This is a genomic window from Abyssisolibacter sp. ZYX002, assembly GCF_056892235.1.
Genome location: NZ_JARMXH010000001.1, coordinates 57,672 through 519,044, shown reverse-complemented (window position 1 = coordinate 519,044; position 461,373 = coordinate 57,672). Strand labels below are relative to the sequence as shown.

Sequence of the window (461,373 nt, the reverse complement as noted above, 5' to 3'; positions counted from 1 at the left end):
TCCTTTCAATTTATTATATAAGGAGACGGCTATTGTAACTTCAAAGCAAATTTTCTTTGCTACCAAGTTTTATCTAACTAAATGCTACTTTTTATTAATTAATATCCGTTTCGAAACATTCTTTGAAAGATATTAGATAAACTAATAAGCTAGTGCTTTCCCATCTCTTCGTTTATCTGCTGCTCCATATTTTTGATTACTTTTCTGATTTATTATTATACCTTGTACTCCACCAAAATAAGAATCCATATCTTTTTTAAAATCTATTTTATAACCCATAATTTTAAGTTTTTCTTGCACATCTTTTGGTATCCGAGATTCAATTGTTAAAGGCATTTTCTTCCACATATGTATTCTTGGATAATCTATTACATCTTGTAAATCCATATTATGGTCAATTAAATGCGTGATAATTTGTACCATTGTATCAGGTATTCTAGACCCACCAGGTGTTCCTATTGTAGCATAAGGTTTCTCATCTTTCAATATCAATACAGGAGCCATAGTACTTCTTGGTCTTTTCCCCGGTTTTACTAAATTTGTCTTATATGATTTTGAAAAATTAAACAAGTGGTCGTTAAGTACAAAACCTGTACCTTTTGGTATCACTTTGCATCCGAAATGATGACCCACTGTATTTGTCACAGAAACCATATTTCCATCTTTATCTACAACAGATATATGTGTAGTACTATGAGATTCAAAATCTTTAGCATCTAATTGCGGGATATTTTGCAAAGCTTTTGTTTTATCTATCTGCTTTGCTCTTGCCTTTGCATATGATTTTGACAAAAGCACTGCTGAATCATCGCTAAAATCTGGATCTCCAACATGATAATATCTATCATTGTTTGCTATAAATAATGCTTGACTAACTAAATGTATATATCCTGTAGAATCAGGTTTGAGTTTTGATAACTCAAAGTTTTCTAATATATTTAATGTTTCGATAATTGGCACTCCACCTGTACTACTAGGTGCTGCTGTTAATACTTCGAAATCCCTATATGTTGTTTTAATAGGATTTCTTTTCTTTGTTTTATAATTCGCCATATCTTCCATACTGAAATATCCACCATTTTTATTCACTGATTCTACAATAGCTTGCGCAATCTCACCTTTATAAAACCCATCTCTTCCTTCGTTTGCAATTTTCTTTAATACCTTTGCATAGTCAAGATTTTTAAATACTTCACCTTCTTTATATGACACTCCTTCTTTTGTCAATACTTTAGCAGTTTCTGCATGTAATTTTAAACTATCTAGTGATTGTGAGAATATTTCAGCCAAATGTGGCGTAACTTTAAATCCTTCTTCTGCAACTTTTATAACTGTCTCTAAAATTTGAGTTGGTGTCATTGTTCCATTGTCCTCTAGAGCTGTCAACCATCCATCAACAGCCCCCGGAATACAGGCATTTTTAACTGTATTTTGAGACTCCTCATATTTAGAATATAACTCTAACCAAATATCATAATTTATTGCTGAAGGTGCTGTCTCCATATAATCATAGAAAACTTGCTTTCTGGTCTTATTGTTATAAACTAGCATGTACCCACTACCACCTATACCAGCTGCATTGGGCTCAACTAACCCTATTGCAAATGACGCTGCTACTGCTGCATCAACAGCATTTCCACCTTTTTTAAGTATCTCTATACCTATTTTAGAAGCTATAGGATTTGCTGTTGACACTACTCCATTTTTCCCCTTTGCATACCTAATACTAAGGTCACTTTCATGTTTATTAAGTATAGATTCATGCTGTTGTAATCGTCCTTGTTTTATTGGTTGATTAGGAATGTTACTAGGTGTTTGACATCCAGTTATAAATAATGTTAATACCAGAAATAGCACTATAGATAAGCGTTTTATTTTCATATTGCACCTCCATTTTATTAAATATTTTTAGTCAATATTACTTTTTTGCTAGTCTGTCAATGTACTGTCTTGTAACTTCAATATTCATATCACCTTACTTTTTTTATATTTGGTGTAAATATTATGTCAATAATATCATACTACTTCTAATCATTCTGTCGAAACATGACCCTGACAATCCTACGAACTCTTTATTGTATATTACTCATTATATCTAACTATTATATGTAATATTCCCTCCTACAAATATATATGAATACCACCTGTAAAAATCATTAGCAGGTGGTATTCATATAAAACTAAAAAAAGCCTTCTAAAATATATTAGAAGACTATGCCTAATTTCTTTTGTTAGAGTTAACAAATTTATATACCTGTCTATTTCTCTTTTAATCTAAATTTGTAAGGATCACCTAACCTTTTACATAATTCTTTAGGAGATATGTGAAATTGCTCTATTATAAAATCAACTTCATCACTAAGTGACGAGTCAAAGACTCCTGGATCATCTGTACAAATCACTAAATTTACTCCGGAATTATATAGTTTTAAGAATGGATGTTGTTCAATTAGCTTTACTCCACTTATGCATAAATTTGATGTAGGGCAAACTTCAATAATAGTTCCAATACGCTTCAATTCGTCCAATACATAATTTTGTCTATTTGTTATACCAAGTAATCTCTGTTGATTATAGTTTCTATAGATTTTTTCATTAGGCTCTTTAGTATATAAAATTTCTAGTTCAGCTAGTAATTCAGTCTGGTTGATTTTCACATTGTATGTTTTTAATTCTTCCATATGTTTAATATCATATTTAATCTGAGCGATTCTCTCTTTAACACTTTCGTAAACATGTGCCTCATTACATCTGTTAATTGCTATTAACGGATCTATTCCTAGTGCTATACAGTGTGCTAGTCTTTTTGCTCCATATAATGCAGATTGATGACACCATCGTATTGCACTTTCAAGTGACTTATCATAAAAATTTTCACCAATATGTACAACTACATCAACTGTTTTGTCTGGATCATTATTTCTATCAATACTTACTTCTTTATAGAAATTCTCTAAATTTTCGGGCGCTATTTCTTTACCAGAGAAATCAACGCCTACTATCGTATCTATTAAATCTGGGTTTTCTTCTATAATTTCTTTTAATAAAGAATAATCACCTAATCTAACAATGTATTTTGCTGTAAATGTATCAGTGCATGCTTCTTTAAAGAATCTTGCAAATCTAGCATGCCAACTTTTCCATTCTTCACTTGAACCCCCAAATCCATTTCTATACTCAACATATGTTAAACCTTCACGTTTATGACGCTCTGTGATACATTTTAAAACTACTTCAGGATTCTCTTTATCATAATAATAACCAGTTATGCAAATAGCAAAATAGCTTTTAATATTGAATTCATCAAAATTACCCTCTCCTCTAAATTTATAACAGTAAACTTCCTCTATTTCTTCTAATGAACCAGTTCTAACTGCTCTTTCAAAGATTTCTATAGGATTAAGTTTAACACCAAAGATACTTTCATATTTATTTAAGAAATCGAATCTATTCCAATTAATTTCTGTATAATGATTTTTTGCTAATTCAAAAAGATCTTCAGTATACAAGCATTGTAATACATGTACATGTAATTCTGTCTTTTTCAATAACATAATATTCCTCCATTTTTAAAGGTGCATTTATGATTTTAAATACACCTCAATTAGTTTTTTATTTTAGGAAATAGCTTCTATCCTTTAGACATCAATATTTTTTATTGGAATATATATTTCCATTACAGTATCTGGTCGAAAATGACATCTCTCATCATAAAATTCAAAGTCCATTTTAGTATCATCATAAACATACCCACTATCTTTGAACCATTCTTCAAAAATATATTTCCATGTCTGTCTAATTGCTTGTGGAAATTCGTTATTGCTCTTATTTTCACCTGATGTATCTACTGGTGGGGTTGTAAATACAGCATATTTTGCTTCTGGAACTTCTATAGTTATCATATCATCAGTTACTTTATTAAAATTATTAACGATTACGCCTAGTAGATAAGTTACATTATCTTCTTCATTATTAATGCATATCCCTACTTCTCCATGTTTAAGTGGATTGAGTTGTTTATACATCTTACACTCCCATCCATTAGTATCATAATTATCCCAAAATGCAGCGATATCTTTTGTATAGGTACTATCCTCAATATTAGTTTTTATGCCATATCCAGCCACTTTAAAACTATCTTTTTGAATAATTTTTGGTTCCATATTATATCCTCCTATATCAAATGCTGAATCATAACCTTCTTTATAGCTGTTAATCCACGCCATTCTTTTAATATATTGAGTAGGCGTATATCCAAATTCTTTTTTAAATGCTTTAGAAAACCCGCTATGCGTTTCAAAACAATAATCAAAGGCTATATCAACTATTTTATTACCTCGAAAAAGTTCAATTGCAGATAGAGACAATCTTCTCTTACGAATATACTCCATAACAGATTGTTCCATACATATATGAAATACTCTACAGAAATGAAATTTAGAATATCCAATGTGATTAGAAATCATCTGTGGAGTTATTTTCTCTTTTATATTTACCTCTATAAAATTGATACTTTTTCGTATGTCTTCACTATAATTCAAAGTATTCTTCCTCCCCGTACGGTATTGAATTATTAGTACTATAAAATTATAGCAATTTTATTTGATATAGTCTGTTCCAAGCTTGCTATTTATTTATTACTTGCTCAATCAAAGTTATTAACTTTATTCATCATCTTTTATCTTAAAATCTATTCATATTAATAAAATCCTCTGCATATATTAATCAATTGGAAAACTTAATTTTTATTAGGAGTGTCCATTTATGATTTACAGCGACTTCATCCATGTCATGTTTCTCAACATAGAAATCACCATCATCAGCTATATATGTCCAAATAGGAATTTGCTCACTATCATTATTTGTCTCAATATTATCTTGTAAACTAATTGGTCCTGATGATAGGTTTTTATCATATCTATTGATAAATTTCGTACTACGTACATGTCCATTTTCCTCACTAATTACAACTGTCATCATGAGATAATCTGACCTCTCTAAATCATTATTGATTAAGTCTTTTAAAGAGATACTCACTTCTCCATCAAATCCATCTTCCGAAAGAATTTTAGTACATATCCCGTTTTTTTCTAATAATTCACCATCACTCCATATTTCATAACTACAACTTAATTTCTTTTTATCCCCTTTATAGTCTATTGAAACACTTGTTGTACCAAGAAATTGCAAATGAGGTCCTAATTCCTTTAACTCACCTTTAAATAAATTTCCTTGCGTTATACTTAAGATTTTGCTTGAAGTTGTCTCTTTATGAGAACAAGATACGCTAATTAAAAGAACACATATTATTACAGATAGCATTTTTCCTTTATTAATCCTCGTCATTAATTTAACCTCCTGTTATAGATGAATAAGAGTTACTATTTCATATTTTTATAAAGCTCTGTGCTATCAATATCTATTATGATTGGATTATCATCATTATCACATAAATCCACTGTTATTTTTTTAATACTGTTATTATCATCTATTGTAATCCAAACAATAGCAGTATTCCTATCCCCTCTTATATTCATCATTAGATAGTTATCATGAATTTTAACAGCATGATTAAGAATTTTATAATCTACACCAATAGATTCGATAACCTCATCATTTTTCTTAATAATATCTAAAGCAACTTTTGATATTGGTTCATTTATAGCATCTTTTCTACGTTCATCTGTTGCCTCATAATTTTCCTTTATACTATCTAAAGATACTTTCATTCTTTGTTCATTCATAATATCTCTTTTCCGTTGGTTTGCTGCGTCATATAAAAGGACTGAGGCCATTAGTACATTTACTCCTATTATACAGCCCAATACTACACATTTTTCATAGACTAATTTATTATCATCAATTTCTTTGCCCAATTCATTCCCACAATATGGACAACAACTTGCGTTATCAGTAGAGCTATGCTTTAATGGTAATCTTCTATTACACGTTGTGCATTTCCAATATATTAGTGAAAAATAAATAAATGAACCACAGCACAACCCTACAATTATAAGAAATAAAAACGATACACTTGCAAATAGCAAAAAAAATGCTGCCGTATAAAGTGATATTACACTTATTCTTCTCATCTTAAATATATTTCTCTTCATACGCATCATACCTCCAATTTAAAAATTCTGATTTTTTACTATAAACATTTATCAAAAGTGAAAATATAATGTTTTATAATGCCCCAATTTACATCGTTTATCATAGGGGATTTTATATTGCAAAATAACTACCTCAAGCATAATGTTAGACTACATAACTTTTTCTAAACCCAATTATTTCCTTGAACTTTATTTCTCTATAGAAATCATCTGCTTCTTCAGATGATAATAAATCTAGCCTCGTTTTAGGATATAATGAGTGACAGATTTCTATTAATAAATTACCAAGTCTGTTACCTCTATATTCCTTCTTAATCAGTATCTCTGCTATGTATGTAGTAATTAGTTCATCAGAAAGAGCTCTCATAAATCCTATCACAATCCCATTCTTTAGAACAATTAATGCTACTTGCGAAGACACCCATGCATTTTTAGCATCATCTTCTCTTTCAATAAAAGTCATCCACCCTTCTTCTTCATACAATTTTTGTATAGCTTCAAAATATCTTTCATCATAAGTTTCTACTGTAATTCCATCTGGTAAATTATAATTTGTTAGAACACTACATAATTTCATCTTGATACCTCCAATTGATTACATATATACTCCTCTATAATTCTCAGGTAATAATTCTGCTATTTTTTTCATTATATAGTTTTTGGTGAATTTTTCATATTCCTTTTTATCTTGATCTTTTGCTCTCTTTGGAAAATCAAATTGTTTTCCTATGATGATATTAACATCTGCATAGTCAAAGTTTTCCGTACTCATATCACCATCTTTGCTTATAGGTAATAATCTTTCTGTCCCATATAATCCAATAGGTACAATAGGAGCTCCTGTCATTCTTGCTATAAGAAGAATTCCTTTTTTTGCCTCTATCAAACTACCAACTCTACTTCTAGTTCCTTCTGGGAAAATTAATAAGCTTTCTCCTTGCTTAACAAGCTTAACAATTTTCTTAAGACCTTCTTTATCAGAAGTATTAGGTTTTATATTTGTAGTCTTTATTACATTAACACCTATACTTGTAACAGCATTAGTTGATAGCTTTACACCTGCTACAAAAGTTGGATCAATCTCTTTTAAAACCTTGTCTAAAACTAATCCATCAGAATTACTTAGGTGATTACATATAAAAATAGTTGGTGTTTTTATAACCTTTAAATTTTCACTTCCTTGTACGTTTATATTGGCATATTTTTTTAAGTATTTATCAACAACTTTTTTCGATATGTATGTGACAAATTTATCAGGTAAAATATTAATAATTTTTGCAGTAGTTGTGGATATCATTTACTTCCCTCCTTTTATACTTGAAATTACTTATTGTAAAATAAGCTGATATTCTGATAATTTTGTTTTGTTATATAAAAGATTTATAAACCTTTGAAGTAAATCATAGGCTATTTTATTGAAACAATAAGTTTATCACTGCATCTTCTTCCTCAGAGATTACAGTCCCCCCTGGCGATAAGTGAAGTAATATCTCTTCTTTCTTCCACAATCCTCCTATTGTTTCTAATATTCTAATAGCGCATTTTTTTAATATATTAAATTGCTCGTCCAAATTATCTGTATTATACATTTCATTTATCAAATTATATAATTCAAAATCTGACTCTTTAATATGATTTAAATGTACTTTTGGCTTGCCTACTTCTAAATTATTTATTCTTGCATAGCATTGCAAGTACCAATCAAATGAAGAAAAAATAAAAAATCTTGAATAAAGCATATCTTTATATAGACGATATTCTAATTTATCTAATATGTGTTGAAATGTAAATCTGAATAAATGTTTTTCGAAATCAGTAATTTTTTCTGGCAATTTCCATTTACGCTTAATTCTATCTAAAATCGTCTTGGTTATACCATCTCTATCATAAAGTATTTTACAATTTAGGTGTACTAGATAAAAAGGGTTATTTGGAGTATCTGTTAAAAAATCTTCTATTGATAATATCATACAATCTGTAGGTATACCTGCAATATGAAAATGAACTCCATTAAAATTTTTCGATATTGATTTATTGAGAATAACGGTTAAGTCATAATCTCCTCCAATTTCCATATCAGAGTATGTTCTTCCCCCATATTCAACAATACCTACGACTTGCTCTTTCTTCTTTAAATTTTCTATTAAATTTTTAATATTTTTAAAAGATTTTATAATATCAGTCATTTTTTCCTCCATCTTAACAATCGCTTAGGAACAATTCCCTACTAGCTCTACACTATATACTTTTGCTTTATTCCATCTACGTCACTATTTTCTATAAATCTACCACTCATTAAACATAAACAATATATTCTTTCGTACGATGGACAAAAAACTCTCCAAGGTTGCCTATTATACATTAATATTTATAAACAATTAAACTATTTATTGCACTAAACATTTACTTCTTCTTACTTTCAAAGTTTTGTTGAACAAAACCAAGCTCATTTCCATCTGGATCACTAATAGTAAATTTCCGTGTTCCGTAAGGCATTGTCTGTAATGGCTCGATAATATTCACTTTATCTTTAAGTTGTTTCCATAAAGCATCGATATCATCAATATTAAAATTAAATCTACCTCGTGATGGGATTTTATCACTAACTGATAGAGCAAACACTGCGCCACTATCACATTTAAAATCAACATACTGCCACTTTTCATTTATGTCTACACCATTATTCTCAAAACCCAGAATGTTTTCATACCATTCAATTGCTCTCTGTAAGTCGGATACATTGGCTCTCACATGCGTAAGTTTTGTTTTCATCACTATCTACTCCCTTCAAACTATTATGTATTACCTCGAAACAAAAACTAACAAAACGGTGACACATTATCAATTCCTCTTAAACTTTTGTAATCTGTTTCAAAATAGGTTCTTGCGCAAGCATAGCTTCCCGATACTCATCAGAGGTACATGTCAAGAAAAGCAATTTGCACATCACCTGTAAGATTAAGTTTACTAATATTATATGGTTCGTCTAGTATAAATTAGCTTATTTGTAGAACGTATTAGTGTATATTTCAAAATAATACCTCCATTTTATTTCAGCACGACTGTATTTCCATGTTGACCTAGGGTTTCTTCTTAAAGACAAAAGATTTAACCCCATTTTACATACATATTAGGCTAATTCATAACCATATTTCGGACATTTTTTATTTATTAACTTTTTACCACACTTGCATACACATCCAATTAACTTTACTGGATTGACCCATTACTAGGCATAGTTAGGCACATCTTTGGTTACATCCTAATGGGAGTACACCAAAAAGCTTCAAGTCTCTCTGATATTTACTTTCTTTTTGCTATGTAAGCAGTTGTATACATATCTGTTTCTATAACATCATCTAAGTTTTCATATAATTCTTGAATTTTTGAATATAGTATCTTCTGTTTTTCATTATCTAAAGCCAGATAAGATGACTGAGAGAAAAACTCTTTTATCAATTTATCCTTAGTCTCAACTATTTTCCATTTATAATCAAGATAGTCTGCTAAATAAAAGTATCCACTATTTATAATTTCTAACTTCCTATTACTTTTAATATCATCCTGTACTACTTTTGCTGATTTTCTTTCAGGATAGTAATCCCATAGAAGTTCATATGCTTCTTTTACCTCTTTTATCTCAATATTTGGTGCTACATGCCATAACAAGACCAAATATCCATTATCATCTAACAAATCATAACACTTTTTATATTTAATACTTTTCTCTATCCAGTGAAATGCGGTAGCTGAAAAAATAAAAGAGGTTTTAAACGAAGTTTTAGGTTCCCATTTTTCAAATGAGCTCACATCAACTGTAATATCATAATTTGAACCCTTCTTAGCTAATATATCAGCTAAGTTCTTCCCCATTTCGATGCAATGAATCTTATAACCTTTTTCAGCAAATTTTAATGTAGCTTGTCCAGTACCCGCTCCTATTTCTAGTAACTTATTATTTTTAGATACATTAGTCCTATCTATAACCCATTCTATAACTTCATCTGGATAAGATGGTCTAGACTCATCATATATTTTTGCTGCACTATCAAATGACTCTCTTCTCTTCATAGTCACCCTCCCGTTAAGTAAACACATTCTAAAATCATAAGCTACATCCACTTTATTAGTTACTTGACTTATTTCATAAAATACATGCTAACTATCTACTTTAATTCCTAAAGAACTGCACTTTTTTATGGCTTCTGGATGTCCGTTGATTGCAGCTTTTTTATACCATTCTTTAGCTTTTTCATTATCCTTTTCTACGACACATCCTTTTTCGTAAAATAACTCTGCAAGATTAACCTGAGCATCTCTATCTCCATGTTTTGCAGCACGTTCTGTCCAATAAAATGACTTATCTATATCTTTCTCAATACCAAGTCCTTCGTAATAAAAATATCCAATTTGACATTCGGCCAATGGATATCCCTTCTCTGCTATTTTTAAATGCCCATCAAAACATTTTTTATACTGCCCACTTAAATAATATTTTTCTATTAGTTCATTGCATTCATCTAATTCTTTGCATGTTTTATAGTAATTTTCTGCCATATCAAACCTCCTGAATTTTGACATAATATGTGCTATGAATATTCACTTCTTTACAATTTTGGAAGTGATAATCATACCACCTCATACACTTTAAATCATTTTTCTAAAACAATTCATCTGTTCATTAATCTTAAATGTTACTGGATAATAACTTCCTCTGCGTAAGTTTCTATATCATCACTCATCTTTTTTATTTAACTCAAATTCGACCCATATAGGTTCTTCTTTGTTTTCTTGTACTTTCCAAAACTCCCAGAATGCCTCCTTTTCAACCTTCTTTTCGTCTATCAAATATATCGCCATTAGCTCTCCTTTTGAATCTTCTTCTGTATCCATTCTAACGATAGCATACTGTAAATATGAATCATCCTTAAAAGATAATTGGTAATAGCCATTATAAGCTGCACCCCCCGAGGCACAATAAGACCCATCTTTTTTAATGTTATTCATCTGTCTAAAGCTAAATTTATGACCGATTATTCTTCCATCATATTTTCTCAAAACAAATACAAATCCTCCTATTTCATCTCCTTCAATTACTACCTCAGGAACATTATCATTATCCATATCTATAAAGCTAAAATGCTTAGGCATAAGCTTAATCTCATAACAAAAAATATTGTTTAGATAATATTCTTTTTTAGATTCTTCTTCTATTTCAAGATCAAGAGAAAAAGTTTTTTCGCTAAGAAGCACTTGACTATACAATCTATATAATTCAGCATCAAAAGTATACTTTGAATCTAATTGATTCTCGATGTAATAGTTTAATCTTTTACTTAAACTATCATTAAATTGAACAGTATTATTTTCATTGTGTACTTCAATTGATTTTTCATTAATCTCATTCACTTTAACACCATCTTCACTATCTCTTAAAGTGCTATCTTCTATCGAAATAAATTTGATGATATTCGCTTTATAAGCAATCAAAATAACAAGTACACCCAGTATAATATATGTTTTTTTCACAATACATCGCCTCATTAACATAATCTAAAAAATACAACACAATCATTATTTATCATTTTTAGAATAAATACTACTTATTAAATATTCTATACCTATAAATTCCTATAATCAATAAGAGATGCTGTCGAATATTGTAATTATATTTTTTGTAAGCACCTACCTTCTCATATCTCACAATATTATTCTATCCTAAATTATTTACAACAACTTAAAGCGATAAGCAATTTTAGTTATTTAAAGAAATCACATTTTCTATTCTTTAAGGATATCATTAATATTAATTACTCGGGGACATTAACTTATCTATTTTTAGAAATTGGAAATTGTGTTACTAAGAAATCAAATATACCATCAATATTAGTTGCTAATAGTACTCCAAAATATATGAATTGTTCTACTATTGATTTTGCTAATACTTATGGGGTAAAATATATAATAAAATAAATTTTGATAAGAGGTTGTTTTATGAAAAAATCTATATTTATTTGTTCATTATTTGTTGTCATCTTAGTAGTTGCTTTTACTATTCAATTTATAGACAATAATTCAAATGAAGAAAGCAAAACTTCAGCGGTTGCATTTGGAATTGAAGCTAAAGTAATAGATGTATTTGATAATAATTGTAAAGTTATAGTAACTGGAAGAGATCAAAATTTTAGTAAAAATGATATTATTACAGTGTATTATGATAGTATTTATAAGGAATTAGATGAAAAGCTTTATGGTGTTAGAAAAAATGAAAAAACTACGTTATTAAGTAAAGGTGACATAATATCAATTACCTATTTTAAATATAAGAAAAATAAAGAATTTAATTCTATTACCACAAAATATGTTTTAATTCGGCATTAATAGTATATCAAATCAAAAATATTAATGAGACCTAGCTAGATTTATTATTATTTTAAGAATAAATCTAGCTTATTTTTCTACTTCATATCTACTGTATTAATTTATTATATTAATTAAATATCCTACTCCTAATAATGAACAAAAACCTTCATTTTCCCTTCAATATCGTATATCTAAACATATAATATTAACCAACACTGCTAGAACAAATCTATTGAACTCCCCTCTCTTCTATTAGTCTATTCTTGATATAATATTTTCTTTATTGTGTATCTTCTATAATTAAAATATTTCTACATAAAATGGATTATTTTTTACGCCTTTCCCTTTTATTTCACTTGCTAAATTTAAATAGTTTAACAAGCTAAATAGAAAAGTACAATTACAACTATGTCCATTATCTTTTGATGAAAAAAACTCCTGTTTATACTTCTTCAATTCACTCGAAGTGCACTGCTTAGATTTAAACTCATCATATACATCCTGTATAGATTCAATTGATAATGATATTTTAGAGTTACCTCTCTTGTATGTTATCTTCCTATCTGTAACTTTAATAATCTCAGAAGTTCCACCACCAGGATTTACAAATACTAACCCTTGGTTAGCTTTTTCTAATATTATAGTTTTAATATCCATAAAACTCCTCCTTGTAATTTAAGACTACTATATTAACTCTATATTATAATACCGTAATATAATAAAGCTTGTCTATATAACGAACGAAAATATTTAACATAACTTATATTTTCATAGTGTTCAGTAAATTGTTAATCATTATTTGTTTATTTTCAAGAACACCTACATTCATATAGAACTTAAGTGGCTGTTTTGGGCTTGATTTTATTTGTACACTAACCAGCAATCAAGTTCACCGCCTCTCTTTTTAGGCTCTACTTGATATTGCTGCTCTTTTATATCTACTTTTTAGGCTTTTACCAAAATGAACCTGATTTACAAAGTACATTTTCAAATGACGAAATCATTTCATTGCCACGAAGCTACAAAATAGATTATTACAATCTAAATCTTCACGCCTATTATCTATAGTATCAATAAAAATTTCTACTATTTGAGGGATTTTTTTATCAGCAATTAAATTATTTAAAACATGTTCTGATTTAAGAATATTTAAATAATCATGTCCATCTGTCAATGTAATAAACCCATAAGGTGAAGAATCATTTATATAAACAAAGGGTTTTATAAATATTTACGCCTCTAGGTTTTGAGAAATGTTAATTTTAGAATTCATACTTTGTAAATTGTGACTTTCTATGAATCTCCATCCGAGTTAGGCATCGAATAAATCATGTTTTTTTATTGTTTTATCTAGTCCAAACAAGCAACTTTGAATTTTTCTTAAACTGTTTTTTATTTTGCACTCTATTATTAATATCACTTCTAACTTCTTTTGTACAAATTCATTATTATCTTAAGTAAATTACACTTTCCAAAAAATACCTTGACTTTTTTAATACTAATGATTATAATTAAATTATTAACGTTAATCATTAATTATTGAATTATTATCAATAAAAAATCTAAGGAGGACATTATGAAAAATAAAAAATCTTTACACATTGTTAATGTAATCTTCATTTTAAGTACCCTATTTATTGTCTGCATTTTTTGTAGGTGTCTATTGGCTGTCTGTAATAATGGAGGACATTTTTCCTGGATTATAAGAAGTATATTTGCGAATGGCTCACTTTATATACCTTTTCTATGCTTCTTGTATCAATTAAGATGTATTATTAAGAATTCTCATAATAATCAATTGTTTTCAAAAGACACTGTTACTCGTTTTAAGAAAATATCATTTTGTATTTTTTCGCTAAATATTTACTCAATATATTATATTTGGTATCTCACTTCAGTACCTAGTCTCGTTTCAGCCACAGGAAAAGGGACAAAAGTAATTTATACAAATTATATTGCTGAATTTCCGGAAATTTTATTTTCTATTCAATCACCACTAATACCAATTTTTGTAATATCTCTGTTAAGCTTTATTTTTTATTTGTTTTCTATTCCTCTAGAATCATCTGTTCAAATGAAAAAAGAATTAGATGAGGTCATATGAAAGGAAGATAAAAATGAGTATAATTGTTAACTTAGATATTGTTATGGCAAGAGAAAAGATTAGTTTGAAAGAACTTTCAAAAAGGGTTAATATTAGTGAGCAGAACCTATCAAAACTAAAAAATTGCCACGTTAAAGCTATTCGTTTCACTACTCTAAACGCCATATGCCAAACTCTTAATTGCCAACCTGGGGATCTGCTTGAGTTTAAGAGTGATTGCTAATCAAATTTAGTCTACTTTAAATATATAGATTAATTATATACATAAGGTAGACATAATTAGCAAATATATTATTTGTTAATTATTGAATCATAACCATTAAAACCTAAGGAGGATATTATGAAAAATAAAAAATCTTTACACATCATTAATATAATAATTATTTTAAGTACCCTTTTTATTGTCTGCAGTTTTTGTACTCATTTATTGCATGTCATAAAAGAAGAAGCTTATTTCTGGATTAAGAGAATAATATTGATTTATAGCTCACTTTGTATACCTTTTATGTACTTCTTGTTCCAATTAAGATGTATTATTAGAAATTCTCAAGATAATAAGTTTTTTTCAAAAGACACTGTTACTCGTTTTAAGAAAATATCAATTTGCATTTTTTTAATTAATATTTACTCTATAGTTCATATTTGGCATCTAACCTCTATACCTCATAGAGTTTCATGTACAGGGCAGGAACCAAAAGTAGTTTATATAAATTATATTGCAAAATTTCCTTTACACACTATATTTTCTACCAAATCACCACTAATTCCGATCATTGTAATATCTTTGTTAAGCTATATTTTTTATTTATTTTCAACAACTCTAAAATCATCTATTCAAATGAAAAAAGAATTAGATGAGGTCATATGAAAGGAAGGTAAAAATGAGTATAATTGTTAACTTAGATATTGTTATGGCAAGAGAAAAGATTAGTTTGAAAGAACTATCAAAAAAAGTTAATATTAGTGAGCAAAATCTATCAAAACTAAAAAATTGCCATGTTAAAGCTATTCGTTTCACTACTCTAAACGCCATCTGCCAAATCCTCAATTGCCAACCTGGTGATCTACTTGAGTTTAAAAGTGATTGCTAATCAAATTAGACTATCTCGGGGATATAATTAATTATCTACCCGAGATAGCCACAGCAATCAAGATATTTATTAAACTCTTATGTACATATCGTTTAATTTTTTACATAAAAAGTAAACCACTTTAAGGTACTTCAATAGTTATACTATCCGTTCCGTTTATCTTTACACCATTTTTTTCATCAGAACCTACTGATATAACTATATTACATTTTTCAAATTGTTGTATTTTAATATCAACAGGGATCAAATCAACAATAATAGTCCCTGTTCCTCCTGTAGCTGAATGACTATGATTTGCTCCAACTTCAATAAACTTATACCAATCGTATTTTTCACTTTTAGTTTCAAATGTTGATATATTCTCCTTAGGATTATTACTACCTTTTGATAAAAAACTACTTGATACATTAGATATATCCCATTTTTTAGGAATATATAGAACAACACCTCCCCAATCATTCTCATCTACTTCAACATTAGCAACAATCCGTATATGTTTAGGGATTCCTTCCTTTCCTTTTACAAATATAGTTCCTTTTACATTTGTATTTAAACTAGTAGAATCGGTATTTACTGTGAAATCTTTTATCTTAATTATATCTTCATTCACTTTCGTTTTAGTATTAACTTTTTTACTTTCACAACTAGATAAAAGCAAAATCGCGAATATTAATAATATTATTGCTACAAATGACTTATATTTTATTCTTGCTTTCATACGTTACTCCTTTATATATTGTAATATATTTATATTATCTACCTTCCAGAGTATATAAGTATTTTTGTAAAAGATATTGAATAATTTTAATTATAACATATATTTAATTAAGTTAAAACGAGCCATAAATTCTTCTATGGCTTGTCTAATTTAACATCATATCTCAATGTTTTTTACTCTATTCAAGTAATAGATCGACTAATATGAATAATATTATCTAACTCAGAAAATCTTTTTTCAACTTTTACTATTGGGATTTCTTCTATCCCATATTTATTGCCCTTTTATTTATGTATTTCTTATCATCAAAAGTAAATATATTTAACCATATAATCAATACATTTATTTTATTATTAACAAATTAATTATTAATTTAAAACATGGCTAACTCATGAAATAGTACCTTTATCGTACCACTTCTTAAGTTAACCATTATTCTTTCTTAACTTTCAATTTATAAAATTAATAGACTTATATCTTATGATTAAACTATTTATCCAACCTTATAAACTGCCATAACACAACTTGAATAACTTGTGAACATAGCTCCAGTTGCTAATTGTAATGTCGTATTTCCTGTCGTTCTTATAAAAGATGTATGGCTTAAAGATACAGAAGCGATTCTGCCAATAGTAAATCTTTCATACGTGCTAAATAATGCAAAGTTCCCATCTTGTATAACAAGCATTCCTACATCAGGGGTATCTAAACTAGTTTTAATACAAGTACACTTAAAGGAAATCTGGTAAATTCCCGCTTGAGAAAGGGTAAAAGTAGAAGTATCGGTATTATAAGTTACAGCACTTCCAGATATAAAATCTATTGTAGGAAAATTAATAGGCATCAATATTTCAGTAATTTGTTGTCCCATTAAGGCTGAAACTTGGACTATATCAGTGGTTTCAGTGCAATTATTCAAATTAGGAATAGAGCTATTGCATAGTGTCTTTGGCTTATCTAATGTGCCATTTACGAGTGTTTTTGTTTCCATAAAAATGCTCCTTTTCTCTTTTTACTTTATTATATGATGGTCATTTCATTTTTGTTTTTCTAATGAAATATTGTCCATCTACTAGTAGGAATAGAAGCGTTTCCAAAGAATAAAAAGAAAAGTATTTTGACTATGGACTTATTCAGTGATTTCCATAGCTTAGTAAGGCGTATCTAAAGACCATTTCTGCTTCTTTAACTTATGATTCTAAGAACTTCATTGCTTTAGTTTCTAACTCCACTATTATGATATTCTGAATCTATGTAGGTACTGCCTGTCCATTCTCTAACTTTAGTTATAATAGCACATACTATCCAAAAGTATGTGCTAGCGTGCCTGCTTGAAACTTTCTTTTAGATACTCCAAAGAACTATAACCTGCTGTAATTCTCCCGTAAATATCAGCATCAAATTGAAAATCTGTATTATTTTGATGCGATTAATATAATTAGATCATTTTTTTTATTTTATCATGTAAACTTCCTGTCTTTTTTCTCATCAAAAGTAAATTTATTCAATCATACAATCAAAACTTTTCTTCTACATTAACAAATTGCTCACCTAATTAAAGACCACCAAATAACTCAAGAAATAGTACCCTAATCATACCACTTCTTGAGTTAGCCATTATTCTTTCTTACTTTCAGTTTATTTAATAAAAAATTAATGGACTTTTAGCTATTATCCAACCTTATAAACTGCCATAACACAACTAGAATAACTTGTAAACATAGCTCCAGTTGCTAATTGTAATGTCGTACTTCCTGTCGTCCTTATAAAAGATGTATGGCTTAAAGATACAGAAGCGATTCTGCCAATAGTAAAAGTTTCATAAGTATTAAATAATGCAATGTTCCCATCTTGTATAACAAGCATTCCTACATCAGGGGTATCTAAGCTCGTTTTAATACAAGTACACTTAAAAGACATCTGGTAAATTCCCGCTTGAGATAAGGTAAAAGTAGAAGTATCAGTGTTATAAGTTACAGCGCTTCCAGATATAAAATCTATTGTAGGAAAATTAATAGGTATCAATACTTCTGTAATCTGTTGCCCCATTAAGGCTGATACCTGGACTATGTCAGTAGTTGCAGTGCAATTATTCAAATCAGTAATAGGTTTATTGCACATTAAGTTTGGCTTATCTAATGTACCATTTATAAGTGTTTTTTTTTCCATAAAAATACTCCTTTCTCTTTTTACTTTATCATATGATGTCATTTCATTTTTGTTTCTCTATTTCTCAAAATTGGAATATACACTCTTTAAAATTGTATAAAAGAAGCTGAAGCTCTTTGTATAAATCCCTTCCTATTTATATGATGATTATTTAGCTATTATTGGTGTGATTTTGTAATAAGATTAAAGTATAGGAAATGTAAAAAACCTAACTCAGAAAGAGCTAGGTTTTATGCTTGGTGTTGGATCATTCCTTGGGAGTCCTTTATTTATATTATTAACCCCAAACACTTACGATTAGAAATAACTAAGAGATTATTAAATTGAGGGAAGAATATATTTTACGATTAGAGGTAATCTCTCTTTTGTTCTCATAGTAATCTTAGATGCTATAGCAACAACAAGTTCTTTATCAGGAAAACAGAATATATGGTTTCCTCCTGACCCAGCTGCTGTATAACCCTTTATATTCTTTTCATCAATGAGCCACCACAGATATCCATATTTATTTGAATTCATTGTGAGAGAATCTTTTATCCATTTCTTCGATACAATCTGTTTACCATCCCATACACCATAATTTAAATATAGTAGTCCAAAACGTGCCATATCTTTAGCAGTAATCTTTAAACCAAACCCTCCTACAGTATTTCCCTGTGGATCCTTTATCCATCCTTTCGCATTCTTACCAAAAACATCTTCTAAACTATAAGATTTCATATTATAATCTGGAATCTCTTGAATACCTATATTATTGAAAAGATATTTATTTGCAAACTCACGTGCTTGCATCCCAGTAGCACGTGTAAGGATTATTGAAAGAAGATGTGTTCCTGATGTACTATATCTAAACATACCTATGTGGCCATTTGAACCTAATTGACTAATAATGTACCTTGTCCAATTCTTTTGCCTTCTTAGCCTATCTAATGATTCATACTTCCAAGGAAATGGTGCAGTCATAGTTAATAGATGCTTTACTGTAATCATATTACTTATTGTCCCATTAAACATTGATGCATAATCAGGGAAAAAATCTATAACCTTCTGGTCTACGCTGTTTATATATCCTTTATCTATAGCGATACCTATAAGTGCTGATATAACACTTTTAGTTACTGATGCAACATTATGTGTATCTGTTTCAGTATACCCATTAAAATATCTTTCATATGCTATATAGCCCTTTTTCACGATAATAAAACTATTAATATTTTTATACTGAGAATTAATGCTGTATTCTAGATTCTTAAAATATTCTTTCTTCATCCCAATGTCATTAAGATTAGCATATCTCCACCTATTGGTTGGCCAATAATCTTGATTGCCTATCATTTAAGATACCTCCCTGTATTAGAATTGTTATTCTGTTTAAGTGCAGTAGGTGTACCCTCTGCAATAATGCGTCCTCCTTCTTCACCACCTTTAGGTCCTAGTTCAATAATCCAATCACATATCGACAACAACTCAATATCATGTTCTACTACAATCACTGAATTTCCATTCTTAACCAACTCGTCTAACAATATTACTAACTTATTAATATCATATGGGCTTAGCCCAACTGTGGGCTCATCTAAGATATACAATGTATCACCTTTTTGCCTTTTACCTATTTCTTTAGCGAGCTTAATTCTTTGAGCCTCCCCACCACTCAAAGTAGGTGTAGTCTGCCCAAGTTTTATATACCCCATCCCTACGCTTTCCAGTACTCTCAGTGTAGATAATACATTTTTATTATCTTCAAAAAATATAACTGCCTCGGATATCGTCATCTCCAATACATCCGATATAGACTTGTTTTTATACTTAATTAGTAAAACTTTATCATTATATCTTTGTCCATTACATTCTTTGCATATTTGACTGATAAAATAGCTACCGCCCATCCATATCTTCTCTTGGCCTGTTCCTCCACATACTTGGCATGCTCCTTTCGAATTAAAAGAAAAATGACCTGCCGTCAAGCAATTTTTCTTGGCGTCTTCTTGATCAGCAAATATTTTACGTATTTTATCCCACACTCCAATATATGATATAACATTAGAATTACTATTTCTACCTATAGGCTCCTGTGATACCTCTACTATACCTGATACTATAGTGTCGTCTTTACATGATTTAACTATATCGGTTATTAAAGAACTCTTTCCACTTCCAGAGACTCCAGATATGGCTGTTAATGATTTTAATGGTATTGCAAATGATAGATTATTTAAGTTATTTGTATTTGCATTTTTAACTAATAGCTTCTGCTGATTGTTTTGTGTCTCTCTTGAGAATACTCTATTATAAATTTCATTTTCCCCTGATAGATATTTACCTGTTATAGATTCATGGCATTTTAGCAACCCTTCGAACGAACCTTGATATAAAACTTCTCCTCCCTCTGCACCTGCTTTAGGACCAATATCAATTACATAGTCTGCTATTTTTATAGTGTTCTTGTCATGTTCTACAATGATAACTGTATTACCCAGTTCTTTGAGTTTAATAATTGATTTAAGTAATTCTGCTTTTTCTGACTCATGCAAACCTGCTGTGGGCTCATCAAGAATATATATAAGTGAATCCATCTTAGATTCTAAATGAGAATTAAGAAATAGTCTTTGTAATTCCCCACCGCTAAGAGTAGATAGTTGCCTATATAAAGATAGATGCCCTAGCCGAGATTTTATTAAATTCTCTAACTTACTATTTATATCTTTGAGGAGATTCCTCCCGATTTGACTTGATATAATATTGTTTTTCTGAATTTTCAGAAAATATTCAAGTTCAGTAATGTTCATTTTAGCTAATTGCCCTATATGTTTGCCTGCAATAAACACATCAAGCGCTTCTTGACCTACCCTATATCCTCCACATTCTTCACATTCAACTAATCTATATATTCCATTTGTATCATCACCATTTTTGATATAATTCCGTTCTAGAATATTTTGTACACAATAACTCCTATTAAAGCTATTATTCTTTACATATTGACCATATAATATATCTGCTTTTATTGCATCCTCAATTTGATTGAATGGTACATTAAGCACCTCTTTAAATTTTTTACGCAATAACTTTTTGTAGCCTTGTGTAGGTTTAATTAAATCCAGCATCTGTTCTAATGTAGTACTATCATCTTGAATTAACTTTTTCATATCTATGTGATAATAATGCCCTTTACCTGAACATTTTAGACACATTCCATCTGTAGTATTGTGCATAAAGTACCCAGCTGGTAAACGTTCTTCTACACTCCCGCATTTTTGACATGCTGTATCAAAATTAATATATGATCCACATCCCTGACAGACAGCTTTACCTTCTAACGTGTATAATAACGCTAATAACTTAAGTATATTTGTCTTAGAACCTACTGTCGAACGTGGATTACTCTGCCGTATAATATTTTGCTGAACAGCTATTGTTGGTCCAATTCCAGATATATTATCAAACTTTTCTTGTTCATCGATCATAGAAAACACACCTAAAGACTGGAGGTATTTCTTACGACCTTCCTCAAATACTATATTAAATGCTAGGCTTGATTTACCTGATCCACTTACCCCTGTTATTACTGTAATTTTATTTTTTGGTATTGTTATATTGATCCCTTTAAGATTATTAATATGAGCGCCTTCAATTATTATATTATTCATTATGCATCACCTCTAAATAGAATTATTTACTTAGTAGGTGGTTCTATAGTTGTCTGACAGGTACATAAATTTCTACGATGTGTTTATTTTCTGGGTGCGTTGATGGATCATTTTTATACATCTCTATAGCAAAACCTTTATCAGGCTGAAATCCACTTTGGATAAGCCATTCACCATACATATAATCCCATGCTTCGGGGTATTCATCCTGACTTATCTCAAAATATCCAATTGCATACTTTCCTGATGGTATGGTTAGTTTTCCTATCTGACCAGCAACCTTTATGTTATCATCTATTGCTAAACATATACTCGTTTTTAGATTATCATCATCTGTAAATTCTGGATTATCATGATATATAGCAAAAGGTTTTAAATCATTAATATCTACCACCTCTCTTGCCATTCCCCAGCTAATTAATTTATCTAATCTGCTTTTAAATATTTTTGATAGTTCACTATACGAACCATTATGCCTGTAATATATAGCTTTTATTTCATTAATTGTACGTACTACTACTTTACCTTTTACCGCAGTATTATTTCTACACTGACCACCTACTCTTCTATGATACAGTTGTAATTTTATAATGGCTTTGCCATTCTTGCTATCTATTTTGCTATTCTTGCTACATTGCTGTCTCAATTTAGATGCACTTATTCCAAATCTATTTTTAAAAGCTCTAGCAAATACTGCTGAATCTGAATACCCCAACGTCATTGCTATTTCGGTAATACTCATAGTAAAGTTATATAGTAATAATCCCACCGCTCTTTCAAGCCTAATCCTATTTATATAGCTAAGAATAGTTTCATTAACTATTGCTTTAAATATTCTACAAAAATGATATTTAGAAAATCCAGAGATATCTGCCAATTCATCCAGTGAAAGTGATTTGTTAATATTAGCTTCAATATAGTCTTGTACCTTATTAATCCTAGATATATACTCATTATACATCTGTGTAGTAGTGTAATTAGTCATATCTCAACACACCTTCTATCCTTTTGTATTATAAAAAGTTATCGTTTGTACTTCACTGTGCTAACTCCAAAACCATGAAAATTAAACACCAATCTAACGTCATCATATATTTTAATTTTTTTCATTGTTATATATCATTATTATCGTACCAAGGAAAAATTCTACTCTCTATTATATCATGTTGTCTCTAATTTCCTATGGTAAGGATTGAATAAAATTAAAATCAAAATTTTGGACACTACTAACCATTACCCTCCAATATTTTAAGATGAAATTTCTTTTGACACAAAAAAACATGACCTAAGCCATGTATTTTTATTCTAACTATGTCAATGCCTTATTCAGTTTTTCTATAGCTTTCTTTTCAATTGTAGATACGTAACCTACTGTCAAGGAGGGGCTAAAAACTCTTTATTTGTGAAGCATTGTATCAATATTACCATATTTTAAATATTGTATCTTAATCATGATTATAACCTCAAAGGGTGTTTTTAGTAATTCAATAATCCGATGCGGTTATCCCTTAGGAAATGATTCTGTTGTTAGACTCACCATGCTTTGCTCATGTTTCAAAAGCCACTCCTTTCGAGCAATCCCGCCACCATATCCACCTAAGCCCCCACCACTGTTTATAACTCTGTGACATGGGATAATAAGTGCTAATTGATTCGCACCATTAGCATTTGCTACAGCTCTATACGCAGAAGGTTTCTCCATTTTAATAGCTAGTTCTTTATATGACGTCGTCTCTCCTACAGGTATTTTCATCAGTTCATTCCAAACGCATTTTTGAAAATCAGAGCCTATTAGACAAATAGGTACAGTAAAATGTTTCAACTTACCAGAAAAATATGCTGTCAGTTCTTTTTCAAGCACATTAATCAGCTCTTTTCGGTCGGGAAGAATACTAGCGTGCAGTCGTCTCCTCAAACGCATGATTTCATTTTCAAGTCCTCTCCTGTCTACAAATTCCAGCAGATAAAGATGTGTATCATCACTTATTGCAATCATAGAACCTAGTCTAGTTTCTATCCAAGCAGAATATAAGACCTTAATTTCTTTACTCTTAGAAGGTAGTTTTCCCATTATTCTCGAAAAAGCATCTCGAAATCCATTACCTGACTCATAGTTACTTTCGATTTGCGCTGATATAATAGGTTCCTTATTTCTAATATGTTTAAATGCAATGCCGAGTCTTCGGGCTCTAGAATATTGAATAAAAGTCATCCCAAATTGTTTCTTAAACTGTCTTCTTGCCGTATTTGGGTGTATTGCTAAATCATCAAAGTCACTATCTCTCCATCGTTTCTCAGGATTAGCTTCTACAGCCTCTACTAATTTTTTTACATCTGGAGATAGTTTTGATGGTAAACTCAAAGGCTTACATCTTTTACATGGACGGTAGGAAGCTAAAAGTGCTTCCTGGGCATTACTGAAAAACTCACAATTCTCCTTCTTTGGTTTTTTAGCAGGACATGTAGGACGGCAAAAAATACCTGTTGTTTTCACCCCTACAAAGAATATACCCTCAAATTCAGGATTCTTGTCTATCAACATCTGGTAGTACCTGTCTATTATTTTTTTATCTGTTATTACCATAAATCTCACCTGCTCGCTTCTCAAAATCTTTATTTGAGTTGATATATGAAATAGGACCATAGGATATTCTTTTTACGCCAGTCTCTACAAGTTCAGATATTGAAGGCGAACCTTCACTAAGCATTATATTTACGGGGAGTGGTGACCTATCTACTAAATACTCAATCAAATTAATATCAGTTAGACCTGGTACAAAAATACACTTTGCTCCTGCTAGATGATAGGCATGACATCTTTCAAGTGCTAAATTAACAGTAAAAATGTTATGCTCACTTTCCATAAAGAAAATGTCCGTACGTGCATTGATAAAAAGTTTATATCCTTTACTTTCAACAAAGTCACATATTCGTTTTATTCTATTAGATTGTTCCTCAACACTCTGTAAAGTATATTTTGGAGCTCCGATTATTCTGTCTTCAAAATTAATACCAACCACACCAATCTCAAGCAATGAGAGAATATTGGCTAATAACCCGTCACTTTTACTACTATAACCAGTTTCTATATCTACACTCAAAGGAATTGATGTATTACTTGATATTTGTGAAGATATTTTTATCAGGCTCTCAAAAGGCATTTGCTCTCCATCCTCATATCCCAATGAGTCTGCAATAGCAAAGCTACTAGTTGCAATAGCTTCTGCACCAACATTTTGGATTGCTTTAGCCGTTTGTACATTCCAACAATTATAAAGAATTAATGGTTTTTCATTTGCATGAAAAGATATAAACTTATTGTAGTTATTATTATTCATAATTAGTCACCTCATATTTTTCTGTAGTGTTTTACAAGACTAATAATAACATTTTTAAAAAGATAACATGCCAGAAAAATTAACACTAATCTCTGCTAAGCCGTTTTATCCATCTCAATAATTTGTATTTTCTTTTTGAAACTAATTACCATCAAATATAATATTTCATCTTATGTAAGCCTTTTTTGTGAATTATCAAGTGTTTAACTGATTGCCCTCCTAAGAAATAATCTCAAAACACTTTGACTCTTGCTACCATTAAAACATTATGATCATAAATACATTAAATTTATCAAAAGAGTTATTATCTGAAACATAATACAATAAGATCAAAATTTCTTAGTTCTAGTATGTTCTTTTATCCTATCAATGCATTCACTGATTATCTTATATATACTAATAATTCATACTCCAGACTGTCATCAAATAAAAAATAGACAGTATAATTTTTAATGAAGGGAAATCATCAATGACATTGGTATATTAACTTCTATAAAGTAGAACCCTCCTATATGGCTTGTAGTATCTTGAAACATCTTTTAGTTAGTTCCTTCATACTCATTAGGTATAAATATGTAACAGTTTTTTCATTATGCGCTCAATGCAATTTTATCACAGTTATATATGGTAAAATTATATATAAGCTAGATTTCTTTTTTTCAGAATCTTCATCTACATTACTATTAAAACAAAACTTTTCTTTACCAACTCTAATATTATAAAAGCTGAGTAATAATATCACTCAGCTTTTAACTTGAATTCTCTTTTAAATTGTTGAAGGCTTTCTTTAACTTGCTTAAAGCTTTCTTTTCAATTCTCGATACTGTCAAGTTAGGGCTAAACTTTTTTACTGAGATTTGGATTCCAAAATAATAAACCCTTTATTTACTTGGATCATAACAAATAATCTACTCACTTTAGTTTATCTTCAATTTTTAGAATAAACTCTTTCCACTCTTGTCTCTCTCTAAGTTCAGATAAATCAAATTCATTTTTCATTCTATTAATATCATTAAATCCTTCATCTATGGCTTTATTTAAAAATTCAAATGCTAGTTCAAACTCTTTACCTTGCGCCCACCCACGAGCAACATTATATAAATCCCTTGCTTCTGGTTTTCTAATGTTAAATGCTTTCATATATATTTCCTTAGCAGTTACTACATCTTTTGAATTTCTCAATATATTATATCCTGCATTAATTAGGTTATAATATTCGTCAAATAAAAACTCACGATATATATTTTTTTCTGCTTTCTCAAAACCAAGCTTTTCTGCTAAAGCTATTGATGAATCATTTGTAGCATAGGCACCCCAATGTGGTGTGATACCATTTGATACACAATAATCTAGGAATTCTAATGCTACTGCTGTCGCAAAGCCTTTATTTCTATTCTCTTCATCATAAGTATTTATTACAATCTCATATCCTTTTTTACTAACATAACAAGAGCTACAACTACTTACTATTCTACCTTCATTTATTAAACAAAATCCTATACCTTTTTCTAAAAATTCCTCGTTACTATTCCAGAAGTCACTTATATCAACACTTATTGTCTCTTCTGTATCATTATCAAGAAGTTCTTTATCTATTTTTTTCACGTAATAACCTTTTGGGAGTTCATTCACACTACTGATTCTTTTATACTTACTCTTATTAAAATTTAATTCTTGTCTAAATCCTGTAAGTGGATACTTATCCCTAAAAATGGTATCAACAGTATCCTTCCAACCATCTTCCTGCAACAGAGTACATACAAATGTTGATGCCCCCATTGATAAGTTTTCTTTCCCTAATTTTTCTGTTACAAATGAATTTAAATAATTATTAAATTCTAAGTTATTACTATCTCCAATAAAATAGTACATACAAAAGACTGCCCAAACTAGAGCTGTTTTAGGTTTCTCAATATCATCTACAAAAACTTTTGCCCTGTTATTTCCTTCAATAATAGCATTTAATGCAGTATGATCCTCGCAATTCATACTTTGCAACAAAGGTTTTATTTTCGGGTATTCTCTTTTATTCAATTCATAAATCATACTAAACTCCCCTTTATTAAATCTTATTTTTTCAGAGCAAACCACGGACGGCGAGCCCTTTCATAATTTAATATATATGTATATAATCAAAGCTGCTTTACTAGTAAAATCCCATGATAGTTGTCCCCATAGATATTAGGTAACATTCCTGAAGGTACATACCCCATTGAAAGAAACCAATCATATTCTTCTCTTTCTATAGCATGAATATCTTTTAACTCCATCCATGGTTCGTCTAACGGTCTATTATGACATGACAGTCCTATTGAACCTATAGTAAATCGAATAAGTGCATAATCTTTACTATTAGCAAAAGATTCTAGTACTTTAACTAAAGACTGTAATTCATTACCTATTTTATATATTCCATTGTCATCGTAACCAAGACATTCTATTTCAAGAGTCTTATAGTGCCTTAATTTTTTACATAGGATCCATCCCTTTGGCTGGTCTTTTGATGAACCATAGTACCAGCCAATCCCTGAGCTTAATTGATTTCTAGCGCCTTCAAAATTCCACCATTCGGGTTTAATTTCAGCCATAAAATTAGATACAATATCAATATTACTTTCATTTATACTATATACTTCCATTAACTATCCCCTCTCGATCTTTAAAATTTCTCTGTACCAAGCGTACGGATATACATTGTTATATGATGCTGATTTCTTCAAGTTTCAAGCCATATTCACACATTATTTCTCTTTAATCCTTCTTCCTGATAAAATAAATACTGTAGGGTATAATTCTTTATTCCTGCTATATGTAATTTGATTAGCTATACTTTCTTGTGAAATAATCATACCTTTACTTATTATTTCTTCATCAAAATAATCATAGTAATTTAAAACTAAGTCCTCATAAAAAACTATACCTTCTTCAAGTTCTTCACAATACTTTATTTCTAATAATTTTGTTTGCTTTAGTTTCGACTTCCACCAGCTCGGTGAATGGTATTTTGAATAACAAATATCCCAAATATTCCACTTCCAATTAAAATTATACACTTCGGGAATACTAGATGCATTAAAATTAGGTTCTTGGTTAAAACATTCACTACCCATACAAAATGTACCACCAACTTTTAATGTTTTTAATAACTTTTCTATAAAACTATCGTTATCTCCAAAAATAAAGAACGAATTCATACAAAATATTGCATCAAAATAATTGTCTGCAAACGGAATATTTTCTACTATGTCTAAATTAAGTGGTATTATTTTATTATAATATTTATTATCGCATATTCGATCTTTAAGTTTAGAAGGAGATTGCCAAAGATCCACAGCAATGACAGTTACATCAAATTGTTCAGCTAAGTAAATTGATGTTGTCCCAAATCCACATCCAAGGTCAAGTACAATATCACCTTTCTTTAAATTCATATGCCTAAACATTTTGGTAGCTAAATACATTCCTCCTGTACCAATAAAATTATCATATAATTTATCTTTCCCATACCCTTTTAATTCTGGGTATTGGTCAATATCTATAGTTCTAAAATCTATTAATTTCTCTTTAATATTCATCACATCACATCCTAATTCATATATTTGCTACTATATATTTTTTTAAGACCCAAAATCTAATCCTTGAAATAAGTAAGCCAGTTTCATATAACTACTTGTCCCAGTTTTCATTAGCCTATAATCTAAAAAATAGACACAAACGTTAATTATCTTATTTATAGTTTTTCTATCAATCCATTTATAACTAAAAAGACAATCTAAAAGGACAATTCGATTGCATATACTAATTCTTTTTTCACTATAATAAAAACCTTCAATATCATTAAATTCCATATACATAATCTTTTTTAGTTTATTAATGCTTTTTAGTTTTGTAAGTAGCAATAATACTTTTCCCATTTTTTACATCACTTTTTATGCATACCACGTACTTATAAAGGTTGCTTCTTTCTCTTGCAACCTTCCCCTTAGTACTGATTGAGTGAACATGTCGCTATACTATTTTTTAATTGTTATATCCATATTTCTTGTTTTTTGTTAATAGTATTTTCATCCAATAATATTCTCTTTTAATTATTACCTTATCATCAGTTGTAGATTTATAAATTTCTAAAATAGAATATCTAAAATTATCTTTAATATATGTATCATCTAACGTCTTTAAATCTTTATTGCCACCATGACATGTTTTAACATAATTTTTCCATCTACCATATAACATATTATCTCCATAAGCAGACCCTACATATCTTTTTCCAGTGCTAGCATCTGTAATTAAGTAAACTCCTTTTTGGTTTTCTAACGCTGCCTTCCAGTCTTTTTTATCGATGACCATTTTTAATTTTCTCCATGACAAATCAATTTTTTCATATCCTGGAAAATTATCATCTTCATATGTATCACTAATTATCTCATAAATTTCACATTCATTGATTACACTTTCAGCTTTTCTTATTAAATTTTGTGATTTATTTTTAAATCTAATAATTAAACGACCAAAATATTTTTCATATTCTTTAAGATGTTCGTATTCATATCCAATATCATTAAATTTGTTCAAGTCTTTTGTTATACGACTTATATCAAATAGTAACCACTTATCAATCTCTAACCTAATAAATCCTATTGCTATTTGCCCTTCTTTAAATGATTTATTTTTTTTATAATTCCAAAAATGTCCATCATAAAGTCTTTTATTGTTTTCCTTAAATAATTCTACTGGGTTATATTCACCCATACTTTTATTAAATCTTATTTTTGTATTTTTTAAATCTGACTCTGATATTTTTAAGATATCATTTAACAAAATCATACCATTTCCCCCATCTATAACTTTTAATTATCACTAAACATAAACAATTAACAAAGTTGAATATACCCCAGAGATTACAATTCCATTTAAACTATATATTTCTATGTGTACACTATAAATCTACTGGTCTAGCCAATACTTTTAATAATATTATTTTGAACTCAACTCAAATTAATATATCCATTCTTAAATAATGCAATAACAATATCCATTTGAGAATTATGTTTTTTATCACTAATTTTATTCCATAATAACTTCTTATTATCTGCTAATTTAGGCTCTACTCTCAATATCTTTATTGCCTCTATTCCATACTTTTTATTTTTTTTAGACCTAGTATATTTCCCTTTTTTTATTCCATTTACAAACCCTTCTTGGCATAACCCTAAAAAACAACTTTTTGGACATCCTTTTTTGGCACTTGCCTTGCTCTTGAAAATCATACTCGCACATATGTCCCAGCATTCAGTTAAATCAATGGTTGGCTCGGAAAGCTTCATCTTAATAGTTTTTAGCGCTACTTCACCGTATTTATTATTCATAATACCCCTCCTTAGATTACTCCTTTTATAAATAAAAATATAACTAATATATTTATCTATAATTAAAACAATAGTCAGCTTTATTATTTATATATAGTGTTCATTCTTTTGTTGCGTATCAGAATATATTTTAGTCGTATACTTATATTTTTTTACCATACTATATGATTTATAGCCTCTAGGGTCATTTTCTTTTATGAATACTATCTTGTATCCTAATTTATCATAAAATTTTTGTGCTTGAAACTCCACAGTACCTAAACTAATGCTATAGACATTGAGCTCTTTTGCTTTTTCCTCAATCATATACATAAGGTTTTTACCTATTCCATTTCCTCTATACGCTTCATCAACTACAAGCCAACCTATATACATTGAATCTTCATAAATACTTCCATGTACTCCACCAACAAATATATTGTTATCTAATGCTACGAACATTATATTTTTCTCTTCCACTGATTTAACATTGTTTTCTATATTAAATTTCTCTAGTTGATTTAATACAATAGAATTATATTTATCTATTTTTTCAGTAGCCACTATAACTTCTGTTTGTGCATTACTTTTAATATTAAAATCAGTATTCTTCAGATAGAAATCTCTAGTTGTTCTTGGTGTTTTTTCTGTAATTCCTCCAATATCAAAACCTATAGATTTAAAATCTTCTACTCTAGATTCAACTTCTGTATATAACTTTAAACCTACGGCTTTATCCCTATAATAAAGGCTGATTTCTGAAATCAATTTCCTTAGAATATCAACATCATCATAACACATACTCCCAATACTTACCCAATCCCAATAATAATTTGTATAAACAGCTCCCACCATTTTTTCACCATCAATAGCATAAAAATATTCTGATGATGAATCTCTTTCTCCAGTATATTTTAAGTTGTAATCTCTTAAATATTTTATCATTTTATCTTTATATTTAAAATTTTTGTCCTCTATATACCTCATTATAACCCCCTAGTCTGTTTAATCATATACTCGTCTTCTTTTTGCAGCATTATTCTTCTTATCTATATTTATACTCTTTGTTATTCTAATGCAAATGATAGTTTAAATACAATCTCTCTCTGTTCCACTTTCACCTCAATATTACCTCCCATATTTTCAACTAGAAGTTTAGTTATAGTAAGCCCTAATCCTGAACCTTGATTGTTTCGTGATGAATTTTTCATATAGAATCTCTTGAATAATAGTTTTGCCTCATCCTCATTAATATCTTGAATATCATTTATAAATGTTATGATGATATTTTTATTGCCTATATCTGACTCAACTTTAAAACTGGTTTGACTATACTTGATAGCATTTTGAATTAGATTATTGAATACTCTTTGAATTGCAGTCTTATCCAATTTCACCATTGACTTTTGGCTACTTATCTTAATATCAACACTTATATTCTTCTTTTCAAAATCATTATAAAAAACAAGTAATAGTTCTCTAAGTTCTTTGTTAATATCTATTACCTCTAAATTCATCTTGTAATCATTGACCTCTAATCTAGATAGGTCATAGAATGCTTCAATTAGATTCTGTAGTACTACAGCTTTTCTTTCTATTACAGATACATATTCATCTATCTCATCCTGAGTAGTGTTTTCATCGTTAATAAGTTCAATATATCCTCTTATAGAAGTTAGAGGTGTTCTTAGATCATGTGATATATTCTCTATGTCTTTCTTTATCTCTTCTTCTCTCTTGATATATCTAATCCTCTGAAGTTGTGTTTTGGTCAGATGCTCATTCAGAGAGATCAATAATTTTTCTAACTTTTTGTCTGGATAGGCAAGAGTTAGTTTACGGTTGGTTTCTATATCTTCAGTAATTTCTTTAAAATCTTTGGTGATTTCTTCAATATTTCTATAAACTAAGAAAAAGCGTGCAGAAAAATACACACTTACTATGAATAATATAATTATGACTAATTCCATTTTCCTACACTCCTTTTTGCAATATGTCCTATTATATTCACTTTACTAATAATTACTTATTTAATTTCTCTCTTTTCAAATATTCTCTGTCCTATTATATAGAATATTATACTTCCTACAATACCAACAACAAAACACTTTATCATTCCTTTATTAGTACTCCAAGTCATGCCCCACTCTTTGGTTCTTCCATAAAATGTTGCTGTCAGCATATTCCATGGCATCCAATTGGCTATCTCCCTAAACACCTTTATTCCCATACCTGCTAAAGATAGTAGTTTAGGTACTACTACTACTATTACACCCCACACACTCACTGCTACAATATCATTGTCAAAAATAAAATATAAAGAATGAGCAACAGTTACGCTGAATATGAACAGGGGGATACATGCTATTATAGAACGAATTAATATATTAAAATACATTGCTCCACTATCATTAAGCATAGCATAAGCACTTATAATAAATGCACTACAAATGAGTATCAGATTAATTGCTGAAACAGCTAGCTCCATTAAAAATTTGCTAAAGTAGATTTGCTTTCTTGTAATTCCGTATGAAATGGAGTTCTTTAATGTATGATGTTTGAATTCTTGTCCTAGTACTATTGCAACTAAAGTTACACACAACATCATAGGCATACCCATACCAGCGTATAAATTAGAAAATGAAAATCTAGTATTTCCGTAAGGAAAATTATATTGAGTACTAGCATACAATCCTAAGGCTATATTAATAAAGGTAACAAATGATAAGCACGATAATAGAAATATATAATTGCCTTTAGTTCGTAGATTACGATAGGCTTCACTTTTAATATAATTAAGCATTTTCAATACCTCCAATCAAGGTCATATAGTAACTTTCAAGGTCAATAGACTTTTCTTTCAGTCCAACTAAACCTATTTGATTAGCTATAGCCAATTCACTTATTTTCTCTGGAACAACATTATCATCAAATATATGAATAATATCACCCTTTAAAACTTTGAAATCCTTATATCCTAGTTTCTGCTCTAATAATGCTGATAACTTATTAGCATTAGTAACTTTTACTTCTAGGTAACTTCTACATCTATTTTTAAGTTCTTTGGCTGATAATTGTTCAACTAATCTACCCTTACTCAAAAAACCATAGCTAGTTGCAACATTAGATAGCTCAGTAAGTATATGACTGGAAATAAGTATTGTAATATTCTTTTCCTTATTAAGTTTTAAAAGTAATTGTCTAATCTCAATTATCCCTGATGGATCTAATCCATTTATAGGTTCATCTAAGAGTAATAACTCAGGTTCAGCCATCATAGCAAGAGCTAATCCTACTCTTTGTTTCATTCCCATTGATAAATTGACATACTTTTTCTTCTTTGCATAGATCATATTTACTTCATTAAGTACCTTATCGATTTTATCTTTTCCTGGGATTCCCCTTTGGATTCTATAATACTCCATATTCTGTCCAACTGTAAGCTTTGGGTAGAAACATGGCGCTTCGATTATAGCTCCAATCCTTCTTCTTACACGGCTTAATTCACTGTTAGATGATTTTGAGAATAAATTATATTCTCCACTACTAGCTTGTGATTGTCCCGTTAATATTCTTAATAAGGTGGTCTTTCCAGCACCATTATTCCCTACTAATCCATAGATATCACCTTGTCTAACTGTCATGTTTATGTCTGATAAAACAGAATCCATACCATAAGCTTTAGATAATTTATTTGTACATATAATCTCTTTCATTTTGCACTCCCTTCTTGCTTTTCACTAATGAATCTTACATAAATAATAATAAATTAATATTATTAATAAATCCTCAGGAAAGTTTAAAGAAAGTTTAAAGATTGTCAATTCCTCAATTTAAAACCTATTCCCCAAACAGTTTTAATGTATTCGGATTCTTCGTCACCTATAACAGTTTTTATTTTTTTTCTTATATTACTTATGTGAACATTAACAGTATTATCTTCTCCATAGTATCCATTCTTCCAAATAAGTTCATATAATGATTCTCTCGAATAGACCTTACTCGGATTCTTTATTAATATTTTTAATATATCAAATTCATGTGCCGTTAACGATATTGGTTTTTCATCAACCGTAACCTTTCTTGATTCTTCTTCAAGTACTAATTTCTTAAATCTGTATTGATTTGGTCTATTTATTTTCCCAGTTTTAGAAATGAATTTTCTATATCTTCTTAACTGTGCATTTACTCTAGCTAGAATCTCTTCAGAAGCGAATGGCTTAGTAATATAATCGTCTGCTCCAAGATTCAATACATTGACCTTATCTTCTAATGAAGTTTTGGCTGTAATAACTAGTATCGGCATCTCTTTAGATTCTCTAATCTGTTTTATCAATTTCTCTCCATTAATACCTGGCAACATCAAATCAAGCAATAATAAATCGAACTCTGCTATAGACATTTGTAGTGATGCCTCACTACCTGAGAAAGCCTGAGTTACTTTAAAATTCTGCTTACATAATATTGTTGTTATTAAGTTATTAATATCAACATCATCTTCAACTACTAAAATATGTTCTTTATTCATAGTTACTCCTAACATTATACTTAATCATATCTATAGATAATAATAGCATAAAATATTTTAAAAGTATTCAACTTCATAATAATATTATTATACTTAAAAACCATTCTTTACTATAAAAGAAGTTCTATTAGACATCAACTACAATACAGCTAGTTTACATGTACAGAAACTACTAACATCAAATAAAATCTTTGTAGACGATAGAAACCGCTTTCTTAGGTTCTACGAAATACTTTATATTTTAGATAATAAAATGAGGGATAACCCCTCATTACATATCCTCATATACTACAACACAAGTTATTTATTTATCGATTTTCACAGACTTTACATAACTTCATAGTCCCTTTCTGTATATTGGAGAAACAGTTGTATGACTAAATTCTAAAATATCCGTTTGTGTACCTATATTTACCTCGACATGCTCGATATTTTATATCCATATAATCTATATCATGAGTATATCTTGTAAAATAACCTGCTAGCAATGCACCTGCACCACCAAGTGTATATATTTCTAACTCTTTTCCATCATTAAAGCCAAATTAACTAAATCGAATTTAAACTTAATATCATCTAGAGTCATTTTCGATAATTCTAATTTTGAATATCTTTCCAATATACTCACTCCAAACTATATTTTCTCTAATTTTCTTATTAATATTATTTTACTCTACTTACTTTTTTAAATCAATTATTTTGTATTTTTAATATATATCCTAAGCTATTCATGCTTCTTTTTTTATATCTATAAGAATAGCATAATCATCTGTTGTATGAGCCTTATCTAAAGTAGCATAGATCGAAGAACCATATTTGCCTAATGCCCAGCACAAATATGTACTTTTTGATGCCATTAATCCTTTATCCTTTGATATATCACTTTTAATGTCTCCACATATATATAAACGATTAAAAAGGTTAATTGTTTTAATTGAATTATAAACTATCATAACTAGCCATACCAGAAACCGCTACAATCTTGGCCTCTTCTAGTTGCTTTAGAACTATATTAACAAGCATAGTTTTTTCTTCTGGTTTATCAAAGGGTTCACAGATTATATTATAGCCTTTGAATATATCTTTTGTATTTATAATCTTAGTGTAGATATCAGTTATTTCTCAGATTTCAGCAAATTTAATAGCTGCTGACTTTCTTTTAATAAAATATCTCTACCATTTACTATCATAATCATAATTCCTCTTTTTTCAATACAAAAAAAGCGCAAAACAGCCTACACCCGTTTAGTGGTGTACCCCATTTTGTGCTTCTTTAATTAAGAATTATATGGTATCTTGCTATGCTAGTCAAAAATTTTTTTTATTATTGAAATATTTCATAGATAGTCTCTAATTACTCTCCATCTATAGTTACACTACGTTTTATTATCTTCTTCAATGATCTTTTAGCTCTATGAATTTTAACTCTTACATTTCCTTGCGAAATACCTAGAAATTGTGCTATTTCAAAATTTGATAATTCATATTTATATTTCAGAGCTAGAATATCTGAATATGATTTTTTTATTTGAATCAACAATTTTATAATTTCTTGTTCATTCTCTAGATTAATTATATTCTCATCCAGAGAAGTATTTTCTCCTTGTAATAGTTCATATCTAATATTATCCATTGGTACTAATTTCCTTAACTTTTTTCTGTTATATCTATTTATTGCCATATTTTTGACTATTGTGGTAATATAAGTTTTAGTCTTATAACTTTTAGGTATCATAATTTTACTTAATTCATTAAAAATCTTTAATATAGCATTCTGTACAACATCTTCTGCCTCATGATAATCATTCAATATGTTAATAGCAACATAGAACATTTCTTTATAATATAGTATATAAATGTTCTCTAATTTACTCATTTGAGTGACCTCTCTCCCTTCCTTAAGTAATATGTCTATTACTTTGTAATTTTCCCTATATACTTTTCAACGAAAACATTATACCACACTTGGTTTATTTTGTAAATTTTGCCTTATTATAACATTTGATTTGTCTCAATCTCAAAAAAGACATTATTATTTTTTAGTACTAAAGGAAAATGCGCTAGGTAAGGAAGAATAAGTCGTCTTCTAGATAATCCTAAAAATCAAATTAGAATAGACAAAATTACTCTATGCAACTAAATAACATCGTAAATTAAAGAAAACTAATACTAATCCTTTTGAAATAATTCATAAGAGTATTAGCAAATATATGTGACCTCCATGAATAATAATAAACTCGTTTTCAGAACATTAGACATTGCTCATGATCAATATCATAATACTAAGCAATCTTTCATAATATCAGAGACTTCGATACACAAGTAAGATATTTAAAGATAAACTGGATGATGCAAATATGACCCAAAACATGTCTAGAGTATCTCGCTACATGATAATAGTCCTATATAAGCATTTTGTGAAATGTTAAAATCAGAAATGTGCTATCTAAAAAAATTCTATTCATATTAAGAACTAAAAGCTACAGTCATTGAGTATACATACCGTATTACTATAACCGTTGATATCAAAAGAGATTCGACTGTAAGGACCAAAATAATGACAGCATCTTTATTAGGTAGCATAAAAGCTGACGTTACCATAATTAAATGATTGACGTCAAAAGTAACTTTAATTTTTTTCACATATAGAAGAATTTAATATCTTCTATATGTGAAATACTCCTTAAATTTTATTGGTTACCACAATACATAATATTTATAACCATTTATATTAGAATAATTATGTTTCTTTGTATCGTTCGTATGAGAACTATATTGTCTTGTTACAGTATCATTTTTGACTATTAGGACAACGTGTCCCGAAGATGTATAAAGTATTCCTCCCGCTGCTGCAGACGCATAGGTTGATGATTTCCAATATTTCTTAGTAGTCAACATATATTTTTTTAGAGAATGTGTATTTACCCATGCCACTGATGTGTTTGCGGGAGTCCCTCTTTTCCACGTGCTATCCATTGGAATACCGCCTGCATGTAAAGCTTGAGATACAAAATCTGCACAATCAGCATGACACAATTCATTATAATATGGATAATCCGAATTATTCCATTTGTCTCTATCTTGTCTAATACCACAAGTAGTCCCATGATCTTTACAAGACGTTGGGTTACTAGACCATTTATTCGCATAATCTCTTGCAGCTATTCTATCATAATTTGAGTAAAGATTTGGAAGATACTGTTTTTCTTTAGAATCTATAACTAATTGGATATCATTGAAACCTTCTTTTTCCATTTCAAGTGATGTTTTAGGTAACATTTGTTTAATTGGCACAAAACTATCTACATTTTCTGCTAAGATTTTTATAGAATTTTGCACTATTTTATCATTACTGATATCGGCAGTAATTTTTAAATAGAAAAAGTTGTCATCAGATTTATTTATATACTGTTGTAGGTCATTGAATTTAAAATCTATTGCTTTAGAAACTTTAGCTAATTGTTCATTTTTCAAATTATTCTTATTGGCTTTTACAACAGCCTCATCAGTTTTGGCCTTTGATTCATAACTGAAATCACTTAGATTAATTCTTTTTAACATTCCTTTTACATAAGGAAGTTCACTAACTTTTTTTACCTTCAAAGCAGTATTCATTGTCGCTAGAAGATTAACCTCAATATTCTGATTATTTACAACTACATCATCAAACCTTATTTTAATATTGTTTATCTTATAGTATTCCGAAAACCCATCTGTTAGTACCTTCCTTACACTTTGCTCTATTTCATCTTTATAAATTTTTGTGTTATCTGCTTTAGCATGCACAATCGAGAATACTGTTATTAATAGCACTAAGACTAACATTGTTGACATAATTTTTTTACTTGTTTTAAACCTTCTAATCATTTTACAAACCTCCTAGAATTGTTTACTATTATTTTCATATCTTATGAGCAACATTTTCCAACTAATACTCTTTAATCTTACTAACATATTTGTACTTTCTACCATTTTTCAATTTTCATATGTATATTCATATGAAACAAACCTATACTTATTTCACTCACCGTGCCACTCCTCATGCCCTATATCACGTACCTTTTTAAATCTTAATCCAGTTTTTAATTGTATTTTAATTATCATCATAAAACGCTACAATCCAACTATTACTTTAACTATCTACATTTCTAGTTGTAAGATAACTATCGACGCTTGCTCACTAGAAATATAAAATGTGTTTTCAAATAAACTAATGTTTGGTACATATTGTTTGATGATTAGAAATTTATACTAGATGTATAAGTCAGTAGCAGTAAATAAAGTAAATATCTAAAACTCATATGAAAACTTAATATTTCTTTCTCTCGTTAATTTCCTCCTTCATACTATATAACAATTTAAGAAGGTGCTTCGTTACATTTTTTTATAAATTTTTAATAAACATTATATTAATTCTATCTTGTAATATTTGAAGTAAATCTGAAGCTACATTCTTGTTATGCCAAATAATTTTTATTCACTCGCCTTTTTCAATCATTCTTTTCCTTAATAATAATTTCATTAGTCTAGGATTCCTCTGTATCAACTTGCTAACTCATTCTCATTCTAGTGCAAATGATAGTTTAAATGCAATCTCTCTTGCACTACCACCTCAATATTGCTTCCCATATTTAGTTTTGCCTCATCCTCATTCATATCTAGATGAGGGATAACCTCTCATTACATATCCATATATCCATCACAAGTTTGATTATTTATTTTTATCGGTTTTCACAGACTTTACATAACTTCATAGTCCCTTTATGTATCAAATTAAAAGCCCTCCAAAATATTGGAAGACTATTATTTTAAATCTTTAATATATCTAAACTATTCATGGTTTCTTTTTTTATATCTATAAGAATAGCATAATCATCTGTTGTATGAGTCTTATTTAAAATAACCGGTCATCTTCATACACGCAAACTTTTCTGTAGAATAATGAGTTCCACCTATTACGTTCACTTTGTTTACTCTCTCAAATTCATGAACTTCAGTGGTAATTTCACTCGTAATTCCAGTAAATAAGGTATGATTATTGTGGAGGTATTATATGAACCCTAACAAATTTAAAAAAGTATTATTAATTATAGTTGTAATATTAACAATATCATTTATAATAACAACTTATTATTTAAAAAAGCAGAACAATTCTTTAAAAAGATCAATAGGATTTTCCTATATGTGTATGTATACGAAAATACCGAGTTCCTTACAGTGGATATCTCAGATTATGTTAACAGTTATGATAGTAAGTCTGATTCTAAAAAGAACATTAGAATACTCAATAAAAGCATCCAACTTGCTTACTTCTATATATTCATCACTATCTGTTTACTTTTATAAATTAGGGCTTGACCTTTATGAATTAAGCAAATTAGATAATAAATCAGATAAAAATGGTGTCTCTTATAAAAAATCTGTGGAATATTTAAATAACACAAAGCACAATATAACTAAGCTCAAAAGCATATTTCAAACTGTAAAAACTGAAAATAAAAAAGATCCTTTGAAATGGTATGATTATAAAAATGATTATAACTCGACGCTTTCTAAGAAAATATTAGACATACTTAATGATCAGGAAAATTAATTAATTTGCATACTTACTATTTTACTTTTTATTGATTATTTTACCCTCCCTATAGTATATCTTTAAGGTTTATCTTCCCTCTAATAATATCAATTGACGTTACATTAAATGTAAACCATAGTTTTTATAGCTAATTTATGGTTTCCTTGCAAGCTGTAAATCTATAGTATCATAAATTGTAATTATTCCACCTAGTTCGTCAATGGCATTTTTAATCTCACTAAAAAATTTCTTTCTTTTATCTTCATGGATAGCAATATGGTCAGAGTAAGTTCCTAAAAGTAAAATATACTCATCTGATGTAAATGTTCTCGTCCTATGGTACATCTTATAATCAATTTCTATAAATCCATATTTTTTAGCAATCTCAGCACGATTTTTTGCATTTTCTTCACTGTATTCCTTATCTCCCAGTTCCCCGGGCATATAGACACTATAAACTCTTTGTAAAGCTTCATGCATACCAAGTCTACCTTTGTCTTTAAAAGGATGATTAGCAAAACGTGCAAAAACGCCTCCGCTCTTTAGCAAATTAAAAGCCTTTGTATAGCCTATTTCCTCAGGTATCCAGTGGAAAGCCGAAGCAGAATAAATCAAATCAAGAGAATTATCTGTACACACAAAATCTTCAAACTTAGCATTTACTACATTAAGATTCTTATAGTTAGAAAATTTCTGTTTTGTATATTTTGATAATTCATCGCCATATTCAACTGCTGTTATGGAACAACCTGTATCGACAATTGGAATTGTAGCCTGTCCAGTTCCTATTCCGACTTCAACTACCTTACTTAATGAGTTTATTTCTTTATAAGCAAAAAGATCCTCATATAATTTTTCAACATATGTAGGACGCCATTTGTCATACTTCTTGTAAACTGTGTTAAATGTCCATTCAAGTCCTTTGATAACCGGCATATTTATATCCCTCCCTATATAATCTCCTTTAGCTTTATACAAAAGTACTGTGAAAATAATCCCATGGTGATTTTTATTATATCACATTTGTAACTAAAAGCATGTTCTTTTAATTTATATTTATCTTTATTGTTTTTTACAATATAATCTATTTAGATATAGCAGAAAAAGCAATCACAGAAAGTTATTATATATTCTAGAAAAAGCAAATTTACTGTTAAAAGTAACGTATATAAAATAGAACTATGCAAAAAACGCACATACACTTTGATAAAAAGCTTCTCTATCATAAAGACAATTTTTGATAGATATCTTATTTAATTATATTTAATTTTTATAATTAATATTTTAATCTCATTCTTGCATTTTTTTATCCAAACAAAAAACATGACCTAAGCCATGTATTTTTATTTTAACTGTGTTAATGCCTTAAACAGTTTTTCTATGCTTTCTTTTCGATTCTCAATACCGTAACTGCATAAAATTTTGTTATTATAACTATTTACTCTATCTATTATTATGATAACTTCATGAATATGTCTATTAGAAAATTCTTTTCCTTTATATACTCTTATATTATAATATCAGGTACTACTAATTTCATATCATTATATAATTTGTTAAAATAATTTTATAGTTAATTATTTATATATTTTAAAAATATACTCACTATCTGATATTCATCAATTCCCATTAATTGAAATATCCCACCAATTGTTGTGAAATTACAACCTCTTCTTTATTGCATTTTGGCAATTCTTGCTCCAACATTTTTCTACTATAATCCATTGTCATACAAACTTCTGAAAGCATTATTGCTACTTTGTTTAATAATTTTATTATTTAATTAGTTTTTATGAGAATGTGTTATACATATTCTCACTACACCACTTACATAGAAATGACCTTCATTTTCTGAAGATCATTTCGTCATTCATCATATATATTTTTTTATAATGTTACTTATCCATATTCCTCTTTTCAATTAAGTCATTGATAAATTCCTTTAATTTATTAGTATTAGATTGATTAACTGTATATCCTATATTTTCATCTTTAGCAAACACATAACTTGAATTATCATCTTTATTAGATAAATACAATTTAACAACTTCTTTAGTGTTATTTGAGTAATTTATTGACATTTCATAAGGTGCTGAAGCATTATAATCACTTATACCCTCTTCCTTTGCACCAGCCTCAATATATTTCTTTATAATACTAAGTGAAGTTGGATTAGTTATTGTATACTGTGCTTTATCTGCTTCAACTGATATAATTACACTTTTGAAATTTCTATCTTTTATACTATTACAACCTACGCTCAGTATACTACTAATAATAAACAGCATTATCGCTAACAATTTTAATTTACTTTTCACCAATATTGTTTTTGACATAAATTTCCTTACCATCGACAGAAACCTGCACTCCATCATTATAATAATTTACCTTCACATCTAAACCATATTTTTTTAAGTTTTTTCCTACTTTATTCTTTGCCGATTCAGCTGTACCTATTTCTGCATTAATATTTTGCTTGAATTTACCGTTTTCTGCAAACTCGATATCCTCAGCTTTTAGAATACTTTTAACTGCAATATCTGTAAACTCATTTTTATCAAACTCTTCTAAACTTATTTTTCCATTATTAGTACTAATAATACTCAAGAAATTTAATGAATTATCTTTTGACAAATATACAATATATTTTTGATCTTTCTCAAGAGCTTTATACCCTTCATCGTGTAAATACTCATTATTTTTAGTAATTGCAGCTTCTTCAATTACTTTTAGAGTGTTTCCTTGAGATAAAGTATCCTTATAGTATTCTAAAACTTCTAATTCTCTTATAGAATAATGAGTTACAATATTAGGCGTTCCTTCAATATAATTTACAACACTATTTTCTTTTGTTAATTTATCATTTACTTTTACAAGCGCAATTATATCTGCACTTTCCTTCAATTGATTATAATCGAATTTAACGTGACTTGCAAATGTAACGCAATCAATTATTTCGTCGTCCTTAGCAATATTGTAAATACCAAAACTTGTAAACATCACACACACACATGCTAATAATATAAATATTCTTTTTTTAACCATCTCTAATTCCCCCATTTGGCTTTCAAGCTATTCTTATCGTAATCTTTTAATTTATAAAATGTTAATGCCCCTTGTTGCATTACTGCTACTGTTGATGATGAACTCGGATGCGCTACACTTAGAGTATGTCCTAATTCATGAGTGCATGTATGCTTCCTCTTTGTAGCAGTGTCAAGGTAGGAACTCTTATATTGATATACAATCGCTTTTACCCATCTATCATTTACTCCTGCTGAAGTTGATGATGTACCAGTAAAACTTTTGAATGGATACGTTCTTCCTAATAAACCACTTGAAGGAGCATCATGCTCATTGAAATACGTGATTACATCTGCTTTATAGCCATAAGGTGATTTTGCGTCATTATATGTGAATGATGCATTTGAACTTACCCCATTCCACTGTGATGTTGCGGTAGAAGCATATGATGAACTTCCTCCTCCTACAGCATATGTTAGATGACCGCTAGGGAATCCCCCACTAAAGTGCTTTGCTTGAACACTTAGAGTACATGATAAACAAATTGTAACAATTAAAACTAATCCAATAATTTTTCTCATTATCCTATTCTCCCTTAATAAATTTTAGATTTACTTTTAAGCTATAGCATATTGAACATGTGTATATAAGTAATTACTCTATATTAAATAATACGTATTATCGTGAATTATAATAAATAATATTGAAATATTCTCTCTTTTCACTCCTCTCTCTTCTTATTTAGGTCTTCTAGTATATTCATTGGACATAAGAAAATATTATACTCTTTAAAGCTTTCATTATTGCCCCAGCTAAAAAATTATTATTCTAGCTTTTCTGACTAAAAGCCTTTCCCCTCTTGCATGCTTTATTAAAAAATGAGGTATAGCTAGCTATGTAGCAGATTATACCATATCTGATCTATTTTGTAAACTTATATTTTTATTGAGTACTAAGTATGTCCATCTACTTAAATCACTGTTAATGTAAACCAAGAAAAATTCACCACAATATCTAGTATGCTTAGGAATCTGAATATCTGCTCTCATTATATTGAATATATTAAAAGCTGGGTTATGAATAATATCAATAAAATCACCTGCAAGTACACTATGAGTAGTCAATCCTTCTAGACATTTAAGCACTTGATCCATAACAACTCCACCATAAAAGGAACTGTAAATTCTAGTTGAATCAAAAATACTTAGAAGGAGATGCTCATGCCCTGGCTAAAGACTACTTGAATTAACTGACTTAACGGACTTGTTGGTAATGGGTGAGGGCTGACCTTTAAGGAATTCTCGTTGGTTAACCCAAGAGTTTTTTGACCTCGCCCGAACGAACTTCACTGCTTTGTTAAAAGGTGTTACCCCTATCTACAACGCCTTGTTTTATGTATATTTTAGAATTTACCCTCTAATTAAACTAGTAATATATTTATAAAAGTGTTTTACCTTGAAAGAATTTACTTTCTTCCAATTTACTATAATAATTATCGTGAAAATCACTTCCGCTATAGTCGCATAAATATCTTTAAGGTCAAAGGTAAAAAAACCTTTTAAGTTTATATAATCTAGACTACCTCCCCAAAATATTTTATCTATTATTGAACAGATTAATCCAGAAATCAGAAATAAAAAACCTACTATAACACCAATTGAATCAGCCTTAATAGCCCTTATATATTTAAATACTAATAATACAATTATACCAAGTATAATTAACAATAAAATGTGTGTTACTTTACCTATTCCTATATCAAAAAGACTATTAATCCATGAAAATTTGTCATTTAATACAGGTCTATAGATAATTAGATTTGGTATTATATTAAATTCAATATCCTTATAATTCATATCAATAACAATTTTCACTACTTGGTCAAATAATACACCTATAGTAATAAAAAAAACATAATACCTCATTATATATCTTTTCATTCTTTCTTGCACCCTTTCATAAATATAATAATACTTTTTTATAATCTATAAATAAGTTTAGGCGTTTTATTTCCCTTTGATATTAATGAATCTACTTGTTTATAAATAGTTGCTCCTAGTTTTAAATAGAATCCTCTTGCATCTGGGCTAGTTATAATTGTAAACTCTCTAATACCTAGTTTTTTGAATTCTTCAAGAGCATGATTCCATAACATTTTGCCATAACCTATTCCAATATACATAGGTTCTATAAATAGATATTCTAATGAGACCTCATCATCATTTATCAATAATCCATAAAAACCGATTATTTTATCATCATTTTTCAGAATATAAGTTGGATTGTTTATTATAAATTCTTGTGTTATTAAATATATTTCTTTGAATTTATCCATAAAATCTGAATCATAGCCCCAATAAGATTCAGATCTGATTTCTAGATTAGCTAACAAATTTATATCCGTTGGTGATGCACTTTCTATTGTGTTCATTGGTTATCATCTCCTATAATAAAAGTAATTGATTATAATACGATAAAGTTTTTAGAGTGTTAAACTTTTTCCTATCATTCTTTTATCGCTATTTACTCATCCAAATTAATTATAATATACAAGGTGAGCACCTTACAAATTTTTATTCTTCTAATTTAAAATGCCTTCCTTCTTATAGGGTTACTGACATATTTCTGAATTAAAAAAATATATAACCTTTAGTTTTATTAGCTTAATGAATATACCCTCAGAATTAACTTGCTACTATAACATTTAAAACTGAACAACAATCACTTCATATTCTTTAATTTTATTAAGGCCTACTTTTTCAGCTAATTTAATTGATAGTATATTATCTGCCAAAAATCCCAAGTAGATTAAGTTTCTTTAAAAATAGTATTATCCCTCTCAAAGCTTGGAGGGATACATACTGGCTAGTGTTCATTTTACGGTATTCCACATCGGTAGACTCTGAATCATCTTACGAGTTAGTTCTTTCGCTTTTAACCTTGTCATTCTCAACAAGTATTGCTTCATTATTGCTGATAGGAAATAATTTTAAAGTTGAAGAATAGCTATCTACTAACTTCTTAGTAATTTTTTTAAAAGGTATATTATTGTAGTGAGGTACTGTATAAAACTCTACTAAATCTAAAGCGTCAAAGCTCGTCAATTCTGGGGCTTTTTTAACACTATCCATCCCTTTTACATACTCAATATTTGCTGATGTAATCATTGCACCTGCTGACTCACCGATATAAAGTTTGCCTGCGTTTACTTCATCCATGATGATTTTATCAGCTCCTGTCCTTTTTAACTCTTGTAAAAGGAAAAAAGTATTGCCTCCTGTTACATATATATAGTCGTTACCTCTTAATTTAGTATTTATTTCATTATAAGTAGCTGTTGATATTTCCAAAACATCAACATTTAGTCCTAATTTCTCAAGTGCTTTTTTTCCTGCCTTTACATAAAAAGTTACCTTTTCTACTTTGCTAGCAGTCGGTATAAACGTCACAGTTTTACCTCTCAAATTCTTTTCAAAGTCTGCGAATATGCTAGCTACACCTTTAAAATACGAAGCCAAAAATAATTTTTTCATATCTTACATTTCCTCCTTTGCTATCTTCTTTAATTATAGTATACTATAAAAAGGTGTCATATATTGAAATGTTTAATTATTACTTAACAAAAAGGAGGATTGTCCTATGAATAAATCAGAAAGATTAAATGATATGATGTTATTTCTAAACGATAAAAATTCATTCAATTTGAGTGATTTGATGGATAAATATAATATTTCAAAAAGTACTGCTCTTAGAGATGTATCAGCTTTAGAAAGAATTGGTATGCCAATATATACTCAACGTGGCAGGAATGGTTATTATGGTATACTTCATAATAGGCTTCTATCTCCTATTGTTTTTAATATTGATGAAGTATTCGCTTTGTATTTTTCGATGCTTACATTACGGGCTTATGAAACTACTCCTTTTCATCTAAGCGTAGAGAAATTAAAGAAAAAATTTGAGAAATGCTTATCTACAGAAAAAATAGAAATGCTTCGTAAAGTGGAAAAAGTATTTAGTTTAGCTTCTATTAAGCATAGCAATGAATGTCCTTTTTTAAATGATGTTTTACAGTATGCCATAGAAGAAAAAGTATGCAATATAACATATCGTAAAAAAGGGATAGAGCAAAAGTATCACATACAATTTTTCAATATTTCATCAGCTTACGGACAATGGTATGCAACAGGATATAACTTTGAAACAAAAAGTCCACAGGTATTTCGCTGTGATAAAGTTTTAGGTATTGGAGAAAGCAATAAATTTAACCCCAAACCATTTTCTGAATTTATGAAGCCAGCCGATATATTGTATAAAACTAATGATGCTACTAATTTTGAGGTTGAAATATCAAAAAAAGGCATCGATTTATTCTATAAAGAACATTACCCTTCTATGAAGCTTTACTTTAAAAATGATAAATATTTTATTCTAGGTTTTTATAATATAGGAGAAGAAGCATTTATCTCAAACTACTTTATGAACTATGGAGAGAATATACTATCTATAAAACCTGAATCATTAAAAACATTAATTACTGAAAAGTTAAGCGCACTAACAAAGTATTTTTCCAAAATATAATACGTTTTATGATTTAAGAATCTTTTATCTACACTATGTGCTTTATATAATTGTTTAGCTAGGACATGAGTCATATCAATTCATGAATGTATACGTCTTGTTCCTTCCGTTGATATAAATACTGCTAAATCCTATGAAGTGCAAAACAAAAAGCCTTCAGAGTTTAATTTGAAAGCTTTTTTGTATTTATATGAGTTTTACCGTAAACATGCTAATAGGCATATGTTTACACTTAATTCAGAAGGTAATTTTACTGATATTTGTTTCTTATAATCTACCATATCTTATGGCTTAGCACCGGAAAAAGAATCAATCCCTTTCAATATATTAGCTGTATCCTCACCTATCTAACGTGAACATATGCTTCCATAGCATTATATAATATTATTCAGACTTTTCTTTTATTGGTATTAACAAATCTAATTGCATACTCTCTAGTTGAAAATTTTCGTTATTAACATTATTAATGTAGTTTAGATGTTCTTCAATACATCCATCCATACATATAGGATCACCCAAATTCGGCTCATATGTGTCATTATTATTTGCCCATTCATCCAACCATTCCCACTCATGAAAATTACCCATTTTAATCATGTGAGCTGCATACAGTCCGCCTTTAAAAAACTTTTTTGTAAGAGGCTTAGGAACTATCATATCTTCAGGTATAGTAACCCACATTTCATATCCATGGTCTGGCATTCCTTCTGGAGTATTAGGTGAAGGATTAGGATTATTAAATCCATAATGACGTAAATCAGGCTTAATTTTACATAAATTATTTTCTTTTACAAATCTGTCCATTACCTCAGCAGCATGTTGTTCTGGCTCATCGCAATAAAACTGTATGGATGCAACAGTTGATGGGGGTAAGAATATAATTCTTACATTAGTTAACTTTGACAAATTTTCATTTGCATTATTTAAGTTGTTCATAGTTAATCTCTCCTTAAAATTAATTTTTGTTACTGACAAAGAGTCAATAACTTTAAGCAACGATTCATCAGTCAATAATCGAGGACTAATTTTAACATCAATATTATCTTTAAGGTGGACAATTAACTCATATATAATAGACTTTATAGTAGATAATGCATTAATATCATGTGAAAGTTCATTTAGCTTGTCTTGAAAAACCTTAATTACAGTTATTGCTTCTCCACTTTGCAATACCAGTTTTATTTGTTTCAAGGGTATTCTCAACTTTCGTAAAATAATAATCTGTTCCAGTCTTATAATAGCATTTTCATCATATGCACGATAAGAGTATCCATCCTTATTAACGCTTTGAAGCAATCCTATTTGCTCATAATACCTAAGCGTTCTTGTTGATATATTGAAATTTTTTGACACCTTGCTTATTGTCTGTAGGCTCATAAAATCCTCCTTTCATGATATATTGTAAAGGACGACACGACGTCAAAGTCAAGTGTTGGTTACTAGGTATTTTATTTTTTCTTAACTATTTTTACTATATCCCTTTATATATACTCCTTCTTCAATTATATTAATTATAGGAACTTTCATCTTATTATTTGCAGTTATTATGATTTATTTTTCCTTGTAGACAAAATGTTTAATTTCTTCTGGTAATGAAAACAAATATTGCTTTATATTTGCTGGGCAAACCACTATATCATCTAACTTTGATAATGGAATCCAGCAAAAATCCAAATTAACTCTTATATCACCTAACTCATCTATAGCTTTAAATGTCCCATCCAGAGGTATTTGATCCTCTTCACATAATAAAACTACATAATACAAGCTAATTTGTTGACATGGTCTATCTCCCCAAGGAAAAAAATTTTCTCCTACCATAATAAGTTTATCAATCTTGATATCTGCGTTTATTTCTTCTTTAAACTCTCTTACCAAAGCTTCATCACTTGTTTCTCCAAAATTCACGTGTCCGCCTGGTATAGAATAATCATCATCATGTTTAGGTTTTTGTAGAAGTATTTTATTGTCTATTATCAAAATTCCAGCCACACGATATGAAAAAACATTTTCCTCTGTCTTAAACAATATATCCTTACTCATTATATTCCCCCTAACTTAACCCTTTTTTATTTTATTCATATATACTCTTCATTATCTTTAATTTCTATTATGAATTGCTATATCATATTCCTACATCATAAGTAATAAGCACCATATAAAATTTTACCTATTATTTTTAATTTAATCAACTCTAGTATTATATAATAACAACAAAAATTATAATTAATATTATTGATGCTATTATTGCTGATATATCACTTTTACCATTTTCAATTACAAAAGCTATTTATATATTTTTTATATCTTCGCTTTTATTTTTTTCGCATTTATATGCATAATCTAATCCTCTTTTATACAGTTAAAATTCCACATCCTCTAAGTTTTGTTCGATTAGCTCATCGATTTTCTTTACATGCTCTTTTCTTAAATTGAAAACCACATATCTTCGTACTTTGCTAATTTTTTTTATAACTAAATTTATTATGATTGTTACTAAAATTGTATATATTCCACCAATAATCTTAGTTCTATAAGAACAGAAAAGTATCACTAAATAAGAATATAAATCTATAGTATTTATAATATTAATTTTTTTAAAGATAATTAGAGCAAAAAAATAGATGTACAAACTATAAATACTAAATCATAATTTATCATTTTGTCCTCCATTTGACATAGTATAATTATAATACAAAAAATCTTTAGTGGACAATTTTTATACCATTTATTTAATCATTTCTTCTTATTATTTACATTTCTAATTCATCATCCTACGTACTATTATTAAGTATGATAAAAACCAACTTCTGCACTGTCTAGAATTATGTAACAAAACAACCAGAATTTTTAGCATAAAACCTTATTATAATGATGATTATTTAGCTTTATTACTAGTGGTTTTAGTAGTAAAATTAAGGAGTATAGGAAAAGCAAAAACCTAACTCAAAAAGAGCTAGGGTATTATGATTTGTGTTCCTATAGTGCAATTTTTTCAACATCAAATTGAAAAACATTAATATATACTACTAAACAAAAAAAATGTAAAATAAATTTGCAATCGTTTTCCGATTCTAAGGAGCTGAGTCAATGGATTTAAGCAAAAGACATATAGAATTACTTAATATCTTGTTAGATGCAACAACATACGTAACCTTGAACGAACTACATAGCAAGTTCAAGGTAAGTAAAAGGACTATAAGGTATGATATTGATAAAATAAACAGCTATTTGGTCTCAAATTCTATGGAAGGTATTGTAAAAGATAGATACAAAGGGCTAATAATAAAAGATAAATTGAAAATAAGTAATCATTTATCTCAATTTTATCAATTACATGCGAATATCAACTATTATTATTCAAGAGAAGAAAGAAGAAATTTAATTGCAATAAAACTTTTAGAAAGCAATCATGCTTTAAGTATAAAATTCTTTGAAGATTACTTTTTATTATCTAAAAATACTATATTAAAAGAACTTAATGAAATAGAATACCTATTAAATAGAAACAATGTCAAACTGATAAGAAAACCTAGAATAGGTATTTATGTTGAGGGAACTGAACTTGACAAGAGGAAAGCTATTATTGACCTAACATTTAACTCTGTAGATACAGAAGATTTTTTTCACTATATTAATAGAAAATTTACTCAAAGTAAAACAAATAATATTAAATTTAATGTTCTGTTTTCAGAATATGATATTGAATTTTTGAACTCTTTAGTTAAGATAGCTGAAAAAGAACTTCATAGAAGCTTTACTGATGAAGGATATTCTAATCTTATTACACATATTGCTTTAATGATAAAGCGTCTACAATTAGATAAAAACATTATCCTTCCTGATACAGACGGAGATGGTATTCAATTTTCTAAAGAATACACTATTACACAAGAATTAGTAGCTTTGATAGAACAAAAATACAATATTATCGTTCCTGAAGACGAAATAAAATATATTGCCATACATTTATTAGGTACCAAAATTATTAATGGATCTAAAATAGTAAACGAGCAATTATATAAAGTCACTGCTGCTATGCTTAATGACATTGAAAATATCTATAATGTAGATTTTGAAGAATCCAAAAACTTAATAATATCAAACTTAATGTTACATCTGAGACCTACAGTTTATCGTATTAAATATGGTATAAAATTACAGAACCCTATGTTTAACAATATCTTAAAAAATTACAAAACTTTGTTTATGAACACAAAACAGGTCTGCAAACACTTAGAAGATTATATGGATTGTAAGATTAATGAACATGAAGTATCTTATATTACTTTGCATTTTGGAGCAGCTTTAGAAAAAGCTAAAAAAAGATCACAGAATATTCCTAAGCTTGTTCTAGTATGTGCAACAGGAATAGGCACTGCTCAAATGATTGCTTCTCAAATTAGCACACGCTTTAACTGTGAAATATTAAAAACAGTTTCTAGTAGAAAAATCAATGAATTGGCTAAAGAAAACTTTGATTATTTAATTAGTACAGTAAATATTTCTGGGCTAAAAAATACTGAATATATAAAAATTAATCCAATGCTTCTGAAAAAAGATTACGAAATACTTGAAAAATATTTAAAGCCAAAATATAAAGAAAAAATAACACAGGAAGAAATTATCGTTAATAAGCTTATTAAATCTGTAAAAAAATATGCGATTATTAAAGATAGAGAACAATTATTATATGAGTTTCTATATACTTTAAAAAGTACTGATAGATACCCTAAAGAGGAGAAGGTTTATATGTTAAAAGATTTATTAATAGAAGATGTAATACAACTAAATGTCGTTGTTAAAGATTGGAGGGATGCTATAGAAAAAGGATGTGATATCTTGATAAAAAAAGGAACTATTGAACATTCTTATCAAGACAGTATATTTAATAATTTCGAAAAAATGGGACCATACATGGTAGTTGCACCTGGTATAGTTTTAGCTCATGCTAGACCAGAAGATGGTGTAATAAAACTTTCTATGAGTCTTATGACATTAAAAGAACCTGTTAAATTTGGAAGTGAGTTAAATGACCCAGTCAAATTAGTTGTAACAATAGCAGCATCTGATAATACTAGTCATTTAAAAGCTTTATCTCAATTAATGAATTTATTTATGAATGATACTGATTTAAACAAAATAATGACTACTACTAATAAAAATGATGTAATAAAAATAGCTAAGCATTATTCAAAAAATTAAAAATACTAGGAGGTTTTATTAATGTTAATTTTAGTTTGTTGTGGTTCTGGTTTAGGATCTAGTTTTATGATAGAAATGAATATTAAAAATATTTTAAAAGAAATGAATTTGGAAGAAATACAAGTAGATCATTCAGATTTATCTAGTGCTTCTGGTATTAAAGCTGATATATATGTAGGTACTAGAGATTTAGCAAGCAATTTAACGGGTTTAGGTTACACTGTTTCTTTAAATAATATGATAGACAAAAACGAGTTAAAGCAAAAAATCACTAAAGCATTAGAAGATAAAGGTATCATAAAATAGGAGGGGTTTGTATGCTAAAATTAATGCTTGACATTTTAAGTGTTCCTGCCATTTTGGTTGGATTGATAGCACTAATTGGATTACTACTACAAAAAAAATCTTCATCTGATATTATTAAAGGTACTATAAAAACCATATTAGGGTTTTTGATATTAGGCGGAGGTGCTACCATAGTAGTTGCAGCACTAGGACATTTCGGTGTTATGTTTCAACAAGGTTTTGGTGTAACAGGTGTTGTTCCTAACAATGAAGCCATTGTTGCTATGGGTCTTAAAACATATGGAACTACAACTGCATTAATAATGGTATTTGGTATGATAGCTAATATATTAATTGCTAGGTTTACAAAATTTAAATATATCTTTTTAACAGGACATCACACACTATATATGGCATGTATGATAGCTGTTATTTTAGCTGTTGGTGGATTACAAGGTACTGCACTTATTGCAGTAGGAGCAATTTTATTAGGTATTATCATGGCCATCTTCCCAGCTATCGCTCAACCATTTATGCGTAAAATAACTGGAACTGATGATGTTGCTTTTGGGCATTTTGGAACATGTGGTTATGTATTATCTGGTCTTATAGGCAAATTAGTAGGTAAAGACTCAAAATCAACTGAAGAAATCAAATTTCCTAAAGGATTGTCTTTTTTAAGAGATAGTTCTGTTGCGATATCTTTAACTATGGCTATATGTTACATTATTGTTGCGATAGCATGTGGAAAGGAATATGTTGAAACTAATTTAAGTGGTGGACAAAATTTCTTAGTATTTTCTTTTATACAAGCACTTACATTTGCTGGTGGTGTATATATTATATTACAAGGTGTTAGATTAATTCTTGCTGAAATTGTACCTGCTTTTACAGGTATATCAATGAAATTAGTTCCAAATGCGAAACCGGCACTTGACTGTCCTGTGGTATTCCCCTACGCTCCTAATGCTGTATTAATAGGTTTCTTATCTAGTTTCCTTGGTGGTATTGTAGGTATGTTTATTCTTGGAAGTTTAGGTGCAGTAATTATCTTACCAGGTGTAGTACCTCATTTCTTCTGTGGTGCAACTGCTGGAGTCTTTGGTAACGCTACTGGTGGTAGAAGAGGTGCATTTATAGGTGCATTTGTACATGGTTTATTTATCACATTATTACCAGTTTTACTTATGCCAGTACTTGGTGATTTAGGTTTTAGTAATACAACATTCTCAGACGCAGACTTCGGAGTTATAGGTATATTACTTGGAAATATTATAAGATTTATAAGCTAATATAATATGAAGTAATTATATCAATATATATACATATTCATTAATTTGAGAATATTATAGTATTACTAGTTTATTAAAGTTTATTTTGTCTACTATGATAGGGCTGTCTTTTGTGGACGGTCTTTCTTTATTTCAAGAGAGGATGTGCTTTTATGAATATTGATAAGTTAACACAACTAAAACAACTTGCACTAGATGCAAGAAAAGATTGTATAAATACTCAGTATGAAATACAATCTGGCCATCTCGGAGGATCTTTTTCTGCACTAGAGATGATGATTTATCTATATTTTGAAAAAATGAACTTATCGCTTTCAAATACGGATGATTTAAACAGAGATATTTTTATCTTAAGCAAAGGACATGCTTCATTAGGCTTCTATGCTGTTCTAGGTAGAAAAGGTTTGTTTCCACTGGATGAATTAACTACATATAGAAAAATAAACTCAAGATTACAAGGCCATACACATATTGATTCTGTAAAAGGTATAGAGTGTTCTACTGGCTCTTTAGGCCAAGGTTTATCATTTGGACTAGGAATAGCGTTAGCTAAGAAAAAGAAAAATTTATCTGGTAATGTATATGTAATGCTAGGTGATGGTGAAATGCAAGAAGGCCAAATATGGGAAGCACTTATGCTACAAAGTAAGTTACAATTAGAAAACCTAATACCTATTATAGATAATAACAAACTACAATTAGATAATCATTATGTTGAAATAATGGGTGCTCCAAATTTTAGAAATCGTTTACTTTCATTTGGATTACAGGTAATCGAAGTAAATGGAAATGATTTTGAAGATATAGAAAAGGGATTTAATAAATTAGGTAATATCCCTAGTATTATTGTATCTGATACCATTAAAGGCTATGGAGTCAGTTTTATGGAAAACAGTGTTAAGTGGCATTCTAAGAAACTAAACAAAGAAGAATTTAATCAAGCAACATTTGAATTAAAAGAACTGGAGGTGGCTTTAAATGAATAAGTTATTAGCACCAAGAGATGCTTTTGGAAAAGAACTAGTTGATATAGGTGAGATAAACTCTGATTTATTTGTGCTTAGTGGTGATTTAGGTGGAGCAACAAAAATTAATGGTTTTGAAAATAAGTTCCCTTCAAGATTCCTCAATACTGGAATTGCAGAACAAAATATGATCAGCATGGCAGCTGGACTAGAAAGAATGGGCTATGTTCCAGTAGTAAGCACATTTTGTTGTTTCGCACCTGGCAGAGTATATGACCAAATAAGACAATCAATCTCATATTCTAATTCCAATGTGAAAATTATGTCCACTCATCCTGGTCTGGCAGTAGGTATGGATGGTGCTATTCATCAAAGTTTAGATGACTTAGCTTTGATGCGAGCACTCCCAAATTTCGTAGTTTTAGCTCCTTCTGATGAGATAGAAACACGTAAAGCAGTTAAATGGGCTATAGACTATAAAGGCCCTGTATATATAAGGATAGGTAGAAAAGAATGTGCAAATTGTTTTGATGCTAATTGCGAATTTGAACTCGGAAAATCTTACACTTTGAAAGAAGGAAATGATATTACACTTATAGCACATGGCTGTATGGTCCCTATAATAATAGATGCTGCAAAGGAACTTGTTAATCATAATATAGATGCTAGAATCATCAGTTTTCCTTTTATCAAACCAGCAGATAGAAAAGCTATAATTAAAGCCTCTAAAGAAACTAAAGGAATAATAACAGCTGAAGATCACTTTCTAAATGGAGGTCTATTCAGTGTTATTTCTGAAATCACAGCTAGTGAATGTCCTTGCATAGTTAAAGGAGTAGGCATAAATGATACATTTGGTGAATCAGGCAATCCTGATGAGCTATATGAAAAATATGGCCTAACTGTACAAAATATTGTAGAGAAAGCTTTAGAAATAACTGAGAGTTAATTATACTAAAACTCAAATAATCTTAATTCTTTTAGCATTGTATTTTTTAAACCTAAAACAAAAAGCTTATACTATGATACCTCCAAAGCAGAATCTAATTAATTAAAATTAGATATCTACTTTGGAGTTTTTTTATGTCAAGTCACTTCCCTACTTTTATTTTAACATTACAATTCCTTCAATAAAAGAATTCCATTAGTTTTCCATAATCTCATTTTCATTTTATCCAAATAAAAAACATGACCTGAGCCATGCATTTTAAATCTAACTGTGTTAATGCCAAACTTAGTTTTTCTATAGCTTTCTTTTCAATTCTCGATACGTAACACGATGTCAAGTTAGGGCTAAACCTTTTTATATTCTAAGTTTAGAATGCAATAACTTATCGATTTTAAAAATTAGACTTACAAAAGCTCAGAATGCATAAGTTGTAAAATTATTCTTTTACAACTTAGTAATAATGATTAAATATATAACATTTTTATAATTATGTAAATGACCCTTATTGGGCTAACTTCTTGATGCTTGCAATTTTAATCACAATTATTTGCTTGATAGTTTCTATTTGAGTTAACTATGTTTTTTATATTTAATATAATTTCTTGATATTCTATATTTTCGTAAGCAAAGTGAATTAAATACTCGAAGAAAGCGTTAACGTATCCTTTTTTACTTCCAATATCAAATCTCTTACCATAAATTTTTAGAGCTTTGATTTCATCATAATTAAGTAATGAACTAATAGCATCCGTTATATGTATTTCATTATTTACCCCATAAGTTGTTTTTTCTAACAAATTAAAAATTTTTGGTTTAAGTATATATCTACCTACAATTGCTAAATTACTTGTAGGGTTATTTGGCTTTTCCTCTATTTTTATTATATTATTAATTTTTTGGTGTAAATTTCTAACTACAGCAACTCCATAATTTCCAGCTTGTTCTATGGATACTTCTTCTACTGCTACTACTGAACAATTAGTTGCTTCATATACTTCTATTAATTGCTTAATGGCTGGTATTTTAGATTTTATAATATCATCAGGTAATAATAGTGCAAATGCCTCGTCTCCAATAAAACTTTTTGCTCTCATTACAGCATGACCAGTTCCCTTAGGTTCTATTTGCCTTATAAAATATATATCTGCTTTTTTATAAAGGCTTTGTATTTTTAAAAGTTCATCTTTACCACTCTTAGAACGTATGTTCTCGGCTAGTTCAGGTGATGAATCAAAAAAATTTTCAATTAATTCTTTATTTCTTGATGTAACAATCAATATGTCTTTAATTCCAGATAATATACACTCTTCAACTATATACTGTATAGCTGGTTTATTGAAAATATTAATCATCTCTTTAGGTATAGCCTTTGTTATTGGCAACAATCTTGTCCCGAATCCAGCAGCTAAAATAACAGCTTTTCTTATTTTCATTCTAACTTACACTCCTTTCGCTGTGCTCAAGGCACAAATAGTTACTTTTTGAATAAATATCTAATTTATTGTTAATCCTTCTAAAGTAAGATAACTAGTCACACTACAGAACACGACGAAGGGAGTAGAACATTATCCCAACCATGATAAAAATCCGTATTTTACATGTCGAATATCTTTTTTAAGCACAAATGAGTGCCCTCCTATGAGCACGAACGCAAATTTTTGCTAAAGCAACAACCCGTTGTTATTGCTAGATATTTAGTCAATTTCATGACTATAATCTCCTTTATTTTTGAGATAGAATAGTAATTCCATTACTATCAATAATTCTATACCCTTGTTTGTGACACGGGTAGTTCCAGACTGAAAACCCAACCAGCTAAACATAGGTTCTCACCGATGGAATTATACTCTAGTGCAAGTAATGATTCATTTACAATCACTTCCCAGAGAAATTAGAACTATATTCTATTCATGAAATATATATCAAAATATTTAACTGTATTGGTTTCGATTTTAAACCATAATACAAAACTTAGTTTAGAAGTGAAGTGAATGCCATAGGCAGGGTGACTATATTATAACAAGAAAAATCATTAAATATTTGATTGATTGTCATAGATTCGTATATACATTCTTCAAAGAACACTGTAAATCTTTGTTACGTAAATCCTTAAAAAACAAATATAATAAAGTTATCATCAAGGTTATAAACTCTCTAGTCAACAGTGTCTCAGACTAGAATATTACAACTATATCAATGATTGTATTAATTCTACTAAAATGTTATTTACCGTTTAACTACGCCTTAAGAAAAACAACTAAATCTTCTTTCAAGTATTCAAGGTATCAAAAAACTATTTTTCTTATCCTCTTTTTATACACCTTCTCACTTTCTATCCCTTGTTAGTAATTGTATGTATAGTACAAAGAAACATATGAAAAATATCAGTGATACCATTCCTTAGAATACACTCATATACTTAAGTTCCTTAGATATATTTTTCAGTTTATCAAGCTCATTTATTTTATTATCTTTATATATTTTCTAAGTTTAGTAATATCAAAATATTTTCTTGTTTGAATATCCTTACAATCAGAACTTATATTTAATATAATAATTAAATAATCCATTTATATTCCTCAATTTGGTAGCGTTCTTTTTTAGTTAAGTATTTATGTTATTATTCTTATTGTGATTCATTGAAAAATTCTCCTTGTTAGTTGACTTAGCAATATCAGAAAATTCCAAATGAGTCACTTTTTAAATTTAGGAAATTCTATTTTGTGAGTCATTTAATTTTATAACTTAGCATTTCATTTGCTTTTATACACACAGGCAAAATCTCCTATTGGGTAATTTTCCACAGTTGTACAAAATCATTTACGGTTGATATATCAATGCATACACCACTATTTATTTTCATGCCATACACAGGTAACTTCTTGTCTAAGCATTTTTTAAAGGCATCAAGTAACACTAACTCCCTTTTCCTACCTTTTTCACTTTTTGATGCAATAACTAATTCTGCTATAACATCGAGAAAGGCATCTTCCCATATCACACAGTTCCAAGTATTATTTGCACATGGGTCTCGCGGTTTATCTTGTATCTCTAGAATTTCGCCGATTTCAGACAAGTCAACTGGACCTAGACGTTCAGGATGATCTGTCTCAAAAACACCTAACGTTAATATTGAACGTTTCTGATAATGGAAATCTAATAAAGATTTAACACAATTTTCAGGCATAATAATAGTATCTGGAAAACGCATAATTACTGTATGGTCATATAAAAATGGGCTTGCTTGGTATATTGAGTATGGGACACCATACTCATCTGAATCTACATTTTGATTAACATAAGCAATCGACATTTGATACTTTTTAGAAAATAGATTCAGATATTTCATTAAGTCTGGCTTTCTCTCATTGATTGTACAAATCACATTATTAATTCCCGCTTTACGCATGGTAGATAGGGAATTTTCAAATAATAATATAGGAAATTTCTTATCAGGAATAAGCACTGGAAGTAATTCTTTTATTACTAGTTCGCCCTTCATACGAGCACCACGACCTGAAGCGGGAACAAATCCAAGTATACTTTTCATAAGTTTCCTCCATTTCATCAGTTTATAGTGTAAGTTTCAACTACGTCACTTTAATAATCCCTTATATTTCAAGAATTACACTACTTTACTGATATTTTATTTATCCATAAATAAATCCAATTTAAATAATATATTGATAATTATTTATATTCTCATACGTACCAAAAGTTCAAAATCTATACCATCTTCTTATCGACAGAAAAGAAGCGTATCGACCATAATTATCATATTATGATAAACCTTAACAACTAAGGCATCCTTCAATTAAATCTGCTGCTTTCTTAATACCACCTGCATTTTGCAACTGTTTCTGTGCATATTGTACGTTTTTACTTATTTTTCTATCATTAATCGTTTTTTCTACTGTTAAATATAAATTATTCAAAATATCATCTATTTGAATACAAGTACCTAAATTCATTTCTTTAACACGTCTTGCATTAAACGGTTGATCTGCATCTTGAGGAATAACGATCATAGGAACTCCATAATATAGTGCTTCATTAATACTGTTCATACCTCCATGAGTAATAAAAAGCAATGTTTTTTTTAAAATTTCTTTCTGTGGTACATATGGGAATACGTAAATATTTTTGGGTAATTTTCCAAAACTTTTAATTGAATATTTACTCCCGACAGAAATAATTACATTATAATTTTTATTTGCAAATTCGTGGATACAAGCTTTGTAAAAATTGAGCTGTTTATTATAAATAGTTCCTAATGAAATATATATTATAGGATTACTATCGCTTATTTGTGTTTCAATGAATGAGGATGTTTCATTCATTGAAATAGAAGCACCCACAAAATTATAACGTTTGTCAAAACTTTCTGCATCCACCTGAAACCATTTCGATGTAAATACAATATTCATATCAGGTATATTGTAAATCATTTCATCCAAAAAATCATTTTCTTTTATTTCTATTTCTCTTACTAGATGTTTTGTATGCCATATCCTAATTTCTTCATCTAGAAAAACTTTCAAATTGTTAGATTCACAAATTAAATCATGCGCTACATTTTTATTTAATGCAAATGTAGTAAAAAGCTTAATTGTTGGAATATTTAATTTTGCCCCTAAAGCTTCTCCCAGAAAAAACCAAGCTTCATATATCAACAATTCATAGCCTTTCCCTACTTCTAATCCCGTGATATATGCGGTTAAATAGCATAGTTTCTCAATTTCATCACTAGTTTTCATTTTCTCATTGTATGGTATGAAATCAGCTCCAATAGCTTCTATCTTACTCCTCCAATCTTCTGACAGTATATAAGATACTTTATGCCCCCGCCTTATTAATTCCTCTGCCAATCCTAAAGTTGGTATAATATGACCTGTATACGGTATATTAACAAATAAAATTTTCAATTAATCGCCTCCTCTGCCTTATAGAATAAAGTTATATTCATTTACTCAGGTAATAAATCAAAGTTATCTACAATTTTTTATTCTGTAATACTCAAAGTAGGACGAAATTATCACTTAAAATAATTGTTCATTTGTAGAACGTCGGTGAAATACTACAACTCTACTCTAAAAAACTTACTTTACCCCTAGCACAACTACGGAGAACCTAACTAACACTTTACCCATTCGTCTTTTTTGACATTGCGAAAACAGAGATTAAAACCGTTATAACAAATACCACTATCATTGGAATATAAAGAACAAGATCAAATTCTTTACCTGTCATCGTTCTATATGCCCATGTTGCAGGAAATATTTTACCGACATGTTCAAGCGATTGGGGCAACATATCGGTAGAAAACATAATTCCAGACAGCATAATTGACGGCATAAAAACAATCTGCGAGACCATGGTAAGTTTTGGAATGTTCTTCATCACTAAACCGAATACACTTCCTATGCTTAGTGAAGTGGCAATATAGATGACTAGCGACACAAGATAAACTGGTATATTTGCGGGAATTGTTGCATTAAAAGTTATAGGTGCAACCACGAATATTATAGTGCACATTATAAACAAATGGATAAACGCTGATATGAAATGGATAACAACTCCTAGTAATAATGGAATCCCATTGGCCTTATACACTTTTTTTATGTCGCTACTATATATCTCGACAAGGGAAGGTGGCAATCCTACTAACGCCCCCATTGATACGCCAAAGATACTCATCGACTGGATTAGTGTTTGACGGGATTGCGGGTTTATGGATGTGAATATTCCACCCATAAAAGCAAAAAAGATTAGTGGAAGTAAGTAACATGTTATTAACATTGCTTTACTACGTATGTCCAGTTTCCATTGCAGTCCTAACCCGTATAAAAATGCATTCATTGATTAATCCCCCTTGATATATTGATAAAATGTTGCTCAAGCGTTCCTCTGTCTATTTTAATATCCAACACAGCAATTCCCCTACATTTATAGTCCTCAAGTTGGGTTAAAATAGTATCACTGATATTATCAGATTCAAAGCTCTCAACCCCTTGCTCAGTCTTTATGTAAATTGTGCAACGCTGACCGATTTTTGTAGTCAACTCTTCGGCAGTACCTATAAATGCAATATCACCATCTTTAAGAATTGCAATACGGTCACACAGACTTTCTACCTCTACCATATCATGGCTAGCCATAATAATTGTCTTTCCTCGTTCTTTGAGCTTGCGGATTTCTTGATGGAGGAATTTTCTTCCCTCTACATCAAGTCCAGAAGTAGGCTCATCAAGGAACACAATCTCTGGATCACGGACTAAAGCAAGTGCTAAATGCAAACGTCGTTTTTGTCCAGTTGACATTTCCAGATATTGCTTCTTGGCCAACTCTTTAACTCCAAGAGAATCAAGCATTTCATGGTTAATCTCTACTTTATTCCATTTGGCAAAAAGCCGTACTGCTTCCATTGCCTTCATATGCTCAGGAAGTGACGTTGACTGCAGTTGAATCCCCATTTTGCCATTAACCACGATATTACCACTGTCATACTTGCGTAATCCCTCAATACACTCAAGGGTTGTGGTTTTACCTGTGCCATTCACACCAAGTAATGCAAAAATTTCACCTTTATTAACATTAAAATTTAAACCTTTCAGTACAATATGGCTGTTATAGCTTTTCTTAAGGTCTTCAACCCGTATAGCATAACTCATTTTAACTCCTCCTCAAATAGGCTCTTGATATATTACCTAATATTTATTTAAAATAACTATTGATATATTTTGCCTGCGCTGTTGCAAATATAATAAAACCTTATTCAGTTTATAGTGTGGGCATTTTGCATCCATTCAATCATTTCTGTTATGAGCGTAGCCCCCTGCTCACATAAAGTTTTGACATCATTCTCGATTTCCTTTTCATCATAAAAACGACTTGACTCATTGGGTATTATTTTCAAAAATTTCGACAACTTTTGAATACATTCTAACCATTCACATATATAATCGTTTACTGGCTCAGAAAGCCCATTTTTTTTTGAATCAAGTACCAAAACTATACTTTGGTGAAATCTATGCCATCCAGCTATGTCCAAACCAGTTGTAGTCCTCAATCCTCGAATTGCAACTGCTTGTAGCTGAGCTGGTAGCATTTCATGGCACAGTTCAGATTCCAAAAGGTTTAAATATGCGTCAAACTGTTTCGCAAGTGTATATCCGTTAGAAATAAATGTCGATTGAGTATTATTCATAATTATCACCACACCTTTCTGCGAAAAGGAAGATGCCTTATCGCAGTTAATTATAATAATAAAATTGAAGAAAGGGTACATATTTGGTACTAAGCTAATTCAAGGAGAACAAAACGTCTTTTTTGTTGTGGAACCCATTTGTTTTTCTTATTGATAATAACTCCGGTAACCTGTTCAACCATGTCACCCCTAAGCAACTTTCCAGTACTAAAGTCAATAAGCACTTTGCCAAAATAATACGATGAGCCTGTTTGGCTTATAGCATTAGATTTATTTTTTGCATTGTTAACTTCCAATTTCCCGATACACTTATATTCAAACAAAGCTCCTAAATGTCCTTTCCATGTGCTTACGCCGATAAAAGCAGCTTCGAAACGACCATTATGAAAAAAGGAATCTTGCTTACAACCACTAAATTCAAGATATACACATGTATCGCTTACAGTATCAATTTCCACATATTCACCTACTTCAGTGAAAGCTCCAAGGCTTCTTGCCAAGTAAGATGTCATTTCCTCAAATCCAGTCACATCCCAGCTCAACATATATAGCAAATTAACTGTTGGCAATTCTACTAAATGCGAATAATCAATCCCTATGAAATCTATCTGATCATTCGACCCACCCTTATCATTTTCAGGCATTATCGGCGTGGGATATGTCATAATATTCGAAAATCTTAGTCCTTTGGCGAATGTCCATTTTGTTTTCGAAGATTCACCGTGCCAATTATCAGAATTAAAGTTTACATCATCCCAAGTGTAAGTAAAAATTACTGATTTAGGGGTAATGCTTGCTGCAGCCACTTTTATATAGCTAGCGGACAAGGTTTGTGTCTTTGTAACATGCCCTCTAGGAGATAGGAAATGATTATTCATCGATATATGGTAAAGCGTCTTGTTACCCAAGTTGCAGGTAAATGTAATTTTTTTTGGTGTTGATAGGGTCTCAATTCCCTCTTCTAAAAGAATATCTGCAAACTTAAAACCAGTCATGTTTACCTCCTTTCCAGTATTTCAGTACTATTTTCTATAACTTTATACACTCGACGTAGTTTATTAAATGGATTGGGTCACTTTTCAGCTCAATAAACGAGATAACTGCTCAAACGCATCTTTAACAACATCAGTAAGCCACGCGATTTCTTCCTCTGTTACAGTAAGCGGTGGGCCAATATGTATATATCCCTCCAATAATCTTACATATACTTTATTTTGCAAGAAAAAGTCAGTCAAAATATCTACAACACCATCGTTGTAATTAAAAGGAACACGAGTGCTCTTGTCTCGCACAATTTCAACACATGCTAATAGACCGAGGCAACGAATATCTCCAACAAATGGTTGATTATCTAGTTTTTCATGTAGTAATTTCTTAAGTTGTATTCCTCTCTTAGTAGCATTTAGAAGTAGTCCATCGTTCTTAATAATATCTATATTTGTTAAAGCCGCTACACACGATACAGGATGCCCTGTATAAGTAAACCCAGGGATTAAGAAAGCTCTGTCAGGAATTTTGGAAGTTATCTTTTTGCTCGTAGCCAATGCTCCCAGAGGAGAATACCCTGATGTGATGCCTTTTGCCATAACAACTATATCGGGGATTACATCAAACCATTCCATACCGAACATTGTTCCAAGCCTACCAAATCCAGTTACAACCTCATCCAGGATTAATAAAACCCCATACTTGTCACAAATCCTACGAATTTCTTTCCAGTAGCCTTTAGGGGGTATAGCCACACCAGAGGCTGTGGCTATCGGCTCTGCAATAAACGCAGCTACATTATCGGCTCCTTCACGCAAAATAACTGCTTCAAGGTCATGTGCGCACTCAAAACCACAGGTATTAGGATCGCGATGCGAAAATTCACAACGAAAGCAATATGGATGAGCAATCTTCGTCAAACCTGGTGGAGGTGGCCCTACTACATGACTCAAATAGTTATTCCCAGTTATTGATAATGCAAGCAACGTTGCGCCATGATATGACCCTCGTCGTGAAATAAAGCGGTTTCTACGTGGCTCTTTTTGTAGCCGATGGTAAATACGTGCCATACGAAGTGCCATTTCAACAGCTTCTGAGCCACCTGAGGTAAAGTAAACACGGTCAAAATCATCTGGAAGAATTTTTAGGAGTTGCTCAGACAACTCTATGGCACGAATATTAGCAAACCCCTCTTCAGAGAGGACATAATTCATCTCTTTAGCTTGTTGTCCCATTGCTTTGGCTATTCGGTGCTCGCCATGCCCAACATTGACAACCCATACTCCTGAAAGTGCATCAAAATAAGAGTTCCCATCCACATCATAAAGCCACCGATCTTTTGCAAATTCAAACACTATCGGCCGATCAGTATTCTCCATTTTCTTATGGCTAGTTCCAAATTGCCAAATGTTCCTCCGAGCCTTTTCTCTTAAAACACTCCCACGAGTACAATTATCTTTTACATCCAACTTATGTCACCTCCAATATTTTTGATGGCGGTGCAAGCAAATCAAGCATTTTAATATATTCTTCTCGCTTCTTTTCTATTATTACTTTATGTTCTTCATCAAAAATACTTTTGCGTATAACATCTAAACATTTCTTGGGTTCAAATAAAGGTGCTTTATTAAAAATTGCACCATATGGATTATCCGCCATAACAGGTTCTAGAAATTTAAACCATCCCCATGGAAAAACCTTAAACGGCATAATTTTTTTAACTTCTCCCGCCATTTCGCGATACCAGTCTGGCATCCTACCAAGCACAGCATTAAGTTTTCTAAAGTCAATATACTTTTCGTTTTGAAACAACACTACTGGCACTCCACATAGAGCTGCTCGTGACAAAGTCACTGAAATAAGATTTGTACCACAGAATAGGTCAACACAATTTATCATACAATTATAATCCGTTGGATTAACTCTTATATAATACCTGTAGTCAATTAGCCTATCGTCTATTATTTTCCATTTTTTCCCTCCTACATGTAGGACTGTTAACGGCACTTCAAGCGCCAACAAATAGTTCTGTATAACTCTTGGTAACCATTCAATTAACCGAACCGTTTCCAATCTACGCCCTACCTCAACGTACTCCCAAGGTGAATTGACAATCATGACTACTTTTGCATCCTTTTTAATTCCCATAGACTCACGCCAATTTGATTTCATCTTTATGTCTTTACGATACTTCTCTAATAGAGCCTCTATATCGAACAGACTGCAATTTATTATTTTGCTAGAAGTTTCCTGATTAGGCCTATTAACTGGGCATGGACGAATCAAGAAGTCACTTTGTGTAATTAGTTCAGATTTCATCTTCATAGGAATCCCTGAAAAATCTTGTAAAAAATGAGTTGATTCCCATTCATAATCATCAAGTGTTCCCACAGGTATACCAGTAGCCTTCAATTCAGCAAGGTCTACACCGCTCCAAGTCGACGAAAAATCCATTGTAAATACATCTGCACATATAAATAAGTCGGGCATAAACTCCTTAAGCGCTTTCCTGAAGCAATTGCGATTTTCAAGTTGCGAATTGCTGTTTAATATGACTACAGAAAAACCATTAGCCACAACCTGCTTAGACATTTTTTCATGTACAACAAAACATATTTCTATATCCTTATTAGGAATACGGCGTAATAATTCCATCACAATGGTTATTTCACCATTTGAAAGCACTCCCAAAGCAATGATCATTAATTTTTTCACTCTATATTCCTCCCTTTCAGAATGTCTTGTTAATTTGAGCTAATGATGAAACTATTGATTCAATACTTGGCAGTTCCAACCACTTCTCCTTGTACTTATGAAGATTATCCAATGTCTGATCTAGATTTTCTGAAGCAGCGTTCTCAATAACTTCAGAAATCTCTTGAACATAAAACACCTCAGCGCGTCTTGTCAACTTGTAAAAAGAATTACCATTCACTATAGTTTCAAGAAACGAATACCAACCAACTGGAAACATACGAAATGGATAAACGATATTTAAGTCTTTCAAAATATCCGATTCTCTACGACCTGTTAACGAGCGTGATTCTCCTGTCCTCTTAAGGTATGAATTAGCTAATAACACTATTGGAACACCTCTGAGTGCAGCTCTAATCATTGATGTAGAAATATAGTTTGTTGATACAAATACATCTGCACTATCCACAAGTGTCTCAAACGCGGATGGTGGCATACTTTCAAAGTGCCGCATTTTTGTTACCTTCTCTGGTATTGGCTTATGCCTTGGACCAATCCAAAACACTTTGTAGTTTTGTGGCAACCCTACAATCATTTTCATAATTGCATCATCAACCGCTGAAACTAACTTTTTAACTTCATTATATGGCCGAAAACTGGATTGCCATACTGCACCTGTCATCACGATTAACTTTTCAGATGACTTTACCCCAATTGTCTCTCTAGCACTTTTAATATCAGTATAACTCCTACCTTCAATACCATCAAAAATACGATACCGAAAATAATTAGACGAACTATCTAATGCTACTTTATTAACTGGGCAAGGTTGTAGTAAGAAATCATAATTATCTATACAAAGATGTGATATTTCTTTAGCACGAAAACCATATGTATCAACTCTTTTTCCTGACTTAGAAAAATTATATAAGTCGAATGCACCAATTATACCGGTAAAAACAGATAAGTCTTCTTCCTTTAAGCCATAATGTTTTTCACAAAATGCATAATTAAGAAAATCAGATAGTATTACACAATCAGGATTAAATAATTCCTCAATATCTCTCAAGATAATACGATTCAATAAGGCACAATTCGGTATAAGAACCCTATACTCAATATTATTCGCCTTAACTCTATCAACATGTGAAGGTGGAACAAGAAATATAACCTTATGTCCTAATGTTGATACTTGAGAGGCAAAATCTATAGCAATCTGCAATTCTCCATATGCCCAAAAACTTGTTACGATAAACAGAATTTTCATCTTTACTCCTTTATATTATAATTTCTGATTTGGGAAAAGAGCCCTAATCCAATAGTAAAGAAAGTTACACATTTCATGGTTACCTAACTTGTGTGCACTCTTATTAAGACTAATAAACGGCAACCGTATCACGTTTTTAAGATGTGGAATCTTTTCCAACTTAATGTCTTCCCCTGCATCTCTTAAAATATAAATTGCGCTCTTTATATCTTTGTCAAGCACCTTCGCGTAGGCAAGCTGAACATACGGAACAATGCAATATGGTGAATGTTCAGAAAGTGTCTTTTGTATATCTATCATTCTATACTGGTCATCAATAGCATCCTTCTCAGTATAATCAATAGGAAGTAAATACATTGCCATCTCATCTGTCTCATCATCATTCATCATCAATCTTACCATAGAACGCAAGAATAATGCAGGCCAATGCTCTTTGTCAATTTCTACTGATCTAGATGACCATTCAATAGTGTCAATGAGGCATTTGTGTAGTTTTTGTCCATCTGTAACAAATGGTATGCATGCACAATTAAACAGCGCCAAAGCAAAATATGCTTCAGCATCATTTTGACGTGAAAGTTGAACACGTAATTTCTCTTCAAGTTTATCCCTTGCAGACGTTTTAACACCGATTTGTAATGTCTGAAGAAGTATGTCATCATCTCTATTAGGCATTCGCATTTTGCACCGACCTCCCTTTACTCGTCAAAGCCACAAATTCATCCCAACCACGAATAGCAATGTACTCCTTATAAACCCCCCCGCACTTCCTAAAAAAAGTGCAATCGGAACAAATCTCTCCGTGAACACGCATCGTTTCGTCCATATAAGTCTCATAGTTATCAATAATAACACCACGAAAAAGCATTTTGAATTGCTGATTATGCCAATCAATCAGGTGTTCGTGAAGACCTTCTATAACACAGAGAGGAAACCCTTCAAGAGTTAGGACAGTACCTGACTTCCTAACTAGCTCAACACCTCTTCTTACAAATGGCATTGCTTCATCATAAGTTGGAGTTACTAAATTAAAATGCCTAAAAGCAGCACCAACGGTATGCAATGCAGAGATATTAATATGATCCACATTCAACGAAATGAGTAGTTCCATTATACTTGGGAAATCCTCAAAATTCATCCTACTTACCACCGAATTTGTACGTACTTTAGCCCCTAGTGACTTCACATTTCGTATTCCCTTAATAGCCTGTTCAAAACTTTTTGGTACTTGCGTAATCTTTTCATGTATAGCAGCATCACTTCCATGAATTGACACAACAAATAAATCGACTCCTAGCTCACATACGCGCTCGGCAAACTTTTTGGATGCTAAACGACGAGCATTCGTCTGCAAAATTACATGTGGATACTCACATTCCGCGATTTTTTCTAATATCTCAATAAAATCTTTTCTCACAGTCGGCTCGCCACCATGTAAATTTACCGCAATATACCTCTGCCCTCGATGCGCTTCAATAAATCGGTCAATCTTTTTGCGATTAGCCATTTCCCTTAACTGTGTTGGCGAATCCACTACACAAAACCAACACTTATTGTTACATCTATCTGTCAAGTGAATACTTAGCATTTTTCCATCATATACCATAATAATATTGTATCCTTTCTAATTAAAATGACGCTAGAGAAATTGAACGAGGGAATAGAGAAAGCCCTACATATTTTATACGTTCTGCTAAATCATCTCTCCCAATATTCCGGAATATAGCAATTGCATCACCAAACGGTTGAAGCAATATATTCAATGGATATACAACTTCACTGTGGGTGAGTTCTTGTAAACCCCTTTCAGCAATTTCTATAGCATAATCTATCTTACCTTCAAAAATATTTGATTTGGCTAACATGAGATATGGGCACAAAAAATATGGCTCTTTTTTAGAACTTTTCATTTGTTGCTTGATAAGCACTTCACAATCATCTTCATATACATCTTGCAGTGATTGTTCTGCTGAAGAAATCACAATAGCCTGTAAAGCTACCCCACGCATAAACCTTGCCATCCACCAATCATTCCGTTGATTAATACAATCTGAAAATGCATCAATTGCATGTGACAAATATCTATGCCTATCAGGTGCAATAGATTCCTCGTAAACAAATGCAAACGCACATGTGGCAAAGAGAAACGCCGTATCAGTATTTGTTCTATCGTTCTGCCAAGCCTGTTGCATCTTTTGATAAGCACGGTGACCATTCGACTTAATGACTAGGTTTGATAGTTGAATCGCTTCAACATCAGACTTTGATATTAAACGCATATTAAACCTCCTTTACTACATATGGATCAAATTCAGACCATCCGTTTCTATTGGCATATTCACTATAAACTCCACTGCAGACCACACGTTGCTCGCAATTTTCGCATGGAGGCCCGTACATCCGTATAGTTTGGGTTAAAAATTTATTAAAATCATCAATAATAATTTTTCGATACAATACTTTTAGACGTTGTGCTTTCCAATCCACTTGATAGTTTTCCATACCTTTAAGTACGCAATAGGGAAACCCTTCAAATGTAACTTTTATACCTAAAGACTTCGCAATACAAACAGCCTCTTCTAAGTAAGGTCTTGCTTTTGAATACGAAACAAATAAACTTTCAATGTTTCTCATTGCGCTACCACCAGTTTGCATTGCCGAAATATTGATGTGGGCAATCTCTTCCTTAGCAACTAATAAAACTATAGCAGAAATATCTTTGTAATTGTGAGCACAAATCACTACGGTAATACGAATTGGTTTCCTGAACCCTGAAATTGTACGAATCCCCCTCAACGCTTTGTCAAAAGAACCATGAACTCCTGTTAATTTATCCATAATTTGGCTTTTGCTACCATGAAAGCCTATATTATATAAATCTATTCCCGATTCATTGAGGGCTATAGCAAAAGTTTTATCAGTTCCAATACGATGAGCATTTGTCTGAAGTATAATCCTACTATATCCAAGATTTCGAGCACAACGCACAACTTTCAACAATGATGCTGAAAGTGTAGGTTCTCCACCATGAATATTAAGCGCAGTCCATTCACTCGTATTATGGGATTGAAGAAACTTAATTATATCTTTTTCTCTAACAAAATCATATGTATGCTCATGGGACGCTTCGCTACAAAACTTACATTTACTATTACAAAGGTCTGTCATGTGCACACTAATTGTTAATGGATGATACAAAATCCCTGAAGCTTTAGATACTACTTCACCCATTTATTCCATCTCCTCAAAGTCATCTGGCTCATACGCTTCAAAATCTACCAAATCTGCATCATCAGGAGTATACACAGCTGCATCTGCGGCAAAAAATTCCTCTAAATTTTCTGGACTAAGCTTATCCAAATCTTCTTCACTAAGGCTCTTTATAAGAACCGCCTGTGTATCGCTTAATTCATACTCCAACAGTGCTACTTCAGGATGTGATAGTAAAAGTGCCTTAAATTCTTCATCAGTAACAACCCGCTGAAAGATTGACCCAATGACAGTTCCAGAATCTACGCTACGTTCTTCATTACTTAACTCATTTTCACAATTACTTTCATTCGAAACACCAACTAGCTTATCATTTTTTTCCATATTCATCTATCCTTTCCGTATTTATTCACTTATCAACATCACTATTTTACCTTGCTGTAGCGCCACTCAATCAATTTTGTCTCCTGGGCAATAGGCAACTTTGAATAGACATCAACAAGTCTGTGAATTTTCTTATTTGTCTCATCAACAACTTGATTATGTGCACGACCGTTAATCTCATTATATCTATATACCTGAAAATTCGTCGCTCCCTTACCTCTTAATGAACCCTCAATAAAATATTTGTAATTCATCTTCAACAAAAATTCATAGCGATTTCTCATGCGCATTAACTTAATACCATAGTCTGCTGGTTTCATACCAATAAGTGAATCAGGGACTACAAAATAACGATTCATTGCAAAATGGTTTATAAAGTGACGATTTTTTTGAATGAATTCAATAGTGCATTCAAAATCCTCTTCATTTTCATAAGGCAAACCAACAATTACTTCTATATCTGCCCAAATACCGAGTTCCTTGCACCACTTCAACACTTGCTCTGCATGTTCAAGATCTAGTCGCTTATCGTACAACTTAAGTAACTTTTGACTACCTGTTTCGAATCCAAAAACAAACTTACGGCATCCTGAATCAAAAAGCATTTTGAGAAGGTCATAATCAAGGTTATTAAACCGCGCACAGTCAGACCAATAGAACTTCATACCACGTTGTTGTACGCCTTCACAAAACTCAATCACAAATTTCCTCGAATAATTAAACGTATTATTATAAAAATAAAAAAACTTAGAACTATATTTTTGCATCATTGTTTCAATCTCATCAAGTATAACTTTGGTAGACTTTACTACAATCTTTTTTTTATCACCACCGCTTTGCACACAAAAAGCACAACTATAGGGACAATTATAATTGAAGATATATGGAATAACCAAAGTTTCCTTTCGATCTTCCTCAGGTAACGAGGCACGATTGACCTGAGATGCTATAAGAGGGTATGGCTGTGGCCATTTCATTATTTGAATTTCGTTAATGCTTTGTGCATTATGTACTGTTGAATAATTAATGCATACCTTGTACGGATCCAAATCCAATCCAGAAAAATCAGGCATTGTAAGTGACGGTGCATCCTGCATATTTGACTTTATCTCATCCCCTTCTTTCCAAACTGCACCAGGTATCAAGTGAAATCTTTCTTCGTCCATTTCACCTTTTTCCAACATTTTAATCAAATCCAAAAACATCCGTTCTCCTGGTCCCACGCAAATAAAGAACCCCGTGCTCAACAATGCTTCCCAAAGCTCAACAAAATTATCCTTGAATTGCAAAAGGTAATGCACATTATTACCCCCAATTTCTATATGAACCTTGTATTTCTTGCTAATCCATTTTGCTAACACCATTCCACCATGCATCTCTAACCACGAAAAATCAGCTCCCAATGAAATGCCGACAAGATCGTATCCGTTAAAATTAATACCCGATATAAGTCTACTAATCAAATCATCAATCTCCTGGTCACTTTTACCATTAAGGTACCCTATAATACGTTTGGAGTCGTAGATAAACCTCCACGATGTAAGAGGAAGCTCATCGGAACGTTTATTCAACGTTACGTTTAAGTCATAGATATAGGTACTAATCCCCTTTTCAGAAAGAAATCCCTTTAGAACACCTAGTGCAAGTGGGGGAATATTTGATATTTGTTGATACGCATGTTCGGAAGGTGCTAGCAATATCATTACTTGTCCAGTTCTTTTACTCATACCACCCTCTCCTTTTAAAAAACTGTTTATTTGACCTACGCATAAAATTCTTTACATAAGATATAGTTGTAATATTATTTTCAAAATATCATTAAATGCTGGGTATAATTATATTGGCGAGCCGTTAAAAGAAATAAAAATATTTATCCTGAATATCGTGAATGTTTTAGGTATGAAACTTAGTAGATTTGCTCCGATAAGAATTCTTTTGTAGTCAAAAGAAAGTCCTTAATAGCATTTATTTCTTTGAATATTCTTCTTGATTTTAAACAATTGCTTATTATATTATCATGTTAACAACTTTTAAATATTGTAAGATATATTCACCTAGCAACTATCCATTTAATACAGAGCTAAAATAAGCTGAAAATTAATCAATACAGAATATAATGTTTTTGAATTATGAAAAAACTTTGGATGGAACCTTAATAAGGTTTTAGTTTCATTTAAATTTCATCATTGAAATTTACTTTATAGTTCGTTTTTATCTTGTTTACATTTTAACATTTTCAGCTTTATTTGTCAATATAAATTATAATATATAATATATGGTGAAACTAAGACAACTTTCGTCTCTTTTATGATAAAGTGTTTTCTTCTATTGTATTTGAATTTATATCCAATTAATTAATAGCTTATCTATAGAATAGTATATTTGGATCATAGTTTTGCATTTATGATGCTTTTTTAAATATCATAAATCCTCCCCCAATATATATCTTAGGCTCTGTATATCTAATCAATATTTTAACACAATTAATATATTCCTTTAGCTTTTCTGTAATCATACTCTCCATTACATTTTGAAAACCTGAGAAATACCTGCGTATATTAGCCTTAATATCTTCTAGCCGCTTAGGTAAATAAGGAGTATCGCTACAACCGTTACAGCTATATACTTCATAAACTTGTTCAAAACCTTTAGTGTAGCTTCTTTGAGTTTTTTCATATTAAAATATTTCCCTATATTGTTCTTGTATTTTCTAGTCTTTTGAAGTTCATGTTCTTGAAGTTTAATAAATGGCTGAATATCTTTGTTTTCTAAATATCTTAAACCAACTTCACTACAGTAACCACTATCAGCAATCAATTCTTTTAGATTAACACCAGTATTCAATAAATGTTTATCAACCAAAGGTTTAAGAGTATTATAGTCAGTACGATCATTACTAAGATAAGTATCAATAATGAAGTAGTTTTCAACAGCAAACTGAACATTATATCCAGGTTTGAGAAACATCATATACTTTGTCTTTAAAAGGATAATAGCAAAACGTGTGAAAACCCCTCCACTTCCCTCTCCTATTGTCAGAATTTTTAATCAATGACCATGTTTTGCTTCATAAGAATTGATCCAAAGATTTGCTAAATTCACAGCTCCTTTAAAACCTACAAATGGAGGTTCGTAAGGATAGATTCTCCATTTTATATCAGGGTTTGCTATTTGTAAACTAAGATCATTGTTACTCCATTTCAGTGCTTCTCCACTTGCCATAAGCCAACCATCTGTATGCTCTGAAACAACTTCAGTCCATTCTTTCTCCGTAAAATACGGTATTTCATCATTTTGCATATCAATATTATCACACCAGCATTTGCCTTTAATAAATGATAATTCTTTACATGCAAATTCTAATATTCCCTGTACAACATCAACATGCCCTCCTATTGATATACTAGCTTGTTTAGGTGAACTATGGATTATATGTTTAAAGTTTGGCTTTACTATCGATATACTTTTCAATGCGTTATTTTTTTCTTTTAAAAATTGCGGATTAACATTCATATTGAGAATTTGCGCTATTTCTTTCAACCATACTTCAGTTCCATCTATACCATATGGTCTACCTTCTATATACGGTGTGTTAAATCGTTTTTTTAACTCTTTTGCTGCTTGTTTTCCCTCTTGTCGAATAACTATATTAATATGGGCTTTTCCCATTTGCTTAATAGTTTCTATTGAAGTATCTGATGATAAAATACATAGTGGTTCTATACCAAGTGCGCCTCTGACAAGTCTTATTATTTCTTCTGTATCTGATTCAAATCTAAATAAATCTGCGCAAGAACCAATAATATTAAATGTAGGAAAAAAACTTTTATTACAATCAATAGTCAATGCCTTCACTAACTGTATAAGAGCCTCTTGTACTCCATTGTGTTTTACTTTATCAAATCCGCCACTTCCAAAGTATAGGATATGAATATCAGGGTATAATTGTTTTAATTTTTTCTGGATAGACTTTATGTCTACTCCAATTAATTCTGGAACAGAAGATGGCATTAAAAATATAGCTTTAGGTTTATTATTTTTTACTATGTTTTTGACCACTTTCTCTAATCTACTTGTATCACCCAACGAAACATCAGTTTCATTTATATGAGTTGAGTATAAATGACATGCGTTATCAATACCTGCTCTTTTTAATGTTACACCGCTATATAACATATGCCCCATACAGCCATATTCGATTATAACTCCATCACGAATAGTAGAAAGTGTCCACAAAAGTCCCATACGCCCTGAAGGTATCGGCTTAAATCTATGAAGACCCATAATTTATAACCCCCTTGATTTATTTCTAATCTATATTATTTTGTTATATCAATTTAAATGACCGATTTAATTATTCTTTCAAGTACTCTTTTAGTTCGTTCATATCCAATTTGTCCATAAAAATCAAACATATTTCCTACTACGGATTTAGCTTTATCTAAGCCTGGTATATGTCCAATACACAAATCGGGCTTGAGTTCTTCAACTAATGACTTAGCGTTTCTCTCATTCACGATTCTACACACCAGAGGATCACATCCTATCTTTTTTAGTTCTTTATAATGAATATCATCTTCTGGATAATATTCTTCTAAATGTATCAATGATGGATTCATATTTATTGATTTCACTAAAAATTTTGTGAGTGGAAGCGGAAGATCTACTCTAGTTGTTATTAAGAAATTTTGGTTAGCTAATAACCTCCGTGCTTCTTCTTGTAACTTAATAGTCTCTAGTCTTATTTGTCTAAACTCATTATTTAGAGGAATACCAAACTTAGTCATAATTTCTAAAAATGCTTTGTCTATTTCATCTATAGAATATCTATGATGCAAAGATATAAATGGCACTTTAAAAATCTCTTTCATTTTAACAGCTAGTGCATGTGTATATGGAGATATTACCAAATTAATAGTAGCATCAGGTGCATTAATAAAATCTTCTATTTCTGCACCTGGTGCAAGAAAACGTAGCTTAAAGCCATGTTTCTCCAATAACGTATATAGAAAACTATTAGAGTCATTCACTTTTTCTGGTAAATCCCCAAGAATATTTATGCAATTAGCCTTTGCTGGCTGTGGTTTCATAAGTCTAGCTAGTGATTCCATTGTTTTCCACGCACCAGATGGATAACTTATATTCTTAAATTGTCCAAGCATAGTAAATGTAACCTTTGCACTAATTTCTGCTTGTATTTCATGAATAACTCCTTCAAAATCCTCTCCAATCAAATCTGGAATACAAGTTGCTATTAATAATATTGACTTTGCACCTGCTTTATCCATCTTTTTAAGTGCATCAATAACTCCATCTCGACATCCAAATATCACCTCACGAGAATCAAGAACATACATCCAGTGAAGTTCACCATGCTCTCCTTCGGGGTTAGGAGTGAACAATCTAGAATGATTAGCACATTCTGGCATGCCTACTAAAAGTGAAGAAAGCCCTTTAATATCTTCAACAATGGCAGAAGCCATACGCATAGGGCAATGTACCCCTGGAGATACTGCAGGTGATGCAAATGGTATGCTTGCACTATTTTTTATTTTAGATAATCGTTTTGAATTTATTGCATTAATCACTTACTTCACCTCCAATAATATATTTGTTAATTTTCTATAATGTAATGCCATATCAGAATCAGGGAATGCTTCAACAACAGTTTTTCCTTGAGCCTCAGCTTCTTGTACAATTGGATTTCTTGGCAGATGATATTTTACCTTTGTCCCTATCTCAATTGCTGCTTTATTAACTATATCAGCTTCATCTTTAATATTTTTACTGTTTAAAATAAGCCCTCCTAATGATGCATAACCTCGTTTCCCAAAACTTTTAACGGCATGTGATATATTTGATGCAGCGTATAAAGACATCATTTCTCCTGATGTTACTATGAAAACATTATCAGCATAACCACTTCGGATTGGCATTGCGAATCCTCCACATACAACATCTCCTAAAACATCATAAATAATAACATCAGGTTTAATTTTCTCAAATACATTTAATTCTTCCATTTTTTCAAATGCAGTAATTATTCCTCTGCCTGCGCAACCAACACCAGGTACGGGACCTCCTGCTTCTATACAATACACTCCTGTACTACTTTTTATTAGTACATCTTCTAAACTTATATCTCCTTTTTCTCTAAGCATATCTAAAACTGTTGGAATATTTTCCCCTCCATTCAAGTTTCTTGTTGAATCTGCTTTAGGATCACACCCCACCTGCATAACAACTAATCCCATTGAAGCTATAGAGGCAGATAAATTTGATACAGTAGTAGATTTGCCAATACCACCTTTCCCATATATAGCAATTTTTTTCATGGTATTTTATTCTCCTTTCTGTTTATGTGAAATTCCTACGTAGCTAAAGTGTATGATACACATGTTGGACGTCCGCTAATTTTATCTTGGATAATTTGTGCATTTATTTGAAAAGTATCTCTTAATACTTCCTTTTTCATTACATCTTCTGGAGTCCCTCGACAAATTATTTTTCCATCACGTATAGCTATCATATAATCAGCATGACGTGCAGCAAGGTTAATATCATGTAGAACCATTGCTATCGTATAGCCTTTTTCTTTGTTAAGTCGATATAAAAGCTCTAATATTTCTAATTGATATGACATATCTAAATAAGTAGTAGGCTCATCTAATAATATGATATCTGTCTTTTGTGCAATAGCCATTGATATCCATGCTCTTTGTCTCTGTCCACCCGAAAGAGTATCTACTTCTTTTGTTTCTAACTCCGTTAACCGTGTTACATCTAATGCCCAAGAAACAGCTTCATTATCTTCTTTGCTCATTTTTCCAAATCCTCTTTTATGTGGAAAACGCCCAAAGCTTACAAGTTCTCTTACAGTAAGGCCACTAGGTGCATTTGGAGATTGAGGTAATATTGCCATTTTACGAGCTATCTCTGATGTAGAGAGTTTTTTGATATCAATTCCATCTAAATAAACTACTCCATTTTTAGGCTTTAAAATTCTCCCTAACGCTTTCAATACTGTTGATTTGCCACAACCATTCGGACCTATAATTACAGTTATTTTACCCTTAGGTATTTTCATATCTATTTTGTCAATTATAGTTGTATTAATATATCCTAAGGATAAATTTTGAGTCTTAATACTGTTCATTTTTTTCTCCTTTCTAGTCATTTTTAGCTAATAAATATATAAAGTAAGGTGCTCCTATAATCGCAGTCATAATACCTGCAGGTATTTCCGAAGGCTGTATTACAAACCTCCCAATTGTATCAGATAATAAAACTAATAGTCCCCCAACTAATGCACTAGTAGGTAATAGAATACGATGAATTGGTCCTACTATTTTTCTTGCTAAATGTGGTGCTACTAAACCTATAAATCCTATATTGCCAGCTACTGACACACAGCAAGCTGCAAGAGCCACAGAACCAATGAGTAATAACCTACGCTCTTTTTCCACCTCTGCTCCTAAACTAAAAGCTATATCGTCTCCTAGATTTAAAATATCTAAAGACCGTGCTTTAACAAATATGAAAGGGATAATTAAACAAAACCAAGGCAAAATTAATTTTACAGATTGCCAATTAGCTCCCCATATCTGACCCGCTTGAAAAGATGCTACAAAATCAAACTGATTTTCATCTAATTTAATAACTAATATAGTTGTTAATGCAGAAATTCCTGCATTAACTGCAATACCCATAAGTATTAACCTTATATGCGATACCCCTTTTTCTTTTTTATAAGATAAAATGTAGACTAGAAAAGCAGCTATGATTGCTCCTAAAAAAGATAATAGTGGTAAAATAAATATAGATAAAGAACTTTCCATATCAAAAATAATCACATATAGTATAACCATCAGTCCTGATCCAGAACTTATTCCTATTAATCCTGGATCAGCTAGGGGATTTCTTGTTATTCCTTGTATAATACATCCAGATAATGCAAGCCCAACTCCAGTTAAAATAGAAATTATTATTCTAGGTATTCTAAACTGAAACAATATCAAATTTTGCTTGAAGCTTCCATTTCCTATTATCGTATTAAGCGCTTCCATTGGTGAGAGTTTTGAATAACCAATATTTAAACTTATTACAAAAACCATTATCAAACTTAAAAAAAAGCCAATAATATAAAGTTTGGTTTTAAAATTCTTACTCATTATATGTCCCCCTTTGTTTCTTGGCTAGATAGACAAAGAAAGGTACTCCAATAATTGCAATTAAGGTGCCTATCGGTGTCTCGGATGGTGGATTGATATTACGTGCAACTAAATCTGCTAAAACCATCAACAAACTTCCCATCACTGCTGATACTGGAATTATCAATCGGTAATCTATGCCTATTAGTGATCTAACAATATGAGGTATGATTAGACCTATGAATCCTACCGCTCCAACAACTGAAACCGATATTCCTGCTAATACGATTACAATTAGAAAGCATATTATTTTAATGATTGTCAGATTAACGCCCAATCCTTTCGCAACACTTTCACCTAGATTCATTATCGAAATGTAAGGCGATATAATTATAGATGCTATTAGAGCAATAAGAATTAATGGCGTCATAATAGTTATCTGAGTCCAATTTGATGCACATACTCCTCCTACAGTCCAAAACATAATGTCCTGAGCTACATTAAAAACCAAAGCAATTCCTTGACTAAGTGCAGTTAATAATGCACTAACTGCCGCGCCAGCTAAAACCAGCCTCATAGAAGATGTCTTAGTGTGTTTTATTGAAGAGATTGAGTATACCATAATTGCTCCTATACCTGCACCTGCAAAACAAAACATAATCGTCTGTATATATAGCATCTTTGGAAAAAAAGCAAAACATATAGATAAAGCAAATCCTGCACCTGCATTGAGTCCCAAAATCCCTGAATCAGCTAGAGGATTACGAGTGATACCTTGCATAATAGCTCCTGCTACTGCAAGTGATGAACCCACAAGTGCACTTGCTAATACACGAGGTAATCGCAAATCGACTATTATCAAATGCTGTTTATTTAATGGATCAAACCTAACAAAAGCTTCCCAAAGTGTACTTAAGGAAATATTAGAAATCCCAGTGCATATCGATATAATAATTAAAGCGATTAATAATATAGTGCCTATTATGATTAAAAATTTGCACCTCTTTGCGCTAGTAATCTTCAATTTCACTTATAATCCCTCCCGTTTTAGCATAAAGAAAGTGTCAAATGCAAAGTAAAGCACCTGACACCTACAGTAACATTAACAATGTAAAATATTTTATTTACCACCATATATTTTCGTTAGTTTTTCAGCTGTAAGTTTTAATGCTAGAGGCCCGAAGGTATTCATATTCTCGTCAAAATAATAAATCCTATTATTTTTAACAGCATCTAGCGATTTCCATACCTTTGATTCTTCTAAGCTTTCTACAAAAGTTTTTGCGTGTTTTAAATTATGCTGAAATACAATATAGTACGGGTTCATTTCTGCTACCGCTTCTATTGACACTGGATTATATCCAAATGGATATCCTTTAGGATTTTTAATCCCAAATTTCTCATAGTATTCTTCGTTAGCACGAGTAAGAAATTCTTTACCATTAGTTCTAAATAGAGCAAAAGTTCTATCATTATACTTTTTCAATTCACTTTTTGCTTGTTTGATTTTATCTTCTATTTCCTTAATAACATTATCTACTTCTGTTTCTTTTCCAACTATTTCTGCACATCTAGAAAGTTGATTTTGCCATGTCTCCGTATGGTCTAATAATATAACAGGTGCTATTTTTACAAGTTGCTCATATGTTTTATCTAATCCTTTTTGTGATTTAAAAGTTACTATAACGTCCGGTTTAGATTCCAGTATAGCTTCAAGATTTATTTCTCTAGCACTTCCTAAATTCATAATATCTGAATCTTTTAAGTAAGGTCTAAACATCTCCGATTCTTCAAGAGATTCCATATAACCCATAGAATTTCCTAGTGCTGAAGCCGTAACCGGAACTCCGAGTGCAAAAAAATGTTCCATAAAATAAGTATGCAATAATGTTATTCTTTTCGGCTTTTTATTCAATATAACTTTATGATTAGCTGAATCTTCGATTGTTCTAGGCCAACCTTTAGTTTCTTTGTTCTCTTTACTCTCTTCAACATCTATTTTTTCTACAGACTTATCCGTCTGCGTTTCACTTGAGTTAGCACACCCAACAACAAAAACCCCTAACAAATTAATAATTAAAATAAATATTATTATTTTCTTCATATTCCCTCCTGTTTTTAGCATTAGTTGATAATTTATCTTAAAAAAGTTATTGTCCTCACTAAGGATCGATTAAATACATTATAATAACATCTTTAATGACAAACCACTTCCCTTATTACGATTTTATTCTATCATAGCATTATTATATTATGAATAGCATTATCCTGATTTTGATATGGACTATTTATGAATATGTATTTCTAATTTTGCTAGGTGATAGCCCAAATCTTTTTTTAAATAATCTACTAAAATATAACGGGTCATTATATCCTATTGCATCTGCAATATTATTAATTGGTAAATCAGTAGTATATAACAGTTCCTTAGCACGATTTAATCTATATGCTATTATATAATCACCTGGGCCTATACCAGCATGCTTCATAAAAATATAATATAATCTATTTGTATTCATTTCAAACATTTCAGCCAGTTCACCTACAGATAGCTGATTATCATAATTTTCATGAATATAATAGCTAATTTTAGAAAATGTACTTTTATCACCACCTAACATCTGACTGCGTGCACCAACAAACATCTCTTCTAGTGAACATCTAAAAAGAGTTTCTACTTGAAAAGCTGACATGGCACCTAACTCATAGTATGTTTTCCAAAGACGATGTAATAATCCTTTTAGCCTAGGACTTTGTCCAACAGTTATTTCAAAATCAGCATTAGGCAAGTATATTCCTTTTGTTTTTTGATTTATATCATACATTACAGATATATATGTCAAGTCATTGTTCCCAAGTACTTTTTTCCCTAAATCCATATTAGCTCCACCATGAATGACCTTCAGAGAATTTGTTATATAAGGAGTTCCGTTAAAAGTAAACTGTGCTTTACCACCTAAAGGAAAAAGCAACCCAGGATATGGTGCTGATTTCTGTAATCCTTCTTTTTTGGGAGGAACATTATAATAATAAACTCCTTTTACTTTAAACGATGCATTTGTAAAGCTCTCTATAATTTCATTGATATCATAATCATAATTCATTTTTAAAACCCCTTTCTATGTTTTATTAGATTGCATTAGGATATGCAGTAAAATATTCAATATTTATAAATAGAAGTATTCTTATTTTAATAATGATAATTATTTTCATATTCGATACAACTAGTATAACATATCATCATTTAAAATTGCCTAAATGAAAACCAGAAATTTATGGCAACCTGTAAATACGCGGTTTATTTTTTCCATAAATCTTCTGTTTAGATTAATGTGTATAATTCTCCTATAGTGTTGTATCAAAAATTCAACCGTTTCGAACAACATATACGTTAAAATTAAAGTTAAAGTTTACCATATGTATTGATCCTTTTACAGCATGGGCTTTATTAAATATTTCACATCAATTCATTTACAGTTTAAAATGTCTGATAAGCAAAAGCTTTGTATATACAAAAAAAGTAAATTTACCGATAAATGTAACCGTATATAAATAAAAAAATCTGCATCCACAATCCAATAAAAGCTCCACTGCTCCACTATCATAAAACCATTTTTTGATAGATATCTTGTTTTATTAATTTTAATAATTAACATATTTTATCTGAATCTTGCTTTCCTATTTTATCCAAATAAAAAAACATGACCTAAGCCATGCATACTTTGTTAACACCTTATTCAGTTTTATTTTCAATTTCTTACATGAAGTCATTTTGATATTATCTCTAGAAGTATGGTGATAAAGGTTTTGGGAGCTTTTATTTTATTAGCGTATTTAATCTTATTGGTTCATCTCTTTTAGTTACGCTTTTAATTTGCTCTATTTTTAATCTCTCACCATCACTTTATCTTCTTTCTCATTCTAAAGACTTTATGTTTCTTGCCAGCTATTTCTCCTTCACAAACTAAAAATGTTTCAAAATCTAATTTTTCATATAACTTTATTGCTCTTTTATTAAAGGCAGCAACTCCACATCTAATAAATTCACCTTTGTAAGCATACTCTTTTACTGAGAAATCAATACATTCTGAGATAAATTCTTTTCCAAGACCTTTTCCGCATAATTCTGGCTTTAGACCCCATCCCATCCACATTTCATAGATATTCTGAGGATTACTTTTAACAACATGATGTTCAACATAACCATCATCTTCTTCTTCAAAAAATTCTATTGTGACTTCACCAATAAGATTATCTTCTTCATTCAGAACTGCGAATCTTCCTAGTCCCCATGTTTCTTTATCTAACAAACATTCCTTTTCATTTATATAATCATATATATGATATTCTCCATCATATTTCCAATTATCAATCATTTCTCTTGCGTATTCCAAGTTCATTGGAACAAATTTAAATTTCATAATAACCTCCCCCTTATCATTAAATTTTTAATACTAGTTAAGGTTTATAATTCCAACCTCAACCATAGAGCAGGACGAACTCCGCCGCAGTTATCTTCCGTTAAAGGGTGAATCGTTTTGCTATTGTAGCGAAAAGTACCATTTCCCTGAATACCTACATTGCCGTCGCCGTGGATATATACGGCTCTTCTATTGTCACGCCCTGGTGACCTAAGCCACCACCACCATACATACCCATCGAATGTCGATCTTCGCTTGATGTTGTTTTTGTCCTTACATTGAAACCAATATCGTTGTTTGGCACTGCGGTTTTCAAGGTTCTTACTGCTGTCACCGAAATATTTGCACACTGCTTCTTCAATACTTAGAAGAAATATGTAATCTCGAGTATTTTCTCCTCCTCTTGAACCATACCACTGATTGTCGTGATTTTTGTTTAATACGGGAATGATTCTTGACTTTTCGGCAACGGTAAATCTGTCATAAAACTCACCGTTAAGATATTTTCTTAGCGAGCAGTCAGCCCATGTCACATCACCAGTACAATTATTATAGGGGTGTTGTTCGATTATATGTTCTGTTATAATCAAAGCCGTATTGCCTTGTATATCAAGAATGCGCCAATTATAATCCCCAAATTGCAGTATTGATCCAATATTAAAGTCTGTCATTCTCATTCTCCTCATATAATATAAATTTTCTGTAGTTCTGTTTCAATGCTCCTCTAAGAACAACTGCTCATTATCTTAGCTATAAATTCAAATTTTTCATCTCATTCTTCAATCTTACCATAGTCTATATATATAAACAATTTGCATTAAAGAACCTAATTGATATGGAGATACCCTTTTATTCTGAATCTCATACATACAGTGGTTTTGTTTCTCTTAACTGTTAAACACATCCTTAATTATCGGAAATAGTAGCTGTATTTCAAAACCTTTTCCATAATCAGATTTAACTTCAATATCAATCTTCAATTCATCGCATAGTTTCTTCACAAGAAACAGTCCAATTCCACTAGACTTGTTTCGATTTGAATTATCTCCTGTAAATCCTTTGTCAAAAATAAAAGGAATATCAGAATTCAACACTCCAATCCCATTATCAGAAATTTTAAGATAATACCTATTTTTTACGTTATTGAAACCAGTTTTTATCCAGATATAGCTCTCGATTTCTTCATTGGAGTATTTTACTGCATTAACTAACAACTGCGTAAAAATGAACTGAAGTGTCTTTTTGTCTGATACAATGGGTACATCTTTCATTTGAGAAATAACTTCAACTTCTTTTTCAGCGAGTAGTGCCTGGAGTTCCAACAGTGCATCTTCACAACAAAGATTCAACGAGACTCTCTCAAGATGATAGTCAATATGTGATGCCTGTAATCTCGCATAAAATAATATCTGGTCAACATTATCACTGATACTAATTCTAGCATGCTCAAGTCTTTGATATACTAACTTCGACATTTCTTCTTTACGATTTGCTAAAACAAAGGTTGCCAATGAAATAGGTGTCTTTATCTCATGAACCCAACTTTCAATAAACTCTTCATAGTTGATAGATTGAAGTCTAGCATCATCTAACTGATCCTTTTCCATTCGCAATTTATTGGCTAAATAATTCACTTTTTTTTTATGTAAATCACCCATACATTCTATTAATCTATGCTCATTCTCCAGAGAGGGTTTTAAAAGAAAATCATAGAATGCTTCATTTTGCTTTGGTTGCTTTTTCCATACAAGTAACATACCAAACACAATGCAAAATACAGAAAATATAATCATAATACCAACTAAAATCTCAAATGTTTCTGGATACGCTAACCAAGCTAAAAAAATAAAAAAAACGTTACTTATACTAAGAAGTAATATCCAATGACGTGAATCCTTTAAAATATTAAACCAGTCTCTTGGCTTCATTTGCAATCACCTCCTATTAATTGATAACCAATTCCTCTTACTGTCTTGATTCTATCAGACAATCCAACCTCATCAAGTGTCTTACGTAATCTGGTCATATTTACTTGTAATATATTCTCATCAACATAGCTTCTACCTCCCCATAATAGGGTAAAAAGTTCCTCCTTTTTTACTACAGAAGGAGCTGCTTTCACCAAAGCTTTAATGATAGTACTTTCATTATCAGACAATGAAATAGAGTTCTTCCCAACATATAATACGTTTGTATTCTCATCTAGCTGAAAATCACCAGCATCTAACAAAAAATGCATATTTGCATAAAGGTGAATCAATTTTTGAATTCTAGCAATTAGACGTTTAGGATGACACGGTTTTGTTAAGTAATCATCTGCACCTAAGTCTAATGCATGTAACTCATCACGAAGTTGCATACGTGAAGTTAATACCAAAATAGGTCCTATTCCTCTAGCCCTAAGTATCCTACAAATATCGAATCCAGAAAGCTTGGGCAAATTTAAATCTAATACAATTAACGAAGGATCAGCTAGGGCAATATCTTCCAACACATTGTCAAAAGAGGTGATACACTCTACTGAGTATCCCTCTTTTTCTAATATATTCTGTAACTCTCCACATAGAAAAATGTCATCCTCAACAAGAACTATCTTTTCCATACTTTTACCCCCTATTGAAACTCCTTTAATCTCTTGATTTCTTCATTACTCTTCCTTTGAATCATCCAGATATAGCAAAGTTCAAAACCAATAAATACAATGAGTGTAAATCCTACCAATATAATAATGGCATAAATATTTGATGCCTTTGGAATAACAGAAAAAGTTCTTAACAACGACCAAATACCGAAAATTGAACTAATTATTGCTACTGTAATAACCAAACCAAAATACCACCATATTTGCATGCTTGCTGACTTACACAACGATTTAATACTTGCCCCTAACATAAACAAGGTAGAATATCTATGTCTTGTACATCTTTGTTGCATAAGAAATTTCAATCCTAACAGTGTATTTGCAATAATAAGGAATAGCACACCTAAATAAAGTGAAGTATAACTTCCTGCAACTATATAAAACAACTGCCTTCCCATACTTGCAAGATAGCTTTCATAGTTTAAGCCCGATGTATTAAGTAACTCATCTACTTGATACATAGCCTGCATTAAACCTTCTTCACGAACAAAATCAGTATCTAAAACCATATTCCACCGTTTTTCCAAATTTCCAATTAACCTATTGTATAAATCATCTGGGACTATCAAGGCATAAGAAATTGTAATAGCTCGATCTGCAACAAGATTGTTTGTATATAGTGTAGATTTCAATAAATATTGTTTTTCATCAATATTAATTGAAGGATTGGTTTCCAATGCTTTATTTAGTATATCATGAGAAGATGAAAAAATACCATTGGAATACATAGCAACTTCATTTTCTCTTAGTACTATAGTAGATTTATTAGTAGATTCAAGCAATTTATTATAACTTGTAAGTGAAATAAAATATGGTCTATCATGATAAGATAAATCCTTTAATAGAGTTTCTGTTTTTGATTTTTTTTCCTTCAAAACTGCTTCTTCTAATCCTGTCCAAGAAAAAGCGTGTGTCCTTATATGTCCAATTTTCATCGGATAATAATCCTTCACATAGGGTTTCAATTCATCAGACATTAGCACTGAAACAATTTCTTCTTTTGATCCTTCAAAAGTGAAATCTACAGTTCTCTCTACTACTCCTTGATTTAAAGTTGTAGAAATACCAAAGGCAAAACAAACCACTGCCGACAAAATTAAAAGTGAAGATATAGCAAGAGAACTGAAATGATGTAAAACATTCTCCTGAAGTTGCCTCCCTGTAAATGTAAATAATCCAGTAGATAAACTACTTTTACGTCTTATCTTTGCTCCTATCAAGCTTCCCAATCCTCGAAACAGCATAAAAGTTCCACTGATTCCAGTTAACAATATTAGTACAAACTTCAAAACATCAAGAGTAGGCAAATATAAAACTGCTAGTCCGTAAGCTACACATAATAAAATTACTCCAACCAGTAAACTAATCCAACCCCATACAGGCGAAAGAATTCTTTGCAATTTTTCCTTTTGCTCATCCATCAAATCCACTGGTTCCTTCTTGCTCATTCTTAAACTAAGAATAAAAACAGCTAATAGCTGAACCATAATGAAACCAAATACCGTTAATCCCAGACCACTCCAAGAAATTCGAAACTGATGCCCAATGATACCCATTCCTACAAGTTTAGCAGTTACTAAACTAATGATTTCTGTCAAAAATAAAGAAGTTGGTATTCCTATGAATAAAGCTACTAAACAATTCCACAATGTCTCACCCATAATCATTGCAAACAACCTGCTTTGTTTCATCCCCATCATTAAATAAATTCCAAACTCATGGCAACGCCGTTGTAATTGGTACCTGTTAGCAAAATAAACCAAGAAAAATACGAAGAATAGAGAGGCTACATAAAGCACAGGAATCATTAACATAAGTTTAGCTACTGCATCACTCTCAACACTCTTTAGATACACCATAACCTCCTGTTCGCCAAGAGAAAGAATTACATAAAAAGCAACAATAGAAATAACAAGTGAGGCAAAATAAATCCCATTTTCTTTTCGAATTTTACTACTATTTCGTTTGATTAAATTAAAGAACATTTGCACTGCCCCCTCCCAACTGTGCCATAACAGTTAAGATTCGTTCATAAAATGAATTTTTAGTTTCTCCAGGCACTTTCTTTCGAAGTTCATGAAAAATTACACCATCTTGTATAAATAAAATTCTTGAGCAGAAACTTGCTGCATTGGCATCGTGAGTAACCATCAAAATTGTAGTCCCATCTGTCTGATTAATGGAAGATAACTCCCTCATCAAGGTTTTTGCATTTTTAGTATCCAAAGCACCTGTTGGTTCATCCGCTAGTACAATGCTTGGATTAGAAATTAGTGATCTTGCTGCTGCAACTCTCTGCTTCTGACCTCCTGACATTTGAGAAGGAAATTTATTTAATACCTCCTCAATATCAAATTGTTTTACTAATTTTTGAAGTTGTTCCTCTTCCTTTTTGGGATTCTCTCCATGTATACACAATGGCAAAACGATATTTTCTCTAGCAGTTAAATTATCTAATAACTCAAATTCTTGAAACAGATATCCAATCTTACTCCCTCTATATTTAGCTAGCTGTGTTCCTCTAAATGAAGAAATATTCTGTTCCTCTAATAAAACTTGTCCACTTGTTGGCTTAAGCATTGTTGCAATGCAATTAAGCAATGTCGTTTTGCCTGACCCACTTGCACCCATTATTCCAAGAAACTCTCCTGGAAAAACATCAAAAGTTATTCCCCTTAATGCATGAGTTTCACTTTGTCCTTTACCATATACTTTATGTACTTCTTGAACACTGAGTAATTTATCTGAAATTTTCATACATATCCTCCCTATACATTTCTTATTAATACTATATAATAAAATTCAATTAATTAACACTTACAGTTGTTGTAAGGTTTGTGACGAGAGGATTATGCGGTTCATATCTTTTAATTAAGCTAGACGTTGAATGCCCATAGAACGTTCCTATTTTATTATCAATAATTCATGACACTTATATTACTATATTTTCCAATCTACTAGACCCATCCAATACGAGGTCTTTTTAAACGTTACATTTGGCTTTATAAAAACTATATCCTCTTTGTACCCTTTAGTCATATATTCAGTTTCGGGTATTGAAGAATAATAATCAATAAAAGGATATAATATAGAAGATGTTGAATCATTTAGTCTTTACTGCACTCTTAATACCAGTTTACTATGATTTCATATATGCTAATACATATGTAATTCCTATACAAATATTCATTGTAAAGTGAGCAATAATACAAGGAAATACACTTCTTGTTCTAATCAATGTCACTCCTAAAACAACCCCCGCTACAAAGGCCGTTACAAGCCCAGAAACACCATTATATATATGAAGTAGAGAAAAGCACAGAGCACATACTATAATTGTGACTTTCCAATTAATTATTTTGTTTAATTCAGACACTCCAAAACCTCTAAAAATAAGTTCTTCTATTATTGGCGCTACTGTTATGCTCCCAATAAAATAAATCATCCCATTAGCATTACTACTCTTTTGTAATTCTACTAATCCCAAAATATTGGGTAAAAAATTAAGAGCACCAAAACATACTAAGCCTACAATTAATCCTATTAAACATTTACTCACAGATAACTCCTTTAGCGATACACCAATCTGATTCCATGAGATAGTATTTTTTTTCATATACATCCACATCAAAATAAAAACTAAAAAATGATTAAATATTAGTATGTAAGCTATACCATTCAATATACTTTGATTAATCATAGCTAAATCACCTTTGTAAATAATCCACATAACTAACCCGTATAGAAAAGGACTCAAAAAAGTTAGAATCATTGGTGACAGAAGGATTAAAAATATTCCAATCAATTTCTTTTTACTAATCATGCAACTTTCACCTCCAAACAATACATTATATTTTTGCTTTGTTGATTTTCTTATTACCCTTAAACACATACCCTAAATGATGATTCAATATCTCTAGCTACTCTATTCTCAACGTATTATTGAATAAATATGTATTACTATTAATCCAACCACACCTACAAATATTGTATACCTATAAATACCCATTATCAATAAGAGATGCTGTCGAAAATTGTCACTTTAACTTATTTTACATACTTTAATTTTCACTACACTATACACCCTAACACCATAAAAATAGCCCAAAGTTCAACTGAACCTTATGGCCATTTTCCCACTATCATATAATTATTTTATTTCCCTTTAAAATAAAATTTTAAAGAGACTCATATAGAGCCTCTTTAATAAATTAATTAATATTAATAGTGTATTCCTTTGGCAGATTAATCTAGAGCACCGTTACCCTTCATAACTATTTAATTCTAGTCTGATCATTACTTTCAAAAATAGGAACTATAAACAATCTGTTAACTACAGACTTTCCATTTAGCACTGACTACAGTCTCACCGGTATCATTGAAGTCTTCATCTCCATTTAATCAATAAATGGCTACCAATACTAATTATTTGAATTACTTTTGGATCATGGAGTAAAATTGACATTATAGCTACTACTTTTAGTTATTATGTAATCTCCATAACTACGGTTAAAGCCTGATGTATTATTCATATCTGCTACTTTTTTGAATCCATTCATAACCTGTATTGCTACTTATAGAAGGATAACCACTTGGTACACTTCCTCTAAATGCAGTATTAATAGCTGCTGCATAATCTGCTGTGGTATTAGGGCTTGATAAAGTCTTTATATTATCATATAACCACATGAATCCTCCCTGTATGGACCCATTATTCCATCCTTGTAGCTTTGCTTTGACTTGTGCAGCAGAATCTCCACTACTACCATGTATACACCATAGGCCAGGTATTACATCCATTCCCATATAATTTGCCCATGTGTCTGGATTATTACCTGCTCCACCTGCGTAACACTGTAAATAAACTCTGTCACATATGTTTCCTAAACCATCTTTAACTGCCTTCCAATATGGTTTATTGGTGTATGGACATAATGTTACCTTCATCCCCATATCATTGCACATTTTACCAAATTTTACTGACGATGCTACATCATACGTTTTTTCGTCGTCATAGTTAACAGCATCAGATCCAGTTGCATTCTTTAGAGCTAAAAAGTTTTTGTATAAAACTGTATCAGAACCAGTTCCATATTTATTTATTAAATTCTTAATACTATTAAATGCATCACTTCCCCATGCTCCAACACTAATTTCTATCCTGTTAACAGATGTAGTTCCTTGTTTTAATGATGCCCAATCAGTTATCCACGATGCTTCACCAACAAACTTACCATCTTTACAAACTAGTGTATCGTTTAAATAAAGATCCCCATCATCCCGTACATGCACTGCCCATATCATAACCGTATTGAATCCTGATGCCTTGATATCATTCATTACTTTTTGACCTCCATTAACAAAAGGTCCTCCTCCGTAGATAGCTGAAATAGGGTCAGTTGTAGCGTTACCTTCAGTATTGACAATAAACATCGGACTCAACACTAGGCATAAAATGATAAAAATTGAAACTTTTCTCTTCATATGATTCCTCCCTAAAAAATATTAATGTTCCGTTACCTTTATTATTTTATGCCTCAAAATTCATAATATGTTATTTATATCAACTGCACAAAAAAACTCTTTAGCTTATTAAGTAATATAGTTTCTCACTCCCAATATACAAAATTGTCTTTATATCTTCTTGATATAATATTTATCCATTGCTCATTAGGATATAACTAAGGAATCCATAAAATAATATCAGTATGTTACGATGTTGACATCCACTATTTACCACTTTCTATGCTATTAATGCAATACTTACAATCAAAAGAGACGATTCTTATGATTGGTAATATTTAGTCTTATTCATTCATTAAAATAATTAAATCAATTTTCCATAATCTTTCTTTATCCAAACAAAAAAACATGACCAAAGCCATGCATTTTTATGATCTATTAAAACAATTCTTATTCTTGTGTTTAATATCAACCTTCCTTCATAAAATATATACCTAAATTTTCTCTTTACTTTCGTGGTTTATTTTATAAAAAAAATCTTTTATATATTTTTTTACGCTCTTGATATTTAACTATCTCCATTAATTTAATATCCCAACATTTATTGTAAGATTGTATCCTTCTATTTTAAGTTAATAAATAGTTCTTTATAAAATACAATACTATTATATGGGCTGGATAAAATATATAAAATAAATATTTCAATCCTTTACCTTTTTTGTGGTTATATCGATTAATAAAAATTAATGAAAAAATCATCATCCATTGTGAATATCCATATAGCAATCCTGTGTCACTTATAAACAAAGGATTTATTCCAGAAACCACCCTGCATATAGAAGTAAAAGTGGCACATACTACGGCATTTAATCTATTTAACTTATATGCAATTACTTTTAAAATATATGTATTATATCCAACTAATAATATACACGTCAATATAATGTAAGAAATATTAAACTTCTTTTTAGCATCTTTAAAAATATACATCATAACTCCAATTATAATAAAAAATACTCCTCCCTCTAAATCAAATATATTTAGAAGTACTGTAGATATGAAAACAAACGATTTAGTTTTTATATCTGCTGTAAATATCAATACTACAATAAATATAGATGTCACTACTTGTAATAATATAAATGCCTTAAGATACTTTTTAGCATCTTTTTCTTTGTTTTCTATTTTTTCTATTATAAATAGTATCATAGTAATAATCACTAATGATTTTATAAAATTAAAATCAGGACTTATAAAATAATTTATAATCGCCATAATCACATTAAGTACATAAAGTCTAAAAATATATCTATATCTATTTTTAGTCTTAGTGAAACCAATGATACAACAATAGATAAAAAGAGGTGCCGATATTCTTCCAATCCAATGAAATAAATATGGGCTACCATGAAAAAAAATCCATGTGTGATCTAAAAACATTGCTATAAGTGCTATAAGTTTTAATGTCGTAATACTCATTTCATTTTGTCCTCCTAAATATATATAGTGTAGCACGCACACCCTACACACCTGATTTTGCTATATTTATACACAGACTACATGTAATTAATATAGTAAATATTTAAATTAAATTCTTATAGTTTAGTAATCATTTTAAGAATGCTATGCATACTACTTTTCCTTTTTTTGCTAGCCACCCAATGGCTACTGACTACAAATAATTAAAGTTATACCTTACCATGATGCCTGCCCACCAAATCAAATAATTTGTCGACTATTATTAAGTTTCTATGTAGTTAATTTACAATATAAGGATGAAAACTAAAAGGTATGCATATAATTGTTAGGCCTCATCCTCTATAAAAGAAAGTATATCTTTATCTATTTCATAGACACCCCAATATGGCTGTTCTATATACCATTTTGAGTTTTCTTGATAAATAAATGAGGTGTAAATCCTACTACTATCTTCTTCAATAAAATTTACTATATAATATTCTTTAACAGTAGGTACATCGTGCACAGATAAGATTCTTGTTGCTTTAGCATTAAGAAAACACTCTGCAATTACTTTGATTGTTTCATTATCAGTATATTTTATATGTAAATCATTTTTTGATATTTCTATTACAGTTATTTTTTCAATATCAGGAAATTGTATAGATTCAGCCTTTGGAAAAAAATCGTTATATAATTTTATTGCACCTATAGCTATTACGAGAACCAAAACAACTATAGAAAAACCAAGCCATCTTAATGTTGTTTTTTTCATTGTTTCCCTCCAAGTATAATAAAAATTTCTTTACATCTTAACATTTTACAATTGAGTATTTTACATTTTTTCATACATCTTACCCTTAGTATCTCTTATTGCTCCTTTGCTCCTTTTCTTCTTCAAGCTCCTTAATCATTTTATCTTATCCATTATAATAAATTTTTTTATTTATTTAGCCTTTGATTCATTTCCTTTCTCACTTATTTTTGTCGTAAATCTTCTATCCTGTTCTTAATTCTTATATAAGAATGTACTCTACACTCCACTTTCCTAAAAATGCTATTAAAATTAACTTTTTTACATTAAGAGAAAGATTTCGCTTTATCAACCTTTTCTAATATCATTTTTATTTTCTCCTGTGCATGTTTCTTTAATCCTTTAGTATTATCAACCATTATACTAACTCCGTTCTTGATTTACTTCCCTTATTCCAAAATAAATTTCCTATAGTACAACGTTTTTGCTAAAAAATCATATTTACATTGTTATTAATTAACCATTCTCATACGGAACTCATACTGTGATACTATATTATTTCTAAAATAAATAGTAAAAAATGGTCCTCCTTGTTTTGAATGTAAAGTAATATGTTTTTCTTCTTCGTTTCTTATTCCTACATTACCTGTAGGTTCCCATTGGTCTGTATCATATATTGTTCCATAGAACTCTCCATAGTCACTTTTTTTCCAATCTTTTTCTTGAGGAAATTTAGAAAGTACTTCTTCAAATTTATCTCCAATCTTTATGCCTCTAGGCCCTTCGTGCTTTCCATATACAGTAATCACTTCTGGTGTTTTTGACTCGAACCAATCATAATATAAATACTCAACACCATCATCACAATAAGTTGTCCATCCCTCTGGCTCATCATCTTTTTTCTTGAAATCTTCTTTTTCCATTTGCTCTTTTGTCCAATCAGAACGAAGTAATTTAAATTCGTATATTTCTTTAGCTATAAATATTTTCGCTTTTTTATTTTCACTTGTCACTTTGTCTTTGTTTACGTTGCCATTACAAGAACATACTATTAAATGTGTAATTATCACTATCATAATTATTGAAGTCTTTTTCCATTTTTTCATATTTAACCCTCCAGATTCGTATAATTTGATTATAATATTTATGTGCTAATTACTCTAGTCAAGTAGTCTTACCATTCTCTTTAAATTATCTTAAAATATTTAATTTTTTCCTACCTAATTATTTATATAATATTTTTTTATAATCCACTTTTTTTAACTATTCATTTTATTTATATACCTCTTCATAATATTAAATATCCGGAATATGCTGTAATCACCAAACCTTCATGCTGATAAAAATTTAGAGAATTAGAATTACTGCTTAGACAATATAAATATGGTAACTCTTTGTGTGATTGTAAAATATGTATAATTGCATGTCTTAACAATTGCTTTCCATATCCTTTTCCTTGTTTATCAACTACAACTGCCAATACTTCTATTTCTGCTTTATTTAATACATATGCACCCACCAAAGTATTATTTTTAATCATCACACAGCACTCGCCTTCTTTGGCTTTTTTCACCCACTCTTTAACATAAAAATGCTTATTATTTAAAAATATTCCTTTGGTTGGATTATCAAAAGTGTGTGATAATGCTTTATCAAGCATAGCACATGTATCAACAGCAAATCTTTCCTCAAAAGGAATTATAGTTGTATTGTACAGCTTGTCGTAAATTTTTTCAAAATTTATATTTATTGCTGTAAATTCATAGACCTTTTCTCCTTTTTTCTTCCATTTTAAATTACTAAATAAAAATTCTTCAAGTTTTTTATTTCTTGGCGAATACCAAATACTCATATCACGGTTAATACCCTGCTTAACATTTTCAATAAGTTTTAATATCTCGCTCTTAAGTTCCTCTGGCATATCCGTATTAAAACCTATTTGTATATGAAATTTATCATCGTATAAATACATACAATATACCCCAACTGTATCTCTATATGAATAGTATAAACATTGCCTATCAACTACTTTATTATCCTCAAATATATCTTTTTCTCCTTTATCAATAGCTGCTATAATTTCTTTCGCATTAGCTTCTTCATTTTTATTTTTAAATGGTCTAAAATTCATTTTCATTACTACTCCCCCCGCTAATTTTTGATTACAAGATTACCCTTTTTTAAAGAAGGCGTATCTTCAAATATTTAAGTGAATATTATTATATGAAATTAAAAAAACACATCAATTTATACCTAAATTGACGTGGTTTTATTTATGTATCAGTAATTTATTTTACCACTTTATTATTAAAATCAATGTCATACTTCCATTCACCGTATTTTTGTTGATTATCAATGATAGTTCCTTCTGTGAGGGTGATACGTAAAACAATTGAGTCTGGATTGTTCTCGTCGCCTTCTTTATCAAACCAGCCGAAGATTTTTTTGAAATTTGCTCTGATTTGTGCGTTCTTCTCATCCTTAACCCAACCTAGGTTTTCAGCTATTCCTTGGAAAGCAAACCAATCAAGACCACAAACAGATACTTCGTTGTTTTTTTCAATTTGTAAGGATTTGTTTTTTGTTGCATCCGTTGAAACATAAAATACACCATCTTCATAATAAGCGCAAACCATGCGTACTGCAGGACGTGGATTGCCAGCAGCATTTGCAGATAATGCTATTGTCGCAAGGCCAATAAGTACTTCTTTACCGTTTCCGCAACGTTCTTCCATTAATTTTATTCCGTCGTTATATTTGCTCATTTTCAAATTCCTCCATATAAATATTTGAACCAATAAACATATGTTCGTATATTTATTATATAAAACTTCCTTGTGGTTGTCAATGATTTGCAAATAAAAATATAACTTTTGGTTCTTTTTTCTATACTATTTTAATTTTTCAAAATAGGAGGGCATTATGAGTAATTTTTTTAATGGAATTGGTGATTTATGAATAGCATTGCTTATATTTATTATAAAATTTGCCATCCTGGTGGTATCGCTATCGGAAAATGTGTGAAAATTACAGCTTTTTATGAAAAAGAATTATTTAGCTAGAAAATAAACTAGCTAATGATCCTTTTTAAAATCTGTACCTTCTTTTTAGATATTTCTAACTAATACTTTTAGCATACGCTCTTTTTCAATTCTAACTGCTCTCAATTTTTATTAATTCTCATACGTTTATTTCTATCTTTATCACGTGGTCACATATTTATACAAAACTCTCTTTGAAACTATATTAATCAATGCGAAAAAAGTTGTCCTCATACGAGTAATTGTTAATGCACCAACTGCCTTATGACCTTGATATTCCTAAGTTTTTAGCTATTTCTCTTTGTGTTTTGTCTCCTACGTTTGTTAGTCCATATCTTAGCTGGATTATTGTTTTTTCTCTTTTCTCTTCCTTTTAATACTTTGCTCATTTTTCTGTATAACTTCTTTATCTGTATTTGTAGATGTACTTTATCTACTACCTCATCTACATCTGAGCCTAATATATCTATTAATGAAATTTCATTACCTTCTTTGTCTACTCCTATTGGGTCATGTAATGATACTTCTGACTTTACAACTGTTGGTGGTAAAATAAAATATTATAGGTTATTGAAAGGAAAGACACAAGAAGCACTTAGTAATCTAACTGGTATAGACCGTACTACTATTATTAGGTATGAAAATAATCAACTTTTGCACTCTTTAGAGCTATGTAATAAAATAGCTGAAGCTCTTTGTATAAATCCCTTCCCATTATATGATGATTATTTAGCTTTTATTGCTAGTGATTTTGGTGGTAAGATTAAAAAATTTAGAAAAAGTAAAAACCTAACTCAAAAAGAGCTAGGCCATATGATTGGTGTCATTGGAAGACTGTTGGTGCTTGGGAACATAATAATTCTCTATTAGTCGTAAAATTTATAGAAATTTGATGAATTTCTTTAATTATATATAAACATCATGCAACTCTCTTTTATTCAATTTTTTACATCCAATGTGCCTATCTTTTAGGTGTACTAAAACTTTATATTATCTTTCATCGTGATATCCAATAAGTGAAATTAATCCAGTAGCAAGTGTCTGCCCCCAACTCAGATAATCATGTCCACTTTTAAAAAATTCAAAACCAACATGATAGCCTAATGATTCTAATGTATTCTTAACATTCACTGAATTATTAATCATTGTTTGTTTATTTTCAAGAACACCTACATTCATGTAAAACTTAAGTGGTAGTTTTGGGCTTGATTTTATTTGTACACTCATCCAACAATCAATCTCACTACCTCTCTTTTTAAGCTCTACTTGATATTGCTTTTTTTCATCCGATTCTATAGGCTTATACCAAAATGAACCTGATTTGCAAAGTACGTTTCCAAATACATTAGAATGTTTTAACCCCATATATATAGCTGTTAATCCTCCGAGACTCACACCCCCAATTATTGCTTTTTGTGGATCATCTGATAAGTTGTATTTGTTCCTAAGCCAAGGAATCATTTCATTTGCTACGGAGCTACAAAATAGATCATTGCAATATAAATCTTCACGCCTATTATCTATAGTATCAATAAAAATTGCTAGTATAGGCGGTATTTTTTTATCAGCAATTAAATTATTCAAAACGTGTTCTGATCTAAGAACATTTATATAATCATGTCCATCTGTCAATGTAATAAACCCATAAGGTGAAGAATCATTACTATAACCAAAGGGTTTATAAACATTTACGACTCTAGGTTTTGAGAAATAAGAACTTTCGAATTCATGCTTTGTAATCGTGCTTTTTGGGATGTTATTTCTTTCTTTAAGCCATAAATTTCCACATGAGTTAGGCATGTTAACATATGATATATTCACTTTAGACATCCCTGGTCTATTTAATGTAAGTTTATTTTTGTTGAATTTATCTACTCGCCTATTTTGAGAACGTTCGGTACATTCTATAAGTAGGGAGTCATTAGGAAACAAATGGTATGCAAATTTCAAGTCATTCCTAACTTTGTAAGTACCATACCATAAATTCGTATCACTAATACGATGCAGAAGGTGTTCTTCTATATTTTCATTAGTTAAGACTGGCAGTATTGATGAGATTATAAGCACATTGTCAGTCGGTTCTTCAGCAAAATAAAATATTATAACTAATGAATTGTCTGGGTCATCATTTATTGATTCAATAATTGGAGTTCCTTTTTCCTTTAAAAACTCAAGGAATTCATTTAATGTTTTTTCTTTGTCATTTTGTATATTTAATTTTAATATTTTAATTATTTCTGTTTCAAAATTATATTTGTTCATAACTCATTGTATACTACAATATGTATTTGTTGTATACTCTCCTCTCTTGGTTTAAATATCTCTCCTTTTCCCACAATCCTCCTATTGGTTCTGTAATTCAGATAGAACATTTTTTTAATATCTTAAATTGCTCATCAAATGTATCTATAGTATACATTTGATTTATTAATTCATACAATTCAAAATCTGACTCTTTAATATGGTTTAAATGCACTTTGGAGTTACCTACATCTAAATTATTTATTCTTGCATATAATGTTAGTAAAAGATTTTTTCATATTCCTTATAGAATCTTCAATACTAATTTTAGCTTTAAAATTATTTATTACATTATTATATAGCTAGTGCTTTAGAATAAATTATACCTCTATTGTAAAATTACTGCAACACCATCATTAGATTATCTCTATCTCAATATTCAACATTATTAACTTAAGATACTTCTTTCTATTGATTTACTCATTGCTTCCTGCCACAATAAAAAAACATGACCTATTTGACCAATGATATATACTTCTACCGTTTTTAGTGCTTTTAGGAGCCCATAAGTATCCCCCTCTTTTCTCTTCTTCGTAAGATTTATTTTGAAATACAATAAAATAACTCATATATCCCCCTCCAATACTTTTTAGATATACTATTTATCATTAATACTATAGATTTTATCCTAAATCTAACTATAATTCCATAGTTAATTATTGTAACCATAATTATACACCAATTATAAAATCCCTTCAATACAATATTAACCGAACTCAACTCTTCATCTTATCTAAATAAAAAACATGACCTAAGCCATGCATTTTATTCTAACTGTGTTAATGCCTTATTCAATTTTTCTATTGCTTTCTTTTCAATTCTCGATACATAACCGGCTGTCAAGTAAGGGCTAAACTTTTTTTATATTATGGGTTAATCTACTTAAAGCAAATATTTAATATATTTTTAGTCATCAATATTAGTTTTTCTAAATATAAAAGAGCCCTCCAAAATATTTGGAAGACTATTATTTTATAAGTTTTAAGTATATCTCTAAGCTATTCTCTACTTCTTTTTCAACTATAGCTATAAAATCGGAATAATCACCTGTAGTATGAGCCTTATCAAGAGCAGCATAGTATTTCATTCTCTCTTCATTTTTAATTACAATTGGTGGGTAACCGCTTTTCATTAACTCTAAATTCAATAATAACCTTGCAGTTCTTCCATTACCATCAATAAACGGATGGATTTTAACAAATTCTCCATGTACCCTTGTAGCTCTCTCTATTGGATGCATATTTTTTGCATCTTTAGAATTATACCATTCAATAAACTTCTCCATCTCATCATTCAGCAGTACATAATCAGGTGGCTCATGCGTTGCTCCAGAAATAATTACATTTTGTACTCTATATCTCCCAGCATTATCATCATCTATTCCTTTCAATACAAGCCTGTGTATATTTTTAATCTGCCACTCTGTTAATTGTTCATCATTCCTCACAATTTCTTCTACACAAATTATAGCATCTTTATGATTAATAACTTCTAAATGTTCTCTCAGTCTTTTACCACCTACTGTTATTCCTTCTAAAACAACTTTTGTTTCTATTAATGTAAGTGTATTCCCTTCAATAGCATTAGAATTATATGTCCAATCAAGCAGTAACTTATCTCTTATACTTTGAACAGTATATGATGGCAATGGTCTTAAATCATCTAATTTATCTTTCATTATTGTTACTTTTTCAAACATTCATTCATCACCAACTATCTTTTTCTTTAATTCTACCTCATACAACTAACTCTGTCTATACTTAATAGGATATCTCATAAGTATATCCATTTATTTCGTCTCATATTACACTCTACTAGTATATTGTATAACCTTATTTAGATTAGCATAGAACGTTTCATCTTACTTTCGATTGTGTAATGCCTTAGGCAATATAAAATAAGAAATAAATCCTCACATAATACTATACAAAGATATATTGTTAAATAGGTTTTATTCTATATACTTTGGAATATATTGTAGTCTGAAAATCTGATCTCTTGTATCACTTTGATGATATATAGAAATATTAGCAAAGTACTCACCTTTTATTTCTAGTGCATTATCTATGTAATCCTCATTTCTAAAAATATAGTCACCTAAAATTCTAGGTAAAGTAAATTTCAGTTTATATAATCTATCATCATATGGTGTTATAGTCCATGTTCTACCTTGATTTTCAATAGCTTGCCACGTAATATTTACATTATGTTTTGGAAATTCATTAGCGTATTTAAGAAAATCATCGACATTATCAGCTTTCATCACAACTATGAAAGGACCTTTAACAGTAGCTATAATCAATTCATCAACTTTCCTTATCTCTTCTTCAAGAAAACCTAAATCCCTTTTTATAAAATAGTCAATTTCTTCATGACTACACTTCATTTGCTCGTATCTATTTAAGTGATTTGGCCATGTGTTTAAAGAATACCTTAATCGTTTCCTTATTAATGTATAAATTTTTCTTTTACTTTCAATAACTATATTTTCATCTTCAACGAATTTTACAATTTTATCAGCTGCTCTAGAAATTGCATCTAACATTACATCTAATCCACATTCTCGCAAATCTATTAGTGAAATACCATGTGCTACAGCGAGATTAATTGCTGGTTTTGAAAAACCTGAAGTAGAAAATAATGCATAATTATATGTATGTCTTTTTATTAGTCCTTTATTTCTCTTAAAATAATTTTGATTTATATCACTGATTAATCCAATTGCACTCCTCACAATTGATATATTAACCTTTTCTGCTCTAAATTTAGCTTCAACAAATAATCGTAAAGGATACGTAAAAGCTGGTGTCCAATTCAATTCTCCTAAAACATCCACTTGGTGAACTGCTCCTCTCCCTCTGACTAATAACCCATTACTTCCATTTTTCAGTTCAACCTTATCTTGTTGCTCATCTACCAACAATTTATATCCAGCATTTCTTAGTAAGTATGCTAACGCTTCTTCAAGCAAGTATCCTTTCATTGCTCTGACTGAAATTGCCACACTCCTCATCCTTTCTGAAAGATGTCCATTTACAAATATTCAATAAGTTTTTCACATTTTTCCCTTTAAAAACATTCATATCTATGCCTTTTAACTGTTAATAAGTATCTTTAATTAAAGTACTATTATACTTAGATAATGGTCCATACAATTTCTTTCATCTCTTCAATAAGGAATTTCATTTCAATATAGTCTACTCTCCTGTTCCTTCTCTGGTATACCTACCTATTATATACGAACCCTTTATGAGGATATAATATTAGCGGAAATAAATTGCGTCAGCTGCCAACAACCTACATTTTGTTATTCATTTACAGCGCTAATCTTATCATGAACCTACCGTAACAACGACTCTAATACGTATTTCAAGTTAAAATATTGATCTATACTGGCCATAGTTCATATTATTTCTTACCCATAATTCTGTGTCACCTGGGAAATGTAATGAACAAAAACGATTGTGATAATTTGCAACCCATAAATATTTATTCAAAACACGGGGATTTTGTTGAAATTCAATAATTTTATTGGTTACAATATCCCTGTGACACCTCAACAATGACTTTGCTCGTTCGAAATCATACTCATCCCTATCTTCAAATACTGCATCAAGATAGTTGATAAACCAGTTTCCATCAACATCACACTTTAGGTCTCTTGCCTGAGGTGAATACTCCGGCTTTGCATAATATTGAATATGTTTATTAACATATTCTATTACATTTGCATCTAAAATAATTCTTGGAGTATTAGCTACTTGACTCTCTAGATTGTGCGCTTTAATTATTGGTAATCCAAATGCCATCTTATCATCAGCATAATACTCACCAATTGTAATACCACCTCTTACAAAGAAACCATTTAGTGCTAAGTTCAATTGATAAGAAGCAAACCCCAAAAATATTCCACCTAGCTCTGATTCGCCATCACCATGTATAGGTACACCTATTGCAATATTGTCGGTAAACACCTTTAATTCACTATAGCCTTCATAGGCAGGTTTTATAAATCCTAAATTGCTATTAATTGCACTATGCAACTCCATTAACAACTTATTCCCGTTCCCCATATTGTATGCATTAGTAACAATAGTGGAGAATCCAAGTATGTCAACAAAACATACTACTGAATTCTTTAATTCAGGCTTTTGCTTATTATATCCTTCTCTCATTACTGTATCTCCTTTCAGATAAAATATCTTTAGTATTATTCATTTCATCTATACAAATACTTCTTTTCTTGTTCGAATATACCAACAATTTATTTCTGATAACGTTCCTGAGTGGGATTCCTCAAAGCCCTTCTACCTGGCGGTGCTTGCACCCGATGAAAATGTGCGCAACGAACAGAAACATTTTGTTAGACGAAGTAGCTATTCTATATCTCTAATAAATTGCTTTATCATATTCTTATTATTGCAATGCTATCATACGATTGATGAAACTGGTCAATATCTATACCAATAATAATTGATTCTTTTGTATCTCGATTGATTTTTAATACCTCGTTAAATGCATTTTGCATCCTTTCATTTCGCTCATCTTTACTCAATCCTTTATATACTAAACCGATTATATAAGTTCTTCTATTTTCAGGTCCGTTACCTAGAATTACTACATTTTCATCGCTATTATTTCCGTTCTCGCTAACTGATTTAATAGCTTTATATATCATTAATTCAAAGTTTTTTTGGTCTTCAGGATTTATTTCAAGTAATTGTTCAACAATATAATGATAATCATTAGGTCTATTTCCAATATAAGTTTTAATTACCGATGACAACCAAGAAGTCCTATTTGATTCAGGAACTTCTACTTTTTCTCCACTATAATAATTCATAAAAAAATTATCTAACTTTCTCGATTCTCCATATAACATAATATATGTATCTTCATGCTCATTCTCGTCTATATTAAAACCATTGGCTTTATAAAAAGCCAATAAATCAATCTCGTCAGCAGTATATTTAAAGTTTTGCTGAAAGAATAGTCTTTTCTTAATATAATGTGTCAATTCAACTTCATATTCAAACGCAACCATTATAGATTCTAAGTCTGAAACAGATATATTAATCGCATCATAAACTTTATTATCCAATATACCATAATCCACAGTTTCATAATAGCTTGCAGAGAATTTCCCTAATACTTCTAAAGTAACCGAAATAGGTATTATACATTTCTTTTCTTTCCAATTAATGTTTACTTTATTTCCATAACTATCTATTAAGTTTAATTTATTTCCTATAGTACTTATTTCTTCAATTAATCGATTAGACTGTTCACAAGGTTCTTCAATAAGTTCTATAAACTCTTGTTTTAATCTCTTTATAGCTCCTCTTTTAGCTGGTTCAGAAAATTTACCTGATTTTGCTTCAATAATAAAACAAACATCTTTGTAATCCACAATGATATCATTTTCAAATTCTTGATTATTTTTTTTCCATTTTATATTTCTTAAGACCTTCACATCACCATAATATTGAATAAATAATCTCTCAATTTCATCTTCAAGAAATTTAGACCTTGCTTTGTAATAAATGTCTAATATTCCTTTGTTATTTTGTAACAAACTTTCTATAATATCAAACGTATTATGATATAAAATATTTATTATGAAAAAATAAACATTATTGTTACAATCATTAATAATGGGTTTCTTCCATATAGGATTGCCCATAAAGAAAAACTCTTTATTTTCTTTTGCCAAATCACCATATTTAAGAGATAAAACTCTAAATATCTCTTTAAGCTGTATCAATGTAAACTCTGTATTTGTTGCTAGTTGAGTGATACTAAATTTATATATATCAGATAGTTTTAAATCACTATGAGAAATAAGTAGTACTTTAAATTCTTCTAAATTGCCATTAACAGTTTCAAATAATTTATACATTTCTTCGGAAGTAGATAAAACATCTCTGTTAAATTCTAGGTATACCTCTATTACTTTATCAACATTTTTTAAACCCAACAATCTTTTTCTAAACTTCATATGTTTTAACGTTCTATTTTTAATTTCTTCAGCCATATTAGTCAACAAAAATATTACATCAGATATTTTATAACCAAATGTATCATAAACATTATCATCAATACATTTAAATAACCTAGTAACAATATTAATACACTGTTTTGGATAAGCCCAATTTCGAATATATGTAGTTTGCAATCTAATTGATTCTAGTATATATACTTCTTTTGCATCAGTAATATTATTAGTAATCTCTTTTAATCTCTTGTATTTGAAATTGTCACTTAACTCCTTTATTATTTCAATTATTTCATGTGCATTTCTTGCCACATATAAGTCTATATCTTGAATCTCTTCTGTAGTTATTGATAATAGAAGAGCTTGAATCAGTTCCACATGGTGATGTAATACCAACGCTTTTCGCTCATCTACATTTGACCCAGTATAACTTAAGCCATAAAATGATAGCCAAGCAAGTAGGAGATTTGGGTGTGAATGTTTCAATAGTTTAGTTACTTTAATTAGATTATTATCAAATAAGGTATCATTACTGTTCCCCCATTCTCTAACAATTTTATTTACTTCTTCTATCGATATATCCACAAAAGGACTTTTATATTCATACCAACTATCTTTCATACTATTTTCTCCTCTCTGTTTACTACATAGGCATACCCTAGAAGCTATTTCGGCTAAAGTCTCGTGTTCCAGACGTTTCTGAGTCGGACCCCAAAGGAATCCCCTTGGCGTTGCTTGCACCCGACGAAGAAATGTGGTGCACATTACCCAAAAAACCGCTGCGTGCACGCTTGCCGGAACATATTGTTATATGAAGTCGCGCCTCAAAGTTAAAGCTCAATATCATACTATTTTAAAACTTTATTGCTAATTCTCATTTTTAATTATCCAATAATTGTATAATCCTGTTTTAATAAGCATAAAAATCTCTTTCTTACTCATATTATTGTTTATAATAACATATTCTCTTAAATAATCACTAATCATTTTCAAATAATAATTATACATGTGGTCATATCTTGTTCCTCTCAAGCACTCATATATTTTTGATAAAGAATAATGTATTTTTTTAGGATGAGAATGACTTACTATATAATCGTACTTTAGTTCCTTGAATCTCATTCTCTGTAAATTATCTTTCAATTCTAAAACAACTTTATTAAGTTCATTTTTGTATTCATCAGTAATCTTTTTATTTTCATTTAATGTATTTTGGGCCTCGTAGATTATTAGTAATTCTTCAATTACATCTTTATAATAATCATTATCTAACCTATCTTCACATTCATCCATTAATATTTTCAACTGTTCTAAAATATTTTTTGAACTATTAATAACATGAGATGATTTTTCTTTTTTATAATTTTCATATTGACTATCAATTTCTTTTTGTAACACTAATAAGTAGTCATATCTTGTTTGTAAAAAGTGTTTTAACTCATCAAATCTAAATCCAAATACAATATCTTGACTTTCTACCTCTGAGCTATACAGTGTTACAGCAACATCAAACCTTTCATAAATTCCTGTTGTAGGCCAACTGGCAAACCATCTTCCATTTCTATCTTTTAAATTTACTGGATGAGCCCCAAACACCGCTCTAATGTGTTTAAAATATTCATTGTCATCTTTGAATAACTCATTATCTTTGAAAATAATTTTCTCTCCCTGAAATGGAATAGTTTTAGAGTCAATTATAGCTCTATGTAATTGTTGAACTGACTGCCATACAATATCAACTGATGATATATATGTATAAACTTGCATACTCATTATATTAATATTTTCAGTTTCAAATTTACTATTTCTTAAATAATCATTAGAAACATCTATCCAATCCATACAAGCACAAATTAAATTCCAATGATTTTTCCCATTTCTATTCTTATATTTATGGAGTGTAAAATACGAGTTACTATTTACTTTGTTTCTAAAAGCCTTTATTAAATTATAATTTATCAATGTATACCTCCTACATAGACTAATGAATTCAATAAATATTTATTTCCAACTACATCGCACCCCTGTGGTCTTTTGGCGCGATTTTATATAACTACTTCATTCCCAACTCATATTAACTCATAATCTATAAAACACATCACTATTTTCGACGCAAACGTCGCTTATCCTATTATATATTACTTTCAATCCATCCACACCTACAAATATTCTATACCTATAAACCTCTGTTATCAATAAGAGATATTGTCGAAAACAGTCACTTCAATTTTTTATTTCACTACATTACGTCACATCATACATCCTAATACCATAAAAATAGCCACAAAGTTCATATGAACCTCATGACTATTTTTCTAATATTATATTACTAATTTCTTTTACTTCTCTATTTAATATCTACCAAACAAATCCCCAAATCTCCACTTAACAGTAATCCTACCCTTACAATTTATATAGATACACTCAATAAACATTTCAACCATCTCTCTAGTTAGATTATCAAAGGATAAAACTTTATTAAAGTCCTCCACTACACCATCACTATCATCAATATTATCTTGCAACACTTTAATCTTTTCTTCTAAAGCATCTATCTTATTATTTATACTTACTTCCCTATCTTCATAATCACTTTTCTTTTTTATAAATACATCTAGTAATATGCTCTCTGCCTTATAATCCTTATAATTAGCTAGTTTCATATTCTGTATCATTCTTAGACTATTTTCATGTAGCTTCATTTCTTTTTCATAATCTTTTATACCTTTTTCTCTTTGCTTGTTTACTTGACATATCTCTTCTACTAGTTGGCTGTATTTCTTAAGTACCATCAATATTGGCTTAGCTATATCTTCTTCTATGAATGAATCTACGCAGTTTTCTACTTCTATATTGTTTTTAGTATTACATGCATATCTGACTACTTTACCACTTTTATTGTTATATACTTTTGTAACAAGGGTATGATTACAACCAGCACATCTTATTTTTGATGTAAATAGCTCTAAGTGTTTTTGTCTTTTTTTATTGTATGTTTTAAATGTTCTTTGGACTCTTTCAAAATCTACTTTGCTTATAATAGCTTCATGTGCATTTTCTACTATTACCCATTGACTCTCTGGTACTTTTATATCTTTTTTACTTCCTATCTCTAACCTTTTGTATTTGCCATAGACTGCATCCCCAGTATATCTTCTATCTTTTAATATTGATTGTATCACTGATTTCTTCCAATATGTTTTATCTTCTACTGTTCTACATGGAAAGTTATCTTTTCTTAATCTTCTTAGCATCAATGGGGATAGTATCCCTTCTTGGTTTAGTGCTTTTGCTATATCAGTTATACCCATACCATCTAGTCTCATACTGTATATTCTTCTTACTATATCTGCACTCTCTATATCTGATACTAACATTTTATCTTTATTCTTAGTAAATCCATATGGAGCATATGCTGTCATATGTTTCCCTTGTTTGGCACTTGTGGTTTTAGAGCTTATTATCTTCTTAGATAAATCTTTTGAGTAAAAATCATGTATCATGTTTTTGAACGCTACATCTATACTACCTGCTTTATTTAATAACTTGTTACTATCATAATTATCATTTACTGATATAAATCTTATGCCTAAGAATGGAAATACTTTATCTATATATGTCCCTGTCTCTATATAGTTACGTCCAAATCTAGAAAAATCTTTTACTATAACACAGTTAATTAAACCATTCTTTGCATCTTCTATTAATGTAGCTACTGCTTTTCTTTCAAAATTTGTCCCACTTATTCCATCATCTATATACTCTTTAATGAAGGTATCTTTAAATTCACTGTTATTAGAAATAAACTCTCTTATTCGCTCTCTTTGAGATACTATACTGTTGCTATCACATTCTAATAACTTCTCATCTTCGGATGAAATTCTAAGATATGCACCTATCGTATAACCATTTTCCATATGCTACACCTCAAGAAATTCTTTATATTCATCTTTGAATTTATACTCAATAACAACCTTTTCATTATATACTGTTATACTCTGTACAAGTGTAGTTACCATCTCTCTAGTCAGATTCTTATCGTTTTTGAATTTAAGTATTTCATTGATAGCATTGCTCTTAGCTTTTTTTGCTAAGTTAATCTTATCTATCCTCAGTTGACTTATTTCATCTGATAATCGTTTGTACTCTTTCTTATATTTATTTATTATAAATTCATATCCACTTATAGAAAGTAACCCTTCTTTGTAGTCTTTGTATGCTTCTTCTCTTAATGTCTGTATTCTATTTCTTTGAGTTGTAAGACTATCTTCTTTATTATCTAGTTCTGTTAGTTTATCTTTATACATTGATGATTGGGTATATTTATTTCTATATTCCTTATGGTCTAATAACAACTTTATCTGTAGTTTTATATTCTCAAATACTATTTCTTTAAGATTACTCTCTTTAAATGGAGTAAATTTGCAACTGCCACCTTTTACATACTTTTTAGGACAATACAAAGTATAGCTCTTTCTATGTTCTCCCACTTTCTTGTAACCACTATCTCTTTGAAGTCTACTCCCACATTCTCCACATATAACTAGCCCTTTGAGTAAGTTCTCATTCTTCTTTTTTTCTTTACGCTTTATTTCTTTCTTGGCTAGTTTTTGAACTTTATTAAATGTTTCTTCATCTATAATAGATTCATGTGTGTTTTCGATAAGTTCTATATTTTCTATCTTCTCTCTGTTTTTATTCTTACCTTTATATAGTGCTGAATCATATTTTCTTAATACTAATGCTCCTATATAGTTTGGATTTTTCAATAAAGCTTCTACTGAAGAACCTCGCCACAATGATTTTCCTTCTTTGTCTTTTGAACCCCGTAATCCCTTTTCACATAAATATCTATACTGTGATGGTATGTCTAAATCATTTAGTTTACGAGCTATTGCAGTTACTCCTAATCCTTTAAGCCTCATATCAAATATCATCTTAACTACATCTTTTGTCTCTTCATTTATCTCTAGAACATATTTGTTTTCCTCTGATTTCTTATATCCATATGGTGCATAATTACCTAGAAACTTACCACTCTTTTTTTTAGCATCTAATGCTGTACATACTTTTTTAGAAATGTCTTTGGCATAGTTATCGTTTATGATTGATTTGAGTGCAATCTCTAATTCTTGGTTTTCGCTTAGATGTAGACTGTCAAAGTTATCATTAACTGCTATAAACCTTATTCCAATGTTTGGAAATACCTTTTCTATATACTGTCCTGATTCGATATAGTTTCTTCCGAATCTAGATAAGTCTTTCACTATTATTGTATTTATCAATCCACTCTTTATATCTTCTAATAATTCACTAAAAGCATTTCTGTCAAAGTCTGTTCCTGTAAATCCATTGTCTACGTATGTCTTCCTATGAACTAATTCACTCGATTTATTTATATATCCCTTTAGCATCTCAATTTGATTACTGATAGAATCACTACCTGTTATACTATCTTCTATCGATAACCTTGCATATATCCCCACTTCATACTTAGCCATTTTGTTTGTCTGTTTAACATTCTTCCTACTAGTACGTGCCATTTAAGTCCCCACCTTTTAATTCATCTAATTTCTTATCAATATCTGTATTTGATTGGGTTTGCTTTAGGATATTTTCTACATAGTTTAGTGCATCTTTGAACTCATCTCTATATCTAAAATGTATTATTATTTTGTTTTTATCTACTATAATAATCTTTTTTATCAGTGATACTATTATAGGTCTTGTTATTTCTGTGATATTTCTATTTTGAGTGAAATTTATTATCCAATTACTTTTGCCTTTATTCTTTATTAACTGTTTTGCTCTGATCTCAAGTTCTTTTAAATTCTTTTCTATATCATTACACCTAGTTTCAAAGTTAGATTTCATTTGCATATAGTCTGATTTTGATATGATACCAGCTTTATAATCTTCATATAGACCCGCTCTTAGATTATTGTATTTATCTAACTCCTCCATCTTTGATAATATTCTTCTATCTACTTTTTTATATTTGGTATCTAACAAAGGAAGCTTTTCTATATACTCTATTAAATCATATAGTTTAACCATAATATTAATCTGTTTATTTATAACTTTGAGTACTGTTTTTCTTAGTGATTTATCACTTATTCTATGATTTGTGCAACTATGTTTATCAGCTTTATATGTAGAGCATATATAATAAACATACTCTTTGCCTTTACTTCTAACTATCTTTCTGACCATTGTATTATCACAAGTATCACAATATAGTACTCCTGAAAATGGATAAACAAAATCATTTCCTTCTTTTGTTCTAGTATCAAGTTTTGCGATTTCTTGTATTAGATTGAAGTTCTCTTTTGATATTATGGCTTCATGAGTTCCTTCAACTCGTATCCACTCATCTTCTGCTTTGGATATTTTCTTATCTAATTTATAGTTAATACGACCACTTCTATTTTGAACCATTACTCCAGTGTACATCTCATTTTTTAATATACGTTCTATAGTTGTAGCACACCATTTTGCTTTCTCGTTAACTTTAAACGGATTCTTATATGAGTAACCTAGTAGTTGCTTATATTCGTATGGTGATAATACTCCATTCTCATTAAGTATGTCCGCTATTTTACCAGTACTATAGCCTTCTATTCTCATTTTATAGATATCTCTTATTACATCTGCTGCAAATTCATCTATCTCTAGTTTTTTATTATCTTCTTCAGATTTCACATAGCCATAAAGAGCAAAAGCTCCTATATATTCACCTTTCTTTTGTCTGATATTTATGCTACTTCTCACTTTAATAGATATATCTCTACTATATGAATCGTTTATTAGGTTCTTAAATGGGATGATTATACTATCTGTATTTGAAGTATTATTTAAACTATCATAATTATCGTTAATAGCTATGAATCTTACCGAAAGAAGTGGGAATACTTTTTCAATATATCGTCCAGTCTCTAAGTAATCACGTCCAAATCTTGATAGATCTTTTACTATAATACAATCAACTTCGCCTTTTTTTACTAAATCCATCATTTCTTTAAATGCAGGTCTATCAAAATTTATACCACTGTAACCATCGTCTACTTTTTCAGTTATTAGTTTTATATCTGTATTATTCTCTAAAAATGACTGCAATAAAGCTCTTTGATTAGTAACACTATTACTCTCTAATTTATCTCCATCATCTTTTGAAAGACGTATATATGTTACACCGTTATACACTTTTTTTCTTTGCATAAAAAAACCTCCTATATTCTTTCCCAGTAACATAGGATAGTTGTTTTATTAATTTAGCCCTATCATTAGAATAAAACATAATTTAAAAAATAGCTAGTAATGGTTAAATTTTTTTATTCTACTATCCTGAAATATTGTTTTAATCTATCAGAGAGTGTATGATTGTCTGAGCTAAATACTGATTCAACTATCATACCTTCACATTTGAAAAGATATGGATTTTTTACTTCATCAATAAATTTCTGTATACGTTTACTTGGCTCTAGTTTTGTATTTATGTCAATATCCTTAATATCTACTAATGAGTCTTTTTTGGTCAGATTACGCATATTAACATCTCCCATATCATAATTTCATATCTATAAAATTATATTACTTAAATATATGCAACCCTAAGATTGTCCCATGCTAAGAAATGTTTAATCAATAAAAATATTCAGGTGACTTTTTCTCCTGAATAAATGTTTTTATATCTTCTATGTTATTTGTAATCTTTGTACTAGGTAATGCTTTTCTTACAACTTCCTTGTATTTCACATTAGCTCTAATATCTAGTATTGATATCACTGCTGTATCAGTTTCCGTCCTAATAGCTCGTCCATATCCTTGTTTTAATTTAGTCACCATTCTAGGTATTAATACTTTTTCATGAAATTCATTATATGGACTAAATTGACTCTTTTGGTTTTCTGTTATAGGATCTGGTACAGGAAAAGGTAGTTTTACAATAATAAGATGAGATAATATATCTCCACTGAAATTTATCCCTTCCCAAGCACTACCACATGCTAATAGCACTCCATTTTTGCTTTTTCTGTAATCATCAACTGCATTATTATATCCTCTTGTTGCTATTAACATTGGATAATCATTGTTTTCAGTCTGCAATATTTTATATGTTTTATATAGTATCTCATAAGATGTAAATAACACTAGAGCATGTCCATAACTTGCTTGTATCAATTCACTTATTCTTTGTGCCACTGTATTTATGTAATTATCATCCTCTTGATTAGGATAAGGCAAGTCATCTGCCTGATATAATAATGAGTTTTGATAATAATTAAATGGTGATATTTCACTAGTTTCTAAAATCTTTCTTGTATTATATAATCCTAGTTCTCTTTTGATATAATCAAAATTTCTATTAACAGCTAATGTTCCACTTGTCGCTAATATAGGTATGTTCATATTAAATATATCTTTTCCCAAGTAAAAGCTTATATCTTTCTCTACAGCACAAATCACAAAGTCCTCATTCGATGAATATTCTACCCATACCATAGAATTAACCTGACTTATCCTTTTCACTCTATCTCCTATTCTCTCAAGTTCAATCTGCAAAGCTCGTTGTCTATCGGATATTCTAATTACTATTCTGTATATAATCTCGATCAATTCTCTAAATTGTTGTCTTAACTTTCGAGTATTATTAGGTATATATTTATTAATATCTTTATCATCTAATAATTCTTTAGGTATGCTTTTGTTCAAACTATAATATATTCTATCCAATAGCTTTGTAGCTTCATTACAAAACTTTATTAAGTATTTAGCTATATTACTTTTACAATTAACCGGTTTTATTTTATTAATTAATCTATAAACTTCTTGTCTTTTTAATTGTACTGTGTTCATGTCAATATATGCTTCAGTTATCTTATGAGCCTCATCATAAACAACTACTTTATAATCTGGTAATAATGGTCTATGTCCTTCTTTTCTCTTTAAAACATCTGCAATCATATAGTTATGGTTAGTTACTTGTATTATATATTCCAAGCTATTTGCATTATTGATAAATCTTCTGTATCTACACAATTTATCACTTAGACAGTTCCTACAATGACTAGGAATAACTCTAATTTTCTGCTTGTTATGATCCCTTATTCCCTTTATATTTGATAAATCTACTTTATTACTTTGTATCAAATTCTTAATTAAGTGATACTCCTTTTCACCAACCTTGTGAGGATAAATGTTATTAATATGATTTTTTAATCTAATATCACAGATATAGTTTTCTTGTCCTTTTCTTATAACTGATCTTATCGGCTTATCTATTATGCCATGTTGTAGCAACATGTCTGATATCTCAGGGATATATTCCTTTACAATAGCTTTTTGAAGAGCCTTATTTGATGTTGATATTATCATAACTTTGTTCTTATCAGTAGCAGATATATAGCTTGAATTACACTTCATATCGTAGACTATAAGCGCAACTAAATAAGCATGTGTTTTCCCAAGTCCCACAGCTATGTCACTTAATGAAATATAATTATTAATCATAGCTTTGTACATATGCTTTGCTAACTCTATTTGCTGTGTTCTTATGTTATATCCGAAACACTTAAATACTGCTCTAAATATATATTCAATTAACTCTTCACCTATTGCAGGATAACTAATATTATAAAACTCATACTCTACTAACTTTGTTAATAAATCAATGTACCTATCTTCACTCACAGCTTGTTTCTTATGTCCAATATATTTATTATCTCCCGTGATGTAATTATACGCTTTATACTTATATGTCTTTCCTGTAAAAGTCCCAGTAACAACACAATCTCTGGATATAAATATCCCCTGCTCTTTCTTTTGTAACTTAACTAATTCTTTTAGTACAGTCATAGCATACTTTATATGCGTATTGATTTGGCACATATATATTCCTCCATTCTTTAGTTTTATACTTCCTTAACAACATTCGTATATATCAAGACAGTGTAATACATACGAATACTGTCAAAGTAAATTAAATATCTCTAGAGGCGAATAGTGGTAACTATTCTCATAGAATCTACCATAGTTATGTCTCAAACTACACTATATTCTCTAATGGATTGTCCATTAGCTATGCTCCATACGATAAGTTAAGACTGCATAGAAGTATCATCCAAGGGTATACCCCTTGTTTTTTCCCTTGTAGGTCATGGCGATTAACTACATAACCACGTAGTTATTTATAATCAACCTTTTACGCTCACACTAATATTAGTGATCATGGCGAAGGTTATTAACGTCGCTTCCCATAATGGTTACAAGGTAACGTACCTTAGAGATATGTATGAATGATTAAGATGAATTTATATAATTTATCAAAGGCTATTTCAGATTGGTTTTTAAGATTTATGAAATTTACACAACTTTAGCCAAGTTAAGGCATACAATTGTTCTTGCAACATTTCATATCATATAGCCATTTAGAAATAGCCTTTCATTATTTGTCAAAGAACGTGGAGTAAAAAAACCCCTTCACTATATAAGGACAGTTAGAAGCAAATTTTACACCCCCTTACATAAAATTTTTTAAATAATTTGCTATTCTTCTTTCTGCTCTTTCAATAGAACGCTTAATAGCATTTATATATAACCCTTCCATTCTCGCGATTTCTCTAAGTGTCATATCTTTAAAATAATAATTTATTAATCTCCTTTTTTGTGTTACTGTTAAAGTTGATATAGCAATATAAAGCTGTTGATTTATAATATTTTCGAGAATCTCTTCTTCTATAGATTTAGCTGTCATTTGTCTATTAATGAGTTCTGAGAATGGTGTCTGTATAATATATCTTTTTATCCATTTATTTTGATTCGCTTCGCTTCTTCTAAACTCATCAAAACATTCTATTAATTCATCAGTTAATTCAATTTTGTCTTTCCATATATTAAGTTCACTTTTTCTATGAATTAATTTGCACATTATATCTCCCTCCATTTTGTATTTGTTATTAAGTTCAAAACGGAAGGTGTTGGAGAACGTATTTTAACTGACATAATATAAACCCCTATCTTGCCAAAACCACTAATTCGCAGATAAAAATTTACATAAAAAAATAGCCACAATTAGATGTGACTGATTTTGGGTACAAAAAAAGACTCTACAACTTTTTAAAGTCATAGAGTCTATATTTTTTCTATATGTGGTTTTTGACAGTTTATTTTATACTATCAGTATATATTATTAGGTGTTCAATGTCAGTACCATCATAATCCCATTTTTGTCCCATAAAAGTACCACCCATTTTGTCTGCTATATATTAATTCATCACAGATGGAATACTATATTCCCATAGTGATACCCCGAAAAGATATATTGCTTCCTTACGTCTTCTATAATAGGTTGTCCTTCCAATATGTAAACTATCACATATTTCCTCTTGGTTACATTTATGGTCGGACAAAAAGTTTTTATTAATTATATCATAATAAAGTTCGCCAATATCAGGATACTCTTTAACATGTGCTAATGCCTTTTCTATCACATCAATCATCATCTTGTTTTCTGCTACATATAATAACTTCTTCATTAATTCTCTAGCCTTTTTCTCAGCCCCAAGTTGGGACATTATTTCAAGACCACTATAATTTTTATTTCCATACACTTCGCTATGTTCCCGCACAGCATCATCATAACTATCAAAATTACTCCAAACTACGCCTAAGTAATTTTTCAATAATAATGTTGCACTCTCGTAAATATCATCATCAATTTTTTTATGCCTTTCTATTATGTCTGATAAGTCATTGAAGATTTTTTGTTTCATAATTTCCCTCCTCATCAACTACTTTGACATCAACATATTTTACTTTGATTATTATACTTTACGAACGCACGTTCAAGTGTATGTTTTTATTATATTGCTCCTTTTTTTACATGTCAAGGTATATTTATACAATTAGTCATATAGTACTATAAGATATACTAATAATTATACGTTTTTAACTATAATTAAAATTATTATAATGCCGAACCAAAAAAGTTCGTTACATAAAATAAATAGAGAACAAAAGTTCCTATTAATTAAAAATAACTCTTGATCTTTGACACAATTTGATGTATAATTAAATAGAATTTTAACTATGGAGGTAGTTATGGAGAAAACAGTTATTGAATTATTTGCAGGTGTAGGAGGATTTAGAATTGGCTTAGAATCTGCAAGTGATAAATTTAAAACCCTTTGGGCTAATCAATGGGAACCTAGTAGAGTATCACAACATGCTTACAATTGTTACGAAAATCATTTTAGTGATGTTGGTGGTATAAATGAATACAGTAACATTGATATCTCTAAAGTGAGTACAGACGTTATACCTAATCATTCTCTTTTAGTAGGAGGATTCCCTTGTCAAGACTATTCTGTTGCTAGCACAGGTGCCAAAGGTATTCAGGGTAAAAAAGGTGTTTTATGGTGGGAAATTGTAAGAATTATTGAAGCTAAACAACCTCCATTTATTCTACTAGAAAATGTAGATAGATTATTAAAATCACCTTCTAATCAACGAGGAAGAGATTTTGGGATAATGCTGAAATGCCTAGATTTAAATGGCTATAATGTTGAATGGAGAGTTATTAATGCAGCTGATTACGGCTTTCAACAGAAAAGAAGACGTATATTTATATTTGCGTCAAAACGAGAAACTAATTACGCTAAAATATTTGACTTAACCAACGAATCCATATTATCAGAAAAAGGTATGTTTGCTCAAGCGTTTCCGATTGATTCTAATTATATTATTAAGAATCACGCTATAGATAGCGATATTATAGATATCTCAAATTCTTTTAGCTACAATTTTTCTAATACAGGATTAATGTATAATGGAATAATATATACTACTAACACTTCACCATCACAGTTTATTATAGCCCCTCCCTTGACTCTAGGTGATATGCTTGATACAAACGTCAGTGATGAATATTATTTATCTGAAGATGAGTTTGAAAAATGGAGACATCTAAAAGGTCCTAAATCAATACCTAGGACTTCAAAAGACGGTCATAAATATATATTTAGAGAAGGTGGAATTCCTTTTCCTGATAAGCTTGATATACCTGCTAGAACAATGCTTACTAGCGAAAAATCGAAGAACAGAAGTAGTCATATAGTTAAAGATCCTCAAACAGGCAAGCTCAGAAAACTTACACCTACTGAGTGTGAAAAAATTAATGGTTTTCCAGTCAATTGGACTAAAACCGGAATGCCCGAATCTTTTAGATATTTTTGTATGGGTAACGCATTGGTTGTTAATCTAGTCAAAGAAATGGGACGTGTTATTGAAGAAATCATAAGTAAAGAATAGTTCTTTACTTATGATTTTTTTATTCTCTTTATCTCGCTTGCCACATACTTTGCATTTAACCAAAAGCACTTCTTTTTTTCTAATGTACCCTGAATAGTTATCATTAAATCATTCTTACTATTTAACCCTTTCGGCCTAATATGACCTACTCTATTATCTTTTGATTTCATAAAATTTGCATAATTGCCATGCTTAATTTTTTCAACGGTATCTCTCCACAATAATTGATAATCCGAATCTAAATCTTTAATAGGCATATTCCAAAAGAATGCTTCTTGAAAAACAATTTCATCTAATCTTAATTCAGATTGCTTCTTATATTTTTTTGTAGCTTTATATATAATCCAAAGATGCTTTTTACCTTCAAGTTTATTTCGAATAGTCGAATTATACCAATCCTCTTCCACAATTTCTGTATACCTAATTTGCTCGAAAGATATTGCTTCTTTAGGAATATCATTTATCTGTAATACAATACATTTAATTTCTATATTTGCTTTCTTAAATTCATCAATATATTTTACTGGTTTTCCAAATATGCATTCCAAAATATCTTTTGTAACCAACTCTACATAGTTTTTAGCTTTTCTTTGTCTTTCGATATTATAGCGTTTAAGCAAAATTTCCAGAGATATACCAACATTCTTATTTAACTCTTTAAGTAATATATCACTAAAAGTTTCCTTTACAACATTTCTTTGCTTTCTTATACCTTCTTTTATTTGTAGCAACTCTTCAACTATAAAATCTACATAGGACCTTTTTAAAGAAAATGCCCTTTGCATTGCAGGTATATTAGAGAAAGGCTGGGTTTTTACATTATTTTTATTGCTACCTTTCGTACAAGCTCCTAGATACATAGTGTCTCCTTCAGATATTTCATGTGCTCTTCCTTGCTTAACTTTCATTTGTATTTTTTGCCAATCATCTTTAATAACAAGCATATCTTCTTCATTAGGTTGCCATGAATTAATCAAAATGAATTGCTGTTCGTCTACCTGTACATTATTGTTGTATAAATAAATCATCAATAGAAATTTAATTTTTTTATGTAATGTTGCTTCATCCCAATTTTCTTTTGACAATTTATAGTAGTCAATTATTGTTAAAACTATTCTTTCTTTTGCGCTTAACCCTTTTCTTTTAATCATTAATTTAGAAGATTTAACTGGTTTAATCTCCTTTACTGCACATACTTTCAATTCTAAGCCTACCTTGCTAAAATCAGCGTCTTGCCTTGAATTTAAATCATAGCCAAAATAATATTTTTCAACTAATTGGCCTAGTTGGCCTTTGTTTTTATTCTTAATACTATAATCATCAGCTAAAGATTTTTCTCTTAAACAACATCCTTCCATTTGCTTTGCATACTGAACAATTGAATTAATATCTCTATCATCATATTTCATCTTATCAACTCCAAATTAATCTGTAATATTCAAAATAAATTCTTTAATATTAACTCCAAATCCTCTTCAGAAGAAGTTACTTCTTCAAATTTATCATTCTCTATTGCTTCAATCATTATCTTCTCCTTTTCAAAAAGCCTATCATAAATTTGCTCATCAAGTGAATATAAATCACCTTTATTTTTGAAGTACATCCACATATAATAGTATTGAGTATACTGACCATCTGGCAATCCTAGTCTATGAATTCTATCTTTTGATTGAAGTAAATGTACTAAATTAAAACTATACTCAAAATAAATTGCATCATGGCAAACTGTATGTAATGAAACAGATTCTGCTAGCGTATGTGGATTTGTAATTAGCACTTCAATTCTTCCTTTCTTAAAATCTTCCATAATTTCTGATCTCTCCAACAAATGTATCTCACCATATATACATTTTGTTTTAATGCCTAAATCATTTAGCCGTTTATTTAATTCATTAATTGAAGTCTTGAAAATACACCAAATAATAATTTTCTTATGTTTTTTAACTAATTTATATGCTCTATCAATGCACCTTGTCATCTTTGATGTTACTTCAATGGAATTGATTAATTTAATAATGTCTTCTGAGTAATCTATATAATCTATATCATCAATATCATCTTCATCATTTAGAACATATTGAAAATCTTCTTTGTCAATAGTATTTAAAAGCATCTTTGGATTTGCTTCAAGCTGAAGAATTCTAATAAATAATGTCAGTTTATTTCTAGAATACTTGTTCATTAATATTTTAAATAATTCATTCTCTTTTTCATTGACAGAAGATTTTATAATAATATCTTCATTAGCATTTGGAATATTAAGGTTCTCCTTTGTGGTTCTACAAAAAAAAGGTTTCATTTTCGTATTAATCAATTCACAATCTTCTTGTGTAGTATTTTTAAGTATACTTGGTTTAAATCCAAAAAACTCATCATATTCGTCTTTATATAAAAGATGTAATAAATTAAATAAATCCAAGTATGAATTAGGTATTGGTGTTCCAGTCATTGCAATTTTATATATAGCCTTATCGCAAATATTTAGTGCATGTCCAGCATATATTCCAGGATTTTGACCATCAACTTTTTTTATTCTATGTACTTCATCAAAAACTAATAAAGTCTTATCATCTATAATTTCCTTAAGTTCTTCTTCATATGTGCCAATACATTCGTAATTAACTAAAATTAAGTTAGCTTTAACTGTATCAAATATAAGTCCTTTCTTTTTATCTCTTGAAGTTTTATACTTAGGGTTATGTATATTGAACAATTCTAACATTTGCTTACCATCAAAACATATATTAAATTCATCAATCCACGAACCAAAAGAATTTTTAGGACCAATCATAACTATTTTATCTATTCGTTTTTTATAATTCAAATATGCATAAACCCCTAATACTGAAGAAGTCTTCCCAGATCCTGGCACTGAAAAATTACACGATTTGGTCATCGTACACATGAAAAATGAATCCCACATTTGCTTGTTTCTTAACTTTCTTGTCATTTGCTTATTTACTATATCTGTATATTTTTCAAATTCAGGTGTAATTCTGTAATCTTGCCTTTTTATATCTAGACCAAGTGTTGCTCTCTTATCAATATACAAATTCCTAGATTTTATATACTCATCTAATCTCTTTGTTTTAAAACATGACTTACCTATAGAAACAGCTTTATTTTTAATAATTTCCCATATCTTAATAAAATCTACGTAATTCAAACCAGTCTTAAAGAATATACATTTATTATTGATTTTCTCTACATATCTTTTTAATCTAATTTTGAAAAAGCCACTTTTGGTAATCCAAAAATTGTCATTCGTGTTAATTCTTAAAATTAACTGATTATCGTAATCCAAGATAATACAGTCTTCTTTCAATAAAACTTCCTCCACTATTATTTCATTTTTATTATGTCTTAATATTTCTTTCATAATAACTTCATCCATCCCTACAACATATATTTTGTCATATTGATTACGCCACAATTTCTCAAAATCAGCTATGCTTTGCTTAATCCCCTTCATATAAAAACCATTTGAATCAATCCAACTACACGACACATTGAAAGATTCAAAATTTTTATCTAATGCAGCTAACGTTTCATTATTAGACCCTCTATAGCAAATTATATTGTTATCATCATCATAAAACAAACCACATTTTTCATGAAATATTCCTTCCAATTTAAAAGCAATTTTAATGTCTACTACACCTTTAGATATAAGATATGCCAAATTTGATATGTTTTTTTCTTCTTCTAAAGATAACTTTTGATTTAACCTATTTAACAGATTATTTTTAAAATCTTGCTTCATTGCATAACCTTTTTTTATAATACGATAATCTTCTTCAGCTATCTCTTTAGAAATTATGAGTCTAAATTTACTTCCTCGTTTATAAAAATATTCAAGCCCCTTAGAATAGTAAGCTAAAGCTTTAGCAGAAAAATATGCACTACTTCTATCATACCTTTTTGCTTCTTTTAATATTGGATTATAAAACTCATTAGCTATATTATTATTTATTGAAGAGTAATAATGTAATAACTTTAAATCCCTAAACATCTAATTCCCCTTTAATAGCACTCAATATTTCTTCCAACTGATTTATTTGTGAACTCACGTTTTCAAGCTGTTCTTTTCCCAATTTTTTAAATATATTTACATCAATAGTATCAATCAAATCATATGCTTTCTCTAGAATAACTATCGGTTTATTTCTTGTTTCAGTCTTTTTTGCTTTAGTTTCATATTTTCTCAATGATCTAGTAAGCTTATCTTTTGTGTCTTCTACATCATTTACAACATTGGTTATTGTTTTCATATTAACTTTATCAACTTCACAAACCCTATCAACTACAGTTTCAGCTAATTCTAAACTATCCTCAATATACTCTTGTAATAAATTAGAGCCAGCTATTTTTTTTGCTTGTCTCATAAATCTACTTGTATCACCAGATTGATTTACTAATAAATTTGCAAATAGAATATTTTTCATATTAAATTTATCATTAATGTCATTTATTTTTTTTATAGTTTCGTATATCTCTTTAATAGGACCATCCAAATCCAGCTCTCGTGCAATGTAAAATTGCTTTGGAGCATCAATCAATTCTAAAAACTCAACCAATAATTCAGCTCGTGCAATGTATCCTTTTAATTTTGATTCAGTGATATTCGCATGTTTACAATATTCTTTAACTGTTAATAGTTTTGTTTCAATAATATCATTATAAATGCCAACTAATCTGTCAATAGGATTATAATCTACCCTCTTCTCTTTACCATGTTGAATCATTAACTCTAGTTTTTTTATTGCTTTTTCATGATCTTCATATTTCTTATCCAAAATAACTGTCTCAAAATAATTATACTGATCATCACTATTAGATAAATTTCTCAGACAAGTAAATCTTCTATTTCCATCGATAATTCTTCCATCTGATAAACATACTCCAGGTTGAAGCTGTTTAACTAATTCAATATTTGACTGCGTCTTTTTTAGAGCCTGAGGATTACTTTTTTTAATAAATTCGTGTATTATTGAATTGTACTTACCTTTGTCAGCCAAATCAATATTATCAATACTATTATCTGCTTTATACTTACTCATCCAAGTAGCAATTCTATCATTTCTGTCATTAAAGTATAAATGTTCTAACTTCACTTTATAAACATCAAAATTTTTAGTATTCCCATCAATCCTTAATTTTATTTTTGCATCCGTTTTTATTACAAAACCTCGTTCTACTCCTTCTTTTAACAAGTTCACTTATTCTATACCTCCTTAAAATATTCATCATAATTAATATAGAGCTTTTCCATAATTTTATCATAGTACAACCCTTTTGCATCAGCCATTAATGGAATTTTACTTTTTTCAAGAATTATGCCATATTCATTATCAATAAAATCAATTAATTCAAAAATATCAATACTGTTTTCTTTATATACAATACTTGATATTAAATCAGAAATTGTAACTTTATCACAATATTTTTTAAATAGTACATTATCTCTAAATTTGCATGATTTAAAACTCTTACTATATATCAGTATTGAATTATAAAAGGAATCGTCAAATCCTAAATTATCAATTATATGTGTGAATCCTTTTCTCCTCAATGAATGCATAGTAAAATATTCATTTCCCATAAATTCATTTATTTTCTTAACCACATCATACAAATCATCTTTTGTAACATTTTTAGTTTTCAACTTTCTTATATTTATGAACTTATTCGGATAAAATTCTATTATTTCAAATTTCTGTTTTAAATCATTTAAACAATTATAAAATTCATATGTCATGGTTAAATTTTTGGGTAATTTCTCTTTGTCAACCACGTCATCTTTCAATAATATATATTTGCAATATTTTTCTAGAGAGTTATATGCTATTGGATATGCAATTCTTGATCCCATTCTAAATCCTATTTTTTTCATATTATATTCATTTAAATAATACTTATATTCCTTATGAAATATAATCTTAAAAACATGAATTAATTCATCATATGAATATATATTCTGAGTTAGTAATAATTTAATATTATTAACTTGTTCTTCATTCATACTCATATATTCAATTGAATATTCTCCTTTGAAACAATATTCCTCAATACATTTAAGATAATTTGCTAAAACAGTCTTTGCTTTAATTCCATATTTTTTTTCATAGTTAATTGCTAATTCTATATTTGAAATAGGCGCTTTCTCTAAAAGGAGATTGAATACTTGCATTTCTCTATCAGCTAGTCCAAATGTAATTGTTGGCATTTTCAATATTTCAAGATTGTAAATATTTTCTTTAGATACTATTTTTTTAATAAGATTATGAAGTTCGTACTCATCCCTAATATCCCATTCAATCATTACATTTTTATAATCATTAAATAATTTTAAGGTTGAAATTTCAATATTACTATTTTTTTCAAATTCCAATGCTTCAGCTAAATTCTCTTCACTAATTTCAGTTGTATCATAATATCTTAATTTTTTACCAAATTTCCATAAAACTATATCACTTGAAATAAGTCTACTTTCCAAATATCTTATACTAGAGTAACAATATTTTTCATCTGATAAATTATAATCTTCTAAAAACATATTATATAATTCATTTACATCATTTACATGTAGTTCATCCTCACAGTATGTCCTAATTATATAGTTTAAAATTTCATTCCTATCCTTTTTTAACATCATATTGTCAATAAATAAATACGATTTATAAATAATTTTTTTTGCTCTTTTCTTTTGATTTGAGTCAATTGTAATATCACTTAAGATATTCTCTATATTTTGTTTTCCTATATCATATCTCCATACCAAATAGTTATATTTAAAAATAGATTCATTAAATACATAACAAAACATTTCTGATGACCAATTATATTTTTTAAATACTCTAGCGTAATCGTCCTCAGCTACAACCGGAAATTCCTTTCTTCCTTTTTTCTCTATTTGCCTTATTCGTTCTCTTGATAGCCCTAAATTATTACCAATATACTCAAAAGTTTCTCTATTAATCCGTTGACTAATTACAAAACTTAATTTTTCGTTTTTTAAATTTTCTAAAACATTTTTAACACTTGGATAATATATTCTATATTTTTCATTAAATTCAACAATTTCGGAATCTTTAATTAAATTATTAAATATTTTTTTAAATATATTAGTATTTCGTAAATGATTAGGAAGTCCTTTTTCTATTAAAGAATAATCAGTTAAACCTTTTAGCTTTAATAATTTTAAGCAATAATCTTTAATTAAGTTAGTAAAATAATCATTGTTATAAATTCTAATAATATCTTCTTCATTTTCAAAATCAATATCTTTATTCTCAAATAAAACTTCAATGATACTATTCATTTCCCAAATATTAAAATGAACTTCACTGTTCCTATATTCATCATTTAATTTTTGAATTGACTTTCTCTTAGTTTTGCAATCTTTAATATCATTAGCTTCAAACTGAATAATAAGTTCTATATTTTTAAGTAACTCATCAAAACTTTTTTCTCCCATATTATTATAATTTTTTAATGTAGATACTTTACTATCCAATAATTCAGAAGCATAAATATATCCATTTTGATTAAGTATTTTTTTTGTTCTATAAGATAAATCCATATTATTTAATAGAATGTCCTCGCATAGATTATCATCTTCATCTTTAAAATAAATTCGCTTTGTATATTCCTTTTGGTTTTTTAATACTTGATACACTGTTAGATTTTCATCAATACGTTTAGCTTTGCCCAATACATTTTCTATACCTTTCGTATGTATTATATCAATTATCTTCTTGATTTCATGATATGATTTATCTCCAATATTTTTTATATTTCTTATTTCAGAGTCATTCAGTTTTATTAAATGATTAATAAGATTAATATTGTTCTTTTTCAAACAATTATATGATCTATTTGATATATCTAAAAGTTCTATTTTGTATTCTTTGTTCAAAATCTGTTTCATATCAATCACCTTTTTATCATTATTAAATACCACCTTAGAATTCTCTTATAAAATTATCTATTTGCTTTGCTATATATTTGCGATGTAACCAAAAACATTGTTTCGTCATGTACTTTCCATTTGGTAATTCATCAGAATATTCACTCTCAACAGTATACCCTGCCTTACCAGCATGAGGCCTCATATGAACAACTTTACTTTCTGAAGCTTTAGGTAAAGTATTTTTCATCATAGTTATTTCCCCTTTTTTTACCATTTTTAATCCAGCACCATTTTCGACAGATATACGAGCCCTTTCCCAAACTCTTTTAACTTCTTTCGTATCCTTATCTGGCATCTGCCAAAAAATAATATTATTTAAAAATAAGTGTTTCTCTGTATGCATAGAATTCTTTTTATCTCTGTTATAATCTTCATCTTTATTAAATATAACAAACATATATTTAGTATCTATCATATATTCTTTAACCTTGGATTCTTCCCATTCTTCTAAAACTAATTCTTTAAAATTTACTGTAGGAAATGACATATGCTGTTCAATTTTATTCCCATCAGCTTCTATTCTTATAGTTTTTATCTTAATATCGGCTTTCTTAAATTCAGAACTTTCTTCAACATCTGTCACTCCTAATATTTTAGAAATCAAGATATAGTTTAAAGATTTAGCACTGGTACTTACGCCTAACAATTTTTTTAATTCTGCTTGACTTTTTCCTAGATAAGGTCTTATCTTATCTTTTATATATTCTTCTATTCCCTTTTTAGCACAGACAATATCTTTAACGATATTCTCATCATCTTCTTCACCAAATAAATATGTATTTAAAATATATGTCATATATGACGGCTTCAAAGAATATGCTCTAGCTCTAGCTTTAACACTTCCTCTTTGTTCTTTCATTGATGATTCTGTAGTGCTTCCTTTTGTACAGGCTGCTAAATACATTGTATCTTTTTCTGATAATTCGTGTGCTTTGCCATATTTTATTTTATTGGCTATTATTCTCCAATCATTAATTATTGTAGATAAATCTCTAACTGGAATTGAAAACAAGGCTACTTTATCTATTGTAAAATTTTTCTTCAATTCATATTTCTCATTATCAGATAATAAATTCTGTTTATTCTTCTTTCTTATGGCATTTATTTCTGGTATCTTATCATTATAAGCCATGATTAAAGTAGTCTTGTTTTTTTTCCAATAACTACTTTTATAGAAATCCTCTACATTTTCCTCTTTATAATTAATCATATTACAAACTAAACGCTCTTTGGCTCTCAACCCTCTAGAATTGTAATAATATGGCGTTACTTTTAATTCTACTTCTGCTTCTTTGAAGTCTGGTTCAGGACAGTTATTATTCTCAATGTCAAACCAATCTTGTTCAATCATTTTTCCTGCACCACCTTTAACTTCTTTTAATTTATTTGATTTATTTATAACCCCAAAAGGTATACCTATAGCCTTTTTTGCTCTATTAAGTACTTCTTCCTTCGTCTTATATTTACTTTCAGCCACGTAGCTTATCCCCCTCACGATGTAATAATACAATTAAACTATCAGTTATCACTTATATAATCATAATTATTTTATAATTCTACATTATTACTGTTATTCTCTACAAAAATTAGCTTTGAGCCAATTATAAACCTCTCCTTTAGTTTTTAGTCCTGAATCTTTTAAAATTTTAACTATATCAATTGCAGCTATTATTATTATTGGATGACCATCTTCGATTATTTCTTGATAAGTTTGTTTATCTACATAAGAAGTTGTAACAAGTATCCCAAATTGTCTATATCTTAGTCTTGATATTAACCTTGAAGTATGTTTTACCCCTACACCTGCTTTAATAGAAAATCTTTTTGCCTCTAAGGCAAAATCAACCGTAATAGAACTAGCTTCAACACCTATTCTATACTTTCCTATTGCATCTCTCCCTCCATCCCTAGTTTTTTGAGTAATTTCATAATCAATAATATTTGAATCCATTAATTGAGCCAACCTCGCTGCACAATATTCGAAAGCATGCCCTGTTTTAAAATAATTATATATAGTTTCTATAATTTCTAAATCACTCTTTGTATTAGGTAATTGTTCATCTTTTATTCTATATTCTTTACTTTTCTTAGCTCTTAATGGTTTATATATTCCTTTTTGAACCCAATCTCTCCATATCTTTGGAGCACTATTACTTTCCAATCCTTTATCCTCTAACAAATCTTGTATCCATCCTCTAGTTATTACAGGTATATCTAAAATAGTAAAAATAGCTCTATAATTTTGAAATCTACTATTGTTTTTTATATTCCATAACGCTACTAAATCTTCATTAGCACTCAATCCTTCATAACCAGGAACAGCAATTCCTCTAAACTTCATGTTGCGCCCTTTTTCCTTTGAAAAAACAAAGAATGGAGGTATTTTATTCCGTTCTCCTTTATGTAATAGATTAAAGCTATCCCTTAAAATAAAATTCCCCCTTTTTCTATTTCTTTCATCATGCAATTTCTTTCCTGGTTGTTTATTATCACCATAGTAAACAAATTTTCCAGTCTCACAATCTATATAATCTACCCAATCAATATCTTGGCCCGTTGTAAACAAAACAACATACTTTAAATTATAACTCTTTTTATTACCTCTAACTCTAAATCCACCTGAATTCTCTACATACATTAATTTACTTAACACTTCATCTGATAAATTTCCTTTAGTTCCACCTAAATATATTTCATCAATTATTAAATCAGCATTTTGCAAATCACTAAAAGCAACGGCCATAACTTTTCCTCCTAAATAACATATTTCTATTCACCTAAAAAAATATCGAATTATAAAACTTAACACTATCTTATAACGACTCTACTAATTAAATTAATCATATTTATTTACATATAGAATGCACTAAATACTTTCTATATGTAAATAAATATTGTAAAATAGGGCCCTTTGTTTAGCTTAATATGAAATATTACCCAAATCTATTATAATCTTTTTTGATATAAAAAACAATTACTCCAAATACACTTCTTCTATCATCTGTCATTATTTCTCTATCAACTACCTACTATGATTAATTCTTTATTTTGAAAGCCTATCTAGTTCAGACTTAATCATTTTAAGTAACCATATAATCAAATATATTGCTACAACTTGAATTAATAATCGTTTCATCAGCATTTAAAATGATTCCATAATACTCCATATTATTCAGCAATTCCAAACACTTATTGTAAAATTGCATTTCATATGGTTTATCAGCATAACATAATACTCTAATTGTACAATTTTCAAATCCTATCTTTATTTTCACATCCAACACCCCCATATCATAAACAACGAAATCAAACACTTCTTCATTATCAGAATCCATTCCATCATAAGCAACTCCATCATAAACATACCCTGCCCCCTTTCGCTCCATCCCATAATGCTCTGCTATCAACTTCATATGTCCACTGTTGTTAGCTTCTACATAGCATACTTTTGCTCCTATTGAGTTTAGATAACACGCAAACTGCATTGCTACTGTAGTTGTACCAACTCTATGCTGTGAACCTACTACCCCTATCGTTATCTGTTTGCCTTTAAAATCAAATGGTATTTCTTTTGATTCTTCATTTAATAATCCAACTTTATTTTTAATGTATCTCTCTGTCATACCTTCAGATAAACACATCTGTATCTCTTCTCTTAACTCTTTCACATCACTTTCTGTAATGATATTGAATATACCTAACTCAATTAACTTATATATGAACGTTTCATCTTCTTCTGCTATATAAAATACTAACCTCATCTGGTTATATTGCTTAAATGTCTTGATTACATCAATAATCTCTTTACTGGTTTCTAATAAGCAAGTTCTATCAATAACCATAGTCTCTATATGTCCTAATCTTTGAATTGATTTACCTAGAAATTCTTTTAAACTAAACTCCCCTACATATTTCTTTATCAATAATTCTTCTTTCTCATTTAAGAAGTCAAGTATATTCATATATAATTTACTTGTTAAGTAAAGTATCATCTACACTCACTCCTTCTTTGTAATCTATTTCAAATTGTTTAGGTATCTCAAATTCAATTTCTTTTGGATTTAAAAAAAGCAGTGCTATTAATCCAAAGACTATTAACACTATGTATATTATTATCTCTATCATATTAGATTTTTTCATATCAACTCTTCTCCTTATCTATATCTTTTTTATCTACCACCCTTATCCCCCATATATTCAAACTTGTATGATGGTATTTCAAAGTCTACATGTAGTCTTTTTGAACCAACCATAAGTAGTCCATCTCCTCTTTTCTTTTGAGCCAGTAACGCTTCCTCTGCATCTGTTAGGTTATATAGTTCTTTTAACTCTGTCAGGTTCTTTCCATCTGTTCCTAGTAATACTTTAAAACATGGTATATCAAGTAATGCTTGTCCATACATCTTTATTGGTGGTGCTAGGAAATCTACTACTGAATGTGATACTATTGCTAGTCCTGCTTCATACTTTCTAGCCCGTTTTGCTACATCTCTAAGGAATACTAATGACTGTGGTACTTTAGGGTCAATCATTAGGTAAGCTTCATCTGCTATTAATAATACTGGTTCTGTTCTATCCTTACTCATCTCATTCCAACACCATGTTAGCAAGTTAAAATACTGAGTTTTCTTTACGTTAGCACTTGCATTTTGTAGTGAACTAGTATCTAGGCATACACATCTTGACTCAGCTTTTATACTGCTGTGTCCTCCAAATAGAAATGAATCTCCCCCTACTGCTATATCTTTTAATAATGTTGCTAGTCCTTTGTATTCAGGTTCTTTCTTTGATTTATTTGTTATGAGTTCATATAAGTCTTTCATTATGGGAAAATCTTCGTTCTTTAATGGTTTTATATCTGTATCCCAATAGATATTAAATTGATTATATAATTCTATTAAAGATGATTTTAGAAGTGCTTTTTGTATCTCTGTTAGGTTCATGTATAGATTGAAGAATACTTCTACATTCTTAAGATGTAATGCCATTGCTCCAAGTCCTTCTATCTCATCTTGCTCATCTATTGCCGGTATATCTCTTATCTGTAATGGGTTTATTCTACCGTTACTTCCTCCACCTGCATTTATTAAATCTCCACCTAATGCTAAACACAGGTCACGATACTCTGAGTCTGGATCTATAAATAGTATTTTTGTACCTTTCATATACTCTGATATGGCAAGGTGTTTTACTACTGTAGACTTTCCTACTCCTGCTACTCCAAGTATTGTAAAATTGCTATTTGTTCTATCTCCTCCACGTTTCCATGTATCAAGTACTACTAACCCTACACTTGAATCTTTTGCAAAGTAATATCCTTTTCCATCGCTATATCCAGACGTAGAAAAAGGGTAACCACCAATGAATGTACTCATTAGCATCACCCTTTGTAATATATTATTTATGCTTTTATTTCTTCTATAGTATGGTGATAAATTCTTAAATGCTTGCTCTTGAAGATTTGCTAATACTCTTCCTTTGCATTTAGTAGAAGCTATAGTACTTACTGTTTTTCTACAAACCTTTTCAAAATCTTTGTCATCTTTTGATATTGGCATTATACTAAGACTCATTGCACCTACTGATTGGTTTTCTCCATCTATGCTCTCTATCATCTTATCTCCATCTGTCGCTGCTCTCTCTGCTCGTTTTTGCAGAACTGGATCTTTGTGATGTACTGCATCACTTCTATTTCGTATAATACTACTTGATACACTATCTATGAAATCACTACTATCTACTGGATTAAATGTTATACTTGCTATTGTTTTTGGTATATTGGTTAGTTTTGATAGCCAACCATACTCAACTTTTTGAGGATACTTTACTACTCCATATATATTTGCTTTGTTTTCACCCATTATTAAACTATTTCTCTTTATCTCTATTCCAATCGGTGTTAGTATACTCAGTAATGTTTTATTTGCTTTATCATTCTGCTTTGGTTTGTTTTTCACCTTATTCCTCCCCGTTTTCGTATACAGAATTATTAACTAAACTACATAAACCTAATATCTCAGCTTCTTTGAGCAGTGTACAGTTTATACCACAGCTATCAAATCGTTTCATAAATTCTTTCGTTCTTTTTAATAAATGACTCTCTGCTCCTTCATTGCATTTCTGCCATAATACTATATAAAACTGTCTTTCAACTACATCTCCCGATAGTGCATAATCGTTCATCTCAAATATTTCTTTTCTTAGTAATGTCTTTTGTATTTGATCTGTACTGTTATGTAATAACTCTGTATATTCTTCTAATAATCTTGATATATCTACTGGACGGGATATTGCTAAGAATTTAAAAGGTTCATCTATGCCCGATAGCTCTGCTGTTAACCTATTACATAAATTTTCTTTTTCTCTTTCTGATAATAACTCTATTGATATAGGCTGTATTTTGAAATAACTCATTATATAACCATCTTTTGTATATAGGAAGTTATCTTTTATATCTATGATGTTTACAAAATCTTGTGCTGTATTTTCTTCGTTCTTAGTTTTAACACTCATTTTGGTATATATAAAATACCCTATGCTAAAAACTAGGCATAGGGCAATCATAACTATTGGCATTATCATAGTAATTCTTCCATATCGTAATCATCTTCTATATCTACAACTATGTATCTTTCTATCTCTTCAAATCTGTCCATATATTTGTCAATCTGCTCATCTGTTAGTGATATGCTCTCTTCTCCTCCATTATCACCTACGATAACAAAATCACCTGCTATTATATCTCCATTTTCTAGCATTCTATTTCCATCTAGTCCTATCAATTTGCCTTCTTCATTGCAAAACATTACTGTACTTTTATCTAAAAAAACCATTTCTATATTACCATCAACTAATCTTCTATACTCCTGATAAGTGTTTTCAAATTCTATTACTTCTGGTTTTTCTCCTGCTCTTACATGTATACCTCTTATTTTCATTTATAATCATCTCCTATTTTATTAATATTGCAGGTCTTCTAAAATATCTAAAACCTACTTCACTTGCTGTATTAACGGTTACATTGTTTGCTTTTGAATTACAGTGAGCTACTAAGATATCTCCCTCTTTATCAAAGCCTACAACTATACCTACATGATTCACTTTTCTTGTGTTTGGGATTGCTAGGAATACTAAATCACCTTCTTTTACTTGAGACTTTTCTATTGCTGTTGATAGATTCCATTGAGCTGTTGTACCATGTCCTATTGTCTTATCTATAGTTGTCTTCTCTAAGCCAAGATTTACGAATACCCATGTAACATATCCACTACAATCTAGTCCGAATGGTCTTTTAGTTCCTGTCGTATTACTCCCTTTTGCTGTTACTTTTTTTGGTTTACCCCATTTTTTATCCCAACCAGTAGCAGTGCTTTTACCTCCCCAAAAATAATTGACTTTACCAACTATTCTTAGAGCATTGTCTACTATATTTTTTCTATCTATAGATAAGTCTTGAGGTAGATTTGATTTTATCTTCTCAATATCTACTGTTGATAGATACATGCTTACATTTGGTGAAATTATTAAATCACTACTTAGCATTACTTCTTTTAATATCTCTTTTTGTTCTTCAGAGAATTTATATTTAATAGCCATCTCATCTGCTGTAAGGCTATTGATTGTAATTGTTTTATGATATGTAGTAATCACTTCAATCTCACTAGTATCGTTATCTGTGATTACTTCTGTTCTTTCTTCAATATCTACATTTACTCTATTCATCTCCCAGAAAATATTCTGTAGTTTTTGCTTGCCTTTTTCATCAAGATAAGCAACTTGTTCACCTTCTTTTGTTGTATTTATGACACTAAAAAAAGATAACACATCGACTGAATTATCAATCAATGTATTATCTTCACTACCTATTACTATTGTTGTTATTGAGTCCATTTCATCATCATTTTGCTCTATTTCTATTCTCTGTCTGAACTCACTTTGTAGTTCCTCTATAATTATTTGTACTGACACATCTTCTCCACCTCCGTCACTAAATAATGCAAAGATTATTGCAAAGGGTGATGAAAGTATTAGTAAAATTAAAATGAGCGGTGTTAATACTGCTATGAGTATTATCCACCGCCCATTTTTATCTGTACCTAGTTTTCCTATTGTTGTTGCTACTTTTGCTATTGTTGCTGGGTCTACTGCCATTTATGCACCTCCAGTTACTATCATTCCTACATTGCTAATATACGCTTATATTGCTTAACTATTTCTTCAATACTCTTTAATCTTCCTTTTCTTTGAGTAGCATAATAAGCTGTATGTAACTCTGTACTATTAATAGCCTTTTTCAAATATTCATTTCCAAAGTCTTTTTGTATTCTATTAAAGTAATACTTCGTCGAATATTCATTAATGGTACGTTTATAAACATCTCCACTAAACATTGCTAAAAGTACTGTTACATAATCGTTAGCTGAACCAGTTTTCATACCACATTCTGCATTAATTTCGAACTTGGCATCAGAACGTGAAATCTTACCACTTAATACTTGTTTTCCAATCTCATAAGCACACTTTGTCATATCTTCAGTAATTTTACCCATCAAATCACTCCTTTTGATAATTATACCACAGCCCAGTGCAGCCGTTACAAATTCTTATATTAGCTGCACTAACTTATTGTATATCAGGACCAATATGCCAGTCTGAAAAAACATTACCCTCTATATTTACTTTGTCATTTAAGTTGATTCTCAACATACCGTCGGGTGTCCAACAATCTATTATTTTTGAGTATACTTCATATTTTCCATCTGGATATGCAAGTGGAGTAAAATGCGTTCTGCTGTTAAATGTTGAATAGATGTTTTCTTTAAATTCAAATGCTGTAGAACCTACCTTCTCAAGTAATCGCCAATAAGTTTTATAGTTGAACTCTGGAAAGAATGTTACTACATTTTGAGCTGTTGTATAATGGCTTAATGGAGCATTTGTTGTTATACCTGCATTTACTTTGATATCTACTCCATATCCACTTGCTATTGTATACTGACCATAAGATTCTTTTGCTGTGGGATTATGAATATCAGGCTTTAGTTTCATATCTGCATTTATACTTGCTGAATACCTAGTATATGTATAGTCCCATTCTCCAAAATCCTCCCACCAGCCTTCATCTATCCATTTATATTTATGAACTCTTGTTGTACTACCATCTTCATTTGTTTTAGTATAACACCCGCTATGATATCTTTTCCAATCTTCATGCCATCTATAATCTGAATCCCATACTGCACTGTATACTCCCCACTGTGCTGTTTTCTTGTTTGCTTCGTTTGGTAGATTTGGAATTTTAAAGTTATTCATAGTATCTGTTGGTCTTGGATCAGGTGGTACATTTTCTGATAAATCTTCTATCTTTACTTTAAAACTTGTACTTCTTCCTCCATCTTTTAATCTAGCTGAGGAATTACCTGATATACTAACATTCACTGTTACTTCGCATGGTTTACTAGGAGTTCTCCATTTTAGCCAAGCATATTGACTATCTCCACTAGGTAAAACTATTGGTATTGTAGTAGACTGTCCATTTGCAGATATGGTTACATATGCTTTACCATCTGAAGGATTAGTATAGTCACTCTTTCTTGTGTCTGTTTCTTCATTACGTGTATCAGGTGTGATATCTCCATTACTCGCTTCTACCATAACAGAAGTAATAACATCAGTATTAACTCTATAGGTATAATCATAAGTTGTATCATTTTCTACTACATCAGTACCATTAGCTTCAAGCATTCTCATTCCAATTCCACCACCACGAATTATCCTATCATCACTCCAATGAACACCGTCTTTTAATGGCTTCGTTACTGGAACACCGACCCAACTCTCTTCAAGTACTATAGAATTTGGTAAATCACTATGAGTCATACCTGCTACATATTGACCTGTTTTCCCCCAAAACCAGTTGAAGTATCCAAGCTTTTGAGATAGTGCATATTCTGTTGCTGTAAATGCTATTGGTTGTCTGTAGCCTTTACTATTCGGTTTGGTGTAGGTTATTATCACTGGCTCGTAAATAATTAACCATGCTACTTTATTTTGATATTTTCCATCTTTCTTAGTTGGTAATATATCTTCTGGTGGGTAATAATCTGTGACTTCGTTTATGGTGAATTTAATGTTTGATACTAGGCCTTCTTTTGTTGTTCTCTTCTGTTCTGCTAGAGCGTTTAATAGCATGTTTAGAGTATTTACATCTCCAAAATATGATTTTATATTATCAATATTCCCACCATTGGTAATAGGTATTGGCGGTGGATTATCTACAATATAATCTGTTATCTTTGTTGAGGTCAGTTTCGCCCCATTCTTATATTGTAGTTTATTGTATACTGTTCCATATGTATTATTTGGTAAAGTAAAATTACTTGGTTTGATATATATAGATTTATCCCCTACGATCTTAAAATAATCCATATTACTATTCATGTCTACATTGTCTTGTAACCCTACATAGATAGATACTTTGTACATAAATTCTGTTCCTCTGTAAAATCCTTTATTTTTGAGAGCATTATTAGTGTTTCCATTACCACTATTAGCATTATCTATAGCAAAGATATTACTTGATAAAAATAGACATGAAATTAATATAATTATAAGTATCTTTTTCAAATTTTTCATCTCCTTGGCATAGAAAAAAGCCAACTCTTATGAATTAGCTTTATAATCTTTAATATTATGATTAATTAAAATTTGTCTCCTTCACCTGCTTTTTTACCATCTTCATAATAATCAGAACCTTTCATTTCACCTTTGTCACCATTGCTTGGGACTTCTGACGGTGGCTTTAAAAATGGATTCTCACTATCAGGAACTAAATTATTCTCCTTATCATCTTCATTTGCATTTTTAGGAACCTCCGGTGTTACTTCAACTGGGTTTTTAACTGTATTCACTGGTTTATTTTTTACTTTAGTTGTTTCTTCATATTTTGGTGGATTAGGATTTTCTTCTATATCTCCTTCTTTAACTATATCTTCTTCAACTTTTATAGGTATAGTTTCTATATCTTCCTTATCATTTTCTTTTGGTTCTTCTTTAGGTGGCTCTGGTTTTGATGGAACTATTGGCTTTTCTACTTCTATTGTTGTCTTTTCAACTTTATCTTCTTTATCCTTTTGATCTTTAGATTCTGTACCTTTTATCTTAGGTACATCTATTTCTTTCTGCTCAATATCCTCAACCTTAACCTCTGGTTCTTTCTCTTTTTCTGCATTTAATGTATCTGCTTGTTTTGGTGATTGTGATATTATATATATTCCATAGGATAGTGCTATTGCTATTACAAGTAATACAGTTATTAGACTTATATGTTTTACCTTGTTATTCTTCATCATATCCCTCCATTGACTTTTTTATCCGAGACGCTAATATCTCTATTTTCTCTAATTCTTCTTTTATAGTATCTCTACCTTTATCTGTTATTCCGTAGTATGTTATTTTTCTATTCACATTTGTTTCTTCTGTTATTTCTATCAGTTCTAGTTCTAGCATTTTCTTTAGTTTAGCATATGGAGAAGCATTCAAAAGTTTAATCTCTCCTTCTGATATCCTTGCTACTTCTTTAGATATGTCATAACCTTTTAGTGGTTTCTTAAGCAATGTTAATAAGATATATGTGGTTAAATCAGTATTTCTCTTTGACATTAAATTCACTCCTTAATACTATAGTTTATATAACTATAGTTTATATAAATATATTATCATTAACTGGTTAAACTTGTCAAGTGATTAGAATTTAGGAGTAAACTTCGCTTTTACTTTCAATGGTATTATCATATCAGGTAGATGTCCCCATCCAAAACCTAATGGAATTTTAAGTGTTATATATATATCGGCACTAAATTTATCATCTTTATTTCCTCTAAGTGGTGTATTAATCACATCAATGTCAAGATTATATACCGAATACTCTATTACACTATCTGTATATTTTATGTATTCTCCACTTCCTCTTTGTAATCCTAGTAGATTAGATAAATCATTATATACTTCTCCTTTATCTATATCTGTTTGCCAATTAGAACCCTTAAGAGTATATCCCCCTGCATAACCTTGCCTAAGACCATTATAGTTATTATCCCAGTTGTTTGTAACTACTGATATTACAGATGATTGCACACCATCCCTCACCCCCTTTGCAATGATTTGAAGTCTTATATACTCTGCTATTACTGTAAATATTAGCATTAATATTAATACAGTAACACATGCCATAATGACTGCATTTCCTTCTTTATTTTTCATCAATCCTTCCAATAAACTTCACTTCTTCCTGTTGCTTTTGAGGTGAGTGTTATAGGAAATGAGCCAAAAGAAAAGAAACCGATATCGGTTTCTAATGTAAGCACTAAGCTAAATTCATTATTTAATTGTATCTTGCCAGTTGTTGACCATGTTGCAGTTGGATTAAGTCCTGTTTCCTGTTCCATTTGATTAATTTTATTTCTTGTTTTAGTTCCTATTCTTCCTTCTATTTCAACGTATCTTACTACTTCGTCTGCAAATGTGTCTAGTTTCGCTTTTTTTATAAATACTGGTAGTACTGTTGTTGCTAGTGCTATTATTAAGATTACTACAAAAACTACTATTACTGAGTCTATGTAGCCTTCGCCTTTTTTATTTTTTAATATGTTCATTCTATCCCCTTCTTTCTTTACATAAAAAAACTCTGTTTACAATAGTATCTATTGTAAACAAAGCTCTTAGTATAAAATGTATTTCGCATCAGCTTAGATTATATATTCTATTTGCACTCATATATCAACGTTCGTCATAAAGCAAAACTATTATTATCATATTCATAACAATATTCTATCATTTGCTCAGTAGCCTCGTATGGATTTCCATTGCTTGTATATCTACCTTGCTCAGATATGAGATATAAATTTTCTCTAGCCCTTGAGCAAACTACATATAGCAACTTATTTGTTTCGTTAATACAATAGTCTTCATCACCATTGTATACTAAATTCCAATGCGGTATATAACCTTTTAATATTCCATAGGCAATAACGGTATCATACTCTTCGCCTTTGACTCCGTGAAAAGTATTAATAACAATTCCTTTTTTTTCTTGAAAGCATTTTTCAAAATCTTTTACATCAGTGTCTAATTTAAATCTACTTACTCTATCATATATTCTGTCCATAAAATCTATGTATGTCTTATTTAGTATGTCTTCGTTTTCTAATTTAATATCTAAGGCATCGAAGATATCACTGATTATATATTCAAAATACTTTATACCATTTTCTTTATCTTTTCTCTTATTTTTACTTGAGTTAATAAAAGTTAATACATCATAATTATCAATATTATATTTTAGATTAATTCTATAATCATCTCTAAGAGTAACTAACAAATCACTTGCAACTTTCTTTCTTACCCAAGTATTTTGACCAGCCTTTGTAAAAGTTAATTTAGCTATTAAATAAAATACATTTAAAGGATCATATTTTATGGGTGTTATATCGGGAGCATCAAAATTCACATCAGGTAACAATTCTTTTAACTCTCTACTTAATGGATACAACAATTCCCATCGTGGAGCTACTATACATATTTCTGATTCTGAAATACCATTTTTTAAATTATAGTCTATTACATTAGCAATATAAGAGATAAGACTATCACGATTAATATTTTCATCATAAGTTATATATCCCTTATTATCTTTTATATCTGCTAAAGAAATTATATTATTTTGATTTGCTTGAAATTGTCTATAGTAATCAATTAATCTCTGTGTAGACCTATAGCATCCATCTAACTTTTTCTCATAAAATTTAACTCCAAATTCTATTTCCATTGTATCTTTATCTTTAGCTACTCCACCAATTCCCCCATAAATAGCTTGATCTATATCTCCAACAAACATTACAATAATATCATTATTCTTTTTTATAATATTTTCTATAATCTTATATTGTAACTCATTTGTATCCTGATATTCATCTACATTAATGGTACTTATAATTGACGATAAATTATCGCAAATAAACGTTTTCCCAATTAAAGTCTCACCGACATCTAAAATCATATCAAAATCAAGTTCTTTGTTCTCTTCTAATTTTGCTGTATATTCTTCCATAATATCCTGAGGTAAATCTTTTTTGTCTACGTATTGTAGCTCTTGTAATCTGCCCTTGCTTTTAAGAATCTCAGTCCTATATTTTTTTTCTATGTATTCATCAATTATTTTAAATCCTCTACTTGTTCGTTTATCATACATAGAATATGGCCTTATTATAAACTCAAGACAGAATTGATGGATAGTACCTGCCCATATATTTACATCACTAATATCTAATAATTCAAGTCTTTTTTTTATTTCATCTGCAGCTCTATTAGTATATGTAATAGCTATATTTAATTTTTGTGATGGCTTATTCATCAATCCCCAATAAGCTAATCTATATGTTAATGTTCTTGTTTTCCCACTTCCTGGGCAAGCTTTCAATAAAATATTCTCACTTGCTATACATACATCTTGTTGCTGTTTATTTAAATTATTTAGAAATGACAACTGTTCTTTATTCATTACCTTCACCAAACCAATTTTTGCATCTATCAGTAATCATAATAAATTTCTTCACCATATTTTCTTCAATTTCAGTAAGGAACATCCTAATAGCTAAGATGTCTTTTTCTAGTTCGGATAATTTTATTAGCTTAATAATGTCTGCCTTTTTTTTACAATCTTTATATGTGCTTAGAGAATAGCTAATCATTCTTATAATCATATCTATATTTATAACATCAATGCTAGCAAAGGCTATAGCTTCTAATATATACTCTGGTATTTGAACTTTATCATTCAATATACTTGATAGAAGTGTAGCATACCATCCCTTACCTACATTATTTGCTATTGTAAGTACTGAATTCGCTCTTTCACATTTGTCATTTCCTAAAGCCTCTTTATGTCGTTTTATCGTAGCATTATCTTTGTAGTTTAACTCTATTATCTCTTCAATATATAATCTGTTATCTTTAAGGTTTGAAAATTCGGTTTCCAGTGTACTCTCAGCAAAAAAAGGTTGTACCCATGCATTTTCTTTGTATAATTTATCCAATTTATTTTGTCTTGATTTTCCTTTTACTTCTGCTGTTTCTTTATAATGACTACTTTCATTATTGACTAATTGCTTGTCCAAGTCGGTAATTATAGCACAATATCTATTTATTCTTTTATCGTCAAATAAACTTGCAATGTATTCAAATGATGTGCTACCAACATTTATAATCCCTATACCTAATTCATCTAAAGTTACACCTAAAGCTTTCTCAATCATATTAGGTATCAATATTTCTTCTCCATCTCCCTCAACTAAAACTACGCCTTTAGAAAACAACAATACATTTCTTTTTGCATCTAAATATCTCTCTATACACTTCGATAGTTTAAGATTTTTTAAATCCAGATTTGCTTGTCCAAATTTATCTAAACCTATAGTAGGATTCATAGCTATAGAGATATCACCTTCTGCCTTCATTATATTAACTTTATTAATTGCAGCAGCTTCTGATAAATGAGTTGAGTGTGTAGTCATTATTACTTGCGTATAATCTTTTGATAAATTAAGCTTATCAAATAAGGTTTTTTGTATGTGTGTATGTATATGTGCCTCTGGCTCTTCTATTATCATAATATTTATTAATTCTCTAGTTCTATTAACCTCATACTCAATTATTTTTAGAGCCATATAAATAATGTTCAAATGCCCCAAACCTAACAACTCAATATCATTTTGCCTTGAGGGTTTCATCGTTAAATACTTGGACAATTTCTTTAAATCATCCGATAACTGAGACTCTAATATTATTTCAGGTGAATATACCATACCTATCATATCTAATAGTTTTCTATTGATTTTATCTCCTACCTTTGATATCTCGTTTACCCCAGATATTGATTCATTTAACTTAATTATGTGAGCTTTAATATCCTCCATTTCTGATTGGTCAATCAAATTTTCTATTGATTCAACAATTCTTCTAATAGGATTCTTTGGCTTTCGCATCTCATATGCTACATCCCTTAAGGCATCTATAAATACCAACGAAATGTGATTTTGAACATCACCAATATTTAACTTGCTACCCAATATTGCTTCATCATCATCATCTGGATTTGTGCAATTACCATCACCTAAATTGCCAACTAAATTAATGTAGTTTGCCTCTTTAGTGAAATCAGTCTGAGATCGTGCTGTAAAGTGAAACTCATAATCTGATAATCTTATACTCTTTCTAATCTTATCAAACTCCTCTTTATCTTCAGCATTATACAGGCTCCTTCTGATACACTTTTGAGGTCTAATAAAAACTGTTATAGTACCCCTATCATCATCTTCCGATTTAATATAGGATTTTAAGAAATTTTCATTTTCTTGTTCTATAGCTAATTCTGAACATATTTCTGATGTTTTATCCTCTGTTGTCAATTCTGCAAACACTGCCGAAATAATTATCCAATGACCTTTCCAGTCATCTAGAGCATCTGAAAAATCACTTTCTTTCAGTCTTTTAGTGTTATAATAATAAGAGTCATCTAGTAATATACGTAAGGCAGTAACTGCATTAGATTTTCCTGAATCATTTTCGCCTATTATAGTATTAGCACCTTTGTGAAATTGAAATTTAGTAGCCTTCAAATTCTTATAATTAACTATTTGTAAATGGTTTAAATACATACTTTCTCCCCCTGAAAAAAATAAAATAAAATAAAATGATTTTTATAATAAAAGGTATAGATGCGACAATCTCTTCATATGATTCCATAATATACTAATTATACTACTATCAAAGTGTTTTATCAACTAAAACAACTCCCCCATACTCTCCACAATCTGCAACACCATAACCACCATATACATCATAATAAAACACCCTAACATCATCATAGAATACTTCCTAATCTTTGATGGTCGTTTCATGACTTCTGCTTTTAATCTCTGTAATTCTAAATGCTTGAATTTATATGATAACATCTGAAAATATACAATGTTGTTATCACCTTCAATAGTTCTTACAAGACCCCTTATTACATCTGACAATATAGTACTCCCTATCCTTGTTTCAAATCTCTTCAATGCACTTTCAAGGTTTCCTGATTTCATATCTGCTGTTGTTATCTCTAATTCTCTTTTAAATAGACCTGTGGAATTTTTCTTATATGTCTCAAGTATAGATAATATATCTCTACTGTTGTGTAATTCTTGTGTTAAGGTATTTACAAAACGTGGTAGTTCATATTCTATAGCATTTTTACTCTTCCTAAGTAGTTCATTAGCACTACCTATTTCTTTTAAGTATACTAATATTGCTAAAATTAGAATTACTGGTGATAGTAAAGGTAATATTAAAAGAGAAGGAATAATACATACAAATACCATTCCTGCTTTTACATATGCTTTGGCTATAAATGTTTCGGGCGTCAGTTTAATATTTGCTGATTCTAAAGTCATTTTTAATTTACGTATTTTACTGTCTCCTAGCTTTATATATCTACCAAGCTTTGTTGATAACTCTAATATTGTAACTTCAAGTATATTAGGCTTATTAATACCTTTTTTACTTACTGCTAAATATGCCTTATTTGCTCTTTTTGTTGGTACTTTTAATAAATCTACTAGTATTAAAAAAAGCCCTATGCTAAAGCACAGGGCAAATAATATCAATATCTTTATCAAGTTTTTTCCTCCTTATTGTTCATTCAGTTTCATTAGTATTTTTACTTTCTGTATATTTTAACAATTCATTATAATGAAATGCTGGATTTTCTGAATCATACTCTAATTTTTTATCTCCCAAGTACAAGTTTTCATTCTTATATATTAGCTCCATTCGCTTCATACCTTCTTCATCGCCATTTTTAGTGGGAAAATCAAAACGTATAAGGTTATCTTTTAACTCCACTTCTGATTTATATGCACCAATAACAGCCAATCCACTACCATATCCCATAATAACAGCATATTTTGTGTCCTTTTCTTTTAAAAAGTATATACCATATCCAATTCCAATAGAGCAATCATCATAGTTACTCCACTCCTTATTTTCAATCGCACTCCATACTTTATCTTCTGTTATGTCAGTTGTTTTTTCTGTTAGACAAACAATATCATTTAGCTTTTCCACTTTAAACTTAATATTATCCTTTGCATGGATTACACTACTATTAGTTTTAATATTTATACCCAAGTTGCTAGGGTATCCTATAATCTCGCATACTACTTCTTTATCTTTTACAAATACCAAATGTGGCATGCCTTCGTTTACCGTTTCACTTACATTGGCTTCAAATCCAATAGTCTCTTTAACCTCTTCTTTTGAGGTATACGGATTAAATGAATATACCAACTCCCACTCAAAAGGTGTAATATTATTCAACATAACCTCTTTTTCATTTTCTAAACCTTTTATTCTCTTTATTAGTTCCTTTATATTTTTATTTTGTTGTGATGTACATCCTACTGATAAAATTAGACAAGCTATAACTAATAATAGTTTTATTTTTTTCATTATGTAGAAACCTCCTATTCTATTTTTTAGATTTCTTTATAAGCTTTTCTGCACAATCTATTGATTCTATAAAGTGCTTCTCTACTGTTGATAATTCATTCTTAATTTTTTCTTTATATTTTTCATATTCGAGACTGGCTTTCTCTTTAGCCTCAGCATGACTTATTTTACCTGCATGGTTCAGTATCTCATTATCAGTCATTTTCAAGAAATCATCTAGCTTTGTTAACCAATCTTTCATATACATTGGCTTTTTTCTAATAGCCTGTAATTCTGCAAATTCTAAGTATGCTGTAACTATTCTATTGAGTATATTAATTTCATCTTCCTTTAGATAGTTCTTAGCTATTATTGTATCTGATTTTCTTGGTCTATCTCCTGCAAATATGGTCATTCCCATATAGGGTAATTCAGAATTTGCTCTATTATATATAATCTCTGCTGCTGTATGACCATGTGCTGCCCAGTGCATTTTATTTTGTATGGTTTTAAAAAATATAATGGAGCTTTCAACCTTCGGATCATAGTCAATGCTGGTAGCATAGATATCTAGCACTTTTCTCCAAAATACTTTTTCTGAAGAACGGATATCTCTAATTCTTTCTAGTAATTCATCAAAGTAATTGCCACCACCAGCTTTTTTAAGAAGGTCATCATTCATTGTGAAACCTTTGATTATGTACTCTTTAAGTCTTTCTGTTGCCCATATACGGAATTGTGTACCTCTGTGAGATTTAACTCTGTAACCAACTGATATTATTACATCAAGATTATAATGCTTTACATCGTATTGCTTTCCGTCTGTAGCAGTTGTTGCAAAATTTGCAACAACTGAATTTTCGTCTAATTCTCCTTCTTTAAAGATATTGTTTATATGTCTTGATATTACTGATTTATCTCTTTGAAACAATTCAACCATTTGTCCTTGTGAAAGCCAAACTGTTTCTTTTTCCATTGTTACCTCAATTTTCGTTTGTCCATCTTCTGTTTGGTATATAATCATATCAGATTTATTTATATTCATTATTCATCACACCAACCTTAAAAGTATTATTGTTTTAATTATAATCTTCTTTTATTGTTTTTTCAAAGATTAAACATTTTATTTACCGTTTGTACTCAACAGGTTTACTAAGTCTTACAACTCCTGCTATTGAAATGAATAATACTACTGTACATATAGCAAGCGTGCCTTTACCAACTGATGTGTACATAAGTGATTTATACCAATCTCTATTTAGAAAATATATAAGTGGTATGTTAGCTATTTGTAGTGCTGCCATTATCATAAATTCTTTTATTGGTTCGTATAACATGTTATCAAGTTCTGCTGATACTATTCTCATATCTGATAATTTTGATACTATTGGAGTTAGTGTTGATTTTAGATTCTTATCTTCTTGACAATCTATTACTGCATCTACCCATTGCCTAAATACGTCACTATCTATTTTATTACTGAGCTTTTCTAGTGCCATTTTTATGTTAGAATTTATGAGTTTGCTATCTGCTAAGAATGACATAAATATATCTTGTACTGGTGGATTGATGTAATCTATATTTTCTTCTATGGCTGTTATTATGCTGTCACATCTTAAATATGATGTTGTTAGAACAGACAGTACTGTTTCTAATTCTTCATTGAGTTCATTTTTCCACTTGGTTGATATAAGCTTTAGATACCAAAATGGAGTAAGTGCAAAACTTACTCCTAATACTGGTATTAATAGCATGTTGCCTATAATTATTGCAAATAGCATACCTAGTACTGATAATATAAGCGATACCAGTGTAATAAAGTAAAACTTACTTTCTTTCCCTGTCATTCTCAATATATCTTTTGTTTCTGTTATTAATAATTTGATTCCTCTTATCTTTTTCTTGTTGGTTACTGTTAGTACTTTCTTACGCATACTCTCTTTCTTCTTTTTTATCTTAATAGATTTTATTTTATCTATTAATTCTATAGGTGATATTTTAAGTAATATAAATAAGCCTATTATCATCAATATAAAGGCTAATATCAACATACTATTCAATCTTTCCACCTCCAACAAACTTACTAAGTTCTGTTTTAGACATTCCGTTTTCCATCAGCCTTCTCTGCATTGATGCTGATATATCATTTACTTTTTTATATCTACCAACGATCTTTAATTTTCCATTAATCTTAGTGTTTTTTATTATGTTGTATTTATATAGCGACTTAATTTCTCTACTGCTATCTTCTTTTATTAGACACTCTGTTATTTCCATTATGTGCCTTGTGTTGTCCTCTAATTTCTTGCAAAATGCAATTATAGGAAAAGCTTCTGTTACTAAATTATATAATGTTTTATCATCCATATCGTATCTCTGTTTACATAGTGTTACCATACGATAGTATGTTGCTATACAGCTACTGGCATGAATAGTCGTTGAAACTCCGTGTCCACTTCTAGCAGATTCTTGTGCATAGAATGCTTCATCACTTTTCATCTCTGCTACACATATATAATCTGGATTAACTGTTAGCGCTGTTTCTAGCAATTTTGCCATTGTTATAGCTTGGTTTGGATTATCACTATGTCTTGTTACGGTATGGATAACATTGTTTATTACTTCTCCTTTATCATTTTTCTTTACTAGGTTAAACTCACGAGTCATGTTCTCTATAGTGAAAATCCTTTTATTATCAGGAAGTGTAGAAAGTATATAACTCATCAATGTTGTTTTACCACTTGATGTTGCTCCTGTGAAGCAAATACTCTCTCCATATCTATGTGCTAATGATAAAAAATCTAACATCTCTTCACTCGCTGTCTCATTATTAACAAAATCCTCTTTTGTAAGTTTTCTTGGATTAACAATACGAATTGATACTGATACTCCAACGTCTTTATCTACTATCCCCTTGGCTATTGCTGTAATCCTTATCTTATCACTTAAATGTCCTACTACTATTGGCTGTGAACTATCTAATATCATACCACTTTGATGAAGTAATCTTCTTATAACATCCATTGCATGTGTTGGTGAATTGAAATGTTCATCACAAGGTATTATTTCACCATTTGAGTAAGTTATCTTTATATCGTTGTAGCTGTTTACATTTATTTCTTCTATATCGTCTCTTTCAAGATATTTTGTAAGAAAACTGAACTCAGCCATCTCTATATAAAGCCTATCTATTAATGTTGTTATTGTAAATCCATCTACCTTTATCTCATAATCTTCTATGTATTTCTTTATATATGCTTTAAGTTTTATTTTACTGTTTTCTATACCATCATCTGAAATAAGGATTGCATAGTTAGTTGAGATATGCTTTTGTACACGCCTTAGCACTTCTGAAAAATCCATATACTTACTCATAATCATCTTGCTCCTTTTTCTTTATAAATTGGGGTAACTTAAATGATATTTTAAACTTTTTATTTGAGCTATCTGACTTAGTTTTATTCTGCTTTTCTTTCTTGCTCTTTTTATTTTCTTGTATCTCTCCTGTAATTTTTACCATCAACTTATCAAGACTCTCATTGTATTTTAGACTTTGTTTCTCAACTAACTTATTGATTAAAAGCCCTTCTATATATTGAGTTTGTATTTCTTTTGTATATGGTAAATCACAGAATATATCTCCGTAGTGATTAGATATAATTGACTTAGGCTCTATATCTTCTATCTTGGCTAATACCTTAATATGATTACTTAGGTTATATGACTTATCAGATAGTATTGGGAACATCGACTTAAAGTAGCTTATTGCTTTTAAATCACTCCCACATAATCTTATGACTTCATCTGCTAGTTTTAGTGATGATTGAGATAGTATATCAGATTGGATAATGGAAGTAGTGTCTATTATAAGATAATCTGCAATATGTGAGAGATTAACAATTAACTCATTTGCTCTATCAACTGTATATTCTGCATATGTTTTATAGTTCTCACCTTGTCTATATCCTAGAAATGCAATATTCTTATTTTCCTTTAGTGTTATTAGATTCTTAAGTATTTCTTCTTGGGTTAATGTAACCATTTCAAGTAATTTGCCCAGTGATTTATTCTCATCTTTTGCATATGGAAGTATTGTCCCAATAGGTGGAGCTATTATATCTGTTGATAGTATAATAACGTTATTGTTTTTTGATAACATACTTGCTAATTTTACTGCTAAGGTTGTCTTTCCACTGTTAGGACTACCCCATATGGTAATAATCTTACTCAATGGTATTCACCTCCGATTTATCTGTATTGATTTTATTTATCGATTCATCTGTAGTACTCTCATTATCATTTTTACTTGATACCTCTTTTAATATCTCATCTTGCTCCATTAAAAAAGCCTTTGTATTTTCGCTATTTCCACGATATACAAAGGCTAAATGTATCTTCCCATTAGTCTCAAGGTCTGCAAGCATGATTGCTTGTTGTTCTGATACTTTTAATGTTACTGTTGTTGGTAGTTCTTTTTCTTCTTCTTTATTTTCTGATTGATCCATATCGTATCCAGTACCTAAAGTAACTGCTAATACTTCAACATATTTTAATTCTATTGGAGATAGTGTTTCTTTCTTCTCTCCATAGTCAGCTACATATACAGATACAATATCACCGTTTTGTAACTTTCCTGATACTCCACTTGCGAATGTTCTTAATGTTACTGATATGGCTCGTTTAATTCCATTGAAGTTCTCTAAGTAACCGTATTCAGCAAGAGGTATATCTGATAGCTTGGAATTCAAAATATAGTCACCTCTTTTCATGCTAGTAGTTACATACTTACCTATGATGTTTTCTTTGCATTTAATAACTCCATGTGGCAAATTGTATCCACCTACTTCAATAGTTAGTATCATGTCTGATGTTATTATGTCACCTACTTTAATGTCTTTTGTTACTCTTACTATTGTTACTTTGTTTGTTACTGCTTTGTTAAACATGGGTGTTAATCCAAAGCAAATTAAAAGAGATAGCACTATACAGGCTATCCCAAGGGTGGTTCTGTTTTTTAGTTTTTTCATATTTACCTCCACTACTTTTTTAATAGTTGCTCAAATAATTAAGCAGTTATCTCACCCTCCAAACGAAGTTATTCATCTCTTACTTAGTTAGCTTAATTTTCATCATATTTTTTAGTTAAAGAGTAAACAAATAAGGCTAATATGATAACTCCTAATATAGATTCTGATATCATTAATATTTTAGGCAACATTCCTCCATCTAGTAATTCATCACTATACCCAAGTGTCGTGAAAGTCATGCCAGAAAGATATAGTTTATTTCCAAGAATACTTAATCCTTTGCCTAACAATTCTTTTATTTCTAATAAAAACAAAACTAGCGCATAAACAAATATTATCGTAATTGTAGCACATAGTGTTTTTAATGGTTTATAACCATATCCGCATGTCCACTTCAGAAATAAGTATGGAAATTGCTTGTACCATTTTATAGATTTTCGTTTTAATTCATATAGGTCATAGCAAGTCTTATTATAAAGCTTATTATTCTTTTCAGATTTTGCACTTATTTTAATTATTCTTAATGAGTTTTCGTCCACTTTAATAAAAGATGAATAATTAAAAAAATATGCTTTCTCTATATGAACTAAACTAATTTTTATATTTTCTATCTTGCAATTATCATCGTTAAATACTTTTTCTATTGTAGATCTTGTAATATCAATATCATTATGTCCATTAGCTAAACTTAAATTTGCAATTTGTGATCCATTACCAATCTTCATAATATCAATTTGACCTTTTAAGTCTATGAAATCAACTCTACTTTTACTAATAGTTAGCATGTACATATATTGCCTAGCATTAATGCTTTCACATTTACATTCCGTAATATTATGTTTATTACCACTTTTTTCATTCCTTTTAGTCCTAATGATTATTTTATTTATAGTACACCCTGTTATCTGACTATCTGTATTATCAAGTTGCAAATTATTCAATTGGAATCCATTTATAATTAATTTCCTACAATCACACATTAATATCTTACCTATTTTTATAATGCTAGGTTTTATGCTCAATATATCCAATTCCTTATCAAAGGATAAAAAACTTATGAATTCATAAGAGGATTCTATATAAAATTGAAATCTCTCAATATTTACGTCTGTACTTTTTATATTATGCTGTTCATATAACTTACTTTCTACATCTCTTTGCATTATACCAAATGAATTTTCCATTACAGTTTCAGAATCATTTGTCTTACTTTTAACCTCTATAAATACTTCTTTTACACCCAAATTCTCAATAACTATTTTAATCAATATTTTTCCCATTAGAACATCTCCAATTCTTCAAGTATCTTATTCAATATTTTTATATAACTTAATCATATTACATAACGGTTTAGCAACGAATGTAAATGATAGAGTAGTAAGGACACCACCCATAAGAAATACTTTTTGATATCCTATGAAGTTTTTGCTCGTAGACCCACACCCGTACCTTGTGCAAACGCCTTACTTTAAAACGTAAATTTATTGAATTACCTTTATTTCATTTAAAAAACTTCAAAATCCTTCTCAATGTTAAAATAAGCTATATACATACCTACCTTATTAAGTTCAAATTTTTTTAGGTAATTATGGCAAAATAATTCTAAATTATTGTGTATGTTGGGGTATTTTTCTATTTTATTAATGAGTCTATTTTTCACTTCTGGTGTAAGAGATTTCATATCATATTTACTTATTGTTATTGTATTATTATTCTCTTTAAAACCTATATGTTCAATACCAAATTCTTTAGGATATTCAGTTAATAATTTAATACATAAAGCATTATTTTCCAGACTCAGACTAGTATTTTTTCCAAATGACCAATCTTTATAATCAACAAAATTGGTATAATAGAGGTTCATCTTATTTGGACTCACATTGCCTACTCCTAAACTTTGTAAGTATAGTGAGTAGTATATACCACCTTCAATACCTGAAATATCTGGTAGTAATTCAGTATATTTATTAAGCATGTTAAGCAGATTCTCTAAATTGCTTTGTCGCTCGTGATCGTCTAGCAAGAGCTCTATAACTTCTTTATCACTTACATTGTTAATTTTCATGAAATAAATATCTATTAAATAACATATTGTCAGAAAATTTATATCTCTTATATCCATTTTTTCAATGATACTTAATATTAAGTTGTAAAATATATCTTCGTCTCTGGATTTTTCTTTGAAGTACTTGCTAATGAGTACATTATGTAATATTTTCATAATATCTTCTTGCTTACTATAAGCATATGTTTTTTGAGCATTGTTAACATCTATCGAGAACTGAGGGTCTTTTAAAACTTTTTCAATATTTTCAATCTTATTTTCTAGAAAAAACATTCTATCAATAAATACTCTATTAAACTTATCTATTCTAGCCTCTACCTCTTCTTTTGCTACATCTAGTAGCTTTACCGAGTTTTCTAAGTATAGTTGTTTTTGTTGAATCAGCATTCCTTGATAGTAATTGTGCATTTCACAATTTTCACCAAATAGAGCTTTTTTCCATGCTTCACCAAAAAAACGCTCAACTATATCTGGATAACTTTTTAACATTTCAGATAAACTATCGCTATGGTAAAGCTCAAATTTTATGCCCATACTATTCAACTTCTCATGACACTGATCATACTGATCTGTTAATCTTGTATCATCACATTTGCACGATAAACATACAGCAAATGTATTTGTTTTTCCCACCCATTTTCCTTTGCAAAAATAATCAACAATATCATTTAGATTGATATCTGAAGATTTTTGATATCTCTTGACTTGCCATAGTATTCTACTACCATCCTTGTTAAAATACAAATCTATTCCTTCTTGTTTTTGCCCTTTTCTACCATATATTTGTGATGTCTCGATACAATCCATTAGTCTACTACCAAAAATATAGCATAATCTTTCGAAATTTTCCCATGACAACCCACTAAAGGGTAACTGTTGTATCCTTGTCTCAATTGGTATTCCCACATTACTAACACAAGGTTCTTCTAATAAGTACTCTGCAATTTTATCACACATATTTATCTCCTTATCATAATTGATTTAAACTCACTTTACTACCACTTACCTTGTAGTGCGATTATAACAAAAATAAATTTATGTCTTATAATTCATTATTTGCGACATACTAAATTATTAACAACAAATAACCTATTCCCATATACGGTACTAACTCAAACTTACCACTATATTCCGTCATTTTATATCTAAAGTATAACATATTTGACAATATTGCGAAAGATAATCCAATAATACTTCCAAACAATCCACCATAAAAACCCATAAAAAACGAGCAAGCACCAACAAACTTAATATCACCTCCACCCATAGATCCTTCTTTAATCAGTGCCACTACCAAAAACGGTAATGGCACTAATATGAGTCCTAATATTGATGAAATCCAGTCTATTTTAATCAGTGCTAGTATCATAATCATCACATGCACTTTATCTGGAATTATCCTTGTCTTTATGTCACAGTAACTTGCATATATAATCACTAATAAAAACAATACATTTTTAACTATTAAGATGCTCATATCTATATCTCCATCTCAAATATCAATTCATCTTCCATCTGCTCTGCTGTTTCTGTTATTGTACTTTTTAAATCATCTAACATTGAACAATCATTGTCTAACCATTCTGTATATATAGATGATAAAGGACACTCTAGTTTATCTAATACTTCGAGTGTCCTCTTATCTATTTCTTCATTTTCTATTATCATGACTAATTCTTGTTTTACTGTTATCTCATATGCTCTGTCTATTATTCCTTCTGGGTGTAGTTGCGATATCTCCTGTAATCTTTTTTCTAACTCTTCTTTCATCTTTTCACATACTCTTTCTTTTAGCTCCATGCTTATCACCTCAATATATATTTATTTGATAATCTTCCTCCATCTTCTGTATACCTACTATGAATTAAAATATATTTGCTTCTCTCTAACCTTCTAAGATTTTTTCTTACTGTTGTTTTGTGAATCCCTAATATCTTACTTATCTTCTTTTGAGATATTGTTATTTCCCCATCTTTATCTGCTAATTCACTTAATAACATGTATATCATCTTACCTGACATACTTACTCTTATTTGTCCTGCTACTTTGAATTCATTTATTTTATCTCCCATCTTTTCTCCTATCTAATCCATAGACATAGTTATACTTCTTTTGTCTGAATTGATATTTTAGTATAAATCCCATCTGATCTACTACTGAGATATTTGTGTTATCTTTTGTTAGCATTAGTACACTTCCTGCTACTGCTATTAGTATAAATACTATTGTTGTTACTGTATTTTGGGTAAATAAAAATAGCAGTGCATCTATTACTCCTGCTATCAACGTTATTAATATTGTTTTTAGTAGTTCTTCTTTTGCAAATCCATTGAATATCTCTTTTCTTAGTTTTAATCCCTGCGGGATATATAGTGGTTTTTCTCTCGCCATTTTATCACCTCTAGGTATAATATATTGTAATCAAGTCTTTAATTAAATAACAACATTCTGCTAGGATATAAAAGACTATTACATTTCTTATTCTCTTCTTATATACTTTTTCATTTTCTTCATCTGTCCCCATCATTATAAAGCAATATACTACTCTAAATACTGTACCACTCCTTATTAATATTAGTAGGACATTTGATAGTTCTTTTAATATATCCATACTATCACCTACTTTTTAAAAAGTGTTTTGCTCATCTGATATATTCTTGCTGATGAATATATTTTGTTACTTAGTCCTCCACCTTGTCCTCCTGATATTATTAAGAACTCTTGTAGGAACTTTGGTGTCTTTATTGCTAATACCATGCTTGCTACTCCCCAAAATACGTGTGCATTTAACATTAGCCCTACTCCTAATTTTGCTAATGTTATCTGTACTAATACTGCTAGTGTACTTTGAAAGAACTTTTGTATATAGCTTTTAAATACGTTACTATCTGCTCTATCCATTAATCCTACACATGCTAATGGTAAACCTATTCTTAGTATCATTATCTCTAATCCCCTTGTTAGGAACTGTATGTATAATACAAAGAAACAGATAAAGAATATTAGTGATATTATTCCTGTGAATAATCCTGCTGAAGCTATTCCTGCTATTACTGTTTCAAATGATATGGGCATCCCCTTTGATATTAGTGATATTAGCTTGTTTGACATATCTTCTATTATTCTTGCAAGCCATCCATACATTGATTGAAAACAGATGGCTATCGCCAGTGCTTTTAAAAATCCAATAAATAAAGTTGATGGTTCATCGGATGAATCACCATCATGCCAAAGGATATACTTATTGAATCCATTTTTAAGGAATTTCAGTATTATGAGTGATACCCCAAATCCAAAGAATATATCAAATATTGGCTCTATTGCATTTGTCCCTAACAGTGTATCCATGTATCTTTCTGAATAAAGTACCATTGGTACTAATCCTTCTAAAAGGGTATCTACATAAGCTAGACACCCCGATAGTATTGCTGATATTAGGAGCATTATTACTGTTGCCAAGATAAAACCTCCTTAGTACTGTACCTTGCAGTTCTATATTTTTAGCCATTATAGTTAAACATATTAATTATTCGTTGTTTAAGTTGAGGTAACACTGTATTTTCTAGTAATGCATATAGTCCTGCTAATATTAATGCTCCAAGTACTACACTGATAAGTACTGTTATTGCTGTATTTAATGCTCCTTCCCCTTTTTTATCTGTTAACGCTATCTTTGTCTTTATATACATTCTTATTGCTCTTTCTTGTAATTTTCTCATCTTCTTTTCTCTCCTTTAATTTTGTATTCATAATTAATCTATTGCTCTTAAACTACTTATAGTAACCAACTATAAGGTTAATAATTGCACTACCTAGAACTGCTCCAATTACTGAGACAATGGCTGTTATTATTCGATTATTCCAACGTTTTTGATCCTGCTCATCTGCTCCACTTCTTCTTATAAAGAAGTAGATAACTAATAACCCACCAACTATCGGTGCTAGTATCATAAGCCATATTGTCGCATCATTTATCATATTTTCTGTTCCTGTTGCTATCTTACTTTTTCCTATTGCTCCACCTGTTGCTAATACTTCTTGTGCATTAAAAAACAACATCTGTGCTATTGCAATTGCTGTTATTAATCTGTTTTTTGCTTTTGTCATTATTGATTTCCTCCCATCTGCATATATTTTATTTCCTCTTTCTTCTTTGATGCTAATACTTTTGATGTACTCATCTGCTCTTTGTGAAATTCCCACACGTTCCAAAGGTCTATTTCATTTACACTTTCTCTTTCTTCTCTTTGGCTTTCTCTAAATTGTCTTATCTTACGGTTATATTCTCTACTTCCTAACCCAAATAGCTTGTTAAAACTCCATTTTGATAAATCAGGTATCTTCATCATTGCAGGATGTGTACGTGATGTTATCAATGCATATGGTCTACTTATTAATTTAACTTCATCTGTTGTTAGTAAAGCTCTATGTGTTAGATTTGTTGAATGTGATGTTGATGGTGTGGTGTATTTGGCATGTAAACTACTTAATGAATAAGTTGATACTGTGTAATTACCTAGTTTTTTTGATATCTCTTCTAATGTACCTAAATCATCTGCTTGTAGGTAAATCCAAGTCTCACAGTTACTTTTTATTGTCTTTGCTACTTCTTTGTTGTATGTTTCATCTAATTGTCCAAAGTCTTGTATAAACAATGAGAATCTTATCCCTCTTCCACCTCCTACTGTTAGTTTGTTAGCAAAGTCAGGTATTTTTGTGAAGTTGCCAAATTCATCAAGAATGAAGTTTACTCTATTTTCTAGCCTACCACCTCTTTCATCTGCTACTTTTACAAGTGACATATAGCATTGGTTTACAAATAGACTAGCCAGACTATAATAGGTACTTTTTTCATCTGGTAGGATTATAAATAATGCTGTTTTCTTCTTGCTTATGTCTCTTGGATTAAAGTCACTTTCACTTGTCATTGACCATATTAGTGGATTTGTAAATAGTCTTAGATTAGTTAATGCTGAGGTAAAGAAACTACCTCTTGTCTTGCTTGGTGCTACTTCTGATATTGATAGTAACCCCCTAGCAGGGTGTGAACTTGGAATTGTTTTTAGATAATTTTCTAATGGCATTTTACCATTAACTGTTTTACACATCTCTGAAATGAAGTAATATACATTACTCATGTTCTGATATTTTCTATCTGGTTCTTTACGATTATCATATACTACTGACATTATAGCTGCTGCTATGATACTCGCCTCGCCATTTGACCAGATCTTTTCGTTATGACTATCTTCTGGAACTAGTGCTGCTGTTAAATCCCATGTTGCTTCTACTGCTCTTGGTATATCATCTTCATCTATTGCATCTATTATTGGCTGTAGGAAGTTATATCTCTCTGCTTTTAGTGGATTCTTAAAATCTAATGCTATTACTTCATAACCTAAGTATTTAAGAAACGGTGCTGTGTAGTTATATAGCTCAGATTTTGGGTCAGATATAATGATACCTTCTCCTGCTAATGCTAATATACCTATAGTTTCAAGTACTATACACCTTGATTTACCACTACGAGTTGCTCCAATACAAAGAGTGTGGGTATTATCATCAATATAATAGACACGTTCTTTTCTCCCTTCTTTTTTATATCCTACTACTATACCTCCACTTTCTATCGTTTTATCTTCTTTGGATTCCTTAGTGTCTGTTTGTTTTGCATAAGCATTTTGGTTTTCTTCATATAGCTTGTCTTCGTATTCTTTAGCTGTATGTGTTTCTTCGTTTTGGCTATCATCTATCTCAACTCCTTTTTTCATATTACTTACTTCATTCTTTGCTAATCTTTTTAGATTTTTCATTGTCTTATCGTTTTTGTCTAAAGCTACTGACTTAAAATGTTCGTCTTTCTCTTTATCTGTAAGCCATCTTGCTGAACCAAACTGTCTCTGTCCTGCTGATACTGGTGTCTTTATCATTGGTGTTATTTCTATTAACTCACTTTGATATGGTTTATGATTTAGGATGAAATAAAAAATAGCCATCAACAGGACGAACCCCTCAAAGGCTATGAATAGCAGTAAATGTTCTTTGGTATTTATCATGCTTGTAATTATCTGAATCAATCCAAATATCTGTAATGTCTTAATCTCTCTTTTTAATAGAAAGTGAAGATTTGTTGTGAACACTAGATTAAGACATGTACCTAATATAAATATGATAATACTTAATATTAACTTGTTCTTTTTATCCAACCTTTTTATCACCTCCTACATCTCTTCACCTCTACTTTTTTCTTTATCCCAATTTAGACCTTTATTTTGTTTTGCATTTAATATATCATCTTGTTTTGATGTACTTTCCATACTGCTTAATGGGTAATTATTTTGACTGCCATCCATTGAATTATCGCTTTCAATCAGTTTAATAGCTGATAGTAGATTCTCAAATTTCGCATCCGCTATACGTTTATCTTGTTGCTGAATATTTAACTCAAACCTCTTTTTTAATGCTTCTTTTGTAAATATCTCTGGTGGATATAACTTTCTATTCCTACATTTATTACCTTTCGGATTTATGAAGGTAATATATTTTCTGTTATCTGTCCAATTCACTTGATATCCTAATTTGTTTAATTTGAATATGAAGTCTTCTCTTGAAGTTGCATATTTTCTAACTTCTTTAACCGCTAGATATAGTTCATATTTCCAGCTCCTTTCCTTCGCTTTAGACCTATACTCACCTCTGTTTAAATGCATCCCTTTCTTTCCATGCGTTATCATAAGATTATATTTTCTACAGATTTGATCTGAATAATCTTTGAGTTCTTGTAATTCTTCTTTACTCATCTTCCACTTCATACCATCATGTAAATTTACTGTATTAAGAACAAAATGCGTATGTAGATTATCTGTATCTGTATGAGTTGCGTATACTACTTGGAAACCATTAAATTTATGGAATAGTACTAATTCATCTGCTATAGCTTTTGCTGTCTCTGGTGTTATTTCTTCTTTATCTGAGAATGATTGAACGAAGTGTATGTATTGTCTACCTGTTTCTTTATTGTAGTTTCTCTTGGTCATAATGAAATCATTATATGCGTTATCAGCATCACAGTTATATCCTCCATATAAACCTAACTTTGTTTTATCATCTCTTAAAATATACTCTATAACACGTCTTAGCCCTGTATACGTCTTGTTTCTTCCGTTAATAGTCTCAATAATTGCCATATCTCATGTATCTCCTCTTTTATTGGCTTGATATCTATGGTAGTTAGTTTGCCTTGATGTGTTAGTATAAGTGCTTGATTAAGATTAGTTCCTAACTTTGATAATTGATGTGTATGTTCTTTAAGTCCGTTAAAAATAGTAATATCCCTCTCAAGTGCTTGGAGGGATACATATTGGCTAATATTCATTTTGGCTTTTAATGCTTTTCTCTTGATTTTACGATACTCTGTATCGGTCACTCTAAGATTAATTCGTTTTTCTTTATTCAGTATAATCAGCTTCTTTCTAACAACAAAACTCAAAGTAAATAGATACCTTGAGCTTTGGATTTTTATATTTATGTTTTTGTAATTATAATTGGTAATCTAAACCTTCAAAATTAAATTTGATGGAATGGCATAACATGTTTATACACTTGCAATCCATACCTTTGTAGTCTGAGATTGACTATATGAATGGAAACTTCTTGCAAAAGTATAATTGTAAAATCTAGAAAATAAGATTCATTATATCTATCAATGTTATCAGGATCAAGTCCACTCATACTTGACACTTTATCAATAATATCTTTACCATAGTATGCATAACCAAGTTTGTCTGCAAAATAGTTTCCAACCTCACCTCCACTTCCATATTATCTACTAATTGTTATGATTTGACTAATAACTAATCACTCCTCACTCTAATAGTTGTAAGTTTTTCTGTATCTAGATATGACAAATATAGATACAAATATTGTTACTACCTCTGCAAATGGCACAGATAACCAAATACCATTTTCACCAATAATCCGTGGGAAAATAAGTACGAAAAGGACAATGAAGAATAATGTTCTAATAAAAGATACAATAGCTGCTATTTTACCATTTGATAATGCAGTAAAAAGAGCTGATGCAAATATATTTATCCCTTGTGGCAAAAACGAAAGTGCAAATAGTTTTAACCCTGATAATGTCAAATTATATGCTTCACTACCATCTGCTAAGTACATTCCAACGATGAAATCCGATCCAAATTGTGTGAGTATATAAATAATTATCCCCCATGTAAGATTGATTAATAAACTTAACCTTATCACGGTTCTTAAACGATCTGGTCTATTTGCTCCATAATTAAAACTAATTATTGGTGAGACACCTTGTGAAAAACCTAAGAAAGCAGATTGGAAAAGATATTGTGCATACATAATCACACCTACAGCTGCAACACCAATTTCCCCCGAAATCCCTAAAATGATGATATTGAATAGAAATGTTGTTATAGTTCCTGCTAGTCCAGTAACCATTTGAGATGAACCAAAAAAACATGATTGCATTAAAATTTTGCGGTCCCATTTCGGCATCATAAAACGTAAATTTTTCTTCTTAGTTCTTGAAAAATATAACAAAAACGTAATTGAAGGTATTGAATAACCTATCCCAGTCGCAAGTGCTGCCCCCGTAACACCCATTTTCATATTTGCTATAAAGACGAAATCCAATATCATATTTGTCACTCCGCCAACAATACCTATTATGAAGCCAAAATATGGTCTCCCATCAGCTATAAAGAACATCTGAGAAGTAAGAAGCAATAACAGTAATGGTGCAAAAAAAGCTAATGTTCGAAGATACGTTAAAGAATATGGTGCAAGAATGTCTGTAGCTCCAAAAAAACCAATTATCTGCTCTGTAAAGATTGTTCCTATAAAAGCTAATACTAATCCAATTATAATTGTAAATAATGTAATCAAACTTAGATTACGACTAGCAAGTTCAGTATTTCCTTCGCCCATTTGTCTAGAAAGAATTGCACAACCACCAGTCCCTATCATTAATCCAATCGCAATGACCAATGACGTCCAAGGAAACACAAGGTTTATTGATGCAAATGCATTTTCATTAACAAAGTTTGCAACGAAATATCCATCTACCGCTGAATAGAGTGACGAAAACATCATCAATAGAACAGTAGGGATAGTAAATAGAAGTAATGATCCTATTTTAAAATCTTGATCTAGCCAAGAACTATCCCCCCAATCATGTTGTGAATTCCAATTTTCATTTTCTGAACACATAGTATTCCTCCTCAATTTTTACTTGTTATTATGAAGCAAGGCGAACTTATGCTTAGAAAACAAAAATGGAGTGCCACAATAGTTTAACTAATTGCGGCACTCCATATTAATCTCGTAAGACATATGTTGCACGAATCATATAACTTATATTATCATAATTTCCCCAAAAAAATCAAGTATCTTATTTCATGAACTTTTGATATTCCTTAATTATTATCTCGCCCAACAAATCAGAGTTTAAAAGGCCTCTTTATTCAATAATGACTTTAGGGTTTGGGACACAGTCCCAAGTATTTATAGGGTATGGGAGAGTCCCATCAAGCACTTTGTATGACAAAGTGGAAGCTTGCCCGCAGGAAGACATAGTCTTCCAAGAACAGCGGTTCTGCTTAGATATTGAATAAATATTATACTGGTACTTTTTATTTACCAAAAGAAAGAATTTCTTTGCCTGAATCAGTTAACATAATAAATCTCTTATCTTTTAAATGCTTATATTTGTGTGAAGGTATTTTTTTCTTAGGTATTGTAATTTTCATACCTTCAGTACTCTCTAATACCTCGGCACGAAACTCTACTGCTTTTTTTAAATAATCTACTATATTATTAGATTCAACTTCTTCACCATGTTCATTGAAATGATACTGTAAACTTCTAGCTCTGCTTGGAAACGTACCCTTATGCCATACTCCTTTAAGGTTCTCATCATTATATTCTAGTTTCGCAGACCCCTCTTCTGATTTTACTTGCCCTCCATCTATAATTGTAATAAGTACTTTATATTCTGTTTTAGTTTTAATCATTGGAAAATCAAATGAAAATGTTTTTCCTACTATCGGCAGAACTGAATATGCCAGTGATTTAGAGTCTTTATGTCCAGAAGCCGTAACGGTTACTGTAACAGAATCCAATGGATCTATCCCAATATTGCCAACATGAACATCAATTCCTGTTCCATCATCTCTAGGTGTAATTGTAATTGGAATTCCATTTGGTACACAAATATTTACATCATTGCTACTTTCAATTAACGGAAGTACTTCTGTTTTTACATCAATTGAACTTGAACTTTGTGCAAAAACATTTACTGGTAATACAAAAACTAATAATGCTACTAAGAATAATGTTGTCCACTTTTTAAACATAATATCACTCTCCTTTTATTGTAAATCATGTAATATTATATTTTTTATTGATATTATTGTAAATAGGTCTATACTCCTAATATCCAAAAAAATTCCAGTCTTTGTGGGTCATTTTTAATCCACAAATCTATGTCTTCGAAAAATCTTTTGAACATGTAAATATCTTCTTTTTTTAATATTGACTTCAAACATAGAGCTTTAATGTTATTCCATGTGGTGATGCTAATTTTTTGTGGTCCATAATAATGGTAATTTTCAATTATCTGGTCTAAAAATTCTGATAATAAGTCAAATTCTTCATCTGATAAGTATACAGAATTTCTATTCCAATGAGATTCTGCTTGTACACAAGAATCATATGCAAATTCATATACATCATGTCCTTCCAATTCTTTTAAAGTCATTACTTTCATATCTACCTATCTCCTTTTATTTAACGTTATTAGCTATTTCATTTTCTTATTTATCGTCACTATAACATATTCTAGTATTATTATCAATATTTCCAATCATATATATATATATATTTAGTGTTATAGACTTATTCTACATATATCTTACGCATAAATATACAATTTATTTAATTCCGACCATTTATTGCATCTAAATCTATCCAAGAGATATAATTATTTTGTAGTCACGAAAGGAGGAATGAGTTTGACTAAGAAGAAAATAGGTCGTCCTACTGATAATCCTAAAGACCACTCTATACGAATTAGAATAGACAAAACTACTCTTATGAAACTGGATAAATGTCGTGAATTTGAAGATACTAATCGTTCTGAAATGATTCGTATGAGTATTAGCAAATATTATGATGACCTACAGGATTAATTTAAAAAGTGGCGGTAGCACGGCAGCTCACACACCACTTTTAAATAACCCACTATCAGAAACAGTGGTAAATCTATTATACCCTGTTTCTGGTAGTAATTCAAGAGGGAGGGTTCGAGCCTTATGGAAAAATTTAGTGATAAATTTGATAGTTTTTCTACTGAATTACTTGATTTAGCTTATACTGAATTTACTCAATCTGATTTACAATATAAAGAACTTAAATGCTATTTAGATATCGATCAAGAAAGATATTATAAACTTCTTAACACATATAATGATGAAGATTTGCAATTTATAACTAACTATATTGACAAGCTAATACTCCAATCTTCATGTAGTAATAAATTCATGTATTCTGCTGGATATAAACATTGTATTAGATTGTTACAGGAATTAAGTGTATTGTAATTGCTCTATATAAGGACATCTCTATATCATATATTGTGTGTAGACTGTCCTTTTATATTTTTACTACCAATACTACTCTACAATCTCTTCTCCTTCAACTGCTACATATTCCTCATCTCCATAATTCTTCATCATATCTTGATAGTGCTGTTGATATACCTTGGCATTATCTTCTTCTGGGTTTGATTTGATGCCTGTTTTAACTTCTGATTTACCTTTCTGTGTTTCTTGTTCTTGTTTTGCTTCCTGTTTTTTATCATTATCTTTAAACAGATTCTTCTTCAGATTTTCTATATTCTTTCTTGATATTTCATTCTTGCCTTCTTCGTAAACTTTTCTGATACCTTCTATTTCTTTAGTACCCCTTACCCTACCATTGCTCTGTTTTATACACTTTTTTATTAGATCAACTGGTAATTCGTTTTCTAGTCCTATTCTTACTTCTTTCATTTGTTGTGGTGTTAGATAGGATTGTTTTATTAGAAACTCTACTTGTTCTTTATTTAATCCACTTTCAAACCCTTTCCTTATTTCCCCCATTTGCTCTGGCAATAGTGTTGCTTTTGCATACATCTCTACTTGTGCATTGCTTAGGTTATTTTCTAGCCCCAACCTCACCTCTTTCATCTGCATGTATGTTAGTAATGGCTTGTTTGCATATAATGCTACTTGTAGCTTACTTAATCCATTTTCCATACCTGTCCTTATTTCTTTCATCTGTTTATGATTTAATATATCATGAGCATATAGTTTTACTTGAGATACTGCTAATCCTGATTTCAGTCCTTGCATAATTTCGTTATATTGCATTTTGTTTAGATCATTACATTCTAGTTGTTTTATTTTACTACCATATCTTAATCTTTCTATAAAATCATTTATTACTCCCACTTTATATCACCTCGGCTTCGTCATAGGTCATTTCTTCTATACTATTTTGTGTTGTTTCTAGTTCTTTTATATGTGCTTTTAAATCATCATTAAAATCTTTATTGATAGGTACATGTCTTGATATATCAAATCTATCTCTATATTTCTCTCGTATTAGTTGCGAAAAAAAATGACCCTCTTCATCGTTGTCCAGACAGAGAATCATCTTCTTTATATCTTCATACTTGTTAGTGTAATAATCTATCGGTAGATATGCTGTTCCTCCCATTGATATCATGTGGTAGTTAAAGTCCTTTATATCATACAACTTTGATAATGATATATAACTCATTAAATCTATTGGGCTTTCAAATATGAGTAATGTATCACTTGTTCCTTTTCTATGAAATGGATATGTTTTGTCTGAGTCCCATAAATCTTTTCTGAACTTCTTATACCCTGTACCCCTTTGACTTGCATATTTAGGAATATTATCATCATCATAACCTACGAACACACAGTTTCTTTTTATATCCTCATATAATTGTTTGTTCTTTACAAACTCTTGTACTACTTTACTATCAATTTTTCTATTATTGATAAGATAAGCAAATATATGCTTGTATGTCCCATTCTTTTTAGGTAATACTAATTCTCCTTTTACATCTGCATCTTTTGGAGATGGCTCTATATATGGTAGTTCATCATGTGTTACTCCTAGTAACTCATTCATCGATTCTACCCATGTTTTGTTTTCTAACTGCATCAGAAATTGTATTGGTCCACCTCCTTTTCCTCGTGTAAACCAGTTCCACTTAGTACCATCTGCTTTTATGTATAGACCTCCAAAGTGAGGTATCTTATATGAACGAGGGGATATTTTTATTACGTTATATCCCCTACTCATAGCTAATGATACTATGTTTATACTATTAGCTTGATTAATCTGTTCATCTGTAAATCGCTTCTCTTTATACAAATTATCACCTCTTTTAAAGTTCTAATTCATCGTCATCTTCTTTAAATTCTTCTTTTTCACTCCATTCTTGTTCGTCTTTAATCCTGTGTACATTTATTGGAATTGGGTCATAGCTTGCTAATTTTAGTGTGCTTTTAGGTAATATCTTATCTGATAGCATTGATGTGAATTTATTGCCACCAACTACTATATGATCTAGAAAACTGATACCTATTGGTTTAAACACATCTACTAATCTTTGTGAAATCTCTATATCTTCTCTTGATACTTTTGTTTCGCCAGATGGATGATTGTGAGCCAAAATAAAGCTTGTACAATCATTTGCTAGTGCTTGTTTTAATATCTCTTTAGGATGTATATATGCACAGTTTATAGTTCCTACCGAAAGCACTTTTGTCTCTATGATAAAGTTCTTGCTATCTAAATATGCCACTATTACTCTTTCTTTATTCCTCATATGCGATAGTAAAGCTGTAAAATATTCTCCTGCTACTCTTGCTGTTTCTAGTTTGATACGGTTATCTTCTTGTTTTATACTTAGAAGTTTATACGCAGATATAAACTCGTTTATTGCTTCTAACCTTCCTAATTGAGCTTTTGTTGGATTGACAACTGACGGATGTTGTAGGATATTTAATATCTCATTTTGCTCAGCGTAATCAACCATCTTATTTATTGGAATACCTGTTAGCTTTTTTAGTGACCGAAAGAAATCCACTTTATGATTCATTGGTTTATACATCATATATCACTACTTTCTGGTATATCATTACGACTTGTTTTATCTAACTCTTCTAACTCTTGTATAATGCTTCTAAAACACTTAATCTGCTCTTTTATTTCTTTTCTTAAGTCATATTCTTCAATATTGAATATAAATGCTCTAACTCCATATATGGTTATTACAGTCCTTATTGTTTCTTCTTCATTTTTAGTAAGACTAAAAAATTCTTTCATCTTTTCTATTAGTTCATCTATACTATTCTTCATATCATATCTCTCCTTCCATCATTTTGTTACATCTCTTCTCCTTGGTAATAAGCTTCGCTCTCTTTGATAAATGTATCATTATATACCATATCTTCTACGTTATTGTCTAAATATGATTTAGCTATAGATATATCATTCTTTGAATTATATGGCTTCTTTATCTCCTTTTCTCTTGCCATAATACATAATAAGTCTTCTTCTAATATCTCTTCTTTGTACTTCTCGTCAAATCTAATTCTTTTATCTCCATAGTCTATAAGATGTGCTTCGTATGGTTTATGTCCTTGTTGCTCTATATTTCTTAACCATTGATTTAAAAAACTGTTTAGTTGCTTACTTAACTTAGGCAACCACCTACCATCACTTAAGTAAACCTGTTGCTCGATTCCTAATCCATCTTGCCTATATGTTGCTGCCATTATTGTTTTGTTTTCATGGTTAATAATCAGCTCCATATCTGGGTCTGACATTAAATCACCATTTTGTTTGTAGTAGTGGGTAATGGAGATTCTATCATGTGTTAATCTCTCTATTGATAAATCCATGAAACCCTTAGCTTTAAGTTTGAGATAACTATATCTACCTTCCATAATACCAGTAGCTATTTTATTTAGTTTTTTATAGTTCCTATGAGGTATTGTATTGGATATCTTTTTCTTTTGTTTAGGTATATCAGGTTCATCAACTACACTAGCTTTATCTAAATTCATCTCATCTACTTCATCAGGTATGTTGTATTCTCCTATTTTGTCTTCTAGTTCAGTATCAACATCCATTAATGTATTATCACTTTTGTCAATATCATCATCTTCTATGGCATTATTTATATTAAGAAGTGTTTGTTGTATTTGTGTCTTTTGTACTGGTGGTACATCATTTTTGTATCTTGATACAAAATACTCCCCGTTATTAATTAACCTATCTATACCCTTTGCTACCTTTGACCAAGTTAGTTTAATCTTTCTACCATCATTGATATCAAGACTAATACCTTTTGCATCATGCGAAGTAAAACCTATTGATTGATTCTTATCATCAACCCTAATTAATAGAGTTCCTCCACCTATTCCATATTCGTTTTTTAGGAACTTAACTCTCTCTTTATTACTTGATTCTTTAGCATAGTAATTTACTATCCTTTGCTTACCTTCTACAAATCCACTCCCTTTATTTAATACTTCTTCTATGATTTGATTATCTGATATTTTCTCCAAAGAAAAAGAGCCATCATATGATGACTCCAAATGGGGGCTTGATTTATTTTTTGCTACCTCACTTTGTACACTATCTCGTGTAACACTATTTCCTCTGCTTGTGATTTTATCATTTCCCTGTGTCTGTAACTCTCGTAAAAGTTCTCTGGGTTTGGTATTGGGTCTGTCTTTAACATCTGTTCTTGTAGTAACTCTAGTCTCTTGTGTGCCTCTTCGTTGACTTTGTACATTGTCTCTATCAATGTCCCCTCTGCTCTGAGTAAACTGTATCTGTGTAGGTGTTCCTCTTTGAGATAGTTCATTGCCTTGCTCCCGTATTTGCCTATGTTCAGATTCGGGTTGCTTGATACTTCTAGTATCGGTTCTAGAAATCCCTCTTTGGTCTGTCTGTATTCTAGCTCTATTTTCTCCATAGCTCTGACTCCTTTCTCTATCTATCTCTTTCACCTGTTTTTCAATGTCTCTTAAAATCCCCTCTGAGATATTACTTACTAAACTTCCTAATCGGAATATTAAAGGTTTTGTATTGAAGTAACTTAATACTTTAAAATCAGGTACTTCATCTATATTACATCTCTTCTTTGTCATGTAATATATACTCTCTATAACTGTTGTCCTAAATTTACCTTTTACTTTCTCAATATCAAAGTTAGATAATCTACTATCTTTGATATCCTTATCAAAATCCTTAAATATGTCATTGTTTATCTTTTCTAATTCTAGTAAAGCAACTACTTCTATATACTCACTTATCGTATCAACATTATACTGCTTTTGTAGATTAGATAAAAGTAACTGCTCATTATTTTTGTCTATTTTCCAGTAGACAGGATAACTAAACCTGTTTTCCTGCCTAACTGTTGTATCTTTGATATCAAAGTAGTTTTTAAGTGATGGATAGTTCTTAATGTCATCAAATACTGCTATGGATTTTGCTCCTTTTTTAATCCATCTACCTACCTTTTGATTCCATGTTTTCATATCTGCAACAAATGTAGCATTTGGTCTTTGAGCATATATCAACACAACATCATCAAAGGTATGCTTGTAGACTCTTGTATAGAAATCAAGAAACTTAATCCATTCATTTTTGTTCTTTACTATCTCTGCGAGGGTATAGTTATATATATCTTTGATCTTGTTATATCTTTTCAAAGTATCCCTCCTACATCTCTAAACCTTCCTTCTCCACTTCTTGTTCTGGTACATTTTCATTATCTAATGATTTATAGTACATCTCTAATGCCTTTTCAATAATATCCTTAACTTCATTTTCCTTTTGCTCAGGTTTAAAATATGTCGTGTAGATATTACTCCAATACTTAGGTGGCTTACTCTTCTTTTCCTTTGGCTCACCCTTTATTATTACCTCTGCCTTTTCAAATGTCAGTGGTTCTTTCTTATCAGCTCCACGTAAATTTCTTGCTCTATTCATATCTATCTTAAAATTACCTTCCGTAATGATAGCATGTACAATATCAAGGCTCTCGGGTTTAAGATATGATAAATCTACACCTGCTCTTATTGCTATTTGTCCAGAATCAACTAGGTCTTTTAACGTATCGGGCAACTTAGAAATTCTTAAATATCTTGAAACATTGCGAGGAGATAATCCAAATTCGTTACCAACCTTACTATCTGCAGTTAACTTTTCGCCCAATGGGCGAGAAGTTAAATCTTCAGCATTAATTGGAGATTTTGATAATTGTTCTATTTCTTTTAATAAATCATTTCTTAATCCTTGTTTTTTCATAGCATCATGTCTAACTGCTATAACTGTTGCTCTTTCAGAATGTAACAAGTCTGCAAATGAACGTTGCATTGTATTTGTCTCAGTTACAATCAATAAAGCTTCTTCTTCTGTTAATCCTTCTTTAATAACAGCAGGTATCTCTTTTATATCAAGTTCTTTACACGCTTTTACTCTGTTATGGCCACTTAAAATTTCAAATCTAAGTTTCTGTTTTCTCACTACAATCGGTACTATCACACCAAACTGTCTTATGCTTTCAACCATCTCACTAAGTCTTTCTCCTTCATATGGTTTGAATGGATGATCTTTAAATGGAACTAGATGTGATATCTTTAACTTTGTTTGACTAGTATCATCTTCTGGTTGATTTGAGTCGTAATCTTCCCCGAATATCGCCATAAATGGTTTTACTTTTTTAGGTTTATTTTTTTCCAATGTTCATCATCTCCCCATATACTAATTCATTAGTAAACTTCTCATATGCTATAGCTGCTTTATTTGTTGGCATATATTCTATGACACTCATGCTCCTAGCATTTGCTTCTCCAACTTTCACGGTCTTTGGTATCTTCGTATTAAATACTCTAATGTTTGAGCCATATGATTCTTTTATTACTTTAAGCATATCTTGTGATAGGTTTGTCCTTTCATCAAACATAGTGAGTAATATTCCTTCAAACTCAATCTCCTTGTTAATTCTCTTCTTGATCTTGAACACCGTTCTAAGAAGTAACTCTAACCCCTTTGCCGATAGATACTCTGGTGTTGCTGGGATTAATAAAGTATCACTTGTAGCTAGAACATTCAGTGTCATTAATCCAAGTGATGGCATTGCATCTAGTAGGATATAGTCGTAATCATCTTTGATTTCATCAATGATTGTCTTAAGAATATATTCTCTACTCATTGCAGCTACTAATCTTATTTCAATATCAGATAAAAGTATACTGGCTGGAATTACGTCAATGTTTTCTCTAGTAATGATGTAGCTTTCTTTTGATGGTAAATCCTCTTCCATTATTACACACTCCATGAGATTGTATAGTGTCATCTCAAGTTTTTCTGGACTTACAATTCCAAAACAATCTGTTAAGTTTGCCTGATTATCACAATCCACTACTAATACCTTGTTTCCTTTGTTCTTTAATGCAGTTGCTAGATTCCTACAAGTCGTACTCTTTGCTGTACCTCCTTTTTGGTTAGCGATCGCTATTACCTTTGCCATTCTTTTCTCCTTTCATTATTTGGATTTACCCCTAAATTGGGGTATAATAAAAATAGGGCTAAACTAGTAAACAACATAAATTATTTACTGGTTTAGCCCTATTATATCTGTCGAGTACGACCTGGAAATTCCTAGGTTTTTAGCTATTTCTCGCTGTGTTTTGTCTCCTACGTTTGTTAGTCCATATCTTAACTGAATTATTGTTTTTTCTCTTCCTTTTAATACTTTGCTCATTTTTCTGTATAACTTCTTTATCTGTATTTGTAGATGTACTTTGTCTACTACCTCATCTACATCTGAGCCTAATATATCTATTAATGAAATTTCATTACCTTCTTTGTCTACTCCTATTGGGTCGTGTAATGATACTTCTGACTTTATCTTTTTGTCTGCTCTTATTGTCATTAAAATTTCATTATCTATACATCTTGCAGCATATGTTGCTAATCTACTTCCTTTATTTCTATCAAATGTTGATATGGCTTTGATTAAGCCTATTGTACCTATAGATATCAAATCATCTGTCTCTCTGTTGGTATTGTTGTATTTCTTTACTATATGTGCTACGAGTCGTAAGTTTCTTTGTATCAATATATTTTTAGCTTCTTCATCTCCTTGCTCTAATAGCAAAATATACTTTTCTTCTTCTTCTTTTGTCAATGGTTCTGGAAATGAATTCGCATTAGATATATAGCCTACAAAAAATAAATATGGCTTCAATAATTGCACAAAATTAATAATGAAGCTCAACATAAAACGCACACCTCCATCATATACCCACATACTAATGATATGCTGATATTTGTGAAAATGTGCATGTACTCCCAATCTTTAATCAAAACTACTTGGTCTTTTTTTAAAAACACTATTTCCCTAATAGTTTATTTACATCTTTTATTAAAATAGATATTGTCCCATCTACATTGTTTATGAATTCTATTTTTTCTGAATTTCCTATATAGTCATACGGAAGCTTAATCTCTACTCCTGTGTCTGTAACTATTTTTTGTTTCTTAAATACTTTTTCTTTCTTGTCTTCGCTTATTGTGATGTTTTGATCATCTAAACCTTTATTCTCTAACTCCGCGATGTAGCTTTGCTTTAATTCTTCGTCTCCTTTAAACATCTTGGTCGCAACTTTTTCTATGTTCATAATGTCTTCTTCGTCTATGTTTTCAACCACTATTTTCTTTACTTCCATTATCTTAGATACATCATCGTCATAGTACTTCTTTACAAATTTTTTAGATGTTTTATTTAGTATTGCTATTTTTTCTTTTTCTGTTAATCCTGTATCACATTTAAGAAAATATTTAGATATGTAGTAATCTTTTACTCCGTCGATATCATATTCTTTTTCTTTTAAGTTTATCTGCATGCTTTCTAAATTGATTATAAAAGCTTCGCTGATTTTTTGATTGATGTTTGGTAACGCTGTTTTTTGCTTTATTATTGTGTTCACTTTCTTTTCTCCATCCTGCTCTACATAATGGATGTACGAATCACTATATGCAAGCTTTAAGAAACATAGATACTTTTGCTCTGCTTCTTCCATAAGTACAAATATACAATCTCCAGACGGTATTGATACATTTTGTAACATATAATCATATAGCTTTTTTGCAATCTCTGTTGTAATATCTATAAACGAGTTACTGTCTTCTTTTAACTTTAAACACCAATCAATAATTTCATGACTTTCCTCTGTTATTGTAGCTTCTTTTAGATCTGCATCTACTGTAATTTTTTCTAGATGTGTTAGTATAAATTCTATAATGTCTTCGTTTAACTGTAACTCTATATCTGATAGTATTGGCATACCTGTGTTTGTATCTAATATATGAACTATACTCTTACTTATTATGATAATTACTCCCCCTTTAGTTCATAGCCTTTTTTAGTCTATTTTATCTATTGCTTTAATAACCTCCTCAAATACGCTTCCAGCATATTTTCCACCTGAAGATTTGTTTTCATATAGTACTGTAACTACGTATTTTGGCTCTTCAAATCCATAAAATCCTGAAAACCAAGAGTGGTTTATATTTTTCCCATTTAATGTAGCTTGAGCTGTGCCCGTTTTTCCTCCAGCATTAACGCTAACATATTCTTTTGCTGTTCCATCTGTTATTACTTTTTTAAGCAAGTCTTTTATTATATCTGAGTATCTAGAGTCATAAATTCTAATATCCTTATCTCTAGGTATCTCTTTCGCTACATACCCATCGTCAAGAACTAAAGCTTTAAGTAATGACATATTTTTTTGCATACCATCATTTGCAACTGTTAGCATCATATTTGTGATTTGTAGTGGCGTTACTTCTATATTACCTTGGCCTATTGATATATTTCCTATTGCAGGACCTAATAATTCGTTTTTTACTGGTAGATTACCATTGATTTCTTCTTCTGAAAGTCCTATATTAACTTTCTGTCCAAGTCCAAACCTCTTTGCTGTATCTATTATAACTTTACCGCCAAGTCGCTTGCCTAACTGTATAAATGCACAGTTACAGGAATCACAAAATGCTTCTTCTATATTTATATTTCCATGTCCACCTTCTTTATAGGTGTGACACTTTATGCTTATATTACCTATATCTTGTGAACCATCGCAAGTAAAAATCTCATCAAAGTTTATCACATCATTTTCAAGTGCTGCTAATAAGACTACTATTTTAAACACTGATGCTGGAGGATATCCTACTCGTATACATTTGTTGAAAAAAGCCATTGAATCTTTATTGTTAACTGCTCTTACATTAGTTTGGTCAAAATTTGGTCTGCTCGCCATAGCTAATATATCTCCATTACTTGCATCTGCTACTATTATAGATCCATCCATTTTTCTGTTATCCATTATTTCTTCTACTGCTTTTTGAAACTCTTTGTCTATTGTTAATTGGATTGAGTTAACTATTTTTTCTATTGATTTATTGACTTTCTGGTATCCTAAACCTGGTATCATTCTATTTTTACCATCAACACTAAATCTAATCGTTTGATAAGTCTTGTTTGCAGTTAAAAGTTCATTCTGTGCTTTCTCAAACCCTGAAACTCCAATATTTTCACTTTTTTTTACGTAACCTATAACATGAGATAATAAGTTATTTTTATCATATCTGCTTACTTGTTCTAACATGATTATATTTCTTGGTTTCTCTAAATCTGTTTTTTTATCTATTGGTACTTTTATCATGCTTCCTTTGCTTGAAGCTAATTCTTTTAGTTCATCATCTGACATATTTGATACTGATTTTATATAATCATAGCTTGCTTTATCTCTAAATAATATATCTTTTAACACATAACACACATCATCTTTTACCACATTAGTTAGTGGCTTCATATTTCTATCAAATATATTCCCTCTAGGAGGCTTTACCACTATCTCGCTTATTCTTTGTTTATCTGCCTTAGCTTGATACTCTGCTCCTTTGACTATTTGTATAAAGCCTAATCTTGCTATCAATAATGCAAATGATAAGAATGCTAATGATATAAAGAAAACATATCTACTAGTATCTCTCTTTTTTTCTCTCTTCATAAAAACACCCCCAAAACATATCATAACTTTATTATTATTGACAATATGTTTTGAAGATATAAGTAATCAGTTTATTTATATAATGCTTCTTTTTCTTTTATTATTGATTTAATCTTTGTTACAAGTATATCTACTCCTACTTCGTTGTAGCCACCTTCAGGTATAATAATATCTGCATATTTTTTTGTTGGCTCTATGAATTGCATGTGGCCTGGTCTTACTGTAGTCATATATTGTTCTATAACTGATTCTAGCGTTCTTCCTCTTTGGTTTATATCTCTTATTATTCTTCTAATAATTCTTACATCTGAATCTGTATCTACAAAAACCTTTATATCTAGCATATCTCTTATATCTTTATTTTCTAATATCATAAAACCTTCTATTATTATTATATCTTTTGGATCTATTTTTTCTGTTTCTTCTATCCTATTATGAATTGAAAAATCGTATATTGGTTTCTCAATACTTTTTCCATTTAACAAATCTTTAAGATGACTTATTAGTAAATCATTATCAAACGCAAAAGGATGATCGTAATTAGTCTTACACCTTTCGTCTGGTGTAAGGTCACTCTGGTCTTTATAGTAAGAATCGTGCTCTATGATTGCTATATTCTTTTTAGGTAGTGATTTAAAAATAGACGAAGCTACTGTACTTTTACCAGAGCCTGTACCACCTGTTATTCCTATTAAAATAGGTTTACTCATGTTTATTCCTCCCTTGGTTTTCTTATGATATCATACTTACTTACTGGTCTTGCTACTTTTAATTTGTATATTTGCTGAGCATGTGGTGCCGACTCTATTTCTTTATCGTTTTTGTCCCATAGTTTCTCTATCTTTTGTGTGAACATTTCTTTATTTGGTCCAAAGATTTCAACCCCATCACCTACTAATACTCTATTTCTTTGCTCTACTGTAGCAATTTTTGTTTCTTCGTCATAATCAAGTATTAATCCTACAAAATCATAATTTCTAATATATGAACTTGATGTATATAGTTGATCCTCTCCTGTTGGCTTGCCATAATAAAAGCCTTTTGTAAAGTCTCTATGGCTAACTTTTTTTAGTTCATCGAACCATTCACTATTAAATTTATACGAATCTTGATTTTTCATGTAATTATCTATAACCATCCTGTACGCTCTAACTACAGCAGCTACATAATATACACTTTTCATTCTTCCTTCTATTTTCAGACTTGTTATACCACTCTTGATCATATCGGGTATACTATTAATCATACATAAATCCTTTGAATTAAATATGTAAGTTCCTCTTTCATCTTCATATATTGGATAGTATTCGTTTGGTCTTTGCTCTTCTACTAGATTGTATTTCCATCTACAAGCTTGAGCACATTCACCTTTGTTAGCATCTCTATTTGTCATATAGTTACTAAGAAGACATCTTCCCGAATATGATATACACATAGCTCCGTGAATAAATGCTTCTATTTCTAGCTCTTTTGGTGTGTTTTCATTGATATATTGAATTTCTTCTAATGACAACTCCCTAGCAACTACTATCCTTTTAACTCCTTGTTTATACCAAAAACTCGCTGCTGCATAATTTGTAGCATTCGCCTGTGTACTTAAATGTATTTCCATATCAGGTGCATTTTCTTTAACTATCTCTATAACTCCTGGATCTGATACTATTACAGCATCTACATTTATTTCATCTAGTTGCTTTACATACTCAGGTAAACATGCCAAATCCTCATTATGAGGTATTATGTTAAGTGTAACATATACTTTTTTATCTCTTTTATGAGCAAACTCTACGCCTTCCTTCATTTGATCTATACTAAAGTTTTTGGCTTGTGCTCTAAGTCCAAATATTTGACCTCCTAAATAAACTGCATCTGCTCCATATATTATTGCCATCTTTAATTTATCTAAATTACCTGCTGGAGCTAATAGCTCAACTTTATTATTCATTATTTATCTCCTCTCCTGAGTGTTGTTATTGCAACTCCATCGCCTATAGGTATAATGCAAGATTCAAACTTATCATCATTGCATATATAATCTAAGTAAGTTCTCATCTTACGCACTATAGTTCTTTGTCTTCTAGGTACAAGTTCATCATTTGCTATCATACCTTTATATAACACATTATCTGATACTATAACTCCATCCTTAGTTAAATATTTTAAACAATATGTTAAAAACTCCATGTACCTACTCTTCGCAGCATCTATAAATATGAAATCAAATTTTTCATCTATTTTTGGCAAAATCTCTTCTGCCTCTCCATTGACGATTGTTATCTTGTCTTCGAATCCATTTGCTTTTACATTTATAGTTGCTAACTCAATCATTTCTTGTCTTCTCTCTATTGTTATTATCTTTCCTTCTCTATCCATACAATATGCCATCAAAATAGAAGAATACCCTATCGCAGTTCCTATTTCAAGTATTCTAACTGGTTTTTTTATGCTCATAAGCACCTTTAACATCTGTGCCACTTCGGGATGTATTATTGGTACGTTATGCTCTTTGGCATACTGCTCAAGCTTTTTCAACTCATTATTGTTTTCTGGTATTACCTTTTGAATATAATCTATAACATATTGTTTGTTTATGTATTCCATTAATTTCCCTCACTTTACACATGAATGTTTATCTCTTAATACTTTATTACATTCTGATACAGTCCTCGGGGGTGTCTTTTAGACACCCCCTTTTTTTATTCAAATGTTAATTCTTTTGCTTTGCAGATTTTTTTGCTATTAGAAAATCTTTATAATTATTTGTGAATGTATGTTTACCTTTATCATAATCTGTTAGAACAAAGTATAAATAATCTGTATTATCAGGATTTACTGACGCCACTATAGATTTTAAACCTGGTGATGCTATCGGTCCTATAGGTAATCCATCATTTATATAAGTATTGTATGGAGATTTGATTTTGGTATCTGCTGTACTTAATTTAGGTTTCCTTTCACCTAATGCGTATTGAACTGTAGCACATGAACCTAATCTCATTTTTATTCCCAATCTGTTATAAAATACGCTAGCTACTATTGGTCTTTCTTCATCTGATTTTGTCTCTCTTTCTACAATAGATGCCATCGTTATCAAATCATGTATATTAAAATCTTTGTATAGTTTTTTCCCTTTTATTTCTTTATCATATATTTTCATAAATTCATCTAACATTTTCTCTATAACATCTACTTCAGTAGATTCTGCATAAACTTCATATGTGTTAGGAAATAAGTAGCCTTCTAGCCCTTGTCCTTGAGGTACGTCTTTTAAAAACTCGTATTTATCTTTATACTTGCTAGCATCTGATGCTAACTTTAGGAAATTATCTTTATTAAAATCCTTAAGCACTTTTAGTTTATCTGCTATTTGCCTTATTTCATACCCTTCTGGTATAGTTATCGTCACTGATTCTTTATTTTTACCACCTTTTATTAAAGCAGCCATTAGTTCCTCTACTCCCATGCTTTTATTCAACACATAGGTACCAGCTTTATATTTACTACTAGTTTTCTTGTATCTTGATATTAATACAAAGAATTTTTCATTCTTAATCAAGTCACTCGTTTTTAATATACTAGCAATATTAGCTGTTGAACTTCCATTTGGTATAACTATCTCTACGTCATTCGTATCTGTGCTTGATACTGGCATCATTAGGTAGTCATAATATTTCTTCGCTCCAAAAGCCACAGCTACTACAAATAACAGTAATACAATCAATATTATTTTTTTACTTTTCTTTTTATGTCCTGTCATACCTTCTACGTTTCCCATTATAATTCCTCCTAATACGGTATATATAAATTATATAATTTCACTAAATATAATACAAGCATATTAGTATTATTATTAGTTATTAGTATTTACACATTTACATATTATATCACAAATCAACATGTTATTCTAATACATGTTATAAAAAAACTGTATCAAGATAATTCTTGATACAGTCAATTTTTCTATTATTTGATGTATACATCATTGTAAATAACATTATAAGCACTATTTATCAGCTCTGTTACTTTAGCCTCTGCCTCAAAAAATTCTTTTGTTGTTTTATTACTCATAAGAATATTTTCAAGTTCTTTTATTCTTTTTACAGCACTCTCATCTATTTGCGCACCATCATAGTACTTCTTTTGCATTGATGTCATTTTGTTTCTATAGTCTACTATCATTTTTTTAGATTCTGAGCTTTTAAATGCTTTGTCATGTTTTATCTTATAATTCTTATATTCATCACTTTGTTTTATAGCCATAGCCATCTTTCGAGCTGCATCATTAATATTCAATAGATCCACCTCCGTAAAATAAGCTTACTATACTTCCATAATTATAGGTAATATCATTGGATTTCTCTTTATTTTTTCGTATAAGAAATCTCTTAAAGCATCTTTTATTCTAGTCTTTAATGTTGCCCAATCAGTAATTTTGTTTTTTTCGCATTCTTCTAGTACAGCTTTTACTATACTTCTAGCTTCATCCATTAAGTCTTCTGATTCTCTTACATAAACGAATCCTCTAGAAATTATATCTGGACCTGAAACTACCTTTCCATCTTCTTTTGTTATAGTTACTACAATTACTATTAGGCCATCTTCTGATAAATGTTTTCGATCTCTTAAAACTATGTTTCCTACATCTCCAACACCAAGTCCATCAACTAGTATTTTACCTGCTGTTACGCTAGAGTTAAATCTTCCTTTTTCATTTGTAAACTCCATAACAGCTCCATTTTTAGCGATAAATACGTTCTCTTCATCCATTCCTAATTCTTTAGCTAGCTCTGCATGTCTTTTTAGATGTCTATATTCACCATGTACTGGTATAAAAAACTTAGGCTTTATTAGGCTGTGTATAAGTTTTAGCTCTTCTTGGCAAGCATGGCCAGATACATGCACATCTGCCAACGCTTCGTATATAACATCTACTCCTTTTTTAAATAGCTGGTTTATAACCTTTGAAACGCCTTTTTCATTGCCTGGTATAGGAGTAGCTGATATAATTACTAAATCTCCTGGAAGCAATGTCATTTTTCTATGATCTGATGAAGCTAATCTTGAAAGTGCTGACATAGGCTCTCCTTGAGTTCCTGTTGTTATTACAACTATCTTATCTGTAGGATATTTGTTCATATCTCTAATGTCTATCAATGTACCTTCTGGGATATCTAAGTATCCAAGCTCCATAGCTACCTTAGCTACATTAACCATACTTCGTCCCGATACAACTATTTTCCTATCAAACATAACTGCTGCATCTACTATCTGTTGGATTCTGTGTATATTTGATGCAAAAGTTGCTACTATAATTCTATGCTCTGCAGACATAAATATATTCTTAAAAGTTGTTCCAACCGTTCTCTCTGACATTGTATAACCTTTTCGTTCTACATTAGTACTATCAGCCATAAGCACTAGTACACCTTGTTTACCGAGCTCAGCAAACTTGTGCAGGTTAATAGCATCACCTTTTATAGGTGTATAGTCTATCTTAAAATCGCCTGTATGTACGATTAATCCTTCTGGTGTATGGATTGCAAGCGCTACTGAATCTGGAATACTATGAGTTGTTTTGATAAACTCTATATCAAAACAACCTAAATTTATAGTTTGATCAGGTTTCACTATATTAAGCTTAGGATTCTTTATACCACGCTCTTTTAGTTTGTATTCAACTAATCCCAATGTCAATTTTGTCCCATAGATTGGTATATCCATCTTTTGCAATACATATGGTAATGCTCCAATATGATCCTCATGCCCATGAGTCAAAACTATTCCTCTGATTTTTTCTTGATTTTTTTCTAGATATGATGAATCTGGTATAACAACATCAATACCTAGCATTTCTTCTTCTGGAAAACTCATACCACAATCTATAACAATTATATCATTTTTGTATTCAATTACAGTCATATTTTTTCCAACTTCACATAGTCCACCTAACGGTATTATTTTTAGTTTTGGTGCTTTTTTTGCCACCGTATCACACTCCTTCTGTATTTCACTATATTTAATATTATATAATCAACCAATTTGTACTCTTACAATATTGGTTTAAGTAAATATATTTCATGTGTATTATTAGATACTACTATTTTATCCATAAAGAACATTTATCATAAATATTTTTCTACTTATAAATATGATACGAAATCCCTGTTAATTTTGCTATCCCAAAAAAATAAATCCCTCTAGGGACTTATTTCTTACATGATTTGCAATATCCATAAAACTTTAAAATATGGTCTACAATCTTAAATTCGCCACTTTTTTCTATCTCTTCTTCTAGATTTTCTAGTAAATCTAATTCTACTTCTGTTACTTTTCCGCATTCTAGACATATTAAATGATGGTGATGATGACCTTCATCTTTTCCTTGATTAAGCTCATATCTGCTACAACCATCATCAAAATTCACTTTGTATAATACGTCTAAATCTTCTAGTAATTGTAACGTTCTATATACTGTTGCTATTCCTATTTCAGGATGTTTGTCTCTTACTTTATCATATATTTCCTCTGGACTTAAATGAGCATGCTCATTATCCAAAAAAACATTATAAATAACTTTCCTTTGGTTAGTCAATTTATAACCATTCTCTTTCAAAATATCAGACAAATTATAAATGTCCTTATCATTCATATAATCACCTACTCATATTTATAGTCTATATCTATAATATGGAAAAGTCAATAAAATATTATCTACTCTTCAGACTCAAAGTATAAATCTCTTACGTCCATAAACTCCTGCTCATCCTCTATAACTACTAAAACTTTCTCTTTGTTTTCGTCTAGCTCCATCCTCAATAGTAATGCCTCTTCTTCATCGTCGCCTTCTATCGGTTTTAGTATAGCGTAATCCTTATCGTCAACTTTAAATACATCTAATATTTCAAATTCATGTTGTTTTCCTTGTTCATCTACAAATGTATGTATTTGTCTTTCTTCGCTCATTATAATCCTCCTATATTAGCTTTTAAAGCTAATTTATAAACTATTTCGCATCCTATCAAGATATGTTTGTAGTATAAATGTAGCTGCTACTTTGTCTACTACCTTTTTTCTCTTTGCTCTGCTCATATCTGCACTTATCATAGCTCTATGCGCTGATACTGTTGACAATCTCTCATCTTGAAAGTCGATATTGAGTGAGCATTTCTTTCTTAATTTCTCTACAAACAACTGGACTTTTTCTCCTTGTGGCCCTATTGTATTGTTCATGTTTTTAGGTAGACCTACAACAATACTCTCTACTTGATACTCCTTTATTATAGCCAATAATTGCTCTAAATCATACTTTAAATTTTTTCTTCTTATAGTTGTTACTCCTTGAGCAGTTAATCCAAGCAAGTCACTCACTGCCACTCCTATAGTCTTATCTCCAACATCTAAACCTATTATTCTCTTCATAAATTATACAACCTTTATACAAAATTGTGGACAGTGTTTAGAGCAATAACCACAGAACACACATTTATCTTTCACCGGAACTGCTTTGTTATTTTCTAATCTTATACCACCATGTTGACATACTTTAACGCAAGTGCCACATCCTTCGCACCAGTCATCAATATGTAGCCTTCTCTTTTTATTTATTAATTTTCTCTTTAGTTCATCTTCTATATAACCTTTCTCTATAAACGAAACATTTGCAGTTATCTCATCAATAGACTGCATACCTATAGCAAAAGAATGTATCTCTTTAACGCTTGTTATAAACCTTAAAGAATCTTCTACACTTCTGATTAAATGACCTCCACCTAAAGGTTTCATAGCGTATATGCCTTTTCCTAACTGCTTAGATTCTTTTATCGCATCAAGCATATCGTTTGCACTTCCATCTTGTATACCTATACCATCAATATTTAATATAGGATGAACTATATCAAGCTCTTTATATTTGTTAAATGCTCTTACACCTTCAACTCTATGCGTAGATATGCCTATAGCTCTAATTATGCCCATTTCTTTAGCCTTTAAAAAGAATTCTATAGCTTCATAGTGTCCTCTTATCGTATGCTCACTTTCTTGTTCATGCAATAAAAATATATCTATATAATCTGTGTTCATCTCTTTCAAAGCCTTATCCAAACTCTTACTGGCTGTTTCTTTTGAATATGAATAAGATTTTGTTGCAATAACATACTCTTGTCTATTTATATGCTTTAGAAATTCCTTTATATGACCATAATTCTCATAAAGCTCTGCTGTATCAATAAAATTTATCCCTTTATCATAAGCATCTCTAATTAAAGCTGCTCCATCCTTGTAGCTCAAGTTTGCTTGAAGCGGGCTAATCGTTAATGAACCAAAGCACATCTTAGATACTTCTATATTAGAAGCACCTAAAGCTTCATATTTCATGTTACCACTTCCTGTTTTGACTATTTATTGTTCTTTATATAACTTTTTATAAGTTCTTCTAATAATTCGTCTCTCTCTAATTTTCTAATTAGGCTTCTTGCATCCTCATGACTTGTAATATATGTCGGATCTCCTGAAAGTATATAACCTACTATTTGGTATACTGGGTTATATCCCTTCTCGTCTAATGCACTAAATACTTTTAGTATTATATCTCTAGCCTTATTTTTCGTCTCATCTGGTACATCGAACTTCATAGTATTACTCATATTCTCATTCATATATCTCACCTCTTTTTAATTATTTTCCGAGAAGAAAAATTTTCTGGTGCTACCTTAAAGTAGCTACCAGATTTATTTCTTTTTTTCTTTCATCCTTAAATCTATTTTACACTATTTCTAACTAGATTTTCAACTAATCCTAATGCATCTTTTACTTTTGATGGATCCTTTCCTCCTGCAGTAGCCATATCTGGTCTACCGCCACCACCTCCACCAGTAGCTTTTGCAACCTCTCTTATTATATTACCTGCATGTATACCTTTTTTTGTAAGAGGTTTAGTAGCAGATGCTACAAAGTTTACTTTATCATTTTTCACTGTACCCAATACTACTAAAACATCTGAATTCATTTTATTCTTTATTTCATCACATAGATTTCTCATATCATTTACTTCTAATCCATCAACTTGGCTTACAACTAAACTAAAATCATCTACTGTAATAACATTTTTCAGCAGATCATCTACTTTTGAAACAGCCATCTTTGCCATTAATGATTCTATCTTTTTACTTAAATTTTTATTTTCTTCTAGTGTACTCTTAATTTTATCTATCATACTATTTGTATTACATTTGAGCATACTAGCTATATCTTTAATATGATTATAAGTATCATTAATATTTTTAAACGCCGCTTCTCCAGTTATAGCTTCTATTCTTCTAACTCCTGAAGCTATACCTCCTTCACTTACTATCTTGAATATTTGAACTTTGCTTGTATTGTCTAAATGAGTTCCACCACAAAGTTCTATGCTATAATCTCCCATTTTAACTATTCTAACTTTATCACCATATTTTTCATCAAACAGGGCTATTGCTCCCATTTTTCTTGCATCTTCAATGCTTCCTGTTAGTACATTTATATCTAAACCTTCTAATATTTTATCATTCACTTTCTGCTCAATGTCTGCTAATTCTTCTTTAGTCACTGCCTGAAAATGAGTGAAGTCAAATCTCAACTTTTCATCGTCTACTAGCGAACCTGCTTGATTTACATGTTCACCAAGTACATCTTTTAATGCTCTTTGCAATAAATGTGTAGCAGTATGGTTTCTAGCAGAATTCATTCTCTTTTTTCTATCTACTTCAACAGTTATATCGTTATTTACATTTATAGTTCCTTCTTCTACCTTAACTGAATGAAGAATTTTATTTCCATCTATTTTCTTAATACTCTTAAGCTTAGCTCTAAAGTCATTAGAATATAAACTACCTGTATCAGACATTTGTCCTCCACCTTCTGGATACAATGCTGTCTTATCTAGTATTATAATACCCTCTTCTCCTTTTGTTAAACTATCAACACCTTTATTATCTTTAAGTATATATATAACCTTAGCTATATTCTTATATTTATCATAGCCAACAAATTCACTAACTACATCATCTGATATATTAGCCTCGGTTTTTACTGACCAGCTCTCAAAATCTCCATCTGATCTAGCGTTTCTAGCTCTAACTCTTTGTTTTTTCATTTCACTGTTGAAGCCTTCTTGATCAACTGTGTATCCTTCTTCTTCTAATATCTCTATTGTTAAATCAAGTGGAAAACCATAAGTATCATAAAGTTTGAATGCTTTAGCACCTGTTAATACTTTCTGTCCATTACTAGACATCTCCTTTAAATACTCCTTAAGTATATTTATTCCTTGGTCTATAGTTTCTTGAAATTTTTGTTCTTCAACTTGTATAACTTTTTTAATTTGGGCCTTTTTATCAATTAGGTTGTAGTAGTATTCTCCCCAATTATCTATTATTAAATTAGTCATATCACTCAAAAATTCACCTTGTAAACCTAAGAGTTTCCCATGTCTAGCCGCTCTTCTTATAAGCCTTCTTAATACATACCCTCTTCCTTCGTTGCTAGGAATAACTCCATCTGATACTAAGAAAGTCATTGCTCTTAGATGATCAGTTATTACTCTCATTGACACATCTTGTTTGTCATCTTCACCGTATTTTTTGCCGCTGATTTGCTCTATTTTCTCTATTATTAAACTTATAGGCTTGATTTCAAATATGTTCTTTGCCTCGTTTACTGTTAACACAAGCCTCTCCAATCCCATACCCGTATCTATATTAGGCTTTGCTAAAAGACTGTAGTTTCCTTCTTCATCTTTATCATATTGAGTGAAAACTAGATTCCAAACCTCTACAAATCTATCACACTCACACCCTGGTTTACAGTTTTCATCACCACAACCATACTGCTCACCTCTGTCAATGTAAATCTCTGAACATGGACCACAAGGACCAAGTCCGTGCTCCCAAAAGTTATCCTCTTTGCCAAGTCTGACTATTCTTTCAGGTGACAAACCTACTGAATTTTCCCATATCTCAGCAGCTTCATCGTCATCTAGATATACACTAACCCAAATTATATCTTCAGGTACCTCTATAACTTTAGTCATAAACTCCCATGCCCAAGGGATAATTTCCTTTTTAAAATAATCTCCAAAAGAAAAGTTCCCTAACATCTCAAAAAAAGTACCATGTCTATCAGTTTTACCTACATTATCTATATCACTTGTTCTAATACATTTTTGACATGTCGCCATTCTTTTGCTTGGTGGCTTTACTGTCCCAAGAAAATATGGTTTGAACGGTGCCATACCAGAATTGATTAGTAGCAAACTCTTGTCATTTTTAGGTACAAGAGAAGAACTTTCCGAGATGAAATGGTCTTTTTCTTTAAAGAAATCAAGAAATACTTTTCTAGCCTCATTTAAATCTAATTTTTTCATTACTATCACACTCCTTATATATATAATTCAAATTATTTCGTAAAATAAAAAAACTCCTCCCTATAAAGGGACGGAGATTAACCGCGGTACCACCCTAGTTACTAATAATAGCCACTCTAGAATTATAACGGAATCACCGATGACCTCTACTATTAATTTCAAGGCCATAGCTCAAAGGCTGCTTCAATATCTCACTTTAAACATCTTTCACCATATGATGTTCTCTCTATAAAAGCAAATAATATTTACTACTCCTTATCACAGCTGTTAACATCTCATTCATTTAGTATATTATAATTAATATCACCTCGGTTTGTCAATACATGAATTTACTATTATTTCATTTCATCAAGCTTCTCTATAACATGATTCATAAGTATTTTCATAAACACCACACTTGGTACACTTAGTAACATCCCCATTACTCCAAATATACCTCCTCCTATTAACAATACCACCATAACTATTACAGGATGCAATCCAACACTTTCTCCAACAATCCTAGGCGATAATATATCTCCTTCGAATTGTTGTATTGCAAAAAAAAGTATTATTACCCAAATAGCTTTTGTTGTGCTATCCAGTAGTGCAAAGAATAATGCTGGTATTATACCTATTATTGGCCCAAAGTATGGAATTATACTAGCTATCCCTGCAACTATACCTATGATTAACCAAAACTTTACTTTTATAAAAAACAGACCTACAGCTGACGCTATCCCTATAAAGGTTGCTAATATCAGTTGTCCTCTAACAAATCTACCTAGTATAACGTTCATTTTTCTAGATATTTTGAGTAAATCATCTCTGTATCTTTTAGGACATGTTAGAATTATACTCTTTTTAAAAAGCTCTTTGTCTTTAAGAAAATAAAATGTAATCACTGGTATCAGAACTAAAACTAATATTTTGGAAAATGTTGACGCTATCTTTTCTGTTATATTATTTATGCCACTAGTGATAAGTTTCTCTACCATAGCGATAATATTGTCTATTATACTTTTAAAATTGCCTAGCCCTTTAGGCAATTTATCTATATTTGTATATAACGAATCAATTTTATTATTAATTTGGACTATATAATCTGGAAAATCATCAATTAAATTCGATATTTCTTCTAACATACTTGGAACTATTAATATATATACTACTATTGCAAATGTAATCATAACTACGTATATTAAAACTATAGCTAATGATCTTTTAACCCCTTTCATTTCTAAAAAATTAGCTAATGGGTTTAATATATAAGCTATAGTAATTGAAAATATTATCGCAAAGATTACATCTTTCACTATAGGTACTGATATATATATTTTTATTATTACTAATATAAATACAGAAAAAATAGATATCTTAATAAACTGTTTTTTTGAAATTCTTAATGCTTTATCTGCTTCTAAATATCTATTACCTATTCTAATCAAGTAGTATATTAGTACAAATAAAAGCACTGTTATTAATACACTTCTTATATTTTCTGCATAATTTATAAAATACTGCATATTATCACTTCCATATATATTTTTAAGTTAGAAAAAAAGGGGCCGTCTCATTAACTATGAGATGCCCAAACGGATGTTTATTGATACATCCCATAATATGATACTAGTGCATACTATCCATCATATTAGTTATTACTTTTTTTCCTTTGTTCATCATTTTTTTTCTTTGTCTAGGGCTCATAGATGAAGAGTACATACTCAATGAAGCACCTAGCAATCCACCTGCAATCATGCCAGTTATAAATTTGCCCTTCATATTTGACCTCCTCTTAGAGTTGTACATTAATATTTTGATTCAACTAACAATTTATATACTAAGTAGTTTTTTGTACTCTTCTTTGTTCTTTTCAAATTCATCCTTAATTTGCCTATTTATCAGTAAAAAATTGTCACAAAATTTCATCCCTTTCGTATACGGCATGAAATTTCTACCACCTAACAAGTCTTGTATTATTCCATCTGTTATCTTAAACCCAACTATTCTACCTTTTTTTTCATCAAAAACCACATCTTTTATAAACCCCATACTTATACCGTCTTCGCAAAGTATCTCGTAACCAATAATTGAATATCCATTTTTCATCATTTGATCTATCTTGGGATAATTATATGGCTTCTTTATCACATCTGAACTATCTATTATTACAAAATTATCACCAAAATCTTTTACATCTTTAAATCGTATAATTCTTTTGTCATTTTTGAAACTATTTGAATCTACTAAAAATCCGGCTGCTTTAAAAAAATCTTTTGAATATATTACTTCTTTAATGTTGCATATTTTATTTCCATTGGTCATATCAACAATGTATTTACCTATCAAATCACTTGAAGCAAGCAAATTTATCCCTCTCTTTTATTATATATTCTATTATATTATTTCTTTTTTTAGTTAATACTATTTATTAAAATATATAAAAAATGGCCCTAAAATAGGCCATTCTTGTAATTTTTACCTCATTGTTTCCTCTGCCATCCAATAATAAGTTTTAATAGATAACATTGGACAATGACAAGCTTTTTTTATACTACAGCTATCTACTTTTCTAACTTTTTTGAATAGTTTTTTCATACTTCCCCTCCTCTCACACAAATAGTTTCTGTTATGTAAAATTATCTATAAGATAATTATATTATAACTAATTTACATTTTCAACCATTTATAGGTTGATTTTGCATATTTTTTGACACAATTTGTACAAATTTTATGCTGTAAATTACAAAAAAACTGCCCTTCTTATAGGACAGTTTTAGCTTATTGTGCTGTTTACTTTCTATATCTTTTTTAATATTGTACCTCCGCCTACTAAAGTATCTCCATCATAGAATACAACTGCTTGACCTGGTGTTATTGCTCTAACTGGTTGGTCAAACACAACTTTAACCATATCATTTTCTATAGGATATACTGTAGCATCTTGTTCTATGGCAGAATATCTTATTTTTGCTTTTACTTGTAGAGGCTTTGATATTTCACTAACTGAAATCAAATTAATATCATATGCTATTAAAGCATTACCAAAAACATCATCATTATCACCAAGCATGACAGTGTTTTTGACTGTATCTATCTCAACTACATAAACTGGCTTACCTAACGCTATACCTAGCCCTTTTCTTTGGCCTATTGTGTATTTTGTTATACCTTTATGTCTGCCTAATATGTTGCCTTTTGTATCAATAAAATTACCTGGCTTTATATCATAATCAGCATTTTCATCTATATATTTACCATAGTCATTATCATCTATAAAACATATTTCCTGACTTTCTTTTTTATCTGCTACTACTAAGTCTAGTTCTTTAGCTATACTTCTTATTTCAGCTTTATCAGTATAATCTCCAAGTGGCATCAATGTATGTTTTAATTGCTCCTGAGTAAGGTTATATAAGGCATAAGTCTGATCTTTTGCAGATGCATCTGCTTTTTTAAGAAGATAACGTCCTGTGGTTTCATCGTGCCTTATTTTTGCATAATGCCCAGTTGCAACATAATACGCTCCTAATTTATTAGATCTTTTGAGTAATTCCTCAAATTTTACATATCTATTACAGGCAATACAAGGATTTGGTGTCCTACCTTTGCCATATTCTTCTATGAAATAATCTATTACTTTCTCTTTAAATACGTCCTTAAAGTTCATCACATAGAACGGTATTCCTATCTTATTAGCGACTCGTCTGGCATCTTCAACCGCAGATAAAGAACAGCAACTGTCTTCTGCTGTATTCATCGCCGCTTTATCATCTTGCCATATCTGCATAGTAACTCCAATTACATCGTAACCTTGTTTTTTTAATATATACGCTGCAACTGAACTATCTACTCCACCGCTCATTCCAATAACAACTTTATTTTTATCCATTTTTTCACCTCATCGTAAGTCTTATTTTTATTTTACCCAAATTGAATAAACTAATTATACTATAAAAAAGCTGTCATACGATATTGTAGACAGCTTTTATTTTGTATAAAACATTTAACCATATCAAAGTTACATTTGTACCTTAAGATTAATGCTCATGTTCTCTTGGCTCAAAGTTTTCAAGTCCTTCTATTTCAATATCATTTTTTTGTGCATAATCGTAAAGAGCGGATTTTATAGCATCTTCAGCTAATACAGAACAATGTACTTTCACAGGAGGCAACCCATCTAAAGCCTCTACAACTGCTTTATTTGTAAGTTCAACCGCTTCTTTAATGCTTTTTCCTTTTATAAGTTCAGTAGCCATGCTTGACGAAGCTATCGCCGATCCACATCCATATGTTTTAAACTTAACATCTTCTATAATATCATTCTCTATTTTTAAATATATCTTCATTATATCGCCACATTGAGCATTTCCTACTTCGCCTATTCCATCAGCATTTTCTATTTCTCCAACATTTCTTGGATTTCTAAAATGCTCCATAACTTTTTCTGAATACATTCTTTATTCCCCCTCTACGTTTTCATACAATGGAGACATAGCTCTTAGTCTTGCTACTATATCCTTAAGTTTACATACAACATAGTCTATCTCTTCTTCTGTATTAAAATCCCCAAGACTGAATCTCAAAGATCCATGCGCTATTTCGTGAGGCAAGCCTATAGCTAGTAAAACATGTGATGGATCAAGCGATCCAGATGTACAAGCAGATCCACTTGATGCTGCTATACCTTCCATATCTAAACTTAGCAATAGTGCTTCTCCTTCTACATACTCTATTGAAACATTTACATTGCCTGGTAATCTTTTCTCAGGATGTCCATTCAATTTAACATATTTTATATTATCCATAATATCGTTTATAAACTTATTACGTAATTTTGAAAGCTTATCATTATGTTCTTTAAGGTTATCATAAGCTAGTTCTAAAGCATAAGCAAGACCAACTATTGAAGCAACATTTTCTGTTCCTGCTCTCTTCTTTCTCTCTTGTGCTCCTCCATGTACAAGATTGTCAATTCTAACTCCATTTCTAATATACAGCACCCCTACTCCTTTAGGTCCGTAAAGTTTATGTGCAGAAGCTGACATCAAGTCTATGTTTAATTCATTTACATCTATATCAACATTCCCTACTGCTTGAACTGCATCTGTATGGAAGTATATTTTATGTTCTTTTGCTATTTGCCCTATTTCTTTTATTGGTTGTATAGTTCCTATTTCATTATTTGCATACATTATAGTAATCAATATTGTTTTGTCTGTTATGCTGTTTTTTAACTCTTCTATATCAATCAATCCATACTCATCTACATCTAAATAAGTAACCTGGAAGCCTTGTTTCTCTAGATATTCACATGTATGAAGTATTCCATGATGCTCTATCTTTGTAGTTATTATGTGATTCCCTTTTTTCTTATTGGCATAAGCAACACCTTTTAGCGCCCAATTGTCTGCCTCTGAACCTCCACCAGTAAAATATATCTCATTAGATTTAGCTCCAAAAATATTAGCAACAGTATCTCTTGCTCTGTCTATAGCTTTCTTTGATTCTCTGCCTAATGAGTAAATACTTGATGGATTGCCATAAAATCTAGTTAAATATGGAATCATAGCATCTAAAACTTCTTTTTTTAATGGAGTTGTAGCTGAATTATCCATATATACGTTTTTGCTCATATACTAGCCCTCCTAAATTTACTGAATATCTTCATATTCATTAACCATGTCTTCTAAAGTTATGTTATCAATAGTATCATTGATACTATCTCTTATTTTAATCCAAACATTTTTTGTCACACAAAAGCTTTCTCTTTCGCAAGCATTATCCTCATCTGCTATACAATCAGATATTTTTATTTCACCTTCTAAAGCTCTTATAACTACTCCTACAGTTATTTCCTTAGGAGGCTTTGTAAGCAGGTATCCACCTTGTGCTCCTCTTATGCTCTTTACTAAACCTCTTTTTTTAAGAGTTGATATTAACTGCTCTAGGTAGTTCTCTGATAAATCTTGCTTATCTGCAATATCTTTTATGGATAATGGTCCTTTTCCATAATATAACGCTAGTTCAAACATTGCTTTAAGTCCATATCTGCCTTTAGTCGAAAGTTTCATTTAATCACCTCTTCAATTCCTACGAATTTACTTGGATTTAATTCAAGTATAGTATATCCTAGTAATTTTGTCAACATTAAATATTTCATTTTATTTGTTACATTATTTTAAATAAATTTCCCTGTACTTCTTTACAATCCCTGTATCTCTTTATTATGGTCTTTCCTCTATGTATTACCTCTTTTATTAGCTATATTCAATAATATATAATTTACCTAATAGGGTTGTCTATAAATTACATATTTATTTATTAAATGTATTTATTACAATCTTAAACTAAATTAAGAAAGGATTGATTTCATATCATGAAAAAATATGTTACTAGATTCACTGCTTTGGCTACGGTTTTATTATGTTTTAATACTACTGTGTTAGGTGGTGTTGTAATTGATAACAATGATTATTATAATAACGTAGGGTATAGGTTGAACAAAATAACCACCAAGGTTAATTATAAACCAACTACTACCTCCACTACAACAAAAAAATATTTTATCCCAACAAATAATGCTACACCTTCCTATGGTGGCAGAAGCTATTACGATGTAACTGTAAATAAACGATCTAATACTATTACTGTAACTAGAGGTTCTAATAACTCTGAAAGACGAAGCAATTCTTATAAGTTACCTAAAACTAATAATAACAATACTGGTACTTCTAAGCCAGTGAACACTAATACTTCTAAACCTAGTACCCCTACTAATATTCCTACTGGAAGCATTTCTGATAATGAAAAGCAACTTTTTAATATGGTAAACAACGAAAGAATAAAAAACGGCTTAAAACCTTTAACTCTTAATACTAAACTTTTTAGCGTAGCTAAAATGAAATCTCAGGATATGCAGGACAACAATTACTTTTCACATACATCTCCAACGTTTGGTAAAACATACAGCCTTATCAAAAAGCTAGGTATACCATATAGTTATGCTGGTGAAAATATAGCCAAAACTTACAGTGTTTCTAGAGCTCACTCTGGTTTTATGGGTTCCGATGGACATAGAAAAAATATACTTAATCCTAACTTTACTCAAATAGGAATAGGTATTGTAGGTAACTATTACACACAGGTTTTTATAAAATAGTTTGTCCAACAATAACATAGTTGAAAAGGGACTGCTAATGAAGGATTTCTTAAAGCAGTCCCTTTTAAGTAATCTATAGTCCATTTGGATATAAATCTTCAAATTGCGGTGGGAAGAAATCTGGAAATGGTTCATACTCAAATGTTTCACAAATGTCTTCTGGATTAAACTCTTCACATGCAGGTGGCTCTGGACAGAAACCAAAAGCTGGTATTAATAATTGAACTCTTCCAACAACTTTTACTATTATAAATACACCAACAGCAAATGTTGCTATATTTCCTGTTATAGTAATTTCTCCCAATAATCTTGAACTAGTTTCTACTACTATTCTAAAATTGAACTCATCTCTTGAGTCAGGTATGAATAGTACAATGTCTTTAAATATATCTGGCAAGAATCCGTCTATTACATTGCCACATTTTGTTGTGATTTGGAATGGTATTCTAATAGTAAATCTTACTCTTTTAAAATTAGGTCTATTAGGTATATCCGTAACGATTAAACTTCCCTCAACTATAAATCCTTCTTTAAATGTAATTGATACTGGTGGATCACACTCATCTATTTCTACACTAATCTCTGGGAAGCACTCTCTTTGTTGACAATGGGAATATACTTTATCAGTTATTATACAAACTGTCTCTGTAATGTAACTTAAATCATTTTCAACAATAAGTTCGCCAGGACTTGGATCGTACCCGTTTGCCATCAAATTCACTCCTTTACTAAATATAATAAAATCATCTTTAGTTACATATTATGTATTATAAATACTTTGGTGAATAAATTTTTTATTTTTTTTAAAGTATTTGAAATTAGCTAAAAGAATTGCGATAGCAAATTTAATGTTGGGGTGATAAAATGTTTAATTTTCTAAAAGATAATTATTACTTAATTGAAACATCAAAATCTTTACAATATTTCTTTTATAAAACTAAAGACAACAGCATCTATTACGATCTCTATGATAATAATAGATTATCTAAAAAAGAAATCGCTATAATAGAAAATGGCGTATTAGAATTCACTGTCAATATAGATGCAAATGATGAAATACATCTAATATTTATAACTGACAAAGGAAAAATAAATCATTATATCTTAAAAAAATCTAAGTGGATTAAACATACATTATATACTGTAGATATAAAGTCGAACCTATATAATAATCTTCAAATCAAATTCATACAAAATAATATTCATATATTCTATAGCACATGTAATTATATCAGCCCTACTATCTGGACTATAAAGCATATAGTTAACACTAAAAAAGGCTTCGAAAAAAGAAATGTTATTAGTTATACAGCAAACAAAATGTCTTCTTCATTTAAAATTGACTATGATAGTTTTGGTACTATATATTTGTTGTACAAAAATTTCAGTAATAAAGAAAGTCATATATACTTAATATCTACAAATGCTACAATTAATAAATGGGGAAAACAACCTACTAAAATTTCTTATGATAACTCTAGCAACTCACATCCATATCTTTTTGTAGATAATAAAGATAATGTTCATGTTATATGGTGTACTCTAACAAATAATAACCTTAAACTAAATTATAAAAAACTAGCTATAAATAGATATAATAAAATAGTTTGGAACAATATCAGCTTGCCTGAGATAAGTTTTAATTCTACTCACCCTTTTATTTATCAATATAACAACAAGCTATATATCATATATCGTCAAAATAGTACTCTTAAATTTTTAGTATCATATGATCATGGGTATAAATGGGATTATGAAAACTATGATACTTCTCTAGAAGGATTATTGTTAAGTAATATTTTTAGTAACAAAATTACAAAAATGAGACATGGCTATATTAAAACAGGTGATATTATTGATATTGTTTCATTTATAGAAAATACCACCAATGATAAATATACTTGTAATCAAGAAATAGTTCAAGAAAAAACAAATAACGAAATAGCTAACGAAGAATTAGAAGTAGACAATGATAGCGGTGATACTGATAATATTTATCACGATATAAATCTAAACCTATCAAAAGACAATCTTATAGACAAAAGCTTCAATAATATTATTGATATATTAAATAATATTTTAAAAGAATATAATGTAAAAAAATCTCATACCGATACCCTCACTCATGCATTATTAAATATTCGTAATACTGTATTTAGTGAAATATCTACTAAAAATAAAATACGCCCAAAAAACTTCTCCTCAGAAACTATCATGAAACAAAATGAAAACTTACTTAAGGAAATAAATACATCTATTCAGATACTAAAAGATAAACAGTTCAACATCTATGAAGATATAGACATTATGTCATCTTATCTTGTAGAAATAAAATCTCTCATATCTAAAGAAAACAAAAGTAAAATATTTGATAAAATTTTCAAATTACTGAACTAGTTATATTATCGTATGTTCTTTTACCATTCATTATATAAAAGCGATACACTTCATCTAACTCTACATTCATTAATTTTGCTTCGTTTTTTAATATATTATAGTGGTTTAAATTACTAAACTTGATAGCATAATTACATCCAGCTCTTATATGGCAAGGAGTAGAAATTAGCTGAAAGAAAGGAGTTCTCTTCTTTTCCATAGTGTAGTATAGCTGTATCGCTTGATTTCTAGACTTAAAAATTACAAAATAATAGTCTCTATAATTTATATTTTTATATTGCAAAAATATCCCCTCCAATATAGTTAGATACATTATTATATTTTTACTCAGATGATTTAGTTACTAATATGAACAATTTTATAGGTTGTTTATTCACCATTATCTTAAAATTAAATACTATATAAATAAAATAAATTAGAGGTGATACATATGAAATCTTCTACCAGAATATATAATCTACCTATAAATAAATCAATAAAACTCAATAACAAAAGATTTGCTCATATTAGTGATGGATCATCAAAAGAACAAAAAGTTTCAGTTATTAGTTGTACTAATAGAAACAATACTCTTTATAATATAAAAAAGAACTTCTTTAGACAAGATTTCAATAATAAAGAATTAATAATAATTCTCAACAACAATGCTATTAATAAAGAATTCTGGGAAGATAATTTATCTTGCTATGACAATGTCAGTGTATTTCAACTTGACCAAGCAATTTCCCTAGGAAATTGCTTGAATTTTGCTGTAAGCAAATCTAAATATCCTATTATAGCTAAATTTGATGACGATGATTATTATGGAGAAAAATATCTTCTTGATTCTATCAAACCTTTTTTGTATACCGATGCAAAGATAGTGGGCAAGTACACTACATATGTGTATTTTAAAAAGGATAAAGTATTAGCTATAAGGAACCCAAAACGCGAGCATATGTTTAGTTATAGAGTAGAAGGTTCTACTCTTTTGTTTAAAAAAGATTTATTTGATACTATTAGCTTCTCTAATAGAAATCTAGGTGAAGATATACAGCTGTGTAAAGACTGTATTAAGGCTGGTTTTAGAATCTATTCACACAATAAACTCCACCACGTCTATATAAGACATGGAAGTTCACACAACCATACGTTTGGCATGAGTGATAGTCTATATATTAATTTATGCAAAAAAATAGCTATAACCGATAATTTTAAAAAATATCTTAATTTTTAGCTATACACAAACTAATTTACATGCACATATTATGAAATATGACAAGTATTAATTATTATATAGTAATATACTTTAAATGAGGTGATATTATAAATAGCAAAGATCAGATAGTCAAGATTAATAATGATCGAACCTCTGTTATAAAAATTTCTACTAAAAACAAAAATTCTAGTTCACAACAGGTAAAAGCTAACAATTCAGGTTCTTATAAAATAAAAATAAGCAGCAATAAATATAATACCGGAAATATCAAACACAAACCAAAACCTAAAGTAAAACTAACAAAAAGTAAGTTCAAAGTAAAAAGTGGTAAAATAGTTAGTTCAATATCTAAAAGTGGTCCTGTGAATAAAAACATTTATCAAGTTTTATTAAAGAAAAAAAGATTCGCTTCTAAACCTAATATTGTGAAGAAAAAAATGAAAACAAATAGTGGTGTGTCAATAATAACTGTTACTAACAAATCAATATTTATGACTAATTTATTTAACAATTATAGTAGACAGCTTCACAAGTTAAAGGAATTAATTATAATAGTAAACAACACTCATTTACAGTTAGAAACATATAGAAAAAAAGCTTCTAATTATAAAAATGTAAAAATATTTAAATTGCCTTCTAATAATACTTTAGGTAGATGTTTAAATTATGCAATCAGTAAAGCAAAATATCCTATAATAGCTAAATTTGACGACGATGATTATTATTCACCTAAATATCTAACTTATAATTTAAACAAGATGGTTAAAACTGATGCAGATGTTATAGGAAAAAAAGCTCATTTAGTATATTTTAAAGCTCTCAAAACATTAGCTATAAGACATCCTGGCAATGAAAATAAATACGTCAATTTCGTAAATGGCTCTACCTTATTTTTCAAAAAGGCTATATGTAAAATCGCTCCTTTTAGAAATGTAAATGCTGCTGAAGACGTTATATTTTGTAAAGATTGCTTACTGTCTGGTATAAGAATTTTTTCTGCAAGTCGAAATCACCATATCTATATAAGATATCCTAGTAAAGCAAATCACACTTGGAAAATTGGTGATAAAGAACTGCTAAATAAATTCTGTATGACTCTTAAAAGAAATGTTGATCTAAACCAAATAAAGAAAGAACAAAGTCAGCTTTAATGTTGACTTTGTTCTTTGTCATTGCTTTTCCAAATTACTAGACAATTCTTTTATCCCTAATCGTCATCGTCTTCAAATATATCTTCTCTTTCAGCTAATACTGAATCAAACATTTTATCTTCGTCCTTTTGAATGTACCTACTCTCATTGTTACACGATACAATGTTTAGTCTTGCTTCTCCTATAACCTCTACTCCTATTTCATACTCAACTTCTACTGATATAGATGGTTTACCATCTTTACTAATAACCATTGTACCTACTATGTTAGGACTCTTGTTAATCCATGCTAAAACATGTTTGTTGTAATATTTATTATCTTCAATCTTATCTAACTGTATATTTTCACTAAATTTTACTATGTTCTTAGCTACTTTAGTATCTCCGCTAGCTTCATACCATACATGCACTTCAAATCTACCATTAACTGTTATATCCATTTTTTTAGGAGATATCTCATCAAAACTACTTTCTATTATTTCAGTATTTTTTATTGTGCAACCTAATATCTTACTAGGCTTTTTGTCATCTGTAGTGATATAAACAGCAGTTTGGAACGTTTCGGTAGCTTCTCCACAAACAGCATTGGTTATAATAGTTCTAATTTTACTCTGATTAGACTTAATACGTTTTTTGTCCATCATTTCCCTCCTCTACAATAAAACACTCTATTAAATATTATATTCAGCAAAAGTCCATACGTGATAATTAGTTGAGCAGAATAATATAGGTTTAAGTATAATACATACTCTTAGTAATTTTTATTCATTTAGTATTTATTCTATTCCTCCAATAATAATAAAGTCTCACATTTTTTTGATTTCAGAATAAGATGAATAAAAAAAGGAGGTATTGTATATGAAATATCAAGAGAATTACTTATGTTCAAAGGAAGAAAGTATTACGCAATTAAAGCAAATCTTTACACAAGTATTGAAAGATTCTTTAGAAATTGAAGGTAATAAGATTGAATTACCTAACGATAAAGATCTAGAAGTAAAAGTAAAATTTGATGAAGATTGCTGTGAATCCAAATTAACAATAAAAATCCAATGGCAAGAAGAATGTTGCTGCGAAGATGAAGATGAAGAAGATGAAGCTGAAGATAAGGATGAATTATAGGTAAATTTTAAAAAAAGGGGCTGTCTATCTGGCAGCCTCAATAACCGTTAATACATAGATTTAAGCGGAGGTTAATATGAATAAAATTATAGAAAAAGAAATATTAGAAATCTTAGAAAACTATGATTTAATAGTAAAATCAATAAAAACAGAATCCTATAAAATAAAAAAAGGTGTCTGGTGGATAAATACTAATAAAGGAACAAAAATACTTAAAATGCACACCTATAATAACGATTTACTAAAGTTTATATTAGATGCTAGCATATATTTATCTAACAATGGAGTTAACATACCTACTGTATTATTAACTAAAAACAATGAACGATTTGTTAAAATTGAAGATCGTTATTATGTTCTATCTCAAGCAATTAATGGCAATAAGTTCAATTATACAAGCAAAGATCAAATTAAGTCCATGGTCACTTCTTTAGCCAATTTTCATAAAGCATCGATTGGATTTAAGGCTAACAATAACCATAGTTACAGGACTCATCTAGGAAGATGGCTATCAAAAAGAACTGCTAAGGCTAATAGACTTAAAAAGTATTATGAAAATATAAATCAAAATAATCCTACTGAATTTGATCTAATTATATTAGATACATTCAAGCACTTTTATAAAAGAACCCTCAGCTCTATAACTGAGATTAATTGCGATAGATATAATAAGTGGACTGAATATGTTGAAAAGAATGGTAGTCTTTGTCATCAAGATTTTGCAGCTGGTAATTTAATTAAAACATCAAAAAATGAAATATTTATAATCGATCTTGACTCCGTCACTATCGATATTCCTGTTAGAGATATTAGAAAGCTATTAAATAAAATAATGAAAAAAAATGGTCAATGGGATATCAATTTAACACATGAAATATTATGTTGGTATAACAATGTAAATGCTCTAGAACATTGGCAATGGGATATTTTAAAATCTACACTACTCTATCCTCATTTGTATATAGGTATAATGAGCAAATATTATGAAAAAAGAGAAACAACATGGCCAGAATCAAAATATATTAGTAAGCTTAAAAACATAATAAATATTGAATATTCTCTAGAGGAAATAATAAACAATTTTCCTTATCCTAAAGGGGGTTAATTCATGCAAACAAAAACAGATTTAATACAACTCGCTAAAATTGTATTATCACAATATAATATAACATCAGATAATATAACAATAATGCAAAACGAAGGCATAAAAACGCTTTGGAAAGTAGTTACAGATGATAGTAAATATTGCCTAAAAAGATTGAAACAACCTCATGAAAAATGCATTTTCACCGTAAATGCACAAATCCATATTTATAATCAAGGGGGTAAAGTCCCTAAAATTTATAAAAACGAAAATAATGAACCAATAACTTACCTAACTGGCGAATCCTTTGTATTATATTCTTTTATCACTAATAAAACACTTAATTTTAAAAATAATCATCATTTAAGTCTTGCATTAAAGGGACTAGCACATTTTCATAAACATTCTTTAGGATATATACCACCAAAAGAATGCAAAATTTCATCCAAAGTTGGACGGATGCCATCTCAATATGTATCAATGCGTAATAGAATGGCAAAATGGAAGTCTATTGCTCTTGCAAACAAAACTTCTACAAACAATACTTATGTAAAGCACGTAGACTCTATCATATGTTTAGCGGATGAAGTTCTCAAACTATTAAATCATTCAAAATATGAACTCCTAACTGATTTTGAAAATCATTGTTTCCCTCTTTGCCATCAAGACTATGGATCTGGTAATGTTTTATGCCATGACAATGATTTTTATGTTATTGATTTAGATGGTGTTACCTACGATTTGCCAACAAGGGATCTGAGAAAAATACTGGGTAAACGAATGTCCAAAAATAGCTCACTTGATAATAACTTTATAAACACTATGCTTGATTGTTATACAAATGTATACCCTTTGTCAGTTGATGAAATTGAGCTATTATTAATAGATATGATGTTTCCTCACTGGTTCTTTGCTGACGTTAAGAATATATTTAAGAAAAACAAAAATGTAGAACCTTCTAAAATAAATAACACAGCTCGTTTCGAGCACAAAAAATTTAATATCTTGCAAGATATGCTTAAAGGAGGTATCCTATGAAACTAGCTTTTATTTGCACAGAAAAATTACCTGTCCCACCTGTAGCTGGTGGAGCTATACAAATCTATATCCAAGGAATATTACCTATTCTTTCAAGTAAATATAATATAACAATTTACTCTTTAGAACATAAATCGTTGCCATCTGACGAAATAATGAACTCTGTTAGATATGTACGTGTGAAAGGCAGGACTAAAGATGAATACATTAACAATATAAAGAAGCACATCAGTACATGTAAATATGATGTTATACATGTGTTCAATAGGCCTCTGTGGGTACTACGTCTTTTAAAATATGCCCCCGAGTCAAAATTTACACTTAGCTTGCACAATTCCATGTTCTTGCCTAAAAAAGTAGACTCTCTTCGCGCAAAAGAAATAATAGAAAAGGTAGAGTTCATCTCTACCGTAAGTAAATTTATCGCTGATGAAGTTGTAAGTTTATATCCTCAAGCTAAGGAAAAAATACACCCAGTCTACTCAGGAGTAATACTTGATCAGTATAAAACTATATGGGATAGTGAAAATCAACATAGAGTAGATATAAGAAAAAAGCTAGATATAGAAGATAAAAAAGTAATATTATATGTTGGAAGGCTTTGTAAAAAGAAAGGTACACATATAATAATGAAATCTCTAAAAAGTATTATGAAACAAAGAAAAGATGTTGCAGCTGTATTTGTAGGTAGTAAATGGTACGGGAGCAATCAAACTGATGATTTCATAAAGAAGATACAACACATATCAACTACATTAGATGGCCCTGTTATCTTTACTGGATTTTTACCGCCAGCAATTATTCCACATTATTATAGTATAGGAGATGTATTTGTATGCGCCTCTCAGTGGGATGAACCTCTTGCTAGAATACATTATGAAGCTATGGCATCTGGCCTGCCTATAATTACCACAAATAGAGGTGGTAACAAAGAAGTAATTAACGATAACAATGGTATATACATTGATGAATATGATAACCCAGATGTATTCTCTGAAAAAATCAATTATCTACTTGATAATCCATCAATAAGAAAAAGTATGGGAATGGAAGGTCGTAAACTTGCCGAAGATGAATATAACCTTAATAGAACTGCTAAAAAGCTTGATGAATTATTTGAATCAGTATATGAAACATCTCTATTTTTATAAGCAAATATTTTATAAATTTGCTTGTAGGTATTGCATTAATCACAAAAATATATATAATAGGATATGTAATCACGAATAATTATATATTTTCGTGTTAACTACTTTAATTAAAGGGGTGTGTATATTGTTAAATATTCCTAATATAATGGATCAAGTAAAGAAGAGAAATCCTGGTGAAAGTGAGTTTCATCAAGCAGTTGAAGAAGTACTAGAAAGTCTAGCTCCAGTATTTGAAAAACATCCAGAATACTTAAAAGCAGGTATTTTAGATAGAATTATTGAGCCAGAAAGACAAATAATGTTTAGAGTTCCTTGGTTAGATGATGAAGGCAATGTAAGAATTAACAGAGGTTTTAGAGTTCAATTCAACAGCGCTATTGGACCATATAAAGGTGGTTTAAGATTTCATCCATCAGTTTACTTAGGTATAATAAAATTCTTAGGATTTGAGCAAGTATTTAAAAACTCTTTAACAGGACTTCCTATTGGTGGTGGAAAAGGAGGATCTGATTTTGATCCTAAAGGAAAATCTGACGATGAAATAATGAAATTCTGCCAAAGCTTCATGACTGAGCTTTATAGACATATCGGAGCAGATTTAGATATTCCTGCTGGAGATATAGGAGTTGGAGCTAGAGAAATCGGGTTCCTATTTGGACAATACAAGAGAATCAAAAATGCATACGAGGCTGGTGTATTAACTGGAAAAGGCTTAACTTATGGTGGATCATTAGCTAGAAAAGAAGCTACTGGATTTGGTTTAGTATATTTCGTGAGAGAAATGTTAGCAGCAAACAATGATTCTTATGAAAATAAGGAAATCGTTATCTCTGGAGCTGGTAACGTTGCTATATACGCTTGCCAAAAAGCTCAAGAATATGGTGCTAAAGTTATAGCAATGTCCGACTCTAAAGGATATATTTATGATAAAGATGGTATAAAACTTGATACTGTTAAACAAATTAAAGAAGTTGAACGTAAGAGAATAAGCGAATACGTAAAGCATCATCCAAATGCAGAATATCATGAAGGACAAAGAAACATATGGACATTAAAATGCGATATAGCTCTTCCATGCGCTACACAAAATGATATAGATATTGAATCTGCAAAAGTATTAATTAATAATGGTGTAAAAGTTGTTGGTGAAGGTGCTAACATGCCATGCACAAACGAAGCTGTTAAAACATTCTTAGAAAACAATGTTCTAGTTGCTCCTGCAAAAGCAGCAAACGCTGGTGGAGTTGCAACATCTGCATTAGAAATGTCTCAAAACAGTATAAGATTATCTTGGAGCTTCGAAGAAGTTAATAATAAACTTAACGACATAATGGTTAATATATTTAAAGCTGCTGACAGCGCATCTAAAGAATATGGAATGCCTGGAAACTATGTAGCTGGAGCTAACATAGCTGGATTCTTAAAAGTAGCAGAAGCTATGATGGCACAAGGGTTAGTTTAGACATTAATTATAACTATATAGTCAAAAAGAAGTATAGTCAATGTACATGACTATACTTCTTTTTTATTACTTCCCAATCTACTTAACAGTGTATACTTTATAGTAACTCATTTATTATTAATTAATGATTATACTTACAGAGAATACCTTTTTTTGCACTTCTTATAAAAATACATTGTCATTATAATACATAAATACTCTGATAATGGCATTGTCATCCAGACACCATTCAGCCCTAATATTTTAGGTAATAAAAGAACAAGAATCATTTTAAATATTAACGATCTGCTAAAAGATATTATCGCAGAGTATTTACCATTATTTATTGATGTAAAAAATGCTGACCCTAGTATATTAAATCCATTTACAAAAAAAGCAAAACTACATATTGTAAAAGCCCTACCTGTCATCATAATTAAATCCAAATTAGTTCTTTCAAATAGATGTATTAAATGATATTTGAAAATATTGCAAATTGTAAAAGATACTAAACTTATACTCCCAATAGTTATTATTGAAATTTTAAGTAATTTTTTTATATTTCCTATCTTTTCCGCCCCAAAATTATAGCTTAACAATGGTTGTATTCCCATAGACAATCCAATAAATATTGATGATAGAAAGAAATTCGCATAAAGAACGATAGATATACTAGATACTCCTATTTTCCCTACTAATTTTAATAGCACTGTATTAAATATAAACGTTGTAATTCCTGTAGACAAACTAGATACCATTTCTGAAGAACCATTTGCTAATGAACTCTTTATAAATTTAGTATCTATCTTAACAAATCTAAATTTTAAACTTGAGTAATTCAAGCAAAAATAAAGCACTCCTATTATACCATTTATGAACGCTCCAAAAATAGTTCCCAATGCAGCTCCTGTCATTCCCATATCAAAAATATACATAAATACATAATTAAAACCTACGTTAGCAACACCTCCAATGATGGTTGCAAACATAGATAGATTAAATTTTCCTTCTAGCCGTAAAAAAACTTCTGTAAAGAACTTAATTACAAATCCTATTGATCCGAGTAAAATAACTGTTAAGTAATCTGTTGCTAACGGCAACAATTCTCCTTTTGCACCTAGAAGCTCAGCTATATCTTCAGCAAAAAATAAACCAATAATTAGATATATAAAAACTAATCCAGCTAAAATATATATCATGTTACTAAAATTTTCATTTGCTTCTTTTATCTTTTTTGCTCCAATATTTATTCCTATAATAGCTGAAGCCCCAATAACTACCATAAATACACTTCCAAAAATAAAGTTCGATGCTGGTAAAGTTATATTTAAACTGGCAAGTGCGCTACTCCCTAATCTATTGGAAATAAATATCCCATCTGTCATAGAATATACCGATATAAAAAGCATTGAAAAAATTGTTGGTAGAACAAACTTAAAGTAACTTTTCACATTTATGTTTTCAAAGTGTTTCTTCATTGTTACACCCTCTCATTATTATATTGACAAATTCCATTATAAACCCTATAGTAGTTATAGAGTCAATATATTTTAAAAAATAAGTGAGAGGTATCAGATGAAACGACTATATAAAATTGGAGAGGTCTCAAATATAAAAAATATAGACATACAAACATTAAGATACTATGATAAAATAGGTCTATTTTCACCAGCAATCATAGATTCAGATACTGGATATAGATACTACACTATAGAGCAATTTGTTGAGATTGATAAGATCAAATTCTATAAAAAAATCGGTTTATCTTTAAATGAAATGATTGAATACAAAAAAGTATCATCACTAGAAAAATCTTTAGATATATTACAAAAACAAAAAGAATACTTTGATATCGAAATAAAAAAGTTACAAGTTATATCTAATAATATTGATAATATTATTGAAGACATAAAAAGAGCTAAAGATGCTTATGAAAAAATAGGGAGTAAAATAGAAATTAGATACTGTGACCCACTTATAGGTATAATAGGTGATTGTGAAGATGTAAAAGATTGGTATCAGTTTGAAAATAAATTACTTGAACTGACTAAGAAATATCCAAATTATTCTGAAATAGGTCACAATTATGGTCTAACTTTCATACATGATGGCAATTTTTTATTAACTTCATATGGTGATAATATAAAAAAAATAATTTTGCCTGTAGATAAAACACTTATAGACAATCCTAATGTCCAAGAATATAAACTTGGAAATTGTATTTGTGTATATTTTATGGGAAATATTCCTGATTTTAATCAAATCTTAGTTCCCTCTTTAAAGCAGTATATTGAATCTAACAATATACAAATACGTGGTGATCTTGTAACAACAACCATTGCAGATTCATTTATTGTTCACAATAGCTCAGAACACATTACGGAAATAAAAATACCTATACTCTAGAGTTTATATTTTACTATTTTTTAATAGGTATTTGAATCTCTGTAAGCCACAAATCTTTATCGTCCTTATTCCAAATACCATCTATATAAGATTCTCTTGGATTTCCAATTACATTGTATCCATTATCATCAATCCATTTATATGCAAACCAATGAGCTTCTCTTAAAGTTTCGTATGACCCACGATGAAGTAAACATAAGGCTTCATCTACTTTTTCAATCACTTTGTACTTAACTAAATTTGAATCGTCACAAAGCTCAACTACAGCCTCACATGTTTCAACATCTATATTCTTTTCTTTATATTCTCCATCGTGATATATATTAAAGCAATATTCTGGCTCTGCGCATACAGCTCCTTTTCTACGCATTTCTAATCCCATCTTTGGTATTATTTCAAAATATTCATCATAACTGCTAGCGATAAAACGCATTGATGCTACATTTACTCTAGGTAAACTTCTTACGACTGGATTGTACTTTATATGCTCATCATTACTTAATATTTTCATGTAATTTTTTATTTGTAGTATCTTCTTTTTATTATCGTTGATTACTTGGTTTAGTTCTTTTTCTTTAAGCTTTAAAAACACTTCCACACTTATAGGTTGGTCAACAATATGCATAATATCTGTTAACGATAATCCCATTTGCTTTAATGTTATTATTTTGTGTAATTTTGGAAGTTGATTACTTGTATAATACCTATATCCAGTCTCATCGTCAATGTATGCTGGCTTTAATAGCCCAATTTTTTCGTAGTATCTAAGTGTTTTTGTAGTTATTCTATTCATTTTTGAAAATAAACCTATTCTATACAATTGCTTTCACCTCTATTCAAAATCGTATCTGAAAAACTTTACAGATACAATCAAACTAATTACACTTACGATAATCAATATAATAATAATTTTATCATATTCTTTCAATGTGTTTCCTAAAGAAATTGTTTTTAACATTTTTATTCCTTGTGTGAGTGGCATAATTTCAGAAAATCGCTGTAACCCTCGCGGCATAATTTCATAAGGTACTGTCGCTCCAGAGAGTAAAAACATTGGAAAATATGCCAGTGTACATAACAAATTTGCGGTTTTTATAGAGTTAGACACACTCGCAATTAAAATACCTATGCTGTAAATCACTATTAGTAAAAATAAATATACTATTATAAACTGAATTATTGATCCTTTCATAGTATAGTCAAATGCAAATCTAGCAATGATATAAACTATAGATGATGATACTACTGCGAAAATAAAATTGTTTAAAAATTGAGCTAATAATAGTAATAATGGAGATGTGGGAGTAACTTGAAACCGTTTTAAAACTTTCTTTTCTCTGTAGTTTGTTACTGTCAATGGAATCCCCATAAGCCCTGTAGCACATATACCAATGGTTACTACTGCACTAAATGATTGTCCTATCTTTATACTGTTACCACTATACAAAACTCCTAGTAACATCATCAACCCTGCAGGCAATAAAACACCAAATAGCATACCTGAGAATTCTCTCATCGATAATATCAGTTCGGTCTTTGTTAAAACTCTTAATCTATTCATAATATCCCTCCTCATTTGTGTAAAACAGATACGCTTCTTCAAGGTTTTCCTTGCCAGATAACTTTAATATTTTAGTAGGCGAACCTTTGATGATTTCTATCCCATTATCTATAATCATTACTCTATCACACAAATATTCAACTTCGTCCATGTAATGTGATGTTAAAAAAATTGTAATACCTCTGTTCTTAAGCTCTTTCAAAGCTCCCCACATTTCCCTTCTAGCTTTTGTATCTAAACCTGTTGTAAGCTCATCTAAAAAAACAATTTTTGGATTATTTATCAATGCTAATATTACTGATAGTTTTTGCTTTTCTCCTCCTGACAATGTAGATACCATTTGTTCCTTTTTATCGACCATCCCAAACTGTCTCAATAGTGCTTTCCAATCACTAGTAGTTTTGTATAACGTTGAAAGCATCATACAAATCTCTTTTACCTTTATTCTATCAGGATAATAACTGGCTTGAAACTGCACTCCTATTTCTTCAAATAGCTTTTTTTTATCTTTCTTTGGATTCATACCTAGAATTTCAACATTTCCACTATCAAATGTTTTTGTACCTAGTGTACATTCTATGGTCGTTGATTTCCCAGCTCCATTTGGTCCTAGTAAACCAAATACCTCTCCTTTATAAAGTTCAATAGTCAGATTGTTTAAAACAGTAACATCACCATATTTTTTTGTTAAGTTATTGATTATTAGTGCTTTATTACTCTCCCTCATACTTTTCACTCCTTTAGGTAAGCTATAATTTATAGCTTACACTTTGCTCTAAGGACAATGTCAAGTAGTTTTATGCATAAAAAAACAGAGACGTAACATCTCCGTTATTTGTCATCAATTTATGATTTTAATTTGTTCAAAAACTCATCAAATTTCTTCTCTGTCATATTATTACCTGCTTTATAATACTTTTTACCCTTAAGTTCATCAGGTAAATATTGTTGCTTAACATAGTTAGTTGGATAACTATGAGGATATAAATACTCTGTACCTCTCCCTAGTTTGCTAGCACCCTTATAGTGTGCATCTTTTAAATGACTTGGTATGTCACCTATCGTCTCTAAGCTGATATCTGCTAACGCTTTATCTATAGCACTTATGGCAGAATTTGATTTTGGTGAACTTGCAAGTAAAATCACTGCTTGTGCTAATTGTATCCTAGCTTCTGGAAAACCAACCTTTAAAGCTGCATCTACACAGTTATTAACTATTGTTATAGCATTTGGATAAGCCAGGCCTATATCTTCACTAGCTATTACTAGTAATCTCCTACATACTGATTTTAAATCTCCTGCTTTTACTAGTCTAGCTAAATAGTGTAATGATGCATCTACATCACTACCTCTTATAGATTTTTGAAAAGCACTTAATGTATCGTAATGACTATCACCAAACTTATCAAAGCTAAATCCTGTTGTCTGTGTACATTCTTTTGCTATATCTAAATCAATCTTAAAATTTTTTTCTTTGAGGTTTGAATATATAGCTATCTCTAAGTCATTTAGTGCCCTTCTCATATCTCCATTTGATATATTTGCTATATACTCTATTGCTTCATCGTCGTATCTTATTTCTCTATCTAATCTATTTGATACAACATTCACAGCCCTTATCAATCCTTTATACACATCATTTTTACCAATTTTCTTAAACTCAAATATGGTTGATCTACTTAGTATAGCATGAAATATAGTGAAAAAAGGATTTTCTGTTGTACTTGATATCAGTGTTATCTCTCCACTTTCAATGTATTTGAGCAGAGATTGTTGTTGCTTTTTATTAAAATTCTGAATCTCATCTAAGTAAAGTAGCACCCCATTATTTGTCATAAGCGTACCTAAGTCACCTATAATATTTTTTATATCTTTTAGTGAAGCATCTGTTGCGTTAAGCTTATAGAGCTTTTTATCTGTAGCTTTTGCAATAATGTTTGCAACAGTAGTTTTCCCCGTCCCTGGTGGACCATAAAATATCATATTTGAAATATGATTTGAATTAATAATCTTATTTAATAACTTGCCCTTACCTAATATATGCTGTTGACCCACTACATCTTCTAAGGTAGTTGGTCTAACTACATCCGCCAATGGTTTCATACACATCATCCTATTATTTATAATATCAATTTTTTCATAATATTTATTACCTTATCTATATCTTCTTTACTCACATAATAATGAGTTACAAATCTATACTCTCCGTTGTCTATACCGTTTACTTTTATATCATTTTTATGTAAGCCTTCTACCAAGTCTTTCTCACTTATAAGTGAATCAGGAATCTTAAAGAATACCATATTTATGTCTGTTCTATCCTTCTGTACCTTTATACCATCTATTTTAGACAGCTCACTTACTAAATATTTTGCATTATCATGACTTCCTTTAAGTGTTGGTAGTATTTCCTTAAGCCCTACTATTCCTGCAGCAGCCAAAACCCCAACTTGTCTTAGGCCACCGCCCATTAATTTTCTATTTTTTCTGGCTTTATCTATAAACTTTTTATTACCCACTAACATAGATCCTATAGGCGCACATAATCCTTTGGATAAACAAAACATCACACTATCTGAATATTTTGCGATTTCACTAGCATCTACCTCTAAAGCAACGGCTGCATTGAATATCCTAGCCCCATCCAAATGAACAGGAATATTTCTTTCTCTAGCTATATTATATATATCTCTCATATTTTCTAGAGGTACTACTGCACCTGTTGAGTGAGCATTTTCTAAACATATCAAACCTGTGTCAGGAAAATGAATATCTTCCTCTCTTATTGCCTTTTTCACTTTAGCAGGATCCATCATACCATTTTCACCTTGCATAATCCTAAGCTGTACATTCGCTATTACAGCTGATGCCCCTACTTCATGAGCAAATATATGGCTTTCTTCATGTAGTATTACTTCATCGCCTCTTTTAGTATGTGTAAAAACAGCCAATTGATTACCAAATGTTCCACTAGGCACAAATAAAGCTGACTCTTTACCTAACATTTTAGCTGATAATTCTTCTAGTTGCTTAACCGTAGGGTCATCTTCATATACATCATCTCCTACTATAGCATTCATCATTGCCTTTCTCATATTTTTTGTTGGTTGGGTTACCGTATCACTTCTCAAATCTACAATTTTCATAAAATTCCCCCTACAATCTTGTCTGCATAATTAACATTAATTCTATATTATATTTTATCATGATTTTATAGCTGAATAAATATAATAATTGTTTTAAACCTTAAAATAGACCTTGACCCAAAATACAAAACTTCATATTTATATAAAATAAAGGCTACTTACACAAATACATATAGATATTTTATGTTAAGCAACCTTTATTTCAATATTTTAATTTTTTACTATTATAAGATTTCTTAGTTGTGACTAATCCAATATCTATCTTTTGCATTTCCAAAACTTGCTTTACATTTACATAAACTAAAACTAAAATTTACTCAACTCTGCTAAAAATGCTTTAGTTTTTACTCCCACTCACTGTCTTTCTAAATATTGAGATAATATAGTGCGATTTGAACTAAATATGATCACTTATGTTTCTTTCAGATGTAAAAATAGATTCTGTAATACATGCAAATCACCTTATGTTAATGTACGAGCGATTCATTGTTGTTCAACTTGAAGAAGAATATATTTTTAATGTTATTGATAAATCAAAAAAATTCAGCCTCTTTACCTTTACCAATCTTGTGATAGCACTATGGCATTTATACTAAACCTCTAGGTGTAAAATATCAATATAGCAAATAAGTTCAACTGCTTCTATAGGTTTGTTTTGTCATGCTATTTGGGTATAACGATTTTTTTGCCTTCCATCAATAAAGTTGAACTTTTCTATTAAATAAAAAAAGAGCATTGCACTAACAAACAAACTTTAGCTAGTGCAACAGCTCTGCTTTATCTAACATATATCCCAATTGCTTTGTCGAATGAAACAGATAATTCTGGCGTTTCACATATACAATTACAATTAGATTTATGACTAAACAAAGTTTCTAAATTAACTTTTTTAGTTAGTTTTTTCATCTTGCTACCTCCTTTTTTTTGGTTATTGTATATAATTCTATTTTATTTTATATATTCCTTCTAATTATGAAATAATTTGTTATTTTTTTGTTTTTATACTACTCTGTACTCTCTTCTTTTTCTCCTAGTTACCTTTTTTTGGTATTATGTAATATAGTCAAAAGATTTTATTTTTCTCAAGTTTTAGTTATTCCTAAACCTAAAGTGTTACATTTCATCAGGTTGACTATAAAAGTTGCCTTAAACCGATGGATTTAACTCCATTAAAAACTTTAATACAAGATATTTAATCCTAGATAAGCTGCAAAATACTATCTAGTATTTTCTCTAATATTAAATTATTATGTTATAAAATCATAAAAAAGGGGCTTAACCCCTTTTTAATTTCTTTAATTAATATCTTTGTGTATACATTCTGTCACGTGAATCATGTAATCCGCCCATCAAGCAAATGCAGTTACACATCATTTTAGGACTGCTTATTGCTTCAAAGTTAGCTTTCTTAGCTAGTTTTTTCATATTGTATCCTCCTTTGTAATATATTGTTTTGCATTATATGTGTATTATTCTATTTTTTTATTTAAATTCCTTTATTTTGAAATGAAATTTTGCGTTTATTTAAATAATTATACGGAAGATGCAGTATGATTAAAACTTCCTTTCTCGTGATACATATGACCGAAGTAGTATATATTTCAATTTTTTCATATAGAATTACTATAATAAAAAGAGGATATCTAATAAGATACCCCCTTTGTAATCCTAATTAATATACTAACCCATTATTTCTACAGCTTCTAAATAGCCTGGACATCTACAATTACTATTAGCTGTAACTGTTAGACTTAAAGTTTGCTTTTTCTTTAATTTTTTCATGTTTTCCACCCCCATTTATGTCATAATATTATATTTCTACATATTTATTTAATTTCCTTCTTTTTTTTGATATTATATATATTTTTTTATATTATATTATTTTTTTCATTATATTCTTTATATGACCATTGCAATTACTAATGTTTGGTAAAATTATTATTTGTATTGACTTTATAAACTATCAGCAGTACTATAAAATTAATTCCAAAACCACATAATTAAAATTTTAGACATTATAAGAGAGGTGTTAAAAATGAAAAACAGTTTTAAGATTTTCTTATCATTACTTCTTTGTTTCGTAGTTTTTGGTACAAGCTCAATAACACATGCAAGTGATACATCATCTACAGCACCTAAAGTAATAACGGACAATGAGTACGCACAATTACAATCATCTTATAACAAACTTATTGATCATGCTAATGCAAACGATATTCCTCTTGGTTTAACTTTTGATATATTTACCAGGGAATATTTGGTTACTGGGTATGATAGTGTAAATGAATACACTAATGTATATTATAATATGTTAAAGGAAGTACCTAAAAATACAGAAGTTCATACCGATTCTGTTATTTTAACTTCTAAAGGTAACCCTTTTTCATGGCATTATAATACAGGAACATCATTGCCTAGAAAAGCTAACTATAGTAAATATAATTTACTAAATGTTTGTCAGCCTGGCGATGTTATATATGAAGCAAATGGAGGTTTTGGAATAACTGGACATATTGCAATAGTAGAAGGAAAGTTTTATGACGCAACCCAAAATCAGTACTATATCAGAGTAATAGAAGCAAATCAACACGGAGTATGTAGAGGTGTACTAGATGATGATAGAGTTGATACTCAAAGAGACTACATCTATAGAGTTACTTCTGCAACAGCTGAAAATAAAAACAATGCAGTTGAATTTTGTAAAAGTCAATTTGGTAAACCATACATTCTAGACTTTGCTAAACATACTAGCGCGGATACAAAGAGTTGGTATTGTTCTGAATTAGTGTGGGCTGCTTACATGAGAGAAGGTATTAATATTGAAACACAATATTGGTTAAATGAACCAGGAGTATCTCCAAGGGATATATCTAGAAGTGATAAAGTAACACTAATAAATATAAATAAATGATGAGAATAAAGGGGCTATCTACATTCTAATGTGTGATATGCCCCCGTTATCTTTATTGATTATATATTTTAACTTTTATATTAATACTTTATCTACATATTCAGATGTAGAGCTTCTTAATATTCCTGTATAAGTTAGCTTAAATGAGATCACATCACCTACTTTATAGTCCTTACACTTTGTTACATCTAGCAGTAAATGATCACCACTTCCACCTATTATACTTATATCTTTATCTAAAGGGATGATATCCTCTAAGCTTATATCCTGTCTTCCTATTGCACATATAGCTCTTTTTATTATGCCTTTATCCTCAAACTCTGGTTTATTTCCAAACGCATCCATCCCTATTTCTCCAATAGGTACTGATGGTTTTTCTTGTAGCTCTATTAATTCAGCCTTCATTATAAAGCAATCATCATACATATTTTCTATTTGATTACCAAAGGCTGTTTCTCTACCAAGTGCTAAAGCTTCTCCTAGTCTTAGCATATTTATATCACTTGGCATATTTCCTTCTTGCAATAAATAAATATTACTCGAATTACCACCAGATATAATTTCTAAATCATAGCCTATCATATCTTCAATTTTCTTCTTATAATATGATAGCTTTGACAAATTATCGTACTTTGGTATTACTCCACCATAGCACGTAAGATTAGTGCCTATACCTATTAATTTGACTCCATCTAGTTTCTTAATATTATTAACGAATTCATCAACTTTTTCTTCGTTAAACAAACCTTCTCTTAAATCTCCTAAATCAAGCATTAGTATTACTCCGTGAATTTTCCCAAGTTCTAAAGCAGCTTTGGACAATAGTTTTACTGTTTCTATCTCTGAATTTAAAGATATATCTGCATATTTAACTATTTCATTTACTCTACTTTGCATAGGAAGCCTTAAAAGAATCTTTTTTAAATCAATATGTTGCAATTGCTTTAAGTTGTTAATCCTTGAATCTGCTAAATACTTTATGCCACAACTTACAATCGCTTCTACTACTTCTTTATTGGCACAAAAAACCTTTGTAACTGCAGCTATATCTACATTATTTTTATTACACATATCAATGAGTACTTTTGTATTGTGTTTTATTTTGTTTAAGTCCATTTCTATACATGGATAACTCATTTAGAAACCTCCTTATGGTAAAGTGTCGCCTATATTTTATGGCGACACTTCAAATTTATGATTCGTTAAAATTGAGACTTTTTTTCAGAAGCTTTACACTTGACTCTGGGTACTTTTTAGAAAGTACACCCATAGACGCCATTATATAATATTCATCTTTGTATATCTTAGCCTCTTTCTTAGGAAATAGCTCATTACCCTTTGAGTCTTTTATTATCATAGCCATAATCTCTTTACTTTTTTCTAACCTAGTCAATGCTCCGCCAGTTCCAATTATATATTTAACATTTGTTAAATCTTTTCCTTCCGCTAGCGTACATTTTCCTGAAGGCCCAAACAAATCTCTAAGCTTTCCTGCATGTCTTTGCACAGCAGTAATTACAGCTTCTTTTGTAAGTTCCTCAACAAATCTTTTTTCTATATCAGTTTTAGGAATAGGCCTGTGATTTTCTATAATACCACTCAATTCTTCCTGTGATATCTGCATCCTCTTTGCTAGTTCATCTGTACCTATCAAATCCACAATATTTCTCATATTTACATAAACACCTAAATCTCCTTCAACTGTTCTTTTTGAAACAGGCTCGGGACTTATAAGTATTCTGCTTATTTCCTCACTGCCCTCTGTCACAGAGTGTACATCAGTCGTAGCACCTCCAACATCTATAGTTAACAAATCATCTATATCCTCTTTGAGAACTTTGGATGCTAATAGCACTGCTCCTGGTGTTGGTATGATAGGTCCATCTACCATATCTCTAACCTTACTCATCCCAGGCGCATTTGTTATATGCTCTTCAAATACGTCTTGTATGACTTTTCTTGTAGGTTCTATATTTAGTTGATCTATTTTAGGATAAACATTTTCAACTACGTATAGTTTGTTCCTAGAGTCCGCAAATATCTCTTCTATTTCTTCTTTGTTTTCAATGTTACCTGCATAAATTAACGGTATATCTAAGTCTAACTCTCTTATTAGCTCTGCATTGTAAATAGCCGTATCTCTCTCACCATAGTCTACTCCACCTGCAAGCAATATAATATTGGGCTCCATCTCTTTAATCTTTTTAATATCTGTTCTTCTTAGTCTTCCAGCTGTTATTAGATGTATATTTGCTCCAGCCCCTAGAGCAGCTTCTTTAGCTGCTCTAACTGTCATATCATATACTAATCCATGAACTGTCATTTTAAGTCCACCAGCCGCACTACTAGTTGCAAACATCTCACTATACTCTAAATCACTGGTTCCAAGATTTTCTTTGAGATTGTCTATAGCACCCTTTAACCCTATATTTACATCTCCTTGCATAACTGTAGTAGGTGATTGTCCTTGACCTAAAAACTGAATTTCACTACCTTCTTTTACTCCATTAAAAGCATTAACTACCGTAGTGGTACTACCGATTTCAGCGATCAAAACATCTATTTTCATTATTCCGCCTTCATTTCTCTTCTTTTTTTAACTAAGAATGTCGCAACATCTACACCTTTTGATCCTCTACCAAAACCAGCATCTATACCTTGCTTAACAGCCATTTCTGGAGTAACTTGTGTTCCACCGGCAGCTATCATGATTTTCTCTCTGATACCTTTTTCTATGCAAAGCTCATTGATTCTTTTCATATTTTTGTAATGGATATCATCGTGACTAATTATAGTTGAAGCTAATATGGCATCTGCATTTAGCTCTATAGCAGCATCCACTAATTTCTCAACAGGCACTGACGTTCCAAGGTAGTGACACTCTATTCCATATTTCTCTATTCCACCATGTTTAATATCTATTATCTCTCTTAAACCAACTGAATGCTCATCTTCACCAACTGTTCCTGCAACTATCTTCATTGGTTTATCTTTTACATCTGCTCTGATCTCATCATCAGTCATAACTATTGGCTTAGGAGGTATTACTAAATCATTGATATCTATTGTAAAAGGAACTTTTCCTTTCATCTCTATTCTCGTACCTTCTGATGTTTGCATTATTTCCTTATGGATAACCTCTACTTCTTCAAGGTTCATTTTCTTACCAAACTCAAGTGCTGCAAATTCAGCAGTTCTTTCATCTGTAGGTAACATCATAGTTATCAATATAGTACCATCGCCTTGCCATTCCATTTCTGGCTTAAGAAGTGAACTCTCTCTTAGATGCTTATTTTCCTGCATTCTCTTATATACATTGTCACTCTCATCAAGTTCATCAATGTATATTATCTTATCTCTATCTTCAAATGAACACCCATCTATCAATGATGCTGGATTGCTTGTAGCGTTTTCATCATATTGAGCAACATTGTTGTATCCATATAGAGCAGTTACTGGAGCCATGTAATCTTCATCTCTATCATAAACTGTACCTACTCCAACTCCACCGTTTATTTTTCTAGCTATTCCATCTCCATTTCTTTCTGGATAGTAGCCTGAATCTACAAAGAAGCCTTGCTCAACAGCATTAAAATATCCACCTATTTCTAGTATTTCTTCCATGAATAATACTGCTCTTTCTTTAAGTTCTCTAACTTTATCAGCTAAAAATCCTTCTTCTCTTTTCAGTTCTAGCATATCCATTAATCCATCCATACCTACTAGAGCCTGTTTAGCAGTATCTGTTCCTTCTATGTTAAATATATGCCATGGAACATTTCTGCCTTCATCAGGTGTGATAGTAGACTGTATCTCTGCTCTTGTAAGTTTAGATATCAATAGATTTAGCGTATGTGTTACTGTCGCCTCTCTAGTCGATGAACCCATATATTTAGTGTTTTGTTGAGCTCTCATCTTGTACTCTCTAAACATCTCACGAAGTGCTACTGCATAAGGTAAATCAAGCTTCATACATGGTGCAGGTGGTGCTGTAGGAGGTACAGTAGATAAGCATATATTTTCTTTTTTCATACCTGCTTTTACTGAGAATATTGAGTTTATAGCATGTTGTACCATAAGCTCAGGCATAACTTTCCATGCTTCTCTAGCTGTAGCATTTGCATTATGTGCTCCATCTATCTGAGCAATGTCAGCCCATGCCATAACTTTCTTAGCATTTGCTGCATCAACAAATGATCTAATCATATTTACATTCCTATAAAGAACGTTATACTGTGGATCTTGATGTGCTCCGTTTACACCTTCTTCTGCAAACATTACAGCAACCTCAGGACCTGCAACACCACTTACATATGAATGATAGTTTATAGGACGACCTACTTCTTCTTCTATCATATCTAGTGCTTTTCTCTGTGCTCTTACTTGCTTTCTTGTAACAGGTATACCACCTATACCTTGTGGTGAGCCTTCTATTAATCCATCAAAGTGACTCTGCCCAGCAGTTCTGATAACCATTATATGATCAGCTCCATGCCATGCAGCCATTCTCATTCTTCTGATATCATCTTCAAATCTACCAGATGCAATCTCTGTAGTTATTACACTAGTTGGTTGTGGGTCTATGTTATCAAAAAAGTGTGCTGCTGGTAATGGCTCGCTTTGCTCTAATCCCTTACTACAATCTGAATATTCAAATTTCCCTATTTGTGCTTTTCCTAGTGGCTCTCTCCAATGCCAACCTCTTCTCTTTGGAGCGTATTTATCTAAATCTTTTAATATATTCTCTATATTAAGCTTTTCATTTGGTTTTAATTTCATTATTTCGCACCTCCGTCAAAAGCTTTCTCTACTGTCTCCCAAAGTTCATCTTTCATTAATCTAAGCCCTGCGTCTCTGACACTTAAATTATTTAATTTAGCCGCCTTATATATTACATGACCTGCACCTTTACCCATTAATCCTTTATCTATAACTTTGTTAACTAATTCTTTAGCTTCTATACTAGAAAAACCCATTCTAAGTAATATTGATCTTTCTATTGATGGAGAAGTACTCTTTTCAGCTAATTCTATTATAGGATCAATTATTTGCTCTGCTAATTTCCAAAATCGTTCTTCTAATTGAGCCTCTGTTAAATCTTTTAGATGTGCTCTTCTCGTTTGAAAATCGTCTGCTCTACTCATTAAGTCATCCCTCCTAAAAATTTATGTTAATCTCTTTAAGTAAATTTTTCACATATTCTTCATCTCTATTTATTTCTTCTGTTAAAAAGCTAATATCTTCGTTTGATACACTTGTTAATTTATTGTTTTTGACTGCGTTAGTAATCAATGACTTTCTGAGTTTATCCATATCTATGTCCTTTGCTTTGATAAGCTCTGGACTACTTGGCAAGATTATATTCTTTCCTGGTATTTGTTCTTTTGGATCTCCTATGATTACTTCTATTCCGTTTTCTTTTGCAAAGGACAGCTGTGGTTGAATGTGTTTTCCGGCACCAGTATATTCTGTCTCTTGTACTACTATAATCTTATCTTCATCTAGCTCTTGAGCTAACGAAAAGGCTGCTGTCAATGAAGTATTACCTGCTGGCCCTCTTTCTAATCCTTCTAACTGTGCAAGAGCTTCTGTTATATAGAATACTTCTCCTTGGGTCACAGTTAGATATCTATCCATATATCTAAGTGGTCTTGCAGCTGACCTTGGAACATCTGATCTATCTGGCCATGTTGAAAATGGCATACCAAAACCTGTGTGTCCAGTTGTAAATGATTTCTTATTAAACTGGTTGTCGCTTGCCATATGCAACCCTTTTAAATCTACACTAGCACCAATAATCTGCACATTACTTGCTCCTGCCTTAATCAAACCTCTAGCTGTACCTGTAAGATTTCCACCACCTGCGTTAGTTGCAACTACAACATCAGGATCTCTTCCTTCTTTCTCTCTAAACTGCATAGCAATCTCATATCCTAAAGTTTCTACACCTGCTATACCAAATGGAGTATATAATGATGCATTAAAGTATCCTGTTTCTTCTAATAACAATAAGAAATAATAAAACAACTCTGGCCCTACTGTTAATTGAACAACCTCTGCTCCATAAGCCTCACATTTTCTAGCCTTTTCTATGATCTCTGGCTGACCTTTCCATTTTGAATCATAGCATTCTTGTACTATTATACAATCTAGACCATGCATAGCAGCTTGACTTGCTACTGCCGCTCCATAATTTCCACTTGTTGCAGCTATAACTCCTTTATAGCCCAATTTTTTAGCATGATAAACTGCATTTGCAGCTCTCCTAGCTTTAAAACTACCTGAAGGATTACTTGCTTCATCTTTTACAAATATTCTAGCACCCTTACCCTTAGGTGCAAATTTTCTTGCTACTTCAGTCAGATTTCTTAACTCATATATTGGTGTATTCCCCACACCTGTTCTTCCTTGTATTTCTATCATTTCTTCTAGCGTATATCCTGTTTCTTTCATCATTCTTTCATAATCAAAAGATATACCATCAGCTTCGAATTCTTTGTAATCTATTCCTACAGCTTTTTTCATTATTTCATTTTTTCTAGACATAACGGCTAAATAACTATTATCTTTCATTATTTTCACCTGCCTTTAATATTTCTCTAAGCTGTCTTCCTATATACATAAGCTCAGGTACAAAATTCCCATAATTATGTTTATATACTGGATTTACTTCTAGTAGCTTACCTTTCATTTTTCTACCAATATAAGTTTCAACTTCAACTATATCTCCTATTTGGGCTTCTTCATCAACTAAAAATCCTTTATCCCACAGTTCAAGTGGAACTTCTTTAGTATCCTCTGGCACCTGTGGAGCTCTTTGGTCAGGAGTCAATACGATATTGTGAATTCTCACCCAATCTCCTTTTTTAGCTAACATTTAATCAGCTCCTTTTTATTAATCTCTATCTATTAAATCTCTCATATCTCCCATTATTGCTCTAGGTACTGGTAAATCTAACATAGTCTTTAAACCAGCTTTAGAGTTAATTACGTGAGGTATCATATTTACACACATAGCTATAGTTCCTATTCCACCTGGCACCTCTGGTTTGATACTCATATTGATATCTGGTGTACCTTTAATAGTAATATAATCACCTGTGTCTGTTCCTTCTAATTGAGGTTCTACTTGTTGTGGATGTACCATTTCTACCTTTAAATCTCCATCAACATAACCATAGCCTAACATATTACAACCTGCAACATTACCTGGCTGTACTTCCACATACTTAGTCTTTCTATATACATTCGATACTATTGGAGCCATTGTTTGCTTTATTTCGTCACTTAACTTCCAACCAATAGCATCTGTTATCATACCTATTGATTCAGCAAATCCTACATGTCCTGCAAGTGTTCCATCTTCAGCACCTTTAATAAACTCTTCCTTAGTTATACCAACGCCTTGTTCTTCCATAACAGCATGCCCAAATGGAGATAAACTGTTAACTCTCTCTGCTTTAATATGGTCAACATCTATACATGCTCCTGTTAAAGTAACAACTAATAAATCCATTATTAATCCTGGATTTATACCAGTACCTAATACTGTTACTCCATTAGCTTTTGCTATTTCATTAAGCTTTTTAGCTAGCTCTGGCTCTTGTGCTTGAGGGTATGCCATTTCTTCTGCAGTTGAAACTATATTGATTTTTTTCTCTAATATCAGTTTCAATTTATCAAAAGTCTTAGCTGTAAATGAATCAGTAGCTATAAGAGCAACATCAATGTTCTTATTACTTGTTACTTCTTCTATATCATTACTAATTATAACCTCTGCTCTATTTCCTTTATCTACTCCTAATACTTCATACATGCTCTTTCCAACTCTTGCTTCATTTCTATCACATACACCAACTATTTCTACACCTTTTTTCTTTAATAGCATGTCAGCCATTCCACTTCCCATAGCTCCAAATCCCCAAATTATTACTCTAACATTTTCCATTAAAATACACCTCCAAGTTTTATTATTAATTCTTAAAATGAATATCTCTTTGAGATAACACCTTAAATATAATGACACTAATTATTATTTGCAATATCTGTGCCAAACTTTAGATAAAATTCGTTATATTTCATAAAAATAAGTGAATTAGCAAAACCTTGTATTTTGTAAGCTTTATGGCACGAAAATAGAAAAAACTCCTAAAAAATAACTGCAAATCATTTTGCAGTTATGCGCAAAATATTTTGCAGTTTATTTAGATTTTATATCATATTTTTTTATTTTATGTTGCAAGGTTTGTCGTTTTATGTTTAATAGTTTTGCTGTCTTTGATATATTAAAATCAGTTTCGCTAAGTTTTACTGTAATAAGTTCCTCTTCTATTTCAGCCATAACCTCAGGTAATGACTTGTTTTTGTTCATATTCTTTAGTATCCAATCATACTCACTATTAGCTTTCCTATTAAAATAATGTGTATCTTCAAAAAAATGACTAAAATACTCTTTTTTTAGCACGTGTTCATCATCAGCAATCATATTCATTGCCGATTCTATTTTGTTTTGAAGCTCTCTTACATTCCCGGGCCATTCGTATTGCTTAAATATTTCTAAAGTACTATCTGATATCATCCAGACATCTTTATGAAATTTCTTATTATATTTTTTTATAAAGCAATCACATAGAAGTTTCATATCATTTTTTCTATCGCTCAATTTTGGTATCTCTATAGATAAAACTCCTATTCTATAATATAAATCTTTCCTAAGCCTACCTTCTTTTATTGCATCTTTAGGGTTTTCATTCATCGTCGCTATTATTTTTACGTCTATAGGTATGTCTTTTAATCCGCCTACTCTCCTAATATATCCTTCCTGCAGTGCTCTAAGCAGTTTACTTTGTAACAAGATACCCATAGAATTAATCTCATCAAGTAACAATGTGCCACCATTAGCTTGCTCAAACAATCCAGGTCTATCTATAGCTCCTGTAAACCCTCCCTTTGACGTACCAAATAGTATGCCTTCCAAAAGAGTTTCTGGAAGTGCCGCACAATTCTGAGCTATAAAAGGTTTACTTCGCCTATTGCTTTCATTGTGTATGCTTTGTGAAAACAGTTCTTTCCCTGTTCCTGTCTCTCCATATATCAAAACACTTGAAGTAGTTTTAGACGCTTTTTTAGCTAAATTTATAGCTTTTTTTAATGGATCACTACTTCCTACTATATCATCAAAAGTATATAATCTCTTTGTTATACTCTTAGTTATACTTTGACCTTTGAATTTCTTAGTAATTAACTGATCTTGCAAGTCTATAACCTGCTCTGACAATTCCTTTATCTTTGTAACATCCTCTGCTATTTCTACGGCTCCCAATCTATTTTCACCATCAAATAGAGGTATAGTAGTATTTATAGTTGTTATGCTTTTACCTTTATAATTTGAATATGTTTGCTTTCTTTGTTCTATTATTCGTCCTATTTTCATTGCTGTTATAAGAGTGCTCGAATCTTCATCTAAACTAGGAAATATATCCAATATAGGTTTATTCATTACTTCTGATCTCTCTATTCCTTCAAGCTTCGCCATTGCTTCGTTATATAAAATGGTTATACCCTTTTTGTCTATTACATGTATCCCTATATTGATGTGGTGCAAAATTTGTTGCAGTGTGCTAAATATAAGTTTTTCATTCCTCATGCTATCATCCTTTATTTACATTATTTTCGTAGGTAGGAATTATTACTTCAAACTCAGTACCTTTGTTTAGCTTGCTTTTCACTTTTATTTCTCCTTTAAATGCTATAACTATGTGTTTTACTATTGCCAATCCTAAACCAGTTCCTCCAATTTTTCTTGACCTTGCTTTATCGACTCTATAAAATCTCTCAAAAAGCCTAGGAATATGTTCTTTAGATATTCCTATACCTGAATCTTTTATTTTTATATGAACATTCCCATCTATTTCATAACCTATTATTTCTATTTTCCCTCCATTAGGAGTGTACTTAACACTGTTATCAATTAGATTTATGAACATCTCTTTAAACCAGCTCAAATTTCCGTATATAGAAGGTAATCTCCCACTTATTTTTTCAGTAATCAATATCGCCTTCTTATCTGCTCTTTTTTCAAATATATCAATCAAATCAAGTATACATTCTCTTACATCTATATCCTGTTTTGATATCATTTGATGTTTATTCTCTATATCAGACAATATAAGTAAATCTTGAACTAATGCTGTAAGTCTCTTTGCTTCAATATCTATAATACCTAAAAATCTTCTTTTAACACGTTCATCTTTTATATTAGAATCCTTTAGCGTTTCTATAAAACCCTGTATAGAAGTGAGTGGGGTTTTAAGCTCATGTGAAACATTTGCAACAAAATCTTTTCTCATAGTTTCAAGCTTCCTTATCTCTGTTATATCTTGAAAACTTATTACTACTCCAATTTTTCTTGTAGGATTGTTATCTAATACAATATAGTTTGTATATACTAACAATACTCTATATGGATTAACAAGCTCTATCTCTAGTTTTGATGCAGTGTTGCTTTTTAATAATTCTTTTATTTTATTATTTAAGCCTTCATTTTTTAATGTCTCTAGTATATGCTTATTTCTCACCTCTCTTTCTGTTACCTTGAACATATTCTCTGCTGCTTGGTTTATAAATATTACATTTCCTATATTATTTATAGCTATAATACCATTTATCATACTAGTTAAAATAGCTTTAGTCTTCATACTATTTTCTTCTAATTCTTCTATGTTTTCATATAATTTCTTGCTCATTATATTGAAACTGTTTGCAAGCACTCCAATCTCATCGTTGCTTTTATAGTGAACCTCTTGTCCATACTTGCCATTTGCTATACTTTCTGTAGCAAGAGTCAGTTCTTTTATAGGTTTTGTTATGCTATATACATATCTATATCCCAAGAATATAGCTACTGCAGTTCCGAACCCAAGAGATATGAATATATAAATTATACTATCTGTATAATATTTGCTTACATCTGCTGTAGGCACTGACAATCTTATCACTGAAATCTCTCTATCTGTATTATTGTATGGCAAAGCTACGTAGTACATTTCCTTGTTAAGTGATTGGCTATATCTTTTAGCAATACCAATTTTCCCATTTAATGCTTCTTTGATTTCTTGTCTGTTTGCATGATTTTCAAGCTTTTTTATGTCTATATGCGAATCTCCTATAACATAACCCCTGTCATTTATAAACGTAATCCTAGCATTTATATCCTTAGCATAATTTATTGCCATATCATTAAACGATATCTTTTCTTCCTCTTCAATGATAAAATGCCTTATTAGTTTTGAATTTGTTAGTAGCTTATCTTCAAGATCTTTTATATAGTTTATTCTTAGCAAGCTCATGATTAATGACCCAGTGATTGCAACTGCTATTAACACTACTACCACTAACGCTACAAATAATCTTCTTTGCATGGTTTTCTCCTTAGGCTATTATTTTATTTTGTAGCCAACTCCACGTACCGTCTCTATAATACCATTATTATCTTCAATTTTTTTTCTCAGATGTCTTATATGAACATCTACTGTTCTAGTTTCACCAAAATAATCATATCCCCATACTTCATCTAATAAAAAATTCCTATTTAAAACCTTACCTTTATTAATAGCTAATATCTTTAACAGTTCAAATTCTTTTAAAGTGAGCTCAACTTTTTTACCCTTTTTAAGTACCATATGTTTATCTATATTGATTATCATATCTTCAAATTCTATGACCTCTTCATCTGTCTGCCTATCTCTATATGTTCTACGCATAACAGCTTTTATTCTAGCAACTAACTCCCTTATTGAAAAAGGTTTTGTTAGATAGTCATCCGCGCCCATTTCTAAACCTAGTACTTTATCAAATTCTTCACTTTTAGCCGTAAGCATGATAATTGGTACATCTTTAGTTTTATTGTTTGATTTTAGGATTTTGCAAACTTCTATACCATCTCTTTTAGGTAACATTATATCCAGTAATATTAAATCTGGCATGATTAGATTTGCCTTTTCTACAGCTTCAACCCCATCAACTGCAATAGCAGTATTAAATCCATTGTTTTCTAGGTTGAATTTTATTAACTCTAAAATATGATCTTCATCTTCTACAATTAAAACCTTATGCACTCATAACCCTCCCTTAATTACAGTTTGACTATAGTAGCCATTCTGCCTGTTATACCTTTATCTCTTCTATATGAAAAAAATAAATCTTCATTACAAAAAGTACACAGTTTGCTTACTGTTATATTTCTGTCTTTTATTCCTTTTTCCTTTATAATAATTTCATTTGCTTTAAATAAATCTATGGTCCATTTTTCTTTGCTTATTTGGTTAGTTATATCACCTATATATTTACTCTTAAATTTTTCGCTAAACACTTTATATACATCCTCTTTAACTTCAAAACAACAAGGTCCTATCGCTGGCCCTATAGTTACTAATATATCTTCTACATTACATCCATATTTTTTAATGAACATCTCTATCATCTTAGATGCTATCCCTTTAACAGTCCCTTTCCAGCCGGCATGTGCTACTCCAGCTACTTGTTTTTTACTATCCAAAAAAACTAGTGTGACGCAATCAGCACTATAGCAAAAAAGTGCAATGTCCTTTACATTAGTGACTAAACCATCTACACCATTTTCTCTAAGCAGTGTATAATCTAAACTTGAATAATTATTTTTATCTATAGCGATAATATTATCTTCATGAACCTGCTTTGTCATATACACTTTATCTTTATCTACATCAATAACCTTTAATACACTTTCATAATTTTTCAATACATCATCTATATTATCATTAGTACTTATACCCATGTTCAAACTAGAAAATTTTTCCTTACTCATTCCTCCTACTCTCGTAGTGAACATATGTTTAAGTCCATTCTCTGCAAGATTTCTATCTTCATAATACTTAATTCCTTCTTTTTCTTTTAATACAAAATCATTATTGCTCATATTAAACACCTCTCAGTAAAATAAGAAATAAAATAAGAAACTGTCATCCGACAGTCCCCTCAGACTATAGTACAAAAGCCCAATTTCTGCGTTGTTACTAAAATTTCCGTTGCTCACTTACCTCTAGTAAGCTCTGCTACTCAATTTTAGCACGCCTTGAACTATTGCTTTTACTACAGTCTGCTAGATTGATGACTTATCATCAATTTAAGAAACTGTCATCCGACAGTCCCCTCAGACTATAGACAAAAGCCCAATTTCTGCGTTGTTACTAAAATTTCCGTTGCTCACTTACCTCTAGTAAGCTCTGCTACTCGATTTAAGCACGCCTTGAACTATTGCTTTTACTACAGTCTGCTAGATTGATGACTTATCATCAATCTAAGAGACTGTCATATGACAGTCTCTTTTATTTTTCATCTAAAATCTTTTTAAGTTCTTCCATGAAAGTATTAATATCCTTAAACTGTCTATAAACTGAGGCAAACCTAACATATGATACTTCATCCACCTCTTTTAATCTGCTCATTACCATTTCCCCAATACGATCTGTCTTTATTTCTTTTTCAAGCACATTATTAAGACTCTTTTCAATATCATAAACTATATTCTCCATTGTTTTTATGGAAACAGGTCTTTTCTCACAAGCTTTAATTATCCCATTTAGAAGTTTGTTTCTATTAAAAGTTTGCCTAGTCCCATCTTTCTTAACAACTATGACTGGCACTTCTTCTATTTTTTCATATGTAGTGAATCTCTTGTTGCATTTATTGCACTCTCTTCTCCTCCTTATGGCCTGTCCTTCAACAGTAGGTCTTGAATCAATAACTTTTGTTTCATTATATTCACAAAATGGACATTTCATAATCTTCTCCTTTTCTTTGTAGAGGTTATATATTAACTATAACCAATATCATATACATCTGTCAATTAAGAAGTAGGTATATTTCTATCGTTAAATGCATTTTTTACCGGATCATAATCAACTAATATTACATCAACACCAATTTTTATTATCTTATCCCAATTAATATAATAACCTTTACCCTTACTAAAAAATCCTAAGAAACTCCCCTGCAGAGGTAATACTAAGGCTTCTACTATACCTTTGTCTAAGTTTATTTCAAGGTCAGATATCATACCTATTCTTGTACCATCTTTTACGTTAATAATTTCTTTATCTCTCAATTCAGATATTCTAATCATTTTTTTCGCTCCTTACCAATAAATATATTTATCCTATAATATATTTATTATAAAACTATAAAAAATAGTACAATCTTTATCAAATTTAAAAAAGCTCGTATTGCAAATTCCCTATTTAAAGGAACATATTTGCAATAACAAGCCTTTAACCATTTACATTAATTTTCTCATATGTTTTAAAGCATTCTTTTCTAGTCTGGAAACTTGTGCTTGTGATATTCCTATCTCTGATGCAACCTCCATTTGTGTCTTGCCTTCGTAAAATCTAAGACTAAGTATGAGTTTTTCTCTGTCGTTTAGTTGCCTCATACCTTCTCTTAACGCTATACCTTCAAGCCATACTGAATCATCATTCTTCTTATCACTTACTTGATCCATTACATATATAGCATCTCCACCATCATGGAATATAGGCTCAAATAGTGATATAGGGTCTTGTATGGCATCTAGCGCAAACACAACATCTTCCTTGGGAATATCTAAAACCTTTGCTATTTCAACTACTGTTGGCTCTTTTGATTTTTTGTTTACTAGCTGGTCTCTAACTTGTAAAGCTTTATAAGCGATATCTCTTAGAGATCTACTAACTCTAATTGAGTTATTGTCTCTTAAATATCTTCTGATTTCGCCTATAATCATAGGAACGGCATAGGTAGAAAATTTAACGTTTTGGCTTAGGTCAAAATTATCTATAGCTTTAATCAATCCGATACAACCTACTTGAAATAAATCGTCAACGTTTTCTCCTCTTTTATTGAATCTTTGGATTACACTAAGCACTAGTCTTAAATTTCCTTGAATAAATTCTTCTCTAGCGCTCAAATCACCTTGGTATATTCTGTCAAATAAGATTCTCATTTCTTTGTTTGTAAGTACATTTAGTTCTGAAGTATTTACTCCACATATTTCTACTTTGTTGACATGCATACCTATTCATCCCTTCTGTTGTTTTTCCCCTTTCAAATAAATTATTAACTTATTAATTATTTTTATTCAATATAGACTAATATATACTAAATTATTTATAGAAAATAAATAACTATACAGCATCCTTCTAATTACAATATATATCAATTTTAAACCGTACTACCAAGTAATTTCGCTAGAAGATTGTAATCTAGAAAACTACAGCATATTCATAAAAATTCTGCGAATATTTCAATGTACTGCCAACTTTTTTGTTTATATAAAAAAGACATATTATATGAATTCACATATAATACGCCTTTTCGTTTTAGACCAACCTACTTATTTCCTTTTTAAGTTTTTTTACTATTCTTTTTTCTAATCTAGAAATATAGGATTGTGAAATACTTAATATGTCAGCAACTTCCTTTTGAGTTTTAGTCACTTGTCCATTTAGCCCAAACCTTAACTCCATAATACGCTTTTCTCTGTTAGAAAGCTTTCTTACTGCGTCATACACTAGCTCTCTGTCTACTTGCTCTTCTAAATACTTAAATATAACATCTGCTTCCGTCCCTAATATATCTGATAATAACAATTCATTTCCATCCCAGTCTGTGTTGAGTGGTTCGTCAAGTGAAAGTTCAGCTTTTATTCTACTATTTCTTCTAAGAAACATTAATATTTCGTTTTCAATACATTTTGATGCATATGTTGCTAACTTTATTTGTTTGTCTGGTTTAAATGTATTTACTGCTTTTATTAATCCTATAGTACCTATAGAAATTAAGTCTTCCACTCCAACACCTGTGTTCTCGAATTTTCTAGCTATGTATACAACAAGCCTTAAATTTCTTTCGATTAATATAGTTCTTACTGTTGAATCACTTTTTAGCTTTGATAATAGATATAATTCTTCTTTTTGCTTCAATGGAGGTGGAAGTATTTCACTACCTCCTATGTAAAACAATTCGTTTGATTCTAGTTTCAATAGTTTTATAAGCTTAATATAATTTATTTTAAACCAAAATTTAACCTTTATTAGAATATCCTTCAAAACAATCTCCTCCAAACTATTTTAGAACTTCTGGATGTAATAAAGCACAGTAGTCATCATCATTTGATAAAACGCTATTATATATCCCAATAATTGCTTCAGTACTGACTTCATCTTCTGAGTGAATTACTAGTAAATCAGGTTTAAAACCAATTAACAAACCATTTTCTTTTCCAAGTGACTTAAATGGTATCAATCTAAAATGCACTTGCTGAGGATTATTCTCCATTACATAAGACAATATTTCTAGATTGTTGTCATTCTCGTGGTCTTTAAATACAGTCTGTATATCCTGTGGTAGCAAATCTTTAATAGCCGAAAACTCTACAACTATAACAGGTTTATTTGTTATAGGTTCTTTTAATGAATTACCAGTATCAAGTAACGCAAGCACGTCCTTTCTTATGCCATTTAGTGTAATACTGACTATAATATACTCTCTTTTTTTCCTTTTGGATATATATGCCCAAACAGTTTTAAATAATAACCAAGACAAAAGAATAGCTAAAGGTAAAATTATAATCATAGAATTATTTATATAAAATATTCCATTCCCAATGTGAATTTTGTCTTCTGTCAAATAGAATAGTGCTAAAGCTGCTCCTGCAAATGCAAATGTTATTATGTAAAATAACGACATCAATTTTATAAATTGTAGCAACTTCCGTGGATTAAAAGCAATTATAATCATCAGTATAGATATACATATCTTCATAACAAATGTTGCTAAGAATCTCAATGCTGGAAAAAAAACTACTAAGGTGTACACTGCACCTATTAAAGATGCGGTAACTAATCTTAATGTTCTAGTTTTTGATTTAGTCAAAACCTTTAGCAAATACAATATCATGAGATTTATCAATAGATTTTCTGCAATTAAATATTCAGCATAGATATACAATTTAGACCCTCCCCCTTTAGACATAATCTATGCAGCGTTGTTTTACTTGTTTATATTAAAGCTTATTCGCCCTGTCCTAGTTTTATGATTATTATACAACAATATATCCTTAAATTGTGTCATAAGCTGTAGTCGAAACCAACTATCGCACATCATAGTTCCATAATTTTCTACAGGAGAGCATTTTATCACCCTCAATTGTATCCTTGTGTATAATATTAGATAATAATTTCTGCATTTTAATCTGAATTATAAGTTATTATACAAATTATAGTATTTTAGTACTATATTTTATATAATAATACATTTTTCCTGTTTTTTTCTTGTAATCTCCCTTTTTTTCTAGTATTATGAAAATATGTTTGCGATATCGTAATAAACATGTTGATTTTATTTAAAATATTAGAATGGAGAGTGTTACTTGTGAATAAAAAATATATAAAAACAATACTCATACTAGTGCTGTCTATTGTAGTAAGCTTAAGTAGTTTGTCAACTACTATTGCTTGGTCTAATACTCTGCAAAATGATTTGCGCTCATCTTATAATGAATTAACAAACTATACATTAGAAAACAATATCCCTCTTAATATGTCTTATGATCAATTTGCTAAAGAATATAATTCTGGCAGTTATAGTAGTGTGAAAAAATATACTGATGCATATTACAATCTTTTAAAACCGTCACTTAATAATAGATTCGTTCCATCTCTAACATCAGACGAAAGAATATCTATAAGATCATCTTTGGGCAGTCCATTCTCTTGGCAATACAATACAGGTACATCATTACCTCGTAGAGCAAACTATAGCAAATACAATCTATTATCAGTCTGCCAACCTGGCGACCTTATTTACGAAGCTAAAGGTGGATTTGGGATAACTGGACATATTGCTATAGTAGAAGGTAAGTTCTATGATCCTATACTACGTCAATATTACATCAGAGTTATAGAAGCAAACCAATATGGTGTATGCAGAGGTGTCTTAGATGATGATAGAATCGATAGACAAAATGGTCATCTTTACAGATTACCAGGTATTGATAATACTATGCAAAGTAATATAATTTATTTCTGCAAAGGTCAGCTTGGAAAACCTTATTGGCTAGATCTAGCCAAAGATACTGGTTTTTATGAAAGTAATTGGTATTGTTCTGAATTGGCTTATGCAGCATATATGAACCAAGGTGTTAATATTGAAACTAAGTCTTTTTTTAACGAACCCGGAGTATCACCTAGAGATATTATGAGAGGCCGTGTTGTATTTGAAATTCCGGTTCATATTACTGAAATTAAGTAAATCAGAATTTCCAAAAATAAATTAGTAACTAAAATTTTGATGGAGCACAAATTAAACTTTTTATACTGAAAAAGAGAGGGGCATATGCCCCTCTCAGCCCGTAGACAAAAGCCTAATTTCTGCGCCCGTGTTAAAATTTCCGTTGCTCACTTACCTCTAAGTAAGCTCTGCTACTCAATTTAAACACGCCTTGAAATTGAATTTTTACTAAAGTCTGCTAGATTGATGACTTTGTCATCAATCTAAGAGGGGCATATGCCCCTCTATAAATTTATAACGTTATTCAAACTATAAAGTTTCACTTTGTTTCCATAAAAATAACTCTCTCTTTCAAATGTCATACCTAATTTTTTGAGTACTGCTTGAGATGCTTTATTATCATTTTCTACAGTTGCATACAGTTTCTTTATATTTAAGTTTTGCAATCCATAACTGATACATGCTTTTCCTGCCTCTGTTGCATAACCCATTCCCCATTTATCTTTAGCTATCATAAAAGCCACACAATCTATCAATTCGTCATCTATTTTTTGTTTTATTATCCCTGATTGACCTATAAATTTTCCAGTTGATTTTTCTATAACTGCGAAATAATCGTATCCATATTCACTGTAGTACTTCATAATTGATTCCAGCCATTTTTTTGCTTCAACTCTATTCATCACACCTGAACAATACTGCATTACTTTTGGGTCACTTAATAAAGCATATAGATTATCTATATCTGAATCAATAAATTCTCTGATCATCAACCTTTTAGTCTCTATTTTAGTCATAACTCACCTCTATTTTCAAAGGAGCTCTTACATTTATTAATGTGTTAATCTCTTCGTTAGCAGAACATATTTAAATATGTTGCTTTTTTAACTTCCTTTTTATATTTAATAACTTTATATAATCATCAATTTGATCGAGTTCAGTTACTCTATACCATATCCATTTACCATCATGATATTTTTTAGTATTTTCTATTAATTTATTAGTTTTTTCACTTAATTCTTGCTTTCCCTCTTCCCACTTAGCAATTTCATTCTTGCCGAAAACAAATAGAATAGTAAACGCATTTCTTTCTGGATGAATAGATACTATAGATTTAGTTCCATATTTGTATTTAATCTCCCACCCATAGTTTTTGCCACCATAATGGATTATCTTAGTAAAATCATATGATTTATCAATATAATCATGGAATTGATTCCAGAGTTTTATTACGTGTTCATTCTCTATAAATCTTTCCATATCTTCTGTTGTTGGTTTTAATCTTTCGTTATACATTCTTGAATGTGGTCCATTTTTCTCTCTTATAGCCTTTAATCGTTCATAGTTTTCATATGGTTTTATACAATTTTTTCTGTCACTTCTGCTTATTTTCTTATCAGTGTTTTTGATAAGTTCGTCATATCTCACTATTCTATCTTCTAATATACCACATGCAAATTTGTCACATTGTGAGCAATTTTCATATCCCTTATTTATAACACAAGGTCGCACTTTACAACCATCATCAATTATTTTCAAATCGCTTTCATTACTAGTAATACATCCTTCACAGTATATTTCATCTGGTCTTAAATTTAACCCAAAGATTTTATGCCACCCTTTACTGAGCATTTCTCTTTTATCCTCTTTTAAAATATTGTCTTTGTAAGCATGGCATATGTCACATCTATAACCACACCTTGTTAATATTTCTTTGCCCACAACATCACCTCTTTAATAAGATATAAACCTATATTATTCACAGTAGCAACTATTTTACATTCTTCTATTTGCAGTCCTTGCACTAAATTCACAGTACTCCTCATTAGCTTTCAAAAATATGTATTTGAAAAACCACAACTTATTTATTATAGTCCCATAAATACTATTGGTTAAATTATAATTTCACTATAATAAAAAAGACCACCCTACCAACATTAAACTTCATTTAGCAAAATAGTCTTAATTTCTATAATTCATTCTTATCTATTCTTTTTTCTAATCAAAAATGTTGGAATATCTAAATCATCAACATCTATTTGTTTTTCTTCAGTAGAAACTGCTACTCTTTCCTTTGTTTCTTCTACTGCCTTTTCTACTTCTTCTTTATTGGTTACAGTAGCAACCGACGGCTTTGTTATAGGCTTTTGAACTTCTACTCTTTTTTTGTTCTCAAAACCAGTTGCTATAACTGTTATCTTTATTTCATCTTTTAAGTTCTCATCTACAACAGCACCAAATATGATATTTGCATCCGGATCAACTGACTCCTTTATTATATCAGCTGCTTCGTTGACTTCAAATATACCAAGATTTAATCCACCTGTTATGTTTAACAATACACCTTTTGCACCCTCTATAGATGTTTCTAATAGAGGACTATGTATAGCCTGTTTTGCAGCTGCAGCAGCTCTATTTTCACCACTTGCTTTACCTACTCCCATGTGAGCAAGTCCTTGGTCTAACATTATAGTTTTAACATCTGCAAAGTCTAGATTTACAAGTCCTGGTACAGCAATCAAATCTGATATACCTTGTATACCTTGTCTTAATACATCATCAGCTATCTTAAATGCATCCATCAATGTAGTCTTTTTATCTGCTACCTGGAATAATCTATCGTTCGGTATCGTAACTAGAGTATCAACTCTATCCTTTAACTCCTTAATGCCTTTCTCAGCATGTACCATTCTTCTTTTACCTTCAAACATAAAAGGTTTTGTTATAACACCTACTGTAAGGACACCTAGCTCTTTAGCAACCTCTGCTATTATAGGTGCAGCACCAGTTCCAGTTCCTCCACCCATACCAGCTGTTATAAATACCATATCTGATTCCTTAAGGGCCTCATGTATCTCATTTCTGCTCTCTTCTGCAGCTTTTTTTCCTGTTTCAGGGTTTGCTCCGGCGCCTAATCCTCTTGTAAGTTTTTCACCTATTTGTATCTTTGTCTCAGCTCTTGATGAATGCAATGCCTGCTTGTCCGTATTTATTGCTACAAACTCTATCCCCTTAACCTCCGCATCTATCATTCTATTAACGGCATTGTTTCCTCCGCCACCTACTCCTACTACTTTTATTCGTGCAAATGCTTCAATATCTACATCAAATTCAAACATTATTTAACCTCCTTAATGAAACTCTACAACAACTAATCTTCTTTTTATATCAATTTACTTAAATTCATAATCATACCTATTATTATTCTATATACATGTTAATTTTCCTTCTAATTTAGATAGTTGTAGTTGATATTTTTTATTTTTATTTAAAACTTTCTCTTTTTATAATGTATCTTCTAATTATGGCAAAGTTTTCAAACAGTCTACTACCAAATGCAAATATAGCTGCATAGTATAGCGGTAGTCCTAATCTATCTCCAATATAGGCTAGAAGTGCTGCCAATATTGCATTTCCAAAAAATCCAGATACAAAAATCCTTATATCAAATTTTTTGTCAAACATTGCTCTAACCCCACCAAAAACTGAATCCAAACAAGCAAGTATAGCTACTGAAATATATGTTGTGTAACTTGTTGAATATGTTATTGGTAAATATTTGCCAACTACAACTCCAATTATTATACCAAAAATCGCATAAATCATAATTAATCACCCTCACTTATAGGTTTAGCATAATCATAATCAACATCATAATTGTATTTAGGCACAAATATATTATCACTTATTTTAGTACTAATGTTTAGATACATCTTTAATCTATCGCCATTAGTTCCTGGTGCATTTATTGCTGCATATAACTGCTTAGGGTTCCCTATTACATTTATAACAAAAGGAGCCACTACTGCCCTTCTGTTAACCCATATTATAGGTCCTCCACATTGTATCTCTGAAAATGATAATACTCTTTGTCCCTTTATACTTATTGCTTCAGCACCTGCCGCTTTTAAGTCATTGATTATGTTTAATATATCTGCATCATGTACTACATACTTTCTTAAGTCCTCTTCTTCATTTTCTCTATTGCCATCGGTTATCCTTATCATTATCCCCTGACCTCTTAGATTTGACATTCCTGCAACATTTTTAACATTAGCTATTTTTTCATTTAGCATGTTTACAACATTGCCTTTGTCAACAGCATCCTGTATTCGTTTTAGTTCTCTTTTCTTTTTTGATATTAGTTTTTCTAGATTTTTCATTTCATCTTTTGTAGTCATAATTTCATGTTGCATCTCTTTTACTGAATTTATTGAAACGAAATAATAACTAAAACCACCTTGTCTGTATTGAACTATAACAAATAATCCTACAACTAACCCAGCAATAAATAAAATAATTTTATTATAAACTATTTTCTTCATAACGATACTCCATTCTATTGATTATTTTCTGCTGGTTGTGCATACCTGAAATCTACAATATTTTTATAACCTTCTATTGTTACCTTATCTTTCTGCTTTATATCGACTTGTAGTTCGTTTTTCTTTAGGTTGTCAATAATACCTCCTTTAAATACAAGTGCCGCTTCTAATTTATCTGGCTTTCCTATAGCTTTTATAACTATAGGAGCACCTATAGATACCCTGTTAATATTAAGGTGATTGCCAACTGGTAGTATTTCGGTATAATTAGTATATCTCAACCCATTTATTGAAATAGCTTCCGCTTCGGCAGTGTTCAAAAAACTTATTATTGTCATTATTGTATCATAATTATAGACAAAATAGCTTGTATTATCACCAATTAGGACTTCTATATCAGGATCATCTATAGTAAGTTCTATTCCTGGGCCCTCAACCGTTTCCAACCCTGCTATCATTTTCAATTTTTGTTTTTCTTTAGTTAATTCTTCAATGTAAACATTCTCTTTGGATGCATCTTCTTCATATTTTTTAATTTTATTATTACATTCTTCTAATTGTTTTATAAGTTCCTCTTTGTCTTTTAGTAATTTTTCTCCTTCAGCTGATAGCTCCCTAGCTCTGTTACCGATGAGATTTCCTTTACCTACAACTCTATTTACTGTTCTAAATTGTAATGATATTATTAAGCCTAAAAATATACATACTATTCCAATAGCAAGTTTGTTTTTTGCATTGTTCATAATCTCCTCCTATTTGTTAGTTGGCATAAATACTGGATTTTTACCTTTGTTAAAACTTATTATTCCGTTATTAATATTTTTACTCTTTAAATCTTCTAGTATTGATACTAAAAATGAAAGCTTATGGTTTATATTTCTCAGTTTACCAAATTCAACAACCAATCCATTTTTTAATAACAATTCTATTTGTTGATTTTCATTTTTGTTTATAACGGTTAATTTATCATGTAATTTAACTATTTTACATTTTTTCATGAAATCAAGTATTTCTTTCATTGTTATATCTTCTTCTAATTTTAGATTTTGCCCAATAATAACATTGGTAATAGCAAAATTACTAAGTTTTATTAGATCTACATCTTTTTTATCTGATAATACACTTAGTACTTTTCCTTCATCATCAGCATAGATATAGGAATCTAAAGATTTTATCACAAAAGCTTCTTTTCTTTCAAGTATATTTATAACAACTTTTTTTGGTAAATCTCTATCTACACTTACTCCTTTTATATATGGGTGCATTTTTATATTCTCAACTACAGCATTTTTTCTTAATTTGAATATATTAATCCCCTTTTCTATCCCAGATAAGAGTACTATTTTATCAGTCTCAATTTGAGAATTACCTACTACTACTATTTCCTCAATATTAAAGTATTTTGTATTAAACATCAAATATATTGATGTTGCTATTAACATAAAAAATATAAAAAGCTTGAACTTTCTTTTTCTTCTCTTTATTTTCCTATTTACAGCCTTAGATGCCATCTGATCACTCCATAAACATAATATAGCTTGTACGTATTATTTTTAACAAAAAAGACTAAAGCAGTAACCCGCTATAGAACTTTTTTATTTTACTTTTAATCAACTCTCTTAATAACAGCACCCAGTTTTCTTAGATTCACGTCTAACATATCATATCCTCTTTCTGTATGATATATATTATCTATCTCAGTAATGCCTTCAGCTGCGAGTCCTGCAAGAACAAGGCTTGCTCCGCCTCTTAAATCTTTTGCAGTTACCTTTGCACCTGTAAGCTTTTTAACTCCTTTAATAACAGCAACTCTATCTATTGTTGTTATATTAGCTCCCATTCTTGTAAGCTCTGGAACATGTTTGTATCTGTTTTCAAATATAGTCTCAGTTATCAAACTAGTGCCATTTGATATAGTTAGCACTGCCATCATTTGTGCTTGCATATCTGTTGGATATCCCGGATAAGGTGATGTTTTGATTGATTCAATTGCCTGAATCTCTTTAGGTCCAACAATTTTTAAAGTAGTGCAGTTACTATATATTTTACATCCTGCTTCTCTCAACTTAGATATAATAGATTGTATATGTTCAGTGTCTATATTTTTTAACACAATCTCTCCATTTGTTATAGCTGCTGCAGTCATATATGTCCCCGCAACTATTCTATCAGGAATAATTGAATATTCAACACTCTTAAGTTCATTTACTCCTTCAATCCTTATCACGCTTGTTCCTGCTCCGTAAATTTTACCACCTGCTTTGTTTAAATAGTTTTGCAAATCTACTATTTCAGGCTCTTTAGCTGCATTCCTTATAACAGTCAGCCCCTTAGCTTTTACAGCGGCAAGCATTATGTTCTCAGTTGCACCAACGCTTGGATAATCAAGTAATATGTCACTACCAATAAGTTTACTTGCTTTACATTCTATGAATCCATATGATTCATTAATTTCAACACCTAGCTGCTTTAATGCTTTCAGATGCAAATCAATTGGTCTAGTCCCTATCTCACATCCACCTGGATGAGATATCTTAACCTCACCACATCTGCTAAGCATCGCTCCCATTAATATTATAGATGATCTCATTTCTCTAACTAAATCTTCCGGAATTTTTACAGTACTAATATTTTTAGAATTAACTGATACAATATCTCCAACTCTACTTACTTTACATCCAATATTATTTAGTATCTTCATCATTATTTTGAAATCATTTATTAATGGTACATTCATAATAGTACTAAATCCATTATTAATAATAGTAGCAGCTAGAATAGGAAGAACAGAATTTTTAGCTCCATTGATAGAAATTTCTCCTACCAATCTTCTTCCACCTTCTACTATATATCTTGTCATCATTACACCTCCAGATTATGCAAAGCTATGTAAACAATATATAATCATAGTATGCATATTAAAATGAAGGTGTTACTACTCTGGCTATATGTGGCTTTTTATTAACTGATAGATATCATCTATTGATTCTCTTTTGCCTAGTCTTTTTGAAGCCTCTCTCATATCTGCTAGTCTTTCTTTATCATTCAACAGTGTGTGTATATTTTTGTAAAGTAACTCTCCAGTTAGCTCTTTTTCTAATAAAACAACACTTGCCCCTTTTTCCTCTAGTGCTCTAGCATTATACTCTTGATGATTCTCAGTAGTATACGCCTTTGGTATGAGAATCGTAGGCACTCCTACAGCAGTAAACTCCGCTATAGTGATAGCTCCTCCACTCCCAATAATTAAATCTGCCACTGCCATAGCTTCTGGCATGTCATACATATATGGTAATATTCTAATAGATTTATTTAAATTATTAACTCCTGCTTCCTTAAGTTGTTTGATAAATTCATCATAGTGTCCTTTACCTGTTACGTGTATTAGTTGTATATCAGATAGCTTGTTAAGTCTCTTTACTACGTGTACCATAGCTTTATTCAAACTTCTCTGTCCTCCGCTACCTCCAAAACTTACAACCGTTTTTTTATCGCCATCTATACTTAACTTATTTGAAGCATCAACTTTATCAATCTCAAAGAAATCTTCTCTTATAGGATTACCTGTTATGGTAATCTTACTTTTATGTTTAAAATATTTTTTGCTCTCCTCGAAACTACAGGCAATACTATCAACAAAACGTGACAATATCCTATTTGTTGCGCCCGGAAATGCATTTTGTTCATGAATAACAGTCGGTATTTTCATTAGTGAGGCTACCAACACTACAGGTCCACACACATATCCTCCAGTACCTATAACTATATCAGGCTTAAATACTTTTATAATCTTTCTTGCATCATTTATACCCTTAAACATCTTATTTACAGTCTTAATTGTACCTATAGATAACTTTCTTCTAAACCCTTCAACTCTAATAGTCTTAAAATCAAAACCTTCCCTAGGAACCAATTCACTTTCCATACTTTTTTCAGTTCCTACGTACAATATCTTGACATCTTTTATTTCCTTTTTTATTTTTTTAGCAATTGACAGTGCAGGATAAATATGTCCTCCAGTACCTCCACCTGTAATTAATACTTTCATCTATCTCAACTCCTATTTATGCTGTCATATTTAGATATGTTTAACAATATACCTGCTGCCGACAAGTACATTAATAGCGATGTACCTCCCTCGCTAACAAACGGCAATGGTATACCTGTTGGTGGCATAGATGAAGTTACAACCGCTATATGTACAATAGATTGAACGGTAAACAGTGCAACTATACCTGCTGCCAAAAGACATCCGAACATATCTTTTGCCCCTAGAGATATTTTGATACCTCTCCATATAATTACTAGCATCAATAGAATAACTAATATGCATCCTATAAACCCTAATTCTTCACCTATAATGGAAAATATAAAATCATTATATGGCTCTGGTATGTAAAAAAACTTCTGTCTGCTTTGCCCTAATCCTAAGCCAAATAATCCGCCAGAACCTAGTGCATATAGTGATTGAACAGCCTGCCAGCCAGTAGATGTTTTATAAGCAAATGGATCTAGAAAAGAAACTACCCTGTTAATTCTAAAGCCCTCAGCTAATATTGCACCTGTAGCTGCCATTATACCAGCAAAACCTAATGCTACTAATTGATACATCTTCATACCTGCTAAAAATAGTATTATCCCTAATGCCATTCCTAGTACTGCACAGGTACTTAAATCTTTCTGTATAATTATAGACCCACAAGCAACTCCAATTATCATTAGTGATGGAATTACTCCCATTTTAAAGTCTTTTATAATGTCTTTTTTACGAGACAAAAATGCACATAAAAGTATTATTGCCCCTAGTTTCATAGATTCAGATGGCATAAAAGTAGTAACACCCAAATCTATCCATCTTCTTCCACCTTTTATTACTATCCCCATAGGTGTAAACAACAATGCTGTAAGTCCTAAACATCCTATAAAAATCACATTACTCAATTTTTGTAGCACTCTATAGTTTAGATTCATAAAAAATATCATTGCTACTACACCAACAACAGCATTTTTAAGTTGCTTCTTTAAGAAAAAATAGGGATCGTTAAATTTCCCGTATGCATCAGGATAACTAGAACTAAATACCATTACAATACCAATAAAAACTAGAAAAATCACAGCTATTAATAACATAAAATCACTTGATTTTTTCTGGGTCATTCATTAGACCTCCTTAAATCATTAACACATTTTTTAAAATGATTACCTCTTTGCTCAAAATTACTATACATATCCCAACTAGCACAAGCTGGAGATAGTAATACATTGTAACCATCTTTAGCAAATGAGTAAGCAGTACTTACCGCTTCCTTCATATCCTCTACTATATATATATTAGAAAATCCTAAATTTATGGCTGTATTTTCTATTTGTTTTGCTGTCTCTCCCATCAATATCAGTGTTTCTACTTTACCATTAAAAGCACTTATGAATTCTTTAAAGTCATAACCTTTATCATACCCTCCAGCAATTAATACAATAGGACTAGCTACTGCCTCTAATGCTTTTATAGATGAATCAAGATTTGTACCCTTTGAATCATTATAGTAAGTTACTCCATTTATAGTATCTACTTCTTCTAGTCTGTGTTCATCAGTTTTAAAGCTTTGTAATGTATCTTTTATTACTTCTTTATCAACCCCTAAAATCCACGAAACAGCAATTGCTGCCAAGGAATTTTCTAGGTTATGCTTTCCTATTATTCTGATATCATTACATTTCATAAGTTTTTTACTGTGTCCATCTATATTTACTATAATATCATTTCCATCAACATATATGCCATTAGCAATTTTTTCCTCAGTGCTAAAGTATATTATATTTGAATTGATTTCATCACTGATATTTCTTAAAAGTTTATCATCATAGTTTAGCACTGTGTAATCATACAAATCTTGATTAGCATATATTTTTTTCTTAGCGTTCATATAGTTTTCAAAACTACCGTGCCATTTCAGATGGTCAGGTGTTATGTTCGTAAATACGCTAATCTTTGGTTTAAATTTGCTTGTATTTTCAAGTTGGAAGCTACTGCATTCAATAACAAATATATCATTTTTTTCACAGTTAACCACTTCCCATAATATACCAACTCCTATATTACCAGTAACATGTACTTTTTCATTTGCCCCCTTAAGCATTTCTCCTATAAGAGCTGTAGTTGTTGTTTTACCATTAGTTCCTGTTATAGCTACCATTGTATTATCTGACATTCTATAAGCAAGTTCTATATCAGTTACTATCTCTATATTCTTTTCTCTAGCTTTTTTTAGTATCTCTACACCTAAAGGTACTCCAGGGCTTTTTACAACTAAATCTATATCTTTTACATCTATATTGTTTGTACCAAGATGATACTCTATATCATAGTCCTTTAGGTCATTTATGTATTTTGTAAGTTGTTCACTAGATTTACTATCACACACAACAACCTCTGCACCTAACTTACATAACGACTTCGCACTTGAAACTCCAGAAATTCCTAATCCTAGAACTAAAATTTTCTTATTTTTCAACATCGATTCACCTACTAACATTATTTAATTTATATTATATAGCCTACTCCATAAACCCCTACTATACATAGTAACGCTGTTACTGTCCAAAACACTGCTACAACTTTAACCTCAGACCATCCCTTTAACTCATAATGATGGTGAAGAGGACTCATTTTAAATACTCTTTTACCAGTCGTTTTAAAAGATATTACTTGTATTATTACTGATAGTGTTTCAGCAAAATATATACCTCCAACTATAGGGAGTATTAATGGTAAATTGAGCAGTACCGCTGCACCTGCAACAGCTCCTCCTAAAGAGAGACTCCCTAAATCTCCCATAAAAACCTTTGCTGGGAAAGCATTGTATCTCAAAAAACCCAAACATGCACCTGCTAAAGCACAGCTAAATATAGCTATGCTGTCATACCCTAGCTTTAAAGAAATAAGACTAAAAAATGACATTACTATCAAAGTAACTCCAGATGCTAATCCATCCAAACCATCGGTTAAGTTTACACTATTCACTGTTCCAACTATTACAAATACAATAAACGGAACGTAAAGGGGCCCTAAATCTACTAGATAATTTTCTGTAAATGGTATGAATATTTTAGTACCCATCGCTGAATTGTGAGATTGATAGACAGCAAGTCCTACAGCTATTATGACTTGTCCTAGTAACTTCTGATATGCTTTTAATCCTAGATTTCTTTTTAGAACAACCTTTATAAAATCATCTATAAAACCTAATAGTCCGTTTGCAATAGTAAAAATGAATAATACCATCAAATCCTTATTATAAGTCCCAGAAGATACTGTTGTAATCAATACCGCTAACAATATCATTATTCCACCCATAGTTGGTGTGCCACTTTTAGAAAGATGCCTCTGAGGTCCTTCTTCTCTAATACTTTGACCAACCTTCAATCTTCTTAACATTGGTATAACTAATGGTCCTAATATCAACATTATGGCGAAAGATATAATCACCGTTCTTATTATATCTTTATATTCTATCATACTTAAATCTCCTCTCATGTTAAATGCATCAGTAGTGTCATATATATTATACAGCCTACTTGATTTTTTTCATATTATATTATGATTAAATTTATGAGTATATTGTATTGTTCTATAAAAAAAAGTCAAATCCTCTATAAAAAACACCAGCATAATATGTTCAAATATTTCTTATATATATAATTATTACCAATATATGATAATTCTAAAATAAGTTTTTAAATAGGCAGCAAAGCTTCAAAGCATATAGCAAAACACCTAAAAGGGCTGTTAGAAAATAGTTTTAAAGTAACACTGGTATAACACATTTAATATCTCTATGTAAAACAGCCCTAACCTCAATTATAACACATATATTAATACATTAGTTAACTTGTTTACCATTTATATATAATTCCATCAAATGCCCTTTTTTAACTGTTGTTCCAGGCAATGGGTATTGATCTATTACTATATCTCCTTTTTTGACATCAACTATATCTGTATTGTATTTCAATCCCATAGAACTAAGCATTTTACCTGCTTCGGTAATTGTCTTATTCCTAACATCCGGTACTTTCAAATTGTTTTTTTCAATACTGTTTAATTCTTCCTCAGTATATCTTGGTTTTAAATTCAGATATTTCAGAGTATCCTCTACAACCGCTCCTGCAACAGGTGCTGCTATTTGACCTCCATAATATATTCCATTTGTTGGTTCATCTATAATTATTAATGCACATATTTGCGGATCATACGCAGGTGCTACAGCCATAAATGATGCTATATATCTTCCTTGAGCATATCTTCCATCAATAACCTTTTGGGCCGTACCTGTCTTACCACCAACATGATATCCTTTTACATATGCTTTTTTACCAGTACCTACTGAAACTACACTTTCGAGTATTTCAAGTAACGTTTTTGAAGTTTTCTCAGATACAACTCTCCTAACCACCTTAGTTTTATTTTCTTTTATTAAGTTACCTTCGTCATCAACTATTTCTTTAACTATTCTTGGTTTCATCAAATTCCCACCATTAGCTATTGCCGAAACCGCTGTTAATAGCTGTATAGGTGTTACTGCAATACCTTGACCAAATGAAATAGTTGCTAAATTGATTTCCTTTATATATTTAACGTCAGCAGGTATTATTCCTGATTGTTCTCCTGTTAATCTGATTCCAGTTTTTTTACCAAATCCAAATGCTTTAATATAATCGTACATTTTCTTAGCTCCAACTCTAAGACCAACTTCTACAAAAACCTCATTGCATGAATTCTGCACACCTTCCAGAAAAGTTTGACTACCATGAGGATTGTAATACCTCCAACATTTTATAGGCTTATAACTTTTTACTTGTCTTACAAAGCCATCACAATGAAATCTACTGTCCTTATTTACTACTCCCTCTTCTAGTCCCGCAGCAGCAGTGATAATTTTAAATGTAGATCCAGGCTCATAATTATCATTCACAGGAAAATTTCTCCATGCATCAAATATTTGTTTACTTTTATCAACCCAAGGTTTATTATCCCATACTTCTTTTTGATCTTCAGTCAATAGCTCCCATGGACTTTCTGGATTATACTGTAAGGTATTCTTGTCATTTAAATTATAGTCAGGCTTTGTTGCCATAGCTAAAATATCTCCAGTTTTAGGATCCATTATTATTATAGAAGCATGTTTAGCTTTATTTTTTACTAAAGCTTCATAAGCAGCTTTTTCTGCAAAATGTTGTATAGTTTCATCTAACGTTAATACCAAATTTTGACCATTCTTTGCTTCATATAGTCTTTCATTACCATAAGGTAACTCTTTTTGTTTTGCATCAACAGTCTTTATCCATCTACCTGATACCCCTTCTAATTCTTTATTATACGTCCTTTCAACGCCATATTGCCCCTTGTTGTCACTATCAGTATGACCGATAATATGTGATGCTATTTGCCCATATGTATAGTATCTTTTATTGTCGTCGACAATTTCTATGCCTTTTAAGTATTGTTTTCTTATTTTATTTGATATATCTTTTTCTATCCATCTCTTTATCTCTACTAAGCTCTGTTTCTTAGTTATGAGTTTATAAATTTTCTCTTCATCCATTTCTAATAACTGAGATAAAACGCTAGCTGTTTTTTTAGGATTAGTTATGTCAGCTGGTCTACACCATACTGTATCAAGATTTATATTAGTGGCCATCACTTTGCCGTTTCTATCGTATATGGTTCCTCTTTTAGGCCTAACTGGTATATCCTTAGTCCACTGCTCTAAAGCTTCATTTCTAAGCTTATCACCATCCAGTATCTGTATCTGAGACAACCTTCCAACTAGCAATACAAAAACTACAATAGCAACTACTAGCATTATGAATATTCTTTTCCTCGTTGTCACATTTGCTATATTCATAAATTTCCCCCTTAACAAATAGAATAAATAACCAAAGGGTGTCTATTGAGACACCCCCGAGGGCTGTTTCAAATCAGATAAAGTCCAAGGCATTGAATTTTACACAGATATACATGATTTGCATATAGCGTAATGTTTGGGCAACGCCATGTTTTACCATTGTAAGACAGCCCCTGTATATTATAAGTCATATGGCTAGGAGATATATTCCTGCATCTCCACATAATCCACTTTAGTATTTAGAACCTAAATTTCAATTTACTTTGAATATTTTAGGTTAAATTTTGATTATCTATTTGTTAATCAGAAATTATTTAATTATTAATGAATCCTAGCAATTTATTAAATGTTGACTTTAAAAAAGTATCTTTTTTCTCAGTTTTGTCTTCTTGATTGTCATCTATGATATCATTGACACTGACATATATTTTTTGTTCTTTAGTTGGATAAATCAAACCAGAATTAATCGCGGCTTCTTCTATCCAATCAGATTGCTTTACTTTATCTATTTCTATTTCAAGTAAATTTCTTTTTTCTATTAATTCTTTTTTGTGATCTTTTAAGCTAAGTAATTTGTAATTCAAACTAGATATATTTGCATTTAAAAGAAGCATCCCAATACACAATGAAAACACCAATATCGAACCTATCACTACCTTCACCTTGCTTCTAACAAGCATTTTATTTTGTGTTTTCTTCTTAGTAACTTTTCTTCTTTTTGTAGTTACAGTTGGTTTTGGTTTCGATTTATAACTAGTATCATATTCTTTTACTTGCCTTTTTGCTACTAACAATTTATTCAACCTCCGTATCTTTTAGAACTTATACTTTCTGTCCAACCCTTAATTTTGCACTTCTTGATCTACTATTTTCATTAATTTCTTCATCACTTGGTATAATAGGTTTCCTAGTTATAATCTTTAGCTCTCTTTTTTTATTACAAATGCATATTGGCACTTCTTTAGGACATACACAATCCTTATTTAAGTATTTAAAAGTCTCTTTAACGATCCTATCTTCTAGTGAATGGAACGTTATGATACATAGTCGGCCATCTTTGTTTAAACAATCACACATATCCATAATAGCTTGTCTTAAAATCTCAAGTTCGTTGTTTACTTCAATCCTAATAGCTTGGAATGTTCTTCTAGCTGGATGTGGTCCTTCCATTCTAACTTTTTTTGGAATAGCTTTTTTTATAACATTAACTAGTTCTAATGTAGTATTTATATCACCAGTAACTCTTTCATTAACAATGAACTCTGCTATCCTACTAGCCCAACGTTCTTCTCCATATTGTTTGATGATTCTAGTTAATTCTTCTTTAGAGTATTCGTTTACAACGTTCCATGCAGAGAAATCACTTGTTTTATTCATTCTCATATCTAATCTAGCATCATTATGAAACGAAAAACCTCTATCAGTATCATCTAACTGAAATGATGATACTCCCAAATCTAGTAGTATTCCATCTACTTTATCTATACCTAAATCATTTAAAACATTCTTTATATTCTTAAAGTTACTGTGCATGAACTCAACTTTTCCTTCATATTCGTTAAGTCTTTCTTTAGCTCTTTTTAATGCATACAAATCTTGATCTATGCCTATAAGTTTCCCTTTATTGAGTTTTTGTAGTATATGTTTAGAATGTCCAGCACCACCTAGTGTTCCATCTACATAAATACCATCACTTTTTATATTTAAATTCTCAATACATTCATCTAATAACACCGAAACGTGCTTTAATTCCAACTCAATCCACCTCATCTATATCTTTATATTCCTAGTTCAGCCATTTTTTCTGCAATGCTTTCATAACTTAAATCTTCATCATCATTGTAGTTATCCCATGAAGTCTTATCCCATATCTCTACTCTACCTGAAACTCCTATTACTATAGTTTCTTTTTCTAATTTAGCATGTTTTCTCAAATTTGCTGGTACTAATATTCTTCCCTGCTTATCGAGATCACATTCACAAGCCCCAGAAAAAAAGAATCTCACAAAAGCTCTAGCATCTTTCCTAGTAATAGGTAGTGTCTTTAACTTTTCCACTAATATATCCCATTCACTTTGAGGATATATAAAAAGACAATTATCAAGTCCTTTGGTCATAATAAATGTTTCCCCAAGTTCATCTCTGAACTTAGAAGGTATAATAATTCTTCCTTTTTTATCAATATTATGAGAATATTCACCAATAAACATTATTACACCTCATTTTAGGGAATCCACTCCACTTTGCACCACTTTAAACCACATTACTATTTGTTTTCTATAAAAAGTTTAAAAATCCTTCTAATTTGTTTATTAAATTTAAACATGATTAAAACTAGGAACAATGTCCTAGTTACGCACAAACTCTTACTTATATAGTTTTGTTTTCTTAAATATAGGAACATTTGCCTATAGTTGTTAATCTTATAAATATAAATTTGAACGAAAGGAGAGATTTTAATGAAAAAACTATTTAAAAAAACATCTAGCTTAGAAGTTTTTTTACCAACAAAATGTAGTTGTAATTGTTATAATAATAAAGCTATAGCAGATGACAAAACTTTTATTTCGATTCGCACTTTATTAGATCCACCAGGGAATTAAACAATACCACTACTTAAAATTCGAGTCTGCTGTGTAATTGGTGTAAACTAACAGTATATTAATAAAATTTAGAAGAAAGGAAGAATATCATGAAATCCTTAAAGAAAAATAAAATACAACAATCAACTATAACGCTTAATAAAACTTGCAATTGTTTTTGTAAAAATGTTCAGCAAGATGGTGCAAATGATGTAATCAATACTGTTATTAGCCATGGCGGGGTTATAGCTAGAAACTCATAAAGATATAAATATAATTAATCTACTTTTGTAAGTTCGTTTATTGTACAATTTTTTGGTGCAATAATGTTTTTCCTATTTCCTAAAGTCGAGATTTCCCTAAAATGAAAAATGGCTGTAGCACTAAATATTAGTGTAGCAGCCATATAGATTTTTACATTATTTTATTTTTATAGCACCTTGATCTCCAGTAATAGCATAAGCTTCTTCAGGTAATCCTTTACATGGACAGTGGCTTATCACTTCTCCTATGTAGTAAGTATAATTTTTTATTTGTTTATTCAGTTTTTGCATTACATAATCACTCCTTTACTTTTTATATATAGATAATAATAGGTTTTAATTTGTTCCAATTAGCGGCATGTATATTAAATAAGGAGCTACTCAAAAATTTGAGCTAACTCCTTTTCATTTAGTACATTTTGTCTTCTGGATGTATAGTTCCACCACCTGTAGCTTCATAAGCTTCTTCTGGAAGACCCATGCAAGGACAATGATTTGTAACCTCTCCTATGTAAAACGTACAATCTGCGATTCTCTTGTTTAGCTTTTTCATGATAATGCTCCTTTCTTTATCTTTATAATTTATATAGCATATAGATTATTATGAACTTCAATTTGTTCCAATAACATGTTAAAAATTTTCATTAAAATAGGGATGTCAGACTAGACATCCCTTAGATTGTTAACAAAGTCATCAAGATAACAGACTGTAGTAAAAGGTTAAGTTCAAGGCGTGTTAAAATTGAGTAGCAGAGCTTACTTAGAGGTAAGTGAGCAACGGAAATTTTAACAACAACGCAGAAATTGGGCTTTTTTCTACAGTCTAAGGGATGCCTGACTAGACATCCCTTAGATTCAAAGTTCTTATTTATCTATTCTATTAGCTACATTTTTCTTTCTTATAACCAATACGATTATTGATACAACTATAATTAAAGCACTAATTAATTGAGCTACTCTAAAGCTACCAAACATCAAGCTGTCTGTTCTAAGTCCTTCTATAAAGAATCTAGCAAATGAATATAGAATCAAGTAAAGTATAAAAACCTCACCTCTAGTATTTGCTTTATTTTTTCGATACCATATCAAAAATCCAAAAACTAGAAAATTCCATATCGATTCATACAAAAATGTTGGATGAACTTTTTGCCCGTCTATCATTATACCCCAAGGCAAATCTGTAGGTGTACCGAATGCTTCATGGTTAATAAAATTACCCCATCTACCAATTGCTTGCCCTAAAATGATACTAGGTGCTGTTATATCTGCCACTTGCCAAAAGCTAACTTTCTTTATTTTGCAGAATATTATTGCAGTAGCAACTGCACCAATTATTGCTCCATGTATAGCTAATCCGCCACCTCTAGTGTTTAGTATCTTTAATAGGTCACCTTTATAGTTATCCCATTGGAATGCTACATAATACAGTCTTGCTCCTACAACGGAAACTGGTATTGCAAATATCAGCAAATCTATTAAAGTTTCTTCTTTAAACCCTACTCTCCTGCATTCTCTAAGTGCAAAAACTATACCTAGTATTAATCCTAACGAAATCAATATACCATACCAACGTACAGCAATACCAAAAATCTCAAAAGCCACTGGATCCATCTTTATACCTCCAAATATATATTTATCTTGTTACGATAACCTATCCTATTAAGATTATAGGGCATAAGACAGCTCACGTCAACTTATCTAAAGAGGATTGATTACTGATAATGTGTGATTTTTGTCATTTAAATATTGTCTTAATCTATTTATTAAGTCTTCTGACTTCATGTTTTCTACTATTGCTATATAGTTAAACAATAAGAAATCATTAAAATAATATGATATGAAATTATTAGCTATAAAACTAACTGAATTCAAATCAGTAATGTGATAACCAATAAATTTCTTTTTAACTCTATCAAAATTTTCATTGATTAAATCCTCAATACCATCATCTTTAATATATTCCAGTATCTTAGTCAATAACTCTTTAGGTTTCTCCGATTCTCCGGAAATTAAAGTATGGCCATAATCTCTTTGTCCAATATACTGAAAACCAAAAGGTCCATTAACCAGTTTTGAATCATACATTTCTTGATAGAATTTCGAACTTTTAGAAAAAAGCATATCTATAAGCATTATAGTAGCTACTTCTTTTTTTACTAGCTCTTCTCCTTCATAGCCTATATCAGTATCCTTAAATCCAATTGTAAACAGTGGCTTTGCTACATCAAGCTTTTGCTCAACATAATCTTTGTTAACCGTTTTAGGTTCTATAGGATAATCTCTTTTTATCTCGTGATCTAAAATGTGTATATCTTTTCTCATACTTGATTCTATTTGATTAATTGCTTGATTAAAGTCTAAATCCCCTACCAAAAATAAAACCATATTTTTAGGATTGTAGAAAGTATTATAGCATTTATAAAGTATTTCTTTATCTATTTTATTAATGCTCTCTACAGTACCAGCTATATCTATTTTTACTGGATGGTTATGATACATACCATTTAGGCAGTTAAAAAACACTCTCCAGTTAGCATTGTCTTCATACATCTTTATCTCTTGTTCTATAATACCTTTTTCTTTCTCTACATTTTCATCTGTAAAGTAAGGATCCTGTACAAACTTTACTAACAAATCCAGATTCTCATTAAAATTATCAGTACATGAAAACAAGTAAGCAGTTTGATTAAAGTTGGTGTACGCATTAACATAAGAACCTAACTTTGAAAATTCATTAAATATATTGCCTTCTTTTTCTTCAAATAATTTATGTTCTAGAAAATGTGCAACACCATCTGGTACATCTATAAAATCATTCTCATTTATAGGTATAAACCTGCTATCTATTGAACCATAATTAGTTGCAAAAATAGCAAATTTAATAGTATATTGTGGTTTTGGTACATAAAACACCTTTAATCCATTCTCAAATTCATATGAGTACAATTCTTCATTAAGCTTAAAGCTCTCAACTTTTTTTAGGCTCATCTTCATTCCTCCTTGTCTCTGTTAGATACTATCATATATATAGAATCAAGCTGTATATTTTGGAACGATTTGACTATACTTTCTTTATCAATTTTATTTATTGATGATATTATATCTCTAAGACTTCTGCTACTTTTACTTAGAGCCTGTGTGAAGAAAAATTCGGATATTGAATATGGATCATCATACATTGATTTAATAGATGTAATTATTGAGTTTTTGGCAATCTTAATATCATTATCCTCAAACTCACCATTTTTCACACTTTCTACTTGTTTATTACTTATATCTATCACTTTATCCATTTTGTCTGATTCCACACCAGCATCTATCATCATTATTGATTTAAATTTATATCCTCTAGAGTATGTATAATACGCCAAACTCTCTTTTTCTCTAACATTTAAAAACAGCTTTGAATCTGTTCCTCCACCTAAGATATTATTTCCGACGATAAACGCATCATAAAGCTCATCTTCATAAGGTACATTGACTCTGTAACCCATAGATAGCTTACCTTGGACAACATCCATTTTATCAGATATCTTTGTTACCTCTTTGATATCTTTACTAATTTTTTCTCTAGGTAGTTCTACAGGTTCTTCAATTTCAAATTTAAATTCCTCGCGTATTTCATTTTCTACTTCTCTTTGACTAACATCTCCTATTACAAATATCTCTATTCTACTCGTCTTTAAGACTTTTTGATAGTGTTCATACAAGGATGTAGGTGTAATATCATCAAAGTCTTCTTCATATCCAAACTTGTATATACTATATGGTTCATCACTACACATAGTCTCTAAACATTTTTCACTAGCATATGTTTTTTTATCATTTATCCTGTTACTAATTTTATTGGATAGTCTTTCTTTTTCTTGCTTGACATATTTACTCTTAAATCCATTGTCTTCAATGTACGGGTTGTTTATGATTTCATTTACCATCTTAAACATATCACTTAACATATCTTTATTTTCAACATAATCAGGATTAACTCCCTCTATAGAAAACCTCATTATTTGCTTCTCACCCGCTTTTGATATACCTACTGCTAAAGATGCTCCATACATTTCTTCTAACTGTTTCTCAATGTCAATTAACGTATTAAATCTTTTAGTTCCTCTTTTAAGTACCAAAGGTAATAAAGCATTTGTAGTTACTTCTTCTCTATTCAGAGGCCTTATGAAATAGATGTTTATTAGATTTGATTTGAATTTATTAGTTTTTACAATATTAAGATTTACACCATTGCTTATTCTGATTCTTTCCATATTGAGTGCCAATATAAAACCTCCATTCATATTTGTTGTTATTTTATATTATAGCGTTTTTGGCAAATTTCAGCAAATTTCGACCTTTGATATTTGATGTTATTAACTTATTATTTGCTAGATGGTATATTTTATCCATTCTTTTAAAAAAGAGAGTAAGTTTAAACTTACTCTCTTAGATTGATGACAAAGTCATCAAACTAGCAGACTTTAGTAAAAGTTCAATTTTAACATTGGCGCAGAAATTGGGCTTTTGTCTACGGTTTTAGAGAGTAAGTTTTATACTTACTCTCTTTTTTATAACTACCTATCTCATCCTATTTCTCATACTATTCATTATCTTATCTAAGTCTGTTCTTATAGTATTAGTAGTTTGATTGATTCTGTTTGATAAATTTCCTATCTTGCTATACATTTCATCATCTGACGTTATAATAATATTCTTAACATTTGGGTTTGCTTTCTTTATTTCACTTTTAATCTTAGACTGTATATTACTGGGTATTGTTCCACTAGGTATACCTTTACAGTTTACACCAACAACCGCTTCATTCTTATTATTTACCAAGCATACAGCATTATTTACTTCTGGTAATCTTTGAACGTTATTTGCTATTTGCATTTCCATCGTATTTTCATTTAGCATTCTATTTCTCATGTAGTTGCCATAGTTTCCTGCTAAATTCGTACCAGATTTATAGCCTATATCACTTGTTTCATTGTTAGTGTTGTTTTCCTGTGTTGTGTTTGAATCTTTCTCTTCGTCCTTAGCTTTCTTTTCACAACCAACAGCTAATGTAAATATCAGAACAAACACTAATAAAAGTAATGATATTCTCTTAAACAAAGTTTCACCTCCTGAAATTTTTAAAATTTGTTTCAATATTATTTTTCCTCCAAAAACGATTTATATTGTACGTAATATTTGATATTAATTTTGTTATTTTATATTTTTTCCAAGTATTTTTATTTTTTCAAAGATATCGTTTTTAAAAAAATTTAAACAAGTCAATCATACCAAAATATCAATGATATTTTAAAAAACATGTACGTTATAGTTTAAAATCATTTGAATTTTGCTTGATATATTGTATAATATATAATGTACCGTAATATGGAGGTAAAAATGACCAAAAAACATTATGTAATATCCATATTTACTATTGTCATAATAGCATTATTAAGCTTCTACTATGTATTAAACAATGACAAGGATGTAAAAGACAGAAAATTAGCAGGCTACATAGAAAATGACTTTAAAATTAAAAACATATTAATATTTGATACAAAATATGAACAACTTATTGAAATACTTGGCCAACCTTTAAAAACAACAAACATTACAGATGAAACAATCATAAGCCATCATGGGTATTTTGTTATATTGCATTATGAAGGCATGAATGTTACTATAGATGCTGGAGTAAATTTTGATTTAAAAAACGGTACAGTAACTGAAATAGATATAACAGACAAAAACATAACTACTTTTAGAGGTGTAACTGTAAATGAAACTTTTAAAAAAATCAAACAAATTTATGGCATAAAAGAAAAGTATCCGCTTAACAGTGGAAAAGAAAAGCCTCTTGCAGACATGAAAATACAGGGATTAAAAAGAGGCAATGAGCAAATTGATTTAGAGACTTATACAGACTATTGCTACTTTACATTTGATGATAAACCAATAGCAATGATTTTTTTACTTGATAATGATGTAGTCAAAAAAATTGTAGTTAGAAATCTAACTGCAGATTAATTTGGTTACAATACATTATATATAAAGGCTATTTCACTCAAATACAAAATAAGAGGTTTTAAAACCTCTTATTTTAATAGAAAAATACTAAGTATGTTAGGAGATATTACATGCATGATTTAACCATAAGAAGACCTAAAATAGAAGAAGCTAGAATAATAAACGATTTTTTTGAGGTCGTTATAAGAGATACATTTAAGAAAAACAACATAGATAACTTAGTAGATTTGATTGATATAGAAATAATAGATAAACGAAATCAGCTCGATCAAGATTTTAGTAGCAATGGAAATGATAGATTTTTTCTGATTGTTACTTCTAATGATGAAATTGTCGGTTCTATTTGTTATGGCAATCCAAATGATTTAATTATTGAATGTACTAATGGTAAACTACAAGATATACCCGAAATAGGTACGATATATGTACATCCTGATTATCAAAGCAAAGGTATCGGAAGTATGATGATTGATGCTATTTTAAAGGAGATGAAAAGTAAAGACATCAACAAATTCTGTATGGACAGTGGCTATAAAACCGCGCAAAAGGTGTGGTGTAAGAAATTTAAAGACCCTGAATATTATCTTATAGATTACTGGGATGAAGGCAGTGATCATATGATTTGGAATTTAACTGTAGATGATTATATAAAATAATATGCTCTTTGTGTGTTTGTTGGTTATTTATATTCTTTTTTTAGATTATCTCTGTGGGTTCCTGAGATTACTCATAATTTTATTGGTTCAGCTTTTTGAGGTGGTCTAGCTGATGTCTTTTTAAACTTTGATTTCTATATATACAAGATGTTCTTTCTTAACATTTCAACCAACAATGTCACTGGGAAAATCAATAATAGGGCTATTTATACACAAAACAGCCCTATACTTAGGATACATATGTTTAATTGGGGGAATTATTATTAAACCTAAATTATTCATAGAAAAATAATAACTATATTGCATCCTTCTAATTACAATATATCCATCTCTTTTTCACCGTACCACTCAGTACGCTTTCAAAATCGCTGAAATACTGTAATTTAGAAAACTACATCATATTTATCAATGTTCCATGAATAATTCAGGTTAAATCAATATTTAACTCTTTTACCATTAATCATAAACACTGTTCTCTCACATATGTTAGTTACATGATCCCCTATTCTTTCTAAATATCTTCCAATAAAAAGTAACTGTGTGGATTGTTTAATCACACTACTATTAACACTAATCATATCTAATAATTCTATATATATACCTTTGTATAGTTTATCCATTTCGTCGTCTTTTAGAGCAGTATTTATAGCTAAGTCTATATCTTCATTGATATAGCTATTCAAACTATTATTTAACATACTTACAGCTAAACCACCCATTTTAGGAATATCAACCAATGGTTTTATAAACTCATCTTCTCCAATTTCTCTAATAACTTTGGCTATATTTACTCCTAAATCTCCTATACGCTCAAGGTCTGTTATTATTTTTAGTGCTGTGCTAATATATCTCAAGTCTTTTGCTTTTGGTTGTTGAAGAGCTATAACGCTTAAACAATTCTTCTCTATTTCTAATTCCAGTTCATCTACTTCATCATCAAGCTTAACTATATAATTTATCACTCTTCCATCTTTATCAAGTAGTGCTGACATTGTAAGAGTTATGATATCCTCAACCATGTTTCCCATCTTCATAACTTTGTTTCTGATTTCTTCTATTTGATTATCAAAATATTCTCTCATTCTATACACCTCACTTAACCAAATCTTCCACAAATGTAATCTTCGGTTCTTTTATCAGTAGGACATGCAAATAATTTTTTGGTTTCACCGTATTCTACTAATTTACCCATTAAGAAAAATGCTGTGTTATCAGAGATTCTACCAGCTTGTTGCATAGAATGTGTTACTATAACTATAGTATAATCTTTCTTTAACTCTTGCAGTAGATCTTCTATTTTTGCAGTCGCTATAGGATCTAATGCTGATGTAGGTTCATCCATTAACAGCACTTCTGGTTCTACTGCTAGCGCTCTAGCAATACATAACCTTTGCTGTTGCCCTCCAGATAACCCTAGAGCATTTTTTTTAAGTCTATCTTTTACCTCATCCCACAAAGCAGCTGCTTCTAAGCTTCTTTTGACAATTTCATTTAATTTATTTTTATTCTTAATACCATGAGCTTTAGGTCCATAAGCCACATTTTCAAAAATACTCATAGGAAAAGGATTCGGTTTTTGGAACACCATACCAACTTTTTTTCTGAGTCTTGTTACATCTATGTCTTTATAAATATCAACATTATCAAGCATTACCTTGCCATTTATTTTCACACCTTCTATTAAATCGTTCATTCTATTTATAGTCTTCAAAAATGTAGATTTCCCACAGCCTGAAGGTCCTATCAAAGCAGTAACCTTTTTATCTGGAATATTAATATTTATATCTGTAAGCGCTTGAAATTGACCATAATATAAATCTAGTCCACTTATCAAAACTCTATCTCCCATATGCTATACCTCCATTTTTGATCTAGTTAATCTTCTAGCTATCTTATTGGTAGACAAATTTATAAAAAGTATTATAATTATCAAAACAGTTGCCGTAGCGTAAGCTTTATCAAAAGATACCTCTTCCTTAGCTAATAAATACAAGTGAACAGATAATGTTCTACCTGAATCAAAAACACTACTTGGCAATCTGGCTACCGTTCCTGCAGTCAAGTATACAGCAGCTGTTTCTCCAACAATTCTACCGATACTAAGGATAATAGCTGTCAAAATACCAGGTATTGCACTTGGTAAAACTACGTATAAAACTGTTCTTAGTTTACTAGCTCCAAGACCCAGACTAGCTTCTCTGTATAAATCAGGTACGGATTTTAAAGCTTCCTCTGTCGTCCTAACTATTGTAGGTAAGACCATAATACTAAGCGTAACACTGCCTGCTAGTATCGACCAACCAAATTTCAGTATTACTACAAATAATATCATGCCAAATAATCCAAATATAATCGAGGGTATAGATGCTAGACATTCTGTCGTATATCTAATAAAATTAATAAACTTCCCTTTCTTAGAATACTCGACTAAATATATAGCTGAAAATATACCAATGGGCGCAGATATCAAAAGAGTAATACCTATAATATAAATAGTAATTATTATCTGTGACGATATATCAGAAATATTAATCTTTGTTATACCATTGAGTACAACATAACCTATTATCCAAATAAGCACTCCAGTGGTTATAATAGCACTTGAGCAAATCAATATGTTCATAATATTGTCCTTAATACGTCTAGTCTTCATACAAACACTCCTTGATTACTTAAGTTTTTTACGTGTTATTAAATTTAATGATAAATTAAGAATCATTATAAATATTAATAAAATAACTCCTGTAGCAAACAACATTTCTTGGTGTAAACCATAAGCATAGCCCATCTCTATAGCTATATTTGCCGTTAACGTTCTGACTCTATCAGTTAACGTATGAGGTATAACCACAGTATTACCTGAAACTAATATAACAGCCATTGTTTCCCCTATTGCTCTACCAATACCCAAAACAACTGAGGTCAAAATACCTGAAGAAGCAGCAGGCAATAACACCTTAAATATGGTTTGAATCTTAGAACTTCCTAATGCTAAAGAACCTTCTCTGTACTCCTTTGGTAAAGATTTAATTGAATTACATGATATATTGATAATTGTGGGGAGTATCATGATCCCTAAAATTATTATAGTAGCAAGTAAACTATTGCCTACTCCTCCTATATATTTTTGTATAATAGGTACTATCACTAATAATCCAAAGAAACCATAGACAACAGACGGTATGCCAGCAAGTAGCTCCACAGCAGGCTTTACAATCCTTGCCACATTTCTTGGTGCTATCTCAGCTAAGAAAACAGCTGTTAAAACTCCTATAGGTACACTTATTAAGATTGCTCCAATTGTAGCATATAACGAAGCTACTACCATAGGCTTTATGCCATATATATCCGCCTCAGGTATCCACTGAGACCCTAGAAGGAAATCACTTATTCCTACTTTCAATATAGCTGGCCCACCCTTTAATAATATAAATATCAATATACTGAAAACACTCAATACTGAAATACATGTGCTTATAAAAAATAATCCTTCAGATATTTTTTCTATTACTTTTTTATAGCTATTTGGCAGTAATTTTCTTTTATTGTACACATTTGTATTATTAATTTTTAAATCAGCTGTTTTCATATCTATAATCCTCTCTTACTATTTAACGGGTATTAATTTTTCACTAATGATTTTTTGCCCTGCATCACTTAAAACATAATCTATAAACTCTTTAGTAGTATCGTTTAGCTCTCCTTTAGTAACAAATAAAAATGGTCTAGCTAGTTTGTATTTACTATCCTTTATACTCTGTATACTTGCAACAATACCATCTAATTTCAAGCCTTTAACTGAATCATTTAAATAAGAAAGTGATATATATCCTATAGAGTTTTCTTTTTTACTTATATTGGCCATAACAGCGCCTGTGCTATCTGCTATTAATGCATCTTTTACAACTGTACTGATTTTTTTACCATCGCTATTTTTTTTATAAAGCTTTATTATACTTTCAAAAGCACCTCTAGTACCCGAACCTGCTTCTCTACTAATTACTAGTATATCTTCGTCTTTACCTCCAATTTCTTTCCAATTCTTTATTTCGCCACTGAATATTTTTTGTGCAGTCTCCACATCTATATCACTAACTTCGTTACTAGGATGCACCGTAATAACTATACCATCATATGCTATGATGTGCTGAGTCAATCCCCATTCTTTTTCTCCTGATTTAAGATTTCTTGAAGCCATACCAATATTTGCAATTCCATCATTTGCAGCTTTTACTCCATGAGTTGAACCTACACCTTGTACGTCTATTTTTACATTATTCTTTTGCTTACTGAAAGCTTCTGCTAATTTAGTGGCAACTGGAGTAACTGATGTAGATCCTACAACATCAATGGACTTGCTCGCATTGCTACTAGCCACTTTTTCATTTGAACATCCTATGGCTGTAAATAAGATAGCTACTAATAAACTCATACCAATAATTAATTTTTTCAAATATAACACTCCTTTATTATCCTTTTTAGTTACAGCTAAAGTATAACAAGTATTTCTGTTAATTTTGTTTTGTAAAGGTTAACTTTATGTTAAGTAATAGTTAATACCATGTTAACATTCGCTCTATAAGAGTTTATTTATAGTTGATATAATTACCACTATCATGTATAATTTACACTAGTGTGGTATAACCTTAGAATATTTATAGAAACTAAAAATCTAATGATTATAATGAAATGAAAGGAAGATATAAATGAAACTTGGTATAGTAGGACTGCCAAACGTTGGCAAAAGTACTCTATTCAATGCAATAACCTCTGCTGGTGCTGAATCAGCTAACTATCCATTTTGTACAATAGAGCCAAATGTAGGAGTAGTTTCAGTTCCAGATGAAAGATTGGATGTACTAGAAAAAATGTACAACACTCAAAAGAAAGTACCAACAGCAATAGAGTTTTTTGATATTGCAGGCTTGGTAAGAGGAGCTAGCAAAGGCGAAGGATTAGGAAATAAATTTCTGTCTCATATAAGAGAAGTTGAAGCTATAGTACATGTTGTTCGTTGCTTTGAAGATGAAAATATAACTCACGTAGAAGGAGATATTAATCCAATAAGAGATATTGAAATAATAGACCTAGAGCTTATACTTGCTGACCTAGATATGGTAACTAAAAGACTTTTTAGAGTAGAAAAGCAAGCCAAATCAGATAAATCACTAATAAAAGAAGTTAGCTACCTAAAAAAAGCTCAAGAAGCACTTGAAAACAGTAAGCCAGTTAGAAGTGTTGAATTTGAAAAAGAAGAATTAAAATACAATAAAATATACAATTTCTTAACTAACAAGCCAGTATTATACGCAGCTAATATATCCGAAGATGATATAGTAAGCGAAAACGAGAATGAACACTTAAGAGCTTTAAAACAACATGCAGAAAATGAAGGCTCAGAGGTTATAACTATATGCGGAAAAATAGAATCTGAAATTTCTGAGTTAGAACCAGAAGAAAAACAAATGTTCTTAGAGGAACTTGGTTTAAAAGAATCGGGACTTGATAAATTGATAAAAGCAAGTTACAAGCTACTAGGACTTATATCTTTCCTAACAGCAGGAGTAAAAGAAGTAAGAGCATGGACGATAAAAAAAGGCTGGAAAGCACCACAAGCAGCAGGTAGAATCCACACAGATTTTGAAAAAGGGTTCATCAAAGCAGCTGTAATTGATTATGATGCATTAGTTGAATGTGGTTCTTTAGCAACTGCTAAGGAGAAAGGATTGCTTAGACTTGAGGGTAAGGAATATGTTATGAAGGATGGAGATGTTGTCGAATTCCGTTTCAACGTGTGATAAGTCCTAGAATGGCAAATTACTGCGTTGTTTAAATTTTCCCGACTAATCGCGTACGGTTGTACGCTCATATCCGTGAAAATTTAAACGCCTTGTACTTTACTCATTCTAGAGCTTATCACCTCATTACACATTATTGTATAAAAAATTATTACATCAAAATATCGAGGTTAGTTTTTTTCTACCCTCGATATTTTTTATTCCTTGTATTTTACTCATTTTAGTAAATTCCACCCTTTATTTACTATGTTGGTATTAAAGAGCTTTACTGTTGACTATGTCGCTAATCATCATATCAAATTGCACATCACCTAATCCATACTGTGGAAATGTTTTAAGTAAGTCTTTAATAAGTGTTTTTCTATCCTTACTTGAATTTTTTCTTATATAGTCATTGATTTCACTATTTGGTGATCTGTAACTTAAATATAGAGAAGCTGCTTGATATGTAGCAGGTAGCATTTTATTAACTGGCATTTCTTTTTTACAAAGAATGCTAAGATAATTTTCATAACTCCCTGCACTATCAATCTCATATGCTTCAGGTAGCATTTCATTTGCTATTTCATTTTTCATACAAAATAGCACATCCCCTAAAAAATCAGACTTATCCAAATAGGCAAGTATTGTTAACATATTTATTTGGCAAAACATATCTGATCCAAACCATAAAACAATTGTATTAAAATCGTTCAAAAACAACGGCTCTAAGGGCTTTATAACATTATTTTTATACTCTTTCACAGTTATTTGATGTGACATCACTCTTGCTTTTATAAAAGCATCAGAGAATAAATCTTCAGTTACACTTCCCCAGCACATGGCTTCATTGAATGGAATATAGGTAGTATCCTCTTTGAAATGACCATTTTCCTTAAACTCCTGCATCATACATCTGCCATTCAAAACATGAAGTACTTTTACTGAATTCTTACCAGATATCTCATTTTGAATATTTCTAATTGATTCATCTTTCATTAAATTATTACCTCGCTTTGCTAATATTTTTTTTTCATCATAGATTAAAATAGGTAGGTGAACTCTTCGATACTCAAATGGTGTCACTCCAAATTGCTTAGCAAAAGCACGAGAGAAAGCTTCTTGTGATGAATAGCAGTACTTAAATGCTACATCTATGGTTTTCATTTCTGTTTCTCTGATATCTTCTGAAGCAAGTTGCAATCTTCTTTTTCTAATATAGCTCTTTATTGATATTCCATGATATTTATGAAAAGAAGCTGAGCAGTGATATGGTGAATAGTTAACCATCTTTCCTATCTCATTCAGTGATATGACTTCAGTAATATGATCTTCTATATACTTGATTATTTCATAAATAGTTTTTGTGTTCATTAGCACCTCCTATAACAAAAGTATAAGCAATATGAAGCAATAATTTATGATACTCGTTGTGGTTATTATGAATTCTATAGGGTATTTACCACTTCGCCCCGGTTGGAAGTGTACTTTAACTAGACATAAAAAATTTCTCCTTTGTTTATTGTTAGTTGTGGTGACTTCATTTTAACAAAGTTGAAGCTCTTTTTCTATTATTTTAGCTTCACTTAATAAATGAAAGCAAAAATTATCAGAGATTTAGTAGCTATGTGATGTGGAGTACCGTTAAGTGAATCACTATGAATAATTCAGGTTAGCAAAAGCATTTTAATAAAAAACATAATACTCTCTTCTATTCATTAACAATCCCATAATATATCAAATCTTTATATCTACCCTCTTTGATAATGTGTTCTTTCAGTATACCTTCTTTTATCATCCCTACCTTTTCCATAACTCTACCTGAAGCTGGATTTGAAGCAAAGTATCGAGCAAATACTTTGTGCATTCCTTTTACTTTAAAGGCAAATTCTATCATTGCCCTTGAGCTTTCTGTTGCATAGTCATTACCCCAGAATTTTTCTCCTATCCAATACGCTAACTCTCCACGCCCAAAGTTTTTGTTATTGCTTAGTGAAATACAACCATATAGCGTCCCAGTCTCTTTATCAATAATAGCCATCTCATATAATTTATTATTGATAAAATTGGATTTGTGATTTTTTATCCATATTAGAGCACATTCTTCAGTGTAAGGATAAGGTAGATTCAATGTACTTTTGTAAAGGTTATAGTTGTTGCAAAGTTCTGTAACCGTTTTTGCATCCTTTTCTTCAAATAATCTCAGTATCAACCTATTAGTCGTAATCTCTTGCTTATTTTTATCGTATATCATTTGAAATCCCCCTTGTATTTATATGTAATGTACATTATATCATCTATACCCTTTTTCTGAAAAACAAATAACCACAAATTTAAAGCTAGCTGTACTCTGTACATTGCTAGCTTTTTATAGTGTTATATATATTTTCCACTGAATATTTTTGATTCTCTATATAAAGTTTTTCTGAAATAAACTGTTATGGTGTAGGACCTAATTTCCCATGCAATAACTCATCAATATTATCATATCCTGACTCTACCCAATCTGTATCAATCCCCAAACTAAGCAATTCGTTATCGCATGCTTCTGACAGTTCCCGTGCTTCTTTACTTTTATCTTCGTATAACAAAATTTCAATGACTTTATCCAACCTATCCCAGATAGTAATATCCTCGTAACCATTACCCAATGTCATATTAATAGCTTTATCAAAGAATGCTTTAAATTTCTTTCCTAGTTTTGTTGATGAAGCATAGATTGGTAGTTTCTCAGCATATGGATATGGTTTACCATCAAGCAGAAAAAACAATCTATACATCTCATTTATTCCATTTAATATAGATAATGAAGCAGTAAACAATTCTTCTTCTTTATTTTTATGATGATGTGGATACCCATCAATTAACCAGTAAAGTGATAGCAGGTATCTATACTTAACTTTTCTAAACAATACATCATCTGTATAACCTTTAAAATTCTCTACTATACTCTTAAACTGTTTCAAAGGATCAATAACAATAACTGCATTAATCCAAATCCAAATTGCAACATCATTATAATTTTTAAATTGGTCTTCTATAACATCTATTGGCGTAATACTAAAGTGTGGTTGTGATACTTCTTTACCAAAATATCTATCCCAACCTTCAGTAGGCAATTGGTAAAAAGCTTGGCTAGTATTTGGTGTTAATTTCTTTTGATACATAGCACGTTGGATGTTATCAAATATCTCTCTTGAACATATTATATCTATATCTACATCTGAGTTACAAGAATATGTACCAAGTGCTCTACTTCCTGTTAATAACACCGTTAACTTTTCTTCATGATTAGTAATGCCAGGCAAAGTAAATATTTGTTCATCAATATATCTTCGCAAATCATTCCAATCAACTCCTATATTTATCACTATCTAGCCCCCTGTATTAGATATTAATAACTTTTAACAACTCGCGAACAATCCATTAGGTTTAATTTCACATATCTTATACCATTATATTCAATTATGTATAAATTTCTGTCCACTAAAATAACTAGCCTATGCTACCTATTTCACATTTTCGTTTCTACAAATCCTTATAAATTATCTATCTTTCCTTCCACATTGTAGTTGTTTTATATGGACGAAAACCGATACTGTAGTAAAATTGCTGTGAAGATCCTACTAAAACAGTCTTAGCTCCAAGCTCTTTAACCCTTCTTATTCCTTCTAGCACTGCCACTTTTCCTAAACCCATTTTGCGATAATCTGGATCTGTTGCCACTGGTTCTATTACTGCGTAGCCAGCTTCTTCATCGTACCACATACCACAATATGAAACGAAGTTTCCGTTTGGCTCAGTTACAGCTATTTTTAAACTCAAATCAACATTAGGACGTAGCATAGCTTCTTTAGCTAACTGCTCAACTTCTTTAGTAAATTTGAGTTCACCTTCTCCATTTAATTCGTGGTTGAATCCTTTCCACATTACACGTCTGTATTGATATAAGTCATAAGTTTCTTTCATTGAAGTAATATTAAAACCTTCTGGCAAATCATATGCTGTAGGTGTTTTATCTGTATAAAAAATTGCATCATTTTCTTTTTCCTTTGTGGCTATAAATCCAAGTTCACTAGCAATATCTTGAAATTCCAAATCAGTATCTGCAATCATAACGCCAAAACTTCCATCTTTAGAGAAATTACTTTTTGCATAGCTTAGCATCTCTTTTTTTAGATATGTATATTCAGGTAAAGTTAAACAAAAACCTTCTCCTAGCATACAGTCAAATGTTGCCACTCCTACTATCTGTTCATTATCTTCCCACATACCGATTTTACCCACTGAGTCCTTGTCTAGCATAACATGAGTTATCATCCAGTCCCATCTTGTATATGTAAACTCTGCATAACCTAATTTTATGAAAAATGATCTTACTTTATAGTAATCATCTGTAATACCTGCTTGTTTTGTGTAATTTCTAAACCTTATCGACATGATATCTCCTCCTCTGTTACTATATAATAACCTCTAGACAGTATAATATAAATGCTAACTTTGGATATAGTCAATTTATACCTAAAAGGGATCTCCTATCAGACATCCCTTTACTATACTTTTCAATATAAGTTAAAGCACTCAATAACGCAATAATTTGCATTACAAAACAGCTCTATATTATTTTTTATATATAATTTTCCTTATTGTTTCATATGCTAATCCGTATTCTATGGATATTTGTTCTATAGTGTAGCCATCTTGATATTTTTTCTTTATCGATTTATTTCTATTCTTATAATAGCTTCTAGAACCACTCTTTTCTCCCCATCTATGATTATCTTCACTTGGTATATATATTATTTTACCACTTATATGTTTTTGAATTTCAGTTAACAAATGTTTTGGTAGTACTTCTGCTGCATTTACATATTTCATAATATCCGCTCCTTATTTATTAGTTATAAATAAAGTACAGAGTTCAGCAGATAGTAGTCTATTACTCCCATACAGAAATAGTTTATACTATCGCTTACTCTGCATGGGCTATAGCTTGGTCTAAGCTATTTCGTAAAATAATTCTTCTTTTCATACAATTTCCACCTCCAAAAAACTCTAGTCTAAGATGTATGTAACTATTTCACTATATCATATATAACATTATTTTAACACTAAATTTAATTGATACAAATAATTTAGCAATGTCTCAGTAGGATACATCTTCTTTCACTATTACGTCCCACAAAACGTTCTATACGGCACATCTGATTTTGGAGGTAATTTAGCATATTCTTCATGATTTGTTGTATAATCATATGGACAAGATAATACATCTAACAAACGATTCATTACGCTATAGTCACTATGCTCTACTGCTGATTTTAGTGCTTCTTCTACTCTGTGATTTCTTGGTATAACTGATGGGTTACTTTTTTTCATTAGATTATAAATATCTTCTTTTGATGCATTTTGTCTGTTTAGTCTCTCTTGCCATAATTCATGCCATTTTATGAATTCTGATGAGCAAAACATCTTCATATCTTTTAATTTCTGAAGCGTTAAAGCTCTAAATGTATTAGTATAATCAGCTTTGTATTTATGCATAATATCTAGTAAATTTTTTATTAAAACATCATCTTCAGCTTCTTCATTATGTATACCTAATTTTGATCTCATCCCGGATAGGTAATTTAAACGATAAATTTGTCCATAGTTAGAAATTGATTCACTTGCAATATCTATAGCTTTATCTTTATCTTCATCTAAAAGTTGAAGTAACGCCTCGGCAAGTTTTGATAAATCCCACGCTCCAATTTGCGGTTGATTGCCATATGCATATCGCCCATGCATATCAATTGAGCTAAACACAGTGTTTGGATCATAGGTATCCATAAATGCACAAGGTCCATAATCTATGGTTTCTCCACTAATCGTTATATTATCGGTATTCATTACTCCATGTATAAAGCCAACTAATTGCCATTTAGCTATAAGCTGTGCTTGTTTTTTGATTACTTCCTGTAAAAGATATAAATATTTATTGCTTTTATCTGCGAAATCAGGAAAATGCCTTTTGAGTGCGTAATCAGCTAAGCTTTTCAGCTCATCTATGTTACCCCATTTAGCAGCATACTCAAATGTACCTACTCTTAGATGACTTGAAGCTATTCTAGTTAATATTGCACCGATTTGTGGTTCTTCTCTAGTTATCCATTCGCCTGTTGTGACCACTGCCAAACTTCGAGTTGTTGGTATGCCAAGTCCATACATAGCTTCACTTATAATATACTCTCTTAGCATTGGTCCTAAGGAAGCACGACCATCTCCTCCTCGTGAGTAAGGTGTTCTGCCTGCTCCTTTTAACTGAATATCTATTCTATTTCCTGTTGGTGTTATTTGCTCCCCTAGCAATATAGCTCTACCATCTCCAAGCATTGTAAAATAACCAAACTGATGACCTGCATAAGCCTGTGCTATAGGATCAGAGCCATGTGGTAATGCATTTCCAGAAAACACTTCTGCACCAGTTTTATTTAAAAGAAATTCTGCTTTTAATCCCAAATTTAATGCTAATGAATCATTGAATTTTATTAGATTTGGACTAGGAACAAGTGTTGGTTTTGTTTTAGTAAAAAATATACTAGGTAACTTTACGTAGGTATTATCAAAGTTCCATCCTTGATTTAAATCATTTTTATTTTCCATCATGTTATCTCCTTTCAAGTTTATATTTATTCATTAAAAATATCACAATTAGTATTTATCTTTATATACTTTATTATGTTATTTTTAAAAGAAACAGTTTAATAAAAATTATTTTATAACACACACAAGCTTGGTCAAGAAGACATACTCAGCGAAACGAATTCCAATACTGGTAATAATTAATATTTGAAAACGTTTTATTTATTTTCTATAATGTATTTATGCTTTATAGCAAAATTCACTTTATAATTAAGGAGGGCATTAAGAATGCAGAAAAAATTAATTAAAATCATCACACTAGTAATGTTATTTGTTATTTTAGTACCTGTTAATGCTTATGCATTAACTATAACGGACAACTCAGCCGAAGTAATCCCACCAGATTCAGAACTTTTGAATAAGGATTATGATCATGAAATGTATCTATTTGATAATAATATCTGTCTAAAATATTCGTACAATGAAAACTGTAGTAAAATCGACGGAATAGTTATTTACAAGGAACTAGGAGGTAAACTTATTATTAAAAAAATAGATTACAGTAGACCAACAATATCCTACTTACCTTACTGCAAAAAAGTATACGTTAAACTTGGTTCTGCTCTTAGCCCTAATACAATAGGATGTATGCTACATCTCAAAGTGGATTATAAGGATAAAGAACTAAAGCTTTATGCTCATTATAATAAACCTGACTTCCCTTATACTCCTTATGATAATGTAGTTAAGAACCTATATAACTGGAAATAAACAACTATTTATTATCTATTAAACTAACAATGGTGTAATCTTCTCTTTAATATTTATAGAAGTTTACACCATTTATTTTTTATTATTCTATTGCACTTTTTAGAATTCGATTTTAAATATCTTATTAACTATTAAAGTGAATAAATAACTATTTATTCTTTACAACAAGCTTATTCTTATTAATTAATTCTATCAGTCTGAGAAATAATTCTGTGGCTTTTTGGTTGTTTATATTTTTATTTGTATTATTTAAAGTAACTGATATAGCATAAATATCTCCATCTTTTTGCTTTTGAATCAACTGTGTATAGTTCAAAACTCCTGGCTCCGATCCACCTTTGTATGCAAAATCTGCCCATTTGTCTTTTGAAACTAATCCAGGATTTATTTTTAATTCATCACTATCTTTTAAATCATATATAACATCACAAAGACTTTCTGTTGAGAAAAACCACTCAATGTCTTTTATATGTGTTGGAGTATTTTTAATTTCTAAATTAGATAAGGTAATTTTATCATTTAAATCTTTAAGTATTTTTCTTTTACCATATAAATTCGCTTTTAAATATTGTTCTAATATTTTTGCATCTTTTGAATATTTGAGTTTAAAAGCTTCATTTGTTTTTAATAGTGGACAGTTCTCTTTATCCATATACTTTTCAACTCTTCTTTTACCAAGATATCCAATTAAATGGTCAGTTGCAGTATTATCACTAATTGATATCATTAAGTTTGACAGTGTTTTAATTGTAACAGGAATTTTTTCAGACCATTCATGTATCATCCCACTTGGGAGTGACTTATTCTCATTATCTAGCTGTATTATATCGTCCCAATTTACTTTGCCACTTTCTATAGTTTCGTATAATGCTTTTAGTACGTATAGTTTAAATGCAGAGCCTACTGCCAATTTTTCCTTATGATTAACTCCAACTAATAGGTCTTTTTTGTTTTTCTTTATACAAATTGAAAAATCGCATTTAAAACTTTCAAATTCAGATATAATTCTTTCCAGTGTATCCTCTTTCAATTTCCAACTACTAAAAAATAGTCCTATTATCTTTTTATCTTCGTCAAGAGCAATTTCACATGTGAAATTACCTCTTTCAAATTCCATTATATATTTTTTATCTTCTTTAGTAACTTCAATAATATTGCCTAGATTGTGCTTATACCACTGGATACTTGCTATCACTTGTTTTATTGGTATTTTTTTTAAAAATCCCTCACTAAAATATGCTTCTAGTTTACTCCCTTCAACAGTAAAAAGTTCCTTTAATATTTTCTTACACGGATCATCATTCACCTTTTCTTGAACATCTGCAGAAAAAGCAACAGTCATAGACAAAATACACAATACTAATACTAGAGATATTACTCTTTTTAACATTTTACCACCCCTCATTTTTTTTATATATGTCAACATAGTTCTATTATGTACTCAATATTATTAAGAATCATTCTTTTCATAACTAAAAATATCTTCTATAGCTACACTAAAAGCTTCAGAAATATCATATGCCAATTTTAATGATGGATTATATTTTCCTGCTTCTAATCTTCCAATCGTTTCCCTTCTAACGCCAACTTTGCTAGCCAAATCTTCTTGAGACATATGGTTTAATAAACGATAATATTTTATTTTTGTCACTAGCTTCATTCTAATCACCTAATTTCTCAAAATACAAAAATGATACTACAAATATCAGCATCATCGCAATAAATGCTATTGCCATAATACCATTAACAATATTCTCTGCAATATGAATCCCTTTCATAAAGATTATAGTCATAATACCAACTACAGCTACAATAAAACCATTTCTACTAGCCTTGTTTATGTTGTTTTTAAATCTTTCATCGATAGGATGATTCAAATATTTAAACCAAACAAACCACCCAAACCAACTGTACCATAATGGTTCATCTTTAATAATCCCCACCAACCCTAATAATGATAATAACCCTAGTAATGCAAGTGGATTAAATTGTTTTACTTTCATATCTGTCACCTCTCATGTGATATATTTCTATCATGTTGTTATAAATATATCACATCGCTAAACTATTTGTCAACTTAATAAAATAATTTATTTACTTGTATACTATTTATTAGAAGGGATATCTTATATAAGACATCCCTATTGTTATTATAGATGATTGTTCTGATTACAATGGTTTGAATAATCACGTGAAAGATATAAGTTCTAAGCTATACCGTTTTTTGTGTTATACTGTTTACCACTAGTTCACATAAATCAGAACTAAATGTTACAATTTATTTTTTTATACTTCCCTAACTATTTATCTATTGAACATTCCTACAGTGCAACTACTTGATAACCTATTTCTGTGATTTTGTTATCTATTATTTCAACTCCTATACCATGCTCCTTTTCAAAAGTTGACTCAAACAAAATCCCTATCCTTCGTTGTTCTTTTACGAAACTATATGGTACATATACTGCTTTGAACTTTAGCAAATTTTTCATTACCTTCTTGTTGCTAACTTTAGATGAATGTGAATCAAAATCTTTTTTTCTATAACAATCTTTATATTCATCAACAACACTACAATAATACAAATATAACTGTTCTTCACACTCTGCTATTATAACATCTTTGTTTTGTTCAAATTCTTTAAACGACAACTTTTGCATTTCTTCAATTTCTTCTTCTTCTTTAGCAAGAATTAGAAGTTCCCCTGTAAATGTGCTTCCAAAAATAGTTAGTTCATAGTCTCTTCTCCAAAATTCATCGTACCTAATATCACCAAAAATATTCATCTGATTTCTTATCCCCCTTATGCTTTGGTATAATGACACATGTTTATATTATACAATACATTTTGTAGTATTTCACTTATATTGGTAAAAAAAATGCTATATAATTAAATTAATATCATGACTTAAAATAGTGCATTAAAAAAATCATCTGAGGAAGATAACCTTTTCGTTTGCTTTCTTTATTTTGAGGCATGGAAAATAAGCAAATGGTAAATCTGCAGATTCAATATTTGTTATAATAGTTTATAGGAATTTTATGAAATTGTTTTCATGTAAAAATTAAACTGGCTTATATATCAAACTCTTCATTAGTTGGTAGCTTTAGTAGAATTTAAAAATTACCTTAATATAAAACAGCATAAAAACATCTCCAACCACGTATATATGATTGGAGATAAAAATAATTTCTATTATTTTGCCTGCCTACTTAAAACAGGAATTTAATTACCATCTATAAACTGAGTCACTATAGATAAATCAGTTATTTTGCTCTTTTGTTATTTCAAATACTTTATCCTCATAATCAGTAGCTCTAATAATAACCTTTTTGGTCTCACCTAATGGAAAATAGCTAGCCGGTACTGCTATTACTTTTTTCATAAGCCATCCTATACCCTTGTTATCAATACTGTAGCTATAGTCTTTCCCACCTATTGTTACATTTGTTATGGCATTAATATAGTTATTTTCTAGTTTATCACTAGTGCCACCAAGTACTATTATAACATCCTTACTGGACTTCAAAGTCACAGAGTTTTCTTTAAGAATATCATATAGGTTTTCATTACCAATACCTACACTTTTAGGTACAGAATTCTTTTTATTCGATTCATCCACATTTTTTACATTTATCTCAAAGTTTGCAGTAAGGTACCCGTTTGACTCTATTTTTAGAGTATAACTTTTGTTATTAGTAAATTTGCTTTTATCCACGGTTAATACATTGTAAGAATAAAAACCATAGCCTTCTTTACTAAATTTATAATCGCTATCTTTAACAAGCTCTATATCATCTAACTTCACAGCTGTAATAGAATTCATATATGTTTGTGACGTATAACCTCCTAGAGTAATTTTTACATCATTAGCTCCTAAAAGATTTAACATCTTTTCATCAATCAACTTATCTCCTTTTACAAGCTTTGCTGGGTTTTCTTCTTCCGTAATAGTTATACTAAAAGTTTTATCCTTGTAACCAGTTGATTTTATTGTTATATGGTTAGATCCTAAAGATACTTTATCGGTAATAAAGAATTTATTTGAGTTACTATTAATTCCAACATCGATTGGTTTATAATCTATATTACCAATAGTAACCTTTGTAATGGCATTACCATAAACGGAATTGAATATACCATCATTTATTAGCACCTTTAACTCTGTACCCATCGGCACTTTTTTACCATCCTGTGCAAATGTCACGTAACTCGGTACTTTTAAAGCATCATTACTTATTTTTACATTAAACTTTTTATTCTTGTAATTAGTAGCCTTAATGACAATCTTATAGCTTCTTTCCTTTGTAAATAGGTTACCCTTGAGAACTATGTTGTTAAATGACTTGCTATATTCTACTTTTTGCTCATTTACCATAACCTCTGTTATAGCATCACTGTAGTTTTTATCCATAGTTTCAGAAATGGTGATTTCCACATCCGAACCCGTTTTATAGGTGTTTTTCTCATCGTCAAGTTCAACATAGTTTGGAACCTTCTTTAAGTTGCCTTTTAAATTATTTGGTGTAAAACTAAAAGTATAGTCATTATAACCATTGGCCTTTATCTTAAGTACATGTTGTTTATCGTTAGCATATTGTCCTGAATCAGAGCCGAATAGTTTAGATCTTAGAACAATTGTATCACCTACGACCTCATATGCACCACTGTTCCCTCCTACCTGGCTATCATTAAATAGTCCTTTAGCATCAAGATAAACACTTGTTAAGGAAGCTATATAATCCGATGTAAATCCTTTTACAATAATATTATTTGCATCATCTTGTTTAGCTTTTATATTCTTAGGTGTCTCTTTAGACATATTAATACTAATACTTGTCGTCTTGTAACCTTCTGAAGTAAATACAAATATATTTTTTCCTGTTACAAAGCTATTATCACTAGCTTTAAAGGTAATAGTATTCTTATTTTTATCTATACTGTATCTTAGATAATTGGAATTTATCTTTATATTGATAATCTTATCAGCCCAATCATCTGCTCCATTGTTTTCTCCATACGTAATAACAATATCATTGCCATACATCACTTTCTTTGATGATAGCGTAGGTGTTTCTTTTGCTGTAGCTTGGCTATATTGATACATATCACCTAATACACCATCATGAAGCATATTTTTAACATAGTATGGCTTATTAACATATAAACCTTTTGGTACATCATAGTTAATGTCTACTATCTGTGATAGAGTAGGCATTCCCGGTAGACTATCAAAGTAATCTTTAAAGGTTACATAGTTTCCATTATCTTCATATCCAACCTTATTCTTATAGTAAATATAATCTACAACCTTATCACTCTCATTTGTTAAAATAGCATCTTTCTTAAATAATCCCCACCAGTTTAAAGTTGCCTTAACATAAGGCGTCGCCATATCCAACTCTGTTAAGATTTTTGCATTTGCAAGATGGTCAAAATCATAGATAACATTTGCCCTTATAGAACCTCCTCCTGTTCCACTAGAACCATTAATACTTGCGGATGTTACAGCATCTACTTTTCCATGGAACTGGTTACTTTTCAATGCTTTTCCATCATATTTTGGATTCTCTGATCCTGCTGGTGCTTTGACCAACTCGAATGTTTTCTTATAATCTTCAAATCCTGTAGCCTTAACAACTATAGTATGTTTCCCTACTGTAAGCTTACTTAATGCATCATTTTCAAGTCTAATCAGATTAGATACTACATGCCATTCTTTACAATCCCCTTCTAATTTTTGATCATCTAATAAAACAGTGTGAACTGGATTGATAATAGCATAATTAAAGTCAGTTAATTCAAATAAAAGATCATTATGTGCCCACCAGTTGAAATTACTATTAAGTAATAATTCCCCTGCACGTTCAATAAGTTCAAAGGTCACTTTTACGTCGTTAAAACCATTAGATTTAATAACAACTGTATGCATACCATTCCTATCATCAATTGCAGTAGATTTTGCCAATATAATTATCTTACCGTCTTCTACCCTAAACTCAACAGGTACTCTTGTAGTCTCACTCTTACCATAATCTTTTAATACTTCGTATATATTAGCTTGCCATTTCTTAGCATTTATTGATGTGTTATCAAATTTGATAACAATGTCATTACCTAAAAGCGTTCTTTCTTTCTCTAATGTCAAAGCTGGTACACTGGTATCCACTGGCTTTGAACCCTCGTTTTCTGTATTAAACGTTGTCTTCTCTAACTCACTTCTAACTTTTCCATTTTCATCATAGTCAACCAAGTAGTAGTCAAAGTAACTAACGGGACCAGAAACAAGTATCCTATCAGGATCTTCATTTTCTATAACTCCTGTAAAATCTTTTTCTCCTGAGCCTAGCTTAATTGTGTCAGATAGATTGTTATCCGTTTTATTTGTAACCTTTACACTAGCTACTTCATTAGGATTTATCTCAAACTTCACAATTGTACCTTGATCGTTAACTTTAGTCGGATTGAGAGCTACGTCATTCAATGTAAAATCGTAATCATAAATAGAACCTGTAGTAATGGCAAGTACCCCATAATGAACCTGCTCTATATTAGTTATACGACTTTTCACCTCATCTATTATCTTTCCACTGCTTTGTACATCGTTATATTTCACATCTACAACAGCATACTGCCCTCCATTTTCTACGACAGATACTCCCGTAAAAAGGTTCTCTAACATTAGAAACTTTATGTCCCCATATAATCCATTATTGTTATAATCCTGCCTATTCTTTTCAGTTCTATTAGATGTAGTGTTAATACTAGAATCATGGCTTGTAGCTGTCCCTGTAATTTTAAACTGAATATTTTTGTCATCAATTCTTTCTACATTAACATTTGTACCCGTTGGTTGAGAGCCAACTAAGCTTGCACCAGTTATTGTATCAACAGGCCCACCGTTAAAACTTGCAAATTTAGCATTACTATTTCTCTTAATTGAAACCTTAACAATTGTATCAAAAGTTCCTTGTTTAGATTGATTTTCAACAATCTCCGTAGGGGAGATTATTAAATCCTTTGCAGTTAGTCTATTTGGGTCACCACTTATAGACTTACCATTTTTCTTCTTGATTTTATTTTCTATTTCAGAGATTGTAATTTTAGTATTCATATTTTCATCGGCTAATAATTCATACCAATTACCTAACTTATCTTTATAGTAAATTTTATTAGATTTTTCTTTGATTATACTTCTTGCAGCATCAATAAATTTCTCAAGGGTGAGGATTTCTGCATTTTCACCAAGTTCAAAAAGATGTTCTCCTATGAGTAAAGCGTTTCCATCTATTTGCAAATTCTCCTGTTCTGTAATAGCAAAAGCTATTGTAAAATTAACCAGTAATAACCCCAAGAAAATACTAATCATTTTTTTCTTCATATTCCTATTCCTCCTAAAACTACTTTTTAGCAACAGTAATATTATCACTGTCGTCACTTATAGATATTTTAAATTTCATCATCTTTAAATAAGTCTTTATAGTTATAATGCTACTAGCTTTGCATCCAATGATACTAAGTTGTCATCTACATATAGTCTCTATCCACTTGCTTTTTATTTCCTTTGATACTTTTACTATGAATGTCGAAGAATCCATAAAAGATTCCTTAAGTGTCCCTGAGAAAACCTCATGTTCTCCTACTTGCTAAAATAGTTTTAAATTACCTCTACTGTTTTAAATCACAATATCTCGCTTGCTACTTTACGAATTTTGTATGAAAATTTTGTTCTTTAACTACTATCATTCCAAATACCTCATATATAAGTAATCTAATCCATTACTCAATCCATACCCTCCTATTCTTATTTTTTATATATATTGATTATCATTATCAATTGTAGCATATATTTTCGCCTTTGTAAATAATAGTTAGTTCATAATCTCTTCTCCAAAATTCATCATACCTAATATCTCCAAAAACATCATCTATTTCTTATCCCCTTATGCTTTAGTATAATGACACATGTTTGTATTAATTTTGTAGTATTTCTCTTAAATTGGTAAAAAAATAAGGAGGCCTCAAAAGACATCCTTTTTCCCCTAATATTTAGCTATCGTATTTATATCTTCAACTATTATCCAATCATCCATGTTTTTCTGTTTATTAAGCTTTAAGGGCTCTATTTCTTTAACATTTTCTATCTCTATTAAGCAGAGATATTTCTTTCCTGCCCATCTTTTTATCTGAGCATCGCTAAGTATAAGCTTGTTTAGATTTTCACTCACTAATGTCTTTGATTCTTCTTCAGTCATCTTTTCAGAGTTAAATACACAGCAAACTGTTGCACTAGCTCTAATAATACCATCTCCGTTATTTTCTATAAAAAACAGTTTTTCTCCGACAGATACTCTACCATAAGGTACTTTTCTCCCTGCCGCACCTCTTATTATCATTGATTTGCTTCCTTCTAAAATTTTTGATAGCTCTTTTGCCCTTCTATCTGTATACACTAAATGCTCCATCTATCTTCCTCCTAATCAAAGAATTTAAGATAATTATAAAGGTTACAGTTAGTGTAAAGTCAAGTTATGGTTAACTTCTTTTTTTGACAGGCAATATAAGCTCTGTAATATACTCATGTTCACTGACAGTTGAAATGACATCGATTATATAATTTTCTGTAGCTCTTCCTGTATATATATAATTATTGCTTTCAATCCATTCAAGCATTTTCTGATAAGTCTCACTCATTGTTTTATAACTTCCGTAATGATATGCAACTACTGCTAAAAAATCTCCATATTTTCTAACAACACCTTTAATTTCTTTGCCTACTGACACTTTAACTAAAACTTCAATATCTGCACTACTATAGTCAAAGTTTTTATGATCATCATAATATATAGCCATCATTGTACCGGACATATGGAGATTATTTTTTTCTACCAGGTTGTTTAATTTAGTAAACCTCAGATAAAATTCATCATCACTGCACTTTCCTATATATCTTGAATAAGCGACATAACAAGCAGGTATTTGTTTAAGCTTTATATCTACTGTACTTGAATGTTTTTTTTCATCTTGGTTGATGTATAATTTCAATCTATTCTTTAAGATAGTTTGCTCTGCTATATTCTTTTCTATTTCTTTACACTTTTGCTCTAACATTTTAGAATTATACTCTAAATCATCTCTTTTTAAAAGTAGCTTAATTTCTTTGAGAGAAAAACCAGCTTTCTTGAAATGTTTTATAGTGTTGATTGCCAATAATTGTTCATGCGAATAATATCTATAGTTGCTTTGGTTATCTACTTTTTTCGGTTGTAGTAAGTTTATATTATCATAATAATGTAATGTCCTAATAGGAATATTGCATATCTTTGATACCTCTCCGATTAAATAATACTTTTCTTTACTATTGTCCAAAGTATTTATACTCCTCCCTAGCTATTTAATATACCTTGTTGTAGTATATCTTAAGTACACATTTTACAAGAGTAATAAAAGAAAGTACTGATAATAGTATAAAAAACACCTTTTTATCAAAAAATCCAGATATAATTGTTGCTAGCGCTACTGCTACTAATGTTATATTAAACCCTGAAAGACCTATTTTATCTTTGATATATTGATTTCTCTCGTCCTTTTCTTTAGTGTAAAGTTCTTTTAATTTACTTTCATTTTTTAGAGCCTTTGTAAATGTATATATATCCTTAAATGCAAATCCCACTACGCATAAAAATATACCCATTTGGAAGCCTATAATAAAACCACCTAAAAAATCGTCATCAGCAAAGTATATGCTTCCAAATCTATTTGAAAACATTACAGCGACACAAGAAAACAATATCAATATTATATATAGGTTTATTCTCTTTTTTAATACATCCCTAAAATCTTTCATACTACACCTCCTCATTATCTAAATCAAAAACTTCTTCAATCGTCATTCCAAAATATTTAGCTATTTTATAAGCTAGCACAAGTGATGCAGTATATTTTTCACATTCAATACTAGTGATTGTTTGTCTGGTAACACCCACAGCATTAGCTAACTCCTCTTGAGATATTTTCCTTTCTTTTCTAAGTATTTTAATTTTACTTTTCAGGCATCCCACCTCCAATATTACGTTTTTTTAATAAATATATTTGTATAGCCCACTTTGCATTTTTAGTATAGTTTACTTTGCATCTTTTGTCAATAGTATTATTCTTAAAAACACTGGAATTACATGAACATAATATATCAATATTAAAAATTCATTTTATTATATACTCTCCTTGCTTTAATTTAACTACAATTTTATTTTTTTACTATTGTGCTTAATTATGTTATAATCCAAATAACACTATATAAATCATTGCAAGGAGATGATATTAAATGAAAAAAACAGGCATAGAATTTAAAAATACTGTTTATGGTTATTGGTCAAAGCTTTATAACTGCAATATAGAGAATTTTAAAAAAGAAGGCATATTTGTTATTAGAGAAAATAACCTTTCAGAAAATTTAATTATTCAATATAATATAGATAAAATGAAATTAATAAGAGTGTCCCCTAAACTGGCAAATAAATTAAACTTACCAATTGGATATAATTCTACTTATATAGAAGATATATTTGAGATATTAAAAGAACAGAAACTTAAAATTACAAGCCAAAATACACTATTAGACCACTTTCTTGATGCAAAAAATTTTAAACCATTTAAAGCTGAAAACAATTATACTTTACGTCAATTAGACCCAATTGCAGATGATAAATATTTACAAGAATTATACGCATGTTGCAGTGATGAAGATTTAGACGAAGCTGATATATACATAGACAAGCCAGATCCTATAATATTTGGATACTTTGATAATGACAAAATGATTGCATATGCAAGTCATAGATACTGGGATGATATTATAGCAGATATGGGTGTCCTGATACACCCTAAATATAGAGGTCAAGGATTAGGAAAATCAGTGATTTCACGATTATGCGAGTGGAATATTAAGCATAAAATAGTTCCTATGTATAGAGTGTTTAGTTATCACACTACCTCAATAAAAATACCTATTGCACTTGGTTTTAAAGAAATAGTACCTGTGTCTTCGATAAGAATATTACAAGATTAGTTTTTAAAAATTTGTTTTTTTTTATTTTATTTAGTATAAGTTTCATATCACCATTTATATTCTTACTTCGTATCTTTTGTCAATAGTATATTTTAAAAAAAGAACCGCTTAAAAAATTAAGCAGTTCTTTTTATTTTATTATTGTTCTTCTTTAGGCAAAGGAGTCATGATATTAAATACTGGATCAATTGTATCATGTGTGTATAGGAATAGTAACCATTTCTTCCTATCACCTTCTACATTTATTTCGGAGAATTTAGGTTTATTGTTAGTGGTTGCTAGCTCATACAATATGCTTTTAGCCATTGTTACTGTTACATCTGCATCTTCACATATCTCGTCGCTCAAATATCTAAATATGCCTCGCTTAACCTCTGTACATGCTTTCTCGTTTCTATCTGGGATTATGAAGTTAATTTTATAATCCATATCTCCAGCTTTTATACCTTCTATTCTAATACTAAGTAGATATAATACTTTTTCAAGAGGTATATTATCAAGAGTTTGACTAGTTATCGTTGTATCAATCAATGGAAGTTTTCCATATCTAAGTTCAAATGATCCCATTAGGTATATATTTCTCCACGGTCCTGACTCTGCTATATATCCTAATTGTTCAAGTGCATCTGCACATAACATCTTTGCTTTTTTATTACTCGGATTAGCAAATATAACTTGCTTAGTAACCTCTGCAACCCATTGATATTCACCCAATTCATATGACTTAGCTGCTTTTTTAATAACTTCTTCTTCTCCTCCCATGTATTCTACGTATTTTTTTGCAGAATCCTGTGGTAATAATAAATTGAGATCTACTGGATTACCATTAAACCATCCCATATATTTCTGATATATCGCCTTTACATTGTGATTAATAGTCCCGTAAAATGGGCTATTATACCATTCATCATTGAGAGACTTAGGAAACTCTATCATTCTACCAACTTCATCAATTGTATATCCTTTATTTATTAATCTAAGTGTCTGATCATTCATATATTGATATAAATCTCTCTGCTTTGATAGATAATCTAAGCAATATTCATTTCCATATCTAGACCAAGTATGAACACAAAATACTGATGTTAGGTCAGCTCCAAATAAATCTATTGCCTCCTGAATATGGTCTGCCCAAGCTACAGGATCTCTTACCTGAGCACCTCTAAGTGTATAAATGTTATGAAGAGTAGCAGTACACATCTCAGCAATACATAAGGATTTTTCTTCTGGAAAATAAAAACTCATTTCTGCTGGAGCCTCTGAATCAGGAGATAGATGGAATTGCACTCTAACGCCATCTATAATCTTTTCACAATATTTATCATCACTACCTTTTGTTATTTCAACTATCTTATCTGTTAGAGTTACCGTACCAATTGAAGCATATTTACCTATACCACAGTCAATCTGCCCTTTTTCGTCACGAAGTAAAATCTCTCCATACATGTATTCACTTCTTCTAGTCATAGCTACACCAGCATTGACATTTTCCTCAATAACTGCTGTACTAAAGCCTTTAGGTACATACACCTTAACATCTCCTATTGAATTATAGTTAAGCACTCCTAGCACTCCACCATAGTGATCAACATGAGAATGTGAAATTATAATAGCACTTACTGGTCTATCTTCAAAATTTTTAGCGACAAAATCAAGTGCTGCTGTAGCAGTTTCTTCAGATGTCAAGCAACCTACTACTATCCATCCTGTTTTTCCCCTTATTAATTCCATATTAGCAAGGTCATAACCCCTAATTTGGAATATATTTTCTGTAATCTTGAATAAACCTGTCTTGATATTCATTTTTCCTTGCTCCCATAGTTTTGGGTGCACTGTATCAGGCATATCATCTTCTAGTAAAAACTTGTATCGTTTTAAATTCCACACAGGTATAAAAGAATGTTCTTTACCAACCACTGGTAGTTTACCATCTACTATTTGGTTCATATTAGCTAGCTTTTCTTCTTCCTTTAACTTTTCCCAGTTCATTTCCTTGTACGCTTTCTCATTCATTAGCTTAGTTTTTCCAGTAGCTGGTTTTCTAAGTTTATTAAAAATCAAAAAATCACCTCCGTTATTAAACTTATGAACCAAACCATCCTACTATGATAATTTTTAAACTATTCTAAGATATAAGAAATAATCATCAATATAAAAATCAATGATTATTTTATGTATTTCAAAACTCTTCTTAACTAGACTAGTCAATATATACTCAATCATATCTCTTACTTTGTCCTTTGAACATACAGGTCCATGTTCCGGTATAAAATACTCTATATCACTTTCTAATAGATTCTTCATCGTCACTTATTTGGTATATGTTAAAATGTTTATACTTATTTATTATTTTCTTCAAGTGTTACCACCTCTTTAATTTATACCATTGTAGTATTGTTTTCATGCCATCTAGAAAACGCCCACTCATTTGGGCTTTCAACACATTCTTCAAACTTTACATTTCCGTTATTATCTAAAATTCTCTCTAAATACTTTATTCTCTTTGTTATTTCTACTTTAATATTTTCTTTACCTTCTATCTTATTACCATGTGCTAGTATTAACATATTAAGTTTTAATAATTTCAAACGTTTTAGGCTTTCTACATGCTCTGTAATTGTACCATCTGAACATATATATGGAGTTACAGTTTTATCTTGTCTACTAGCCATAACTAAATCCCCCGGACATGCAACATCATTATCCACTATTATAATTAAACCACATTTGCTATGCCCTTTAGATTTAATCAACTTTATATTATAATCTCCAAACTCTTTTGTTATGCTACTAGATACCAAAACATCTGGCTCTTTATATTTGTACTTAGTCCCACTACAGCTCATTGTATAATTATTTTTATATTCGTCACTACATGTTACTATGGCACCTTCAAATACTCCTGTACCATTAGCATGATCTGGATGACAGTGTGATAATATTATCTCATTCACTTCTATTCCCTTAGAATTCAAATCCTCTAACACTTTTATAGATTGTTCCTCGTAAGCCGTATCAATCAATAATGCTCTATCATTATCTCTCAATACTGTAATCCTACAATCCAGATTTTCATTTCCATCTGGATTAAAAACATATTGAATTATCTTATCATTTACATTTATTATCTTCATATACTCCACCTCATTTATATTATTTTATTAAATTATAATAAAAAAACACTGTCAACAATGTGTCAGTGTTTATAAATAAAATTTGTATTTAAGCGTAACTTTTTATTTTTCTTACTTTATTAATAAGTTTATCTAAAGATTCTTTATCTACTATACCTTTTTCACCATTTTCTATTGACTTCTTAAATAGTTTTAGGCACAATATCCTCATTGATTTTGTGCTATAGCTAAAAAAGTCTAAATTATTATCTATTATCATTTGAGATATCTGCTCTATCCAATAATCATGGTTTTCTTTAAAACATGCCATATTTTTGTCTATAATTTTGTACCCATATATAGGTTTATATTTATCTAATATCTCTTGTTCTTCATTTGTTGTGTATTCAAGTACAAAATCATCAATAATATCACTTTCTTTTAACTCATTAGCTATAGGTGTACCTGCTAGGACACCTAATGCATTACTAAATATAGATATAAATTCCTCAGAATACTCTACTATTTTAGTTTTAACAAAAAATCTATATATCTCCCATAGCTCATCAATTGTCGTATACATATCGTATAGTATGAAGTTGATATTATATGATAATCCTAAAGTCTGTATTTTTTTTATAGCCTGCTCACTTTGCTCTACTTTTATCCCTTTCTTCCATGTGTTTAGCATTCTTTGACTAGCGGATTCTACTCCTATATTTACATGCTTTAAACCCGCATCTCTAAGTGGCAACAATACCTCATTGATCATATCTGTTACTCGTGCCTCCATAGCAAATTCTATGTCTAGCTTTTCTCTCTTTATAGCACCACAAAACTCCAAAGCTCTCTTTCTTCCCTCTCGAGTTCCACCTATAAAATTATCATCACTAAATGCAAATTGATTTACACCTGTAGTCTCCACTAAATGCTTTATCTCAGCAACAACACTTTCTACACTTCTAATTCTTCTCGTCTTGTTATAAAAAGCTGCAACGTCACAATAAACACACCTATATGTACAACCTCTAGACGTAGAAATCAAGTGTGTTTTATCATCAACATCCTTTCCAACTTCTAAAGGATATGTCTCTTCATTCACTCGTGTAGGATATGGTAGATTTTCTATATCTACCAAACTAACCTTTGCATAGTCACTTATTATTTCATCACCACTTTTATAATAGAAGCCATCAATATCCTGTTTGAATGTTTTATTTACGATTTGAGTAACTAATTGAGAAAATGATATCTCCCCATCTCCTAAAGCTAAAGAATCTATATCCAAAAACTCTAGCATTTTATCTTTACAGGATACTGCTCCATGTCCTCCTATACTTATATGCCCTTTGTAGTTTCTTTCTCTAAGCTTATTTACTATTTTAACTGTTGGAGGTAATGAGGTATAGAAATTGCAAGATAGACCTATTACTTCTGGATCAAGCTCTAGTATTTTATCTACAGTATCATCTACACTCCAATCATTCAAATAAGCATTCAATATCATTCCTTTATGTGTTTGTGAAGCAACCGCATTTATATATCCTATCCCTAGGCAAACATCATCTATTGCCTTTTTATGATTTTCTAACTTGGGAGGATTTACTAAAACATAATCACATTTCATATTTGTCACCTACTTTCATAGTAATTTATAAATATTAGCAAAGCGCTAGTTTTCCTCTTAAGTAATTTAAGTATTTATCAACTGCTTTTTTCTGCATCTTACAGAAGTGGCCACTCTGAGCTTTATTGTTTTTAACTAACACACATCCTCCTCCGCAAAGTAAAGCAATATTACATTTGTTACAATCTTTTCTACTCTCATCAGTCAGTATGTTTTGATAAAAACCTTTGTTCTCAAAGCTATATTTTCTTGTTTCAGGATAAAAACTCCACGTTTTATAGTTATCATTTTGAATTGCCTCTGGGCAGTTAAATACATTTCCATCTGGCGTAATTATATAGTTATATATAGAGTTTGCCTCACAGTTAGAGAAACTTGGAAGTCTACTACCATTCACTTTAGTAATCGAATCTACTAGATACCCTAGCAATGGAAAAGACCCCTTTTCGACCAAATTGAGCTTATCAAGAGCTATTGCTAAGTCAGCTTCATCTACCATGTTTTCATTATCTAGATTATGATGATCTGTTACTGTACTAAAATAATATGAGAAGTTATCGTACATAAGTAGATCGCTATCATCAATAACATCATTAACCATCTCTTCTATATTCCCTATATTAGATTTATCTATATTAACTCTCATATCTGTATCAATTCCCATATCTAATATTTTTTCTGCATTCTCTAATATAATATCAAACGATCCTGAACCATCTTTAAATATACGTCTTTTGTCATGAGTTGATTTATCCCCGTCTAATGTTACCTGAATCTTCTTTAATATATCTTTGTATTCATCAAATAAATCCAAAAATTCTGTTAGCTGTGTTCCGTTAGTAGTTATGATCACGTCTATATGATTAATGTTAGCGAACTCAAATATTTTTTGTACAATATCATAGTTTTCCTTAAGTAATGGTTCTCCTCCAAAAAGCTCTATAGTTGATTGTTTAGGATTTTCTTTTATCCTCTCAAGTATAAAATTAAATAATCTATCTAATTTGTCATCATCTAATATAGCCTTCTTATCTGCAAAGCTATGCTCAAAACAGTACGGACAGCATAGATTACAATCAAGAGTTGGACAGATAACAAAATAGTTATTTTCATATCTATCTCCTAACGATTTGATATATGTATCATACACAAACTTTTCGCTTATATTGCTACTTTCTTCAATTAAATAACCTGATTTTATTAACTCATCTATTTCTTCTTTTTCAAGGTTGTCTATCATACTCATATCTTTACTTTTTAAAAACTTAGCTATCTTACTATTAGCCAAATCAATTGACCCTGTTAACCCATTAAAAATAAAATTATCCTCAAAATCAACTGAATGAACATATATCCTTTGACATAGTTTCATCATATTAACCTCCAGTCTTCGTATAGATATTGTGTATAGGGGCATCTCAAAAACTTTGAGAAACCCCTATGTTATCACATTTCTTAGTGAATTGTTACTTTTTCTTTAGTAACTTTCTTTAGGCAACAAGAACCTGATGAACCTTCGCTAGCTTGTAACCATGAAGCATTACTCATTTTTTTCATAAATATTCCCTCCTTTAATTTTTTATAACTACTCAACAACAAAAGTAAATTTGTCATCGAATATTTCCTGATTCTATTTACATTATAACATATGTTACAATTTTGTAAATATTGATTTTATTTGTTAAATATTATATAATAATATAAAATAAGGATATAGCTACGTTTTAACGCACTAAAATTATTTCAATTTTTTTGAAAAGGAGCCTAATTTTATGAACAAAACACAAAAAAAATATATTTTTTTTGATACAATTAGTCATTTAATAAAAAATGTCAATAAACAAAATCCAAAACTTTATATATTTTTCTTTATTTTTACAATATTAGAGCTTGTTTTTCCATTCTTCTCCATATTACTGCCAAAGATGCTAATAGACAATATACTAAATCCTCATATAAATTCAATCATATACATAGTTATTTTATATTTTGTTTCCACAAGTATTGTAGGTTTTACCAAAACATATATCAAAGAAAATTGTCATACTAAAATTTCATTATTGAGATTAACTTACTTAAAAAAACAAACTCAAAAGCTACTGCGAATGGATTATAAATATGTGGAAAGTGCGATGTTTTATGAAGAAAATGGACGAGCATTTAGCGCAACTAGTACCACTGAAAATGGTGTAGAAGGTGTATACCATAGATTATTCAAATCTCCTTCAGTCTTATTATCTTGTATAGCTTTATCAATATGGTTAAGTTATGTAAACATATTAATTTTTCTAGGGCTAATACTCAATTTATTAGTAAACCTATGGATTCAAAAACAAGTTAACGATTACCAGTACTCACTAAAAAGAGATATTTCGCATCAAGAACGTAAAAAAAGATATTACTATGATATAACACATGATTTTTCATATGGTAAGGATATTAGACTTTATAGTTTAAAAGAGAGAATTATACATAATTACAAAGATGAATTAAAGAAGTTTATATCTTTGCACAAACTTATTCAGAAAAAACAATTTATACTTGGTTTTTTAGGCTTATTATCGTTACTCATTAGTAATATGCTAATGTATGGAATACTAATATACAAAGTCGTAGGCGGTATGTCTATAGCTAATTTTTCAATGTATCTAGCACTTATAATACAACTTACATTCTTGTTAAACACACTACTTACAGATATTTCATTCATATACATAGAAACCGCTTATATAAGTGATTTATTTAAACTACTAGATTCAGATTTAGTCGAAAACAAAGGTAATAAAAAAGCGATTAAAAACTCAACATTAGATATAAAGTTTAAAAACGTAAGTTTTAAATACCCAAAAAGTGATATATATGTATTTAAGAATTTGAACCTACACATACCTAAAAATCAACGGTTAGGAATAGTCGGAATAAATGGCTCAGGCAAATCCACATTCATAAAATTACTAGTGGGCTTATTTAATGTTACTGATGGAGATATACTTATCAATGATATATCTATTAATGAATTTGATAAAAAAGAGCTATTTTCTATGTTTTCGGTTCTCTTTCAAGATGTAAATATATTGGCTTATACTTTAGGTGAAAATATTGCATGTACCAATGATGTCGATAATGAAAAGGCTATAAAAGTATTACATAAAGCAGGTTTGAGTCATTTGGCAAACAAATCAACATCAGGACTATCACAAATGATGCTTAAAATAATAGATGCAAATGGTAGAATATTATCTGGAGGAGAGAGCCAAAAACTTGCTATAGCACGATCACTATACAAAGACGGAAATATGGTTATTATGGACGAGCCCACAAGTGCATTAGATGCTCTAGCTGAAGCTGAAATATATGAAAAATTTAATAGTTTAATTGAAAATAAAACCTCTATTTTCATATCTCATAGATTATCAAGTACCAAATTTTGTGATAAGATAGCTTTTTTTAGTAATGATGGGCTTGCAGAGTATGGCACTCATCAAGAACTAATGGATCTGAAAGGGTCATACTACAACATGTTTATAACTCAAGGAAAATACTATCAAAAGGAGATTAGCTAGAATGGATACTTACCTTAAGATCAAATCATTTTTAACTCTATCTTGGAAAATATCTCCAAGCTACATATTGCTTTTATTGCTTAATGCTTTATTTACTGGTTTTAGAGTAATGATTAATGTAATACTCCCTAAGTATTTAATAAATGAACTCATAGGTGATAAAAAAATTCAATCCCTCTTAATCTTTGGATTAGCATTAGTTTTATCAAATGTATTCTTTGCTTTTTGTAATAATCTTTTAAACAGGATTGTATCCATCAAGAAGATCAACATGAGCGAACAAATGAAATTAGCTATGTCAAAAAAAATAATGAATATCAACTTCTCATATTTAGAAGATCCTTATTACTTGGATCTAAAAGAACGAGCAGTATTCGCTATAAACAACCAAGATGCACTCGAAACTATAATAAATAGTATAGCTAATATTATTAACAACATAGTCAGCATACTAGGTTTGGTAACCATACTATTAATGCTCAGTCCTGTTTTAGTAATAATTTTGTTAGCAACAATATGTCTATCGCTATTTATATACTATAACTTCATGCAATATCAACAAGAATTTTTTCAATCTCTTATACCAATAAACCGTAAATACGGATACTATATCAATATATGCTATTTACATGAATTTCAAAAAGATATCCGGTTGTTTAACTTTGAACCTTTGTTGATAAATAGAATTGAATCATACAACGGTGAACTAATAAATAAATTCTCTACATATTACAACAAATTAGGAAAAGTGGAAGGATTATATGGCATTATTACAAATCTTCAATCAAGTTTAGCATACGGCTATGTAGGTTTAAGAGCATTAGGTAAATTCGACTCACCTATTTCTATAGGTTCATTTACAATGTATGTATCAGCAGCAATTAATTTTTCTAACACAACAAAACAGCTTGGTGAAAACATCACAACTATAATCCAGATGTTAGGTTATTTGGAGCCATATATGGAATTTGTTAAGCTACCTGACTGTGTAAGTAGCAAAGCTACTTTAAAACTCACATCAATAGATTCTATAGAATTTCACAATGTATCTTTTAAATACCCTAGTAGCAACGACTACGTTTTAAAGAATATAAGCTTTAATATTAAAAAAGGAGAAAAAATATCCATAGTAGGATTAAACGGAGCTGGCAAATCTACATTGATTAAGCTACTATGCAGGCTTTACAAACCTACCTCTGGAACAATCTGCATAAATGAAAAAGATATTTATGAATATGAATACACCAGCTATATTAATAATATCTCTGCAATTTTTCAAGATTTTAAATTATTCTCCTTCACTATAAACGAAAATATCACATGTCAAGATGCACTTGAAAATCAAAGTACTGTCGCAAGTATAATAAAAAAAGTGGGATTACAACATGTTATTGATCATTTACCTTTAGGTTTACAATCCATTATAGGAAAAACATATGAAGACAAAGGAATAGAACTATCTGGTGGAGAAAGGCAAAAAATAGCTATAGCAAGAACACTATACAAAGATGCTTCTTTAATCATACTAGATGAGCCAACGAGTGCTTTAGACCCTTTAGCTGAAGCTGAGATATATGAAAACTTCAATAGCTTAGTTCAAAACAAAACTGCCATATATATTTCACACCGTATGTCTAGCAGTGTTTTTTGTGATAGAATATTGCTTTTGCAAAACGGAAGTATAGCTGATTATGATACTCACTCTAATTTGATGATTAAAAAAGACAGTTTGTACTACAAACTGTTTAATTCCCAAGCGAAAAACTATGAAATTACTAAAGCCACTAGCTAATCATATGTAAATAATTGTATGGAAATAGCTTTGAGGGGAATATTTAAACTCCCCTCTCATTATAGTCTTAAACAAGTAAAATTAGTTGTAAATTTACAGAAAGTTTCTGGTTGATGAGGAGCGTCAATATTTTTTAACTCTAAAAATTAAACCAATAACATCTATATTTACTACTTATCCCAAATCCCAGTTTTTCAGCTAAAATTCTTGAACCATCATTATCTTCACTACAATCCCAATATGGTATAAATTTATTTTTATTGCACTCCTTTATAAAACATTTTGCTAACGCTATAGCATATCCTTTTCTTCTATATTCTTTTAACGTCTCTATACCTATTGTATGTATGCTATTGTGTCTAAATCCTGTATAACATATGCTTACAATTTGCTTATCCTCTACTGCATAAAAACATATTCCTTTATTTTCAAAAAAGTTATCTATACTACCCCAAAATAATTGTAATTCGTTTATGATGAATTCAATATTCGTCACATCTAATCCATATATGTCTTCGTTAACTTTTCTTATATCACGACTATTTTCACAATCCATATTATTACTAAAGCCGTTCTCAAATAAATATGCTAACTGAACTCCATACTTTATACATCTATCTTTAAATACATCTTCTATTACTTTATGCCACTGATCTGTTACTCCTGAAATTTCAAACCAGTTTATGTTCTTTTTAGTTAATTCCATTAAAATTTGATTCATATATACTTTTATATCATCTGTAAAAACTTTGCATTTATGATCTCCAATAAAATAAAACCCTTGCATACCTTGATTCCATAATAAGGCCGACCTAGGATTCTCTTTACTATTAACGTATATTTCTCCTGGATTATTGCCTGCTATAACACTATATACCTCTGGAAAATTTTTTATCCCATCTAACAAATTTATATGATTACTATAATCATTCTTATCTAATTTATATATCACAAATATCACCCCTTTATAAGTAATTGATTATTACATAAATCTTTTATATTAATAAATAAAGCACTATTAAAAATCATATTTTTTTATAGCATCTTTACACAATTTACTTATTTTATTTAAACACTCCTCAGGCTCAGTTATGGTGACTTTGTCACTGTTTTCGATAGCTAAAAATATGTAATCATTAAAATTATTTGTATCAACAGTTATTTTTGCTGTATTGTTTAGCATCTTTATATCTGCATCAAAAAATAAGTAATCGTTTTTTATAACTTCAAAAAAATTCTTTTCTATTTCCAGCTTAACCGTATACTCTTTTTTACTATTTTTAATACTTTCTAAATATTCTTCGACTTTATCTTGTGTGTAACTCTCATTTGTTATGTTAACATTTTTAATTCTGTCAAGTCTAAAACATCTGACTTCTTTTCTAAGATTACAATAGCTGTCTAAATACCATCCTCCATTATAAAAAGACAACCTATACGGTGTTATCGTTCTAGTAGTATATTCATCTTTAAGTGGAGTATAATACTCTATCTCTAGATTTTTGTATTCAAGAAAACTTTTCACCATCTTACTAAAGAATTCATCACAATAACTCCCTGGAGTGATTAAATTAATATTTAAAGAAACTCTATCTAGTATTTTTTTATATCTATTCTTCATATCTTCATCCAATATATTTAGAAGCTTATAGCTTAACGATGTAAATGAAGATTGCATATTTGGTACTTTTATAACATCACCTGCATATAAACAAAACAATAAGTGCAGTATTTCATTTTCTTTTAAATGTAAGCTAGGAATAAAGAACTTTTGATCAATCTCGTAGCCCCCTTCTCGTCCTTCATAGGCTATTATAGGGACTTTTAACTGACAAAGAGCATCAATATCTCTGTATATAGTTCTCTTACTGACCTCAAATATTGTAGCTAGCTTTGTAGCTGTTATTTTATTATTTTCTTTTATAGCATAGATGATACCTGAAAGTCTCTCAATCTTTTTCATGCTCTCATCATCCTTCGTTTATTATTATATTACTATCATCATCGGTAAATAACTTTACATCACAAGGTTCATAAATGACCTTTTTGTCGTATTTTTGCTATCCATTTGTTACCCTTATAATATTAATACAATTATAACATAAACCTTTGATATAAAAAATATAGGGATGTCTCATAAGACATCCCCTTAGATTGATGACAAAGTCATCAATCTAGCAGACTTTAGTAAGAGTTCAATTTCAAGGCGTGTTAAAATTGAGTAGCAGAGCTTACTTAGAGGTAAGTGAGCAACGGAAATTTTAACAACAACGCAGAAATTGGGCTTTTGTCTACGGTCTGTAGGGATGTCTCATAAGACATCCCTTACAATTCATCTTTCTATATTAACTTATTTGATGATATTACCATTAGCATCATAGTATATATTTACAAGTGTTTCTACAGGAATTTTAACATGACCAATTACAGTCTCATATTTCCACTGCTTAACATACTTCTTGTAATATGTCATATTACTATCTATTGTTCCCATTTCTACCATTGTATCTCTTAAATATACATCCACAAACTCTATTGTTCCATCTTCTAGATGTAGTTTCCACCCAACTGGTCCATCATGGAAATGTCCAGGTACAGGTCCAGGTAAATGTCCTCCTTCATCTCCATTATTTCCGTTACAAATACTACACTCATTTATATATGTTTTATATTTAACTTTTATTTTTTTAGGTATTGAAACCTGTTTCTTGACATCTATTATAGACCTATATGTTGCAAACTGAAAACCTATACCTGCTTCTGCTTTAGTACAATTAGCTGGAGCTGTTGACAACGGAAATCCATAGCTGTATCCACTTGAGTATGTTTTAGTAATTGACGACCCTACTGTATTAGTTATTGTTGTTGAATGTTGAGCTGTTACACTGCTACTAAAACCTGCCGGACTACTTATTCCCATAGATACACTAACTGAATTAGTATTTGAAACACTTTTTGATACCGAATGTGATATTGAAACTGTTTGTCCCAAAGTTCCTGTAAAATTACTACTTCTGTAAAGTATACCAAATGGCTTGTACTTCACTATAGGATCATCGTCTGCTGGTCCATTAATTAATTTACTTTCTCTGACTCTCAAATAATATGTCCCATTAGAATCACTATAAGCTTTGTATGGCTCTGGCGTAGGTCCAACTATATAAATATTTGGTGCTGATTTTAACACTGCTGTTGAATAACATGACATAGGACTAGTTGCGGTTGTTAGTGTCATTGAAAACACAATAGTAAATATAAGCATTAAGGTAAAAATAGATTTTTTCATAAAATTCCTCCTTATTTTTAATCTTAATATTATTTTCAAGGCCAAAAAATAATGATTATAATCACTTACTATTAAGATTAATAACGACAGGAAATTGTTCCTATGAATCAATTGGAATAAATTTACTAGGCTATCGGTAGTTAAAATATTATAAAAAACTCAAGGTACATATTTCCTCCTTGAGTTTTTTGCCCTTTTTAATTAAACAAAAACTATCATACCATCATATGCAAAATATATATTATTATATTCTTTTTCTAGGTTTACATAATCATCATATGACTTTCCCCAATCTTCTTCTAAATGTGTGACTATGACTTTTCTTATGTTAAATAAACTCTTTAAATCCACTATTTCATCCATTGTGAATAACTCCTGTCTAAGCGAATTATTCTCTGCTAATATAAATCCATCTTTAAGTATATCTCCGACTATAGTATTTCCAATTATCAACAAATCTGCATCCATGAAAATATCGTCATTTGGAAATGGCTTTACATCACAAGGTGCATAAATCACCTTCTTGCCATCCTCCTGGAATACAAATACAGTAGCTCTATCTATTTTTACAAATGTGATCTTAACTTCTTCTATAGTTATCTCTTTACTTACAACTTGACGTTTTATCAGATTTCTTACATTTTCATAGTAATCTAAAAAGCTTCCATAGACAGATTTTATTGCATTTAAATCCTCCATTACATGTGGCATTGCAATAACATCTATAGGATTATTACACTCCATTCCCTCTGAAACTTTTAACCAATCGAGCCTCAATTGTTCAAACACTCTAAAACCTAATGTATGATCAGGGTCTAAATGACTAAACAAAACAGTATTAATCTCATTGACACCACTGTTATTTATAGCATGAACTATATCTTCTGGCGTATCAATAAGTAAATTTATATCGTGAAGAAATATAGAACACCCATATCTTGAATAAGGCCTACCTTTTTCCCTAGCCTCTACGCATACTTTACATTTACACAGTGGTTTAGGAAGAGATACACAACCACCACTACCTATTATTTCAAATTTCATTGAATAGCTCCTTTCTTATATCATCACTTAATCCAGTATGGTATAAATTATTATTTTACATTTCTAACAAACATTTTTCAATGCCATAGATTTGTTAGCTTTAATCATTCTTATTTAATTTATGTATTACAATGCCTCCACTTATGATCAATTAATACAATTATAACATAAAAAGAGGGATGGCTTAATCATCTTCATGATTTAATCATCCCCTTAATTCATTCTTAAATTAACTTAATTCACTATATTACCGTCTTTGTCTATAATATTACCGTTCGCATCATAATATATGGTCACAAGTGCTTCAATAGGTAACTTTACATAACCTATTACAGTCTCATATTTCCACTGCTTAACTGGCTTCTTATAATAAGTCATATTTTCATCTATTGTTCCGTTATTAACTAACTCATGCTTATATTCTTCTTCTATATATTTAGTGGTTCCGTCTTCTAACTCTAGATTCCAGCCAACTCGTCCATCATGAGCATCATGACATTCATTGCCTGCTTTACACAAGCTACACTCATTTATATATGTTTTATATTTAACTGTAAATTTCTTTAGTGATGTAATCTGTTTCTTGACATCAATGATAGACCTGTATGTTGCAACTTGAAAACCTACACCCCTTTCAGCTTTAGTACAATTTGCTGGCGCTGTTGACAGCGGAAATCCATAACTATATCCACTTGAATACGACCTAGTTATTGAGGAACCTACTGTTTTAGTTATTGTTGTTGAATGCTTTGTTGTTACATTCTGCTTGAACCCAAATAAATCTGCTCCTATAGATACGCTTACACTGTCTGTATTTGCTACACTTCTAGATACTGATTCTTGTATTGATACCGAACTTCCTAAGCTCCCCTGAAAATTACTACTTCTATAAAGTAAGCCAAATGGCTTGTACTTCACTATAGGGTCATTGTCAGCTGGCCCATGTAATAATTTGCTTTCTCTAACTCTCAGATAATACTTACCACCTGATTCACTATATTCTTGATATGGCTCAGGTGCTGGTCCAACTATATAAACATTTGGACTTGCTTTTGTCTGTGATATAGTATAAGTGGACATAGGACTACTTGCTATAGATAATGTCATTGAAAATATAACTATAAATGTAAGCATGAATATAAAAATAGTTTTTTTCATATATTTTGCTCCTCCATTGAATGTTTATTTTTAGTTCACTATATTACCATTCTTATCTATAATATTACCTTTAGCATCATAATATATGTTTACAAGTGTTTCTATAGGAACTTTAACATTACCAGTTATAGTCTCATATTTCCACTCCTTAACTGGCTTCTTGTAATAAGTCATATTTTTGTCTATTGTTCCGTCTTTCACAAGACTATCTTTGAACATTTCTTCCACTTCCACTGTTGTTCCATCTTGTAGATATAGTCTCCATCCAACTAATCCATCATGAAAATGTGCAGGATTATGTCCAGGTTTTCCTTCGTTCTTTTTGCAGATACTGCATTCATTCACATATCTTTTGTATTTGACTTTTATTTTTTTCGAAACTGTAACTAGTTTCTTGACATCTATTATAGACCTATATGTCGCAAACTGGAACCCTACACCTGCTTCAGCTTTAGTACAATTAGCCGGAGCTGTTGACAATGGGAATCCATAGCTATAACCACTTGAATATGTTTTAGTAATTGATGACCCTATTGATTTAGTTATTGTTGTTGAATGTTGAGCTGTTACGCTTCTACTAAAACCTGTAGGACTACTTATTCCCATAGATACACTAACTGAATTAGTGTTTGAAACACTTTTTGAAACCGAATGTGATATTGAAATTGTTTCGCCCAAAGTTCCTGTAAAGTTACTACTTCTATACAATATCCCAAAAGGCTTGTACTTTACTATTGGATCATCGTCTGCCGGTCCATGAATTAATTTACTTTCTCTAACCCTTAAATAATACTTTCCATTCGTATCATTATATCCTTTGTAAGGTTCTGGTGTAGGTCCAACTATATAGACGTTTGGTGCTGATTTTAACATTGATGTTGAATAACATGACATAGGACTATTTGCAGTTGAAAGAGTCATTGAAAACATGATAGTAAATACGAGCATTAACGTAAAAATAGTTTTTTTCATAAAAATCCTCCTTTTTTATTTAATTTTATAATTTATTGTATATTATGTCAATAGTTTACTTATTTGGAGGTGCATTTCATTTACTTTTTTCATAAAAAAACGCATAAAGCAGTTTTTATTATATTTCAAGTTGAGTTAATACCATATAAATAACAAAAAAAGACTGTCAATTTATTCATCAACAATCTTTTATAAATACTATTGTGTTTATTTGTTTTAAGTTATATTATTAATTATCTCGCGCTTTTAACTAAATTTATTATATAACTTAGTATTTATGATCTTATTCGTACTCAATAATGTTTACTTCATATTTTTTAGAGTTCACTCTTATAATAAGTTCTTTTTGTTTAACTATTTTTGTATCTTCCACTTCAAATTCTATAGATTTTAGCTTATTATCTTCTTCTACATATATGTCTTGTGCTTCCTTTATACCTACTTCTTTGAATAAGATTTTATCTCCAGGTTTTGCTTGTGCTATTTTGGGTAAATCTACACTTATCACATTAGCAATTTTAGTATACCCTCCCGTTGTTTGTCTATCTGCCATCATTATTATTGGTTTACCGTTACCTGATATTTGTATAGCACCAAACTCTATACCATCTGAAATAATATCCGCACCATTTATATGCTCAATCTCTGCACCATCTAATCTAAATCCCATTCTGTCACATTCGTTTGTGATTGTATATGTATCACTTAAAAACGTATCTATACCGTGTTTTGTAAAATATTCATTTTGAGGACCTAGTACTACCCTAATATCAATCTTATTTTCGTATATTGATATATGTTTTTTTGATAATAATCTCACTTTGTATTCACTGTCATAATTAATTATATCAACAATATCGCCTTTATTTAATTCCCGTCCTCTGTATCCACCAATTTTCCCTTTTAAGTATGTTGATCTACTTCCCATAACTATTGGTACATCAATTCCTCCAGTAAATGCAATATAGCTTCTACATCCATTCTTTAGCTCTCCAAAAGCCAATATGTCACCTTTATTTACTTTCACACTTCTGTACATAGGAATTTGTTTACCATTTATCATCGGAGATAAATCTCCTCCTGTTATAGCTATGATTTCTGGACTAGTAAATTTTAATTTGGGTCCTAACATTGTTATCTCTAATACTGCTTGTTCTTCATCATTCCCAACAAGTATATTGGCAATACGATATGAATATCTATCCATAACTCCCGAAACAGGAACTCCATATTGCTGAAAGCCTATCCTTCCACCATCTTGTATTGTAGTCAAAAAACCTTGTGTCAACACCATTATTTTTCCCATTTATATCCACTCTTTTCTTTGTGATATATTGTGTATTCGTACGTATTACTTTGTACTTGTTTTTCTATATCTTTATATTCATTTTTATCTATAGATACAAATTTGATATAATTGCCAGCTTGTAACAGTATAGGTTTTTCTCTATTTTCTTTGTACAATTTCAATGGTGTTTTCCCTATCATTTGCCATCCACCAGGGCTATCTATGGGGTAAATACCTGTTTGTCCACCCGCTATCCCTACCGATCCACTACTTATTTTAATTCTTGGAGTTTTTAGTCTAGGAGTAGCTATACTTTCATCCATTCCTCCCAAGTACGGAAACCCTGGTATAAATCCTAACATGTAAACTAGATACTCTTTAGATGTATGTATATTTATTACTTCTTGTACTGTCTTTTGATTGTGCGTAGCAACGTTTTCTATATCAGGACCATATTTTCCTCCATATAATGTAGGTATCTCAATAACTTTTGATAGTGGTATGTCTATATCATCTAGCTTGCTCTCTAATAATTTCATCTCATTTACCAATGTTTTATACCTTATATCTATAGGGTTATAGTGTACCATCAAGGAACGATATGTAGGTATCATTTCTATAATTCCTTTTAATCTTCTTTTCTCTATAGCAATCATCATTGCTCTTACTTTACTGTTTATTTTTTTAGATATAGAGTTGCCAAATTCTATAATCAACGATTTATCCCCTGAAATCAAATACTTTATGTTATCATACATGTTTACCACTCCTATAATAATGCCTCTCTATAAATTATCTAATAAAATTAGAAATAGAAGTTACTACTATACCCTCTTGTTTTAACTTTGATCGTATCTTATTCACAAACTCGATTGCTTTAGGATTATCTCCATGTACGCATATGGATTGTGCTTGTACATCTATGTCTGTACCATTTATAGCAGTTACTTTATCTTCTTTAACTATTTTAATAACTCTTTTGATTGCCAAATCAGCATCATGTATCACTGCACCATCTAAATTACGTGACACCAATGTCCCGTCTGGATTATATGCTCTATCTGCAAAAACTTCATTACAAACCTTTAATCCGAACGCTTTCCCAGCATTTATAATTTCGCTATTTGCTAACCCTATAAGAATTATTTCCTTATCCACTTCATATACAGCTTCTGCAATTGCCATCGCTAAAACTCTATCTTTTGCAGCCATGTTGTACATAGCTCCATGAGGTTTAATATGTTGCAATTTTACACCTCGTGATTTTGCAAATGCCATTAATGCTCCTAATTGATATATAATGTACGCTTTTACTTCCTGTGGTGTAACATTCATATTTCTTCTACCAAATCCCATCAAATCACAATATCCTGGATGAGCTCCTATAGCTACGTTATATTTGATTGCCATGTCAATAGTTTTCTGCATAACAATAGGATCACCAGCATGGAATCCACACGCTATATTGGCTGACGTAATATATTTAATCATTTCTTCATCTAAACCAATTTTATAGTTTCCAAAGCTCTCTCCAATATCACTATTTAAATCTACTTTGTACATTATCTCCCTCCCTTTGTTTCAATATTTAAACCGATGTTCCAAACTTTACGTGGTAATACTATCATATAATTTATAATATGTCTATATTTATAGGCTTTTATTTTTGATATTTATTCTGTTTATAGTGTTTTATCTATATGTTATACAGAAAAAAACAACCATTTATTCAAATGGTTGTTCTAGATTGATGACAAAGTCATCAAGATAGCAGACTTTAGTAAAAGTTCAATTTCAAGGCGTGTTAAAATTGAGTAGCAGAGCTTACTAAGAGATAAGTGAGCAACGGAAATTTTAACAACAACGCAGAAATTGGGCTTTTTTCTACAGTCTGATAACCATTTATTTAAATGGTTGTTCACTTTCTAAACCCTAATTGTTTTGAAATATATTGCGCTGTCTCTTTGACTTTTACAACAATCAACTTAATCCTTTCATCTGTAAATCTTTGCTGTGGCCCTGCTGCACTTATAGATGCTATGACTTTACCTGTATAATCAAATATCGGAGCGGCTATCCCAATTGTATAAGGTTCCATCTCTCCAAAACTAATAGCGTATCCAGTTTTTCTACTTTCTTTTATTTTATCCCATAGTTTTTCTTTATCAATTATTGTATTATCAGTGTATTTTATTAATTGCTCATTTTTTAATATTTTATTTATCTCTTCATCTTCCAAAAAAGACAACAACACCCTAGGACATGCACCTGCATTAAATCTAGCTCTTCTTCCTATTCTAGTATATAATCTTATAGAATGTGAACATGTCAATTTTTCTATATAAATTGCTTGATCTTTATCTCTTATAGCAAGCTGTACATCTTCATTTATACTATCTCGTAATTCCACCATAAACGGACGAGCTATATCTTTAATCTCTAAATTATCAGATACTAATAATCCTAATTCTAAGAACTTCATACCGAGTTTATATTGATTTTGTTTACCTCTAACATCTACCTTCATCAGGTATCCATTTTTCTCAAATGTATTAAATAATCTATACACAGTAGCCTTGGGAACAGAAGACAACCTAGCTACCTCACTCAATCCTCTGATTGGATTATCTTTAGTAAAATATTTTAGAAGCCCCAATGCTTTGTCCAAACTATTGTTTATACTATTATCAGCTATTTCACTCACCTACTTTTGTCTTCTCTATTTCCAAATGTTAGTAATTATAACTATCAATATCCCCACAGCACCCACAATCAATAGTGCTGTTAAAACACCAGCTATTATCTTTGCAGTTCTCTCGGAGACCTTATGCTTAAAAAACTTATTAAAAATATAAAATATTCCTGCAAACAAACCTTCAATCACTAGCTCAATTATTACTTCAAGTATAACCTCCATAAACATCTCCTATCTATTTTTATTTTAATATTCCATGTTGTTCTAAAACATTTTTTATCTCTTGTCTATTCCTAGGATCTTGCTCACTTTTACTAACCCCTCTAATAATCCTATTTAAGCATGGTTTCTCAATCAATATAGTAGGAATAGGATATGCATATGATGATGTCATTAATGAAAATACTCCTGCATACATGTTTTCTCCATTTACCACAACTACAAAAGGTTTTCTATACAAATCTTTTTTTCTACTAAGTATCATCTCTTTAGCATCAGTAGTCAACTCAAAACTGTGGTCTTGCCACTTATAATATATAAAATCTTTAACACTTAGAAGTGGTTCTTTCATAATCTTTATATCTGACACGTCAGTTTTTAACAACTGCTCTAATGTAATATCGTTTTGTAATAAATATATACCAAATTCACTCTTCAAATTAGGACTATGTACCTTATATGCTATTAAAACTATACATACAATTACTAATACAGCTATTATTATTTTTTTGTTTTTATGTAACATGTACTATCACCTCCAATAACTTATTGTAGTCATGTTAATATATTTTAGCTTATAATGGATATACGCTAAAATATATTAAAATTTGTTCTATTTTTTATTGTATATGTATATTATACTATAACTTTTTATATATTTATATTGGCATATTGCAAATTATTATAAAGTAGTATAATATTAAACTGTTATATTATAAATATTGGAGGTACATATATTATGGATTTATCTTTTTTTGTGAAATCGATTAGTTTAGACGATGATAACAGAATCGTCGTAGTTGCTGGTGATGCTGTTAAAGATCAACTTTCAAATATGGAATATAGAAAACAAGCTAAGGAATTATTAAAGAAGCTTTTAGGAGATAAGTTTGTTAAACTTGAAGTATCTTCTGTATCAGCTAGAGTTACTACCACAGAAGGTACAGCTGATGAGTGTAAGAAAACAATAGAAGGCGAACTCAATAAATACGTTCAACTTGCTGCTCAGTTTATGAACAATATGAGTAATATGAAGCAAGATTAAACCCAAAGGCTATCTTAAGGATCTTTATCCAAAAGGTAGCCTTTTAATTTATATAACAATATAATAATTTTCTAACGCATTGCAACCTATAAATAAGTTGCTGGAACATTTTAATAACGCAGTAATTTGCCAATATAGGCCAATCTACTTTATAAACAATTGAGTCCAATACGTCTTCCCCGACGATGATTTGGCAAAGCCTACTCCTATTTCTGTGTAGTATTTACTTAATATATTTGCTCTATGACTTGATGAGTTCATCCAGCCATTTACTACTTCCCATGCAGTCCTTTGCCCCATTGCTATGTTTTCTCCTACTGCTGTATATCTTATGCCAAAATCTCTTACCATTTTGCTAGGTGAACCATAGGTAGGTGATGTATGACTAAAATAGTTTCTATCTCGCATGTCTGCTGATTTATATCTTGCTACTCTTGATAGCTCCCAGTTGTACTTAAGTGGCTTTAGTCCATTATTTTGTCTTTCTCTATTTGTTAGATTAATCACTTCTTTTTCTATTGCTTTTACATTTGTAAACAATGGCACGTACACTTTATCTCCAGGATATATTAGATCAGGATTCTTAAATTGTTTGTTAGCTGCTATTATTTCGCTTATTCCTACCTGATATTTTACAGCTATTTTCCACAGTGAATCCCCTCTTTTTACTGTATATGTATCATAGTCACCATTTTTAGGCTGACAATGCACATTTATTGTCGCCATAAACATTATAAAACATACTGTAGTATATATTAAAATTTTTTTTCTTTTCATAATATTTTACCTCCTAAATCTTTTTCATTTATTATGCTTTCCAATTATTATTTTAAAATAATTGTTAATTATTACTTATAATTTTGTTAGCACTCTACGACCACGAGTGCTAATTTTTTATTGACAAATATTCTCTATTGAAGTATTATATTGTTGATAATAAAAACTTTAAATTACAGAATACAAGGGGTGTTTTTTATGACTATTGAAAAAGGTAATCTTTCAATTCACAGTGAAAATATTTTTCCTATTATTAAAAAATGGCTATATTCAGACCATGATATATTCATAAGGGAGCTTATCTCAAATTGTTGCGACGCTATTACTAAGGTTAAAAGATTAAGCTCGCTTGGAGAAGCTGACTTGAAAGATGATAAAGATTTTTCTATAAAGGTTATTCTTGATAAAGATAATGAAACTCTAAAATTTATAGACAACGGAATCGGTATGACTGATGAAGAAATAAAGAAATATATTAACCAAATCGCCTTTTCTGGTGCGGAAGATTTCTTTAAAGCTTATAAAGATAAAGCTGAAAATGAGCAAATTATAGGACATTTTGGTCTTGGCTTTTATTCTTCTTTTATGGTGTCTGATTCTGTAGAGATTAATACTCTTTCTTATAAGGAAGATGCTAAAGCTGTAAGGTGGCTATGTGACGGTGGCACTGAATTTGAAATGAATGAAAGTGATAAGATTTCTAGGGGTACTGAAATAACTCTTAATATTTCTGAGGATGGCAAAGATTTCTTAGATGAACATAAAGTTAAATCAACTATAGAAAAATATTGTAATTTCATGCCTTATCCTATTTATTTTGAAGTAGCTAATAAAGAGCCTGAAAAAGATAAGGATGGTAATATAATAATAGAAGAACCAAAACCTCTAAATGATACTGTGCCATTATATACTAAAAGACCTAATGAATGTACAGATGAAGAATACAAGGAATTTTATAGTAAAACATTTAGAGATTTTAAGGAACCTCTATTTTGGATTCATTTAAACATGGATTATCCGTTTAATTTAAAAGGAATCTTGTATTTCCCTAAACTTAACAATAATTTTGATACTCTAGAAGGAGAAGTAAAGCTTTACAATACTCAGGTGTTCATTGCAGATAATATAAAAGAAGTAGTTCCTGAATTCTTATTACTTCTTAAAGGTGTAATTGACTGCCCTGACTTACCTTTAAATGTATCTAGAAGTTTCCTACAAAACGATGGTTTTGTAAAGAAAACGTCTGACTACATCACTAAAAAAGTTGCTGATAAATTAGTAGGCATGTTTAAAACTGCAAGAGAAGATTTTGAAAAATTCTGGGATGATATAAGCCCGTTTGTAAAATTTGGTATTATTAAAAACAATAAATTTGCTGACAAAGTTAAAGATATTGTTTTATATAAAACTAATAAAGATAACTATCTAAGTGTTAATGAGTATTTAGAAAAGCACACTGGTAAACTTGAAAATGAAATTTACTATGCTACTGACACTACCCAACAAGCACAATACATCAATCTTTTAGATGAACATGGTATAGAAGTTGTTCTATTAGATCACAATATTGACCAAGCTTTTATCTCTCATGTTGAAAGTGCTAATACAGATGTCAAATTTAAAAGAGTTGACTCTGATTTATCTAGCCTTTTAACTGAAGATGACGAAAATGTTGATGAAGAAGCAAATAAGGACACTCTTAAAAAGATGGAAGATTTGTTCAAGTCAGCTTTAGGCGTAGAGAAGATGAATATAGATATAAAGACTCTTAAAAACGATGATGTATCTAGTATGATACTTTTATCTGAATCAAACAGACGTATGCAGGATATGATGAAAATGTATAGTATGGGTATGGATCAAAATATGTTCCCTAGCGAAGAAACTTTAGTACTAAACAAGAAGCATCCTCTTGTAAAGTATATTATAGAAAAAGATGACAATGATACTAGCTCTATAATTGCTAAACAACTTTATGATTTAGCTATGATTAGCCACAAACCATTGTCACCTGAAGCTATGTCTGAGTTTATTAAGAGAAGTAATGAGATAATGAAGAAAATTATTTAATCCGACTTTTTTGGGACTGTCTAGATGACAGTCCCTTATTATTTATGCTTTATTTTTAATATAAAACTTCAATATATTTATAAAAACCTGTTTTTAGTGATATAACAGAGATACACACTCCATTCATCTTATGAAAATCTTGTTGTACCAAGGACTGTCTAGAACTAAAATTTTTGTATAAACTGATTAAAAATTACTCAAATATGGCAATAATTGAGATAAAGAAATCTCAAAAAATTAATTAATATACTTGGGCACACAGACAACTTAGGAACAAGACTTATTGGAATAGAATTAATTATAAGATAAGGAGGAATACGACCTATGCTACCTAAGAAATTAAAAAAAGTTAAAATATTAATATTTACACTAATCATTATTTTATTTTGCACAGCTTGCTCCAGTACAAAAAAACAATTAAGTAAGGATAATAAAGATACAAATTTTCAGCGTCCTTTTAAAGTATCAAATAATGTATATCCTTTTAATTCACATGTTTACTCATGGCAAGGATATAATTTTCATTATATTGATCAACATCCATCAGAAAAATCTAAAGGTACTGTACTAGCAGTACATGGAAACGCAACATGGGGAATTGTATATAGAAAGATGGTTAAACCACTTACAGATAAAGGATTTAGAGTAATTGTAGTAGACCTACTGGGGTTTGGAATGTCAGATAAACCTCCAGTAGCGGAATTTGATTATATGCCACACTCTCATGCCCGAGTATTAACAGATTTTATAAAGGCTAATAACCTAAACAACATTTATCTTGCTTTACAAGATTGGGGAGGACCAATCGGATTAGCTGCAGGAGTGGAAATGCCAAAAAGAATAAATGGAATTCTTCTTATGAATACATGGGCATGGGAGTTAGAGCCTATTCCAGAGGGAGAATTTGGGCCATATCATGTTGTATATGACAGAGGTATTGATGCTAAGAGAAATCCAGAACCATATCTTGAGGGTGACCTTATTAAACGTGGTGGAATTGGATTAGCAAAACGAAATGCAAAAGAAGGTACAAAAGCTTTTATAGAACTTAGAAATGCACAGTGGGGTCCTTTCTTTAACTTAGAAGAACCATATCAGGTGCTAAATAAAGAGGTCACAAAACCTTTTCATATATTTGCAAAAGCTACAGTGGAAGATAATGAGTTCTTAAGAAAACTAGATAACAATATGAATAAACTACATTCTAAACCAGTTTATTTTATGTTCGGAGATGACACAGCCTTTGGGCCACTTAAAGTTGACTTAGGACAATTTGGTAAAAGGAAAATATGTCCTGACAATTATAAGCCACAAGATGAAAAACCAACATTCAACACAAATTGTGTTGACAGCAATGGCAATTTAGCATGGCCTTATTTAGACAGATTCGTTAATAGTTGGGATAAAGACAAAGTAATAGGTGTTTGGAAAGACCCTACTCATGGACATTGGTTACAAGATGAAGTCCCAGAAATTGCGGTAGATGCTATAGAAAAATTATATCAATCAAATTAATATCTGAGTTAAGCATAGTTATTATAGTTATTTATCTCCAAAACAAAGGCTAAACTTTTATGTTATGCAAATATATACGAAAAAGAGAGCAAAATTTAAAATTTCTGCTTTCTTTTTCAGTATTAGGGCATTTTATTTCCGACAGCCCTTTTTAGTCAGCATAATAGCAGATTGTAGACAAAACCTACTTTGTAATTAGCCCTATTCTGGAGACCACATCAATTTATCTTACAATAAAACCAATTTTTTGATTATCGCAATCTCCACCCTTACCATATGCCGGTACTACTACATAATCTAAGAATCTACTTAAATCCATTTTCCCACCTCCTCTAGTCTATTCTTCATCTTTTATATTAACATAATATTAACGAATATTTTGTCGTTTTGTGTATGTATTGTAAAATATATTTTATACTTTATATTTCACTAAAGCAATCTATATTTATTTATAAAAATCTGTTTTTAGTGTTATAATGGTAAATGTGTAATTTAATAAAGAAAGAAGGTTTAGTTGTGAATAAATATTTAATACTTGCAAATCCTGGTCACAACCGTGTTTATTTTGATGAATCTATCAATATTGCTACTTCAGAGCTTAAAGCGATTTGTGATGCAAATAATATAGAAATCGATAATATAGCACACGTAGATGTGGGTCTTCCTACTACATTAGCGTTTAGCTCAGATAGAGAACTTACAATGAATGACTTTAAATTTTTGGGTTACTTTTCTATGTATTATGCTATGTTTGAAATAGTAGATGTTATGCTTTTAAAACCTATAGACGTGCCTGATTTTCATACTTTTCCTGAGAGCATGGTTCAGATATTAAAATATAGTGGCAAAACAAATGAACAGTTTACAAGACTCATGGTCAATCTTGCACTTAGTGCATGTAATACTTCAAGCAACAATATTACATTACTTGATCCAATGTGCGGTAAAGGCACTACTCTATATGAAGGTTTTATCAGAGGATTTGATGTTATAGGTGTTGAGATAAACGAAAAATGGACTAATGAAATAGAAACATATGTAGTTAGATATCTAAAAGAAGGAAGATACAAGCATAAAGCTAGCAAATTAAAATTAACAGATTCAGGTAGCAAAAAAATTGCTAATGGCTTTAATATAATCGCATCTGCAAATAAAGCTGATTTTAAGTCTGGTAATGTTCAAAAACTCCAGCTATTTAATTGCGATACAAGACTAACTAATAAGCTGATTAAGAAAAAATCATGTGATATAATAGTGTCTGATTTGCCATATGGAGTAAAGCACAAAAGTAAAAGTAAAGAAACATCAAATAAATCTAGAAGCCCTCTTGAGCTTTTAAGAGATTCTTTACCTTCTTATCATCATGTACTAAAGACTAAGGGAAGTATTGTTTTATCTTTTAATGAATTCACCATGAAGTATGATGATATCGCTATAGCTTTAGACGAAAATGGGTTTAATGTTCTAGATAACCCACCTTATATTGGTTATCTACATAGAGTTGATCAATCTATTAAGAGAAACCTTATAGTAGCAACTAAAGGCTAGGTTGATAAGTATTAATTGTGATAAAAGGAGTTATCGGAAAATATTTTATTTTCCGATAACTCCTTTTATATTTACCTACTTAAATGATATAACTTTTGAATCTCCAACTGGGTTATATCCTATTTTCATATAGATACTATTTGATATAGGATTAGCTAAATCTGTGTATAATGCTACAAATTCATTTTTCTCTAGTAGCTTACTACTAAACTCTGCTACACATGTTGTAGCATATCCTTTACATCTATACTCAGGTGGTGTATAAACCCAATTTATAACTATACCATTATCTGATTTTTTTGCTCTTGCTACCATAGATATAACTTTTCCATCATTCTCCCAAACATGTAATCTCTTAGTATCTATAAGCTCTATTGCATTCTCTCTAGCCTTATCTAGTGAAATTTTACTACCTGCATATTTAACGAAATCTTTTACCCAAGGAACTAATTCATTTATATCTTTGTTGTCTGCAAGTCTAAGTATGCCATTTTGTTTTTTTACTTCGTTAGTTTTATCGAGTCTATATATTCTCTGGTTCATATCTGTTTTTTGCTCAAGCTTATACCTCTTTGAATATCTGTTTGCAAACTCATCTATTAACTCTACTCTTCCTATGATAGCCTCTAGTTTAATATCATTATTTTCTAAGTATTCTATAGCTTCGTCTATGTAATCTATATCACCAGTAAGCACCATTTTATTTATCGTTTGTATCATTACAAACACTATTTCTTCGTTATCATCTTGTATGGCTATAAAAATATGTTTAGGATTCACCTCTTCTTGCATACACTTTGATATTATACCGAGTGAAAGTATGTTAAATGCTTCATTTTGTAATAAATAATCCTTCACTACATCGTTAAATTTACTTACATCTCTAAATCGGTTTATAACCATATATATCTCCCCTTTGACTTTTAGATATTTTAGCATAATTATCTAATTGTGTAAAGAAAATTAATTTAATTTCTTGTACAATATAACTATCTTTTTCCGTCTAATAAAAAATAAGGCATATCTGATTTTCTATTATGAAAACAGATATGCTTTATACTAAATTATTTATTTGTTATATCTCAAGGACTTAACACTAAAAAATCTACACCACTTCTTTAATATCCTCGTGTGAAAATTGGCTATTATATAGATCCTCATAGAATCCCTTTTTCTCTATTAGCTCTTTATGAGTACCACTTTCTATGATATCTCCTTCGTTCATCACTAATATGACATCTGCTTCTTTTATTGTAGAAAGTCTGTGGGCTATTACAAAACACGTTCTACCTTTCATTAGCTCATTCATTGCATTTTGTATATAAACTTCGGTTCTTGTATCTACACTACTTGTAGCCTCATCTAGTATCAATATTGCTGGGTCTGCTAAAACTGCTCTTGCTATTGTCAGTAGCTGTTTTTGACCTTGTGATATATTGTTTGCATCTTCGTTTAACACTGTTTCATAACCCTTAGATAATGTTCTTATAAAGTGATGTGCATGTGCTGTTTTTGCTGCATTATATATCTCTTCATCTGTTACGTTTTGTTTCCCATAAGCTATATTATCTTTAATCGTTCCACTAAACAACCATGTATCCTGCAATACCATACCAAATATGTTTCTTAACTCTCCTCTTTTTAAATCTTTTATATTGGCACCATCTATTGTAATACTTCCATCATTTATATCGTAAAATCTCATTAGTAAGTTTACTAGTGTTGTTTTCCCTGCACCTGTTGGGCCTACTATCGCAACAGTCTGACCACTTTTAACATCTATATTCATATTTTTTATAAGTATGTTATCTTCTTTATAGCCAAATTTAACATTTTTGAAAGCAACTTCTCCTTTTACATCTTCAATAGTTATACAATCTTTTTTATCTGGTATCTCTTCCTCTTCATCTAATACTTCAAATACACGTTCTGCTGAGGCTATCGTTGATTGTATGATATTTATAATATTTGAAACCTGCATTATTGGCTGACTGAATTTTCTTAGGTACTGTAAAAATGCTTGAATATCTCCTAGTTTTATGGCATTTTTTATCATCAACATACCACCACCGATACATACTACTACATATCCTAGATTGTTTACAAATCTCATGAGTGGCATTATTATTCCTGATATAAACTGAGCCTTCCAACCTACTTTGTTTAAGTCTTCGTTTAATCTCTGAAATTCTTCTATTGATTTATTTTCATATCCAAATGATTTAACTATCTTATGACCTGTGTACATCTCTTCTACGTGAGAGTTTATTTTACCAATTATCTTTTGTTGCTCTGTAAAGTATTTTCTTGATCTCTTTGCAACTTTTTTAGTTAAAAATATACATGATGATAATGTTAAAACTATCGCCAATGTCAATATCACATTTATTGATAACATCATTATAACTACACCAACTAGAGTTATGACTGACATTATTATTTGAATTATGCTCTCTTGTAATGAACTACTAATATTATCTACATCATTTGTCACTCTAGATAATATTTCTCCATGTGTATGACTGTCTAGATATTTTAACGGCAATCTGGCTATTTTTTCGTTTACATCTTTTCTAATATCATAAACTATCTTTTGTGATATTCCTGCCATTATATAACTCATAATATACGTAAATAATGAGCTTACTACATACAAGGCTGTTAACGACAATAGTATCTTAGCTATATATTCAAAATTAACCATCGAATCAGCATTTCCAGCTAATCTAGCTTTAAATACATCAAACAATTCTGTGGTTGCAAGTCCCATAATTTTAGGGCTTACTATACCAAATAACGCTCCTGCTATAGATAACAACAAACATATTGCTATACTATACTTTCTAGGTTTTAAATACCCTGCCAATCTCTTAAGGGTTCCTTTTAAATCCTTTGGTTTTTCATGTGGCATTGCTATTCTAGGAACTCCACGCCCTTTTCTATGCATTTGTTTTTTGCTCATGCTAATTCCTCCTCTGAAAGCTGAGATAGGACTATCTGTTTATATACATCACATGTATTTATCAATTCCTTGTGTTTCCCTACTCCTGCTATTTTTCCATTATCAAGTACCAGTATTCTATCAGCATCCATAACAGATGATACTTTCTGAGCTACTATAATCACCGAACTATCGGCAGTTTCTTCTTTAAGAGCTTTTCTAAGCTTTGCTTCCGTCTTAAAATCTAATGCGGAAAAACTATCATCAAATACATATATCTGTGGTTTTTTTGCAAGTGCCCTAGCTATTGATAATCTCTGTTTTTGACCACCTGATAGATTTTTACCTCCTTGTGCTATCTCTGATTGATACTTGTCATCCATTTTATTGACAAAATCATCAGCCTGAGCAATTTGACAAGCTTTTATTATATCTTGGTCGTTTATATCTTCTAATCCAAACTTGACATTGTCTGCTACACTACCTGTAAATAGAAGTGCTTTCTGAGGTACTAGCCCTATTTTATCTCTTAACTTCTTTTGGTTCATGTCTCTAATATCCATATCATTAATTAATATATTACCTTCACTTGCTTCATAAAATCTCAATAATAGGTTTACTATTGTACTCTTGCCAGAGCCTGTACCTCCTATTATAGCTGTAACTTCTCCAGGATCTGATTTAAACGATATATTTTCTACTGCAGGCTCCTCGGCATTATCATATCTAAATGTTACATTTTTAAATTCTAAATATCCTCTTTTTTCATTATCATTTAAAGTTTTTGGATTATCTTTAATACTTGGCTGTTTATCAAGTACTTCGTTTATTCTCGTCGCTGAAGCAAATGCTCTTGGTACCATGAAAAAAATCATAGCTATCATTAATAGTGATGACATAATCAATGTTATATATTGTATAAATGCCATTAAGTCACCTACTAACATATTGGAGTCATTTACTCTATATGCTCCTAACCATGTAACTACTACTGTAGTAATGCTGAAAATCAACATCATTATAGGTGATAATATTGCGATCAGTCTATTAACTCTTAATGATATATCTGTCAACTCTTTATTTGAATTATTAAACCTATCTATTTCAGTATCAACTTTGTTAAAAGCTCTTATTACTCTTATGCCTGTAAGTCTCTCTCTGAGAACCAAATTTAATTTGTCCAATTTCTTTTGTCTTGCCTTAAACATAGGTATAATCCTTCTAGCAACTAATACCATTATCAAATTAAGTACTGTTACTACTAGTATTATAATAACTGATAATTTTAAGTTTTTTGATACTGCCATAACTGTACCACCAATAGCCATTAATGGAGCTTTTATGAATATCCTCAATGATGCAATAACTATATTTTGTATTTGTGATACATCATTTGTGGTTCTTGTTATTAGTGATGAAGTACCTATATCATCAAATTCACTTAATGAAAAACTTTCTACTTTTTTAAATATCTTATTTCTTAAATCTCTTGCAAAACCATTACCTAGTCTTGCCCCTAGATAATTTGTATATAACGCTGAACCTACTCCTACTGCTGTTACTCCCAGCATTAGTCCACCTACCCTGACTATATACCCTATGTCATTATTGACTATTCCTATATCCACTATTTTTGCCATGAGCATTGGCAGAAACAAATCTGTTAATGTCCCTATTATAGTCAAAATCATTATGAATACAACCGACGTTCTAAACGGCCTTAATCCTTTAAAAAGTCTCAGCATATTTCTATCCCCTTTGTCTTCTTAATTATAGCTTTTCAAGTATAACTATCATTTCTTTTAAGTTTTTAGTAAATCTAGCTATAGTTTCTTCATCTAGTTTATTCAAGTTATTTAATATAGCTTCTCTTACAAGTTTTCTTGACTTCTTTATTTCTTCTTTCCCTTTTTCTGTTACAAATAGATTGATTACTCTTCTGTCTTTTTCATCATATTTTCTTTCAATTGCACCTACTTCTATAGCTTTATTGACCATTTTAGATAAATTTGGCTTTGATATCATCAATTTTTCACAGTAAAATTTCATAGGTCTACCATTGAATTTATCTACTAATGTCACTAGATGATAATACTTTCCATGGTTTTTATATGGTATACCTTTAAATATATTATTTCCAAATAAAGGCCAAAATTTAAATATAATATCTACTAAAACTTCTTTATTTTTATCCATACCATCCTCCTAAATAGTTATAATGTATAACAGTTGTTAAGTATATTTGTTATCATGTATAACTATTATACATTTTTTTTGGTATATAGTCAATACTATTAGTATACTTTTTTTACTTTTATTTACTAGAAATATAGTATTGTATGTTGTCAATTTTATATATATAATATAGACAACTATTAATAAAGGAGGCAATAGCATGGAATATGAAATACTATATAGAGGTTCTTTTCCTATGGTTAAAGTAAACCTTATAAAAGGAGAGGAAATAAAAGCTGAATCTGGAGCAATGGTAGCTATGTCTAGCACTATAGATGTTGAAGGAAAGCTTGAAGGTGGATTGTTCAAAGGTATTGGTAGAAAATTATCTGGTGAAAAGTTCTTTTTTCAGACTTTAAAGGCAAATAGAGGTAACGGAGAGGTTTATTTTACTACATCTGCACCAGGTGGAATTATCACATTAGAACTTGATGGTACTAATGAATATATCCTTCAAAAGGATGGCTTTTTAGCATCAACTCCTGATGTAAATATAGATTCTAAAGTTCAAAATCTAGCTAAAGGAATTTTCTCTGGCGAAGGACTCTTTATTTTAAGAGCCAGTGGAAACGGTACATTATTTATAAGCTCGTTTGGTGAAATTCACGCAATAGATATACCTGCTGGTGAGGAATATATAGTTGATAACCAACATCTAGTAGCTTGGCCAAGTAATGTAGACTATAATGTAGAAAAAGCAGCTAGTGGATGGATATCATCCTTTACTTCTGGAGAAGGTTTAGTATGTAGGTTTACAGGTCCTGGTAAAATATATATACAAACAAGAAATCCTTCTGCTTTTGGTGGATGGCTAAGACCTTACATTGGGCAAAGATAAAAGGACTGTTTCCGTATCCTAAGACAGTTACAGCACTTAGATTGATGACAAAGTCATCTAGGATAACAGACTGTAGAAAGACCATGTTAAATTGAGTAGCAGAGCTTACTTATAGATAAGTGAATAACGGAAATCTTGGGAAACATAGAAATTAAGCTTTCTTCTATAAGTCGGAGGGCTGTTTCAATATCTGAAACAGCCCTTTTGTTTTGCCCTGCAGTTAGTTATTGTTTTTTAGGAATTTTAGTTTTAATATCTAGCAGTATATCTTGTTGAATCTAAGTAGTCGTAATCAAATAACGGACATGCAGTACACGTACACTTATATGAATATATTAGTGTGTTTTGTCTTGGAGTAACTTTTTTAGTTAATTTTTTCATAAACTCACCTCCTAATAATTTTTATCCTTACTTTGATTATACTATAATTTTAAATATTTGTAATATTTTTCTTGTTGAAGCTATAAAATATCCCCCTAAGAATCTTTTAAAAGATGTTTAGAGGGAAGTTTATTTATCTTATAATGGTTTATAAAAATTTTGTGTGTAGTACATATAGTTTTTACTTTTATCTAGCCATATTCCATTTCCTAAATGTGTATAATTCTTACTCAATATATTTTCTCTGTGTCCTGACGAATTCATCCATGCCGTATGCACATCAAATATATTTCTTTGCCCTGATGCTATATTTTCTCCAGCAGCCATAAAATTGATACCTTCATTTTTCATTCTATCAAATGCTGATTTACCATCTAAACTATCATGCCCAAAATAATTATTGTCTACCATGTCTTTACTGTGTTTTCTAGCACTAGCATTTGCCTGAGTTGACCATCTAAGCTTTAATAGATTCCTTTTAACTCTCTCTGCATTTACTATATCTAATAGCCCTAGTTCCATGTTTTTTAAATCTTTTTGAGTCGTTGCAGGGCTATATTTTACTTTTGAGTCCAACACTAAAATTCCTAATATTTTATTATCATATATGTGTAAATTTGCTGTGAATTTTTCATTGTTTATTATAAACTTATTTTCAATGACTTTTCCTTTGTAGTATTTGTTTATATCTTGTATTGTGCTACCTATATCTAAGCCATTTACATTTGTCAATGTAGTATTTGTATAATATCCTACAACTTTGCCTTTACTAATAAGAATCATACCAAATTTTGAATAATCACTATTGTAGATGTACCATTTATATCCACTAGATTCTTGATCTATACGGTTTGGATTACCTAGTACTTTCTTTACTTCTGATTCTTTTAACCCAAGATCTATATCTCTATACTTAAAATCACTGCTTCCTGTCCATGCTTCATTAGGTATTATTCTTTTCTTTGGATAAAGCATCCTTACTATTATTGTAGAGCTCTCAGCTCTTGTTGCTGACATGTTAAACCCAAATCTACCATCTGTAAATCCAGTTATTATGCCTTTTGAATATATTTTTAATGCCATTTGCTGATCTGCTTTATTCATAGATGAATAATCCTTAATTTGATTACTATATTTACTAATATCTTTATCGTACTTTTCGTCTAAGCTATTATAGATTATTCTTGCCATTTCTCCTCTGGATATATATTTATCATAATTATCAAAATCGCCTTTATTTATTAAACCTTCTTCCAATGCTTTATTTATATAACCTGCATCCCAATCATTTTTAAGTGGCTTTATTTTGTAATTTAGTGATTCTACGACCATTTTTATAAATTCGTTTACTTTTACTTTGTCGTTTGGTCTAAAAGTGTTATCTAAATAACCATGTATTATATTTTTCTCTATTAGCAATTTGACATCATCATAGTACCACCCAGTTTTGTTGATATCTTTTAAGTCAGTTATTGATACCATTGCATATGAATTAATTGTAAATATCATAATTAATATAACTGACATAATAATTTTAGTTTTTTTAGATTGTAACACTCTTTCTAACACCTCCTATATTTCTTCTCATATTATGTTAACTATATTATAACAAAATATTGTTTCACTTGTATAACAATATGATTATATATCATGTCATTTTATTACATTTCAAAGATTAAAATAATTCTTTTAATGTTACTGTCTATTAAAAATTCGTGTTTGTAAATTCTTATAATTACTCCTAAGAGCAAAATATGCAAAGTTTTGTAAAAAGAGTGTAAAGCTAGACATTTTTTCCATTATGCTATATAATTATATTAAATTGAATTATTCCAAGGAGGCGACCTATTTGGAAATAAGCATAAATGATAAAGCAGTTGTAAACATACAAGAAATTTTTAATCTCATTAGAAACGGAAAATATGAAGAAGCTTTTTTATTATCTTCCAAAATAACAGATAGAGAGACTCAAGACCAATTATTCCACGAATGGATTAAATCCCTAACAGAGTTTTATTCATGTAGCAAAAAGAAGACAGCAATACAGCTCTTAGAAAAAGTTAAACCAAATAAGTTAGAAAACGAAATTCATTTCCGGATAGTTAACTCTTTGATGAATTTTCATATTGAGAATGAAGATGAGCTAAACTTCATGAAATATAAAAAACAACTAACATCAAAGTTATATAGACTTAATAATAATGAACTTGCAGCTAAAATATTTGGTAATATTGCAAACGGTTTTTATGTTTTTAAAAACTACGAAGAATCATTAATTTATTGTGAAAAAGTAATAAAAATAGCTCAACAATTCAAATTATTTAATAGAACTTTTTTAGTAACTACTATGATAAAAATCATGAATTTATTCTATTTAAGAGATTATATAAATGCAAATATACTTAAAGAAGATTTTTATAATTTTTTAAAATTCACAGATAATTTATGCGATAAAGATTATCTAGATAAAGCAATTGATAAATTTAATGAGGAGGTGAAGTATGATAAAAAAAATAACAAAGAAACTTTCTAAAAATCCATTATATTTAGCTTTTTTTATCACTTTATTTAATTCTACTTATGAATATGTACGTTGCCTTATTGATTTTCCAGTTATTCACTAAATAAAAAGCCATCATATAGATGGCTTTATCAGTTGAAGTTTATTTGCTTTTTTAAATTTACTATAATATTATCAGTAAAAATATATATAATATTCTTTTCTACTCTATTTTTTCTGAATCATACACCACTTATCTATATCTTCAAAACCTATATTTTTGTATACTCTTCCTGCTTTGGGATTATCATAAAATAGACACAGCGTCTTATCATTTTCTAGTAATTCTTTACACAAAGCTCGTACACACATTGAACCGTACCCTTTTTTTCTATAGTTTTTATCTGTACAAACCCCAACTATCATAGCTGATTTAGAGTTTTCTGCTATTGCTGATGCCGTTGATACTACTTTACCATCAATTTTTACTATATATTGCTTTCTAAAATCATCTTTAATTTCTTTTATTATTTCATCTCTATTATAACTAACTGTAAATTCCTCTATACCGTCTCTAAGCTTAAACATATCATCTATATCATCTAATGTAAACTTTTCTGCCAGATTATTAACATTATCTTCATCATTATATGTATCTTTAGTGACTTTTGCAAAGTACATCTCTCTAAAATTATCATGATCAATTAAATCTTTTATTTTTAACATCACTTCTTTTTTACCTGAAATAGCTTTATATTGTGATTTTTCCATAATAGAAACAAAACCTTCTACGTCAAACTCTCCCTTGGAATATACAATATAGAATTCTTTATATCTGAGCAATACTCCTTTTATTTTATTGCTATCATTTACATCTGCCCAAACCTTGATAATGCTTTCATCATAACCATAATTCTCTATGTCTCCTATTATAAACAAGTTTATTTCACTTTCTTCATAGAGATACTCCATTAGTTTTTCGTTATCCTTTTCAGTTAGTCTAACAATCATCACAAATCACCCCTCTAAGCTTTTTATGAGTATATAATACTGTGGTGGGATTTGTCAATGGTTAATCATCAGTTACAAGTCACAATAATTCATATAACTTTATTCTTTTTTAATTCTATTTCACAATATATAATTGAGCCAAATCCAAATATAAATACTTCTATCATTACAGAAATAAAAATAATCTTATCTGAAATAATATTAAATATATTGAGTATTAAACACACAATCGATATTGGCATCATAACTATCCCTAACATTAACAGGAATTTTGAAAATAGACATTGCCCTTTGTACCAATTTTCTCGACTTTTCATTGATGTTGGCGTCTTGTATCCACCGTAACATTCTACTATTTTTTTCAGACCTTTAATTTTCTTTGCATCTGGTGGATATTTGGGTGGTTTATATTTGAATAATATTCCTCCACCAATCATTAAAATAGCAAACATAGTATTTATAATCAAAAGAACCCACATAATATCCCCCTTTGAACTTGCTTGATATCTACTTCACTTTTATAAGTTCCTCATTGTAGCATACATTTCTGCCTTCTTTGGCTAAATCATACCATTTATCATGGATTTTTACTCTTACTACGTCTGCTGTATAATCATTATTGCTTTCTTTATCGTTTCTAAGTAAACTAGAGCCTACTCCATATATGTCTACTGGAACTTTAAATTTTTCAAAGTATTTTATCTTCTTTGCATTAAATCCACCTGTTACTATTATCTTTATACTTTGACACCATTCTTTTAATACTCTTAATTTACCTTTTTCTATGTCTTCTTTTGTAAATTCTTTTGCCCAATCAATATATGCTGTGTCTATCGATGACCTTAGATTCCATATGAGTTTTGGATTTACTCCAAAATCTTCTTCACTACTTGGATATTTAATACTTTTATCAATCATGTTTGATGATGTATCTGGTCTAACTCCATATAGTTTGTATTTTTTAGCTTCTTCTAGCTGACCTTTGCTGTAATATTGCCAATACTTATCAAACATTTTCTTCATTACTCCTAATGTCTCATTCACGCAATCATTGTGAAAATCTATGAGTACTATCCTTAATATTTCTACTGGCATTATTCTAGAAAATTGAAGCATTGTTTCTGCTGTATTGCCTAAGAAAGATGCTATTGTAGCATGTGCTACTGTTCCACCACCTTTTCCACCCCACCATGATCCTTGTTCGTTTGTGGATACAAATGGATGAAGCTTCTTTTTGTGCGTATTATTATAGCACTCTACAGCTACTTTATGTGCATATCCATGTATTCCTTGCATTTTATAATGTGCAAACCTTGCTGGAAAAAACAATATATCTTTACCATTTGCTGCAACGAATGTATTATACACATTTGTTGCTATTCTTGTAGGCTCAGACATCACACCTAAAAGTACTGTTTCTAAATGTGCAAAATCTCTATATCTTCCTCTAATTTTTAATACTGGCTTTACTTCTGATGGATTACCACTGTATTCTACAATTGTTCCATCTTCTACTGCTTCTATCTTTATGTCTTTGTATGTATTTATAAATTCTCCATTTTCGTAATATCCTGTGCATTCTTTTAAAATTGATAAAGCCTCGTCTACCCCTACTACCACGCTAAAAGGCTTTCTTCTTGTAAAAAACTGCATCTCTACTTCTAGGTTGCCATTCTCTACATCCGTCGTATCTACTTGTGAAAGATCACTTTCATTATCACCAAATTTATATCCCTCTTTTGCTAATGTTGAAAGTATCCTAACGTTATTGTTGAGGTATTCATCTGTAAACCATCCCATTTTAACTCTATCATCAATTTGAAATAATTTATCATCTAATCTTTTTTTATTAAATTTAGTCATTTGTCATCTCTCCTTACTGTTCTTGATCCCAATTTATATTTAGCTTGTACAATCTAGCAGGTTTTGGACTATATTTTTTGGACTTTTTATCTGTCTCTATCAACTTGTATTTAAACTTCTTTCTAAAATTTTGATTTGTATAATCTTTACCTGTTAGTAATTTATATGTTGAATGAGCCTGTGCTATTGTAAAATACTGTGGTAAGAGGTTGAACATTATATCCGTATAGTCAACTTTATTTTTCAATCTCTCTAATGCATAACTTATAATTTTTATATGATCAAAAGCTATATTTTCGTCTTTCATGACTTCTGTTCTCTTTTGTTTTATACTACCTTTTACTGTTATTATTTCTTTAATTGTTCCAACTATCTTGATATCCTTATTTGTTAGTATTATTTCATATATTTCCTCCTTTATGTAACCATAATCTGTTAAGGATTTGTTTAACTGTTTAAATTTCTTGTTAACTTCGAACCATCTTGCATCTTTGGCATGATTACCAGCTTTTATTTTTATTTCATCACTATTGACTAATGCCATATACGACACTGAAAGTATATGCTCTCTAGGATCTCTGCTTACATCATCCCATGTATAGAGCTGTTCTATATATATGTCTTTTAATGATATTTCTTCATATAGTTTTCTCATTGCAGCTTGATATGTTGTTTCTTGTTCTTTTTTTACAAAGCCCCCCGGCAATGCCCATTCGTTTTTATATGGCGTATTCTCTCTTTTTACTAGTGCTATCTTCAGCTTCTTATCATCCAAATCGTTTGAATTCTCTTTTCCTTCTTCGTTCTGTACAGTAAATACAAGTGTATCACATGTCACGTAAAATCTAGATGCATAGTTAGATAAATATGTATCATGTTCCTTTATTATATTGTTGTCCACACTAACACCTTCTTTACAAAAGAAATTAACCTCGAGTTATTAACTTTTAGTTCCTAACTCAAGGTTAATTATATATCCTGATTTCATTTATGTCAAGGGATTAATTTGTTTCTAGTTTTATTAAGCATTTTTTCATTATATATAAACCCTCTTTGTCAATGTGATTGTATTCTTTAATGGATCTGACAAATTCAGATAATGCTATCAGATACAATTTGTGCTTATAAAATAATTTCCCTAGTCTCAATAATACCTCATCATTATCAATAAATTCTGTTAAATACAAACAATCATCAAATATTTCACTTCCTGCTGTCGCCAATATCTTATCAAGAAGATTATATATTTCTTCTTCATATCCATTTGATTTTTTTTCAAGCTCTATTAATATTTTGTTTGTTATCTTAGTATTTTTATCAAATACGCTATACACTAACAATCTGTAAACTAACGATTTTTTTGTATAATTAAAACTTATTTTATAGAGAACTTCTTTTGCTTTATCAATTTGATTTAAATACAGGTAGCATAATATTTTATCAAACCCTGCATTTTCTATATTTTCTATATTATCAATACTATTAAATTTATTTATCGCATCTTCATATTTTTTAATTCTCATTAGCAATACGCCTTCTAGATACATTGCCTTTTTATTTTTCTGGTTTATTTTCCTGAGCAATTCTCCAGCTTCTACATATTTTTTGATGTCTATTAAAACCTCTACTAAATCACATATTACATTTTCTTTTGTCTCATACATCTTCAATCTAAGCAACAACTCTTCGATATACCCAATATCTCTATCTTCTAAAAGCAATATTTCTACTATTTTGGAATATGCTTTTTTAAATCTTGGATTTATTTTTACTGATTTTATATAATATTCAAAAGATTTCTCGTAACTTTCTGTTTCATAGTGTATTTCTCCCAAATAATAATTAGCTAAATAATCACTACTTCCTATTCTTTGATATAGTTTAGGAGATTTTTTTTGTAGTTTTAGATATGTCTCAAACATTGTCTTTGCCTTTAGTAACTCACATTGTTTTATATTGAGTAATCCTCTTACATAATATAACTCAGGTAAATTCTCATATATACGAAGTGCTTCATTTGATAATTTATATGCATGCACATACATCCCTAACTCTATATAACATATGCATGATCTATAAAGTAATACTGGGCTAATTTTAGCCTCTCTATCAAATACCTTAAGCAATTGTATATAGTATTCCATAGCTTTCTTGTAGTCTTTTTTATAGTACATTTTGCTACCTAGGTTAAAGTATTTTGTTATTATTTCGTTATCCGCTTTCATATCTGCTAAGTTTTTATCTTCTGCGGAAAATGTCATTCTTATATATGGATAAAACTTAATTTCGTTTGAATCTTTACTATAAAACCCTACTACACAATCCTTTTCGCTATCTTGTAATGGTTTTATCTCCATTATAAATTCGTTTTTGTTGATAGAAGCTTTGTAGAGTTTTGTTACATCTATTTTTATATATTTATCTAATTCATCTTTTATTTCAAAGTATGCTTCATGAGGCTCTGATTGTAACAATTCATTTTGATAAGTTATCTTATTTTCATCAAATGAATCTATCAGTCGTATTACTTTATATTTTTTAGTTACCTCTTTATTCTCATTTTTCATAATATAAATATTGAGTTCTATTTTTTCTACTTTGTTGTGTGATTTTAATGAAGGTAATTCAAATTGTAAATATGTGTTATACACAGATTCTCCTTTTGATATACCTATGAAAAAGTTATGGTCCTTACCATAATTTTGATCCTTATTATTACTGCTGACCATAGCATCTTTTGTAGGATAAATAATAAGCTCTTTCATTTAATCACCCTTCGTTTGCTATTAATTCTAGTAGATAATACTATATTATTTAATCTATATGTGATATGTTACTGTCTTGATTGTCCTAAATGGCGATAAAATACAATAAAAAATCTTGAGCCTGAAATACGACTCAAGATTTTTATTGTATTTATTGTGTTGTTTTATAAAGCTCAATTGTTTCATCTACTACACTCTTTATATTAAAGCTTTCCTCGCACCACTGCCTACCCCATGTACCCAATTCATGTCTTAATGAAGGCTTATTTAGAAGTCTTTTCAACTCTTTTACTATTTTGTCATGACTGAATCCATGAGGTGATGCATGATCTCCAAAGTAATTAGCTATTTGTGCCTGCTTTGTCTGTGGTGATACTAATCCTGTAAAACCCTTGTCACCTAATGCAATTACTGGCTTTGCACATGCCATTGCTTCTATTGCTACTCTTCCTGTACCTACTACTATATCAGCTGCATTGTAATAATCACTTACATTAAGTTTGAATCCTTTCATACTTATTAATTCTCTGCCAACATTGCAATTTTTCCCATTCGCTTCATTAAATATATTCCATTTCTCAAATCCATCACCTATAATTATAGCTTGAAGGTCATGGTACATTTTTCCTACTTCATAACAACTCCTTACAAATACTTTGGCGGCAATTGCTTTATTGTACGATAATCTACCGCAATAAAGTGCAATAGTGCTATTTCTAGATATTCCTAAATTTTCTTTCTTTTCATCACTTATACTGTATGGAGTGTATGATGAAGTATCTATGCCATTTGTTATTACTGCTATTTTCCGATCTATAGCCACCCCAAGTCTGTTAACAAGCATTCTCCTGACAGGATTACTCACTGCTATTATTTTTGAAGAATCTATACATGTTGTCCATAATATTTCATCATCATAGAATAAACCGTGCAATGTGATAACGTGAGGAATCTTATAGTTTTTATAAACTTCTGCTCCTATCTTCATGCTTGAGAATAGGTGACTGTGTACAATATTTATATTTTCGTTTGTGATTATCTTTTTAACCTCTCCTATACATCCAAATAATTTTTTGCCACTAAGCTCTCCTCTTGTTCCAATATTCACTACTTTTATTCCAAATTTGTCAAACATATACCTTAGTGGTCCAGAGGTTGTTCCTACAACTACATGAATATTTCTTCTGGCTAACTCTTTTGCTAAACTTAATACATGCGTTTCTGTTCCTCCTATATCAAGTGAATCTACTAATAATAGTACTCTTAAATTACTACTATCAGTTACTGATGTTAGTTCTATATTACTAAGCCTATTATTATCTCTTAATTTTCTAGCATTTAAAAAATCTTTTATTCCACTATTATTAAGACATTTATTTTGATATTTATTGCTCTCTACATCATTTTTTATATGATATGCATCTTTGTGTCTTCTATAAATGTATAATTTTTTATTTATTTTTTCTATTGAAGCTATTTTTAAGAAGTTTAAGAACAAGTCAACTTGATTGTTAAAACCATCACTATTCGTCACTTTTTTTGCCTTTTCATATAGCTCCCTTCTAAACATCATAGTTGGAAAAAGCACTGGTACAAAATCTGAAATGATTGCTTTTTCTATCTCTAACCATGATTTATATGCATTTTGCAGATTCTGGATTCTTTTAGACGGCTTTAGTAATTTTTCATCTATTGATGAACATATTATCAAGCAGGAGACCATTTGTTTTTGCGTATTTATATTTAAATATTTTACTTGCTCCTCTACTTTATTATCAATTAATATATCATCGGGATCAACTCTAGATATTAAGCTCCCTGTGGATTTATTAAAAGCTTCATCAAATGCTTTATCAAGTCCCAAATCTTCTTGTAGCTCAATTATCTTTATTCTATCGTCGGTGTATCCTTTAATTATATTTTTCGTATTATCTTGTGAATTGGAATCTACTATAATAATCTCTATATTTTGATACGTCTGTTTTAGTACACTATTCAAGCATTCTACTATGTGTTGTTCATTATTATGAACAGGAATTATTATACTCACTAGAGGATTCATTTTACCACTCCTAAGTATCAAAATCTTAGTTTTCCTATTTCAGTATATGTATGTTTTTATAAATGTGTACATACTAAAAAAAATAGGATGTCGATATGACATCCTTAAATTGATGACAAAGTCATCAAGATAGCAGACTGTAGTAGGCGTGTTAAAATTGAGTAAGTAGCACAGCTTACTTAGAGGTAAGTGAGCAACGGAAATTTTGGGGCAACCAAAAATTGGGCTTTTGTCTACAGTCTGTTGTATTATTTTTTTTCAAATACTGCTATAATACTTATATTATCTGATGGTGATATATTAATAGTACTATCATGACTGGCGATATCTCCCTGCCATCCTTTAAATACGTACCCATTATTTGCCTCGACTCTAACTGTATTTGTAATTCCTTTAAAGTATGTTCCTTCAAAATGACAATCAGTAAATTTAGTTTCATAACCATTTATTATTATCTTGCCTGCTTCTTTAATATTTGTAGAATATTTAATATCACATGTTCCATCTAGCCCAAAGTGATTAGAGAAGTGCTTTAGCATAAATTTAGGCCTACTTTTAGCAAACTCTCTTAATATATTTATATTACTTTCCCAACCTTCCATGGACTTTCCACATGTATTCCATCTATTTATATGTTCCTGCATTTCTGGCTCTATATGATGCTTATACTCTTCTATTTTTTCTAGAATATGCTCTGGTTTTAAATTCGTGTTTAACATATCTGTCACTCTACACAAAAACTGATTCCTAAATTCATCGTTTTTCAGAAGTGATCTAAATAGAAATGTTGCCCACTCAGCATTAAGACCTACTTTTTGACCTTCTTTTGTCATGTAGTCAATCATATCATATCTATAGTATTTAAAGCCACCTTCCGTATCATATAACAGCCATCTCCACCTACCATCAAATCCATATGGTGTGTTAGGTTCATAGTCTATCGTGTTCCGCCTCCACATCTTGGAATTATTTCCCGGCCAATCTAGATTTACTAAATATATCTGTAATGTATAATAGTTTATAAAGTTCTCTATATCTATTTTAGTTTTTACGTTTTCATACACTTCATCTTTAGTAATATCATGAGTCCTTATATACTCCAATGTATCTGTATAATGCTTTTTATCTTCTTTTGTACCATGTAATATTCCATATCTGTTCTCAAGTATGACAAAATCCTCTAGCTCCATGTCATAATGTGTCTGTATATATCTTTCGTCTTGTCTTTCTCTAAGATTGTGAATTCCCCAATACTCTCCATTTATAAAGACTACAACTGGTCTATAACTCTGTGTATCAATCCTAAATCCATCCATCAAGCCTTGAGTTAATCCATCTTCAAACATAGTGAGTACAACATCATGACCTGAATTTCTTAGTAAAAACCGCTTAAATTCATCTACTGGTTCGTCACTGTTTTCTTTCTTCAAGCCCGGAAACATTTCGTATTTTATAATATTTTCTTCGTCGTATTCACTTCTAGCATAGAATCTAAGTGACTTCATAGGATACCTTCTACTCCAACCTCCATTTATTCTAGTGCCTAAGTTTATAGAAAAACCTTTAGCACCATTGGGTTCAAACCATTCCATGTGAATTGGTCTTTCCCATACTCTACCTCTACGTGTATAATTTGCAGATGAACCACTTGTTGGAGGTTTACCTGGATTTTTACTTTTCCACCATCCTCTTATCCTACCAAACACATATATTCCTTTATCATAACCAAATAAATTGTCTTTATCTGTTACTAATGATATTACAGGCAATGTATATCTCTCTTTCATATTTGGAGTTACAAAATAAGTATTTGTTACAATATCACTAACTGGTAAACTATCTTTGAATACTCTACATCTTATTGCTGTACCTTTAAAGCTATTGGACAGAGTATTTTTCCATCCTAATGATGTTGTTCTTATCTGTGACAATACATCTGGCTCATTACTTCTATCATATATATCTATAGGTTTTTCATATAAATATGAATTTATTGTAGGCTCTGACCCATCTATGGTGTAGTACACTCTATATCCATCTTGTATTTCAAACTCTAATTTAAATGGTTTTTCATAAAATCCGCTCTTATTGGATATTGTCATGCACTCCCATTTATTGTTTGCTTCATACCAAACTTTTTCTTTTATAGTTTTGTCTTTTTTTTGTATTCCTTTTTTAATGTTAGAAATTGTACTTAACATGTTTTTTCTTTTTAGAATTTTACCACTATCTATATTGAACTCAGCATATATCTTATTATTGGTTGTAATAATATTGTCTATTAGTTTATCATCTAGTTTATTTAAGAATTGCTTGAATATATATGATGAAGATAACTGTGAATATAGCCTTTCTGACTCTTTTATTTTAGAATCTGGCATATCCATACATGCATATGGTTCAATTTTTTCAGTGATTCCATTATATAAAAAATATAGATTATCAAAATCATACTTATTGTTATGTAACTGCCCTATTATTGTATATCTTGCAAGCTTTTCTTCGTCAATTTTATCTAACGCATTAGGAAGTTCGTTTTTTAGCATATATCTTAGATTTCTAATGAATTCTGTTTCACTGTCTAAAGACACAAAATAACCAGTATCATCTCTACGAACCAACTCATAAACTTTTTTTTCTACTAGAAATGTTCCCATACTTACCTCATTAAAACATAAATCTTTGACCTCTATACTAGAAGCCTCTAAGTCAAAATGCTTTGCTATCTGAATCAGCGAATATTTGTTAATATTTTCTGGATTTAATTCATACAGTTTATAAATATCATCATCTATTTTTAATTCAAATGGTGAGTTCTTATTTTCACTACATCTAATTTCTATGTTTATGTATTCATTATCCTTTAGCATCTTAACACTTCTAAAAAACTTATTACTATCTTTGTTATTCAATGCTATGAGGTCATCTGATGATATTTTAAGGTTTATCTCACTGTTTTCACTGTATTGACTTGATGCAAACTGATACTTCCTATATGATTTAAGCTCAATAAGCACGAATATTAAGCATAACAATACTAGCAAATATAACATAGCTTGTTTTTTTAAATTTTTATTACCTAGCATTGTATCACCTCTAACTTACAACTTAACATTTTTTCACCTTCTATCCTGCAATTTCCCCATCATGTGAAACTATATTTATAGAAAGTGAATTGTCTAATTCACTAATTGATTTTGCTAGCTGTTCTCCTTGGTTTTGTTTCAATTTTACTTCATATATTATTTCGTTAAACATCGGGCTAATATTCCTCATCTTTAACCTAAACTTTTTACTATTATTTTTTACTATTTCTTCAATTTTGGTTTCATCTAATTCATTGCCTTTTACTATAAGTAAATATGCTAAATCATCAATTTTACTAAATGAAAGCACAAACAATATGATAGCTATAAGTATTGATCCAACTGCTGCTATCATATAGGAACCTGTTCCAGATGCTAACCCTACAGCTATACCCCAAAATAGGAACCCTATATCCTTTGGATCTTTTACTGCTGCTCTAAATCTTATAATAGATAATGCTCCTACCATACCAAGTGATAAAGCTAAGTTACTACCTATAACCATCATTACCATAGCAGTCACTACTGATACTAATACTAATGTAACATTATAACTCTTAGAGTACATAACTCCATCATACGTCATCTTATATACAAAGTATATAAACATAGCGATAAGTAATGTCACCACCATATTTAATACTACTTCTTTTACAGTAAGACCTTTACTTGTTGAATTAATGAATTCTATTACATTCACGTTGCCTTTTCCCCCTTAAAGAATATTTCTACTCATGCAATATTTGCTTATTGCACTTTTATCACTTTTTATATTTGAAAGCACACTTTTTATGATACTAGGAAGAAATCTATTAAATTTAACTTCCATTACCATTGTTTTATGCTCAAAAATTGGTATTGAGTTTATCTTGTTACTAAATATATCAAAGTCAGATATTGTAGATCTTATATCTTTATCAAATGTTATCCTAACATTTTGAACCTCACTTATATATGCTTCTCTTTTATAATCTACTAAAACTTTTGGCCTATAAAAATCTTTACTCATATAATAATAGACTTTATTTGCAATTTGGTTGTTATATTTTAATAATACTTCTTTATTCCCTTTTGTTAATTCCGTAGCATCTGATTTGCTAATTGTAACACTTTCTTTTAACATGTAAGAATTGTATTTATTTTTTATTTCTAGTTTTACATTTTGACAGTTCACATCATAGATTCTTAGTCTAATTTTCTTTCTATTCTCAGTCCCCATCATTTTATCATAATAATCACTATTGTATAAGCTATCAAAATACAGACTCCTTATCCAATACTCTCCATTTTCATTCGCATTTTTATCAAGGTTTAAAATACTTTTAAAAATCTCAGATAATTTTTTATATTCATTCATTTCTATATAGAATTTAATTTCATTTCTATATGTTTTTGTATGTCTATGCTCATTGATCATTATCATTCACCACTATTCTAACATTATCTATATTACTAAAGCCATCATATTTCCAATTTCCATCTTCTAAGACATACCTACACTTTAAATACTCCTTGTTTGTGCTAAATTCTCTTATTACTATTACTTGTGCATTATGCTCGTCAACTATGTAAATTTCAGATATTAAAAACTTCTCATACACTATATTAGTTTTTCTCTTTCTAGTCATGTACTTGTTTATTTCATTAACTTTGTCATTATCGAACTTGAATTTTTGGCTAGAAAGTGTAGCTAGTATTTCATAATATGTTTGTGTTTGTATCCTAGATTCATAAAGTAAATAGTCTAGCATGTTTATAAGCTTTATACTATTATATATCTCATCTTCTTTATTTTCCTGATAGTTTTTATACAACTCTCTACACTCTTCATGTACCTTACCAGTCTGTTTGTCTAAAAAACTATACTCATATTTACTAACAAAATCATACTCCTTATATAGCAATCTATCATTTATAAACCATATAGCTAATAATACTAATACAAGTATAGTTATATATATCTTCTTATTTTTCATAATTGCACCTCTTAATATTTATCACTTTCAGCTTTCAGCCAGCTAAGCCTTTTATTCATAAGTATATTTATACTTTGTATTTCCCTGCTATAAAGATTTATATTGTTTAATGATTTATATTTTCTGCACCATGCCCAATAATTTCTAGACTGTGCTGGTGCTATTTCTTTTTTATATTGTTTTGTTTTATTTGATATATAATTTTCTGTTATCAGTTTATTAGTTATTTCTTTTATTTTACTCCAAACTTCCTTATTGAACTGAGGGCTATTCATGCATCTATTGTAAAGAGAGTTTGACATCAATGTATCGTAATCTACATAGCTTTGATTAATCATGCCAAAAACACTATTAGAATCGTTAGGTATAAACTTAAAAGTTGTTGCCTTACCTTTTTCTCGATATACATATTGATCTTGTACTGATAGATTATTTACTCCTAATACCTGTAATATAGCGCAGTTTCTAATATAACTTTCTTTATCTATCATACTAAATATATTATTAATAAATTCTTTATCACTTGCAGTAGCTATAAATTTTACTAGGGATTCTATCTGGCTATATCTCTCTCCAAACTCATTGATTTTAGGATGCTTTTGCTCATACCCACTATGATAGCCCAATATCGGGTCATCAGCCTTTTGCTTTGGTTGTCGCTGTTTTGGAAAGTCTTCATATTTGTTTTTATGTAAATCTAGAATAGTGTTTGTTGACTTAAAATCGGCATTTATATCCATTGCTTTGTATAGTAATGCATTGTTAAAATTGTAGTCTCTGTTAAAATCATCTAGGTTTAAAAAATCTTCATCAATTTTTGGTGATAATACATATAACCCTTTGTAATCTCCGTCTATTATTACTTCTATAAATCTAGCTTTTAACTTACTATTACCTACACTATTCATAATATCATACATTAATTTTTTCTTTATAAGTGAACTGTCCTTATCTATCCCATCCAATATAATTTCCCTAAAATCGCCCAGTGTTTCTATTTTATTATCTTTTTTTAGCTTTATTGAATAGTTCTTTTTAAGCTGTTTATTATCATTATATAGTTCTATACCTGCTGATAATCGATGTGCTTCTTTTCTGCTTAAATACATAATATCACATGGCTTTTTTTCTTTTGGGTCAATTTCCTCACCCAAATCTACATGCATAATATCCACATCACCAGTTGTAATGAAAATATCATATTCTCTAGCAACATCTTCTATAAACAACTTTCCTCGGTATATATATTCTTTAAAATCATAGCTTTTGTTATTTTCTAATAATACCCTTTGATTACTAGAATCTTGTATATATAACCTTTTGTTATCTTTTGCTTTATAACTAATTGAATTGATTGTATCTACACCTCTAGGCAAACTTACAAATATTAAACCTTCCTTTTCATTTATCAATGCTTTTTCACCAGATATGTAAAGCTCTGTTAGATACATATTGTCCTCTACTTTTTTTATATCTACCTTTTGATTATACATATCATCTATGTTAATACCCAAGTTTATTGCATTTTGTCTTAATGCTTCTTGGTCATATTTATCTATATCAATAAGATTACTTGCTTTCTCATAAACCATCTGTGAATCTATTATAGGTGACAACGTTTTGCGATCTACATCTAAAGCAAAATACATGTTTGAAGTATTTATACCACCTATTAAATATCCAATAGTAGCAATGTTTTTTGTTGTACTTTCATCTATCAATTGTGTTGTGACAATCTCACTAAACAGTTTTTGGCATTGATTTTCTAAGTCCTTATGTTTGCTAGTTGTTGCTATAAAATCTATATCATATTTACCTTTTTTTCTTGAAATCTTTATTACAGCACCATTTGTTATATTATTTGACTTTAAGAAATCACTACTATATTTATCTGTTAACAAATAATATCCTTTATCTACATTATTGATGCTTACTTTACAAACATTTGCACCTGCATTTAATAGCTTCATATTATCTGCTAAGTACATAATCTTCATGGATTTGTCTATTGCAAGTTTATCATAAGCTAATACTCTAAGTTTATCTTGTTTTATGAATGCATTATCATCCTCTATTGATAATTCAAATGATATCTCTTCACTATCTAGTGGTAAATTTTCATCAAGTTTATCTATTGTAGCTTCATATGATATATCCTCTATATTCATAATTACTTTTCTTTTTTTGTTATTAGATGTTACACTTGTTTTATATGTATTCATTACTTCAATATCTTTCATTGACAACGTTAAATCAATATTTTCAACATTGTATTTACTAAAATCTACATCTTTCTTCTCTATTATGGCAAATAAAAAGCATGTTGCAATAAGTAAAACACACCCAAAGAATGTAGCTATTCTTAAAACTTTTTTCATAAAAAAACCTCCAAAACTTCCGCTAACTTACCACTTAGACATTATATCATAATTTAAACATACATGACATAATAATAATAAATTTTCATAAATATGTTCGTATCAAAAAAACACAAACAGTTAACCTAGAATAATGTAAGGTCATTACTGTTTGTATCTGGCTGAATATCAAATATATTATGATAAGGTTTCAGTAAACCGAGTAATTTAATCATCTCTGTATTTGTACCTAACCATATTGCTTCATCTTCTTCTTTTATTATCACAGGCATTCTATTATGTATTTCTTTAATCTGCTCATTTGGATATGTTGTCAATATCGTAAAGGTTACATGTGGTTTGGCATCTATTAAAGATGTACTAAATATACCTGCTAATGAAAAGATCTTTTCATTTTCTAATCCTATCTTGTATTTAGTAGATGTATTGCCTTGTTTTTTCCATTCGTAAAACGCTGTAACCGGTATTAGACATCTGTTATTTTTAAAAGCATCTTTAAATAAATACTTTGTGTTCACCGTCTCACTTCTAGCATTTATTAACGGTTTATTGTTATGTGGATTAACAAATCCCCATTTCATACTTTTAAGTTTTCTTTGTTCGTCTCCTAATACTACAACAGCATTATCTGTTGGATATGTTTCTTGGTTTAATATTTCTGCTTCTAAATAATCCTGTAGTTTATACCTCTCTATTAGCTCCATCAATGTTTTTCCCATATAGAATCTTCCACACATAGCTTATCCATCCTCATATTGTATTCAAAGGCGTTATCATTATACCGCCTGAATATATTCTTTATTACATACTCGACCATATCACTAATATCTTTAAAACACGGATATATTTTTTCACTGTATTTAATTTATAGATAATTTAAACGTTAATTCAACTATGTTCACTCCATCAATTCACATATATAGTCCTATCATATCACATTCATTTCAAAAATAATATATCTCGTATTTTAATAAATGTATATTCTATATCAATACTTTACTCAAAAAATTTTTGGTTCTAGGATTCTGAGGATTAGTAAAAATCTCATATGGTTCGTTTTCTTCTATTATTTTTCCTTCATCCATAAATATGACTCTTGTCGCAACCTCTTTTGCAAAACCCATCTCGTGTGTTACTACTACCATAGTCATCCCTTCTGATGCTAACTCTTTCATTACATCAAGAACTTCTCCAACCATTTCTGGGTCTAGTGCTGATGTTGGTTCGTCAAACAAAAGTACATCTGGCATCATAGCCATTGCTCTAGCTATAGCTATTCTTTGCTTTTGACCTCCTGATAATTGTTTAGGATAACTGTCTGCTTTCTCTAATAGCCCAACTCTTTTTAGTAGCTTTTTTGCCCTTTCTTTTACTACATCTTCCTTTTCTAGCTTAGCTTTTATAGGTGCTAATGTTATATTATCTAAAACACTCATATGAGGAAATAAATTAAAACTTTGAAATACCATGCCCATTTTTTGCCTAAGCTCGTTAAGATTACTGTCTTCTTTTAAGTTCTCTCCTTCAAATATTACTTCTCCTCCTGTAGGCTTCTCTAGTAGATTAAGACATCTTAAAAATGTACTCTTTCCTGATCCACTCGGCCCTATTATAACTACTACTTCACCTTTTTTTATCTCTTGATTAATTTCCTTTAATACAAGATTATTACCAAATTTTTTACTTAAATTTTTTATCTCTAGCATCTATTCATTCTCCTCTCTAGTACATACATGCCCTTTGATAGAGAAAATGTTATTATAAAGTATATCATTGCTACTACCAATAATGGTTCAAATGGCTTAAATGTATTTCCTCTAATTGTCTCAGCATTGTACATCAAATCATGAATTCCTATCATTGACACTATTGCAGATTCCTTTATCAGTGTTATAAATTCGTTAACTAAAGCTGGTAGTATATTTCTAACTGCTTGAGGTAAAACTACATATCTCATAGTTAAACCATAGTTCATTCCTAGTGAACTAGATGCCTCAATTTGCCCTTTATCTACCGCATTAATGCCTGCTCTTACTATCTCTGCTATGTATGCTCCACTATTTATTGATAGCGCAACTATAGCTGCAATAAGATCACCATAATCTTCTCCTATAACTGGGATGTCGGAAAAATCGATTCCTAATTGTGGCAATCCGTAATATACAATAAACAGCTGTACTAAAATTGGAGTCCCCCTTATAAATTCAATATATACTGTAGCTATTGCTTTAAATATCTTATTCTTTGATATCCTAAGCAGTGCCACAAGCACACCTATAATTATCCCAAATATAATAGTAAATAATGATAATAATATCGTTACTTTGGCTCCATCTATAAAAAATGGATAGTATTGCTTCATAAAACTGAAATCCATACGACTCCCCCTCTTACTGTTTAGCTAAGACATATAACAAGGGAATCTGCTCTATATCAAAGCAGTTCCCTTGTTACATGTCTTAATAATTTCATTTGTTCATTTATATGATTATAAACTGTATAGAGAGTCTATGTCAAGATTTTTTTAAATAAAAATAAATTATTATGTTTATTTATTCATCAATTATTCTATTTCACTTAGGTTTAAATTTATCCATTTGAGTATATATTCATACACTTCATCTTTATTTGTTTCATTTAATAATTCATGTCTCGCATTTTTATAAATCTTCATTTCTATATTATTTATTCCAAATTTTTTATATAATTGATATACTTTATTAACGCCAATAGAATTATTGCCAACTGGATCTTTATCTCCTGATATTAATAATATAGGGATAGTTTTTGGAATATTTATTATATTTTTTTTCTTGTGAATTTCTCTTAACCCGGATAGTAAATCATAAAAAAAGCCTGCTGTAAATACCTCTCCACACAACTCATCTTCTACATATTTATCCACCTCTTTTTCATCTCTGCTAAGCCAATCAAAATCAGTTCTTACTGGACTAAAACTTTTATTATAGCCTTTAAATGATAATAAATTCATCAACTTACTCTTTTCCTTTTTACCTTTGATTAATATTACTAATTTTGATATGAATTTGCCAAGAGACGTCGTAGAAAATGCACCATATCCTGTGCCAGAAAGTACTACTATATCTACTGTTTTTGGATATTTATAAATATATGTTCTAGAGAGAAATGAGCCCATGCTATGTCCAAATAGTATTATTGGTAAGTTACTATAGTGTTTACTTACTTCCTGATTAAGTATAAACATATCTTCAACTACACTATTCCAACCATCGTTATCTGAAAAATGTCCTATCGTTCCATTATCTATTGCTTCTTTTCCATGACCTCTATGATTATTACCATATACTATAAATCCGTTCCTAACTAGATATTTCGCAAAGTCATCATATCTATCTATATGCTCTGCCATACCATGAGCTATTTGCACAACTCCCTTTATTTTTTTACCATTATCGTCACTCCAACATATGCATTCTATGTTATGGTCACCATTTACAAGTTTAAAACGATTTATATTCACTTTATTATATCCTCCCAATTTACAAAAAAGGACTCCAATATCTGAGTCCTTTTTCTATGTATAAACATATTAAATTCTTCTATTTAGTACCCTCTGCTATTGCAACTGAAGCACTTGCTCCTATTCTTGTTGCTCCAGCATCAATCATTTCTACTGCTTTTTCGTATGTTCTAACTCCACCCGAAGCTTTAACTCCTATGTTCTGACCTACTGTTTTTCTCATAAGTTTTATATCTTCTACAGTAGCACCTCCTGTGCTAAAACCTGTGGATGTTTTTACATAATCTGCTCCTGCTTCTTTAGATAGCTCACATGCTTTTATTTTTTCTTCATCTGTCAGTAAGCAAGCTTCTATTATAACTTTAACTATTGCATTTCCTTTTGCATTTACTACCGCCTCTATATCTCTTTTTACTAGGTCATAGTTTTTCTCTTTTAGTGCTCCGATATTAATAACCATATCTAGTTCGTCCGCTCCATTTTTAACTGCATCTTGTGATTCAAATGCTTTAACTTCTGGAGTATTTGCTCCTAAAGGAAATCCTATAACTGTTGTAACTTTAACGTCACTTCCTTCTAGTTCTTGTTTAACTAGCTTTACATGAGTTGGATTAACGCAAACTGATGCAAAGTTAAATTTCTTAGCTTCCTCACATAACGCTTTAACCTCACTAGTTGTAGCATTAGCCTTTAATATAGTATGGTCTATCTTTGAAGCTACATTTTTCATTATATACCCTCCATTATTTAATTAATTCAACCAAATCTCCATTTTTAACACCTGCAGCATTTCCTTCTTCTATATCAACATGCATCTCAAGTGCATATGTTGGATGAACTCTAACTAACACATTGTTAAATACTAATCCTCTAGTTCCTCCTACTTTGATATTTACTCTTTGTTTATCTTCTACACCAAAATCTTTTGCATCATCCGTATGCATGTGTATATGTCTTGCAGCTACTATGATTCCTTTATCTATTGTTACTTCACCTTTTGGTCCTACTATTTTAGCCCCAGGACTTCCTTCTAAATCTCCCGAATCTTTTATATCAGCCTTTACTCCTAATTTGAATCCATCTGATAATGATATCTCTAACTGTGTTTCTTTTCTAACTGGTCCTAATACTCTAACGTTCTTTAATGTCCCTTTTGGTCCTACTACGTCTACTTTTTCTTCACAAGCATATTGTCCTGGTTGTGATAAATCTTTCATTTTTGTAAGCTCATATCCTTTTCCAAAAAGTATTTCTACATGCTCCTTGCTTAAATGGATATGCTTGTTAGATAAAGCTATTGGTAATTGTGTTTTCATGTGATTCCTCCTAATTTTATGCATTTACTATTATCTATATTGTTTGTTATTTTTAAATACAATATATCACTTCTGCAATAAAATTATAAGACTTTTTGAATTAAAAATCAAATATAATTCGGAATTTGAAAAATTTTTATTAAGATAGTTATATTATACCAATTCTTTACCTATGAAATATGCTCTTTTTAATATATCTTCTCTACTCTCAATTTGTTTTTTATCTGTATCTGAAACTAAAATCTCATGCGAATAACTAGTATTTATTGCCTTAAAAAAAAGTTTTGTTACAGATATACATGAATCAAATTGCTCTTTGTAATAAGGAGCTCCTCCAACTGCTATGAATACTCCTAACCTTTTCTTTTTTACATCTATTGAAGGTTTTCTTAGCTTGTATTTACTTGACCAAAACATCTGGCATCTATCTATCATAGCTTTAGCATATGAGCTTACTGTATTAAAATACACAGGTGATCCAAATACTACTATATCTGCTTCATCAAAATCCTTATATATTTCTGTCATATCATCTTTTATTATACATTCTCCTTGATGCTCACAATAACCACATGCAGTACATGCAGATATGTTTAAATCTTTGAGATTTATCTTCTTTACTAGTATATCTTTTTCTAACAATCCATCTACTACACTACTAACTATTTTTTGTGTATTTTCATTTCTTCTTGGACTTGCAACGATAGCTAGTGCTTTTTTCATCCAACCACTCCTGTAATTAGTCAACTTTCATGTACTTGAAAACCTTACTTAAGGTAAATAGTGCTGATGTATATAAAGGTATTATTATTAACGCTGATAATATCCTTCCAGGTAAAAATACCATAAACCCTTTCTTAAATAGGATTGACAACCACAATGTATTTAATCCTAAAGATATGATTATATATGGCAATGTTACAATAAAAGTTATTTTATCTATACTGTAAATACCTACTGAAGTATTTTTCTTTTTAATTATTATTGGTAATATTACAAAAGAAAGTACTATAAATGCTCCTAAAACAATATAAACTAATGGCATTTTATCTTCATATAGATATATTTGCCCAGAAACAATGCTTAAAACTCCCTTTTTAACCATAATATATATTACTCCACCGAATATAGCTAGCATTGAACAAATATTAATAAATGTAAAATCAAATTCTATTTTTCTTTTTTTAATAATTCCATACATTAAAGCTGGTAACATACCTCTTAGAGCAGCGCTAATTGTAAAACCAATAAAATAAGTACCTTGTGGGAAAATAAAACATCCTATTAGATCTGCAACAATACCCACCAATGCTCCAGTTGATGGTCCATATAGTATACCTGCCATTATTATCGGAATACTACCTATCCCAAATCTTATTGCAGGTAGTCCTGCTAATGGTATCATTATTGAAACAAACCTAGTTAATACTATACTAATACATACTAATAAACTTGCCATTACTAATACTTTTGTTGTCATAGTTTTTTTTACGCTTACTTCCATTAAAAAAACTCCCTTCTTAAAATTTTGACAACACCAGCTGTTATATTTTAAGAAAAGAAGCCTTCTCTCTTAAACAGCGGCAGCGACAAGAAACCGCAGGATTAAATCCTTTCGTTTAAGGGCAACCTCCCATCCCTTAACACTTAACGCTTCTTATCTACTCTGTTATCTCCAAACAATATTGTATATTACTTAGTGCTTTATGTAAATAGCTACTTTTAAAATTAATTCTTTATATTAGTTAAAAAGCCATATATAGGTTTTTTAACGAATTCTTAATATTTATTTAATTTGATTTTTCTATACACTACAGCTATTAAAGATAATACCCCTAACGAATATAAAATCAGCGCAGCTATCTTATAATACGTTTGGTATGGCGTGATTCTACCCATTAAGCTTATAATCAATCCTGTAAATATATAAGTTGATATCTTTCTGCTAGAAGATACCTCAGTTATCCTCTTTTTATTAGTCTCTCTTTTTGTATCTTCTAATTGCTCTAAGATATTTCTTTGGATGATACTATCACTTGGATAACTATTAGCTTTTTTATACAAATCTAGTATTTTACTTTTGTCAATTAGCTCAATATCTACTATATCCTTTATCTGTCTACATACAGTAAACACTTCTTTGAAAAAATAGGATGTCGTCAATACTATACCATTTTTTACATCATGTCTTTTCAAAGAAACAAAGAAACTATTGAGATCTTTTAGTGATACCTTATAATCCTCATCTAACTGAAATATCCTTATACCCGTTCTCTTTCCATCTTTTATGCCAATCATGTCTATACCATTTTCGTATAGTATTTCTAGATTTTCTATACCTGTTTTTTCAAGTACTTCTTTCATGTATCCACTCAATTCGTAAGGTGATTTCTTAGAAATCTCTTTAATTAATATGTCTAGCGAAATCTTTTCATTTATTATTTTTACCTCTTTATTTCTTTGATGTTTTTTTAATTTGTGTAATAATGAAAAAACCAATGCTATAAAGAATAAGGATATAATTAAGCTAGCTACTATACTTTTTGTAGCTTTAGCACTATATAAAAATGTAATAAAAAATAGTACAGATAGCACTAATATATAGTCAAGAATTTCTGAGACAATAGATGTATCCTTATTATAACTTCTATAATATCTTTTTAACTTAACGCCTTTGACATGTTCCCTAACTTTCTTTTCTAACACTCTTTCCACTTTATAAATCACACCTTATTAATTATTTATCAAGATTATTGACATTAGTGTGATTTTTATACCCATTTACGTTTACCTATATCTATTATCTTTATAAAATATGAAAAGACTAAAGCAGCTAATAATTCAATTACAAACGCTAAAGTTATTCTTATAGTAATACCTTCAAAAAATTCAATAGGATACATATTTATCAAGATATCTGTATTGATATCTAAAAGCCACAATTCATTTGTAAATAACGCCATATGAAAATAATCAAACCATAACCCAAAGTCTCTAGCAACTAAAATACCCAAAATAACCAATAGTAAACTAACAAAGATTATTGATATAATAGTCAATTTGAATAGTTTATTTTTATCTAGTATTAAAATATATACCCCGCTTATAAGAAGTACTATACCTAATACTAATCTTATTTTATAGCCAACTTCTATCAGTCTTTTAACATCTTTTAAATGAACTTGCTCTTTTTCGTTAAAATATGTAACATTTTCTCCTTTTACTGTAGCTTTAAAATCTATATCATCTGATTTATTTAACAAATAGCTTAACATTTTCTCTGTTGCTAAAATCAAATCACTTTCTTTCATTTTCACAACTTTTGGAATGTCGAACTCTTTGTATTTAGCTTGGTAATAATCTAAATCAAATGCTATCAAATTAATAGCATTTAGTAATAAAAATAGTGGAAGTGTAATAATAAAAATTATTTTTGCTAATCTAAACATGCTAATCTCCTCTTAAACAGTCATATATCTTAGCTTACTTTAAAACACTGGTAAAATCAATACTATTTACTAAAATAAAAAGACTCCACACTTTACACTTTATGTGAGTCTTTTAATTATTAATTTACGCCATAGCTCTTTCTAGCTTATCCAAATGCTTTAATGGAAACATTTTTAAAAGCTCTTTAAATTCTTGTACTGACAAACCACTTGTAGTTGTATATATTCTTATTTTTTCGTCAAGGTCAGCATTTTGAAATTTATTTTTTATTTCCTGGAAATTAGGTTTTTTATCCATACTTCTATTTATCTCCTTATTTTATTTGTTTTGTTGTTAATAGTATAAAAAATATAATCAAAAATTATACAAGATTATTTAATCAAATGTACACATTACTTTTTTGACTCTGATACGTCTTATTTAAGTAACAATATAGTTTATCAAACATAATATATATTAGATAATTTCTTAAAAATTAACTAAGATATCTAATTTTGGCAATGATTTTTATAATTATATATGCTGTCTTTTTTCAGTTTTTAATTAAGTTAGATATCGTTTAACTAACATGTTATTACATGTATATTTCACTTTAAGGAGGTTTATTATGCGTAAAAAAAACGTTAGTCCTTTAACAGAAGTGATAGAAGATCCATCTCCTGACAACAATGCATCTTATGATAATTGCTATGGTGGATACTGGATATTATTTTTCTTAATAATTATTGTTTTAATATTCTTCTTCTGGGGAGGATGGGGAGGTTGCGGCGGCTGTTACTAAGCCCCTAATCCTGAATATATCCTAAAACGAAAAGAGGGTGTCTTATTCGACACCCTCTTGAGCTGCTTGAAGATTTAAGTGTAAAGCTAATATTTACAAAATATACAAAGTTAATGAGAGCAATTTTCATGGTCGTGATCATGGTCATCATGATCGTGGCTACACACTTCTCCTGTTGATACTATATTTCCCTTTATATATTCTTTAATTATCTCATCTGCTATTCCAGCTGCCCCTGTCAATACTTCTATACCATTTTCAGCAAATAGTTCCTGAGCTCTTGATCCCATTCCTCCAGCTACTACTACATTTACTTTTGCTTCTCCTAAAAGCCTTGGTAAAAGTCCTGGTTTATGTCCAGGATTTTGTAAATATTCCGTACTTACTACCTCTTTGTTCTCGATAATGTAAATGTTAAAGCCCTCACAGTATCCAAAATGTGATGATAATTGTTTACCTTCTACTGGTATTGCAATTTTCATATTGTTACCTCCTCTTATATTTTTAATTTTTTCCATATTTTAAATATCTCTATAGCAGCTATACTTTTTTCATAAGCTACTATAGGCTTTCCTTCTTTAACAGCTAGGCTAGCGTATTTATCAAATGGTATCTTGCCTAATATCTCATATTTATTATAGTTACAGTACTCTTCTATTTTTTCGGTCATATCAGTATTAAGATCGAACTTATTTATAACCACTAAGCCCTTTATATTGAAGAAGTCAACTAACTCCATAACTCTCTTTAAATCCTCTAATCCAGATTGCGTAGGCTCTGTCACTACTACCGCTAAATCACAGCCTGTTAAAGATGCTATAACTACACATCCTATTCCTGGTGATCCATCTATTAATATATCATTATTATTTTTATGTGTTACTTTTTGTAGCTCTTTTCTTACTTCAGAGACAACCTTTCCTGCTCCATCTGCTCCTATTTCTAATCTTGCGTGGACAAATCTTCCTTTACTAGTTTCATCTAAGTATATCATTCCTGTTTCATCGTCTATCAATTCTATAGCAGACTCAGGACATATATATTCACATACCCCGCAACCTTCACAGCTAAGAGAATTTATATCTAAATCTTCACTTATAGCTGAAAATCTACACATTTCTTTGCATTTGCCACATGATATGCATTTTTCTTTGTCCATTTTGGCTATTTTTCCACCAATGTATTTTTTCTTAAATACATTATTGCCTTTGAGTAATATATCCAGGTTAGGAGTCTCTACATCACAATCAGCTATACCTATATCTTTTGACAAGTAAACAAGTGATGATGTTACTGTGGTTTTACCACTTCCTCCTTTACCACTTATGACAACTATTTGTTTCATATCATTAACTCCTTCTTGATTTCATAAATAATATCACTCATACGTTCTTTAAAACATTTATCTGTATTAACAAGTAATTCCCCTCTTGAATATTTGATAGCCATATCTTTAGAAAAAGGTATCTTACCTAATAGACTTATATCTTCTTCTTTACAGTAATCCTCTATTATATAATCATCTTCATTTGACTTGTTAATGACTACAGCGTATGATCTGCCTAACATTTTTAGTAAATCCACAGTTATTTTTAAGTCATTTAAGCCAAACCTTGTCGGCTCTGTTACTAATATACAATAATCTGCATCTTGCACAGTACTTATAACGCTACATGAACTACCAGGCGAACAATCTATTACATTTATACAATCTTTCTTTATTTTACTCTTTAAAGCTTTTATTACGGGTACCCCCATAGGTTCTCCTATATTTAACATTCCTCTATAAACTGGAAAATCTTCTACTATACCTTGCTCTAATACTCCTATTGTTCTCTTTTCTTCACTAATAGCTCCTACTGGGCATACTAGCTTACATAGACCACAGCTATGACAAATTTTTTCAAATACCAACACTTTATCATTTGCTAAAGCAAGTGCATTAAAATTACATTTTTTAACACACTCACCACAAAAGCCGCACAACAAACTACTTACTTTTGGAACTAGTACATCTACATCCTCTTTTTTTTCAATTTTAGGTTTAAAAAATATAAAACCATTTGGTTCTTCAACATCGAAATCAAAGTACTGTACATTATAACCTAGTTTGCTCAGTCTATATGATAAATTAGTAGAAACTGTAGTTTTTCCAGTTCCTCCTTTACCACTTAGTATAGCAATATTCATATTTATCTACCCCTTATGACAAAGGACTCAATTGTTCATTAATAAACATATCTATGTTTTCTTTTACAGTCTCTGCCTCTTTTTTATATACTTTCATATCAATTTCCTCTATTATTTTCTTTGCATTAGGCCCTAGTCTACCTGTTACTAATGCATCAATATTTAGCTGTTGTATTTGCTGAGCTGCAGCTATACCAGCTCCATGCTCTGATTTTGGTCCTTCATTTACATGACATTCTAGTTCTTTAGTCTCCGTATCATAAACTACAAAATATGGACATCTTCCAAAATGACCATCCACCTCTGCTTCTAGATTTTGTCCTTGACTAGTAAAACAAATCTTCATACTATTTATCCTCCTTTATACTATTTATAACAATCTTTCCTAATTTATTGAACTCTTCGTTGTCTGTCTTTAAATCCTCTATACAACCATTATCACAGAGTTTCGCAAACTCTGGGTTTATAGGTAGCTTAGCTATGAGATCTATACCCATCTCTTTTGATATATTTTCTGCTTTACTTTCTCCATAGAGATTTATTTTTTTACCACAATCAGGACATAATAAATAACTCATATTTTCTACCATACCCACTATAGATATGTTCATTTTTTTACCCATATGAATTGATTTTTCTACTATTAGATTTACTAAATCCTGTGGTGAAGTAACTATTACCATTGATGTCAAAGGTATACTTTGCATAACTGTTAGTGTAACATCTGCTGTTCCCGGTGGTAAATCTATAACTAAATAATCCAAATCTCCCCAAGCTGTATCATTGTAAAATTGCTTAACTGCATTCGAAATCAAAGGTCCTCTCCATATAACTGGCTTATTATTTTCTTCTAATAATAAATTAAGAGACATAACCTTTATACCTGTTTTGGTTATGACTGGCTGGATTTTACCATCAACTACGTCAGCTCTTTCATTGTTAAGTCCAAAAATCTTAGGAATACTTGGTCCTGTTATATCTGCATCAAGTATACCTACTTTTTTACCTTCTCTTTTCAAGTTTACTGCTAACAAACTACTTACAAATGATTTACCAACACCGCCTTTACCACTCATAACTGCTATTATATTTTTAATCATGTGTATCCTCCTTCTATGCATTTATGGCATATGCTATTTTTATTATACGCCTTTTTAATACTTTTGCCAAGCTTTTGTTTGTATAAATATATATGTTTATGTTCAAAAGGGGGTTTCTCATACTTTGAGATTCCCCCTCAGGTTTAATGCGTTATTTCTTCAATAACTGTATTTATGTCAGCATTTTCCGGAATATTGAATTTTCCATACATTAATTTCCTAACCAATTTTTTATTAACAATAGTCTTTTTGAATTCTTCTTTGTCACTTATTAATCCTTTCTGATATAAGTTTTCTACTATAGTATCGCTGGATTCGCCCTTTTTTATTATAAACTTTATGTAATTTATCTTTTCTTCATCTTCATTTTTTGCAATATCTTCGTCTTTGCTATCTTTTTCAATCTCTTGCTGATCTTTGTTGTCTTCATTTTTAATTATTTGTTTATCTTGTGTTTTGTCTTTTAGAGATTTCGTTTCTTCACTATCTGTAGTTTCTCTAAGTTTTTCTATTAATAGTTCATTTGCTTTATTTAGAATATCTTCCTCTGTATATCCTACCACTTCGACTTCTTTTTGACTAAATTCATAGATAGTGCTTACCACAATAACACCCAAACTAAGACCTAACAAGAAAAATGAAAGATAGTTCCATTTTTCCTTCCTCAAATCAATCTCTCCTCTAAATTCTTTACTATTATAATATTTTGATATATATATATTTTACCATGCTAAATTTGTTTTACAATAGTTATTTTAGCTCATAATATAAAAAAAGGAGGTCAGATTTTCTAGAACACTCCTCATCAAATATATTAAAATAGTACAACTACTTGATTCAATATTACCATAATAAAATGTGCTGATATTCCTGCTATTAAGCCGCCTACAAAATGGCTTGATATTGCTTTTGATATCAATCCTCTATATCCTAATGTATCTAACATTGAAACATGTGTACTTAAAAATCCACTCCAACACATCCCCATTGCTGTAAACACTGCTATATCATTTCCACTTATAAAACCATTTTTCAAGAACGATGGTATTAAACTTAGTGCTGCTCCTACTGCTCCTAATGATGTTATCGGGAAAGCTATCGCCTCTGGACTAGTGAAACCAAATAAAGGTTTAATTATTGGCGATAAGTATTCTCCTAGCTTAGGTAACAATCTAACACCTTCAGATGCAAGACCTTGGTACCCTACCGATGGATCTGCTGGTCCAAACGTTAGCATCATTATTACTGTACATATAACAAGTACACCTGGTATAATACTAAGTCCTATATCTACCCCTAGCTTTCCACCCTCTAGGAAAGCACTTAAGAATCTTTCAAAAAATGTACCATCATTTTCTTCCAACATAGTATCCATTCCCTTAATTTGTTTCTTAGGAGTTTCTACCTTGTATCCATTTCTCAATGCCTTCTTAGTTTTACGTGACATCAATCTAACACTTACTATACTTCCTATAAATGCCCCTACGTTACCAACCATAGCTTCTTTAAAAAAACCTTTTCCTATCATAAACGTAGTAACTATTAATCCCATACCAAATGCTGTTCCTATATTGCATAAGCATGGTACTTCTTCTTCATTAAAATAGCTCAAATATTTTTTATCCTTCGCAAGTGATATTATTGCAGGATTGTCTGATAAATATGTAGTTATAATACCCATAAATGCTACTCCTGGTAAATTGAATATAGGTCTCATTATACGAGAAAACAACTTGTTTAATATCCTTACAATTCCAAACTCTGTAGCTAATTTACCAAATGCTCCAGCTAGAACAGCTATCCCCATTATATATAATACCGTCTTTACTAATAAATCATATGCCGTCTCCATAATCGTTGAAAACATATTTGCAACACCCATAGTCATACCAACATAACCAAAGAAAAAAATCATAATACTTAAGAATAATAGCGTGTCCAGAATAGATTTATATTTTTTATTTTTTCTAATTACTTTTTCCATGAAAACCTCCTTTGCTGTTATACATACTAGTTAATTTACTGTTAGGTTCGTTATGTTTGTTAACTTTTTAACATTTTACTAATAAATAACATCTTATAACCAAAAAACAATAAGGCCCTAATCAACCTTAGTTTTCTCTATTCCCACAATAATATATTATAATTGATATTGACTGTATATTGCAACATTTAGTTTTTTAATTATATTTAATAATTATTTATATAACTATGCTTATGATTATGTCTACAACGGTATTCTGCTTTAACTTTCTCTTCTAGTTAAAATGTTACTTTTTTTTAACTTGTACTTTGAATTACAATTATCATAATAAGCAAATCCCTACACAATATCTTGCCATTTCAAGCAATATAAAAAATAGTCTGCTTATTGTTAAGCAGACTATTAAATAGGCATTATTTACGAGAGTAGAATTCAACAATAAGTTGCTCTTCTATTTCTATCGGCACTATATCTCTTTCAGGTACTCTTATTAGCTTAGCACTGAATCCATCTATATCTTTTTCAATGTAATCTAAGTTGAATCCACCTTCTTGGAAGTTTTCAACGAACATTGAATTCTTTCTAGATTTCTCTCTTAAGCTAATAACATCTCCTGGTTTCACATCATATGATGGAATATCAACCTTACGGCCGTTTACAAGAATATGTCCGTGAGTTACCATTTGACGAGCTTGACGTATAGAGTTACCTAATCCTGCTCTGTATACAAGATTATCTAATCTACACTCTAAGCTTTGGATTAAAACGTCACCAGTAATTCCGTCAGATTTAGCTGCTTTGTCAACATATTTTCTAAACTGCTTTTCAAGCACCTCGTAATATCCTCTTAGTCTTTGTTTTTCCAAAAGTTGTAAGCCATAGCTTGATAGCTTTCTATCAGCTCTGCTAGTTCCATTACCAGCGCGCTTCATTGCTTTTGGGTGACCACATACGTTTAAACCAAGTCTTCTACATTGCTTAAAACGTGGTCCTTTCATTCTTGCCATATTAACTACCTCCGTATAATAAATACTTGCCGCGGTATTTTTCTATGCCTAGATGTGATTATATCACATACAAAATGTTTTGTAAACGGTAAAACAAACAGTATTTTTATTATTTATTAGATACTGATTTATTCACTGTTTTATATATTATTTACAAATTGTGTTATAAATATATCTAAAATTGGAACATTATTCAGATTTGTTTTATCTTATTGATAACAATGAAAAGTAGTACGAAAATTTATAGTAAAGGAGGTTAGAAAATGAAAAAATTGATCAATAAGAAAAAATCATCATTAGTTTACTGTTATGCTACTTGCCCATGCACATGCAAAGTTTCTTGGGATGCTTATGAAACTAAAGCTTATAACCATAATTCATTAGGCTATAAGCCACCAATGCCATATATTTAATAATCCCTAAATCACTAATTTGAGATTTTTATTAATCTCGGGAACATTTTTATGTCATAAATCATCTTAATAGCAACTATGCGTCGATAGTTTAATTTATTAGTTTGCTGAATTAAAAGGAGGTGGTATATATCACATTATCTAAATTTAAAAATTATGAACCATTGGGAAGATATGTTTGTCCCCCAATAATTAGAACATATCCAGATTGCAGTCCTTCTGGCAATTATGGATATCCACCAGAATTTTAAAGCAAAATATAATTTATTATAGTAGTAAAAACATGAAACTATACAAATCATTTATTAGATACAAGAGAAAAAAAGAACGCTTGATAGAAGTTATAGTATATTCTCAATAAAGAGAGCGGCAAATTATTGTTGGAAAATAACTTTTAGTTCATTGTTATGTTAAGTATTTTTTAATTGCTTGACAACAGATAAACATACAAATTGGAAGCTTAGGTATAAACTATCTATGCCATTTTAAATTGAGAGAGGAGAATATTAATGAAAAAATTAATGAGTAAAAAAAGAAATTCTTTAGTTTATTGTTATGCTACTTGCCCATGCAATTGCAATAATGGTTTGGAAGCATACGAAATGAAAGCACTTAATCATAATCGTTTAGGTTATAAACCACCTATGCCAGTTTAATAAGATTAAATTATTAGGAAGGGGTATAAGATGAAAAAAATAAAAAAGGCAAAACCTACAAGCTCTACACTGTATTGCTTTAATGTTTGCCCTTGCACTTGTAATAACAATAATTACTATACCACAACAGCACTAAATCATAATCGTTTAGGTCACAAACCACCTATGCCACTTTAGGCTTAATCTTCCTTATAACGAATAAATCTAAGGTTTGTTACTAGGGGATGTTTAAAAACAACATCCCCTTTTAATACAAATCCATCTACTTTTTAAAAATTTCTGTCATAATACCAGCTATCTCTTGCTTCCTTTTTTTAGTCTCAATACGGTCAATTTTCAAAACTCCACCTGACAAATATATGACATCACCTTCTTTTGTATTGAGTGGTAATTTGCTGACATCTATATTTATGTATTTAAAGTCATAGGTTTCTACTACAGCGAACTTTCCTTCAAACCTATCTATTATACCTTTCATACCTTCCTCCTATCTAATAACACTTGCTACAAGGCTTATATCCTTCTTTTTCTGCATCTATGGATGAATCAAAGATTGTTTGGTTGTTCTTCTTTGGTAAATGATTAGCTTCTATTTTATGATAAATTCTTGAGTTTATATTACCTATTATTTTTTTTACTTTATTTGATTCTTTTTCTACTTCTACTTCTTGATGTACGTTATTATTTACATATATATTATTTCCATCTGTTTTTATAATAATAGTTCCTGATGAGTCAGTTCTGTATATTTTAGTTCCTACATTTCTTAACCTCTGCAACACTTCATCATTAGGATGTCCGTAATCATTACCTTTACCACAAGATATTACCGCTATCTGCGGTTGTACTTTATTAAGAAAATTAGTGTTCGATGAAGTTCTTCCTCCGTGGTGCCCAACTTTTAGCACGTCTGCTTTTAAATCATATTTCATATTTACCATCTCATCTTCTGAATCTTTTTCTGCATCTCCTGTAAATATAAAAGCTTTTTCTTTGTATTTTAATTTCGTTACTACTGAATATTCATTAGTTTCATCATACTCATCCGAATTTGGAGCTACTACAGAATATGTGATATTGTCATTACAGTATATCATATCTCCGCCTTTTGCTGAAACAACCTCTATATTCTTACTCTTGATTTCCTTTAGCATAGTTTTAAAAATCTTTGTAGTAGCTACTTTATTTGGCATATAAATTTTATGTATATCAAATCTTCTTATTACCTCTGGTAATCCTCCAATATGATCTTCATGTGGATGTGTAGCTACTAGATAATCAATTGCTTTTATATTATGTTTTTTCAAATAGGCTACCACAAGCTTTGAATCATCTCGATTTCCCCCGTCAATTAACGATACTTTGGATCCCATCTTTATTAAAATACAATCGGCTTGTCCTACATCTATAAAATGCACCTCCACTCCTGCCTCTTTTAGATCTCTGTTGGTAATTAATGCTTTTGGATCACTGTTTTGTGTACCTTGGCATCCACAAACAATCATCGTAATTATTACTAATAATATAGCTATTTTTTCAAATTTATATTTCTTCATTTAATGTCCCTCCTATGATGTCATTTTTAGAACGTAAGTTCGTAATATATTATAGCACACTTTTTTTCAACAATATATAATTCTATATACCTAATATTATCTTTGTGATATGATAATTGTAACAATTATGGGGGGAATTATATGTCAGATAATTATTATTGGAATATTCGAAAACTAATAGGTACTATGCCTATGAATGTAAGTACTGCTGGGATGTTAATATTAGATGATGAAGATAGAGTATTACTTCAGCTAAGGACTGATTGTGATGTGTGGTGTCTTCCAGGAGGAATGTCAGGGCTTGGTGAAAACCTACTTGACTGCGCAATACGAGAAACATTTGAGGAAACTAATATAATAGTTAAAAAAGCTGAATTATTTGGTGTCTACTCAGGTGATACTCAGCATCATATATACCCAGATGGTAATGAGGTTTATTTTACTGCTATAGCATATATTTCAAGGGATTTTGATGGTGAAATGAAGGCAGATGATTATGAATGTTCAAAGTTAGAGTTCTTTGCCCTTGATAAGCTACCCACTAATATTGCTCCGTCAAATATACCTATTTTAAATGATCTGATTTCTAGATTCTCGTAACTTGTTTTAGATAATCTTCGTGGGTCCCTGAGGTTACTCATTACATATTGGTTATTCATATATTGTTCTAGATTATCTCTGTGGGTCATTTGGTTGCTAATAGTTTTATTGGTTCAGCTTTTCAATTGTTTTTCTTGCCCTGCGTAAGCTGTGATTTTTTGATTATATAAATATTAAATCACAACTTCCAATGTCGCGGTCAAAAAACAATCTCAGCTTGAGATAGTCTTTGATACCACGATTTTTAGAGTCATGCTTTGTAAGATAAAACCCCTAGTTCTTCTTAAAACACTTAATCACTTTATTACAATAACAAACTCTCGTCTAATTTTCTAAGAACTATATCCACTGATACAGTTGTACCCCTTCTCTACTTAATCTCTCTAACCAAACCGTTTTTAATATATCTAAATCGTCACTATAATCTCTATCTTCATCTTTTTTATCATACTTCAAATATTCTAGCACTTTAAATTCAAATGCTTCTTCTCCATATTCATTCCATTCTCTTTGAAGTTCTTTTATTCTTAGGCTATTCATTTTTAATCGGAATTTATAACTATTTAACGTACTTTTGACATCTGTATGAGCATTAATATACACTTTTCCATTTACTAGATTCTCAATAGCATATATCCCCATAGGTGTTTTTGTATCTAAGAATTTTCGAACCATAATTTTTTTATCTTGTTTTGAATACATAATTTAATTCTCCTTTTTACTACTTGATTTCTTATTTCTGCTTTTTCTAACATTCGCTCTATTTCTACATGAAGTATTGCAATATTTTTCTCTATCTGATTTTGCTATGAATATTTCCTTACAATTACTACATCTGTTTAATATTATTTTTTCATCTGTTACAGCAAACGCATATATTGTTTCTATTGCTGTCTTTAAAGAATCAAATTGCCAAGCTATAAAAGTCTTGTCTAATTGATTAATAGTAAATCCGATTTTTTCTGCATGAAACTGTCCTGCCATGATAGTTACATTTTCTATTAAGTAATTTGAAGAATTTCTAAACATCAACAGTTGATTGAAATGTTTAACTATTAGTTTAGCAAAATCAATTATCCAGTCAATCTTTTCACTATAAAACATTGAAAATATTAAATCCATCACAACTGGTCTTTTACCATAAAAACTAGGCGAATCTTCACTTTTTGCTAGATATACTTTATTTTTATATTCTCCAATTTTTATATCACCTTCATTTATAAAAGGTATGAACATATTAACATATTCTTCTGCGTTAATTATCTCTTTCTTTGTTATATGGTTATTTTCTATCATTAATATGTTTTTTTCTCCGATTATATTTCTGTTATATGCACTTGCACTAATTAGCCCTAACAGCCCGTATTTTCTTACAAATATCATCAAAGGCTTTTTTAAAGTCTCAAAGTTTTTATTGCTATCACCTTCTAATTTTATAGCCATATCTCCAATCTTCATCAAGTCCATAAGTAACTCTTGTGCAACATCAAAAGGATTGTACATACTAAATACTGCATCTCTGGAAGGTATTATATAAGTACTTCCGTCCTCAGCAGTTTTATACTCGTATTCACTATATCTAATCCAATCAGTTGAGAAACTTCCCTTTAAAGAAATCTTCTTTTCCATGATACCATTCCTTTCACTTTGTGTAATAGTTGTAATAGCTTTTACTATTACATATTTATTTTATATGGTATACCCTCTTTTGTCAAATAAAAAAACACCATCTTCTCACAATTACTAAATAAGTGTTACTAAAATCACTTATAACACTTATTTATTGCGTTTATATGGTGTTTGTATGAATTTTTTTCGGCTCTTTTCTACATCTTTATAATATAGCCAGCATATATTATGTACAACTACTAAGGGGAACAAAGTACAAACTATCATCTTCTTTATCGTTTATTATCTTTACATTTAGCTTAAAAACCTCGTTAAGAGCTTTTTGGTTTATGATCTGACGTGGCACGCCACTTTTGTATACTTTTCCACTATTCATGATTATCACTCTATCTGAGTACCTAGCAGCTTGGTTGAGATCATGGAGTATCATTACTACTGTTATGTTCATTTCTTTATTAATCCTTTTTATGAGTTCTAAAACTTCAAACTGATAGCATACATCTAAATAAGTAGTTGGCTCATCTAGCAATAATAGCTCTGGTTGCTGCGTGATTGCCATAGCTATCCACGCCCTCTGCCTCTCTCCACCTGACATAGTATGTATTTTTCTATGCTCCAAACGCTTTATATCTGTAATCTCTACAGCCCAGTCCACTATTTCTATGTCCTTTTTTCTAAGCTTGTTAGTCCAACCTAAATGTGGATATCTGCCATACTCTACTAACTCCCTTACTGTAAGATCACTAGGAACGCTAGGACTTTGAGGAAGTATTGCTATTTTTTTTGCATATGATTTTTTTTTCATCTTTCTTATATCTATTGAATTATATGATATAGTTCCAGCTTGTATTTTTTTAGTCTTAGATATAGCTTTGAATATAGTTGATTTACCACACCCATTTGGTCCTATAATAGTTGTTATTGCATTCTTTTGTATACTAAATGAAATATTATCTATAACAAGCTGGTCTTCATATTTTATTATTAAGTCATTAACTTCTATCACTCTTTACTCCTCCTCTTAATAGATACAAGAAAAATGGAACACCTAAGATAGCCATTATTATCCCAACAGGTAATTCTATAGGTTTTGCTACTATTCTAGCTAGCATATCACAAAACATCATTAGGCTAGCTCCAAATAATGCACTTGCTATAAAAAGATATCTATAATCAGAACCTATAATCAGTCTCATTGTATGAGGTACTATCAATCCAACAAATCCAAGTAATCCTACTACACTAACTGAACTTGCTGAAAGTAAAGATGCAATAGCTATCAATACAAATCTTGTCACCTCAACATTTAAACCAAGACTAGTAGCTATTTCATCACCTAACATTAGTATATTTATTTTCTTTGATACTATCAATGAAAGCAATAGCCCTATTACTGCATATGGCAGTAATAATCTAAAATCATCCCAACCCTTTACTGATAAACTTCCTATAGTAAATCCAAGTGTATCCTGTACTCTATCTGGGTAGAATATCAGAATCAAATTTATCAGAGCACTTAGAAGTGACGATATAGCTATACCTGATAGCACCATCCTAAGAGGTTTTATACCATTCTTCCATGAAAGCAGGTATATTACTGCTGTGGTAGTTAACGCACCTACAAAAGCTACTGGCGTAACAAGGTTTTCAAATTTCGGAAAGAGTACTATGCAAACCGTGGCCATTAATCCTGCTCCTGCTGAAACTCCTATTATATTAGGTGAAGCAAGGGGGTTTTTCATAACCCCTTGTAATATGCCACCTGAGATTGATAAACATACTCCTACTAGCGCTGCAACCAGAGTTCTAGGTACTCTTACATTCCACACTATGTTTCTATTTAACCCTTCCTTATCTATAAACACAGACTTGATAACTACCTTGATTGGGATTTTATATGCTCCAAAGCTAATACTGAGTAAAAAACTTATCAATAAAAATAATATTAGTATAGCAATAACTGTTATTTTATATATTGTTTTACTTCTGATTTTACTTTGTGATACGTTTCTCATTTATTTAAATACCTCTGGATACAATATTTTAGCTATATATTTAAATGCTTCTGGATACTTAGCATTTGGCTTATATACTGAATATTCTTTTGGTAAATAATGAACATTACCATTCTTTACAGCTTTAATCGATCCCCAAGCTTGATTTGTTTCTATATCATTTTTAATTCTATTTTTACAACTTTCAACATCTCCCATTGTACAAATCATTATATAATCTGGATCTCTTGCTATTAATGTTTCTATACTGAAATCTACACGTATCTCATCTTTAGCTGGCAGTTCTTCAAGCTTAACTATATTTTTTCCACCTAGTAAATATACCATTTCTCCTGTAAGTGAATTTTTTGTCTCTGTTTTTATTGATTTGCTACTTGAAAACAATACTGCAACACTTGGCTTTTCTTTTATTTCTTTAGTTTTTGAAGTAATTTGCTGACAACTTTGTACTATCTTTGTTATTTTGTTTTTATATACTTCTTCTGTTCCTAAGACTTTAGTAAATAGATACAGGTTCTTTTGGAAAGCTAAATAAGCATTTGTACTTGCATCTATCACAGCATACTCTATACTATTGTCTTTTAGTGGTTTTTTTAATTTCTTATGAGTTTGCGTATTCATAAGTATAACTAAATCTGGTTTTAGTGCTAATATTGATTCTATGCTAACCTTATTAAAACTACCCAAATCAGTGATATCTTTTGCCTCTTCTGGCACATTGATTGTCCCTTTAACTCTAGCAATTGCTTTTCCTCCAGCTAAGTACCACAAATCTAACACCGAATTATATAGCACTACTACTTTTTTTGGTTTTTTAGTTAATTTCGTTTCTTCTCCATCACAATCTACATAGGTAACACTGCCTTCAGTTTCTTTTTTTATGAAATCCGGATAAATATTTTCAAATTCATCGTTATTTTGTGAAACTGACTGCTTTTCTTGTACATCTACTTTTTCTGTTTGTTCTTTACTACAACCTATAAAACTTAAACTCATTATCAATACTAATATATAAATGCTCACTTTTTTATAATTTTTCATTATACCCCTCCTAATTTATGTTTTCTAGCAATTCTTTTATTGAATTAGTTCTATTTTTATATTCAATCATTGGTCTTTTAAGCATTATTATTTCTACATTTGACTCTATTGCAGCTTCTATTTTTTCTAAAGTCCCCCCTTCTAATCCACTATCTTTCGTTAAAATATACTTGATATTATATTGCTTAAATAATGCTTTGTTTAATTCTATACAAAATGGTCCTTGCATAGCTATTATTTGACTTGGTTTGAAACCAAAATTTATAACATTATTTAGAACTTTGGGTATAGGCAAAACTCTTATATAAAGCCTATCCCTATTTATACTATCTATTATTAATTTGCTGTTCTTACTACCAGTTGTAATTAATATATTTCCGTCTTTTGTATTTAGATATCTACATATATCTGTATAGGTATCATATTTTTTTATTTCTTTCTTATCTATACTTTCTCTTTCATATCTGTATAGTTTGGTATTACTTTGATTACAAACTTCTATAAGAGTTTCGGAGATGTTTTGAGCATATGGATGTGTAGCATCTACTATAGTATCAATACCTTTTAATTTAATTAAATCTTGTATATCTTTAAGTGACAATTGTCCATATATGATATCAAGATTATTTCTTTTCTTTATAAGATCAGCTCCATATCTTGTTGCTGTTGATACTATAACCTCATGTTCTTTATCAAGTAATCTTGATATTATTTCTCTACCATCCTTTGTTCCTGAAAAAACTAGTATCAATAGTTATACCCCCTAGGAGTTATCATCTTTTTATGGCATATATAAGTCTTTGAGTTGCCTACTATAACCATTGTAGACATATTTATTTCATGATTTAACATCTCATCTATAGTAGTTATCTCTACTTCTTCGTTGTCTCTCTTTGCATTTCTTACTATTCCTACTGGTGTATTTTTATCCTTGTACTCAAGTAATATATCTCTAATCTTGTTTATGTGCTCTACTCTACCATGACTCTTTGGGTTGTATATAGTTATTACAAAATCCCCTTTACACGCATATTTCATTCTTTTCTCAATCAACTGCCAGTCAGTTAATAGATCACTTAAACTTATTGTTACATAATCATGCATTAACGGTGCTCCTAAAGATGCTGCTGCTGCATTAGCTGAGGTAATACCTGGAACAACCTCTATTTTTACTTTACCTAAATATGGTTTAGCTATCTCATACATTATACCTGCCATACCATACACACCGCAGTCTCCTCCACTAACTAATCCTACTACCTTTCCATTTAATGCATTTTCTAAAGCAAACATACATCTGTCTACTTCTTTTCTCATTCCTAAAGAACAAACCTCTTTGTCTTTTATAAGATTTTTTATTAGATTAACATATGTTTTATAGCCAACTATCACATCTGCTTTGTTTATTGCTTCTATTGCCTTTATAGACATATGTTCATCTGCCCCTGGGCCTGTTCCTATTATATATATCATGATAAACTCTCCTTTTCATTTTGTTTCATGTATTACATTTGCCATATCGACATCGTCATACCATCTTTTTTTACCTTTGGTACTAGACACGTTCCTTTACCTGATTTTAAGTATCCTGATGTCATGCATACTGAACTTACTCCTGTTATGCTTTTTACAAAGCTAGATCCTTCAAATCTATCTTCTACTTTTGCAAGTTCTTCTTTCGTATATGTATCAAACACTATTCTATGCTTTTTCGCAAATTCAATTATACATTTTTCTTCATTTTTTAAATCTATAGATACTATACTCTCCACAGCTTTTAATGATATATTAGCTTTTATCATTTCATCTTTTATAAAACTCTCAAAATTCTCTACACTTATATCTTTCCTACAGCCTACTCCTATAACAATATTACGAGGTATCAATTGAACTGCATTTACATCAAAATCCATTTTTGCTTTATTAGATATACATATCAACCCTTTTATATCTAAACCTTTATCTAATTTCTCAACATATTCAATATACTCTGGTATGTCATATATTAATCTACCTGACTCTATGAATATCCCTACCTTTTCATCATTTACTATCAAAGCTGTTATATCTTTAGCCTTCTCGAAACTCTTAATGCGAAGATTATTCGCCTTTGCAATCATATCTACTGAAAGTTTATTCATACAATCTGAGGCTGTAGTTATCACAGGTATTGCATTAATCTCACTGGCTAAATACTTAGCTTTTTCATTTGCTCCTCCTAGATGTCCTGACAATAAACTAATCACAAATCGTCCATTAGTATCTAGCACTAGGATTGCTGGATCTATTGATTTATGCTTTAAGTATGGTTGTATGTCCCTTACCACTATTCCAGTTGCCATTATATACACTATAGTCTCATAGCTTTTAAATAAAAAACCGTTGAATTCTTTCAGTTTACCCACTATTGGCATAGCTCGCTCGTTAGCATATCTATCCACCACATATATATCTATAGTCTTTATTTTTGATTTGATTTTTAAAGCCAGCTGTAAACTCTTTTTTGAAAGCGCTACTACAGCCCAGTTCATTATCTGCTACCCCTGTATTCATGTGCAAATGATTTGTCATATAGTTTGGATAATTCATATTCAGAATTTATAAAATCACCCACTAATATTTGAGATGTCTTAGTTATATTTGCTTCTTTGACTTTCTTAGCTATATTCTCTAGCGTGCCAATAACTACTCTCTCATCATGCCAAGTTGCTCTTTGAACTACAGCTATAGGAGCACTTTTGTCATAGTGTTTAATTAACGAATCTACAACTTCTTCAATCATTTGAACAGAAAGAAATATAGCCATACTAGCTCTATGCTTAGCTAATTTTTCAAGGTTTTCTTTTTCTGGTACAGACGTTCTTCCTTTAAGTCTCGTGCAAATTATAGTCTGAGAAACATTTGGTAATGTAAATTCTTTTTTTATAGTAGCAGCTGCCGCAGTAAATGAACTTACTCCTGGCACTACTTCATACTCAATATCTTCTTTTTCTAATATATCCATTTGCTCTTTTATTGCCCCATATATACTCGGATCTCCTGTATGAACTCTTACAACTTTTTTACCTTGTATTACTCCGCTTATAGTTACGTCCATGACCTCTTCCAATGTCATACTTGCACTATTATAAACCTTTGCATCTTCTTTTTTATCGCTGTATACTTCTGGGTTTACCAAAGACCCTGCATATATTATAATATCAGCATTATCTATTAATCTTTTAGCTTTTATTGTCAATAATTCAGGATCTCCTGGTCCAGCTCCAACATAATAAACTTTATTCATATTAAACCCTCCATTTCTTAGCTGTTACAATAAAGACTGGATTGTTACTCATCATCATTGTCAAGCTCCCTATGTTTTTTCCTCTAGATATATGAGCTTGTACTACTTCAATATCTTTAAAACTATATTTTTTTAGTAACTGTATGAATTCATATAAATTCTCAATACAAATAAAATTAGCTACTATTATTCCATCAAGATTGTGATTTGCCCACTTTACTATATAACCTAGTTCTCCACCACTTCCCCCTACTATTATTCTATTTACATCTTTTATATGAGGTAAGCTAGTTGATGCAGTGCTATGGTAAATTCTTATATTATCCAGCTGGAATTTTTCTATATTCTGTTTTATTAATTCTATAGCTTCTACTTTTTTTTCTATTGCGTAAACAATCCCTTTTTTCGAGTTAAGTCCACATTCTACAGTTATTGAACCTGTCCCTGCTCCTATGTCTACAACTTTACTATTTTCTTGTATCTGAAGCTTACTAAGGGTTATAGCTCTTATTTCTGATTTAGTCATTGGGGCATTTCCCCTTATAAAAAGTTCATCTTCTAACCCAAAATGCATTACTCATCCACTCCCCTACAATAACTACCGTTAGATATTATAACTATATTTATATTTTCAGTTTTATATTTGCTTGCTTCCTCTAATGAAAGCTCTATAATTTTCTCATTGTCATACGATAGATTTTCTCCAATATACATATTGCAATCTGAGATATTATTATTGAGTAGTTCTGTAGCTATTGCTGAAGGTGTCCATACCTTATCTGTAAGTACCCCCGTCATTTCGTACTCTTTTATATATTGTACAAATTCAATGTATCTGCCATGTAAACTTATCAGTTTTGCTCTCTCATATGTTCTACCTACCCTCGAAAACATATATTGCATACTACTTATCCCTGTTATTATATTTAAATCTGAATTATTAAAATATTTTTGCATATATCTAACTAAGCTATAAAACCCTGTATCACCAGATACTATTACACTTATCTTTTTTTTTGTTCTTCTTTGATGTATTAAATGTATTATTTCTTGTAGATTTGAATTTATATATACTATTTCTTTGTTCTCTACATAATCAAGTATACTGCTTATATTCCTTTTCGCTCCTATCACTATATGAGAGTTTTTTATTTCCCTTAGCGCAATGGGTAGTATGTAGTCTTTATTACCTGGTCCAAGTCCAATCACATTTATTTTATTCATTTAAAAATTCCTCCAAATAATCATCTGCTAGTTTACTTTTACCTATTACTCCATATTGATTTGTAAATATAATTGCTTGAACCTCGACTTCTTCTAGAGTTCGTTCACTTGCTCTAATTGACACTCTTTCTGCTATAACATTAAATACCTGCTGTTTGTTTTCTTGCTTTATGATATCAACTACTTCATCTGTTGTTATACATTCTAATATCTCTTTTATTAATTTAGAGCTACAATCATATAGTGACCCACAGTACGATGCTATCACTTCCATTCTACAATCAGCATACTTGCTATGTGTCTGAAATATACCTCCTGCAACCTTAGACATTTTTCCTAAATGCCCTATTATCAGTATCCTTTTTATGTTTTGTCTTGTAGCATAGTCCAACATGTATCCTATATAGTTACTTGTTTTAACTATATATTTATCTTTTATTCCAAGCTTCAAAGCAAAATCTCTCCCGTAGTTACCTGGTACAAAAACTATACTCTCTACTCCTTCTGCTTTAAGCATCGATATCTCAAGAGCCAATGATTCTTTCTGGGCATCTTCTGACATAGGCTCTACTATCCCACTTGTACCGATAATTGATAATCCTCCTACTATTCCTAGCTTCGGATTAAAGGTCTTTTTTGCAATTTCCTCTCCATTAGGTATCATTATCTCTATCTCCACTCCATTACTTGTTGGTAATACTTCTTTTACATGAGATAGTATCATTTTCATAGGCACTGGATTTATTGCAGGCTTACCAACTGATACTGATAACCCCTTTTTTGTTACTACTCCTATCCCTTTACCTCCCTTGATATTAATACCTTTTTCAATTTTTCTTGCTGTGGCGTATATTTTTATACCATTTGTTATATCAGGGTCATCACCACTATCCTTAGTTACAGAGCATGTTACTTGATTTTTTTCTACCCGAACATCTTCTATGTTAATTTTTAACTTTACTCCTTTAGGCGTATTTATATCTACATTTTTTAGAATCATATTTTTAAATAACATCATAGTCGAAGCTTTTGCAACTGCAGTGGCACATGATCCTGTTGTATAACCACATCTAAGTTTCTTTCCATTTTTAATAATGAACTGATCTGTCATAGTACTACTTACCTTTACACATTTTTAATATTGCATTTATTATTGATACGGCTACTGTACTTCCGCCTTTACGTCCCTTTATAACTATAGATGATATGTTAGTTCTTTTCATTAATTCATCTTTTGACTCTGCCGCTCCGACAAACCCAACTGGTACACCTATAATGATAGGTACTGGTTCTTGATGGTTTTCTTCAATTAACTCCATCAGCTTATATAAGGCTGTGGGTGCATTCCCTATGACAAATATTTTAATATTTTTATCGTGATAAGCTTTTTCTATAGCTGTCATAGACCTTGTTACGTTTCTTTCTTTTGCTATCTTTTTTACATCTTCATCATGTACATAATTACACACCTTACAATTATATTTAGCTACGTTTGTTCTGTTAATCCCAACTTTTATCATGTGTGTATCTGCATATATAGCACATCCACTTTCTAATGCTTTTTTACACTTTTCTATAACATCGCCATTAAATTTTATTAACTTTGAATATTCAAAGTCTGCTGTTGTATGTATTACTCTTTTAACAATGCTCAGCTGCTCAGAGCTAAAACTATCAACGTCCTCCATTATTGATTCAATGATTTCCATGCTTTTAGACTCTATAGCATGTGGATTAACTTCAAAGTTGTTCATATTACTCACTCTCCTTGTGATTGGTAAAATTCATCCATCTTTTTTACAAAGTTATTAAAAAATTTTAAATTAGTATAGTAATGAATATGAGCATATGCGCCTAATCCATTTCCCTTTTCATATCCACAGTTCCACTCTTTTGTAATTTTATTTTTTCTGTATTTTTTCAATCTGAATACTTTTTTACCACCTTCATCTACTTTTGATCTATGAAACTCGTGTACTCTTGCTTTATCACTCTCTTCTCCATATATACATTTCTCAGTTAACTCAAGCTCCGCATACCCAAAACGTTGTAGTCTTTTTGTCATATATGAATCTTTATCAAACCATCCAACCATTTTGTATTTGTTTGAGTCGAAATCATATATATTATTACATAGATACATCAACCCTCCACATTCTGCGATATATGGTATGCCTGATGATAATTTTTCTAATATGCTGTTTTTCATGGTCTCATTCTGTTCTAACTCCTTTGCAAACACCTCAGGAAAACCTCCACCAAACATTAATCCATGAATATTGTCTGGTAGCTTCTCATCATGTATTGGGCTAAACGTTACTATCTCTATATCATTTTCTAAGAATAAATCTAAGTTATCATGATAATAAAAATTAAACGCTTCATCTTTTGCTATCGCTACTCTAAGCCCTTTATAACTTTCACATACAGATTTAACATGATTGCTTTTGATTTCAGTCTTGTTATATTCTTTGCCTAACTTAACTAATCCATCTATATCTATGGTCTCTTTTACATGTAGCGCTAACTCTGTTAGTAATCCATCTAATGTTTCATTTTCAAAAGATGGTACTAACCCTAGATGTCTGCTAGATAACTTAATATTCTCAACTTTCTTCATATAGCCCAGTGGCTTTACATCCGTATAGGTTTCTACGGCTTCTTTTAATATATAGTAATGAATATCCGAACTCACATTGTTAAATATTACTCCCTTTATATCAATTTGTGAATCAAAGTCTGCATATCCTTTTACTATAGCAGCTATACTTTGAGATAAACCACCTCCATTCACGACCAATACCACAGGTAATTTGAGTATTTTAGCTATTTTTGCTGTACTCCCTATATCACTTCCTATTTCTGCTCCGTCATATAAACCCATTACTCCTTCTATGACTGCAAAATCACTACCTAATCTATTTTTATTATATAGATATTTTATAACGTCATCTGTTAACATCCATGAATCCAAATTTCTACTCTTTCTGTTCGTTATATATGTATGATACGCAGTATCTATATAATCTGGTCCAACTTTGTATGGCTGAACTATCATCTCCTGGGATAACACTTTCATTATTCCCATTGATATCGTTGTCTTTCCTACCCCACTATTTGTTCCAGCTATAATAACACCTGCCAAATCATCACCACCTTAATAAATATAAAAAAACACACCTAAAAAATAGGTGTGCACATACTCTAAATCTCTATATAAGCATATAAAGCTAAATACCACCTACCTCCCACCGAAGTAGTAATACTAACCAGATAAAAGGCAGGTCTCCTGACTTACAATCATTCTACTCTCTTTCCTTCCCATTTGCACAGTGGATATTAGATTTCGTCATGTTTACAGTAGCGGGGGCTGTAGTGGAATTTCACCACTTTCCCTCTTAGCTCTTCTTATAAAGAGAACCTTTTACTAATATTCAGTTTTAATATAGCTTTATTTTAATACATATCATATTATAAAGTCAAGTTTCGCATTATAATAGGGTGTCTAATTAGACACCCTTAGAATTTCAAAATTATATTACTGTAATATTTTCAGCTTGTGGTCCTTTTGGTCCATCAACTATATCAAAAGAAACTTTTTCGCCTTCTTCTAATGTTTTGAATCCTTCTTTGTTGATTTGTGAGAAATGTGCGAATACATCGTTTCCTTCCTCTGTAGTAATAAATCCAAATCCTTTTTCACTGTTAAACCATTTTACTGTTCCAGTCATATCTTTACCTCCAAAATTTTTATTCTTTAATTCCTATAAAGCATCTATGAATAAAAAATTTGAAGCAAGTTTATTCATACATCACTATTTATTATTGAATCAAAGTTATAATTATAGTATATACTATTTTGGCTTAATTACAAGCATTATTTTGCATTTTCATAAAAAATATGAAAATTTTATTTCTATTTATTATATCATTCTACTTATCAGGCTCCAATACAAAAGATGTTGCAAAATACCTACTTTGATAAGGGAATTCAGGTGGAGGCTCAACGCTACAAACAAATTGATTACTAAACCATCTTGCTTCTTCGGTAGAAGTTCCATTTAAATAATCTCTCCACCCTTGAATTGGACCTCCTGGTACTATTCTGTATTTTTCTATAAATTGATAAAGCGCTGCCCTTTGTGGTTTTTGTTGTGCTTGGAAATTAACCGTATCTGTCACTGTAATTTGCGTAGATATAGACACGCTAGTTGAGAAAGAATTTGTAAGTGATACAGATAATGATGCGGATATTTCAGACCCTTCAAATCCAGCTTTAAATCCTACTGTTGAACCTACTGTGCTTGAAAATGTCTTACTTTCCTGTGTAGTAACACCAGAAGTAACTGCTACAGACTTTGTATAAGTTTGCCCTGGCTGTATGTTTGATATTTCAGATAATAAATTCCAATAAGATTCATTATGCACCTTTGAACCCTGTGCTGCACCAGCATATTTATCTAGTAAAATTGCAAATACAAAATCTCCTTGATTATAGTAAGTTCCATTTGACCCAACTGTTTCTACAAATTGCCCTTGACTATTTAAATATCCCTTATATATATCAATTTGATTAAAGCCAAAGTATAGTTTCCCACTCTTTCTAGCATAAAAACTTACAGGTATATACTCTACTAGACCACCATCAGCACTACCTGCTTTAACCGTTCCTGGATAACCATAGTAATACCAATTTGGATCTGGTTGAGGAAATATAATTGGAACAGGGCTTCCCCCACCTCCTTCTCCTACCTCTGCTCTGTACCCTGGAGTCACTATTGTTTTGTTGAGAGGTGTTAATTTACTACCATTGTTATACAATAGCTTTGAACCACCTGAATCTAATCCTGAATAATTCATATAGGGATTATTGTAATAATTGTTAAAATCATAAAACATTCCATAACCTCCTTCTAATTCATTATATGCTTTCAAGTTATAGAAGTTATCACACTTACACTGTAACCATCAGTTAAAAAATTCATAGTTAATATATACAATTTTACACATAGATTTTTGACTAAATATATATTTTCGTGTTATATTTATGAATTTTCATGTCTGATATATTGTTATCTTGTTTAAAATACTATAACTAAAGTTGATTAGCTGATGGTCTTTCTAGTATATCAGTGAATTCTTTTTTGTTCTTCATATTCTCATTCTAAATTCATAATGTACTTTCTCCTCATTGGATTTATCAAATTTACATCTCACTTTTTTGCTGTAGTCCGATGAATTTTCATGTTTGAATATGTAGTTTTTTTATTGATTTTTGACTTAATTTATGTATTTTCATGTCATCATAATACATATTCACGCCCCGCATATTGTATTATATTGTCGTAAATTGTAAAATATATATACGAAATATTCACACAATTTATAAGGGGGCCTCATTAATGAGATATAAGAGATTATTAATTTTAGTATTAATGGTAGCATTATTTATTCAAGTTGTTCCAGCAAATGCAGCACAAATCAATCAACAAATACAACAACAGATTACTGGGCAAGCTAACCAACCCTTTCAATCTAATCGAATTGAACAAAAACAAATCTTAGAGAAATGGCAAAGAAAAAGCAAAAACACCAGTCAAAATTCTGTAGATTTTCAAGTTCATTGGAATAAGAAAAAAAGCATCCCTAACTTTGTACAAGGTCTAAATTCTGATAAAAAAATCAAATCTAGTCAGCAAGCTATTGACTTTGTAAAAAACAATGAAGCTTTATTTAATATTAACTCTGGTAAATATAAACTTAATAAATCATTTAAAGATAAATACAATATGACTCACTATAAAATTATTCAAGAGATTGATGGTATCCCTCTCTATGGAAAAGAACTAGTAGTTCATACCGATAAAAATAACGAAGTGTATGCACTAAACGGTGCTCTACAACCTGACATAGGCATTGATACTGTTAAATGGAGTAAATATATTACTTTATCTGACGAAGAATGTATAGCCAAAGCGAAAGAATTTTTAAACATTGACTCTATTGACTCTAAATTAATATCAAAGCCACAAACTCAGCACTATCTATATGAATTTAAAGACAATTGGTATTTAGTAAACCTTGTCACACTCCAATTTAACGAACCATATCCAGCTAACTACAAAATATTCGTTGATTTAACGTGTGGTAGCATCGTTGATTCATATAACGCTGTTGCAAATGGTAGTGTAACTTGTAGCGGAACAAATAGCTTTGGTGATACAGTATCTCTTAATGGGTATGAACAAAATAGTTACTACTACTTATACGATACTACTCATGGTGCTGTTATTGAAACTTATACTCTTAATAATATTTTAAATGCTACTCAACCAGGAGCAAGAGTAAAAAATACAACTGGTAATTTCAATGCCATGAATGAAAGAGTTGCAGTTGATGCTCATTCAAATCTTGCAAAAGTATATGATTTCTATTACAATACTTTCGGTAGAAAAGGGTTTGATAATAGAAACAGTAATATAAAAAGTTCTGTTCATTACTATGACAATAAAAGTGGTAAAAACAATGCATTCTGGAATGGTCGTCAAATGCTATTTGGTGATGGCGACGGTGAGAGTTTTGGTTCTTTTGGATCCGCTCTAGATGTTGTTGCTCACGAATTTACTCATGCTGTTACACAATATACAGCTAACCTTGAATACAGAAATCAGTCAGGTGCTATAAATGAATCTATATCAGATGTTTTCGGTGTTCTTTGTCAAGGTCCTGTAGATAAATGGTGGCTTGTAGGAGAAGATTGTTATACTCCTGGTAAATATGGTGATGCACTACGTGATATGAAAAATCCAGAAAATGTTGACCAACCTCAACCTGGTCATATGAACAGCTACAAAAATGTTAGCTACGATAATGGTGGTGTACACATAAACAGCGGTATCCCTAATAGGGCATTTTATCTTATAGCTAATTCTTTAGGATTTAATAAAACAGGTAAGATATACTATCGTGCATTAACATCTTACTTGACTTCTACTTCTGATTTTATGGATCTTAGAAATTCTATATTACAATCAGCTTCCGATATTTATGGAGCTACAAGTACAGAATATAATACAGCTAAAGATGCATTTAGTAAAGTAGGACTTGGCTCTTCTAGCAGTTCAGATACTTATGAACCAAATGATACAGCTTCAGATGCTTATGGTCCATTAGTTAGCGGTAAAACATATGAATCTTATATAAGCTCTGAATCAGATAATGACGTTTATAAGTTTAAAACAACAGATTACTCTACTATTAGAATATCACTTACTAATTTAGCTGGTGACTATGATTTGTATTTGTTCAATGGGAATGGAACTCTTGTTGCAAAATCTGAAAACAACAATACTACCAGTGAGTCTATTACTTATAATGGGTCTAGTGATACTTATTATATAAAAATAGTTGGCTACAATGGTGCGTATAGTACAACTAAACCTTATCGTTTAACTGTCACCTATTAAAATTCATCAAATAAACAGCAATAGGAGGTGTCTCACTCGAGGCACCCCCTATTTTTTATGAAATTTTACTTGTGGTAGTAATTTTTCCATTTACTTTACTTAAATTTTTAATTTTCATTGTAGGGTTATTGATACCATATGAATCCATTATGTTCTCTAGTATCTTTATTTCGTTCCTTTTAATAACTACTTCAATTTTATATCTTCTACCTCCATTTAAACCTCTAGCAACAAAGTTATTAACTGTATAACCTTCTTCTCTAAGTTTTTCAGCTATTACAATCATTTTATTTTTATTCTTTAAAAATATATCTACTTCTGCAATTCCCAGTGCTAAACGTTCTTCTATTTTGTTACCAATATATACTCCTACCGTTCTACCAAAAGCATATGCTAGCGTAAAATGAATACCTTCAGAACTAGTTACTTTTGTTACAACTGTCGCAAAAATCATGGCATCTACAAATACAACAATATAAACCGGATTCATGATTTTTTTTGAAATAAGTATAGTTTTTAATGTAGCTAAAATATTAGTAAAAGTCGTTATTATAAATAAACCTATTAACCCTAATATAATATTTTGAGTAATAGTCTCACTTCCTTTCTTTATCTTTAGTTGAAATCATTATTTATGGCATCTTAAATAAATATATTACTGTAATATACTAAAAAATATTTATACATAATACGTTTTGGGATAATAAACAAGAAATGTCGTGTTGTCTCTTGTATTTCTGATAAGTACTTAATAATTTTCGATTTAACGATGAGAAAAATATAAAAAATATAATACTTCTATCCAATTTTATTCAACTATCAATATAGTATATAATAAAATGAATTTTTTTGCAAGATTTTTTTATATTTTTTATCTAGTAAAAATTATTATAGTAAATGCCATTGATAAATGTTACTTACAAATTTATAAAACATCAATTGAGTAAAACCAAGCTATTATGATATAATCTTGTATGTAATTCTTAACAATTAAAATATAAGACAGGTAGGTTAAATATATGAATATACTATCAGCTGAAAATCTGAGCAAAAGCTACTCTGAAAAACAATTATATAATGATATTTCATTTGGTATAGATAGTAAAGATAAAATAGGCCTTATTGGCGTAAATGGTACTGGAAAATCAACTCTTCTAAAAACCCTAGTAGGATTAGAGAGTCTTGATAGCGGTGTGATAACTATGAACAAGGATATTACTATTGGTTATTTGCCACAAAATCCTCATTTCACTGAAAATACTAGAGTATTAGATCAAATATTTAAATGGGATACTCCTATAATGAATGTGATAAGAGAATATGAGGACATTGTGCATAAGCTTGAAAAAAGCAATAACGATACTAATCTTCAAAAAAAATTGATTGAATTAAGCAATAAAATGGATGCACTAGATGCTTGGAAAATGGAAAGCGATGCAAAAAGCATTTTAAATAAGCTAGGAATACTTGATTATAATATGAAAGTTGATAAATTATCTGGTGGCCAGCGCAAGAGAGTAGCTTTAGCTGGGGCATTAATACAGCCTTGTGATTTGCTTATACTTGACGAGCCTACCAATCACATAGATGATATATTAATTAAATGGCTTGAAGAATATTTGCAAAACAAACAAAGTGCTTTATTGATGATTACTCATGATAGGTATTTCCTCGATAGAGTTACAAACCGTATATTGGAACTTGATAAAGGCAAACTGTATAGCTATAAAGGTAACTATAGTGTATATCTTGAAAAAAAGTCTATAAGAGAACAGGAAGCCATAACTAAAGAGCTAAAAAGACGTAATCTATTTAAAAATGAACTAGCATGGATTAAAGCCGGAGCAAAGGCAAGAACAACAAAGCAAAAAGCTAGAATTGACAGATTTGAAAAACTAAAAGAAGCAGAAATTGATATTAAAGAAGAAAATTTTGAAATTAGTGTGGGTTCTAGAAGACTTGGTAAAAAAATAATTAACCTCAATAATATCACTAAAAAATTTGGTGATAACCTAATAATAAATAATTTTGATTACACTATTTTAAGAAATGATAGAATAGGCATAATAGGAGCAAATGGTCAAGGTAAATCTACGTTGTTGAACCTAATTTCAGGCAAACTAAAACCTGATAGTGGTAATATTGAAATAGGCGATACTGTAGTAATCGGCTACTACTCTCAAGAAAACCAAGAGCTTGACGAAAGTTTAAAAGTTATCGAATATATTAAAGAATTAGCAGAGTATATAACTACAAAAGATGGTACTAAGATTACTGCTAGTCAAATGTTAGAGAGATTTTTATTTTCTAAAGAAATGCAATATACTCGTATTGATAGATTATCAGGCGGAGAAAAAAGAAGGTTGTATCTTTTAAGAGTTTTAATGAGTAATCCTAATGTTCTACTCTTAGATGAGCCTACAAACGATTTAGATATACAAACTCTATCTATATTAGAAGAATATATCAAGTATTTTGAAGGTGCAGTAATAACAGTTTCGCACGATAGATATTTCTTGGATAAATCATTTGAAAAAATCTTTGTATTTACTGAGAAAGGTAACATAAAGCAATATACGGGTAATTACACTAAAATTATAGAGCTAAACTCTAATACAGTTGGCAATAAAACCATGAAGGTCAAAGCTGAAAGACCAGAGAAAGAAAAAGCACCCCGATTTTCTTATAAAGAAAAAATCGAATATGAAGAAATAGATCAAAAAATAGAAACTGTAGAAAAATGCATACAAGATATTGATAACAAAATGAACAACTCTGCCAGCGATTTTATTAAATTGCAAGAGCTTTCTGAGAAAAAGGAAGAGCACGAAAATCAACTTGAAGTTTTAATGGACAGATGGGAATACCTTAACGAATTAGCCGAAAAAATTGAAGAGTATAAAAACAAACAATAAATATACAATTAAAAGGGAGCAAAGCTCCCTTTTAATATCTGTTAAAAAATCTTGTAAAATGACTATGGTTATTATATTTATCATCAGGTGGTGCTCTATTACCTACAAATTCATCTTGTACATGCAAATTTCTCAAGAGACTTTTTCACTTTTTTAATTAATCTCTTTATACACCTTTCCAACATTATTTTAGCGGTCTAATTAAATAGATATTAATACTAAGAAATTGATTTATTCAGGAACGTATACAAATTTTAGATTGTTACTATCATCTATCACTTCAGGATCATCTAACACCTTATGACAACCACAGCAGCACATAAAATCAACATATACTTCTAGTCCTAAATCAAATTTCTTTTGTAATTTTTTCATATAACCAACTCCTTTTATTTTTTTACTTTAATATTATGATGGTTTTAAAAGGAATTTTGTTCCAAATAAAAAACTGTCAAAATCTTTGACAGCTTTAGCCTATATAACTTGTATTCTTTTTATAATATTATTTAAATATTCCAAATGGTTTCCCAACTGGTAAAAATTCTTTTCCAAAGTGCCCATTTAGTACTGCTGCAGCAAATCCATAGAACGCTGTTATAGATATCGCAAGCTCTGAGTAAGCTGCTAATTTGTGCATAGCATGTTCAGCTATACCTAGTGTTGAAAAAGATAACCCTATAAACAGTAGGTCTATTAAAACGAATATAGTGAATAATACCTTGTGTGTCTCCATAGCTCCTATAGTCAATACTAAAGTAAGAATCAAATATCCTATAAAAGCAAATCCTAGCTGTTTACCATCTATTCCATCCATTAGCGTTTCTCCAAATACTCCAGCTTTTATCATCCAAGATGATGCAACTGCTAACCAGAATAAACCATATGCTCCAAATGCAGTAGCTCCAAATACATTGTTCTTTTTTGCATCATTTACACATGCATATAACTGTGCAAAACCTCCTAAAAATATAGCCCAAGGAATTATGAAAGCGGTTCCACTTGTCCAGCCTAGTTTTTGGCTTGATGCTACCAAGGTAACAATAGCTAGTCCAAATAATCCTAAAGCAGAAGGATCAGCAGTTATAATCTTAATTTCATTAGTTTGTTTATTGTTCACATTAAACCTCCTTAAAATAGTATACTGCGACATATTATCATATTTTTATACATATTTAAAGGTCTTTTTAGTATTTTATCAAATTTTTTTAGTCTTTATAAATACTCCTCTCGTAATATACGTTTAAATAAAAATAAATAATCAATTACAACTTTTTGGGACATATCCTTATTCATTTTATAAGTGAACAACAAAAATTATAGTAGCTCTCAATAATGTATTCTTGTCTAAATAATAGGCTATCAATAAATATGATAGCCTTAGATTCAATATACTAGTCTCTTAATATGTTAATATCTTCTCCATTTAAAACTTTATTTAAATTACGAACAGCACACATCTTACCACACATTGAACATGACTTTTCGTCTTCTGGTTTTGAACTTTCTCTGTAAGCCTTTGCTTTTACTGGATCTATAGCAAGCTCAAACATTTTACTCCAATCAAGTTGTTGCCTTGCAAGACTCATCTGGTTATCCCATTTTCTAGCACCTGGTAGCTTCTTTCCTATATCACCAGCATGTGCAGCAATTTTACTAGCTATGATTCCTTCCTTCATATCCTCCACAGTTGGCAAACGAAGATGCTCTGCTGGTGTAACATAGCATAAGAAGTCTGCTCCACTTGCTGCTGCAATTGCGCCTCCTATAGCCCCTGTTATATGATCATAGCCTGGTGCAATATCTGTTACCAAAGGTCCTAGTACATAAAATGGCGCTCCATGGCAAAGCCTTTTTTCTAATAACATATTTGCTTTTATTTCATCTATTGCCATGTGTCCTGGCCCTTCTATCATAACTTGAACATTTTTAGCCCATGCTCTTTTAGTCAATTCTCCTAATACAATAAGCTCTTTAACCTGACTTGCATCTGTTGAATCTGCTATTGCTCCTGGTCTACAAGCATCTCCTAAACTTATCGTTATATCATATCTAGCACATATTTCTAATAATTCATCGTAGTACTCATAGAATGGATTTTCTTTGTTATTAAGTCTCATCCATGCAAACATCAACGAGCCACCTCTTGAAACTAAATTCATAAGTCTCGGATTTCTTCTAAACGTATCCGCCGTTTCTTTGTTTATACCTGCATGTATAGTTACAAAATCTACTCCATCTTTTCCATGCTTTTCAACTACATCTAAAAATTCTTTTGCAGTTATATCCTTTAACTCTTTTTCGTAAAAACCTAAAGCATCATATACTGGTACTGTACCTATCATCGCTGGTGATATATCTACTAACTTTCTTCTGAATTCAGCAGTTTTTCCATAATTACTTAAATCCATTATTGATTCTACATTCATGTCAATTGCTACTTTTACTTTCTCTATTTCTCTCTCTATATCATAACTGTCCTTTGATATCCCTAGATTCACGTTTATTTTGGTTCTTAAACCCTCTCCCACTCCTTCCGGATTTATATTTACATGATTCTTATTTGCTGGTATTACTACGGTACCTTTAGCTATTTTATCTATCAGTACCTGCTCACTTATATTTTCTTTTTGTGCTACTATTTTCATCTCTTTTGTTACTATACCTTTTTTAGCTGCATCCATTTGTGTTGTATAATTCATATACTACTTCCTTTCTTTCTTTAGATTTGATTATAATGACTAATTAACATTGTTATTACTCTCCTTACTGTATAAATTAAAACTGCTATTAATAATTCTCTTTAATCCAAACATCTCTAAAACTATAAACGCTATTACTGTCCCACCAAAGGAACTTACCATGAATGGTATAACTAATCCATACACAGCTATTTCTTTACCCATAAGCAACTTTGCTATTGGATATGAAGCTATAGCACCTATGATACCTGTTCCTATTAATTCTCCTATAATAGCTATGTATATTTTCGGGAATCTTTTATATAGTAAGCTAGCCAATAACGCTCCAAACAAGCTACCACTAAATGCAAGCAAAGTCCCTAATCCTAAAATATTACGTAAAACTGATATTACAAACGCTTGTCCTATAGCATAATAAGGTCCTAATAAAACTGCTGATAACACGTTTATTAGATGTTGCCAAGGAAAACATTTAGCTATCCCAATAGGTATAGAATATGGACTTAAAATAACACCTATCGTGGCTAATAATCCGCTTAACATAAGTTTTTTATTTTTCATCTATGTCTCTCCTTCTTATGAAATAAATTTAGGCTTATACATGAAGTATTAGATATAGAAGTAAAGTGATATTATCTTTTATTTCTAAGCATTGTTTTTAGTATAACTTCAAAATAAAAAGCAATCCAAAAGGATTGCCTTAATTTTAATACATCATAAATAAGCTTTCCTCCGCTGGTACTAACCAGATCAGGTTAACAGGGTCAAAGAATACAGTTCTTTATCTCAGCTGACAAACATCAGCCCCCCTAGCCAAAAATTTAAATTAAATTTTAATCAGATATATCGTAACATAAATATAGCACTTAATCAATAGCTTTATTGTATGTTATTTTTTTACTACTATAGGAGATATCCTTACGCTTATTTCATTATATAACTTAAACAGTAGAGCAACTAGAATAATCCTAAGTATAATATGTATAAACGAAAGCATTAAAATAAAATACGCTATTGCCCCGCATAGCCCACATGCAACCATAACTATATTTGATTCCGTCAATTCGCTCCTACAATTACTACATTTTATAGACCACCTATATCTGTAATACATTTTTCTTTTTTGCGTAAAATCGATTGTCCGTTCTTTACATACAGGGCATTTATATTTTTTCATAACTCACCTTCCTAATTTTATAATGTATTATAAACTTTTTTTGTAATTATTTAGGACTTATTTATAGTAAAATTACTCATATCTAAATAGGAAAAGAATAAGTGGCGATATTTCATGAACAGGATAATGGTTATTACTGGTGCAAATAAAGGCATTGTCTATTACATGGTTATAAAATGGTTACAACAAGACAACAATGTTTCTTGATTCTTGAAACTCCTTTATACATACGAATATACACAATAATTACAAGATATTAAACAACAGCTAAGTAAAAAAAATTGCAACATAAATATATACTTATGTTAAAAAAGATATTTATAAGGACAATTGATACTGAGAAAAAAGAACTGAATTTGAAGATATGATAAATATACGGTGTTAATAAAGATCAAAAAAACCATTTGATTTAAGGAATTATATAAAACAAAAATAGGGCTGGGCATGAGATATGCCCTTTATACCCCTATTTCTTCATCACATAATCAATATAAGCTATTTTATACCTTTGACCTTTCCACTCTCTGTATATGACTCTTTTTTGCTTATATACTAACTCCATGCCATCAAAGTACTTATCTCCTTCATCATCTTCATAATAAGTATGTATGACTACCTTATCTCTTTCTTCTTGTTTGTATTCGTTATTTCCAATACATGTTCCTTCTCCGCACTCATCGTCATCTATTGATAACAAGTTAACATACATTAGTCCACCTGATTTTAGTACTCGTTTCATTTCGTTTATCGCTTTTTCTATATCTATCTTTTTCATATGGAATATTGAGTTCCATGAATAAACTGCCCCAAATGATTCATTCTCAAATGGTAGCTCTCTCATATCACCCTGCTCAATATTTAATGAAATATTGTTATTATCACCATATTTTTTCGCTTCTATTACTTCATTCTGGTCTATCTCTATCCCAGCAGTTTTATAACCATGTTGAGCAAACAATGCTAATGGAGGTAAATCCCCTCCTGCTCCACAGTCTAAAACGTTTTTAGAAATATTCTTTCTTTCACAAAACAATAAAAATTGATAGAGTGATGTTTGTCTAAATACTTTCAATGCATTACCTCCTAGTAATTAATATATATTCAATTTATCGTATCTACATATATTAATTGTACCGTATCTATATATATAACTAAATAAATTTCGTCATTAACCTCTTTCTATTAAAGTGATATCAATATGTAAGAAAATATTAAAATTTCTTAATAGGTTAAATATGCTTGTCCCAATATATCACTGGTATTTCTAAAATTTCTTCAAATCTTAGCTTTGCCATATTTATTGACTCTTCTCTAAATAGCCAATCATAACAATTTTCATAAGTTTATACAACACCAAATATTCATATTACTTTGTTATCTTTCTTTGATTCAATTCTTTTCTTAATAATTGCACCGCCAAATATAATTAGCGGCAATATAACCTGAAATACAGAAGCATAATATCGCCATATATAAAACGCCCAATCCACCATCTCTTCGAGATCATCGTATATAAGCTGCGATAAATTCACCATCAACAATCCAACAGGAATCACACAGAACTTGTAATCACTGTAATTAAACACTTTTTTGATACCATTACATGCTCCAAGCAAACACATGCAACATTTAATAAATCCTCCTGCTAAAAGATTGATTGAAACTATTATCTCTATCCGTTGTATGAAATGAAAAATATTAATCTTGTAGATAGTGCTATATGCTGGGAATGTCACAGTTTTATATTCAATTTCACCTAAAACTAAAATTTCACTCATTGTAACAACAAGAACTACAAGACCTCCTAGTAACAACCCCCAACTATAAATTTTATAGGAAGATTTTCTAACACCAAAAGCAGAAAAAAACAAAGTGAAAATAACTAACTCTGCTAGTGGGAATGTAAATACATCAAAAGCACCATCTAATACTGGATTGAATCCATTATATAGTACAGGCTTTAAATTATTAAAATGAAACATCGGTAATAGGAAAAATAAAGTCATTATTACTATTGTAATCATTACTATTGAAACAAGATTGGCCCATCTGCCTAACATTTCTATACCACTTTTTACACCCCATATAGCCAATATTCCACAACCTATCATCGTTGCTATGATAGGAGTCTCAGGCAAAGAAACTGTCCTTATAAATTCTCCAAAATTCCTCAAAATTAACGATGCTAAGTATAATGAAAACCATATGTATGAAATCGAGATTATTTTACCTATAACTTTTCCAAAAACATGCTCTATAATATCATATAAATCTTTTCCAGGGTATAAAGATAATGTCTTAGCATAAATCATCAACATTGGAAATACTAATGCCATTGCGATTAAAATAGATAGCCATGAATCTCTTCCTGATTTATTACCAATTCCCATTACTAGGGTACTTCCCATTATGAATAAAATCATAAGATGTATGCCTTGTTTATCACTTATTATTTCTTTTTTCATTAACTATCCTCCGAGGTATAATATCAACAGCAATGAGTCAAATATTATATATTTTGCGTCAAATTACCAATTTTATTCATATCTGCGAGATTATTGTGGTATTAAAAAAAGATGATTTCTACTCAAAGTAAATATCATCTTTTATCACATATCTTTATAATACTCTATTAGTAAATTATACTAACCCGAGTATCTTTTTAGCTTCATCTACGGTAGCTATTTCTCTACCAAGCTCATTTGCTATACTTACAACTTTTTTAACCAATAACTCATTAGTCGCATAGCTTCCATCAGGCATCTTTAATACATCTTCAAGACCTGTTCTTACATGACCTCCCAAGAGTATTGCCATTGTTATCATCTGTATTTGCGAGCGTCCAATACCACTTACATTCCATGTTGCTCCTTTTGGTAAACTGTCAATCATGAACATTAGATTTCTAGGTGTTCCTGGAAGAGAACCTGGAACGTTCATAACAAAGTTAAAATGCAACGGTCCTTTTAATATACCTTTTTTTTCTAATCTGATTGCATTGTGTATCATAGATACATCAAATGCTTCTATTTCTGGTTTTATATTATTATCAAACATTTTTTTAGCAAGTGATTGTATCAACTGTGGAGAGTTAGCATTTACACTTGATATAAAATTAGATGATCCTGTTGATAAGCTTGCCATATGAGCATTTAGATCAAGCATTTGCCCTCTCCAATCTATCGTATTCTCTCCTCCACGTGCTCCAGTAGATACTTGCTTTATGATATCTACATTTTCATTATCTAATCTATCTAAAACTTCTTTAAATAATTTTCTATCACTAGTCGGTTTTAAATCCTCATCTCTTACATGTATATGAGCTACACTCGCTCCTAATTTTTTACATACTTTTATATCATTTACTATCTCATCTATTGTCAGAGGAGAATGAGGATTTAATTCTTTTGTAGGGACATTTCCAGTATGCGCTAGCGTAATAATTAATTTTTCCATAACTCAAACAACCTTTCTGCTCATTATCTATAATCTAGCTACAAGCTAGAATTATTATTTTACTTCTTCACAAGTCTTCTTTATTCCAGCTTCTAACCTTTCAAATAATAAATCTATTTCTTCTTTTGTTATGTTAACAGGTGGTGCTATAAGTATATGGTCTCCTCTAACTCCATCAACTGATCCACCGCCAGGATATACTATCAATCCTTCATCCATACAATTATTTAAAATTTTACTTTTTACTCCAATGCTAGTATCAAAAGGCTCTTTTGTTTGTTGATTCTTAACAAATTCTATACCAATCATCAGGCCTTTTCCTCTTATATCTCCTACTATTGGATATTTGAATAAATCTTGTATCTTCTCCATCAAGTAGTCACCTTGCTTAGCAGCATTTTCTACGTATGATTCTCTTTCCATTATCTCTATAACTTTATTCGCTATCCCTGCAGATAATGGGTTTCCTGCATAAGTATGCCCATGCACAAAATGACCTGAACCTTCAACCATTATAGTATTGAATATCTTATCTGTACATATCGTAGCTCCCATAGGAGTATAACCACAACTCATTCCTTTTGCGCATGTTACGATATCAGGTACTATTTCAAAATGCTCTATCGCAAATTTCTTACCAGTTCTTCCGAAACCAGCCATAACTTCATCTACTATCAACAGGACATCATATTTATCACATATCTCTCTAACCATTTCAAAATATATCTTATCAGGATGTACTCCTGGTGCTGCAGATCCTACAACAGGCTCAGTTATAAATGCTGCTATATTATCTGCTCCATGTCTTAAAATTTCTTCTTCTAATGACTTAGCTGCTCTTATACTAGTTTCTTTTAAAGTCTCACAGTTCCATGGATTTCTGTAATGATAAAACTGTGGTATCTTAGGGAAATTAATTAACATAGGATCATATATTTTTCTTCTACCTGTAATACCTGTCATTGAAAGCGCACCCATTGTATTCCCATGGAATGAATTCCACTTAGATATAACTTTCCACTTAGTAGTTTTACTACCATCTCTCTCGATAAAATATTGTCTAGCCATTTTTATAGCTGTTTCAGTAGATTCTGAACCGCCTGATACAAAATAAACATGATTTAAATCTCCTGGTGCCCACTCTGCTACTTTAGCAGCACACTTTTCAATTGAGTCTACAGTCCATCTTGAAAGATGGGTAAATGCTATTCTCTCCATATGTTCTTTGGTAAACTCCGCAACTTCCTTATTTCCATGACCTATGTTTGCAACAGCAGAACCTGAACATCCATCTATATATTTATTACCCTCTTTATCATATAAATAGATGCCTTCTCCTCTTTCAATCATTGGGTAATGCCAATTTTGATTTCTATAAAATACATTATTTTTTGGCGCTTTGTTTAAACTCATTTTTCTTACCCCTTTCTATATATTTTTATGTTATTAGGCTATTTTATTATTTCTAAACATTCCACCGTTTTCAAATTTATCTCTGTCTAAATCTCCTTCCATACCAGCAACTGTAGTAGCAACAACTAAGTCACCTAAAGCATTTGTTGATGTATGTGCTTGATCCACTATTCTATAAATACCTGCTACAAGTGCTATTCCATCTAACGGTAATCCCATACCTGTTAATAATGCTATACTTATTAACAATCCAACTTGTGGAACTGCAGCACATCCTACTGACAGTAATGTTGCTTGCAATACTAATAACGCTTGCATTTTGAAACTTAAATCAATTCCATATATTTGTGCTGCAAATAATACTATGATACCAAAGTATATAGATGTACCATTCATATTAGCTGTAGCTCCTAATGGCAATACGAAGCTTGCATTTTCTTTTGGTATACCAAGCTCTTCATCTGCAATTCTCATTGTAACAGGTAATGTAGCCATAGAACTACATGTACTAAAAGCTACTAACCATGTTTGGAATGCTTTCTTGTAGAACTTGAGTGGATTTACTTTTCCAAATATGAATAAAACCAATGAATAAACAACTGCTATGTGTATAAAAGATGCTAAGTAATCTGTTATTATAAATTTAGATATTGGTCCAAATATTTTAAGTCCAAATTTAGTAGTAGCTTTTGCCATAAGTCCAAATACTCCGTATGGAGTTACTTTTACAACTATATCTGTTATCTTAAACATCACTTCTGATGCACCATCTACTAATTTAATAAGTTCCTTCCCTCTTTGTCCCATCATAAGTAGCGCCGCTCCTATGAATACACTAAAGGAAATAATGTGTAGCATTTTACCATCTGCCATAGATTCTATTGGGTTTTTAGGGAAAAAGTTTAATACAGTCTCTGCTATACCAGGTAACTCTTTAACCTCGATGCTATTTGTTATTTCACCCAATTGAATACCTGCACCAGGTTGTATTATTTGCGCTAATACAAGCCCTATTGTTACAGCACAAAACGCTGTTCCAAAGAAAAATACAATTGACTTAATTCCAATACTTCTAAGCTTTCTGATATCTCCTAAATTAGCAACTCCACTAATTATAGAGAAGAACACCAACGGTACAACAACCATTCTTATTAATCTTAAAAATAAATCTCCCATAAATGAAAATATAGGTACACATTTTGCAATGGTAGCGTTTTCCTCTCCACCTAAAGTACTAAATATAAATCCTATTAGAGCACCTAATATCAGTCCGATAAAAATCTTGTGAAATAATTTTATCTTAATTTTTTTCATATTCTACCCCCAATTCAAATTTTTCTTACTAACTTTTTTACTTTTGCAAACCTTTGCATTTTTTATCTTGTCCGGACAAACAAAAATATATAAATAAAAAAATCCAACACAAAATAGCATAAGCTATTAATGTACTGGATTTTATTTATTTCGCAACAATGGGATACATTATCACAATAAATAAAGCAGTTAACTTAGTTTTATTCTAAACCATTTTTCCAACTTTCATATTTTTCATATGTGCTTTTAAGAGCTACACAAACTGCTTTTCTAGACACTCCGTGAAATCTATTACTTATTTCATTTACTAAATTTTCTATATCATTTTTATGAAGATTAAAACCTATCATGATACTTTTGAGAAAATCTTTAGCTTCTTCTGTAAGAAGTGTAGATACTGCATCTTCTATAACACCTGTTTTAGTATTTATTATAAGTCCTACACCAACTACTCCATGAAGCTTGCCAGCAGAAATATTTTCAGGTAGCTTAGCATACGAAATAAAATAAACCGTGTCTTTATTGTACTTTCTCATTAATTTACCTCCAATTTTATATAAAAAAAACAGCACAATAAATTCATACTTAAGAGTATCATTCTGTACTGGATTCTATTCTCTATGCAATATTGGATTACAATACCACCGTGAACAAAGCAGTAATATTAAATTTTATTAAAAAAATCGTTTTCATGTCTATATTATATAACGCAAAACAACTTTTTTCAACAAATTTTTATAATATTCTTAATTTATTTTAATATTTATATTTCTCTTAATGTAGTTTATACTTAATATTATAGTATAAAATAAAATCGTAATCAATCCGGTTTTAACTGAAAGATGTGGTAAAAATGTATTTTAAAAAAATAAAATCTTACAGGTCTATTATGAATAAAAAAATTTTAGCTAATTGTATTACAATTATAAGGATACCTCTTGCACTCTTTTTATTTTTCATACGTCCATTTAGCATGCCATTTTATATTATATACTTAATATGCGGTCTTAGTGATATGTTTGACGGATATATAGCAAGAAAAACATGCACTGAAAGCATAATTGGAGAAAAGCTTGATTCAATAGCCGATTTTATAATGTTTACAGTAGTTTTTATAATTTTTAGTCCAATTATACTAATTACTAATGTAATAATTATATGGATTATAACTATATTCATTGTTAGATTAGTTTTGATTATTATTGCTTATATTAAATACAAAAAGCTTATGGCTCACTCTAGATTAAATAAATTCACGGGATTATTATTATTCTCATTTCCAATAGTATACATTTATACACAGAGTAATCTAGTAATATATATATTGTGTATTATAGCAAGTATATCAACTGTAGATGAATTAGTAAAACAAATCCATTCTACCTCATGAGGCAGAACGGACTACTATTCATCTAACTTAATTTTGATAGCTCCTAATTTAAATTTTCCATCATTATATTGTACCTCTACATATACCTCGCCTATATAAACTGGTGTAGTCCATGATTTTATAGATAATCCAAGACCAAATTTTGCAGTTATTTTCTCATCAATAATATCAAAACTGACCACGTCTCCTAAATAAGGCTGTTTTCCTATCTCTATATTTTTCTCTTGTATTTGTTGATCTTTTAAACTTATGCTATGTAATTTGTCTTGTAATTTAATGTTTACTCGTAACTCCCCTTTATCTATATACTGTTCAATTTTAATCATATTTTTTAGCTTAGAAATATGTTCTTTTATAGAAAAAGTATGTTCTTTTTTTGTAATTTGCTCGTTATCACATATTTCTACTATATGCAATTCCTCAACAGCGATACCGGTTCCTGATCCTATGTATAAAACTACAGCTAGCTCTTCGTCATTATCTTTATCAAAATCAGCTACCTCTAGTCTAGGTAATACAAACCTTGGTGTAATATATGACCAATCATTATAATACCCTGTACCATTTATGTACAAAACTACTCCCCTCGGCTTTATACCATATAGGTAAATATTTTTTTGTGGTATTGCTCCTATTAACGGTAAATCCAAAGCATTATATTCTTCAAATGATTGTATAACTTTTTTCTCTAATGTTACATAATCATTTTTACATAATTCATTTGAATATATCGAGCTTTCATTCATTAATACACAAGATACTAGTATTAACATAGCAAATATACCTATTATTTTTATTAGTGTTTTATTTGTTTTCAATTTTAACCTCCTAACAACAAAATCTATGTAATATTATAACATATTGTATTCTCTCTTTAAATACTACATGTTATAATTAAAGGAGCGTTTCAATAACAACCCAAGGTTAACTAATCATTTGGTAATTAACGTTCATTCCAAACACTTAACTGTAAATGTATTATCTATAAAATTTACGTAACACTATCTTTATATTTTAAAATTGATTTATACTGTTCACCATGATATCACTTTTTTATTGATAACAATAATTTATGAGCATCTCTATAGATTTCGTTTTTAGTACTTCCTAGTAATACGACTAATAGATCTTTTTTTAACCAGTTACTTCTTTCATATACCATCTATGTATTATATAGATATAGGCTGTTCGCAAATATGCAAACAACCTATATTTTCTTAATGCTCTCTTGTTTTATGGTAAACAGCTATCGTAAGAACAATTTCCCATTGAACAATTACATGTTAAGCCTCTTTTCGATGTTTTAACCGCTTTTACATTTTTAACATCTAAATTAAAATCATTATATTTACTCACAACTTCCCTCCTTTCATATTTTTTATTATGTTTAATTCTAATGCATTACTTAAATCTTTACTAATTAATTGAATTTTCTTTATATTCTGAATTATTTAACATTTATAGTATAATTTCCTTTAATTTTACAAAAATTATATATTTATTAATATATCGTAATTTTTTAATGTAATTTACTACATATTTTAAAATAGAATCCATATAAGTATTTCCATTATGTAGACATCCTTTTCTCTACTATCTTTTTATACATACTTAAAGGGCGTTTTGAAAACACCCCAAGTTTATCATTTTGTAATTGACGTTCATTACAAACACTTAACTGTAAATGTATTACCTATAAAATTTATGTAACACTACCTTTACATTTTAAAATTGATTTATACTATTCACCTCTGATATCACTTTTTTATTGATAACAATAATTTATGAGCATCTCTATAGATTTCGTTTTTAGTACTTCCTAGTAATACTACTAATACATCTTTATTATCTATATGAGCTGTAATTATCAAACTATAGCCACTTTCATTTGTATGTCCAGTTTTAAAACCAGTTACTTCTTTCATATACCATCTACTATCTTTTTGTATTAACATATTGGTATTTATCCAACTTCTATATTTAGGATCATTTTTATTGTATTGCTTATAATCCTTTATCTTAAAATTAGTAGTTTTAACTACATCCTTTAAAAAATCATTCTCTATAGCATTTGAAGCTATCAATGCTAAATCTGATGCAGTTGTATAGTGATTATCATTATGGTATCCATCTACTGTTATAAAATTTGATTGTTTTACCCCTAAACTTTTAGCCTTTTGATTCATTAAATTTCTAAATTTTTTTATAGCTAATTCTATGCTCATTTTATCATCTTGATAAGCTTTTCTAGCTGTGTTTACAGCTAAAACATAAGCTGCATCGTTTCCCGATGGCAACATCAGCCCATAAATCAAATCTTTTACTGTTATTTTTTCTCCATAATCTAAGCCTGCTCTACTTGCATTGTAAGCTATTTTATTAGCTTCATCTCCAACTCTTAGTACTTCATTTAATTTCAAATAATCTAATACTGTAATAGCAGTCAATGCTTTAGTTGTACTTGCAGGAAACATTTTTTTGTCACTTTTCTTGGCAAATAAAATATCTTTAGTTTTTAAATCTAGCATAATAGCACTCTGAGATTTTATATCAATATTATTATGTCTTTGGTATATGCTAATAGATTTTTCTACATCATCACTTCTTTCAATAGAATTTTCTTTATCAGTAACAACATTCTTATGTAAAGCTACACACATTGATATAATAAACGTAACCACTAATATCCATTTGCTATAGTTCTTGTTTTTTATTCTACTTCTTCTCATACTACTTCCTCCTATATGCTTTATTATTTACAAATAACTATAACAAATATCACATATTCGAAGATATATTTTATATTAACTAAATCTTAAATTTTTCTTAATTACATTAAAAAAGAGCGTCATATTGAAATGACACCCTCGGCCTATATACAAGATACATTTTTCTTACGCTTTAAACTTATACTCGTTTTTAATTTTATTTCAAAGTATGTTCTTTCAAACGTGCTACTAGCAGAAATTTGTCCATTATGAAGTTCAATTATATTCTTAGCTATAGCTAGTCCTAAGCCAGTACCTTTTTCACTCGAAGTTCTTGACTTGTCTCCCTTATAAAAGGATTCGAATATATTTGGCAAATCTTCCTTTGATATTAGGCTATCATAATTTATAACCCTAATAACAACATCTTCTTCTTTTGTAAAAAGCTCTATGTCTATAAATTTTCCATCTTTACCGTATCTGATAGCATTGCTTAAAAGGTTATCAAAAACTCTTACCAACAAATCTCCATTAGCTAATATAAATACCTTTTCTTTAGCTAACCTTAGTCTGCACCTAAGGTTTTTTTGATCCAATATTGGTGTAAACTCTTCAATAATCTGTTTTATAAATAATGACAATTCAATTTCTTCAAACTTTATTTTATTACCCCCAAAATTAATCTGCGTATACTCAAATAATTGCTCTATTAATTTTTCCATTTGTAATGATTTATTATATGAAATTTGGGCATAGTGACTAATTTCTTCTTTTGTTAAACTTTTATTATTAATTATTAAATCTAAATACCCATTTATTGATGTCAAAGGAGTACGTAAATCATGTGCTATGTTAACTACTAACCGTTCTTTACTACTTTTAGCATATTCACCAGTTTCAACTGCTTTTTTCAAGTTTGTAGCTGCTATATTCACGTTTTGTCCGATTTCTCCAATCCAATCATCAGATCTGACATCTATTCTGTAGTCAAATTTTCCATCTGCAATACTAGAAATTCCTGTACATATATGATCAAGCATCTTTACATATCTTTTGGTCTGAATAAGCAAAACCACTATAAATATTATCATAAAGACTACACCTATAACTGTATAATCTCCAATACTATGCCTCATATACTCTCTGATCTTATTTAGTGAATCTCCTATTTTAGCATTACTATGATAATACCATTGTGCTATGTAAAATATTAACCATGTAATAAATCCAGCAATTAAACTACTTGATATGAAAAACATGAATGTTTTAGACCTAAAGCTCTTAAATATATTATTACCTAACAATCTTATAACCCACCCCCCAAACAGTCTTAATGAATTTTGGCTTTCTAGATTTATCACCAAGCTTTTTTCTAAGATGTCTTATATGTACCATCACTGTATTATTTGATGCTTCATAATACTTTTCTTTCCATACCTTTTCAAATATCTCTTCACTAGAATATACCTTATTAGGCTTTAACATAAGCAAATAAAGTATATCAAATTCTCTTTTGGTTAACTCTATATTTCTATCATATAAAGTTACTGTATGGCTTTCTTTATTGACAGCGAGCCCATTTAGCTCTATTAGATTAGTACAGTCCTTTATATTCTGGTTTAATTTAATAAACCTTCTTAGTTGAGCCTTGACTCTTGCAACTAATTCGATAGGATTAAATGGCTTTGTTATATAGTCATCTGCTCCATACGTCAAACCTATAACTTTATCCATATCCATTGATTTAGCACTCAACATTATTATAGGAATATTGTATTTTTCTCTTATCATCTTGCATAATGCTAGTCCATCTATATTTGGCATCATGATATCCAATATTACTAAGCTTATATTTTCTATATTAATTATATCCATTACTCTTGTGCTATCATAACATTTAATCACATCATAGTCATTTGATAAATGGATAGCTACTAAATCAGTTATCTCTATTTCATCATCTACAACTAAAATCTTTAAATTATCAATCATATCTTCATTCCTTCAACTATAAAATCTTCAAATTAGCTAATTTAAATTATAATAGTACTTTCAATATTGTCTATACTAAAACTCTAGATTCCTAAAAATTTCTTAGGCCCTCTAGTTGTATATATCCATTCATCAAAAAAATCCTTTATTTCTGGACAATCACATAATTTAATATATTCATTGCACAAAATCTCCATATTGACAGCCTTATATCTATATTTAGATAAAAACAAATTAGTGGCATTGTCAAATTTCTCTTTCCCAACCATATTACAAAGTTCATGCAAACATAATGCTCCAATAGTATAACTAAGACCACCACATTCATACTTGCCATAGTCAATAATTGGCACTAAATTCTCATCAATCTTTAACTTATGATCAGTTTTATAGCTCTCTAACTCCTCTTTATACTCATCTTCACTTAATATATCTTCTAGTACTCTAAGAGTAAAATAATTAGTAAATGCTTCATCAAAAAACCGTATTCGCTGTGTCTCTTCATCGGTCTTCGCATTCCATCCTAGATGTATAAACTCATGTATTATCTCTCTCATTTTTCTTTTTGATGTAAAAGTTTTTTCATCAATATATACGCATGTATCTGTTGCAAATGAACCAAACTTATTTGGAATAGATACATACTTAACATTAGAACTTATTTTTCTTCTTCCAAATTGTTCATTCATAAATTCATGGGTTCTTTTTAATATATTGATTATTTGGGTAATGCTTTGTGTTGATACATTTTGAAAGAAGTAAAAATCTCCTACTGACAAACTTCTTCTTGTATACTTAGCAATAGCAAAACTCAAATCATTACCTTTAAAATTATAGATTTCTTCTTTATCAGTTGTAGTAGTTTTTATCAATTCTGATGGTGAAAGTACTAAATAATTTTTTGGTACAACCACTCTGATATCGAATTTTATATGGTTGTTCAGATATCTAATTATATCTTTAAAATCACTCAATGCAAATATAGGATAACAAAAAGTTTCCCAGCGTATAAACGTGAAATCTGCACTGACACTTTCTCTAACATACGGACAAAAGCCCGAAGTTCCATCAAGGATTCCTGTATATTTCATTTCTATATATTTGGTATCTTCTGGTAGTTTGTATTCATTTATTATGTAGTCATCTATTTTAGCTTTGTTCTTTACTTGTTTACTATCAATAGTAAACCCATCAATTTTTATTTCTTCTATAACAAAATCTCTATTCAATAAAAATTGTGTTATATTCAATTCTTTAGGCAATTCACCTTTAACAGTTGCATTAATTCTATTATCTGAAAAATCCAAGCAAAATTGTATCTCCATTAAGTCCCCCCCTTGTATATTTTGCTTTATAAATCTAAACATTATAGTACATTTAAACAAGAATAAATCATAACTTTTAACTCTGTAGCGTAGCCCATAATTAATATGAGCCTTCCACACACATCTAGAGGATGTCTTTCGACAACCTCTACTTTGATTTTCACTATTAATGTTTTAAAGCCAGGCTACTAATCTTTTTTAATAACTATATTTAAATCTAAAATGACCTTTGATTAGCCCATTTTCATAATAATACATTAGCATATCATCTTCACTTGCTCTGTTGTATGCGTTGTGAAGTACATATGGTACTCCGTCTCTTCTTCTTTCATCTGATATAATCGCCACATGAGATAACCATTTCTTATCATTATCTGTTAAAACAATTATATCCCCTGGCTGCCACTGCTTAAGATTTTCTTTATCTCTAGGTATAACCTCAGTAGTTAAGCTATTCATATGTCTTTTAAAATAAACATACTGATTAGGCACTCTTCTAAAATCAATATTTGAATCTATTTTATCTATTCTAAAGTAATCCTTTAGATTTCCTTTTATATCTTTATCCATATTATCCTTTAGATTGAACCCTGCATTAAATAGAGCTCTCCATATCACATCTGTACATACTCCTTCTGTAGTTGGAGGATATCCACCTTTATAATATTGACTTCTATATTTTGTCTTGTTTGCTATCTCTTTTCTAGCTCCTTGTATAATATCATCCATATCATTTAAGCCATCGTTATCTAGATCACTTTTTACAACTATTTTATCTATTTCTATTTTGGGCATAAAATAATACAACACATCTCTTCCATATATAGCATAATTTACGATAAAAAAAATAATACCACTTAACATTATTAAGCTAACTATTATAGTTGATTTTTTAAATTTTTTCATTACAACACCTTTTATTAAATATTTGTTTTATTTTATTATATCATAATAATGTATTTTTATATTCTCTCAAAAATCATTATTATGATTGTATCATTTATTTAAACATTTTCTACAAACACTCTACTGATTAACACTAATAAAACGTAAGTTTGTAGAACCTATCTATCAATACAAAAAACTCCAACATGATAGGATTAATGAACCTTTTCATGTTGGAGTTATAATTTCTTATTGTACTTAATTTATATAAGTTAAATCAAATTAGAATTAGTATAATTTTGCCTCTTTATCTTTTTCCATTGCACTCACAACATCTGCTTTGATTCTTACAATATTACCTTTTTTATCCTTTTCTACATTTTCAGGATTATAGAATACACTGATTAAATAATCTTTTGGAAATCCTATTTTTTTATTGCCATCTAAATCATCTGTGTTAATAACGATTTCTATTTTCCCTTCTAATCCAAAAATAGAATTTGTTTTAACAATACTAACCAATTTGTCTTTTTCATTTTTCTCTGTTGTAAATGAAATTATCTTTCCTATAAAAAGTTCGCCTGTATCATCTATGACTTCTGGCATTTGCTCTTGATCATCTATGATTATCGGCATTTGCTCTTTATTGTCTTTTGATATTTGATTATCTTTAATATAGATATTATCTTCCATATCTAGTGAAGCCTTTTGATTTTTTTCCATAGCACTTATCACGTCCGCTTCGATTCTTACAACTTTACCTTGTTTATCCTTTGCAACATTTTTGGGATTATAGAACACACTGATAATATAATCTTTTGGGAACCCTATTTTTTTACTATTATCTAAATCATTTGCCTTAACAACAATCTCAATTTTTCCTTTTAATCCAAACAAAGCATCAGTCTTTACTATATGAACCATTTCTCCTTTTTTATTTTTCTCTGATGTAAAAGATATTATCTTTCCTATAAATAATTTTTCAGTAGCATTATCATCTATGATTTTTGGCATTTGTTCTAAGTTATCTGGCATTTTGATAGCTCCATTATTAAACATTATTTTCTTTGTTACATGTTTATTATCTTTAATATTAGAAGATAATCCCTTTGCTCCAGCTTGAACTCCACTTCCTACCATCGTTGCTACTATTCCTGTTATTAAAAGCGTCGATACTATTTTATTCATTTTTATCTTCCTCTCTTCTCTACAATTTTTTGTTATGATATTTATCATATCTATTAAACGTATCTTAACATTAAAAAGTTCCATTTTTTTTATAAAAAAAATGAACTTTCAAAGAAAAGCAATCCATTAAACAGTTCATTCAATATTGTAGAAAACATCACTTAATTTTCTCATTTATTCCACTTGATAGCAAATCATAGAACTGTTTAAGTTCATCTTTGCATTTTGGGTCAAGATTATGCCATCTCACCCCTTGTATAGCTCCCTCTAGAGCTCTAAGCATATTTATTCAACCAATTCCACCATTTGCTGATGTTATCATTTTAAATACTTTTTTACTCCCTAATTTCTTTAGCTCGCTAGGTGAATTAACACCTACCTTAAGCATATTTTCCTCTAAAGTCTTACCTATATTAGGTAAATCTCTTAGTTTATTCATTTTTTCTCTCCTTAATTATTAATGTATTTATAGAATACCTACAACTCTATAAACCACAACATTTTCATTTCCTGCTTCATTATATATTTCAAATAAATTACTATATATTTTATTCTACTATATTCTTGATATTCCTTTAACGTAATTTTCCATTAAATCAAAATCATCCGTAAAAACGGGTGGTTTAGGTTGATGACAAAGTCATCTAAATAGCAGACTGTAGTAAGAGTTCAATATCAAGGCATGTTAAAATTGAGTAGCAGAGCTTACTTAGAGGTAAGTGAGCAACGAAAAATATTTTACTTGTTAATTTTAACAAGTCTATTATGAACTAATATAATTATTGCCTAGTTTTTAAGATTATTAATAACTTATATTATAAAGTACCTTGTATTATTAAGTACTTTATGTTACTATATACTCAGGTGATGCAAATGGAGATAAGCAAGGAAGTATTAAAAGGCTATATAGATACTATTATTCTAAGTATAGTTAATAAAAATGATTGTTATGGCTATGAAATAGCAAAGACTGTACGTGATAATAGCAATGGCTCTTTCGAGCTAAAGGAAGGTACTCTATATATAGCACTAAAAAGACTAGAGAAAAATGAATATATTAAGTCATACTGGTATGACGGTATTAGTAATGGTGGTAGAAGAAAATACTACAAGATGACTCAAAAAGGCATTATATTCCTTGAGTATAAGATTAAAGAGTGGGAATATATGAAGGATATTATTAATAATTTTTTAGGAGGTTATTTGATTGATTACAAAAAATAGTGAAAATTCTCTTATGCGTTATGTAGATGAGATATCTGCGAGAATGGAATTAGAAGGTATGGAAAGAAAAGATTTTGAGGAAGAAATGTTAGGGAACCTTAAAAGTAGTGTTAATGAATTAATATCCGAAGGATATGATGAAAAAGAAGCTGTCAAAATAGCAATCGAACGTTTCACTGACGATAGCTCTTTTGATAACTATAGTAAAAATGATAAACATAAAGTTAACCCTAAGGAATTACCTGCGAAATTATTTAGCCAAGTAATGGCTATGATTATTTCTATAACTGCTGTTTCAATGTTTGTACCACATCCAATTAATTATTTAGCAATACTTGGGATTGTCGCAGGCTTAGGTTATTCAATAATCAATACTTTGGCTAACAGCAAATAGCTATATATTATATAATAATTTAGGGAGGTAATTATGAAAAATCAAAAACTTATCGGTGCCGGATTAATAGCATTAGGTATAATTTTTCTAATTGGATTTCATTTTAATTTTGAAGGTGTATTTACATTAAGTGGAGCTGTAGTATTTTTAGTATTCTACTGGTTAAAAGGAGGTAATACTCGTTACAGAAACGTTGGTTTCTTAATTTCTGGAGTTATTTTTTTACATATAACAGGTCTTATAGTTATAAACGAAAATGATTATTTGATTTACTTTGAAGCTTTGTATGGTTTATTAGGTTTAGCTATATCGTTCTTCTTGGTATTTATAATTCATACAAATTTCTTTACTTATAGTTCATGGGGGAAACGATATTGGCCTCTTATAGTATCAGCTTTTTTTGGCTTTTCATCTATAATAGTTCTATTTGATGAGTACATCAAGATTGGTATAGGCGAAGAATTGTTAAGATATGGTATTCCAATCTTACTTATTATATCTGGAATAGTTATCCTACTAAAAACAACTAAAACAACTAAAAATAATGACAAAGATAAACCGTTTTAAAATGAGGGATGCCTTTGTCATCAAGATAGCAGGCTGTAGTAAGAGTTCAAGTTCAAGGCATATTAAAATTGAGTAGCAGAGCTTACTTAGAGGTAAGTGAGCAACGGAAATTTTAACTACAACGTAGAAATTGGGCTTTTGTCTACAGTGTGAAGGGATGTCTCGTGACATCCCTTGTCTCTATTTAATTTAATTATAAACTTTTCTCTTCTATTAATTCATTATATACCTTGTCTATTACTTCATCAGTAATATGTATGTCATTCCAAAGTTCTTGAGCTTTTACCGCTTGACCTACTAGCATATATAATCCATTTACAGCCTTGATCCCATGATTTTTAGCATACTTTAATAATAAAGTTTCAGTAGGATTATAAATCAAATCTACTACTGCATCAAATTTTGATATGTCTTCCTCACAAAGAGATGATCTATCAGTATTTGGATACATACCACATGGTGTTGTATTAACAACTATGTCTTGCTTATTTATATTTTTTATATCATCATATGATATAATTTTATAGTCCTTGAATTTAGCTTTTGCTGTATTTTCATTCCTGCTTACAATAGTTATATCTCCTACTTTTTTATCAATTAGATACTGTAATACTGCCTTTGCTGCCCCACCCGTTCCTAATATTACAGCTTTTTTATCTTGAATAGCAACATTAAATTTGTTTAACATAATTCCAAATCCAAAATAGTCTGTATTATAAGCAATTGTCTTATTATCCTTAAAACATATTGTATTTATAGCACCTATCTTTTCTGCTTCCTCTGATATAGCATCTAGATACTTTATGATATCTACCTTATACGGAATGGTTACGTTTACTCCTTTTGCACCTAATGCTTTCAATCCATATACTGCATTTTTTAAATCTTCTTTATTTACTTCAAATAATTGATAATGTCCTTTTATATTAAGCACTTTAAATATTAATGAATGTATCACTGGCGAAAAACTATGTCCTAGTTTCTCCCCTATAAGACCAAATAGATGATTCATTGTATTCCTCCCTTCACATTAAGGCTTATTTATACTTTATGGCTCTGATAATTTCCCAAAAGTCTAAAATAAGTACTATTTTCCTTAATAGCTTCAATAGACTGTTTTACAGCATCGTCATTTAAATTACCGCTAAAGTCAATATAGAATAAATACTCCCATGATTTATCTACAATTGGTCTTGACTCAATTTTCATCATATTGAGATTGTTCTGTGTGAAACTTTCTAATATTTTATATAATGAACCCGGTGTATGAGCAGATGTAGTTATTATACTAATCTTATTAGAAATATCGTTATATTCTAATCTTTTACCTATAATCATAAATCTAGTATGGTTATGTTTATTATAATTTATATTTTCATTAATTATTTCTAAATCATACAATTGCGCCGCTTTTTTGCTACATATTGCAGCCTTGTTCTTAGATTGTTCTTCTTTTATATATTTCGCACTTATAGCTGTGTTCTTGTAAGGTATCCGTTTAAGTCTTGGATGCTCTTTAAGGAATTCACTACATTGTTTAAATGCTTGTGGGTGTGAATATACTTGATTTATGTCTTTAATTTCAGCGTTTTTTAACGCTACAAGGTTATGTTCAACCTTTATACATCTTTCTCCTATAATATAGAATCCATATTTTTTTAGGAGATCATATACTTCTGCTATCCCACCAGTAGAAGAGTTTTCTATTGGAAGTACACCATAATCTATTTCGCCTTTTTCAATAAGTTCAAATACTCCTTCAAATTCTCTTACATTAAACATCTTTACTTTATCCGTAAAATGCTCTATTAACGCTTCTTGGCTAAATGAACCTGGCTCCCCCTGATATCCTATTCTTAAATGATTAGCCACTTCATCTAAATGAATGTTATTCTTATGATTTGACAAATCATTCTCTGGTTTGTTATTTATATTCTTTCGTTGTATGTCTTTACTTATTTCCATCATCTTGTTTAGAAATTCTTTAGCCTTGTTTACAAAATCTTTATTCTTAAGCCTCTTAGTGTTTTTATTTATAACTTCTATCTCTCTAGACTGATTTAACACAGGTACATTGTTTTTCTTTTTAAATTCACCAATTTCTATTACCTTTTCCATTCGTTTTTCGAATAAAGCCACAAGTTCTTTATCAATCTCATCTATGTCATTTCTCAATTTATCTAATTCATTCATAGCAACCCACCCTTTTCCATCATCAAGTCTAGTAATACTAATGCAGCCGCAGCTTCAACAACTGGTACTGCTCTAGGTACTATACATGGGTCATGACGTCCTTTAGTGCTGAGCTCTGTGTTTACACATTTGGATATATCTACAGTTCTCTGTTTCTTACCTATGGAAGGTGTAGGTTTTATCGCAACTCTAAATATTATTGGCATTCCGCTTGTAATACCTCCAATTATTCCACCGTTATTATTTGAATATGACTTTATATCACCATCACAAATATATAACTCATCATTCATTAGAGACCCTATTGATTTTGTCATGTCAAAACCCATACCAAACTCTACCCCTTTTACTGCTGGTATTGAAAAAAGTAACTGCGCTAACTTGCTTTCAACTGCACCAAAAATAGGTGTTCCTATACCTACCGGTACATTTAAAATAACTCCTTCAATAACTCCTCCTACTGAATCTTCTTGCTCCTTAACTCTTACTATATACTCAATCATTTCTCGTCCCTTGTCATCGTCCAAAACACTAAATTCCTTATCACTTAACCCTTTTATTATTGAACTATCTATATTCACAGGATTAAAAGATTCTTCTTCTATTACTCCAATGCTTTTTATATGACTTGCAATCAAAATATTCTTTTTTCGAAGTATCTGCTTTGCTATAGCTCCTGCAAATACCAACGGAGCTGTTAATCTTCCCGAGAAATGACCTCCACCTCTATAATCATTAAAACCTGCATACCTTACATATCCAGTATAATCTGCATGTGAAGGTCTCAGTATAGATTTTGTAGCCTCATAATCTCTGGATTTTTGGCTTGTATTAAATATAACTGAAGTAAGTGGAGTTCCAGTAGTTTTTGAATTAAAATAACCACTCAATATATCAAAGTTATCTCCCTCTTTTCTAGGAGTCGATACATTATTTCTTCCTGGTGCCCTTCGCATCATCTCTTTCTTAATATGTTCTATGTCTAGCTCTATCCCCGAAGGTAATCCATCAATAACAACACCTATAGCTTTCCCATGGGATTCACCAAAAATTGAGATTTTAATATTTTCACCCCATATACTACTCATCGATTCTCCCTCCTAGACTCTTGAAGTCCTCCCAAAAATTCGGATATGATTTCTTTACTGCATCACTACCAGTGATTATAACAGGTTTTGTACATTTAATGGAGGCTATTGCTAGTGCCATAGCGATTCTATGATCATTCCAACTATCCACCATTCCTCCAACCAAACTATCCTTACCTTCAATCAACAACCCATCCTCTAGTTCTTTTATATTTGCACCAATTTTATTTAACTCTGTTGAAATTGCTTTTAATCTATCAGATTCTTTAATCCTTAATCTCTCAGCCTTTATTATTTTTGTAGTCCCATTACTTACTGATGCAAGTGTTGCTAAAATAGGTACTAGATCAGGGCATTGTGATGCATCTATTATAGTGCCTACTGTCTGTGATTCGTTAACCTCTATAACATCTTCTTTAATGTTAAGATTACCATTCATTCTTTTAACAATTTCTACTACTGCCTTATCCCCTTGAAGAGAGTTGATATCCAAATCTTCACATTTTATCCTGCCACCAAACAAACCTGCAACTATCCAAAAAGCGGCTTGAGAATAATCTCCTTCTACCTTATAATCTCTTGCTTTATATTTTTGGTTTCCTTTTATATAAAACACTTTGTAGTCGTTGTTTTCAATTTTTATGTTGAACTTTCTTAATATATCTAAAGTTAAATCAACATATCCCTTTGACTCAAGCTCAGTTGTTATCTCTATTTTAGAATCTTCATCTAATAGTGGTAAAATAAACATCAGTCCTGTTATAAATTGAGAGCTAATATTTCCTTTTATTTTAAATGTACCTGGTTTAATCATTCCATCCACTATCAACGGAAGCTTACCGTCTTCATTTTTATAGTTTATATTTTGTTCATCAAAAATCTTATAATAAGTATCTAATGGTCTTTCTACAAGCTTTCCTCTACCAATAAACTTCATCGGTTTATTTACTACTCCCGCAAAAGGTATTAGAAATCTAAGAGTAGATCCTGATTCTTTACAGTCTATCTCACTTTGAACTGCTTTTATATCAGAAATCCCTTTTAGCTTAATACTATGATTTTTTTCATGTGATTTAGAAACTATGCACTGTATACTCGTCCCTAAAGCTCTCATCCCTTCCATTGTAGCTTTAATATCATCTGAAAAAATCAAATTATCTATTTTACTTACTCCTTCAGCAAGTCCTGCTGAAATGATTGCTCTATGACTAAGACTTTTTGATGGTGGAATATTTATTTCTCCGCTTAGTTTTTTTGGATATATTTTTACACAGCTCACCTATACTCTCCCCTTTCAGGTCATTTCCCTATATATATGTTTTTATATCATTTTTACTTATTTTTTTAATAAAAGATTCTCCTATTTGTTTTAATAATATTATATTTAAACTATCACCCTTATTTTTCTTATCAAGACCTATAGTTTTTGCGAGTATCTCGTTATCCATCTCTGGCATTTCATATGATAAATTGAATTTTTTGATTATTTCTTCGAGAAGCTTAGTAGTTCCTTCTATAGTCATACCCATATCTTCGCTCTTTTTAGTAATATTGTACATACCTATTGCTACAGCCTCACCGTGAGTATACTTGTTATAATCATAGTATTTTTCTATAGCATGCCCTAAAGTGTGTCCAAAATTTAAGAGCATCCTTTCTCCATCATCTTTCTCATCTCGCTCGACTATATCCCTTTTTATCAAGCAACAATTTTGAATGATTTCTTCCATATTATTAAATAGTTCCTCTTCTCCTTTAATTTTCATTAGTTTATTAAACAATTCTTCATCTCTTATACATCCATATTTTATTACTTCAGCCATCCCGTCATATAAGAATCTTTTATCAAGTGTTTTTAAAACCTCTGGGTCAATAAACACTACCTCAGGATGATAAAAGCTACCAACAAGATTTTTACCTTCTAGTAAATTTACTGCAACTTTACCACCTACGCTACTGTCAATCTGAGCTAGAAGAGAAGTAGGTACTTGTATGAATGGTATTCCTCTAAGTAACGTAGAAGATACAAATCCTGCTAAATCTCCAACAACTCCTCCTCCAAAGGCAATTATCATATCTCCTCTAGATATTTCAAAGTCTAAAAGTTCCTTATATATATTTGTGGCAATATCTAGTGATTTGCTCTTTTCACCAGGCTGAATCACAATGGTTTTAGTTTCAAAATCATGGTTAGTCAAAGAGTTAATCATTTCTTCACCATATAACTTCTCAACATTTGAATCAGTTATAATAGCAATTTTTCTATTGTTGTATATTTTTTTTATTTCATTACCTATATTCTTTAAAATCCCTTTTTCTATAATTATAGAATATTGTTTTTGTGGAAGCTTTACTTCTAAAATAGACATATTAGCTTATTTCCTTTCTTTTTTGACTGCCTTTTGTAAATAGAAAATTTAATTTCTCTTTATCATTACTTATAATAGCCTTTTTAAAATTTGCTATGCTATTTTCAAATATTTCGATTTGCTTAAGTATATTTACACTATTATCCATAATAAGCTCTTGCCAAAGGTCTGAATTTATTATTGCCACTCTTGTAGCACCTTTATAGCTTCCTGAGACAAAACGCTTAGTATCTAGTCCTCTATTAGCGCAGTTGATTAAAGCTGAAGCAATTATATGAGGAAGCTGACTTGTATAAGCAATAATCTCATCATGTCTTTTTGGCTCTAATTTTATAATATTTGTACATCCAATCAACCTTATGATTTTTTCCATCTTTTCAATATTATCTTTCTTGTTTTCATTAATAGGTGTAATTAGATAATTTGCGTTATTAAAAATATTTTTATCAGCATACTCTAATCCCTGGCTTTCTCTCCCTGCCATTGGATGTCCTCCAATAAAATCTAAATCATCTCTGATATCTTTGTATATTTCTTTTATTAGTTTTTCCTTTATACCAGCTGTATCTGTTATAATTGCACCTGACTTAAAACTATCCATATTGTCCTTTACAAATTTAACGGTTAATTCTGGATATATACATGTAATTATTATATCAGATTTTTTTAAAGGAATCTCAGGATTAATATATCCTTTATCTATTATTTTCATTTCCTCAGCAGTTTTTATTACATCTACATCAATATCTATTCCCCAAATATTTTTAGGATTCAGCTTCTTTAGAGCCATTGCAAAAGAACCTCCAATAAGCCCAAGACCTACTATCGTAATATTAAAGTCTAATTTAGACAAGAGCACCACCCCTATATTTCTTTATTTTCTATATTTGCAAGTTTCTTTAATTTGCTTACCAAATCATTAAATCTCTCTGGTGTAATTGATTGCTGACCATCACATCTTGCATTTGCAGGATCATTATGGACTTCAACCATTAATCCATCTGCCCCTACTGCTAAAGCTGCTTTTGCTAACGGCTCTACTAACCACCATAACCCTGCTGCATGACTTGGATCTACTATTACTGGTAAATGGCTATGCTTTTTTATTACTGGTATAGCACTAAGGTCTAATGTATTTCTTGTATATTTTTCAAAGGTTCTTATTCCTCTTTCACAAAGTATAACATGCTCATTTCCCTCTGACATAATATACTCTGCAGCCATTAGTAACTCTTCGATTGTAGCTGACATTCCCCTTTTTAGTAGAATAGGTTTTTTTGTTTTTCCAACTTCTTTTAACAAATCGAAATTTTGCATATTTCTTGCACCAATTTGAATTACATCAACATCTTCAACAAATCTTTCTATTTTATCAGCAGACATAAGCTCTGTGACTATTGGAAGCCCCGTCTTCTCTCTAGCAAGTTTAAGAAGCTCCAATCCTTCCTCACGCATACCTTGAAAACTATAAGGAGATGTTCTTGGCTTAAATGCTCCTCCTCTTAAAAAGCTCGCTCCACTTTCTTTGATCTCTTCAGCAATGCTTATTAGTTGTTGCTTGCTTTCAACAGAGCAAGGCCCTGCTATAATAGAAAACTTACTTCCTCCAATCTGCTTATCTCCTATTTTTACAATTGTATCCTGAGGATGAAATATCCTATTTGCCTTTTTATAAGGTTCCTGAACAAATATTACTTTCTCCACATCTCTATTAGCCTGTATCTGAGACCTATCAATCTTACTTGTATCACCTACTAGTCCAAATACACTATAATTTTCACCTACTATTTCATGTGTTTGGCAACCTAAGCTTTCCATTTTATTTTTAAGTTTATTAATCGTTTCTATCGATGTTTTTGGCTTCATTACAATAATCATTTTTGTCTTCTCCTCTCATAATTAACTTCTTTATCTATCGTTCCCATGGGTTTTATAAACAAATAATATTTTCTGCAGAATATTATATATAAAAAAAAGAAGACTCGTACTAATGAGTCTTCTTGGTTTACTATATATGTTTAATAAAGGTCTATATTTGATAATTTATACCTTTAAGCCATATGCTAATAAATATTTACTCCTATTCTCATTAGAAAGATTTTTCCATATTTTATTACAAAACAAATAACCAACGCTAAAATAAAAGTAAAAATAATAGCCCCAGTAAAAAGCAAAAAAACTATAATATTGTTTTGCACTCATCTTTCTAATAAGTTTTTCCATTTTTATTTCCTCCAAGTTTTATATGCAAATGCATCTATAAAATCAAATCATTTTTTTTATTTCATAAAATTTATATTGAAATTGATTATATCAGATAAAAAAAAGAAGTCAATAACTTTTTAAAAATTTAAAAACTTTTTTAATTTATAAAATATTTTTAACACGATTAGAAAACAAATAATATTTGCTCTTAGTAAAAGCTATCATCTGCATTACACCTAAGTATAATTATCTATAATAGCTCTAGTTTTACACTAATTATCCAAAAAACCCAACTGTTTTTCCACAGTTGGGTGAGGTTGATGACAAAGTCATCTAGATAGCAGACTGTAGTAAGGGTTTAATTTCAAGGCGTGTTAAAATTGAGTAGCACAACGTCACTGAATTATTTTCCTTATTAATTACTAATATTTTAATTTTAAAGAAACTCAACCTCTTCGCAATATTGGATCATTTTTCTAATATGGTCTTTATCTAAACGTAACCAGTCAAATCCTAAAGCTTTTAAATGCATATTCGTTTTGTCAGACGTATTTACAAAATTAGTCTTATCATTAATATCAAACAACTCCGAATGTAGCAAGAAATCTTCTATATGTTTTTTTACTTTTGGATTATTATAATTATCATATAAATAATCTAAAAACAATTCTGTTTCCATTTTATTGAGTTTGTAGCTTAGTTCTGCTTGATTTATGAAATCACCAATCTTAGCTATGCTTGCTGTATTTGGATTTGACAAGTGATAAATCTCATTTATAGCTCCTTTTCTATTATAAAGTAATACAAATGCTTTGCGGACATTATCTACAAACGAAAAATCATATGAGTTAATATTTAAGGAAGGTACTGCTCCAATCTTCATCAAAGATTTTATCAAAGTATAAAACGCATTATCTTTTATATTTTCTTGGAACTTCCCTGTATCTGAATTAAACATTAGATTACCTATTCTGAATATACTTGTGTTTATTCCTTTATCTCTTGCTTCTATCACTAATTTTTCTGCTAAGAACTTTGTCTTTACATAAAAATTTTCTATCTCTTGACCCATGTCACAATCATACTCAGTAAATAGAACTATTTCTTTATCATTTATTTTTCCTGATGCAACACTCATTGTTGAAATATGTTTTAAATCTTTTATTTTTATATTAAGGGCAAAATCAATTAGTCTCTGAATACCAGCTACATTTATCTCATAAAAATCGCTATAAATTCCATAGTGTTTAACATTTGCTGCTGCGTTTATTATACAGTCAATTTTCTTACTTAATTTATAATAAATCTCTTCTGGTATACCAAATCTATCTTTAGTTAAATCTCCATTGATTATAATTATTCTATCCTTGTATATCTCATAAAGATTTTCACCAAAATAAAACTCCATTTTATCTCTTAATCTTTCTATAGCCTTGTCTTGATTTTCCCCTCTCATCAACGCGAAAACTTTACAATTTCTTGATGTTTTAAGAATTTCATAGAGCAAATTTACGCCCAAATAACCAGTAGCTCCTGTTAATAGGATGTTCTTGTATTTAATTTGCTCATGGATATCTTTATAATCAAATTTTCTGTTTATTTCTCTGTATCGATTGTATTCTTCTTTTGTATTCTCTGATAAATCTCTATTGTCACTATCTTTGTATACCTCTTTAATTTTACAAAATTTGTCTTTTAAATTATCTTCTTTCAATGTGAGTCTTTTTTCTAACTCACTAATTGTAGGATACTCAAAAATATCATTTGTATTTATTTCAAAATCAACTGCTAAACTCGAAACTACTCTAATAGCTTTTAATGAGTTCCCTCCAATTTCAAAGAAATTATCATTTATACCTACTTTATCTATACCTAGTTCCTTTTGCCACAAGTTTGCTATTTTATGTTGCATTTCGTTTGTTGGTGGTACATATTTTACTCCAGTATTTAATTTACTGCTTAGCTTGGATAAAGCTTTCCTGTCAATTTTACCAGTCGGCGTCAATGGCATCTTATCAAGCTGTACAAAGTAAGACGGAATCATATAATCAGGTATTTCCTTTAGAAGCTTTTCTCTTAATTTATGTACTGTAAGATTTTCACTTGCTATTACATATCCACATAAATATTTGTTTCCCGATTCATCTTCTTTTGCTAATACTACTGCTTCTCTAATCATCTCTTGTTTTAGAAGAAAACTTTCTACCTCCCCTAACTCTATTCTAAAACCTCTTATCTTGACTTGATAATCTTTTCTTCCTAAAAACTCTATATTACCGTCAGGTAACCATCTTGCTAGGTCTCCTGTTTTGTACATTTTTGTTCCTAGTGCAAATGGATTATCTACAAATTTCTTAGCTGTGAGCTCTTGTCTATTTAAATACCCTCTAGCTAATCCATCTCCGCTAACACACAACTCACCATAACAACCTATTGGTTTGAGCAAACCGTTTTCATATATTATATATGCATATGAGTTAGACACAGGCTTACCAATAGGTATAGAAGTATTGCATTCTCTTTCAAGAGAATATGTTGTTGAAAATGTTCCATTTTCTGTTGGTCCATATGCATTAATTATTTTAAGCTCCTTACAATTTGTCCTTATCATGCTAGCATGCTTTGGAGATAATACATCCCCACCTACTAGTAGATACCTTAAATCTTTAAACAAATCTACATTTTCCTCTGCCATTTGGTTGAGTAACTCTGGAGTGGAAAATATTATTGTAATGTTGTTTTCCACTATATATCTATGTAAAATATTTGTAATAACGACAGTTTCCTTTTTAGCTAGATGTAGCTCTAATCCGTTTAACAATGCTCCCCAAAGTTCAAATATTGAAGCATCAAATACTAAAGACCCCATTTGCAAAATTTTATCATCTTCTCTAAATTGCATATAATTAACACCCTTAACTAATCTGACAGCATTTCTGTGCTTGTTCATTACACCCTTTGGTTTTCCTGTTGTTCCAGATGTATAGATAATATAAGCTAGATTATCTGGATTTATCATGTTTTCTAGGTTAGTAAAATCATCACTATAAAACTTTCCTAGAGATAGCTGGAGTTTCTCCCCTTTATAATCTATATTTTCTAATAATTCTTTTTTGCCTAATAAAATCTTAGGCTTGCTATCTCCTAATATGTATTCTATTCTTTCTTTAGGATAGTTAGGATCTATTGGTAAATACGCTCCCCCTGCTTTTAAAATTCCTAACATACCTATAATCATCTCAATGGATTTATCTACAACTATTCCTACTATCGTATCTGCTTTTACTCCTTTTTTTCTTAGCTTTCTAGCCAAACTATTCGATTTTTGGTTTAGCTCTTTATATGTTATGTTATCTTCCTCAAAGACTACTGCTATTTTGTCTGGCAATTTTTCGACTTGCTCTTCAAATAACATACTGATAGTTTTGTTTCTTGGATATTCTTTTTTTGTACAATTAAACTCACATATTATTTGCTCTTTTTCTTGGCTGGATAACATGTTTATATCTGCTAAACTTATATTGGCATCATAGATTATTGTGTTCAAGATATTAATGTAATGTGATGCAAACCTTCTAATAGTTTCTACAGAAAATAGTTCTTTACAATATTCAAACTCTAGATGTATTTTTTCATTATTTTTAATTATATTTAACCCAATATCATATCTAGACTGTTTCTTATCAGCATAGTAATCATCTAATATGAGATTATCACAATTAGTATATTGCTCGTCTTGGAAAAGAAATATAGTATCAAATAGTCTACTACCGCTAATATTTCCTCTGAGTTTTAAAATGTCTGTTATATCCTCAAGCTGATAGTCTTGATTCTCATAAACATTTGATACATTTTGTTTTATTTCTACTAAGAAATCTATAAATTTTTTATCTTTATTTGGGTTAGTTCTTAAAGCTAGAGTATTATATTTATATACGCTATTTGTCATTTCTAGTTGCCTTAACATTACAGGCAACCCAATTATTATATCATTTTGCTCTGTATATTTATACAACAGAGTAGTATACCCAGCTAATAAAACATCATATAAGCTACTCTTTGTCTTTTTAACTATTTCTTCTAACCTTTTTATAAGATTTTTATTTAATTCAAGCTCTATTTTTCCTATATTGAAATTTTGAATCATGGACCTGTGATTATCTAAAGGCATATTTAGAGCCGGTGGTTGCACACTGAAAATTTTAAGCCAATACTCCTCTTGTTTTTTTATGCTAATGTCATTTTTTGATTCTGCAGTTACATATGAGTTCCTAAAAATATTTGCTAATCCTTTGCTAGAAAACTTACTTTTTTTTAAATGTTTATTTCTCATTGTCTAATCCTCCATTTTAATGTGTATTTGAGTTTATTGTTTGACAGTTAATTTAACTGAAATATAGAACACACCTCCTGTTAATTATTCCAATATAGATTATTCTAATAGTGAGTTTGTTCCATTAATAATTTGATTATTGGTATTAAAATAGAGGGCTGTTAATTAATCAGCCCTCTTACTTGTGCTTGTATATATCTTCTTTTACATTTTCAATATACCTAGTCTATTATAACTATCCCATCTATAATCAAATTAAAACATTTTACTATTTCAACTAAATTATCTATTACCAAATCTAAATTAATTCCTTTTCTGTCCATAACCGTTTTAACGGTACCTTATATCTTTTATGAATTTTTCATCAATTCATATTCCTCTCTAGTAAGAAAATCTCTTGATTTCAAATATTCTGGGATGATTTGCTCTTTATCATCTATAATAATCTGAGCAAAATTCTTTCTTATTATCAGCTCATAAATACTTTTATTATGATTAAGTTCTCCTATAAAACGGAAGTGTATGTTCATACTTTTATCTAGATTAGATATATCTAAAAGGGAGAGCATACGACAACATTTACCTTTAAATGCCCTCTCTGGATCAATCCCTATAATATCATCATTATTAAATATAAAATCTATATGAAATACATCTCCTTTCATATACAAATCTGACTGGCAAAATTCATTGATATATTGTCTATATTGATTACCTCTTGAAATACGTGAAAATTCCTCTAATTCATCTACAAATGTTAAGAATTCTGATACCCCAAACAAATCTTTCATAGTAAATCCATCACAGGTATGGTCACTTATAGCTTTTAGTATATCTTGTTTAGCACCTAAACTCGCCATACTCTCTAAATCAACTACTAATTCATCACCTTTATAATGATAATTCATTGTTTTAAACGCCCTTAGAGTATTCATAAGAAGATACGCACTCATTATTCCATGCTGATACGTCTCAAAATCATTTGCATATCTAAGACGTTGAGCTGGCATATGCTTTAATACAGTATTAACTTTAACTTCATTAGCATCACTATCTTTTATGGACTCCTTAATAGAGTTTATTAAGGCATCCATATCATCTTCTTGTACAAATTTTTCTCGTTCTTGTTTAATTTTATCCTTATCTTCATCTTTTTTGGTTATCGTAATATCGCAACTTATATCATCCCCAATAAAATCAATAAAACTCTTAATAAACTGTACTTGCTCATTGTTATAGCTAAAATCAAATTCATCAAATGTTTTAATGGAAAAATTTGGCAATATCTTGCCTATTGAAGCATTTATACGGTTAATTTTTTTTATTGGATACCCTAAATCATGAGTAAGTGCGGAAATACAACGAACTGATTGACTCATCTTAACCATTTTTTCAGTTGCTCTTATTGAATCGATAGCTTTCGGTCCTAATATATCTACAATCTCTTCATCCTGAGATAGTTCACTTATCATTTTAACAAGCCTCATAGCTTTATCTATACCTTCTTTAACAACAGGATAAAATTCGTCTTTATAATAAATATATTCTCCAAGGAAATAAACCCATAAGCAATGAAGTGTGTGGTCTCTGTAAAAAGAATCAGTTGCGAATATGAGTTCTTCAAACTCCACATATTTATCAAAATAGCTAAAAAGATTTTCATATCCTACCTTGTCCACATGAATAAAACTCATTGCTGCTTCAAATAAAATCTTCCATAAATCTTTTGCTACGCCGATACGATTATGTATTTGCTCTTCTTTCTTTAATCTCTGAATATAAACTTTGATTTTATTCTTTATTTGTGTCTTTCCTTTTAGAAACTCCACACCATCCTTTTCTATCATCTCCAAATAAAAATTTAACACTGTTTCCTCATTTACTCTAGCCACTGTAACACCCTTCCTATGATATGATAAAATATTGACTTTTGATATAATGCTCTCCTTTTAATCTATTATAGTATAATCAAAGTTAAAATAATAGAGTTATAACACAAATAGAGTGTTAAGAACACCCCATTACACGCTGTCTTATGTTTACAGAACATCAACATCTACTTGAGAATTAGTGTATTGTTTAGGATATCATTTCATTAGATACTTGAAATATATTTATAGCAATACTATATAATTCATAAATTATTAACCTTAATCAATTTGTTAGATATCTTATAGCCTCTTAATTAAATTCATTAATCAAAATAGCACAAAATATCACTCTTTATTTAATATAAACTGATATACTTGTAATAATCTTAACTAAACTGATTAATAATATGGAGGAATAAAAATGGAAAAATTACTTAAATATTATACTGACCATGGAATAATGACAGAAGTGAAGAATATGAAACATATGGTTAATGGATTACCTAGAGATATTGAATGCATTGTATCTACTATACAAAATATTTTTTTGCATCAATTTTGGGCTGAAAGATATGGCATAAAACTGACAAAAGAACAAAAAAATGAACCTTTGCTTAGAAGTGTTGAAGAAAAACTTATTCATTTGCAAAGTATAGGATACAGTCACATCACACAAGAAAAAGAGTTAAAAGATAAAATGATATCAATATGTAGAGATTTTTCAGTTATGGGTGTCGCTCTTTGTAGAGAGGTAGGCATACCTGCAAGAGCTAGGTGTGGCTTTGCAACATATTTTGAAAAAGGCAAATATATTGACCATTGGGTTATTGAATATTGGAATGAACAAGAAAACAGATGGGTGATTGTTGATGCTCAACTAGATGATCTTCAAAAAAAATCACTTGACATAAAATTCAATTCACTAGATATAAGTGAAGATTACTTCATTACTGGATCAAAAGCATGGGAAATGTGTCGTCAAGGTAAAGCTAATCCAGAATTATTCGGTATTTTTACGTGGTGGGGATATGATTATTTGATATGCAATCTACTACTCGATGCTAATTCACTATTAAAGATACCTATGCAACCTTGGGATAAATGGCAAGGTTATAAAAATACTCCTATTTCAGAATGGACTGAAAAAGATTATTTAGCTATGGACCAATTAGCAAAATACGTATCGCATGTAAATAATAATTTTGATGATTTATACACTTATATCCAAAAAAATGATAAGATAAAAGTTCCAGAGGGTTTAAACAAAGTTACTATATTTTAGTTAGGATGGTATTAAAATGTCGTATATGAGAGCACTAGCAAGAGCACTTCGTTATATAGAAGATCATTTGAATGATTGTATTGATTTGTCTATTGTTGCTAAAGAAGCGGGATATTCTACCTATCACTTTCATCGTATATTTAAAGGGATAGTAGGAGATTCAATCAAGGAATATATTAGAAAAAGGAGAATAACTGAAGCTGCTAAAGAATTAGCCTATACAAATAAATCAATTATCGATATAGGAATAAAATATGGTTATCAATCGAGGGAATCATTTAGTAGAGCCTTTGAAAAAGTATACGGAAGAACACCTTTTCAAGTAAAAAAGGAAGGACTACTTTACTCTATTCGAGAACCTATGACTTATGATTATATGTTATTTGAGTTTAATCGCAAAACAAGAGGTATGAAACCAGTATTTGAGCAAATACCAGAGCGTCTTGTAGTAGGAAAAAAATATATAGTAAAAAGCGACGGAAGTAACTATCAAGATATACCTTTGCTGTGGAATAAATGGTTAAAGGAAAAATCTTGGCAGCAAATTCAAGAAAAAAAATATGATAGTCAATCCCTTGGTATATGTATATTCTCTGAAGAAATAACATTTGAATATATGATTGCTTATGAAGTTGAGTCTATAAAGCATATACCAAAAAATATGTTTATGCACAAACTCCCTAAATCTCAATATGCGGTGTTTAGAACAATAGGCCCTCTAACAGAAAGTGTTCAAAAAACATGGGACTATATTTACACAGTTTGGCTAAACGAATCTCAGTACAAACATGCTGGATCCCATGACATTGAAAGATACTTCTGGTCTGAAGGAGAAATAGTTGCAGATATATGCATTCCAATCATAAAAAAATAAATTTATTATATCTTTTATTTACAAATATTGATTTATTAATTTTCCGCTTCCTTCAACTAAAAAATGCTCCATACACATGTAATGATTTTGCTATTTCTAGTCAATTATCAAATATTATTTAACAGTGTTTTATATTCTAACTACCGTGGAATCCATCCTGTAAATATAATATATATGATATTATACTTGCAATTAAATAATAGAGTAATAGCACATAATTGGCTTCTATTACATAACCATTATGTGCTATAATATTTATTTTTCATCAATTAAACCCAATAGCCTATATTAAGCTTAAGATTTGTTGAAAACCGACTTATTATGTTTAATCTTGATTTATAAATTAATTCTCATATACTCCCTATTGATTTAATGCTACTATTGATTTTAAATGCATAGGGAGAAAATCCATCATTATGGATTGAGTTACCATTTCACTTGAAATCATATTATCACGTATATCAAGATTATTACCACTTATTATCATTATCCCTTCGCCTTGCTGGCTACTGATTGTATTTCCTACTATTTGTGTGAAATCTGATGCACTATTTATTATACCATTGTCTATTACATTTATTGTATTATAATTAATCACATTTCTATTTGATGCTTCAAAAACATTAACACCTACTTGAGAATTGGTGAATGTGTTGTTTAGAACATCATTATCATTGGATATTTGGAATAGATTTATTGCAAGAGTAGTATCATTCATAAAATTATTCTCTTTAATCAAATTGTTAGAAGGCCCTGAAAATAATACAATAGAAAATTGGTTAGTATCAAATACATTATCTACAATTCCATTGAATGTAGATGTAAATAACAATTCCAAGCCCTCGCTATTATTAGACATTTGATTTTGAACTACACTATTATTATTACAAGAATCCATTGAAATAGCTGCAAATCCACTTCTTTTAATTGTACAATTTGTAACTCTATTGTTGTTTGAAGAAATAAACCTAATACCATATTCAGACGACGATGATATATTACACTTGTATATTGAACTACGTTGTGTTGATCTTATTTGAACACCACTTATACAATTATTTATATTAAGATTCATCAGATTGACATTGCTAGTAGCTGATAAATCTACTCCATTAGCAAACCCATAAATAGTATAATCTAATATCTGAATATTACTTTGATTTGCAATTCTTATTCCTGAACCCGTTGAGCCTGTTAGAGTAAAATCCATACCCAAAAGTAACACATCACTTATTAATATCTCTATATTATTTGTTATATCTTCATTGATTACCGCTATCCTACCTTCTGGATACCAAGAAGCAACGTTAGTTGGTTGTCCATCAAGTAACCATCCGTTGTTATTTAATGTTAACAATAAAATCACTCCATATCAATATTTTGTCTTTCGTTACATATTATTCATTATAATAGTGAATTGGGATAGTATCTTTTGACTATATTTCATAAATATGAATTAAGTGAACTTGACAAAGCAATGTATTTATTAATAATGAAATTGGTAGGTCAATCTATGTTTCTGTGAATCAAGTATTATAACCTCGGGTAGATATATTAAAACTTAAGTTCTTGTTTAGTGTATATCATGTTTTGTCCATTTTTATGTAACAATTTTGTTACTTTGTCCATATTTTATACTGAACCCACTTGCTCTAATAATTCTAATAAGGAGCTGTGAAAAATGAAACGTGTAAAATATGATTGTAAATGTGTGGATTCAGATTATACTCCATTTATAAAAAATAAAGCTCGTGTTTTTCTTCCAGTGCCTCTAAATTCAATAGAACCAGTTTTTGCCCAAATTGATGACGGTAATCTATCTTTTGAATTAACTAAACCAGGACCAATACAGCTTCAAAGTGATTCTGATATTTTTGAACATGGTGGCTTCACACTAACTAGCACTCAAATAACTAATGATACTCTTAACTTTCCTGATGTAGGTGTTTATAAAATGGATATAAATCTTAAGTATTATTTTATACCACATAAAGAATTTGGCACTCTAGGTAATTTCTATCAAGTAGTTATTGGAATAGTAGGGGTTAATATTGGTCAGTTTATACCTGAATTGGTAATCAATACAGGAATACCAACCATAGCTTCCGATGTTGTTGGGCAAACATTATCAAACACTATTATTTTGAATATTACAGAAACAAATGCAGCTATTTGGTTGAATTTAAAAAGTTTTAACTTTAAATTATCGTTTAAAAACAAAATTAATATATATAGCACTACTATAAATGTTGTTAAGTTATTAGATAGACCACTAACATGGTAAAGTTTGTCTTAGATTATCCCTTGTTTCGTAGTTACGTGACAAGTAAACAAATCAATTTCGAAATCATATATGAATATACACTTTTGAATATTAAAAAGGAGCTGTTGCACTACTTATGCACAGCCCCTTTTAGATTATTTTATTTTATGTGTAGCTAATTTGAGTTGCTGGAAATAGTGTTGTTCCCCATACAGCTATTTTCATATTATTAGTTAATGGCATGTTCTTTTCATCAACTATGACTCTTATAGGATCCCAAATCAATCCAGTATACTCAAAAGCGTAAGCTCTTATATTTTTTGCATTTGCTGGTAAATCTATTGTTTCTACAAAATGAGCTGTTCTATCAGCACCGCTTCCTCTCCACTCTTTTGGAGTTAGCACTTCTTTTCCTTGTGCATCATAAGATACTTCATCCCATTTTACATAAAATCTTGCAACATATCCTCCGTTATGATCTATTGTTAATTTTCCTCTGCTATATTCAGTAGAAGTTGTTTCTACATAATCTGTAGAGTTATGAACTGCTGCTAATGAATTGTCTTTGAGGAAAGAGCTTGTGTAAGAAATAGGATATCCAGGATTTTTAAGACTAAAAGTCGCATTATCCTTAATTATATTTCTTACTTCATTAAAGTCAGTAGTTATAAGTTTATTGTGCTCTTGGGCATCTCCACCTAAAACAACTACAGAGAATGAGCTGTTTTCAGCTATATTTTCAAATTCTGTATTTCCTTTTATAGATTGTCCTTTTAATAAAGCTTTAAAAGTAGCTTCTACTTTATTGCTTGAAGAACTTGTTTTTAGAACAACATATACAGTTCTACCATACGCAACATTTGATACCATAACTGGTGGTGAATTATCACTTACCCCTTTACCTTGAAGCTCTTTAAATGTAACATCAGAACCAAATAAATCTGAAGGATTATTAGGTAACTGAGCACTTACTGTATAGAATATTTGCTTATATGAAGCAACCATACATTTTTCTTCACCCTTCATAATAGCCCCAAAATCAATACCTAGCTTTTTGTCTACTAAATCAATATCAACATTCAATCCCATTTTAAGTTGATTTTTACTATGAACCATAGTTTCAGTATATTGAGTTCTTGCTGGCAAAGTGTGAGTCTCAGAATTTTTTGCAGCCCATCTGTCTATTAGTTTTTGTATTGCTCCATTAACTGTACCATATGATGGATTTTCAACTAATATTGTGCTGTTGTTTTCTAATCCTGGTAAGTCAATACTAATATTAATAGGCTTTCTTTCAGCCATTAACGCTGTTGGTCTATTCTTAGCAAATTCTCCATCAGCTAATAACAATGCTCCTGGATACGTACGATCCATTATCGAGTCTACTACCGAGATATCTACAGGATTGCCTCCTAAAGATCTCTTAGTGTGCTCTAAAACTATAAACTTACCATTCTCACTATAACCTTCCTTTGGCACAACACTTTCAATAACATCTCCTTGGTTTGCCAAAATTTCATACTTATTGTAATCAAGGTTAGCAATTCCTTTGTCAACACTATTCTGTGTTGCTGTTGCAGTTGCTACTGGCTGAGCGACTGCTAATGCAGGTTGTGCTCCAACACAAATTGACAGCACCATACCCATAACAATTTTTTTTACTTTTGATGACTTCATCTTTAACATAATAACCCTCCTCTACTTATAAATTTTTATTTTAATAAAAAGGACTTCTTGTTGCTTATATAGATTCTACATCCTTTGAAGATTAATACCTTAATAATTGTCTCAATGAGTTTTATCTAAAATTTTAAACAAGTTTAACACTATGAGCAGGGAATAAAGTAGTTCCCCATACGGCTACTTGTATGTTATTTGTTAAAGGAAGATTTTTCTCATCTAATATTACTCTCCATGGTTCCCATAAAACAAATGTAGCCTCATGCGCATAAATGTTAATATTTTTTGCATTTGCTGGTAAATCAATAACCGTTGTGTAATGTGCAGTTCTAACGTAAGCATTGCCATCCCAGTTTTTATGTGTTAATTTTTCATTACCTTTATCATCGTAGCTTACCTCATCCCATGATACAAAAAATCTAGCTACATAACCCCCACTATGATCTATAGAAATTTTTCCTTTGCTATATTGCGTAGAAGTTGTTTCTACATAATCTGTAGAGTTATGAACTGCTGCTAATGAATTGTCTTTGAGGAAAGAACTTGTGTAAGAAATAGGATATCCAGGATTTTTAAGACTAAAAGCTGCATTATCCTTAATTATATTTCTTACTTCATTAAAGTCAGTAGTTATAAGTTTATTGTGTTCTTGAGCATCTCCACCTAAAACAACTACAGAGAATGAGCTGTTTTCAGCTATATTTTCAAATTCTGTATTTCCTTTTATAGATTGTCCTTTTAATAAAGCTTTAAACGTAGCTTCTACTTTATTGCTTGAAGAACTTGTTTTTAGAACAACATATACAGTTCTACCATACGCAACATTTGATACCATAACTGGTGGTGAATTATCACTTACTCCTTTACCTTGAAGCTCTTTAAATGTAACATCAGAACCAAATAAATCTGAAGGATTATTAGGTAACTGAGCACTTACTGTATAGAATATTTGCTTATATGAAGCAACCATACATTTTTCTTCACCCTTCATAATAGCCCCAAAATCAATACCTAGCTTTTTGTCTACTAAATCAATATCAACATTCAATCCCATTTTAAGTTGATTTTTACTATGAACCATAGTTTCAGTATATTGAGTTCTTGCTGGCAAAGTGTGAGTCTCAGAATTTTTTGCAGCCCATCTGTCTATTAGTTTTTGTATTGCTCCATTAACTGTACCATATGATGGATTTTCAACTAAAATTGTGTTATCATCTTCTAGTCCTGGTAAGTCAATACTAATATTAATTGGCTTTCTTTCAGCCATTAACGCTGTTGGTCTATTCTTGACAAATTCTCCATCAGCTAATAATAATGCTCCTGGATACGTACGATCCATTATTGAATCTACTACTGAGATATCCACAGGATCGCCCCCTAAAGACTTCTTAGTATGCTCTAAAACTATAAACTTACCATTCTCACTAAGACCTTCCTTTGGTACGACATTTTCAATAACATCTCCTTGGTTTGCTAAAACTTCATACTTGTTGTAATCAAGATTAGCAATACCTTTGTCAACACTATTCTGTGTTTCTGTTGCAGTTACCACTGGCTCAGCGACTGCTAAAGCAGGTTGTGCTCCAACACAAATTGACAGCACCATACCCATAACAATTTTTTTTACTTTTGATGACTTCATCTTTAACATAATAACCCTCCTTATTTGGAAAATTTTTGCCGTAATAAAACGACCTCTTGTTTGCTCAACTCGAAACTGTACTCTGTCAATGTGCTAAAGGTTTAATATGCAAAAGCATAAAAGTATCAGACAATATACAGGAAGCAATTTTTATGATATAAATATACATTATTTAAGTTCTTAAATCAATATACTAGGCGCATATATGTTATAATAAGGATTAAAAAGGTAGTTACTAAAAATATATATTTTTCATACCTAAAATTGACAACAAAAGCATTGAAGCTAGTATTAAAGCATACTGAGGGGAGAAACATATGAGAATATTAGTTGGACAACCAATACATGAAGTGGGTATTTTACAGCTGAGAAATGAAGTTTTAGATAATAATACACAATTGATTTTATATCCAGAAGGATATTTGGAAAATGAAAAAGAACTAGAAGAAGCATGTAAGTTAGCTAAAGAACGCATGATTACAATAATATCATCATATCGTAAAGACAATAAAGACAGAGCAGTAATAATAAACAATAACGGTGAAAAAATTTTAGAAAGAGATAAGACACCAAAAGAAGATGAGGCTATATTGATACCACCATTGGTTATTGATAGTAATGGATTAAAGATAGGCTATATATTGTGCATGGAAATACTAAAAGGCGAACGAGATTTGGCTAATATAACAGATAAAATAGACCTAATCTTTCACCCAATAGGGGTAGGAATGTTTAGTGATGCTCAATACGAATTGTGGATTAATCTAGCTAAAAAAATAGCTAAAAGATATAGTACGATGGTAATAGGAACAAGTCATGCAGATGGTTCTTATAGAAACTGTGGAGTATCTATTCCAATTTCTTATTGCATAGACGAAAATGGAGAATGTATATATATCTCTAAATCAGATACTAGGTCTTGGGTATTTGATTATGCCATAAAAAAAATAGAGATACTCAACAAACGAATCTAGACTTCTAAAAACTCTCTTAGGAGAGTTTTATTATCTGTAAAATTTTACAACGTAAATATTAAAGTGTAATAATATATAATATTGCAACACTGTTATTGAATTTGTGATTTTTGCAATGATTTGTATAATATAGAAATCCTATTTAACGTCATATCATTAAAATACAATTCCCAAATGTGTTAACATACATAGCATAAAACAAACATGGACATATATAAGAATTAACCAGTTACTTTTGATAAATTGACTATATCTTCTAGTTCTTGTAGCTTTGATATTTGATAAGTTGGTTTTGTGCTAAAAGTATTTTTTATCCTACTAGGATTATACCAACAAGTATCAATACCAAAGTTAGCTCCACCTTTTATATCTGACTGTATTCTATCACCGACCATTAGAATTTTGCTTTTATCTGTGTAATTGATATTTTTTAGTGCTATATTAAATATTTCGGTATCTGGTTTAGTAACGCCAACCTCTTCTGATATAACTATTTTTTCAAAATATTTAGCAACTTCAGATTGCCTAATTCTTTTATTTTGTACGCATTTAAGTCCATTGGTGATTATTATCATTTTACAGTTATCATTTAGAATATTTAAGGTCTCTTTTGCCCCTTTTATTAAATATGAACCGTTTGCCAAATATTTCAAGTATGACTTCGCAAATTTTTCAGCATCATTATCAATGTTTAATGCACGTAAATATCTATTAAATCTCTCTATTTTTAGCTCTTCTTGTGTTATTAGCCCTTTTTCTAGTTCTTCCCAAATATTTTTATTTATTTCTTTATATATATTTAGATGATAATCTTCATTATAATTTATACCAAATTCTATCATTGTTTTCTCTAAAGCATATTTTTCAGTTTTCTTAAAATCAAACAATGTTTCATCAGCATCAAATAATATTACTTCATATTTCATATAATACTCCTTGTCTATTTTGTCTTTCTGTTTTATATTATATAATATCTAGATTGTTTTTCAACCAAAATCTGTTTATATTTAAATTTGTCAATATGTATTTCTTAGTTTTTGGTTAATATGTTATACTATGTATCACTGAAATATTAATATCTCTAATACACTTATATTTAAATATCTTTACTTACGTAAAAAAACAACTAAATAGATTTTAGCTGTTTTTAATACACTAAACTAAATTATTTAGTTGCAATATCTATATCCATATCTCCTAAATCTGTTGAAATAGTAGTGCTTCTTACCGATCTAAATCCGTTGTCTATCATAGACTCAGCTATTTTACCTCTTGGGAAATTCAAAGAACATGAACTCTTTAAATTTGCAGTAAGCATTTGTATTATTGGCTCTTTAGGATATGTCCCTTCATTATATATTCCATCGCCAAAATATACAAAAGTTCCTCCATCATTAAGAGAATCATAAACTTTTTTCACAATGCCATCAAGCTTTTGCTGATAAAAATTAAATGTGAGACTAGCCCAAACTAAATCATAATTATAGCCTATATCGTCTACTAGATAGTCCCCACCTATTACCTGTATTCTATCACTTAAATTATTTGCTTCTACATATTCTTTTGCCACTTTGGCAACAGCTTTTTGATCCATTATCACCGCCCTAAGATTAGGATGATTTTTTACCAAATTAATCGAAACCATTCCTGCTCCTGCTCCTAAATCCAACATTCTATTGATATTATTATATTCAGGTAATTTTGATATAATTGATTGTGCAACCCTAGCTACTCCTAATCTTTGATAAACAGCGCCTATCCTAGTTTGTCTCTCCCATATTTCATCAGAACTAATATTCATAACTTTTGATGGCCCATTATTTATTAAATCTCTAAGATTATCTAAAGACATATCTGACCATATTCTATTAGCCAGAAAAAACTCTCCAAGATAATCCTCATGATTACTTATGAACATTTCATTAAATAATTCAGTATTACTATATAATCCTTTGTCTTTACTTAAAAAATTCATTGAGCACAACGCATCCAAAAATATAGATGTATTTATTTCATGTAAATTATGTAATTTAGCTATCTCTACTGATGTTTTAGGATTTTTTAAATCATCGAATAATTTCATTTCGATAGCCAATATAAACAGCTTCTCTTTAATGGGACTATAAGCAATATCCCATAACTCTTTTAATTCCTTATTCATATACATCCCCTCCACCAAATATTTTCTTTCAAAACTATACTAACATTTTTGATAATGATTGTCAATATCATTAAATTGATAACGCAAAACATGCTTATCTTACTTTTATATTGTATTCATTATAGTTATTACACAACTTATAATTAGATAAACATTTCTTATATAGTTCATACACATAAAGCTAGATATGCTGTTTATCATATAAGTTGTACTCATTTCCTTAAAATATAGTATCGTTATGATTAAATATAAGTAAAATGCCAAATGGGATATCTAATAAGATATCCCATTTGAAGTAACTCTAATTTTATTAATCAATCCCTATCATTTTAATAAGATACAAAGCATTTCTAGTAGTCGAAATACCCGACTTTAGTTTATAGTCAAAATATATTTTATTATCTTTATAATACTCCTCAAAATGATAGTTTCTAATTGTTTTATTACTTTCTTTCTCAAGTACTTCTAATTCTAAATCATGAGTCGATACTAACCCTATTGCTTTATTGCTCATCAACTTCTTTATCAAAATTTTTGCACCTTCGTGTCTATCATAAGAATTCGTTCCTTTAAATACTTCATCTAATAAAAAGAATATTTTCTTTTGTTCAGAAACATCTACAATTTTTTTAATTCTAAGAAGTTCAGCGTAGAAGGAAGAAATATTTTTTTCAAGATCATCTTTTACTCTCATGCAAGTGCATATACTAAATATGCTACAAGAAAAGTCTTTTGCACATACAGGCGCACCAGCATAAGCTAGTACTAGATTAATTCCTGCTGTTCTTAAATATGTACTCTTACCTGACATATTTGAACCTGTTATCAATAATACCTTAGTTTTATCATCTATTTCCAAATCATTACATACACGATTACCAGTAAGTAGAGGATGTCCAATATCGCGTGCTTTCATATAGTATGGTTTATCTATTATATTTGGGAATACCCAATCAGGGTTATTATATCTTAAATCAGCTAAACTTGATAATGCTTCAAATTCTCCTATAGTTTCCATCCACGTCTTTGTCAATACACCTGATTTCTTCTTCCATCTTTCTAAAGCAATCATACATTGATAATCCCATAAAGCAATAATGTTAATTACTATAAAATAAAAATTACTCCTGTTAGATATACTATCAGTTATCTTTTCTAATTTCTTAATTTGTTGATATGCGGTATGTTTATCATCATTTATGAGTTTATCTTTTAGCTCTTTAAGATATTCCGATTTAAAATGCTTTCTCTCTATATGATAGAGCATTTTACTGTATAATTTTAAACTATCTTTATGTTTATAAACTAAATTTAAAATTTTCGATCTTTCTTTATTTTTAAACTTTAGTATAAGCAGTTGTATAATTAATGCTATAACAGGAATTTGGTATGGTATTATCCTAAACAAACAGAGTAAAATACATCCTATACTGATTACCGGTAGTAGTCTAGCTCCAATTATTAGCCAAGGCTTTGTATATATTTCATTATTAGTTTCAGCAAATTTATACAATTCCTCATTATTTTTGGATTCGTCAAATGTTATCAAACCCTCCACCATAAACCTTTGACGCCACCATAGTTTAACCCCTAGTTCATTAGTAGCTTCCTGTCTTTTATTAATTAGCTCTTTGTTACTATATGGCTGTGAAAGATATTTTGTCAGCGTTCGTCTTCCCATGTATGTTGTGGTAGTATTAATATATTGAAATAAAGATCCTTGTCCAAAGATATCAAGGTCACTTGTAAAACTGTGCCTATCATCTTGGAACTCTAAACCAGTATCTTTAAATTTGTTCCACTTTCCCGTTAAACGTTTGAGTGCATCTGAGTTAATTTTATACAGTGCATTGGAATACTTATTTTTACGTTTTACTTTATTATGTTTTACAACCAAAATTGTAAATAATGCTATATACGCAGGTGATACATAATAAATCAAAGAGTATCTTTTTGTTACATATAGAATGACTATATTTACTATTAGTGTTAATACAGTGACCAATCTTATATTGCTAAGTTTATTAATTGTTTTTCTTTGTTTATTCATCAAATTAAAATAAAAGTTTTTTCTTTTCTCATATGTATCCAATGGTTTTTTCATTTTATATCCTCCGTTTAACATAACTGTGTTTTTTTCTAATTTCTATTATATACATTATAACATCATAATCTTATAGTTTTGTTTTAATTATACATTTTTTTGATTATTTTTGGAAGTCCATTTACTTATATTAAAAAATCAACTAAAACATTTCGTTCTAGTTGATTTCCTAATTGTTTGTTATTTATACAAACCTACGTTGGGGTACAAATCTAATCTATTTTATTTTTATCTCCAGTTATTACTATCTGTCCCATGGCATTATAAATATGTTGCCAATGCCACTAGCATATCCATCTCCATAAAGATTTAAATCATCCAATGGATTCTCTGTACTAATATGATTTCCAATACCACTTGCATTTCCGTTACCAGTTATATTGATATCGCCTGTTGCATTGTTATCATCATTACCTATTGTATTGTTACTCCCACTTGCATTTCCATTACCACTTATATTGATATCGCCAACTCTTTTATTGTTTCCAATTATATTTCCATATCCTTTACCGTTTCCCTTACCATCACCTATTATATTGTTATTGCCATCTATTTTATTACCTTTACCTTCACCTATTATATTACCTTCACCATTTACTATATTGCCTCTACCATTTTCATTGCCATTACCTATTATATTTCCATTGCCATTTGCATTTCCATTACCAGATATGTCATAGTCACCTGGTTTATTATTGTTTCCAATTATATTTCCATATCCAATTCCATTTCCAGTACTGTATTTATCAAGCAACTGCTTCCAGTAAGACCAATCATAATTATATCCACTGTTATCAACAGTTTTATTATCTCCATTAATATTAATTCCACCTGTATTTACATTTCTTCCATTAGAGTACCATCCTCCTGTGTTAACGTAATTACCATTTCCTGAAACGTTGTTTCCTCCAGTATTTATGTCAATCGCGTATGCATAGGGTACACTCAGCGCTCCAACTAAAGCTACAGACATTACTCCTGCTATTATTTTGTTTTTAATCTTCATTTCATATCTCTCCTTTTCACTTTACTTGTTAATTCTTGTTTCACTAATAGAATGCGTATATCATTATGATTTTCTGTCACCTTTTTAAAAATTATAATTTAAAGTATATCTTTCAATTATAACAATAAAAATCAACTAATGTATTTCTACTCTAGTTGATTTTCTTGATGATATTGTTTTGTAGAACTGCAATATTACGTTTTAACCTTTCAAATAACTTACTTTAAATATTCTATTTTAGCAATATCTATCTCAGTACTACCACTTTTTCTTCTAACAAGGCCTATTCCTTTTGCATGATAATCTACGTATATAATATCAACAAATTCAAACTGTATCTCTATGGTATTTGTAATTTATACATTTGTTTTGGTTATTGTACCTTTATATTATTAATATTCTAAGTGATTTTATTTACTAATTGATAATATCAAATAATTACAAGATATTTTGTCATACATGTTCCTAAAGTGTACGTTATCAATAAAATAGTTAATTTTAACGATTTATTTACTTTTTTCTTATAAACTAGTGATATGAAATTTTTACCTTTTGACATTTATATTTAGTGTTGTATAATTTATTGGTAACTGTAATTAACATCATAAAAGGAGGCATTTATTATGAAAAATATTAAAAGACATATTGTAGCATTTTCAATTTTAATCATGCTATTTACCCAAACGGTTTTTGCAGATTCATTGCTCCCAACTGGTGGTAGTGAGTGGGATTATAACCCAAGTATTTGGAATAATAGAGCTGGCTTTAATAATTGTTATCAATATGCCGTATTAAAATCATGTTGTAGGGAAGAATTCTATCCACTTCAACCAGGTGATATATCTGGAGACCCTTTAACAATTCTTAGTAAAAGTGCAATTATAATTGCTGTTAAAAAAGATCTAGAAGGTGATATTTACGAAACAACTAAGTATGCAATACCTACTAATGGTTATAGAAAAGTTGCCCTTGTAATCGCTCCTGACAGAGATTATCACTGGTATGAGCAAAACTCAGATGGATATTGGTCTCACAAACCTGGAATTGCTGAGGTAACTAATTTAGATGATTCCGGAAATGTTATATCTGATCCAGAAACTTGTGATAGAGGCGATTATACTATTTTTGCTGGATGGTTTATGGTTAGATAATATTAGTGTACACGAAATATCTTTTAGAGAAGATGATAATCTAGATATCCTACTACAATTACCTTCTCTTTATAGGAGATATTCATATAAAACAAATAAAATCAACTAAAACATTTATGTTCTAGTTGATTTTTATTTAGACCAGTTAATCCTTCTCGACGCTTTTATGTAATAAGCTATTGTTATAACTTACTATTAAATGTGTTACATTATTATACGTTTTAATGCTATCAATAATAATGGTGTGTACATACTCCCTAACAGTAATCGTTGCCATAATCCACTAAAACCTATTATAGAGTTTTGGAATGCTTCTTTTTCAGAGATAATAAATAACACAAAAAGGACTATACTAAGTATAAAGAATGCAATTGAGATTATTCCTATTGTAGAATTACCTTCTTTAAAGGATATTAAACCTACTACTAAAGGTATAAAAGTTAAAAATAAAAATCCTAAGCCTGCTCCAATTCCATGAATTTTTGATGCTATTGTTTCGATCTCTTTAGCTTCATTGACACTAAATATCCCAGACACAATTCCTGCACCTATTCCAAAGATAAATAATATTATTGTTCCTGCACTTGCATAACTCTTAGATATCTCAGAATAGATAATATGAAAATTTACTGCTGAAATACATATTAATATTCCTAGGATAATTAGCCACAGATTATAAATAAAAGATACTGGGCTTTTAGGATTTCCAAGAACACTCATAACTTGTCTCATATGACTATAACTAGGGTAAAATAAAGCTAAAATATATGCAACAACATAATCTCCTATTATAGCTATAATTAATAACATCCAACTCAATTTGGAACCCCATAAACTCATAATTTTCACCTCATTTTTTAACTATATTATAAATACTTCTGCAAATTCATCATAAATTTAATTACATCTATCTATGATAGATGTATTAAACAATTTGTCACAACACACCTTTTCTTTATTGTCCTTTATATTATACATCTTTTCTACCAGTTTTTGTAGTAGTGTTGCTTTGCAATGACAATTTTTGCATTATAATAATTACATGACTAATCATAAATAGAAAACATAATATATTTGTTTTTGTAAAACATTTATTTCTAGTAATAAAATGAGTAGAGTTACATTTACAGATACACTCGTACCTTCAAAATTATGAACGCTTTGCAACCACGAAAAAATCAACTAAAGCATTTTTGCTCTAGTTGATTACCTTTGTTTTATTATTAAACAGGTCAATAGGACTTGTTATTAATAAGGCTTCTTAATTTAACAACGCTTTCTATAATGTAAAGCAACAACACCTTCTCCAATATTATAATGATATAACTTTAATTTAATATAAGGGTTATTTTCTAAGAATAATTTACGACCCTTTCCAAGGATAGTTGGTATTATAGCTACTACATACTCATCAATGATATCCTCTTTAATAAATTGGTCAATCAATTCTCCTCCCCCAAATAAATAGATGTTTTTACCATCTTTCTTTTGTTCTTCTTGAATAATTTTAACAATATCCCCTTTTATAAATCTAACATTATCAAAGTCCTTATTCATCTTAGAACTTGCTATAAATATTAATTTGTCTTTAAATGGCTCTATACTACAATCATCATACGATTTCCTACCCATTATCATTGTGTCAACTGTCTCTAAAAAACCTTTGAAATCAAATTCTTCCTCAGTATTTAAAGTTGTATCCCCATCACCTTCGATCCAATCATATTTTCCTTCATCTGTTGCAATGTAACCGTCTAAACTCATAGCTAAATTTAATATAATCTTACGTTTCATATTATCTCCTCCTTTAAATTGTTGTTCACATATATATTTATTTATGATATTATTATTATATCTTTATAAATTGACACCTAGTGTCATATTATATGTTTTATTTTATTAATAAGTGAGGTTAATATTATGAAAACTTATCGCTTGATTAAAATTATATTATTATTGCAAGCAAATCAGTCAATAACAGCAAAAACACTAGCCGAAAAACTTGAAGTCTCCAAAAGAACCATCTACAGAGATATTGATACTCTTAGTTCACTAGGTGTGCCTATCTATACTGAAAAAGGCAAATATGGCGGAATTAAATTAAATGGTAAATATCAAACAACTTTAACAGGTTTAACTTATAATGATCTATATTACTTTTCACTGCCTGTTCCACAAAGGTTTATTGATGATTTAGGAATAACTATTCCACAAAGTGATAGCTATATGAAGTTTTTAAGCACAGCTCCTAAAGAATTAATTCCTAATTTAACTAATATAAACAATTTAATTTATATTGATATGGATTCTTGGACAAAAGAAACTTATAAAGTTAATCGTGATATACTTTCAAAACTACAACGTACAGTTTTTGATAGAAATGCGATAAATATAGACTATGAAAAAACTAATGAAAAGAAAAGCTATCATCTCAAACCCTTAGCACTAGTGTTAAAACGAGCAGTTTGGTATTTAGTAGCAATGGATGGCTCTCATGTGAAGAGTTTCCGTGTAGACCGTATTCTGACCATCTACAATACAGAAGAGCAATTTACACGCCCTACAGATTTTGATTTGCAAGTATATTGGAATAATACTGTAAATTCGTTTAGAAAAAATTTACCTAAGTACCCTGTAGACTTTGAAATATCTGAACCTATATATAAAATATTAAAAAAACGTAAAACGGTTAGAATAGTTAACGAAACATACATTTCAACTCAAAAATTATATCATGTACAGATTGTTTTTGATGTTGAATTTGAAGCTATGCAGTTTATCTTTGAGTGGGGTAATCAAATAAAAATTATAAAGCCTCAATCACTAATTGAATCTCTTAAAAAGAAAGCTCTAGATTTATTAGAATTTTATAATTAATATTGAGTATTTATCTAAATTTGAGAAACGTTAAATAAAATTTAAAACTTTACTATATACAAAAATGACCATAAAACTAGAGGATTAACTAGGTTATGGTCATTTTATAATCTTATACAATTTTATTTGTGTTATACTTTAGTGTATAATCTAATTTACCATCGTCATTTATTAACAGTTTACCTCAACTTGTTTAACGTACCATTTGCTTTGAGCTTCATACATCTCCTTATATTTTCTATTCTTTTTTATTAATTGCTCATGAGTTCCAATAGCGTCTATTTTACCTTTATCCATAACAACTATCCTATCAGCTATCTTAGCTGAACCCAATCTATGTGTAACTAATATAGCTGTCTTATCTTTGGAGATTTCTGCGAATTTATTGTATACTTCAGTCTCCATATTTGGATCTATAGCTGCTGTTGGTTCATCTAGAATTATCATATTATGCTTCTTATAAAGACCTCTTGCAATAGCTATCCTCTGCCATTGCCCTCCTGATAAATCTATTCCATCAAATTCCCTACTAAGCATAGTTTCATATCCATCAATAAACTTTTCTTCACTAACCTCTATATTTGCTTTTGATATAGCTTCCTTTATATCTTCTCTTCTACACTCGTTACTTTTATTTGCATCATTTTTTAACGAACTTATAGCAATATTTTCACTAAGAGTCATTTTGTACTTCTGAAACTTTTGAAATACTGCTGAAATATTTTCATATATAGATTTAGGTGAAACTTTAGATGTATCTTCTCCTCCAATTAGAACGCTTCCATTAGTTGGAACATATAACCCCATCATTAGTTTAACTAAAGTAGTTTTTCCAGCTCCATTCTCTCCTACAATGGCTATCGTTTCTCCTGACTCAACCTTTAAATTAACATTTGATATAACTGGTATGTTTCCCTCTGGATAAGTAAAAGTAACGTTATTTAAAGATATATCAGGTATCCTGTTTATAACTACGTCCTTACCTTCTCTTTCAGGCATATCTAGAAATTTTATGAGATTTTTTACAGTACCAAGACTACTAGTAATACTACCTAATCTTCTACATATTATCTCCTCCATTATACTAAACATAAAACCAATAGATGCGAATACTGCTCCAAAAGCACCAACTGATATATCTCCATTTAATAATGAACGAAAAAGCAAATACAAAACTCCCATGTATCCTAAAAGAGTAATACCTTTCATACTTAGCTCTAAAAGTCCAGCCTTTTTCTCTGCCTTCCATATGTGTTTATTTAACAGCTTTAAAGAATCTGTGTATAACTCTTTGAAGTATCCAAACGCTCCCAAAAGCCTAGTTTCTTTATAATACTCTCTGTCAACTATACACCTTTCATAGTACTCGTACTCTCTCTTTATTGATCCAGACTCATCTGCGAGATTTGCAAAAACCTTTACCCTAATAAATTGAGACACTGCTACAGGAATAAATATTAAAACCAAAGACATGGCAAGAATAGGTTTAATCTTATAGAGATAAATCCCCAAAAATATGAAATAAGGCACGTATAATGTGAAAATATTTATGAATGCACCTACTAACGCTGCGCCTTGTCTGACGCCTTCTTTTGCTCTTTTTATATCGTCTAAATACTCTGTGTTCTCAAAAGTTACCATGTCTAATTTTCCAGCCTTATCATTTAATATCTTTACCATGTGTCTCTCGATAAGTTTCTCTCCATTAAAGTACATAAAATTATCAATTCCATTTATTACTTTACTCAATATAAAAGCTATTCCCAGTGCCACCCCGGCTACTATGACATTATTAAAACTACTTTTATTACTTACCAAAACCACTGCACTATCAAAAAACTTCTGAGTCATAAATGTACATACTACAATAGAAATACCATCTACGACACTAACTAAATTACTAACTGTAAAATAAACAGGGCTCGCTCCAAAAGCCATAGGAATTAGCCTACATAATATTTTCCATAATGAAATATTTTCTTTTTCTTTGATTTTCATCATAAATACCAACTCCTTTGACTTTTGTACATTTCTGCGTAAAATCCATCAACCTCCATAAGCTTTTGATGAGAGCCTTTTTCTATAATAGTCCCATTTCCTATTACAAATATCTCATCAGCAATTTGTGTTGAAGCTAACCTATGACTTATAAATAGCGTAGTATTTCCCTTACTTAATTTTTCAAATTGCTCATAGATATTACTTTCGCTTATAGGGTCTAATGATGATGTTGGTTCATCTAATATTCTAAGTGAAGCATCATTCATGATAGATCTTGCCATTCCAACTCTCTGCCATTGACCTCCAGATAAGTCTACACTACCACCTTTTATCTTTCCAAGATTTGTTTCAAGTCCGTTAGGCATGTTTTCACATATATCATTTAGCTCCATAATTTTTATAGCATTTTCGATATTTTTATTTTGATGTTGTTCACACATACTATTTATGTTTCCTAACGATATATTGTCTTTGAATGATATATAATATTTAGCAAAATCTTGGTACACTACTGAAGTAAGCGCTTTAAGCTGGCTTTCTTCATATTCCCTAATACTCTTACCATTTATCAATATTTCTCCCTTGAAATTTTCATACAATCCCGTTATAAGCTTGGTTATAGTTGTCTTGCCTGCTCCATTAACTCCTACAAAGGCGTAGTGACCCCCTTCTTTTATAGTAAAGGAAAGATTTTTTAATATATATTCTTCTGTATTTGGATATTTAAAGGATACATTCTTAAATTCTAAAGATTTTAATTCTATATTTTCAGATGAAGGTTTACACAATGCCTCTTCTTTTTCTTCCAAACAAAAAAATTCATTCATATCCTTTAAATACTCTTTGTTTTCAGCCAGTTCGTTAACATAGAATGTAAGTTGCCAAGAAACCATGTTACTGAACTCAAAAAGAGCATTTGCTAGGGATATAAATAAACCTAAGCTTAATGCTTCCATCTGCAATGGCTTTAGTAGAATTATTACAATAATCATAGCACTGATTGCTGCTAATATGCTTCTCAACCTTGACCTTGTAATATTCTTTAAATTTGTTTTATAAAAAGTTTTTCGTGCAAGTTCAAACTGTTGCTCCCATTTTTCATTAATATCATTTGTATACTGAAAGAGAGTCCTTTCTGCTGCACTTTCTCTTCTTGTTAAAATATCCTCGTAATATTCATACTTTCTTCTATATTTGGATACTTCTCTTTGTGCTTCATAACTATCTTCCCCATTCTTTACTGCCACTTTGAATAAAATAACTGAAATAATAATCATAACTATCGCACTCCACCAAACATTAATGGCAAGTAATACTATTAAACTTATTGCTCTAATACACATAGCTGTCATCGACATAAAATTCATATATGCATCTTTGAATTGTATTTCTGGTTCTTTTGCGATTCTTGAAATTAAATCCCAAGTATAGTTGTCCTCTATGTATCTATACTTTAGCTTTGCTCTTTTTTCTGTAATATTAACTCTAAAGGTATCTCTAAGACTTATCTCTAACTTTACTTCCATAAACTTAATAAGTTGATTTGACATCCATGAGTAAAAAATAAGTAAAACCACCAAAGTTAAAGGGATTAAAATTTGATTAAAACTCATTTCTTTGTTTAATATATTTATAGCAGTATTTATAAATTTAGCTGTAGCTAAAACCTGTAATATTGGCACTACACCATCTAGTATCTTTTGGATTCCTATTATACTTGCATATTTAGGCGCAAACTTGAAAGGTATTTTTATTATATCAAATGTATTATACATATTTTTCTGCATTCAACTTCCCCCTCTTACTTGTTTTAAGATAACTGTTCAGCTACCGTAATAATATCAAATGTATTATACATATTTTTCTGTATTCAAGTTCCTCCTCCTACTTGCCTTACTGTAACCGTTCAGTTGCCATAATAGTTCATATTATAACATAATAATGTTTAATTTTTTGTAAAATTTAGTCGAATTTCCTTTAGAAATATCATCCTTTTGGTTCGTTGAAGCCATTAAAATCTGTATCAATGAAAAAACTCCATTCTATTACGAAGGAGTTTTTATCTCAGCATTGTTTATAGTATTAATAACAAAAAACTATTAACCTCTTATTATTTATTTGTAGGAATACTTCGTTAAGGACGATTCACGAAAAGTGACAAAAAAGAGCATCAATTGAGAGTAAAATGTACTCAAAAAAATTTCATAAGCTATATATTTAAGCTGATATGAATCTAATAGCGTATCAAAACAATCAAAATTAATGCAATTGCAATTAATACAAAAATATACCAGATATAATACCCTAATTATTATTCTTATATTTAGCTATTATAATAAATAAAGTAATACAAATCATAATATCCCTAGCATTGCACCACAACTTCTTTAAAATGCTTACTATTCAGCCTTGTTATATTGATCAAAATACTCAATAATTTTCTGATGCCCTTCTTTATCTAAATCATAATTTCCCATCACCTGACCGTTTTCAAGGTGTAATACATGTGTGCAGCATTCAATAATTAACTCCAAATCATGCGTTACAATAAATACATAGGAACCCTTTATTACTAGATCATGCATAATAGCTGACATGTTTTTCATGCTTCGATAATCTAATCCGCTAGTAGGTTCATCAAATATCATAATTTCTTTTTGGGCAATCATGCCACTTGCAATTGCTACTCTTTGTTTTTGACCACCTGATAAAGCCATCGGATGTGTTTCTAAATCCATGTCTAAGCCAAGATGTTCTAGTAAACTGCGAACCGAAATATCATCATATTCCTTAATATTAAGTGTCACTTCATCTAAAATGGTTTCAGCAAATAGTTGAGAATTTACATCTTGCATCACTACAAAACTATTTTTACTCAATGAACTATTTTTTTGTTTTACATTTCCTATTTTAATATCTCCTTTAAATTTAATTAAGCCACTGAGACATTTTGAAAATGTGCTTTTCCCAGCCCCGTTACAACCTATAATAGCCACGATATTACCTTTATTAAACATTTGATAATCTATTTGCAATATGCGTTTTTTACCTATCGAGCATCTTAAATTAGAAATAATCAACTGCTCTTGGTGTTTTTCTATCACTGTTTCTTTTCTAAATAAATCACTAAGATTTAGAGTTCTTAATCCCAATTCTGAACGATATTCATCGTTAAAATTATACAATTCCTTTTGACTGAAGCTATTGACGATTCTTCCTTGTTTCATATATATATATCTATCTGCAATATCCTTTAAATAATAAAGTCGATGTTCAGATATAACGATTGTACAACCTAGGGATTTAATTTTTTTTAGTATCTTCCCTAGTAAATGTATACTATGGGTATCTAAACTTGATGAAGGCTCATCTAGGACATAAACTATAGGTTTTGTAGCATAAACTGAACCACAAGCTATACGTTGCTTTTCTCCACCTGATAATTTAAATATATTTCTATCAATTAAGTCTTCAAGTTCAAAGTTTTCTATGACTTCATGTAACCGCTTTACAATCTCATTTGCCGGAATATTTTGGTTTTCACAGCCAAATGCTAATTCACTAGTTGTATCAATATTAAAAAATTGAGTTGCTGGGTTCTGAAATACAGAACCAACGACTTCTGCGGTTTTTTCTATAGGTTCATCAATAACACTATGGCTAGCTACTAAAACTCGTCCAGATATCTCACCTTCATAAAAATGTGGTATAAGACCATTGATTACTCTTGTAAGTGTTGTTTTTCCACATCCACTTTCTCCGCAAATAACTACGCATTCACCTTTATTAACATTAAGATTGATATCGTTTAATCCAATTTTTTCATCATTTGAATTCTTGTATTTATAATTTACCCTCGATAAACTTATCATCCTTTGACACCTCACCTTATGAACACATATGTTATAATAGCCGCTGTCACTATAACACTAAAAATAATGTCCCATAACCCAAACCCTATTTCACTAATATGAGAACGTTCTTTTTGACTACTAAGCCCTCTTGTCATGGCTGCTGCTGTTAGATCATTACCTATTTTAACAACCGACATGATAAGCGGTACCATTCTATATTCTAGAAAAGTTATAATATTACCTGATCCACTTACAAAACCAACTCCTCTTAAACGCATAGCACTCTTTATATCTCTATATTCTTCCACTATTGTTGGAAAGAAACGAAAAACAACTGAAAAAGGAATTGTGATTTTTTTCGGTACTTTCATTCTATCCATTGCTGCAATAAATTCATTAACTCTCGTTGAAACAACAAGATAATACCCCATCATTCCACATGGACCAAATACTAATATCAATCCCGAGAACAACGCAAGTAACATACCAATAATACCCTTTATATCAATCATCCATCCTTGGTTGATGTACAAAGCAATCAGATACATTACCAAGTAAATCACTGCTGGTTTCATTTTCTTATCGATAAACAAAAGCACTAATGGTATTGCTGAAATCAATGGCCTCATAAAACTCATTGATCCTAAATTCTTAGAACTAATTACTATAATGTTCATTATTACCAGAACGTATATTTTTGTGCGTGGATCAATTTTCAGTCCAATACTTTCATAAAGATTCCTATTAACATCCATTCTAAGCTATCCCTGCACGTCTGAAATGTTTCTTAAGAGTTGCGCGCCCGATATATGCGCCTATAACTCCACCTACAATTGCAAGTATGATACTACCAGGTAACATCCAATTAGGTAACAATGCATTGATTGCGTCAAGATATTCTTGTGAAGCTACTCCTTTTTGAGCTGCAAAATATGCCTCTCTCATTAGCCATAAAGGTAACATAGCTGCGACAATCCATATATTGAAAACAGCAGTGCCTATAACTATCTTTGGCCAACTTTTATAGTCTCCCGATTTAAAAATCAAATCAGCAATGATTCCGCAAACAACAGCTCCTACAAAAGCCATCCATCCTCTTCCTATAAGGAAACTCAAAGCCCCAACTAAAGCTCCCATAATAGTAACCATCCCAAATTTATTGACTTTTGTTATAAAAAGTATGAATGGAATGCCCGTGAGTATTCCTAGTATCAGGGGTAAAACTGCTACGAAAATCGGTATATACCCCGTCGTGCCACTAATAAAAAACATAATAAAGTATAATACTGTAAATATACCAATACTAATTAAATCTTTAACGTTCATTTTGTTATTCATGTTGTATCCTCCATTATCGTTAGTTTATGCTTCAATTTTCCATCCACTTGCTTTTGTTCTTCTTATCCAAAAACTATTGTATACCCCTTCATTATTTAGAAGCTCTTCATGAGTTCCTTGTTCCACCAACTGCCCCTCATCTAGTACAATAATCTGATCAGCAGATTTGATTGTCGAAAGCCTATGAGCTATGACTACCAAAGTCTTATCTTTCACTAGTTCCATAATTGCATCTTGAATATACTTTTCATTTTCTGGATCAATACTTGCTGTGGCCTCATCAAGAAGTATAATAGGGGCATTTTTTAGTATTGCTCTGGCTATAGAAATCCTTTGTTTTTCACCTCCTGATAATGTGTTACCACCTTCACCAATTTTAGTATTATAGCCATTATCCATACTTAAAATAAAATCATGACATCTTGCTTTTTTTGCAGCTTCAACAACTTCTTTTTCAGTGGCATCTGGTTTCCCAATACGAATATTGTTAATAACCGTATCGTTAAATAAATAAACTTTTTGGAATACCATGCTGATGCTAGACATTAACTGATCTACCGACATTTTTTTAACATCTACGTTACCTACTTTCACACTTCCTTTTTGTACATCCCAAAAACGTGCTATCAAACTTGTTATTGTTGTCTTTCCACATCCCGATTGACCAACTAATGCCGTCATACTTTTCTCTGGTATATAAAAACTCAAATTTTTAATAACCACTTCATTTTCGTATGCAAAAGAAACTTTATCGAATTCAATATTATAGGCATTAATTTTTACAGTTTGCTTTTTATCTACTATAGGTTTCAAATCTTTAACTGCTTGATATCGGTCTAATGAAGCATCAAGAATTCTTGTTACTGTCGCAGCTACTATAAGCGCTCTTGCAGGCAAGAACATTTTAAAAACATAGATTATAAGCATAAATAGGATTGGTAATGTTAGCGATGTTCCTAGTACTAGGTAACATGCTAAGAAAATCAGTACGCCAATTCCAATATCAAGCACATAATCAAAATGACTGATAGAAGGTAGTATTTTCTTCTCTAGATCCAGCGAGTTATCCCTTGCCAAATTAATAGCTTCATCCATCCTTTTAGCTTTTTCCCCCGCTAGATTATATGATTTAACTACAGACATACCCTGAACATATTCAAGCGCAGCTTTGATTAATTCACCTTGTGCTTCCTGTTTTCTAATGCTCACTCGTTTACCAATATCTTGATTCCTGTTTAAAAATATTAATGCAATTACTGTTATAAAAGCTACAGCGCAGGCTAGTCTCCAATTGATAATAAGCATGAAAAGAAATGCTACTAATATACTTAAAAAACCATTAAGCACTTGATCTAAAATCTTTGCGCTATAATTTTCTATCATCGCTAGATCTGATGTAACTACGCCTGATATATCACCAATATTTTTATCACTAAATGCTCCCATTGGTAAACGTTTCAAATGATTGCCAATATGAATTCTTTTATCAGCCACTGTCTCAAAACCTGAAAGACTGCCAAATAAAAAAACAAGATATTTAAATATATACTCACCAATTAATCCAGATAGTATAATGAGCAAGGATATCCATATGTCATTTGTTTTAAGTTGGCCAAACTCATTTGGTGTCATTATTTTAACTAACACATATAATATGGCACCAATAGATAAAGATGTACATATACGTGCAAGAAAGCTAAAAAGATAAGATAATTTAATCCTAGAGCTCCTTTCCTTTGAGAGTTCTAAAATACGTGTGAATATTTTAAACATGTGACCTCTCCTCCTCTGCCCTAAAGTCCCATTCCATTGCTTCTTGATGTATCCTCCACATATCATTATATTTTTGACAATACTTTAAAAGGTCTTCATGCGTTCCTTGGTTCAAAATCTTTCCCTTATTAACAACAATTATGTTATCTGCATTTACAATGGTGGATAAACGATGAGCAATTACAATTACAGTTTTCCCTCTGAGCAATTGATTAAGGGATAACTGAATCTTATCTTCATTTTCCGGGTCAGAAAATGCTGTCGCTTCATCTAAAATCACTACAGGTGCATCCTTCAATAACGCTCTAGCTATAGAAAGTCGTTGTTTCTGACCGCCACTAAATTTGTCACCCGCTTCACCTGCATTGGTATAATAGCCTTTTTCTGTTTTTGCTATAAATTCATCACACATCGCATTTTTAGCTGCTTTGATAACTTCTTCATCAGAAGCATCAACTCGCCCCATACGTATGTTTTCCATAATCGTTGTATCGAAAAGATATGAATCTTGTGATACATAACTAATCGAATCCATGAGAGATTCAAATTCAATATTTGAGATATTCACTCCACCAAGTTTTATACTTCCACCATCAACATCCCAAAATCGAGCGATTAATTTGGCAATGGTTGATTTTCCTGAGCCAGACGGTCCCACTAATGCAGTCACAGTATTTGGTTTACATGTAAAAGAGATATCCTTTAGAACATCTTCTTTTTCATATGCAAAAGTTACATTATCAAAACTAATGCAGTAATCTTCAATATCTGTAATTCCATCATCTACAAACTCAATCTCTTTTTCATTTAGCAATTGATGGATTGCTTTCTCTTTAACAGTTAGCAACGCAATATTATCAAAAAAATTTGTAAGTCGTAACAACGGTTCTGCAAAACCAAGTGCTAATATTATACACATAACATAATCACTAATCGATAATGACCCATTAAGATAAAACAACCCACCAAATGGTAATACAAATAGTATAGATGCTGGCAATAAAGTAACATAAGCCGTTGTATATTTACTAGTATGAAACGCCCAATCTACAACTTGTTTTCTAAATCCTGATACCGAATCAGTGTACTTTTCATAAGACTGAGTTGTTTGATTAAATGCTTTTATCTCTTTCATACCTGAAATGTATTCAACAATAGTTGAGTTCATATGGCTATTTGCTCTTGTATACTTTTCCATTCTCGGCTTATATTCTTTGAACATCATCATAAATGGTACTAATCCAATAGGTATAATCGTAAACGTTAGAAGAGCCATTCGCCAGTCAATAATAAAAATCAAAACAATTGTAGCTATAGGTGTTAATATATTTGCAATCCCTTCTGGAATAATATGAGCAAGAACCAACTCCATTGACTCAACATCATCAATGATGTGCATTTTAAGATTACCTGCAGTTCTTTTTTTAATATCACCCATAGGTAACCGCATTAACTTTGATGTTATGGCTTTTCTCAACTCGCCTAAAATTGTATATGCATTAATATGAGATAGTTTAAGTGCCTCAAATAATAAAAATGTTTTTAGTAATAATATAATCGTAATTAAGCCTACGTTAGCAATTACGATTTTAAGTTCTGGTAATTTATTGCCATTAAAGAGCATAATTGTTCGATGAGCCATTATATACGCTAAAATGCCCAACGAAACGCTTAATGATGCAAAAACAATACTCCCCCATAGCAACCCCTTTCTTTTATCAGCATAAGAAAACATTCGTTTTATACTATTCATTTAATCCTCCTTCATATATTAAAAGCCAGTAATAATAAGATTGTCTCTCAATTATTACTGGCTCTGTGTCTTAGCATCTGGCTCTATTATTTTCAATTTTTGATCGCTTAAGTCAATGATATTTTCATTCTTGCACTTAGGGCAATAAAGTGGGAAGTTTTTTAAAGAAGTATTTGCAAATGTCTTCGTTCTTGTTTTATTCCCACATGTTGGACAATGAATCCATCCTTGTTTATCTATCCATCCATTCAAAATAATCCTCCTTCTATATTTAATATAGTTTGCCAACCTGACTTAAAGAAACGTCGTAATCGATCTAATTGTATCTGTGCTTCTTCTTTAGAAATATTGTGCAGGACTAATTCAAACAAACCAGTATAAAATGCGTGAGATGCAATATGAGCAAACTGCTCATCCATTCGTCCTGACGTAATTGCATCGTTATTTGTGCCTTTTATTGATCTTATCGTACATTCGACATCTTGCTTTACTATACGATGCATAAAATCAGTATACCCCTTGCTATCAGTACATGACAACAACAATTTAAAAATATCTGCATGATCATATATATAATTTAGAATGATATCAAAACTTTTATCTGAATAATCCGACATTAATCTTTTCATATCATCATCCACATTATATCCTCCTTGTTCTATTACGAGTATCTCTATAAATTCATCTATAGTCGGTTGGACTAATGCCTTAAAAAGACTCGCTTTATCAGGATAGCGTATATAGATTGCACCTTTGCTTGAATCAGCATTCTTGGCAATGTTTCGTAATGAAGCATTTTCATATCCGTTACTTAGAAATTCTTGCTTCGCACAGGCTAATATTTTTTCAGTTACACCTTCAACTCGTTTCACTATTACACTCTCTTTTCTTATCATTTTATTAATATTAAGACCACTGGTCTTAATGATAACACAGTCTTATTGTATTTGTCAATAACGATATTCATTATCATTTGTATTTATTCAAACTGAAACTATTTAATGCCTTGTGATTGTAATTCATTCTTTAAGAGCACTGTGGGCATAGATAAAGAAAAATCAACTAAAGCATTTCTGTTTTAGTTGATTTTTATAATTTTGTTACTTGCAAACTAATTGTACCTAATCCTCAGCAATCAGAGCTATTCACGTTATTTTACTATTGGAACATAATAATCTTTATAACATTACAACTATATTATAATAAATAATATTATTTTAATCCCTATATTCAATTTACTTATAAAAATAAAAAATCATATTTAACAATATGAATAATATTACTATTTTAGATTCTGTTAGTTTACTTTTATAATTATTACATGTTGTTGTGGCTTTACATTTATCCTAAACCAATATAACCTGCGCGTTTCTATCAGGTTATATTGATTGTACAAATAATCCAAATACTGATATGAAGTTATAAGCCATAAGAAAAAATATATCTAAAGGTTAGTGTCTTCTTGGTAAATGGGAATCTGCACTTTGAAAATAGTTGACTTGTCTGAACCAACTAAGCTAATAAATCCATTTTGTTTTTCTAGAAGTTTTTTAACAAGAGCAAGACCTAAACCAGTCCCTGAGAAAGCTTTAGATCGATTCTTATCTATAGTATAGAATGGTTCAAAAATACTGTTTTTATGTTCATCTGGAACACCGATTTTTTCTACACACAATAGTTGATTCTCATCCATCCAAAATATATCAGCAATATTCTGTAGCTGGACTATATTTTTAATAGATAATACCTCATTAATTTCTTTCTGTTGATTTTTAAGCACTTTTATACCTGATATCTTATTCTGAGCAAATACCATATTACTATTAGATAATACGCTTATACCAAATACTATTAATCCTACTAAAAGTAAAGAATGGTGCCTCTTTTTGGCCTTTCTTATTTTTACCTTTTTCATTATTATTTGTCCTCCTTATTCTTTATAGGATCATTATAGCGAAGATCTGTATCCAAAGAATATAGAATCCATTTCCAATCTGTAAACTTTTATAAAAAGCAAAAGCATATTAATATCCCTATACCACATTATTATCTATGTAAATAATTTTAACATATTCTATCATCAATTGTCTCATTGTTATATCGTGTGGATAGATAAACTCATCTTTACTGATTATCATAGATTTAATGAATCATTTTTTTAGTATTTTTTTCTTTTTTGTCTACTATATTATACATCTTTTCTACTAGTTTTTGTAGTGTGTTTGTTAATGGTAGATGTAGTAGGTATCTTTTTTGTGTATAGTACTTCTTTTTCTCCTTTTTCGTAGTTTGTCGGTTGTGGCGATTTGTATGTTTTGATACTTATGTCCTAACATTATAATAAGCTCAATGTCAGTAATGGAGTGCCTAACTATTGACAAAAAACTCATAAAAAATCTCATTACTCATGTTAAGTAGCTTATGATAATAGTTAAAAACTCAAGTAAACTCAATATTGATGCTGTTAACAAACTATCATGTATATTATGATTATTTAGCTTATTTTTACATCATCTAAGGTAATTCGCGTTACTGATTATAATCATTAGATGATTTTAGTTTTACTTTTTTCTGCTATTTTTTTTATATTTTTTTATATTTCGGGAACATTTTCTCATTTATTTTATCTATATATACGTAGTGCTTAAATTTCTTTAATTGCTTGGAGGCGTATTTATGAATAAAAACATTAAAAAATGCATAGAAAAGCTAAACTCTATAATGAATCATAATCCATTAGCTATATTATTCAATTCAAACAATCACACCTATCTATATGATACTGGTACTTTGAAAATAGTCCGTTGCAAAGAATTTGAATCGTTTTTATTAGAGAAGATTTTGAATAACGAAAATATAGAAAGAGAAACTCTAATAAAAAAATTCTCTTTATCTGAAGATGATTTAGAAAATAAATTAATGACTTTTTGTAATATATTAGAAACACAAGATTTATTAAATGTAACTTCTAAGAGACTTTTTATGTATCCTAATCATCACGAGCTTAAGAAACATATCAATAGTGGTCTAAGGCAATTAATTTTAGAAGTGACTGACAAATGCAACCTTAGATGCAAGTATTGTACTTATAGCAGTGATTTCTCAGACACAAGAAATCATGGTGACAAAGATATGAGTGTGGATATTGCCTTTTCTGCTATAGATTATTTAAAGGAACACGGAATAGAAGATGAAGTTGTAATATCTTTCTATGGTGGTGAGCCTTTGATAATGATTGATTTAATTAAAAAATGTGTAGAATATGCTACGAAAACTATAACTGACAAGAAATTGACTTTCACTGCTACAAGCAATTTAACTTTAATGACTCCTGAACTTGCTGATTATATCAGCTCTATCAACAATTTTATTATTATCGGGAGTATAGATGGTCCTGAAGATATCCATGACAAATTTAGAGTTGATATTAATAATAATGGTACTTTTAATAAAGCCATAAATGGTCTTAAATATTTAGTAGATGCCTTTGGAGTAGATAGCACAAAACGATTATTAATTAATTCAGTATATACGCCTTTATATTCTAAAGAAAAATTAGATTCTATTGCTCAATTTTTTAATAATTTAGAATGGTTGCCGACTGAAATTGTAAATATGATTACATATCCCGAGACTAATAGTGTCCCGCTTGAGTTTTACGAAGGTACATCACCTTCTGATTCAATTGAGCGTTCATTGTTTACATGGTGCGAACAAGATTTTGTTGAAAATTTTTTATATGATGAAAAAGGCAAATTAGCATTCCCTGAAGTTATTGATGGTTACTTAACTTCTATCTATACCAGAGGTGTAACTAATAAAGCAAATTTTGAGCTACCTTTAAATGGCTGTTGTATACCCGCCTCTGAACGTATTTTTGTCTCTCCTACTGGAGATATTAGAGTATGCGAAAAAATACTTGGTCCTGAAGTTGTAGGAAATGTCACTAATCATATTGATGTTAAAAAAATAGAAAAAATATACCTAACCAACTACTCAAATTTATCTCTTGATGATTGCAGTAATTGTTGGCTAGCAAAATCATGTTCTTTATGTTATGCCAATTTTATAAGAAATGGTTCATATGATATAAAAAGCAAAAAACCTCAATGTGATGTTACTAAAGAAAGCTATAAATGTGCATTAGAATTTTATTATAATTGTTATGAAAAAAATCCTAATATTTTTGAAGTTTTATATAATTCGGTAATATGATATTTTCTTTCATTGAATTATCTATTTTCAAATATATTGATAGATAAAAATTAAAAGGAGGTGAAATAATGGAATTTATGAATTCAGATTATGATTTATCAGGAAGAAAAGAAGAAGAAAAAAGCTGCGGTAAATGTCGTTGGTCTTGGGGTGTAACTAGAGCTATGGTTAATGCAGCTAGACCTACAGGTCCAGTTTATAAATAATCTTATTAATTAGGAAAATTATCTTCGTATCTTTAACATTAAGTATCCTAATAATTATGATAAAAACTTTACCATATTATTGTGATATCTACATATGTTTAGATAATTAGTAGATAAAATAAATACACGGAGGTGAAATAATGGAATTTATGGATTACGCTGTAAGCGGAGAAAAAGAAAAAAGTTGCGGTAAATGTGGTTGGACTTGGCATGTAACACGTGCTATGGTTAATGCTCCTCGCCATCATTTAGATCCTGGTACTCAACCTTCTATACCTAGTCTGTAAAATATAATAGGTGTTTAGAAATCATTTTAATTAATATTTATATTTAAAAGTGTCTACTTCTATACTATTGGATTTAGACACTTTTACTTTTACATAAACTAACTTATCCATGTTTTGGATAAGTTTGCTTGACTTTTTTTTGGTTATATTGTAATATAAAAAAAATAAGGTCGCATAGCTAACTTGCCTCACAATCAGAGGGAACAGGTTCGAGTCCTGCTAGGGCCATTATATAAAACAAACAATGATAAGAAGTAGTAATTTGAATTCGATTTCCAGAGAGGAGTAGTTTGCTGAAATACTCTATGAGAACTCAAATGAAGTAGTCTTTGAGTTATGGGCAGAAACCAATTTGGAAGTAGATCCCATTGTTTTTCCTCGTTATCGGATGTTAAGTGCATATATTTATTTATATGAATTTAGGTGGTACCACGGTTATTTCGTCCTATTATTTTAATAGGACGTTTTTTATTTTATTAAGAAAGAGAGGATAATGAAATGTTAGAAAAGAAATATAAAGCTAATGAAATCGAAAAAGAATTAGTAGACTTTTGGAAAAATAATGAAATATTTAAGTATGAAGAAACGAGTAATAAAGAACTTTATTCCATAGATACTCCACCTCCAACTGTAAGTGGAAAACTACACATAGGTCATATTTTTTCATATACTCAAGCTGAAATGATTGCACGTTATAAGAGAGCTATAGGTTATAATGTATTCTATCCTTTTGGCTTTGATGACAATGGCCTACCAACAGAGCGTTTAGTTGAAAATGATTTAAAAATAAAAGCTAAAGAAATGCCTCGTTCCAAGTTCAATCAAAATTGTTTAAACGTAATCATGGATTACGAAGCAGAATTCAAAAATTTATGGACTAACCTCGGCTTTAGTTGCGATTGGGGCCTTGAGTATAAAACTGTATCCCCACTATCTCAAAAAATTTCACAAAGATCATTCATTGATTTATATAATAAGAAAAAAGCTTATATCGAAGAAAGTCCTGTTCTTTATTGTACTCATTGCCAAACTTCAATTGCTCAAGCAGAACTAGAGACAAAAGAGCTTGAATCTCATTTTAACTATATTAAATTTTATATTGATGATGAATATTTGATGGTAGCAACAACACGTCCTGAACTGTTAAATTCATGTCAGGCAATTTTTATCCATCCAGATGATGATAAAAACTCCCATTATATAGGAAAGACTGCTATAGTTCCATTATATAACTACGAAGTACCAATTCTACCTAACGAAGATGTAGATAAGGAAAAAGGTAGTGGAGCAGTAATGTTCTGTACTTTTGGAGATACTAAGGATTTAGAGTGGTATAAAAAATACGACTACCCCTATAAAAAGACCATTAATTCAGATGGATTTATTGATGAATCAGTTGAATTTATTGGTGGAATGCATGTGAAAAAAGCAAGAAAATCAATAATTGAGTTATTAAAAGAAAATGAATTATTAATTAAATCAACTTCAATAACTCACCCCGTTTCAGTACATGAAAGATGCTCTAATGAAGTTGAAATTATACCATCACAACAATGGTATATTGATATATTAAGTTCACAAGATGAATTAATCAAGCTAGCTGATCAGATAAATTGGTATCCATCATATATGAAATCTAGATACTTGTCCTGGGTTGAAAACTTAAAGTGGAATTGGTGTATATCAAGACAACGATACTTCGGTGTACCATTTCCTGTTTGGTATTGTGAAGATTGTGGTGAAATAAAAATTGCCGAAGAAAGTGAATTACCTATAAACCCACTAGAAACTAATCCAATGACTCCTTGCAAATGCGGTTCAACAAATTTTGTGCCTGAATCAGCAGTTCTTGACACTTGGGCGACTTCGTCAGTTTCTCCACTTATAAATTCTAAATGGGGAGAAGAAAATGATATCACCAATAAATTATTACCTATGGGCATGAGAACTCAAGCACATGAAATTATTAGAACTTGGGCATTTTATACAATTGCAAAGACTCACTTTCATCTAAATATGATTCCTTGGAAAGATATTATGATTTGTGGGTTTGTATTAGCTAGAAAAGGTGAAAAAATTAGTAAATCGAAGAAAAACTCTAACTTGGAGCCAAATAAACTAATCGAAAATCATTCAGCTGATGGAATTAGATATTGGGCTGCATCCGCGAAGCTTGGAACGGATACAACCTTTTCTGAAGAAGATTTGAAAATATCAAAAAGGTTTACAACTAAGCTATGGAATGCTTCAAAATTTTCTTTAATGCATTTAGATGATTACGATGGTTCTATCTCTACTGTAATACTTCCACAAGATAAATGGATTATTGAAAGAGTTAAAGAAACCACAAATCGTGCAAAGAAATATTTAGACGAATACGAAATTGGTTTAGCACGAAATATTATTGATGATTTTTTCTGGAAGGATTATTGCGATAATTACCTTGAATTAGTAAAAGATAGACTATATAAACCTGAAATTCATGGTGCAGAAGAAAGAAAATCTGGACAGTACGCTTTATATCAATCATTACTTAACATATTGAAGCTATACTCAATTTTTACACCATTTATCACTGAGAAAATATATAAAAGCTTCTTTGAGAAATTCGAAAAAGAAAATTCAATTACTAAGCTACTTTGGTCTGATTCGAAAGAAAATCATAGGTATATTACATTTGGTAATTCATTAAAAACGATATTATCAGTTGCTAGAAAATATAAGACTGAGAAAGCTCTGTCAATGAAAGCTGAAATATCTAAACTTAACCTTACTATTCCATCAGAACAAAAATCATTTATTGAATTAACTTTAAAAGATATAGAAACTACTACTCATGCACTGGAAATCAACCTTAATGAAGGTACCGAATGTAGTGTAGTTGTTGAATAGTAAGTAAAGTTAGAAATACTCAAACAACTTCCTTTTTCACTGGTCACGAACCGTCCGAGACCAGTGAAAAAGAGGCTCTCAAACCAATAGTTTAACAAAAGTTATGCACAATGGGCAATAAAACAACGTACTTTATAAACAAAAAAGGGAGTTACACTAGCAATTCTAAATTCACTAATGCAACAGCCCCTTTTGTCAATAATCTGAGCGAGGATATTATCCTTGCTATTTTTTTATATTAGTTGCAATTGCAACTAATTTTTCTTAAATCATATTTATAATTCTATGACCATAACCTCTTCATCCCACATTATTTCACCTGTTTTTTTAAATCCTATACTTTCATATAGCTTTTGAGCAATAAGATTTTTAGGTTCAATGCTTAAGTAAAATTTTATATTACCCAATTTTTCTTTCATCAAGTTTACTAATTGTATCATTGACATTTTCCCATACCCTTTTCTTTGATATTTTTTATCAATCATAAATCTACTCAGTTCCCATCTACCAGTTTCTGGGTCAAAATCATACATTAAAAACCCAATCATAGTTTCATTATCATAGATACATAGAGGGTATAATTTTTCGCCGAATTTTGCTTCTAGTATTGAGTACCAGTTTGACGCTACAAACTTTTCTTGTTCTTTCCTAACATCTAAATTTATACACTCTTCCCAATTTTCTTTATTAACCTCTTTAAAACTAATATTCATATTTTCAATTCCTTTCCAATCATAGGGAAAATTCGAGACCAGTGAATAAGTATATATTTAAAATTCTACTATGCAATATATAGCTATATAAGATAATTGATTATATATGTTATATGTCAGAATCCAAGTTTTTTCTCTGTATTTACCTTTAAATATTTCTCAAATTTCATTATCTTAATTTTGTTGCATAATCAGCAATATATATATCTTTAAATCCTAAACTATCATATAACTTTTTGGCTTTGTTTCCTACTACACAATATAGAATTATAGAATCATATCCCTCATCAAATATCCTATTACAGATATATTTTATGAAAGCTCGTCCAATACCTTTGCCTTGATATTCTGATTTCACAGATACACTTCCTATTTCATTCCCTTTGATATGTGCAAACCCAACTATTTCTCCATCTTGTATATATACTAATCGCTCATTTAATGTCTCAGCCCAATTTTTACGCATTTTATCATTAGGCTGTTCAATAACTGAATTAGGAAAATCTCCAACTTCTACACGCATCTCATGAAAGGCTTTTGCATACATCTCATGTGCCGATTCATAATCCTCATCTCTATACCCTCTAATAGGCAAATTCTCAATATCAAATCTATTACCTGTATATTTCATATATGTTGATGAATACTTACGTTTATAACCAAATTTATTAGCAAGATATTCTGCATCAACATCATTTACCCTATAAGTTGTCATTATTTGCTTGGATTGCCCATTGCATATTTTCTGTTCACATAACTTAATAGCCTCAAATCCAATTCCTTTGTGACGAAAAGTTGGATCTATGAAGACATATATAAAAGTGAATTTTCCTTCTGAGATTTGAGCAATCCCCACTAATTTATTATCATTAACTATGGAATATATATTATCCATTTTCAAGTTCAAATCTATTAAAGTTTCAGGATCCACATCTTCTAAATTTAAAATTTTACTTGCTTTTACATAATCCTTATCAGACATTTCAATAATTGCTACATCCATACTATCCCTCCTTGTAGTACTAACATAAACTCATTAATTTAATTTGTAATCACCGAAATAGTAATTTCAATCTATAAAAAGCTATTGACCTTATAACCTAATTTACGACTTTAATAGAGAATTCTCTATTTAATTTTCAAGAATCTATATAATTTTGTTTAATTGTATTAGTATGTACATGCTTACTAATAGAAATCATTACGAGAGTCGGCATAGGTCCATTATAAATTTTAGAAATCAAGCTTTCACTATCTATCTCAACAACGTTGCCACAAACTTATGGTACTTTATTTGTAATTATATTTTTACTTCATAACAATCATGTACTTTTACTATTCTAAATCCAGAATGCTCGTATAATGATAATGCTTTTTTGTTTTCTGTTTCGACGCTAAGAGTAAATTTTTCGATTCCTTGGTTAAGTAAATAGGCAATTGTTTTTGATAATATTGCTCTCCCAATTCCTCTTCCTCTATAACTCTTTAAAACCGCTAAATCAGCGATGCTTCCCTCACCATTCTCTATTCTTGCAGAAATAATTCCTACTGGAGTATTGTTAATCTTTCCAATGAAGTTACTGTATTTAGAATTATTTAAATTTGACTCATTGTATGACTTTTCATCTTCTTTGGTTGTTCCAAAAGCTTCCATCCCTATTGGTATAATATCATGTAAATCTTCAAGTGTGGCCCTATTCAATAGAATATCCGTACATTTTTTAACATCCTCTTTATAATATTCTTTATTGAAATTCATTTTATATGTTGAATACTTATCTACTCCACCCTCAGACATGACAAACTCTCGGAAGCTAGTAGCATCTCTTTCATTAATAATTTTTATGATGTCTACATTATTCTCCTTACATTCCTCTATTACACTCTTAAAAAATTCAGAGAATATACTCTTTGCTCTGTAATCTGGATGAATAGTCCCCCATGCCATAACTTCTCCCTCAATATAACTACGAACCATACCAAAATATCCAATCAATTTATCTTCATTATAAAATAAAAATTTAGTAGCATCTCCTCCATCAAGATGGAACGTTAAATCTGTATTATCATTTTCATTACATATCTGTTCTAACTCCTTTAAGTCTTTAAGGCTCTTATTATTTAATCCTTGTTCTGTAATTACTTGATTTTTAAAATTAAACTTCTCCATTAATTCCCCCTAGATATGAATTTTTGACTTAGACATAATATTTAGTCATTTTTTGTGATATAACTATTGTATCATTTATTCTCACTATGTAAAATACTAAAACAACACCTTGATTGGGCTTTTTAATAGCTTCACATCTATATTCATACCATAATATACTATTTAAGGCTTCACCCCAAAGTTTGCTCCTAGTTCTCTTCCACTAAAAAGAGCTTGTTCATTTGTTTTTACTATAGCATGGGACTAGCTTTTCCTCATAGCAGAAAAGTAAAAAACGGCAGTGATTCAGATAATTCAAAAATGAATTATCTAAATTACTACCGCCCCAGTCTTCGCATATAGGCGCCTGGACTAATACTTTCAAATTGTTTAAATACCTTGGAAAAATACTCTTGAGAGTTAAAACTCAATTGTTGGGATATCTCTAAAATGCCCATATTAGTATAGGCAAACAAGTATTTTGCATGTATGATTTTCTTATAGTGAATATAGTTTGTAATTGTATTCCCTGTCTCTTGTTTAAATAGTTTAGAAAGATACTTGTCATTTATATTAAGATGCTTAGATATAACATTTAGTGAAATATTCTTTTCAATATTGCTATCAATATAATTTATCGCTTGAGTAACAGATTTTGAGTAAATTGATAGGATCTTATGTTTTTTAATCTCTTGGATAAAGTTCAAGTATATTAAATCAGATAAACAATATAAATCATCCAAAGATGTCGCTGCTTCAACCAAATAAATGTACTCATCGGCTAATTCAAAGGCCGCTCTTTCGTCAACACCTGCTTGTATAACATATCTTACCAACACCGCACAAGAACCTATTATATTATTTTTTAAGGATCTAATCTCGTTACCCTCACAAAAATTAGATACTTGATATTTTGAAAGCAATCTTCCATATTTTATTATTTCATCATCTAAATTATTTAACAAGGATTCATAGAACATTCTTTCAATTTCAAAGGGATAGTGCTGGTTACTAACATTGTGACTCTTTGAAGACTTAACGCTTTTTTGGTAATTGTCTATCAACTTATTTATGTTTTTAAAACTCTCAATATTATTGAATATTTGTGAAACATACATGTATAACCACCCTTTACAAAGTATAGTACTTCTCACTTCTAAGCTTATAGCAAGTTACATTAACATTGAAACCTGCAATAGGTTTGCCATTGTACTAATATAGGCATTGTAGAGTTCTAGTATAATAAACCTTAGGTTTTATTATACCATAATTTAATGTGCTACTACTAACGCACTGCATCTAACTTGTGATTAATTTGTCCCTGCAATCTTAGAAATGCTTGAATACTCTTATCTAACCCACCAACCTTGCTATTGGTTGTCCATAACACTTTATAATTATTCAACATACAGTGTAAATTTTGCTTCAACTGCTACAATATGAGTTTTTGCTCTTTAATATTTAGAATCTCTTCATTTTCAATATAGTACCTTAAATCTGCCCCTACTCTTATAATATCGATAGCATTGGCAAAACAATCTTGATAGAACTGTGCCTGCTTAATTTTCATATTATGCATTTTCAGTTTTTCTATTTTTCAATGAGATTCAACTCCTTATTAATTATTTATAAAAAATATTAAGAACTTAGCTTTCTTTCCTTCATTTCCTTCATCATATCTCTTACATCAGATTCCTTAAGTTTATAGAAGCAAGCAAATATGATTAAACATAAAAGTGCTCCTATAGCTGGAATTAACGTCGTCATAAGCCAAATTCCATCTAATGTAGCTTGTGACTGCACCTGTGCTAAACCATTAAAGCCAAAAACTCCCAGAAGGACCATTGTTAAAGAACCAGATATAGCAGTATTAAACTTCGCACTAAATGTTTGAATAGAAAAGGCTAAACCACTATTCCTTTCACCTGTTACATACTCTCCATATTCGATACAATCTGTTACAAACATGCTTTTCATTATATTTGGACCAAGAAACCCAACTCCTTTAAAAATACTGATTATGAAGTATAACATAAAATTGTTGTAACCAACACAGTATTGAATTATAGAAGTAGCAACAGCCAATATTAAAAACCCTATCATTAAAGTTATCTTTCCAAACTTATCAATCGCTCGGGGCAGTATAGGCGGTAAAACTATCAGAGGCAATATTGTTGTTAAACTTAAGATACCCATTAATTTTAGATTACCTAAGTTGTACTTTACAAAATATGTGCTAACAGTCAATCCTAGATTTAGCGCGCCTTTAAAAATTATCCCACTGTATAATACTAATAAGTATTTGTTCTTAATTATGGAAGTAAACAGCATCTTCACGGTAAGTTTATTTTTTCTTTCCGCTACAACCCGTTCTTTCACTGTAAACCTAATAGGCATCATTACAACAAACGCAATTACCATTACCATGAGAACTGCTGGTGTCCATCCTGCACTGTCAATAATAGGTGCTAATAAAATACCCGCAAAAACACCCGCAATTCCCGTTGAAAATTGACCAATGGCTATTAAGGTATTACGCTCATTTGGATTGTCGGTCATAGTAGTGACTAAGGCAAAGATAGGTGCATCTGATATAGTATAAACCATCCCCCATATTATGTACGTAATGTAAGCATAAGTCAAGTTAAATACACTTCCACCTTTGATATTCATGAAAACAATAATAGTCAATATAGGAAGTAAAAAAGTTACAGATTTAACCCATACTAAATACTTACCTTTTTTAGGATTTGTTTTGTCTATCAATCCTCCCAATATAGGATCGTTGATTGCATCCCAAATTCTTGAAATAAAAAATAGTGTTGCCACAGCTTTTGTTGACAGTCCTACTACATCTGTATAGAACATAGGTAAATAAATTAGAACAAGTATGTAGATGATATTTTGCCCCATCATCCAACTACCATAAGAAAAACGTTCACTTCTTTTGGTTAAGAAACTTTGTTTCATGCTTTTATGACTCATCTTAAACACCTCTCCTTTGATTAACCTTAGTGGTATTATACATAAATTTTAATAAAAAATTCTTATACTATCTTTGTTTTTTTTAACTATTTCCACCTAAATTTTGAGTAATAATCGAAAAAAATTGCACGTCGTGTGCAAATATTGTATAATTGGTTTGTAACATGATCATCTCTGCATTTTGGGTTTAACTTATACATTAATCATATTTACTTCTTTCTATAATCTAAAAGAATAATAACTCTAAAAATGTAGATTAACGAAAGCGAAATTGACTATTATTAATGAAAAGGAGTGAGCCAAATGAAACAAAAAGTAAAAGAAATTCTAAGTAAAATGACACTGGAGGATAAAGCGAGACTTTGCTCTGGAAGAAATTACTGGACATTAGAAAGTGTATTAGGTTTACCGAATATTTTAATGTCTGATGGCCCTCATGGGCTTCGCAAACAAGAAGGAAATGCAGATCTTGCAGGAATTAATTCAAGTGTAGCATCCACTTGTTATCCAACGGCAGCAGGACTAGCAAGTACATGGAATAATGAACTTATTTACCAAGTAGGTGAGTATTTAGGGGAAGAATGCCGTACTAATGAAATATCAGTTTTATTAGGTCCTGGAGTTAACATCAAAAGACATCCACTTTGTGGACGTAACTTCGAATACTTTAGCGAAGACCCTTATTTAAGTGGAACACTGGCTGCGAACTTCATCAATGGAGTTCAGTCAAAAGGGATTGGAACATCAATTAAACATTTTGTGGCATACAACCGAGAATCAATGCGTTTTGTTCTAGATACCTTTATTGATGAAAGAGCTCTACGTGAAATCTATCTAAAAGGATTTGAAATAGCTGTAAAAGAATCACAACCATGGACAGTAATGTGTTCTTATAATCTAGTAAATGGTACATATCAAAGTGAGAACAAGAGATTATTAAATGATATATTAAAAGAAGAATGGAAGCACGAAGGTCTAGTCGTGACAGATTGGGGTGCATGTAACAATCGTGTTAAAGGTTTAATCGCTGGACAAGAACTAGAGATGCCTGGGGGTACAGATGAGAATCAAAGAAACATCATTGAAGCAGTTAAAAGTGGTACAATAAGTGAAGATATTTTAGACGAGAGAGTTGCTAAAATTATTGAATTAATTTTAAAATCGCAAGAAACTCTAAATCAAAATTTTATACCATATGATAAAGAGAGCCATCATAACTTTGCAAGGCGTGTAGCTACTGAAACGATGGTGTTACTAAAAAATGAAGATCATATACTGCCATTAAATAAAAACCAAAAAGTAGCGTTGATTGGCGAGTTCGCTGTAAAACCAAGATTTCAAGGTGGTGGTAGTAGTTTAGTGGCACCAACAAAAATAACCAACGCAAAAGATGCATTTGAAAAGAATTTAGGAGATAAACTGCTATACTCTCAAGGATATCGTTCTGACGAGGATATCTCAGACCAAGCACTCCTTGATGACTCCATAAATACAGCAAAACAAGCAGATGTCGTTGTGCTTATGGTTGGACTGACACATGGCTCTGAGAGTGAAGGGTTTGATCGAACTCATCTTAATATTCCAAACAATCAATTAGAGTTGATAAAAGAAATAACTAAGGTAAACAAAAATGTTGTTATTGCTTTATCAAATGGTAGCCCTATTGTTATGCCATGGAAACAGGATGTGAAAGCCATCTTAGAACAGTATCTAGCAGGACAAGCTAGTGGTGAAGCACTTGCTGACGTACTATTTGGAAAAGCAAATCCTAGCGGAAAATTGGCTGAAACGTTCCCTAATCATCTAGATGAGTTTCCAAGCAACCAAAACTTTTCAGAAAAACCACGTCAAATTGAATACCGTGAGGGATTATATGTAGGATATCGATATTATGATACAGCTAACAAAGAACCCTTATATCCATTTGGACATGGTTTAAGTTATACATCTTTCTCTTACGATCACTTATCAATAAATGTTATGAATAATGAAATCAAAGTATCATTTACCGTAACCAATACTGGTGATAAGGAAGGAAAAGAAATTTCTCAGCTTTATATTGGAAAAAAAGATAGTATAGTCTATCGTCCTGATAAAGAATTGAAGGGATATGCAAAAACTACTCTGCAACCTCAGGAATCAAAAACAGTCGAGATATCTGTACCAATCGAAATGCTAGCAGTATACAATAAAGATGATTTCAAAATCGAAAATGGAGAATATGAAGTTCTCGTAGGAGCATCTTCAAGAGATATTAGATTAGCCAAATTCATATCAGTAAAAGGAACGTCTTTATTAGTAGAGAATGATGATATCTACAAAAACATTACTTCGAATTTCTCTCCAACACAAAAAGAATTTGAGCAAATTCTAGGCTTTAAGATTCCAGAATATCCAACGCTTAGACCAATCACAATGAATAGCGTTATCTCAGAACTGCAAGACAATGCTATCGGAAAACAACTACATGACATACTGTTAGAAAAAGCAAGTAACCCTGATAATGATAAAACAACATCACATATAGTAGAAGCAATGATAAATGAAATGCCAATTAGATCTCTTTCAACGCTATCTGGAGGAATGATATCACACAGTAAAGGACAAGAATTAATAGATATGATGAACAAAGAGGATATTAAACAATAAAACAATAAAAGGATAAAAGAAAAAGCGCGATTTAGCGCTTTTTTAATGCACAAACTAACATGTTTGCAAGAACGTTCAAATCTCCTTTAGTCTCCCTTTTTTCAGTTAACATAGCTTTCTCTCTATAAATAATTTTCTGAGCGTATCCTAATATACTTTGCGCTGTTGTTGCAAAAATAACAGCTGGATCTGCACCGTGCAACTCAATAGTATTATCTGTTCTTGCTTTTTCAATTAACTCATCGTATAAACTTTCTACAAGCATCTTCTCCAAGTAATTCACATATTTATCATTTGGATAACTATTAATAAAATAGTAATCAAATACGGTGATATATTTGATTAATTTAGCATTAGATTGTAACATATCTACCTGCCTATAAATAATCTCTGACATTAATTCATGAGCCGATTTATTTTCATCATAATTTTTGTAAACACTATTATTGTATTCATGCATACATAACAGCTGAATATCAACAGCTAAGTCTTCTTTGTTCTGGTAATAGTAATATAATGATCGTAGAGAAACACCACATTTCTTTGCGATTTCTTTCATAGTAGGAGCATAAATCCCTTCATTAATAAAGATATCCATACTTTTTTTTAGAATCTCTTCTCGCTTTTTTGATTTCACATTACTTTCCTTGTAATTTAATACATCTATCATATAATCACTTCTTTCAACCAACTTATGTATACTCAAATTATAATATCATTATTGCTGAAAAGCGTCAAGAAAACGTACCACTTTATCCCATAAAGTTTTCAACATTTTTACCACTCCTTTTTTGTATTATAAAAAGCCAATGATATTTAATTCATTGACTTTAAGTTCATAGTTCCGTATTTAGTTATGGGTTTGGGCTTAGCCCAATTTTAGGGGATTGGGACACCATTTTAGCAATTTGTATACAAATTGGAAGCTCAGGAAGGAGCCTTCAAAGGGACTGCGGTTTTATTGATATTGATTAAGAAATAATAGTTATCCATGATTTCCACTATATTGATTTCACTAGTAATTAGGCATCCGCTATCATTTTTAATGTATATCTTCTAGAAATTTTAATGTAAAATCTTGCGTCATAATATCCCTAATAAGAATTTTATTTATTTTAGGGACGAGATTAATATTTTCTAATTCTTTAACTAAAATCCATTTGCATCCTGTACTAACTGAATTATTTAAACGATCTAAATCAAGTACTCTCTCTGCTACCTCTTCTTTAGTCTCATCCACTTCACATCTAAACACATGGCTTAACCCTCCACGTGATCCATATCTATACCCATCTCTTATAGGATTATATTCGTATATATATAACATTTCTCGAACAAAAACAGTTAATCCACTTTCCTCCAGTACTTCTCTAGCCACAGCATCTCTCAAAGTTTCATCAATTTCAACACCACCGCCAGGAAGATTATAATATTCACCATTATTAAATTCATTTAGCAACACACGACCATTCTTAATTACTATAGCTCTTGCACTTAACCTATAATTACTCATATAATCACCCTAAACTTTCTAAAAAATTATTAATTATAATAATATTATTTTATCATATTCAATCTATAAAGTAATCTCACACAATCAAAATAACCTCTCAAATAAAAATGGTCTCCTTCATAATTATGAAGGTCTTTTAACTCAACTATATATTCGCTCATATCTGTGTAATTTTCAATGCCTTGTAATTCACTCATTCTTGAACAGTACTGTAGGGTCAAAAAAAAAATCAACTAAAGTATTTCTGTTTTAGTTGATTTTTCTTGGTTTGTTGCTATACAATCATTAGGGATGGTTCGAGATTACTGAAAAAGTCATAAGTTGAGTTCTGACATACAACATATATAATCAATTAGCATATGAATAGCTATATATTGTATAGCTGAATTTAAAATATATACTTTTTCACTGGTCTCTAACCGTCCCTTTTGATTGTGAAAATCTTAGCTCCGAAGTAATATCGAAATCAAGCACTTAGTGCATAAATTTTAATTATCTGTCTACTTGACAAAGGTCAGTTCAACTTTCAATTCCATATTCGTCTATTAATATTTTGCAAATGAATAACTCAAATTATAATATATACTTCAAAGTACGATATTTTCTATCCTTAGATCAAGATCTCACGATATACCTTGTTATCAGTAGGTTCCCTTCTACCGAAGTAGTTTATCTTGGCATTCAGTATATAGATTTTTAGTCGCCTCAACTATATCATCTGGAAGTTTAGGACCTGGTAATTTACCATCTAATCTATTGCTAATCAACCAGTCGCGAACAAATTGCTTGTCATAAGACGCTGGTGAAGATCCAATCTTATATTGATCTACATTCCAAAATCTACTTGAATCTGGTGTAAAAATCTCATCTCCTAATCTTAGTACCCCGTCTTCATCTAAACCAAATTCAAACTTTGTGTCTGCTATAATAATGCCTTTTTCAAAAGCATACTCAAAGCACTTATTATATAATTCTAAACATATATCGAATATTTTTTTAGCTTCTTCTTTGCCTAAATCATCAACTAGTTGCTCAATACTTATATACTCATCATGACCTTCATTATTTTTCACTGACGGAGTAATAATCGGCGTTTTCAACTTCTCAGCTAATTGATATTCTTCAACAAATGGTTGCCCACAAAAAGCTCTATCTTTTTCATATGCTAACCACATATTACCAAATATATATCCACGAACAATAAACTCATAAGGTAACATATTCAATTTTCGTACAAGTACAGTTCTCCCATTATAATACGCCTTATTTTTAGATATCTCTATAGGCATATCCTCAATAGATGTAGATATAATATGGTTTGGTATTATATCTTTAGTATAATCAAACCAAAAGTTAGAAATTTTATTAAGGACAACTCCTTTCTGCGGTATGTCATTCGCTAAAACTACATCGTAGGCAGAAATCCGATCAGTAGTTACAACCACAAAATTATTATCATTTGTTTCATATACCTCACGTACTTTACCAGTTAAAATTTCTTTCATTATCACACTTCCCTTTCCATTTATTTTTGTTTGTGACTTTAATGAGCTCATGTCTGTGTACTTATAATATGCTTATTGTACAACTTCAGCTAATTTCTATTAACTCAGTTTGAGATTCATTATGCACTATGTATTCATATACATCTTCATCGTTAAATGGGTAACAAAATCCCCATACTGAAGGTTGGAACTCAACAGTATTCTGAAATCTAAACCCAACTTTAGAAAAACTCATTTTATCAGGTCAATATAATCATCCTTTCAGCATATTAACCATAATAAATTGAAAGTTTCCATATGATTTTGTAGTAAATTTATAGGTTTCTAATTTGATTATCTAATTCTAAATAATTGCGAATGGTAATTTCAGATTTTTCATCATTGATGTGCTTTGATTTGACAGGTATTTATCATTTTTGTATCCATTGTAAACAAGAGTGTGTTTTTAGAACAATTATCTCTAAGTCACACCACACTATATAATTAAATTGACTACTCTCCAGACACTACAGTCATGATTATAAACACTTTCCAAGATCAAACCCAATCCAGTACTTACTGACTGTTTGATATATATTTTTTATCATGCCTAAGTCACTAAAAAACAAAAAAGCTAACAAATCATTAGCTTTTTTCACACGAAAAAGAAATCTTTTTACTAAAAAAGATATTCCTCATAGTCAAATAATTTACGGTTATTTGGTAGAAACTTATCAGCCAATTCTGAATATTATATGAGTTATATATTATTTTTTATTACTGTTACCTAAATATAGCATATGATTACCATATTGTCAATTTTTTTATTTTCGGATAGGCGTTAGGCTACTTTGAGATAGAAAAATCCCTTTGGCGACGGCAGACTGCGTAAAAATCATTAGGAATCATTAGGGACGGTTCGAGACCAGTGAAAAAGAGGCTCTTTAAACCAATAAACTAGCAAATTTAATTAGATAATTGTATCTCTTTGTTAATTTTATGAAAATAGCTAAATATATCAAAAATAGTGAGGATATTATCCTCGCTATTCTCTTTATATTAACTGCGATTACAGCTAATTTTGATTGTTTTGATACGCTAACTAAACCATACCCTCTTGCACGATATAGCCCATGAAATCTTTTGAGTTCAGCATTTTTACCCTCAATTGATGCTCTTTTCTTGTACTTTTCTTTAAACTCTTCTGTCTTTTGATATTGAGATATTTCATAAAATTCTGCTGTATTTAATCCTAAACTTAGTATTTTACGTACGTTTTTTTTAGCACATTACTTACTGGTATGTATGGTTTTGCTTCTAATTTTTCTATGTTTTCTAATATTGGTTTTCTAAAATATGCTTTGTCTGCATATACTTCTTCTATTTTTATTCCGCTCTTTTTTGTTTCTTCTATCATTTCTTTTGTATAATCTCCATCTGTATATGCTCCATTTGCTGTTTTTACTGATGTTATTATTCTCTCGTCTGTTGTCATCATTATTTCTGTCTTATACCCGTAAAAGTTCTGTTTTTTGCTTTTTCTTCCTACTCTTGCATCTTCATCTATTATTGATCTGCATCCTTTTTGTATGATGAACTTTGGGTCCTGTAGGATTTGTTTTGCTTTGTTTATTACTTGTTTTGTTTGTGTTTGCTCATTTGAGAGCTCGTTTTCTACTCGCTTAATAACATCATCTAAATACATTTTCATTGTTTCTTTCGCTTCTTTATGGTCTTCTATTTCTTTGTAATTAGGTTCTTCTATTTTGTTTTCTAGTTTATTTTTCGTTTCTTTCTCATATGTATTTATTATCTTTCGTGCTAAATGGCTCATTAGCCTTTCTGGTATTTTTCTTACTGTATTGGCTTGTATATGTGTTGCATCTATACTCACTGATTTTCCTTTTATTATTCCTTTATCTATACATTGCTTAACTATTTCTGTAATTATTTCATCTAATGTTATCTCTTTTAAACGATGACATCTGAATTTTGCAAGTAAACTCTTATTTGGTAAACTATCTTCTGGATTTATACCTAGAAAGTACATATATGCTAGATTTAAATTAGCTTCTTCTATTACTCTTTCATCTGAAAGATTGTATAAATGTTGCAATATCAGTAATTTACACATCATCTCTGGTTCTTTTGCTTATAACTTTGATTAAAATAGTAGTATAGCAAATCTTGATTATTTATACAAATTGTACAATTCATATGCCTAATGTATTTTATGTAATATTGTATCGCATCATGTCGAACATGGTCTAAGTTTTGAAATTGTGTCATTTTTATTTGTGTGATATACTCACTTTGTTTTTAGGATATATTAACAATTAGGTCTTTAGTACTAAATGAAAAAAACTACTGCTTTTTTAGTCAGTAGTTCTAATTTTGTTATAATCATTCAATTTAACCTAATTATAACATATGTTGAATGCATGAGATATTAACTATATGTTATATTAATATATAAAATATTAAATATATGAAACATTAAACATTATATATTAAATATATATATTTAATATATGAAAAAGATGCTCCTAATCATCGAAGCATCTTACAGATTAAACGTTATTTATTCAATTGTATTACACCTGTTTTTTTCAAATCTTTTAGTTGATATACAACTATATTATTTTCAGAAACTGTATAAATATGTCCATCTATATAAAGCAATCGTTTAATAGAATCATTAAAATATTTATCACTTAAATTATCTATCTTTCCTCTTAGCTTTAATTTATTATTCTCAATTTCATACAGATATGCCCCATTGTACTCAAAGTAATCACCTTTTTTAACTACCTTTATAGGGAATCCAAATATTTTTTTATCAGCTAAGTACATAAGTGCTTTGTGGTTATCTAATAGCTCTGAATAAGTTCCACTATCCCCTATTATTTCTTTATCTCTTTCTATTGGATTATTTATATCGTCTATATCAAAAAGTGATATTTTAAATCCTCCTGTTTGAACGGTTTTTTTGACTTCTTTAGTATTTAAACCAAAACCTAATACACTCTTTTCATCTATATAGTGCAAGTAAGTGCTATAACCCGGTATTTTAAGATATCCTAATATTTTTGGTTTATTCACATTTGATGTGTCTATTACAAAAAATGGATCTATCTGTTTAAATGTAACCATATATAGCTTATCACCTTCAAATCTTGTGCTATATATTCTTTCTCCTTTTGCAATACCTTCTAACCTTCCTGTTATGTTCATACTATAATCTAGTATATATAGATTGTTACCTAGTTTAAATGAATTAGTTGCTATCCTAAAGTAATCTTTGTATTCATCCATTGAAAATTGATTGAGTATATAACCTGGAACTCGCCCTATTCCTGCCTCTGATACTTTTCCAGAGCCTAGTGTAAATCTATATATAGTTGTTGAATTATTTCTATGATTAACTCCTGCTATATATAGTTTGTTTTTTGAAACATATATATTTTTTGCTCGACCTACATACGCATTTACATCTGGTCTTCTATCTTGTTGATTTAGATCAATGCCTATAGTTATCATATAGCTTAATTGTTTACATTCTGGCAGACATTTTAGTTCGTTATATTTCATTGTATGATTAAAACCTGTTATACTCTCTTTATAACTTGGTAATATAACTTTATCTAAAAAATCATTTTGATATTTTAGCATACCTCTATATAAGTTTACATATCTTGATGTCACCATGTAAAATTGATGGTCTATCAATCTTGCTGATACATACTCTCCATCAAATGTGTAGTCTTTTATTAGTTTAGGACTTTCTATGTTGTCTAAATTATATACTTTTATAAAACTCTTTTGTATATAATACACTGGTGTAGCCTGAACTGTAAAGTTACCTGCTATTTTCTCTAAGATATTTGGCTTTTTAGTTACTTGTTCTTCATATTTGTTTCCCACAACTACTAGTTTATTATCATCTATAAATATTTCATTAATCTCCCTAGTATCGTTTTGCAAAGATATAACACTTACAACTTTACCATCAGTAGGGTGACTATCTATTATAGATATACGATTATTATTCATCATATATATGTATTTGCCATCAGTTTTGACTAAATCACCTTCTTCTACTCCATCAACTTGGTTATTAGTCTCTGAGTATTCTTTTTTTAAACTATTACTCTTAGAATTAGCCTCTTTAACACTAACATCATCCTTATATTTAATTTTCTGAGCTATAAATTTATCCATCAATTTCATATACTCTTGCCTCGATTTTATAGTTGGCAGTTTATTCATTTGATTGTGTGTTGATATAATCACACTGTTTTTCTCTGAATTCCAAGCTATATCATGTCTTAAAGCTTCAACTATAAATCTTATCGGTACATAAACTTTGCCGTATATCTTTTTACATCGTACCCCCATATTTTTATTATTTTTATTTACTAAAGCTTCATCAGAATACAGCTTTAACAAAATTTCTGTATCTTTATTGCTGATTATAATACTACTCCCTTTTATGCTTGATTTTAGATTTAATACTTGTGATAAATCTTCTACTTTAACTAATACCTTACTGTCTTTATTAAATATATAATTCATATCAACTGGTTTATCATCTATTAAAAATTGAACTTGCGTTTTTTTGCTTCTTTCTGTACTAAAACATAACGTGAAAAATAAACAAATAATTAATAATACTGTTATGATTTTCTTCACCTATACTCCCCCTAACATATGTTTTTTATTTAGACTTATAATTACTCCAAAAAGTTCCATGTTATGTATTATATTAATTTGTAACTTTATTTTCGTCACATAAATATAATATATTGACCTTGTTTAAATAAAAATTAAGGAGAATAGTCAAATGGATTATGGTAAAAATTCTTGTATAATACCTAAAAAACGCCCTACTCCAACTTGTGCTAATGGAAGGTGTTCACGTAACAATCCAAAATCTAAACCTAAATCAAATCCTACTAGCAGTATAAATATCAATCCTGATGACAAACCAACTACTGGAATAATAAACTTAAATTAAAGGGGGATGTGTTCTTGAACCATCCCCTAAAAACTATATTAATTTAAAAAACTCGAACCATTTTCTGGCTTATGAACGTTGAAATACTCTGCAACTGTTGCTCCTATATCAGACAGTGTTTTCCTTATTCCTAAATTGTCTTTTTTTATGTTTTTTCCATAAACATGTAACAACACATTTTCTCTAGTGTGCTGGCTATGGCCAATAGTTGGGTCGTTTCCATGGTCTGCACTTATTATTAATACATCTTCATGTCTCATTTTATCCATGAGTAAACCTATATATTTATCTACTACCATGAGTCTATGAGCATATTTATCTACATCCTGTGCATGTCCTGCTAAATCAGTTTCTTGAACAGTTGCCGATATGAATCCATGTTTCATTCTCGTAAAACTTTCTACTATACTCTTCATAACTAACTCTGTGTCTACTGCCGGAATCTTTGTTGCTCCATCACAATCTATTACATCTTGCATTTTACCTATCAATGTAACATCTATTCCATTTTTCATTAGTATGGTACTTACTTGACCTTTAGGATCAACTCCATATCCCATATGTCTACATTTATACCCTTTTTGATATACTCCTGACTTTGGACTGTTAATTCCTATCAATCCGTCATCTCTAACTTCTACACATTTTCGTAGCCACTCTTTTGTTACATCCTCTCCGCCTAGGGCAATTACTCTATTTACTTTAACACACTCTCTAACAATACGTCCTATATTTAAAACTTCTTCATATGATATATAATCAAATGATGCTGTTACGTTGTATATTTGTCCGTAGTCAGTTTCTATATTATCTGCGACATAAACACAGTCATTTACAAGCAAGTAAGGTTTTTCTTTGTCTGGTATAGAAACTTTGTAACCTTCTTTTTTTAGTACTATTTTAACATCATCTATAACGTCTTTAAACGGCTTTGTATACGGTTTAAGTGGTTTTGTACCCATTATTTCTTGATGCCCCACATAACTATCAGCACCGTAGTGTTGTAATTTAATCTTTCCATAAGCCCCAATATCTTGAGCATC

The 461,373-nt window shown here is 30.2% G+C and carries 436 protein-coding genes, 3 pseudogenes, 4 riboswitches and 2 other annotated features (1 of these 445 cut by a window edge); of the genes and pseudogenes, 66 read left to right on the top strand and 373 right to left on the bottom strand.

The window, feature by feature from the left end; all coding sequences use genetic code 11:
• Positions 1 to 141 precede the first annotated feature (141 nt).
• The 12 genes from ggt to P3X86_RS02380 all read right to left on the bottom strand — a co-directional run bounded on the left by ggt (position 142) and on the right by P3X86_RS02380 (position 11,642).
• On the bottom strand, positions 142 to 1,881 hold the full coding sequence (gene ggt / locus P3X86_RS02435) for a gamma-glutamyltransferase (protein ID WP_483291033.1): 1,740 nt from the start codon (positions 1,879 to 1,881) through the stop codon (positions 142 to 144).
• A 377-nt stretch (positions 1,882 to 2,258) separates the two neighbouring features.
• A complete protein-coding gene (locus P3X86_RS02430) occupies positions 2,259 to 3,554 on the bottom strand; it encodes a hypothetical protein (RefSeq protein ID WP_483291032.1) in 1,296 nt (431 codons plus the stop codon).
• A gap of 84 nt (positions 3,555 to 3,638) precedes the next feature.
• Complete coding sequence (locus tag P3X86_RS02425) at positions 3,639 to 4,541, bottom strand: effector binding domain-containing protein (protein ID WP_483291031.1); 903 nt, start codon at positions 4,539 to 4,541, stop codon at positions 3,639 to 3,641.
• A 184-nt stretch (positions 4,542 to 4,725) separates the two neighbouring features.
• On the bottom strand, positions 4,726 to 5,346 hold the full coding sequence (locus P3X86_RS02420; protein ID WP_483291030.1) for a hypothetical protein: 621 nt from the start codon (positions 5,344 to 5,346) through the stop codon (positions 4,726 to 4,728).
• A gap of 35 nt (positions 5,347 to 5,381) precedes the next feature.
• Positions 5,382 to 6,113: a hypothetical protein gene (locus P3X86_RS02415; protein WP_483291029.1), complete on the bottom strand. Its 732-nt coding sequence runs from the start codon at positions 6,111 to 6,113 to the stop codon at positions 5,382 to 5,384.
• Positions 6,114 to 6,258: 145 nt separating this feature from the next.
• Entirely contained in the window at positions 6,259 to 6,690 is a 432-nt protein-coding gene (locus P3X86_RS02410) for a GNAT family N-acetyltransferase (RefSeq protein WP_483291028.1), read from the bottom strand.
• Positions 6,691 to 6,708: 18 nt separating this feature from the next.
• Positions 6,709 to 7,410: a lysophospholipid acyltransferase family protein gene (locus P3X86_RS02405; protein WP_483291027.1), complete on the bottom strand. Its 702-nt coding sequence runs from the start codon at positions 7,408 to 7,410 to the stop codon at positions 6,709 to 6,711.
• A gap of 115 nt (positions 7,411 to 7,525) precedes the next feature.
• On the bottom strand, positions 7,526 to 8,299 hold the full coding sequence (locus P3X86_RS02400; RefSeq protein WP_483291026.1) for a hypothetical protein: 774 nt from the start codon (positions 8,297 to 8,299) through the stop codon (positions 7,526 to 7,528).
• Positions 8,300 to 8,516: 217 nt separating this feature from the next.
• Entirely contained in the window at positions 8,517 to 8,885 is a 369-nt protein-coding gene (locus P3X86_RS02395; protein ID WP_483291025.1) for a VOC family protein, read from the bottom strand.
• A 531-nt stretch (positions 8,886 to 9,416) separates the two neighbouring features.
• Positions 9,417 to 10,184: a class I SAM-dependent methyltransferase gene (locus tag P3X86_RS02390; protein WP_483291024.1), complete on the bottom strand. Its 768-nt coding sequence runs from the start codon at positions 10,182 to 10,184 to the stop codon at positions 9,417 to 9,419.
• 87 nt (positions 10,185 to 10,271) lie between these two features.
• Positions 10,272 to 10,670, bottom strand: a complete 399-nt coding sequence (locus P3X86_RS02385) for a tetratricopeptide repeat protein (RefSeq protein ID WP_483291023.1) — start codon at positions 10,668 to 10,670, stop codon at positions 10,272 to 10,274.
• Between the two features lie 177 nt (positions 10,671 to 10,847).
• Entirely contained in the window at positions 10,848 to 11,642 is a 795-nt protein-coding gene (locus tag P3X86_RS02380) for a hypothetical protein (protein ID WP_483291022.1), read from the bottom strand.
• A gap of 465 nt (positions 11,643 to 12,107) precedes the next feature.
• On the opposite strand from P3X86_RS02380, the gene P3X86_RS02375 reads away from it, so the two are divergent.
• Entirely contained in the window at positions 12,108 to 12,494 is a 387-nt protein-coding gene (locus P3X86_RS02375; protein WP_483291021.1) for a hypothetical protein, read from the top strand.
• 282 nt (positions 12,495 to 12,776) lie between these two features.
• Here the strand turns inward: P3X86_RS02375 and P3X86_RS02370 are convergent, their stop codons facing one another.
• Positions 12,777 to 13,133, bottom strand: a complete 357-nt coding sequence (locus P3X86_RS02370) for a hypothetical protein (protein ID WP_483291020.1) — start codon at positions 13,131 to 13,133, stop codon at positions 12,777 to 12,779.
• A gap of 343 nt (positions 13,134 to 13,476) precedes the next feature.
• Positions 13,477 to 13,683, bottom strand: coding sequence for a hypothetical protein (locus P3X86_RS02365; RefSeq protein WP_483291730.1), 207 nt, complete (start codon positions 13,681 to 13,683; stop codon positions 13,477 to 13,479).
• A 369-nt stretch (positions 13,684 to 14,052) separates the two neighbouring features.
• On the opposite strand from P3X86_RS02365, the gene P3X86_RS02360 reads away from it, so the two are divergent.
• From P3X86_RS02360 to P3X86_RS02345, 4 genes are all read left to right on the top strand, one after another.
• A complete protein-coding gene (locus tag P3X86_RS02360; protein ID WP_483291019.1) occupies positions 14,053 to 14,580 on the top strand; it encodes a hypothetical protein in 528 nt (175 codons plus the stop codon).
• A 13-nt stretch (positions 14,581 to 14,593) separates the two neighbouring features.
• On the top strand, positions 14,594 to 14,803 hold the full coding sequence (locus P3X86_RS02355; RefSeq protein ID WP_483291018.1) for a helix-turn-helix domain-containing protein: 210 nt from the start codon (positions 14,594 to 14,596) through the stop codon (positions 14,801 to 14,803).
• 117 nt (positions 14,804 to 14,920) lie between these two features.
• Positions 14,921 to 15,448 carry a hypothetical protein gene (locus P3X86_RS02350; RefSeq protein WP_483291017.1) on the top strand — a complete coding sequence of 176 codons (528 nt, stop codon included), beginning with the start codon at positions 14,921 to 14,923 and terminating at the stop codon, positions 15,446 to 15,448.
• Between the two features lie 13 nt (positions 15,449 to 15,461).
• The gene (locus P3X86_RS02345; RefSeq protein WP_483291016.1) at positions 15,462 to 15,671 is read left to right on the top strand and encodes a helix-turn-helix domain-containing protein; all 210 of its coding nucleotides are present in this window, start codon (positions 15,462 to 15,464) and stop codon (positions 15,669 to 15,671) included.
• A gap of 121 nt (positions 15,672 to 15,792) precedes the next feature.
• On the opposite strand, the gene P3X86_RS02340 is transcribed toward P3X86_RS02345, so the two are convergent.
• The 21 genes from P3X86_RS02340 to P3X86_RS02240 form a co-directional block, all read right to left on the bottom strand.
• The gene (locus tag P3X86_RS02340; protein WP_483291015.1) at positions 15,793 to 16,389 is read right to left on the bottom strand and encodes a hypothetical protein; all 597 of its coding nucleotides are present in this window, start codon (positions 16,387 to 16,389) and stop codon (positions 15,793 to 15,795) included.
• A gap of 493 nt (positions 16,390 to 16,882) precedes the next feature.
• Entirely contained in the window at positions 16,883 to 17,380 is a 498-nt protein-coding gene (locus P3X86_RS02335) for a hypothetical protein (RefSeq protein ID WP_483291014.1), read from the bottom strand.
• Between the two features lie 680 nt (positions 17,381 to 18,060).
• Positions 18,061 to 18,558: a hypothetical protein gene (locus P3X86_RS02330; RefSeq protein ID WP_483291013.1), complete on the bottom strand. Its 498-nt coding sequence runs from the start codon at positions 18,556 to 18,558 to the stop codon at positions 18,061 to 18,063.
• Positions 18,559 to 18,876: 318 nt separating this feature from the next.
• Entirely contained in the window at positions 18,877 to 19,893 is a 1,017-nt protein-coding gene (locus P3X86_RS02325) for a serine hydrolase domain-containing protein (RefSeq protein ID WP_483291012.1), read from the bottom strand.
• Positions 19,890 to 22,208, bottom strand: a complete 2,319-nt coding sequence (locus P3X86_RS02320; protein ID WP_483291011.1) for an ATP-binding cassette domain-containing protein — start codon at positions 22,206 to 22,208, stop codon at positions 19,890 to 19,892. Before P3X86_RS02320 ends, P3X86_RS02325 begins: the two co-directional genes overlap by 4 nt.
• A 43-nt stretch (positions 22,209 to 22,251) precedes the next feature.
• Positions 22,252 to 23,193 (bottom strand): AraC family transcriptional regulator, encoded by a 942-nt coding sequence (locus tag P3X86_RS02315; protein ID WP_483291010.1) that lies wholly within the window; start codon positions 23,191 to 23,193, stop codon positions 22,252 to 22,254.
• Positions 23,194 to 23,709: 516 nt separating this feature from the next.
• Positions 23,710 to 24,792 carry a bifunctional transcriptional activator/DNA repair enzyme AdaA gene (locus P3X86_RS02310; RefSeq protein WP_483291009.1) on the bottom strand — a complete coding sequence of 361 codons (1,083 nt, stop codon included), beginning with the start codon at positions 24,790 to 24,792 and terminating at the stop codon, positions 23,710 to 23,712.
• Entirely contained in the window at positions 24,776 to 25,546 is a 771-nt protein-coding gene (locus P3X86_RS02305) for an isocitrate lyase/PEP mutase family protein (protein WP_483291008.1), read from the bottom strand. The genes P3X86_RS02310 and P3X86_RS02305 overlap by 17 nt, the downstream gene beginning before the upstream one ends.
• A 912-nt stretch (positions 25,547 to 26,458) precedes the next feature.
• Positions 26,459 to 27,592 carry a GNAT family N-acetyltransferase gene (locus P3X86_RS02300; RefSeq protein WP_483291007.1) on the bottom strand — a complete coding sequence of 378 codons (1,134 nt, stop codon included), beginning with the start codon at positions 27,590 to 27,592 and terminating at the stop codon, positions 26,459 to 26,461.
• Positions 27,593 to 27,678: 86 nt separating this feature from the next.
• Positions 27,679 to 28,185 (bottom strand): hypothetical protein, encoded by a 507-nt coding sequence (locus tag P3X86_RS02295; RefSeq protein ID WP_483291006.1) that lies wholly within the window; start codon positions 28,183 to 28,185, stop codon positions 27,679 to 27,681.
• A gap of 102 nt (positions 28,186 to 28,287) precedes the next feature.
• Positions 28,288 to 29,121, bottom strand: coding sequence for a class I SAM-dependent methyltransferase (locus P3X86_RS02290; RefSeq protein ID WP_483291005.1), 834 nt, complete (start codon positions 29,119 to 29,121; stop codon positions 28,288 to 28,290).
• Positions 29,122 to 29,566: 445 nt separating this feature from the next.
• Entirely contained in the window at positions 29,567 to 30,373 is an 807-nt protein-coding gene (locus tag P3X86_RS02285) for a GIY-YIG nuclease family protein (protein WP_483291004.1), read from the bottom strand.
• A gap of 161 nt (positions 30,374 to 30,534) precedes the next feature.
• A complete protein-coding gene (locus P3X86_RS02280; protein ID WP_483291003.1) occupies positions 30,535 to 30,915 on the bottom strand; it encodes a DUF6979 family protein in 381 nt (126 codons plus the stop codon).
• 87 nt (positions 30,916 to 31,002) lie between these two features.
• A complete protein-coding gene (locus P3X86_RS02275) occupies positions 31,003 to 31,881 on the bottom strand; it encodes a GNAT family N-acetyltransferase (RefSeq protein WP_483291002.1) in 879 nt (292 codons plus the stop codon).
• An 80-nt stretch (positions 31,882 to 31,961) separates the two neighbouring features.
• Positions 31,962 to 32,864 (bottom strand): sensor histidine kinase, encoded by a 903-nt coding sequence (locus P3X86_RS02270; RefSeq protein WP_483291001.1) that lies wholly within the window; start codon positions 32,862 to 32,864, stop codon positions 31,962 to 31,964.
• 56 nt (positions 32,865 to 32,920) lie between these two features.
• Complete coding sequence (locus P3X86_RS02265; RefSeq protein ID WP_483291000.1) at positions 32,921 to 33,697, bottom strand: ABC transporter permease; 777 nt, start codon at positions 33,695 to 33,697, stop codon at positions 32,921 to 32,923.
• Positions 33,690 to 34,610: an ABC transporter ATP-binding protein gene (locus tag P3X86_RS02260; RefSeq protein ID WP_483290999.1), complete on the bottom strand. Its 921-nt coding sequence runs from the start codon at positions 34,608 to 34,610 to the stop codon at positions 33,690 to 33,692. The genes P3X86_RS02265 and P3X86_RS02260 overlap by 8 nt, the downstream gene beginning before the upstream one ends.
• Before the next feature lie 104 nt (positions 34,611 to 34,714).
• Entirely contained in the window at positions 34,715 to 35,422 is a 708-nt protein-coding gene (locus tag P3X86_RS02255; RefSeq protein ID WP_483290998.1) for a response regulator transcription factor, read from the bottom strand.
• Between the two features lie 728 nt (positions 35,423 to 36,150).
• Complete coding sequence (locus P3X86_RS02250) at positions 36,151 to 36,279, bottom strand: hypothetical protein (RefSeq protein ID WP_483290997.1); 129 nt, start codon at positions 36,277 to 36,279, stop codon at positions 36,151 to 36,153.
• A 497-nt stretch (positions 36,280 to 36,776) separates the two neighbouring features.
• A complete protein-coding gene (locus P3X86_RS02245; RefSeq protein ID WP_483290996.1) occupies positions 36,777 to 37,298 on the bottom strand; it encodes an RNA polymerase sigma factor in 522 nt (173 codons plus the stop codon).
• Between the two features lie 821 nt (positions 37,299 to 38,119).
• Positions 38,120 to 39,289 (bottom strand): amidase domain-containing protein, encoded by a 1,170-nt coding sequence (locus tag P3X86_RS02240; protein WP_483290995.1) that lies wholly within the window; start codon positions 39,287 to 39,289, stop codon positions 38,120 to 38,122.
• Positions 39,290 to 40,475: 1,186 nt separating this feature from the next.
• On the opposite strand from P3X86_RS02240, the gene P3X86_RS02235 reads away from it, so the two are divergent.
• Positions 40,476 to 41,015, top strand: a complete 540-nt coding sequence (locus P3X86_RS02235; RefSeq protein ID WP_483290994.1) for a hypothetical protein — start codon at positions 40,476 to 40,478, stop codon at positions 41,013 to 41,015.
• A 135-nt stretch (positions 41,016 to 41,150) separates the two neighbouring features.
• Here P3X86_RS02235 and P3X86_RS02230 read toward each other — a convergent pair whose 3' ends face one another.
• The 8 genes from P3X86_RS02230 to P3X86_RS02195 form a co-directional block, all read right to left on the bottom strand.
• The gene (locus P3X86_RS02230; RefSeq protein WP_483290993.1) at positions 41,151 to 41,933 is read right to left on the bottom strand and encodes a class I SAM-dependent methyltransferase; all 783 of its coding nucleotides are present in this window, start codon (positions 41,931 to 41,933) and stop codon (positions 41,151 to 41,153) included.
• A 959-nt stretch (positions 41,934 to 42,892) separates the two neighbouring features.
• Positions 42,893 to 43,333 carry a YhfM domain-containing protein gene (locus P3X86_RS02225; protein ID WP_483290992.1) on the bottom strand — a complete coding sequence of 147 codons (441 nt, stop codon included), beginning with the start codon at positions 43,331 to 43,333 and terminating at the stop codon, positions 42,893 to 42,895.
• On the bottom strand, positions 43,305 to 44,042 hold the full coding sequence (locus P3X86_RS02220; RefSeq protein WP_483290991.1) for a hypothetical protein: 738 nt from the start codon (positions 44,040 to 44,042) through the stop codon (positions 43,305 to 43,307). The genes P3X86_RS02225 and P3X86_RS02220 overlap by 29 nt, the downstream gene beginning before the upstream one ends.
• 2 nt (positions 44,043 to 44,044) lie before the next feature.
• Positions 44,045 to 44,602, bottom strand: coding sequence for a zinc metalloprotease (locus P3X86_RS02215; protein WP_483290990.1), 558 nt, complete (start codon positions 44,600 to 44,602; stop codon positions 44,045 to 44,047).
• Between the two features lie 324 nt (positions 44,603 to 44,926).
• On the bottom strand, positions 44,927 to 45,175 hold the full coding sequence (locus tag P3X86_RS02210) for a hypothetical protein (RefSeq protein WP_483290989.1): 249 nt from the start codon (positions 45,173 to 45,175) through the stop codon (positions 44,927 to 44,929).
• 255 nt (positions 45,176 to 45,430) lie between these two features.
• Positions 45,431 to 45,961, bottom strand: coding sequence for a signal peptidase II (locus tag P3X86_RS02205; protein WP_483290988.1), 531 nt, complete (start codon positions 45,959 to 45,961; stop codon positions 45,431 to 45,433).
• A gap of 38 nt (positions 45,962 to 45,999) precedes the next feature.
• Positions 46,000 to 46,452, bottom strand: coding sequence for a GNAT family N-acetyltransferase (locus tag P3X86_RS02200; protein WP_483290987.1), 453 nt, complete (start codon positions 46,450 to 46,452; stop codon positions 46,000 to 46,002).
• A 481-nt stretch (positions 46,453 to 46,933) separates the two neighbouring features.
• Positions 46,934 to 47,554: a Type 1 glutamine amidotransferase-like domain-containing protein gene (locus tag P3X86_RS02195; protein ID WP_483290986.1), complete on the bottom strand. Its 621-nt coding sequence runs from the start codon at positions 47,552 to 47,554 to the stop codon at positions 46,934 to 46,936.
• 106 nt (positions 47,555 to 47,660) lie between these two features.
• Between P3X86_RS02195 and P3X86_RS02190 the strand changes: the two genes are divergently transcribed.
• Positions 47,661 to 48,602 carry a helix-turn-helix transcriptional regulator gene (locus P3X86_RS02190; protein ID WP_483290985.1) on the top strand — a complete coding sequence of 314 codons (942 nt, stop codon included), beginning with the start codon at positions 47,661 to 47,663 and terminating at the stop codon, positions 48,600 to 48,602.
• Between the two features lie 384 nt (positions 48,603 to 48,986).
• On the opposite strand, the gene P3X86_RS02185 is transcribed toward P3X86_RS02190, so the two are convergent.
• The gene (locus P3X86_RS02185; protein ID WP_483290984.1) at positions 48,987 to 49,979 is read right to left on the bottom strand and encodes an effector binding domain-containing protein; all 993 of its coding nucleotides are present in this window, start codon (positions 49,977 to 49,979) and stop codon (positions 48,987 to 48,989) included.
• Positions 49,980 to 50,153: 174 nt separating this feature from the next.
• The gene (locus P3X86_RS02180; protein ID WP_483290983.1) at positions 50,154 to 50,645 is read right to left on the bottom strand and encodes an NUDIX hydrolase; all 492 of its coding nucleotides are present in this window, start codon (positions 50,643 to 50,645) and stop codon (positions 50,154 to 50,156) included.
• A gap of 1,047 nt (positions 50,646 to 51,692) precedes the next feature.
• Here P3X86_RS02180 and P3X86_RS02175 point away from each other — a divergent pair.
• The 5 genes from P3X86_RS02175 (at position 51,693) to P3X86_RS02155 (ending at position 57,298) form a co-directional block, all read left to right on the top strand.
• On the top strand, positions 51,693 to 53,807 hold the full coding sequence (locus P3X86_RS02175) for a BglG family transcription antiterminator (protein ID WP_483290982.1): 2,115 nt from the start codon (positions 51,693 to 51,695) through the stop codon (positions 53,805 to 53,807).
• A 21-nt stretch (positions 53,808 to 53,828) separates the two neighbouring features.
• Positions 53,829 to 54,113: a PTS sugar transporter subunit IIB gene (locus P3X86_RS02170; RefSeq protein ID WP_483290981.1), complete on the top strand. Its 285-nt coding sequence runs from the start codon at positions 53,829 to 53,831 to the stop codon at positions 54,111 to 54,113.
• A gap of 11 nt (positions 54,114 to 54,124) precedes the next feature.
• Entirely contained in the window at positions 54,125 to 55,384 is a 1,260-nt protein-coding gene (locus tag P3X86_RS02165; RefSeq protein WP_483290980.1) for a PTS ascorbate transporter subunit IIC, read from the top strand.
• Between the two features lie 152 nt (positions 55,385 to 55,536).
• Positions 55,537 to 56,370, top strand: a complete 834-nt coding sequence (locus P3X86_RS02160; RefSeq protein ID WP_483290979.1) for a transketolase — start codon at positions 55,537 to 55,539, stop codon at positions 56,368 to 56,370.
• Positions 56,363 to 57,298 (top strand): transketolase family protein, encoded by a 936-nt coding sequence (locus P3X86_RS02155; protein WP_483290978.1) that lies wholly within the window; start codon positions 56,363 to 56,365, stop codon positions 57,296 to 57,298. The genes P3X86_RS02160 and P3X86_RS02155 overlap by 8 nt, the downstream gene beginning before the upstream one ends.
• Positions 57,299 to 57,831: 533 nt before the next feature.
• On the opposite strand, the gene P3X86_RS02150 is transcribed toward P3X86_RS02155, so the two are convergent.
• The 39 genes and pseudogenes from P3X86_RS02150 to P3X86_RS01960 all read right to left on the bottom strand — a co-directional run.
• On the bottom strand, positions 57,832 to 58,731 hold the full coding sequence (locus P3X86_RS02150) for a UTP--glucose-1-phosphate uridylyltransferase (RefSeq protein ID WP_483290977.1): 900 nt from the start codon (positions 58,729 to 58,731) through the stop codon (positions 57,832 to 57,834).
• A gap of 1,352 nt (positions 58,732 to 60,083) precedes the next feature.
• Positions 60,084 to 60,848, bottom strand: coding sequence for a sugar phosphate nucleotidyltransferase (locus P3X86_RS02145; RefSeq protein ID WP_483290976.1), 765 nt, complete (start codon positions 60,846 to 60,848; stop codon positions 60,084 to 60,086).
• Positions 60,849 to 61,089: 241 nt separating this feature from the next.
• A complete protein-coding gene (locus P3X86_RS02140) occupies positions 61,090 to 62,223 on the bottom strand; it encodes a macrolide family glycosyltransferase (protein WP_483290975.1) in 1,134 nt (377 codons plus the stop codon).
• Between the two features lie 217 nt (positions 62,224 to 62,440).
• The gene (locus P3X86_RS02135; RefSeq protein ID WP_483290974.1) at positions 62,441 to 63,157 is read right to left on the bottom strand and encodes an ABC transporter permease; all 717 of its coding nucleotides are present in this window, start codon (positions 63,155 to 63,157) and stop codon (positions 62,441 to 62,443) included.
• Positions 63,154 to 63,969 carry an ABC transporter ATP-binding protein gene (locus P3X86_RS02130; protein WP_483290973.1) on the bottom strand — a complete coding sequence of 272 codons (816 nt, stop codon included), beginning with the start codon at positions 63,967 to 63,969 and terminating at the stop codon, positions 63,154 to 63,156. The genes P3X86_RS02135 and P3X86_RS02130 overlap by 4 nt, the downstream gene beginning before the upstream one ends.
• Before the next feature lie 104 nt (positions 63,970 to 64,073).
• Positions 64,074 to 64,514 carry a hypothetical protein gene (locus P3X86_RS02125; protein WP_483290972.1) on the bottom strand — a complete coding sequence of 147 codons (441 nt, stop codon included), beginning with the start codon at positions 64,512 to 64,514 and terminating at the stop codon, positions 64,074 to 64,076.
• 80 nt (positions 64,515 to 64,594) lie between these two features.
• The gene (locus P3X86_RS02120) at positions 64,595 to 65,500 is read right to left on the bottom strand and encodes a hypothetical protein (protein ID WP_483290971.1); all 906 of its coding nucleotides are present in this window, start codon (positions 65,498 to 65,500) and stop codon (positions 64,595 to 64,597) included.
• Positions 65,501 to 65,584: 84 nt separating this feature from the next.
• Complete coding sequence (locus tag P3X86_RS02115) at positions 65,585 to 66,961, bottom strand: aminotransferase family protein (protein WP_483290970.1); 1,377 nt, start codon at positions 66,959 to 66,961, stop codon at positions 65,585 to 65,587.
• A gap of 1 nt (position 66,962) precedes the next feature.
• On the bottom strand, positions 66,963 to 68,147 hold the full coding sequence (locus P3X86_RS02110) for a DUF6365 family protein (RefSeq protein WP_483290969.1): 1,185 nt from the start codon (positions 68,145 to 68,147) through the stop codon (positions 66,963 to 66,965).
• Between the two features lie 76 nt (positions 68,148 to 68,223).
• Entirely contained in the window at positions 68,224 to 69,453 is a 1,230-nt protein-coding gene (locus P3X86_RS02105; RefSeq protein ID WP_483290968.1) for a DUF6365 family protein, read from the bottom strand.
• 15 nt (positions 69,454 to 69,468) lie between these two features.
• Entirely contained in the window at positions 69,469 to 70,134 is a 666-nt protein-coding gene (locus P3X86_RS02100) for a hypothetical protein (RefSeq protein WP_483290967.1), read from the bottom strand.
• Positions 70,121 to 71,041 (bottom strand): radical SAM protein, encoded by a 921-nt coding sequence (locus P3X86_RS02095; protein ID WP_483291729.1) that lies wholly within the window; start codon positions 71,039 to 71,041, stop codon positions 70,121 to 70,123. The genes P3X86_RS02100 and P3X86_RS02095 overlap by 14 nt, the downstream gene beginning before the upstream one ends.
• A gap of 40 nt (positions 71,042 to 71,081) precedes the next feature.
• The gene (locus P3X86_RS02090) at positions 71,082 to 71,732 is read right to left on the bottom strand and encodes a hypothetical protein (RefSeq protein WP_483290966.1); all 651 of its coding nucleotides are present in this window, start codon (positions 71,730 to 71,732) and stop codon (positions 71,082 to 71,084) included.
• Between the two features lies 1 nt (position 71,733).
• The gene (locus P3X86_RS02085; RefSeq protein WP_483290965.1) at positions 71,734 to 72,684 is read right to left on the bottom strand and encodes a radical SAM protein; all 951 of its coding nucleotides are present in this window, start codon (positions 72,682 to 72,684) and stop codon (positions 71,734 to 71,736) included.
• Positions 72,685 to 73,047, bottom strand: a complete 363-nt coding sequence (locus tag P3X86_RS02080; protein ID WP_483290964.1) for an Os1348 family NHLP clan protein — start codon at positions 73,045 to 73,047, stop codon at positions 72,685 to 72,687.
• Between the two features lie 41 nt (positions 73,048 to 73,088).
• Entirely contained in the window at positions 73,089 to 74,774 is a 1,686-nt protein-coding gene (locus tag P3X86_RS02075) for a B12-binding domain-containing radical SAM protein (RefSeq protein ID WP_483290963.1), read from the bottom strand.
• 847 nt (positions 74,775 to 75,621) lie between these two features.
• Positions 75,622 to 76,017 carry a hypothetical protein gene (locus P3X86_RS02070; RefSeq protein ID WP_483290962.1) on the bottom strand — a complete coding sequence of 132 codons (396 nt, stop codon included), beginning with the start codon at positions 76,015 to 76,017 and terminating at the stop codon, positions 75,622 to 75,624.
• A 78-nt stretch (positions 76,018 to 76,095) separates the two neighbouring features.
• Positions 76,096 to 77,331 (bottom strand): nitrogenase component 1, encoded by a 1,236-nt coding sequence (locus P3X86_RS02065; protein ID WP_483290961.1) that lies wholly within the window; start codon positions 77,329 to 77,331, stop codon positions 76,096 to 76,098.
• Between the two features lie 53 nt (positions 77,332 to 77,384).
• Positions 77,385 to 78,635 carry a nitrogenase component 1 gene (locus tag P3X86_RS02060; protein ID WP_483290960.1) on the bottom strand — a complete coding sequence of 417 codons (1,251 nt, stop codon included), beginning with the start codon at positions 78,633 to 78,635 and terminating at the stop codon, positions 77,385 to 77,387.
• Positions 78,636 to 79,382 (bottom strand): AAA family ATPase, encoded by a 747-nt coding sequence (locus P3X86_RS02055; protein ID WP_483290959.1) that lies wholly within the window; start codon positions 79,380 to 79,382, stop codon positions 78,636 to 78,638.
• A gap of 35 nt (positions 79,383 to 79,417) precedes the next feature.
• Positions 79,418 to 80,203 (bottom strand): ABC transporter ATP-binding protein, encoded by a 786-nt coding sequence (locus tag P3X86_RS02050; RefSeq protein WP_483290958.1) that lies wholly within the window; start codon positions 80,201 to 80,203, stop codon positions 79,418 to 79,420.
• Between the two features lie 13 nt (positions 80,204 to 80,216).
• Positions 80,217 to 81,218, bottom strand: a complete 1,002-nt coding sequence (locus tag P3X86_RS02045; RefSeq protein ID WP_483290957.1) for a FecCD family ABC transporter permease — start codon at positions 81,216 to 81,218, stop codon at positions 80,217 to 80,219.
• On the bottom strand, positions 81,211 to 82,227 hold the full coding sequence (locus P3X86_RS02040) for a FecCD family ABC transporter permease (protein ID WP_483290956.1): 1,017 nt from the start codon (positions 82,225 to 82,227) through the stop codon (positions 81,211 to 81,213). The genes P3X86_RS02045 and P3X86_RS02040 overlap by 8 nt, the downstream gene beginning before the upstream one ends.
• Positions 82,228 to 82,317: 90 nt before the next feature.
• Positions 82,318 to 83,301 carry an ABC transporter substrate-binding protein gene (locus tag P3X86_RS02035; RefSeq protein ID WP_483290955.1) on the bottom strand — a complete coding sequence of 328 codons (984 nt, stop codon included), beginning with the start codon at positions 83,299 to 83,301 and terminating at the stop codon, positions 82,318 to 82,320.
• 184 nt (positions 83,302 to 83,485) lie between these two features.
• Positions 83,486 to 84,301: a helix-turn-helix domain-containing protein gene (locus tag P3X86_RS02030; RefSeq protein WP_483290954.1), complete on the bottom strand. Its 816-nt coding sequence runs from the start codon at positions 84,299 to 84,301 to the stop codon at positions 83,486 to 83,488.
• A gap of 795 nt (positions 84,302 to 85,096) precedes the next feature.
• Entirely contained in the window at positions 85,097 to 85,618 is a 522-nt protein-coding gene (locus P3X86_RS02025) for a GNAT family N-acetyltransferase (protein ID WP_483290953.1), read from the bottom strand.
• A 44-nt stretch (positions 85,619 to 85,662) separates the two neighbouring features.
• Positions 85,663 to 86,289: a DUF6273 domain-containing protein gene (locus P3X86_RS02020; protein WP_483290952.1), complete on the bottom strand. Its 627-nt coding sequence runs from the start codon at positions 86,287 to 86,289 to the stop codon at positions 85,663 to 85,665.
• 216 nt (positions 86,290 to 86,505) lie between these two features.
• Positions 86,506 to 87,546 carry a sensor histidine kinase gene (locus P3X86_RS02015; protein ID WP_483290951.1) on the bottom strand — a complete coding sequence of 347 codons (1,041 nt, stop codon included), beginning with the start codon at positions 87,544 to 87,546 and terminating at the stop codon, positions 86,506 to 86,508.
• On the bottom strand, positions 87,543 to 88,220 hold the full coding sequence (locus P3X86_RS02010; RefSeq protein ID WP_483290950.1) for a response regulator transcription factor: 678 nt from the start codon (positions 88,218 to 88,220) through the stop codon (positions 87,543 to 87,545). Before P3X86_RS02010 ends, P3X86_RS02015 begins: the two co-directional genes overlap by 4 nt.
• 11 nt (positions 88,221 to 88,231) lie before the next feature.
• Entirely contained in the window at positions 88,232 to 90,244 is a 2,013-nt protein-coding gene (locus P3X86_RS02005) for an FtsX-like permease family protein (protein WP_483290949.1), read from the bottom strand.
• Positions 90,234 to 91,010, bottom strand: a complete 777-nt coding sequence (locus P3X86_RS02000) for an ABC transporter ATP-binding protein (protein WP_483291728.1) — start codon at positions 91,008 to 91,010, stop codon at positions 90,234 to 90,236. Before P3X86_RS02000 ends, P3X86_RS02005 begins: the two co-directional genes overlap by 11 nt.
• Positions 91,011 to 91,398: 388 nt before the next feature.
• Positions 91,399 to 92,082, bottom strand: a complete 684-nt coding sequence (locus P3X86_RS01995) for a CPBP family intramembrane glutamic endopeptidase (RefSeq protein WP_483290948.1) — start codon at positions 92,080 to 92,082, stop codon at positions 91,399 to 91,401.
• 701 nt (positions 92,083 to 92,783) lie between these two features.
• Complete coding sequence (locus tag P3X86_RS01990) at positions 92,784 to 93,743, bottom strand: hypothetical protein (protein ID WP_483290947.1); 960 nt, start codon at positions 93,741 to 93,743, stop codon at positions 92,784 to 92,786.
• Between the two features lie 606 nt (positions 93,744 to 94,349).
• On the bottom strand, positions 94,350 to 95,201 hold the full coding sequence (locus tag P3X86_RS01985; RefSeq protein ID WP_483290946.1) for a TraX family protein: 852 nt from the start codon (positions 95,199 to 95,201) through the stop codon (positions 94,350 to 94,352).
• 325 nt (positions 95,202 to 95,526) lie between these two features.
• On the bottom strand, positions 95,527 to 95,955 hold the full coding sequence (locus tag P3X86_RS01980) for a DUF5301 domain-containing protein (protein ID WP_483290945.1): 429 nt from the start codon (positions 95,953 to 95,955) through the stop codon (positions 95,527 to 95,529).
• Between the two features lie 491 nt (positions 95,956 to 96,446).
• On the bottom strand, positions 96,447 to 97,040 hold the full coding sequence (locus P3X86_RS01975; protein ID WP_483290944.1) for a hypothetical protein: 594 nt from the start codon (positions 97,038 to 97,040) through the stop codon (positions 96,447 to 96,449).
• A gap of 182 nt (positions 97,041 to 97,222) precedes the next feature.
• Positions 97,223 to 98,071, bottom strand: a complete 849-nt coding sequence (locus tag P3X86_RS01970; protein ID WP_483290943.1) for a GNAT family N-acetyltransferase — start codon at positions 98,069 to 98,071, stop codon at positions 97,223 to 97,225.
• 151 nt (positions 98,072 to 98,222) lie between these two features.
• Complete coding sequence (locus P3X86_RS01965) at positions 98,223 to 98,699, bottom strand: pyridoxamine 5'-phosphate oxidase family protein (RefSeq protein WP_483290942.1); 477 nt, start codon at positions 98,697 to 98,699, stop codon at positions 98,223 to 98,225.
• Between the two features lie 538 nt (positions 98,700 to 99,237).
• Positions 99,238 to 99,508, bottom strand: a pseudogene (locus P3X86_RS01960) (sigma factor-like helix-turn-helix DNA-binding protein); the annotation flags it as partial.
• Here P3X86_RS01960 and P3X86_RS01955 point away from each other — a divergent pair.
• Entirely contained in the window at positions 99,468 to 99,845 is a 378-nt protein-coding gene (locus tag P3X86_RS01955) for a helix-turn-helix domain-containing protein (RefSeq protein WP_483291727.1), read from the top strand. The pseudogene P3X86_RS01960 and the gene P3X86_RS01955 overlap by 41 nt on opposite strands.
• Before the next feature lie 120 nt (positions 99,846 to 99,965).
• On the opposite strand, the gene P3X86_RS01950 is transcribed toward P3X86_RS01955, so the two are convergent.
• From P3X86_RS01950 to P3X86_RS01885, 14 genes are all read right to left on the bottom strand, one after another.
• Positions 99,966 to 101,237 carry an alpha/beta hydrolase gene (locus P3X86_RS01950; RefSeq protein ID WP_483290941.1) on the bottom strand — a complete coding sequence of 424 codons (1,272 nt, stop codon included), beginning with the start codon at positions 101,235 to 101,237 and terminating at the stop codon, positions 99,966 to 99,968.
• A 455-nt stretch (positions 101,238 to 101,692) separates the two neighbouring features.
• The gene (locus tag P3X86_RS01945; protein ID WP_483290940.1) at positions 101,693 to 101,845 is read right to left on the bottom strand and encodes a hypothetical protein; all 153 of its coding nucleotides are present in this window, start codon (positions 101,843 to 101,845) and stop codon (positions 101,693 to 101,695) included.
• 398 nt (positions 101,846 to 102,243) lie between these two features.
• Complete coding sequence (locus P3X86_RS01940; RefSeq protein WP_483290939.1) at positions 102,244 to 102,975, bottom strand: Fic family protein; 732 nt, start codon at positions 102,973 to 102,975, stop codon at positions 102,244 to 102,246.
• A 252-nt stretch (positions 102,976 to 103,227) separates the two neighbouring features.
• Complete coding sequence (locus P3X86_RS01935; RefSeq protein ID WP_483290938.1) at positions 103,228 to 104,280, bottom strand: hypothetical protein; 1,053 nt, start codon at positions 104,278 to 104,280, stop codon at positions 103,228 to 103,230.
• A gap of 370 nt (positions 104,281 to 104,650) precedes the next feature.
• A complete protein-coding gene (locus P3X86_RS01930; protein ID WP_483290937.1) occupies positions 104,651 to 105,451 on the bottom strand; it encodes a hypothetical protein in 801 nt (266 codons plus the stop codon).
• A 230-nt stretch (positions 105,452 to 105,681) separates the two neighbouring features.
• The gene (locus P3X86_RS01925) at positions 105,682 to 107,892 is read right to left on the bottom strand and encodes a hypothetical protein (RefSeq protein WP_483290936.1); all 2,211 of its coding nucleotides are present in this window, start codon (positions 107,890 to 107,892) and stop codon (positions 105,682 to 105,684) included.
• Between the two features lie 246 nt (positions 107,893 to 108,138).
• Positions 108,139 to 109,233, bottom strand: coding sequence for a hypothetical protein (locus P3X86_RS01920; protein WP_483290935.1), 1,095 nt, complete (start codon positions 109,231 to 109,233; stop codon positions 108,139 to 108,141).
• Positions 109,234 to 109,622: 389 nt separating this feature from the next.
• The gene (locus tag P3X86_RS01915) at positions 109,623 to 111,188 is read right to left on the bottom strand and encodes a recombinase family protein (protein ID WP_483290934.1); all 1,566 of its coding nucleotides are present in this window, start codon (positions 111,186 to 111,188) and stop codon (positions 109,623 to 109,625) included.
• A 3-nt stretch (positions 111,189 to 111,191) separates the two neighbouring features.
• Positions 111,192 to 112,814, bottom strand: a complete 1,623-nt coding sequence (locus P3X86_RS01910) for a recombinase family protein (RefSeq protein WP_483290933.1) — start codon at positions 112,812 to 112,814, stop codon at positions 111,192 to 111,194.
• A complete protein-coding gene (locus P3X86_RS01905; RefSeq protein ID WP_483290932.1) occupies positions 112,801 to 114,489 on the bottom strand; it encodes a recombinase family protein in 1,689 nt (562 codons plus the stop codon). The genes P3X86_RS01910 and P3X86_RS01905 overlap by 14 nt, the downstream gene beginning before the upstream one ends.
• Before the next feature lie 113 nt (positions 114,490 to 114,602).
• Positions 114,603 to 114,818 carry a DUF6870 family protein gene (locus P3X86_RS01900; protein ID WP_483290931.1) on the bottom strand — a complete coding sequence of 72 codons (216 nt, stop codon included), beginning with the start codon at positions 114,816 to 114,818 and terminating at the stop codon, positions 114,603 to 114,605.
• A 94-nt stretch (positions 114,819 to 114,912) separates the two neighbouring features.
• Positions 114,913 to 117,159 (bottom strand): ATP-dependent DNA helicase, encoded by a 2,247-nt coding sequence (locus P3X86_RS01895; RefSeq protein WP_483290930.1) that lies wholly within the window; start codon positions 117,157 to 117,159, stop codon positions 114,913 to 114,915.
• A 631-nt stretch (positions 117,160 to 117,790) separates the two neighbouring features.
• Positions 117,791 to 118,198, bottom strand: coding sequence for a sigma-70 RNA polymerase sigma factor region 4 domain-containing protein (locus P3X86_RS01890; protein ID WP_483290929.1), 408 nt, complete (start codon positions 118,196 to 118,198; stop codon positions 117,791 to 117,793).
• Between the two features lie 337 nt (positions 118,199 to 118,535).
• Positions 118,536 to 119,042 carry a hypothetical protein gene (locus P3X86_RS01885; RefSeq protein ID WP_483290928.1) on the bottom strand — a complete coding sequence of 169 codons (507 nt, stop codon included), beginning with the start codon at positions 119,040 to 119,042 and terminating at the stop codon, positions 118,536 to 118,538.
• 328 nt (positions 119,043 to 119,370) lie between these two features.
• Here P3X86_RS01885 and dcm point away from each other — a divergent pair, with 328 nt between their 5' ends.
• Positions 119,371 to 120,579, top strand: a complete 1,209-nt coding sequence (dcm, locus tag P3X86_RS01880; protein ID WP_483290927.1) for a DNA (cytosine-5-)-methyltransferase — start codon at positions 119,371 to 119,373, stop codon at positions 120,577 to 120,579.
• A gap of 8 nt (positions 120,580 to 120,587) precedes the next feature.
• Here the strand turns inward: dcm and P3X86_RS01875 are convergent, their stop codons facing one another.
• The 43 genes from P3X86_RS01875 to P3X86_RS01665 all read right to left on the bottom strand — a co-directional run bounded on the left by P3X86_RS01875 (position 120,588) and on the right by P3X86_RS01665 (position 164,966).
• Positions 120,588 to 121,988 (bottom strand): Sau3AI family type II restriction endonuclease, encoded by a 1,401-nt coding sequence (locus P3X86_RS01875; RefSeq protein WP_483290926.1) that lies wholly within the window; start codon positions 121,986 to 121,988, stop codon positions 120,588 to 120,590.
• A gap of 29 nt (positions 121,989 to 122,017) precedes the next feature.
• Positions 122,018 to 124,591: an SNF2-related protein gene (locus P3X86_RS01870; RefSeq protein ID WP_483290925.1), complete on the bottom strand. Its 2,574-nt coding sequence runs from the start codon at positions 124,589 to 124,591 to the stop codon at positions 122,018 to 122,020.
• On the bottom strand, positions 124,584 to 125,798 hold the full coding sequence (locus P3X86_RS01865; protein ID WP_483290924.1) for a hypothetical protein: 1,215 nt from the start codon (positions 125,796 to 125,798) through the stop codon (positions 124,584 to 124,586). Before P3X86_RS01865 ends, P3X86_RS01870 begins: the two co-directional genes overlap by 8 nt.
• 5 nt (positions 125,799 to 125,803) lie before the next feature.
• Positions 125,804 to 128,509 (bottom strand): DNA-directed RNA polymerase subunit alpha C-terminal domain-containing protein, encoded by a 2,706-nt coding sequence (locus P3X86_RS01860; protein ID WP_483290923.1) that lies wholly within the window; start codon positions 128,507 to 128,509, stop codon positions 125,804 to 125,806.
• 34 nt (positions 128,510 to 128,543) lie between these two features.
• The gene (locus P3X86_RS01855; protein WP_483290922.1) at positions 128,544 to 130,028 is read right to left on the bottom strand and encodes a Sau3AI family type II restriction endonuclease; all 1,485 of its coding nucleotides are present in this window, start codon (positions 130,026 to 130,028) and stop codon (positions 128,544 to 128,546) included.
• Positions 130,029 to 130,121: 93 nt separating this feature from the next.
• The gene (locus tag P3X86_RS01850; RefSeq protein ID WP_483290921.1) at positions 130,122 to 131,294 is read right to left on the bottom strand and encodes a restriction endonuclease; all 1,173 of its coding nucleotides are present in this window, start codon (positions 131,292 to 131,294) and stop codon (positions 130,122 to 130,124) included.
• A gap of 337 nt (positions 131,295 to 131,631) precedes the next feature.
• On the bottom strand, positions 131,632 to 132,543 hold the full coding sequence (locus P3X86_RS01845; protein WP_483290920.1) for a hypothetical protein: 912 nt from the start codon (positions 132,541 to 132,543) through the stop codon (positions 131,632 to 131,634).
• The gene (locus P3X86_RS01840) at positions 132,521 to 132,691 is read right to left on the bottom strand and encodes a hypothetical protein (RefSeq protein ID WP_483290919.1); all 171 of its coding nucleotides are present in this window, start codon (positions 132,689 to 132,691) and stop codon (positions 132,521 to 132,523) included. Before P3X86_RS01840 ends, P3X86_RS01845 begins: the two co-directional genes overlap by 23 nt.
• A 29-nt stretch (positions 132,692 to 132,720) precedes the next feature.
• Positions 132,721 to 134,508 carry a VirB4 family type IV secretion system protein gene (locus P3X86_RS01835; RefSeq protein ID WP_483290918.1) on the bottom strand — a complete coding sequence of 596 codons (1,788 nt, stop codon included), beginning with the start codon at positions 134,506 to 134,508 and terminating at the stop codon, positions 132,721 to 132,723.
• A gap of 1 nt (position 134,509) precedes the next feature.
• On the bottom strand, positions 134,510 to 135,133 hold the full coding sequence (locus tag P3X86_RS01830; protein ID WP_483290917.1) for a hypothetical protein: 624 nt from the start codon (positions 135,131 to 135,133) through the stop codon (positions 134,510 to 134,512).
• Complete coding sequence (locus P3X86_RS01825) at positions 135,130 to 135,489, bottom strand: DUF3846 domain-containing protein (protein WP_483290916.1); 360 nt, start codon at positions 135,487 to 135,489, stop codon at positions 135,130 to 135,132. Before P3X86_RS01825 ends, P3X86_RS01830 begins: the two co-directional genes overlap by 4 nt.
• Before the next feature lie 13 nt (positions 135,490 to 135,502).
• A complete protein-coding gene (locus P3X86_RS01820) occupies positions 135,503 to 136,702 on the bottom strand; it encodes a C40 family peptidase (RefSeq protein WP_483290915.1) in 1,200 nt (399 codons plus the stop codon).
• Positions 136,703 to 136,728: 26 nt separating this feature from the next.
• The gene (locus P3X86_RS01815; protein ID WP_483290914.1) at positions 136,729 to 137,100 is read right to left on the bottom strand and encodes a hypothetical protein; all 372 of its coding nucleotides are present in this window, start codon (positions 137,098 to 137,100) and stop codon (positions 136,729 to 136,731) included.
• Between the two features lie 73 nt (positions 137,101 to 137,173).
• A complete protein-coding gene (locus tag P3X86_RS01810; RefSeq protein ID WP_483290913.1) occupies positions 137,174 to 139,177 on the bottom strand; it encodes a DUF8195 domain-containing protein in 2,004 nt (667 codons plus the stop codon).
• Between the two features lie 74 nt (positions 139,178 to 139,251).
• Positions 139,252 to 139,899, bottom strand: a complete 648-nt coding sequence (locus P3X86_RS01805) for a hypothetical protein (RefSeq protein ID WP_483290912.1) — start codon at positions 139,897 to 139,899, stop codon at positions 139,252 to 139,254.
• Positions 139,889 to 140,212 carry a helix-turn-helix transcriptional regulator gene (locus P3X86_RS01800; protein WP_483290911.1) on the bottom strand — a complete coding sequence of 108 codons (324 nt, stop codon included), beginning with the start codon at positions 140,210 to 140,212 and terminating at the stop codon, positions 139,889 to 139,891. The genes P3X86_RS01805 and P3X86_RS01800 overlap by 11 nt, the downstream gene beginning before the upstream one ends.
• Before the next feature lie 84 nt (positions 140,213 to 140,296).
• The gene (locus P3X86_RS01795) at positions 140,297 to 140,812 is read right to left on the bottom strand and encodes a hypothetical protein (RefSeq protein ID WP_483290910.1); all 516 of its coding nucleotides are present in this window, start codon (positions 140,810 to 140,812) and stop codon (positions 140,297 to 140,299) included.
• Positions 140,812 to 141,204, bottom strand: a complete 393-nt coding sequence (locus P3X86_RS01790; protein WP_483290909.1) for a DUF4320 family protein — start codon at positions 141,202 to 141,204, stop codon at positions 140,812 to 140,814. The genes P3X86_RS01795 and P3X86_RS01790 overlap by 1 nt, the downstream gene beginning before the upstream one ends.
• A gap of 134 nt (positions 141,205 to 141,338) precedes the next feature.
• On the bottom strand, positions 141,339 to 143,108 hold the full coding sequence (locus P3X86_RS01785) for a UvrD-helicase domain-containing protein (RefSeq protein ID WP_483290908.1): 1,770 nt from the start codon (positions 143,106 to 143,108) through the stop codon (positions 141,339 to 141,341).
• Positions 143,101 to 145,263, bottom strand: coding sequence for an ATP-dependent nuclease (locus tag P3X86_RS01780; RefSeq protein WP_483290907.1), 2,163 nt, complete (start codon positions 145,261 to 145,263; stop codon positions 143,101 to 143,103). The genes P3X86_RS01785 and P3X86_RS01780 overlap by 8 nt, the downstream gene beginning before the upstream one ends.
• 126 nt (positions 145,264 to 145,389) lie before the next feature.
• Positions 145,390 to 146,262: a secretion protein F gene (locus P3X86_RS01775; RefSeq protein ID WP_483290906.1), complete on the bottom strand. Its 873-nt coding sequence runs from the start codon at positions 146,260 to 146,262 to the stop codon at positions 145,390 to 145,392.
• Positions 146,263 to 146,281: 19 nt separating this feature from the next.
• The gene (locus P3X86_RS01770; RefSeq protein ID WP_483290905.1) at positions 146,282 to 147,094 is read right to left on the bottom strand and encodes a hypothetical protein; all 813 of its coding nucleotides are present in this window, start codon (positions 147,092 to 147,094) and stop codon (positions 146,282 to 146,284) included.
• 19 nt (positions 147,095 to 147,113) lie between these two features.
• On the bottom strand, positions 147,114 to 148,118 hold the full coding sequence (locus tag P3X86_RS01765) for a virulence RhuM family protein (protein ID WP_483290904.1): 1,005 nt from the start codon (positions 148,116 to 148,118) through the stop codon (positions 147,114 to 147,116).
• A gap of 82 nt (positions 148,119 to 148,200) precedes the next feature.
• Complete coding sequence (locus P3X86_RS01760) at positions 148,201 to 149,124, bottom strand: type II secretion system F family protein (protein WP_483291726.1); 924 nt, start codon at positions 149,122 to 149,124, stop codon at positions 148,201 to 148,203.
• A gap of 1 nt (position 149,125) precedes the next feature.
• Positions 149,126 to 150,448: an ATPase, T2SS/T4P/T4SS family gene (locus P3X86_RS01755; RefSeq protein ID WP_483290903.1), complete on the bottom strand. Its 1,323-nt coding sequence runs from the start codon at positions 150,446 to 150,448 to the stop codon at positions 149,126 to 149,128.
• The gene (locus P3X86_RS01750; protein WP_483290902.1) at positions 150,441 to 151,304 is read right to left on the bottom strand and encodes a ParA family protein; all 864 of its coding nucleotides are present in this window, start codon (positions 151,302 to 151,304) and stop codon (positions 150,441 to 150,443) included. The genes P3X86_RS01755 and P3X86_RS01750 overlap by 8 nt, the downstream gene beginning before the upstream one ends.
• Positions 151,297 to 152,100, bottom strand: coding sequence for a Flp pilus assembly protein CpaB (gene cpaB, locus P3X86_RS01745; protein ID WP_483290901.1), 804 nt, complete (start codon positions 152,098 to 152,100; stop codon positions 151,297 to 151,299). The genes P3X86_RS01750 and cpaB overlap by 8 nt, the downstream gene beginning before the upstream one ends.
• Before the next feature lie 92 nt (positions 152,101 to 152,192).
• The gene (locus tag P3X86_RS01740; protein WP_483290900.1) at positions 152,193 to 153,380 is read right to left on the bottom strand and encodes a hypothetical protein; all 1,188 of its coding nucleotides are present in this window, start codon (positions 153,378 to 153,380) and stop codon (positions 152,193 to 152,195) included.
• 224 nt (positions 153,381 to 153,604) lie between these two features.
• Complete coding sequence (locus tag P3X86_RS01735) at positions 153,605 to 155,122, bottom strand: LPO_1073/Vpar_1526 family protein (RefSeq protein ID WP_483290899.1); 1,518 nt, start codon at positions 155,120 to 155,122, stop codon at positions 153,605 to 153,607.
• A 109-nt stretch (positions 155,123 to 155,231) separates the two neighbouring features.
• Entirely contained in the window at positions 155,232 to 155,642 is a 411-nt protein-coding gene (locus P3X86_RS01730) for a prepilin peptidase (protein WP_483290898.1), read from the bottom strand.
• Between the two features lie 2 nt (positions 155,643 to 155,644).
• Positions 155,645 to 155,965, bottom strand: coding sequence for a DUF3848 domain-containing protein (locus tag P3X86_RS01725; RefSeq protein WP_483290897.1), 321 nt, complete (start codon positions 155,963 to 155,965; stop codon positions 155,645 to 155,647).
• A 5-nt stretch (positions 155,966 to 155,970) separates the two neighbouring features.
• Positions 155,971 to 156,237, bottom strand: a complete 267-nt coding sequence (locus P3X86_RS01720) for a helix-turn-helix domain-containing protein (RefSeq protein WP_483290896.1) — start codon at positions 156,235 to 156,237, stop codon at positions 155,971 to 155,973.
• Positions 156,227 to 156,556, bottom strand: a complete 330-nt coding sequence (locus tag P3X86_RS01715) for a hypothetical protein (RefSeq protein ID WP_483290895.1) — start codon at positions 156,554 to 156,556, stop codon at positions 156,227 to 156,229. Before P3X86_RS01715 ends, P3X86_RS01720 begins: the two co-directional genes overlap by 11 nt.
• Before the next feature lie 10 nt (positions 156,557 to 156,566).
• The gene (locus tag P3X86_RS01710; RefSeq protein ID WP_483290894.1) at positions 156,567 to 156,776 is read right to left on the bottom strand and encodes a mercury transporter; all 210 of its coding nucleotides are present in this window, start codon (positions 156,774 to 156,776) and stop codon (positions 156,567 to 156,569) included.
• An 8-nt stretch (positions 156,777 to 156,784) separates the two neighbouring features.
• Positions 156,785 to 157,624, bottom strand: coding sequence for a conjugal transfer protein TrbL family protein (locus P3X86_RS01705; protein WP_483290893.1), 840 nt, complete (start codon positions 157,622 to 157,624; stop codon positions 156,785 to 156,787).
• A gap of 41 nt (positions 157,625 to 157,665) precedes the next feature.
• Positions 157,666 to 157,854, bottom strand: a complete 189-nt coding sequence (locus P3X86_RS01700; protein WP_483291725.1) for a DUF6133 family protein — start codon at positions 157,852 to 157,854, stop codon at positions 157,666 to 157,668.
• An 82-nt stretch (positions 157,855 to 157,936) separates the two neighbouring features.
• Positions 157,937 to 158,272, bottom strand: coding sequence for an Mbov_0395 family pilin-like conjugal transfer protein (locus P3X86_RS01695; protein ID WP_483290892.1), 336 nt, complete (start codon positions 158,270 to 158,272; stop codon positions 157,937 to 157,939).
• The gene (locus tag P3X86_RS01690) at positions 158,272 to 160,371 is read right to left on the bottom strand and encodes a VirD4-like conjugal transfer protein, CD1115 family (protein ID WP_483290891.1); all 2,100 of its coding nucleotides are present in this window, start codon (positions 160,369 to 160,371) and stop codon (positions 158,272 to 158,274) included. The genes P3X86_RS01695 and P3X86_RS01690 overlap by 1 nt, the downstream gene beginning before the upstream one ends.
• Before the next feature lie 15 nt (positions 160,372 to 160,386).
• Entirely contained in the window at positions 160,387 to 161,352 is a 966-nt protein-coding gene (locus P3X86_RS01685) for a relaxase/mobilization nuclease domain-containing protein (RefSeq protein WP_483290890.1), read from the bottom strand.
• Positions 161,301 to 161,654: a plasmid mobilization protein gene (locus P3X86_RS01680; RefSeq protein WP_483290889.1), complete on the bottom strand. Its 354-nt coding sequence runs from the start codon at positions 161,652 to 161,654 to the stop codon at positions 161,301 to 161,303. Before P3X86_RS01680 ends, P3X86_RS01685 begins: the two co-directional genes overlap by 52 nt.
• 380 nt (positions 161,655 to 162,034) lie before the next feature.
• Positions 162,035 to 163,408 carry an MATE family efflux transporter gene (locus P3X86_RS01675; protein ID WP_483290888.1) on the bottom strand — a complete coding sequence of 458 codons (1,374 nt, stop codon included), beginning with the start codon at positions 163,406 to 163,408 and terminating at the stop codon, positions 162,035 to 162,037.
• 422 nt (positions 163,409 to 163,830) lie between these two features.
• A complete protein-coding gene (locus tag P3X86_RS01670) occupies positions 163,831 to 164,553 on the bottom strand; it encodes a hypothetical protein (RefSeq protein WP_483290887.1) in 723 nt (240 codons plus the stop codon).
• A 68-nt stretch (positions 164,554 to 164,621) separates the two neighbouring features.
• Positions 164,622 to 164,966, bottom strand: a complete 345-nt coding sequence (locus P3X86_RS01665; RefSeq protein ID WP_483290886.1) for a hypothetical protein — start codon at positions 164,964 to 164,966, stop codon at positions 164,622 to 164,624.
• A 244-nt stretch (positions 164,967 to 165,210) separates the two neighbouring features.
• Between P3X86_RS01665 and P3X86_RS01660 the strand changes: the two genes are divergently transcribed.
• Both P3X86_RS01660 and P3X86_RS01655 read left to right on the top strand, forming a co-directional pair.
• The gene (locus tag P3X86_RS01660; RefSeq protein WP_483290885.1) at positions 165,211 to 165,387 is read left to right on the top strand and encodes a CopG family transcriptional regulator; all 177 of its coding nucleotides are present in this window, start codon (positions 165,211 to 165,213) and stop codon (positions 165,385 to 165,387) included.
• Between the two features lie 123 nt (positions 165,388 to 165,510).
• Positions 165,511 to 165,798: a hypothetical protein gene (locus P3X86_RS01655; RefSeq protein ID WP_483290884.1), complete on the top strand. Its 288-nt coding sequence runs from the start codon at positions 165,511 to 165,513 to the stop codon at positions 165,796 to 165,798.
• 72 nt (positions 165,799 to 165,870) lie between these two features.
• On the opposite strand, the gene P3X86_RS01650 is transcribed toward P3X86_RS01655, so the two are convergent.
• From P3X86_RS01650 to P3X86_RS01510, 29 genes are all read right to left on the bottom strand, one after another.
• A complete protein-coding gene (locus P3X86_RS01650; protein WP_483290883.1) occupies positions 165,871 to 166,689 on the bottom strand; it encodes a hypothetical protein in 819 nt (272 codons plus the stop codon).
• 1 nt (position 166,690) lies between these two features.
• Positions 166,691 to 167,647, bottom strand: a complete 957-nt coding sequence (locus P3X86_RS01645) for a DUF3991 domain-containing protein (protein ID WP_483290882.1) — start codon at positions 167,645 to 167,647, stop codon at positions 166,691 to 166,693.
• A 13-nt stretch (positions 167,648 to 167,660) separates the two neighbouring features.
• Positions 167,661 to 168,392 carry a JAB domain-containing protein gene (locus tag P3X86_RS01640; RefSeq protein ID WP_483290881.1) on the bottom strand — a complete coding sequence of 244 codons (732 nt, stop codon included), beginning with the start codon at positions 168,390 to 168,392 and terminating at the stop codon, positions 167,661 to 167,663.
• Entirely contained in the window at positions 168,389 to 168,637 is a 249-nt protein-coding gene (locus P3X86_RS01635) for a hypothetical protein (RefSeq protein ID WP_483290880.1), read from the bottom strand. Before P3X86_RS01635 ends, P3X86_RS01640 begins: the two co-directional genes overlap by 4 nt.
• 26 nt (positions 168,638 to 168,663) lie before the next feature.
• The gene (locus P3X86_RS01630; protein WP_483290879.1) at positions 168,664 to 171,006 is read right to left on the bottom strand and encodes a DUF6908 domain-containing protein; all 2,343 of its coding nucleotides are present in this window, start codon (positions 171,004 to 171,006) and stop codon (positions 168,664 to 168,666) included.
• 10 nt (positions 171,007 to 171,016) lie between these two features.
• The gene (locus tag P3X86_RS01625; RefSeq protein WP_483290878.1) at positions 171,017 to 172,039 is read right to left on the bottom strand and encodes a ParB N-terminal domain-containing protein; all 1,023 of its coding nucleotides are present in this window, start codon (positions 172,037 to 172,039) and stop codon (positions 171,017 to 171,019) included.
• Positions 172,026 to 172,829 carry a ParA family protein gene (locus tag P3X86_RS01620; RefSeq protein ID WP_483290877.1) on the bottom strand — a complete coding sequence of 268 codons (804 nt, stop codon included), beginning with the start codon at positions 172,827 to 172,829 and terminating at the stop codon, positions 172,026 to 172,028. Before P3X86_RS01620 ends, P3X86_RS01625 begins: the two co-directional genes overlap by 14 nt.
• 84 nt (positions 172,830 to 172,913) lie before the next feature.
• Entirely contained in the window at positions 172,914 to 173,582 is a 669-nt protein-coding gene (gene sigK, locus P3X86_RS01615; RefSeq protein WP_483290876.1) for an RNA polymerase sporulation sigma factor SigK, read from the bottom strand.
• Positions 173,583 to 173,694: 112 nt separating this feature from the next.
• Positions 173,695 to 174,669, bottom strand: a complete 975-nt coding sequence (locus tag P3X86_RS01610) for a nucleoid-associated protein (RefSeq protein WP_483291724.1) — start codon at positions 174,667 to 174,669, stop codon at positions 173,695 to 173,697.
• A 57-nt stretch (positions 174,670 to 174,726) separates the two neighbouring features.
• The gene (locus P3X86_RS01605) at positions 174,727 to 176,376 is read right to left on the bottom strand and encodes a peptidoglycan D,D-transpeptidase FtsI family protein (protein WP_483290875.1); all 1,650 of its coding nucleotides are present in this window, start codon (positions 176,374 to 176,376) and stop codon (positions 174,727 to 174,729) included.
• Between the two features lie 71 nt (positions 176,377 to 176,447).
• A complete protein-coding gene (gene udk, locus P3X86_RS01600) occupies positions 176,448 to 177,086 on the bottom strand; it encodes a uridine kinase (RefSeq protein WP_483290874.1) in 639 nt (212 codons plus the stop codon).
• Positions 177,087 to 177,088: 2 nt separating this feature from the next.
• Positions 177,089 to 178,321, bottom strand: a complete 1,233-nt coding sequence (locus tag P3X86_RS01595; protein WP_483290873.1) for a peptidase U32 family protein — start codon at positions 178,319 to 178,321, stop codon at positions 177,089 to 177,091.
• The gene (locus tag P3X86_RS01590) at positions 178,321 to 178,977 is read right to left on the bottom strand and encodes an O-methyltransferase (protein WP_483290872.1); all 657 of its coding nucleotides are present in this window, start codon (positions 178,975 to 178,977) and stop codon (positions 178,321 to 178,323) included. The genes P3X86_RS01595 and P3X86_RS01590 overlap by 1 nt, the downstream gene beginning before the upstream one ends.
• Positions 178,978 to 179,083: 106 nt before the next feature.
• Positions 179,084 to 180,151, bottom strand: coding sequence for an endolytic transglycosylase MltG (mltG, locus tag P3X86_RS01585; RefSeq protein ID WP_483290871.1), 1,068 nt, complete (start codon positions 180,149 to 180,151; stop codon positions 179,084 to 179,086).
• 188 nt (positions 180,152 to 180,339) lie between these two features.
• Complete coding sequence (locus P3X86_RS01580) at positions 180,340 to 180,669, bottom strand: YlbF/YmcA family competence regulator (protein ID WP_483290870.1); 330 nt, start codon at positions 180,667 to 180,669, stop codon at positions 180,340 to 180,342.
• 27 nt (positions 180,670 to 180,696) lie between these two features.
• Complete coding sequence (locus P3X86_RS01575) at positions 180,697 to 182,361, bottom strand: ribonuclease J (protein WP_483290869.1); 1,665 nt, start codon at positions 182,359 to 182,361, stop codon at positions 180,697 to 180,699.
• Positions 182,362 to 182,581: 220 nt separating this feature from the next.
• Positions 182,582 to 183,025 (bottom strand): Fur family transcriptional regulator, encoded by a 444-nt coding sequence (locus tag P3X86_RS01570; protein WP_483290868.1) that lies wholly within the window; start codon positions 183,023 to 183,025, stop codon positions 182,582 to 182,584.
• A gap of 62 nt (positions 183,026 to 183,087) precedes the next feature.
• Positions 183,088 to 183,339, bottom strand: a complete 252-nt coding sequence (locus tag P3X86_RS01565) for a DUF1292 domain-containing protein (protein ID WP_483290867.1) — start codon at positions 183,337 to 183,339, stop codon at positions 183,088 to 183,090.
• 33 nt (positions 183,340 to 183,372) lie between these two features.
• A complete protein-coding gene (ruvX, locus tag P3X86_RS01560; protein WP_483290866.1) occupies positions 183,373 to 183,795 on the bottom strand; it encodes a Holliday junction resolvase RuvX in 423 nt (140 codons plus the stop codon).
• 3 nt (positions 183,796 to 183,798) lie between these two features.
• A complete protein-coding gene (locus tag P3X86_RS01555) occupies positions 183,799 to 184,749 on the bottom strand; it encodes an aldo/keto reductase (RefSeq protein ID WP_483290865.1) in 951 nt (316 codons plus the stop codon).
• Between the two features lie 20 nt (positions 184,750 to 184,769).
• Positions 184,770 to 185,030 carry an IreB family regulatory phosphoprotein gene (locus tag P3X86_RS01550; protein WP_483290864.1) on the bottom strand — a complete coding sequence of 87 codons (261 nt, stop codon included), beginning with the start codon at positions 185,028 to 185,030 and terminating at the stop codon, positions 184,770 to 184,772.
• A gap of 101 nt (positions 185,031 to 185,131) precedes the next feature.
• Entirely contained in the window at positions 185,132 to 187,774 is a 2,643-nt protein-coding gene (gene alaS, locus P3X86_RS01545) for an alanine--tRNA ligase (protein ID WP_483290863.1), read from the bottom strand.
• Positions 187,775 to 187,837: 63 nt separating this feature from the next.
• Positions 187,838 to 188,045, bottom strand: a binding site (T-box leader).
• Between the two features lie 64 nt (positions 188,046 to 188,109).
• Positions 188,110 to 189,279 (bottom strand): AI-2E family transporter, encoded by a 1,170-nt coding sequence (locus tag P3X86_RS01540; RefSeq protein WP_483290862.1) that lies wholly within the window; start codon positions 189,277 to 189,279, stop codon positions 188,110 to 188,112.
• Positions 189,280 to 189,382: 103 nt separating this feature from the next.
• A complete protein-coding gene (locus P3X86_RS01535) occupies positions 189,383 to 189,535 on the bottom strand; it encodes a hypothetical protein (protein WP_483290861.1) in 153 nt (50 codons plus the stop codon).
• A gap of 51 nt (positions 189,536 to 189,586) precedes the next feature.
• Complete coding sequence (locus tag P3X86_RS01530) at positions 189,587 to 190,120, bottom strand: PRC-barrel domain-containing protein (protein WP_483290860.1); 534 nt, start codon at positions 190,118 to 190,120, stop codon at positions 189,587 to 189,589.
• A 433-nt stretch (positions 190,121 to 190,553) separates the two neighbouring features.
• Positions 190,554 to 191,645, bottom strand: coding sequence for a tRNA 2-thiouridine(34) synthase MnmA (gene mnmA, locus P3X86_RS01525; RefSeq protein ID WP_483290859.1), 1,092 nt, complete (start codon positions 191,643 to 191,645; stop codon positions 190,554 to 190,556).
• Between the two features lie 148 nt (positions 191,646 to 191,793).
• Complete coding sequence (gene nifU, locus P3X86_RS01520; protein WP_483290858.1) at positions 191,794 to 192,210, bottom strand: Fe-S cluster assembly scaffold protein NifU; 417 nt, start codon at positions 192,208 to 192,210, stop codon at positions 191,794 to 191,796.
• Positions 192,211 to 192,213: 3 nt separating this feature from the next.
• Positions 192,214 to 193,389: a cysteine desulfurase NifS gene (gene nifS / locus P3X86_RS01515; protein ID WP_483290857.1), complete on the bottom strand. Its 1,176-nt coding sequence runs from the start codon at positions 193,387 to 193,389 to the stop codon at positions 192,214 to 192,216.
• Between the two features lie 18 nt (positions 193,390 to 193,407).
• The gene (locus P3X86_RS01510; protein WP_483290856.1) at positions 193,408 to 193,827 is read right to left on the bottom strand and encodes an RrF2 family transcriptional regulator; all 420 of its coding nucleotides are present in this window, start codon (positions 193,825 to 193,827) and stop codon (positions 193,408 to 193,410) included.
• A 305-nt stretch (positions 193,828 to 194,132) separates the two neighbouring features.
• Between P3X86_RS01510 and P3X86_RS01505 the strand changes: the two genes are divergently transcribed.
• Entirely contained in the window at positions 194,133 to 194,915 is a 783-nt protein-coding gene (locus P3X86_RS01505; RefSeq protein WP_483290855.1) for a CAP domain-containing protein, read from the top strand.
• A 73-nt stretch (positions 194,916 to 194,988) separates the two neighbouring features.
• Here P3X86_RS01505 and P3X86_RS01500 read toward each other — a convergent pair whose 3' ends face one another.
• A complete protein-coding gene (locus P3X86_RS01500) occupies positions 194,989 to 195,627 on the bottom strand; it encodes a hypothetical protein (protein WP_483290854.1) in 639 nt (212 codons plus the stop codon).
• Between the two features lie 152 nt (positions 195,628 to 195,779).
• Here P3X86_RS01500 and P3X86_RS01495 point away from each other — a divergent pair, with 152 nt between their 5' ends.
• Positions 195,780 to 197,312 (top strand): hypothetical protein, encoded by a 1,533-nt coding sequence (locus tag P3X86_RS01495; RefSeq protein ID WP_483290853.1) that lies wholly within the window; start codon positions 195,780 to 195,782, stop codon positions 197,310 to 197,312.
• Here the strand turns inward: P3X86_RS01495 and P3X86_RS01490 are convergent.
• Positions 197,296 to 197,595, bottom strand: a complete 300-nt coding sequence (locus P3X86_RS01490; protein WP_483290852.1) for a putative Se/S carrier protein — start codon at positions 197,593 to 197,595, stop codon at positions 197,296 to 197,298. The genes P3X86_RS01495 and P3X86_RS01490 overlap by 17 nt on opposite strands.
• A gap of 147 nt (positions 197,596 to 197,742) precedes the next feature.
• Here P3X86_RS01490 and P3X86_RS01485 point away from each other — a divergent pair, with 147 nt between their 5' ends.
• Together P3X86_RS01485 and P3X86_RS01480 are read left to right on the top strand one after the other, a co-directional pair.
• Complete coding sequence (locus P3X86_RS01485) at positions 197,743 to 198,528, top strand: glycosyltransferase family 2 protein (protein ID WP_483290851.1); 786 nt, start codon at positions 197,743 to 197,745, stop codon at positions 198,526 to 198,528.
• A 344-nt stretch (positions 198,529 to 198,872) separates the two neighbouring features.
• A complete protein-coding gene (locus tag P3X86_RS01480) occupies positions 198,873 to 199,661 on the top strand; it encodes a glycosyltransferase family 2 protein (RefSeq protein ID WP_483290850.1) in 789 nt (262 codons plus the stop codon).
• Between the two features lie 56 nt (positions 199,662 to 199,717).
• Here P3X86_RS01480 and cotE read toward each other — a convergent pair whose 3' ends face one another.
• Positions 199,718 to 200,302, bottom strand: a complete 585-nt coding sequence (gene cotE, locus P3X86_RS01475; RefSeq protein ID WP_483290849.1) for an outer spore coat protein CotE — start codon at positions 200,300 to 200,302, stop codon at positions 199,718 to 199,720.
• 217 nt (positions 200,303 to 200,519) lie between these two features.
• Between cotE and P3X86_RS01470 the strand changes: the two genes are divergently transcribed.
• The 5 genes from P3X86_RS01470 (at position 200,520) to gdhA (ending at position 205,518) form a co-directional block, all read left to right on the top strand.
• Positions 200,520 to 200,783 (top strand): hypothetical protein, encoded by a 264-nt coding sequence (locus P3X86_RS01470; RefSeq protein WP_483290848.1) that lies wholly within the window; start codon positions 200,520 to 200,522, stop codon positions 200,781 to 200,783.
• 76 nt (positions 200,784 to 200,859) lie between these two features.
• On the top strand, positions 200,860 to 201,888 hold the full coding sequence (locus tag P3X86_RS01465) for a CotS family spore coat protein (RefSeq protein ID WP_483290847.1): 1,029 nt from the start codon (positions 200,860 to 200,862) through the stop codon (positions 201,886 to 201,888).
• A 3-nt stretch (positions 201,889 to 201,891) separates the two neighbouring features.
• Positions 201,892 to 202,905, top strand: coding sequence for a CotS family spore coat protein (locus P3X86_RS01460; RefSeq protein WP_483290846.1), 1,014 nt, complete (start codon positions 201,892 to 201,894; stop codon positions 202,903 to 202,905).
• Positions 202,902 to 204,056, top strand: a complete 1,155-nt coding sequence (locus P3X86_RS01455; RefSeq protein ID WP_483290845.1) for a glycosyltransferase family 4 protein — start codon at positions 202,902 to 202,904, stop codon at positions 204,054 to 204,056. Before P3X86_RS01460 ends, P3X86_RS01455 begins: the two co-directional genes overlap by 4 nt.
• A gap of 145 nt (positions 204,057 to 204,201) precedes the next feature.
• Positions 204,202 to 205,518, top strand: coding sequence for an NADP-specific glutamate dehydrogenase (gdhA, locus tag P3X86_RS01450; protein ID WP_483291723.1), 1,317 nt, complete (start codon positions 204,202 to 204,204; stop codon positions 205,516 to 205,518).
• A 134-nt stretch (positions 205,519 to 205,652) separates the two neighbouring features.
• Here gdhA and P3X86_RS01445 read toward each other — a convergent pair whose 3' ends face one another.
• On the bottom strand, positions 205,653 to 206,975 hold the full coding sequence (locus tag P3X86_RS01445) for an MATE family efflux transporter (protein ID WP_483290844.1): 1,323 nt from the start codon (positions 206,973 to 206,975) through the stop codon (positions 205,653 to 205,655).
• A gap of 97 nt (positions 206,976 to 207,072) precedes the next feature.
• On the opposite strand from P3X86_RS01445, the gene P3X86_RS01440 reads away from it, so the two are divergent.
• The gene (locus tag P3X86_RS01440) at positions 207,073 to 207,903 is read left to right on the top strand and encodes a MerR family transcriptional regulator (RefSeq protein ID WP_483290843.1); all 831 of its coding nucleotides are present in this window, start codon (positions 207,073 to 207,075) and stop codon (positions 207,901 to 207,903) included.
• A 13-nt stretch (positions 207,904 to 207,916) separates the two neighbouring features.
• Here P3X86_RS01440 and P3X86_RS01435 read toward each other — a convergent pair whose 3' ends face one another.
• The 7 genes from P3X86_RS01435 to P3X86_RS01405 form a co-directional block, all read right to left on the bottom strand.
• Positions 207,917 to 208,723, bottom strand: a complete 807-nt coding sequence (locus tag P3X86_RS01435) for a MerR family transcriptional regulator (protein WP_483290842.1) — start codon at positions 208,721 to 208,723, stop codon at positions 207,917 to 207,919.
• Positions 208,724 to 208,735: 12 nt separating this feature from the next.
• Complete coding sequence (locus P3X86_RS01430) at positions 208,736 to 209,464, bottom strand: ABC transporter permease (RefSeq protein WP_483290841.1); 729 nt, start codon at positions 209,462 to 209,464, stop codon at positions 208,736 to 208,738.
• Positions 209,457 to 210,191 carry an ABC transporter ATP-binding protein gene (locus P3X86_RS01425; protein WP_483290840.1) on the bottom strand — a complete coding sequence of 245 codons (735 nt, stop codon included), beginning with the start codon at positions 210,189 to 210,191 and terminating at the stop codon, positions 209,457 to 209,459. The genes P3X86_RS01430 and P3X86_RS01425 overlap by 8 nt, the downstream gene beginning before the upstream one ends.
• 119 nt (positions 210,192 to 210,310) lie before the next feature.
• Entirely contained in the window at positions 210,311 to 211,567 is a 1,257-nt protein-coding gene (locus P3X86_RS01420) for a replication-associated recombination protein A (protein WP_483290839.1), read from the bottom strand.
• A gap of 17 nt (positions 211,568 to 211,584) precedes the next feature.
• Entirely contained in the window at positions 211,585 to 212,610 is a 1,026-nt protein-coding gene (gene ltaE, locus P3X86_RS01415) for a low-specificity L-threonine aldolase (RefSeq protein WP_483290838.1), read from the bottom strand.
• A 777-nt stretch (positions 212,611 to 213,387) separates the two neighbouring features.
• Positions 213,388 to 213,516: a hypothetical protein gene (locus tag P3X86_RS01410; RefSeq protein ID WP_483290837.1), complete on the bottom strand. Its 129-nt coding sequence runs from the start codon at positions 213,514 to 213,516 to the stop codon at positions 213,388 to 213,390.
• 393 nt (positions 213,517 to 213,909) lie between these two features.
• Entirely contained in the window at positions 213,910 to 214,035 is a 126-nt protein-coding gene (locus P3X86_RS01405) for a hypothetical protein (RefSeq protein ID WP_483290836.1), read from the bottom strand.
• 610 nt (positions 214,036 to 214,645) lie between these two features.
• Between P3X86_RS01405 and P3X86_RS01400 the strand changes: the two genes are divergently transcribed.
• A complete protein-coding gene (locus tag P3X86_RS01400) occupies positions 214,646 to 215,521 on the top strand; it encodes a YiiX/YebB-like N1pC/P60 family cysteine hydrolase (protein ID WP_483290835.1) in 876 nt (291 codons plus the stop codon).
• A 75-nt stretch (positions 215,522 to 215,596) separates the two neighbouring features.
• Here the strand turns inward: P3X86_RS01400 and orr are convergent, their stop codons facing one another.
• The 16 genes from orr to spoIIGA form a co-directional block, all read right to left on the bottom strand.
• Complete coding sequence (orr, locus tag P3X86_RS01395; RefSeq protein ID WP_483290834.1) at positions 215,597 to 216,658, bottom strand: ornithine racemase Orr; 1,062 nt, start codon at positions 216,656 to 216,658, stop codon at positions 215,597 to 215,599.
• Positions 216,659 to 216,713: 55 nt separating this feature from the next.
• Positions 216,714 to 218,090: a GlmL-related ornithine degradation protein gene (locus tag P3X86_RS01390; RefSeq protein ID WP_483290833.1), complete on the bottom strand. Its 1,377-nt coding sequence runs from the start codon at positions 218,088 to 218,090 to the stop codon at positions 216,714 to 216,716.
• Complete coding sequence (gene oraE, locus P3X86_RS01385) at positions 218,090 to 220,300, bottom strand: D-ornithine 4,5-aminomutase subunit OraE (protein ID WP_483290832.1); 2,211 nt, start codon at positions 220,298 to 220,300, stop codon at positions 218,090 to 218,092. The genes P3X86_RS01390 and oraE overlap by 1 nt, the downstream gene beginning before the upstream one ends.
• The gene (locus tag P3X86_RS01380; RefSeq protein WP_483290831.1) at positions 220,300 to 220,665 is read right to left on the bottom strand and encodes an ornithine aminomutase subunit alpha; all 366 of its coding nucleotides are present in this window, start codon (positions 220,663 to 220,665) and stop codon (positions 220,300 to 220,302) included. Before P3X86_RS01380 ends, oraE begins: the two co-directional genes overlap by 1 nt.
• A 13-nt stretch (positions 220,666 to 220,678) precedes the next feature.
• Positions 220,679 to 222,094: a 2-amino-4-oxopentanoate thiolase subunit OrtB gene (gene ortB, locus P3X86_RS01375; RefSeq protein WP_483290830.1), complete on the bottom strand. Its 1,416-nt coding sequence runs from the start codon at positions 222,092 to 222,094 to the stop codon at positions 220,679 to 220,681.
• Positions 222,084 to 222,398 (bottom strand): 2-amino-4-oxopentanoate thiolase subunit OrtA, encoded by a 315-nt coding sequence (gene ortA, locus P3X86_RS01370; RefSeq protein ID WP_483290829.1) that lies wholly within the window; start codon positions 222,396 to 222,398, stop codon positions 222,084 to 222,086. Before ortA ends, ortB begins: the two co-directional genes overlap by 11 nt.
• Positions 222,399 to 222,416: 18 nt before the next feature.
• Positions 222,417 to 223,469, bottom strand: coding sequence for a 2,4-diaminopentanoate dehydrogenase (gene ord, locus P3X86_RS01365; RefSeq protein ID WP_483290828.1), 1,053 nt, complete (start codon positions 223,467 to 223,469; stop codon positions 222,417 to 222,419).
• Between the two features lie 252 nt (positions 223,470 to 223,721).
• Entirely contained in the window at positions 223,722 to 225,167 is a 1,446-nt protein-coding gene (locus P3X86_RS01360; protein ID WP_483290827.1) for a sigma-54 interaction domain-containing protein, read from the bottom strand.
• A gap of 4 nt (positions 225,168 to 225,171) precedes the next feature.
• Positions 225,172 to 226,566, bottom strand: a complete 1,395-nt coding sequence (gene pnpS / locus P3X86_RS01355) for a two-component system histidine kinase PnpS (RefSeq protein WP_483291722.1) — start codon at positions 226,564 to 226,566, stop codon at positions 225,172 to 225,174.
• A 393-nt stretch (positions 226,567 to 226,959) separates the two neighbouring features.
• Complete coding sequence (locus P3X86_RS01350; RefSeq protein ID WP_483290826.1) at positions 226,960 to 227,637, bottom strand: response regulator; 678 nt, start codon at positions 227,635 to 227,637, stop codon at positions 226,960 to 226,962.
• 17 nt (positions 227,638 to 227,654) lie between these two features.
• A complete protein-coding gene (pgeF, locus tag P3X86_RS01345; RefSeq protein ID WP_483290825.1) occupies positions 227,655 to 228,476 on the bottom strand; it encodes a peptidoglycan editing factor PgeF in 822 nt (273 codons plus the stop codon).
• Positions 228,477 to 228,885: 409 nt separating this feature from the next.
• Positions 228,886 to 229,341, bottom strand: coding sequence for a transcriptional regulator NrdR (nrdR, locus tag P3X86_RS01340; protein WP_483290824.1), 456 nt, complete (start codon positions 229,339 to 229,341; stop codon positions 228,886 to 228,888).
• 65 nt (positions 229,342 to 229,406) lie between these two features.
• Positions 229,407 to 229,682 (bottom strand): YlmC/YmxH family sporulation protein, encoded by a 276-nt coding sequence (locus P3X86_RS01335; protein WP_483290823.1) that lies wholly within the window; start codon positions 229,680 to 229,682, stop codon positions 229,407 to 229,409.
• A gap of 153 nt (positions 229,683 to 229,835) precedes the next feature.
• Positions 229,836 to 230,609, bottom strand: a complete 774-nt coding sequence (gene sigG, locus P3X86_RS01330) for an RNA polymerase sporulation sigma factor SigG (RefSeq protein WP_483290822.1) — start codon at positions 230,607 to 230,609, stop codon at positions 229,836 to 229,838.
• 307 nt (positions 230,610 to 230,916) lie between these two features.
• Positions 230,917 to 231,645, bottom strand: coding sequence for an RNA polymerase sporulation sigma factor SigE (gene sigE / locus P3X86_RS01325; RefSeq protein WP_483290821.1), 729 nt, complete (start codon positions 231,643 to 231,645; stop codon positions 230,917 to 230,919).
• 16 nt (positions 231,646 to 231,661) lie between these two features.
• On the bottom strand, positions 231,662 to 232,546 hold the full coding sequence (gene spoIIGA / locus P3X86_RS01320; protein WP_483290820.1) for a sigma-E processing peptidase SpoIIGA: 885 nt from the start codon (positions 232,544 to 232,546) through the stop codon (positions 231,662 to 231,664).
• Between the two features lie 423 nt (positions 232,547 to 232,969).
• Between spoIIGA and P3X86_RS01315 the strand changes: the two genes are divergently transcribed.
• A complete protein-coding gene (locus P3X86_RS01315; RefSeq protein ID WP_483290819.1) occupies positions 232,970 to 233,848 on the top strand; it encodes a YiiX/YebB-like N1pC/P60 family cysteine hydrolase in 879 nt (292 codons plus the stop codon).
• Positions 233,849 to 234,111: 263 nt separating this feature from the next.
• On the opposite strand, the gene P3X86_RS01310 is transcribed toward P3X86_RS01315, so the two are convergent.
• The 16 genes from P3X86_RS01310 to mraZ all read right to left on the bottom strand — a co-directional run bounded on the left by P3X86_RS01310 (position 234,112) and on the right by mraZ (position 250,267).
• A complete protein-coding gene (locus P3X86_RS01310; RefSeq protein WP_483290818.1) occupies positions 234,112 to 234,624 on the bottom strand; it encodes a GNAT family N-acetyltransferase in 513 nt (170 codons plus the stop codon).
• A gap of 70 nt (positions 234,625 to 234,694) precedes the next feature.
• The gene (locus P3X86_RS01305; protein WP_483290817.1) at positions 234,695 to 235,549 is read right to left on the bottom strand and encodes a DUF3788 family protein; all 855 of its coding nucleotides are present in this window, start codon (positions 235,547 to 235,549) and stop codon (positions 234,695 to 234,697) included.
• Positions 235,550 to 235,809: 260 nt separating this feature from the next.
• Complete coding sequence (gene ftsZ / locus P3X86_RS01300) at positions 235,810 to 236,946, bottom strand: cell division protein FtsZ (RefSeq protein WP_483290816.1); 1,137 nt, start codon at positions 236,944 to 236,946, stop codon at positions 235,810 to 235,812.
• A 145-nt stretch (positions 236,947 to 237,091) separates the two neighbouring features.
• Complete coding sequence (locus tag P3X86_RS01295) at positions 237,092 to 237,430, bottom strand: small basic family protein (protein ID WP_483291721.1); 339 nt, start codon at positions 237,428 to 237,430, stop codon at positions 237,092 to 237,094.
• 5 nt (positions 237,431 to 237,435) lie between these two features.
• Positions 237,436 to 238,152, bottom strand: a complete 717-nt coding sequence (locus tag P3X86_RS01290) for a DUF881 domain-containing protein (RefSeq protein ID WP_483290815.1) — start codon at positions 238,150 to 238,152, stop codon at positions 237,436 to 237,438.
• Between the two features lie 14 nt (positions 238,153 to 238,166).
• Entirely contained in the window at positions 238,167 to 238,895 is a 729-nt protein-coding gene (locus tag P3X86_RS01285) for a DUF881 domain-containing protein (protein ID WP_483290814.1), read from the bottom strand.
• A 9-nt stretch (positions 238,896 to 238,904) separates the two neighbouring features.
• Complete coding sequence (locus P3X86_RS01280; protein ID WP_483290813.1) at positions 238,905 to 239,663, bottom strand: cell division protein FtsQ/DivIB; 759 nt, start codon at positions 239,661 to 239,663, stop codon at positions 238,905 to 238,907.
• A gap of 95 nt (positions 239,664 to 239,758) precedes the next feature.
• Positions 239,759 to 241,012: a UDP-N-acetylglucosamine 1-carboxyvinyltransferase gene (gene murA / locus P3X86_RS01275; RefSeq protein ID WP_483290812.1), complete on the bottom strand. Its 1,254-nt coding sequence runs from the start codon at positions 241,010 to 241,012 to the stop codon at positions 239,759 to 239,761.
• Between the two features lie 84 nt (positions 241,013 to 241,096).
• Complete coding sequence (gene murG / locus P3X86_RS01270) at positions 241,097 to 242,200, bottom strand: undecaprenyldiphospho-muramoylpentapeptide beta-N-acetylglucosaminyltransferase (RefSeq protein WP_483290811.1); 1,104 nt, start codon at positions 242,198 to 242,200, stop codon at positions 241,097 to 241,099.
• A gap of 5 nt (positions 242,201 to 242,205) precedes the next feature.
• On the bottom strand, positions 242,206 to 243,309 hold the full coding sequence (ftsW, locus tag P3X86_RS01265) for a putative lipid II flippase FtsW (protein WP_483290810.1): 1,104 nt from the start codon (positions 243,307 to 243,309) through the stop codon (positions 242,206 to 242,208).
• Complete coding sequence (gene murD, locus P3X86_RS01260) at positions 243,306 to 244,664, bottom strand: UDP-N-acetylmuramoyl-L-alanine--D-glutamate ligase (RefSeq protein ID WP_483290809.1); 1,359 nt, start codon at positions 244,662 to 244,664, stop codon at positions 243,306 to 243,308. The genes ftsW and murD overlap by 4 nt, the downstream gene beginning before the upstream one ends.
• 29 nt (positions 244,665 to 244,693) lie before the next feature.
• Positions 244,694 to 245,668: a phospho-N-acetylmuramoyl-pentapeptide-transferase gene (mraY, locus tag P3X86_RS01255; RefSeq protein WP_483290808.1), complete on the bottom strand. Its 975-nt coding sequence runs from the start codon at positions 245,666 to 245,668 to the stop codon at positions 244,694 to 244,696.
• A gap of 364 nt (positions 245,669 to 246,032) precedes the next feature.
• Positions 246,033 to 248,057 carry a stage V sporulation protein D gene (locus P3X86_RS01250; protein ID WP_483290807.1) on the bottom strand — a complete coding sequence of 675 codons (2,025 nt, stop codon included), beginning with the start codon at positions 248,055 to 248,057 and terminating at the stop codon, positions 246,033 to 246,035.
• 314 nt (positions 248,058 to 248,371) lie between these two features.
• On the bottom strand, positions 248,372 to 248,851 hold the full coding sequence (locus tag P3X86_RS01245; protein ID WP_483290806.1) for a hypothetical protein: 480 nt from the start codon (positions 248,849 to 248,851) through the stop codon (positions 248,372 to 248,374).
• 28 nt (positions 248,852 to 248,879) lie between these two features.
• A complete protein-coding gene (gene rsmH / locus P3X86_RS01240) occupies positions 248,880 to 249,812 on the bottom strand; it encodes a 16S rRNA (cytosine(1402)-N(4))-methyltransferase RsmH (protein ID WP_483290805.1) in 933 nt (310 codons plus the stop codon).
• Positions 249,813 to 249,835: 23 nt separating this feature from the next.
• On the bottom strand, positions 249,836 to 250,267 hold the full coding sequence (mraZ, locus tag P3X86_RS01235) for a division/cell wall cluster transcriptional repressor MraZ (RefSeq protein WP_483290804.1): 432 nt from the start codon (positions 250,265 to 250,267) through the stop codon (positions 249,836 to 249,838).
• Between the two features lie 249 nt (positions 250,268 to 250,516).
• Here mraZ and P3X86_RS01230 point away from each other — a divergent pair, with 249 nt between their 5' ends.
• Positions 250,517 to 250,660 (top strand): hypothetical protein, encoded by a 144-nt coding sequence (locus tag P3X86_RS01230; protein ID WP_483290803.1) that lies wholly within the window; start codon positions 250,517 to 250,519, stop codon positions 250,658 to 250,660.
• Positions 250,661 to 250,749: 89 nt separating this feature from the next.
• Positions 250,750 to 250,902 (top strand): hypothetical protein, encoded by a 153-nt coding sequence (locus P3X86_RS01225; RefSeq protein WP_483290802.1) that lies wholly within the window; start codon positions 250,750 to 250,752, stop codon positions 250,900 to 250,902.
• Between the two features lie 156 nt (positions 250,903 to 251,058).
• Here the strand turns inward: P3X86_RS01225 and P3X86_RS01220 are convergent, their stop codons facing one another.
• The 6 genes from P3X86_RS01220 to P3X86_RS01195 all read right to left on the bottom strand — a co-directional run bounded on the left by P3X86_RS01220 (position 251,059) and on the right by P3X86_RS01195 (position 256,011).
• On the bottom strand, positions 251,059 to 251,193 hold the full coding sequence (locus P3X86_RS01220; RefSeq protein WP_483290801.1) for a hypothetical protein: 135 nt from the start codon (positions 251,191 to 251,193) through the stop codon (positions 251,059 to 251,061).
• Between the two features lie 118 nt (positions 251,194 to 251,311).
• Positions 251,312 to 251,455: a hypothetical protein gene (locus tag P3X86_RS01215; protein ID WP_483290800.1), complete on the bottom strand. Its 144-nt coding sequence runs from the start codon at positions 251,453 to 251,455 to the stop codon at positions 251,312 to 251,314.
• Positions 251,456 to 251,766: 311 nt separating this feature from the next.
• Entirely contained in the window at positions 251,767 to 252,513 is a 747-nt protein-coding gene (gene lgt, locus P3X86_RS01210; RefSeq protein ID WP_483290799.1) for a prolipoprotein diacylglyceryl transferase, read from the bottom strand.
• An 87-nt stretch (positions 252,514 to 252,600) separates the two neighbouring features.
• Positions 252,601 to 253,890 carry an EF-P 5-aminopentanol modification-associated protein YfmH gene (gene yfmH / locus P3X86_RS01205; protein WP_483290798.1) on the bottom strand — a complete coding sequence of 430 codons (1,290 nt, stop codon included), beginning with the start codon at positions 253,888 to 253,890 and terminating at the stop codon, positions 252,601 to 252,603.
• Between the two features lie 2 nt (positions 253,891 to 253,892).
• Positions 253,893 to 255,176 carry an EF-P 5-aminopentanol modification-associated protein YfmF gene (yfmF, locus tag P3X86_RS01200; protein ID WP_483290797.1) on the bottom strand — a complete coding sequence of 428 codons (1,284 nt, stop codon included), beginning with the start codon at positions 255,174 to 255,176 and terminating at the stop codon, positions 253,893 to 253,895.
• A 295-nt stretch (positions 255,177 to 255,471) separates the two neighbouring features.
• Positions 255,472 to 256,011 carry a YhcN/YlaJ family sporulation lipoprotein gene (locus tag P3X86_RS01195; RefSeq protein ID WP_483290796.1) on the bottom strand — a complete coding sequence of 180 codons (540 nt, stop codon included), beginning with the start codon at positions 256,009 to 256,011 and terminating at the stop codon, positions 255,472 to 255,474.
• Positions 256,012 to 256,290: 279 nt separating this feature from the next.
• On the opposite strand from P3X86_RS01195, the gene P3X86_RS01190 reads away from it, so the two are divergent.
• Both P3X86_RS01190 and P3X86_RS01185 read left to right on the top strand, forming a co-directional pair.
• A complete protein-coding gene (locus tag P3X86_RS01190) occupies positions 256,291 to 256,920 on the top strand; it encodes a hypothetical protein (protein WP_483290795.1) in 630 nt (209 codons plus the stop codon).
• Positions 256,921 to 257,030: 110 nt separating this feature from the next.
• Positions 257,031 to 257,576, top strand: a complete 546-nt coding sequence (locus P3X86_RS01185) for a GNAT family N-acetyltransferase (protein WP_483290794.1) — start codon at positions 257,031 to 257,033, stop codon at positions 257,574 to 257,576.
• 434 nt (positions 257,577 to 258,010) lie between these two features.
• Here the strand turns inward: P3X86_RS01185 and phoU are convergent, their stop codons facing one another.
• From phoU to P3X86_RS01160, 5 genes are read right to left on the bottom strand one after another with little or no spacing between them, the layout of a single operon-like run.
• Entirely contained in the window at positions 258,011 to 258,658 is a 648-nt protein-coding gene (phoU, locus tag P3X86_RS01180; RefSeq protein ID WP_483290793.1) for a phosphate signaling complex protein PhoU, read from the bottom strand.
• A gap of 14 nt (positions 258,659 to 258,672) precedes the next feature.
• Positions 258,673 to 259,425, bottom strand: coding sequence for a phosphate ABC transporter ATP-binding protein PstB (gene pstB / locus P3X86_RS01175; protein WP_483290792.1), 753 nt, complete (start codon positions 259,423 to 259,425; stop codon positions 258,673 to 258,675).
• Positions 259,426 to 259,428: 3 nt separating this feature from the next.
• On the bottom strand, positions 259,429 to 260,229 hold the full coding sequence (gene pstA / locus P3X86_RS01170; RefSeq protein WP_483290791.1) for a phosphate ABC transporter permease PstA: 801 nt from the start codon (positions 260,227 to 260,229) through the stop codon (positions 259,429 to 259,431).
• 15 nt (positions 260,230 to 260,244) lie between these two features.
• Positions 260,245 to 261,165 (bottom strand): phosphate ABC transporter permease subunit PstC, encoded by a 921-nt coding sequence (gene pstC / locus P3X86_RS01165; protein ID WP_483290790.1) that lies wholly within the window; start codon positions 261,163 to 261,165, stop codon positions 260,245 to 260,247.
• Between the two features lie 18 nt (positions 261,166 to 261,183).
• Positions 261,184 to 262,029, bottom strand: a complete 846-nt coding sequence (locus P3X86_RS01160) for a phosphate ABC transporter substrate-binding protein (RefSeq protein WP_483290789.1) — start codon at positions 262,027 to 262,029, stop codon at positions 261,184 to 261,186.
• A gap of 253 nt (positions 262,030 to 262,282) precedes the next feature.
• Between P3X86_RS01160 and ychF the strand changes: the two genes are divergently transcribed.
• Positions 262,283 to 263,374 (top strand): redox-regulated ATPase YchF, encoded by a 1,092-nt coding sequence (ychF, locus tag P3X86_RS01155; protein ID WP_483290788.1) that lies wholly within the window; start codon positions 262,283 to 262,285, stop codon positions 263,372 to 263,374.
• Positions 263,375 to 263,629: 255 nt separating this feature from the next.
• Here the strand turns inward: ychF and P3X86_RS01150 are convergent, their stop codons facing one another.
• The 6 genes from P3X86_RS01150 to P3X86_RS01125 all read right to left on the bottom strand — a co-directional run bounded on the left by P3X86_RS01150 (position 263,630) and on the right by P3X86_RS01125 (position 270,001).
• Entirely contained in the window at positions 263,630 to 264,727 is a 1,098-nt protein-coding gene (locus P3X86_RS01150) for a helix-turn-helix transcriptional regulator (protein ID WP_483290787.1), read from the bottom strand.
• 337 nt (positions 264,728 to 265,064) lie between these two features.
• On the bottom strand, positions 265,065 to 265,607 hold the full coding sequence (locus P3X86_RS01145; RefSeq protein ID WP_483290786.1) for a GNAT family N-acetyltransferase: 543 nt from the start codon (positions 265,605 to 265,607) through the stop codon (positions 265,065 to 265,067).
• Positions 265,608 to 265,791: 184 nt separating this feature from the next.
• The gene (locus P3X86_RS01140) at positions 265,792 to 266,724 is read right to left on the bottom strand and encodes a hypothetical protein (protein ID WP_483290785.1); all 933 of its coding nucleotides are present in this window, start codon (positions 266,722 to 266,724) and stop codon (positions 265,792 to 265,794) included.
• Positions 266,725 to 266,902: 178 nt separating this feature from the next.
• On the bottom strand, positions 266,903 to 267,793 hold the full coding sequence (locus P3X86_RS01135; RefSeq protein ID WP_483290784.1) for a GNAT family N-acetyltransferase: 891 nt from the start codon (positions 267,791 to 267,793) through the stop codon (positions 266,903 to 266,905).
• 180 nt (positions 267,794 to 267,973) lie between these two features.
• On the bottom strand, positions 267,974 to 268,231 hold the full coding sequence (locus tag P3X86_RS01130; RefSeq protein ID WP_483290783.1) for a CD3324 family protein: 258 nt from the start codon (positions 268,229 to 268,231) through the stop codon (positions 267,974 to 267,976).
• A gap of 294 nt (positions 268,232 to 268,525) precedes the next feature.
• A complete protein-coding gene (locus P3X86_RS01125) occupies positions 268,526 to 270,001 on the bottom strand; it encodes a protein adenylyltransferase SelO (RefSeq protein WP_483290782.1) in 1,476 nt (491 codons plus the stop codon).
• Between the two features lie 264 nt (positions 270,002 to 270,265).
• Here P3X86_RS01125 and P3X86_RS01120 point away from each other — a divergent pair, with 264 nt between their 5' ends.
• Complete coding sequence (locus P3X86_RS01120; protein WP_483290781.1) at positions 270,266 to 270,748, top strand: hypothetical protein; 483 nt, start codon at positions 270,266 to 270,268, stop codon at positions 270,746 to 270,748.
• Positions 270,749 to 270,896: 148 nt separating this feature from the next.
• On the opposite strand, the gene P3X86_RS01115 is transcribed toward P3X86_RS01120, so the two are convergent.
• The 9 genes from P3X86_RS01115 to P3X86_RS01075 form a co-directional block, all read right to left on the bottom strand.
• Positions 270,897 to 272,138: a serine hydrolase gene (locus tag P3X86_RS01115; RefSeq protein ID WP_483290780.1), complete on the bottom strand. Its 1,242-nt coding sequence runs from the start codon at positions 272,136 to 272,138 to the stop codon at positions 270,897 to 270,899.
• A 60-nt stretch (positions 272,139 to 272,198) separates the two neighbouring features.
• A complete protein-coding gene (locus P3X86_RS01110; protein WP_483290779.1) occupies positions 272,199 to 272,408 on the bottom strand; it encodes a helix-turn-helix transcriptional regulator in 210 nt (69 codons plus the stop codon).
• 1 nt (position 272,409) lies between these two features.
• Positions 272,410 to 272,751 (bottom strand): hypothetical protein, encoded by a 342-nt coding sequence (locus P3X86_RS01105; RefSeq protein ID WP_483290778.1) that lies wholly within the window; start codon positions 272,749 to 272,751, stop codon positions 272,410 to 272,412.
• 318 nt (positions 272,752 to 273,069) lie between these two features.
• Positions 273,070 to 273,534, bottom strand: coding sequence for a DUF6985 domain-containing protein (locus tag P3X86_RS01100; RefSeq protein WP_483290777.1), 465 nt, complete (start codon positions 273,532 to 273,534; stop codon positions 273,070 to 273,072).
• Between the two features lie 477 nt (positions 273,535 to 274,011).
• A complete protein-coding gene (locus P3X86_RS01095) occupies positions 274,012 to 278,130 on the bottom strand; it encodes a hemoblobin-interacting domain-containing protein (protein ID WP_483290776.1) in 4,119 nt (1,372 codons plus the stop codon).
• A 661-nt stretch (positions 278,131 to 278,791) separates the two neighbouring features.
• Positions 278,792 to 279,214, bottom strand: coding sequence for a hypothetical protein (locus tag P3X86_RS01090; RefSeq protein ID WP_483290775.1), 423 nt, complete (start codon positions 279,212 to 279,214; stop codon positions 278,792 to 278,794).
• Positions 279,215 to 279,284: 70 nt separating this feature from the next.
• Positions 279,285 to 280,118, bottom strand: coding sequence for a MerR family transcriptional regulator (locus P3X86_RS01085; protein ID WP_483290774.1), 834 nt, complete (start codon positions 280,116 to 280,118; stop codon positions 279,285 to 279,287).
• 25 nt (positions 280,119 to 280,143) lie between these two features.
• Entirely contained in the window at positions 280,144 to 280,596 is a 453-nt protein-coding gene (locus P3X86_RS01080) for a hypothetical protein (RefSeq protein ID WP_483290773.1), read from the bottom strand.
• A 1-nt stretch (position 280,597) separates the two neighbouring features.
• On the bottom strand, positions 280,598 to 280,801 hold the full coding sequence (locus P3X86_RS01075; RefSeq protein WP_483291720.1) for a helix-turn-helix transcriptional regulator: 204 nt from the start codon (positions 280,799 to 280,801) through the stop codon (positions 280,598 to 280,600).
• A gap of 272 nt (positions 280,802 to 281,073) precedes the next feature.
• Here P3X86_RS01075 and P3X86_RS01070 point away from each other — a divergent pair, with 272 nt between their 5' ends.
• A complete protein-coding gene (locus P3X86_RS01070; protein WP_483290772.1) occupies positions 281,074 to 281,817 on the top strand; it encodes a GNAT family N-acetyltransferase in 744 nt (247 codons plus the stop codon).
• A gap of 138 nt (positions 281,818 to 281,955) precedes the next feature.
• Here P3X86_RS01070 and P3X86_RS01065 read toward each other — a convergent pair whose 3' ends face one another.
• The 5 genes from P3X86_RS01065 to P3X86_RS01045 all read right to left on the bottom strand — a co-directional run bounded on the left by P3X86_RS01065 (position 281,956) and on the right by P3X86_RS01045 (position 287,932).
• The gene (locus tag P3X86_RS01065; RefSeq protein WP_483290771.1) at positions 281,956 to 283,878 is read right to left on the bottom strand and encodes an alkyl/aryl-sulfatase; all 1,923 of its coding nucleotides are present in this window, start codon (positions 283,876 to 283,878) and stop codon (positions 281,956 to 281,958) included.
• A 54-nt stretch (positions 283,879 to 283,932) separates the two neighbouring features.
• Positions 283,933 to 284,121, bottom strand: coding sequence for a hypothetical protein (locus tag P3X86_RS01060; protein ID WP_483290770.1), 189 nt, complete (start codon positions 284,119 to 284,121; stop codon positions 283,933 to 283,935).
• Between the two features lie 74 nt (positions 284,122 to 284,195).
• Positions 284,196 to 284,951 carry an MBL fold metallo-hydrolase gene (locus tag P3X86_RS01055; RefSeq protein ID WP_483290769.1) on the bottom strand — a complete coding sequence of 252 codons (756 nt, stop codon included), beginning with the start codon at positions 284,949 to 284,951 and terminating at the stop codon, positions 284,196 to 284,198.
• A gap of 88 nt (positions 284,952 to 285,039) precedes the next feature.
• Positions 285,040 to 286,557, bottom strand: coding sequence for a B12-binding domain-containing radical SAM protein (locus tag P3X86_RS01050; protein ID WP_483290768.1), 1,518 nt, complete (start codon positions 286,555 to 286,557; stop codon positions 285,040 to 285,042).
• 34 nt (positions 286,558 to 286,591) lie between these two features.
• A complete protein-coding gene (locus tag P3X86_RS01045; protein WP_483290767.1) occupies positions 286,592 to 287,932 on the bottom strand; it encodes a radical SAM protein in 1,341 nt (446 codons plus the stop codon).
• Between the two features lie 397 nt (positions 287,933 to 288,329).
• Between P3X86_RS01045 and P3X86_RS01040 the strand changes: the two genes are divergently transcribed.
• Positions 288,330 to 290,120, top strand: coding sequence for an ABC transporter ATP-binding protein (locus P3X86_RS01040; protein ID WP_483290766.1), 1,791 nt, complete (start codon positions 288,330 to 288,332; stop codon positions 290,118 to 290,120).
• Position 290,121: 1 nt separating this feature from the next.
• Positions 290,122 to 291,912: an ABC transporter ATP-binding protein gene (locus tag P3X86_RS01035; RefSeq protein WP_483290765.1), complete on the top strand. Its 1,791-nt coding sequence runs from the start codon at positions 290,122 to 290,124 to the stop codon at positions 291,910 to 291,912.
• 139 nt (positions 291,913 to 292,051) lie between these two features.
• Here the strand turns inward: P3X86_RS01035 and P3X86_RS01030 are convergent, their stop codons facing one another.
• From P3X86_RS01030 to P3X86_RS00975, 12 genes are all read right to left on the bottom strand, one after another.
• A complete protein-coding gene (locus P3X86_RS01030; RefSeq protein WP_483290764.1) occupies positions 292,052 to 292,864 on the bottom strand; it encodes a GNAT family N-acetyltransferase in 813 nt (270 codons plus the stop codon).
• A gap of 66 nt (positions 292,865 to 292,930) precedes the next feature.
• The gene (locus P3X86_RS01025; RefSeq protein WP_483290763.1) at positions 292,931 to 293,875 is read right to left on the bottom strand and encodes a helix-turn-helix transcriptional regulator; all 945 of its coding nucleotides are present in this window, start codon (positions 293,873 to 293,875) and stop codon (positions 292,931 to 292,933) included.
• Positions 293,876 to 294,262: 387 nt separating this feature from the next.
• Complete coding sequence (locus tag P3X86_RS01020; RefSeq protein ID WP_483290762.1) at positions 294,263 to 295,198, bottom strand: hypothetical protein; 936 nt, start codon at positions 295,196 to 295,198, stop codon at positions 294,263 to 294,265.
• Positions 295,199 to 295,399: 201 nt separating this feature from the next.
• On the bottom strand, positions 295,400 to 296,242 hold the full coding sequence (locus P3X86_RS01015) for an MBL fold metallo-hydrolase (RefSeq protein WP_483290761.1): 843 nt from the start codon (positions 296,240 to 296,242) through the stop codon (positions 295,400 to 295,402).
• 234 nt (positions 296,243 to 296,476) lie between these two features.
• Positions 296,477 to 297,400 (bottom strand): hypothetical protein, encoded by a 924-nt coding sequence (locus P3X86_RS01010; RefSeq protein WP_483290760.1) that lies wholly within the window; start codon positions 297,398 to 297,400, stop codon positions 296,477 to 296,479.
• A 30-nt stretch (positions 297,401 to 297,430) separates the two neighbouring features.
• Positions 297,431 to 298,372 carry a hypothetical protein gene (locus P3X86_RS01005; RefSeq protein ID WP_483290759.1) on the bottom strand — a complete coding sequence of 314 codons (942 nt, stop codon included), beginning with the start codon at positions 298,370 to 298,372 and terminating at the stop codon, positions 297,431 to 297,433.
• A gap of 283 nt (positions 298,373 to 298,655) precedes the next feature.
• Positions 298,656 to 299,678: a 5-oxoprolinase subunit C family protein gene (locus P3X86_RS01000; RefSeq protein ID WP_483290758.1), complete on the bottom strand. Its 1,023-nt coding sequence runs from the start codon at positions 299,676 to 299,678 to the stop codon at positions 298,656 to 298,658.
• On the bottom strand, positions 299,666 to 300,418 hold the full coding sequence (pxpB, locus tag P3X86_RS00995) for a 5-oxoprolinase subunit PxpB (RefSeq protein ID WP_483290757.1): 753 nt from the start codon (positions 300,416 to 300,418) through the stop codon (positions 299,666 to 299,668). The genes P3X86_RS01000 and pxpB overlap by 13 nt, the downstream gene beginning before the upstream one ends.
• A gap of 34 nt (positions 300,419 to 300,452) precedes the next feature.
• Positions 300,453 to 301,223 (bottom strand): LamB/YcsF family protein, encoded by a 771-nt coding sequence (locus P3X86_RS00990; RefSeq protein ID WP_483290756.1) that lies wholly within the window; start codon positions 301,221 to 301,223, stop codon positions 300,453 to 300,455.
• A gap of 355 nt (positions 301,224 to 301,578) precedes the next feature.
• Positions 301,579 to 302,364 (bottom strand): IclR family transcriptional regulator, encoded by a 786-nt coding sequence (locus tag P3X86_RS00985; RefSeq protein ID WP_483290755.1) that lies wholly within the window; start codon positions 302,362 to 302,364, stop codon positions 301,579 to 301,581.
• A 15-nt stretch (positions 302,365 to 302,379) separates the two neighbouring features.
• Positions 302,380 to 302,577, bottom strand: a complete 198-nt coding sequence (locus tag P3X86_RS00980) for a hypothetical protein (protein ID WP_483290754.1) — start codon at positions 302,575 to 302,577, stop codon at positions 302,380 to 302,382.
• A gap of 19 nt (positions 302,578 to 302,596) precedes the next feature.
• A complete protein-coding gene (locus tag P3X86_RS00975) occupies positions 302,597 to 303,100 on the bottom strand; it encodes a hypothetical protein (RefSeq protein ID WP_483290753.1) in 504 nt (167 codons plus the stop codon).
• A 213-nt stretch (positions 303,101 to 303,313) separates the two neighbouring features.
• Between P3X86_RS00975 and P3X86_RS00970 the strand changes: the two genes are divergently transcribed.
• Complete coding sequence (locus tag P3X86_RS00970) at positions 303,314 to 303,619, top strand: hypothetical protein (protein WP_483290752.1); 306 nt, start codon at positions 303,314 to 303,316, stop codon at positions 303,617 to 303,619.
• A 144-nt stretch (positions 303,620 to 303,763) separates the two neighbouring features.
• Here P3X86_RS00970 and safA read toward each other — a convergent pair whose 3' ends face one another.
• The gene (safA, locus tag P3X86_RS00965) at positions 303,764 to 304,396 is read right to left on the bottom strand and encodes a SafA/ExsA family spore coat assembly protein (RefSeq protein ID WP_483290751.1); all 633 of its coding nucleotides are present in this window, start codon (positions 304,394 to 304,396) and stop codon (positions 303,764 to 303,766) included.
• A gap of 198 nt (positions 304,397 to 304,594) precedes the next feature.
• On the opposite strand from safA, the gene htpG reads away from it, so the two are divergent.
• From htpG to P3X86_RS00950, 3 genes are all read left to right on the top strand, one after another.
• On the top strand, positions 304,595 to 306,466 hold the full coding sequence (htpG, locus tag P3X86_RS00960) for a molecular chaperone HtpG (RefSeq protein WP_483290750.1): 1,872 nt from the start codon (positions 304,595 to 304,597) through the stop codon (positions 306,464 to 306,466).
• Positions 306,467 to 306,790: 324 nt separating this feature from the next.
• Positions 306,791 to 307,981, top strand: a complete 1,191-nt coding sequence (locus P3X86_RS00955) for an alpha/beta fold hydrolase (protein WP_483290749.1) — start codon at positions 306,791 to 306,793, stop codon at positions 307,979 to 307,981.
• A 516-nt stretch (positions 307,982 to 308,497) separates the two neighbouring features.
• Positions 308,498 to 309,529 carry a TRM11 family SAM-dependent methyltransferase gene (locus P3X86_RS00950; RefSeq protein ID WP_483290748.1) on the top strand — a complete coding sequence of 344 codons (1,032 nt, stop codon included), beginning with the start codon at positions 308,498 to 308,500 and terminating at the stop codon, positions 309,527 to 309,529.
• Positions 309,530 to 309,604: 75 nt separating this feature from the next.
• Here the strand turns inward: P3X86_RS00950 and P3X86_RS00945 are convergent, their stop codons facing one another.
• From P3X86_RS00945 to P3X86_RS00930, 4 genes are all read right to left on the bottom strand, one after another.
• The gene (locus P3X86_RS00945) at positions 309,605 to 310,432 is read right to left on the bottom strand and encodes a GNAT family N-acetyltransferase (protein ID WP_483290747.1); all 828 of its coding nucleotides are present in this window, start codon (positions 310,430 to 310,432) and stop codon (positions 309,605 to 309,607) included.
• 202 nt (positions 310,433 to 310,634) lie between these two features.
• Positions 310,635 to 312,491, bottom strand: coding sequence for an ABC transporter ATP-binding protein (locus tag P3X86_RS00940; RefSeq protein ID WP_483290746.1), 1,857 nt, complete (start codon positions 312,489 to 312,491; stop codon positions 310,635 to 310,637).
• Complete coding sequence (locus P3X86_RS00935; RefSeq protein WP_483290745.1) at positions 312,488 to 314,215, bottom strand: ABC transporter ATP-binding protein; 1,728 nt, start codon at positions 314,213 to 314,215, stop codon at positions 312,488 to 312,490. Before P3X86_RS00935 ends, P3X86_RS00940 begins: the two co-directional genes overlap by 4 nt.
• Before the next feature lie 25 nt (positions 314,216 to 314,240).
• Positions 314,241 to 314,666: a MarR family winged helix-turn-helix transcriptional regulator gene (locus tag P3X86_RS00930; protein ID WP_483290744.1), complete on the bottom strand. Its 426-nt coding sequence runs from the start codon at positions 314,664 to 314,666 to the stop codon at positions 314,241 to 314,243.
• Between the two features lie 199 nt (positions 314,667 to 314,865).
• Here P3X86_RS00930 and P3X86_RS00925 point away from each other — a divergent pair, with 199 nt between their 5' ends.
• Complete coding sequence (locus P3X86_RS00925; protein ID WP_483290743.1) at positions 314,866 to 315,543, top strand: TIGR00266 family protein; 678 nt, start codon at positions 314,866 to 314,868, stop codon at positions 315,541 to 315,543.
• A gap of 249 nt (positions 315,544 to 315,792) precedes the next feature.
• Here the strand turns inward: P3X86_RS00925 and P3X86_RS00920 are convergent, their stop codons facing one another.
• Both P3X86_RS00920 and P3X86_RS00915 read right to left on the bottom strand, forming a co-directional pair.
• Positions 315,793 to 315,924 carry a hypothetical protein gene (locus P3X86_RS00920; RefSeq protein ID WP_483290742.1) on the bottom strand — a complete coding sequence of 44 codons (132 nt, stop codon included), beginning with the start codon at positions 315,922 to 315,924 and terminating at the stop codon, positions 315,793 to 315,795.
• Positions 315,925 to 316,062: 138 nt separating this feature from the next.
• Positions 316,063 to 317,481, bottom strand: a complete 1,419-nt coding sequence (locus P3X86_RS00915) for a CAP domain-containing protein (protein ID WP_483290741.1) — start codon at positions 317,479 to 317,481, stop codon at positions 316,063 to 316,065.
• Positions 317,482 to 317,773: 292 nt separating this feature from the next.
• Between P3X86_RS00915 and P3X86_RS00910 the strand changes: the two genes are divergently transcribed.
• Positions 317,774 to 318,457 carry a hypothetical protein gene (locus P3X86_RS00910; protein ID WP_483290740.1) on the top strand — a complete coding sequence of 228 codons (684 nt, stop codon included), beginning with the start codon at positions 317,774 to 317,776 and terminating at the stop codon, positions 318,455 to 318,457.
• 195 nt (positions 318,458 to 318,652) lie between these two features.
• Here the strand turns inward: P3X86_RS00910 and P3X86_RS00905 are convergent, their stop codons facing one another.
• The 22 genes from P3X86_RS00905 to P3X86_RS00800 all read right to left on the bottom strand — a co-directional run bounded on the left by P3X86_RS00905 (position 318,653) and on the right by P3X86_RS00800 (position 342,130).
• Positions 318,653 to 319,435, bottom strand: coding sequence for a GNAT family N-acetyltransferase (locus P3X86_RS00905; RefSeq protein WP_483290739.1), 783 nt, complete (start codon positions 319,433 to 319,435; stop codon positions 318,653 to 318,655).
• Between the two features lie 89 nt (positions 319,436 to 319,524).
• A complete protein-coding gene (locus P3X86_RS00900; RefSeq protein ID WP_483290738.1) occupies positions 319,525 to 319,914 on the bottom strand; it encodes an SdpI family protein in 390 nt (129 codons plus the stop codon).
• A gap of 28 nt (positions 319,915 to 319,942) precedes the next feature.
• Positions 319,943 to 321,298, bottom strand: coding sequence for a nicotinate phosphoribosyltransferase (locus P3X86_RS00895; protein ID WP_483290737.1), 1,356 nt, complete (start codon positions 321,296 to 321,298; stop codon positions 319,943 to 319,945).
• A gap of 13 nt (positions 321,299 to 321,311) precedes the next feature.
• Positions 321,312 to 322,199: an NUDIX hydrolase gene (locus P3X86_RS00890; RefSeq protein WP_483290736.1), complete on the bottom strand. Its 888-nt coding sequence runs from the start codon at positions 322,197 to 322,199 to the stop codon at positions 321,312 to 321,314.
• Between the two features lie 100 nt (positions 322,200 to 322,299).
• On the bottom strand, positions 322,300 to 324,063 hold the full coding sequence (locus P3X86_RS00885; RefSeq protein ID WP_483290735.1) for a DNRLRE domain-containing protein: 1,764 nt from the start codon (positions 324,061 to 324,063) through the stop codon (positions 322,300 to 322,302).
• Between the two features lie 151 nt (positions 324,064 to 324,214).
• On the bottom strand, positions 324,215 to 326,125 hold the full coding sequence (locus P3X86_RS00880; protein WP_483290734.1) for a glycosyltransferase: 1,911 nt from the start codon (positions 326,123 to 326,125) through the stop codon (positions 324,215 to 324,217).
• 248 nt (positions 326,126 to 326,373) lie between these two features.
• Positions 326,374 to 329,211 carry a CotH kinase family protein gene (locus tag P3X86_RS00875; protein WP_483290733.1) on the bottom strand — a complete coding sequence of 946 codons (2,838 nt, stop codon included), beginning with the start codon at positions 329,209 to 329,211 and terminating at the stop codon, positions 326,374 to 326,376.
• Positions 329,212 to 329,251: 40 nt separating this feature from the next.
• The gene (locus tag P3X86_RS00870; protein ID WP_483290732.1) at positions 329,252 to 329,911 is read right to left on the bottom strand and encodes a DUF4956 domain-containing protein; all 660 of its coding nucleotides are present in this window, start codon (positions 329,909 to 329,911) and stop codon (positions 329,252 to 329,254) included.
• Between the two features lie 15 nt (positions 329,912 to 329,926).
• Positions 329,927 to 330,628 (bottom strand): polyphosphate polymerase domain-containing protein, encoded by a 702-nt coding sequence (locus P3X86_RS00865; protein ID WP_483290731.1) that lies wholly within the window; start codon positions 330,626 to 330,628, stop codon positions 329,927 to 329,929.
• The gene (locus tag P3X86_RS00860; RefSeq protein ID WP_483290730.1) at positions 330,618 to 331,187 is read right to left on the bottom strand and encodes a hypothetical protein; all 570 of its coding nucleotides are present in this window, start codon (positions 331,185 to 331,187) and stop codon (positions 330,618 to 330,620) included. Before P3X86_RS00860 ends, P3X86_RS00865 begins: the two co-directional genes overlap by 11 nt.
• Positions 331,188 to 331,198: 11 nt before the next feature.
• Positions 331,199 to 333,565: a CotH kinase family protein gene (locus tag P3X86_RS00855; RefSeq protein WP_483290729.1), complete on the bottom strand. Its 2,367-nt coding sequence runs from the start codon at positions 333,563 to 333,565 to the stop codon at positions 331,199 to 331,201.
• A gap of 125 nt (positions 333,566 to 333,690) precedes the next feature.
• Positions 333,691 to 334,302, bottom strand: a complete 612-nt coding sequence (locus P3X86_RS00850) for an SOS response-associated peptidase (RefSeq protein WP_483290728.1) — start codon at positions 334,300 to 334,302, stop codon at positions 333,691 to 333,693.
• A 246-nt stretch (positions 334,303 to 334,548) separates the two neighbouring features.
• Complete coding sequence (locus tag P3X86_RS00845; RefSeq protein ID WP_483290727.1) at positions 334,549 to 335,271, bottom strand: amino acid ABC transporter ATP-binding protein; 723 nt, start codon at positions 335,269 to 335,271, stop codon at positions 334,549 to 334,551.
• A complete protein-coding gene (locus P3X86_RS00840; RefSeq protein WP_483290726.1) occupies positions 335,265 to 335,942 on the bottom strand; it encodes an amino acid ABC transporter permease in 678 nt (225 codons plus the stop codon). Before P3X86_RS00840 ends, P3X86_RS00845 begins: the two co-directional genes overlap by 7 nt.
• A gap of 186 nt (positions 335,943 to 336,128) precedes the next feature.
• Positions 336,129 to 337,067 carry a lysophospholipase gene (locus P3X86_RS00835; protein WP_483290725.1) on the bottom strand — a complete coding sequence of 313 codons (939 nt, stop codon included), beginning with the start codon at positions 337,065 to 337,067 and terminating at the stop codon, positions 336,129 to 336,131.
• Between the two features lie 79 nt (positions 337,068 to 337,146).
• Positions 337,147 to 337,797: a deoxyribose-phosphate aldolase gene (deoC, locus tag P3X86_RS00830; protein WP_483290724.1), complete on the bottom strand. Its 651-nt coding sequence runs from the start codon at positions 337,795 to 337,797 to the stop codon at positions 337,147 to 337,149.
• A 13-nt stretch (positions 337,798 to 337,810) separates the two neighbouring features.
• Complete coding sequence (gene pduL, locus P3X86_RS00825; RefSeq protein WP_483290723.1) at positions 337,811 to 338,383, bottom strand: phosphate propanoyltransferase; 573 nt, start codon at positions 338,381 to 338,383, stop codon at positions 337,811 to 337,813.
• 153 nt (positions 338,384 to 338,536) lie between these two features.
• On the bottom strand, positions 338,537 to 339,106 hold the full coding sequence (locus P3X86_RS00820; RefSeq protein WP_483290722.1) for a flavodoxin family protein: 570 nt from the start codon (positions 339,104 to 339,106) through the stop codon (positions 338,537 to 338,539).
• 16 nt (positions 339,107 to 339,122) lie between these two features.
• A complete protein-coding gene (locus P3X86_RS00815; RefSeq protein ID WP_483290721.1) occupies positions 339,123 to 339,887 on the bottom strand; it encodes a folate family ECF transporter S component in 765 nt (254 codons plus the stop codon).
• Between the two features lie 72 nt (positions 339,888 to 339,959).
• A riboswitch (THF riboswitch) is annotated at positions 339,960 to 340,054 on the bottom strand.
• 108 nt (positions 340,055 to 340,162) lie between these two features.
• Positions 340,163 to 341,098: a restriction endonuclease gene (locus P3X86_RS00810; RefSeq protein WP_483290720.1), complete on the bottom strand. Its 936-nt coding sequence runs from the start codon at positions 341,096 to 341,098 to the stop codon at positions 340,163 to 340,165.
• Between the two features lie 56 nt (positions 341,099 to 341,154).
• Positions 341,155 to 341,832, bottom strand: a complete 678-nt coding sequence (locus P3X86_RS00805) for a TIGR01906 family membrane protein (RefSeq protein WP_483290719.1) — start codon at positions 341,830 to 341,832, stop codon at positions 341,155 to 341,157.
• A gap of 124 nt (positions 341,833 to 341,956) precedes the next feature.
• The gene (locus tag P3X86_RS00800; protein WP_483290718.1) at positions 341,957 to 342,130 is read right to left on the bottom strand and encodes a hypothetical protein; all 174 of its coding nucleotides are present in this window, start codon (positions 342,128 to 342,130) and stop codon (positions 341,957 to 341,959) included.
• A gap of 310 nt (positions 342,131 to 342,440) precedes the next feature.
• Between P3X86_RS00800 and P3X86_RS00795 the strand changes: the two genes are divergently transcribed.
• Positions 342,441 to 342,614, top strand: a complete 174-nt coding sequence (locus P3X86_RS00795; protein ID WP_483290717.1) for a hypothetical protein — start codon at positions 342,441 to 342,443, stop codon at positions 342,612 to 342,614.
• 110 nt (positions 342,615 to 342,724) lie between these two features.
• Here the strand turns inward: P3X86_RS00795 and P3X86_RS00790 are convergent, their stop codons facing one another.
• From P3X86_RS00790 to rpsD, 8 genes are all read right to left on the bottom strand, one after another.
• Positions 342,725 to 343,096: a NifB/NifX family molybdenum-iron cluster-binding protein gene (locus P3X86_RS00790; protein ID WP_483290716.1), complete on the bottom strand. Its 372-nt coding sequence runs from the start codon at positions 343,094 to 343,096 to the stop codon at positions 342,725 to 342,727.
• 14 nt (positions 343,097 to 343,110) lie between these two features.
• Complete coding sequence (locus P3X86_RS00785) at positions 343,111 to 343,959, bottom strand: ATP-binding protein (RefSeq protein WP_483290715.1); 849 nt, start codon at positions 343,957 to 343,959, stop codon at positions 343,111 to 343,113.
• Entirely contained in the window at positions 343,956 to 344,804 is an 849-nt protein-coding gene (locus tag P3X86_RS00780) for a nucleotide-binding protein (RefSeq protein WP_483290714.1), read from the bottom strand. Before P3X86_RS00780 ends, P3X86_RS00785 begins: the two co-directional genes overlap by 4 nt.
• 13 nt (positions 344,805 to 344,817) lie before the next feature.
• Positions 344,818 to 345,150: a NifB/NifX family molybdenum-iron cluster-binding protein gene (locus tag P3X86_RS00775; RefSeq protein ID WP_483290713.1), complete on the bottom strand. Its 333-nt coding sequence runs from the start codon at positions 345,148 to 345,150 to the stop codon at positions 344,818 to 344,820.
• A gap of 1 nt (position 345,151) precedes the next feature.
• Positions 345,152 to 345,904 carry an Mrp/NBP35 family ATP-binding protein gene (locus P3X86_RS00770; RefSeq protein WP_483290712.1) on the bottom strand — a complete coding sequence of 251 codons (753 nt, stop codon included), beginning with the start codon at positions 345,902 to 345,904 and terminating at the stop codon, positions 345,152 to 345,154.
• Positions 345,905 to 346,047: 143 nt separating this feature from the next.
• Complete coding sequence (locus P3X86_RS00765) at positions 346,048 to 346,572, bottom strand: hypothetical protein (RefSeq protein WP_483290711.1); 525 nt, start codon at positions 346,570 to 346,572, stop codon at positions 346,048 to 346,050.
• A 146-nt stretch (positions 346,573 to 346,718) separates the two neighbouring features.
• Complete coding sequence (locus P3X86_RS00760; protein ID WP_483290710.1) at positions 346,719 to 347,888, bottom strand: CD0519/CD1768 family membrane protein; 1,170 nt, start codon at positions 347,886 to 347,888, stop codon at positions 346,719 to 346,721.
• A gap of 413 nt (positions 347,889 to 348,301) precedes the next feature.
• Positions 348,302 to 348,895 (bottom strand): 30S ribosomal protein S4, encoded by a 594-nt coding sequence (gene rpsD / locus P3X86_RS00755; RefSeq protein ID WP_483290709.1) that lies wholly within the window; start codon positions 348,893 to 348,895, stop codon positions 348,302 to 348,304.
• Between the two features lie 263 nt (positions 348,896 to 349,158).
• Here rpsD and P3X86_RS00750 point away from each other — a divergent pair, with 263 nt between their 5' ends.
• The 3 genes from P3X86_RS00750 (at position 349,159) to P3X86_RS00740 (ending at position 350,141) form a co-directional block, all read left to right on the top strand.
• Positions 349,159 to 349,308, top strand: coding sequence for a hypothetical protein (locus tag P3X86_RS00750; protein ID WP_483290708.1), 150 nt, complete (start codon positions 349,159 to 349,161; stop codon positions 349,306 to 349,308).
• Between the two features lie 509 nt (positions 349,309 to 349,817).
• Positions 349,818 to 349,964: a hypothetical protein gene (locus P3X86_RS00745; protein ID WP_483290707.1), complete on the top strand. Its 147-nt coding sequence runs from the start codon at positions 349,818 to 349,820 to the stop codon at positions 349,962 to 349,964.
• 30 nt (positions 349,965 to 349,994) lie between these two features.
• Complete coding sequence (locus P3X86_RS00740; protein WP_483290706.1) at positions 349,995 to 350,141, top strand: hypothetical protein; 147 nt, start codon at positions 349,995 to 349,997, stop codon at positions 350,139 to 350,141.
• A gap of 85 nt (positions 350,142 to 350,226) precedes the next feature.
• Here P3X86_RS00740 and P3X86_RS00735 read toward each other — a convergent pair whose 3' ends face one another.
• Together P3X86_RS00735 and P3X86_RS00730 are read right to left on the bottom strand one after the other, a co-directional pair.
• Entirely contained in the window at positions 350,227 to 350,442 is a 216-nt protein-coding gene (locus P3X86_RS00735; protein WP_483290705.1) for a DUF3006 domain-containing protein, read from the bottom strand.
• Positions 350,443 to 350,455: 13 nt separating this feature from the next.
• The gene (locus P3X86_RS00730; RefSeq protein WP_483290704.1) at positions 350,456 to 351,520 is read right to left on the bottom strand and encodes an MBL fold metallo-hydrolase; all 1,065 of its coding nucleotides are present in this window, start codon (positions 351,518 to 351,520) and stop codon (positions 350,456 to 350,458) included.
• A gap of 141 nt (positions 351,521 to 351,661) precedes the next feature.
• On the opposite strand from P3X86_RS00730, the gene P3X86_RS00725 reads away from it, so the two are divergent.
• Complete coding sequence (locus tag P3X86_RS00725) at positions 351,662 to 352,120, top strand: NUDIX hydrolase (protein ID WP_483290703.1); 459 nt, start codon at positions 351,662 to 351,664, stop codon at positions 352,118 to 352,120.
• Between the two features lie 339 nt (positions 352,121 to 352,459).
• Here the strand turns inward: P3X86_RS00725 and P3X86_RS00720 are convergent, their stop codons facing one another.
• The 16 genes from P3X86_RS00720 to P3X86_RS00645 form a co-directional block, all read right to left on the bottom strand.
• On the bottom strand, positions 352,460 to 352,822 hold the full coding sequence (locus tag P3X86_RS00720; protein ID WP_483290702.1) for a GIY-YIG nuclease family protein: 363 nt from the start codon (positions 352,820 to 352,822) through the stop codon (positions 352,460 to 352,462).
• A 3-nt stretch (positions 352,823 to 352,825) separates the two neighbouring features.
• A complete protein-coding gene (locus P3X86_RS00715) occupies positions 352,826 to 353,749 on the bottom strand; it encodes a CGNR zinc finger domain-containing protein (RefSeq protein WP_483290701.1) in 924 nt (307 codons plus the stop codon).
• A gap of 226 nt (positions 353,750 to 353,975) precedes the next feature.
• Positions 353,976 to 354,755 (bottom strand): ABC transporter ATP-binding protein, encoded by a 780-nt coding sequence (locus P3X86_RS00710; RefSeq protein ID WP_483290700.1) that lies wholly within the window; start codon positions 354,753 to 354,755, stop codon positions 353,976 to 353,978.
• The gene (locus tag P3X86_RS00705) at positions 354,742 to 355,764 is read right to left on the bottom strand and encodes a FecCD family ABC transporter permease (protein ID WP_483290699.1); all 1,023 of its coding nucleotides are present in this window, start codon (positions 355,762 to 355,764) and stop codon (positions 354,742 to 354,744) included. The genes P3X86_RS00710 and P3X86_RS00705 overlap by 14 nt, the downstream gene beginning before the upstream one ends.
• On the bottom strand, positions 355,765 to 356,805 hold the full coding sequence (locus P3X86_RS00700; RefSeq protein ID WP_483290698.1) for an ABC transporter substrate-binding protein: 1,041 nt from the start codon (positions 356,803 to 356,805) through the stop codon (positions 355,765 to 355,767).
• 10 nt (positions 356,806 to 356,815) lie between these two features.
• Positions 356,816 to 357,556, bottom strand: a complete 741-nt coding sequence (cobK, locus tag P3X86_RS00695) for a precorrin-6A reductase (RefSeq protein ID WP_483290697.1) — start codon at positions 357,554 to 357,556, stop codon at positions 356,816 to 356,818.
• Positions 357,553 to 358,278, bottom strand: coding sequence for a precorrin-3B C(17)-methyltransferase (cobJ, locus tag P3X86_RS00690; protein ID WP_483290696.1), 726 nt, complete (start codon positions 358,276 to 358,278; stop codon positions 357,553 to 357,555). Before cobJ ends, cobK begins: the two co-directional genes overlap by 4 nt.
• Positions 358,279 to 358,310: 32 nt before the next feature.
• A complete protein-coding gene (gene cbiG / locus P3X86_RS00685; RefSeq protein ID WP_483290695.1) occupies positions 358,311 to 359,336 on the bottom strand; it encodes a cobalt-precorrin 5A hydrolase in 1,026 nt (341 codons plus the stop codon).
• On the bottom strand, positions 359,336 to 360,091 hold the full coding sequence (gene cobM / locus P3X86_RS00680) for a precorrin-4 C(11)-methyltransferase (RefSeq protein ID WP_483290694.1): 756 nt from the start codon (positions 360,089 to 360,091) through the stop codon (positions 359,336 to 359,338). Before cobM ends, cbiG begins: the two co-directional genes overlap by 1 nt.
• A 1-nt stretch (position 360,092) precedes the next feature.
• Positions 360,093 to 360,665 carry a precorrin-6Y C5,15-methyltransferase (decarboxylating) subunit CbiT gene (gene cbiT / locus P3X86_RS00675; RefSeq protein ID WP_483290693.1) on the bottom strand — a complete coding sequence of 191 codons (573 nt, stop codon included), beginning with the start codon at positions 360,663 to 360,665 and terminating at the stop codon, positions 360,093 to 360,095.
• A complete protein-coding gene (gene cbiE, locus P3X86_RS00670) occupies positions 360,665 to 361,315 on the bottom strand; it encodes a precorrin-6y C5,15-methyltransferase (decarboxylating) subunit CbiE (RefSeq protein ID WP_483290692.1) in 651 nt (216 codons plus the stop codon). The genes cbiT and cbiE overlap by 1 nt, the downstream gene beginning before the upstream one ends.
• Positions 361,308 to 362,426: a cobalt-precorrin-5B (C(1))-methyltransferase CbiD gene (cbiD, locus tag P3X86_RS00665; RefSeq protein ID WP_483290691.1), complete on the bottom strand. Its 1,119-nt coding sequence runs from the start codon at positions 362,424 to 362,426 to the stop codon at positions 361,308 to 361,310. The genes cbiE and cbiD overlap by 8 nt, the downstream gene beginning before the upstream one ends.
• 4 nt (positions 362,427 to 362,430) lie before the next feature.
• The gene (locus tag P3X86_RS00660) at positions 362,431 to 363,069 is read right to left on the bottom strand and encodes a precorrin-8X methylmutase (protein ID WP_483290690.1); all 639 of its coding nucleotides are present in this window, start codon (positions 363,067 to 363,069) and stop codon (positions 362,431 to 362,433) included.
• A 5-nt stretch (positions 363,070 to 363,074) separates the two neighbouring features.
• Entirely contained in the window at positions 363,075 to 364,460 is a 1,386-nt protein-coding gene (locus tag P3X86_RS00655) for a cobyrinic acid a,c-diamide synthase CobB (RefSeq protein WP_483290689.1), read from the bottom strand.
• Between the two features lie 117 nt (positions 364,461 to 364,577).
• Positions 364,578 to 364,755, bottom strand: a riboswitch (cobalamin riboswitch).
• Positions 364,756 to 364,848: 93 nt separating this feature from the next.
• Positions 364,849 to 365,046, bottom strand: coding sequence for a cold shock domain-containing protein (locus P3X86_RS00650; RefSeq protein WP_483290688.1), 198 nt, complete (start codon positions 365,044 to 365,046; stop codon positions 364,849 to 364,851).
• Between the two features lie 202 nt (positions 365,047 to 365,248).
• Complete coding sequence (locus P3X86_RS00645; RefSeq protein ID WP_483290687.1) at positions 365,249 to 366,214, bottom strand: hypothetical protein; 966 nt, start codon at positions 366,212 to 366,214, stop codon at positions 365,249 to 365,251.
• 503 nt (positions 366,215 to 366,717) lie between these two features.
• Between P3X86_RS00645 and P3X86_RS00640 the strand changes: the two genes are divergently transcribed.
• Positions 366,718 to 368,781 carry a M4 family metallopeptidase gene (locus tag P3X86_RS00640; RefSeq protein ID WP_483290686.1) on the top strand — a complete coding sequence of 688 codons (2,064 nt, stop codon included), beginning with the start codon at positions 366,718 to 366,720 and terminating at the stop codon, positions 368,779 to 368,781.
• A gap of 55 nt (positions 368,782 to 368,836) precedes the next feature.
• Here the strand turns inward: P3X86_RS00640 and P3X86_RS00635 are convergent, their stop codons facing one another.
• Positions 368,837 to 369,292: a DUF5698 domain-containing protein gene (locus P3X86_RS00635; protein WP_483291719.1), complete on the bottom strand. Its 456-nt coding sequence runs from the start codon at positions 369,290 to 369,292 to the stop codon at positions 368,837 to 368,839.
• 508 nt (positions 369,293 to 369,800) lie between these two features.
• Here P3X86_RS00635 and P3X86_RS00630 point away from each other — a divergent pair.
• Positions 369,801 to 371,696: an ABC-F family ATP-binding cassette domain-containing protein gene (locus tag P3X86_RS00630; protein WP_483290685.1), complete on the top strand. Its 1,896-nt coding sequence runs from the start codon at positions 369,801 to 369,803 to the stop codon at positions 371,694 to 371,696.
• Positions 371,697 to 371,927: 231 nt separating this feature from the next.
• On the opposite strand, the gene P3X86_RS00625 is transcribed toward P3X86_RS00630, so the two are convergent.
• The 11 genes from P3X86_RS00625 to P3X86_RS00575 all read right to left on the bottom strand — a co-directional run bounded on the left by P3X86_RS00625 (position 371,928) and on the right by P3X86_RS00575 (position 382,291).
• A complete protein-coding gene (locus tag P3X86_RS00625) occupies positions 371,928 to 372,071 on the bottom strand; it encodes a hypothetical protein (protein ID WP_483290684.1) in 144 nt (47 codons plus the stop codon).
• A gap of 127 nt (positions 372,072 to 372,198) precedes the next feature.
• Positions 372,199 to 372,813: an acetate uptake transporter gene (locus P3X86_RS00620; RefSeq protein ID WP_483290683.1), complete on the bottom strand. Its 615-nt coding sequence runs from the start codon at positions 372,811 to 372,813 to the stop codon at positions 372,199 to 372,201.
• Between the two features lie 274 nt (positions 372,814 to 373,087).
• On the bottom strand, positions 373,088 to 374,395 hold the full coding sequence (thiC, locus tag P3X86_RS00615; RefSeq protein ID WP_483290682.1) for a phosphomethylpyrimidine synthase ThiC: 1,308 nt from the start codon (positions 374,393 to 374,395) through the stop codon (positions 373,088 to 373,090).
• A 39-nt stretch (positions 374,396 to 374,434) separates the two neighbouring features.
• Entirely contained in the window at positions 374,435 to 374,956 is a 522-nt protein-coding gene (gene thiW / locus P3X86_RS00610; RefSeq protein WP_483290681.1) for an energy coupling factor transporter S component ThiW, read from the bottom strand.
• A gap of 149 nt (positions 374,957 to 375,105) precedes the next feature.
• A riboswitch (TPP riboswitch) is annotated at positions 375,106 to 375,216 on the bottom strand.
• A gap of 68 nt (positions 375,217 to 375,284) precedes the next feature.
• Positions 375,285 to 375,572, bottom strand: coding sequence for a hypothetical protein (locus P3X86_RS00605; RefSeq protein WP_483290680.1), 288 nt, complete (start codon positions 375,570 to 375,572; stop codon positions 375,285 to 375,287).
• Positions 375,573 to 376,038: 466 nt separating this feature from the next.
• Positions 376,039 to 376,644, bottom strand: a complete 606-nt coding sequence (locus P3X86_RS00600; protein ID WP_483290679.1) for a class I SAM-dependent methyltransferase — start codon at positions 376,642 to 376,644, stop codon at positions 376,039 to 376,041.
• Positions 376,645 to 376,933: 289 nt separating this feature from the next.
• Positions 376,934 to 378,037, bottom strand: a complete 1,104-nt coding sequence (locus P3X86_RS00595) for a GerAB/ArcD/ProY family transporter (protein WP_483290678.1) — start codon at positions 378,035 to 378,037, stop codon at positions 376,934 to 376,936.
• 175 nt (positions 378,038 to 378,212) lie between these two features.
• Positions 378,213 to 379,028, bottom strand: coding sequence for a beta-keto acid cleavage family enzyme (locus P3X86_RS00590; RefSeq protein ID WP_483290677.1), 816 nt, complete (start codon positions 379,026 to 379,028; stop codon positions 378,213 to 378,215).
• Between the two features lie 54 nt (positions 379,029 to 379,082).
• The gene (locus P3X86_RS00585; protein ID WP_483290676.1) at positions 379,083 to 380,441 is read right to left on the bottom strand and encodes an aspartate aminotransferase family protein; all 1,359 of its coding nucleotides are present in this window, start codon (positions 380,439 to 380,441) and stop codon (positions 379,083 to 379,085) included.
• 33 nt (positions 380,442 to 380,474) lie between these two features.
• Positions 380,475 to 381,755 (bottom strand): dicarboxylate/amino acid:cation symporter, encoded by a 1,281-nt coding sequence (locus P3X86_RS00580; RefSeq protein WP_483290675.1) that lies wholly within the window; start codon positions 381,753 to 381,755, stop codon positions 380,475 to 380,477.
• Positions 381,756 to 381,955: 200 nt separating this feature from the next.
• A complete protein-coding gene (locus tag P3X86_RS00575) occupies positions 381,956 to 382,291 on the bottom strand; it encodes a DUF3870 domain-containing protein (RefSeq protein ID WP_483290674.1) in 336 nt (111 codons plus the stop codon).
• 353 nt (positions 382,292 to 382,644) lie between these two features.
• On the opposite strand from P3X86_RS00575, the gene P3X86_RS00570 reads away from it, so the two are divergent.
• Positions 382,645 to 383,145, top strand: a complete 501-nt coding sequence (locus P3X86_RS00570; protein ID WP_483290673.1) for a CDP-alcohol phosphatidyltransferase family protein — start codon at positions 382,645 to 382,647, stop codon at positions 383,143 to 383,145.
• A gap of 14 nt (positions 383,146 to 383,159) precedes the next feature.
• On the opposite strand, the gene P3X86_RS00565 is transcribed toward P3X86_RS00570, so the two are convergent.
• The 9 genes and pseudogenes from P3X86_RS00565 to P3X86_RS00525 form a co-directional block, all read right to left on the bottom strand.
• Positions 383,160 to 383,963 carry a hypothetical protein gene (locus P3X86_RS00565; protein ID WP_483290672.1) on the bottom strand — a complete coding sequence of 268 codons (804 nt, stop codon included), beginning with the start codon at positions 383,961 to 383,963 and terminating at the stop codon, positions 383,160 to 383,162.
• 415 nt (positions 383,964 to 384,378) lie between these two features.
• Positions 384,379 to 384,501, bottom strand: a complete 123-nt coding sequence (locus P3X86_RS00560) for a hypothetical protein (RefSeq protein WP_483290671.1) — start codon at positions 384,499 to 384,501, stop codon at positions 384,379 to 384,381.
• Between the two features lie 401 nt (positions 384,502 to 384,902).
• Entirely contained in the window at positions 384,903 to 385,874 is a 972-nt protein-coding gene (locus P3X86_RS00555; RefSeq protein WP_483290670.1) for a D-alanyl-D-alanine carboxypeptidase family protein, read from the bottom strand.
• 143 nt (positions 385,875 to 386,017) lie between these two features.
• Entirely contained in the window at positions 386,018 to 387,157 is a 1,140-nt protein-coding gene (locus P3X86_RS00550) for a sensor histidine kinase (RefSeq protein WP_483290669.1), read from the bottom strand.
• Positions 387,147 to 387,845, bottom strand: coding sequence for a response regulator transcription factor (locus tag P3X86_RS00545; protein ID WP_483290668.1), 699 nt, complete (start codon positions 387,843 to 387,845; stop codon positions 387,147 to 387,149). Before P3X86_RS00545 ends, P3X86_RS00550 begins: the two co-directional genes overlap by 11 nt.
• 83 nt (positions 387,846 to 387,928) lie before the next feature.
• The gene (locus P3X86_RS00540) at positions 387,929 to 389,170 is read right to left on the bottom strand and encodes a M1 family aminopeptidase (protein ID WP_483290667.1); all 1,242 of its coding nucleotides are present in this window, start codon (positions 389,168 to 389,170) and stop codon (positions 387,929 to 387,931) included.
• Positions 389,171 to 389,368: 198 nt separating this feature from the next.
• Entirely contained in the window at positions 389,369 to 390,076 is a 708-nt protein-coding gene (locus tag P3X86_RS00535) for a DUF1287 domain-containing protein (RefSeq protein WP_483290666.1), read from the bottom strand.
• 267 nt (positions 390,077 to 390,343) lie between these two features.
• Positions 390,344 to 391,243, bottom strand: coding sequence for a hypothetical protein (locus P3X86_RS00530; protein WP_483290665.1), 900 nt, complete (start codon positions 391,241 to 391,243; stop codon positions 390,344 to 390,346).
• A 157-nt stretch (positions 391,244 to 391,400) separates the two neighbouring features.
• Positions 391,401 to 391,682: pseudogene (locus P3X86_RS00525) on the bottom strand (TfoX/Sxy family DNA transformation protein).
• Between the two features lie 434 nt (positions 391,683 to 392,116).
• Between P3X86_RS00525 and P3X86_RS00520 the strand changes: the two are divergent.
• From P3X86_RS00520 to P3X86_RS00510, 3 genes are read left to right on the top strand one after another with little or no spacing between them, the layout of a single operon-like run.
• On the top strand, positions 392,117 to 392,467 hold the full coding sequence (locus tag P3X86_RS00520) for a PadR family transcriptional regulator (RefSeq protein WP_483290664.1): 351 nt from the start codon (positions 392,117 to 392,119) through the stop codon (positions 392,465 to 392,467).
• A complete protein-coding gene (locus tag P3X86_RS00515) occupies positions 392,451 to 392,861 on the top strand; it encodes a permease prefix domain 1-containing protein (protein ID WP_483290663.1) in 411 nt (136 codons plus the stop codon). Before P3X86_RS00520 ends, P3X86_RS00515 begins: the two co-directional genes overlap by 17 nt.
• 33 nt (positions 392,862 to 392,894) lie before the next feature.
• Entirely contained in the window at positions 392,895 to 393,428 is a 534-nt protein-coding gene (locus tag P3X86_RS00510) for a hypothetical protein (RefSeq protein ID WP_483290662.1), read from the top strand.
• A gap of 193 nt (positions 393,429 to 393,621) precedes the next feature.
• Here P3X86_RS00510 and aroE read toward each other — a convergent pair whose 3' ends face one another.
• The 10 genes from aroE to P3X86_RS00460 form a co-directional block, all read right to left on the bottom strand.
• Positions 393,622 to 394,440, bottom strand: coding sequence for a shikimate dehydrogenase (gene aroE, locus P3X86_RS00505; protein WP_483290661.1), 819 nt, complete (start codon positions 394,438 to 394,440; stop codon positions 393,622 to 393,624).
• A 29-nt stretch (positions 394,441 to 394,469) separates the two neighbouring features.
• Positions 394,470 to 395,621, bottom strand: a complete 1,152-nt coding sequence (gene pheA / locus P3X86_RS00500; RefSeq protein WP_483290660.1) for a prephenate dehydratase — start codon at positions 395,619 to 395,621, stop codon at positions 394,470 to 394,472.
• On the bottom strand, positions 395,618 to 396,709 hold the full coding sequence (gene aroC / locus P3X86_RS00495) for a chorismate synthase (protein ID WP_483290659.1): 1,092 nt from the start codon (positions 396,707 to 396,709) through the stop codon (positions 395,618 to 395,620). Before aroC ends, pheA begins: the two co-directional genes overlap by 4 nt.
• Positions 396,702 to 397,988: a 3-phosphoshikimate 1-carboxyvinyltransferase gene (aroA, locus tag P3X86_RS00490; protein WP_483290658.1), complete on the bottom strand. Its 1,287-nt coding sequence runs from the start codon at positions 397,986 to 397,988 to the stop codon at positions 396,702 to 396,704. The genes aroC and aroA overlap by 8 nt, the downstream gene beginning before the upstream one ends.
• 28 nt (positions 397,989 to 398,016) lie before the next feature.
• Positions 398,017 to 399,078, bottom strand: a complete 1,062-nt coding sequence (gene aroB, locus P3X86_RS00485) for a 3-dehydroquinate synthase (protein ID WP_483290657.1) — start codon at positions 399,076 to 399,078, stop codon at positions 398,017 to 398,019.
• Position 399,079: 1 nt separating this feature from the next.
• Entirely contained in the window at positions 399,080 to 399,931 is an 852-nt protein-coding gene (locus tag P3X86_RS00480; RefSeq protein ID WP_483290656.1) for a prephenate dehydrogenase, read from the bottom strand.
• A gap of 11 nt (positions 399,932 to 399,942) precedes the next feature.
• A complete protein-coding gene (aroF, locus tag P3X86_RS00475; RefSeq protein WP_483290655.1) occupies positions 399,943 to 400,956 on the bottom strand; it encodes a 3-deoxy-7-phosphoheptulonate synthase in 1,014 nt (337 codons plus the stop codon).
• Between the two features lie 165 nt (positions 400,957 to 401,121).
• Positions 401,122 to 401,301 (bottom strand): hypothetical protein, encoded by a 180-nt coding sequence (locus P3X86_RS00470; RefSeq protein ID WP_483290654.1) that lies wholly within the window; start codon positions 401,299 to 401,301, stop codon positions 401,122 to 401,124.
• A gap of 418 nt (positions 401,302 to 401,719) precedes the next feature.
• Complete coding sequence (locus P3X86_RS00465) at positions 401,720 to 405,616, bottom strand: non-ribosomal peptide synthetase family protein (protein ID WP_483290653.1); 3,897 nt, start codon at positions 405,614 to 405,616, stop codon at positions 401,720 to 401,722.
• Positions 405,617 to 405,966: 350 nt separating this feature from the next.
• A complete protein-coding gene (locus P3X86_RS00460; protein WP_483290652.1) occupies positions 405,967 to 407,508 on the bottom strand; it encodes a hypothetical protein in 1,542 nt (513 codons plus the stop codon).
• Between the two features lie 400 nt (positions 407,509 to 407,908).
• Here P3X86_RS00460 and P3X86_RS00455 point away from each other — a divergent pair, with 400 nt between their 5' ends.
• Together P3X86_RS00455 and P3X86_RS00450 are read left to right on the top strand one after the other, a co-directional pair.
• Complete coding sequence (locus P3X86_RS00455) at positions 407,909 to 408,769, top strand: transglutaminase-like domain-containing protein (protein WP_483290651.1); 861 nt, start codon at positions 407,909 to 407,911, stop codon at positions 408,767 to 408,769.
• 16 nt (positions 408,770 to 408,785) lie between these two features.
• Positions 408,786 to 409,643 (top strand): AraC family transcriptional regulator, encoded by an 858-nt coding sequence (locus P3X86_RS00450; protein WP_483290650.1) that lies wholly within the window; start codon positions 408,786 to 408,788, stop codon positions 409,641 to 409,643.
• A gap of 361 nt (positions 409,644 to 410,004) precedes the next feature.
• On the opposite strand, the gene P3X86_RS00445 is transcribed toward P3X86_RS00450, so the two are convergent.
• Positions 410,005 to 411,000 carry a NosD domain-containing protein gene (locus tag P3X86_RS00445; RefSeq protein WP_483290649.1) on the bottom strand — a complete coding sequence of 332 codons (996 nt, stop codon included), beginning with the start codon at positions 410,998 to 411,000 and terminating at the stop codon, positions 410,005 to 410,007.
• A gap of 324 nt (positions 411,001 to 411,324) precedes the next feature.
• On the opposite strand from P3X86_RS00445, the gene P3X86_RS00440 reads away from it, so the two are divergent.
• Positions 411,325 to 411,927, top strand: coding sequence for a hypothetical protein (locus P3X86_RS00440; protein WP_483290648.1), 603 nt, complete (start codon positions 411,325 to 411,327; stop codon positions 411,925 to 411,927).
• 144 nt (positions 411,928 to 412,071) lie between these two features.
• Here P3X86_RS00440 and P3X86_RS00435 read toward each other — a convergent pair whose 3' ends face one another.
• Both P3X86_RS00435 and P3X86_RS00430 read right to left on the bottom strand, forming a co-directional pair.
• Positions 412,072 to 413,592 (bottom strand): thiol-activated cytolysin family protein, encoded by a 1,521-nt coding sequence (locus tag P3X86_RS00435; protein ID WP_483290647.1) that lies wholly within the window; start codon positions 413,590 to 413,592, stop codon positions 412,072 to 412,074.
• A 124-nt stretch (positions 413,593 to 413,716) separates the two neighbouring features.
• Positions 413,717 to 415,237 (bottom strand): thiol-activated cytolysin family protein, encoded by a 1,521-nt coding sequence (locus P3X86_RS00430; RefSeq protein WP_483290646.1) that lies wholly within the window; start codon positions 415,235 to 415,237, stop codon positions 413,717 to 413,719.
• Positions 415,238 to 415,545: 308 nt separating this feature from the next.
• On the opposite strand from P3X86_RS00430, the gene P3X86_RS00425 reads away from it, so the two are divergent.
• Positions 415,546 to 416,202 (top strand): carbon-nitrogen hydrolase family protein, encoded by a 657-nt coding sequence (locus tag P3X86_RS00425; RefSeq protein ID WP_483290645.1) that lies wholly within the window; start codon positions 415,546 to 415,548, stop codon positions 416,200 to 416,202.
• Between the two features lie 221 nt (positions 416,203 to 416,423).
• Here P3X86_RS00425 and P3X86_RS00420 read toward each other — a convergent pair whose 3' ends face one another.
• The 4 genes from P3X86_RS00420 to P3X86_RS00405 all read right to left on the bottom strand — a co-directional run bounded on the left by P3X86_RS00420 (position 416,424) and on the right by P3X86_RS00405 (position 421,473).
• Positions 416,424 to 417,128, bottom strand: a complete 705-nt coding sequence (locus P3X86_RS00420; RefSeq protein WP_483290644.1) for a YjjG family noncanonical pyrimidine nucleotidase — start codon at positions 417,126 to 417,128, stop codon at positions 416,424 to 416,426.
• Positions 417,129 to 417,367: 239 nt separating this feature from the next.
• Entirely contained in the window at positions 417,368 to 418,363 is a 996-nt protein-coding gene (locus P3X86_RS00415; RefSeq protein WP_483290643.1) for a methyltransferase, read from the bottom strand.
• A gap of 310 nt (positions 418,364 to 418,673) precedes the next feature.
• The gene (locus tag P3X86_RS00410; RefSeq protein ID WP_483290642.1) at positions 418,674 to 420,467 is read right to left on the bottom strand and encodes a MutS family DNA mismatch repair protein; all 1,794 of its coding nucleotides are present in this window, start codon (positions 420,465 to 420,467) and stop codon (positions 418,674 to 418,676) included.
• Positions 420,468 to 420,711: 244 nt separating this feature from the next.
• Positions 420,712 to 421,473, bottom strand: a complete 762-nt coding sequence (locus P3X86_RS00405; protein ID WP_483290641.1) for a hypothetical protein — start codon at positions 421,471 to 421,473, stop codon at positions 420,712 to 420,714.
• Positions 421,474 to 422,096: 623 nt separating this feature from the next.
• Here P3X86_RS00405 and P3X86_RS00400 point away from each other — a divergent pair.
• Positions 422,097 to 422,624, top strand: coding sequence for a hypothetical protein (locus tag P3X86_RS00400; RefSeq protein WP_483290640.1), 528 nt, complete (start codon positions 422,097 to 422,099; stop codon positions 422,622 to 422,624).
• A 204-nt stretch (positions 422,625 to 422,828) separates the two neighbouring features.
• On the opposite strand, the gene P3X86_RS00395 is transcribed toward P3X86_RS00400, so the two are convergent.
• Both P3X86_RS00395 and P3X86_RS00390 read right to left on the bottom strand, forming a co-directional pair.
• A complete protein-coding gene (locus P3X86_RS00395; protein ID WP_483290639.1) occupies positions 422,829 to 423,464 on the bottom strand; it encodes a DUF998 domain-containing protein in 636 nt (211 codons plus the stop codon).
• Positions 423,465 to 423,890: 426 nt separating this feature from the next.
• Positions 423,891 to 424,418 carry a dihydrofolate reductase family protein gene (locus P3X86_RS00390; protein ID WP_483290638.1) on the bottom strand — a complete coding sequence of 176 codons (528 nt, stop codon included), beginning with the start codon at positions 424,416 to 424,418 and terminating at the stop codon, positions 423,891 to 423,893.
• A 126-nt stretch (positions 424,419 to 424,544) separates the two neighbouring features.
• On the opposite strand from P3X86_RS00390, the gene P3X86_RS00385 reads away from it, so the two are divergent.
• On the top strand, positions 424,545 to 425,501 hold the full coding sequence (locus P3X86_RS00385) for a helix-turn-helix transcriptional regulator (RefSeq protein WP_483290637.1): 957 nt from the start codon (positions 424,545 to 424,547) through the stop codon (positions 425,499 to 425,501).
• Positions 425,502 to 425,672: 171 nt separating this feature from the next.
• Here P3X86_RS00385 and P3X86_RS00380 read toward each other — a convergent pair whose 3' ends face one another.
• From P3X86_RS00380 to P3X86_RS00335, 10 genes are all read right to left on the bottom strand, one after another.
• A complete protein-coding gene (locus P3X86_RS00380; RefSeq protein WP_483290636.1) occupies positions 425,673 to 427,502 on the bottom strand; it encodes an ABC transporter ATP-binding protein in 1,830 nt (609 codons plus the stop codon).
• A complete protein-coding gene (locus P3X86_RS00375) occupies positions 427,499 to 429,289 on the bottom strand; it encodes an ABC transporter ATP-binding protein (RefSeq protein ID WP_483290635.1) in 1,791 nt (596 codons plus the stop codon). The genes P3X86_RS00380 and P3X86_RS00375 overlap by 4 nt, the downstream gene beginning before the upstream one ends.
• Positions 429,290 to 429,901: 612 nt before the next feature.
• Complete coding sequence (locus P3X86_RS00370; protein ID WP_483290634.1) at positions 429,902 to 431,374, bottom strand: ABC transporter ATP-binding protein; 1,473 nt, start codon at positions 431,372 to 431,374, stop codon at positions 429,902 to 429,904.
• Positions 431,375 to 431,385: 11 nt separating this feature from the next.
• A complete protein-coding gene (locus tag P3X86_RS00365; RefSeq protein ID WP_483290633.1) occupies positions 431,386 to 432,111 on the bottom strand; it encodes an energy-coupling factor transporter transmembrane component T in 726 nt (241 codons plus the stop codon).
• A gap of 1 nt (position 432,112) precedes the next feature.
• Positions 432,113 to 432,694 carry an MptD family putative ECF transporter S component gene (locus P3X86_RS00360; RefSeq protein ID WP_483290632.1) on the bottom strand — a complete coding sequence of 194 codons (582 nt, stop codon included), beginning with the start codon at positions 432,692 to 432,694 and terminating at the stop codon, positions 432,113 to 432,115.
• Positions 432,695 to 432,718: 24 nt separating this feature from the next.
• Entirely contained in the window at positions 432,719 to 434,341 is a 1,623-nt protein-coding gene (locus P3X86_RS00355) for an ABC transporter ATP-binding protein (RefSeq protein WP_483291718.1), read from the bottom strand.
• 118 nt (positions 434,342 to 434,459) lie between these two features.
• Positions 434,460 to 436,220, bottom strand: coding sequence for an ABC transporter ATP-binding protein (locus P3X86_RS00350; RefSeq protein ID WP_483290631.1), 1,761 nt, complete (start codon positions 436,218 to 436,220; stop codon positions 434,460 to 434,462).
• Between the two features lie 54 nt (positions 436,221 to 436,274).
• Positions 436,275 to 436,472: a cysteine-rich KTR domain-containing protein gene (locus tag P3X86_RS00345; protein ID WP_483290630.1), complete on the bottom strand. Its 198-nt coding sequence runs from the start codon at positions 436,470 to 436,472 to the stop codon at positions 436,275 to 436,277.
• Positions 436,469 to 437,092, bottom strand: coding sequence for a TetR/AcrR family transcriptional regulator (locus P3X86_RS00340; RefSeq protein ID WP_483290629.1), 624 nt, complete (start codon positions 437,090 to 437,092; stop codon positions 436,469 to 436,471). Before P3X86_RS00340 ends, P3X86_RS00345 begins: the two co-directional genes overlap by 4 nt.
• A 572-nt stretch (positions 437,093 to 437,664) precedes the next feature.
• Positions 437,665 to 438,135 carry an ATP-binding protein gene (locus tag P3X86_RS00335; protein ID WP_483290628.1) on the bottom strand — a complete coding sequence of 157 codons (471 nt, stop codon included), beginning with the start codon at positions 438,133 to 438,135 and terminating at the stop codon, positions 437,665 to 437,667.
• A 761-nt stretch (positions 438,136 to 438,896) separates the two neighbouring features.
• Here P3X86_RS00335 and P3X86_RS00330 point away from each other — a divergent pair.
• The 4 genes from P3X86_RS00330 to P3X86_RS00315 all read left to right on the top strand — a co-directional run bounded on the left by P3X86_RS00330 (position 438,897) and on the right by P3X86_RS00315 (position 443,820).
• On the top strand, positions 438,897 to 440,435 hold the full coding sequence (locus tag P3X86_RS00330) for a radical SAM protein (RefSeq protein WP_483290627.1): 1,539 nt from the start codon (positions 438,897 to 438,899) through the stop codon (positions 440,433 to 440,435).
• A gap of 68 nt (positions 440,436 to 440,503) precedes the next feature.
• Complete coding sequence (locus P3X86_RS00325) at positions 440,504 to 440,641, top strand: hypothetical protein (RefSeq protein ID WP_483290626.1); 138 nt, start codon at positions 440,504 to 440,506, stop codon at positions 440,639 to 440,641.
• Positions 440,642 to 440,790: 149 nt separating this feature from the next.
• Positions 440,791 to 440,928: a hypothetical protein gene (locus P3X86_RS00320; RefSeq protein WP_483290625.1), complete on the top strand. Its 138-nt coding sequence runs from the start codon at positions 440,791 to 440,793 to the stop codon at positions 440,926 to 440,928.
• A 235-nt stretch (positions 440,929 to 441,163) separates the two neighbouring features.
• Positions 441,164 to 441,379: a binding site (T-box leader), on the top strand.
• Between the two features lie 47 nt (positions 441,380 to 441,426).
• Positions 441,427 to 443,820 carry a valine--tRNA ligase gene (locus P3X86_RS00315; RefSeq protein ID WP_483290624.1) on the top strand — a complete coding sequence of 798 codons (2,394 nt, stop codon included), beginning with the start codon at positions 441,427 to 441,429 and terminating at the stop codon, positions 443,818 to 443,820.
• A gap of 275 nt (positions 443,821 to 444,095) precedes the next feature.
• Here P3X86_RS00315 and P3X86_RS00310 read toward each other — a convergent pair whose 3' ends face one another.
• From P3X86_RS00310 to P3X86_RS00285, 6 genes are all read right to left on the bottom strand, one after another.
• Positions 444,096 to 444,542: a GNAT family N-acetyltransferase gene (locus P3X86_RS00310; RefSeq protein WP_483291717.1), complete on the bottom strand. Its 447-nt coding sequence runs from the start codon at positions 444,540 to 444,542 to the stop codon at positions 444,096 to 444,098.
• Between the two features lie 160 nt (positions 444,543 to 444,702).
• Positions 444,703 to 445,536, bottom strand: a complete 834-nt coding sequence (locus P3X86_RS00305) for a GNAT family N-acetyltransferase (RefSeq protein ID WP_483290623.1) — start codon at positions 445,534 to 445,536, stop codon at positions 444,703 to 444,705.
• A 297-nt stretch (positions 445,537 to 445,833) separates the two neighbouring features.
• Positions 445,834 to 446,703 (bottom strand): GNAT family N-acetyltransferase, encoded by an 870-nt coding sequence (locus tag P3X86_RS00300; RefSeq protein ID WP_483290622.1) that lies wholly within the window; start codon positions 446,701 to 446,703, stop codon positions 445,834 to 445,836.
• A gap of 317 nt (positions 446,704 to 447,020) precedes the next feature.
• Complete coding sequence (locus P3X86_RS00295; protein WP_483290621.1) at positions 447,021 to 447,800, bottom strand: helix-turn-helix domain-containing protein; 780 nt, start codon at positions 447,798 to 447,800, stop codon at positions 447,021 to 447,023.
• Between the two features lie 314 nt (positions 447,801 to 448,114).
• Positions 448,115 to 448,261: a hypothetical protein gene (locus P3X86_RS00290; RefSeq protein ID WP_483290620.1), complete on the bottom strand. Its 147-nt coding sequence runs from the start codon at positions 448,259 to 448,261 to the stop codon at positions 448,115 to 448,117.
• Positions 448,262 to 448,320: 59 nt separating this feature from the next.
• Positions 448,321 to 449,667, bottom strand: a complete 1,347-nt coding sequence (locus P3X86_RS00285) for a glycoside-pentoside-hexuronide (GPH):cation symporter (protein ID WP_483290619.1) — start codon at positions 449,665 to 449,667, stop codon at positions 448,321 to 448,323.
• A 303-nt stretch (positions 449,668 to 449,970) separates the two neighbouring features.
• Between P3X86_RS00285 and P3X86_RS00280 the strand changes: the two genes are divergently transcribed.
• Complete coding sequence (locus P3X86_RS00280; RefSeq protein WP_483290618.1) at positions 449,971 to 452,316, top strand: beta-glucosidase family protein; 2,346 nt, start codon at positions 449,971 to 449,973, stop codon at positions 452,314 to 452,316.
• Positions 452,317 to 452,347: 31 nt separating this feature from the next.
• On the opposite strand, the gene P3X86_RS00275 is transcribed toward P3X86_RS00280, so the two are convergent.
• The 5 genes and pseudogenes from P3X86_RS00275 to P3X86_RS00255 form a co-directional block, all read right to left on the bottom strand.
• Entirely contained in the window at positions 452,348 to 453,022 is a 675-nt protein-coding gene (locus P3X86_RS00275) for a TetR/AcrR family transcriptional regulator (RefSeq protein ID WP_483290617.1), read from the bottom strand.
• A 336-nt stretch (positions 453,023 to 453,358) separates the two neighbouring features.
• Positions 453,359 to 453,829 carry an NUDIX domain-containing protein gene (locus P3X86_RS00270; protein WP_483290616.1) on the bottom strand — a complete coding sequence of 157 codons (471 nt, stop codon included), beginning with the start codon at positions 453,827 to 453,829 and terminating at the stop codon, positions 453,359 to 453,361.
• Between the two features lie 656 nt (positions 453,830 to 454,485).
• Positions 454,486 to 455,334 carry a phosphoribosylaminoimidazolesuccinocarboxamide synthase gene (locus P3X86_RS00265; protein ID WP_483290615.1) on the bottom strand — a complete coding sequence of 283 codons (849 nt, stop codon included), beginning with the start codon at positions 455,332 to 455,334 and terminating at the stop codon, positions 454,486 to 454,488.
• 657 nt (positions 455,335 to 455,991) lie between these two features.
• A riboswitch (purine riboswitch) is annotated at positions 455,992 to 456,092 on the bottom strand.
• Positions 456,093 to 456,257: 165 nt separating this feature from the next.
• Positions 456,258 to 457,465: pseudogene (locus tag P3X86_RS00260) on the bottom strand (transposase); the annotation flags it as partial.
• A gap of 425 nt (positions 457,466 to 457,890) precedes the next feature.
• Positions 457,891 to 460,005: a beta-propeller domain-containing protein gene (locus P3X86_RS00255; RefSeq protein ID WP_483290614.1), complete on the bottom strand. Its 2,115-nt coding sequence runs from the start codon at positions 460,003 to 460,005 to the stop codon at positions 457,891 to 457,893.
• Positions 460,006 to 460,156: 151 nt separating this feature from the next.
• Here P3X86_RS00255 and P3X86_RS00250 point away from each other — a divergent pair, with 151 nt between their 5' ends.
• Complete coding sequence (locus tag P3X86_RS00250; protein ID WP_483290613.1) at positions 460,157 to 460,330, top strand: hypothetical protein; 174 nt, start codon at positions 460,157 to 460,159, stop codon at positions 460,328 to 460,330.
• Between the two features lie 38 nt (positions 460,331 to 460,368).
• Here P3X86_RS00250 and P3X86_RS00245 read toward each other — a convergent pair whose 3' ends face one another.
• Positions 460,369 to 461,373 carry the 3' portion of a phosphopentomutase gene (locus tag P3X86_RS00245; RefSeq protein ID WP_483290612.1) on the bottom strand. 192 nt of this gene lie beyond the right edge of the window, so 1,005 of the gene's 1,197 nt are visible here — the last part of the coding sequence; its start codon lies beyond the right edge, outside the window; the stop codon is at positions 460,369 to 460,371.

Excerpts from the sequence above, each read along its gene's own strand:
- dcm (WP_483290927.1), top strand. The coding sequence starts at position 119,371 with ATGGAGAAAACAGTTATTGAATTATTTGCAGGTGTAGGAGGATTTAGA.
- P3X86_RS01050 (WP_483290768.1), bottom strand. The coding sequence starts at position 286,557 with ATGAAATGTGATTATGTTTTAGTAAATCCTCCCAAGTTAGAAAATCAT.
- P3X86_RS00785 (WP_483290715.1), bottom strand. The coding sequence starts at position 343,959 with ATGAAACAAATAGTTGTCATAAGTGGTAAAGGAGGAAGTGGTAAAACC.
- mraZ (WP_483290804.1), bottom strand. The coding sequence starts at position 250,267 with ATGTTTATTGGTGAATATTCTCATAATATTGATAAAAAAGGAAGAATT.
- P3X86_RS01795 (WP_483290910.1), bottom strand. The coding sequence starts at position 140,812 with ATGAAAAATAAAGAAGGAAATGCAGTCATTATGGCATGTGTTACTGTA.
- P3X86_RS00430 (WP_483290646.1), bottom strand. The coding sequence starts at position 415,237 with ATGTTAAAGATGAAGTCATCAAAAGTAAAAAAAATTGTTATGGGTATG.
- P3X86_RS00795 (WP_483290717.1), top strand. The coding sequence starts at position 342,441 with ATGCGTAAAAAAAACGTTAGTCCTTTAACAGAAGTGATAGAAGATCCA.
- P3X86_RS02345 (WP_483291016.1), top strand. The coding sequence starts at position 15,462 with ATGAGTATAATTGTTAACTTAGATATTGTTATGGCAAGAGAAAAGATT.
- P3X86_RS01000 (WP_483290758.1), bottom strand. The coding sequence starts at position 299,678 with ATGGGAAAAATAATGGTGTTGACACAAGGTTTTTTGACTACAATACAA.
- P3X86_RS00940 (WP_483290746.1), bottom strand. The coding sequence starts at position 312,491 with ATGAGCAAAAAACAAATGCATAGAAAAGGGCGTGGAGTTCCTAGAATA.
- P3X86_RS01850 (WP_483290921.1), bottom strand. The coding sequence starts at position 131,294 with ATGGCCGTTGCTTTTAGTGATTTGCAAAATGCTGATTTAATAATTGAT.
- P3X86_RS00595 (WP_483290678.1), bottom strand. The coding sequence starts at position 378,037 with ATGAAAAAAGAAATAATAAGTGATAAACAAGGCATACATCTTATGATT.
- P3X86_RS00855 (WP_483290729.1), bottom strand. The coding sequence starts at position 333,565 with ATGAAAAAAGTTTTAAGAATAGCTACATTCTTTGGGTGTGTTTTACTT.
- P3X86_RS01495 (WP_483290853.1), top strand. The coding sequence starts at position 195,780 with ATGTTTAATTTTCTAAAAGATAATTATTACTTAATTGAAACATCAAAA.
- P3X86_RS01045 (WP_483290767.1), bottom strand. The coding sequence starts at position 287,932 with ATGATGAAACTATGTCAAAGGATATATGTTCATTCAGTTGATTTTGAG.
- P3X86_RS00725 (WP_483290703.1), top strand. The coding sequence starts at position 351,662 with ATGTCAGATAATTATTATTGGAATATTCGAAAACTAATAGGTACTATG.
- P3X86_RS01535 (WP_483290861.1), bottom strand. The coding sequence starts at position 189,535 with ATGAAGGGCAAATTTATAACTGGCATGATTGCAGGTGGATTGCTAGGT.
- mnmA (WP_483290859.1), bottom strand. The coding sequence starts at position 191,645 with ATGGATAAAAATAAAGTTGTTATTGGAATGAGCGGTGGAGTAGATAGT.
- P3X86_RS01715 (WP_483290895.1), bottom strand. The coding sequence starts at position 156,556 with ATGGCGAGAGAAAAACCACTATATATCCCGCAGGGATTAAAACTAAGA.
- aroC (WP_483290659.1), bottom strand. The coding sequence starts at position 396,709 with ATGAGTAGTATATGGGGTGAAAATATTAAAATCTCAATTTTTGGTGAA.
- P3X86_RS02045 (WP_483290957.1), bottom strand. The coding sequence starts at position 81,218 with ATGAGTAAGAATTTTAAAACCAAACTTTATATTATTGGCTTTTTTTTA.
- P3X86_RS00375 (WP_483290635.1), bottom strand. The coding sequence starts at position 429,289 with ATGCAGAAAAATATGTATAATACATTTGATATAATAAAAATACCTTTC.
- P3X86_RS00730 (WP_483290704.1), bottom strand. The coding sequence starts at position 351,520 with ATGAAGAAATATAAATTTGAAAAAATAGCTATATTATTAGTAATAATT.
- P3X86_RS01470 (WP_483290848.1), top strand. The coding sequence starts at position 200,520 with ATGAAATATCAAGAGAATTACTTATGTTCAAAGGAAGAAAGTATTACG.
- P3X86_RS00885 (WP_483290735.1), bottom strand. The coding sequence starts at position 324,063 with ATGAAAGAGCTTATTATTTATCCTACAAAAGATGCTATGGTCAGCAGT.
- P3X86_RS02135 (WP_483290974.1), bottom strand. The coding sequence starts at position 63,157 with ATGAATGCATTTTTATACGGGTTAGGACTGCAATGGAAACTGGACATA.
- P3X86_RS02340 (WP_483291015.1), bottom strand. The coding sequence starts at position 16,389 with ATGAAAGCAAGAATAAAATATAAGTCATTTGTAGCAATAATATTATTA.
- P3X86_RS02315 (WP_483291010.1), bottom strand. The coding sequence starts at position 23,193 with ATGACTAATTACACTACTACACAGATGTATAATGAGTATATATCTAGG.
- P3X86_RS01985 (WP_483290946.1), bottom strand. The coding sequence starts at position 95,201 with ATGAGTATTACGACATTAAAACTTATAGCACTTATAGCAATGTTTTTA.
- cbiG (WP_483290695.1), bottom strand. The coding sequence starts at position 359,336 with ATGAACTGGGCTGTAGTAGCGCTTTCAAAAAAGAGTTTACAGCTGGCT.
- cbiT (WP_483290693.1), bottom strand. The coding sequence starts at position 360,665 with ATGCATTTTGGGTTAGAAGATGAACTTTTTATAAGGGGAAATGCCCCA.
- P3X86_RS02130 (WP_483290973.1), bottom strand. The coding sequence starts at position 63,969 with ATGAGTTATGCTATACGGGTTGAAGACCTTAAGAAAAGCTATAACAGC.
- P3X86_RS02070 (WP_483290962.1), bottom strand. The coding sequence starts at position 76,017 with ATGATGTTTCTCAAACCTGGATATAATGTTCAGTTTGCTGTTGAAAAC.
- yfmH (WP_483290798.1), bottom strand. The coding sequence starts at position 253,890 with ATGAGCCTAAAAAAAGTTGAGAGCTTTAAGCTTAATGAAGAATTGTAC.
- P3X86_RS02095 (WP_483291729.1), bottom strand. The coding sequence starts at position 71,041 with ATGCTAAGTATTCACTTGACAGATAGATGTAACAATAAGTGTTGGTTT.
- P3X86_RS01185 (WP_483290794.1), top strand. The coding sequence starts at position 257,031 with ATGCATGATTTAACCATAAGAAGACCTAAAATAGAAGAAGCTAGAATA.
- mraY (WP_483290808.1), bottom strand. The coding sequence starts at position 245,668 with ATGATAGAATATAAAGATATAATAAGAACGGTGATTATATCTTTCGCC.
- P3X86_RS01120 (WP_483290781.1), top strand. The coding sequence starts at position 270,266 with ATGCAGAAAAAATTAATTAAAATCATCACACTAGTAATGTTATTTGTT.
- P3X86_RS01640 (WP_483290881.1), bottom strand. The coding sequence starts at position 168,392 with ATGATGTATAAACCAATGAATCATAAAGTGGATTTCTTTCGGTCACTA.
- P3X86_RS00545 (WP_483290668.1), bottom strand. The coding sequence starts at position 387,845 with ATGATTGATAATTTAAAGATTTTAGTTGTAGATGATGAAATAGAGATA.
- P3X86_RS02215 (WP_483290990.1), bottom strand. The coding sequence starts at position 44,602 with ATGAGAAAAATTATTGGATTAGTTTTAATTGTTACAATTTGTTTATCA.
- P3X86_RS01875 (WP_483290926.1), bottom strand. The coding sequence starts at position 121,988 with ATGAAATATGATGATAGAGATATTAATTCAATTGTTCAGTATGCAAAG.
- P3X86_RS01555 (WP_483290865.1), bottom strand. The coding sequence starts at position 184,749 with ATGAAATATGAAGCTTTAGGTGCTTCTAATATAGAAGTATCTAAGATG.
- P3X86_RS01825 (WP_483290916.1), bottom strand. The coding sequence starts at position 135,489 with ATGAAAATAAGAGGTATACATGTAAGAGCAGGAGAAAAACCAGAAGTA.
- P3X86_RS01390 (WP_483290833.1), bottom strand. The coding sequence starts at position 218,090 with ATGAAAATAGATGTTTTGATCGCTGAAATCGGTAGTACCACTACGGTA.
- P3X86_RS00520 (WP_483290664.1), top strand. The coding sequence starts at position 392,117 with ATGGAGATAAGCAAGGAAGTATTAAAAGGCTATATAGATACTATTATT.
- P3X86_RS01890 (WP_483290929.1), bottom strand. The coding sequence starts at position 118,198 with ATGTGCAAATTAATTCATAGAAAAAGTGAACTTAATATATGGAAAGAC.
- P3X86_RS00330 (WP_483290627.1), top strand. The coding sequence starts at position 438,897 with ATGAATAAAAACATTAAAAAATGCATAGAAAAGCTAAACTCTATAATG.
- P3X86_RS02090 (WP_483290966.1), bottom strand. The coding sequence starts at position 71,732 with ATGCGTTTAATATCAAAGTCTGATGTTGAAGCGATTCAACTATCAAAC.
- P3X86_RS01815 (WP_483290914.1), bottom strand. The coding sequence starts at position 137,100 with ATGGGTAAAATTACTGAAGATATGACAAAGTGTGCTTATGAGATTGGA.
- P3X86_RS01425 (WP_483290840.1), bottom strand. The coding sequence starts at position 210,191 with ATGAGGGAGAGTAATAAAGCACTAATAATCAATAACTTAACAAAAAAA.
- P3X86_RS02410 (WP_483291028.1), bottom strand. The coding sequence starts at position 6,690 with ATGAAATTATGTAGTGTTCTAACAAATTATAATTTACCAGATGGAATT.
- P3X86_RS02420 (WP_483291030.1), bottom strand. The coding sequence starts at position 5,346 with ATGACGAGGATTAATAAAGGAAAAATGCTATCTGTAATAATATGTGTT.
- aroE (WP_483290661.1), bottom strand. The coding sequence starts at position 394,440 with ATGAATCATCTATTTGGTCTTATAGGGGAGAAACTAGGACATAGTTTT.
- P3X86_RS00300 (WP_483290622.1), bottom strand. The coding sequence starts at position 446,703 with ATGGAGAAGTTTAATTTTAAAAATCAAGTAATTACAGAACAAGGATTA.
- P3X86_RS02395 (WP_483291025.1), bottom strand. The coding sequence starts at position 8,885 with ATGAAAACAAAACTTACGCATGTGAGAGCCAATGTATCCGACTTACAG.
- cobJ (WP_483290696.1), bottom strand. The coding sequence starts at position 358,278 with ATGATATATATAATAGGAACAGGCCCAGGGGCAGATGAACATATGTCT.
- P3X86_RS01430 (WP_483290841.1), bottom strand. The coding sequence starts at position 209,464 with ATGAATAGATTAAGAGTTTTAACAAAGACCGAACTGATATTATCGATG.
- P3X86_RS00435 (WP_483290647.1), bottom strand. The coding sequence starts at position 413,592 with ATGTTAAAGATGAAGTCATCAAAAGTAAAAAAAATTGTTATGGGTATG.
- P3X86_RS02025 (WP_483290953.1), bottom strand. The coding sequence starts at position 85,618 with ATGAAATTTAAATTTGTTCCAATGAACTTGGAATACGCAAGAGAAATG.
- P3X86_RS01335 (WP_483290823.1), bottom strand. The coding sequence starts at position 229,682 with ATGATTAGAATATCTGAATTGAGAGATAAAGAAATTATTAACGTAAAA.
- P3X86_RS02330 (WP_483291013.1), bottom strand. The coding sequence starts at position 18,558 with ATGGAAAAAAAAACACTTATAAATGGTACATTAGATAAGCCAAACTTA.
- pnpS (WP_483291722.1), bottom strand. The coding sequence starts at position 226,566 with ATGTACTACGTAGCTTTGCCATACAATAATACAGATAGAGAGATTTCA.
- P3X86_RS01720 (WP_483290896.1), bottom strand. The coding sequence starts at position 156,237 with ATGGGAGATAAAATAAATGAATTCAAAGTAGCAGGACAAATAAGAGTA.
- ltaE (WP_483290838.1), bottom strand. The coding sequence starts at position 212,610 with ATGAAAATTGTAGATTTGAGAAGTGATACGGTAACCCAACCAACAAAA.
- P3X86_RS02320 (WP_483291011.1), bottom strand. The coding sequence starts at position 22,208 with ATGAATAATATAATAATTGAAGGCGCTCATATTAATAATCTTAAAGGG.
- P3X86_RS02400 (WP_483291026.1), bottom strand. The coding sequence starts at position 8,299 with ATGACTGATATTATAAAATCTTTTAAAAATATTAAAAATTTAATAGAA.
- P3X86_RS01770 (WP_483290905.1), bottom strand. The coding sequence starts at position 147,094 with ATGAAAAAAATAAAACTATTATTAGTTATAGCTTGTCTAATTTTATCA.
- P3X86_RS01590 (WP_483290872.1), bottom strand. The coding sequence starts at position 178,977 with ATGGAATACATAAACAAACAATATGTTATAGATTATATTCAAAAGGTA.
- P3X86_RS00640 (WP_483290686.1), top strand. The coding sequence starts at position 366,718 with ATGAGATATAAGAGATTATTAATTTTAGTATTAATGGTAGCATTATTT.
- P3X86_RS01015 (WP_483290761.1), bottom strand. The coding sequence starts at position 296,242 with ATGAAATTTGAAATAATAGGTAGTGGTGGTTGTGTATCTCTTCCTAAA.
- pstA (WP_483290791.1), bottom strand. The coding sequence starts at position 260,229 with ATGAAGACTAGACGTATTAAGGACAATATTATGAACATATTGATTTGC.
- P3X86_RS02165 (WP_483290980.1), top strand. The coding sequence starts at position 54,125 with ATGCTAAAATTAATGCTTGACATTTTAAGTGTTCCTGCCATTTTGGTT.
- P3X86_RS00605 (WP_483290680.1), bottom strand. The coding sequence starts at position 375,572 with ATGAAAAAATATAAATGCCCTGTATGTAAAGAACGGACAATCGATTTT.
- P3X86_RS01220 (WP_483290801.1), bottom strand. The coding sequence starts at position 251,193 with ATGCAAAAACTGAATAAACAAATAAAAAATTATACTTACTACATAGGA.
- P3X86_RS02280 (WP_483291003.1), bottom strand. The coding sequence starts at position 30,915 with ATGAATAATAAATACGGTGAAGTAGCGCTAAAAACTATTAAGATGAAG.
- oraE (WP_483290832.1), bottom strand. The coding sequence starts at position 220,300 with ATGAAATTAAAACCAAATGAAAAGCTTAATATAGAGAATATATTAAAA.
- P3X86_RS00865 (WP_483290731.1), bottom strand. The coding sequence starts at position 330,628 with ATGATCAATGAGCATAGACATACAAAAACATATAGAAATGAAATTAAA.
- P3X86_RS01080 (WP_483290773.1), bottom strand. The coding sequence starts at position 280,596 with ATGAAAGATTTTAGGGATGTATTAAAAAAGAGAATAAACCTATATATA.
- P3X86_RS01285 (WP_483290814.1), bottom strand. The coding sequence starts at position 238,895 with ATGAACAATGCAAAAAACAAACTTGCTATTGGAATAGTATGTATATTT.
- pstC (WP_483290790.1), bottom strand. The coding sequence starts at position 261,165 with ATGAAAACAGCTGATTTAAAAATTAATAATACAAATGTGTACAATAAA.
- P3X86_RS00510 (WP_483290662.1), top strand. The coding sequence starts at position 392,895 with ATGAAAAATCAAAAACTTATCGGTGCCGGATTAATAGCATTAGGTATA.
- P3X86_RS01455 (WP_483290845.1), top strand. The coding sequence starts at position 202,902 with ATGAAACTAGCTTTTATTTGCACAGAAAAATTACCTGTCCCACCTGTA.
- P3X86_RS00945 (WP_483290747.1), bottom strand. The coding sequence starts at position 310,432 with ATGGTTATAAACCGATTTAGAGATGTAAGTAAATTTAACGATGTAGTG.
- P3X86_RS00645 (WP_483290687.1), bottom strand. The coding sequence starts at position 366,214 with ATGTTTTATGATTTTAACAATTATTACAATAATCCCTATATGAATTAT.
- P3X86_RS01995 (WP_483290948.1), bottom strand. The coding sequence starts at position 92,082 with ATGATTAGTAAAAAGAAATTGATTGGAATATTTTTAATCCTTCTGTCA.
- P3X86_RS02325 (WP_483291012.1), bottom strand. The coding sequence starts at position 19,893 with ATGATAGGCAATCAAGATTATTGGCCAACCAATAGGTGGAGATATGCT.
- P3X86_RS00425 (WP_483290645.1), top strand. The coding sequence starts at position 415,546 with ATGAGAATATTAGTTGGACAACCAATACATGAAGTGGGTATTTTACAG.
- P3X86_RS00290 (WP_483290620.1), bottom strand. The coding sequence starts at position 448,261 with ATGCATAATATGAAAATTAAGCAGGCACAGTTCTATCAAGATTGTTTT.
- P3X86_RS01090 (WP_483290775.1), bottom strand. The coding sequence starts at position 279,214 with ATGGAGCATTTAGTGTATACAGATAGAAGGGCAAAAGAGCTATCAAAA.
- P3X86_RS01595 (WP_483290873.1), bottom strand. The coding sequence starts at position 178,321 with ATGAATAATAAAGTTGAGCTATTAGCTCCAGCAGGTAATTTAGATAAA.
- P3X86_RS00990 (WP_483290756.1), bottom strand. The coding sequence starts at position 301,223 with ATGTACAAAGTAGATTTAAATAGTGATATTGGAGAGAGCTTTGGAAAC.
- P3X86_RS00780 (WP_483290714.1), bottom strand. The coding sequence starts at position 344,804 with ATGAATATTGCTATACTAAGTGGTAAAGGAGGAACTGGAAAAACTACA.
- P3X86_RS00335 (WP_483290628.1), bottom strand. The coding sequence starts at position 438,135 with ATGAAAAAGGTAAAAATAAGAAAGGCCAAAAAGAGGCACCATTCTTTA.
- P3X86_RS00380 (WP_483290636.1), bottom strand. The coding sequence starts at position 427,502 with ATGATGAAAATCAAAGAAAAAGAAAATATTTCATTATGGAAAATATTA.
- P3X86_RS01115 (WP_483290780.1), bottom strand. The coding sequence starts at position 272,138 with ATGTTAAAAAGAGTAATATCTCTAGTATTAGTATTGTGTATTTTGTCT.
- P3X86_RS01925 (WP_483290936.1), bottom strand. The coding sequence starts at position 107,892 with ATGAAAGATAGTTGGTATGAATATAAAAGTCCTTTTGTGGATATATCG.
- P3X86_RS00745 (WP_483290707.1), top strand. The coding sequence starts at position 349,818 with ATGAAAAAATTAATGAGTAAAAAAAGAAATTCTTTAGTTTATTGTTAT.
- P3X86_RS00720 (WP_483290702.1), bottom strand. The coding sequence starts at position 352,822 with ATGTATTCAAAACAAGATAAAAAAATTATGGTTCGAAAATTCTTAGAT.
- P3X86_RS02295 (WP_483291006.1), bottom strand. The coding sequence starts at position 28,185 with ATGGAAGTATATAGTATAAATGAAAGTAATATTGATATTGTATCTAAT.
- P3X86_RS00295 (WP_483290621.1), bottom strand. The coding sequence starts at position 447,800 with ATGTATGTTTCACAAATATTCAATAATATTGAGAGTTTTAAAAACATA.
- P3X86_RS01735 (WP_483290899.1), bottom strand. The coding sequence starts at position 155,122 with ATGTGTGATAAAATTGCAGAGTACTTATTAGAAGAACCTTGTGTTAGT.
- P3X86_RS02050 (WP_483290958.1), bottom strand. The coding sequence starts at position 80,203 with ATGAACAGTATTAAGACTCAAAATTTATCCTTAGGATATATTAATACA.
- P3X86_RS00575 (WP_483290674.1), bottom strand. The coding sequence starts at position 382,291 with ATGAGAAAGTACAATAAAGACACGGTTTATTTTATTTCGTATGCTAAG.
- P3X86_RS02335 (WP_483291014.1), bottom strand. The coding sequence starts at position 17,380 with ATGGAAACAAAAACACTCGTAAATGGCACATTAGATAAGCCAAAGACA.
- P3X86_RS00660 (WP_483290690.1), bottom strand. The coding sequence starts at position 363,069 with ATGAACAACTTTGAAGTTAATCCACATGCTATAGAGTCTAAAAGCATG.
- P3X86_RS00370 (WP_483290634.1), bottom strand. The coding sequence starts at position 431,374 with ATGATAAGTTTATCGAGGGTAAATTATAAATACAAGAATTCAAATGAT.
- P3X86_RS01945 (WP_483290940.1), bottom strand. The coding sequence starts at position 101,845 with ATGAGTTATTTTATTGTATTTCAAAATAAATCTTACGAAGAAGAGAAA.
- P3X86_RS00470 (WP_483290654.1), bottom strand. The coding sequence starts at position 401,301 with ATGGAAAAACTTATTAGAAAGATGAGTGCAAAACAATATTATAGTTTT.
- P3X86_RS01655 (WP_483290884.1), top strand. The coding sequence starts at position 165,511 with ATGGAAAAATTTAGTGATAAATTTGATAGTTTTTCTACTGAATTACTT.
- P3X86_RS01820 (WP_483290915.1), bottom strand. The coding sequence starts at position 136,702 with ATGGCAGTAGACCCAGCAACAATAGCAAAAGTAGCAACAACAATAGGA.
- P3X86_RS01100 (WP_483290777.1), bottom strand. The coding sequence starts at position 273,534 with ATGAATATTTTTGGTGATATTAGGTACGATGAATTTTGGAGAAGAGAC.
- P3X86_RS01695 (WP_483290892.1), bottom strand. The coding sequence starts at position 158,272 with ATGACAAAAGCAAAAAACAGATTAATAACAGCAATTGCAATAGCACAG.
- P3X86_RS02250 (WP_483290997.1), bottom strand. The coding sequence starts at position 36,279 with ATGGCATCAAAAAGTACATATTTGTGCTGGGCATTAGGCAAATATGGT.
- P3X86_RS02075 (WP_483290963.1), bottom strand. The coding sequence starts at position 74,774 with ATGAGTAAAAGAACTGGACAAGTAATGATATTGCTAGCACCTTCCGAA.
- P3X86_RS02230 (WP_483290993.1), bottom strand. The coding sequence starts at position 41,933 with ATGCCGGTTATCAAAGGACTTGAATGGACATTTAACACAGTTTACAAG.
- P3X86_RS00875 (WP_483290733.1), bottom strand. The coding sequence starts at position 329,211 with ATGCTAGGTAATAAAAATTTAAAAAAACAAGCTATGTTATATTTGCTA.
- P3X86_RS01135 (WP_483290784.1), bottom strand. The coding sequence starts at position 267,793 with ATGTCGATAAGGTTTAGAAATTACACAAAACAAGCAGGTATTACAGAT.
- P3X86_RS00650 (WP_483290688.1), bottom strand. The coding sequence starts at position 365,046 with ATGACTGGAACAGTAAAATGGTTTAACAGTGAAAAAGGATTTGGATTT.
- P3X86_RS00625 (WP_483290684.1), bottom strand. The coding sequence starts at position 372,071 with ATGAAAAAATTACAAAAGAAATTTGATTTAGGACTAGAAGTATATGTT.
- P3X86_RS01965 (WP_483290942.1), bottom strand. The coding sequence starts at position 98,699 with ATGAGCAAATATAACGACGGAATAAAATTAATGGAAGAACGTTGCGGA.
- nifS (WP_483290857.1), bottom strand. The coding sequence starts at position 193,389 with ATGAGCAAAAACGTATATATGGATAATTCAGCTACAACTCCATTAAAA.
- P3X86_RS00760 (WP_483290710.1), bottom strand. The coding sequence starts at position 347,888 with ATGGAAAAAGTAATTAGAAAAAATAAAAAATATAAATCTATTCTGGAC.
- alaS (WP_483290863.1), bottom strand. The coding sequence starts at position 187,774 with ATGAAAAAATTAGATTTAAATGAGGCTAGAAAAGTATTTCTTGATTTC.
- cpaB (WP_483290901.1), bottom strand. The coding sequence starts at position 152,100 with ATGAAAAAACTAAAAAACAGAACCACCCTTGGGATAGCCTGTATAGTG.
- P3X86_RS01290 (WP_483290815.1), bottom strand. The coding sequence starts at position 238,152 with ATGAAGAAAATAGTTTATAATAAAATTATTTTATTTATTGCTGGGTTA.
- P3X86_RS01500 (WP_483290854.1), bottom strand. The coding sequence starts at position 195,627 with ATGGCAAACGGGTACGATCCAAGTCCTGGCGAACTTATTGTTGAAAAT.
- P3X86_RS01570 (WP_483290868.1), bottom strand. The coding sequence starts at position 183,025 with ATGAATGATAAGGACATTTATAATTTGTCTGATATTTTGAAAGAGAAT.
- P3X86_RS01110 (WP_483290779.1), bottom strand. The coding sequence starts at position 272,408 with ATGAAGCTAGTGACAAAAATAAAATATTATCGTTTATTAAACCATATG.
- P3X86_RS02180 (WP_483290983.1), bottom strand. The coding sequence starts at position 50,645 with ATGAGTAAGGATATATTGTTTAAGACAGAGGAAAATGTTTTTTCATAT.
- P3X86_RS00805 (WP_483290719.1), bottom strand. The coding sequence starts at position 341,832 with ATGTTTAGATTAGCAAAAATAATTTTTATTATTACACTTCCACTATTT.
- P3X86_RS01485 (WP_483290851.1), top strand. The coding sequence starts at position 197,743 with ATGAAATCTTCTACCAGAATATATAATCTACCTATAAATAAATCAATA.
- P3X86_RS00365 (WP_483290633.1), bottom strand. The coding sequence starts at position 432,111 with ATGGATGTTAATAGGAATCTTTATGAAAGTATTGGACTGAAAATTGAT.
- sigK (WP_483290876.1), bottom strand. The coding sequence starts at position 173,582 with ATGTTGAGCTTCATTATTAATTTTGTGCAATTATTGAAGCCATATTTA.
- P3X86_RS02155 (WP_483290978.1), top strand. The coding sequence starts at position 56,363 with ATGAATAAGTTATTAGCACCAAGAGATGCTTTTGGAAAAGAACTAGTT.
- P3X86_RS00285 (WP_483290619.1), bottom strand. The coding sequence starts at position 449,667 with ATGAGTCATAAAAGCATGAAACAAAGTTTCTTAACCAAAAGAAGTGAA.
- P3X86_RS01020 (WP_483290762.1), bottom strand. The coding sequence starts at position 295,198 with ATGAAAAAATCTATTTTTACCTTAATGCTTATATTTACTATTGTGTTT.
- P3X86_RS01930 (WP_483290937.1), bottom strand. The coding sequence starts at position 105,451 with ATGAGAGAAGGATATAATAAGCAAAAGCCTGAATTAAAGAATTCAGTA.
- P3X86_RS00705 (WP_483290699.1), bottom strand. The coding sequence starts at position 355,764 with ATGAGAAACGTATCACAAAGTAAAATCAGAAGTAAAACAATATATAAA.
- P3X86_RS01035 (WP_483290765.1), top strand. The coding sequence starts at position 290,122 with ATGGATACTTACCTTAAGATCAAATCATTTTTAACTCTATCTTGGAAA.
- P3X86_RS02415 (WP_483291029.1), bottom strand. The coding sequence starts at position 6,113 with ATGAAGAGAAATATATTTAAGATGAGAAGAATAAGTGTAATATCACTT.
- pduL (WP_483290723.1), bottom strand. The coding sequence starts at position 338,383 with ATGAAAACACAATTACCAATAGCTTTATCTAACAAGCATATCCATTTA.
- mltG (WP_483290871.1), bottom strand. The coding sequence starts at position 180,151 with ATGGGAAACGTAGAAGGTATGACAGGACATAAAAAGAAAAGTAAAAAA.
- P3X86_RS01310 (WP_483290818.1), bottom strand. The coding sequence starts at position 234,624 with ATGACTAAAATAGAGACTAAAAGGTTGATGATCAGAGAATTTATTGAT.
- cobM (WP_483290694.1), bottom strand. The coding sequence starts at position 360,091 with ATGAATAAAGTTTATTATGTTGGAGCTGGACCAGGAGATCCTGAATTA.
- P3X86_RS01725 (WP_483290897.1), bottom strand. The coding sequence starts at position 155,965 with ATGGAGCTAAAAGAAAGAGTATGTGAAAAGATGAAAGAAGAGTTAGAA.
- ruvX (WP_483290866.1), bottom strand. The coding sequence starts at position 183,795 with ATGAAGAGAATAATAGGTTTAGATGTTGGAGATAAGACTATAGGAGTG.
- P3X86_RS01445 (WP_483290844.1), bottom strand. The coding sequence starts at position 206,975 with ATGAAGAAACACTTTGAAAACATAAATGTGAAAAGTTACTTTAAGTTT.
- nrdR (WP_483290824.1), bottom strand. The coding sequence starts at position 229,341 with ATGAAATGTCCATTTTGTGAATATAATGAAACAAAAGTTATTGATTCA.
- P3X86_RS01805 (WP_483290912.1), bottom strand. The coding sequence starts at position 139,899 with ATGAAGAATAACAAGGTAAAACATATAAGTCTAATAACTGTATTACTT.
- P3X86_RS01910 (WP_483290933.1), bottom strand. The coding sequence starts at position 112,814 with ATGGCACGTACTAGTAGGAAGAATGTTAAACAGACAAACAAAATGGCT.
- P3X86_RS02275 (WP_483291002.1), bottom strand. The coding sequence starts at position 31,881 with ATGAGGTATATAGAGGACAAAAATTTTAAATATAAAGATAAAATGATA.
- P3X86_RS01740 (WP_483290900.1), bottom strand. The coding sequence starts at position 153,380 with ATGGGAAAAATATTGATTAAAATAGTTATTGAGAATTTGGGTGTAAAA.
- P3X86_RS02100 (WP_483290967.1), bottom strand. The coding sequence starts at position 70,134 with ATGCGAATGCCTAATAGAGATGATGACATACTTCTTCAGACATTACAA.
- P3X86_RS00320 (WP_483290625.1), top strand. The coding sequence starts at position 440,791 with ATGGATTACGCTGTAAGCGGAGAAAAAGAAAAAAGTTGCGGTAAATGT.
- P3X86_RS01895 (WP_483290930.1), bottom strand. The coding sequence starts at position 117,159 with ATGTGCCAAATCAATACGCATATAAAGTATGCTATGACTGTACTAAAA.
- P3X86_RS00920 (WP_483290742.1), bottom strand. The coding sequence starts at position 315,924 with ATGAAAAAATTAACTAAAAAAGTTACTCCAAGACAAAACACACTAATA.
- P3X86_RS02385 (WP_483291023.1), bottom strand. The coding sequence starts at position 10,670 with ATGGCAGAAAATTACTATAAAACATGCAAAGAATTAGATGAATGCAAT.
- P3X86_RS00790 (WP_483290716.1), bottom strand. The coding sequence starts at position 343,096 with ATGAAAATTGCAATACCAGTAGAAGGTAAACAATTATCATCACATTTT.
- P3X86_RS01700 (WP_483291725.1), bottom strand. The coding sequence starts at position 157,854 with ATGTATATAAAGACAAAGATAGCGTTAACAGATAAAAAAGGGGAAGGA.
- P3X86_RS02390 (WP_483291024.1), bottom strand. The coding sequence starts at position 10,184 with ATGAAGAGAAGAGAGTCATTTGATAGTGCAGCAAAAATATATGATGAG.
- P3X86_RS01975 (WP_483290944.1), bottom strand. The coding sequence starts at position 97,040 with ATGAAAAAATGGAAAAAGACTTCAATAATTATGATAGTGATAATTACA.
- pheA (WP_483290660.1), bottom strand. The coding sequence starts at position 395,621 with ATGAATGAATTAGATAAATTGAGAAATGACATAGATGAGATTGATAAA.
- aroF (WP_483290655.1), bottom strand. The coding sequence starts at position 400,956 with ATGATTATTGTAATGAAGCCAAAAACATCGATAGAAACGATTAATAAA.
- P3X86_RS01540 (WP_483290862.1), bottom strand. The coding sequence starts at position 189,279 with ATGCAGTATTTTATAAATTATGCAGAAAATATAAGAAGTGTATTAATA.
- P3X86_RS00630 (WP_483290685.1), top strand. The coding sequence starts at position 369,801 with ATGAATATACTATCAGCTGAAAATCTGAGCAAAAGCTACTCTGAAAAA.
- P3X86_RS00815 (WP_483290721.1), bottom strand. The coding sequence starts at position 339,887 with ATGGAAGTAAGCGTAAAAAAAACTATGACAACAAAAGTATTAGTAATG.
- P3X86_RS01665 (WP_483290886.1), bottom strand. The coding sequence starts at position 164,966 with ATGAAAGTAATGACTTTAAAAGAATTGGAAGGACATGATGTATATGAA.
- ftsZ (WP_483290816.1), bottom strand. The coding sequence starts at position 236,946 with ATGTTTGAATTTGATGTAGATATTGAAGCATTTGCACGAATAAAAGTA.
- P3X86_RS01510 (WP_483290856.1), bottom strand. The coding sequence starts at position 193,827 with ATGAAACTTTCGACTAAAGGCAGATATGGACTTAAAGCAATGTTTGAA.
- P3X86_RS00390 (WP_483290638.1), bottom strand. The coding sequence starts at position 424,418 with ATGAAACGTAAGATTATATTAAATTTAGCTATGAGTTTAGACGGTTAC.
- gdhA (WP_483291723.1), top strand. The coding sequence starts at position 204,202 with ATGGATCAAGTAAAGAAGAGAAATCCTGGTGAAAGTGAGTTTCATCAA.
- ychF (WP_483290788.1), top strand. The coding sequence starts at position 262,283 with ATGAAACTTGGTATAGTAGGACTGCCAAACGTTGGCAAAAGTACTCTA.
- P3X86_RS01055 (WP_483290769.1), bottom strand. The coding sequence starts at position 284,951 with ATGAAGATAATAAATGTAAATGATAAGATAATTCAATATGTTTTTAAT.
- P3X86_RS01440 (WP_483290843.1), top strand. The coding sequence starts at position 207,073 with ATGAAACGACTATATAAAATTGGAGAGGTCTCAAATATAAAAAATATA.
- P3X86_RS01040 (WP_483290766.1), top strand. The coding sequence starts at position 288,330 with ATGAACAAAACACAAAAAAAATATATTTTTTTTGATACAATTAGTCAT.
- cbiD (WP_483290691.1), bottom strand. The coding sequence starts at position 362,426 with ATGACAGATCAGTTCATTATTAAAAATGGAAAGAAACTTAGATGTGGT.
- P3X86_RS01940 (WP_483290939.1), bottom strand. The coding sequence starts at position 102,975 with ATGTTTGAAAAAGTAACAATAATGAAAGATAAATTAGATGATTTAAGA.
- P3X86_RS02105 (WP_483290968.1), bottom strand. The coding sequence starts at position 69,453 with ATGAAAATTCTGTTTATCGTAACAAGTTTTTGGGCATATGGAGAATTG.
- P3X86_RS00385 (WP_483290637.1), top strand. The coding sequence starts at position 424,545 with ATGAAAACTTATCGCTTGATTAAAATTATATTATTATTGCAAGCAAAT.
- cotE (WP_483290849.1), bottom strand. The coding sequence starts at position 200,302 with ATGGACAAAAAACGTATTAAGTCTAATCAGAGTAAAATTAGAACTATT.
- P3X86_RS00750 (WP_483290708.1), top strand. The coding sequence starts at position 349,159 with ATGAAAAAATTGATCAATAAGAAAAAATCATCATTAGTTTACTGTTAT.
- P3X86_RS01830 (WP_483290917.1), bottom strand. The coding sequence starts at position 135,133 with ATGATAATGCCAATAGTTATGATTGCCCTATGCCTAGTTTTTAGCATA.
- P3X86_RS00800 (WP_483290718.1), bottom strand. The coding sequence starts at position 342,130 with ATGGATAAAAAACCTAATTTCCAGGAAATAAAAAATAAATTTCAAAAT.
- P3X86_RS00400 (WP_483290640.1), top strand. The coding sequence starts at position 422,097 with ATGAAAAATATTAAAAGACATATTGTAGCATTTTCAATTTTAATCATG.
- P3X86_RS01400 (WP_483290835.1), top strand. The coding sequence starts at position 214,646 with ATGAAAAACAGTTTTAAGATTTTCTTATCATTACTTCTTTGTTTCGTA.
- P3X86_RS01105 (WP_483290778.1), bottom strand. The coding sequence starts at position 272,751 with ATGAAAGTAAAACAATTTAATCCACTTGCATTACTAGGGTTATTATCA.
- P3X86_RS00450 (WP_483290650.1), top strand. The coding sequence starts at position 408,786 with ATGTCGTATATGAGAGCACTAGCAAGAGCACTTCGTTATATAGAAGAT.
- P3X86_RS02285 (WP_483291004.1), bottom strand. The coding sequence starts at position 30,373 with ATGATTTTGTTAAATGATATCTTAAAAATATCAGAGTCAGATTTAAAA.
- ggt (WP_483291033.1), bottom strand. The coding sequence starts at position 1,881 with ATGAAAATAAAACGCTTATCTATAGTGCTATTTCTGGTATTAACATTA.
- P3X86_RS00900 (WP_483290738.1), bottom strand. The coding sequence starts at position 319,914 with ATGTGGGTTCTTTTGATTATAAATACTATGTTTGCTATTTTAATGATT.
- P3X86_RS01010 (WP_483290760.1), bottom strand. The coding sequence starts at position 297,400 with ATGAAAAAAACTATTTTTATATTCATGCTTACATTTATAGTTATATTT.
- P3X86_RS01145 (WP_483290786.1), bottom strand. The coding sequence starts at position 265,607 with ATGATATACGATAAAAATAAGCAAGAGATTACGACTAATAGGTTGATA.
- P3X86_RS01215 (WP_483290800.1), bottom strand. The coding sequence starts at position 251,455 with ATGAAAAAGCTAAACAAGAGAATCGCAGATTGTACGTTTTACATAGGA.
- P3X86_RS01780 (WP_483290907.1), bottom strand. The coding sequence starts at position 145,263 with ATGTATTTAAACCATTTACAAATAGTTAATTATAAGAATTTGAAGGCT.
- P3X86_RS00935 (WP_483290745.1), bottom strand. The coding sequence starts at position 314,215 with ATGCTGAGACTTTTTAAAGGATTAAGGCCGTTTAGAACGTCGGTTGTA.
- P3X86_RS02015 (WP_483290951.1), bottom strand. The coding sequence starts at position 87,546 with ATGAAGCCAAGAGACTGGTTTAATATTTTAAAGGATTCACGTCATTGG.
- P3X86_RS01870 (WP_483290925.1), bottom strand. The coding sequence starts at position 124,591 with ATGTTTAGGGATTTAAAGTTATTACATTATTACTCTTCAATAAATAAT.
- P3X86_RS00360 (WP_483290632.1), bottom strand. The coding sequence starts at position 432,694 with ATGAATAACAAAATGAACGTTAAAGATTTAATTAGTATTGGTATATTT.
- lgt (WP_483290799.1), bottom strand. The coding sequence starts at position 252,513 with ATGGATCCAGTGGCTTTTGAGATTTTTGGTATTGCTGTACGTTGGTAT.
- P3X86_RS00895 (WP_483290737.1), bottom strand. The coding sequence starts at position 321,298 with ATGACTAAATTTAATAAAAAAAGATTAGATGATAAATTATTTCAAATT.
- P3X86_RS00440 (WP_483290648.1), top strand. The coding sequence starts at position 411,325 with ATGAAACGTGTAAAATATGATTGTAAATGTGTGGATTCAGATTATACT.
- P3X86_RS02005 (WP_483290949.1), bottom strand. The coding sequence starts at position 90,244 with ATGTTCTTTAATTTAATCAAACGAAATAGTAGTAAAATTCGAAAAGAA.
- P3X86_RS02185 (WP_483290984.1), bottom strand. The coding sequence starts at position 49,979 with ATGAGCCTACAGACAATAAGCAAGGTGTCAAAAAATTTCAATATATCA.
- P3X86_RS00580 (WP_483290675.1), bottom strand. The coding sequence starts at position 381,755 with ATGAAAAAAATTAAGATAAAATTATTTCACAAGATTTTTATCGGACTG.
- P3X86_RS00410 (WP_483290642.1), bottom strand. The coding sequence starts at position 420,467 with ATGAAAAAACCATTGGATACATATGAGAAAAGAAAAAACTTTTATTTT.
- P3X86_RS01860 (WP_483290923.1), bottom strand. The coding sequence starts at position 128,509 with ATGAAACAGATTTTGAACAAAGAATACAAAATAGAACTTTTAGATATA.
- P3X86_RS01670 (WP_483290887.1), bottom strand. The coding sequence starts at position 164,553 with ATGTTTAAAAAGTGGACAACATTATTCTTAGTAGCATTATTAGTTTTT.
- P3X86_RS01685 (WP_483290890.1), bottom strand. The coding sequence starts at position 161,352 with ATGGCAATTATTGAGACTATTAACGGAAGAAACAAGACGTATACAGGG.
- P3X86_RS02225 (WP_483290992.1), bottom strand. The coding sequence starts at position 43,333 with ATGTCAAAAACAATATTGGTGAAAAGTAAATTAAAATTGTTAGCGATA.
- P3X86_RS02195 (WP_483290986.1), bottom strand. The coding sequence starts at position 47,554 with ATGAAAAAATTATTTTTGGCTTCGTATTTTAAAGGTGTAGCTAGCATA.
- P3X86_RS00820 (WP_483290722.1), bottom strand. The coding sequence starts at position 339,106 with ATGAAAAAAGCACTAGCTATCGTTGCAAGTCCAAGAAGAAATGAAAAT.
- P3X86_RS02120 (WP_483290971.1), bottom strand. The coding sequence starts at position 65,500 with ATGACTGGTTTTAAGTTTGCAGATATTCTTTTAGAAGAGGGAATTGAG.
- P3X86_RS02370 (WP_483291020.1), bottom strand. The coding sequence starts at position 13,133 with ATGGATATTAAAACTATAATATTAGAAAAAGCTAACCAAGGGTTAGTA.
- P3X86_RS01730 (WP_483290898.1), bottom strand. The coding sequence starts at position 155,642 with ATGAGCATCTTAATAGTTAAAAATGTATTGTTTTTATTAGTGATTATA.
- ortB (WP_483290830.1), bottom strand. The coding sequence starts at position 222,094 with ATGAAAGATAATAGTTATTTAGCCGTTATGTCTAGAAAAAATGAAATA.
- P3X86_RS02010 (WP_483290950.1), bottom strand. The coding sequence starts at position 88,220 with ATGGAAAAGATAGTTCTTGTTGAGGATGACATTTTTCTATGTGGAGAG.
- P3X86_RS00315 (WP_483290624.1), top strand. The coding sequence starts at position 441,427 with ATGTTAGAAAAGAAATATAAAGCTAATGAAATCGAAAAAGAATTAGTA.
- P3X86_RS00700 (WP_483290698.1), bottom strand. The coding sequence starts at position 356,805 with ATGAAAAATTATAAAAAAGTGAGCATTTATATATTAGTATTGATAATG.
- P3X86_RS02160 (WP_483290979.1), top strand. The coding sequence starts at position 55,537 with ATGAATATTGATAAGTTAACACAACTAAAACAACTTGCACTAGATGCA.
- P3X86_RS02205 (WP_483290988.1), bottom strand. The coding sequence starts at position 45,961 with ATGAAAAGATATATAATGAGGTATTATGTTTTTTTTATTACTATAGGT.
- murA (WP_483290812.1), bottom strand. The coding sequence starts at position 241,012 with ATGACAAGATATATAGTAGAAGGTGGAAGAAGATTGGTAGGAGAAATT.
- P3X86_RS02030 (WP_483290954.1), bottom strand. The coding sequence starts at position 84,301 with ATGAATTATGATTATGATATCAATGAAATTATAGAGAGCTTTACAAAT.
- P3X86_RS00305 (WP_483290623.1), bottom strand. The coding sequence starts at position 445,536 with ATGGATGTAGCAATTATTGAAATGTCTGATAAGGATTATGTAAAAGCA.
- P3X86_RS00715 (WP_483290701.1), bottom strand. The coding sequence starts at position 353,749 with ATGGAAAAGAAGATTTCTTTAAAGGGAAGTTTCTCAACTGATTGGATT.
- P3X86_RS02200 (WP_483290987.1), bottom strand. The coding sequence starts at position 46,452 with ATGAACACAATAGAAAGTGCATCACCAACGGATATAAATTTGTTAGCT.
- P3X86_RS01550 (WP_483290864.1), bottom strand. The coding sequence starts at position 185,030 with ATGAATGAGAATATGAGTAATACTATGAAGTTCGATGTACCAGATGAG.
- P3X86_RS00530 (WP_483290665.1), bottom strand. The coding sequence starts at position 391,243 with ATGAATAAAATAGTATCGACGCTTTTAATAACAGGAATAGTAGCAACG.
- P3X86_RS02430 (WP_483291032.1), bottom strand. The coding sequence starts at position 3,554 with ATGTTATTGAAAAAGACAGAATTACATGTACATGTATTACAATGCTTG.
- P3X86_RS00395 (WP_483290639.1), bottom strand. The coding sequence starts at position 423,464 with ATGAGTTTATGGGGTTCCAAATTGAGTTGGATGTTATTAATTATAGCT.
- P3X86_RS00955 (WP_483290749.1), top strand. The coding sequence starts at position 306,791 with ATGCTACCTAAGAAATTAAAAAAAGTTAAAATATTAATATTTACACTA.
- thiW (WP_483290681.1), bottom strand. The coding sequence starts at position 374,956 with ATGAAAAATAAAAAACTTATGTTAAGCGGATTATTAGCCACGATAGGT.
- P3X86_RS02310 (WP_483291009.1), bottom strand. The coding sequence starts at position 24,792 with ATGGTAATAACAGATAAAAAAATAATAGACAGGTACTACCAGATGTTG.
- P3X86_RS02085 (WP_483290965.1), bottom strand. The coding sequence starts at position 72,684 with ATGGGTGAAGTAGTATCTAAAGCTTCAGGGATTTTGTATCATCCATTA.
- P3X86_RS00415 (WP_483290643.1), bottom strand. The coding sequence starts at position 418,363 with ATGAATAAGGAATTAAAAGAGTTATGGGATATTGCTTATAGTCCCATT.
- P3X86_RS02350 (WP_483291017.1), top strand. The coding sequence starts at position 14,921 with ATGAAAAATAAAAAATCTTTACACATCATTAATATAATAATTATTTTA.
- sigG (WP_483290822.1), bottom strand. The coding sequence starts at position 230,609 with ATGCATGTCAACAAAGTAGAAATATGTGGAGTAAATACTTCAGAACTA.
- htpG (WP_483290750.1), top strand. The coding sequence starts at position 304,595 with ATGACTATTGAAAAAGGTAATCTTTCAATTCACAGTGAAAATATTTTT.
- P3X86_RS02290 (WP_483291005.1), bottom strand. The coding sequence starts at position 29,121 with ATGAATATTAAAGAGAAATTAATAGATTTTAGAACTATAGATATTGAC.
- P3X86_RS01915 (WP_483290934.1), bottom strand. The coding sequence starts at position 111,188 with ATGGAAAATGGTTATACGATAGGTGCATATCTTAGAATTTCATCCGAA.
- orr (WP_483290834.1), bottom strand. The coding sequence starts at position 216,658 with ATGAGTTATCCATGTATAGAAATGGACTTAAACAAAATAAAACACAAT.
- P3X86_RS01885 (WP_483290928.1), bottom strand. The coding sequence starts at position 119,042 with ATGAAACAAAAAATCTTCAATGACTTATCAGACATAATAGAAAGGCAT.
- P3X86_RS01620 (WP_483290877.1), bottom strand. The coding sequence starts at position 172,829 with ATGGCAAAGGTAATAGCGATCGCTAACCAAAAAGGAGGTACAGCAAAG.
- aroB (WP_483290657.1), bottom strand. The coding sequence starts at position 399,078 with ATGTCTATTTTAGAAGTAAAGCTTCCACAAAAACAATATTCTATAATT.
- P3X86_RS01755 (WP_483290903.1), bottom strand. The coding sequence starts at position 150,448 with ATGAGTAAGTATATGGATTTTTCAGAAGTGCTAAGGCGTGTACAAAAG.
- P3X86_RS01765 (WP_483290904.1), bottom strand. The coding sequence starts at position 148,118 with ATGAATATAAATAAATCTGATATGATTATATACCAAACAGAAGATGGA.
- P3X86_RS00265 (WP_483290615.1), bottom strand. The coding sequence starts at position 455,334 with ATGAAAGAAATTTTAACTGGTAAAGTACGTGAGGTATATGAAACAAAT.
- P3X86_RS01005 (WP_483290759.1), bottom strand. The coding sequence starts at position 298,372 with ATGAAAAAAACTATTTTTACGTTAATGCTCGTATTTACTATCATGTTT.
- udk (WP_483290874.1), bottom strand. The coding sequence starts at position 177,086 with ATGAGTAAACCTATTTTAATAGGAATAACAGGTGGTACAGGCTCTGGT.
- P3X86_RS00420 (WP_483290644.1), bottom strand. The coding sequence starts at position 417,128 with ATGAAATATGAAGTAATATTATTTGATGCTGATGAAACATTGTTTGAT.
- safA (WP_483290751.1), bottom strand. The coding sequence starts at position 304,396 with ATGAAAAGAAAAAAAATTTTAATATATACTACAGTATGTTTTATAATG.
- P3X86_RS00880 (WP_483290734.1), bottom strand. The coding sequence starts at position 326,125 with ATGAATCCTCTAGTGAGTATAATAATTCCTGTTCATAATAATGAACAA.
- P3X86_RS01845 (WP_483290920.1), bottom strand. The coding sequence starts at position 132,543 with ATGATACTTTACTTAACAAGTAAATTATATATGAATATACTTGACTTC.
- P3X86_RS01605 (WP_483290875.1), bottom strand. The coding sequence starts at position 176,376 with ATGAAGAGAGAAAAAAAGAGAGATACTAGTAGATATGTTTTCTTTATA.
- P3X86_RS02255 (WP_483290998.1), bottom strand. The coding sequence starts at position 35,422 with ATGAATAAAGAACATATTTTAGTAGTTGAAGATGATGTTGATATTAAT.
- P3X86_RS01230 (WP_483290803.1), top strand. The coding sequence starts at position 250,517 with ATGAAAAAACTATTTAAAAAAACATCTAGCTTAGAAGTTTTTTTACCA.
- P3X86_RS00740 (WP_483290706.1), top strand. The coding sequence starts at position 349,995 with ATGAAAAAAATAAAAAAGGCAAAACCTACAAGCTCTACACTGTATTGC.
- P3X86_RS00970 (WP_483290752.1), top strand. The coding sequence starts at position 303,314 with ATGGATTTATCTTTTTTTGTGAAATCGATTAGTTTAGACGATGATAAC.
- P3X86_RS01790 (WP_483290909.1), bottom strand. The coding sequence starts at position 141,204 with ATGAACATATTAAAAAATAAAAAAGGCGAAGGCTACATAGACTCAGTA.
- P3X86_RS01125 (WP_483290782.1), bottom strand. The coding sequence starts at position 270,001 with ATGATGGAAAATAAAAATGATTTAAATCAAGGATGGAACTTTGATAAT.
- P3X86_RS00925 (WP_483290743.1), top strand. The coding sequence starts at position 314,866 with ATGGAATATGAAATACTATATAGAGGTTCTTTTCCTATGGTTAAAGTA.
- P3X86_RS01760 (WP_483291726.1), bottom strand. The coding sequence starts at position 149,124 with ATGTTGATATTAGCCTTTATATTGATGATAATAGGCTTATTTATATTA.
- P3X86_RS00770 (WP_483290712.1), bottom strand. The coding sequence starts at position 345,904 with ATGATTAAAAATATAATAGCAGTTATGAGTGGTAAAGGCGGTGTTGGT.
- P3X86_RS00555 (WP_483290670.1), bottom strand. The coding sequence starts at position 385,874 with ATGAGAAGAAGTAGAATAAAAAACAAGAACTATAGCAAATGGATATTA.
- P3X86_RS02260 (WP_483290999.1), bottom strand. The coding sequence starts at position 34,610 with ATGAAAGAGATTATATGTACAAATAAATTATCTAAAGCTTATGGTATG.
- P3X86_RS01990 (WP_483290947.1), bottom strand. The coding sequence starts at position 93,743 with ATGAAGAGAAAAGTTTCAATTTTTATCATTTTATGCCTAGTGTTGAGT.
- ord (WP_483290828.1), bottom strand. The coding sequence starts at position 223,469 with ATGGAAAATGTTAGAGTAATAATTTGGGGATTTGGAGCTATGGGAAGT.
- P3X86_RS01800 (WP_483290911.1), bottom strand. The coding sequence starts at position 140,212 with ATGTCAAAGAGAAATACTGATTTAACCACATATATCTTATTAACATTG.
- P3X86_RS01130 (WP_483290783.1), bottom strand. The coding sequence starts at position 268,231 with ATGAAATATGTAAATGCAGCAGAAGTACTACCAAAACATTTGTTAACT.
- P3X86_RS01420 (WP_483290839.1), bottom strand. The coding sequence starts at position 211,567 with ATGAAACCATTGGCGGATGTAGTTAGACCAACTACCTTAGAAGATGTA.
- P3X86_RS01710 (WP_483290894.1), bottom strand. The coding sequence starts at position 156,776 with ATGGATATATTAAAAGAACTATCAAATGTCCTACTAATATTAATAAGG.
- P3X86_RS01635 (WP_483290880.1), bottom strand. The coding sequence starts at position 168,637 with ATGAAGAATAGTATAGATGAACTAATAGAAAAGATGAAAGAATTTTTT.
- P3X86_RS00280 (WP_483290618.1), top strand. The coding sequence starts at position 449,971 with ATGAAACAAAAAGTAAAAGAAATTCTAAGTAAAATGACACTGGAGGAT.
- P3X86_RS01280 (WP_483290813.1), bottom strand. The coding sequence starts at position 239,663 with ATGGCATCTAAGGCTGTAAATAGGAAAATAAAGAGAAGAAAAAGAAAG.
- P3X86_RS01405 (WP_483290836.1), bottom strand. The coding sequence starts at position 214,035 with ATGAAAAAACTAGCTAAGAAAGCTAACTTTGAAGCAATAAGCAGTCCT.
- P3X86_RS02235 (WP_483290994.1), top strand. The coding sequence starts at position 40,476 with ATGAACCCTAACAAATTTAAAAAAGTATTATTAATTATAGTTGTAATA.
- P3X86_RS02170 (WP_483290981.1), top strand. The coding sequence starts at position 53,829 with ATGTTAATTTTAGTTTGTTGTGGTTCTGGTTTAGGATCTAGTTTTATG.
- P3X86_RS01380 (WP_483290831.1), bottom strand. The coding sequence starts at position 220,665 with ATGAGTAGAGCAGACGATTTTCAAACGAGAAGAGCACATCTAAAAGAT.
- P3X86_RS02360 (WP_483291019.1), top strand. The coding sequence starts at position 14,053 with ATGAAAAATAAAAAATCTTTACACATTGTTAATGTAATCTTCATTTTA.
- P3X86_RS01225 (WP_483290802.1), top strand. The coding sequence starts at position 250,750 with ATGAAATCCTTAAAGAAAAATAAAATACAACAATCAACTATAACGCTT.
- P3X86_RS00735 (WP_483290705.1), bottom strand. The coding sequence starts at position 350,442 with ATGAAAGGTATAATAGATAGGTTTGAAGGAAAGTTCGCTGTAGTAGAA.
- pxpB (WP_483290757.1), bottom strand. The coding sequence starts at position 300,418 with ATGTATGATAACATAAAGTATTTGATTTCAGGGGATAAATCGTTGATT.
- P3X86_RS01025 (WP_483290763.1), bottom strand. The coding sequence starts at position 293,875 with ATGAAAAAGATTGAGAGACTTTCAGGTATCATCTATGCTATAAAAGAA.
- P3X86_RS01360 (WP_483290827.1), bottom strand. The coding sequence starts at position 225,167 with ATGAGGAATGAAAAACTTATATTTAGCACACTGCAACAAATTTTGCAC.
- P3X86_RS02110 (WP_483290969.1), bottom strand. The coding sequence starts at position 68,147 with ATGGAATTATTACGCCGTATTCCTAATAAGGATATAGAAATATGTTTT.
- P3X86_RS01250 (WP_483290807.1), bottom strand. The coding sequence starts at position 248,057 with ATGAATATAGCAAATGTGACAACGAGGAAAAGAATATTCATAATGCTA.
- P3X86_RS00860 (WP_483290730.1), bottom strand. The coding sequence starts at position 331,187 with ATGAAAAATAAGAAGATATATATAACTATACTTGTATTAGTATTATTA.
- phoU (WP_483290793.1), bottom strand. The coding sequence starts at position 258,658 with ATGAGAGAATATTTTGATAATCAAATAGAAGAAATCAGAAACAAAGTT.
- P3X86_RS02220 (WP_483290991.1), bottom strand. The coding sequence starts at position 44,042 with ATGGTTAAAAAAAGAATATTTATATTATTAGCATGTGTGTGTGTGATG.
- P3X86_RS00845 (WP_483290727.1), bottom strand. The coding sequence starts at position 335,271 with ATGCTAGAGATAAAAAATTTAAGTAAAAAATTTGGTAATAATCTTGTA.
- P3X86_RS00570 (WP_483290673.1), top strand. The coding sequence starts at position 382,645 with ATGAATAAAAAAATTTTAGCTAATTGTATTACAATTATAAGGATACCT.
- P3X86_RS01190 (WP_483290795.1), top strand. The coding sequence starts at position 256,291 with ATGACCAAAAAACATTATGTAATATCCATATTTACTATTGTCATAATA.
- deoC (WP_483290724.1), bottom strand. The coding sequence starts at position 337,797 with ATGAAAAATGTAGCTTCAAAGATAGACCATACTATATTAAAGGCTAAT.
- P3X86_RS01565 (WP_483290867.1), bottom strand. The coding sequence starts at position 183,339 with ATGAGCGAAGAAAGACAAATACATACATTTGTAGATGAACAAGGAAAA.
- P3X86_RS01785 (WP_483290908.1), bottom strand. The coding sequence starts at position 143,108 with ATGAATAAAGAACAGTTGTCATTTCTAAATAATTTAAATAAACAGCAA.
- nifU (WP_483290858.1), bottom strand. The coding sequence starts at position 192,210 with ATGTATTCAGAAAAAGTTATGGAGCATTTTAGAAATCCAAGAAATGTT.
- P3X86_RS02210 (WP_483290989.1), bottom strand. The coding sequence starts at position 45,175 with ATGGATCAAGTGCTTAAATGTCTAGAAGGATTGACTACTCATAGTGTA.
- P3X86_RS02265 (WP_483291000.1), bottom strand. The coding sequence starts at position 33,697 with ATGCTTAATTATATTAAAAGTGAAGCCTATCGTAATCTACGAACTAAA.
- P3X86_RS00980 (WP_483290754.1), bottom strand. The coding sequence starts at position 302,577 with ATGGAGGTTATACTTGAAGTAATAATTGAGCTAGTGATTGAAGGTTTG.
- thiC (WP_483290682.1), bottom strand. The coding sequence starts at position 374,395 with ATGAATTATACAACACAAATGGATGCAGCTAAAAAAGGTATAGTAACA.
- P3X86_RS02305 (WP_483291008.1), bottom strand. The coding sequence starts at position 25,546 with ATGAATAATAATAACTACAATAAGTTTATATCTTTTCATGCAAATGAA.
- P3X86_RS01060 (WP_483290770.1), bottom strand. The coding sequence starts at position 284,121 with ATGAAGAATCTATTAGAAAGTGATATAGAGTATTTTATACCGGAACAT.
- P3X86_RS02020 (WP_483290952.1), bottom strand. The coding sequence starts at position 86,289 with ATGACAGACTTTAATATTGGATCAATACTGCAATTTGGGGATTATAAT.
- P3X86_RS00465 (WP_483290653.1), bottom strand. The coding sequence starts at position 405,616 with ATGAGAAATAAACATTTAAAAAAAAGTAAGTTTTCTAGCAAAGGATTA.
- P3X86_RS00405 (WP_483290641.1), bottom strand. The coding sequence starts at position 421,473 with ATGAAGATTAAAAACAAAATAATAGCAGGAGTAATGTCTGTAGCTTTA.
- P3X86_RS00975 (WP_483290753.1), bottom strand. The coding sequence starts at position 303,100 with ATGTTACATAAAAACAAAAAAATAATAATAGCTGTATTAGTAATTGTA.
- P3X86_RS00270 (WP_483290616.1), bottom strand. The coding sequence starts at position 453,829 with ATGAGTAATTATAGGTTAAGTGCAAGAGCTATAGTAATTAAGAATGGT.
- murG (WP_483290811.1), bottom strand. The coding sequence starts at position 242,200 with ATGAAAGTATTAATTACAGGTGGAGGTACTGGAGGACATATTTATCCT.
- cbiE (WP_483290692.1), bottom strand. The coding sequence starts at position 361,315 with ATGAATAAAATAAATGTGATTGGACTTGGACCAGGTAATAAAGACTAC.
- P3X86_RS01840 (WP_483290919.1), bottom strand. The coding sequence starts at position 132,691 with ATGAAAAAATCTAATATGATAGAGATAATAATATACATAGTGTTAATA.
- P3X86_RS01095 (WP_483290776.1), bottom strand. The coding sequence starts at position 278,130 with ATGAAGAAAAAAATGATTAGTATTTTCTTGGGGTTATTACTGGTTAAT.
- P3X86_RS02270 (WP_483291001.1), bottom strand. The coding sequence starts at position 32,864 with ATGGAATTAGTCATAATTATATTATTCATAGTAAGTGTGTATTTTTCT.
- P3X86_RS01460 (WP_483290846.1), top strand. The coding sequence starts at position 201,892 with ATGCAAACAAAAACAGATTTAATACAACTCGCTAAAATTGTATTATCA.
- P3X86_RS02150 (WP_483290977.1), bottom strand. The coding sequence starts at position 58,731 with ATGAAAATAAGAAAAGCTGTTATTTTAGCTGCTGGATTCGGGACAAGA.
- P3X86_RS02245 (WP_483290996.1), bottom strand. The coding sequence starts at position 37,298 with ATGAGTAAATTAGAGAACATTTATATACTATATTATAAAGAAATGTTC.
- P3X86_RS01905 (WP_483290932.1), bottom strand. The coding sequence starts at position 114,489 with ATGCAAAGAAAAAAAGTGTATAACGGTGTAACATATATACGTCTTTCA.
- P3X86_RS02055 (WP_483290959.1), bottom strand. The coding sequence starts at position 79,382 with ATGAAAAAAATTGCTATATATGGGAAAGGTGGTATTGGCAAATCTACT.
- P3X86_RS00455 (WP_483290651.1), top strand. The coding sequence starts at position 407,909 with ATGGAAAAATTACTTAAATATTATACTGACCATGGAATAATGACAGAA.
- P3X86_RS00590 (WP_483290677.1), bottom strand. The coding sequence starts at position 379,028 with ATGGAAAAATTAATTATTACGCTAGCGCATACTGGAAATGTCCCTACA.
- P3X86_RS01900 (WP_483290931.1), bottom strand. The coding sequence starts at position 114,818 with ATGCGTAATCTGACCAAAAAAGACTCATTAGTAGATATTAAGGATATT.
- ortA (WP_483290829.1), bottom strand. The coding sequence starts at position 222,398 with ATGTTAGCTAAAAAAGGAGATTGGGTGAGAATTCACAATATCGTATTG.
- ftsW (WP_483290810.1), bottom strand. The coding sequence starts at position 243,309 with ATGACCCAGAAAAAATCAAGTGATTTTATGTTATTAATAGCTGTGATT.
- P3X86_RS00325 (WP_483290626.1), top strand. The coding sequence starts at position 440,504 with ATGGAATTTATGAATTCAGATTATGATTTATCAGGAAGAAAAGAAGAA.
- P3X86_RS00840 (WP_483290726.1), bottom strand. The coding sequence starts at position 335,942 with ATGGATTTCAGTTTTATGAAGCAATACTATCCATTTTTTATAGATGGA.
- rpsD (WP_483290709.1), bottom strand. The coding sequence starts at position 348,895 with ATGGCAAGAATGAAAGGACCACGTTTTAAGCAATGTAGAAGACTTGGT.
- P3X86_RS02035 (WP_483290955.1), bottom strand. The coding sequence starts at position 83,301 with ATGAAGAAAATAATAATATTTATTTTAATTATTAATTTGTTAGGGGTT.
- P3X86_RS02175 (WP_483290982.1), top strand. The coding sequence starts at position 51,693 with ATGGATTTAAGCAAAAGACATATAGAATTACTTAATATCTTGTTAGAT.
- P3X86_RS01150 (WP_483290787.1), bottom strand. The coding sequence starts at position 264,727 with ATGAACACAAAAACTATTTATGAAATAATCAAGTATATAGAAGATCAT.
- P3X86_RS01970 (WP_483290943.1), bottom strand. The coding sequence starts at position 98,071 with ATGAAAATGAATTTTAGACCATTTAAAAATAAAAATGAAGAAGCTAAT.
- P3X86_RS00535 (WP_483290666.1), bottom strand. The coding sequence starts at position 390,076 with ATGAAAAAATTTAAAAAATCAACTATAATAGTTAGCTTAATAATGTTA.
- P3X86_RS01980 (WP_483290945.1), bottom strand. The coding sequence starts at position 95,955 with ATGAAAAAAACAACATTAAGATGGCTTGGTTTTTCTATAGTTGTTTTG.
- P3X86_RS02065 (WP_483290961.1), bottom strand. The coding sequence starts at position 77,331 with ATGGGTCTTCATAGATTTAAGCCGATACCTTCAGGGCGTATGGGACTT.
- P3X86_RS01070 (WP_483290772.1), top strand. The coding sequence starts at position 281,074 with ATGAAAAAAACAGGCATAGAATTTAAAAATACTGTTTATGGTTATTGG.
- P3X86_RS01410 (WP_483290837.1), bottom strand. The coding sequence starts at position 213,516 with ATGAAAAAACTAACTAAAAAAGTTAATTTAGAAACTTTGTTTAGTCAT.
- P3X86_RS01675 (WP_483290888.1), bottom strand. The coding sequence starts at position 163,408 with ATGTGTTCAGAAAATGAAAATTGGAATTCACAACATGATTGGGGGGAT.
- P3X86_RS02190 (WP_483290985.1), top strand. The coding sequence starts at position 47,661 with ATGAATAAATCAGAAAGATTAAATGATATGATGTTATTTCTAAACGAT.
- P3X86_RS02355 (WP_483291018.1), top strand. The coding sequence starts at position 14,594 with ATGAGTATAATTGTTAACTTAGATATTGTTATGGCAAGAGAAAAGATT.
- P3X86_RS00775 (WP_483290713.1), bottom strand. The coding sequence starts at position 345,150 with ATGAAGATTTGTTTTACTAGTCAAGGACAAAATCTAGAAGCAGAGGTG.
- P3X86_RS02080 (WP_483290964.1), bottom strand. The coding sequence starts at position 73,047 with ATGGAAAAAAATGATAAGCTAGTTGGTGTTTCGAATGAAAGTAATTGT.
- P3X86_RS00250 (WP_483290613.1), top strand. The coding sequence starts at position 460,157 with ATGGATTATGGTAAAAATTCTTGTATAATACCTAAAAAACGCCCTACT.
- P3X86_RS02375 (WP_483291021.1), top strand. The coding sequence starts at position 12,108 with ATGAAAAAATCTATATTTATTTGTTCATTATTTGTTGTCATCTTAGTA.
- P3X86_RS00930 (WP_483290744.1), bottom strand. The coding sequence starts at position 314,666 with ATGGATAAAAATAAAGAAGTTTTAGTAGATATTATATTTAAATTTTGG.
- P3X86_RS00850 (WP_483290728.1), bottom strand. The coding sequence starts at position 334,302 with ATGTGTGGAAGATTCTATATGGGAAAAACATTGATGGAGCTAATAGAG.
- P3X86_RS01950 (WP_483290941.1), bottom strand. The coding sequence starts at position 101,237 with ATGAACAAATATAATTTTGAAACAGAAATAATTAAAATATTAAAATTA.
- P3X86_RS00585 (WP_483290676.1), bottom strand. The coding sequence starts at position 380,441 with ATGAGTTTAAACAAAGCGCCAAAAAATAATGTATTTTATAGAAATCAA.
- P3X86_RS01465 (WP_483290847.1), top strand. The coding sequence starts at position 200,860 with ATGAATAAAATTATAGAAAAAGAAATATTAGAAATCTTAGAAAACTAT.
- pgeF (WP_483290825.1), bottom strand. The coding sequence starts at position 228,476 with ATGAGCAATAATGATTTTGTATTAAAAGAAAAAGAAGGAATTAAGTAT.
- P3X86_RS02300 (WP_483291007.1), bottom strand. The coding sequence starts at position 27,592 with ATGATTTATGAATTGAATAAAAGAGAATACCCGAAAATAAAACCTTTG.
- P3X86_RS02405 (WP_483291027.1), bottom strand. The coding sequence starts at position 7,410 with ATGATATCCACAACTACTGCAAAAATTATTAATATTTTACCTGATAAA.
- P3X86_RS00540 (WP_483290667.1), bottom strand. The coding sequence starts at position 389,170 with ATGGAGATACAATTTTGCTTGGATTTTTCAGATAATAGAATTAATGCA.
- P3X86_RS02240 (WP_483290995.1), bottom strand. The coding sequence starts at position 39,289 with ATGATTAGAAGGTTTAAAACAAGTAAAAAAATTATGTCAACAATGTTA.
- P3X86_RS02145 (WP_483290976.1), bottom strand. The coding sequence starts at position 60,848 with ATGAAAAGTATACTTGGATTTGTTCCCGCTTCAGGTCGTGGTGCTCGT.
- pstB (WP_483290792.1), bottom strand. The coding sequence starts at position 259,425 with ATGGGAGATAGAGTTTTGATAAGTGGACTAGATTTATATTATGGTCAA.
- P3X86_RS01505 (WP_483290855.1), top strand. The coding sequence starts at position 194,133 with ATGAAAAAATATGTTACTAGATTCACTGCTTTGGCTACGGTTTTATTA.
- P3X86_RS00905 (WP_483290739.1), bottom strand. The coding sequence starts at position 319,435 with ATGATTGTTAGACTAACTGAAAAGGATAACGAAAAACTAATGGAGTAT.
- P3X86_RS00350 (WP_483290631.1), bottom strand. The coding sequence starts at position 436,220 with ATGAATAGTATAAAACGAATGTTTTCTTATGCTGATAAAAGAAAGGGG.